Source organism: Nocardia sp. NPDC056611 (assembly GCF_042792755.1).
GTDB lineage: Bacteria > Actinomycetota > Actinomycetes > Mycobacteriales > Mycobacteriaceae > Nocardia.
Map to the genome: position 1 here is coordinate 227,135 of NZ_JBHTVV010000003.1, position 458,493 is coordinate 685,627.

Sequence of the window (458,493 nt, forward strand, 5' to 3'; positions counted from 1 at the left end):
CGATTTCTCCCGCGGCGACGCACACCACCCTGCTGGACTTTCTCCGGGAGCACGGACTCACCGGATGCAAGGAAGGCTGTGCGGAGGGTGAATGCGGCGCGTGCTCGGTCCTGGTGGCCCGGCCGGGCCGGATCGAGCCGACCGAATGGGTGGCGGTCAACGCCTGCCTGACCCCGGCCGTCGCGCTGGAGGGGCAGGAGGTCGTCACCGCGGAGGGGCTGGGCACCGCGGCCGCGCCGCATCCGGTGCAGCGGGAGCTGGCGGTGCGCGGCGGCTCGCAATGCGGTTACTGCACACCGGGATTCGTGTGCAGCATGGCCGCCGAGTACTACCGGCCGGATCGGACGGCCACCGGCGAGGTGTGCGCGCACGGCGAGTCCGGGCCCAATGGCTTCGATCTGCACGCGCTGAGCGGGAACCTGTGCCGCTGCACCGGCTACCGGCCGATCCGCGACGCCGCCTACGCGGTCGGCGCACCGGCCGGCGATGACGCCCTGGCCCGGCGGCGGGAAGCCGGCGCGCCGGAACCGGCGGCGACCGACTTCAGTTCCGATGGGCGGCGATTCGTGCGGCCCGCGTCCCTGGCCCAGGCGCTGCGGCTGCTGCGCGACCACCCGGACGCCACCGTGCTCGCGGGCAATACCGACCTGGGGGTGGAGGCGAATATCCGTGGGCGGCGGGCGGATTACACGCTGGCCGTCGACCGGCTCCCCGAACTGCGGGAGCTGGTGATCGGCGCGGACCGGATCGAGCTCGGCGCGGCGCTGACCCTCACCGAACTCGAACGCGGGCTCGCCGGGCGGGTGCCGCTGCTGTCGGAGTTGTTCCCGCAGTTCGCGTCTCGTCTCATCCGCAACGCCGCCACCCTGGGCGGCAACCTCGGCACCGGATCGCCGATCGGCGACGCGCCGCCGGTCCTGCTGGCCCTGGAAGCCTCGGTGGTGCTCGCGGATGCCGAGGGGGAGCGGGAGGTCGCGCTGGCCGACTACTTCACCGGCTACCGGAGTTCCGTGCGGCGGCCCGGGGAGCTCATCCGTTCCGTGCGTGTTCCGCTGCCGCTCGCGCCGGTGGCCGCCTTCCACAAGATCGCCAAGCGCCGGTTCGACGATATCTCCAGTGTGGCAGTGGCTTTCGCGCTCGATATCGACGACGGTGTGGTGCGCCGGGCCCGCATCGGGCTGGGCGGCGTGGCCGAGACACCCGTGCGCGCCTACGCGACCGAGGCGGCCCTCGAAGGGCTCCCCTGGACGGAGGCCGCTATCGCCGCGGCCGCGGACATCCTGCGCGGTGAAGGCACACCGCTCGACGATCACCGCGCCAGCGCGCGATATCGCAGCGCCATGCTGGGCGAGAGCCTGCGAAAACTGTTCGCCGACACCACCGAGGGGGTGCTGTCATGAGTCACCTGTCGCAACGACCGGACAACCCAGTGGTGGGGCTCGCGCTGCCGCACGAGAGCGCCGCGCTGCACGTCACCGGGACCGCGCTCTACACCGACGACCTGGTGTACCGCACCAAGGACGTGCTGCACGCGTACCCGGTGCAGGTCCCGCACGCGCACGCGCGGATCACCGCCCTGCGCACCGAGCCCGCGCTGCGGGTGCCCGGTGTGGTGCGGGTGCTCACCGCCGCCGACGTGCCCGGCGTCAACGACGCGGGCGTCAAGCACGACGAACCCCTGTTCCCCGACGAGGTCTGCTTCCACGGGCACGCCGTGTGCTGGGTGCTGGGGGAGTCCTTGGAGGCCGCGCGGCTGGGGGCTGCCGCGGTGGAGGTCGACGTCGAACCGCTGCCGTCGATCATCACCATCGCGGAGGCCGAGGCTGCCGGGAGCTTCCAGGGCGTGCAGCCCGAAGTCCGGTGTGGCGACTTGGAATCCGGTTTCGCCGCCTCGGCGCACATCTTCTCCGGGGAGCTCACGTTCTCCGATCAGGAACACTTCTACCTCGAAACCCACGCCGCCCTGGCGCAGGTCGACGAGGCCGGGCAGGTGTTCGTGCAGTCGAGCACCCAGCATCCCTCCGAGACCCAGGAGATCGTGGCCCACGTGCTCGGGCTGCACAATCACGAGGTGACCGTCCAATGCCTGCGCATGGGCGGCGGGTTCGGCGGCAAGGAGATGCAGCCGCACGGCTTCGCGGCCATCGCCGCGCTCGGCGCGACCCTCACCGGACGCCCGGTCCGGGTGCGGCTCAACCGGACCCAGGATCTGACCATGTCCGGCAAGCGGCACGGCTTCCACGCGCGCTGGCGGGCCGGGTTCGACGCCGACGGGCGCGTGCTGGCCCTCGACGCCACGCTGACCTCGGACGGCGGCTGGAGCCTGGACCTGTCGCAGCCGGTCCTGGCCCGCGCGCTGTGCCACGTCGACAACCTGTACTCGATTCCCAACGCGCGCTTCCGCGGTCGTATCGCCAAGACCAACAAGCCGTCCAATACCGCCTTCCGCGGGTTCGGCGGCCCGCAGGGCATGCTGGTCATGGAGGACCTGCTCGGGCGGTGCGCGCCGCTGCTCGGCCTGGATCCGCGAGAACTGCGCCGCCGCAACTTCTATCGTCCCGGGCAGTCCACGCCCTACGGACAGGAGGTGCGGCACGCCGAGCGCATCACCGAGACCTGGGATCAGGTGCTGGCCAATGGTGAGATCGACTCCCGCACACGGGAGATCGCGGCCTTCAACGCGTCGCATCGGCACGTGAAGCGCGGCCTGGCGGTCACCGGCGTCAAGTTCGGCATCTCGTTCAACATGACGGCCTTCAACCAGGCCGGGGCGCTGGTGCTGATCTACAAGGACGGGTCGGTGCTGATCAACCACGGCGGCACCGAGATGGGGCAGGGCCTGCACACCAAGATGCTGCAGGTGGCCGCCACCACGCTGGGCCTCCCGCTGGACAAGGTGCGGCTGGCGCCGACGCGAACGGACAAGGTGCCCAACACCTCCGCGACGGCCGCCAGTTCCGGCGCCGACCTCAACGGCGCGGCGGTGAAGAACGCCTGCGAGCAGCTGCTGGAGCGGCTGACCCGGGTGGCGGCGACGCGGCTGGGCGTCGACGCCTCCGATGTCCGCATCGCCGACGGCGTCGCCCGCGCCCTCGGAGCCGGTATCGAGGCGGTCCCGTGGGACGACCTGGTGCGCACCGCCTACCTGCAGCGGGTCCAGTTGTCGGCGGCCGGTTTCTACCGCACCGAGGGCCTGCACTGGGACGCCGAGACCATGCACGGGTCGCCGTTCAAGTACTTCGCCTACGGGGCCGCGGCCACTGAGGTGGAGGTGGACGGGTTCACCGGCGCGTACCGGGTCCGCCGGGTCGACATCGTCCACGACGTCGGCGACAGCCTGTCCCCGCTCGTCGACATCGGCCAGATCGAGGGCGGTTTCGTGCAGGGCGCGGGCTGGCTGACCCTCGAGGACATCCGCTGGGACACCGGCGACGGACCCGACCGCGGCCGGCTGCTGACCCAGGCCGCCAGCACCTACAAGCTGCCGAGCTTCTCGGAGATGCCCGAGGAGTTCAATGTCAGCCTGCTGGCGCACGCCCACGAGGAGGGCGTGGTGTACGGGTCCAAGGCGGTGGGGGAGCCGCCGCTCATGCTGGCGTTCTCGGTGCGCGAGGCGCTGCGGCAGGCGGCCGCCGCCTTCGGGCCGGAGGGCGTGAGCGTGGAACTCGCCGCCCCCGCCACCCCGGAGGCCGTGTACTGGGCACTCGACGCCGCCCGTCGCCTCGGCGAATCCGGCGTGGAGACAGGCGAATTCGCCGCCGAGGAAAGTGTGCCCGCCGGTGCCTGACCTGACCTGGGTGACGGCCGTCGCGCGTCTGCGCGAACGCCGGGAACCCGGTGTGCTGGTCACCGTGGCGACGGTGCGCGGCCACGCGCCCCGCCGCGCGGGCGCGAAAATGGTGGTGGGGCAGAGCGATACCTGGGGTTCGATCGGCGGCGGCAATGTCGAGGCCGTCGCCGTCGAACGCGCCCGTGAGCTGATCGCCCACCTGCCCACGGAACCCGAGCTGATGGACTTCGCCCTCAACGACAAGGTCGTCAACCAGCACGGCGTGCAGTGTTGCGGCGGCACGGTCACCGTCCTGCTCGAACCGCTGCCGGTACCCCCGGCCGTCGCGATCTTCGGGGTCGGCCATGTGGGGCTGGAACTGGCCCGCATCCTGGCCCGCCACGAACTGGATCTGCATCTGATCGATACCCGGCCGGACATGCTCGCCGCCGGGCGGCTCGCGGCCCTGGACGACGCCATCGCCGTGATCCACACCCACCACGTCGCATTGCTGCCCGAGGAGGTGCTGGGCCAGCTGCCGCCCGGTACGCACATCCTGATCATGACCCACGACCACGCGGAGGACGTCGCGCTCTGTGACGCCGCCCTGCGCACCGACGGGCTGGGCACCATCGGGCTGATCGGATCCCCGGCCAAATGGGCGCGCTTCACCAAGCGGCTCACCACTGAGGGCGGTCACCCGCCGGAAGCGTTGGCGCGCATCAAGACTCCGATCGGGCTGGCCGACATCACCGGCAAGGAGCCCGCGGTCATCGCCGTCAGTGTCGCGGCGGATCTGCTGCGCGCCTTCGAATCCGGCGCGGCCGACTGACCCCGGAGGCGGTCGCCGGCGGGCGCGCGGATCTCCCCGGCCGGGGTCCATCGACCAGCAGCGTGCGGCCGAACCCAGCAAGCGCGATCCCCAGGGTGAGGGGCCCAGGGCGGTGGTGTCGTCATCGGGCGTTCTCGCAGCGTAAGCGGTTTCCCGGGATATCCGGGACCCGCCCGTGCCCGTCAGTGGGTGGCGGCGAGCTCCACGCTGTGGGTGCCCGCGCGACGGCCGGAGAAGACACAGTCGGCCAGCGACAGACCGCTCACGTACGAGTTCGAGCACACGCCCACCGCCGCCCGGCCCGCCGCGAACAGACCCGGGATCGCCGCGCCGGATTCGGTGCGGACCGCACCGGTCTCCTCGTCCACCACCAGGCCGCCGAGGGTCAGCATCGGCATCGGATAGGTGAGCCGCGCTGTGAACGAGATGTCCAGCAGCGTGAAGGGTCCCGAGTGCAGCGGGCGGCGCAGATCGTCGGGCTTGCCCATCGGATCGGGCAGCGACTGCTCGATGGCGCGATTGTGCGCGTCCACGGTCTGGCGCAGCGCCGCCGGTTCGATCCCGGCGCGGGCGGCGACCTCCTCCACGGTCCGGCCGTTCACGCTGCCGACCCGCAGCAGCCGCTCGGCCTGCATGCGCTGGAACCACACCGACTGCTCGGGCAGCTGACGGCGTGCCTCGGTGAGCAGCCGGGCATCGGCCAGCAGCCAGGCCCTGTTCCCGGGACTGGTCGCGATGGCCGCGCCCAATGCCGCGCCGTAACGGGATTCGTCGATCATGCGCTGCCCGTTGGCATCCACGGCGATCGCACCGAAGAAGGCGCTCGGCGGGGCGATGAACCGCCAGGTCGACAGCACGTTCATGCGATCGGTGGCCGCGCCCGCGGCCTGGGCCATGGCGATGCCGCTGCCGTCGTCACCGGCGGTGCCCAGCGGCAGGCCCTCGGCCCAGGGGTAGTCGGGGGCGTGCCGCTTGACCATGTCTCCATTGGCGATGAAGCCGCCGGTGGTCAGAATGACGCCCGAGCGCGCCTGAATGCGCACGGGCGCACCGTAGCGGCGCTCGATCCGGGCCAGCAGCGCTTGCACGGCCTTGCGCAGACCCTGGTGGTAGACACCGGGTTTCGCGGAGATCTTGGCCAGCGCCGCGAACCGCCGTCGCACGGCTTCGGGAGCCCCGGCGATCGTGGTGGCCTCGATACCGACCACCCGGCCGTCCTCGATCACGAGACTTGTTGCCCTGGTACCGGTCTGGACCCGTACGCCGTGCTTCGCGGCCGACTCGGCCAGCGGCCCGAACAGCTTCTTGCCCGACACCCCGCGTCCATGCGCGCGATGCCCGCGCTGCCGCGGCTTCGCCAAATCCCGGAAGCCGCCGGAGTTCTCGCTGCCCGAGTAGTACAGGTAGTAGTCGTCGGTGGGGTAGGAGGTCTTGAACGGGCACAGCGACGCCTCGAACGGAACCCCGTGTCCGGTCAGCCAATCGATGAGCGCGGGCGATTCCTCGCAGAAGCGGCGCAGCGTCTGCTCGCTCACCGTGTCGCCGACCTCGGCCCGCAGATAGGAGAGCATGTTCTCGACGTCGTCCTCGACTCCGGCGGCCTTCTGTACCCAAGTTCCGCCGCCCGCGTACACGATGCCGCCCGACAACGCGGTCGCCCCGCCGCCCAGGTAGCGGTCCAGCGCGAGGACGTCCGCCCCGGACTCCCGCGCGGCCAGTGCCGCCGCGACACCCGCGCCGCCGTATCCGACGACCACCACATCGGCCGAAGAGTCCCAGGTCCGCATCGTTGCGACCACCTTCTCGAGTGAGGAAATACCCAGCGCCGAGAACTATAACTTGTTCTAGTTCGGTGGGTGGTTCGCGGCGAGCCGGTCGCGGCTGACCGGAATGCCGGTTACCGTCGGACGGGTGGCCAGCAAGTCAGCCGCCCCGGCGATCGAGCTGCCGGTCGGCGAACACACGGTGCGCGTGTCCAATCCGGATCGGGTCTACTTCCCCGAGACCGGAGCCACCAAACTGGATCTGGTCCGGTACTACCTCAGCGTCGGCGACGGCATCGTCAACGCGCTGCGCGACCGGCCCTGCATGCTGCACCGCTTCCCCAAGGGCCTGCCCGGCGGCAAGGTCCACCAGAAGCGGCTGCCCGGCGGCGCGCCCGACTGGATCCCCACCGTTCAGCTCTATTTCCCCCGCTACGGACGCACGGCCGACGAACTCTGCGTGGAGAAACTCGCCGACGTGATCTGGGCGGTGCAGATGTCGACCGTCGAGTTCCACCCCTGGAACTCCCGGCGCTTCGACACCGAACTCCCCGACGAATGGCGCATCGACCTGGACCCCATGCCCGACTGCCCGTGGTCGCGCGTGCGGCGGGTGGCCGGGGTGGTGCACGAGGCGCTCGACGAGCTCGGCGCGGTCGGCTGGCCGAAGACCTCCGGCGGCAAGGGATTACACGTCTACGTCCGGATCGCGCCCGAGTACGGCTTCCAGGACGTGCGCCGCGCCGCGCTGGCCTTCGCCCGCGAGGTGGAGCGCCGCGCGCCCGCCGACGTCACCACGGCGTGGTGGCGCAAGGACCGCGATCCGGCACACCTGTTCGTCGACTACAACCAGAACGCGCGCGACCACACCATCGCCGCCGCCTACTCGGTGCGCGGCGTCCCCGAGGCGACGGTCTCGACCCCGGTGCGCTGGAACGAGATTCCCGACATCCACCCCGGCGACTTCACCATGAAGACCGTTCCCGCCCGTTACGCCGATCTCGGCGATCTGCACGCCGGCATCGACGAGGCGGTCTTCGACCTCGCGCCGCTGCTGGAGTGGGCCGACCGCGACAAGATCGACGTCGACCTCGACGAGGACGCCGGCGACTAGAGCTCGTCGGTGCTGATCAGCCCGTCGCGGATGGCGCGGGCGACCAGCGCGGCCTTGGTCGGGGCGGAGCGGCCCACCGCGGCGTACTTGGCGCGGATGCGTTCCAGGTGGGTGTTGACCGTGCCCGGCGTGATGTAGAGCTGGTGGGCCACCAGGGCTTTGGATTCGGTCTGGAACCAGGCGAGCAGGACCTCGCGTTCGCGCTGGGACAGTTTCGGGCGGTCGTCGCCGTCGGTGCTCATGGCCCGGGCCATGGTCGGGCTGAGGTAGGGGCGCACCTCGGCGGCGGCGTGCAGGGCGGCGATCAGGTGTTCGCGGCCTTCGGTTTTCGACAGGTAGGTGACCGCGCCCAGATCCAGGCAGTCGCGGACCAGGTGGGGTTCGGTGTGCTGCGAGTAGACGACCACGCGGTGGCCGCGCGCGCAGATGGTGGCCAGCGCGTTCAGATCCGGTGCGCGCTGGTCGAATTGGAGATCCAGGACGATGGCGTCCAGGTCGCCGCGATCGGGGCCGGTGGCGGCCAGGAAGGCCGCCGGGTCGGCGTGGTCCGCGGTCACCTCGAGGCGTGGTTCGGCGGCGGCGCACCAGCCGCGCACGCCGTCGCGGATCAGCGGGTGGTCGTCGACGATGGCGATGCGGATCATCGGGCGGTCTCCAGCTCGAAGCGGTGATGCAGTCGCGCCCACAGCAATTCGCCCGCGGCGACGACCTCGGTGTGCACGGCGCCGGTGGGATCGGCGGCCGCGGTGGACAGAGCGGACAGGCGGTCGACGGTATCGGCCGGGCAGTCGCCGAGCGCGCTGACCGTGCAGCCGGTCGCGTCGGTGGTCACCACCACGCGAGCCCGGGAACGACTGGCGTCCAGCATGATCCGGGCCGCGGCCACCAGGTGCCCGCGCACCGGGTCCGGCAGCTCGCGGCCCGGTTCGGGACGGGCTTCGGCTTCGACGGTGACCGCGACCCCGCGCCGCTCCGCCGCGTCGATGCCGCCGCGCAGGTCGGCCAGCAGCGGATGGCCCAGGCCGTCCTGCTGGGTGAACAGGCGGCGCAGGCGCGCGTACTCGGTGCGCGCGGCCGCCCGCACCGCGGGCTCGGCGGGGTCGAGGGTGCCGTCGGCCAAACCCCGCAGCAGCGGCGTGAATTCGCTCAGCAGTTCACGGTAGCGGCGCAGGCATTCCTGTTCGGTCATGTGGCCGACCGCGTCGGCGGTGCGGTGCCGCAGGCGTTCCCGGTGCAGGGCGGCGGCGTCGCGGGCCACGCGGTCGAGGGTCGCGGCGAAGCGGGCGGTGAGGAACTGGAGGAAGAAGATGGCCGCGGTGTGATAGCCCAGCACCCGCAGGCTGTCCAGGCCCGGCGCCCGGACCAGGACCAGCGCGCACACCAGCACCCACCAGACGGTCAGCGCGGTCGGTGACAGTCGCGGCGACAGCCGGAAGCCGAGCGCCACCACGGCCCAGCCGGACGCGCCGATCGACCAGTTCGCGCCCGCCAGGACGGCATCCGCGGGCAGCAGGGCGATCAGGGTCAGCGAGGCCGCGATCGCGAGGGCCATGAGCGCGAGCGTCGCCGATTCCCGGCGACGTGGGATCAGCGCGGCCAGCGCGCATCCCACATTCACCGCCACCAGCGCCGCATCGACCGCCGCCGGGGGCGTCGCCGCCGCCTCGGTGAGGGTGGACTGCAACAGGGTGTCGGCGACCGCGATGCCGACGATGCCGTACCCGAAACTGCGGCCCAGCCGATCGATGCCCGCGGCCGGGGCGTCGAACGAGTGCTCCTCGGCGGCACCGGGTTCGGTGGTCGGCCAGTGCAGCCGCACCCGCGTCCCGTGGCCGGGGCGGCTGGTGACCTCGGCGTCGCCGCCGACGGCCCGCATGCGCTCGAGGATCGAATGGCGGATGCCGTATCGGTCCTCGCCGGGCAGACCGTCGAAGCCGGCGCCGTCATCGGTGATCACCAGCGCGCCCGGCCCGGCGCTGATGTCGACGGTCGAGGCGCGGGCGTGGCGATCGACATTGGTGAGCGCCTCCCGGACTGCGGCCGTCACCGTCCACGCGAGGGTGCCGCGCACAGGCAGCGGGCCCGGGGTGCGCAGGGTGAGGGGCGTCGAACAGCCGTTGCTCACCTCCCGCAGCAGGACCGACAGGTCGGCCCGGGTGTCGTCGCCGGGCAACGGAATCCCCGAGTCCAGCACGGCCAGATCGCGGGCGGCCTGCCGGGCGACGCGGTCCCGATCCCCGGCCGCGCCCTGCCCGACCATCAGCAGCGTGGCCGCGGCGGTGTCGTGCATGACGGCCCACTGCTCGTGTTCGTAGCGGCGGCGCGCGGCCGCCACCTCACTCGCGATCCGGGCGTCGGCGGCGGCGGTCACGGTCTGGTCGTGCACGGTGGCCGCGCCCAGCACCACCCGGCGCACGCCCACCGCCAGCAGCCACTCCACCAGCAGGTAGGCGACGGTCAGATCGGACAGGAAGTTCCAGGGGGTGAGGCCCGGCGTGGCGCGATTGGCGTAGTAGAGCAGCAGCAGTACGAGACCGGTCACCGCCGCCGACACCCGCACCCGCTCCGCGATTCCGACCGAGATCACCGTTGCCGCCACGACCTTCACGTCGATGAGGTCTCCGGTCCCGATCCCGGACGCGGCCACACTGGTCGTCCCCAGAAGGTAGATGGCCACCACCGCGATATCGGCCACGGTCCACCCGGGCCCGAGCCGGCGCCCCCACAGCCGGCTCGCGGACCACACCGCCAGCCCCAGCGTGACCGCCTGCCCCAGCCCCGGCTCGACCGTCCCACTCGCCAGGTGAACCACCGTCAGCAGCAGGCAGGCGGCGTGCCGGAACCGGATGGCCAGCCACGTCGCCTCCTGCGCGACCGCGGCGTGGGTCGGGTCGGCTTCGCGCAGCACCCGGTCACGGTACCGAACCGGATTCGGCCCAGCATCCCATCCCTTCCGGGGGCACGGGTGTCCGTCGAACACCCGACAGACAGACCCGTCCGACTACGGAATCGTGGAGGGCGCGGCAAGGGGTGCGAGGGTCCGTACCGCTGCCGCGGCCGCGGCCGTTGACGGGCGGGGAGTCAACGGCCGCCGGGTCACCCGGGCCGGAGCGCGCGCGGGATGACTACGCTTCTCAGTAGGAGCGGAGTAGCCGAGCTGAGGCGACACACCGGCGCAGGAGGCGCGGGATGGAGTGGTTCAGCGCACCGGAATACTGGCTCGCGCGACAGGTGCTGACGCGCGGGGTGGCCTTCGTCTATGTGATCGCCTTCGTGTCGGCCGCTCGGCAGTTCCGGGCGCTGCTCGGCGAACACGGCATGCTGCCCATACCGCGCTGGGTCGCGCGGCGGTCGTTCCGGGCGACGCCGAGCATCTTCCACCTCTATTACTCCGACCGGTTCTTCGCGGCCGTGGCCTGGGGCGGCGCGGCGGTCGCGGCGGCGCTGGTGTGCGGGGCCGCGGATCTGCTGCCGCTGTGGGCGGCCATGGTGGTGTGGCTGCTGCTGTGGGTCCTCTACCTGTCGATCGTGAACGTGGGGCAGGTCTGGTACTCGTTCGGCTGGGAGTCGCTGCTGCTGGAGGCCGGGTTCCTGGCCGTGTTCCTCGGCAACGACCGGGTCGCGCCGCCGGTGCTGGTGCTGTGGCTGGCGCGCTGGCTGGTGTTCCGGGTGGAATTCGGGGCCGGGTTGATCAAGATGCGCGGCGATCGGTGCTGGCGGGATCTGACCTGCCTGTACTACCACCACGAGACCCAGCCGATGCCCGGTCCGCTGAGCTGGTTCTTCCACAATCTGCCCCGGCCGCTGCATCGGGTCGAGGTGGCGGCCAATCACGTGGCCCAATTGGTGGTGCCGTTCGGGCTTTTCGCGCCGCAGCCGGTGGCGAGCATCGCGGCGACGATCATCATCGTCACCCAGACCTGGCTGGTGCTGTCCGGGAACTTCGCGTGGCTCAACTGGCTGACCATCGTCCTGGCGTGGTCGGCGATCTCGAATTCCGCAGCGGCGCTGGTGTTCCCGGTGTCGACGCCGGCCGATCTCGCGGAGTCTCCGCTCTGGTTCACGGTGCTGGTGTTCGCGTTCACCGCTGTCACGCTGACGCTCAGCTACCTGCCGGTCCGCAATATGCTGTCGCATCGCCAGCGAATGAACGAGTCCTACAACCCATTCCACCTGATCAACACCTTCGGCGCTTTCGGTGTCATCGACCGCATCCGCTACGAGGTGGTCATCGAGGGCACCGACGAGGCGGTCCTCACCCGCCATACCCGGTGGCGCGAATACGAATTCAAGGGCCAGCCCGGCGATCCGCACCGCATGCCGCGCCAGTTCGCCCCGTACCACCTGCGCCTGGACTGGCTGCTGTGGTTCGCCGCTCACTCCTCCGCTTACGCGCGACCGTGGTTCGAGAGCTTCCTGCGCCGCCTGCTGCGCAACGACCGCGACACCCTGCGCCTGGTGCGCCGCAACCCGTTCCCGGACGACCCGCCCCGGCACGTCAGGGCGCTGCTCTACGAGTACCGCTTCACCGGACCGCGGGAACTGCTCGAAACCCGGGCCTGGTGGGTCCGCGACGTGGTCGGCTCGTACGTGCCGCCGCTGTGACCACGGGCTCCTCACCCAGCTCGGCGCGCAGTTCACGGCGACGGTCCGTGCCGACGCCGCGGCGATCGCGATAGGTGAGCGCGCCCTCCATCGCCCAGAGCATCTCCAGGTCGAGCCCCTTCACATCGGCCGCGCGCATCCGGCGGTAGGCCTCGACGGGACCGATGGCGGCGAGGTCGTCGAGCGTGGTCACGTCCGCGTGGGCCAGCATGGCGGCCGCCGCGGCCCCGAGCTCGTAGCCGCGGTCGCGCCACACGCGAATCCTCAGATGGGTTTCGCCGCGGACGGTTTCGGCTTCCTGCCAGATGGCTGGGCGCAGCAGGTCGGGGTCGACGGGGCGTTCCTGCCGCGAAAGCACGTGCGCGCGAGCCCGACCGGCCACGCTCACCATCGGCCGGAAGCGGCGGAAGATCTGGATCTCACCGTCGTAGCCCCGGTCGTACGGGCCGAGGTAGGTGTAGTCGGTCCGGACGCGTCCAGACTCATGGCGCTCAGCGCCCAGGCGCGGGCTTCGTCGGGACTCGACGGGGTGAGCGCGACCAGCCCCTGACCGCGGGTGACGCGGCCGCGATGCCGCCGGTGGTGGTACCGGCTCCACCAGCCCTCCAGGGCAGCCGGTTCCAAGGTCCGGTCCAGCCCGAAGGTCTGCCATCGCACGGTGCCCTCCGGTTTCGACAACGGCAACCGCCGCTTCAGTTGTCCCGCGATCCGATCATCGAACGGCGTGCACCAGCCCGGCACCAGGAGGATCGGATCGGGCGGCTCGGCATCGAAGGGATTCGGGGTGAGGAAGGCCCGATCGATGAGCACGACCGTCCCCGGGCGAGCCTGATACGACAGCCCCCACAGCAGTCGGCCCAGCAGCCGCGAACCGTGATCGTCCGACAGCACGTGCCAGGTCTCGTGAAACCGGTTGGTACTGAACCGCGCATGCGTCCCGGGCCGCAATGTGATCACCGTGTGGGTACGACCGGGCGACCGCACCACATGCCGGTGCAGTTTGAGGCCGTCGGTGACGGATCGGGCGGTACCCGTGCGCTGCTGCTTCATCGGTCTTATGACGCCACAGCGGTGCGGCCCGGATCAACCGGATTTCGACGGGGTCGGTTTGTTGCGCTTCGGCCACCGTGTGGAGGCGCAGGGGCAACTATTCAGCGAATACTGTGGAGAGTTGCCTAGCGTGCTTGATATGACGCCGTCGAAGAACGAGCAGGCTCCGTCCGACGATCCCCAGCCCACCCGTGGCAAACTCTCCAGGCGCTCGATCCTGGGTGGCTTCGCGGCCGCGGGCGTCGGCGCCGCCGCGGTCCCGTTCCTCGCCGGGTGCGACAAGTCCTCCGGTGACAGCCCTCCCGGCTACGGGACCGGCATCAACGAGGGGTTCGACGGCAAGATCGAACTCGACGTCCGTGATTCCACGCCGGATTGGAAGCCGTTCGAGCTGAGGAAGGCCCCCGACGGCGCGCCCAATGTGCTGGTGGTGTTGTACGACGACACCGGCCTGGCCTCGTGGTCGCCCTACGGCGGTCGCATCAATATGCCGACCCTGCAGAAGTTGGCCGACAACGGGCTCACCTATACCCAGTGGCACACCACCGCCCTGTGCTCGCCCACCCGCTCCACCATGCTGACCGGCCGCAATCACCACGTGAACCGTTTCGCGTCGATCACCGAGGCCGCCAATGGATTCCCCGGCGCGGCGGGTCGTCTGCCCGCGCAGTGCGCGACGGTCGGTCAAGTGCTGCAGGACAACGGCTACAGCACCTTCTGGGTCGGCAAGGACCACAACGTGCCCGAGGAGGACATCTCCCCGGGCGGCAACAAGTCCGAGTGGCCGACGCAGATGGGCTTCGACCGCTTCTACGGATTCCTCGGCGGCGAGACCAACAACTGGTATCCGGACCTGGTGGAGGACAACCGGTTCATCGAACAGCCCTACGGCCCCGAGCAGGGCTACCACCTGTCCAAGGATCTGGCCGACAACGCCATCAAGATGCTGCGTGACCAGCGCTCGAGCAACCCGTCCAAGCCCTGGTACCTGTGGTTCTGCCCGGGCGCCAATCACGCGCCGCACCACAGCCCCACCGAATACGCCGAGAAGTACCGGGGCACGTTCGACGACGGCTACGAGGCCTATCGCGAATGGGTGCTCGCCCGCATGATCGACAAGGGCATCATGCCCGCGGGCACCGCGCTGACCCCGCTCAATCCGCTGCCGAAAGACGTTGCGGTGGACGCGGACGCGGTGCGCCCGTGGGAGTCGCTCAATGCCGACGAGAAGCGGCTGTTCTCCCGCATGGCCGAGGTGTTCGCCGGGTTCTCCGAGTACACCGACGCGCAGGTCGGGAGGATCGTCGAATACCTCGAACAGACCGGCCAGATGGACAACACCGTCATCTTCTACTGCGCCGACAACGGCGCCTCCGGGGAAGGCTCCCCGAACGGCTCGGTCAACGAGAACAAATTCTTCAACGGCTACCCCGACGACTTCGCCGAGAACATGCGGTACATCGACCGGCTCGGCACCCCCGACACCTACAACCACTATCCGACCGGCTGGGCCGTGGCCTTCTCCACCCCGTTCCAGATGTTCAAACGCTACGCACAGTACTCCGGCGGCACCTGCGATCCGCTGATCATCCACTGGCCCAAGGGAATCAAGGCCAAGGGGCAGATCCGCCACCAGTACCACCACTGCGTCGACATCGTGCCCACCATCCTCGACGTCACCGGTGTGTCGATGCCCGAGCGGTACCGCGGCGTCGAGCAGTACCCGATCAACGGCGTATCCATGCGATACACCTTCGACGACGCCGACGCCGCGACGAAGAAGCAGCGCCAGTACTACGCGATGCTCGGCACCCGCGGCATCTGGGAGCACGGCTGGAAGGCCTCGGCGGTGCACGCCGCGATCAGCGGGAAGGGCCATTTCGATCAGGACACGTGGGAGCTCTACCACGTCGACGAAGACCGCTCCGAATCCAAGAACCTGGCCGACCAGCACCCGGACAAGCTGAAAGAGCTGATCAACGTGTGGAACGAGGAGGCGAAGGACAACTATGTCCTGCCGCTCGACGATCGCACCGCCGTCCAGCAACTCGGTGTCGAACGTCCCCAGGCCGAACCGCCGCGCGACCGATACGTCTACTACCCCGGCACCTCACCGGTTCCCGAGGGTGTCGCGGTCAATATTCGCGGCAAGTCCTACAAGATCCTCGCCGGCGTCGACCTCGCACCGGACGCGCAAGGGGTCATCTTCGCGCACGGTTCGCGTTTCGGCGGGCACGCCCTGTTCATCAAGGACGGCACCCTGCATTACGTCTACAACTTCCTCGGCATCGCGCCCGAACAGGACTTCGTCGCCGCGTCGCCACTGACCCCGGGAAAACACACCCTCGGCATGGAATTCGCCCGCGAGGGCGCCGGCCCGAACGGCGAATCCCTCGGCGCCACAACGCTCTACATCGACGGTCAGCCCGTCAACAAGGGTCCGATGCGTGCCCAGACCGGCAAGTTCACTCTCGCCGGTGACGGACTGTGTGTGGGTTACGACAGCGGGGACAGTGTGTCCCTCCAGTATCGGACCCCCGGCACCTTCACCGGGGGAACCATCCGGAACGTCACCATCGACGTGGGCAAGGAGTCCTACACCGACCTGCAGAAGGAGGCGGCAGCGGCGCTCGAGCGCAACTAGCCGCCCCCCTCGGTCACGCGGTGACGCCGGCGCTGCCGTTCTCCAGGTGACCCGCGAAGTGCCTGCGCCAGTTGCCGTTTCCGGACGCGGTCAGGGTCAGGTCGTACCAGCCCTGGTCGAGCGGGGCGGTGAAGTCGCGGGTGGCTCCCGCGTCGACGGTGCTGCGGGAGCCACCGACATCGATCGTCGCCGCCGCGGAACCGGAATTGCGCACGGTGACAACGAAAGTCGGACTGGACGCGGTGCCGCCGATGGCCGCCGTGGCGGTCAGTCCGGCGTCGCCGTCGCCCGCGGCCTCGGCGAGGAAGCCGTTGGGCGCGTGGACGGCGAAGTCGTAGGCGCCGTTCACCGGGAAGCGCTCCTCGGCGGTCGCGCCGGGCGCGACGACCGTCTGCCGGATCGAATTGCTCTGGTAGGCAAAGGATTGGAATGGCATGGGGACCGAGCCCTGATTGCCGAGGCGGATGGACGCGTTCGCGCCGGAGACCTCGATCCAGGCCAGCGGCTGGTAGGGGAGTGGACGGGCCTTGGCGCGTCCGGGCTCCTGGGCGGGCATCTGCTGACCCGCCGGCGACGGCGGGACCGGCTTGGGCAGGTTCTTCTGCCCGGCGGCGCGGGCGCGTTCGGCATTGGCGTCGGGCAGCGTCGGGATGCTGGTATCGCGGCGGCTGAAATCGAAGCAGCTGGTGAGGTCACCGCAGACGTCGCGCCGCCAGGCGGAGATATTGGGTTCGGCGACGCCGGTCCAGGCTTCGAGGAAGCGCAGCACCGACGTGTGGTCGAACACCTGGGAATTCACGTATCCGCCGCGGCTCCACGGGGAGATGACCAGCATGGGGACGCGCGGGCCGAGGCCGATGGGCGCGTTGCCGCTCAGCCCCGAGGCCGCCTTGGTGATCAGGTTGCCGATGCTCGCCGACCCCGAGCTCGACCCCAGCGTCGCCGAGCCGGAGCTCAGGTCGCCGCCGATATCGCCCGCCGCTGGCAGGATCTCGTCGAGGGTGCCGGGCGGCGCGGTCGGGGGCACCATGTGGTCGAAGAAGCCGTCGTTCTCGTCGTAGTTGACCAGCAGGACGGTGGACTCCCACAGTTTCGGGTTGTCCCACAACGCTGTCAGGACGCGCTGGATGTAGGCGGCGCCGTCGGCCGGGCGGTAGGCCGGGTGCTCGGAGTAGCCGGCGGGCGCGACGACCCAGGACACCTGGGGCAGGTTTCCGCTGGCGCAGTCCGAGATGAACTGCTGCAGAACGTAATCGATATTGCTGCCGTCGACGCCGGCCGGCGGGGGCGTCATGCCGCCCGCGGTCACCATGGCGCGGTCGGCCAGCTGCCGGACGGCGGGATCAGAGGATTTCGCGGCATTGTGGTAGTTCTGGAACAGCCACAGCGGGTTGTCGCCGTAGTCCGCGAGGAACGGGCCGCCGCTGTGCGAGTCGGCGTACACCTGCCACGAAATCCCGGCCTGCTGCAGGCGTTCCGGGTAGGTGGTCCAGTGGAAGGCGGGCCGATAGTCCGGCGGATTGGCCACCGCGGGTCCGCCCGCGCGCCCGCCCGGGTCGATGGTGCCGGTCCAGTGGTAGAGCCGGTTCGGGGTGGTCGGGCCCTGGATCGAGCAGAAGTAGTGGTCGCAGATGGTGAACGCGGACGCCAGCGCGCGATGGAACGGGATGTCGGCCTCGGTGAAATAGCCCATCGTCATCTTGGACTTGGCCGCGATCCACGAGTGGTACGCGCCGTCGGCCCACGCCACGTGGGTGGTGTTCCAGTCGTGCGCGAGATCGCCCATGTCCTGGCCGTCCACGCGGGTGGTGTCCACATGCCAGGGCAGCAGGAATCCGGTGCTGCTGAACGCGTCCGGCTGCTGGAAGGCGTTCCGTTCCCCGCCACCGCCCGACCCGCTGCTGCTTCCGGTGCCGGACCCGCTGCCGCTGCCGCTGGCCGAACCGCTGGCGCTGCCGGTGCCCGCCGACCCACTGCCCAGGTCGGTGCCGGGCCCGCCGGCCAGCACCGCGTCCATGGCGGCCTGCAGCACGGGGTTGTAGCCGCCCGCCGGTAGGCGCACGGCGCGCTTGTCACCGAAACCGCGGACGCCGCTCATGGTTCCGAAGTAGTGGTCGAAGGACCGGTTCTCCTGCATCAGGATCACCACGTGCTGCACCTGATCGAGGCTGCCCGAGCGGCCCGGTTCCGCCAGCGCCTCCGCCATGCCCTCCGGCAGCCCGGCCACTCCCGCCGCGCCCGCCGCGCCGGCGGCGAGCATGCCGCCCAGCACCTTCCGCCGATTCGCCGTTCCGAACCCACGCCCCATCAGGAATCTCCATTCAGCATGTCGGTCAACACTTCCGACTCACGTCCCGTCGAGGTCTCGGGGACGCGCCGAAGGATGCTATGGCACCGCCGTGATCGCGCGGAAACACTGATTTCGGGCTGATTGACAAGTGCTGGTTGTCGATGGCGAATCGGCCCGCAGAAGTTGGCCAGCTGATCATCTTCGGGTCATGCGGGGGTGTCAGGGTGGCCGGGTGGGTATGCAGACACAGCCGCGGCCGGTGCGCGTGGTGCGCTGGTTCCACGCGCTGTGCGACGGGTTGGTCGCGCTGGTGCCGGGTCGGCCGCGCCGCTTCGTGGCCCCCACCTTCGTCGGCTATCTCCTGGTGAGCGCCTTCACCTTCGGCGTGGACCTGCTGCTGCTCACCGCGCTGCACGCGGTGGCGCCGCTACCGGTCGCGGTGACCGTCGCCTACTGCGCCGCTTTCGGATTGAGCTACCTGCTGAACCGGGTCCTGAACTTCGAATCGCATGCCGCGGTCGGCCCCCAGCTGGCCCGCTACCTGGCGGTGGTGGTCGTGAACTACCTCGCGTTCATCCTCGGCGTGACGAGCGGCGTCGCGGCGCTGGGCGTCGACTACCGGATCGCCCGCGTCGTGGGCAGTCTCGGCGAGGGGTTGTTCATGTACGCGTCCATGCGCTGGATCGTCTTCCGGACCAAGACCGCTCCGTAGCGGTTCAGAGGAAGGTGCCGCAGGTGGGCCAGGCGCCCGGACCCTGCCGGGCGAGGACGCGTTCGGCGACGCGGATCTGTTCCTCCCGGGTGGCATCGGCCGGATTCCCCCTGCCGCCGTATGCCCGCCATGTGCTGGGACTGAATTGCAGGCCGCCGTAGTACCCGTTTCCGGTGTCGGCGGTCCAGTCCCCGCCCGCCTCGCACTCGACCACGGCGTCCCAGTCGTGCCGGGGCCGGGCCTCCGCGGTGGCGGATATTGCGCAGGTCAATGCCGTGAAACCTAGTGCGAAAGCGAGGGTGCGAGCGGGTCTTCGAAACTCGTGCTGTCCGATCATGGCGTATCTCCGCCCTGGTAGACGAACGCGCGGGCAACAATCAGACGATGGTAACTGAAGATTCGCTCATTATTGGAATGTGAAGTCCGAGGGATCCGGTTCGGCCAGCATCGACTCCATGGTGGCGCGGTCGAACGGCAGCAGGTCGATGCTGCCGCCCTCGGTGAAGTACCAGGAGTTGCAGCCGGTGTTCCACACCGTCGGGCCCATGGCCTGGGCCACCTCGGACTCGAAGCGGTCGGTCGCCTCCGCGGTGACCTCGACGGTGTCGAATTCGCCCGCGCTCCACCGCTGGATCCAGCGGGTGATGTAGCGCGCGGTCACCTCGGCGGCGTGGTGCAGCGGGATCGAGCCGGTGGGGGAGTGCGGGCCCAGCACGGTGAACAGGTTGGGGAAGCCCGGGATCGCGGTCATGCGGTAGGCGCGCGGTCCCTTTGCCCAGGCGTCGTCGATCGAGACGCCGTCGCGGCCGGTCAGATTCATCGGCCGCATGTAGTCGTGGGCGCGGAAGCCGGTGGCCAGCACGATCACGTCGACATCGTGGTGGCGGCCGTCGGCGGTGCGGATGCCGGTCGGGGTCACGGCGTCGATGCCGGTGGTGACCAGCTCGGCATTGCGGGCGCTCAGGGCCCGGTAGTAGGTCCCCGACAGCACCTGGCGCTTGCACAGCGGCTCGTAATCGGGGGTGAGCCGCTCGCGCAGACCCGGTTCCAGGACCTGGGTGCGCAGGCTCAGCCGGGCGTACTCCTGCACCGCGCGCCGCCGCCAGCTCGGGCGGGTGACCACGTCGGTGAACAGCCGCGCGCCGGTCATCCCCGCTTGGTAGAGCGCGCGATTCACCTGTGGCAGCCGCTTGAGCGCCGCGCCGACCAGTGCGGGCTGCGGGATCTGCATGGGCGCCCAGATCACCCACTGCGGGCTGCGCACGAAGTGGGTGATGCTCGCGGCCTTCGGCTGCAGCGCCGAAACCACCTGGACGCCGGTCGATCCCGTGCCGAGCACCGCGATCCGCTTGCCGTCGGTCTCTACCGTGTCGTCCCACCGTGCGGTGTGCACGATCGGGCCGGTGAACTCGGACAGACCCGGGATGTCGGGCACGGCGGGATGATGCAGCACGCCGGTGGCGGCGATGACGAAATCGGCGGTGTGGCTGCTGCCGTCGGCCGTCTCGACCCGCCACGCGGAGCCGGAGAAGGTCGCGGCGACCACCTCCGCGTTCACCCGCAGGTGCGGCCGCAGGCCGTACCGCTCCACCACGTCGGCGAGGTACCCCTGGATCTCCGGGCCCGGCGCGAAGATGTGCGACCAGTCCGGCTTCGGCGCGAACCCGAACTGGTACAGCTGCGAGGGCACGTCGCAGGTCAGGCCCGGATAGCGGTTCCAATGCCACACCCCGCCGACGTCGGATCCCTTCTCGAGGATCGTGAAGTCGTGGAAACCCTTGCGCTGCAGGGTGATAGCGGTGGCGATTCCGGACACGCCGGCGCCGATGATCACGATCCGAGGCTGCCGTGGCGCGCCCATCCCCAACCTCCTTGTTGGATACCCGAAGAACTCAAATACTGACGGTATTTGGAATCGCCGGGTAAGTCAATCGGCGGGACGGGCGCCCTCGGTCAGGCCAGCAGTCTGGCGCGCAGCGCGTCGATCGTGGCCTGATCGAGGCCCAGACCCTCGCGGACGTAGCGGTCGACGCTGCCGTAGAGACGGTCCACCTCGGCGAAGGCCGCCTCCAGCCACGATAGTTCCACCGCGGTCGGATCGCCGGTCACCGTGTTGGTGGCCAGATAGTCGGCGTTCACCACGTCCCGGGGCACGCCGAGAAGGGTGAGCAGCACCGCGGTCGCCCAGCCGGTGCGGTCCTTGCCCGCGGTGCAGTGGTACACCGTCGCACCACCGGTGTTCGCGGCGATCGACCGGAACAGGGTCGCGAAGGCGACGTCGGAGCCGTGGAAGTTGACCATGAACGGGTACCCGATCGATTGGCCCATATCGGAGGAGCCGTGCAGCAGGCCGTCGATCACGGCGCGGGTCAGGGTGATCGGCGCGAACTCGTGGAACGCGATGCCGCTGTCGAAGCTGACCACGTCGGCCACCTTGTACTGCGCGCCCGTCGGCACCCGGTCGGGCGCGCTGCCGCGCTCGGAACCGTTGCGCAGATCCACATCCAGGGTCACCCCGGCGGTGGCCAGCGTGGCCAGGTCGGCGTCGGTGAGCCCGGACAGCCGGTTGGAGCGGAAGGCCACGCCCGTGCGGACCGTGTGCCCGTCGGCGGTGCGATAGCCGCCGATATCGCGGAAGTTGCGCGCGCCCGCGAGCCGGATGGCGGTGGAGGCGGGCGCGGGCAGGGCCGAGACCGGGTCGTCGACCGCGGCCGAGCCCGACCCGGCCGAACCCGAGGAGCCGAGACCGCCCGAGCCGGAACCGGATCCGGAGGCGATATCGCTGGGCTGCGCCGTCGCGGGAGACACGCCCAGGGTCGCGCCGAGGGTGATCAGGCCGGCGAGCGCGACCGCCGCGACGTCGAGACGGGGCTGGGTGGGAGAAGACATGGGGGACCTGCTTGCTGTGCGGGGAGAACGGGGATCCAGGTCCGTCAGGACTGTTTGATCGAGTACGAGCCGGTCGCGGTCCCGGTCAGCTGCCAGCCACCCGCCACCTGGGTGAGGGTGAGGTCGGAAACATTGGCGGACTGCAGGTTCGGGCGCGCGGCACCGGGGTACCAGGCTTCCACACGACCGGTTCCCGTGCCACTGAAACCGGCGGCGGTGACGCTCGACAGGGCGCCGGGCACGGCGCGCGGGTACGCGCGCGACAACGGCCGGGCGTACCCGGCCGCCTGGCCCTGCGGCGCGCCCGAGGGGCAGGCGATCCGGTTGAGATTGCCTTGCGGCTTGCCGGTATTGCCGTCGCGCACCGCGTGCGGATCCCCGCACGCCTGCTTCCACGACCACCAGGTGCCGCCCACCCGGTTGGCGTCGAGCTGATCGATGAACCGATCCACCTTGGGCGCATCGGAACCCGGGTCTCCGAACCAGCCCCATTCGCCGGTCCACAGCGGCGCACGGTATTTGGCGGCGGCGTCGAGCCCGATCGTGAAGCCCAGCTCGATGCTCGGGAAGGCGTTCACGACATTGATCGATTCGCTGTACAGGTGCGGCGAGAACACCGCCAGCGGATCGGTGATGTAGTGCGCGGGCGGCGTGGCGTCGATGCCGAGCGCCGACCAGATCGCGCTGGGCTCGAAAATGGCCAGGTGCGGCGCGCTGCCCCGCTCGGCCTGCCGGATGGCGGCGATGACCCGCTGGTAGTACTTGCCGAGCTGATCCGCGGCCGAGAACGGGTCGCGCAGACCGGGATTGGGCTCGTTCAGCAGGTCGTACCCGGCGATGGCGGGTTCGTCCTTGAACTCCGCGGCCAGCTTGGCCCAGGTGTTCACCAGATGTCCCTGGATGCCCTGGGTGTCGTCGTAGAAGTTCTGGAAGGCGCGGGCCACCGCGGGCGCGGTCTCGCGGACCCCGCCGAAATTGCAGGTGGTCCAGCCGTCGGTGAGGGTCGCCCAGGCGGGCGCGCCGTCCCAGCCGATGCCGGGCTTCATGAAGATCGGGCACCCTTGCCCCTGAGGTGAGCCCACCGCCTTGCCCCACGCGTCCTGGTGCATGTCCAGCACGGTGTAGATGCCGTTGGCCTTGGCGTCGTCGACGGCGGTGTGGATGCGGGCCAGGTAGGCCTGGTCGAACGCGCCGGGCGTGGGCTCGAGCGCGGACCAGGCCAGGTTCAGCCGGACCACATTGAAACCGAGCGCCGCCATCTGCTCGAAGTCGGTGCGATCCAGCGGCGCGACGGTCGGCAGCGGCTGGTCGTTCTGCGCATAGTCGTTGAGCTGGTTGACATTCGCGCCGCGCAGCAGCACCGTGCGGCCGGTGACATCGGTGATGGTCCCGTTCGACACGGTGAGCTGGGGCAGGGTCCAGCCGCCCGGTTCGGCCGCCGCGGGCTGGGCCCCGAGAGCGGTGCACACGAGCGCCGTCGCGACGGCCAGGATCCGACCTCGATTCAACATGCCGAAAACCTAACGGCTCCCGCGGCGGGCATGGAAACACCTGTTCGCGGCCGATTCACTTGATCGGCTTGTGAATGTTCGTCCAGTCCCTGTCCCACTGAACGAGACCCATTGGACTGTTTCCGGTGCGGTTCCCGCCGGTTCATTCGCCCCGCGTAGATCTGTCGGCGATCAACACGCGATTAGGAGTGAGTCAGTTGTCAGTTTCATGGCGTCGTACCGCCGTCGTCGTCGCGCTCAGCGCCGGGCTGTTCGCGAGCCCGCTGCTCGGAAACATCGCCGGCGGTGAGCTGTCGGCGCTGCCCGTCGCCGCCGCCAAGCCCAGCACCGCCGTCGCCGACGCGCCGCGCCTGGGCAGCGTCGACAATTTCCGCGATGTCGCCGGAACCGGCGCGGGCTACGACGCGCAGGGCAGCCACCACGTCAACAAGGGCGTCTTCTACCGTTCGAACGCGCTCGCCGCCAACGACGCCGACCTCGCCACCCTGAACGGCCTGCACCTGACGGCCGTGTACGACCTGCGCACCAGCGGCGAGATCGCCACCAAGCCGGATCGCGTTCCGGCCGGCGCCTCCTACACCAATATCTCCATCCTGAGCGGCGACGTCTCCGGCGGCATGGGGAACCTCACCAGCCCCGAGGCCGCCCGCGAAGCCATGCGCGCCCTCAACCGCCAGTTCGTCACCGGGGCCTTCGAACGCGCTCGCTTCGCGGAGCTGCTGACCCAGCTCGCCGACCAGCAGGGCCCGGCGGTATTCCATTGCACCGCGGGCAAGGATCGCACCGGCTGGACGTCCTACCTGCTGCTCAGCCTCGCGGGCGTCGACCAGCAGACCATCATGAACGATTACCTGCTCACCAACGAGTACTCGGCCAAGTCCATCGCCGCCACGCTCGCCCAGATCACCGCCGCCAAGGGCGCCGCCGCGGCCGCTATCTACCAGCCGTTGCTGGGCGTGGAGGCGAGCTTCCTGCAGGCCGGCGTCGACCAGCTCGTGGCCGACTACGGCTCGGTCGACAAGTACCTGAAGGACGGCCTGGGCCTGAAGGGCCAGACCATCGAGCAGCTGAAGCACAAGCTGATCCAGAAGTAGCCCATTCCTTCCGGTTGGTTCTGAAAGGTCCTCCGAGGCAGCGGCTTTCGACCGTGAGCTTCCTCACGGCGAACGGGTCGCCCTCGGAGGACACAGCTTTACAGCCGGTCATCGGAATGCCATCGGCCCGACACCGCCCCGGCACCACCGGCGCGAAAACTGTTCTTCGCACCCGGCGCCGGTCGTCGAGCCTCCACTTCGCCCGGTGTCCGCTCTCGACGCGACCCTCCGTTCATGCCTTCGCGTCGGCCACGGACCGCGGACACCTCGGCGCCGGGTGCGCCCCCACCGCGCGTCCGGAGGTCCCGATGTTCGAATCGTGCTGTTCCCCTCACGAATCGGCGCACCTGCTGCGCTCCCGCTACGGCCTACCGGTGCAGCTCTACGCCGACCGTCCGCTGATCACCGTGGGCGCGGCGGTCGAGGCCCTGACGGTGCCCGAACCCCTCGGCCGCCGGGTGCTCCCGCGCCTGGACTGGCTGCCGTCGGCTCCCGTCATCGCCGACCCGCGCGATCGGCGCTGGACCTTCCTGGTGACCCCGCCCCTCCCCAATCACCCTGTGCCCCAGCGACTCCGACTCTTCCTCCAGTCCCACGCGGTGACTGTTCCCGAGCGCGGCAGCCGGATCCTGTTGCCCGCCGACGATCGGCCTTCCGGCTGGCACTGGGCGAACGAACCCGAACCGGGCCGGTTGCGTCTGCCCCACCGCGCCATGGTGATGGCCGCCGTCCGGCTGTCCATCCTGGAGCGCCCCGACCGCCTGCCGGCCTGACCGCCCGCGCCGAGCGTCCTGCGATCATGTACCGATGAGTAACTGGCTGGAGACGTCCGGCGGCGACACCGACCGCCCCCTCGCCCACCCGGTACCCGGCGTGCGCGAGGTGCGCTTCGGTCTCGCCGAGCTGCGCGCCGACGACGAGCGGCCGGGCGGGTGGCTGCTGAGCGTCAACGGCATCGCCCAGTCCTACGTCGATCTCGACGATCCGACGTACCTCGAGCTCGAGTACATGCGCTACCTGGGCTATGTGGTCGATTCTCTGGAGCCCGCCGGCGCCCCGCTGGACACGGTGCACATCGGTGGTGGAGGCGGCACCTTCGCGCGCTACCTCTCGGCGGTCCGCCCCGGTTCCCGGCACCTGGTCATCGAAGCCGACGAGGCGCTGGCCCGCTTCGTCGACGAACGCCTGGGCCTGCGCTCGGTCCCCGGCGTGGAACTGCGCATCGGTGACGGATCGACCGAGATCGCCACCCTCCCCACGGATTTCGCGCACCTCGTGGTGGCCGATGCCTTCGAGGGCCTGCGTATGGCCGCGGGGATCACCGGCCCCGCGTTCACCGCCGAAGTGGCCCGAGTCCTCCGGCCCGACGGGGTCTACCTGCTGAATCTGGTGGGTGCTCGAATCCACCTGGACGACATCCACTCGACCTTCCCCTACCGCGCGCTGCTCGACGGGGACGTCTTCGCGGGCTACCAGGGCAACCGGGTCCTGGCCGCGAGTCGAGCGCCACTGCCCCTCGATGCGCTGTACCGCCAAGCGGAACGGGCCTTCCCGCCGGTTCGCGTCGCGGCCGAAGGACCCGAAACCCGTCCCTAGCGGCGCTGGTCGGCGAGACGGGCAGTAATCAGTGTCGGCACCGTCGATCGCCGGGGGCTCAGTCCGGTATCGACGGTGCCAACTGGAAAGCGGGCTCCGTCCCGGGTCACAGTCCGGTGCGGAGCCCGCCGCTGTCGAGCATTACGCCCGCGCCGAAAACGCTAGGAGGCAAGACATCTGAAGTGAAATCAATCTTTCGGGTGTACTCACAACCTCGGGTTGTGATTGCCCGGGACCAGCCGGTCAGAGGTGGGGCGGCACCGTGCAGTCCGCGAAATCGGGTTCCTGCAGGAGCTTGACCAGCTCCGGGTGGGTGTCGCGGATGCCGCGAGCCACCTCGACGAACGACCGCACCAGCGCCGACTCGTGCGCGCCGCGCCAGCCGACCGCCACCTCATTGGGCGGGACGTCCGCGATCGGAAGCAGATGTACGCCGGGAAATGGGATCCAGCGCGCGCAGGCGACGGTGAGGACGACACCGACCCCGGTGGCGACCTTGTGCAGCTCCTCGAGCAGCGAGTTCGAGCGCGATACCACCGGGGCCGGGGATCCGCCGCGAAAGGCGTCCAACTCCCAGAACGCATTCCACACCGGATCGGTGGTGGCGGCCCCGAGCAGCGGCTCGTCGAGCAACTCGTGCGCGAAGACCTCGGCGCGCCCGGCCAGCCGATGACCCGTGGGCACCATGACCATCAGCGGTTCGGCGAACAGCGGCTCGAAGTCGACCCCCGCGTCGACGAACGGGCGGCGCGCGAAGGCCACATCCACCGATCCCGTGGCGAGCCCCGCCGAGGGGTCCTCGTAGGTGAAATGCCGCAACTCCACGGTGATCCCCGGGTGGCGGTGACGGAAGGCCGACAGGATCGGCTCGGTCAGGGTCAGGGCCGCGCCCTCCAACGCGCCCAGGACCAGTCTGTCCTGCTCGCCGCGGTGCACCGACCGCGCCCGCTCGATCGCGACGTCCAGTCCGGTGAGCGCGCTGCGGACATCTTGCAGGAAGACCGCGCCGGCGGCGGTCAGCTCGACATTGCGGGTGGTCCGGGAAAACAACACCACGTCCATCGCATGCTCGAGTTGCTTGATCTGAGTGCTCAAGCCCTGCTGAGAGACATGCAGTCGCTGCGCGGCGCGAGTGAAGCTCAGCTCCTCCGCTACCGCGATGAAGTATTGCAACTGGCGGGTGTGGACTTCCATGAGGCGCAGTCTAGGTCGATCGGCGATGCGAACCGAACTCTATCGAGGAACCGGCCGCGCATTGACAAATCGGCCTTGTGAATTGCTCATGAACAATGATTTCTCTTCGCTTCCGGGGTGTTCTAGCGTTTTCGAGGGGCTTTTAGCTCGGGCGAGCGCGGCGACAGGAAACGATGATGAATTGGACTGCCCTGGTGGGTTCTCTCTATTCGGCGCAGTACACCGCTGCGGAGCGCCTCGCGGAACCCGGATTGTCGATGCCCCCCAATCCGCCCGCGTCCGTGGAGGCCGTCGCGGCCGCCGAGCAGCGCCTCGGGGTGTGGTTCGACGCCGAGTTCCGCCAGTTCCTGCTGACCTGCGACGGATGGTCGCGCTACGGGACGGTTCAGCTCTTCGGTGTCGGTGATTTCGCCGCCGGGGAGAAGTGGCGCCGCGATTCGGCCTGCGCGCAACGGTACTTCGATACCGGGGCGTCGGGCACGCTCATCGTGCCCGAAGGGTATCGCCTGGTCCTCGTCGGCAAGACCCTCGCGGCCCAGCGGTTCATCGTGATGCTGTTCCCGACCGGACCGGGCATCGGACCGGCCGCCTGCTGGGACTGCATGGCCGGCATCGACCTCCGCTACCCGAGCTTCGGGGTGTGGGCCGAGTTCGAGGCGTCCGCGATCTCCTACGCCCTGGGCGAGGAGATCGCGGACCGCCGCTGCCCGCAGTGAGCGGCGCGGGCAGCGGACGGATCGCGGATCAGGCCAGCAGTTTGGCGCGCAGCGCGTCGATGGTGGCCTGATCCAGGCCCAGCCCGTCGCGCACGTACTTGTCGACGCTGCCGTAGAGCCGGTCGACCTCGTCGAAGGCGGCCTCCAGCCACGACAATTCGACGGCCTTCGCGTCGCCGAGCTGTTTGTTGCTGGCCAGGAAGTCGGCGTTCACCACATCCCGGGGCACGCCCAGCACGGTGAGCAGGACGGCGGTCGCCCAGCCGGTGCGGTCCTTGCCGGAGGTGCAGTGGTACACCGTCGCGCCGCCGCTGTTTCCGGCGATCGAGCGCAGCAGGGTGCCGAATGCGACGTCCGAGCCGTGGAAATCGACCATGAAGGGGTACTGGATCGACATCTTGAGATCGGACGAGCCGTTGATCAAGCCGTCGATCACGGCGCGCCCCAGCGTGATCACCGGGAACTCGTGGAACGAGATGCCGCTGTCGAAGCTGACCACGTCGGCGACCTTGTACTGGGCCCCCGTCGGCACCCGGTCCGGCGCGCCGCCGCGCTCGGAGCCGTTACGCAGGTCCACGTCCAGCGTCACGCCCGCGGTGTTCAGCTTGGCCAGATCGGCGTCGGTGAGCTTGTCCAGGCCGTTCGACCGGTAGACCAGGCCCGTGCGGACGGTCCGTCCATCCGCGGTGCGGTAGCCGCCGATATCGCGGAAGTTGGTGGCGCCGTCGAGCCGGATCGCCGTCGTGGCGGGCGCCGGCAGGGTGGACACCGGGTCGTTCGCCGCCGCGGAGCCCGACCCCGCCGACCCCGACGACCCGAAACTGCCCGAGCCGGAACCGGATCCGGAGGCGACATCCGCGGGCTGCGCCGTCGCGGCGGCCGCGCCGAGGGCGGGGCCGAGCGCGATCAGGCCGGCGAGGGCGATGGTCGTGATGTCGGCCCGGCGGGCCCGACGTGGGGACATGTCTACCTACTTACTGTGGGATTTCGAGGGCGTCTGTTTCTGCACGAGAAACCTAGCGGCACAAACGATCCGGGCGGAAACAGAAGTTCCGGAGTCATTGACAAGGCGGGGTTGTCAATGACTCCGAAATTAGGATTTAAGTTCTCCGCGATAGTGCTCTAGCGTTTCCCGGCGTGAGCGGAAGCTCGAATTCTTCACGGGCTCACCGGTAATCGGTTCCGTGTTTCTCCGGAACTGTTGGAAGGAATCATGCGTAAAACATCGAATATTGCCGCCGGAATCGCGGCGACCGCACTGGTGATATCCGGAGCGGGAATCGCCCTCGGTTCCGCGACCGCCACCGCCGACGCCACCCAGTCGGGCTGCGTCCAGCACCAGCACGTGGACCACAACCCGGGTATCAGCAGCGTCTGGATCACCCACACCTATGACAAGTCCATCAGCGTCACCTCCGCGGCGGTCGGCACCCTGGTGACCTACAAGGTCGTGGTCGGGACCACCAGCATCGGCAATCCCTACATCAACTCGATCACCGACTATCCGCCGCCGGGCTTCGACAAGCCGGTCAAGGCCGTCGTCACCGCCTACCACTTCGGTCAGGGCGAGCAGCCCGCCGACGTGACGCCCGAGCCGAACAACGGCGGCTGGAGCGTCAACAGCACCGGCTGGTTCGTCAACTCCGGCAACCCGGTCACCGCCGAATTCACCTACAAGGTGCCCGCGTCCATCACCGACGGCCAGCAGGTGATGAGCGGCGGCATCAGCGTCGGCGGCACCGTCGGCTCCGGTTCCGACCAGCCGAACATGAGCGTCTGCTTCACCGGCCGCGGCGCGAATCCCGGTGAGGCGCTGCTCGGCAGCCTCGACCAGGGCGGCCTCGGTTCCTCGCAGAACCAGCTCAGCTCGACCGGTTCGGTCACCGACACCATCACCAATGTGATCCGGCGCCTGATCGGCAGCTGATCGGCATTGGTCCGATTCTCCTGGGCCGTGGTGCGCGCGCGGCCGCCACGGCCCAGGACCTTCACCATCGTTCCAAGGAGCAAGTCGTGTCGCCCAGGCGGAGTTTGGCGTCGCTGATCGTGTCGTGCGGCGTGGCCGCGGCCCTGTTCCAGGTCGCGCCGGGCGTGCTCCAGGTCTCTCGGGCCGAGACCGGAGCCCATCTGGATCACATCGATCGCGCGGGGCAACGCCAGCAGATGGTCTACGTGTATTCGGCTGCCATGCAACGGGTGATCCCGCTGCAGGTCCTGGCCGCCGCCGACGCGACCACCCCCAGCCCGACGCTGTACCTGCTCAACGGCGCCAGCGGTGGCACCGACGTCACCAACTGGTACAGCAGGACCGACATCGTCTCGTTCTTCTGGAACAAGCGCGTGAACGTGGTGACACCGGTCGGCGGCGAGTTCTCCTATTACACCGACTGGCAGCGGGACGATCCGGCCCTGGGCCGCAACCGCTGGGAGACCTTCCTGACCCGGGAGCTGCCGCCGATCATCGACGCCACCCTGCACACCTCGGGCGTCAATGCGATTGCGGGCGTGTCCATGTCGGCCACCTCGGCGCTGGATCTCGTATCCGCCGCGCCGACGGTGTACTCCGCGGTCGCGGCCTACAGCGGCTGCGCCTCCACCTCCGACCCGGCCGGTCGCGCCTACATCCGGCTGGTGCTGGGCCGCGGTGACGGCAACCCCGCGAACATGTGGGGGACCGACGACGATCCGGCCTGGCGCGCCCACGACATGGTCCTCAACGCGGACACCCTGCGCGGCAAGGCGATCTACCTCTCCAGCGGCACCGGGCTGTCCGGTCCGGCCGAGGAGCTCGCCGGGCATTCCGCCCCGGACGAGATCGCCACCAAAGCGGGACAGATGGTGGTGGGCGGCATGATCGAGGCCGCCACCAACTCCTGCACCCACCGCCTCGCCGATCGGCTGCGCGAACTGGACATTCCCGCCCAGGTCGACCTCCGGCCCGTCGGCACCCACACCTGGCACTACTGGCAGGACGACCTGCACAAATCCTGGCCCCTCCTCGCTTCCGCGCTCGGCACGGAATAGCCCGGGGCCGCGCCCAGAAGCACGTCGAGCAAGAGAGCATGGAAACGACAGTGAGACACAGGAACGGCCGGATCGGATGGATGGCCCGATCAGTGGCCGCGGCGGCCGCCGTGGTGGCCGGATGCACGCTGGGCACCACGGCCCCTCCGGCGATCGCCGCGCCCGCCGCCCTTTCGCCGGTGCACGTGGACGGTTCGCAATTCGTGGACTCCTCCGGGCGGGTGATGCTGCTGCACGGCGTCAACAGCGTCGACAAGGAACCGCCCTACTTCGCACCGGGAACCACCCTCTCCGCGCACGACGCCGAACTGTTGTCCCGGCACGGGTTCAACACCGTGCGGCTCGGCGTGAACTTCGACGGGCTCATGCCCACCAAGGGCGTGGTCGACACCGCCTACCTGGATCGGGTCGCCGGGGTCGTGGACACCTTGGCGCAGTACGGGATTCACACCGTGCTCGATAATCACCAGGACGGCCTGTCGAGGATCTGGGACGGCAACGGCTTCCCGGAATGGGCGATCCACGCCCGGCCCGCCGCCGGCGAGAACAATCCCGGATTCCCCATGTTCTATCTCATGCCCAGCATGAACGCGGGCTGGGACGAGGTCTGGAACAACACCTACGGTGTCGTCGACTATCTGGGCCAGGCGCTCGGCGCGCTCGCGGAGAAGATGAACGGCCATCCGGGCGCGATGGGGATCGAACTGCTCAACGAGCCCTGGCCGGGATCGGCGTTCCTGTCGTGTTTCCCCAACGGCTGCTCGGGATTCGACGCCAAGTACCAGGGCGTCATGCAGAAGCTGACCGACGCGGTGCGCGGCGGCAACGGTGACATCACGGTGTTCTGGGAGCCCAACGTCACCTGGAACGAGACCATGCCCACCAACCTGGGCAAGAATCCGCCGATCAGCGCGCCCGGCATCGCCTTCGCCCCGCACGACTACTGCGTACCCAGCCAGCTGGCCACCTACAGCGGCCTGCCGACCTTCCTGCGCGGGCTGTGCCCGTTGCAGCAGGGCAAGACCTGGGGCAATATCGACGCCTTCACACATCGCACCGGAATCCCCACGCTGGTCACCGAATTCGGCGACGGCGACGCGACGGTGCTGAGCAACACCCTGATCAATGCCGACGACCGATTCATCGGCTGGCAGTACTGGCGCTACAGCGGCGGCGACCCCTTCACCGGCGACATCGGCAGCCAGCTGGTCCGCACCTATCCGCAGGCCACCTCCGGCACCCCCGGCCGGATGATCTTCGACACCGGTTCCGGCGACTTCGCCTACCGCTACACCCCGCGCTCCACCGGCAAGCCGACCGAGATCTACGTCTCGGATCTGCACTACCCCAACGGCTATCAGGTGCGAGTCGACGGCGGCACGGTGACCTCGGCTCCCGGGGCGCGTGTGGTGACCGTCGAAGCGAACGCCTCGACACCGGTGTCGGTGTACATCAATCGGCCCGGCTCCAAGGGCGCGACAGTGCCCGACGGTCCGGTCGGGACCGGCTCAGCTTCCGGCTCGGCCTCGGGCTCGGCCAGCGGTTCGGGCGGGTCGGGCTCGGCCTCCGGCTCGGGCTCTTAAAGGAAAGGAATCCACCATGACACTTCGATTCACCGCAGGGGCCACCGCGGCCACGGCTCTCGGGCTCGGCGCCCTGACCCTGTTCGGCGCCGGGTCCGCCATGGCCGCCCCCGGCACGGCCACCTGGACCGACAACGGCACCGTCTACAACCGCACGGTCAGCAACACCACGCCGTCGGTGGGTGAGAAGATCACGGTCACCACGAAATTCGAGCGCACCAACGCCACCGACGAGCAGCTCAACTGGCTCAAGGACTGGCACCCCGCCTGCCTGACCTACGTCACCGATTCCGCCAAGGTCATCGACTCCACCGGCACGCACGGCGTCGAGCCCTACCTGGAGATCAAGCCCGATTTCATCGCCGGCGACTTCACCGCCACCAGCTACAAGGTGATCATCAAGAAGCACCTGGGTGACGTGCAGCCCGCTACCTTCAGCGCTCAGTACACCGTGGGAGCCGACTGCGCCAAGGGCGTCGCGATGACCACCGGCGTCGAATACCTGTCCAGCCTCGGCCACCACGCCAACTTCAAGACCCAGGGTCCGTCGATCACCGTCGGCGGCACCCCCGGCGGCGGCCCCGGTGGCACCGGCAGCGCCGACGCGCTCCCCGGCGGCCTCGGCTCGCTGCTGAGCGGGTTCGGCTCCAGCCGCTAGCTCCGCGAATTCCCTTGGCACAGGCCCGGAACCATCAGGTTCCGGGCCTGTGTGCGTTGCCGTCGTGACCGCACGCGAAAAAGCGGCGCCGAGTCGTTGTCGACTCGGCGCCGCTTCTGGTCATCGCGCCCGGGGAACGGGGTGGATTACGACAGGCTCCCGGCGGAACCGCTGAGCAGCTTCTTGATCAGCTCCGAAACGAGCGCGTCCACAAGGTAATTGGCCAGGGAACCCATGTTGTCCTTCTCCTTCAGATTTCTTCCGAATGAGCTTCCGCTCACCCGGAAAACGCTATGGCACAAAGGAAAAGAACAGAAATCAATTGTTGGGGATGATCGACAACGCGAAATTGTGGATTCAGGAGGACAACGCGCCGACGGGGGCGCCACGGCGGTGCGGCGTCTCCAGGCGCGCGATGAGATCCGGATTGGCGGCGCGCACCCGCCGGGCCACGTCGATGAAGGACCGGACCAGCGGGGTCTGGTGCGTGATGCGCCAGCAGACGGCGACCTCGTTGCGGGGTGCGTCGCTCACCGGAATGACGCGGACGCCGGGGAATCGGATCCAGCCCGCGCAGGGCACCGTCATCGCGATGCCCGCGCCGGTCGCGACCTGATGCAGCTCCTCGAGCAGGGTCTTCACCGGGAGAACGGTCGGGGCCGCATGTCCGTCGCGGTGAGATTCCAGCCGCCAGAACGCATTCCACACCGGGTCGGCGGGTCCCGACGCGAGGATCGGATCGTCCAGCAGCTCCGCGGCCGACACCTCGGCGCGGTCGGCGAGGCGATGATGCGCCGGCAGCAACGCCACCAGCGGCTGGGAGAACAGCGGTTCGAACTGCAGCCCGGCGTCCACGAACGGCCGGCGCACGATGGCCACGTCCACCAGCCCGTTCGCCAGCCCGGCGGAGGGCGTGTCGTAGGTGAAGTGACTCAATTCCACGGTCACGTCGGGATGGCGTTCGCGGAACGCGGCCAGGATCGGCTCGGTGAGCGTCAGCGCGGCGCCCTCGAGGCAGCCCAGCACCAGGCGATCGTGCTCGCCGCGGTGGACCGCCCGGGCCTCCTCGGCTCCGAAACTCAAGCTGGCCAAAGAATCTCGCACATGCCGCAGGAACGCCGCGCCGGCCGCGGTGAGCTGCACCTGCCGGGTGGTCCGGGTGAACAGCGCGACATCCATCTCGTGTTCGAGTTGCTTGATCTGGGTGCTCAGCCCCTGCTGTGAAACGTGCAGTCGCTGGGCGGCCCGAGTGAAACTCAATTCCTCCGCCACGGCAATGAAGTACTGCAACTGCCGAGTATGGACTTCCATGCGCCGCAGTCTATGCTGGTCAGGTATCTGAAGAGTGGCTTTTTCGGAAACTGTACCAACCGGTAGCAATTCTGCGGCAGCCTTGCGGATCCCCGCTCGCGGGCGCGAGTCCCGTGCCGAACGATGCCGCGATCGGTGCCGCGGCCAGGTCGGCCGCCGCGCGCCGCGTGTGGCCGTGTCGTGGGGTGCGGGATGGGACTCGCAGGAACGGTCATTCGGTGGCGAATCCGGGTGTGGGTGAGGCCATTTGGTACGCCGGTGTTCCAGCCGTGGGGCCTTCGTGACGGGAGGCATTTCCGGTCGGGGAGGGGCGGGACCGGACGGGGGAGCGCGACAGTTATCGCGAGGTTGCTAGATGATTGCGGTGCGGTTCGACGAGATCGTCGGCTAACCCTGCGAATTGGGCAAAGCGGACGTCCCGGCCGAGGTCGGCAGGGACTGCGGAATGTGTGCGCGAGGCGGGACTTGAACCCGCACGTCCTAGGACACCAGAACCTAAATCTGGCGCGTATGCCAATTTCGCCACTCGCGCTAACGGTACGACCGTCCAAACTTTACCGGGTCCAACTGAGATCGCGAAGCATCGGGGACGTGTGGCGTACTGGTCGGTAACCTCACCTGCGATTATAACGATTTGATAAACACCAATGTGAGGGAGACTCACGTTTCCTACATCGGCGTAACCGAGCTCACCAGCGGCTTCAAACATGAGGGAGGGTCATGTTTCTGATTATTCTGGTACGAACGTACATAAATACTCGGCGGTAAACGCCTGGTCGGCGGGTCAAACATGAGGAGATCCTCATGATTTTGTGCGATCCTCGGCATCTACCAGGGCCTGCGGGCCGGAGGGATACCTGCGCACCGTGAGCGCGGTCCAGTCCTGTGGAGACGGGCCGCCAGGAGAAGGAAGTCGAACGTCTTGACGATCAACGAGAGCACCGGGACCGGATCGAAGTCCAGGGCGGCGGGGAAGTCACGGGAGAGCGGGATCAGGTCGTCGCTGCTGGACCGGTTGCTGGGGGGCGCGCCGTACGCGCTCGCCTTCGGCGGCCAGGGCGCGCAGTGGCTCACCGAGCTGGAGGAGATCGGGCGCGACTCCGCGCTCGAGCCCGAACTGACCGCGCTGGTCAACGAGGCCGCCGCCGCGCTGGAACCGATTGCGGCGCAGCTGCTCGTGGTCCGGCCGGTCGGGTTCGACCCCATCGCATGGATGCTGGAAGAAGAGATCGCCGACCCGGAGCAGGGGGAGGTCTCGGGAGCGCCGTCAGCGCAGGTGTTGCGCTCCGCCGCCGTCTCCATGCCGGGTGTGTTCCTGACCCAGATCGCCGCGCTGCGCGCGCTGCGCCTGCAGGGCCTCGACATCGCCACGCACGCGCCCGCCGCCGTCGTCGGCCACTCCCAGGGCCGCATCGCCGCCACCGCCGCCGAGGCTCACGGGCAGCGGGACGCCGAACTGCTGGCCATCGCCCAGTTGATCGGCGCCGCCGCCGGTCTGGTCGCGCGCCGCCGCGGTCTGCTGCCGATCGGTGAGAAGTCCCCGATGGTCGCCGTCTCCAATGTCGACCCCGAGGCCCTGAAAGCCGTTGTCGTCGAGGTCATGGCCGGTGTCGCGCTGGAGAAGGCCGCCGTGCTGTCCATCCGCAACGGCCGCCGCCGTGCCGTGCTCAGCGGCCCGGTCGCCCAGCTCGACCGCGTCCGTCAGCGGGCCGCCGAGATCAATGCCGAGCAGGCCGCCGAGCGCGACGCCAAGAAGCGCGGCGGCGCGGTGTTCGCCCCCGTCTTCGAGGACATCCCGGTCGAGGTGGCCTTCCACCACCCGGCGCTGGCGGAGACCGTCGACCTGGTCAAGGGCTGGGCCCAGCAGTGCGGCCTGGACGCCGACCTGGCCGCCACCCTCACCCAGGAAGTGCTGGTCGACCCGATCGACTGGGTCGCCATCGTGGACGACACCGTCGCCAAGGGCACGCAGTGGATCCTGGACCTCGGCCCCGGCGACCTGCTGACCCGCCTCACCGCGGGCTCGCTCAAGGGCACCGGCGTCGGCGTGCTCGCCGCCTCCACCCGCCCGGGCCAGCGCAGCCTGTTCACCCCCGGCGCGGCCCCCGAAGTCGCCTCGGCCTGGAGCGAATTCGCGCCCAAGCCGATCCGCCTGCCCAACGGCCGCGTCGTGGTGGAGACCTCCTTCACCCGCCTCACCGGTCGTTCCCCGATCCTGCTGGCGGGCATGACCCCCACCACGGTCGACGCGAAAATCGTTGCGGCCGCGGCCAATGCGGGCCACTGGGCCGAGCTGGCCGGTGGCGGTCAGGTCACCGAGCAGATCTTCGCCGACCGCGTCGAGGAGCTGAAGAGCCTGCTGCAGCCGGGTCGCGCGGTGCAGTTCAACTCGCTGTTCCTGGACCCCTACCTGTGGAAGCTGCAGCTGGGCGGCAAGCGCATCGTGCAGAAGGCCCGCACCGCGGGTGCGCCTCTGGACGGCGTCATCGTCACCGCCGGCATCCCGGAACTCGAAGAGGCCGTGGCCCTCATCGAGGAACTGTCCGAGGTCGGCATCACGCACGTGGCGTTCAAGCCCGGCACCGTGGCGCAGATCCGCGCCGTGCTGCGCATCGCCGACGCGGTCCCCGGCTACCCGGTGATCATGCACATCGAGGGCGGCAAGGCAGGCGGTCACCACTCCTGGGAAGACCTCGACGACCTGCTCCTCGACACCTACGCCGAGCTGCGCGGCCGCGACAATGTCGTGGTCTGTGTCGGCGGCGGCATCGGCACGCCCGAGCGCGCCACCGAATACCTCACCGGCGTCTGGGCCGAGCAGCACGGCTACCCGGCCATGCCGCTGGACGGCGTCCTGGTCGGCACCGCCGCCATGGCGACCCTCGAGGCCACCACCGCCCCCGAGGTCAAGCAGCTGCTGGTCGACACCCCCGGCACCCCCGACTGGGTCGGCGCGGGCACCGCGGTCGGCGGGATGGCTTCCGGCCGTAGCCAATTGGGCGCGGACATCCACGAGATCGACAACGCCGCCTCCCGCACCGGCCGCCTGCTGGACGAGGTCGCCGGTGACGCCGACGCCGTGGCCGCGCGCCGCGCCGAGATCATCGAGGCGCTCGACGGCACCGCCAAGCCGTACTTCGGCGACGTCGCCACCATGACCTACCTGGAGTGGCTGGAGCGCTACGTCGAGCTGGCCGTGGGCCTGGACCGCCGCAAGGACTTCGACTGCGGCGCCGACTTCGCCGACGCCATCGCCGACGCCACCCGCTCGGTCTGGCTCGACATCACCTGGCGCGACCGGTTCGCGGAGATGGTGCGCCGCACCGAATCCCGCCTCAACCCGGCCGACCGCGGCGAGATCGCCACCCTGTTCGCCGACGACGCCTTCGAGACCCCGGTGCAGGCCATCTGCACCCTGAAGGCCGAATACCCGGCCGCCGCCGACACCGTGCTGCACCCGGCCGACGTGCCGTTCTTCGTGTCGCTGTGCAAGATTCCGGGCAAGCCGGTCAACTTCGTCCCGGTCGTGGACCAGGACGTGCGCCGCTGGTGGCGTTCGGATTCGCTGTGGCAGGCCCACGATGCCCGCTACACCGCCGACCAGGTCTGCATCATCCCCGGCACCGTCGCCGTCGCGGGCATCACCCGCGTGGACGAGCCGGTCGGTGAACTCCTCGACCGCTTCGAGCAGGACGCCGCCTTCGCCCTGGTGCGCGCGGGCGTGGTCCCGGCCGCCGTGGACGGCCGCCGCCGCACCGAGGTCGCGGGCGGACTGCTCGACATCGTGCTGGCCGCACCGGATGTGCAGTGGGCCGGCCGCACCACCGTCAACCCCATCCACCGCCTCGGCGATCTGGACGAGTGGGTCATGAACGGCAAGGGCGCCAAGCACCCGCCGACCGGCGCCACCCTCTCGGCCGCCGATGGCCCCGAGAGCGATTGCGCCTACCTGGAATTGGCGGTCCCGCTGCTGGGCAAGGACGCCGTCCGCATCCGCATGACCGTCCCGGTCTCCGTGTACAACGGTGGCGCGCCGGTCATCACCGAGGACGACGCCGAGGCCGCCATGTCAGCGCTGCTCGCGGTCGCCGCGGGTCAGTCGCTGCCCGAGGTGAAGACGGTCGACGGCGCGCAGGTCGCGCACGTCAACCTGGCCTGGAGCCCGGACCTGATCGCCGACCACGCCGGTGTCACCGGCGCGGGCCTGCCGGACAGCCTGTCCACCCTCGGCCGCACCGCCCCCGACGTGCTCGTGGGCGCTTGCTGGCCCGCCGTTTTCGCGGTCCTGGGCGCGACCCGCACCGCGGACTCGCACTCCGTCATCGAGGGCATGCTGGACCTGGTCCACCTCGACCACCAGATCGAGCTGCTGGGCGCGCTGCCCGCCGAGCACGCCGTGCTCGCGGTCCGCGCCGAGTCCGCCGAGGTGCTCGACACCGACCTGGGCCGCGTCGTCGAGGTCAAGGTCACCGTCGGCGTCATGCGCGACCACGGCCTGGAGACCCCGGCCGTCGCGACACTGGTGGAGCGCTTCGCCATTCGCGGCCGCACCGGCCAGGCCGAGCTGTCCGACCCGCCGCGCGCCGCCGGCTCGCTGTCCGACGACGCCACCGACACCCCGCGTCGCCGCCGCCGCGACGTGGCCCTGGTCGCCCCGCGCGCCATGGGCGCCTTCGCGCACGTGTCGGGTGACTTCAACCCGATCCACACCTCCGAGAACGCCGCTCGCCTGGCCGGTCTGGGCACCCCGATCGTGCACGGCATGTGGCTCTCGGCCGCCGCCCAGCACGCCGTCTCGGCGATCGACCTGGGCGACAAGGTGCCGCCGCGCACCATCACCGCCTGGACCACCCGCTTCCTGGGCATGGTCCGCCTCGGCGCGCAGATCGACGTGCGCGTGGAACGCGTTGCGGTGGACCGCGGTTCGGAGATCATCGAGGTCTCCTGCCGGATCGACGGCAACCTGGTGATGACCGCCACCGGCCGCATCGCGCCGCCGAAGACGGTCTACGCCTTCCCGGGACAGGGCATTCAGGCCAAGGGGATGGGCCTGGACGCACGCACCCGGTCCAAGGCCGCCAAGGAGATCTGGGACCGCGCCGACAAGCACACCCGCGAGGCCCTCGGCTTCTCGATCCTGGCGGTCGTGCGCGACAACCCGACCTACCTCAAGGCGCGGGGCGTGGAATACCGCCACCCGCAGGGCGTGCTGCACCTGACCCAGTTCACCCAGGTGGCCATGGCCACCCTCGGTGTGGCCCAGGTCGCCGAGCTGCGCGAGGCGGGCGCCTTCATCGAGGGCGCGATGCTGGCGGGCCACTCCGTCGGTGAGTACAACGCCCTGGCCGCCGCGGCGGGCGTGCTGCCGCTGAACGCGGTGCTGGAGGTCGTGTTCCAGCGCGGTTCGGCCATGCACGAGCTGGTGCCCCGGGATGCCCAGGGCCGCAGCGACTACCGCATGGCCGCCATCCGCCCGTCGCAGATCGGCATCGCCGACGACGAGGTCATCGGCTGGGTCAAGGGCCTGGGCGAGCAGGCCGGCGAGTTCCTCGAGGTCGTGAACCTGAACCTGCGGGGCGCGCAGTACGCCATCGCGGGCACGGTGAAGGGCATGGAGGCGCTCGAGGACGAGATCGAGCGTCTGCGCGCCGAGACCGGAGGCAAGCGCGCGTTCGTGCTCATCCCGGGCATCGACGTGCCGTTCCACTCGACCGTGCTGCGTGCCGGCGTGCCGGAGTTCCGCACCAAGCTGCTGGACCTGCTGCCCGCGGACCTGCAGCCGGAGCTGCTCATCGGCCGCTACATCCCGAACCTGGTGCCCAAGCCGTTCAACCTGGAGCGCGAATTCGTCCAGGAGATCGCGGATCTGGTGCCGTCGGAGCCGCTGGCCGAGGTGCTGGCGAACTGGGCCGACTGGTCTTCCGAGGCCAAGCGCGTCGAGCTGTGCCGCGTGGTCCTGGTCGAGCTGCTGGCCTGGCAGTTCGCCAGCCCGGTTCGCTGGATCGAGACCCAGGACCTGCTGTTCACCGATGTGGAGCACGGCGGCGTGGGCGTCGAGCGGTTCGTCGAGATCGGTCTGGCCGCGACGCCGACCGTGGCGAACCTGGCCTCGAACACGCTGAAGCTGCCGCAGTTCGGCAATGCCGTCGTCGAGGTGCTCAATATCGAGCGCGAGCGCGGCATCGTCTACTCGACCGACAACGACCCGGCCCCCGTGGAGGAGCCGGAGGAGACTTCGGCCGAGACCGCTTCCGCCGCACCGGCTCCCGCCGCTGCCGCCGCCCCGGCCCCCGTGGCGGTGCCGACCGGTGGCCCGACCCCGGACGACATCGCGTTCTCCGCCGCCGACGCCACCCGCGTGCTCATCGCGCTGTGGACCAAGCTGCGGATGGACCAGATCGGCCCGGTGGACACCATCGAGGGCCTGTGCGACGGCGTGTCCTCGCGCCGCAACCAGCTGCTGGTCGACCTCGGCGCGGAGCTGTCGCTCGGCGCCATCGACGGCGCGGCCGACGCCGACATGGGCGCGCTGTCCAACACCGTCGACCGCCTGGCCCGCACCTACAAGCCGTTCGGTTCTGTGCTGTCCGACTCCATCGGCGACCACCTGCGCAAGGTGTTCGGCCCGTCCGGCAAGCGCCCGGCGGCCATCGCCGACCGGGTCAAGAAGACCTGGGGTCTGGGCGACGGCTGGGCCAGCCACGTGACCGCCGAGGTCTCCCTCGGCACCCGTGAGGGCCAGTCGGTCCGCGGTGGCGACCTGGGTGGCCTGGTGGCGGGCGGACTGTCGGACGCCGCGTCCGTGGACGCCGCGATCGACGCCGCCGTGCAGTCCGTGGCCGCGCGCCGCGGAGTCGCGGTCTCCATGCCGTCCGCCGGCGGCGGTGCGGGTGGCGCGACCGTCGACGCCGCCGCGCTGGGCGAGTTCACCGAGCAGATCACCGGCCGCGACGGCGTGCTGGCGCAGGCCGCCCGGGTGATCCTGGAGTCCCTCGGCCACGCCGAGCAGGCGTCCGCGCCGGAGGCCACCGCGGACACCCTGGTGGATCTGGTGTCGGCCGAACTGGGTTCGGACTGGCCGCGTCTGGTCGCGCCCGCGTTCGACGCCAAGAAGGCCGTCCTGATCGACGACCGGTGGGCCTCGGCCCGTGAGGATCTGGCCCGCCTGTGGTTCGGCAACGACGGCTCGCTGCCCGCCGAACCCGCGGTCGAGGGCTACCTCGGCGCCGGCGAAGCCGTTGCGGCGCAGGCCGCCTGGTGGCGCAACCGCGCCATGAAGGAGGCCCGCTCGGTGCTGGCGGGCGTCTACGGCGCCATCGCCGAGGCCGCGCTCAGCTCGGACGAGCCGGGCATCTGGTCCTCCGACATCGCCGTGATCACCGGCGCCAGCAAGGGTTCCATCGCGGCGGCGGCCACCGGCCGGCTGCTCGCGGGTGGCGCGACCGTCGTGGTCACCACCTCCAAGCTGGACGATGACCGCCTGAGCTTCTACAAGCGGCTCTACCGCGACAACGCCCGCAAGGGCGCGGCGCTGTGGGTGGTCCCGGCGAACATGGCCTCCTACACCGACATCGACGCGCTCATCGACTGGGTCGGCACCGAGCAGGTCGACAATGCCGGTGGCGCCAAGATCCTGGTCAAGGAGGCGATGACCCCCACCCTGCTGCTGCCGTTCGCCGCGCCCCGCGTGGCCGGCGACCTCTCCGACGCCGGCGCCCGCGCCGAGCTGGAGATGCGGGTGCTGCTGTGGTCGGTGGAACGCCTGATCGGCGGCCTGTCCGCCATCGGCGCCGACCACGACGTGGACGCGAAACTGCATGTGGTGCTGCCGGGTTCGCCCAACCGCGGCATGTTCGGCGGGGACGGCGCCTACGGCGAGTCTAAGGCCGCCCTGGACGCCATCGTCGCCAAGTGGCGCGCCGAGACCTCCTGGTCGGAGCGGGTCACCCTGGTGCACGCGCTGATCGGCTGGGTGCGCGGCACCGGCCTGATGGGCGGCAACGACCCGCTGGTCGAGGCCGTCGAGAAGGCCGGCGTGCAGACCTGGTCCACCATCCAGATGGCCGACGAGCTGCTCAAGTGGTGCACCTCGCGGGCCCGCGTGGTGACCGCGTCCGGACCGCAGCAGATCGACCTCACCGGTGGTCTGGCCGGGGCCAAGCTGGATCTGCCCGCCCTCGCCAAGGAGGCGCGCGAGCAGGCCGAGGCCGCGGCCGCCGACTCCGAAGGCGTTGACGGCGCGACCATTTCGGCCCTGCCCGCCCCGCCGACCCTGAGCTCCAAGCTGGTCACCCCCGAATGGGGTTCGGTCACCGCCGATCTCGACGACATGGTCGTCATCGTCGGCGCGGGCGAGCTCGGCCCCTACGGTTCGGCGCGCACCCGCTTCGAGATGGAGGTCTCCGATCAGCTCTCCGCCGCGGGCGTGCTGGAGCTGGCCTGGACCACCGGCCTGGTCACCTGGGAGAACGACCCCAAGCCGGGCTGGTACGACACCGAATCCGGTGAGTACGTCGAGGAATCCGAGCTGGCCGACCGCTACCACGACACCGTGGTGGAGCGCTGCGGTGTGCGCCGCTACGGCGACGACGGGGCCATGATCGAGAACGCGGCTCCGCTGCTCACCTCGGTGTTCCTGGACAAGGACCTGTCCTTCGTGGTCAACACCGAGGCCGAGGCCCGCGCCTTCTTCGCCGCCAACCCGGAGCAGACGGTCGTCACCCCGGTCGCCGGTACCGGCGACTGGCAGGTGACGCGCAAGGCGGGCACCGAGATTCGCGTGCCCCGCAAGGCCAAGCTGACCCGTACCGTCGGCGGCCAGATCCCCACCGGCTGGGACCCCACCAAGTGGGGCATCTCCGCCGACATGGTGAGCTCGGTCGACCGGGTGGCGCTGTGGAACATCGTCTGCACCGTGGACGCGTTCCTGAGCTCCGGCTTCAGCCCCGCCGAACTGATGAGCTGGGTGCACCCGGCCATGGTGGCCAACACCCAGGGCACCGGCATGGGCGGCATGTCGTCGATGCGCTCGCTCTACATCGACAACCTGCTCGGTGAGCCGCACGCCAACGACATCCTGCAGGAGGCCCTGCCCAACGTCGCCCTGGCGCACGTGGTGCAGAGCTACGTCGGCTCCTACGGCGGCATGATCCACCCGGTCGCGGCCTGCGCGACCGCGGCGGTCTCCGTCGAGGAGGGTGTGGACAAGATCAAGCTCGGTAAGGCCGACCTGGTCGTGGCCGGCGGCTACGACGATCTCGGCATCGAGGGCATCGTGGGCTTCGGTGACATGTCCGCCACCGCCGACTCGGCCGCCATGTCCGCCAAGGGCATCAGCGACCGCTACTTCTCCCGCGCCAACGACCGTCGCCGCGGCGGCTTCGTGGAATCGCAGGGTGGCGGCACGGTGCTGCTGGCCCGCGGTTCGGTGGCGCTGGAGATGGGTCTGCCGGTGCTGGGTGTGGTCGCGTTCGCGCAGTCCTTCGCCGACGGCGTGCACACCTCGATCCCGGCTCCGGGCCTGGGCGCCCTGGGCGCGGGCCGCGGTGGCCCGGAGTCCAAGCTGGCCAAGGAACTCGGCAAGCTGGGCGTCGCCGCCGACGAGATCGCCGTGATCTCCAAGCACGACACCTCCACCGCCGCAAACGATCCCAACGAGTCCGAGCTGCACGAGCGGCTGGCCTCGGCGATCGGGCGCTCGGAAGGCGCTCCGCTGTTCGTCATCTCGCAGAAGACCCTCACCGGTCACGCGAAGGGCGGCGCGGCGGCGTTCCAGATGATCGGCCTGTGCCAGGTGCTCGAGCAGGGCGTCATCCCGCCCAACCGCAGCCTCGACTGCGTGGACGAGAAGATGGCCCAGTACCCGCACCTGGTGTGGCTGCGCGAGGCGCTGACCGTGGGAGATCGCTTCCCGCTCAAGGCCGGTCTGGTCACCTCGCTCGGCTTCGGCCACGTCTCCGGCCTGGTCGCCATCGTGCACCCGCAGGCCTTCGTGGAGGCCATCGCCGACGCCGAGGCGCGAGAGGCGTACCAGCGCAAGGCCGAAGAGCGGCAGCTCGCGGGCCGTCAGCGCTTCGCCGAGGCGATGTGCGGTGGCGCTCCGATGTACGAGCGGCCCGCCGACCGCCGCCTGGGCGGCGACGGCACCCCGGCCAAGCAGTCGCGGCAGCTCGAGGCCGACATGCTGCTCTCGCAGCAGGCGCGGCTGGGCTCCGACGCCGTCTACGTGACGGCGCCGAAGGGACCGGCCTGCCGGTAACCCCAGAAAAGACCGGCCTGTCGGCCAAGTAGCTCCCGGCAGGTCTGACACGGCGGGTTCGTGTCCTGTGCTCCGCGCGACGCAGGACGCGAGCCCGCCGTTCCATGTCAATGGAACGCGCGAGCCTACGGTGCCGTAGGTCCGCTGGTATGTTCGCAGCCAATTCGACTGCACTAACGAGGAATCTAGGAGTCCCGCACTGTGACGATCCTGGGTATCGGCCTGGACTTGGTCACCATCTCCGAGTTCGCCGAGCAAATGGAACGCACCGGAACCACCATGCTCCGGGAGAGTTTCACCGCTGGGGAGCGGCGCTATTGCCAAAGCAAGGGCACCGACCCGGCACGCAGCTATGCCATCCGCTGGGCCGCGAAGGAGGCGGTCATCAAGGCGTGGGCGTCATCCCGCTTCGCCCGCAGCCCGCAGATCGGCGACAACCCGTACCCGCTGATCGAGGTCGTCAACGACGCCTGGGGACGGCCCAGCATCAAATTGCACGGGCTGGCAGCGGAATTCCTGCCGCGGGTGCGAGTTCACCTGTCGCTCACCCACGATGGCGACACCGCGGCCGCCATGGTGGTGCTCGAGGATCCGGGCGAGATCGCCGACCTGATCCGCGACTGACGCGGTTCGCGGGTGCGCGCTACTCCGGATCGAAGGTGGTGCGCTGCCCGCCGGATCGCGATTCCTTCTCCGCGATCAGCAGATACGCCACCATGAGGCGCTTGAGCTCGGCGACGGCGTCCTCGTGGGCCAGGCCGTCCTGCACCGAGAAGTTCAGCATCGAGTACACGACGTGCACCAGCACCTGCGCCATCATGGAGCGGCGGCCGCGCGGGGTGCGCGGCATCAGCGGGCGCAGCATCTGCGAAACCGCTTCGGCGAACTCCTTTTCGTGGATCGCGCCGGTGGCCCGGGTGGACGGGGTGGACTGCATGGCCAGCCACACCTCGCGCCGGGAGGGGTCGGTCATCCACAGGTCGGCCAGGTGGTCGACGAGCTGGGTCATGTGCCGCAGCCAGTCCATGGACGGGATCTCGCCGTGGAAGTCGGCCAGCTCCTGCGAAACCGCCACCAGGTCTTGACGATTCAGCTCGCAGACGATGACGTACTTGTTGGCGAAGAACTGGTAGAGCGTGCCGATCGGCACCTCCGCGCGGGCCGCGACCTCTTCGCAGGTGAACGATTCGAAGCCGACCTCGACCAGTAGTTCGCGGGAGGCCTGCAACAGGGCGTCGAACTTGCGCTTCGATCGTTCCTGCGTCGGGCGGCGACGGGGCATCAGCTCCTGTGGGTCGTCCTGCAGCTCCAACGCAGGGTCCGGTCGTCGCGCCGACCTGGTTCCCGTGCGTGCTTCCACGCTCAACAGCCTACGGGTTACGACACGCGCATGACACGCTGCGGTAGTTCGTGTGTCACCGAATCCGACCCATCCGAGCCGTCGTCGGCTCCGAAGAATCATCGCAGCTGCCTCTCAGCTGCGGTTCTCCGTTGAAAGGGGCCCGGCCTCTTTCGAACCCGGTTCGTCCTCGGTTCTCCTCTCTCGACCGCGTGATCTTCGCCTGTACGTCGACGTTGGAAGGCTGATTGTGGTTGCTCCTACCCCTGTTCGTACCGCGGTGACGCTCGGCGTCGCCACCGAACGCGGCACGGTGCGCGCCGTGGCCCTCGCCGACACGGGCGACAAGCTGACCGAGCGGGTGCTGCTCGAGCGCGTCCTGCCGATCGGCGGAGAGGCGAAGGCCGACTTGGCGGTCGCGGTGGAGACGGCGCTCGAGGACATCGCCGACAAGATCGGCGCGGATCGGGAGATCATCGGCGCGGCCGTCACCTACCGCGACGCCGCCGAGCGCCGCGCCATCGTCACCAAGCTGGCCGCCGGCCCCTGGCACGACGCCTCGCTGGTGTCCGCCAAGGCCGCGCACCTGGCGGTGGCGCGCGCCATGACCTGGGTGGACGAATTCGAGGACCTCGCCATCTGCGAGGTGGTGCCCGGCTTCCAGGCGTTCTCCCTCATCTCGCCGGACCGCGCCCGGGTGCTCGCCGCGGTGACGCTGACCGGCGGTGCGGCCACCGACGACGCCATGCGTTCCGCCGTGACCGCCGCCTGGGACCAGTTCGACGCGGCCGGGGTGAAGCCGGACGCGGTGGTGCTGATCGGTTCCGCCGCAACCGAATCCGCGGTGGTCGCGGCGCTGGAGTCCGGCTTCGGCGCGCCCGTGATCCCGTGCCAGGTGGCGGCGGCCGCCCCGGCCCTCGGCGCGGCCCTGACCGCGCTGCCCGAGGCCGAGTTCGCGGGTGAGGCGGCCGAGCGCATCCGCCGGGCCCGTGGTTCCGCGGCACTGTTCGCGGCGGCCAGCGTGCTGGCGGGCGGTCTGGTGGTGGGCGGCGTCCTCGCTTCGGGCAGCGATTCGAAGAAGGTGCCCGAGCCCGTCCTCACCGATTCCCGGGTCACCGCCGACGGGCACGACGGCGAGCCTCGGATGAGTGAGGCGGCCGTCCCCGGCCCCGACTCGGGTTCCGTGCTCGGAGTCGACGGCCTGCCCATCGGCCCGGTGGCGGGGGAGGACGGTGTGGTCCCGAACGCGGACCCACTGCCCGCGTCCGAATTGCTGCCCGGTGATTGGGTGACCGTCGACCCGGCCACCCTGAACTGGGGTCCCGCCCGTTCCGGCGGGAAGCCGCGGCCGCTGATCAAGGCCGAGCCGGAACCCACGATGGCCTCCAGCCCGGAGTCGATCATCCCCGCGCCGACCCGCACGGCGGGATCCCCGAGCGAATCCGGCTTGTTCCCGGGCGAACTCGCGCCGCCGGCGTACGGCACCGAGGAGTTCTCCTCCTGGTGGGACAACCACTGGCGCATGATGCTGAAGTGGGCCGCCCAGATGATGCCCAAGGTCTGACACCCGCCCAAGATCGTTTCGGCACCTGGCCGCCGGCCCGGGTGCCGAAACGGTCGGCGGCTCTCAGTCGCCCGCTGAAGTCTCGGGGAGGCGGAGATTCAAGTCGCGGCGCAGCTTGGCCACGTGGCCGGTGGCCCTCACGTTGTACTGGGCGACCTCGACCTTGCCGTGCTCGTCGATCAGGAAGGTGGAGCGGATGACGCCGGTCACCTTCTTGCCGTACATCATCTTCTCGCCGAAGGCGCCGTACGCGGACAGCGTCTCCTTCTCCGGATCCGACAGCAGTGGGAAGGTGAGCTGTTCGGTGTCGCGGAACTTGGCCAGCTTGGCCGGCTTGTCGGGGGAGACGCCGATGACGTCGATGCCCGCGCCGTCGAGATCGGCCAGGTTGTCGCGGAAATCGCAGGCCTGCTTGGTGCAGCCGGGAGTGCTGGCGGCCGGGTAGAAGTACACGATCACCTTGCGGCCGCGGTAGTCCGACAGCGAGACGTCCTTGCCGTCGGCATCGGGCAGCGTGAAGGCGGGCGCGGTGTCCCCGGGACTGAGTCGGTGATTCTCGGTCATGCCGCCACGCTAGTCGACGGGCTCGAGCCGGTGTTGGCGATACACTCTCGGCAGGTCGGCTCGCCTGCGCGTGCGTCGCGCGAGAGCGGCCCCGATTCGACGGCGCCGCGGATTCCGCGCGGCTTTCAGACAGGAGTGTGACGTGGCGAGAGATACCGAAGCGATCGAGCGGGAGATCGAGGCCGCACGCAACCGGCTCGCGAGCACCCTCGACGAGCTGGCGGTACGCGCCGACCCCCAGCGGCTGGCGGACAATGCCAAACAGTCCCTGGTGGCCAAGATCAACGAGCCGAAGATCAAGTACAGCCTGATCGGCGCGGGCGCCCTGATCGCGACCCTGGTCGTGGTGAAGATCTTCCGCCGCTGAGCGGCAGCCGGATTCGGGGGACAGCCGCCCGAATCCGAACACGAATGTGGCCCGGTCCCATCGGACCGGGCCACATTTTTGTTGGGTCTCTGTCAGACCGTCGGGCAAGCCATGCCGGTGCCGTCGGGGTCCAGATGCGGGCTGTAGCCGGGCTGGCCGCGGAACAGCGGAGCGGCGCCGGCGGCGCGGGCCTGGTCGCAGTTCTGGTACACGGGGCCGCCGGCGGAGCCGGTCTGGCTGAGACCTGCGGAGCCGGTGGCGGCCGAGCCGGTGTCGATGGCGGAGGATCCGGTACCGGCGGATCCGGTGATGACATCGGCGGTGGCGACGGCGGTCTGGGCTGCGATGGTCGTCAGGCCCGCGACGCTGGCGGTGACGAGTAGCCGGCGAACGTTCATGTATTCCTCAATGTCGGCGCGGTTAGGGTTAGCTGGCCCGAGTGTTCTGGCGCAACGTTGCATTGTCAACCGGATGAGCTATTCATCGAGGTGAATTAGGGGATTTCCCCCGAATGCCGGAACCTCTTCTGCCACTATGTGTCTCATTCGTCCTGACTGAAATGCGCTCGGGCATTGACGATTTCCGCCAGAACTACGCAAATCGAACGGTCAGTACTGTACCGAAGGTTGCATGCCGGGGGTGGCACGGATTCTCCGTGAACTTCCTGAGGATTGTTATGGTGTCCATGTCAACTATTTCCCGATACCATGGATGTCATGACGCGCTGGCTGACCGATGAGGAACAGGCGACCTGGCAGTCCTTCATCCGCATGCGGCAACGCCTGGACTCGGCGATCGCCGCCGGACTGACCCGGGACGGGCTGTCGTTCTCCGACTACGAAGTGCTGGTCGCGCTGTCCGCGGCCGGTGGCCAGCTGCGTGCCAAGGAACTGGGCGCGGAGATCTGCTGGGACAAGAGCCGCCTGTCCAAGCATCTGTCCCGGATGGCGACCCGCGGCCTGGTCGACCGCTGCCAGGCCGCCGACGACGCCCGCGGCCGCGAGATCCGGCTCACCGACGCGGGCCGCGCCGCCCTCGAGGCCGCCGCGCCCAACCATGTCGAGCTGGTGCGGCTGCTGTTCATCGACGAGATGACCGCCGAGGAGGCGAAGGCCGTACGCTCACTGGCCGACCGGGTGGTCGCCGAGGTCGAGCGCACGGATCTGGACGGGATCGACTGAGCCGCGACCGACGGGGTTCGCCGACCAGGCCCCGACTACGCCTCGGGCTCGGCCGGTTTCGACTCGCCCGCGGGCTTCCCGAATTGCGCGCGCTTCCAATCGCCGAACGGCTCGTCGCGTTCCCGCACAGCCTCGCGGAAACCGGCGGTGGCCGAGCGCAATTGGAAGGCATAGCCCTCGCGGGTGTGCCGTGAGATCCCGTCGAACACGGTGCTGACCATGCCGGAGTTGGCCACGCCCTGGTTGAGCAGCGCGCTGTTGAGGGCCAGTTTCGCCATGACCAGCTGGTTGATCGGCACCATCGAAATGCGTTCCAGCAGTTCCTCGGTGCGCGCGTCCAGTTCGTCGGCGGGCGGGGCCTCGATGGCGAGGCCCCATTCGAGGGCCTGTTCGCCGCTGAGGCTGTCGCCGGTGAACAGCAGGCGCTTGGCCCGCTGGTCGCCGACACGGTGCGCCCACATGCCCGCGGCGGGGATGCCCCAGGTGCGGGTGGGCGGGTAGCCGAAGCGGGCGTCGTCGGCGCAGATGATCTGGTCGGCGAACAGCGCGATATCGGTGCCGCCCGCGATGGCGAAGCCGTGCACCTTGGCCACGGTCGGCTTGTTGGCGTGCAGCAGGCTGGAGAAGCCGCGGTTGAAGCGCGACATCATGGCGTAGTCGACCATGGGATCCCAGGTGGCCCACGGATTGTGATTGCGCGCCTGCACGACCGGATCGAGCACGCTGCCCTCGGCGGGGTGGGCGCCCTCGGCCGGTTCGAGGCCGTTCTCGGCGAAGATCGACAGGTCGTAGCCGCCGCAGAAGCCCTTGCCGCGCCCGCTCACCACCATGACGTGCACCCGTGGATCCAGGTCGGCGCGCTCGACGGCCGCGGCCAGTTCGATCGGAGTGTCGACGGTGATGGCATTGCCGCGCTCGGGCCGGTTGAAAGTGATGCGCGCGATCCGGCCGGTCACCTCGTAGGTCAGGGTGCGCCCGGTGTACTCGTTCACCGGTTCCGAGCGGCCCGCGAACAGCGAGTCGTCGCCACCGGTCAGGTCGTCGCGCCAGGCGGCCGGGCGGGTGCCGGCGTGGTTTTCGTAGTCGGGGGACACCCAAGCAGTGAACCCTTGTTCATTTCTTGCTGTCAAGAGTTCGCGGGCGGCGGGTTTCCCGCTACTCCCACGGCTTGACCGGCGGTTTCACCCACAGGATCTTCTCGTCCGCGTGATCGCGCGCGGCCGCCGGATGTCCCGGATTCCGGGCCGCCCACGCGTCCTTCTCCCCGAGTAACCGGGCCACCACCTGCCAGGTCTCCTCGGTGCTGGGCGGATTCGTCTCCGCCGCCCGGGCCAGTTTCCGCCGCTGCGCCACCGGCAGTTCCAGCAACTCGTCCCCGCTGATCCCGCGTGCCCAGACATACGCGGCCAGCCGCCGAGCCTTCTCCTCGCGGCTTCGGCTGGCGTGATCGGAATGTGCGTAGTCGGCCATATCTTCCTCGAACTCCGCGCAACCTCGCAGGTCGCGGGCCATGACACACCGACCCTACCGGAGTCCCGGCCCCCGATCGCCGCGTGCTCGAGTCCCGCTGCCGCACCCGGTCCTCGCCGTCGGCGCCGAGTGGCGGCGGTGCGGACGGCGCTGCTCGCGCTCTGCCCCGGCTCCGCGAATTCTGCCGAGTAGCAGCGGTTTTGCGGCTACCGTTGGTCGCATGCCGGAGACCGTGCGCATCGATGATCTGGTCGTTTCCCGGGCGACGCCGGGGGAGTGGGCCACCGTGGTGGAGTGGGCGGCCGCCGAGGGCTGGAATCCCGGGCGGCGGGATACCACCTCGTATTTCGCGCAGGATCCCGACGGGTTCTTCCTGGGTCGGGTGAACGGGGAGCCCGCGTCCGCGGTGTCGGTCGTCAATTACGGCGCGGACTACGCCTTCCTGGGTTTCTATCTGGTGCGGCCGGAGCTGCGCGGGCGTGGCTTCGGGCTGGCCACCTGGGAAGCCGGGTTGAAGCACGCGGGAAACCGGGTGGTCGGCCTGGACGGGGTGCCCGCGCAGCAGGACAACTACCGGCGCAGTGGATTCGAACTCGCCTACAGCAGTGCGCGATTCATCGGGGTGCCACGACTGCCGTTGCCCGACAACGCGGTCACGGCGCTCGCCCCGGCCGATACGGCGGAGCTGCTGCCGTACGACTCCGCGTGCTATCCGGCGGATCGCCCGGCATTTCTCACCGCCTGGCTCGACGAACCGGGGCATCGGACGTTCGCGCGCATTGTCGACGGCACGCTCACCGGGTACGCCGTCCTGCGCCCCGCCCGGGACACCCTGCGGGTCGGGCCCCTGTTCGCGGATACTCCCGCCGACGCGCGTCAACTCCTGGCCGCGCTCGCCGCGCACGCGGCGGGAATGCCGCTGGCGGTGGATGTTCCGCTGGTTAACGAGCCGGCGGTGCGCCTCATGGAGGAGGCCGGTCTGACGCCGAGCTTCGAGACCGCGCGCATGTACACCGGGCCGGTGCGGGATTACCGGCTGGATCGGGTGTTCGGCGCGACCACCCTCGAGCTGGGCTGAGTTCCCGGCGGATCGGTCACCAGGCCGAGGGGCGCACGCGGCCCGGTGTGACCACGCGCGCGAGGGCGTTGCGCAGCTCGGCCGTCGCCGCGACTCCGAGTGTCGCCGCCCATCGCTCGGTGAATCGGGCCGCGGCGGCGTCGGCGGCGCGGGTGCACGCCCAGCCGCGTTCGGTGAGCGTGACGATCTTGGCGCGGGCGTCGGTGGGATGCGGATTGCGCTGCGCGTAGCCCTTTTTGACGAGTTCGTCGACCAGCTGGCTGGCCGCCTGCTTGGTGACGCCCAGGTGTTCGGCGATCTCGCCGACCGTCGCCCCGGACGGCGCCATGCGCACGAAGGCGAAGCCGTGGGTGGGCCGGATGTCGGTGAACCCGGCCGCCACGCAGCCGTCGTTGATGGCGTCGGTCACCTCGGCGGCGGCCGCGAGCAGCAGCAGCGGCAGGTCCTGTGCGAATCCGGGCATGTCTGAGATCTTGGCACTTGACAAAGAAGTCAACAAGCTTGACTATATAGTCAACTTGCTTGACCAAAGGAGAGTGTCCATGCCCGTCGTCCACGCCGCCGATGTCCAGTCCCACGAGATGCACGGCTCCCGCTTCACCCCCTTGATCCGCCCCGCTGTCGGCAGCAGCGAGCTGTGCGTGTGGCGTCTCGAGATCGCGCCCGGCACCGAGGGTGTCGCGCACCGCATCCACCGCGAGGAGGGCTTCGTGGTGCTGGCTGGCTCGATCACGCTGACCATCCAGGGGGAGTCGGCGCGACTCGCCGCCGGTGACGCGGGCGTGGCGCCCGCTGATTCGGTCATCCGCCTGGACAACCCGTCCGGCCAGCCCGCCGAGGTGCTGGTCACGGCCCCCGTCGGCTTCACCGGCGAGCTGCTCGACGGCACCGTGGTGAACCCGCCCTGGGTGAACTGACCCCGCCCGCTGCTCGCTGATCGGGACGCGCGCCTTCCCCCGCATTTCTGACACGTGTTCTAATTTGGAAGATCATCACCAGGTAGGGGAGGCACCATGACCGCGTTCTTCACTCGGGAGGACGGTCGCTACACGGCGACCCGTATGGCGGTCAGCGCCTGGTCTTCCAGCCAGCTCGCGGGCACCGCCGTCTGCGGCCTGCTGGCCCACGAGCTCGAAACCCACAGCCCCGGTCCCGGGTTCGTGCCCGCCCGTTTCACCGTCGACATGTTCAGCCCCGTCCTGAACGAGCCGATCGAACTGCACAGCTCGATCGTCCGCGACGGCAACCGCATCCGCGTCGTCGACGCCTCGATCGTCCAGCAGGACCAGGTCCGGGCCCGCGCCACCGTCCAATTCCTGATCGCCGCGGCCGAGCCGCCCGGCGAGATCTGGCAGCCCACCCAGGAACTGCCGGTCCCCGACCAGCGGCTCGACCGGCCCGAGGGCGCGCCGCCGCTGTTCAAGTCCGGATCCGCCGACTGGACCCACGATTTCGCCTCCGGCGCCAACCCGCACCGCAAGGCCGCCTGGAACAACGTTCCGCCCCTGATCGCGGGCGAGCCCATCACCCCGTTCGAGCGCGCGGCCTTCGCCGCCGACACCACCAACCTGGTGTGCAACTGGGGCACCGCGGGCGTCGGCTATATCAACACCGATGTCACCATGACCCTCTCGCGCCTGCCGGAGGGCCCGGAGATCGGCGTGCACGCCCGGGATCACGTGTCCGCGAACGGCATCGCCGTCTCCACCGCCACCCTCTACGATCGCACCGGCGCGCTGGGCGTGTGCACCATCACCGCCCTGTCCAATGCCCGCCGCATGGTCGACATGGCGGCGTTCGCCGAAGCCCAGTCCCTGCCCGCCGTCACTCGCTGAGCGGCGGCGTCAGGCTCGGGTCGGTTCGCCCAGCAGTTGGCGGCTCAGCAGTGTGGCCCCGGCGACCGCCCCGGGCATGAGGAACACGGCCACCACCGGGATGAGGAACGCCGCCGCGAGCGGTGCGCCGAAGCCCCAGGCCACGGGCTTGCGGGAGCGCAGCATGGCCATCTGCTGGTTCAGCTGCACTCCGCGTCGTTGCAGCGCAACCGATGTCAGTTCCTGGGTCAGGAAGAACCCGGTGACGAACACCGCCAGCACGGGAATCACCGTCTGCCCGATGACGGGTACGAACCCGAGCACGAACAGCAGTACCGCCCACAGCATGGCCCGCACCAGGATTCGGGCGCTGTCCCGGACGGACACCCACAGCTCGACCCACCAGGCCAGCCCCGATTCGGGCGCGGTTCCGTCCGGAGAGACCGACCGATCGACCCGCTCGGAGATCACGTCGTAGAACGGCGATCCGATCAACAGGGTCACCGCGGTGAAGGTCAACGCGGCCACCAGCACCGCCAGCGCGATCAACGCCACCATCAGCGCCCCGCGGAACAATCCCAGCCAGGGGCTCGGCCACCCGTCCGCGAACGGTGTCAGCGTCTCCGTCACTTCCCCGCCCCAGGTGATCACCCCGACCAGCGCGGCCCCGTAGATCACCAGCGTGATCAGTGCGGGCACCAGCCCCAGCCCGTACTCCCGGCGATGCCGAGCCACCCACCGCTGCCCCGCCAAGAACTGGGCAAATCCCATCCCGAAATCGCGCATGCCGGAACGATACTGGCTGCTTGACGGTGGGTGTCGCGGCGATCTAGGTTCGGCGAATGCCCGTCGACCAGGACAGCAGCGGATACCGCTGGACCGACGTGCCCGCGACCCGGTTGCGGGACGCGATGGCCGAGGCGCTCGACGCGTTCCCGCGCCGGACCGTCGACCCGGAAGGCCGCAAGCCCGCCGCGGTGCTGATCGCGATCGTCGACCGCGGTGCGGACCAAGGCATCTGGCTGACCGAACGCGCCCCGAGCCTGCGCGCCCACGCCGGCCAGCTGGCTCTCCCCGGCGGCCGCCTCGACCCGGGTGAGGACCCGCAAGCCGCGGCCTTGCGCGAACTGCACGAGGAACTGGGCATCGCGCTGTCCCGATCGGCTGTCCTGGGCCTGCTCGACGACTACCCGACCCGCTCCGGCTACATCATGACCCCCGTCGTGGCCTGGGTCGGCGACCCGCCCCCGCTCACCCCGAATCCTGCCGAAGTGGCCGTCGTGCACTGGATCCCGCTCTCCGAACTCGACGTCGACCCGCGGTTCGCCGCCGTCCCCGGTTCCGATCGCCCCACCATTCAGCTCCCGATGATGGGCGGCCACTTGCACGCCCCGACCGCCGCGATCCTCCACCAATTCCGTGAGGTCGTCCTCCACGGCCGCCCCACCCGCGTCGACCACCTCGACCAGCCTCGCTGGGCTTGGGAGTAGCGGGCGATCCTCAGGCTCCGCGCAGGTCGGTGAGGACCTGGGCGAGCGCGCGGATGGGTTCGGTGTCGGCGTCGGCGCGCCAGCAGAGGTGGTAGGTGAGGGGTGGGACGTCGGGGATGGGGATGAAGCGGACGTGCGACATCTTCCAGAATTCGGTGACGTGGGCGGGGAAGGAATGGATGATGTCGCCGTTGATGACCCATTCGATGAGGTCGTCGACATTGGTGACCGGGCGCAGGCGGCTGATCGGGCGTCCGGACGGCGTGGTGAAGGGGAGATAGGTCTCCTCCCATTCGCGGGCGTTGCCCGGCGGCATCGAATGCGTGTAGTCGGAGTAGTCCTCGATCGACACCGTGTCGCGGTCGGCGAGTTCGTGGTCGGAGCTGACCGCCATCACCCGGCTGTCGCTGAACAGGGCGGGACCGATGGTGACGTCGTCGGGGACCGGGCCCCAGACCGCGATGACGTCGTAGTCGCCATTGCGCAGGGACCCGAAGACGTCGGTGTAGGGGAGTCGGTGGACCTGGAGCTCCCACTGCGGGTGGCGGGCGCGGAATTCGTTCCAATAGCGGTGGAACTCGGGGATATTGAACGGCAGCAGGGCCAGTTTCAGGACCGCGGTGTGCCCGCGGGCGGCCTGCTTCGCGCGCCGCACGCTGCGTTCCAATCCCTCGAACAGCGGCCGCAGATCGTCGCGTAGCTGTTCGCCGACGGAGGTGAGCCGCACCGTGCGATTGGTGCGTTCGAACAGCAGCGCGCCGATCTGCCGTTCCTGCTTCTTGATCGCCTGCGTGATGCGCGCCGGGGTGACATTGAGTCGTTCGGCAGTCCGGCCGAAGTGCAGTTCTTCGGCCAGCGCCAAGAAGATCTCGATCTCGCGCAGCTCCACGGAATCCCTGTCTCGTTAACTCCGCGGTTAATGCGGCATTGCTGGTTCTGTCGTTGTTCGGCGGTGGCCGGGCGACCACTCTAGTACGTGAGCCCCTGACTCCCGGTGTGAGCAGGGGTTCCGTCGTGGTGACCGGTCCGGTCGCGATCCCTTTGGAGGAGTTGTGGAATGACTTCCGAGCAGTTGCCGGCGGGTGTGCGGGATCGGCCGCCGGACCGCCGTCCCCGCTCGGTGCTGCCGGAGTTGAGCATCCGTCAGCTCGAGTCGTTCGGGGCGGTCGCGGAGGAGGGCAGCATCACGCGGGCGGCGGCCCGGCTGCACACCACCCAGCAGACGCTGTCCGCGCAGATCAAACAGCTGGAGCGGGCGCTGGGAGTGATTCTCCTGGTGCGAGACTCTCGAGGGGTGAGTCTCACCGCTGCCGGCGAGATCTTCGCGGACGGCGCCAAAACCATGGTGGCCGGTCTGATGGAGTTGTCCGCGCGGATGAATACCGTTGCGGGGCAGTCGATCAAACAGCTGCGGGTGGTGTGCTGCCCTCGGTCGGCGGCGCCGTCGCTGATCCGGGTCGCCGACCGGCTGGAGGCGGCCGATCCCGGGCTGCGGGTGGTGCTGGTGGGTGTCCGGTCGATGCCGGAGAGCCTGCGCGAACTCGAGTCGGGCCGAGTGGACGCGGGTCTGGTGTGGCTGCCGCTGGCCGGAAACCGCCTGCGCTACAGCGTGATCGGGCAGGACCGGTGGGTGGCGGTGCTCGCGCGTGGGCACCGGCTGGCCGGGCGGGAGCGGCTGCCGCTGGCCGATCTGGCCGCGGAGACCCTGGTGCTCCCGGCCATCTTCTCGTCCGATCCGGTCGAACGGCAGTGGGCCGCCGCGTTGCGTCCCGCCGCCGGGCGTCCGGCGCCGACGGTGCTCGACACGGCGGACGGGCCGGGCATCGCCGTCCGGCGGCAGGGGATCTGGCTCGCACCGGAGTCCCTGGGCCGCCGTTTCGCCGACCCCGCGACCAGCGTGGTCCCGATCACCGACGCGCCGCCCATCGAGGCGGCGGTGGTCTGGACCGCGCGGGCGTCGGAACCGCTGATAACCGAATTGATCCGCGCGGCCGCGGTGGAGAGCTCGGCCGCGCTCGCCACCGAACCATACGAAAGGCACTGAGCGACAATGGGTGTGGAAACCGACGTCATCATCGTGGGAGCGGGCCCGACCGGCCTGATGCTGGCCGGTGAACTCCGCCTCGCGGGCGTCCGGGCCCTGGTCCTGGAACGCCACCCGCAACCCCGGCCGACCCCGAAGGCCAGCGGTCTCGGCGGCCGGATCCTGGATGTCCTGCACTATCGAGGACTGCTCGGACGGTTGGAGGCGGCCGCGGAGGGCAGCTACCCGCCGCCCAGATTCCCGTTCGGCGGTGTCCATCTGGATCTCACCGGCCTCGCCGACCCGCCCATGCGGGCACTGTCCATCGCCCAGCACGCCATCGAACGCGTGCTGGGCGAGCACGCCGACGCACTCGGCGCGGAGATCCGCCGCGGCCACGAAGTCACCGGGCTGAGTCAGGACGACTCGACCGTCACCGCGGAGGTGCGCGGTCCCGACGGCGACTACCGGGTGACGGCTCGCTACCTGGTCGGGTGCGACGGCGGCCGCAGCCCGATCCGCGCCATGGCCGGAATCGACTTCCCGGGCACCACCTTCTCGGAGGTCAACCGCCTGGCCCAGGTCACCATCCCCGAATCGGTGACGGTCCTCCCCAACGGCGACCTCGAAATCCCCGGAACAGGCACGGTCCGTTCCGGTTTCACCCGCACCGAGCGCGGCATGTTCGCCGCGGCGGCTCACGGCGGCATCCTCTATCTCCAGTCCACCGAGGACGACCCCGCCGACTACGACAGTGACGACCCGCTGACGATGGCCGAACTCGGCGCCAGCATCCGCCGCGTCCTGGGCTTCGACCTGCCTTTGGGCGAGCCGACCCGTCTGTCCCGCTATGTCTTCCAGGACCGCCAGGCCGAAAACTATCGCGCCGGACGGGTTTTCCTCGCCGGCGACGCGGCCCACCTCTTCCCGGCCACCGGCACGGCCCTCAACTGCGGCCTCTCCGACACCGTGAATCTGGCCTGGAAACTGGCTGCGGCAGTACAGGGTTGGGCCCCCGCTTCACTCCTCGACACCTACCACACCGAACGCCACTACGCCGGTGCCCGAGCCCGCCTCCAAACCCGCGCCCAGGTGGCCCTACGCCGAGGCGGCGACCCCGCCGCCGAGGCCCTCCGAAACGTCCTCACCGAACTCCTCGCCGACGCCCCCGCAGCCCACCGTCTGGGCGCCCTGGTCGGCGGCACCGACCTCCGCTACCCCACCCCCGAAACCCACCCATTGACCGGAACTTTCGCCCCGAACCTCACCCTCCACACCGACCCCGACATCATCACCGTCGCCGAACTCATGCACACCCCCCGCCCCGTCCTCCTCGACTTCACCGACCGCCCCGAACTCCGGCAAATCGCCGAACGCTGGCCCCTCCGAGTCGACAGCATCACCGCCAAAACCGACAACCCTCCAGCCGACGCCCTCCTGATCCGCCCCGACGCCTACATCGCCTGGGCAGCGGATTCCACCGAGCCCGCCGAAACCGCCACATCCGGTCTCCACCGGGCCTTGTCGACCTGGTTCGGCACCGCTATGGCCCATTGACAGATACCCATGCCCCGGCACTCGATTGCCGGGGCATGCTGTCAGCGTTTCGTCACCTTGTTTCGGCAGTCCCCCGGGGTGCGGCGGTCCTAGGCTCGACTGATCCGGATGCGGTGCTCACGTCCGATCCTGTCGACGAGAGGCGAATGTTGTCATGTCCGATTATTCCGACCTGCGGGCCCTGTTCATCAATTGCACGTTGAAGCGGTCGCCGGATCGCAGCAACACACAAGGGCTCATCGATGTGAGCGCGCGCATCATGGAGAAGAACGGCGTGCGGGTGTCCCATATCCGGGCCGTCGACCACGATATCGCCACCGGGGTATGGCCCGACATGACCGAACACGGCTGGGCGACGGACGCGTGGCCCGCGCTGCAGGAGCAGGTCATGGCCGCCCACATTCTGGTGCTGGCCGGACCTATCTGGCTGGGCGACAACAGTTCGGTGATGAAGCGCGTCATCGAGCGCCTCTACGGCAACTCCTCGATCCTGAACGAATACGGCCAGTACGCGTACTACGGGCGCGTCGGCGGATGCCTGATCACCGGCAACGAGGATGGCGTCAAGCACTGCGCCATGAACGTCCTCTACAGCCTCCAGCACCTGGGCTACACGATTCCGCCCCAAGCGGACGCCGGCTGGATCGGCGAAGCCGGCCCCGGCCCGTCCTATCTGGACCCGGGTTCAGGCGGCCCCGACAACGATTTCACCAACCGCAACACAACATTCATGACCTGGAACCTCATTCACCTGGCCCGCATGCTGAAAGACCACGGCGGCATCCCCGCCCACGGCAATCAGCGCTCGGAGTGGGATGCGGGCTGCCGCTTCGATTTCGAGAATCCGGAGTACCGCTGACCACGTGATCCAGCTCATCGTCCGACGGGCGTCCGCCGGACAACGAGCTCGATCACCTGTTGGACCGCACCTGATTACTCGGCGCGGCGGCTGGTGAAGTCGAAGGAGCCGCCGTCGATGCCCCAGGAGATGATTCGTTCCGGGTGGATTCGGATGATGGCGCGTTCCTGGTGGGGGAACGGCGGGTCGATGTCCTCGATCGCCTCTGCCGTGCCGCGCACCTCGACGCCGCGAATCTCGTACGGTTCCAGCGAAACCTGTTGGTCGACAACGAATGACACCCGGCTGCCGGACTGCACATTGCGGTACTTTCGAGTGGCGACCATCCGCATGCCGCCGATATCGATGGTGCCGTCGGCGTTCACCCGGTAGCTGGTCGGATTGTTCTGCACCACACCGTCGGCCGACACCGTCGCCAGCCGACCGAGTCCGGCCTCAGCGAGGAACTTCTGTTCATTGATGGTGAAGCTCATGTCGATTACTCCTCGTCGATCACCTGCAATCTAGCAGCGCTAGATTCTAGAGCAACGGTAACACGCGCTGGAGGACTTGTCTAGCATTGCTAGATCTCAAGTGATCGCGAGGGGAACGAGGTCGAATAGGCCAGCTGCACAAGCCTGTTCGACGGAGTATGGGTCGTTCAGCGGCGCGGGGTGCCGGGGCGCGGACTCGGGCGCGGACTGGGGCCGACCAGCGTGATCGGCCGGCGGAGGTCGACCGCTCTCGCGGTCGGGAACGTGGTGTCGCGGGTGATGATCGGGCCGAGGTCCGGGGTGCCGATGGAGACCGTGGCGGTGCAGTCGCCCGGGCCGAGCCCGACCAGTCTGCCCCCTTGGACAGTGGCTTCGAGCGGCAGGAATTTCAGCGCTATGTCGACCGTGACGTCGAATCGGCCGACCTGCTGATCGTCCACGAACACCTCGAGGGTGGGCTGATAGGAGTGGGTGATCTCGTGCTCGTAGAGCGGGACGCGTTCGGATCCGCCGTGGCGGCTCCGTTCGGCGGCGCGTAGCAGCCGGTCGTAGCGGCACCAGCCGTCCACGGCGACCTGGGCCAGGTTGATGTTCAGCAGGCCGTCGATCGCCTGGGCGATCTCGTTGAGAGCGGCCGTGCGCAAGGGTTCGGTGATCGCTGCCGCCCCGTGCAACGCGATGCGGTCGATTCCGCTGGAACGCAGGTAGTTCGCGAGGTCACCGGCATCGGGTGCGGAATAGCCGAGCACCACCGCGCGGGCGGAGATCATCGGGGTGGTCATCGCAGTAGCTCTCTCACGAGCACCTCGGGTGCGCCGATGTGCATGCGGACATGGACGGTGGGCGGAGCGGCCGCGCGGGGGATCTCGCGAATGCTGGTGCGCGGGGCGAGGTCCGGTGAGACGGAGACCCGCACCGTCGGCTGATGCGGCGGCTGCCGGTGCGGCGATCGCGGCGAGGGCGGCGGCTGCGGAAGGAGTGTTTCGGGTGCGGCAGGTCGGCCGCGGCGGGCGATCAGGGCAACCACGGCGATGGCGATCACGGCGATGACGCCGAGCGCCGCCGGAATCGAGACGAGCGGGATCGGGTCTCGACCCTCGGCGCTGGTGGATGTCGGTGGCTGTGGCTGCGCCGGGGGCGGAATCTCGACCTCCGATGTCGTGCCGCCGTTGTTGCCGTTATTGCCACCCTGATTGCCATTGTTGCCGCCCGGCGACGCAAGGACTTTCACCGATGCGCTCTGGGTCGCCGAGGGCGACCCCACGCAGGCCGCCTGCACCTTCCGATTGCCGGCCACGGCCTGGGACGGTACGGACACGGAGGTCGAGAATGCCCCTTTGGACACTGAAACGGTCTGTGTGGCGGGCGAATCGGACCAGTAGGCGGACAGCTGCACCGATGTGCAGGGCCAGCCGGTGCCCATCACGGTGATCGAGCCGCCCGGTGTCGCGGTGGGCGGAACCTGCAGGTCCGGCGGATCGACCGGCGCCGCTTCTATGGTGATGGGCTTGGTGCGGGTGAGTGTGTCCGCGCCGCAGCAACCCCCGTTGATGTTGGGCACACTCGTTTTCACCACTGCGGTGGAGCAGGTGGCGGTGACCGATTGCGCCCCGAGTGCCGCCTGCTCGGTTACCGGCAGGCTGGTGCTGAAGGAGTTGTTCGACACCTGTGTGGTGGTCGTGCTCGACCAGCTCGTGGTCAGGGTCAGCGCGCCGCCGCAGACCCAATTGTCGCCGGAAACGGTGATCGTGGTTCCCCGCCGGGCGGTCGCCGGGACCGTGAGTGACGGCCCGAGCCCGTCGTGCGTGCCGCCACCGGTCGGCGGTGGCGTCGACGGCGTGGTGGGCGTGGTCGTCGGAGCCGCAATCGCGACAGGGCCGGTGCTCATGCCCAGCACTGCCGCTACGACGGCGGACGCCGCCAGCAGCCAGGCCGCGGCGAAGCGCCGGTCGCGGCGCGTTTTCGTCTCTTCCATCGTTGAGCGTCCTCCCCCGGGCCTGCACTACGACCCGATCTCAGGGTGCGCCTGTTTCCGAAAGAAGACTGAAGTAGTGCGCTACCTCAATTCCGGTCGCTACCGGTCGGCACGTCCGCGTTCGGACCTGGAGTAGTGGCCGTCCCGAAATCGAGTAGTCCGCTACCTCCGTCGCCGGGCCCGATCGGGGGCATGGTCGAGCCAGCGGTGCGCCGGGGCGGCGCGGGAAGGCGACTCGGTGATGAGGCCGTGGCGGCGGTGGTGTGATGCGTAGCGAATCTCGTTTCGGGGTGACCCAGGCCGGTGTGAGCGCCCGCCGGGTGTTCCCGTTCTACATCGTGTGCGACGTGTCCCGATCGATGTGGGATCCGGAATTCAATCCGGGACAGCCGGTTACGCCGCTGGACACCATCGAGCAGTCGCTGCCCGACATGCTGGGTGTGCTGGCGGACGACCCCACCACCTACGACACCGCCCACCTGAGCGTGATCGCCTTCGGCGACGCTCCGGTGGCGGTGCTCCCGTTGACCCCGCTGCGATCCGATCCGGCATTGCCGCGCCTGCCCAGACAGGGTTCGACCGATTACGCGCAGGTGTTCTCGTTCCTGAACCGGATGCTCCGCGACGATCAGCAGCGCTTCTCCCGCGCCGGACTCCAGTCCTACACGCCGGTCGTCTTCTTTCTCACCGATGGCAATCCGCAGGTCAACGGCCAGCTGCAGCGCGACGAGGTGTGGCTGCCGGTCCGGCACGCGCTGGAGTCGCCGGGCCATCCGTTCCGTCCGGTGGTGGTGGCGCTGGGCATCGGCGAGGTGACCGAGGGGACCGTACGGCAACTGCGGTCGATCGACCCGGTCGGCGCGGCCTGCGTGGCGACGGGAGGCGTCGCGCCGGGAGATCTGTTGCGCGCCATCATCAACAGCATCAAGTTCTCGATCAGCAGCAGCGTGGGTCAGGGCGCGTTCCTGTTCCGCACGCCGGCGGGAATGCGGCGGCTGGAGTGAGAAATTCGATGAATCGCCCGGCCTGGTCCGGACGCGGGAGCGGATTCGCGCGGCTGCGACTGGTGTCGCTGGTCGTGCTGGGCGCCACGCTCGGCTTTTTCCTGGTGGCCCTGCTGGTCCAGTGGTTCGGTAGCTCGTCGCCGCACCCGGTGGATCCGAAAGTCGTGTCCACGGCGGCAAACCAACTGCAGGCGAGTGGATGCGCGCCGAGCACCGCGCAGCCTCCCGCCGGGGGCCAGTCGGGCAATCCCGCATCGTCCACCACCGTGACGCCGGTCTACGGCGGCACCGCGGGACTCCCGAATGGCGTGGTGGGACTGGTCTTCCCGAATCCGGGCAACCGATCGCCGGACGAGATCGGAACACCGTGTACCGTGCTCGGAATCGCTGCGGCGCAACAGTATCCGGTCGCCAACCTGCGGCGGACGACCAACGACAGCGGTGTGGTCGTGGTGCTGGCCGAGCCGCCGCGCACCGCGGACCGGGGGCTCCTTCCGGCGGCAGTGGTCGCCGCGATGGCGGCACTGGTGACCGGTGGCGCGGTGATGTTGTTGTCCGCCATCGGTGATCGCAGGGTGGCTTCGGCTTCGGCTTCGGCTTCCGGATCGGCGGCAGGCCCGCGGCCGACCACCCCGTCCACCGTCGCGGCGGCCCGGCCGGTCGAGTTGGCGGCTGTCACGACCTCCGGTGTCAGCGGATTGACCGTGGACCGCGGGCGCAGTGGGCGTTTCGAGGTCTACGCCGCCACCCAGGTCGGGTTGCAGCATGCCCGGACCGGGCATACCCGGGAAGATGCCTACGCGATCGGCGGTGCGCCGGACCATCATTGGGCCTTCCTCGCCGTCGCCGACGGGCTCGGCTCGGCGGAGAACTCGCATGTGGCGGCGCAGCGGGCGTGCCGTACCGCGGTCGAGGCGCTGCATCGCCGGTTGCCGGGGTACCGTCCGGGCGATGTGGCCGCGCAGTGGAACCTGCTGGCGCGGGACATCACCGCTGAGGTCGTACACAGTCTGGGCGCGGAGGAACTCACCCGGTTGGCGGCCGAGATCGGCTATCGCGGCCCGCACGGTGCGGCGGAGGGCAAGCGGACCTCGGTTCCAGCGTGCACATTGACCTTCGCGGCGTTGGGTCCGGTGGGTCCGGGCGGATATCCGGTGCTCTGGGCGGCGGTCGGCGACTGCGACGCGCTCACCGTCGATCTGGCCACCGGCGCGGCGAGCTGGCTCACCCGCAACGACACCAAGTCGGGCGGCCGGATCAGCAATGTCACCGCGTCGTTGCCGCGCAATGCCGATCGCATGGTCTGCGGCGCCGAGCTGCTGCCGGTCCGCCGCATGGTGGTGCTGGCCAGCGACGGCATGGCGGACGCGATTCGCATGGTGCCGCAACAGTTCTCGACGATCCTGCCGGAGCTCGCGGGCCCCGCGCCCGCCGAGCACGTGTTCGCCGAGATCGTCGGCTTCCAGCTGCCGGGCCTGCACGACGACCGGACGATCGTCGCGGCCTGGCCGGTCGAGCGGTAGCAGGGGCGCTGATGACCACGGCCGAATCCACCGGCGGCCAGGCCTGGTATCGATTGACCAGTCTGCGCCTGGACCCGGGCGGTCCGCTGGGGGAGGGCGGCGCGGCCGAGATCTGGCGCTGCACCGTGCCGGATCGGGATCGGATGGTGTTCAAACGGTTCCGGGACGAGGCCCGAGCCGACCTGGACGGCGACCGGTTGCGGCAGCTGGTGGCCTGGCCGCGGCGGCTCGCCGCCGAGGATCGGGAACGACTGCTGGCGCGGTGCGCGTGGCCGAGCGCCGTGGTCACCGACGGGGCCGAGGTCGTCGGCGTGGTGCTGCCCGAGGCGCCGGCCCTGTACTTCCACCATGCCGGGAGTGGCTGGAAGCCGAGGCATTTCACCCGCTTGGCGGTGCCGGAGCAGGTGGCGCACCGGCGCGGTTTCGAGTACTACGACTTCCCGCACAAGCTCGCCCGGCTCGGGCGGCTGCTCGGTGACCTGGACTTCCTGCACGACAACGGAATCGTGATCGGCGACCTGCAGCCGAACAACATTCTCGTCACCAGTGCCGCCCCGGCCGGGCAGACGGTGGTGACGCAGAACTACTTCCTGGACTGCGATTCGTTCCTCATCGACGGGCAGTCCGCCATGCCGAATCTGGATCCACTGCCGTGGCGGCCGCCGTATACGAACGACGACGGTTTCACGGCGACCACCGATCTGTTCAAGTTCGCGCTGCTCGCGATCCGGTGCCTGGCCGAGGATCTCGCGGCCGACCGGATCGACTATCAGCGCTTCGGGCAGCTGGTGCCGGTGTCGGACTTCGGCACTCTCGACGCCTTGCTGACCTCGCCGACCCCGGCATTGACCTCCGCCGACCTGCGCTCGCTGGCGCGGGCCTGGCAGTCGGTGGTGCGCCCGGACGGGGGAATGTTCCGGCGCACCGACGCGGTGCTGCTGGAACGATGGTCACCCGCGATGCGCGCCGCGCACCTCGCGGAGGTGGCGGTACCGGAACCCGTTGCGGTGCAGCGGGATCTGCCCGTGAAGGCATCCCGCCGGGCGGCGGTGCTGGTGCCCGCCCTCCTGGCGGCGGCACTGGCCGCCCTGGTGATCCTGGTCGTACTCGGGGTGGCGCTGCACGGCTGAGATCGGTGCCGACCGGCTCAGCGGCCGCCGAGCAGCTGCAGCGCCACCAGCACGCTCAGCATCCCGACGAGCAGGCCGACCACGCCCACCGCGGTCGCGAGCCGGGTCCGTCGCGGCGGTTCGGCATACGCGCGGCGCGCGTACACCCGTGCTCGGGTCGCCTGGATCAGCGCCGCCGGTCCGAACAGCAGGCCGAGCGGCGGTATCAGCGACATCCACGCCAGGGGCAGGTATGTCGGTACCCGGCTCCGTCGCGCTCGCCGCCGTGACGCAGCGCCCACCCGGTCCGGCGCATGCGTCGGTCGCAGGCGCTGCGACGAGACCGGCTGCGACGGATCGTCAGCGTCGAGTGCGGCGCGGTCGGGGCGTGCCACGATGGTCGGCCCTGGAACCACCACAGTGGGTCCGGGCGCGGCCACGGTTGGTCCGGGGGCGATCACGGTCGGTCCGGGTGGCACTTCTGTTGGTCCGGGAGCGATCACGGTGGGATCGGGGGCGATCACGGTCGGTCCGGGAGCGATCACGGTGGGGTCGGGGGCTATCACGGTAGGGTCGGGAGTCGGCTGGGTCGCGTCGGGATCGGATGCCTGCGGCTGCGAATCCGGCTGCACCACAGTGGGATCGGTGTCTCGACGCGAATTCGCGACGGTGGGATGCGATACGGCGACAGTGTCCGGCAGATCGGTGCGAGTGAGGTAGGTGAGCCACGAGTCGGCCCGTTCCGTCGGCTCGGAATCCGATGGGACGGCGTCGATCCGGGCGTGGCCCGACGGCGTCACGGGCCTCGGTCGGCGGGGCGGATCCGGTCGCGCGAAGGCCGTCACCAGATCCTCCGCGGTCGGCCGCAGTTCGGGATCCTTGCTGAGGCTGACCGCCAGCATGCGCCGGTACTTGCCGGGCAGCCCGTCCAGATCCGGTGTGCCGCGCACGATTCGGACCATCACCTTCGGCACGCTGTCGCCATTGAACGGAATCCGGCCGGTGGCGGCGAAGGCGACGCAGGTTCCCCACGCGAAGACGTCGATCGGCGCTCCCGCGTCGCCGACGCCGAACTGTTCCGGCGCCATCCACGCGATGGTGCCGATCACGACTCCCGGCGCGGTGATCCGCGTGCTGTCGGCGGTGTAGGCCAGCCCGAAGTCGATGATCTTCGGCCCGTCGAGGGTGAGCAGGATGTTCGCGGGCTTCAGATCCCGGTGCACCACCCCGGCGCGGTGCACGGCGGCGATCGCCTGCGCCAGCCCGGAGGTGAACTCGTCGAGCGCGTTCCCGGTGAGCGGCCCCCGCCGCGCCACGACATCCTGCAGCGGCTCCCCGCTGACGAAGGCGCTCGCCATCCACGGCCGGGGCGCGTCGACGTCGGCGTCCACCACTTCGGCCACGAACTCGCCGTGCACGCGGCGGGCGGCGGCCACCTCGTGCCGGAAGCGGGCACGGAATTCGCGGTCGTGCGCCAGTTCGGGTTTGGGCACCTTGATCGCGACCACGGCGCCGTCGGGCCCGAATCCCTGGTACACCACGCCCATCCCACCGGCGCCCAAACGCCCGTGCAGGACGAAAGGTCCGATCCGGCCCGGATCGCCGGGTAGCAGTGGTCCCAGCACATCGCCTCGCTCTCGCCTCACCGCGGGTCCTCGAACGGGACCGACACCATGGTGCGGGCCCGCGCCGCCGCGGGCTGGCGTAGTGCGCTACTCCAATTCCCAGGCGGTCTCCGCGGATCCGTCCGGCCGCAGCGCGCAGGCGAGCTTCGCCTCCGCGATGTCCAGCAACGGGGCCAGGGCCTCGGGTTCGATCCCGAGGTATTCGCACATCAGCTCCGGTTCCACCCCGGCCTCGCGGAGCCGGAGCGCCAGCGAGTAGGAGGTGGGCAACCGCCGTAGCGCGGCCTCGCGCGGGTCCACCGAATCGTTCACCGTTCGATGGTGCGCCCGTGACGGTGGCGTGCCTGGGGTAGTCGACTACGCCAATCCGCTCGTGCCGCTCACCCTTCCGGCTCACCCCCGTGGCGGCGGGCCGCGCGGTAGCGGTGCCCCTCCACGGTGCGGACCGAGACGTTCAGCCGGGCCGCGATCTCGCGATTGGTGAGACCGTCGCCGACCATCGCGATGATCTCCCGCTGCCGGTCGGTGCGCGCGGACCGGTCGTCCGCCGCGGTGAGCGCCGGTGTGGCCAGGGCGGATTCGGCGGCGAGCCGGTGTGCGCGTTCCAGTGCCGACAGCGCCGATCCGCGCAGTCCCCGGCGGCGGAAGACGGCCGCAGCCTGGGCGGCCACGTCGATCGCGGTGGCCCGGTCCCCGCCCGCCTCCGCCTCGGCGGCGGTGGCGAGCAGGCCCTCGCCGTCTCCGGCGGCCAGTGCCCGGGCGTGCGCGGCGGCGGTGCGGGCGCGCGGCCCGCCGACCATGGTGGCCAGTTCGGTCAGGCGCGCGGCGGCGCCGTGGTCGCCGAATCGGGTCGCCACCTGGAGGCACACCACTTCCTGTGCGGGCGTGTGCAATTCGACCGCTCGTCGGGCCGCTGCCCGGGCGGTGTCGACGGCTTCGGTGCTGGAGCCCTGGGCGGCCGCGGTCCAGGCCCGCGCCAGCAGCAGTGGCGGCTCGAGGATCGGGAACGGATTCGGCTCGGCCGCCAGTGCCGTGAGCATGGCCTCGGCTTCCTCGGCCCGCCCGGACATCGCCAGCCCGGTGGCCAGATCGATGCGAGAGTCGATGAGCCCGAACGCGTTCGAACCGTCGCGGGCGAAGACGTCGACCGCTTGGCGCAGTGCGGGCAGGGCGGAGCTGAGGCGGCCGGCGGCGAGGTCGGCGTGGCCGCGGAGCTGAACGGCGAAGCGGCCGAACATCGCGGGCAGTCCGACGGTTCGGGTCTCGATGCGGACGGCGATCCGGTCGGCCGCCGCGAGCCGCCCGGCCAGCACCTGCGCGCGCATATGGTGCCAGGTCAGGAAGAAGACCAGTGGGGCCGCCGCCGCGGACCGGGTCAGCAGTTGCGCACCGCGTTCGGCGACGGCGTCGGCCGCCGCGATATCGCCGGTCGAGGCGTGTGTCGTGAGCAGGGCGCACAGCGCGGTCATGCGCGCGAAGTCGGGGAGTTCGGGGCGGTCGGGCAGGTCGGCCATCGCGCCGGCGGGGAGCCGGCCGGCCATGGCGTCGACTCCGGCGGTGAACGCGTCGAGCACGGCCGCGCACGAGTCGGGCAGGTCGGCCCGGGCGGCGGCGAGCACGTCGGCGGCCCGTCCGGGCTCGCCGGCGCCGTAGGTCAGGTTGGCGGCCCGTCGCACGGCCAGGTCGGCGGTATCGTGCGGTCCGATGCCGATGGCCTCCGGATCGATGTCGGTGACAAGGCTTTCCACGTTCTCGGGTGAGCCGATCAGCTGGGTCGCCGACAGCTCGAGCAGGATCGCGTCGTAGCCGCGGCCCGCCACCCGCGCCGCGCCGGCGAGCCGGGCGGCGCCGATTCCGTCGAGCAGTTGCATCGCGGCGTTCGCGCCCGCGGTGAACAGCGCGGCGTCGGGCGGAAGGTCGGATTCCAGCGCCATCAGCGCGTGCCGCACCAGGGCGGTGGGACCGTCGGCCGCGGCCGTGCCGAGGGCGGCGGCGATCCGGCCGCGCAGGCGGCGCAGCCGGGCCGGGCTGGTGCGGTCCCGGCGAATCTCGCCGTACAGCGGATGACCGAGCAACACCAGTTCGCGGCGGCCGCTGCGATCGATGCGGACCAGTCCGCGGGCGAGCGCGAGGTCCAGCGCCTGTTCGTCGACCACCTCGATGAGCACGCCGGCATCGACCGGTTCGCTGACCGCGACGCTGTCGATCACCAGCGCCAGGTCCGGGGACAGCGAACCCATTTGCGCGTCGATCAGTTCGCCGAGCGTGCCGGAGATCACCGGATCGCCCGTCCACACCGCTGATCCGGGCCCGGCCGGCAGGCGTCCGGCATCGCGCTCCTGCTCGATCAGGTGGCGAAGGAACAGCACGTTTCCGCGAGTCAGCTGCCAGAGCCGGTGTGCGGTAGGCGGATCCGGCGGCTGCTCGAGGACCCGGGCGACCAGGCGGTCGCACTCCTGGCGCGCCAAGGGCAGCACCTCGAGGCGGTCGAGCCGTTCGTTCTTCCACAGGCCGACGATCGCGTCGGGCGCGGGCTGCCCGGATCGCACGGTGAGCACCAGCCGGACGGTGCCGCGATCGGCCAGTTGCTGCAACACCAGCGCCGACAGATCGTCGACGAGATGAGCGTCGTCGACCCCGACGACCACCGGCCGCTGCCGCGCGCTGGCCGACAGCGCGGTCACGACGGCGTGCACCTGCCGTATCGGATCGGCCCCGGCGGTCGCGGGCACCCATTCGGCGAACACGCCCAGCGGCAGCGCCCGGGCCGACACGGTCGCGGCGGCCCAGCGCACTTCGTAACGGCCGGAGAGGGTTTCCAGCAGTTCCCGCGCGAGCCGGCTCTTACCGACCCCGGACGCGCCCGCGAGCACGACTCCGGCGCGCGGACCGATCACCGCGGCCTGCGCGCGGCGTAGTTCCTCGGTGCGCCCGATCAGCGGCCACACGGACTGCGTCAGAGCGTTGTCGATCGTCATGGGACACCCGACCTCCCCCGGATCCTCAGGTGCGCGCCGGCTCCCGTCCCGACCGGTGTTTCGGCTGCGCATCGCGCTGCGCAGCACGAGTATCGGCCGCGCCGGTCGGGAGCGCAGCACCCCGTGTCATTCAGTGACTCGGTCGGGGTCGGGCAGGGCAGGGGCGGGATGTCGGGCTCCCGCCACCAGTAAGCCGGTCGCCACCGCCATGATCGGCCATGGCGTGAGCGGCATGATCACCGCACCCAGGACGGTCCAGGCCCCGAGTATCCAGGCGATGAACGGCGGTGGCGTGAGGCCGCGCCGATCCAGCCACAGCACGGTCAGTCCGACCATGACCAGCGGAATTCCGAAGCTGTCCAACGAAAGCCAGAGTGCGCTGTTCGCGGGGCTCATCGCGGACAGGTCGTCGTGCCACAGCGCACCGCTGAACCAGTCACCGGCATGGCGCGCGGCGCCCTCGAGGGTCAGGGCCAGCATGGTGTGCGCGGCTCCGAAGAAGACGATGAGCCGACCCGCCCACGCGATCACCGGACCTCCTCGGTGGCGCACCCGGCGTCGCCGCCCCCGATCGAATTGTGCTGGCGCCACAGGCGATCCCATCGGTGCAGCATCGCGGGATAGACGATCAGCAGACGGAACGGTTCGATGCCGGCCAGGTACAACCGGCCGCGGAGTCCATTCGGTTTGACCAGGACCGCCATCCGCAGCTCGTACCCGTCGCCGGTCGGAACCCAGCCGAGGTGCGCCACACCGTGCACGGTCTTGTTCGCCAGCTCGAGCGCCGATTCATCATGGGTTTCGTACAGCGTCGTGAACGGGGTGCCCGGCACGGTCGGACCGGTCGGCTCCTGGCGCAGGTCGTCGGGCAGCCGGTCGCGTAGTGACCGAACCCGGGTCCCGAGGCCGGCGCCGGGATCGTCCCAGCCCAGGAGGGCGCCGAGCCGCCAGCGCACCGCGAAGAGGAACCGAACCGGCGGGGACGCGGTGGATGGGCCGCCGTCGGTGTCGAGCAGGGCGAGCGCGACCGGAAAGTCGTCCGCTCCGGCGCCGGGCGCTCGAAAGGCCCAGACGTCCTGTATTTGGAAGTCGGGCGCGATTTCGTGGATCCGCCATGGCATTTCGGTGTGCGCGGCACGGGGGAGTCGATTGGACATGACACCGTCCTCATTGGGTTATACGGTTGCGTATAATGCGAGGCTAGATCGGTTATACGGTTCCGTACAACGCTGGAGTGAGGTGGATCACGGCATGGGTGCGCTGCGCACACCGCGCGAGACTTGGATCGACGCCGGGTTGAGCGCCTTGGCCACCGGGGGCGTCGATGCGGTGCGCGTCGAGGCCCTCGCCAAGGCGCTCGGGGTGACCAAGGGCGGGTTCTACGGCTACTTCGCCGATCGGGAGGCGCTGCTGACGGCGATGCTCGACACCTGGGAGCACGAAGCGGTCGACAATGTGCTCGAGGAGGTCGAGCGGGCCGACGGCAGCGTTCTCGACAAGGCCCGGTTGGCCGGTCGCCTCACCTTCTCGGATGGCAGGTTGCTTCCCATCGACCTGGCCGTGCGTGACTGGGCCCGCCGCGACGCCGCTGTCGCCGAACGCCTACGCCGAGTGGACAATCGGCGCATGGACCTACTGCGTGACGCGATCGGCACCGTCTGCTCCGATCCCGCCGAGATCGAGGCTCGCAGCCTCCTCGCCTTCTGCGCGGCCATCGGCAGCCATTTCCTCGCCGCCGACCACCCCGGCCGGACTCGTGAAGAGGTCATCGCGCGAGCGGGAGATCTGATCCTGGCACGGTCGACGGGTGAGCGCCCCGACGGCGCGGGTGCGTGAGATGGCCATCGATGAGGTGCCCCAGGGCAAAAGTGTTGCGGTGCACGGGATCTTCCAGGGAATCGCCGAGTACTACGATCGGATGAACCGGGTCATGACCCTCGGCCGTCATCGCCGGTGGTGTCGTGAGGTCGCCGAGCTCGCCGCACCGGCCGCGGGCGGGAGCCTGCTCGATCTCGCCACCGGCACAGGCGTGATCGCACTGGAGGCCGCCCGCGCCTATCCCACCGTCACCGTCACCGGCGCCGACTTCTCCGAGCGGATGCTGGAGCGCGCCAAGACCAAGCCGGGGGCCGACGCCGTCCACTGGCAGCTCGCCGACGCCGCCGACCTGCCCTTCGGCGACGAATCGTTCGATGCGATCACCGAGGGCTATCTGCTCCGCAACGTCGAAGACCTCGAAGTCGTACTGCGCGAACAACATCGGGTGCTCCGGCCCGGCGGTCGCATCGTCATCCTCGAGACCTGCCCGCCCAGCGGTCCGGCGAAGCCGATCGTGGAGTGGGGATTGCGCACAATCGTGCCGCTGCTCGGGCAGGTGGTCTCCGGCGACCGCTCGTCGTACACCTATCTCGAATCCAGTACCCGCGCTTTCGAATCCCCCGGTCAGGTCGCGGATCTGCTGATTCGACTGGGTTTTCGAGACATAAGCTGGCGCAAGAAGTTCTTCGGAACCAACGTCATCATGTGGGCCACCAAGGCGCGCTAACCCGTCGGCGGCACACCGGTGTGTCTGCTGTGTACTGCGCTGCGAAGCACAAGGATCGGCCGCGCCGGTCCGCGGCACTCCGTGTCATTCGGTGACTCGGGTGGGGCCGGGCAGGAGGGGCCAGGTGTATCCGATACCTGACCGGAGCCGCAGATAGGTCGGCAGGATGGTCGCCGGGTTCGGGGTGCGCCCGACGACGTCGCGCAGGTCGCGGCCGAGGCCGTCGGCCGATTTCGACAGTGCGGCACGCATGTCGGCGGTCGTCACCGAGGTGGTGCAGCCGGTGATGCCCACCACGCCGGTGAGCCGGCCGGTGTCGTCGCGCAACGCGACCGCGGCGCAGCGGTATCCGAGCGCGACCTGTTCCTGTTCCTCGGTGTATCCCGTGTCGTAGGCCTGCTTCAGCAGGTCGCCCATGGTGTGGGGGTCGGTCACCGATTGCGGTGTCATCGGACTCCAACCCGTGGACAGCACCTGGTCGGCGCGTTCGGGGGCGTGTGCGAACTGCAGCCGTCCGGAGGCGAACAGCACCGCGCTGTTGCCGAACAGTTCCAGGTTGGGCCACCAGCCGCGCTGCATGGCGGCCGCGTAGCGCGGCCCGAAGGCGGCGCCGACCGTCACCAGATTGTCGTCGTGCACGGTCGCGTACCAGGCGATCTCGCCGCGGGAGAGATAGTGCAACTCTTGCAGATACGGTTGCACGGTCATCGGCATCCGCTGCTGGTAGGCCGACTGCAGCCCCTGGTTCATCAGCCGTGATCCGGCCCAGTACCCGTCCTCGGTGCGGATCAGCATGCCCCGGGCGACCAGGTCGTTGGCGATCCGCCGGACGGTGGGTTTCGGTATCCCGGTCCGCCGGGTGAGCTCGTGCAGCGGCAAAGGCGCCGGCGCGTCGGCGACGGTATCGAGGATCGCCACCACTCGCCCGACCACCGTGTGGTCATCGGTCATCCGCCGACTCCTCCCGGGTACGCGCCGACCACCGATCCGACTGTCGCACAGCCTGTCCCCGTTCTCCAGCGAAACAGCGCATCCGTATGGCCGCACGGCCGCACGGGACGGCGCGGCGCGAGCCGCGCCGGTTCCGGCCGCGGCGATGATCCTGGTGTAGGAAATGGGAGCGGCTATCGGAGCCGGGCGGGCCGGATTCGTGGTGAGCCCGCAGAACCACAGGAGAAGGAACATGAAGTTTCGGGCCATCGTCGAGCCACCGGAGCCCATGCGAGGCTTGGAAGTTCCGCCCGAGGTGGTGGAGGCGCTCGGCGGGGGCGCCCGGCCGCCGGTGACGATCACGCTCAACGGACACTCCTGGAAGAGCCGAGTAGCCATCCTGCGCGGCCGCAACCTCCTCGGCCTCAGCAACGCCAACCGGCAGGCCGCGGGCGTCGAGATCGGCGAAGAGGTCGAGGTCGGCCTGGAACTCGACACCGAGCCGCGCGTCATCGTCGAGCCCGAGGACTTCACCCAAGCCCTCGACGCCGACCCCACAGCCCGCGCCGCCTACGACAACCTCTCCCACAGCCGCAAACGAGAGCATGTCCACGCCATCGAGAGCGCCAAGAAGCCCGAAACCCGCCAACGCCGCATCGAGAAGGCCATCGCCGCCTTGCGGGGCTGAACCCGAGGGGCGAATCAGCGTGCCGCGAGCCCGTTCGGTGCCGAATTGACCTGCGCGCCAAGGTGCGGAGTGTCAGCGGTTCTCGGCGTGCCGACCTAGTTGGGCCTCGCCACCGCCGACGTCCGTCTCGCGTGACCTGCCGCGCGTCAGTCCGGCAGCCAGTGCAGCTCGTGTGCCAGGGTTTTGGCGACGGTACGGATGCGGCTGTGCAGTGGTGACTGCTCGCGCGGGAGGACCAGGTGGATCGTCAAGGTGGGTGCGCCCTGCAGCGGTCGCCACGTGAGACCGGCCGGTATTGTCGTGACCGCGGCCTCGCCGGCCGGGGCGAGGGTGAGCCCGTCGCGCAGGTCGCGCTGCGACATGTCGAAAGAGACTGCGGGCGTGTGGAATCGGAGGTTCGGCCGGGTGTCGCGGAACAGTGCGGACAGCTGATCGTGGATCACGGGGTTGGCCGTACGGTCGGGGAGGCGTAGCGGATACGCGGCCGCATCGGCGATCTCGATCTCCGGGTGTTCGGCCAGCGGATGATGCTGTGCCAATTGGACCCCGACGCGCATACGCCGCAGCAGGAACCGGCGCACGCCATGTCCCGGCTGTTCACCGCGGGTGATCCCCGCGTCGATGCGGCCGTCGGCGACCGCGGGGGAGATCTCCGGTGTCGCCATCGGGACCGCGCTGACCTCGAGTCCCGGGCTGCTGCGAATGAGCCTGTCCACCAGGGCCGGTACCGTCTCGGCCCCCGCGCTGAGGCTGTATCCGATGCGCAGCGTGCCCAGTTCACCGGCCCCCGCCTTCCGGGCGGTGTCCCAGGCCCGGTCCAGCGCCGCCAGCGCGGGCGGCGCGGACTCCGCCAAAGCCGCACCGGCCGGGGTCAGTACGACGCTACGCGTGTTACGAACCAGCAGGCTCGTACCGAGTTCCGCCTCCAATCGGCGCATCCGGGCACTGAGTGCGGGCTGCGCGATGCCGATCCGTTCGGCCGCGCGCGTGAAGTTCAACTCCTGCGCCAGCACCAGAAAGTACCGCAGGCTCACCGTATCGGGCGCCACATGCCCTCCCTGCCGATTGATAACGATCCGTTCTGAGTCTATCCCGTATCGGTCTTTCCCTCGACCACACATCAAGCCCTAACCTGCGCATATGACGATTCAACCGACCGCGGTAGATGCAGGAGGCAGTCATGCATAGGTTGTTGGTCCTGTATCCCGAGCCCGCCGACCCCGACCACTTCCGCGACTACTACGTGACCAAACACATCCCACTGGTCGGGAATTGGCCCGGCCCGCTTGCGTGGCGCTACAGCTTCGACGTGGCGGCGACCGAGGGAGAATCGCCGTATTTCGCGGTCTTCGAAGCCGACTTCGCTGACGCCGCCGCCATGGCCGCGGCGCGGGCCTCGCAGCACGGCCAGCGGCTGGCCGCCGATGTCGTCAACTACGCCACCGGCGGTGTGGTCGTCATCCACTATCCGGTGCAGGACGCCACCGGCTGAGGCGGGACGGTACGCTCCGGGCCGCAGCAGAAAGCTGATCAGTCCACGTTCACACAGGTGGCTAGCCTGCGCTGAACGTCCGCTCATGCCGCAGGCCGCGCCCCAGCCGTCGTTGGGTCCGTGACCTGCGGGTTCATGGTGAAGTTGGGATCGGTAGGGGGCATGCGCGGCATTTACTTACGCCATGACATTTTCTCAGCCCCCCGCCAACCAGCCGCAGTCCGCCGGACTGGACAAGAAGACCAGCGCGATCCTGTCGTATGCGCTGGGCTGGCTCACCGGAATCATCTTCCTGTTCCTGGGGAAAAACGACCCCGATGTGAAATTCCATGCCTCGCAATCGATCGTCTTCTTCGGAGCGGTCTCCGTCCTCAACTTCGTGCTCAGCATCGTCGGGTCGCTGCTCGGGGCGCTGGGGATCATCTTCAGCCTCGCCGGGCTCGTGGTCGGTCTCCTGGCGCTCATCGTCTGGATCATGGCCATGGTGCAGGCGAACAGCACCGGCGGTGTCCGCGCGCCGCTTCCCATCGTCGGAAAGTTCATCGCCCCCTATGCCGATCGGCTGGCCGGCTCGGTCCAGTAGCGGCGAAGATCAACGGCCCGAGGGGATCTCGGGCCGTTTGGCGTTTCCGGGGAAGGTGCGGGCGGCCGGTGTACGCCCGCCACAACGGCCACGCCGACCTATTCCGGGAACGACTCGACGGTCAGACGGGTGAATAGGACCGTCGCGGGCGCGCTCTAAGGTTTGATCATGTCGTTTTCCCCGGTGTCGTCGTTGGGTCCAGCTGCCTATCTGGCAGGCGATTCGATCGTCGAGGTCGATCACCCGACGGTGCGCGAACTGGGGAATGAGCTTCGATCCGGGGCTGATGGTGAGGCCGAGTTTGCTCGCAGGGCATTCGAATGGGTGCGGGACAACGTCGCGCACTCCTACGACGCCCGCGATTCTCGGGTGACGCTGAGGGCGTCGGAGGTTCTCGAACAGCGGGTCGGGCTGTGTTATGCGAAGTCGCATCTGCTCGCGGCGGTTCTCCGCGGTCAGGGGATTCCCACCGCGCTGTGTTACCAGCGCCTGACCCACGGTGATGGGCACGTCCTCCACGGTCTGGTCGCGGTGTACCTCGACGGCGCCTGGCATCGGCAGGACCCTCGTGGCAATCGGGTCGATATCTCGGCCGAGTTCTCACTGGCCGAGGAACGGCTCGCGTTCCCCGTCGACCCCCGGCTCGGCGAGGTCGACTATCCGGAGTTGTACCGCACCCCGGTCCAATCCATCGTCGGCACATTGTCGAAGGCGACCGACATACTCGCCGTCTATGCCGGGGGGCTGCCCTCGGACCTCGTGCAGGCAAGGGCGATCTGACCGTCCCGGTTGCGGGCGCCCCGGGCGCCCGTGTTCGAGTACGGTTGACTGGTTCCGAATGTTGCTGGGGCACTGAACCGCTGGGGGCCTGCATGTCTGCGCTGGGACGACCGGGCTGGGTTCTCGGCGGCCGCTACCGGTTGATCGAGAAGCTGGGCAGTGGCGGGTTCGGGACCGTGTGGAAAGCGCGCGACGAGCGGTTGCGGGTGGATGTCGCGGTGAAGGAAGTGCTGCTCCCGCAGGCCGAATCGAGTGCGCAGCACGCCGAGCGGGTCGTGCGGGCCGAACGCGAGGCCCGCAATGCCGCCCGGCTGCGCGACCATCCGAATATCGTCGGCGTACTCGACGTCGTCACCGACGGCGGGACGCCCTGGATCGTCATGCGCCTGGTGTCCGGTCGATCCTTGAAGCAGCGCCTCGACAGCGACGGGCCGGTGGACGTCGCGGAAGCCGCCACCGTCGCCACCGCCCTGTTGCAGGCCCTGCGGGCCGCCCATGACGCCGGTGTGGTCCACCGCGATGTCAAACCGGGCAATATCCTGCTCGCCACCGGCGGCGAGGTGCTGCTCACGGATTTCGGAACCGCCCGCCACCACTCCGATCACACGCTGACCGCGAAGGAGACGCTGATCGGTTCGTTCGAGTACATGGCGCCCGAACGCATCGACGGCGACGACACACCCGCCGGTGACCTGTACGCCCTCGGCGTCACGCTCTACCAAGCGGTGGAGGGGGTTTCGCCGTTCCGTCGCGACACCATTCACGGAACCATGAAAGCGGTCATGTTCGGTGCGGTTCCCTCGCCGGTGCGCGCCGGGCAACTCGGCCGGCTCATCACTCGACTGATGGACCGACGGCCGGAGTCACGTCCGTCGATCCCCCACGCACTGGCCATGCTCACGGACCGGAAATCGCAGGATATCGCGCCGAAATCGGAAGTACCCAAGGAGAATTCGCGACCGCCGGGCAACGGCCGCAGGCGTGGGGAGATCGGCCAGTTGCTGGCCCGGGCCCGAGATCATCAGAAGCGCGGCGATATCGGCGAAGCCGAACGGCTACTCCGCCAAGCCGCTTCGATGAACGACACCCTCTCGATGTCCTTCCTGGCCCGACTCCTCGAAAACCGGGGCGCCCGCGCGGAAGCCGAACGCTGGTACCGGCAGGCCGCCGAGCACGGCGATACGCTCTCGATGCTGACCTTGGGCCATATGTGCATGAAGACCGGTGACCTCGGCCAGGCCGCCTACTGGTACCGCCGCTACATCGACAATGGCCACATTCTCGGAAAGGTCCACTTGGCAGCGGTTCACGAGGCCCGAGGCGAGGGCGACCGAGCCGAGGTCCTCTACCGCGAGGTGGAACAAGACGGCGACATGGTCGCGCTGAAAGCCCTGGGCGACCAATGGAAATCCCTCGGGCGCACGGACGCCGCGAAACGCGTCTACCGCAAATCCGCCGAAGCCGGGTACGGCCCGGCGAAGGACGCCCTCGGGAATCCGACCCCGGGTTAGGACTTTTCTGGTGCGCCATCAGGGACTCGAACCCCGAACCCGCTGATTAAGAGTCAGCTGCTCTGCCAATTGAGCTAATGGCGCTTGCTACTTCGTTGCGGGAAGGAACTTTAGCAGGGTGGGGGCTGGAAGTGGAATCGGGTTTCCGGGAGGGGTGACGGCCCCGGCTGGAGTGCCGGGGCCGGGCCGGGGTCAGTTGATTTCGGCTAGGACGGTGCCCTGGGTGATGGCGCTGCCGGGCTCGACGGTGAGGCCGGTGATGGTGCCGGACTTGTGGGCGGTGACCGGGTTCTCCATCTTCATGGCCTCGAGCACCACGACCAGGTCGCCCGCCTCGACGGACTGGCCCTCTTCGACGGCCACCTTGACCACGGTGCCCTGCATCGGGGCGGTCACGGCGTCGCCGGAGGCGGTGCCCGCGCCCGCGCCACCGCGCTTGCGGGGCTTCGGCTTCTTACGCACCGGGGTGGAAGCGGCGGAGGCGGAGAACTGGGCGGGGATCGAGACTTCTACTCGGCGGCCGCTGACCTCGACGACGACCTTGTGACGCGGGCCCTCGTCGTCCTCTTCGATGGCGACGGCACCGGTGTAGGGCTCGATCGGGTTGTCCCATTCGTTCTCGATCCACTTGGTGTAGACGTCGAACTTCTCGCCGTCGCCGATGAACGCGGGGTTCTCGACGATGTGGCGGTGGAACGGGATGACCGTGGCCAAGCCCTCGATGTGGAATTCGGCGAGGGCTCGGGCGGCTCGTTGGAGGGCCTGGTCGCGGGTTTCGCCGGTGACGATGAGTTTGGCGAGCATGGAGTCGAATTGGCCGCCGATGACAGAGCCCTCGACCACGCCGGAGTCGACGCGGACGCCGGGACCGGTCGGTTCGTGGTAGGTGACGACCGGGCCGGGTGCGGGGAGGAAGCCGCGGCCGGCGTCCTCACCGTTGATGCGGAACTCGAAGGAATGGCCGCGCGGGGTCGGGCCCTCGGTCAAGGTCAGGGCGTGGCCTTCGGCGATGCGGAATTGCTGGCGTACCAGGTCGATTCCGGCGGTCTCCTCGGTGACCGGGTGTTCCACCTGGAGGCGGGTGTTGACCTCCAGGAAGGAGACCGTGTCGCCCTGGACGAGGTATTCGACGGTGCCCGCGCCGTAATAGCCCGCCTCGCGGCAGATCTGCTTCGCCGACTCGTGGATCTGGGACCGCACGGAATCGGACAGGAAGGGCGCGGGGGCTTCCTCGACGAGCTTCTGGAAGCGGCGTTGCAGCGAGCAGTCACGGGTACCCGCGACGACGACATTGCCGTGCTGGTCGGCGATGACCTGGGCCTCGACGTGGCGGGCCTTGTCCAGGTACTGCTCCACGAAGCACTCACCACGACCGAACGCCGCGATGGCCTCACGGGTCGCGGACTCGAACAGCTCCGGAATCTCCTCGATGGTGTGCGCGACCTTCATGCCACGACCACCACCACCGAACGCGGCCTTGATGGCCACCGGAACACCGAACTCCTTGGCGAACGCCACGACCTCATCGGCGTCCTTGACCGGGTCCTTGGTACCCGCGGCCATCGGCGCCTTGGCGCGCTCGGCGATGTGGCGCGCGGTGACCTTGTCACCCAGATCCCGGATGGACTGCGGCGACGGACCGATCCAGATCAGTCCGGCGTCGATCACGGCCTGCGCGAAATCGGCGTTCTCGGAAAGGAACCCATAACCGGGGTGGATCGCGTCGGCGCCGGCCTTCGCGGCGGCGTCGAGGATCTTGTCGAACACCAGGTACGACTCGGCCGAGGTCTGTCCACCGAGCGCGAACGCCTCGTCGGCGAGCTTCACGAACGGCGCGTCGGCGTCCGGTTCGGCATACACGGCCACACTGGCGATACCGGCGTCCTTGGCGGCCCGGATCACCCGGACAGCGATCTCGCCGCGGTTGGCTACCAGGACTTTGGTGATTCGCGTGATGGGCACAGCGGATCCTGTCTTCTTGCCGGGTTCGGAGGCGGCCAGCATCTCGTCGCGTTCCACGACCTTGACGCGTTCGCGGCCCTGCGGTTCGCCGAGGGCGCGCTCGTGGGCGTCGAGGCGGTACCAGCCCGCCCAGGTGGTGAACGGGATGCCCTTGCGCTCCAGGAATTCGATGACGGCGTCGGGGTCGGGGTGGGCGGCGGGGGTGAAGGAAGGGGCGTCGTCGAGCAGGCAGGCGATGGTTTCGTTGGCGTCGCCCTTGGTGTGACCGATGAGGCCGACGGGGCCGCGCTTGATCCAGCCGGTGACATAGGTGGCGGCCAGGCCGGGGATGCGGCCCGCGGTGTTGGGGACCGTGCCGCTGTCCTCGTCGAAGGGCAGGCCCGGAACCGGCTGGGAGAGATAGCCGACCGCGCGATAGACGGCCTGGATGTCCCAATCGCGATACACGCCAGTGGGTTTCACGTTGCCAGTGCCGTCGAGTTCGGTGCGTTCGGTGCGCAGGCCGACGACCTTGCCGTCCTGGCCGAGGATCTCCGCAGGGTTCTCGAAGAAGTGCAGGAACAGCTTGTGCGGGCGGTCGCCGACATCGCGAATGGCCCACTGCTCCAGGGTGTTGCAGATCATGTCGACCTGCTTGGAGTTGCGGCGCGCGGCTTCCGAACCCTCGTCGTAGTCGATGTCCTCCGGGTCGACGATGACCTCGATGGTGGGGGAGTGGTCGAGTTCGCGCAGTTCGAGGGGCGTGAACTTGGCCTGGGCGGGACCCCGGCGGCCGAACACGTGCACCTCGAGCGCCTTGTTGGCGGTCAATCCGGCGTAGACGTTCGGCGGAATCTCCGTGGGCAGCAGCTCGTCCCCGGTCTTGGCCAGCACCCGCGCCACATCCAGCGCGACATTGCCGACCCCGAGCACCGCGACCTTCTCCGCCTCCAGCGGCCAGGTCCGCGGCACCTCCGGATGCCCGTCGTACCAGGACACGAAGTCCGCCGCACCGTAGGATCCGTCCAGGTCGATGCCCGGAACATCCAGCGCGCGATCAGCATTCGCCCCGGTGGAGAAGATGACCGCGTCGTAGAACTGACGCAGATCCTCCAGGGTGATGTCGACCCCGTAGTCGATATTGCCCAGCAGCCGCACCTGCTCCTTGTCGAGGACCTTGTGCAAGGCGGTGACGATCCCCTTGATCCGTGGGTGATCCGGCGCGACGCCGTAGCGGATCAACCCGAACGGCGCGGGCATCCGCTCGTAGAGGTCGATGCTCACCCCGGCGAACCCGGCGTGCTCATCGGATTTCATCAACGCGTCGGCGGCGTAGATCCCGGCCGGTCCCGCCCCCACGATCGCAATGCGTAGTGGGCGGGTCGCTGCACTCTGTTCGGTAATCATGGTTCCCTTCACGACTTTTCGGTCACCGACAGGCGCCGCGACCCGCCGGTTGTTCACACGTTGATCTCGGCCGCCGCGATCCGCGAGCGGTAGAGCGTGCGGCTGAGCACCGCGTAGACGGTGGCCGCGACGGCCGGCCCGGCCAGCGCAGACAGATCCGCGCCGCCGAGGGCCGAGGCCACCGGCCCCTCCCACGAGGTGGTGTGGATGCACAGCCCCGCCGAGATGCCGCCGGCGATGATGGCCGTGACACCGGCGAGGTTGAAGCCCGCCGTGTACCACTGCGCGCTGCCGGGGTGTTCGTCGTTGAGCGACACGCCGTCATACCGGTTGCGGCGCAACACGATATCGGTCACGTAGATGGCGACCAGCGGCCCCAGCACCACGACGGTCAGTTCCAGCCACCGGCTCAGGGTCGCGAGGAAGTCCTCGGCGACGAACAGCGCGTAGAAGGTGATCGCGCCGCCGAGCACGCCGTCGATGAACACGGTCTGCGAGCGCCGCATCTTCACGCCGAGTCCCTGCAGGCACAGGCCGGACGAGTAGGTGGTGAGCACGTTGGTGGTGATCGCGCCGACGACGATCACGGCCAGGAACACCGGGTAGAACCACCCGGGCAGGATGCCCTTCAGCGAGGTCTGGGGATCGGTCATGTCGACGCTGGTCCCGGCGATGACGCCGATGACGCCCAGCGCGACGGCCGGCACGAACCCGCCCAGCGCGGTCCACCCCATCACCGCGCGCTTGGACACCGATTCCGGCAGGTAGCGCGCGTAGTCCGCGCCGACGGTCCACGACAGCGGAGCCGACGCGACCAGCGCCACCCCGACCAGCAGCGCCGACCACAGCGAGGAACCCGTGAGCGGCTGCGCGGGAACGTAATCGAACGTGGCGTGGCCGAACACGAAGACGCCCAGCAGCACACAGCACAGCACGAGGGCGGCGGTGAAGAACGGGCTGAGCCGCACGATCGTCGCGTGACCGTAGATGCTGATCGTGAAGGTCGCGACCGCCATGACCGCGACGATCACCAGCTTCACCGGCGTCGACACCGTGACGCCCAGATGCCCGGCCAGCGCGAACGCCGCGAGCGAACCGAACGACAGGTTGATCGCCTCGTAGGAGATGGCGATCAGCCAGTTGAGCCCCGCGCCGAAGAGCCGGTTACCGCGAATGCCGAACATGGAGCGCATGATCACCACGCTGGGCGTCCCCGCCGCCGGGCCGCTGACCGCGAGCGCGCCGACGCCGAGCCAGAACAGGTTGCCCAGCACCACGACCGCCAGCGCCTGCCACAGCGACAGGCCGAGCAGCAGCGCCGTGCCGCCCAGCACGATGTAGATGTAGGCGACATTGGACGCCGCCCAGATGGTGAACAGTTCACGCGGCGTGCCGCGGCGCTCCTGCGGGGGAACGAAGTCGATGCCGCGAACCTCGATGTGCCCGAACGCATCCCCCGATGGTTCCGGTGCTGGTTCCCGGGTTGTGATGTCCTCTTGCTGACTGGTCACCGCGCGCCTCCGAATACCTTGTGCAGCTTCCGTGTTCGACGTGTCCACGACACGTCCGCGGCGAAACTATCGCCGCGAGCGTCATCGCCCGGTCATCGTCGGGACATCAGGAAGCATTCGCGCAGGTCAGAGCGGCGCGCGTGAGATCGTCACGCATTGATCAGGGTGTTTGCCCGCGGGTAGCGTTGGGCCGCAGTGAGTTCGGTGGGTCCGTCGCCGGTGTGGTTACCAGGGCGGGGTGAGTGCTTTGCGAAGAAGGTCGGCCAGTTGCTGTTGTTCGTCGGGGGTCAGATTGGCGACCGCGCGGCGGGGGAAGTCGAAGGAGTCCTCGAACGCGTCGTTGACGGCTTCGCCCTCGGGCGTGCGCTGGATGCGCCGGAAGCGCCGGTCGTCGGGGTCGGGTTGGCGCAGGACCAGGGAGCGGGCCTCGAGCCGGGTGACGATCTGGGTGATGTTGGAGGCGTCACAGCCGAGTTCCTCGGCCAGTTCCCCCATTCCGCGGGGTGTGCCGACCCGGCCGAGCACACAGGCGTGGGCCATGCTCATGCCCTGGTCGCGGGCGGCGTCCTCGAAGGCGTGGTTGTAGGCGTCCACGAATTCGAACATCACGCGCTCGACGTCGGTGGATGTGCTCACGGGACCTGCCGGTACTGCCATGCAGAAAATTCTAAGCCAAGACTTGACGAAGGTACTTGATTGGATAAATCACATGTGCCAGCATGGTGCTTGATCCAATCAAGTAATTGCGCGCACCAGTCCGGCGCGCGACTCGATCCAGCAAGGAGTACAAGGTGAGCACTCTGTTCGAGCAGGTCTCGATCGGTCAGTTGCAGCTGCCGAGCCGTCTGGTGATGGCGCCGATGACCCGCAACCGGGCCACCCTGGATGGGCTCGTCACCGAGCTCACCGCCGAGTACTACACGCAGCGCGCGAGTGCCGGCCTGATCATCAGCGAGAGCATCCAGCCCAGCGTCATCGGCCAGGGCTACTTCCTGACCCCGGGTCTGCACAACGAGGCCCAGACCGAGGCCTGGCGCCAGGTCACCGACGCCGTGCACCAGGCGGGCGGCCGCATCATCGCGCAGCTGACCCACTGCGGCCGCATCGGCCACCCCATGCTGTACCCGGACAACGCGCTGCCGCTGGCCCCGTCCGCGGTGGTCTCCGGTGAGCAGCTGTTCACCCCCAACGGCATGATCGACCACCCGGAGCCCCGGGAGATGACCGCCGAGGACATCACCACCACCATCGCCGACTTCGTGGCCGCCGCGCGCAACGCCATCGCCGCCGGCTTCGACGGTGTCGAGGTCCACGGTGCGAACGGCTATCTGCTGCACCAGTTCCTGGCCGACAACACCAACCTGCGCACCGACAACTACGGCGGCTCGATCGCCAACCGCATCCGCTTCGTCACCGAGGTGGTGGCCGCGGTCGCCGAGGCCATCGGCGCCGACCGCACCGGTATCCGGCTCTCGCCCGGCAACCCGTTCAACCACATCGTCGAGGCCGACCCGGCCCCGCTGTACGTCGAGCTGCTCACCAAGCTGTCCGACCTGGACATCGCCTACGTGCACATCATGGAGGGCGGCGACCGCGAGCTGACCACCAAGCTGCGCGCGGCCTTCTCCAACAGCATCATCCTGAACCCGCACGCCACCCCCGAGGCGTTCCCGGCGTCGGTCGACGCCGCCAAGCAGGCGCTGGAATCCGGTGTGGCGGACGCGGTCGCGCTGGCCACCCTGTGGCTGGCCAACCCCGACCTGGACGCCCGCATCAAGGCCGGCGGCCCGTTCAACACCCCCGACGAGGCCACCTTCTACGGCGGCGACCACGTCGGCTACACCGACTACCCGACCCTGGGCTGAGTGACTCCTGGCCCCGGGACGAGTCGCTCACCGGCCCCGGGCAGCGTCACCCATAACTGAATTCGCAACGGCCGCCCCGATTTCCGATCCCGGCCGGGACGGAATCGGGGCGGCCGTGCGCCCGGACCATGTCCGCCGATCCCCTGAGAAGAGGAGCACTGAAGATGAAGGCACTCGTCCACGACCAGGCCGCCCCGCACATGCTGCGCCTGAGCGACGCGCCCGCCCCGACGCCGGGACCGTCGCAGGCGCTGATCGACGTCGCCGCGTTCTCGTTCAATTTCGGGGAGGTCGCCTTCCGGGTCCCGGACCTGCCGACCGGCACGATTCCGGGCTGGGACGCCGCGGGGACCGTCGTGGTTCCCGCGGCCGACGGCTCGGGTCCGCCCGCGGGCAGCCGCGTGGTGACCTTCGGCTGGGGCGGCGCCTGGGCCGAGCAGCGCGCGGTCGACACCGCGGAACTGGCCCTGGTGCCCGACACGCTGGATCTCGGTGCGACAGCGGCGCTTCCGGTCGCCGCGGTCACCGCCTTGCAGGCGATCCGGCGGCTCGGCGACATCACCGGACGCCGGGTGCTGGTGACCGGCGCGTCCGGTGGCGTCGGCCGGTTCGCGGTGCAGCTCGCGCACCTCGCCGGTGCCGAAGTCGTTGCCTCGGTGGGCAGTCCGGCCCGTGGCGCGGGTCTGGTCGAGCTGGGTGCGACCGAGGTGATCCTCGGTCCCGCGGCCTTGCGCGGCCGGGTCTTCGGCGCGGTCGACAATGTCGGCGGCCAGCAGCTGGCCGACGCCTATCTGCGGCTCGAGACCGGCGGCACGGTGGTGGCGGTCGGCAAGGCCTCGAAGCAGCCGACCCTCATCGATTTCGAGGAGGCCCGCATGCGGGTCGATCGCGCGCGGATCGAGACCTTCGTCATCGGCACCCCGCTCGGCGGCGAGCTCGCCGAACTGGTCGGCCTGGCCGAGCGCGGGCAGCTGGATCTGGCCATCGGCTGGCGCGGCGACTGGACCGACCACCTGCGCGCCGCCGACGCCCTGGTGAGCCGCCGGGTCCCCGGCAAGGCGGTGCTCGACGTGCGCCGCGCGGACTGAGCCAGACCCTCGAAAAGCGGCTCGTACCAGCACTATTCGTGCCCAGTGTCTCGACGATGACCGGTCGGTGAGCCGCCCGTGGATACGTTCACCCCGTGGCCGCGCGCGAACGGGCGGTGAGCCACTGGCACGAGCGGTACGAGCAGAGGAGACAGGCCATGACCACCCGTGGAGAGAACCGCGCCGTCGTATTGGGGGGTGGGCTCGCCGGTTTGTTCGCCACCCGCGTGCTCGCCGAGAAGTACGAGCGGGTAACCCTTGTCGACCGGGACCACCTGACCGGTCCGAACCTGCTGCGGCGCGGCCTGCCGCAGGGCCACCACCTGCACGGTCTGCTCTCGCGCGGCCAGCAGATCGCCGAGGAGCTGTTCCCCGGCCTGACCGACAAGATGGTCGCCGACGGCGCGGCCATCGGCGACGCGTCCAAGGACGTGCGCTGGATCATCAACGGCAAGAAGCTGGTTCAGGTGGACTCGGGCCTGGTCTGCCTGACCGCCAGCCGCCCGTTCTTCGAGGGCCACATCCGTGAGCGGGTGCTGGCGCTGCCGAACGTGGAGCTGGCCGAGCAGTCCGACATCAGCCGCCTCGAGGTGGTCGAGGACGGCAAGCGGATCGCCGGTGTGTGGGTGTTCCCGGAGAACTCGCACGAGACCCTGATCCCCGCCGACCTGGTGGTCGACGCCTCGGGTCGCGGTTCGCGCGCCTCGGTGTGGCTCGACGACCTCGAGTTCGGCCGCGTCGAGGAGGAGAAGCACAAGATCGGCATGGGGTACGCCACCCGGTACTACCGCATCCCGGACGAGGCGTTCGGCGACGACATCTCGATCAACACCGTCGCCTCGGCCGGTGTGCCGCGCGGCTGCATCTGCCAGAAGATCGACGGCGGCCGGGCCATCGTGACCGCCTACGGCATCCTCGGCGACCACCCGCCGACCGATCCCGAGGGCTTCCTGGCCTTCATCAAGACCCTTGCCGCGCCGGACATCTACGAGACGCTGCAGCAGGCGGTGCCGCTCAACGACCCGGTCGCCTACAAGTTCCCCACCAACCTGCGCCGCCACTACCAGCGCATGACCGCCTTCCCGGCCGGCTTCCTGGTGATCGGTGACGCGGTGGCCAGCTTCAACCCCAGCTACGCGCAGGGCATGACGGTCGCCGCCATGGGTTCGGCCGTGCTGCGCAAGCACGTCCAGGCCGACGGTGAGATCGATCCGCTGGCCTACTTCCGCGATCTGGCCGCCGAGGCCATCGACGGCTGCTGGGACATGGCGATCGGCGCCGACCTGAGCTACCCCGAGGTCCAGGGTGAGCGCACCCCGGAGATCCTCGAGGCGCACGCCTTCATCGCCAAGGTCCAGGACGCGGCCGCCCGCGACGGCGACGTGTCGCGTGCCTACCAGCGTGTCATCGGCCTGGCCGATCCCGCCACGGTGCTGCACGAGCCGGCCCTCGAAGCCAAGATCTTCGCGGAGTAGTCATGACCGTGGAACGAATCAGCCTGGGCGAGTTCACCTTCGACGTCGACGTCGCCGGTCCCGCCGACGGCCCGGCCGTGCTCCTGCTGCACGGCTTCCCGCACAGCCGCGAGTCCTGGAACGAGGTGGCGCCCATCCTGCACGAGGCCGGGCTGCGCACCATCGCGCCGGATCAGCGCGGGTACTCCGACGGCGCGCGGCCGGCCGAGGTGGCCGACTACGCGCTGCCGAAACTGGTGGCCGACGCGCTCGGCATCCTGGACGCGCTGGGCGTCGAGTCCGCGCACGTGGTCGGTCACGACTGGGGCGCCGCGGTCGCGTGGTATCTCGGTGCGCGCCACCCGGATCGGGTGCGCAGCCTGGTCGCGCTGGCCATCCCGCACCTCGACGCCTACCAGCACGCCTACCGGGTCGACGAGGAGCAGCAGCACAGCTCGCAATACGTCGAGTTCCTCATGTCGGCCGACTCGGGCGCGCAGTTCCTCGCCGACGACGCCGCCCAGCTGTGGGCGTGGTTCGCCCAGGCGGGGGAGGGTGTGCTGACCCCGGAACAGGTGAGCCGCTACGTCACCAAGCACAGCGACCCGGCCGTGCTCGAAGCGGCGCTGAACTGGTACCGCGCCAACAACCTGCTCGGCGAGCCGTTCGGCTTCGGCCCGGTGACCGTCCCGACGACCTTCGTCTGGAGCGTCACCGACACCGCCGTCAGCAAGCTCGCGGTCACCGAGACCGCCCAGCACGTCACTGGCCCGTACCGGCTGGTCACGCTGGAGAAGACCTCGCACTGGCAGCCGCAGCAGGCGCCGGAAACCGTTGCGGGAGAGATCTTGAACCTGGTGCGCGCCGGAGAGGTCCAGAGCCGATGACCACGATCGAGAACGCACAGGACTACGCCGAACCGTATCTGCTCGGGGTGCTGGCCACGGCCGGGCTCGATGTCGAGTACACCCGCGGTGAGGCCGACACCCTGTACTACCGCAAGGACGGTCAGGAGATCGCTGTCCTCGACTTCGTCGGCGGCTACGGTTCGACGCTGCTCGGGCACAGCAATCCCGAGCTGATCGAGCACGCCCGCGAACTGCTGGCCGGTCAGACGCCGATCCACGCCCAGTTCTCACGCCACTCGTACGCCAATCGCGTGGTGTCCCAGCTGAATTCGATCATCCGGCGCGAGCTGGACGACGACGAGAACTACTTCGCGATCTTCGCCAACAGTGGTGCGGAGGCCATCGAGGCCGCCATGAAGCACGCCGAGTTCGAACGCTTCGCGCGGATCGCCGGGCTGCGGGCCGAACTCGAGGCCAATGTCGAGGCCGCGCGCGCCGCCGTCGCGGACGGGCGGGCGTCGGGCGACATCGAGGCCCTGGTGGCCGCGGCGACCGCGCACAACGACGCGTTGTTCGCGAGCACGCCGCTGTTCCTGAGCCCCGTCGGATCCTTCCACGGCAAGCTCGCGGGCAGCGTCCAGCTCACCTACAACCCGATCTACCGGTCGGTGTTCTCGGCGCTGGCTGCCCAGGCCCGGTTCGTCCCGATGGACCAGCCCGGCGCGCTGGACGAGATCGTCGCCGCCGAGCGGCGCGACCTGCACGACCTGGAGATCGCCGACGGCCGGGTGCGCGTGACGCCGCGGTCGTTCCCGGTGTTCTGCGCCCTGGTGCTGGAACCGATCCTGGGCGAGGGCGGCATCCACGAGGTGCCGGTGGAATTCGCCAAGGACGTCAACCGGGTCGCCGCCGACCTCGGCATCCCGGTGGTCGTCGACGAGATCCAGGCCGGAATGGGCCGGACCGGCGCGTTCCTGTCCAGCAGCCACCTGGGTCTGCGCGGCGACTACTACGCCATGGCCAAGAGCCTGGGCGGCGGTATCGCCAAGGCCGCGGTGCTGCTGGTGCGCGAGTCGCGGTACCTGCGCGACTTCGAGATGATGCACAGCTCGACCTTCGCCAAGGACAGCTTCTCCTGCCTGATGGCGGAGAAGGTGCTCGGCGTGCTCGAGGCGAACGACGGCGAGGTGTATCGCACGGCGGCGCAACGGGGTTCGGAGCTCCTGACCGCACTGCGCGGGCTGCGGGCCGAGTTCCCGACCGTGATCGCGGACGTACGCGGCCGCGGCCTGATGGCCGGCCTCGAGTTCGCGAACCTGGCCGAGGCGGACTCGCAGGTGCTGCGGGAACTCGACGGCAGTGGCTTCTTCGGCTACTACGTCTCGGGTTTCCTGTTGCGCGAGCACAACATTCGCACCTTCCCCACCTCGAGCGCGGTCTACACCCTGCGGTTCGAGCCGTCGGTCCACCTCACCACGTCCGATATCGACCGGCTGATCGTCGCCCTGCGCGACGTGTGCCTCGAGATTCGCGACGCGGAGGGCGCCCGCCTGGCGCCGATCGCCTGAACGGACAGAAGGAGAGACACACCATGATCGACACCTTCGACGTCGAACGGGTGACCCCGGACGACGAGCGCTACGGCGTGCTCGCGGCCAGCTTCAACGGCCGATGGAGTGGCGCGCCCGAGTACGTGCTCCTGCCCAAGACGGCCGACGAGGCCGTGGCGGCGGTGCAGCACGTGCTCGATCGCGGCGTGCGGTTCGCGCTGCAGAGCAGTGGCGCGTGCTACGAGGACCTGATCGTCAACCCGGACATCCAGGTCATCATCAGTGCGTCGCAACTGAATTCGGTCGACTACGACGCCGAGCTGTCCGCGTTCGCGGTGGGCCCCGGCGTCAGCACCGCCGACCTGTACCAGAAGCTGTACGACGGCTGGCAGGTCACCGTCCCGGCCGGGATCGGTCCGCCGGTCGCGCTGGGCGGGCAGATGACCAACGCGGGCTACGGTCCGCTGTCGCGTCAGTTCGGGCATCTCGTCGACTACCTCGAGGCCGTCGAGGTCGTCGTCGCGGACGCCGACGGCAAGGCCCGCAAGGTCGTGGCGACCCGGCGGGCCGACGACCCGAACCGGGGCCTGTGGTGGGCGCACACCGGCGGCGGTGGCGGCACCTACGGGCTGGTTACCAAGTTCTGGCTGCGCGCGCCCGGCGCGACGGGCGCCGAGCCGGCCGACCAGTTGCCCTCGGCTCCACGGGAACTGATCGTCTCCGAGGTCGTCTGGTCCTGGGATCAGCTGACCGAGGACGCGTTCGGCAAGCTGCTCACCACCTTCACCGCCTGGCACGAGAAGCACGCGGGCGTCGACTCGCCGTACGTGAATCTGTTCAGCGCGCTGAAGCCGCGGCACATCTCGGCCGGTGAGTTCCTGATGTCCTCGCAGATCGACGCGGCCACCCCGGACGCCGACCGGCTGCTCGACGAGTTCCTGGCCGCCATGGCCGAGGGCGCCGGCATCACCTACCGGGTCGACGCGCGCAAGCGGGTCGAGTGGATCTCCCACGTCACCGCGTGGGCGGATCTGGGCGGCGACGGCTGGGAAGGCAAGGGGCGCTTCAAGGCCAAGTCGGCCTACCTGCGCACCGCGCTGCCCGCCGACCAGGTGGCGGCGCTGTACCGCAACCTCACCGATCCGGCGTTCGACAACCCCGCCACCCTGGTGGAGATCGCCGGGTACGGCGGTCACGTCAACACCGTCGAGGCCGCGGAAACCGCGTCCCCGCAGCGGGATTCGATCATCAAGATGCTCTACATCGTGATGTGGGCGACGCCGGAGGAGGACGCGGCCCAGCTGGCCTGGCTGCGCCGCTTCTACGCCGACGTCTACGCCGCGACCGGTGGAGTGCCGGGACGGGGCGGCGCCAACGACGGCGCGGTCCTGAACTACACCGACACCGATCCGCTGGACCCAGCGCTGCACACCGCGCCGATTCCGTGGCAGGAGCTGTACTTCGGCGCTGCCCTGCCGCGCCTGCGCGAGATCAAGGCGACGTGGGATCCGCGCGGCCACTTCACCCACGCCCTGGCCGTTCGCGGCGACAACTGACCGCACTACCGGATCACCCTGGAGGCATCCGATGACATCGCTCGAGAAGATCGAGTACTTCGACGACCGCTACCGCAAGGCCCGCGCCGGGCTGGGCGGCGCGCTGCCCGACGCCGACACCATCGGCGACTTCATGGGCGCTTGGTACAAGGCGGTCAACTCCGCCGACATCGACGCGCAGCTGGCCATGTGCACCGACGACATCCTGGTCGAGGACCCGGCCATGTTCGGCCGGTTCAGCAAGGGGCACGACGACTTCCGCCTCTTCGCCCAGATCACCTACAAGGCGTTCCCGGACATGCGGTTCGAGGCCACCGGCGCGCCGCTGGTGTCCCTGGACGGCAACCGCATCGTGGTGCCGTGGCACGGCACGGGCACCCTGTCCGGCGGTATCTCCGGCTGGCCGCCGGAGCACCCGGAGGAGCCGGTCGCGGCCACCGGGCGCACGTTCGATCTGGAGGGCATGGACACCTACGAGTTCCGTGACGGCCTCATCAGCTACTGGCGCATCAGCTACGACAACTTCGAGATGTCGCAGCAGCTGGGCCTGATGGGCTGACACTTCTCCTGATCGGTTCGCGCCGGGCACCGGGTACCCCTTCCCGGCGCCCGGCGCGAAACCGTTCGGTATACGACAAGGGAATTCGTGTGATGGAAAAACGTCTGTCCGGCAACCCTTCTCCGAACGCGTGGATTCGCCGATTCGGTCCGGCGCCCGACGCCCCGCACCGATTGGTTTGCTTTCCGTACGCGGGCGGAGCCGCGAGCTATTTCTTCCAATGGATGCAGGCCCTCGCACCCGAAATCGACGTGCTCGCCGTGCAATATCCCGGCCGCCAGGAACGCCGCACCGAAACGGTCGTCGACGATATCGACCGGCTCGCCGATCACATTGCCGCGGAGTTGCTTCCGTGGCTGGACCGGCCCACCGCGTTCTTCGGGCACAGCATGGGCGCGATCCTCGCCTTCGAGGTCGCGCTGCGACTGGAACGGTCCGGGACCCGGCTCACCGAACTGTTCGTCTCCGGTCGGCGCGCCCCCGCCACCAGCCGCGACGAGCGCACCTACCTGGCCGATGACGCCGAGCTGCTCGACGATGTCGTCCGCCTGGGCGCGACCGACGCCGTCGCGCTCGCCGATCCGGAGATCGCCGCCATGGTGCTACCCGTCATCCGTGGCGACTACCGGGCCATCGAACGCTACCGGTGGACCGACGGGCCCCGGGTGCGCTGCGGGATAACGGCGTTCACCGGGAACATCGACCCCAAGACCACCGTCGCCGAGATGGCCGAATGGCGGACGCACACGCACGGTGGGTTCGAGTTGCGCGAGTTTCGCGGGGGCCATTTCTTCATCAACGAGCATGTCGCCGCGCTGCACGCGGAGATCCGTGAACGGGCCACCGGCACCGCGGTGTGGTCGAAATAACTGAATTACCAACGGATTACCAACCTGTTCCGATCGCACGGCTACGTTGAAATCACGCCTTCTGATGGCGTCACTTCCACACCACGTGCCGAATAGGCAAGGGGGAGAGCCATTTTGAGTTCCATCAACGCCACCGATAATGCCGGGATCGCCGTCATCGGATTCGCGTGCCGCCTACCCGGCGCGGGCAACCCCGCCGAGTTCTGGGAACTGCTGAGCTCGGGCACCAGCGCCATCTCCTCCTGGCCCGACGACCGCGCCGCGTACGCCGGGGCGGGCGACCGTCCCGAGCGGCGCGGCGCGTTCCTGGCCGATGTCGAGGGCTTCGACGCGCCGTTCTTCGGGATCTCCCCGCGCGAGGCGGCCGCGATGGACCCGCGGCAGCGGCTGGTGCTCGAACTCGCCTGGGAAGCCCTGGAAGACGCCGGCACCCGGCCCGAGCAGCTGCGCGGCGGCGACACCGCGGTGCTGGTCGGCACCCACCGCGACGACTACGCCGCGCTGCTCGGCACCCTGCCCGAGGACGCCATCACCCATCACAGTCTGACCGGCGCCAGCCGCGGCGTGATCGCCAACCGGGTCTCCTACTTCCTCGGCGTGCACGGGCCCAGCCTGACCGTCGACTCGGTGCAGTCCTCGGCCCTGGTGGCGGTGCATCTGGCCTGCCAGAGCCTGCGTGCCGGCGAGGCGTCCACGGCCCTGGTGGCCGGCGTCAACCTGAACCTGTCCGCGGCGACCGCGGTCGCGACCGAGCGTTTCGGCGGGCTCTCGCCCACCGGCACCTCCGCGGCCTTCGACGCGAGCGCCGATGGTTTCGTGCGCGGTGAGGGCGCGGTCGCGCTGCTGCTGAAGCCGCTGGCCGACGCCATCGCGGCGGGTGACCGCGTCCACGGCGTGATCCACGGCAGCGCGGTCAACAACGACGGCGCGACCGAGGGACTCACGGTGCCCGGGCAGGCCGCCCAGGAACAGGTCCTGCGGGAGGCGTACCGGCGGGCCGGGGTGTCCGCGGCGCAGGTCCAGTACGTCGAGACCCACGGCACCGGGACGCCGGTCGGCGATCCGATCGAGGCGGCCGCGCTCGGCGCGGTACTGGGGCCGGGGCGGACCCGGCCGCTGCCGATCGGCTCGGTGAAGACCAATATCGGGCACCTGGAGGGCGCGGCCGGGCTGGCCGGACTGCTCAAAGTGCTGCTGTGCCTGCGGAACCGGCAGCTACCGCCGAGCCTGAACTTCTCGGACCCGAATCCCGCGATCCCGTTCGGTGCGCTGAATCTCGCTGTGCAGACCGGGCTTTCGGGGTGGCCCGAGCCCACTGTGCCGCTGGTCGCGGGGGTGAGCTCGTTCGGCATGGGCGGCACCAACTGCCACCTGGTGGTGGGTGAAGCGCCGGAGAACGAGCCGGTGGCCGAGGCGGGCCGTCCGCTCGCGGTCGTGCCGTGGGTGCTCTCGGCGCGCACGCCCGAAGCGCTCGCCGACCAGGCGAAGCGGCTCGCGGAACTCACCTCGCCGGATCTCGACGATGTGGGCTGGTCGCTGGCCACCACCCGGGCGACGTTCGACCACCGCGCCGTGGTCGCCGCGGGCGACGGCCCGGCCCGGCAGCGCGCGCTCGAGGCGCTCGCCGCGGGGCTGCCCGCGCCGCAGCTGGTGACCGGTTCGGTCGAGCCGGGCGAGTCGGCGGTGGTGTTCTCCGGGCAGGGCGGGCAGCGGATCGGGATGGGCCTGGACCTCTACCGCGAATTCCCGGTCTTCGCCGCGGAATTCGACGCCATCGCCGCGCATCTGGATCCGGTCCTGGACCGCCCGCTGCGCGACCTCATCGCCACCGGCGAGGACCTGGACCAGACCGGCTACGCGCAGCCCGCGCTGTTCGCGCTGCAGGTGGCGCTGTACCGGCTGGTCGAATCCTGGGGTGTCGCACCGGATTTCGTCGCCGGGCATTCCATCGGTGAGATCGCCGCGGCGCACGTGGCGGGGGTATTGTCGCGCGCCGACGCGGCCACCCTGATCGCGGCGCGCGGACGGCTCATGCAGGCGCTGCCGAGCGGCGGGGCCATGATCGCGCTGGAGGCCACCGAGGACGAGGTCGCGCCACTGCTGGCCGGACTGCCCGAACTGGGGATCGCCGCCGTCAACGGGCCACGCGCGGTCGTCATCGCCGGACCGGAGCGCGGCGCGGTCGAGGTCGCCGCCCTGGTGTCCGCCATGGGACGGAAGACCAAGCGGCTCACTGTCTCCCACGCCTTCCACTCGCCGCTCATGGAGCCGATGCTCGACGAGTTCGCGGCGGTGGTGCGGACCCTGACCTTCGCGCAGCCGGCTCTGCGGGCGGTGTCCTCGGTGACCGGGGGACCCGCGCGGGAGTGGGCGTCGGCGGACTACTGGGTGGAGCACATCCGGCAGCCGGTCCGGTTCGCGGACGCCGTCCGCACGCTCGAAACCTACGGTGTGACAAAGGTATTCGAGCTCGGTCCAGACGGGGTGTGCTCGGCCATGATCGCCGACGCGGCCGTCGACGCCGAGCGGATCACCGCCGTCCCGGCCCTGCGCCCGGACCGCGACGAACCCGCCACCATCGTGACCGCTGCGGGGCAGCTGTTCGCCCGAGGTATGCGGATCGACTGGCCCGCACTGTTCTCCGGGTCCGGTGCGCGGGTCGTGGACCTGCCGACGTATCCGTTCCAGCGCCGCCGGTATCCGCTCCTGGGGGGTGCGGCGGTGCCCGCTGTCGCCCCGGTGACGGCCACGCCCGCCCCGGCGGAGGTGGCGGTCGCCGCTCCCGCGGTGGCGGACATCGACGTGGATGCGCTGGTCACCGGCCACATCCGGGCCGTGCTCGGCTTCGACGCCACCGAACGCGTCGACGTCCACGCCCGCTTCCGTGACCTCGGGTTCGATTCCCTGCTCGGGGTGGAGCTGCGCAAGGCGCTCGCGCGCGCCACCGACCTGAGCCTGCCCGGCGGGCTGCTGTTCGACTACCCGACGCCCGGGGCCCTGATCGACTACCTGAACGCCGCGCTCACCGGCACCGCGAACGATGGTGCGGCCGAGACGTTCACGGCCGCCGGTGACGAGCCCATCGCCATCGTCGGCATGGCCTGCCGCTATCCGGGCGGCATCGCCGGACCCGACGACCTGTGGCGGGTGGTGGCCGACGGCATCGACGCCATCACCGAATTCCCGGCCGACCGCGGGTGGGACGAGGCTCTCTTCGACGGGGACCGGCCCGGCGGCAGCTACGTGCGGCTCGGCGGCTTCCTCGAGCACGCCGACGAGTTCGACGCGGCCCTGTTCGGCATCTCGCCGCGCGAGGCCCTGGCCATGGACCCGCAGCAGCGACTGCTGCTCGAAACCTCCTGGGAGGCCATCGAACACGCGAGCATCGATCCGCAGTCGCTCGCCGGTTCGCGCACGGGCGTGTTCGTCGGCGCAACCGCCTCCGACTACGGCCCGCGCATGCACACGCCCGCCGCGGGCACCGAGGGCTACGTGCTGACCGGTACCGCGAACAGCGTGATGTCGGGTCGCATCGCCTACCAGCTGGGCCTGCTCGGCCCGGCGCTGACCGTGGACACCGCGTGCTCCTCGTCGCTGGTCGCCATTCACCTCGCGGTGCGCTCGCTGCGCGCGGGGGAGTCCGCCCTGGCGCTGGCCGGTGGCGCGGCCGTGATGGCCAATCCCGGGATGTTCGTGGAGTTCTCGCGCCAGCGCGGCCTCGCGCCCGACGGCCGCTGCAAGCCGTTCGCGGCCGGCGCGGACGGTACGGCGTGGGCCGAGGGCGCGGGCGTGCTGCTGCTGGAGCGGCTCTCCGACGCGCGCCGCAATGGCCACCGGGTGCTCGGTGTCATTCGCGGCACCGCCATCAACCAGGACGGCGCGTCCAATGGCCTGACCGCGCCCAACGGTCCCGCGCAGCGGCGCGTGATCGGCGCGGCCCTCGCCGACGCCGGGCTGACCGCCGGGGCGGTCGACGCGGTGGAGGCCCACGGCACGGGCACCGCGCTGGGCGACCCCATCGAGGCCGACGCCCTGCTCGCGACCTATGGCGCACAGCGTGACTCGGGCATACCCCTGTACCTGGGATCGCTGAAATCCAATATCGGCCACGCGCAGGCCGCCGCCGGTGTGGCCGGTGTGATCAAGATGGTGCAGGCCATGCGGCACGGCGTGCTGCCCGGCACCCTGCACCTCGACGCGCCCACCCCGCACGTCGACTGGTCGGCGGGCAGCATCGAACTGCTGGCCCAGCGGCGCGACTGGCCGCGCGGGGCCCACCCGCGCCGGGCCGGCGTGTCCTCCTTCGGCATCAGCGGCACCAACGCCCACCTCGTCCTCGAAGAGGCCGAGTCCAACTCCCCGGCAGCCGCATTCCCCGCGGACACCTCCGATCCGACCGGAACCGTGGTCGCCGCAGCCGCGCCGCCCGGAACCGGGGTGGCCGCCGTCGCGCCCACCCCATCCACCTCCGTTGGATCTGAGAACGCTCTCGCGGTAGCCCCGTCCGGGGCAACCACATTCGCGGCGAGCGCGGCCGCGCGGCCGGTGGCGTGGCTGGTGTCCGGCCGGGACCGGCAGGCCCTGCGCGCGCAGGCGGGCAAGCTGGACGAGTTCCTCGGCGCGCGGCCGGACGCATCGGTCGGCGCGTTCGCGCACTCGCTGGTGCGGACCCGGGCGCTGCTGCCCGAACGCGCGGTCGTGGTCGGCCGCACGCCCGCGGATCTCCGGTCCGGTCTGGTTGCCCTGCGCGATGGAATCGACGCGCCGCAGCTGGTGTCGGGACGGGCCACACGTGCTGTGCGCACCGCGTTCCTGTTCACCGGTCAGGGTGCGCAGCGTCTCGGTATGGGTCAGGAGCTCTATGCCGCTTACCCGGCGTTCGCCGCGGCTTTCGACGCGGTGTGCGCGGCCTTCGACCCGTGGCTGGCACTGCCGCTGCGCGAGGTCGTTCGCGACGACATCGACGCCCTGGACCGGACCGAGTACACCCAGCCCGCCCTGTTCGCGGTGGAGGTGGCGCTCGCCGCGCTGTGCCGCGAGCTGGGCCTGATTCCCGATGCGGTGGCCGGTCATTCGATCGGTGAGCTGGCGGCGCTGCACGTCGCCGGTGGTATCGGACTGGCCGATGCCGCGAAGCTGGTGGCCGCGCGCGGTCGGCTGATGCAGGCGGCGCGAGCGGGTGGGGCGATGATCGCCATCGGCGCGCCCGCCGACGAGGTGGCCGCATCGCTCGACGGGCACGCGGTGGATATCGCGGCGGTGAACGGACCTGCCTCCGTGGTGATCTCCGGTGACACCGACGCCGCCGAGGCCGTCGCCGAGCGGTGGCGGGCCGCCGGTCATCGCACGCACACGCTGCGGGTCAGTCACGCCTTCCACTCCGCGCACATGGATTCCGCGCTGGCGGAGTTCCGGGCCGTCGCCGAGTCGGTGTCCTTCACCGACCCCGTGATTCCCATGGTGTCCGCGCTCTCACCCGAGCAGGCCGATCTCACCTCGCCCGACTACTGGGTGCGTCAGCTGCGCGGCACCGTGCGCTTCCTCGACGCCGTGCGCACCCTCGAGAACGACGACATTCGACTGTTCGTGGAGATCGGCCCCGATGCCGTGCTCACCGCCATGGCCCGTGAATCCTTCGCGACCCCGGCGTCGATCGCGGTGCCCCTGCTGCGCCGCGGCCGCCCCGAGGACGACACCTTCGTGACCGGTCTGGCCACCGCGCACGTCCACGGCGCGCCCGCCGACCTGACCGCCCTGGTCGAATCACCGTCGGCCCCGGTCGAATTGCCGACCTACGCGTTCCAGCGCGGCAGCTACTGGCTGCGCGGCGGCACCGAGCGGCCCGCCGCCGGGCATCCGATCCTCACCACCCGGGTCGATCGCGCGGACCGCGACGAGGTGCTCTTCAGCGGCACCCTGACCACCGCCGAACACGGCTGGTTGCGCGACCACGTCATCGCCGGTGCGCCGATCCTGCCCGCCGCCGCCTTCGTGGACTTCGCCGTCACCGCGGCGAATCTGCTGGGCGCCGAACAGGTTTCCGAAGTCGTGGTGGAAGCCGCACTGCCGCTGGCCGGTTCGGTGGAGGTGCAGCTGATCGCCGGCGCCGCCGGAGCGAACGAGCGGCGGCCCTTCACGATCCACGCCCGGACCGCCGAGGACGCGCCCTGGTCGCGGCACGCCTCCGGCTTCTTCGACCTCGCCGCCGCGCCCGCCCCCGGCCTCGGCGACGAGTGGCCCGCACCGGATGCCGTCGAGGAGCCGATCGAGCACGCCTACGACCGGCTCGCCGGCCTCGGCTACCAGTACGGCGCCGCCTTCCGCGGCCTGACCCGCTGGTGGCGCACCGACGACGCGCTGTTCGCGGAAGTCCGGCTGCCCGACGCCCGTATCGACGAGGCCGGTCGCTACGGCCTCCATCCCGCGCTGCTCGACGCCGTCCTGCACCCGCTGGTGCTGGACCTGGCCGATGCCGCCGGGCCCCGGGAGATGCTGCTGCCTTACGCGTTCTCCGCTGTACGCGTGAGCCTTCCGGGCACGAGCGCACTGCGCGCCCGCCTGATCCGCACCGGCCCGACGTCGGCCGAGATCACCGTCACCACCGACGACGGCACCCCGGTCGCCGTCATCGGGGCGCTGGACTTCCGGCCCACCGCCGTCGAGGGCTTGGTCGCCAGGCCGCCGCTGTACGCCCTCGCCTGGCAGCCGCTGCCCGAATCCGACTCCACCGGAACCGAAGTCGAGACCCTCGTCCTCGACCCCGGAGACACTCCCGAACAGGTGCACGCGGCCACGATCCTGGCCACCGAATCGATCCAGCGCCACCTGGCCCAGGCACGCTCGCCGCTCGTCCTCGTCACCCGTGGCGCGGTGGCCACCACCGCGGGCGAGCGGGTCGACGACCTCGCCGGCGCCGCGGTATGGGGTCTCGCCCGCGTCGCCGCGAGCGAACACCCCGGACGGGTGCTGGTGCTCGACATCCCGGCGCAGGACGAGATCGGGGAGTGGCCGCACCGAGCAGCCGCCTCCGGGGAAGCCCAGCTCGCCGTCCGCGACGGTGCGCTGCACATCCCCCGGGTCGCCACGCGCACAGCCGAATTCACCGGCACGCCGATCCGCGCCGACGGCACCGCGCTGATCACCGGCGGTACCGGCGGCCTCGGCGCGCTGTTCGCCCGCCACCTGGTCGCCGAACACGGTGTGCGCCACCTGCTGCTGGTCAGCCGCCGCGGCCCGGCCACCCCCGGCGCGGAGGACCTGACCGCCGACCTGCGCGCCGCCGGTGCGACCGTCGAGGTGCTCGCGGCCGATATGGCCGACCCGAACGCCGTCGCCGGGGTGCTCGCCGCGGTCCCCGCCGACCGCCCGCTGCGGGCGGTGGTGCACGCCGCGGGCACGCTCGCCGACGCCATGATCGACACGCTGACCGCCGAGCAGATCCATACCGTGCTGCGCCCGAAGGTCGACGCCGCCTGGCAGTTGCACCGGGCCACGGCCGACCTGGATCTCGACGCGTTCATCCTGTTCTCGTCGCTGTCGGGCACCATCGGCACGGCGGGACAGGGCAATTACGCCGCGGCCAACGCCTACCTCGACGGCCTCGCCGCCCATCGCGCCGCCGCGGGCCTGCCCGCCCGCTCGCTGGCGTGGGGTCTGTGGGACACCTCGGTCGGCATGGGGACGGGTCTGTCCGCGGCCGATATCGAGCGCTGGAAGCGCCTGGGCGCACCGCCGTTGACCGTCGAGACGGGCCTGGCGTTGTTCGACACCGCGCTCGGCAGCCCCGAACCGGTCGTGGTCGCGGCGACCATCGACTACGGCGTGCCCGCCGCGGCCGCCCCGGCCATCCTGCGCGCACCCGTGCGCCGGGGGAATCGGACCGCGGGCGGCGCCTGGGCCGACCGCATGACCGCCCTCGCCGACGACCGGCGCGCCGACGCGCTGCTGGAGTACGTGCTGGGCGTGAGCGCCGCGGTGCTGGGCCATGATTCGGCCTCCGGCCTCGACGCCGACAGCGCCTTCCGGGAACTGGGCTTCGACTCGCTGGCCGGGCTCGAACTGCGCAACCGGATCGGCGCCGAGACCGGCCTCACCCTGGGCGCGACCGTCGTCTTCGACCACCCGTCGCCGACCGCGCTGGCCACCCACCTCGGGGAACTGCTCCGGCCGAAGCAGCCCGCCGCCACGGTGGCGGTGAAAGCCCGCACCGCCCAGGACGATCCGATCGTGATCGTCGGCATGGCCTGCCGCTATCCCGGCGACGTCCGCACGCCCGGCCACCTGTGGCAGCTGGTCGCCGACGGTGTCGACGCCATCGGCGAGTTCCCGGTCAACCGCGGCTGGAACGTGGAGGAGCTCTACGATCCGCGCTCCGAACGTCCGGGCACCTCCTCGACCAAGAACGGCGGCTTCCTCTACGACGCCGACCTGTTCGACGCGGACTTCTTCGGCATCTCCCCGCGCGAGGCCACGGCCACCGACCCGCAGCAGCGGCTGCTGCTCGAAACTGCCTGGGAGGCAATGGAATACGCGGCCATCGACCCGGCGACCCTGCGCGGCAGCCGCACCGGCGTCTTCACCGGGGCCATGTACGACGACTACGCCATCCGGGTGCAGGGCGCGGCGGGCGAATTCGAGGGCCTGCTGCTGGCGGGCAACCTGTCCAGCGTGATCTCCGGCCGCCTGGCCTACACCTTCGGCTTCGAGGGTCCCGCGATCACGGTCGACACCGCCTGCTCGTCCTCGCTGGTCGCCATGCACCTGGCCGCGCAATCGCTGCGCAGCGGGGAATGCGATCTCGCGGTCGCCGGCGGCGTCACCGTGATGTCCACCCCGAACACCTTCGTCGAGTTCTCCCGGCAGCGCGGCCTGTCCGCCGACGGCCGCTGCAAGGCGTTCAGCGCCGACGCCGACGGCACCGGCTGGTCCGAGGGCGTGGGACTGGTCGTGCTGCAACGACTCTCCGACGCACGCGCCGCCGGGCACGAGGTACTGGCGGTGCTGCGCGGCACCGCGGTCAACCAGGACGGCGCGTCCAACGGCCTGACCGCGCCCTCCGGCCCGGCGCAGGAGCGGGTGATCCGCGCGGCGCTGGCCGACGCCGGACTGTCCGCCGCCGAGGTGGACGCGGTGGAGGCGCACGGCACCGGCACCCGGCTGGGCGACCCGATCGAAGCGCAGGCGCTGCTCGCCACCTACGGCAGCGACCGCGCGGACGACCGGCCGCTGTGGCTCGGATCGTTGAAGTCGAATATCGGTCACTCGCAGGCGGCTTCGGGCGTGGGCGGCGTGATCAAGATGATCGAGGCGATGCGCCGGGGCGTGCTGCCGCGCACCCTGCACGCCGAAACGCCCAGCCCGCACGTGGACTGGTCGTCGGGTGCGGTGCGGCTGCTGACCGAGGCGCGGCCGTGGCCGGAGACCGGGCAGCCGCGCCGGGCCGGTGTGTCGTCGTTCGGTGTCAGCGGCACCAACGCGCACGTCATCCTGGAGCAGCCCGCCCCGCGGACCGCCGTCGCGGTCGCGCCGGAGCAGCCGGTGCCGTGGATCCTGTCCGCCAAGGACGACGCCGGACTACGGGAGGTGGCCGCCCGGCTGCGCGACCACCTGGCCGAAACCGAAGCCCGCCCGGCCGATATCGGCCTCACCCTGGCGACCGGACGCGCGCGGCACGATGTGCGCGCCGCCATCACCGGTGAGCCCGCCGAGCTGGCCCGGGCCCTCGACGACCTCGCCGCGGACCGGCCGAACACCGCCGTCGCCCGGGCGCGGCGGGGATCGCGCGGCACACTGGGCATGCTGTTCACCGGTCAGGGCAGTCAGCGGCTCGGGATGGGCCGCGAACTGTACGAGACCACACCGGTTTTCGCGGAGGTCTTCGACGAGATCTGCGCGCTGCTGGACCCCGGTCTGGCGCGCCCGCTGCGCGAGGTGTTGTTCGCTCCGGAGGGCTCCGCCGACTCGGCGCTGCTCGACCAGACGCATTTCGCGCAGGCCGCGCTGTTCGCCGTCGAGACGGCCCTGTACCGGACCGTCGAAAGTCACGGTCTGCGACCGGATTACCTGACCGGGCACTCGATCGGCGAGGTCGCCGCCGCGCACGCCGCCGGGGTGCTCGACCTGGCCGGCGCCGCGACGCTGGTCTCGGCGCGCGGACGGCTCATGCAGGCGGCCCGCTCGCACGGCGCGATGATCGCCGTCGAGGCCACCGAGGCGGAGCTGGCCCCGGACTTGGCGGGGCACGGCGACGCCGTGGTGATCGCCGCGATCAACGGCCCGCGTTCGACCGTCATCTCCGGTGACGCCGACGCGGCCGCCGCGGTCGCCGAGCTGTGGCGCGAACGCGGCCGCAAGGTGCGGCAGCTGCCGGTCAGTCACGCCTTCCACTCCCCGCACATGGACGACGTGCTCGACGAATTCCACCGCGCCATCGCGCATCTGGACTTCCGGCCGCCGACCATTCCCCTGGTCTCCAACGTCACCGGAACGCTGGCCACCGTGGAGGAGGTGACCGACCCCGGGTACTGGGTTCGCCACATCCGCCTCGCGGTGCGCTTCCTCGACGGCATCCGCTACCTCGAGAGCGCCGGCGTCACCGACTTCGTGGAGATCGGGCCCGACGGGGTGCTCTCCGCGCTGGCGCAGCAGACCCTCACCGCCACCGACGGTTTCGCCGCGCCCGTGCTGCGTCGCGGCCGTTCGGAGCGCCAGACGCTGACGGCGGCGGTGGCGATCGCGGGTATGCGCGGCCACCGCGTGGACTGGGACAGCCTGTACACCGGTGCCCGCCGGGTCGCCGCGCCCACCTATCCGTTCCAGCACAAGCGGTACTGGCTCGAACCCACCGGCCGGACACCGAATCTCGCGGAGCTGGGCCTGGGGGCCGCCGACCACCAGCTGCTGGGCGCGGCCGTCCCGATCGCGAATCGCGACGAGGTGCGTTTCACCACGCGCCTGGGCGTCGAGTCCGTGCCGTGGCTGGCCGACCACGCCCTCGACGGGCTGCCGGTCGTGGCGGGCACCGCGCTGGTCGACATGGTCCTGCACGCCGCGGGCCGGGTCGGCTGCGACGAGCTGGCCGAACTCACCATCGGCGCGCCGCTGGTGCTGCCGCCGGGCGGCACCACCGTCCAGGTCGGCATCGGGCTGCCCGACGAACTGGGCCGCCGCAGCGCCGAGGTCCACTCGCGTCGCACCGACGACGGCGAATGGGTCACGCACGCCGGCGGATTCGTGGTCGCCCGCACCGAGGACCGCGCCGCGGGCACGGTCGGCGCGATCGACGACTCCGAGCTCGACCTCACCGGCGTCTACGAGCGGCTGCACGACCTCGGCTACCAGTACGGTCCCGCGTTCCAGGGGTTGAAGCGGGTGCGCCGCACCGACGAATCCCTGTTCGTCGCGGTCCAACTCCCGGAGGCCCGGCACGGCGACCACGTCGACCTGCACCCGGCCCTGCTCGACGCCGCGCTGCACGCGCTGCTGCCGGGCGTCACCGACGAGCCGGCCCGCTCGTGGCTGCCCTTCGCCTGGAGCGGCGTGCGGATCCACGCGACCGGAGCGACCGCGCTGCGGGTGCGCATCGACCTGGAGGACGCCGGAACCGACGCGCTGCGGGTATCGCTGTACGCCGACGATCCGGCCGGAGCGCCGGTGGCCACCGTCGATTCGCTGGTCCTGCGGGCTCGCACGGCCGTCACCGCCGCCACCGAGGTGGACGGGCTGCTCGTGCCCCGGCTGCGGCCCGTGCGGACCGGGGGCGACGGCGTCGGTGTGCAGATCATCGAAGCGCCCACCGGCTCGCCCAAGGCCGTGCTGCACGCCACCCTGGAGACCGTCCGAGACTGGCTCGCGCAGTCCGAGGGCGAGCGGCTCGCGATCGTCACCGCCGCGGGCGAACTCGGCCACGCGGGCATCCGCGGCCTGGTCCGGTCGGCGGAGGCGGAGAACCCGGGCCGGGTCACCGTCGTCGAGATCGACGAGTCCGAACGCTCGCGCGATGTCCTGGACCGGGCCGCCGCGACGGGCGAACCGCACGTCGTGGTGCGCGACGGTGAACTGTTCGCGCCCCGCCTCGAGCGGATGCGGCAGGTGGCGGGGGAGACCCCGGACTGGTCGCGCGGCACGGTCCTGATCACCGGCGGCACCGGCACCCTGGGCACACTGCTGGCCCGCCACCTGGTGGCCGAGCACGGCGCCCGGGACCTGCTGCTCCTCAGCCGCCGCGGCCCCGCCGCCCCGGGCGCGGCCGAATTGAGCTCGGAGCTGGCCGAATTCGGTGCGCGGGTCGCCATCGTGGCCGCCGACGTGACCGACCGCGACGCGCTCGCGGCCGCCATCGGCGACCGCACCATCGGCGCGGTCGTGCACACCGCGGGCCTCACCGAGGACGGTGTCGTCACCGCCCTCACCCGCGAACAGCTCGACCGGGTGCTGCGGCCCAAGCTCGACGCGGCCTGGCACCTGCACGAACTCACCCTGGCCCACCGGCCCGCGGCCTTCGTGCTGTACTCCTCGGTGGCGGGCCTGCTCGGCACCGCCGGGCAGGCGAACTACGCGGCCGCCAACACCTACCTGGACGGTCTCGCCGAACACCGGCAGTCCCAGGGCCTGCCCGCGACCTCGCTGGCGTGGGGCCTGTGGGCCGGGAGCAGCGAACTCAGCGGCCACCTCGAGGACGTGGACCTGCGGCGGCTCGCCCGCTCGGGCCTGCTGCCCCTCGACCCGGCCGCGGCCCTGGACCTGTTCGACGCCGCCGTCCGCACCGGGGAACCGGTGCTCGCGGTGACCCGGATCGATCAGGAAGCCTTGCGCGCCAACGAGTCCGGGGTGCCCGCGCCGCTGCGGGAACTGGTGCGCACCAAGGCGCGCCGCGCCGCCGCGGCGGCCTCGGCCGCACCGGATCCGACGGCCCGGCTGGCCGGACTCGACCCGGACGCGCGCATCCAGGCGCTCGCCGATCTGGTCCGGGCCCGCGCCGCCGCGGCCCTGGGCCACGACGACGACTCCGCCGTCACCCGGGACCGGTCCTTCCAGGAGCTCGGCTTCGACTCGCTCATGGCGGTCGAGTTGCGCAACGATCTCGGCAAGGCGCTCGGCCTGGCGCTGCCCGCCACGCTGATCTTCGATCACGCCAACCCGGCGGCCCTGGCCGAACACCTGGCCGGGCAGCTCGGATTCGACACCGGCGCCACCGAAGTGCCCGTGCTCGAACTGATCGACGGCCTGCGCCCGTCCATCACGGCCGCGCTGACCGACACCGACACCGGCCAGGCCGCGGCCATCGCGGCCCGGCTGCGGGAACTGCTGAGCCTGGTCACCGCCGACACCGGCTTCGAGGGCGATCTCGACGCGGCGACCGACGACGAGCTCTACGCGCTCATCGACGAGCTCGACTGAATTCCCCCACCTCCCTTCCTCTTCCGACCTCAACCGAAAGGCGACGGCCGATGTCCGACCAGGCGAAGCTGCGCGAATACCTCAAGCGTGCGATCGCGGATTCCCACCAGGCCCGCAAGCAGCTGGCCGCCGTCGAGGAATCGATGCGCGAGCCGATCGCCGTCGTGGGACTGGGATGTCGCTACCCGGGCGGGGTCGTGAACCCGGCGGGACTGTGGGACCTGGTCACCCGGGGCGCGGACGCGGTCTCGGAATTCCCGACCAACCGCGGCTGGGACCTGGGCTCGCTGTTCGACAGCGACGCCGCGCAGGCCGGCCGGTCCTACAGCCGCGGCGGCGGATTCCTGCTCGACGCGGACCAGTTCGACGCGGGCTTCTTCGGACTGTCCCCGCGTGAGGCGCTGGCCATGGACCCGCAGCAGCGCCTGCTGCTCGAAACCGGCTGGGAGGCACTGGAATCGGCGGGACTGGTGCCGCGTGCGCTGCGCGGCACCCAGACCGGTGTGTTCGCCGGGCTCATGTACTCCGACTACGGCGCGCGGCCGGGTGTGGGCGGGGAGTTCGAGGGGTATCTGTTCGCCGGTAGCGCGGGCAGTATCGCGGTGGGCCGGCTGGCGTACCTGCTGGGCCTGGAGGGTCCGGCGATCTCGGTCGACACCGCGTGCTCGTCCTCACTGGTGGCGCTGCACCTGGCGGCGCAGTCCCTGCGGCGCGGGGAATGCGACCTGGCGCTGGCCGGTGGCGTGACGGTGATGTCGACACCGCAGGCGTTCGTGGAGTTCTCGCGTCTGCGCGGTCTGTCGGAGGACGGCCGTTGCCGCTCCTACGGCGCCGGCGCCGATGGGACCGGCTGGGCCGAGGGCGCTGGTTTGCTTGTGCTGCAACGCTTGTCGGACGCGGTGGCGGCGGGCCGGGAGGTGCTGGCCGTTATCCGCGGCAGCGCGATCAATCAGGACGGCGCTTCCAACGGCCTGACCGCGCCGTCCGGCCCCGCGCAGGAGCGGGTCATCCGGGCGGCCCTGGCCGACAGCCGGCTGTCCGCGAGTGAGGTCGACGCGGTCGAGGGCCACGGCACCGGCACCCGGCTCGGCGACCCGATCGAGGCGCGGGCCCTGCTGGCCACCTACGGCAGCGATCGGGCCGCCCGGCAGCCGCTGCTGCTCGGCTCGCTGAAATCCAACTTCGGGCACTCCCAGGCCGCCGCGGGCGTGGGCGGCGTGATCAAGATGATCGAGGCCATGCGGCACGGCGTGCTGCCCCGCACCCTGCACGCGGAAACCCCGACCCCCGAGGTGGATTGGTCCTCGGGGGCGGTGGAGCTGCTCGTGGAGCCCCGGGACTGGCCCGAGACCGGGCAGCCGCGCCGGGCCGGTGTGTCGTCGTTCGGGTTCGGCGGCACCAACGCCCACGTGATCGTCGAACAGGCTCCGGCGCCGGAAACCGCTGAGCCGCAGCCGATCACGGTGGAACTGCCCGTGGTGCCATGGCTCGTCTCGGGCCGGACGCCGGAGGCCGTCGCCGCGCAGACCGCCAGACTGCGTGAGTACGTGGCGGGTTCGCCCGCCGGTGCGCTGGATATCGCCTACTCGCTGGCCACCGCGCGCACCGCCTTCGAGCACCGCACCGTGTTGTGGCCCGGCGCGGACGCCGCCGACACCGCGCCCATCGTCGCCGGTGAGGGCGGGCTGGGCGTGGTGTTCACCGGTCAGGGCGCGCAGCGAATCGGCATGGGCGCGGAGCTGGCGGCCCGTTTCCCGGTCTACGCCGAGGCCCTGGACGAGATCGCGGCCCTGCTGGATCCGCTGCTCGGCCGCTCGCTGCGGGAGCTGATCACCAGCGGTGACGGTCTCGACGGCACCGGGATGGCCCAGCCCGCGCTGTTCGCCGTCGAGGTCGCCCAGTGGCGGCTGTTGCGCTCCTGGGGCGTGAATGTTCGTGCGGTGGCGGGCCATTCGGTGGGTGAGTTCGCGGCCGCGCACGTGGCCGGTGTGCTGTCGCTGGCTGACGCGGCGCGTCTGGTGGCGGCTCGTGGCGCGTTGATGCAGGCGCTGCCGGCGGGTGGTGCGATGGTCGCTGTTTCGGTGTCCGAGGCGACGGTGCTGCCGCTGTTGGGCGATCTGGTGTCGATCGCGGCGGTGAACGGTCCGGAGTCGGTGGTGCTGTCGGGCCCGGAGGAGGCGGTGCTGGCGGTCGTGGCCCTGTTGGACTGCCGCCATAAGCGGTTGACCGTGAGCCACGCCTTCCATTCGGCCCTGATGGACCCCATGCTCGAGCAGTTCCGCGCGGCCGCCGAGACCATCACCTACTCGCCGTCCACCATCCCGTTCGTCTCCACCCTCACCGGCCAGGTCGCCGAGCCGGCGGGCGCGGACTACTGGGTGGACCAGGTGCGCGGCGCCGTCCGCTTCGCCGACGCCGCGACGACGCTCGCCGGACTCGGCGTCGACGCCATCGCGGAGATCGGGCCCGACGCCGTCCTCACCCCGCTGCTGGAAGCCGTCACCGACACCCCCGCGATCGCGCTGCAGCGCCGCGACAGCGCCGAAGCCGACACCCTCGTCCGCGGCCTCGCGAGCCTGCACACACACGGCATCGGCATCGACTGGGAGGCGTTCTTCGCCGGCACCGGCGCCCGCCGGGTCGCGCTGCCCACCTACGCGTTCCAGCGCGAGCGGTACTGGCTGCACCCCAATACGGTGTCGGCCGCCTCGGGTTTCGACCCGATCGACCATCCGATCCTCACCGGCGTGCTGCACCTGTCCGATATCGACGGCACGCTGCTCACCGGTGTGCTCGACCCCAATACCCAGCCCTGGCTGACCCAGCACACCATCGACGGCGCCACCATCGTCCCCGGCACCCTGCTGCTCGAGCTGGCCTTCCGGGCCGCCGCCGAAGCCGCCGAAGAACTCTCCCGGGTCGAGGAATTCACCATCGCCGCGCCCCTGGAACTCACCGATCAGCCGGTGACGATCCGGGTCAGCATCGCCGCCGCCGACGACAACGGCAAGCGACAGATGGAGATCCGCTCCCGCGTGGCAGGCGGCCAGGACTGGCGACTGCACGCCACCGGCCTGCTGGGCGGGGCCGACGCGAGCACCGACCCCGGCGTCATCGGCGAGTGGCCCCCGCGCGGCGCACAGGAAGTCGACCTCACCGGGGCCTACGACCGCGCGGCCGACCACGGCTACGAGTACGGCCCGGTGTTCAACGGTTTGCGCAAGCTGTGGCGACGCGGCGAGGACCTGTTCGCCGAACTCGCCCTCGACGACGAGTACGCCGCCGGGGCCGACCGGTTCACCGTGCACCCCGCCCTGCTCGACGCCGCGGCGCACGCCCTGGTCCCGGGCATCTCCGACACCGATCGGCCCGCGCTGCTGCCGTTCTCGTGGTCCGGGGTCGCGATCCCCGAATTCCCGGCGACGGCGCTGCGGGTCCGGATCACCCCGGCCGGGCGTGACGCGGTCGCCATGCTCATCGCCGACGGATCCGGGGCGACCCTCATCGCCGTGGACGCGCTGGCCCTGCGCCCGCAGGCCGCGGCCGGTGCGGACCAGACGCTGTTCGAGCTGGAGTGGAGCGAAATACCCACTCCTGCAGCGGCATCCGATCGCAGCGGGTGGGTGGCGGCCGGCGAGGTGCCGGGCGTGGAGACCCGGTACACGGAGCTGGACGAGGTCACCGGCACGCCCGCCGTGGTCGTGGTCAGGCTGCCCGCCGCCGAGCAGGGCGCGGAGATCCCTTCCGCCGCACACGATGTCGTCCACCGCGCCCTCGCGGTCGTGCGCACCGCCATCGTCGACGAGCGGTTCGCGAATTCCCGGCTGGTGTTCCTCACCGAGTCCGCGGCCGGTCCTTCCGCGGCGAACCTGCCGCAGACCGGAGCCTGGGGCCTGGTCCGCGCGGCCCAGACCGAACACCCGGAGCGCTTCACGCTCATCGACGTCGGCACCGACCCCGGTGCGTGGGACGCCCTTGACGCCGCCATCGCGAGCGGTGAGCCGCAAGTGGCGATTCGCGGTGGGGCCCTGCATGTCCCGCGCCTGATCCGCGCCTGCGCCGCCACCGTCGACACCGATCCGTGGACGCGGGGCACGGTGCTGATCACCGGCGGCACCGGCACTCTCGGCGCGGCCCTCGCCCGGCACCTGGTCGACACCCACGGCACCCGCTCGCTGCTGCTGCTGAGCCGCCGCGGTCTCGACGCGCCCGGCGCGACCGACCTGCGGACCGAATTGACCGAGCGCGGAGCGGAAGTCACGGTCCTCGCCTGCGACGTCACCGATCCGGCCGAGCTGGCCGCCGTCATCGCCGCGCACCCGGTGCACGCGGTCGTGCACACCGCGGGCGTACTCGCCGACGGCATCGTGGAATCGCTGACCCCCGACCAGGTCACCAGCGTGCTGCGGCCCAAGGTCGACGCGGCCTGGGCGCTGCACCAGGCCACCCGCGATCTGGAACTCGGTGCGTTCGTGCTGTTCTCGTCGCTGGCGGGCCTGGTCGGCACGGCCGGTCAGGCGAATTACGCCGCCGCCAACACCTTCCTCGACGCGCTCGCCGAGCACCGCCGCTCGCTCGGACTGCCCGCGGTGTCCATCGCGTACGGCCTGTGGGAGCAGGCCAGCGGCATCACCGACGAGATGAGCGCCGTCGACCGCGAGCGCATCCGCCGCCTCGGCGTCCTGCCGCTGCCGACCGCGGCCGGGCTGCACGCCTTCGATGTGGCCACGGCCCTCGACGTCCCGCTGCTCGCGGTCACCGGCCTCGACACCGCCGCCCTGCGGTCCTCCGGCGACATCCCGGCGATGTTCCGCCGCCTGGCCCCCGCGACCCGCGCCCGCAAGGCTCCGCGCGACGGATTCGCCGCCCGCCTGGCCCCGCTGTCCGAGACCGAGCGCGCCGCGGCCCTGCTGGACCTGGTCCGCACCAATGCCGCCGCGGTCCTGGGGCATTCGGGCTCCAGCGCGGTCGGCGCGGACCGGTCCTTCCAGGATCTCGGGTTCGATTCGCTGACCGCGGTCGAACTGCGCAACCGGCTGGCCGAGGCCACCGGCGTGCGCCTGCCCGCCACCCTGGTCTTCGACTACCCGACGCCCGTGAGCCTGTCGGAGCGGCTGTCCGATGCGCTGGTCGGCGCGCGGCCGCAGGCCGTGGCGGCGGCCACGGTGACCGCCCGGGACGACGAACCGATCGCCATCGTCGGCGTCGGTTGCCGCTACCCCGGCGGCGTCACCGATCCGGACCAGTTGTGGGACCTCGTGTTCCACGGCGTCGACGCGGTCTCGGAATTCCCGACCAACCGCGGCTGGGATCTGGGCTCGCTGTTCGACAGCGACGCCGAACAGGCCGGACGGTCCTACAGCCGGGGCGGCGGATTCCTGATGGACGCGGACCTGTTCGACGCGGGCTTCTTCGGACTGTCCCCGCGGGAGGCCCTGGCCGTCGACCCGCAGCAGCGCCTGCTGCTCGAAACCGGCTGGGAAGCCCTGGAATCCGCGGGCATCGTGCCCCGCAGCCTGCGCGGCTCACGGACCGGCGTGTTCGCGGGGGTGATGTACTCCGACTACGGCGCGCGCCCCGGCGTCGGCGGCGAACACGAGGGCTACCTGTTCGCCGGCAGCGCGGGCAGCATCGCGGTGGGCCGCCTGGCCTACTCGCTGGGCCTCGAAGGACCCGCGATCTCGGTCGACACGGCCTGCTCGTCGTCCCTGGTGGCACTGCACCTGGCGGCGCAATCCCTGCGTCGCGGCGAATGCGACCTGGCTTTGGCCGGCGGGGTGACCGTCATGTCCACGCCGCAGGCGTTCGTGGAGTTCTCCCGCCTGCGCGGCCTGTCGGTGGACGGCCGGTGCCGATCCTTCGGCGCGGGCGCCGACGGCACCGGCTGGTCCGAAGGCGCGGGACTGCTGGCGCTGCAACGACTCTCCGACGCGCGCCGCGAGGGCCGCGAGGTGCTGGCCGTGCTGCGCGGCTCGGCCGTCAACCAGGACGGCGCGTCCAATGGGCTGACCGCGCCCAACGGCCCGTCCCAGGAACGCGTCATCCGCGACGCGCTCGCCGACGCCGCCCTGCTCGCCTCCGAGGTCGACGCGGTCGAGGGCCACGGCACCGGCACCCGCCTCGGCGACCCCATCGAGGCCCAGGCCCTGCTCGCCACCTACGGCAGCGACCGGGCGGGGGACCGTCCCCTGCTGCTGGGCTCGCTCAAGTCCAACGTCGGGCACTCGCAGGCGGCCGCGGGCGTGGGCGGCGTGATCAAGATGATCCAGGCCATGCGCCGGGGCGTGCTGCCGCGCACCCTGCACGCGGAAACCCCGTCGCCCGAGGTGGATTGGTCGGCCGGGTCCGTGGAACTGCTGAACGAGGTGCGGGACTGGCCCGAGACCGGGCAGCCGCGCCGGGCCGGTGTGTCGTCGTTCGGCTTCGGCGGTACCAACGCGCACGTCATCGTCGAACAGGCTCCGGAGCCGGAAGCGGCCGAGCCGCAGACGATCTCGCTGGAACTGCCGGCGGTGCCGTGGCTGATCTCCGGTCGCACCCCGGCCGCGGTCGACGCCCAGGCGGCCCGGCTGCGGGAATTCCTCGCGAATTCGACCGTGCGGGAACTGGATATCGCGTACTCGCTCGCCACCGCGCGCACCCCCTTCGAACACCGGGCGGCCGTGGTCGGCGGCGACACCGGGGAACTGGTCGCCGCGCTCGCCGACGCGCCGCCGGTCACCGCGCGATCGGGCGGCACCGCCTTCGTCTTCACCGGTCAGGGCGCCCAGCGCCTCGGTATGGGAATGGGCCTGTACGAACACTTCCCGGTCTTCGCCGCCGCGTTCGACGAGGCCGCCGCGCACCTCGACCCGCTGCTGGGCCGGTCGCTGCGCGAGCTGATCACCACCGGTGACGGTCTCGACGGCACGGGGATGGCCCAGCCCGCACTGTTCGCCGTCGAGGTCGCCTTGGCGCGACTGCTGGCGCACTGGGGGATTCGCTGCGACTACGTCGCCGGGCATTCGGTGGGTGAGTTCGCGGCCGCGCACGTGGCCGGTGTGCTGTCGCTGGCTGACGCGGCGCGTCTGGTGGCGGCTCGTGGCGCGTTGATGCAGGCGCTGCCGGCGGGTGGTGCGATGGTCGCTGTTTCGGTGTCCGAGGCGACGGTGCTGCCGCTGTTGGGCGATCTGGTGTCGATCGCGGCGGTGAACGGTCCGGAGTCGGTGGTGCTGTCGGGCCCGGAGGAGGCGGTGCTGGCGGTCGTGACCCTGTTGGACTGCCGTCACAAGCGGTTGACCGTGAGCCACGCCTTCCATTCGGCCCTGATGGACCCCATGCTCGACGAATTCCGCGCCGTCGCGGAATCGGTCACCTACTCCGCACCGGCCATCCCGTTCGTCTCGACCGTCACCGGTCGGATCGCCGAGCCCACCACCGCGGGGTACTGGGTCGACCAGATTCGCCGGCCGGTCCGGTTCGCGGATGCCGCAACCACTCTGGCCGCCCTCGACGTCACCGTGCTGGCCGAGGTCGGACCCGACGCGGTGCTCACGCCGCTGGCCGACCAGGTCACCGACACCGCCGCCATCGCCCTGCAACGCCGCGGCACCGAGGAGGCCCGCACCCTCATCGCCGGTGTGGCGCAACTGCACTCCCTCGGCGCAACCGTCGACTGGGAGGCGTTCTTCACCGGGACCGGCGCGCGCCGGGTCGCCCTGCCCACCTACGCGTTCCAGCGCGACCGGTACTGGCTGCACCCGACCGCCTCCACCGCCACCTCGGGTTTCGACCCGATCGAGCACCCCGTGCTGACCGGCGTGCTGCACCTGCCCGACGCCGACAGCGTGCTGCTCACCGGCGTCCTGAACCCGAACGCGCTGCCCTGGCTGGCCGCCCACACCACACCCGCGACCACCCTGGTCCCGCCCGCCGTCCTCGTCGACCTCCTGCTGCGGGCCGGCGACGAAGTCGGCGCGGACCACATCGAGCAGCTGGAACTGACCCGGCCGCTCACCGTCCCCGCGGGCCAGGAGGCCCAGCTGCACGTGGTCATCGGCGCCGCCGACGACACCGGCCGCCGCACCGCCGGAATCCGGGCCAGGTCCGCGGGCGGCGCCTGGACCGCCATCGCCACCGGCGCCCTCGCCCGCGGCGGCGATCCGGGCGCCCCGGTGTCGGCCGACCAGCCCGCCGAGCACCACCTGCCCGCCGAATCGGCCATCCAGGCCACCGGATTCGCCCTGCACCCGCAACTGCTGGACGCGGCTCTGCCGAGCACCCTCGGCACGGATTCGCTGCTGGCACCGGTCATCTGGCGGAACGTGCGCCTGTACGCCACGGGCGCGGACGCCGTCCGGGCCCACGTGCGACCGGTGGACGGAGACGTGGTCACCGCGTATCTGACCGATCCGGCCGGGAACCCGGTGTTCAGCGCCGAGGCCGTCGAGTTCCGGACCCTCGAACTCGGCGTCGACAGCGAAACCGCGGGCGACACCGGGCGATCCGCGCCGGTTCGCCCGGCCGCCGTCACGGCCGACACCGCCGAGGTGCTGCGGGCCCGGCTCGCCGATCTCGACGAGACCCAGCAGCTCGACGCCGTGGTGGACACGGTTCGTGCTCAGCTGGCCGCGGTGCTCGGCATCGCGGACTCCCTGAGCATCGAGGCCGACCGCCCGTTCCAGGAACTCGGCATGGACTCCATGACCGCGGTGCAGCTGCGTAACCGGCTCTCCGTGGCGACCGGAACCACGGTGCCCGCCACCGCCGTCTTCGACCGGCCCACCCCGGCCGACCTGGCCGCGTTCGTCCTCGACGCCCTGCGTCCGCCCGCGCCCGCCGACGTGCTGTGGGCGGAACTGGACCGCTGGGAACGCGTCGCCGACGACCTGGGCGAGGCCGACCGCGACCGGATCGCCGAGCGGCTGCGCGAACTGGCCGGCCGCTGGGCGGCGAGCCCGGTCACCGAGAACCCCGCGACCGAGGCCGTCGACGCACACCTCGCCACCGCCTCGGCCGAGGAACTCCTGAGCTTCATCGACGGCGAACTCGGCCGCATTTCCGACCACGAGCTGGGCTGAAAGAGGACACCGGCAATGCCTGAAGACAAGAAACTGGTCGAGTACCTGCGCTGGGCCACAGCCGAACTCACCAAGGCCAAGGGCCGCATCACCGAACTCGAATCGGCGGCGGCCGAACCCATCGCGGTCGTGGCGCAGGCCTGCCGCTACCCGGGCGGCGTGAACTCCGCCGCCCAGCTGTGGGACCTGGTCGACACCGGCGCCGACGCCATCACCGGATGGCCCGCCGACCGCGGCTGGGACGTCGCGGCCCTCTACGATCCCGACCCCGAGCACATCGGCACCTCGACCACCCGCCACGGCGGATTCATCGATCACGCCACCGATTTCGACGCCGGACTGTTCGGCATCTCCCCGCGCGAGGCCCTCGGCATGGACCCCCAGCAGCGGGTCGTGCTCGAAACCGCCTGGGAACTGTTCGAATCCGCGGGCATCGATCCGATGTCGCTGCGCGGCAGCGGCACCGGCGTCTTCGTCGGCGCCGGCGAGCAGAGCTACCTCGACCTGGCCGCGCCGCCCGACCTCGAGGGCTACGCCATGACCGGGCGACTGGGCAGCGTGGTCTCGGGACGGCTCGCCTACACCTTCGGGTTCGAGGGCCCCGCCCTCACCGTCGACACCGCGTGCTCGTCCTCGCTGGTCGCCGTGCACCTCGCGGCGCAGGCGCTGCGCCGCGGCGAATGCGACCTCGCGGTGGCCGGTGGCGTCACCGTCTACGGACACCCCGGCGGCTACATCGAATTCTCGCGGCAGCGCGGCCTGTCCGCCGACGGCCGCTGCAAGTCCTACGGCGCGGGCGCGGACGGCACCGGCTGGTCGGAGGGCGTGGGTCTGCTCGCACTGCAACGCCTCTCGGACGCCGTCGCCTCCGGTCGCGAGGTGCTCGCCGTCCTGCGCGGCTCCGCGGTCAACCAGGACGGCGCGTCCAACGGGCTCACCGCGCCCAACGGCCCCTCCCAGGAACGCGTGATCCGCGCGGCCCTGGCCGACGCCGGACTCTCCGCCGCCGAGGTGGACGCCGTGGAAGGCCACGGCACCGGCACCCGGCTGGGCGACCCGATCGAGGCCCAGGCGTTGCTGGCCACCTATGGCCGGGAACGCACCGCGGCGCGGCCGCTGTGGCTGGGATCGATGAAATCCAATATCGGGCACACGGTCGCGGCGGCGGGCGTCGGCGGCGTCATCAAGATGATCGAGGCCATCCGCCACGGTGTGCTGCCCAAGACCCTGCACTCGGAGACGCCCAACCCGGATGTGGATTGGTCGTCGGGCACGGTGCGCCTGCTGAACGAAGCCCAGCCCTGGCCCGAGACCGGGGCTCCGCGCCGGGCCGCGGTGTCCTCGTTCGGCGTCAGCGGCACCAACGCCCACGTGGTCATCGAACAGGCACCTGCGCCGGAAGCGCCGGAATCGCGGCCGGATGCGGTGGAACCATCGGAATCCGCCGCGCCGCAGCCGGTTCGGCTGCCCGCACTGCCCTGGCCGGTGTCCGGCAAGTCCGCGGCCGCGGCCCGGGCGCAGGCGGCCGCGCTGGCGGAATTCGCCGCCGACGCCGATGTTCGGGACCTGGACATCGCGTACTCGCTCGCGACCACCCGCACCCAGTTGGAGTACCGGACCGTCGCCGTCGGCCGTGACCGCGCGGCACTGCTCGCCGGACTGACCGCCGACCCGACCTCCACCCGGACCGGCAAGACCGCCTTCGTCTTCACCGGTCAGGGCGCCCAGCGCCCCGGCATGGGCCTGCGCCTCCACGACGCCTTCCCGGCCTTCGCCGCCGCGTTCGACGAGGTCTGCGGCCACCTGGACCCGCTGCTGGATCGACCGCTGCGCGACGAGATCACCTCGGGCGAGCGGCTCGACGAAACCGCCGTCACCCAGCCCGCCCTCTTCGCCGTCGAATACGCGCTGGCGAAGCTGGTGGCGTCCTGGGGCATTCGCGCCGACTACCTCACCGGCCACTCGGTCGGCGAACTCGTCGCCGCCCAGCAGGCGGGCGTGTTGTCGCTGGCCGACGCCGCCACCCTGGTCGCCGCGCGGGCCCGCCTCATGAACTCGCTGCCGCGCGGGGCGATGCTCGCGGTGCGCGCGGGCGAGGACGCCGTGCGCGACCAGCTCTCCGACCGGGTGAGCCTCGCCGGCGTCAACGGACCCGCCTCGGTGGTGCTCGCCGGCTCGGCCGAGGACCTGGAGGCCATCGCGGAAACCCTGGGACAGCGCGGGATCCGCTCCCGCCGCCTGGCCGTCAGCCACGCCTTCCACTCCCACCACATGGACCCGATCCTCGACGAGTTCGAGGCGGTGGCCCGCGGACTCACCTTCCGGCCCGCCCGCATGCCCATCGTGTCCAATGTGACCGGCGCGCTGGCCGCTCCCGGCGACCACGCCGATCCCGCATACTGGCCGCGCCACATTCGCGGCACCGTCCGGTTCTCCGAGGGCGTCGCCGCCTTGGCCGCGGCCGGGGTGACCAAGTTCGTGGAGATCGGGCCCGACGCCATCCTCAGCGCACTGGTCGACGAAACCCTCCAGGACCGCCCGCACATCTCGATCCCGGTGCTGCGCCGCACCGCCGAGGACGACGAGTCCGCCCTCGCCGCCGTCGCGGCCCTGCACGCCAATGGCGTGCGGGTCGACTGGGAACAGGTGTTCGCGGGCACCGGCGCGCGTCGAATCAGCCTGCCCACCTACGCCTTCCAGCGCTCCCGGCACTGGGCGGGCGACACCGCCCTCGGAACCGTCGGCACCGGGTCCGCCCTCGGCCACCCCGTCCTCGAGGTGGCGGTCGACCTGGCCGAGAGCGCCGCCGACGGTGTGGTCGCCACCGGCCGCCTGTCCCGCCGGCAGCGCTGGATCGATCCGGGCGCGCCCGTCCCCGCCGCCGTCCTGATGGAACTCGCCACCCGCGCCGCGGACGAACTCGGCTGCACCGAACTGTCCGCCTTGGCCGTTCGCACCCCGCTGACCATGCCCGCTGGGGCCGACCTGCACATCCAGGCCCGGGTCGGCGGCCTGCTGGACAGCGGCGACCGCACGGTGTCGATCCACTCCCGGGCCTCGGGATCCTCGGGACCGTGGACCCTGCACGCCCGCGGCACCGCCCGATTGCGCATCGGCGCACCGGATTTCGAACTCGCGGAGTGGCCGCCGGCGGCGGCCGACGACGAGACCCACGCCGAGGTCGCGCTGCCGGACGAATTCGCGGCCGAGGCAGCCGCTTTCGGCGTGCACCCGGTGCTGCTGCACGCCGCGCTGGCCGCTGTCGCCCCCGGAACCGTGCGGGAACTGCGGGACGTCCGGCTGTTCTCCACCGGTGCGACGGCCCTGCGGGTGCTGGCCCGCACCGGTGGCGACGGCTCGACCACGCTGCTGCTCGCCGACCGGGCGGGCGTGGCCGTCGCCACCCTGCGCGTGGTGACCACGCCGGTGGAATCGATTGCGGCGCGGCCGGATATCGACGAGATGGCGTTCACCGTCGACTGGATGCCCGCCGCCGTCAGCGGTGGCGCCATCCGCTGGGGTGCGGTCTCCGGCACCGAGCAACTCCCCGAGGTGGGGGAGACCACCCTGTTCACGGACTTGGCCGAGGCCGCCACCGCGGACAAGCCGGTGGACGCCATCCTGGCCCCGATCGGCGCCGCGCCGACCGGCGACCCGATCCTCGGCGCGCACGAACTCTCCCGGCGTGCGTTGACTCTCGTGCAGCGCTGGATCGCCGTCGAGGACCGCACCACCGCACCGCTGGTCGTGGTGACCGAGCGGGCCATGGGATCCGGGGCCACCGACGTCGCCGCCGCGAGTGTGTGGGGTCTGCTGCGCTCGGCCCAGTCGGAGCTGCCCGGCCGCATCGTGCTGGCCGACATCGACGACGACCCGGCCTCGACCGCCGCCCTGTCCGCGGTCGTCACGGCCGGGGAACCCCAGGTCGTGATTCGCGAAGGCCGCGTCTTCGTGCCGCGACTGCACCGGGTCGCCCTGCCCGCCCCGGCCCGCTGGGCGGGGGAGTGCGTGCTGATCACCGGTGGTACCGGCTCGCTGGGCGCCATGCTGGCCCGCCACCTGGTCACCGACCGCGGGGTCGGGCGCCTGGTGCTGCTCAGCCGTCGCGGCCTGGAAAGCCCGGGGGCGGAAGCGCTCCGGGCCGCACTGACGGCGGCCGGCGCACAGGTCGACATCGTCGCGTGCGACGCCGCCGACCGCGACGCCCTGGCCGCCGTGCTCGCCGCACACCCGGTGACCGCGATCGTCCACACCGCGGGCGCCACCGACGACGGCCTGCTGCGCGACCTCGACCCGGACCGCCTGGCCGCGGTCCTGCGCCCGAAGGCCGACGCCGCCTGGCTGCTGCACGAACTCACCCTCGACCGTGAACTCGCCGCGTTCGTGCTGTTCTCCTCGGTGGCCGGGATCATCGGCGGCCCGGGCCAGGGCAACTACGCCGCGGCCAATGTCTTCCTCGACGCGCTCGCCGCCCACCGCGCCGGACGCGGCCTGCCCGCCACCTCCATCGCCTGGGGCCTGTGGGAACAGGAGGGCGGCATCAGCGGCCACCTCGACGACGCCGACAAACAGCGCATCGCGCGCGGCGGCTTCCCGGCCCTGCCCGCCGAATCCGGGCTGGCCCTGCTCGACGCGGCCGCCGGATCGGAACGGACCCTGGTCGTGGCCACCCCGCTGGAACTGTCCGCTATCCGGGCCCGGCCGACCCGGCTGCTCTCGGGCCTGCTGCCCACCCAGCGCGCGGTGGCGGGCAATGCCGAGGCCGCCGTCTCGATCACCGAACTGCTGCGCGGCCGCACCCCGGCCGAACAGCACGCCCTGGTGCTCGACTTCGTGCTGCGCGAAGCCGCCGCCGTCCTCGGCCACCAGGGCGCCGAAGCCCTCGACAGCACGCGGGAATTCAGCGAAGCGGGCTTCGACTCGCTGGCCACCGTCGAATTCCGCAACCGGCTGCAGGCCGCGTTCGGGACCCGGCTGCCCGCCACCGTCGCCTACGATCACCCGACCCCCGAGGCGCTCGCGGCGTTCATCCTCGCCGAATCCGGCGACGGTGCGACCGGGGCCATCGACTTCGCCGCCGAAGTGCGCCTGGCCGACGACATCCGCCCCGCGGACACCGTCGTCCGGGTCGCCACCGATCCCGATCACGTATTGCTCACCGGCGCTTCGGGATTCCTCGGCGCGTTCATGCTGCGCGACCTCATGAGAACCACCGCGGCCGTGGTGCACTGCGTGATCCGCGGCGCGGACGAGGCCGCCGCGACCGCGCGGCTGATCGCCAACCTGGAGTTCTACCGGGTGTCGGGCGAGGTGGACCTGAACCGGGTTCGCGTCATCGTCGGCGATCTCGCGGCCCCGCGACTCGGGTTGTCCGAGCACGACTTCGACGATCTCGCGAAGCTGGTCGACGTGGTGTTCCACGCGGGGGCGACCGTGCACTGGCTCCAGCCCTACCCGCTGCTGCGTGACGCCAATGTCGGTGGCACCGAGGAGATCCTGCGCCTGGCCGCCCGCCACCGGACGGTCCCGGTGCACTACGTCTCCACCGTCGGCGTCTTCCCGGGCGCACCCGCGGACGGCGCGCCGCTGGCCGTGGACGACCCGACCGGTCCGCCCGAGGTGCTGCCCAGCGGCTACCTGCGTACCAAATGGGTGGCCGAGCAGAACATCGGACTGGCCCGCGACCGCGGCCTGCCGGTCTCGGTGTACCGCGTGGACGTGATCTCCGGCGACCAGCGCCACGGCGCCTGCCAGACCCGCGACTTCGTCTGGCTCACCCTCAAGGGCATCATCCAGGCGCGGGCCGTGCCGCCGGTCGGCGACGGCTACTTCCACCTGGCCCCGGTCGACTACGTCAGCGCCGCCATCGTCGCTTTGGCGGCGAACCCGGACGCCGCCGAGCGAACCTTCCACCTGCACAACCCGCTTCGGGTCGCGCTGCCCGACCTGGTCGAGCGGCTGCGGGCCATGGGCTATCCGATCGAGGACCGCGACCGGGCCGACTGGCTCGCCGAGATCGGCGCGAACACCGACAACGCCCTGGTCCCGCTGCTGGACGCCTTCGAGGCCATGATCGGCGACACCGCGGCCTTCTACCCGGCCATCGACGTGTCCGCGACCGAGGCCATGCTGACCGGCACCGGCATCGTGTGCCCGCCGGTGTCGGGCGACCTCTTCCGCACCTACGTCCAATTCTTCATCGAGTCGGGCCATTTCCCGGCGCCGGAACGGAGTGAGCACTGATGACCGAACTCGTCGAACGGCCCGTCACCACCGCGCCCGCGCGGCTGCGATCCCGGGTCGAGGAATTGCGCGGCGTCAAACACGGAGCCGTGCACGGCATCCCGCCGAGCGCCACCGAACGGCAGCACTCGATCGGGAAGCTCACCGTGCGCGAGCGGCTGGAGCTGCTGTTCGATCCGGGCACCTTCCGCGAGGTCGACCAGCTGCGCCGGCACCGGGCCACCGCCTTCGGCATGGCCGACCGCAAACCGCACACCGACGGCGTGGTCACCGGCTGGGGAAAGGTGCACGGCCGCAACGTCTTCGCCTACGGCCACGACTTCCGGATCTTCGGCGGCTCGCTCGGCGAGGCGCACGCGGAGAAGATCCACAAGCTCATGGACCTGGCCGAGGCCGCGGGCGCGCCGCTGGTCGGCCTCAATGACGGCGCGGGCGCGCGCATCCACGAGGGCGTCACCGCGCTGGCCGGATACGGCGGCATCTTCCGCCGCCACGTCCGCGCCTCCGGCGTCATCCCGCAGATCAGCGTGATGCTCGGCCCGTGCGCGGGCGGCGCGGCCTACTCGCCCGCGCTCACCGACTTCGTGTTCATGGTGCGCGGCATCTCCCAGATGTACGTGACCGGACCGGATGTGGTGCGCACCGTCACCGGCGAGCAGGTGTCCCACGACGAACTCGGCGGCGCGGACGTGCACGGCTCCGGTTCCGGTGTCGCGGGATTCGTGTACGACACCGAGGAGGAGTGCCTCGAGGAAGTGCGCTACCTGATCTCGCTGCTGCCCGCCAACAATCGCGAACGCCCGCCCGCCGTCGAGACCGGCGACGCGCCCGACCGGCGCAACGACGCGCTCGCCGACCTGGTGCCCGCCGACTCCACCCAGGCCTACGACATGCGGGCCGTCATCGAGGAGATCGTCGACGACGGCGAGTATTTCGAGGTGCACGCGCACTGGGCCCGCAATATCCTCTGCGTCTTCGCCCGCCTCGGCGGCGAGGTGGTCGGCATCGTGGCCAACCAGCCCTGCGTGCTGGCCGGCGTGCTCGACATCGAAGCCTCCGAGAAGGCCGCGCGTTTCGTGCAGACCTGCGACGCGTTCAACATCCCCATCGTCACCCTGGTCGACGTGCCCGGCTTCCTGCCCGGCACCGGCCAGGAACACGCCGGCATCATCCGGCACGGCGCGAAACTGCTCTACGCCTACTGCAACGCCACCGTCCCGCGGGTGCAGGTGATCCTGCGCAAGGCTTTCGGCGGCGCGTACATCGTCATGGACTCCCGATCCATCGGCGCGGACCTGTCCTTCGCCTGGCCCTCCAACGAGGTCGCCGTCATGGGCGCGGAGGGAGCTGCCCAGGTGATCTTCCGGCGCGAGATCGGTTCCGCACCCGACCCGGATCTGGTTCGGGCGCAACGGATCAAGGAATACCAGCAGGAGCTGATGCATCCCTACTACGCCGCCGAACGCGGCCTGGTCGACGATGTCATCGACCCCGCCGACACCCGGGCCGTGCTCATCGACAGCCTGGCCATGCTCGCCGCCAAACACGCGCCCATCCCGGCCCGCAAGCACGGGAACCCGCCCGCATGAGCGGCGGGACGGGGGTACTCGCGGGCGAGACCGGGGTGCTGGCGGTGGAATCGGGCCGGCCGGGCGACGACGAACTCGTCGCCCTGGTCCTGGCCCTGACCGCCGTCACCCGACCGGCGCGGCGGAAAGCGGAGGTCCGGGCGGCGGCCTGGACCCTACCCGCGCACGCACAGCAGCCGCCCATCTCGTGGCGGCATCGGGGTCAGTCCCGCTGACCCGGGGTCCCGATGGGCGGCAGCGTGGCCGCCCATCGGGACCTTTTTTCATGCCCGGATGGACAGACCGTGCGAGAACACCTCGCGCGGATCCCATTTCGCCTTCGCGGCCTGCAAGGCCGGGTAGTTGTCCTTGAAGTACAGGCGGTGCCACGGCACGCCCGAGTCGTTCAGCGCCGGGTCGGCCAGATCGGCGTCGGCGTAGTTGATGAAGCAGCCGTCGGTCACCTCACCCGGCACCGGCACGCCACCGGTCGCCGCGTACACGTCGGCATAGCATTCCCGGATCCAGCGATCGTGCCGCTCGTCCTCGGACGGATCCGTCCACAGGGTCACGTACAGCATCTTGATGATCGAATCCCGTTGCGCCGCCGCGGTCACGTCCGACTCCACCGCATTGATCCGGCCGCCGTAGCTGACCAGGGCCACCATGGCGTACGGGTGCGGGTAGTCCTCGCGGGTCAGCTGCCGGTACAGCGCGTCCAGCTGCGGCTCGGGAAGCGACCGGCGCATATAGGTGGACTTCACCTTCCAGCGCGCCACCGCGGCCTCCACGAAGCCGAACCACTCCTTCACCGCGTAGAACCACGGCACCCGGCTGCGGTCGTTGACCGTGTAGGTCGCGCCCGTGCCCTCGGCCATCGCGGCCAGGAACGCGTCCATGGTCTGCTCGGCGTCGGACTCGTCGGCGTCGATCTGGGTGCTCATCCGGAACGAACCCGCGGACCGGTGCTGGAGCTTGAGCTGGCTGTACAGGCTCAGATGCGCGGACTCCGGACCCGAGTGGCGTTCGTGCCACGCCCCGAAATTGCTGACCAGGCGCGCGAATCCGGCCTCGTCCAGGTCGTCCCACGACCACGAGACGTCGGAGACGATGAGCTCGGCGGGCGGGGCGGGCAGCAGGCGCGCCGGATCGTCGCCCGTGGCCTCGGGGGAGCGGAACCAATACCGGGTCACGATGCCGAAATTGCCGCCGCCCGCGCCGGTGTGCGCCCACCACAGGTCGCGGTTCGGGTCGTCGGTCTCACGGGTCGCGACGACCGGACGCACCCGGCCGTCGGAGCCGACCACCACCACCTCCACGGCGTACAGGTGATCGACGATCAGCCCGTGCAGCCGCGACAGCGCGCCGTAACCGCCGCCGGCCACATGCCCGCCCGCGCCGACCGTCGGGCAGGTGCCGCCGGGCAGCGTGACGCCCCAGCGCTTGTAGAGCGTCGAATAGACCCGGCCCAGGGTCGCGCCCGCGCCGACCGAGAACGCGCCCATCTGCGCGTCGAAATACACAGCGTCCAAAGCGGATACGTCGATGACGGCCCGCACCTTGCCATTGGCGGTGAAGTCCTCGTCGCAGTGGCCACCGCTGCGCACCACCACGCGCAGCTCGTCGTCGACCGCCTGCTGCAGGGCCTCGACGACCTGCTCGGTGTTCAGGGCCAGGCGGATGTAGTCGGGTGTGCCCACCCATCGGGTATTGGAACCGGAGATCAGTCCGCGATAGCGCGCGTCGTCCGGGCGGATCAACAGCGATTCGGTCATCAGGTCACTTCCTCGTCGAGTGTGGTTGCCGCGGAGGGCAGGTCGGATCAGCTGGCGGCGAAGGCCGCCGGATGCCGGTCGGCGGTGGCGGTGAGCAGCGCGGCCGGACGCCGCCGCTGGGCGGGCCGGCGGCCGGGCCGCAGATCGGAGGTGATGAGCGTGGACTCGCGGGTGCCCGCGATGCGCGCGAAGCGGCCGTGCGCCAGCGAACCCTCACCGGTGAGCACCACCAGCAGCGGCGCGCACTCGGCACTGTCGAGCAGGGTCTCGAGAAAGTCCAGATTGGCGTGGTCGGCCAGATGGGCGTCCTCGAAGATCAGGGTCATCGGGCCCAGACCCGCTTTGGCGCACAGCAATTCGGTCCAGGCGGTGAGCATCTGCCGGACCCGCGCCGGATCGTCGGATGGGGTTCCGGTGGCCAGCGGGTACAGGGCCTCGGCCAGCTTGCGCGCCGCCACCGGCGGACGCAGCGGATGATCCGCCGCCTCGGCCAGCCGCGCCGCGATGCTCGCGGGCGCGTCACCCACCTGGAAACCGCAGGCGGCGGCCAGCATGGCGCGATGGGTGTCGAGCCGATCCCCGTCACCGAACCGGGCGCACAGGATCAGCTCGGCATCGCTCTGCGCGCGCACGGTGGAGCGGAACGCGCGCGCCACCCGCCGGGCGCTGGTCGCGGCCGGAGCCACCACCGCCACCAGGTGCGAGGCCGCCCGCTGCTGGACCCGCTCGCGCAGACCCAGCAGCATCCGCACATCCGGATCGGTCTCGGCGGCGGAACCGTTCGTGGCCTCCAGGCCCGCCGCGTACCAGTGCCCGGTCGGGCGCTGCCGGTAGCGGATCACGGTCTCCGACTCGCGACGGGTGCGATCGCAGACGGTCACCGAGCCGGTGGGCGCGTCGAGCAGCAGCCGGTCGCATTCGTCGAACAGGTCGGCGTAGCGGTTCGAGGTGCGCAGGTCGGAATACGCCCGGGGGACACGGCCTTCGGCGTCACCGGTCACGACCGCCGCCCGGAATCGCGGCTCCAGGCGCGCCCCGAATTCGGTGCGTGCCCCGGTGATCCACTCGTGCGGCCGGATCGCGGCGGCCACCACCTCGGCCACCTCGCACGGCTCCGGGAACGCCGTCATCACCGTGGAGCCGATGACGCCGACCACCGTGCCGCCCAACGACTCCGCGGTCGCCCGGATCGCCGGAAGATAGCGTTCGCCCATGGTCGGGTTGTCCTCGGACGCGTCCGCCCCACCCGCCTCGATCCGGACCGACAGCACCGTGGAACGGGTCACCCGGTCGGCCGGGGCGACCACCACCACCGGCTCGGGCCGCACGGGTTCGGCGTCCGGCAGCACCAGCGACGGGCTCTGATTCAGGATGGCCTGCTGCAACGTCTGCAGCTCCGAACCCGGTTCCAGCCCGTAGTTCTCGATCAGGGCATTGCGCCAGGCGGTGTAGACGGCCAGCGCGTCCGAGGGGCGGCGGCCGCGGTAGAGCGCCAGCATGAGCTGTCCGCAGGACCGTTCCCGCAGTTGCCCGGAATCGGCCAGCGCGCTGAGCGCGTCCACCACCCGGGCGTGGTTGCCGCGTGCCAGCTCGATCTCGAACAGGTCCTCCGACACCGACATCCGGGCGTCAGCGGCGGCGGCGAGCTCGGGCCAGTCGACCCCGTGCTCGGTGAGATCGGACAGCGGTGAACCGCGCCACAGCGACAGCGATTCGGTCAGGCGAGCGGCGGCGGTGTCCAGGTCCGCGGCCACGGCCGCGGCGCGGCCGCTGTCGGCCAGGCGATAGAAGCGATGCAGGTCGATGAGGTCGGTGTCGACTTCGAGCACATACCCCGGCGGGCGCCGGATCAGCGCGACCGGTCCACTGTTGTCCTCCGGGAACAGATTTCGCAACGACCACACCGCGTTGTGCAGGATCTTGCGGGCCGAGGTGGGCATGGTTTCGGTGGGCCACAGGGCGTCCAGCAGTCGGCTGGCCGGGACGACGGTATTGGGATGCAGAAGTAGGTACGCGAGGGTTGCCCGCTGTTTCACGCCACCGAGTCGCAATGGCTGGTTCTGGTGCCGGACCTCGAGCGGTCCGAGAAGGCTGAACAACACGATATCCCCTGGTACTTTGGTCCCTGACGGTGCTGAATCACGGACGTCCGGTTTCCGGACGCACACGGCGCCAACGAATTTCGTCGGTCGGCGGGGTGCGCGGCGGAACGGCAGGGGTCCTGGGACACTGGCGGAACCCTGTTGTCCGAGCGCCTACGGCAATGGAGGCGCTGGTGCGGTGTCGATCTCGGCCTCGGAGTCCTCCCCAGGCCCGATCGGCCGGACCTGACCGGCGCGCATTAACGCCGATCGTGACACGCGCGACATGAACAATCGGGGCCCTGGCGGCGATCCCTTCCCTCGTCGTCGTGGCCTTGGTCGATCGTTCGGGACCATTCTGTCGGAAGGTCCTTCGGGTTCGCTTCGGGCCCACTTCCGCAGGGGCCGTGAGGGTTTCCGATCACATGATTGAAAAGTGAATTAGATAGGATCGGATCGTGCAGTTCGCGGTATTGGGGTCGTTGGAGGTCGCTACGGATCTGGGCGACCCGGTGTCGATACCGGAGTCGCTGGTGCGGGCGCTGCTCGCCGATCTCATCGCCCATGTGGGGGTCCCGGTCTCCACCGACCGGCTGATCGAGGATCTGTGGCCCGAATCCCCGCCCACCAATCCGACCCGATCGTTGCACACCAAGGTTTCTCAGCTCCGCCGGGCCCTCGAACAGGCCGAGCCGGGCGGCCGAGAACACATCGTCACCACCCCCGCCGGCTACCTGTTCCGGGTCGAACCACACCGGCTGGACTCCACCCGATTCCTGGACCTCATTGCGCGCGCCCAGCATTCGACCGACCTGCGGGCGCGGGCCGACCTGCTGCGCGAGGCCCTCGCGCTGTGGCGCGGACCCGCCTTCGCCGACTTCATCGACCTGCCCTTCGGCGAGGAGAGCTCCGCCTCGCTGAACGAGACCCGCATCGCCGCGCGCAGCGAACTCGTCGAAGCCCGCCTCGAACTCGGCGAACACCGCACGCTCATCGCCGAGATCAACGAACTGGTCCGCGAACACCCGCTGCGGGAACGCCTGCGGTCCATCCAGATGCGCGCGCTCTACCGCTCCGGCCGCGCCGCCGACGCCCTCGACAGCTTCAACGAACTGCGCGCCCTGCTCGCCGAGACCCGCGGCGCCGACCCCAGCCGCGAACTCGTCGACCTGCACCGCGCCATCCTCGAACAGCGCGCCGACCTGCAACCCGAACCGGTCCTGGTGGCGGGCCGCACCTTCGGGCACAACCTGCCCTCCCCGCCCAACGCGCTGATCGGTCGGGACGCGGCCGTGCACGAGGTGCGGGCCGACACCGCCTCGGATCGGCTCGTCACCCTGGTGGGACCCGGCGGCGTCGGGAAGTCCCGGCTCGCCCTGGCGGTCGCGCACAGCCTGATCGACAGCTTCGTGGACGGCATCTGGCTGGTCGAATTCGACGCCCTGGACCGCTCACACGGGCCGGAAGTGCTGGCGGACGCGGTGCTCTCGGTGCTGACCATAGACGTCAACGCGCCACCCGGATCCGGCGGCAAGTCCCTGTCGCCGGGCCTCAACTCGGTGGACCGGGTGGTGGCGTTCCTGCGGGCGCGCCGCGCCCTGCTGGTGCTCGACAACTGCGAGCACGTCGTCGAGGCGGCGGCCCACCTGGTCGAAGCGATCCTCGCCGAATCGGCGAACTGCCGGATCCTGGCGACCAGCCGCGCGCCCCTGGCCGTCCGCGGGGAGCGGATCACCGCCGTCGAACCCCTGGACCTGCCGCCCGCCGACACCACCGGACCCGAATCGCTCGCCACCGCCAGTGCGGTCCAGCTCTTCGCCGCGCGGGCGCCCGGCCTGCGGGTCGACGCATCCAATATCCACGACATCATCGCCATCTGCCGTCGCCTCGACGGCATCCCGCTCGCCATCGAACTCGCCGCGACCAAGGTACGTGTACTCGGGGTGCACGAACTGCTCGTCCAGCTCGACCGCCGCTTCCAGGTCCTCGAAGGCGGCTTCCGCGACTCCCCGGACCGGCACCGCACCCTGCGCGCCGCCATCGACTGGAGCTGGGCGCCGCTCTCGCGCGTCGAACGGAATGTGCTGTGCTGGCTGGCCGTTCACGCCGAGGACTGCTCGCTGGCGGCCACCCGCGCCCTCATCCGCGATCCGGGCGAGGACGGTGAGATCCTCGCCGTGCTCACCCGGCTGGTCGACCAGTCCCTGGTGGTCATGCAGGAATCGCGGCACGGCCCGCGCTACCGGCTGCTGGAATCGATCGCGGCCTACTGCGTCGAATACCTCGAGGCCACCGGCACCCTGCTGGAACTGCGGCTGCGGCACGCCATGCACTACGCCGACCGCGGCGAGCACGCCAGCGCCGAACTGCACGGGCCCGACCAGCGCCGCTGGCTCGAACAGCTCGACGTGGAATCGCCCAACATCCGCAAGGCCGCCGACTTCGCCATCGTGTGCCGCAACGCCCGCCTCGCCATGCGACTGGTCAACTCGCTGATCTGGTTCGGCTTCCTGCGCGGACGGCTCATCGAGGCGCACCGCTACCTGTCCGCGGTCAGCGCCATGGCCGGGAAGCTGCGGCCGGTCGAACGCGCGACCATCCTGCGCTGGCGGGCTGGCATGGCCCTGCTCATCGGGGAGGCCGGGCAACTGGTCAGCCCCTCACCCGCCCTCGACGGCGACGAGACCGACACCGAACTGCGGGCGCTCGCGCGCAGCGAATGGTTTCTCGGCTACGCCCAGTGGTATTCGGGCGCGCTGCCCGAGAGCCAGGACCGCGTCGGCCGGGCCCTGGCCGCCTTCCGGACCCTCGACGACAACTGGGGCATCGCGGCCTCGCTGAGCCTGCGCGCCGCCCAGAACACCGCCCGCAGCGACCTCGCCACCGTCCGCGACCACGCGCAGCTGAGCGCGGCCATCTTCGACGAGGTCGGCGACCGCTGGGGCCGGCTCAAGGCCATCGAGGCGCTGGCGGTGCTCGCCGAATTCGAGGGCCGCTACGACGAGGCCAACGACCTGCACTACGAGGGACTGCAGATTGTGGAGGAACTCGGGCTCTGGACCGAGACCTCCCACAAACTCGCGCTGCTCGGCCGAATCGCCTTGCTGCGCGGCGAATTCCGGACCGCCGACGAGCTCCATCACCGGGCCATGCGGCTCGCGGTGAGCCACGCCAACCGGCTGGGGGAGGGGTTCGCCGAGATCGGGCTGGGCCTGAGCGCGCGGCGGCAGGGCCGGTTGGAGGACGCCGAGAAGCACCTCAACCGGTGGCTGGGCTGGCTCGCCGCCATCGAGGCGCACAACGGGGTCGCGCTGGTGCTGGCCGAACTCGGCTTCATCGCCGAACTGCGCGGCGACGCCGACGCCGCCCGCACCCTGCACACCGAGAGCCTGTCGGCCGCCTCCGTCGCCGGTGACATCCGCGCCGTCGCGCTGGCCGTCGAGGGGCTGGCCGGGGCCGCGGTGATGATCGAGGACTACGAGCGGGCCGCCCGCCTGCTCGGCGCGGCGACCAAGGCGCGGGCCTCCACCGGCGCGCCCCTGGCCAGCGGCGAACGCATGGACGTCGACCGCATCACCGCCCGGGCCCGCACCGCGCTCGGCCCCGAACGGTTCGCCGCCGAATTCGACCGCGAGGGCGCCATCACCGACACCGGCCATGGCGTCTCGGTGGCCGAGTTCGCCCGCATCACCACCGACCAGCAGACCCGGCAGGTCATCGACGAGGCGGTGGCCGAGGCCATACTGCTCAGCGACGGCACCGGACTGTGGCCCGAAAAGATCGTCTGAAACGCGGAATGCCCACGGACAGTGGGGCGTTGACCGTCATGGATCGAACCGACCCACACCTCGCAAGGAGACCGCATGTCCGCTTCCTCGCCGCTCATCGACACCGACACCGAATTCGGTGCCCTGGTCACCAAACGTCTGGCGGAGGATGGCATTGTCTGGCTGACCACCGTGAGCCCCAGCGGTACGCCGCAACCCAACCCGGTCTGGTTCCAGTGGGCCAACGGTGAGTTCCTGATCTTCACCCAGCCCGGCACGCCCAAGCTCCGCAATATCGCCGCCGACCCGCGGGTGTCGCTGAACCTCAACAGCACCGCCAGCGGCGGCCAGGTCGTGGTCTTCAACGGCCCCGCCCGCGTCGACACCACCGAGCCGACCCCCGCCGAGCTCGACGCCTACGTCGAGAAGTACGCCAAGGGCCTGGTCGAGATCGGCATGACCCGCGAAGAGTTCTTCGCCGACTACTCCGTCCCGGTCCGCATCACCCCGGACCGCCTGCGTGGCTTCTGAGCTTCCCGATCGAACGAGAAACGCCCCGGCCGTCGGACTGCCGGGGCGTTTCGCGTCTCATCGATCAGTGGCGGGCGAGCCCGGCCTCGATGGCGGCGATGATGCGCGGGCGCATCTCGACGGTGCTGATGATGGCGTCCACCGAACCCACCTCGACGGCGCGCTGGATGTTGTGCACGCGGTCGAACTCCGCGGCCACCTCACCCAGCTTCTCCGCCCGCACCGAGAAGCGCAGTTCGTCGCGCTCCGCGGTCAGGGTGGCGCGGTCGGTGCCGGAGGCGTTCGCCGCGCGCAGCTCGAAGTCGCGCACCCGCGGGTCGGCCTCGGTGCGCGCGCTGACCTCGCCCGAGAACACGACCGCCGCGGCGGGGGCGCCGCCCAGCACGGAGGCGAACGAGCCCTCCAGCGCCAGCACGGTCATGCTCGGGTTCAGGGTCTTCGAGAACACCACGAAGGCGCCACCGTGGTAGCGGGAGATCACGCAGAACACGATCGGGCCGTCGAAATTGACGATGGCACGGCCGATCTCGGCGCCGTACTCCAGCTGCACCTTGCGCATCGACTCCGGCGAACCGTCGAAGCCGGACAGGTTGGCCAGCACCACCAGCGGACGGTTGCCGCTGGCCGCGTTGATCGCCCGCGCCGCCTTCTTCGACGACTGCGGGAAAAGCGTTCCCGCCGTGTAGGTGTCGGGTCCGTCGGTCGCGGGGAAGCCGCGCCGCCCCACGCTCTTGGACTCGATACCCAACAGGCACACCGGGATTCCGCCCAGACGCGCGTCGAAGACGACCGAGGTCTCGGCGTCGGCCATGCCCGCCCACCGCTCCAGCACCTCGTGGTCCTGGTCGGCCAGCGCCCGCATCACGGTGCGAATGTCGAACGGCTTCTTGCGATCCGGATTCGCGGCGGCGGAGAAGATCTCCCCGACGGTCGCGAAATCGCTGCCCTCCAGCAGGTGCGGGAAGTCGGAGACATCGCGGTCGACCGGGTCGGCGGTCTTGCCGCGCCGCGGGCCGTCCTCGCCGGGCACCACGTACGAGAAGTCGTAGTGCGCCATCAGGATGTCCCGCGCGGCAAGCAGATTCGGCGCCCAGTACTGGGCCTGGCCGTTGGGGCCCATCACGCGGTCGTAGCCGCCGATGCCGAAGTTGTCCTCGGCCGAGACCGCGCCGGAGAAGTCCAGCGCCTGCTTGCCGGTCAGCACCATCGCCGACTCCGGCGTCATCACCAGGATGCCCTTGGTGTGCATGAGCATGGTCGCCTCGGCGTTCCAGTACGGCTGCGCACCGACATTGATGCCGTTGACCACGATATTGATCTCGCCGCCGGCCTGAGTGAACTCGACGATCCGCTTGAGCGCGGCCGCCACCCAGTCCATGTTCTCGGTGCCCGACTTCATCGAGATGCGGGCGCCCGAGGACAGCGCGTACCACTCCAGCGGCACCCGCAGCGACTCGGCCAGATCGATGGCCGCGATCACCCGGCGGCACTCCGGCTCCGACAACGCGCCCAGCGACTTCGTCGGATCGCCCAGCAGGGCGACACGCATGACACCGGCCGGATGCTGCGGGGTCGGGGTGGTGACCACACCGGCCACCAGCGCCGCGCTGTTGCGGCCCTTGGGCCGGTCCACCGGCACCAGGGTGTTCGAGGCGTCGAGGTCGTACTCGCTGAAATCGCCCAGCAGACCGGTCAATTCGTACGGGTAGACGGTGTTGCGGCTACCCGCGCGCAGCACCTTCTGCCGGTACTCGTCGAGCGGCTCGACCGCGTCGTCGGTGCGCTCACCGACACTCACCTGGACACCGCCGGTCGCGTCGAAGGAGACGCGCACCGCGATCTTCTCCAGCTGACCGGTCTGCGGATCACGCTGCCGGGCGATGAGCAGGATCTCCTCGAGGCCCGCGCCCGCCGTCATCGGCAGCACGTGCCCGGCGATCACCGTCTCCAGCTCGCTGCGGGTCACATCGACCACCGGCCAGATGTACATGACGATCCGGTTGGTGTTGAACCGCTTGTTCGACGGCCGCTGCGCCTGGGCGCGGCGGATGGAGTCGAGGCAGGTGGCGATGGTGCTCTCCGCGGTCGGCAGCACCAGCAGGCGGCCGTCGTGCTCGCGCAGCGCGGCCAGGTCGCGCACCTGCGCGAACGCGATCAGACGGTCGTCGGCCGGATTCTCCTTGGCCACCGCGCGGAACAGGTACACCTCTTCGTCGTCCGAGGACGGCAGGCGGGTGAGGTCGAACTTGCGCAGCCGGCGCATCTGCATGCGCTGGGCGATGTACGGGTGCAGACCGCGGATCAGCCGCTCCTCCGACATCCCCGTGGTCGCGGGCCGGAAGGTGAAGTGGTGGTGCATGACCGCGCCGCCGCTGCCCGCCACCGTGCAGGTGATCCGGTGCACCTGACTCGGAAGCGGCTGTCCGGCAAGCGCTTCCTGCAGCGCCACCGCCATCGCCTCGAAGTCCTCCGGCTGCTTCTCCCAGCTGAGGTAGATGTCGGCCTCGACGGACGAGGAATCACGCGCCACCTCGGCCAGCCCGCGCAGCACGGTGGCGAGCGCGTCGAAGCTCACCGCCGCCGACACCAGGTTCACGCCCCGGCGCTCGGCGATGACGAAACGCTGCCCGTTCGACTCCTCGGTCCGCACATCGGTGAGGTCCTTGTTGCCGTAGTAGCGGCGCGTCAGCACCTCCAGCATGGCGGTGTTGTCGGTGCTGCCGCGGACCAGACGCTGACCCAGCAGGCGCACCAGCGGCTCGGTCGCCCGCACCATGTCCGCGATGCGGTCGGTGCGCTCGGCCGTATCCGGCTGGGCGTCCAGGAAACTCAGGTGCTTGCGCACGGTGGTGTACACCCGGGCGCGGTTGCGGCGCAGCAGCGGGTGGGCGTACCAGGCGTACGCCACACCACGCGCGAGGTCGGCCAGACCCGGGAACCGGAACTGCGTCGCGGTCACCAGGCGTTCCAGCGCCAGACCGGCGGGCTCGCGCAGCGCGCGGTCCGGCACCGGCTCGCTCAGCCACTCGCGCAGCAGCGCGGTGATGACGGTGACCGTTCCGGCCGGCCGCTGCTGGGCCAGGAAGATGCGGAAGACCGCCGCCTCCAGGTCGGACGAGCGATCCAGCTCGGCGACACCGTAGTGCGCGAACGCCGCGCTCAGATCCGCCCGATACGACTCGGGCAGCCCGGCCCGCTCCACATCGAGGCTCTGCATATAGGTGTGGAAGAACTCGCGGGCGCTGTGCACGTGGCCCTGCGAGCCGTTGTCCTCCCAGGACCGGTTGTGGCTCAGCTCGGCCAGATCCGCGAAGACCTGCACCAGCTCGACTTCCTCGGCCAGCGGACGGCGGAGGTCGGCGACGGCCGCCCGGCGCACGGCCAGGTAGTCGTCGAGCACCCGCTGCTCGTCGTGCGGGTCCACGTCGAAGCCGAGCAGCAGGCTGCGCAGATCCTGCAGGCTGCGGGCCAGGCCCTCGTGCGGCAGGACCGGCGCGGGCGCGCCCGGCAGATCCAGCTCGACCGTGGCGGCCGGAGCGGCGTTCTCGGTCTCGGCGTCATCGGCGATCGGCTCCAGCCGCAGCAGCGGGGCGCCGGTCTCCACCTGGGAGCCGACCGCGACCGCGCTCTCCTTGAGCCGGGCCCGGAACGGCGCGCGCAGCACGGTTTCCATCTTCATGGACTCCAGCACCAGCACGGGCGCGCCCGCCTCGACCTCGTCGCCGACGGCCAGCGGGGTGGCGACCACCAGCGCGGGGGCGGGGGAGCGGACCACGCCGCCCTCGTCGCGGCTGATCCGGTGCGTCACGCCCTCGATGTCGACCAGGGTGACCGGTCCGTGGGTGCCGGTGACGACCCGGAAACGGCTGCCGTTCACCACGATCTGGCCGGTGTGCCGGTCGAAACGCTCCAGATCCACATCGGCCGAACGCATATCGCCGCCGGCTTCGATCCCGATCCGGAAGCGGTGCGCGCCGATCCGCGCGACCCGCACCCGGTAGGCGGCGCCGCGCAGCTTCAGGTCGTGCGGGCGGCCGCTCTCGTGCTGCACCTGCGGTCGGCCACCGGCCGCGGTGGACAGCAGGCGCTCCCGCTCGGCCCGCTCTTCCTCCTCGTAGGCGTCGATGGCGGCCACGGCCACCGCGATCGCCGAGTGCCGGTGCGAGACCAGGCGGCCCTGCGCGCGGACGCGGTCGATCCAGCCGGTGTCGGCGCTGCCGTCGATCACCTCGGGCTGCTCGAGCAGGTCGAGCACGAAACTCTTGTTGGTGGAACCGCCCTCGATGACCACGCGGGTCTGCGACATGGCGCGGCGCAGGCGGCCCAGCGCCTCGTCGCGGTCGCGGCCGTAGGCGATGATCTTGGCGATCATGGAGTCGAAGTCGGCGGGGATCGTATCGCCCTCGCTGACACCGGTATCCACGCGAATGCCGGGTCCGGCGGGCAGATCCAGGCGGGCGATCCGGCCCGGGGCGGGCGCGAAGTCGCGGTCGGGATCCTCGGCATTGAGCCGGGCCTCGATGGCGTGGCCGCGCTCGGCGGGCGGCTGACCCTCGAGCTTGCCGCCGGAGGCCACGTGCAGCTGCGCGCGCACCAGGTCGAATCCGGTGGTGTACTCGGTGATCGGGTGCTCGACCTGCAGACGGGTATTGACCTCGAGGAACGCGAACAGTTCGTCGCCCGGGTGGTACAGGAACTCGACCGTCGCCGCGCCGCGGTAACCCACCGCGATCGCCAGCCGCTCGGCCGAGGCCTTCAGCTCGGCGGCCTGCTCGGGACGCAGCACCGGCGAGGCCGACTCCTCGATGACCTTCTGGTTGCGCCGCTGCACCGAGCAGTCGCGCACGCCCAGCGCCCACGCGGTGCCCTGACCGTCGGCGATCACCTGCACCTCGACGTGGCGGGCGCCGGTGACCAGACGCTCCAGGAACACCACGCCGCTGCCGAAGGCGCGCGCGGCCTCCTGCCGGGTCCGCTCGTAGGCGTCGACCAGCTCGTCGGGGGTGGTGATCATGCGGATACCGCGACCACCACCGCCGGCGGTGGCCTTCAACATCAGCGGATAGCCGATGTCCTCGGCCGCGGCCAGCGCGGCCTCGACGGTCTCGACGCCGCCGCGGCTCCACGGCGCGACGGGCACGCCGACCTCCTCGGCGATCAGCTTCGCGCCGATCTTGTCACCGAGCTTGCGCATGGCGTCGGGGCTGGGACCGATGAAGGTCACCCCGATCTGCTCACACAGCTCGGCGAAGGCCGGATCCTCGGCCACGAAACCCCAACCGACCCACGCCGAATCGGCGTTGGTCGCCTTGAGCGCCTGCTCGAGCGCCTTCAGATCCAGGTACGGGCGCGCCGCGGCGGGCCCGAGGTCGTAGGCGATATCGGCCTCACGGACGAAGGTCGCGTTGCGATCCACATCGGTGTGCAGCGCGATCGTCTGGATCTGCAGGCCGGTCTCGGCCGCCAGATCCCGCACAGCGTGAATGAGGCGTACCGCGGCTTCACCGCGGTTCACAATGGCAATACGGCTGAACACCCGTCAGCTCCTTTATGTTGCGAAGGCCCGGTCGGGCAGCGTTTGGACTGCCGGTCACCGGTAGTGTGCACGTCTGTTGCTCTCGATACCACCGCGGTAGGGGGTTACTCGTACGTATCGTGGGCAAAGCGTCATCTGAGGCCGTGACTGTGGGAGGCGATCCGAGTGTCCGACATCCTCGACGTACTGCACTCGCGCTGGGCGGAATCCGCGGCGGAGGCCATCCTGACCGGCGAGGAACACCCGACGCTGACCCTCACCACCCACGAGGTGGTGGACCTGATCGCCCAACTCGCCGCCCTACGCCACGCGGTCGACAGCGCCGCCGCATCCTTCGAACGGATCCGCGTGGCGCTGAACCAGCACACCGCGCACCCTGAAGCCCAGGCCCGCCAGGCCGCCAGCATCGCGCGGCATGCCGCCGACACCCTGGCCCGCCGTGACCGGGACGTCGCCTGAACCGGAGTCGTGCTCCCGAACCGGCGTCGTGAGGCCATACGGCCCCGCGGTCATCGCGGGTTCGAACTCCACGACAGCGCGCGCACCAGGGCGTCGAGCGCGGCCGGGTAGGCGCTCTCGGACGGCGCCGCGAATCCCACGACGAGGCCCTGCGGCCGATCGGGCCGCGCCTCGTGGGAGAGCCACATTCCGGACAGGCCCTCGAGCGCCAGGCCGTACTCGCGTGCGCGGGACAGGACCTCGGCCTCGGTCAGGCCGGCGGGCTCGAGCCGGATCAGCGCGTGCAGTCCCGCGGCGATCCCGGACAGGGCGAAACCCGTCAGCGGTCGCCCCGCCCGGGGTTTCAGACGATCGGCGAGCAGATCGCGGCGGCGGCGATAGCGCAGCCGCGAGGCGCGGATGTGCCGGTCGTAGGCGTGTGAGGTGATCAGCTCGGCCAGCGTCAGCTGCCCGAGCGTCTCGGAGTGGTGGTCGGCCAGGCGCTTGGCCTCGGCGACCGGGCCGACCAGGTGCGGCGGGAGCACCATCCAGGCCAGGCGCAGTCCCGGGCCGAGCGTCTTGGACGCCGTGCCGAGGTAGACCACGTGGTCCGGCGCGATGCCTTGGATCGCGCCGACCGGTTGCCGGTCGTAGCGGAATTCGCCGTCGTAGTCGTCCTCGATGACCAGCCGTCCGGCCCGGGCCCAGTCGGCGAGGTAGTGCCGTCGCGCCGGGCTCAGCGTCGAACCGATCGGGAACTGGTGACTCGGCGTGACGACCGCGGCTGTGACGCCGTCGAATTCGCCCGTGCCGAGCAGGTTCACCCGCGCGCCGTCGCCGTCGACCGGCAGCGGCCGCACGACGGGCCCGGCGGCTCGCACCGTGTCGCGGAACGACGGTATGTAGGGGTCCTCCATGGCGATGGCGGTGGTGCCGGATGCGGTCAGCACCGTGCCGATCAGCGCCAACGCCTGCTGGACGCCGGTGGTGACGATGATCCGGTCCGGTGTGGCCCGCACGCCGCGGGTGCGGCCCAGATAGTCGGCCAGCGCGGATCGCAGTTCGATCCGCCCGCACGGATCGCCGTATCCGAACGCGTCCGCCGGTGCCGCGCCGAGGGCCTTGCGGGCCGCGCCCAGCCAGGCGGTGGTGGGAAAGCGGCTGATGTCGGGACTGCCCGCGCGCAGATTATGGCGTGGCGCAGCGGGTTTCGGGCTGCCGACGATGGGCGGAGTGACCGGGCCCGGGGTGGCGACAGCCTCGGCGACGCGCGTGCCCGAGCCTTGCCGCGCGATCAACAGCCCCTCCGCGATCAGCTGGTCGTACGCCGCGCTGACCGTCCCGCGCGAGAGCCCGAGTTCGACGGCCAGGGTTCGGCTCGGCGGCAGGCGCTCCCCGGCGGCGAGACGGCCGTCCCGGATCGCTTCGCGCAATGCCTGCTCCACGCCGACCCGCCGCCCCGACCCCGGCTCGACGAGCAGATGCAGATCCAGACCAGAATTGGACCAGGAATTCGCTGTTGGATTGGCTCCTAACATTGATCCATTATCGGCTTACCGTGGAAGCATGACAACGAAAACCAGCGCATACGTCCAGCCGACCACCCGCCTCGCCATCGACGACCTGACCCCCGAGATCGCCAAGGCCATGAACGGCCTCGAGCGTGCCGCGCAACGGTCGTCGCTGGAGAAGCCGCTGCGCGAACTGGTGAAGCTGCGCGTCGCCCAGATCAACGGCTGCGTCTACTGCGTCGACATGCACTCCCGCGACGCGGTGGCCGCCGGGGACACCGCGCGCCGGGTGAATCTGGTCGCGGTGTGGCGCGAGGCCCCCTTCTTCACCCCGCGCGAGCGTGCCGCCTTCGACCTCGCCGAGGCCATGACCCGAATCGCCGACAGCGAGGTCGGCGACGCCGTCTGGCAGGAGGCCGCGGCCCGATTCTCCGAATCGGAACTCGCCGAACTGGTCTGGCACATCGCGATCATCAACACCTGGACCCGGCTGGGCGCGACCACCCGCGCCTGGACCCTCCCCGGCGACGAGAACGACTGAACCCCAACCCGATCCGACACTCGCACCGTGAGGAGCCCGACCATGCCCGCCGTCGTCATCACCTACTGCAAGCCCTGCGGCTACCTGAAGCGCGCCCGCGCCGCCGCCGACGCCCTCGACACCGAGCTCGGTATCGCACCGGAACTGGTCCCGGGCTCGGGTGGTGTGTACCGCGTCACGGTGGACGGCCAGACCGTGGCCACCAAGACCCGCCAGGGTTTCCCCACCCCGGAGGACATCGTCAAAGCCGTTGCCGAGCACGGGAAGTAGCCGAAAACGAACGAAGCCCCTGACCGGATTGCCTGGTCAGGGGCTTCGTATGGTGCGCCATCAGGGACTCGAACCCCGAACCCGCTGATTAAGAGTCAGCTGCTCTGCCAATTGAGCTAATGGCGCGTGTTACTCCGCCGGGGGCCTCGGTCTTGCGCTCCGGGCTCTCTGCGGTGCGGATAGAACATTAACAGGGATGGTTGCGGAAAGTGAAATCGCCCCTCTGAGCTGGTGGTTTTTCGAGTTGTTGAGGGTTGTTAACACGACGGGCGCGATCTCGGATGTTGTGGAGGAAGCCTTTGGAGGGTGGCCGGCCGCGCGCCGAGACGTGAAGTGGGGTTGCGATGGGTGAGTGGCGAGGCGGACGGCGGACCGGGAAGCTGTTGGGGGCCGGGGTTCTGCTGTCCGTGGTGGCGTTGGCTCTGGTCGGGTGTTCCTCCGGCGCCGGCGGCCAGAAGTCCTCGGTGGCAATCGATTCCAACCCGATCAGCGAACTGATGAAGCCGAAGCTGATCTCCCCGGTGAAGGACGGCGACAAGGGCGTGGCGCCCGGCGAGCTGAACCTGAAGGTGGAGGACGGCAAGTTCACCGCTGTCGTGCTGAGCAATCCGGACGGCAGGCCGGTGCCGGGTGAGCTCGCCGCCGACGGCCGCTCGTGGAAGTTGGCCGAGCAGCTGGGATTCGGGCGCACCTACAAGCTGGCGGTCGAGGCCATCGGCCTGGGCGGGGCGACCACCTCGGTGATGAGTTTCACCACGATCTCCCCGAACAACCGCACCCACCCGTATCTGCTGCCCGCCGAGAACGACGTGGTCGGCATCGGTCAGCCGGTGGCGGTGCAGTTCGACGAGAACATTCCGGACCGCAAGGCCGCCCAGAACGCGATCAAGATCACCACGACCCCGGCGGTCGAGGGCGCGTTCTACTGGGTCAACAATCGCGAGGTGCGCTGGCGGCCGCAGAACTTCTGGACCCCGGGCACCAAGGTCGACATCGCGGTCAACGCCTACGGCCACGATCTGGGCGGCGGCCTGGTCGGTGACAGCGATATCCACTCCAGCTTCACCATCGGCGACGCCACCGTCTTCACCTCGGATGACAACACCAAGATCGTCACCGTGGAACGCAACGGCCAGGTGATCAAGACCATGCCCACCTCCATGGGCAAGGACTCCACCCCCACCGACAACGGCGTCTACATCGTGGGTGACAAGTTCGACCGCATCATCATGGACTCCTCCACCTACGGCGTCGCGGTGAATTCGCCCAACGGCTACAAGACGCCCGTGGACTGGGCGACCCGGATCTCGTACTCGGGCATCTTCTTCCACTCGGCCCCGTGGTCGGTGGGTGCGCAGGGCTATTCGAACACCAGCCACGGCTGCCTCAACCTCAGCCCGGCCGACGCCAAATGGGTCTACGACAACGTCAAACGCGGTGACATCACGATCGTGAGGAACACCGTCGGCGGCACCCTGTCCGGTGTGGACGGGCTGGGCGACTGGAACATCCCGTGGGAGCAGTGGAAGGCGGGCAACGCCGACCGCGGCTGACCTACGGCGTCGAAGACACGGCAGAAGGGGCATCAGCAGTGCGCTGATGCCCCTTCGACCATGCTCGACGGGTGGCTGAGAATCAGCCGATGGTGCCCGGACCGTTGGGGCCGCAGCCGAGGGCGGCGAGGCCGGACAGCGCCGACGCGGTGCCCATGACGGTGCAGGTGCCCGGTTCGGCGGAGTTGGTGTTCGACGAGCCGACCGCCCCGCCCAGCTTGAAGCCGGAGGATCCGGTCACCAAGGCCTCGATCGGGCTCTTCGGCGCGGGGTCCTTGCTGGTGGGGCAGGGGGTGGTGGTCGTGGCCGTCGCGGGGCCCGCGGTGACGGTGCAGCCCGGCGTGGTGTCCGGAGTGGTGGTGCCCGGCGTCGTCGTGGTCGGCGACGTGGTCGACGGAGTCGTCGTCGTGGTGTCGATGAGGGCGATCTCCGCCATGGCGGCGGGCGCGGCGGGCAGCAGTGCCGCAACGGCTAGCAAAGTGGTTACGGCGTAACGGTTCACGTGCGAAAATCCTTCGGATCGAGCGTGGTCGGGGCCCCGACTCCCCAGATGGTCCTGAGCAGTCTACGAAGATCGCGTGACCTGCGCCGCAAAATGCGACACACTGACGTTTCTCTCACATTCCGACGCGCGCCACCGCCCGCACCGGAGCCCCGTCCGCCCCGGGCAGCTGCAAGGGGAACAACGACACTTCCACCCGCTGACCGGCCTCCTGTGCCGCCAGCACCGCCGCCAGGCCGGTCAGATTCTCCGCGATCACCGCGTGCGCCCCGCACAGGATCCGATGCACCGGAATCTCCTCGGCCGGGGTCGGGTCCACGCTGAGCGCGTCGACGCCGACCGTCCGCACCCCGGCCGCGACCAGATACTCGGCGGCCGCCACCGTCAGATGCGGATGGTTCAGGTACTCGTGCGTGCCCCAGTGCTCCGACCATCCGGTCGCCACCAGCACGATCACGCCGGCCGCCACCCGCCCCTCGAAGTACTCACGCCCGATCGACCCGCCCGCGCCCGCGGCCCGCGCGTCCACCACCACGGCCGGTCCGGTGAACCGCTCCAGCGGCAGCTCGTCGAGGGCGGGCAGGGCGTCGTCGATGTGCCGGGGCGCGTCCACGTGCGTGCCCGTCTGCGAACCCATGTCCAGGTGCAGCACATTGACGCCGTCGGCGGCCACGGTCAGCGCGGGCCGCACGCTCACCTCGGGATCGCCCGGGTAGACGGGCATTCCGGATCGGATCGGCACCGAGAGATCGAGGATGCGCATGTCAGCCGTGCTCCGGGGCGGTGGCGCGCAGCAGCCAGCAGGCGGCGGTGAAGTGGGCCGCGCCGTCGTGAACGAAGGGTTCGAAGGCGGCGCGGACGACCTCGACGACCTTCGCGCGGGTCGCCTCGTCGGCCTCGAGCAGCGCCAAGCCGACCGGTCCCAATCGGGAGACGTAGCCGGTGAGCTCGGATTCGGGCAGCGCACAGTCGGCGTCGACTGGAGCGATGTCGATATCGGTCCAGCCGGCGTCGGCCAGGATCCCGGCCACCCGGTCGCGGTCGGCGAACCCGAATTGCCCTGGGGCGTCCGGGATTCGGGGCCCGAGATCGGGGAGCAGCGGGGCGGCCGCGTCTTCCGCGGTGGTGAAGAACGGGTTGTCGGCGGCGGCTCGCCACACGACACAGGCCAGCCGTCCGCCGGACCGGGTGGCGTGGCGCAGATTGGCGAACGCGGCCACCGGGTCGGCGAAGAACATCACCCCGAAGCGGGACATGACGAGGTCGTAGACCGCGGGGTCGAAGGTGTGGGTCTGGGCGTCGGCGCACACGAAATCCACCGGGAGGCCCGCCCGTTCGGCATTGGCGCGGGCCGCCTCGAGCATCGGCTCGGCGATGTCGACGCCCGTGCAGCGCGCGCCCGTCGCGCGGGCCACGGCCAGGGTGGTGCCGCCGGTGCCGCAGCCGACATCCAGCACCCGCCGGGCGCCGTCGGTGCGGGCGGTCTCGACCAGCAGGTCCTCGAGCGGCCGCAGCACCCGGCCGATCAGGTCCTGGAAGTCGACCCAGGCAGTGCCGGAGGTGGCCCAGCGGTCGGATTGATCCTTGTCGAGCGGTGTCGTCATGATCGCTGTCCTTCATCGGGGAACGGACGGAGAACTACACTGTCTCAATTCAAGCCGACTTGAGGTCAAGTTCGAGGTAACCCCGATGACCAGCCTGGATATCGCCGAGGTGGTGCGCCGCACCGGCGTACCCGCCTCGACCCTGCGCTACTACGAGGAACGCGGCCTGATCGCGTCCACCGGCCGGCGCGGCCTGCGCCGCCAGTTCGACAGTTCGGTGCTCGAACAGCTGGCCCTCATCTCGCTTGGCCGCACCGCCGGATTCTCCCTCGACGACATCGTGCTGGTCTTCGGCCCGCAGGGCGAACTCCGGGTGGATCGGGCCCTGCTCACCGGCAAGGCCGACGAATTGGACCGCACCATCACGCAAATGACCGCGGTGCGGGACGGCCTCCGGCATGCCGCCGCCTGTCCGGCCCCGAGTCACGCCGAATGCCCGAGCTTCCGGCGCATCCTGCTGGGCGTGATGGCGGGCGAGATCGACGTCACCGAGGCGATGAGCGGACCGAAATGACTGCGTGACAGGTTATTTCAGCGCACTGCGCGCACGGCCTCCTTGGTGAGCGCGGCCACCAGCGGATTGTCGTAGGCCGCGTCCTTGTCCGGTTTGGCGGTGAGCACCACGATCACCAGCGGCGCGGACCCGTCGGCGGGCCAGGTGACGGCGGCGTCGTTGGCGGTGCCGTAGTCGCCGGACCCGGTCTTGTCGCCGGTCTTCCAGTCCGCGGGCAGCCCGGCGCGGATGCGGGCGTCGCCGGTGGTGTTGGCGAGCAGCCACGCGGTCAGCTGCTTGCGTTCCGGATCGGCGAGGGTATTGCCGACGACCAGCTTTCGATAGTCGCCGGCCAGGGCGGCCGGGGTCGTGGTGTCGCGCTCGTCGCCCGGGATATCGGTGTTGAGGTCGGGTTCCCAGCGGTCGCTGCGCGTCGTGTCGTCGCCGAGCACGCGCAGGTACCGGGTCAATCCCTGTGGGCCGCCGAGCAATTCGAGCAGTTGATTGCCCGCGGTGTTGTCGCTGCGGGTGATGGCGGCGTCGCAGAGTTCGCTCACCGTCATCCCCGAGTTCACCCGGGTGCTGGTGACCGGGGAGCCCGACACCACCTTGTCCGCGCCGAAATGGATGACCTGGTCGAAGAATCCGCTGTCGAGGGGATGCAGTTTGAGCAGCACGCCGCAGGCCAGGCCCTTGAACGTGGAGTTGAAGGTGAAGCGTTCGTCCTGCCGGTAGCCGACGGTCTTGCCGGTGCCGGTGTCGATCGCGAAGACGCCTGCCCGCGCGCCGTGCTGCTCTTCGAGGGTCCGCAGGGCGGCAGGGCTCGGCGTGGCCGGTTCGTCCTGGGTGGCCTCGCCTTTCGAGTCGGTGCCGCACGCCGCGAACAGCGGCGTGAGCACGAGTAGTGATGCCAGGGCGCGGTATTTCAGGGTCGGCAAAACAAGCCTTTCCATCGGTTTCGAGCGGTGTGGGGTGTTGCTGCTGGTCAGCGCGGGGCGCGCAGCATGCGGCCCGCGGCCTGCACGGCCGGGTCGGAACTGCCCGCGTCGCTGATGAAGACGGCGAAGGCCAGATCGCCGTCGATGCCGACGAACCAGCCGTGCGCGTGCTTGTCGTCGATGTATTCGGCGGTGCCGGTCTTGCCGAGCAGGCCGGGGATGTCGCGCAGGGCGGTGGCGGTGCCGCCGGTGATGGTCTCGCGCATCATGGATTTCACCTGATCGGCGATGCCGGGCGGCAGGGCCGGCGGCTGCCGGTCGGGCTTGCCGGGCTGCCCCTGCACGATTGTCGGCGGCTTGGCCGACCCCTGGGCGAGGGACGCGGCCAGCAGTGCCATGCCGAACGGTGACGCGGTCACCTTGCCCTGCCCGATGCCCTCCTCCACCCGCAGGGCGGGCGTGTCGGCGGTGGGCACCTTGCCGGTCACGGTGGTCAATCCCGGTGTCACGTAGTCGATGCCGAGTCCGAGCTGGGCGGCGGCATTGGTCAGCCCGTCCGGCGGCAGCTGCACGGCCAGCCGTCCCATGGTGGTGTTGCAGGACCGCGCGAACGCGGTGTGCAGCGGCACCTGGCCGAGGTCGAAGTTGTTGTCGTTGGGGATCTCCCGGCCCTCGATATTCTCCTTGCCGGGGCAGGCGACGGTGGTGTCCGGGGTGACCTGACCGGCCTGGAGGGCGGCCGACACGGTGACGGTCTTGAAGGTGGAGCCCGGCGGATACAGCCCGGTCAACCCGATCGGGCCCTGCGCGTCGGCGGGCGCGTTCTGCGCCATGGCCAGCACGTCACCGGTGGAGGGCCGCAGCGCCACGATGGCCGCCGGGGTGGTGATCGGGGCCAGCGCCGCCTCGGCGGCTCGTTGCAGGCCGACGTCGAGGGTGGTGCGAATATCGGTGACCGGCTGGGGATCCGGGCCGCCGACCCGCTGCGTGCCGTCGCTGCCCTGGGCGCGGACCGCCCATCCGGCGGCGGCGTCGGCCCGCTGCTGCCACAGATCCGACAGACCCGAGAAGGTCGGTGAGGCCAGCGCCTTGTCGACGGCCAATAGTCGCGTCTGCTGCGCGGTCGTCACGTTCGCCAGCGTGGTGAGCGCGGATTGGACGGTGGCGTAATCGGATTCGCGGAGGGTGACCGCGGTGACCGGCTTCCCCTGCGCCGCGGCCAGGTCCGCCTGCAGGCTCGCGGCCGTGATATCGGGCGCGACGGGTTGCAGCGCCGCCGCGACGGCCGCGGGGTCCGCGCCGGGCGCGACGTTCACCAGTGTCACCACCTGCTGGGTGAGCAGCGGTCCGCCGGCGCTGTCCAGGATCTTGGCCGGGTCGGGGTAGGCGACGGCGTAGGACAGCGGGCCGATGTTCAGGCCGGGCGCGATGGTGGCCGGGTCCCAGCGGATCTTCCAGTCACCGCCGGAGCGTTCGGCGCGGCCCGCGGTGGTGTAGGTCCACTCGTTCGTGCCGTCCTTGCCCAGCTTCCAGGTGGCGGAGAGGGTGAAGGTGCCGCCGTCGTCGGTCTTCTCGACCTTGCTCGCCTCGAAACGCACCTGTTTGCCGAGGTTGTCGTACAGCGTTCCCAGGGCGGTCGAGGCGGTGGCCGGATCGCTGGTGGCGGTCGCGGCGGCCGGGACGTCGTCGCGGGTCAGCGCGTCGGCGAAGGCGTCGACCGTCTTGGACAATCCGGACGTGGGATCGGATCCCGAGCACGCGGTCGCCGCCACCAGTACGGCCGCGACACAGATACCGGTGCTTGCCCTCCTGCTGAAAGCTGCCATGACAGCCACCCCAACACGAATCACCACCCGGTGTCCAAGACCAACACGGGGGAGAACCGATAAGCGTTTCCTTATCGTCGCAGCGCAAAGCCCACGGGATCGCGAAGTCGCGGGCGGTTGACGGCCCGATCCGATCGCCGGGAATGCTGGGGGAGTGGAAGCGATCTTCGGGACGGCCGGTGTCGAAGGCCGCGTGCACGCCCGCTGTCTCGACTGCGACGGCGAATTCGGCTGGGCCGCCGACGAACCGGTGGTGCTGTCCTCGGTCGTGAAGGTGCCGCTGGTGCTGGAGTTCGCGCGGCAGGTCGCGGCCGGGCAGCTCGATCCCGCCGATCGGGTGCGCGCCACGGCCGCCGACCGGCTGGGCGGGGTGGGGTCGGCGGGCTGCCACGACGACGTCGAGTACAGCCTGCGCGATGCCGCCTACTTCGCGCTCACGGTCTCCGACAACACCGCCGCGGACCTGCTGTTCGACCGCGTCGGGGTCGACAACGTCCGCTCCCTGGTCCGCGAACTCGGACTCGCCGACACCCGGGTGATGGGGTCGATCCGCGACATCCTGTACCTGATGGCCGAGGACATCGGCGCGCGTGACCTGCTCGAATTCGCCCGGCGCTATCCCGAATCCTCTCCCGAGGAGGTGTTCGGCAGCCGGGCGGTGGATCCGCTGCGCACCACGGCCGGGACCGCCCGGGACATGACGCGCATGCTCGCGCTCATCGGCCGTGACCTGGCGGGCCCGGCCGAGGCGTGCCGGTTCGTGCGAGATCTCATGCGGCAGCAGGTGTACGGGCACCGGTTGCCGTCGGCGTTCCCGCCCGAGACCGGCATCTGGTCCAAGACCGGGACGCTGCCGGGCATCCGCAACGAGATCGGGGTCGTCGAGTATCCGAATGGAAGCCGTTACGCCGTAGCGGTTTTCACGGTGTCACACAATCTGGCGGGACGGCAGCCGGTGGTGGACCGGGCGATCGGGACGGCCGCGCTGACGGCCATCGAGCGCATCGATCACTGCCTGCCCGCGACCACATCCCACGGGCGGCGCTGCGGCGCGTCCTGAAGCGGGGCCGGGGGCGCCACGCCGTCGCCCCGCACCACCGACACGATGAGCTCGGCGAATTCCCGCACCAGCGGATGCGGGGCGGCGGCGGGCCAGGTCAGGGCGAGCCGCCAGCTCAGCGTGCCCTCCGGCAGCGGCCGCCACACCACCCGCGGCTCCTTCTGCGCCACCAGGCCGGTGTCGAAGGCGACGCCGCGGCCCGACAGCACCATGCCGAGCACGAACTCCGGATTGACCGCGTGCTGCACCGAGGTGGGGTGGAAGCCGTGTTCCCAGCAGGTGCGCAGGGTGGCGTCGTAGAGGCCGGGGGCGGCGGCGCGCGGGAAGATCACCAGGCCGTGTCCGCTCAGGTCGGCCAGGGTGAGTGAAGTCCGTTGGGCCAGTGGGGAATCCCGGGGCAGCACCACGCCGAGCGGGGTCTCCACGCCCGGACCGGATTCGAGGCCGGGCGTCTCCGCCGGATATTGCAGCAGGCCCGCGTCCAGTTCCCGCTCGCCCAGCAGGCGGACCTGTTCGGCGGTGGTCAGCTCCTGCAGGTCCACCAGCACCTGGCGGTTCTCGAACGCGGTCAGCATGGCGGCGAGCACCCGGCCCGCCAGCTCGGGCGGCACGCCGACCCGCAGCGCGTCGACCTCGCCGCGGTGGGCCTTGTCGACCAGCGTTTTCGCGCGTTCCCAGCGGGCGATCAGGTCCCGCGCCTCGACCAGCAGGATCTGCCCGGCCTCGGTGAGCTCCACGCGGCGGCTGTCGCGGTCGAGCAGCCGCGCGCCGAGCTCGCTCTCCAGCTTGCGGATGCGCTGGCTCAGCGCGGGCTGGGCGATCCGCAGCCGCTCGGCCGCGCGGCCGAAGTGCAACTCCTCGGCGACGGCGATGAAGTAGCGCAGCTGACGCAGCGGGTCCATCCCGTCGACGATATAGGTTTCCTTATCGCCGGGTGGTCAGGCCCGGGCGCGCACCTCGAGGATCTGCAGGCAGCGCCCGATAGGGCCCTGCTGGTCGTGCAGCACGGTCGAGCACAGGCCGACCCCGTCGGGTCCGATCGAGGTCTCCACGGCCAGGCCGATCCATTCGCCGACCGGCAGCCGGAACAGGTCGATGGTCAGGTCGGTGTTGAGGAAGGTGTACTGCAACGGATCCAGCCGCGCGCCAACGCCATTGGCGACGTCCGCGACCGAGAACACGCGCACCAGGGGTGAGATCTCCTCGCCCTCGACCACCTCGACGCGGGGCTTGACCCACACCCGCCGGGTAATGTCGTCGCTCTCCACGCCGCGCAGGTCCACCGACTTCACGTAGCCGACGTCCCAGCCGGCGGGCAGGCCCCAGCTGACCTTGCCCTCTTCCGGCACGGGCGGCAGCGGGGCATCGGCGGTGTGGACGACCGGCGAGGTGTCGGTGGTGGCGATCCGCCACGCCGCGGCCTTGGCCACCACGCGGGCGCTGCCGTCGGGCTGCGGCGCGACCAGTTCGGCCGCGACCAGCTCGACCCGCTTGCCCGGCCGCTCGATCCAGGCGCGAACCTCGATCTCTCCCACCGGAATCGGGCCGAGGATCTCCATGGTCAGCCGCGCGATGCGCGTGCCCTCCCGGGGCGCGCACCGTTCCACCGCGCGGGCCAGCAGTGCCGAGGGCGGTGCGCCGTGCTGCATGGTTGCCGCCCACACGCTCACCGTGGACGCGGTGGCCCGGTATCGCTCGAAACCATCGCGCTGGGACTCCAGCGCGAGGAAGTACGCCCTGGTCCCGGCCTCGTCCTCCGAGGCCGCCTGATCTACCGCTGTCGCATCCTGCATTCGGGTCACCCCGTCAACGTATCAGCCCACGTCCGACCCATTAGACGGTGTACGACAAACCCTCCGCATGTCCATTCCGGCCGTTCGGCATTCCTGCCCATACCCTGATGCATGTCCGATGCACTTTCCAGGCGTGGAACGAGGTAGTCATGTCAGGCAAGTTCGAGCTGTTCGCTGATGCGACCGACAAGTTCCGGTGGCGGCTCAAGGCCGGCAACGGCGAGGTTATCGCGCAGAGCCAGGCGTACGCGAGCAAGGACGCGGCGAAGAAAGGCATCGCCTCGGTCCAGAGCCACGCCGCGAGCGCCGCGATCGCGGATCTCACCGACTCCAGGTAGCCCGACCCGACCGAGGCCCCGCCACAGGTGATTCCGCGGCGGGGCCTCAACGTGTTCAATGCCGCTGCGTCCGTGCCGCTTCGATGCGAGCGGCCAGATCGACCAGGTCGGCGGCCGGCCCGGTGGGCGGCGTGCGCCGATGCCAGATGGCCCGGAACTTCCTCGTCAATGGCGTCGATTCGGCGAGGGGGACGGCGCGCAGCGTGCCCGCGCGCAGTTCGTGCGCCACGATCAGCCGGCTGACCACCGCCGGGGCCGCCCCGCTGCGGGCGGTGGCGAGAATCGCTGCGGCGGAACCGAGTTCGGCCGCGGGCGGGGCCGGGGTGCCGTGCATCTCGAGGGTCTCCCACACCGTGTCCCGGGTGCCCGAGCCCCGTTCGCGCCACAGCAGCGGGGTGTCGGCGAGTTCGCGCGCCGTCAGCGGTCGGCGGCGGGTGGCCCACCGGTGACTCGGCGCGACGACCACCACCAGCTCGTCCGCGGCGAGTACCCGGCTGCCCAATCCCGGTGGCGGATGCGGTCCTTCGACGAACCCGAGCTCGGCCGCGCGGTCGCCGACCGCCGCCGTCACCTGGCGCGAGTTGGCCACATCCAGGACCACCGCCAGCTCCGGGCGGATCTTGCGCAGCGCGGTCAGCCAGTGCGGAATCCGGTGGTCGGCGATGGTTGTCGAAGCCATGAGGCGCAGGCTCGTCCGCTCGGCGCGGTGCAGGGCGGTGATGCCATCGGTCAGCGCCAGCGCGGCCGCGAGCACCGGGCGGCCCAGCTCGACCACCGCCTGCCCGGCATCGGTGAGCACCGATCCCGTGCGCCCGCGATCCAGCAGCCGCAACCCGAGTCGCCGCTCCAGCGCGCTGATCCGCATACTGGCGGCGGGCTGGCTGATGCCGTGCCGTCGCGCGGCCGCACCGAGACTGCCCAGTTCCGCGACCGAGACCAGCAGCGCGAGCGCGTCCAGGTCGGGCGTACCGGGCGGCAGGATCATAAGGACAGCTTATGACGTGATCGGCATTCGGGCGCTACCTGACCACGGGAAACGGCCGCAGGATCAGCACCATGACTTTCGTGATCGGCGCGGACTGCGTGGACGTTCTGGACAAGGCCTGCATCGAGGAATGCCCGGTCGACTGCATCGTGGTGGGCGACCGGATGGCCTATATCAATCCCGACGAATGCACGGATTGTGCTGCCTGCGAACCGGTCTGCCCGGTCGAGGCCATTCACTACGAGGACGACCTGCCCCTGGGACAGGAGCAGTTCGTCCTCGTGAACAGCAGGTTCTTCAGCGAAGGGACGCAGATCTAGGGGACCGGGTCGGGTTCTCGGTCCGGGATGGCTTCCACGGCGGGGGCTTTCCGCCGGCCGAGGACGGAATGGGAACGGCTGTAGGCGAAGTAGATGACGATGCCCAGGGCCATCCAGATGACGAACCGGATCCAGGTCTCGATGGACAGGTTGAGCATCAGCCACAGGCAGGCCAGGGCGGCCAGGATGGGGATGAGCGGGACCAGGGGGACGCGGAAGCCACGCGTCAGGTCGGGGCGGGTGCGGCGCAGGATCGGGACGCCCAGGGAGACCAGGACGAACGCGACCAGGGTGCCGATATTGACCATTTCCTCGAGGGTGCCGAAGTCGACGAAACCAGCCAGGAGAGCGCAGACCACGCCGACCAGGACGGTCAACCGGACGGGGGTGCCGTGCTTGCCGGTGTGGGCCAGGCCGCGGGGAAGCAGGCCGTCGCGGGCCATGGCGAACAGGACCCGGGTCTGGCCCAGGAACATGACCATGACGACGGTGGACAGGCCCGCCAGCGCGCCGATGGAGATGATGTTCTTCACCCAGGTCGCACCGTGGATGGCGAAAGCGGTTGCCAGCGTGGCGTTCCCGCTCGCGAGCTCGGTGTAGGGGACCATGCCGGTGAGGATCAGCGAGACCGCCACGTAGAGCACGGTCACGATGGCCAGCGAGGCGAAGATGCCGCGCGGGACGTCGCGCTGCGGGTTGCGGGTCTCCTCGGCGGTGGTGGCCACCACATCGAAGCCGACGAACGCGAAGAACACCAGCGAGGCCGCGGCCAGCAGGCCGTACCAGCCGAAACTGGTTCCGCCGGAACCGGTCAGGAAGGAGAACAGCGACTGGTGCACGCCGCCCGCCTGCTCCGAGGGCTGGGCCGGGGGAATGTAGGGGGTCAGGTTGGATGCCTTGAAGTAGGTCGCGCCGACCACCAGTACCAGCGCGATCACCGCCAGCTTGATGGCCACCGCCACCGCCGAGACCCGCGAGGACAGCTTGGTGCCGGTCGCCAGCAGTGTGCCGACCACGGCGATGATCACCACCGCGCCCCAGTCGAAGGTGATGGACCCGACGTGCGCGACCGGGCTCACCACCCCGTGCAGCACCTCGCCGAGATACTGCGACCACCCCTTGGCGACCACCGACACCGCCAGCGCGAACTCCAGGATCAGATCCCAGCCGATGATCCAGGCGATGACCTCGCCGAAAGTGGCGTACGCGAACGTGTACGCGCTGCCCGCCACCGGCACCGTCGAGGCGAATTCGGCGTAGCACAACGCCGTCAGCCCGCACGCGATGGCCGCGAACACGAAGGCCAGCGAGACCGACGGCCCCGCCACCTGGCCCGCGGTCCGGGCGGTGAGCGTGAAGATGCCCGCCCCGATGACCACGGCGACTCCGAAGATGGTCAGATCCCGCGCGGTCAGATCCTTGCGCAGTTTGGAATCCGGCTCATCGGTATCCCGGATCGATTGCTCGACCGATTTGGTGCGGAACACTCCGCTCGCGAACGCCACTGTTCGTCTCCTTTCCGAAGAGTTTCGGTGCCGCGATCAGCGAACTCGCGGAATGGCGTCGAGCCGCCGCTCCGCGAACCTGTTCGCCGCCGCACCGGTGCCGATGCCCTCGGCCTGGGATTCCGCGATGATGTCGCGGCACCGGTCGAAGATGCCCCTCACTGCGTCTTCGACCTCGGCCGGCGCCGCGTGCCGCAGCTCACCGGCCACCTGAACCAGCCCACCGGCATTGGCCACGAAATCCGGGACCCAGGTGATGCCGCGCTCGTTCAGGGCGTATTCCACCGCGGGCGTGGCCAACTGGTTGTTGGCCGCGCCGCAGACGAGTTTCGCCTCGATGGCCTCGGCGCTCGACACGGTGAGCGTGCCGCCGAGGGCGCAGGGGGCGTAGACGTCGACCGGAGCCGTGGACACGGTGCTCAACAGCCGAACCGAGGGATGGTCGCTCGAAAGTCGTTCCAGCGCACCTGTGTTCACGTCGGTCGCGCAGACCTCCGCGCCGTCGGCCAGCAGCAGCTCGATCAGTTCGCGGCCGACCTTGCCGACGCCCTCGACGCCCACCGTGCGGCCCGCCAGCGTCGGTGCGCCCCACACGGATTCGGCTCCGGCGCGCATGGCGTTGAACACGCCCAGGGCGGTGAGCCGGGCGCTGTCCCCGGACCCGCCCGCCGCGACGCTGCGGCCGGTCACATGGCTGGTGTAGCGGCCGATCGCGTCCAGGTCGTCGGTGTTGGTGCCGACGTCACCGGCCGTGATGTACCGCCCGCCAAGGGATTCCACGACGCGCGCGTAGGCGGCGAACAGCTCCTCGCTCTTGTCCAGCGCCGGATCGCCGATGATGACGGCCTTGCCGCCGCCCAGATCCACCCCGGCGGCCGCGGCCTTGTAGGTCATGCCCCACGACAGCCGCAGCACATCGTCCAGCGCGGCCGCCTCGGAGGCGTACGGGTACATCCGGGTGCCGCCGAGCGCCGGGCCCAGCGCGGTCGAGTGGATCGCGATGATCGCCTTGAGTCCGCTGCGGTCGTCCTCGCAGAACACCACCTGCTCGTGTCGTCGGGCGCTCAGTTCGTGCGAGCGGCCGAAAACCCCTGCGTCGGTGTGCATTGCGGTCACGGTCGATTCCTTTCGTGGACGCCGCTCGTGGCGGCTGGGTGGGGCCGCGTGGTGGGCGGCCGGGGAACTGCCACGCGGGTGGCAGCGGGTCGGGCAGGGGCGGCGGCGGGTGTGCCGCTCGACCGTGACCGATGGTCGGCGGTCGCGTCCGGTGGGCGCGGGCCGCGGCGATCCCACGCCGTGGGGTGGTCGGGGATCGCCGAGGGAGGGCGACGGTCGCTGATCGTCGCCGTATTGCTGTGGGCTGGTGTGGAATTGGTCGCGGTCGACGCGTCAGCCGTCGAGGCCGAGTTCGCGCAGGCGGGCGCGGTAGAGCTCGACATTGCCGAGCTTGACGTCCTCGTAGCCGCGGACGAGATCGGGCAGCGCCGCCGCCTCGACGGCGGTGGCGTACCCGTCGACGGTGAGACCGGCCGCGAGCCGGTGCACCATGCCGGTGTAGTGGGCCAGCAGTTCCCGCTCCACCTTGCGGACGTGGGCGTAACCGAAGGGGTCGAGCTTGGTGCCGCGCAGCGCCTTGCCCTTGGCGAGCAGCTTCAGGGCCACATGGGATTTCGGGGCGAGGCCGATCTTCTTCTTGCGGCCCAGCGCGCGCAACGCCGGCGGGTGCAGCTTGTAGGTGAGGTTCTCGCCGCCGGGGACCTGCGCCTCGACCTCGTCCAGGAACGCGGGATCGACCAGCAGTCGCGCGACCTCGTACTCGTCCTTGTAGGCGGTGAACTTGAACAGCCCACGCGCCACGGCCTCGGTGAACTCGGTGCGCTCGGTGACCGCGCGCTCCGCGGTCCACGCGGCCTGGACGGTGTCGATGTAGCGGCGGGCGACCTTGGCGTTCTGGTAGTCGATCAGCTCGGCGGCGCGCCGTTCCACCAGTCGCCGGACCTCGCCGTCGAAGCCGGTGCCCGCCAGCAGCTCGGCGGGCGCGACCCGCGGAGCACGCTGTGCCGCACCGGAATCGGTGGCCGCCGCGAACGCGGCCGGATCGGCGATGGCCACCCGGCCCCAGCGGAAGGCCGCGATATTGGCCGACACCGCGACACCGTTGATGCCGATCGCCTCCTCGATCGCCGCGGCGGGCAGCCGCAGGCCACCGGTCTGGAAGGCCGCGCCGACCATCAGGAAGTTGGCGGCGGCGGTCGTCCCGAACAGGTGTTGCGCGGCGGCCAGAGCGTCGAAGTCGACCTGCGAATCCGACACCGCCGCCAGCCGATCCAGCAGCGGCCCGGTCTCGGGGTAGGCGACCGACTTGTCGTAGACCATGTCGCCGGTCGGGGTCTTGCTGGTCGAGGCGACGACGACGGTCCCGTTCGGGTCGCCGTACTGGAGGTTCTTGGGGTCGGCGGCGGTCAGCAGGTCGATGGCCATGATGCAGTCCGCGCTGCCGGGGGTGAGCCGGTTCGACGGCTCCAATTCCGTGGTGGAGAACCGCAGATGCGACAGCACCGGCCCGGCCTTCTGGCTCAGCCCGATCTGGTCGAGGCTCTCGACCGCGTACCCGGCGCGCAGCGCGGCCGTGGCCAGCACCTGGTTGACCGTCACGATGCCGGTGCCCCCGATGCCCGCGATGAGCACGTTCTGCGTGCCCGGCGGAGCGCCGAGACCGGGATCGGCCACGGCCGGCGGTTCGGCGGGCTTGCGGCGCAGGCCGCGGACGCGCCGGGAACCCTTGCCGCCCTTGGCATCCGGCCGCAGCTCCACCGTCACGAAGGACGGGCAGTCCCCGTCCAGGCAGCTGTAGTCGGTATTGCACGAGGTCTGGTCGATGCGCGTCTTGCGCCCGAACTCGGTCTCCACCGGCTGCACCGACAGGCAGTTGGACTTGGTGCCGCAGTCGCCGCAGCCCTCACACACCGCCTCGTTGATCACCACGCGCGTAGTGCGCGCCGGTAGCGTGCCGCGCTTGCGCTGCCGGCGCGCGTCGGCGGCACAATGCTGGTCGTAGATCAGCACGGTCACGCCCTTGACCTCGCGCAGCAGTTTCTGTGCTTCGTCGAGCCGGTCGCGATGCCACAGCAGCGTGCCCTTGGCGAGCGTCTTCTTGTTGTGCCGCTTGGGATCGTCGGCGCAGATGATGATCTGCGCGACCCCTTCCATGGTCAGCTTGTGGGTGAGCTTGGCGACCGTCAGCCCGCCCTCCACGTCCTGCGCGCCGGTCATGGCGACGACCTCGTTGTAGAGCAGCTTGTAGGTGATGTTCACCCCCGCCGCCACGCACGCCTGCACGGCCAGCTGCCCGGAGTGGAAGAAGGTGCCGTCGCCGATGTTCTGGAACAGGTGCGGCACATCGGTGAACGGGGCCTGCCCGATCCACTGGCTGCCCTCGCCACCCATCTGGGTGAGGCCGGTGACCGCGCTGTCGCCGCGCCCGGACAGGGTGACCAGGGTGTGGCAGCCGATGCCGCCGCCGCCGATGGACCCCTCGGGCAGCGCGGTGGAGCGGTTGTGCGGGCAGCCGCTGCAGAAGTACGGGGTGCGCTTGGCGGACAGCACCTCCAGCGAAAGCGCCGGCGGCGGAGCCTTCTTCAGCTCGACGTGCTCGCGCAGCACGCGGCGCAGCGGGCCGAGCAGGCGGCCGGCGGTCAGCTCGCCGTCGAACGGCATGAGCGGCAGCCCGTTCCCGTCCAGCTTGCCGAGGATGCGCGGGGCGTCGGCGGCGCCGTACAGGATCTCGCGGATCTGGGTCTCGACGAAGGCGGTCTTGTCCTCCACCACGATGATCTGTTCCAGGCCGCGCGCGAACTCCGTGACCCGCTGCGCGCCAACGGGATACGGCATGCCGATGCGCAGCAGGCGGATCCCCGCCCGGTGCATGGCCGCCTCGTCGACGCCGAGATCGTGCAGACCCTGCCGGACCGCGTCGAAGGTGGTGCCGGTGGCCGCGATCCCGATCCGCGCGTGGATCGGATCGACCTCGATGACATCGAGGTCATTGGCGGACCCGAAGGCGCGCACGGTGGCCCAGCGCGGCCCGTACAGATCGGCCTCGGCGAGCACGCTGTCGGCGGGGGCCGCCATGGGCCGCTGCCGGTAGGCGAAAGTCTTGCCCTCCCACTGCACTTCGGGCACCGCGATGGGCAGGTTCGCGACCGAGCCGTCCACCGTCCAGGCCCCGTCGGCGACATCGGCCACGATCTTCAGCGCCACGATGCACCCCGAGGCCCGCGACAGCGCGATGCCCTGCATCCCCATGGTGATGATCTCGCGGGCATTGCGCGGGAACAGCACCGGCACACCCATGGCGGCCAGGGATCGTTCGCTCACCGCGGGCACGGTCGAGGACTTCGAGGCCGGGTCGTCGCCGACCAGCAGCAGCACGCCGCCGCGCGGATTCACCCCGTACATGTTCGCGTGCCGGATGGCGTCGGTGGCCCGGTCCACGCCGGGGCCCTTGCCGTACCAGACGCCGACCACGCCGTCGTGGGTCGGCGTCCCGGCGGGCAGGTCGGCCTGGCTACCCCACACCGCGGTGGCCGCGAGCTCCTCGTTGAAGCCGGGCACGAAGGCGATGTCGTGTTCGGTCAGCACGGTCGGCATGCCCAGCAGCATCTTGTCGACGCCGCCCAGCGGGCTGCCCTGATACCCGGACACGAAGGTCGCGACCCGGTGACCGGCGCGCATATCCCGCACATGCTGTTCCACCAGCAGGCGGGCGATGGCCTGCACGCCGGTGAGAAGGACCGGACCCGCACCCGACCGGTAGCGGTCGGCGAGGTCGTAGGGCGTAGCCGGTTCGGCCTGTGGTGCAGGCGCGCAGGCAACGTCGGTCATGAACAGTCACCACACTCTCCACAGCTCAGATTGTGAGCTGCAACGAAGGGACCAAGCGATCGGTGCTGCGAAATCTGCCGTGAAGGGTGATCTGTGTCAACAGTCGCGCGAAAAGTTGATCAGACTGATCAAAAGTGATCTGGAACACTGTGACCTGCGCAGCATTCTGGTCAGTCGGGGGCCGGGTGACTGGTCAGATGCTCGACGAGCGGCAGCGACCGGTATTCGATGGGCGTCGCCAGCGCCAGCATGGTCTCGGTGTGCTTGACGCCGGTGATGGCGTGCACCCGCTGGATGACGCCGAGCAGATCCGGCTGTGACCGGGCCGCCACCCGGACCAGCAGGTCGCCGCGCCCGGTGGTGGCGTGCACCTCGAGCACGTTCGGGAACGCGCGCAACGACTCCACGATGTCGTTCATCTTGTTCTGGTCCAGTTCGATGCCGAGGAATGCGTGCACCGCGAAACCGATGGCCTCGAGATCCACGTCCGGCGGATACCCCCGGACCACCCCGGCCGCCTCCAGCCGTTTCATCCGCGCCTGCACCGTGTTCCGCGCGATCCCGAGCCGTTGCGCCAACTCCAGGATCGGCACCCGCGGATCGGCCGCCAGTTCCCGGAGCAGCGCGGAATCGAGCGCGTCGATCTTGATGCTCATGCCGCATTCTCGCACAGCGGTTCTCGATAACGCCGCTGCTCACGCGGCCGATGATGAGGGCGTGACACGTGCTCGGGGAGGACTCATGAAGAACAGGTCAGCGGCTCTGCTCGCGATGGCGGCCGCCGTCGTGGCGGTGACCACCGCGTGCGATCCGGGGTCGTCGACCGGCCCGGTGACGACCAGCCCCGCCGGTCCGGTGGCGACCGTCCCCGGCGGCCCGGCCACCACCGCGGCGGGGAGTCCCGCGCCGCAGCAGCCGGGCACCGCACCCGCCGGGAGCGGGCACGGGCTGTGCTTCGACATCAACTCCGATCTGGCCCGGGCCGCCATCGCGCGGCTGTCCCCGCCGCCGGTGGGCGGCTGGCAGATCGGTCAGGCGGGGGAGGCGGAGCTGGCCTCGGGCTGTGACGGTGTGCTCTCGTGGATGATGGTGAACTCCAACACCAATCACCCGTATACGCACGTGCTGTTCTTCACCGGCGGCACCTATCTCGGCACCGCCACCTCGGACCCGTACATGTACACGCAGGTCACCGGCAAGACGCGGAACTCGCTGTCGCTGACCTACCGGTGGCTCAACGGAAGTGATCCGATGTGCTGCCCGCAGGGCGGTCCCAGCGTCGTCACCTTCACCCTCAACGGCACCAAGGTGACAGCGGACGGCCAGTTCCCGCCGCACGCCTGACGGTTCAGGACGCCGGCTCGGGCTGATTCAGGACGCCAACTCGAGCGCGGTCGCGCGCAGCGTCCACGCCGGGGCGCGGTGGTTCAGGGTGGTGGCGCTCAGCGGCGGAATGTCGAGGCGCCAGAACGACTCCGGGGGAGCGTTCAGGGTGCGCAGGACCGCGGCCCGGACGATCGCGGGGTGCGTCACCGCGACGATCCGGTCGCCGCGCCCGGCCAGGCCGTGCAGCCAGTCGCCGACGCGGTCGATCAACCCGGTGATCGATTCGCCGCCGTGCTCGCGGAAGCCCGGATCGGTGAGCCAGCCCATGAGCTGCTCGGGCGCGAGGTCGTCCATCGCCTTCCCGGCCCAGTCGCCGTGGTCCAGATCGCGCAGCGCGGGCTCCAGGGTCCCGGTGAATCCCAGGGCCCAGCAGGTCTGTTCGGCCCGCAGCTCCGGTGCGTGGAGCACCGTGGCGGGCGCCGGGCCGGGCAGCCCGCCCGCCTCGTCGGCCGACCGCGACCCGAGCGGGTTGAGCGGTTCGTCGGCCGGGAAGCGAGCGGACTGCACGGCATCGGTGATCGCATGCGTCACCAGGGTGAGACGGGTGACCGCGCTCATGCCGCCACGGCGGGCGCCGCCGGGGAGCGGTCGCCGAGCAGGCGCGGCGCCAGCCAGGCGAAGCCGACCCCGATGACCGCCCACACCATGAGCTGGGCGGCGAACGCGTACAGCCGGAAGTGGTACAGGTCGTCGGCGGGGAAGCCCGGGAAGACGATCGTGCCCGACGCGTCCTGCAGCGGCTCCGGCGCTTCGGAGAACGACGGCAGCAGCGCCAGCAGCGCGCCCATCACCACCACGAAACCCGCCGCGGCGGCGACCGAAGCGGTCCAGTTGTCCAGGCGCGCGGTCAGCCTGCGGCCCAGCCAGATCGCGGCCACCAGCGCGACCGCGGTGATCGCGATCAGGCCCACGTACAGGGCCGTGCGCTCCTCGATCGTGTCCGGATTCCCGACGGACGGCGGGTTGGCCGGGTACTTCAGGAACGGCACCGCGTACAGCGCCAGGAACATGCCGCCCGACACCAGCAGCGCCAGATTCCGCGGCGAGATCTTCCCGGCCTTGCGCAGCGCCAGGAAGTAGACGACCGCGAACAGCGCGCCCAGCGCCGCGCCGAACACGATCACGCCGAAGCCGAGACCGACATTCTGCTGCTGCGCGCGGGTGAACAGCTCCGCCCCGTGGTCCATGTCCATGGGCTTGCCGGCGGCCTTGTCGAGCGCCATCTGCGCGTCGTCGCGGCCGCCCTCGTAGGCGATGGCGCGGTCGATGATCGGCTCGGACAGGATCCGGGCGAAGACGAACGCCAGCGATCCGCCGAGCGCCCCCAGCAGGACTCCTCGGCCGATGATTCGCTTTTCCATTGTGGTTACTCGATTCCCGGTGCTAGTGGCAGGGGAAACCGAGGAAATGGCGGCCGTCGTGCACGAACTCGTGCACGTGCATGTCGCTGCCGAACACCGACACCGCACCCTGATCGATGCCGATGAAGTAGATGGCCAGCAGGGCCAGCAGGGTGGTGCCGACCAGCCACAGGGCGGTGGACGGGATCGCGAGCGCACCGCTGCCGAGACCGGAGCGAGGAGCGAAAGAGGTAGCCACGAAGGACTCCTTTGAGTCAGGGGGATTCCGCGTCCCCGTTGCCGATCGAACCGACGATGTGAGGGTCTGACTCGCATCCGTCTCGCGGGGAGACCGGGCTGCTCACAGTGGCGCGACCGTTCCGGCATTGCACCGGATTCCTCATGACATCGTCGATCAACCATACGAAAGCGCATCGCCGCTGGTCAATCCGCCTGCCCGGGTCGACCACCTGATGGGACGACGCCGCGCGTGCGGGGATCGCGCTGTCGCTGGGCTATATTCGCCAACGCAACTGGTTCGCCGGAGGTGGAGTCGAGGAGCCCCTGACCCATTCGACGGCGTCGAAGCCCGCCGCCGCGCTCGCGCGCCGCCGGGTGAGAGGGAACCCGGTGGGAATCCGGGACTGTCCCGCAGCGGTGAATGGGAACGAACGCCGTCATCAGCACTGGGCGCATGCCTGGGAAGCGACGGCCGGTAGGTCCGCCTCGGTCTCGTGCCGGGGCCGGCCCGAGTATCGGGTCGATGCCCATGAGTCCGAAGACCTGCCCGTCGTGCCGGATACGCCGTATCCGGCGGTCGTCGCCTCGTGGACTGGGCGCTACGCCGATCGGATCCGGGCACGGTCGATGCATGGGCTCCATCAGCGTGCGCTCATATTGGGCGGCGGTCATCACTGCTGACCGTGGAGTTCATCAATGTTGAACCCTGACAACACTTTCACCGCCACGGTGCTGGGGCTGCCCCGCATCGGACCGAACCGGGAACTGAAACGCGCGATCGAGGCGTACTGGGCGGGGCGGATCGACGCCGCCGCGCTCCACGGCCTCGCCGGTGGCCTGCGCGCCACGCAACTCCTGGCGGTGCACGCCGCCGGACTGGACTCGGTTCCGGTGGGCACCTTCTCCTACTACGACCAGATGCTCGACACCGCGGTGCTGCTGGGCGCGCTGCCGGCACGGGTGCACGGCATCGCCGACGACCTGGACCGCTACTTCGCGGCCGCCCGCGGCACCGCCGATATCGCGCCGCTCGAGATGACCAAGTGGTTCGACACCAACTACCACTATCTGGTGCCCGAGCTCTCGGCCTCGACCCGGTTCGACCTGCACCCGGACAAGCCGCTCGCCGAACTGGAAGAGGCCCTGGCACTGGGCATTCCGGCCCGGCCGGTCATCATCGGACCGGTCACCTTCCTGAAGCTGGCCAAGTCGGTGGACGGCAGCGAGCTGCTGGATCGGCTGCCCGACCTGCTGCCGCTGTACGAGCGGCTGCTGGGCCTGCTGGCGGCCGCGGGTGCGCGCTGGGTGCAGCTCGACGAGCCGGTGCTGGTCACCGACCTGACGGACACCGAACTGGCGCTGGTGCGTTCGGCGTATCAGCGGCTGGCCTCGGTCGCCGCGCGGCCCGATCTGCTGGTGGCCTCGTACTTCGGCCGGCTGGGCGCGGCGCTGCCGGCGCTGGCGGACTCCGGGATCGAGGGCCTCGCCGTCGATCTGGTGTCGGGTGGAGACGCGGATATCGCTGCGGCGCAGCGGCTTTCCGGGACGTTGCTCGTCGCGGGCGTCGTCGACGGGTACAACGTGTGGCGCACCGATCCCGATCGGGCGCTGACCGGGCTGGCCGCGCTCGCCGCAGGTGGCGCGCCGGTGGCGGTGTCGAGTTCCTGCTCGCTGCTGCATGTTCCGTACAGCCTCGCCGCCGAGCCGGAGCTGGAGCCGCGCCTGCGGTCCTGGCTGGCGTTCGGGACCGAGAAGATCGCCGAGATCCGGCTGCTGGCCACCGTCCTGCATGAGGGGCAGGACGCGGCCGTGGAGCGGCTGGAGATCGCGCGAACGGCGGTGCTGGACCGGCGATCCGACGCGCGACTGCGCGACCCGGCGGTGCGTGACCGGCTGGCCGCGCTGGACGCGGCGGCCGTGCGCCGGGCGCCCGCGGCGGAGCGACGGCGGTCGCAGCGGGAGCGGCTGGACCTGCCGCCGCTGCCGACCACGACCATCGGTTCCTACCCGCAGACCGGCCGCATCCGGGTGGCGCGCGCCGCCCTGCGCCGCGGCGAGATCGACCGGGCCGAGTACGACGCTCGCATGCGCGCCGAGATCGCCGAAGTCATTGCGCTGCAGGAGGAGATCGGTCTCGATGTGCTGGTGCACGGCGAGCCCGAACGCAATGACATGGTGCAGTACTTCGCCGAGCAGCTGGACGGTTTCGCGGCCACCGCGAACGGGTGGGTGCAGTCCTACGGCACCCGGTGCGTGCGACCGCCGATCCTGTTCGGCGACGTGGCCCGACCGGCGGCCATGACCGTCGACTGGATCACCTACGCGCAGTCGCTGACCGGCAAACCGGTCAAGGGCATGCTCACCGGGCCGGTCACCATCCTGGCGTGGTCCTACGTCCGTGACGACCAGCCGCTCGCCGCCACCGCGCGCCAGCTCGCGCTGGCGATCCGGGACGAGACGGTGGACCTGGAGGCGGCCGGGACCGCCATCATCCAGGTGGACGAACCGGCCCTGCGGGAGCTGCTGCCGCTGCGCCGCGCCGATCAGCCCGCATACCTGGAATGGGCGGTGGCGGCGTTCCGGCTGGCGACCTCCGGGGTCGCCGACGGCACCCAGATCCACACCCACCTCTGCTATTCGGAATTCGGTGAGATCATCGGCGCGATAGCGGGATTGGACGCCGACGTCACCTCGATCGAGGCGGCGCGCTCGCACATGGAGGTGCTCGACGACCTCACCGCGGCGGGCTTCGACCTGGGTGTGGGGCCGGGCGTGTACGACATCCACTCGCCGCGCGTGCCCGGCGTCCGGGAGATCGAGGAGGCGCTGGCCCGGGCACTGAAAGCGGTTCCGGCCGACCGGCTCTGGGTCAACCCCGACTGCGGTCTCAAGACGCGGGGCACCGCCGAGGTGACCGAGTCGCTGCGCAATCTCGTGGCCGCCGCGCACGCGTTGCGGTAGCCGAGAACCGGGGCGTGTCGCGCCGTGGTCCATGCGAACAAACGCGGTGCGCCCCGGCCGTCCGGTCAGATGATCGGCGCGTAAGGGATGGTCCGGGAACTGTTGTCGTCCACCCGGATCGGGCGTCCCAGCTGCGGGAACGCGCGCTGTGCGCAGTCGGTGCGCTCGCAGACCTTGCAGCCCGCGCCGATCGGCACCGCCGTGCGCGGGTCGTCGACGGGCAGGGCGTGCGAGTACACCAGCTTGTCCGCGTAGGTCAGGTCGCAGCCCAGCCCGATGGCGAAATCCCGGGTGGGGGACAGGTATCCGGGCGTCTTCTCGTCGGTGGTGCGCGCCAGCCACAGGTAGTTGCGGCCGTCGGGCATGCGGGCGATCTGGGTGCGGATGCTGCCCGGTGTGGAGAACGCGTCGTGCACCACCCACAGCGGGCAGCTGCCGCCCACCCGGGAGAAGTGGAACGCGGTGGCGGACTGGCGTTTCGAGATGTTCCCGGCGCGATCGGTGCGCACGAAGAAGAATGGCACCCCGCGCTTGCCGGGCCGCTGCAGGGTCGACAGGCGGTGGCAGACGGTCTCGAAGCCGACCTCGAAGGTGGCGGCCAGCAGTTCGATGTCGTAGCGCAGGGATTCGGCCGCGTCCCAGAAGCGGGTGTAGGGCAGGATCAGGGCTCCGGCGAAATAGTTGGCGAGCCCGGTGCGCAGCAGGCCGCGCGAATTCTCGGGCATGGTGTCGGTCGCGTCGATCAGATCGGCGATCACCTCGGCCTGGGTGAGAAACGCGAGCTGCGTGGCCAATTGGAAGGCGCGCTGACCGGCGGTGAGCCGCCGCGCCAGGGTCAGCACGCGGCTGTCGGGGTCGAAAACCCGTTTGGGGCCCGGATCGCTGGGATCGTCGGTGCGGATGAGGACCGCGATGCCGTGCTGATCGCGCAGCAACCGGGTCAGCTGCAGGTCGAGCCCGCCCAGACTCAGGCCATTGCGGTCGAACAGCTGCTCGGCCGCGGTGTCGAGCTCGGGGATGTGGTTGCGCCGGTCGTAGAAGTAGTCGCGGACGTCCTCGTACGGCATGGCGGCGGCGGATTCGCCCGCGTCGCCGTCGATTCCGGCGGAGACGCGTTCCATCTGCTCGGTGGCGCCGCGCAGGCGACGGTGCAGGCCGACCAGCACCCGCGCGGCCGCCGGCACCCGGGCCACCAGGTCGTCGATCTCGGCGGTGGTGATGTCGGCGCCCTCGGGATCCTCGGCGAACACGTCCTGCAGGTCGGCGATCAGCCGGGCGTCGGTGTCGGCGGCGAAGAAGCCCATGTCCAGGTCGAAGCGGGCGTTCAGGCGCAGCAGCACCGGCACGGTCAGCGGGCGCTGGTCGTGCTCGAGCTGATTGATGTAGCTGACCGAGAGTTCGAGCGTCTTGGCCAGCGCGGACTGCGACAGGCCACGCCGCTCTCGCAAGGCGCGCAGGCGCGCGCCCGCGTACATCTTCTGCATGCGCTCAATCTAGCAATTCCAGCTTTCACAACTTTCACCGAATTCGTGCTTCGATTCCGCAAAAATAGGCTTTTGCAAGGGATTTCCGGGCTCGAAACCGCTGTGTACGGTGCGAAATATGAAGAATCATCTGGTCCGCACCCACCGCTCCGCGGAGCGCTTCCCCCGCGCGGAACACCTCGCCTGGCGCATCGCCGAGGTCGCCGCCGATCCGGTGGAGGTCGCCCCCGAGGTCGAGCGGATGATCGTCAATCGGCTCATCGACAACGCGGCGGTCGCGGCGGCCTCCCTCACCCGGCGTCCGGTCGCCAATGCCCGCGCCCAGGCCCTGGCGCATCCGTACGCACCGGGCGCGACCGTCTTCGGCGCGCCAGGCTCCTACTCGCCGGAATGGGCGGCCTGGGCCAATGGAGTCGCGGTGCGCGAGCTGGACTTCCACGACACCTTCCTGGCCGCGGAGTACTCGCACCCGGGCGACAACATCCCGCCGATCCTCGCCGTCGCCCAGCACACCGGGCGCAGCGGCCGGGACCTGATCCGCGGTCTGGCAACGGGTTACGAGATCCAGGTCGATCTGGTCCGCGCGATCTGCCTGCACGAGCACAAGATCGACCATGTCGCGCACCTGGGCCCGTCGGCTGCCGCCGGGATCGGCACGCTGCTCGGCCTGGACACCGAGACCGTCTACCAGGCCATCGGCCAGGCCCTGCACACCACGACCGCCACCCGGCAGTCCCGCAAGGGCGAGATCTCCAGCTGGAAGGCCTACGCCCCCGCCTTCGCCGGGAAGATGGCCGTGGAAGCGGTGGATCGGGCCATGCGCGGCGAGGGCGCGCCGGCGCCGATCTGGGAGGGCGAGGATGGCGTGATCGCCTGGCTGCTGGGCGGTCCGGACACGGAGTACTCGGTGCCGCTGCCCGGCCCCGGCGAACCCAAGCGCGGCATCCTCGACACCTACACCAAGGAGCACTCGGCCGAGTACCAGAGCCAAGCCCCCATCGACCTCGCGTGCCGGATGCGCGAGCGGATCGGCGACCTGGATCAGATCGCCACGATCGTGCTGCACACCAGCCACCACACCCACTACGTGATCGGCACCGGGTCGGGCGATCCACAGAAGTTCGACCCCGGCGCTTCCCGGGAGACCCTCGACCACTCGATCATGTACATCTTCGCGGTCGCCCTCCAGGACGGCGCCTGGCATCACGAGCGCTCCTACGCGCCCGAGCGCGCGCGACGCCCGGACACCATCGCGCTGTGGAACAAGATCTCCACCGCCGAGGATCCGGAATGGACGCGGCGCTACCACTCCACCGACCCGAGCGAGAAGGCGTTCGGGGCGCGCGCCGAGATCACCTTGCGGAGCGGCGAAGTCATCGTGGACGAACTGGCGGTCGCCGACGCGCACCCGCTGGGCGCGCGGCCGTTCGACCGCGACCAGTACATCGCGAAGTTCCGCACCCTCGCCGAAGGCGTCGTGGAACCCGCCGAGCAGGACCGCTTCCTGGCGGTGGTCCAGCGCGCGGGCGAACTGTCCGCCGGTGAGCTGTCGGAGCTCACCGTCACCGTGTCTGCCGACGTGCTCGCCCGCGCGCCCCGCTCGCCGCAGGGGCTGTTCCGGTGACCGGCCTGATCGCGGCGGCCACCTCGGCCGCCGACAAGCGCGCCGCGTTCCGGGCGGGTCTGACCTCGGGCACGATCCAGCGGTTCCCGGGGGCGTTCAATCCCTTGGTGGCCAAGCTGATCCAGGAGATCGGCTTCGAAGGGGTCTACGTCTCGGGCGCGGTGCTGTCCGCCGATCTGGGGCTGCCCGATATCGGGCTGACCACCCTGACCGAGGTGTCCGGGCGCGGGCAGCAGATCGCACGGGTCACCGACCTGCCCGTCCTCGTCGACGCCGACACCGGATTCGGTGAGCCGATGAGCGCCGCGCGCACCGTCACCGTCCTGGAGGACGCCGGGATCGCCGGGCTGCACCTCGAGGATCAGGTCAATCCGAAGCGCTGCGGCCACCTCGACGGCAAGGCGGTGGTTCCGGTCGAGGAGATGGTGCGCCGCCTGCGCGCGGCCGTATCCGCCCGGCGCGACCCGAATCTCGTGATCTGCGCGCGCACCGACGCGGCCGGGATCGAGGGCCTCGACGCCGCCGTCGACCGGGCCCGCGCCTACGCCGACGCCGGCGCGGACCTGATCTTCACCGAGGCGCTGCGCACCCCGGCCGACTTCGAGCAGTTCCGGTCCGCCGTCTCGATTCCCCTGCTGGCCAATATGACCGAGTTCGGCAAGTCCGACCTGATTCCGGCGTCCACGCTGGAATCGATCGGCTACAACGCCGTCATCTACCCGGTCACCACGCTGCGGCTGGCCATGTTCGCCGCCGAGACCGGGCTGCGGGAGATCGCGGCCACCGGCACCCAGTCCGGACTGCTGGACCGTATGCAGCACCGCAGCCGCCTCTACGAGCTCCTCGACTACGAGCGCTACAACGAATTCGATTCCGACATCTTCAATTTCACCCTGGGAAGGAACCAGTGATGACGGAGATCCAGACCATCCACCGGGGTCTCGCCGGCGTCGTCGTCGACACCACCGCGATCTCCAAGGTGATACCGGAAACCAACTCGCTGACCTATCGCGGCTACGCGGTCCAGGATCTGGCGGCCCACTGCACGTTCGAACAGGTCGCCTACCTGCTGTGGTACGGCGAACTTCCCACCCACATCCAGCTGGCGGAGTTCCAGCAGCGGGAACGGGCGTCCCGGCGGGCCGACCGGTCGCTGCTGGCACTGGTGGCCAAGCTGCCCGAGAACTGCCATCCGATGGACGTGGTGCGCACCGCGATCAGCTATCTCGGCGCCGAGGATCCGGCCGAGGACGACAGCTCGCCGAAGGCCAACCGCGCCAAGGCCTTACGCATGATGGCGGTGCTACCGACCATCGTCGCCGCCGACCATCGCCGACGTCACGGTCTGGATCCGGTCACACCGCACTCGCATCTGGGTTTCGCGGAGAACTTCCTGAACATGTGCTTCGGCACAGTGCCCGCTCCGGAGCTGGTCAAGGCGTTCGAGATCTCGCTGATCCTGTACGCGGAGCACAGTTTCAACGCCTCCACCTTCGCCGCCCGCGTGGTCACCTCCACCCGCTCCGACATCTACAGCGCGGTCACCGCCGCCATCGGTGCGCTCAAAGGTCCCCTGCACGGCGGGGCGAACGAGGCGGTCATGCACGACATGCTCGAGATCGGCGACCCCGCCCTGGCCGAGGCCTGGCTCCGGAACAAGCTGTCGAGCAAGGAAAAGGTGATGGGCTTCGGCCACCGGGTCTACAAGAACGGCGACTCCCGGGTGCCGACCATGCGGAAAGCCCTGCTCGACATCGCCGCCGCGACCGACGGCGGCACGTGGATACGGATGTACGACGTCCTCGAACGAGCCATGCGCGAGGCCACCGGAATCGCACCCAACCTCGATTTCCCCACCGGTCCCGCCTACTACCTGCTGGGCTTCGACATCGAGGCGTTCACCCCGATCTTCGTGATGAGCCGCGTCACCGGCTGGGCCGCCCACATCATCGAGCAGAGCGAATCCAACGCCCTGATCCGGCCGCTGAGCGAATACGTCGGCGTCCCGCCACGACCGGTCGTGGCGGGCTGAACCGTCCGCTACCGGGTCAGCGGCCGAGGTGGCTGTAGACCTCGGCGGCCACGGCGGTGTCGCCGCGCGGTGTCGGGTGGAAGGGGAGGCCGACCAGGTTCACCTTCGGGTCGAGGGCGGCCAGGACCCACGGGTCGGGGGCGCACAGGCCGTGTCCGGCGGTGGGGACGCGGGCGTCGACGAAGTCGATCGAGAGGATCTGGGCCGCATCGCGTTCGGCGTCGTCGAGGCGGTTCCAGAAGGCGTTGACGGCGCCGCCCCGAGGCTGGATGTAGCGGAAGGTGCCGAGGACGTCGAGGCACCAGGTGTTCGAATTGACCGGGGCCAGTTCGGGATAGCCGACGAGCTGGATCTTCGCGTTGGGGGCGTAGTACTTCACGTACTCGACGACCTTGCGGATGCGGTCGGCGTAGGCGGCGCCGGTGATGGTGTCGAGCTCGGGCCAGTGCTCCTTGTCGACGGCGTCGGCGTCGCAGCCCTGGCTCATGTTCAGCGCGCAGCGCAGCTGGCTGGGGGCATCGGCGACATTGGTGGAGTCGCGCGGCCAGGAGTCGTTGGCGCCCAGCTGGATCGCGACCACCTGGGTGCGCGGGCCGAACGCGCCGTTCTTGCTCGCCTTGATCGCCAGCTGCGACAGGGTGTAGCCGTCACGGCCGGGGATCTCCTTGCCGGTCGAGGTGACCGGGCCGCTGTCGATGGAGGCGTTGGTGCAGGTCGCGTTCTCGAAATCGGCTGCGGGGACACCCATCAGCGCGCTCAGCTGGACCGGCCACGAGGTGTCGCGGTGCAGGCACTCGTGCGACGCGGCGTCGTTGTTGCCGTCGCATTTGACCAGGACCCCGTCGCAGGCCGGGTTCGCGGCGAACGAATCGCCGAGTACGACAAGGGTGCGACCCTGCGCCGGGGCCGGTTCGTCGGCCGCGGCGACGCCCACCGAACCCGCGGCGGCGAGCACCGCGGCGGCGGCGGCCAGCCGCAGCGACGCGCCCTTGGTCGTGAAACTCAACATGCAAATCCTCCCCAGCGGAAACGTTGCGCTAGACCGACAGTGTTGCTCATGAGACCGACAGTGTTCTCACCAGGCCGACAGAGTTCTCACGAGGCCGGAGGAACGATCATGTAGGTCAGCTTCGGCCAGGCCACCGACAGCGGGACCAGCGGCTCGCGCAGGATCCAGATGTTCACGTGATGGTTCTGGCCGGCGATGCCGAGCTCGTCGATCATCTGCAGCGCTTGGGTTTTCTGCCCGAAGTTCGCGAGGAACGCCCGCTGTTCCGGACTGTCGTTGTACCCGACCCACAGGATGGTCGTGGCGGAGTCCGGCGGCGGACCCCACACGGCGAAACCGCGATTCGGGCTGTACGCCGGTGGAATCGACTGGAACTTGCCGTAGTGGTCGAGCGCACCGGCCTCGTTGTAGGCCTCCGCGACCACCGCGGTCGCGGCCCGCTCCTCGGGCGGCAGACCGGCCGCCACCCTCTCCACGGCGTCGGCCAGGTCCGCCCAGTCGTCGTTGCCGTAGTGCTGCAGGAAGCCCAGCTTGCTGGTGTTGGGGACGTCGATCCAGCTCTTCGGGTAGGGGAGCGTGGCCAGGGCTGCCATCAAAACGGCGGTGAGAACGGTCAATCCGGTGAACACGCGCCGCAGCACGGCCGCCGGACGCGGACCCGCGGTGTCGAACAATCCCGACAGCACCACCGCGCCCGCACCGAAGATCGCGGGAATGATCCCGGCGACGTAATAGGACCGGCCGTGGCTCGCGACCACCAGCACCACCATCAGCAGCGCCGCGACGAGCACGAAGCGGTACGGGCGCAGCTTCGGATCCCGGGCCAGGCCGTACAGGCCCAGCACGCCCAGGCCGCCGCCGAGGAATCCGGTGACCACCAGGATCGCGATCACCGTGCCCCACTGGCCGCCATCGCTCTGCGCGGTCTCGTGCGCGATGGCGGCATTGGTGGCCAGCTGCGGCCAATCGTGGGAGGCCTGCCACAGCAGGGCCGGGGTCATGGCCGCCGCCATGATCAGCAGGCCCAGCCACAGGGCCGGGCGGCGCAGGATCTCACGCGGACCCGCCACCAGCATGGCGACACCGACACAGGCGCCGAGCATCAGCACCAGCCACTTGTCCTGCACGTCGATCGCCGCCGCCACGCCCGCGGCGACGAGCAGGCGGTCGCGGCGGGTGCGCACCCACCGGATCAGCAGCCAGATGATCAACGCCTGGAACGCCACATCGATGGCGACGCTGTCGAGCACGGTGTAGGCGAAGATGAACGGCGAGGCGGCGTAACCCGCGGCGGCGAGGAGCTGGAACCGTTCCCGCGCACCGCATTCGTAGGCGACCGCGGCGGTCAGCGCCGAAACCGCGATCAGCAGCAGCAATCCGGGGATCCGCAGCGCGATCACCGATCCGGGCGCGAGCACGTCGGCGAGCCGCGCGATCAGCGGGATCAGCGGGCCGTTGTCGACGTAACTGACCGCGAGGCGGCGACCGCACGCCAGGTAGTACAGCTCGTCGCCCGCCAGCTGGAACCGGAACGCCGAGACCGACCAGACCAGCGTGATCAGGCCGGAGACCAATAGGACACCGCGCCACGCGAACTGCGGTGGCGCGGCCGTCGCCTCGGATTCAGGGGTGATGGTGAGCGTCATTGCTTCTCCGGGTCAGTGCGACGCGATGTGGCCGTGGATGGTGGCGGCCACGGCCGTGTCGCCGCGCGGCGACGGGTGGAAAGGCAAGGCGGACGGGCTCTGCCGGGGATCGAGGAAGTTGCTGAACCACGGGTCGGCGGCGCACAGGCCGTGTCCGGCGGTCGCGGGCTTCAGGTCGATGAAGTCGATGCCCAGGATTCCGGCGGCCTCGCGCTGGGCGGTCTGCAGCCGGTTCCAGTACGCGACCATGGCTCCGGCCCGCGGCTGGACCCAGTGCACGACGCCGAGGATGTCCGCGCACCACTCGGTCGCGCCCTCGGGGGCGATCTCGGGATAGCCGATCAGTTCGATCTTCGCGTTCGGGGCGTAGTACTTCACATAGTCGACGACCTTGCGGACGCGGTCGGCGTACGCCGTCCCGGTGATGGCCGTGTAGTCCGGCCACCGGCCCTCGGCCACCGCGGCGTCGTCACAGCCGTGTACGAGGTCGATCACACAGGTGAACACCTTGTTCACATCCGCGGAGAGGGTCGCGTCCTTGGGCCAGGAGTCGTTGAACCCGAGCTGGATGGTCACCACCCGGGTCCGCGGCCCGAACGCGCCGTTCTGCGCGGCGTCGAGGGCCAGCTGCGCCAGGGTGTAGCCGCCGCGGCCGGGCACCTGCTCACCGGTGGAGGTGACCGGGCCGGTGTCGATCGACGCGCTCGAGCACGAGTTGTTCACGACGTCGGCGGCCTCGACGCCCATCAGGGCGCTCAGCTGGACGGGCCACGAGGAGGGTCCGTGCAGGCAGGCCCGCAGCCCGGTGCTGTCCGGGTTCTCGCATCTGGTGAGCACCACGTCACAGGAGGGGTTCGCGCTGTAGGAGTCGCCGAGCACCACGAGCGGGCGGCCAGGTGCGGGGGCCGGTTCGGCCTCGGCGGTGCCCGCCGATGCCGCGGCGGCCAGGACGCCCATGGCGACGGCCAGCCGGGGCAGGAGTACGGCCCGGCCGGTTGTCCAGGAACTGGTCAAGTGCAAAATCCTCATCGAGCCACAGCCATGCCGAACGGGGCACGATTATGATGCAGCCCACAGCAACGGACAGATAAAGCAAAGTAACTGCATTTCACTTGGTTGGCAAGCAAGCGATTCGCACCCGGCGAAGGGGCGTCACCTGCCCCGCAACGCAGTTCGGCCCAGGCGAGAGAATATTCTCTGGCCTGGGCCGATAAGGGTGGCTGACGGGACTCGAACCCGCGACACCCAGGATCACAACCTGGTGCTCTACCAGCTGAACTACAGCCACCATTGCCGGTAACTTCCGGCGCGCTAGAGCTTAACGTGTCGCCGCTGTGAGTACCTAATCGGCTGTTCAGGAGGGGTTTACGGGCGGCTGCGCGGGGGTCGTCAATTCGGCGGCGACAGCGGCGATCTCGGCCGTGGAGGGGCCGGGGGCCGCAACGAACGCGGTGCGGCGGTAGTACTGGAGCTCACGGATGGACTCCTGGATGTCGGCCAGCGCGCGGTGCGCGAGCCCCTTCTCGGGCTGGCCGAAATAGATCCGCGGGTACCAGCGCCGGGCCAGTTCCTTGATCGAGCTGACATCGATCATGCGGTAGTGCAGGTGCGCGTCCAGCGCGGGCATGTCGCGCGCGATGAACCCGCGATCGGTGGCGATCGAATTGCCCGCCAGCGGAACCGTCCGCGGCGTCGGCACGTACTGCTTGATGTAGTCGAGCACCTGCTGCTCGGCCTCCTCGAGGGTGACGACCGACCGCCGCACCTCCTCGGTGAGCCCCGACTTGGCGTGCATCTCGGTCACCACCGGCGGCATGGCCGCCAGCGCGGCGTCGTCGGCGTGGATCACGATGTCCACGCCCTCGCCGAGAATATTGAGGTCACTGTCGGTGACGAGCGCGGCCACCTCGATCAGCTTGTCGCTGTCGAGCCGCAGCCCGGTCATCTCGCAGTCCATCCACACCACGTACTTGTCGGTCACCGCCAAACACTAACTCTTCGCGCGAACCCCACCCGGTTTGCGTCGGACCGTCCGCGCGGCCCGAACCCGATTGGTTAACCGTAGGCAACCCGCGTCGAGGCCGCTCGGACGTGCGATCGAGCAGTATCGTTGCGGGCGAATCTCACGCGCGGCGAGCGGATGGCGTGTGGGTCGGGCAGTTTCTGAGCAGTCGGCACGGCAGACGGAGGAAGCGCGATGACCACCCCGCAGGAGAAGGCAGCGGCGGCTCGGAAGGCCGCCGAGGAAGCGGCGCGGATCGCGGCCGAAGCGGCCGCCGCGGCCGAAGCCGCCGAACAGGAGGCCGCCGCGCAGGAGGCCGCGGAGAACGCCGCCACCGCGGCTACGCCTGCGCCTGCGGCGGATTCGGCCGGCAAGGCCGCGGCCACGGCGAAAGTGGCTGCCGCCGACGCCGATCCGGCGAGCAAGGACGAGGTCGCCGCCCAGGAGATCGCGGCCGGGTACGCCATGGACGGGGTGGCGCTGGAGTTGGGCACCGTGATCGTCGGCGGCACCGTGCATCCCGACGCGCGGGTGCGGATCCCGATGAAGACCATGAACCGGCACGGACTCATCGCGGGGGCCACCGGCACCGGTAAGACCAAGACCGTGCAGGGCATCGCCGAGCAGCTCTCGGCGGCGGGCGTGCCGGTCGTGGTGGCCGACATCAAGGGCGACCTGTCCGGGCTGGCGCAACCGGGACAATCCAACGAGAAGCTGCTGACGCGAGCCCAGGAGACCGGCGACGCGGACTGGAAGCCGCAGGGGTTCCCGTGTGAATTCGTCTCCCTCGGCACCGGCGGGATCGGGGTGCCCATCCGGGCGACGATCACCTCGTTCGGGCCGATCCTGCTCAGTAAGGCGCTGGGGCTCAACGAGACTCAGGAGTCGACCCTCGGCCTGATCTTCCATTGGTCGGACCAGCAGGGCCTGGCGCTGCTGGACCTCAAGGACCTGCGCTCGGTCATCCAGTACCTCACCAGCCCGGAGGGCAAGGAGGATCTCAAGGGCATCGGCGGCGTCTCCGCGCAGACAGCGGGCGTGATCCTGCGCGCGCTGGTGAACCTGGAGGCCGACGGCGGCGACACCTTCTTCGGTGAGCCGGAACTGAATCCGGCCGACCTGATGCGCAGCGCGGGCGGTCAGGGCGTGATCACCCTGTTCGAGCTGGGCGCGCAGGCCGCGCGGCCGCAGATGTTCTCGACGTTCCTGATGTGGGTGCTGGCCGACCTGTTCCAGACCCTGCCCGAGGTCGGCGATATGGACAAACCCAAGCTGGTGTTCATCTTCGACGAGGCGCACCTGCTGTTCAACGGCGCGTCCAAGGCGTTCCTGAACCAGGTCGAGCAGACGGTGAAGCTGATCCGCTCCAAGGGCGTCGGCGTCTTCTTCTGCACCCAGCTGCCCACCGACATCCCCAATGCGGTGCTCTCCCAGCTGGGTGCGCGCGTCCAGCACGCGCTGCGCGCCTTCACCCCCGAGGATCAGGCGGCGCTGTCGAAGACGGTGCGCACCTACCCGAAGACCGCCACCTACGACCTGGAGAAGGCGCTCACCTCGCTGGGCATCGGTGAGGCGGTGGTGACGGTGCTGTCGGAGAAGGGCGCGCCGACCCCGGTGGCGTGGGCGCGCATGCAGCCGCCGCGCTCGCTCATGGACACCATCGGCGACGACGCGATCCGTTCCCGCGCACAGCAGTCCACGCTGTACGGCAAGTACGGCCAGACCATCGACGCGGAATCGGCGTACGAGATCCTGACCGCGAAGATCCAGGCCGCGGCCGAGCAGGCCGATCAGGACGCGGCGGCCAAGAGCTCGCGCTCGGCCAAGCCGGCGCCGGAGGAGGATTCGATGGCGGAGAAGATCGTCAACAATCCGGCGTTCAAGAACTTCCTGCGGTCGGCGGCCACCGTGGCCGGGCGCGAGATCAGCCGCAGCATCTTCGGCACCCGGCGGCGGTAGGCCGGTCCCGGGCTCAGTGCCCGATATCGCGGCTGAGCAGATCGTCGATGGTCTCGCGGCGGACCAGCTCCCGGGACTCGCCGTCGCGGACCGCGACGATCGGGGGCCGCCCGATGCCGTTGTAGGACGAGGCCAGGCTGTGGTGGTACGCGCCGGTGCACGGCACCGCCAGCACCTCGCCGGGCCGCAGATCGACGGGTAGCCGGACGTCGCGGGCCAGGGTGTCGCCCGCCTCGCAGTGGCGGCCCGCGATGGTGGCGGTCATCTGGGGGCCGGTGGGATGCCGGTTGGCGACCACGGCGTCGTAGCGCGCGCCGTAGAGGGCGACGCGCGGGTTGTCACTCATGCCGCCGTCCACGGTCACATAGGTGTGGCCGTTCTCGACGTGCTTGATCGACAGCACCCGGTACAGCGTGACGCCCGCCCGCGCGACGATGGCGCGACCGGGTTCCAGGGCGATGCGCGGGCGCGGGAACCCGTGCCGGGCGCACGCCGCGTCGAGGGCGTCCTCGATGATGTCGGCCAGTTCGGCCAGGTTCAGTTCGGCGTCCCCGCCGCGGTAGGCGACCGCGTGCCCGCCCCCGAGATCCAATTCGGTGAGGGTGACGCCGAATTCGTCGCGGATGCGGGCCATCTCGGCGACCATCCGCCGCACCGCCTCGCCGTAGGGGAAGGTGTTGTGGATCTGTGAACCGATGTGGCAGTGCAGGCCGGTGAGTTCCAGATTGGGTTGCCGCACAATGCGATCCACCACTTCCTTGACCGCCGTGCCGCCGATCGGGAAGCCGAACTTCTGATCGGTGACTCCGGTGCGGACCGCCGGATGCCCGTCGATGTCGATATCGGGGGTGACGCGCACCAGCACCCGTTGCGGTGTCACGGCCAGCGCCGACAGCAGCGTGATCTCGGTGAGCGAGTCGACCACGATGCGCCCGACCCCGCAGCCCACCGCGGTCTCCAGTTCGGCGAACGGTTTCCCGTTGCCGTGCAGCACGATTCGCTCCGGATCGGCCCAGCCGGACAACGCGACCGCCAGTTCCCCGGCCGAGCACACGTCCAGGGACAGGCCCTCCTCGGTGATCCATTCGGCGACCGCGCGGGTGAGCAGTGCCTTGCCCGCGTAGATGATCTCCGCGTCCGGGAATCGGGTCCGGTAGGCGCGGCAGCGGTCCCGCACCTCGGTCTCGTCGAGGACGTAGGTGGGGGTGCCGTATTGGTCGGCGATGTCGGCCAGCGCGACCCCGCCGACGGTGATGCGCCCGTCGGCGTCGTAGTGCGTGTCGCACGGCCAGACGGCCGGGTCGAGACGGGGGATCATGCCCCCGTCCCGCAGCGACGGGAAGATCTCGAGCAGCGTCACGGCGTCTCCTGGTGAGAGCTCCCCGCTTTCTCTTCTGCGGGGCCGTCACCAGGACTACGCCTGATCGAGGGGTCCGAACCGGTCCGGCACGGGCTCTTGACGAGCGCCGGCCCGATCTTGACGTTTTGCTGATCAGCCGCCGAGCTTCTTGTAGGCGGCGCCCGCCACCACCGAGGTGATGGACCGCGGGCCGAACTGCCCGGCGATGCTCATGCCCTTGCTGATCAGGCCCGGGACCACCCGCATCTTGTTGCGGGCGAGCGCGTCGATGGTGATCTTGGCGGTGTGGGCGGCGGTGACCCAGATGAACTCGGGGATCTTGCTGCCCATCTCCTCCTGGTCCGGGTTGTCGGTGCGGACCGGGCCGGGGGCCAGCAGGGTGACATTGACGCCGGTGCCCTTGAGCTCGCCGCGCAGCGACTCGGAGAAGGTGTTGGTGAACGCCTTGCTCGCCGAGTAGGTGGTGTTGTGCGGAATCGGCATATTGCCGGCGGCGGAACCGGTGATCAGGATGCCGCCCGCACGCCGCTCCAGCATGCCCGGAAGCACGGCCAGCGTCAGGTCGTGCACGGCCACCGCGTTCAGTTCCATGATGTCGCGCTCGTAGTCCAGGTCCAGCTTGGCGAGCGCGCCGAAGGTGGCGACACCGGCGTTGTTGCACAGGATCGCGATGTCGCGGGCGGCCAGCTCCTTGGCCAGCGGGGCCCGCTGGTCCCGGTCGGACAGGTCCACCGCGCGCACCTCGGCGGTGATGCCGTACCGCTCGGTCAGCCGCTGCGCCAGGTCGGCCAGCAGATCGCCGCGCCGGGCGACGAGGATCAGCGAGTAGCCCCGCGAGGCAAGCTCTTCGGCGAGGGCGACCCCGATCCCGGAGGAGGATCCGGTCACGACGGCACGATTGTCGGCGGTGGGTGCAGGCAGGCTCACGGCGGAGAGCCTACCGATGTTCGCCCGAACCGGGTGGCCGGGCCACGACGCGAGAGGCGTGCGGGGCCCGGCGACGGGTCCTCCGACTAGCCGGCGTTGGCGGTGCAGGCCGAGTGGCGGAGGGTCGCGGTGCTCGGCTCGGCGCTGCCCAGGCTCACCAGCAGCGGGTTGGGGTCCGGGCCGGCGGCGGCAAGGGCATTGCGTTCGGCCTCGGCGCGGGTGGCGCCGACCGCCCAGAACAGGTCGTTGTCGCGGCGCGAGTAGGCGGCGCAGCCGTTGACCCAGCGCAGCTTGATGAAGCAGTTGCTGTAGCCGCACTCGGACAGGGCGTCGGCGTCCGCCGAGGCCTGGTCCGGGTAGTTCCAGCGGCCCACGATGTGGGTGGAGTCGTCGAGGTTGGCGATGGCGAAGGCGCCGTAGAGGTCGCCCTCGGCGTGGGCGGTGCCCATGGTGCCGGTGAGCAGGGCGCCGGCAGTGCAGGCCACGACGCCCAGTGCGGCCTTACGAGTAAGGGACATAGAGAGTTTTCTCCCCCGGATCGAACGAATCACGTGCTACGCGATCATGTCAGAGGGGTGCGACAGCGCTCACCATCCGAATCGGTTGCCGAATAGGTCATTTCGCCTTCGGATGGCAGCGCTGCCGGTATGCGGAGGTCAGGACCGCGGCTTCGGCTCCATGAACGCGACGCCCCAATTCACGTGGCCGCGCCACACTCCCGCGATGCGGCCGCCTTGGACGGCCGGTTTGGGATCGCCGATCGGCCCGCCCGCCGCGCGGATGGCGGCGACGGCGGCGTCCAGGTCGGCGGTCATGAAGGCGACGCCGACCAGGGCGGGTGGCAGGCCGGAGGTGACGGCTTCGATGAAGGGTTCGCCGACGCGGTAGAAGGCCATCTCGGGTCCCTCCGGGCCGCGGGGGAAGAAGCGGCGGCGCGGGGGGACCCCGAGGACGGCGGTCAGATCGGTGACGGCGGAGTCCAATTCGGGAACCCAGTAGACGACGTGGTCGACGATCGTGACGCCGTTGGGATGCGCCGCACCGGACTCGGACGCCGCCGAATCCAGGTAGGGCACGCCCAGGGTGGCGGGATCGGCGTGGGTTCCGTCGAAGCCCCAGGCGGCCTCGCCCAGCACGCATTCGACCTGCCCGACGCGGAAGCGGCCGTCGGTGACGGTGAAACCCAGCGCCGCCCAGGACTGCTCGTCGCCGGGCAGTCCCAGGCGGGTGAGGTTCGGCATTACAGGCTCGCCGCCAGGCGGGTGCCCTGGTTGATGGCGCGCTTGGCATCGAGCTCGGCGGCCAGGTCGGCGCCACCGATGAGGTGCACCTTCACGCCCGCGGTCCGCAGCGGCTCGTGCAGGTCGCGCACGGATTCCTGGCCGGCGCACAGGATCACGTTGTCGCATTCGATGACCTGCGGGCGCTGCCGCTTCTCACCGAAGCTGACGTGCAGGCCGCGATCGTCGATGCGCTCGTAGTTGACGCCGCCGATCTGCTCGACGCCCTTGGCCTTGACCGCGGCCCGGTGCACCCAGCCGGAGGTCTTGCCCAGATCCTTGCCGAACGCGGACGACTTGCGCTGCAGCAGTACCACTTCGCGGGCGGCGGGGGAGGGCTTGGGGGTGGTGACGAAGCCCGGAACGGTCGGGTCGTCGGAGACGCCCCACTCTTCCTTCCACTCGTCGAGCTTGAGGCTGGGATGCCCTTCGACGGTGAGGAATTCGCTGACGTCGAAGCCGATGCCGCCCGCGCCGATCACGGCCACCTTCTTGCCGACCGGTTTGCCGTCGCGCACCAGTTCGGCGTAGGTGAGCACCTTCGGGTGGTCGATGCCGGGGATATTGGGAATGCGCGGCTTCACACCGGTGGCCAGGATGACCTCGTCGTAGCCGCCCGCGATGAGCTGCTCGGCGGTGGCGCGGGTCTCCAGATGCACGCGCACGCCGGTGATTTCGAGCTGCCGGGTGAAGTAGCGGATGGTCTCGTTGAACTCTTCCTTGCCGGGGATGCGGCGGGCGATGTCGAACTGCCCGCCGACCTTGTCGTCGGCCTCGAACAGGTCCACGTGGTGCCCGCGCTCGGCCAGGCTGACCGCGGCCGACAACCCGGCCGGGCCCGCGCCGACGACGGCGAACCTCCGGGTGCGGCGGGTGGGCAGCAGCTTCAGCTCGGTCTCGTGTCCGGCGCGCGGATTCAGCAGGCAGGATACGGTTTTGGCCTGGAAGGCGTGGTCCAGGCAGGCCTGGTTGCAGGCGATGCAGGTGTTGATCTCGTCGGTGCGCGCGTCCTGCGCCTTGCGGGCCCAGTCGGGGTCGGCGAGCAGCGGACGGGCCAGCGAGATCAGGTCGGAGTCGCCGCGGGTGAGGATCTCCTCGGCGGTCTCGGGCATATTGATGCGGTTGGACGCGCACACCGGAATGTCCACGAGGTCTTTGACCTTCGCGGTCCACTCCACGAACGCGGCGCGCGGCACCGAGGTGACGATGGTGGGCACCCGGGCCTCGTGCCAGCCGATGTCGGTGTTGATGATGGTGGCCCCGGCGGCCTCCACATCCTTGGCGACGGCGGCGATCTCGTCCCAGGTCTGGCCCTTCTCCACGAAATCGGCCATGGAGAGCCGGAACACGATGATGAAGTCCGGGCCTACCGCCTTGCGGACCCGGCGCACGATCTCCCCGGCGATGCGGCGGCGGTTCTCCGGCGAGCCGCCCCACTTGTCCTTGCGCTTGTTGGTGCGCTCGGCGAGGAACTGGTTGATGAAATAGCCTTCACCGCCCATGATCTCGACGCCGTCGTACCCCGCGAACTTGGCCAGGGCGGCGGTGCGCGCGTAATCGTCGATGGTGCTCTCGATGCCCTTGCCGGACAGCGCGCGCGGCTTGAACGGATTGATCGGTGCCTTGATGGCCGAGGCGGAGACGCTGGTCGGCATGTAGGAGTAGCGGCCCGCGTGCAGGATCTGCAGCGCGATCTTGCCGCCCTCGGCGTGCACCGCCTTGGTGATGGCGCGGTGCCGGTAGGCCTCGGTCTTGTTGGTCAGCTTCGCGCCGAAGGGCAGCAGCCAGCCGGTGCGGTTGGGGGCGTAGCCGCCGGTGATGATCAGGCCCACACCGCCTTTCGCGCGTTCGGCGAAGTAGGCGGCGAGCCGGTTGGTGTGCCAGGCGCGATCCTCGAGGCCGGTGTGCATGGAGCCCATGACCACCCGGTTGCGCAGGGTGGTGAAGCCGAGGTCCAGGGGTTCGAACAGGTGCGGGTACGCGCTCATCGGCGAGTGCCTTTCGGGTCGGACGCCTGCGACCGGGCTGTGTCGCGTTTCAGGGCGTCGAGTACTTCGTCGCACCAGTCGATGAACCCCTCCTCGACGCGGATGCCGCCGCGCAGGACGAGGTACTGGTGCAGTTTCGGGCCGGTGAGGTCGGCCGGCGCGGGGTAGTCCTTCTTCTCGAAGGCGCGGTACAGGTCGAGGCGGTGGGCGTGCTGGTCGCGGTGGCGCTGCACTTCGGCGACGATCACGTCCGGATCGCCGAGGGAGGCGGCGCGCAGCTTGACGCCGAGGTCGCTGCGCAGCGGTTCCAGGTCGGCGGGCTCGGCGATCCAGCGGATCAATTCGTCGCGGCCGGCGTCGGAGACGGTGTAGACCTTCTTGTCCGGGCGGCCGTCCTGCGGCACGGTCTCGGCGATCACCCAGCCCTGCTCGTCCATGCGCTTGAGGACGCGATAGATCTGCTGGTGGGTGGCGTGCCAGAAGAAGCCGATGGATTTGTCGAACCGCTGGGCCAGGTCGTAGCCCGAACTGGCGCGTTCGGTCAGCGATACCAGGAGCGCGTGTTCGAGGGCCATGCCGTCAGGGTAACTGCTACGAGACGTACTATGCAATTCAGTGCATAGAGCTCGCGCGTTGCGCGCCGGCGTCGGCGTGTCGGTTAACGCGGCCGGTAGCGGGGCTGATTTCTGAGCGAACCACTCGCCCCTGGGGAGATACTCGGGCGGGGATGAACCTCAGGGGAGCCGATATGCGTTCGACATTCGCCACGGCGGGGGCGGCAGTCCTCATCGCGACATCCGCGGTTCTGATGACCGCGTGCAATGACGAGACGGGCACTCCGGTGCCGGTGACCTCGGTCAGCGCCGCGCCGCAGGGCGCCGGGCAGCCGGGCGCCACCAAGCCCGGTGGCGTCGACACCCGGGCGTTCCTGCGCAGTATCGGTAAGACCGGCTGGTACGAGGGCTTCGAGATCACCATCGACCAGGCCACCGTCACCGCCGACGGCTTCGGCGGCGCGAAGATCCGCGTCGACATCACCTACAAGAACACCACCACCGCCAACAAGACACTCGCCGTCGTGCCCGCCGTCCAGATCGGCGGCGCGATCGACGGCGGCGCCGGGTGGAACAGCCCCGAGGTCCCCGGAAAGGGTTCCGCCACCGGCGATATCACCGCGTCGGTGAAGTCCTACGACACCCCCGAGCATCTGCTCGACACCATCACCATCCTCTACGGCAGCGCCGCGGAGAACCAGACCAAGTTCCCGCTGAAGACCGACGCCAAGGTCGAGAGCGTCGCCCCCCGCACGCTGAACATCACCGGCAAGCTCACCCAGGATCAGACGACGGTCGAGATCACCGGCGCCACACTGACTCCCAGCTACAGCAAGAACGAGGCCGGGAAGATGGAGTTGGCGCTGCACGTCAAGTTCATCGGCGGCGGGGGCATCGCCGCGGGCGGCACCAACATCTCCTACACCGACTTCAGTGCCAAGACCCCGGCCGGGTCCACCGAGGTGGCCGACTTCCGCGGCGCCGTCATCGAACTGCTCGGCCGCAATCAGACGATCGACAAGGCCGGCAATGTCATCGTCTTCCTCGTTCCGTCGCCGGCGACCGGCCCGTATACCCTCTCCTTCGACGCCGCCAAGGGCGAGAAACCGGCGGGCACCCTGAGCTTCACCGTCAGCTGAGCCCGCCCCGCCTCTTTTGCTCCGCGGTAGCCGCGTGCGGGTAGTCGACTACCCGCACGCCACGGTGCGGAGTTCACCTCTCAGGTGGCCCTGCGTGCACCGCATCGGCCGTTTTGCCTGGTTCGGGTAGTTCTGTACCCGTGAGACCTCGGATCCGAGCGATGAGAATCGATCGTGTCGATTCGGGAAAGAGGCTTCGATGGCTACCACACAGAACGACCACAGCGGCGTGACGGTTCGAGTATCGATGTCCGCCGCGGGGATCGACCACGAGCACATGGACCGGCAGACCCGCATGCTGCGGGCCGAGCTGGCCGCGATGGACGGCGTCGAATCGGCGGTCCTGGCGCGCGACACCGCCGGGGCCGCACCGGGTTCGAAGGTGGCCGACCCGGTCACCCTCGGCGCGATCGTGCTGGCCTTGAGCGCCTCCGGCGGGGTGGTCACCACCCTGATCGAGACGGTGCACGACTGGCTGAAGCGCGATCCGGGCTCCCGCCGGGTGGCGGTCACCATCGACGGCGAGAGCATCGAAATCGATGCCGCCAGTGACGCCGAGCAGCACGAGCTGGTCGAGGCCTTCCTGCGACGACACGGCGCGGTGGCGGGGTGAGTTGTCATGGCTGGCCGATTCGCCCTGGTAGTGGCGACCTACACCTTCTCCGATCCCGGACTGCGGCAGCTGACCGCACCCGCCCACGACGCCGAAGCGCTCGCCGAGGTGCTGGCCGATCCGGCCATCGGCGGGTTCGAGGTCACCACGTTGATCAACGAGCCGCACCACGTGGTCGGTTCGGCGGTCGGTGACTTCTTCAGCGACCGCCGGCGCGACGATCTGACCCTGCTGTACTTCAGCGGCCACGGGCTCAAGGACGACGCGGGCAAGCTCTATCTCGCGATGACCGACACCCGTACGCTCAACCCGCTTTTCACCTCGGTCGCCGCGGATCAGATCGACTACGCCATGACCGGCTGCCACTCCAACCACCAGATCCTCATCCTGGACTGCTGCTACAGCGGAGCGTTCCCGGTCGGCGCGATCGCCAAGGCCGACGACCAGGTCCACGCCCTGGAGAGCTTCAGCGGCCGCGGCCGCACCGTGCTCACCGCCTCCGACGCCACCCAGTACGCCTTCGAGGGCGACACCCCGCACGGCCAGGCCTCCCAGTCGGTGTTCACCCGCCACCTGGTCGCCGGCCTCCGCGACGGCGGCGCCGATCTCGACCAGGACGGCGACATCACCGTCGACGAGCTCTACAGCTACGTCCACGACCACGTCGTCGCCGAACGCCCCCGCCAGCGCCCCAAGAAGCAGGACAACGTCGAAGGGCGCACCGTCCTGGCCCGCAACCGCAATTGGCAGGTCCCGCAACACATTCGATCCGGCCTCGAAAGCCCGGCCGTCCGCGACCGCCGCAACGCCCTCGAAGACCTGGATCAGCTGCACCGCACCGGCGGCGCCATCGTCCGGACCCGCGTCCGCGACGCCATCACCCAACTCGTGAACGACGACAGCCGCGCCATCGCCGCCGCGGCCGCTGCCTGGCTCGACACCCACCCCACCGGCACGGCAATGGCGCCTGTCGTCGGCGGCGACGGACCAGCCCCGAAATCAGACTCCCACCCGGACGGTGAGACCCTCCCGGCAACGGCGCCGGAGCGCACCAATGACGCTGCGCAGCAACAGGAATCTCCGACCGAGGACCAGACGCCACCGCCTCCCGCCCCTGAGCAAGAAGGTGCGACCGAACCGGCCACACTGTTCGGCGAACCCGAATCACCTCTCCGGCCGGAACGCGGGGGCGTCGAACGCTTCGGTGGCCGGCTCAAAGGCAAGCTCCGCGAACGGAAGTGGGCGATATCTGTGGCGGCCTCCGCCGCGGCGATCGCCTGCGTCATCGCGGCGGGCGGCTGGTATCTCGCGCCGCACAGCGTAGCCGGGCACGCCACCGCCAACAATTCCGCGCTCCGTGGGCCAGACATAGACCTGGTGAATCTGGTTGCGGCGAAAGGCTATAGCCGCAGCAACTGCGTGCACTGGGACCCTGCTCCGGGCGAGATCGCGCATATCGGATGCGATTTCAACAAGGCCGCGGGTGCGGCATTCGCGCATTTCTATCGCTTCGCGAACCTCGACAAACTCACCGGCTTCTATCAGTCCACGGCCCGAAATCTGCACTCCGGCAGCTGCCCCGGCGACCCACCCGGTCTGGACGGCCCCGTCTTCGACAATCTCCGCAAGGCGGTGGGCCGCAAGACTTGCTCCTTGGATCCCACGGGCTACCCGGCTGTACCGGTTCTGATCGTGACCGATGAACCCGACCTCGCACTCGTCCAGTACTTCTTCGACCCGAAGGACTTCTCGTCACCTGTCGCCGAGCAGCTGCGTAATTACGCGGCGGCGCAGGGGTACCGGCAGTTTCTGCCGGCTGACGAGGCCAAGGACCCGGATCAGTTCACCTCAGCCGATGACGACCTGCTGAAGCGTCTCGGTAGCGACTTCACCTATGCGAACTGTCGGCACGAACACGCGGGACCACTTCAGACCGCGGTGGTCAGCTGCGGTTCACCGGCGAACTATCCCGCCAGCTCATCGTTCGCGGGTCATCCCACCACTGCCGCCGCGAATGCGGACTACCAATCAGATATCGGCATGTTCGGGGGCCACGCCTGTGATGGTCGGCCGGGACCGGACAGTGTCTGGATCCGGGACAATCAACCGATCGGCCGGTTCAGCTGCGTCCCCACTCCTGGAGACGCGCTGCACCCCGACGACCACAGCCCCTGCCTGATCTCGGTCCATGACGGCTTGCATATTTTGAGCGTCTTCTGCGCCTGGTCCCCAGGAGCTCCCCAGGGCGCGCCCACCACCGAGTCGGACTTGCTCGCCTGGTTCCAGAAGGGATACGGATAACCGGCCCGACTCACCTCGTGCAACCGCGGTGGCCCGTCAGCCCAACCCCGCCGCGAAGGCCCGCGCCGCAGCCAGATCCGCGGCGTCGGGCCGTCCCTTGTGGATTCCCCCGACCAGCTTCAACGGCGCGAAGGTATCCAAGGCCCGCACCGAGAACGTATCCACCACCTCGAACCCCTTCCGTCCGAGCAGCCGCGTCATCGGCCCCATCACCACCGGAAACCCACTGGTGGCGAACACGAACCCCCGCCCACCCCGCCCCTCCGGCAGCCCGCGCACGAACTCCCGCAGCCGCGGATGAAACGCCATCGAGAAGATTCCCGACCCGAACCCCACCAGGTCGTACTCCCCGATCTCGGCGGCGGTCACCTCCTCGGGTTCCACGACCCGGGCCCCGAGCGTCGCCCCCATCGCCTCGGCCACCCTCCGTGTATTTCCGTGCGACACCGACACGCACACGATCAAAGCCTTCATCACAATGCTCCTCGCTCCCGCTGGATCCGGACATCTCACAGACACCGCCCGAGAACCGGATCGTGACATGTGGCGGGGGTGTCGGCGGTCACACGGATGCCGTCCCGATCAATCCACCGACGTGCTCGCGTACCGCGAGTACCGGCCGTCATCGACGCGTCCGCCTAAGTGGTGGCCGTCACGGTGCGAGCCGAACGTGCGGCGGGTCTTTCGGAGCTGACCAGGATCTCCGAGGACATGGGTCTCTACGACGACGTTCGACCGAATCCATTGAGACGGAACTGAATCGATGCGGCGGATACTTCTCGATACTTGCGTCCTGTTGGATCGGTCGGCGGCGGTAGCATCAGCGGCTATGTCGGACGGTGCGAGGCCGGTGCGGTGACCACGGCGGGGCGCGGGGACGCGGGATTCACCGGGGCGATTCCCGAGGTGTACGACTCGCTGCTGGTTCCGATGATCTTCGCGGAGCCGGCTCGGCTGCTTGCGCGGACGGTGGGGGCGTCCGGCGGGATCGATGTGCTCGAAACCGCCGCGGGGACCGGCGTGCTGACCAGGGCGCTGGATCGGCCGGGTAGCCACCGCATCGTGGCGACCGATCTGAACGAACCGATGCTGGCGGCCGCCGAGGCTCGATTGCCGTCCGAGCGGGTGCGATGGCAGGTGGCGGATGCCGCGGATCTGCCGTTTCCCGATTGCTCGTTCGATGTCGTGGTCTGCCAGTTCGGCGTCATGTTCCTGCCCGACAAGGTGCGCGGTTACGCCGAGGCCCTGCGGGTGCTGCGTCCGGGCGGGATGTTCGCGTTCACCGTCTGGGATCGGATCGAGACGAGTCCGGTCACCCAGGTCGTCACCGACGCCCTGTGTGCCGCCGCACCGGACGAACCGCTCGAGTTCCTCCGCCGAACCCCACACGGCTACTTCGACTTCGACCGCATTCACGGCGAACTCGAGGCTGCCGGATTCGACCACATCAGCGGTGAGTACCTGGACGGTTCGAGCCGTCAGACAGCGGAGACGGGCGCGGTCGCGTTCTGCCAGGGCACCCCGCTGCGCGGCGAGATCGACCGTCACTCGACCCTGAATGTCGAGTCCGCGACCGCGATCGCCGCCGCCGCATTGCGGGACAGGTTCGGATCCGGCCAGTTCACCGCCCCGACCCGCTGGTTGCAGTGGACGGCCGCCCGCCCCCCGGTAATTCGGCGCCGCGGGCCCCTCACCGGGCCGCTTTGACGGCGAGGGTGGCGGCGAGGGCGAGGGTGGCTCCTTCCGCGATGGCGGTGGTGCCTACGGCGTGGGCGGCGGCGATGGGGTTGGTGGCGAGGGTGAGGAAGAGGGTGCCGAAGGTGGCGACGCCGATGACGACGCCGAGTTGGACGCAGGTGACGAGGATGCCGCTGGCGTCGGCCGCCAGGGTGACGGGGATTTTGCTGGTGGCGCGGGCCATGAGGGGGCTGAAGGCGAGGCCGTAGCCGATGCCCATGAGGGCGAGGACGGTCAGGTCGAGGGGGTTGACGGAGTGGCCGTCGCGGAGGGACAGGGCCATGGCGATGGTGGTCGCGGCGGCGAGGAGCAGGCCGCCGGGGATCATCGCGCGGTGGAAGCGGGCGGGGAGGCGGGTCCAGTTCAGGCTCACCAGGCCGAAGGTGATGCCGTTGGGGACGAACAGGAGTCCGGCGTGGACGGGGGAGTAGCCGAGGGTCGATTGCAGGTGGATGGTGAGGATGAAGACCCAGCCGCCGAAGGTGCACATGATCAGGAAGAGGGTGGCCGCGGCGACGAGCAGGCCGGGGGCGCGGACCACGCGGTCAGCGAAGAGGGGTTCGCCGCCGCGGCGGTGCACCCAGCGTTCCACCAGGGCGAACGCGGCGAAGCCGAAGGCGGACGCGCCCAACGTGATCCGGGTCCAGGCGGGCCACTGCTGTTCGTGGCCGAGCACGAGCGGCACGGACAGCGCGAGGACCGAGGCGGTGAGGACCGCCAGCCCGGGCAGGTCGAGCCGGCGTCCGGCGCGTGGGGTGGCCGCGGGCAGGACGCGCGGCGCGACCGCGAGCAGGGCGATCCCGATCGGGACGTTCACGAGAAACACTCCGCGCCAGCCGGTTCCGGCGATATCGCTGCTCACGATGATGCCGCCGAGGATCTGGCCCGCGACCATTCCCCCGGAGATGACGGCGGCGTACACCGAGAGCGCCCGAGCCCGGGTGTTCCCGGTGGCGGTGATCTGGATCAGGCTCATGACCTGCGGCACCATGGCCGCGGCCCCGACGCCCTGCAGGAAGCGGAAGGCGATGAGCGAGGCCGGATTCCAGGCCAGCCCGCAGGTGAGGGAGGCGAGGGTGAACAGTGCGAGTCCCGCGACGAACATCCCGCGCTGCCCGAACCGGTCGCCGAGTCGTGCGCCGGTGACGAGCAGCACCGCGTAGGCGATGACGTAGCCGGAGACGATCAGTTGCAGCCCGGAACCCGTGGCGTGCAGCGAGGTTCGGATCGAGGGAATGGCGACGTTCACGATGGAGGCGTCCAGGACCGCCATGAACTGGCCGAGCAGGATGACGGTGAGGACCGCGATCGGACGGCGAACGCCGCTCGCAGCCGGTGCGGAAGGCGGAACGGGTACCGCGGGTGGGGTGTGGGTGAGGCTCTGAGACATGGGATTCAGCGTGCGCGGCGCCCGATCCCGCTGACAGGAGTCCGCTTATACGGGTACTGGCACCACCTGGATACCCCTAGCGAAAACCGCCACCATGGAGGAATGGTGTCAGCAGCGGGATACAACGTCCTCGTCGAGCGGACCGCCGGAGCGGCCACCCGCGCAGGTGATCCGCGGTCGGTGCGCAAGGTCCGGCGCGGCGAGTTGTCGACGTTCCTGAAGTCGCGGCGGGCGCGGATCCGGCCGGAGGACGTGGGGCTGCCGGTGGGTGCGCGGCGGCGCACGCCCGGTTTGCGTCGTGAGGAGGTGGCGCAGCTGGCCGGGGTGGGGATCACCTGGTACACCTGGCTCGAGCAGGGCCGCGACATCAATTGCAGTGTGCAGGTGCTGGATGCGATCGCCCGGGCGTTGTGCCTGGACGGGGCGGAGCACGCGCATTTGTACCGGTTGGCGAATGTGCCGACGGCGCCGGCCATGGTGGTCGAGGAGCCGGTGCCCGAGGAGGTGCAGACGATTCTCGATCACCTGTATCCGCTGCCGGCCACCCTGTTCAGCTCCAAATACGATGTGCTGGCCCACAATGCGGCGTACGCGGCGATGTTTCCACTGTTCGTGATCGGCAACCGCAATGCGCTGCGCAAGGTCTTCCTGGCCGACGAGTGCTGCACCCCGTACCCGGCGGACTCGGAGCCGGATCACCTGGCCCGCATGGTCGGCTACCTGCGGGCCGCGTACGCCCGCAATCTGGGTGACCCGGAATGGACGGAGTTCATCGACGGCATGGTGGCCGACAGCCCGCAATTCGCGGAACTGTGGGCCCGCAATGATGTCGCGCTCCCGATCGGCCGCACCCGGGTGGTCCGCAATCTGGCCGTCGGCATGCTGGAGATGTATATGACCAGCATGTCCTTGCCGTCGATCGCGGGCGCGTGGATGCAGGTCTGGACGCCGTCGACGCCGGCGGCCTGGGATCAGCTGCACGCCCTGCTCGCCATGACCGCCGAGGAGCGTCGCCGCCCGTGGGCCGTGCACGTCGAGCAGGTGCACGGCCGCACCCTGGCCTGACCCGCCACCCGGCGTGGATGTCGCACGCGAGTCGCGTTCGGTCGCTTAGTCTGCGCTGATGACCGAGGCGTCGGGAGAAGTCACCGTCGGGCAGGCGACCGGGCGGGGAACCGTACTGGCGTGGGGATTCTGGGACTGGGCGGGCGCGTCGTTCAACGCGGTCATCCTGACCTTCGTGTTCTCGGTGTACCTGACCGACAAGGTGGGTGCGGATCTGCCGGGCGGGATCTCGGCGAGCGCCTGGCTGGGGTGGGCGCTGGGGGCGGCGGGCCTGGTGGTGGCGCTGACCGCGCCGGTGGCGGGCCAGTGGTTCGATGCCACCGCGAGACGCAAACTGGCCCTGGGCATTCTGACCTCGGTGACCGTGCTGCTGATGGCGGCCATGTTCTTCGTGAAGGACGATTACCACTACCTGTGGGTGGGTCTGGTGCTGCTGGCGGTCGGCTCGGCGTCGTTCGAGCTGTCGCACGTCCCGTATTTCGCCATGCTGCGGCAGGTGTCCACGCCCGCGAATGTCGGCCGGGTGTCCGGATTCGGCTGGTCCATGGGCTATTTCGGCGGCATCATCCTGCTGCTGATCAGCTATGTCGGATTCATCGCGGGCAAGGGCGACAATCGTGGCCTGCTCGGCGTCCCGATCGAGGACGGTCTGAACATCCGCTTGGTCACGGTGCTGGCGGCGGTGTGGTTCGCCGGTTTCGCGGTGCCGCTGTTCCTGTTCGTCCCGGAGGTGCCGCGCACCGGCGCGGATCCCGGTGCGGCGGTGCGCGGCCGGGCGTTCCTGTCCTCGTACCGGGTGCTGTTCCGGGATGTGCGGGAGTTGTGGCGCACCGATCGCCGCACGGTGGGGTTCCTGCTGGCGAGTGCCGTCTTCCGGGATGGCCTGGCGGGCGTGTTCACCTTCGGCGCGATCCTGGCGGTGAAGGTGTACGGCATCGCCGATGCCGACGTGCTGCTGTTCGGCATCGCCGCGAATGTGGTTGCGGCGCTGGGCGCGCTGGTCGGCGGCCGGTTCGACGACCGTACCGGCCCGAAGGCGGTGATCGTCGCCTCGCTGCTGGGCATGATCGTGTGCGGCGCGTTCCTGCTGGTGTTGTCGGGTCCGCTGATGTTCTGGATCTTCGGCCTGCTGCTGACCGTATTCGTCGGTCCCGCACAGGCTTCGGCCCGTTCGTTCCTGGCCCGGGTGTCCCCGCCGGGGCGTGAGGGTCAGATGTTCGGTCTCTACGCGACCACGGGTCGCGCTGTATCTTTCCTGGCCCCAACCCTTTTCGGATTCTTCGTGTGGGCGTTCGACGCCGAGCGCGCGGGAATCGTCGGCCTGCTACTGGTGTTGATCGTCGGCCTGATGTTGTTGCTGCCGGTACGCGGGGATGACCTGCACGACAGGTGAATTCGCGGTAACGGTCCGGTCTCAGGGTCGCCAGGCGCCCATGCCGAGCGCGATGAGCCGCACCTGGAGCACGGCGCGGTCGACGGTGCGTGCGCTCTCGCGGGGTTCGGCCATCAGGTAGTCGGCGATCCGGTCGGCGACGGTGGACACGATGAGGTCGGCCGCCAGCTCCAGATCGTCGGGTGACCAGTCGTCGAGGGCCCGCACCCGGGACAGGTCGACGACCAGTTCCCGTTCGATGAGCTGCATTTCGACCGAGATGGCCCCGCGCAAGGGCGCCGAGCCGCCGTGTCGTTCGCGAATCAGGAAGCCCCACAGATCGCGCTTGCCGTCGACCTGTTCGAAAACGAATCGCACGGTCTGGGAGAGCGTCGGATTGGGTGTGCGCCGCATTTCCCGCAGCGCCAGCCGCAATTGCCGCACGCCTTCCTCGACCAGCGTGGTGCCGAGTTCGTCGAGGGAGGCGAAATGCCGGTAGAAGGCGGTGGGCACGATGCCGGCGGAGCGGGCGATCTCACGCAGGGAGAGCGCGGCGAAACCGCGATCGGCGGCCAAGGCGAGGGTGCCGTCGAGCAGGGCCGCACGGGTGCGTTCCTTGCGCTCGACTCGGGTAGCTGCCTGCTCGCTCATCTCGATGAGCATACATGCGTTCACATTCGTTCCATTCGAGAGATGTCGTGTGGGTCACACGAACTGCCGGTTGAACTGGAGTGGCTTCACCGGGCACACTATCTCAGTGTACAGATGTGCACTGAAACGGCGTCGAAGTCAGCGTGGACGGCGACGCCGGCTCGGACAGCGCGTCGAACGTGGAGAGGCGTCGCTGAGCCCGGCGACGCGACAGGAGGCTCACATGGTCGGACTACTCGACCTGGTGCAGAAGACAATGACCACCCCGCACCCGCTGGATCGCTACCTCGAGCTGGTGCGCCCGACCCTGACCCGGCGCTCGATGCGCGCGGAGATCACCCATGTGCGGCGCAGCGCGGTCGGATCGGTCACCCTCACCCTCAAGCCCGCCCGGCAGTGGACCGGGCACGTGGCGGGGCAATACGTGCAGATCGGCGTCGTGATCGACGGCGTGCGCCACACCCGCTGCTATTCCCCGGTCAATGCCGACGGACGTCGGGACCGGCACATCGAACTCACCGTCAAGGCCCACCCGCAGGGGTTGGTCTCGAACTACCTGCACGACAACGCGATCCCCGGCATGGTGGTGGATCTGGAGCCCGCCGCGGGCGTGTTCCACCTGCCCGCCACCCGCCCGGAGGCGGTCGTGCTGATCAGCGGCGGCAGCGGCATCACCCCGGTGCTGTCCATGCTGCGCACCCTCGCCAACGAGAGCTACCGCGGCCGGATCCTGTTCCTGCATTACAACCGTTCTCCGGAATTCGTCCCGCACCGCGAGGAGCTGGAGGCGATCGCCATGCAGCACGGCAATGTGCGGGTCGAGTTCCGCTACCCGGAGACCCAGCGTCACGCCAATTTCGGCTATGACGAGCTGGAGGCGGTCGCGCCCTGGTTCCCGACCGCGCAGACCTACCTGTGCGGCCCGCCCGGCCTGATGAACGCCGTGCGCACCGTCTACGAGGCCGAACAGCTCGGCCCGCGCCTGCACCGCGAGGAGTTCACCCTCACCACCGCGGTCGTCGACCCGTCCGACGCCGAGGGCAAGGTGACCTTCTCCGGCAGCGGCGTGGTCGCCGAGAACACCGGGGAAACCCTGCTCGAACAGGCCGAAGCCGCGGGCTTGAATCCGGAGTTCGGGTGCCGCATGGGCATCTGCTTCTCCTGCACCGCCGTCAAGCGCAGCGGCTGCACCCGCAATGTGCGCACCGGGGAGCTCGACAGCGACCCGGATCAGCCCATCCAGATCTGCATCAACGCCCCTGTCGGGGACGTCGACCTCGCTCTGTGAACGGAGACATCATGGCGATTCTGACCGAAACCCCCGAGGGCCCGCTGGTCCTCAGCGTCGAACAGGTCGAGGAGATCGGCCGCGAACTCGACGCGCTGCGCGCCCGCGTCACCGCCGACCTGGGCGAGCGCGACCGCGACTACATCTACAAGGTGATCAAGGCCCAGCGCGGCCTGGAGATCGCCGGCCGTGGCCTGCTCTACCTGGGCTTCCTGCCCCCGTTCTGGCTGGCGGGCGTGGCCGCGCTGAGCGTGTCGAAGATCCTCGACAATATGGAGATCGGCCACAACGTCATGCACGGCCAGTGGGACTGGATGCGTGAGCCGACCCTGAATTCCCGTGTCTTCGAATGGGATACGGTGTGCCCGGCCGACCAGTGGCGGCACTCGCACAACTACATGCACCACACCTACACCAATATTCACGACATGGACCGCGACATCGGTTACGGCATCCTGCGGATCGACGAGGGTCAGAAGTGGAACCCCTACTACCTGGGGAACCCGGCCTACGCGTTCGCGCTCATGGTGTTGTTCGAGTGGGGCGTGATGCTGCACGACCTCGAGGTCGAGAACATCCTGACCGGCAAGCGCAGCTGGTCGGACGTGAAGGCCCTGCTCAAGGGTCAGAGCCGCAAGGCCGGGCGGCAGGTCCTCAAGGACTACCTGGTGTTCCCGGCGCTGACCGGCCCGCTGTTCCTGTCCACGCTGGCGGCCAATTTCACCGCCAATATCGTGCGCAACCTGTGGACCTTCTCGATCATCTTCTGCGGGCACTTCCCGACCGGCGTACAGACGTTCACCAAGGAGGAGTGCGCCGAGGAGACCCAGGGTGAGTGGTACGTGCGCCAGATGCTGGGATCGGCCAATATCAAGGGCTCCAAGCTGTTCCATGTGATGTCGGGCAACCTGTCGCACCAGATCGAGCACCACCTGTTCCCGGACATCCCGGCCAACCGCTACCCGGAAATGGCGCCCGAGGTGCGGGCGCTGTGCGAAAAGCACGGCCTGCCGTACAACACCGGCCGCTTCTCCAGGCAGATCGGTTCGGTGTGGGCGAAACTGTTCAAGCTGGCGTTGCCGCCGTTCCTGGTCAAGAATTCAGGGCAGGCCGGTGTTATCGTGATGCGCCGGGGGCAGGCGAGTGAGGTGGGCGTATAGATGATCTCCAAATTCGAGAGCAACAAGGATCTGATCCAGGAATTGACGTCGTCGGGAGCACGGCACGTCGGCAATATCGCATCGATCATCACCGGCACGGTCGCCGAGGTGACCCGGGAGATCGGTGACTGGATCACCGACGCCATCGAGATGCGCGAAGCCGCGGCTGCCGCCGAGAAGGACGCCGCCGCGCAGCGCACCGCGGATCTGTCCGACGACCTCGACGACGATCTCGACGAGACCCCGGAACCGCCACGGGCGCAGGAGGATTCGGCGACGAAGCCGGTCCACAGCGAGCGCGTGGCACCGTCGGACGTCATCGACGCAGAGGTCATCGACCCGCGCTGACCTGGAGAGTCGGACCTACCACGTGGGGAGTCGCCGCCGGTGCTGGGCGACCTCCGTGATCAGATCCCGATACCCGTCGGCGAGCTCGGCCAGCCGGTACCACTGCAGGTGGGCCTCGGTGTCCACCCCGCGGTGGGGCCGGTCCTCGCTCACCCGGTGCGCCTTGGCGCGGCGCCGGGCTCGTCCGTCGGCGGCTTTCGGAACGCCGTTGGCCGGGGCCGGAGGCCTACCGTTGCCCAGGGCCTGTTGTGCCGCAACCCATTTCGCGGCCATGCGGTCGATGACGGCGCCGAGGGTCTCGGTGTGCAGGGAGGCCCCGGCGCGGTGCGGGATGTTCACCGCGACCCAGTCGTCGATGCGGGACACCAGCTCGGCGCGGCGGGTGTCGATCCGGTCGATGCGGTAGGCGTTGGCGGCGACATCGTCGGGGGTGGCGTCGTCGGCGTGGGCGGAGTCGAGGGCCCGTTGCCGCCGTTCGTGGCATCGCACCAGCTCGTGGGCCGATTCCAGGACGTCGCGGTCGCGGCGGGCGGTGTCCACCGGTTCTCGGAAGGCGCGCAGGAGCGTGTCCGGCGAGGGGAGTTCGACGCCGAAACCCGCTCCGGTGTAGTCGATTGCCATATTTCCCACCCTCGGCCGGCGCATGCGTGTGGATACGCCAGGGCCGAGGGGGATTCGGGGAGGGGCTCCCCTCGGCTCCGGCGCAGCCCCGCACCCGGAACGCAACAGCCCACCACCAGCGACACGGTGAAGTAACCGGGAAATCCGCGACGATGCGATGAGAAGACTGTCCGATAATGCGGGACATATTCAGGAAAGCGCGATAGTCGGAGGGGCGCAACCATCCGGCGCGTGATCGGCGAAGCTGCCTGAAAATCGTTATACAGCATTACAAGACGGTCACATGGCCGCTGCGGTTGAAGGCTGATCGACACCTGCGCGGGCGGTGGGTGAGACGGCTTCGAGGGTGCTTCGCGGCCGGGGTGAGGTCCTCCGGGGCCGGTTCGGTTACCGAAGCTTATGAATAGCTATCTCTGCGGCGCGCCGGGGGTGCGACGCGCCGAAGTCGGTTAGCCTCGATATTCATGTCCGCCTATGCCTCTTCGCCGGAGCTGCGGTTCGGTTTCATGTTCGCGCTGGAAGACCCGGAGCGAATTGCCGAAGTCGTCCGGAACCTGATCGTTCGCCGAACGGTGTCGGTGTTCCGGCTCGCGCATCTGTCCGACGACAACGGACCGCCCGATCGGTTTGTCGTGAACTGGTCCGCGCTGCCGCAGGTCGCCATCACGACCGCCGCGCCGGAGCCCGACGAATTGCGTTCCAGCGGAACGATGCTGGTCAACGCGTTTCTCGGCGAAGACGGCGAGATCAGCCTGTACTCGGCGGGAGCTACACCGCCACAGTAGGAACTGGACGGTCCTCTCTCTGTGATGGGTGACACAGGCCGTCTCAGCTACCTCTCAGCGACAGGCAAGGTTCGCCTAAGTCTCCCTCGGCAGTGTGGGTCCCGTCGCCGGCCGGAAATCCCGGACGGCGGCGACAACAGTAGAGAGGCTGAAAAATGATCCCGGTTATCATCAACACTGGTTCCGCTGCTCTGAACGGCGTTCTGGACACCGGCAGCGCCGCCCTGGGTGGTCTGCTGAACACGCTGTGGACGGGTTCGTTCGGCCGTTAATTCGCATTTCCGCGAAGGGTTTTCGGGCAATCGCCCCGGGTGCGTTCGCACCCGGGGCGATCTTTGTTCCGGTCCCGGGTCCGGATCAACCGGCCAGCGCCGGGGCGCGGCGCGACTGCAGGATCTGCTCCAGCAGCGCCACCAGCACCAGCTTCACCGACTCCCGATCGCGGGCGTCGCAGTCCATGAGGTGAATGGCGGGGGACAGGTCCAGCGCCTCGCGGACCTCGCTCAGCTCGAAGCGCGATCCGGACTCGAATCGGTTGACCGCCACCACGAACGGCGTCCCGCGCTGCTCGAAGAAGTCCAGCACCGGGTAGCAGTCCTCGACCCGGCCGGTGTCGACCAGCACGATGCCGCCGAGCGCGCCGTCGAGCAGATCGTCCCAGAGGAATTCGAAGCGCTCCTGGCCGGGCGTGCCGAACAGGTAGAGCACCAGGCTGGCGTCGAGGGTGATGCGCCCGAAGTCGAGCGCGACCGTGGTGGTGGTCTTGCCGGTGGCCAGGCCCGGATCATCCAGTCCCACCGACACTTCGGTCATGGCGGCCTCGGTGGACAGCGGTTCGATCTCGGAGATCGCCCCGATGAAGGTGGTCTTCCCGACCCCGAATCCGCCGCTGGTCACGACCTTCACCGAGGAGGCCAGCGGCAGCGGATCACCGGATATTTCAGAGGTTCCGAACAAGGTCCCGGATCCTTTCCAGAGCAGCGGTGGAGAGTTCGTCGGTGCGGCCCACCGACACGTGTCCGGCCGACACCAGATCACTGACCAGCACCCGCGCCACCCCGATCGGCACCCGCAGGGCCGCACCGATTTCGGCGATGGAGTGCGGGCGCTGGCACAGCCGGGCCACCCGTTCGAGTTCGAAGCGCAGCGGTGCGGACAACGCCGCCGGGGTGGCGCGCACCAGGGCCTCGATGCGCAGTCCGTCGACGACGGGGGTGGTGCGCCCGGAGGTGATCATGAAAGGTCGCACCACCGGTTCGTCGGGGTCCATGTCGCCGGACGGGCGGGCGCCGGGCGCGGCCGCGGGCGCACCGGACCAGCCGCTGGGGCGGGTCGGTGCGATCATGCGCGCGTCCGGCAACCTATGCGAATCATTCATCGGCTCAACGATTCTCGCAGTTCACTGATCAGCGCCGGGGTGAGCAGCGCGCCGGCCCGGTCGGCCAGCACCGCCATCTGGTAGCCGACCAGCCCGACGTCGGCGTGGTGGTCGGCGATGACGCCGATGCAGCTGCCGTTGGCCATGGCCGACACCAGCAGGAACCCGCGCCCCATCTCGATCATGACCAGGCGCAGGCCGTCGAAATCGTAACTGCGCGAGGCGCTTCGGCCCAGGCTGGTGAGGCCGGAGACGATGGCGGCCAGCCGGTCGGCGCCATTGCGGTCCAAGCCCTGGGACATGGCCATGAGTAGCCCGTCGGAGGACACCGCCACGGCGTCGCGGACGCCGTCGGTGGTGCGCACGAAATCCGCCAGCAGCCAGTTGAAGGTGTGCGGATCGGTATCGGTGTAATGGGTGGTCACCCGGTGTCCTCCTATGCTCGCGATCCGGGTCGGGGCGGTTCGCCGCCCTGCCCGCGCTGATGTCCGGATCGGAATCCGGCCAATATGCTGCGTATCTCGTCGGGTGAACGGTCCGCGACCGGCGTCGGGGTTGGCCGCCCGGCTGCCGGTTGAGCGCCACCCGGAGTGGCGCCCGTGTGCTCGCGAGTCTTCCGGTTGCGCTTGACGAGACCGTTTCGCGTACGTTGCACCTCCGGGACGGCTCCCGAAACGTCCGCCCCCGCCGCCGGTGAGCCCGGCGAAACCTGCTCCACGGCAGCGGTCTTGGGCGCGCCGGCCGCGGCGCCGACGCCCGCCGCCGCGGCGGGCCTCCCGGCGGCTGCCGCCGGCGTGCCAGGATTCTCGGTCGCGGCCGTCGTGCCCGCGGAGCCGGTTGCCTGCGGAACGCCGGGGGTGACAGCCGATCCGGATGCTGTGATCGACGGTGCCGGAACGGGCGGCGGCGCGGTGGAATCGATGGCCGGGCCGGTCGGCGTGGGCCGCGAGACCGCGGGTGTCGGCGCCGCGGCCTGCTGACCCTTGTCCGGCAGTGGAACGAGCTTGATCGTGCTGGGGCGCACCGGCGAACCGTTGCCGCCGGTGGGTTCGCTCGGGGCCGCGGAGCCCATATCGCCGATGATCTCGGTGAGGGCCGCGAAAGCCGCGGCCGTGTCGTAGACGGGGTCGGTGGCGGCGGGGGCCTGGGGCTCGGCCGCGTCCGCCGGTGTCTCGGCGGGGGCGGCCGGTGTCACCGCGGGCGTGGAGCTGTGGCGGCCGGGCTTGGACTCCGGCATGGTGTCCACCACGGTCGGAAGCTGCGCTCCCGCCGCGTGTTTCGAGTCCCGCGGCGCTGCGGGCCGGTCGGCGTCGGGGTCACCGAGCAGGTCGGTCGGCAGCAGCATGCGGGCCACCACACCGCTGGTCGGCGACACCGTGAGCTCGACCTCGACGCCGAGCCGCCGCGCCAGCCGGCCCACCACGTAGTGCCCGAGGAACCGGGTGGGCGCGACCAGGAAGTCGGCCTCGCCGCGCAGCCGGGCATTGGCGGTGGCGAGCTGGTCGGGCGGCATGCCGACGCCGTGGTCGACGACCGCGATCATGTACCGCGCGCCCAGGCGGCGGCCGTAGATCTCCACCTCGAGGTCGGGCGGGGAGAACGACAGCCCGTTCTCGATGAGTTCGGCGAGCATGTGCGCGACCTCGCTGACGTGCGCGCCCACGATCGCGGTGTCGTCCACCCGGCGCAGCACCACGCGCCGGTAGTCGTCGACCTCGGACAGTCCGGCCCGGATGACGTCGGTCAGCGGGATGGGCTTGGACCAGCGGCGCGGGCTGGATTCGCCGACCAGCACCAGCAGGCTCTCGGCATTGCGGCGCATCCGGGTGGCCAGGTGGTCGAGTTCGAAGAGGTTGGACAGGGCGTTGGGGTCGAGTTCCTCGCGCTCGAACTCGCTGATCAGGCCGAGCTGGCGGCGCACCAGGTTCTGATTGCGCCGGGCCAGGTTGGCCATGGATTCGGTGGAGTTGCGGCGCAGCCGGGCCTGGGCGGAGGCGAGTTCGTAGGCGGTGGTCTGCACCCGGTCCAGGGCGGTGGCCACGGACGCGATCTCGGCGCCGGCGCTCTCGTCGGCGCGGACCGGTTCGGGCGGTTCCGGGTCGGCGTCGTCGGAGTTCTGCCACGCCTCGATGAGCTGCGGCAGTCGCCGCCCGGCCACCACGTCGGCTTCTTCGGCGAGGTCGGCGAGCGGTCGCACGATGGCGCGCACGGCGGCCACCACCAGCCACACCTGGGCGGCGATGGCGAGCGCGGCGGCCAGCAGGTACAGCGCGAGCACCAGGGCGGCGTCGCGGCGCAGGTCGCTCGCCCGGCCGGTGATCTCGCCGCCGATGCTGCGCTGCACGGTGCGTTCGCCGTCGATGACCGAGCTCATCTCGCGCCACCAGTCGGCGGGGTTCACCGGTTCGGTGAGGGGTCCGCGGGTGGAGGCGATGGCGATGGCCTCGGCGGTATTGACCCGGATGGACTCGTCGGTCTGCATGGCGGCGTACAGCTTCGACCGCTGCGCGGGGGTGGAGTCGCGCTCGAATCCGGTGATGGCGGCCTGCTTGGCGGCGCGGATGTCGAGGAACTTCACGTACTCGCCGGGCGCGAACTCGCCCGCGGCGAAGACGCCCGCGAGGAAGCCGCGTTCCTGGGCGGTGAACTCCTTGACGTCGCCGAGGTCGTGCAGCGATTGCAGGCCCCGCCACAGTTGCGGGTCGGGCGCGTGGTCGAGGCCGGGCCGCGCCTGGTTCAACGCGGCGATGGCATTGGTGTAGAAGGTGAACGACGCGGCGCGGTCGACGCGCCCGGCGTCGACGTCGGAGCGGTTGGCGGTGACCCCGGAGAACTGGGACAGCCCCGAGCGGACCTGATCGGCGCCCGGCGGCTGATCGCTGAGGGTCTGATTCAGTTGCTGCAGTGCGGTATCGGTGGCCAGGCGCTGGTTGCCGATGGCGGGCCGGGCCCCGGCGTCGCCACCCAGCATGCCGTTGGTGAGGCCGCGTTCGCGCTGGATCTCGTGCACCAGGTCCTGGACGTCCAGGGCGAGGCGCACCGCCCGCGCGGTTTCCCCGGTGTCGCGGAAACTGTTGACCTGGTGGGTGATGATGACGGCCAGCAGGGCCAGTACCAGTGCGACGGAGAAGATCAGGATGCGGCGCAAGCGCGCCGCGATGGTGCGCGGCCGGATCAATTCCCGTGGCGGCGTGAGCTTCACGTTACCCGGCGGCAACATTTTCGCCGAACCCACCTTCACTCCGTCTCCCGATTATCAGCTGGCGTGCCGACCCGGGCCGAGCACATAGAGAATAGTCAGCAACGTCGCACACCCAACCGTTGTCCGCAATTCGAACGATGCCGATGTGGTGTGCGGAACTCGGCGTCGCGCGTGCTATTACGAATCTGGTCACAATGTGTGAGAAGCAGATGTGATCTTCGCGTCGCCGGGGAAACAATGGGGTGAACAACGGCTCACCGCTGTTCGCGCGGTGGTCGCCAGGTGTGCGCCGCCGCTCGAGAGGAGTGATGGCCATGCAGCCAAGTCCTGTTTATCCGGTTCGTGTACGCGGGGATCTCGATCCCGCGGTCTCCCGCTGGCTGTGGATAGTCAAGTGGATACTTGCTATTCCACACCTGATCGTCCTGCTCTTTCTGAGCATCGCCTATCTCGCGGTCGGTATCGTCGCCTTCTTCGCCATTCTCATTACCGAGCGGTATCCGAGAGCGCTGTTCGATTTCAATGTCGGCGTGCTGCGCTGGAGCTGGCGGGTGCGTTTCTATGCCCTCTCTCAGCTGGGCACCGATAAATACCCACCGTTCAGTTTGGAATCTGACCCGGCATATCCGGCGGACCTGGAGGTCGACTATCCCGAACGGCTCAGCCGCGGGCTGGTCCTGATCAAATGGTGGCTGCTCGCAATTCCGCAATATCTGATCGTGGCGGCGCTGGTGTACGGCGGCCGGAACTCGTTCGGGCCCCTGGCGATTCTCGCGCTGGTCGCCGTGATCGCGCTGCTGTTCACCGGCGTCTACCCGCAGGGCCTGTACGACTTCCTGATGGGTATCAACCGCTGGTCCCTGCGGGTGCGCGCCTACGCCTCGCTCATGACCGACGTCTATCCGCCCTTCCGGCTTGATCAGGGTGCGAGGGAGCCCGACGCCGCGGCCTCGTAGAGCCGCCGCACCACGTCCTCGATATCGGGTTCCTCGATGGACAGGTCGCGGACCTCGGCGCGCGCCGACACGGCCGCGAGCAATTGCGCGGCGGTGGTGGTCTCGGTATCGAAGGCCAGTCGCTGCCGGATGCCCGCGCCCGCGCTGTCGAGCAGTTTCGCCCCGGGCAGGTCGTCGAGGTCCGCGGTCGGCTCGGCGAGATCGACGGTGAGCACGCGCTGCGCGCCGACGGTCGCGCCGAGCCCGGTCAGGGTGCCGTCGTAGATCAGCCGCCCGTGATCGACCACCAGCACCCGCTCGCACAGTCGCTCGATATCGCCCATGTCGTGGGTGGTGAGCAGCAGGGTGGTGCCGCGCTGGGTGCGCTCGTGCCGCAGGAATTCGCGTAATCGCTGCTTGGACAACACATCCAGGCCGATGGTCGGCTCGTCGAGAATGACCAGTTCCGGCGAATGCAGTAGCGCCGCCGCGACTTCCGCGCGCATGCGCTGACCCAGCGACAACTGCCGCACCGGGGTGTCGAGGGTGCCGCCCATCTCCAGCTGTGCGATGAGTTCGGCGGTGCGGGCCCGCGCGGCGGCCGGCTCCAGCCGGTGGATGGCCGCCAGGATCGAGAACGATTCGCGCAGCGGCAGATCCCACCACAACTGTGAGCGCTGCCCGAACACCACTCCGACCCGCGAAGCCAGTTCGCGGCGCTGCCGCACCGGGTCCAGGCCGCAGGTCCGCAGCCGTCCGGCCGAGGGCACCAGGATCCCGGTGATCATCTTGATGGTGGTGGACTTGCCCGCGCCGTTCGCGCCGATATAGCCGACCGCCGCGCCGGGCTCCACGCGAAAGCTCATGTCGTCCACCGCGGTCAGCACCTCGCGCCGCCGTCGCCAGCGGCCCTCCTTCTTGCTGACCGTGAACGTCCGTGTCAGGCCCTCGATCTCGATGATGGCTCGCTCGCCGGTCAGGGTCGCGCTCATCCGCCGCCTCCTTGGTAGTGCCGGGTCCCGAGCCGCCACAGGAACAGCGCCACCACCCACACCCACGCCGCCGCCACCGGAGCCGCCCACGCCAGCCAGCCCGGCAGCGGCGCGGGCCCGGGCAGTCCGAGCAGTGCGATGGCGGGCAGATAGGAGGTGAAGGCGACCGGAATCAGAAATCCGAACACGAGTTTCATCGGTGTGGGAAACACCGAGGTCGGTTGCATCGAGGCGTAGGAGCCGCCGTAGGTGAAGGAATTCGTCAGCTCCGAACCGTCGATCAGAAAGAACTGCACCCCGGCCGCGCACACGAAAAGCCCTGCGAAGATGGCGATTCCGGAGGCCACGGTAACCGCGAACAGCGCCAGGTGCGCCGCGGACCAGTCGATGTCGTTGCGGGTCAGGCCGAACGCGAGCACGGTGGCGGCCACCGCGATGCGCGCCAGCCGCCGCAATTGCACATCACTGGTCATGAGCTGGAGCAGCAGCGGTTGCGGTCGCAGGTAGTACGCGTCGAGGGTGCCCATCCGGATATAGGTGGGCAGCGTGTCGGCGTGCCCGACCACCATGTCGGCGATGGCGAAACAGGTATTGCTCATGCCGAACAGCAGCAGCATGCCGTTCAGATCGAGCCCGCCCAGTTGCCGCACATTGTGGAAGATCACCCACATCTCGGCGAATTCCATCAGCCCGATCAGGAAGGCGCTCAGCACATCCGTGGCGAAGGACAGCGGGTACGCGCGTTGCGCGCGCAGCCGGGATCCGAGGACCGCGCGATAGGGCGCCAGACGTGAGGGGATCGCCTCACCCACCCTGCACCTCCAGCTTGCGGCGTCCGGCCCGCAACAGCAGTTGTCCGAGCGCCGCCAGGACCACCAACCAGAAGCATTGCACGGCAAGGATTTCCACCGCAGCCCACCCGGTGGTGCGGCCGGACAGCAGATCGACCGGCCATTGCAGCATGGACGGGAACGGGGTGGAGTAGGCCACGGTGCGCAGCCAGCCGGGGAACAGGTGGACCGGCGCGAACAGTCCGGCCAGGAAGGTCCCGCAGATCATGTGCAGGGACCGCAGTCCGCGCGTCTCGATGAGCCAGAACCCGGCCAGGCTGACCGCGAACATGGACAGGAACGACAGGACCATGGCCAGCAGCAGGCTGATCGCGCCCAGCGCGTACGGGCCGGGTGTGGCCGGGAAGGCGAGTCCGAAGGTGAGCGCCCCGGCCAGGACGCTGGGCAGCCCGCGCGGCAGCAGTGAGAACCCCGCGCGGCCCAGGTATTCCGCGAGGTGCGCGAACTGGATGTCGACGGGTCGCAGGAAGTCGATGGCGACGTCGCCGGTGCGGATGCGTTCCACGATGTCGGGCAGCATCCAGAAGGCGATGGCCCCCAGCAGTCCCTGGGAGAGCCAGATGTAGGCCCCGATGGTGCCGCGGTCGTAGCCGCCGAAGCCGTGGTTCTCGTGGACGGCCGTCATCAGTACGGCCGCGCGGACGAAGCCGAAGACGAGATTGGTGAGCAGGCCCGCCGCCATCGCCAGCCGATAGTGCGATTGTCTGCGAAACCCTGCTTTGACCAGCTGCCAGTAGACCCCCACGTCGCTGCGCACAAGGGTGTGACCCTACGGGTGCGGCCGGTGTCCCGCAACGAGTTATGCTGTGTGCCGGTCTGTTGCGGTGTGGGTCACGTGGTCATAGGCAGCGGGTATGGCTGCCCGATTCGAAAGAAAATGATTTCGCTTCGGTGCCCATGTGATAGAAACAACAGCGTTTCACTTAGTTGCGACGCTAGGAACCACACGATGACCATTGCAGAGACGACCGTTTTCGAGGCGCTCGAATCCAATGTGCGTGGCTACTGCCGTTCCTGGCCGACCGTATTCGACACCGCCCGCGGCGCGTGGCTGACCGACGAGAACGGCAAGGAGTTCCTGGACTTCTTCGCCGGCGCCGGCACCCTCAACTACGGTCACAACAATCCGGTCTTCAAGAAGGCCCTGGTCGACTACATCATGGCCGACGGCATCACCCATGCCCTGGACATGTCCACCGTCGCCAAGCGCCGTCTGCTCGAGACCATGCGCGATCTGGTGCTCACCCCGCGCGGCCTCGACTACAAGGTCCAGTTCCCCGGCCCGACCGGCGCCAATGCCGTGGAGGCCGCGCTCAAGCTGGCCCGCAAGGTCACCGGTCGCACCACCGTCCTGAACTTCACCAACGCCTTCCACGGCATGACGCTGGGCGCGCTGTCGGTCACCGGCAACGCCGCCAAGCGCGCCGCCGCGGGCGTCCCCCTGGCGCACGCCACGCCGATGCCCTTCGACGGCTATCTGGATGAGCCCGAGGACTTCTCGTGGATGCGCCGCGCGCTCGACGACACCTCGTCGGGACTCGACAAGCCCGCCGCCGTCATCGTCGAGACCGTGCAGGGCGAGGGCGGGGTCAATGTGGCCCGCGCCGAATGGCTGCGCACCCTGTCCGAATTGTGCTCGGCCCGCGGCATTCTGCTCATCGTCGACGACGTGCAGATGGGCTGCGGCCGCACCGGCCCGTTCTTCTCCTTCGAGATCGCCGGCATCACCCCCGACATCGTCTGCCTGTCCAAGTCCATCAGCGGCTACGGCCTGCCGATGGCGCTGGTGCTCATGCGCCGCGAACTGGACCAGTGGGCGCCCGGCGAACACAACGGCACCTTCCGCGGCAACAACGCCGCCTTCGTGACCGCCGAGGTGGCGCTGCGCGAGTACTGGTCCGACGACCTCCTGCATCGGTCCACCCTGGCCAAGGGCGCTCGCATCCACGACCAGCTGGTCACGCTCACCGAATCCTTCGGCGGCATCACCACCCGCGGCCGCGGTCTGGTCCACGGCCTGGTCTTCGAGGACGCCTCGCAGGCCGAGAAGGTCTGCCAGGTCGCCTTCGAACTCGGCCTGCTGGTCGAGACCTCCGGAGCCACCGAGCAGGTCGTGAAGCTGCTCCCGCCCCTGACCGTCAGCGATGACGAGATCACCCACGGCCTCGGCATTCTCGCCCGCGCCGTGGAGATCGTCCGCGACGGCCACTAGACGTCGGCCACCGCCCACACCGGTGCCGACCTGGTGCCGGGTTCCCAGCTGCGGAGGGAACCCGGCACCACCCCTCTCCTGATCCGCAGCATCTGACACCCAGCTCTCCCAGGCCCTCGGGATCCCAGAATCACGGGGATTCCAACCGGTGACCGGCCGGGCTCGGAACGGCACAGTCGGACAGGTGGCGCTCGAAGGCCCTCGGCCGCCACGGTCCCCGTCCCGTTCGCCCGAGGGGTGCTTCGTGTCCTCCATTGCCGTGCAGGCCAAGCCCGTCGTGGGCCGGCCCCGCCTGCCGAACGTTTCCGTCCTGGCCCGCTTCGTCGCGCCGCTGCTGGTGGTCGTGGCGTGGCAGTTGGCCGGCGTGACCGGGGTGCTGCCGGAGCGACTGCTCGCCTCCCCGCTGACGGTCGTCGAGACGGCCGTGGACCTGATCCGGGACGGCACGCTGACCAAGGCCGTGTCGGTGTCGCTGAGCCGTGCCGCGCTGGGCTTCGCCATCGGCGCGGTCGCCGGCATCGCGCTGGCGCTGGCGGCCGGGCTGAGCCGCGCGGGGGAGTACCTGGTCGACCCGCTGATGCAGATGCTGCGGACGCTGCCGTTCTACGGCTTGATCCCGCTGTTCATCCTGTGGTTCGGCATCGGGGAGCTGCCCAAGATCGTGCTGGTCGCCTTCGGCGTCGCGATTCCCCTGTACCTCAACACCTTCGCGGGCATCCGCAGCGTGGACGGCAAACTGGCCGAGCTCGCGCAGGTGCAGCGGCTCAGCCGCACGGGACTGATCCGGCACATCGTGCTGCCGGGCGCGCTGCCCCAGACCCTGGTCGGGTTGCGGCAGTCACTGGGCGTGGCGTGGCTGGCGCTGATCGTGGCCGAACAGGTGAATGCCGATGCGGGCCTGGGCTTCATGATCAACGACGCCCGCGAATTCCTGCGCACCGACGTGATCGTGGTCGGACTGCTCGTCTACAGCGTGCTCGGGCTGCTCACCGACGCACTCGTCCGTTCGATCGAGAGGAGAGCGCTGTCATGGCGACGCGGCTTCCTGGCACACTGACCGATTCGGTCATCGCGGAGACCCTGGCCGGACTGGAGGCGACCGTTCGCGCGGAGACTCCCCCGGCCGCCGAGACCCCGGCGACCGAGACTTCGGTCGTGCGAATTCGCGGTCTGGTCAAGGACTTCGGCGCACGCCGCGTCCTGCACGGCCTGGATCTCGACATCCGCCCCGGCGAGTTCGTGGCCCTGCTGGGCCGCAGCGGATCCGGCAAATCCACGCTGCTCCGGGCGCTGGCGGGCCTCGATCGGGAGACCGAGGGCGAGCTCACCGTCTCCGGCGAGGTCGCGGTCGCCTTCCAGGAACCGCGGCTGGTCCCATGGAAGCGGGTGCGCGACAACGTGATCCTGGGCCTGCGCCGTGCCGACGCCAAGGCCGCGGCCGCGGCCGCGCTGGCCGAGGTCGGACTGGCCGAGCGTGGCGAGGCCTGGCCGCTGACGCTCTCCGGCGGCGAGGCTCAGCGCGCCTCGCTGGCCCGCGCCCTGGTCCGGGAACCGGACCTGCTGCTGCTCGACGAACCCTTCAGCGCCCTCGACGCCTTGACTCGCATCACGATTCACGGCCTGGTGCTGGATCTGTGGGCGCGGCATCGGCCCGGCGTCCTGCTGGTCACCCACGACGTGGACGAGGCGCTGCTGCTGGCCGACCGCGCCCTGGTGCTCGACGGCGGGCGCATCGGGCGCGAGCTGCCCATCGACCTGCCGCGCCCCCGGCGCCGCGACCATCCCGAATTCCAGGCTCTGCGGGCGGCTCTGCTCGCCGAGCTGGGCGTCACCCCGGAAGGAACCACCGAATGAAGACCAAGCGCCTGTTCGCCGCCCTGGCGGTCGCCGCGACCCTCGCGGGCGCGGCGTGCTCCTCGGGCAATGACGACACCAAGGGCGTGAACGCGGACGGCTCGGTGGATCTGTCCCAGGTGACCCTGCACGTCGGTGATCAGAAGGGCCTGGCGCTGCAAGCCCAGCTGGAGGTGTCGGGGGAGATCGACAAGCTGCCCTACAAGATCGAATGGTCCACCTTCACCGCCGGTCCGCCGCTGCTGGAGGGCATCAACTCCGGGGCGGTCGACTTCGGTGGCGTGGGTGACGCGCCGCCGGTGTTCGCGGCGGCCGCCAAATCCCGGATCAAGATCGTCGGCTCCTACGACTCCGGCGTCGCCGGCAACGCCGTGATCGTGCCCAAGGATTCGGCCATCAAGGACCCGAAGGACCTGCGCGGCAAGAAGATCGCGGTCACCAAGGGCAGTTCCGCGCACTACCACCTGCTGTCGGTGCTGACCAAGAACGGTCTGAGCTTCGGCGATATCGAGCCGCAGTACCTGCAGCCCGCCGACGCGCTCGCCGCCCTGTCCACCGGCCGCGTCGACGCCTGGACGGTCTGGGATCCCTACGCCGCGCAGGCCGAGGTCGGCGGGGCCCGCGTACTGGTCGACGGCACCGGCTACGTGAAGCCGGACAGCTTCTACGTCACCGGCTCGAAGACGTTGGACAACAAGGCGAATGCCGCCGCCGTGCGGGATCTGCTGGAACGGCTGCGGCGCGCGCACGTGTGGATCACCGGGCACCGTGAGGAGTGGGCCAAGCGGTCCTCGGGGATCACCGGCGTGCCCTACGACGTCACCCTGCTGGCCGTGAATCGCGCCAACTACCAGGACCATCCGCTCGATGAGGCGACGATCGCCGCGGAACAGCAAGTGGCCGACGGCTTCGCCGACGCCAAGCTGATCCCCGGCAAGGTCCGGATCGCCGACTTCATCGACACCCGTTTCAACGACCGATTCACCTCCTAGGAGTCCCCGCATGAGCTTGTCGTTCCATTGGTTCCTGCCCACCTCCGGCGACTCCCGGGGCCTGGTGGTCGGCGGGCACGGCACCCCCATGTCCGGGGACCGGCCCGCCTCGCTGCACTACTTGAACCAGATCGCCGCCGCCGCCGAGAGCAACGGCTTCGAGGCCGTGCTCACCCCCACCGGATCCTGGTGCGAGGACGCGTGGCTGACCACCGCCATGCTGGTCGAGACCACCGAGACGCTGAAGTTCCTGGTCGCGCTGCGGCCCGGCCTGATGAGCCCGACCTTGGCCGCGCAGATGGCGGGCACCTTCCAACGGCATTCGGCCGGACGGCTGTTCATCAATGTGGTGACCGGCGGCGAGCCGCGTGAACAGGCCGCCTACGGCGACTTCGCCGACAAGGAGTCCCGCTACGCGCGGACCGGCGAGTTCCTGGATGTGGTGCGGTCGCTGTGGAATTCGCACGAACCGGTCACCTTCCACGGCGAGCACATTCGCGTCGAGAACGCGCTGCTGAGCAATCGGCCCGACCCGGTGCCGCCGATCTTCTTCGGCGGGTCCTCGGGCCCGGCCGGACCGGTGGCGGCCCGCTACGCCGACACCTACCTGACCTGGGGTGAACCGGTCCTCGCGGTGAGCCGCAAACTGGATTGGATCCGCGGACTGGCCGTCGACGCGGGCCGCAAGCTCGACTACGGGCTGCGCATCCACGTCATCACCCGCGACACCTCCGAGGAGGCGTGGGCGGTCGCCGACAAGCTGCTCGCGGGTATCGACCCCGCCGATATCGAACGCGTCCAGGCCGCCCTGGCGCAGAGCGAGTCCGAGGGGCAGCGCCGCATGTCGGAACTGCACAACGGCAGCACCGACCGGCTCGAGATCGCCCCCAATCTGTGGGCGGGCGTCGGCTTGGTCCGCGGCGGTGCGGGCACCGCCCTGGTCGGCTCACACGAAGAGGTGGCCGAACGGCTCGTCGAGTACTCGAAGGCGGGCATCTCCCACTTCGTGCTCTCGGGCTACCCGCACCTCGAGGAGGCGTACTGGTTCGGTGAGGGCGTGCTGCCCATCCTGGAGCGAAAGGGCCTGTGGCGGCACCCGATCCGGCGTCCGGCCGCCCCCGCCGCCACGCCGTTCGCGAGCGCGTCCAGCAGCTAGCGGTTCCCGCCGACGGCCGCCCACCCGTGCGGGTGGGCGGCCGTCGGCGGTGACGGCGGAATTCACCCCGCCGTCGTGCGTGCGTCGACGGCGTCTGACACAGTCGACAACCATGAGCGGTCGGCGTGTTCTCGGTGTGTGCGCGACGGTGCTGAGCCTGGCCCTGGTGGCGGGGTGCGGGGGAGCCGAGCACACCGCGCCCGCGACTCCGAGCGCCGTGCCTCTGGTGTCGACCTCCGATCTGCCGCCGGCGAAGCCCGGTGAGGTGCACCTGTTCGGCCTCAACGACCTGCACGGCAACCTCCAGCCGCCGGACGGGTCCAATGGCAAGGTGGGCGCGTATCAGGCCGGGGGAGCGGTATACCTGGCCGCGCACCTGGCCCGGTTGAAGGCGGCCTATCCGGACAGCGCGGTCCTCGCGTCCGGGGACGACGTGGGCGCGAGCCCGCTCGTCTCGGCGCTGTTCCACGACGAGCCCACCATCGAGTTCCTCAATTCGGTCGGCGTCGCGGCCTCCTCGGTCGGGAACCACGAATTCGACCACGGCGTAGTCGAATTGCGCCGGCTGCAGCAGGGCGGCTGCGCGCCGGACGGGTGCAGCCCGGGCGAGCCGTTCACCGGCGCGACGTTCGCGTACCTGGCCGCCAATGTCACCGACGCCGACGGGCAACAGCCGCAGGGCCTGAAGCCGTGGACCATGCTGGAACTGGGCGGGCACAAGATCGGCGTGGTCGGCGTGGTCACCCCCGACACCGCGAACATCGTCATGCCGGAAGGCATCCGCGGCTACCGCTTCGGCGACGAGGCCGACGCCATCAACAAATACGTGCCCGCCATGCGGGCCGCGGGCGCGGAAACCGTGGTGGCGCTGCTGCACGACGGCGGGACCCAGCAGACCCAGGGCCGGCCCCTGGACTACAACGGCTGCGACGGCATCTCGGCGGGCGTGAAAACCCTGGCGCACAAGACCGATGCCGCAGTCTCGGTGATGCTCACCGCGCACAGCCACCAGGCCTACAACTGCGTCCTCGACGGCAAGGTGGTCACCCAGGCCGCCTCCTTCGGCCGCCTCGTCACCGATGTGACGCTGCGCTTCCACGACGGCACGGTGCAGGCCTCGGCCGTCAACCGGGTCGTCACCCGCGACATCGCCCCCGACCCCGCCACCGCGAAACTGGTGGATTTCTTCGCCGCGCAATCGAAACCGCGCGCCGAACGCGTCATCGGCTCGGCCGCCGCGCCCCTGCCCGCCGAACCCGCGCCCGCCGGGGACTCACCGCTCGGTGATGTCATCGCCGACTCCATGCTCGACGCCATGGCCTCGGTGCGGGCGGTGGCCGCGTTCATGAATCCGGGCGGCGTCCGCGCGGGCCTGTCCGGCGGGAACATCACCTACGCGCAGGCATATACGGTGCAGCCGTTCGGCAATCAGGTGGTGGCCGTGACGCTGACCGGGCAGCAGATCCTGAATCTGCTGGAACAGCAATGGGACAATGTGAGCAAGCCCGGCGTGCTGTCGGTCGCGGGCATCACCTACTCGTATTCCGACGCCGCGCCCAAGGGGCACAAGGTGATCGAGGGCAGCGTCCGGGTGGCGGGGGAGCCGTTGAATCCGGTGGCGGTCTACCGGGTGTCGACCAACAGCTTCCTCGCCGCCGGCGGCGACGGCTTCTCGGTGTTCACGCAGAACACCGAAACCCTGGTCGGGCCCATCGATCTCGACGCCCTGGAGGCGTACCTGCGGACCCGCGGCGCCGTCGCCCCGCCGGGCGGCCGGATCGAGAAGCGCTGACGCCCCGGAGTTATTGGCCCATCACGTATTTCACGGTCGGCCCGGCTGTCCAGCCGCCGTCCACGGCCAGTTCCGCGCCGGTGACGTAGGAGGCCGCGTCCGAGAGCAGGAAGACGATGGCCGCCGCGATCTCGTCGGCCTCACCGACCCGGCCCATCGGGGTATTCGGGTAGCCGCCCTCACCCTGCTGGATGCCGACCTGCGCGGTCATCGGTGTGTAGGTCATACCGGGGTGCACCGAGTTCACCCGAATCCGGTCGATGCCGTTCTCGATGGCGGCCACCTTGGACATGCCGCGCACCGCCCACTTGGACGCGCCGTAGCTGCCGGTGAGCGCCAGGCCCATGAGCCCGGCCGCGGAGGAGATATTGACGATCGATCCGCCGCCGGCCTCCTTCAGCGCCGGAATGCAGGTCCGCATGCCGAGGAAGACCCCGACCAGGTTGATGTCGATGACCTTGCGGAAATGCTCGACCGACTCGTTCGCCAGCAGCTCGCCGGTGGAAATCCCGGCATTGTTGACCAGGCCGTTCACGGTCCCGTCGAAGGCGTCGCGGGCGGCGGCCAGCGCGGCCACCCAATCGGGCTCGGAGGTGACGTCGAGATGCTGGTGGACGGCCTGCGCGCCGAGCTCGGCCGCGAGAGCCTTGCCGTCGTCGTCGAGCACGTCCGCGATCACCACGTTCGCCCCGGCCGCGACCGCCTGCCGCGCGGTCTCGGCGCCGATGCCGCGGGCCGCGCCGGTGATCAGGATCGTCTTGCCGGACAGGTCGTGCATGGGAGGCTCCTTCCAGAGGATCCGGCGCACAGGCACGGTGACCCGCTCGCCGGTCACACACAGGTCGTTTGCTGAATATTGTCCAATGCGTTCCGGATTCGCCCGAAGCCGCACCCCGATCCCCGGACAGTCGCGCCGCCTCCCCGTCGAAGTGGGGTGAACGCCCGTGTCGCAGTGTTGGGTGAGCGGCCGGGCCGCCGCGGTGGCGAGCGCGGCCCGCACGTCATAGGGTGCGGGCGTGAACCGCGCGCCCGCCGCCCCGGCTGCCGAGGTCGTCCCCGCCGCCCCGGCTGCCGAGGTCGCCCGGTCTGCCACGGTCGCCCCGATCATGTCCGTCGCCGACCTCATGGTCCTGCTCGCCGACTGCCACGACGCCTGGGACATGCCCGATCGCAGCGGCGATCCGGTCGACATCCTCGACCACGACCGGCAGTGCGCCGAGCTGCTGCGCCGCGACTTTCCCACCGATGAGGAACTCCAGGTCGCCGGGCTGGTCCACGACATCGGGCACAAGCTGGTGGTCGGCGACGACGCGGGTCACGGGGCGCATGGCGCCGCGGCCGTCCGCGGCCTGCTGGGTGATCGCGTCGCCCGGCTGGTCGAGCTGCATGTGGTGGCGAAACGGTATCTGGCAGCAACGGATTCGGTGCACGTCGCGGCCTTGTCGGAGTCCAGTCAGCGCACCTTGGTCGCGCAGGGCGGCCCGATGACCGCGGCCGAGATCGCCGCCTTCGAAGGCGACCCCGAGTTCGCGGCGGCCGTGGCGCTGCGCCGCGCGGACGACGCGGGCAAGGTCGTCGGGCTGGCCGTCCAGCCGCTCGGCTCCTGGCGGCCCGTCATCGAGCGTGTGGCCGCCGCCCGCTGACGAGTTCAGCCGACTCGCCCCGAGGGCGTTCGCCGGGCGGTCGGCCCGCGCGGTGCGGTTCGATGGCAGCGAGCGCCTCCCAGCGGCGGGCCGGTGGTCGGTCGCGCGCTCTCGCGGCGACCTCTCTCGGGCCGTCGGGCAACGGTGAGATCTGTGCATAGACTCGATCTATGCCGTTGTCCCCCCGCGTCCCGGATCTGTCCGCGCTCGACCTGCTGCTCTCGGTGATCGAGCTGGGGAGTCTCGGGCGGGCGGCCAAAGCGCACGGGATCAGTCAGCCGTCGACCAGTTCGCGGATCCGCTACCTCGAGCAGCTGGTCGGCGTTCCGGTGTTGGAGCGGACCACGCTGGGTTCGCGGCCCACCGCGGCGGGGGCGCTGATCGCGGAATGGGCCCGGGACGTGGTGGACGCGGCCGCGCGCCTGGACGCCGGAATCGACAGCCTGCGTGCGCAGCGGGATTCGCGGTTGCGGGTCGCGGCCAGTCAGACCGTGGCGGAGTACCTGTTCCCGAAATGGCTGATGGCGCTGCGCACGCGGATGCCGGACACCTCCATCGCCCTGGAATCGGGCAATTCGACCGAGGTTGCCAAGGCGGTGCTCGACGGCCGGGCCGGGATCGGATTCGTCGAGAGCCCGCACCTGCCCCGCGAGCTGGAAAGCCATGTGGTGGCGCGAGATCGGCTGCTAGTGGTGGTCGCGCCCGGACACCCGTGGGCGCGGCGACCGGAGGTCGACGCCGCCGAGCTGGCCCGCACCCCGCTCATCTACCGCGAGCCCGGCTCGGGCACCCGCACTTCGTTCGAGCGCGCCATGACCGCCGGTGTTCCCCGGTGGCAGCCGGAGATCGCGCTGGAGTTGTCCTCCACCACCGCCATCAAGACCGCGGTCGCCGACGGCCTCGCGCCCGCGGTGCTCAGTTCGCTGGCGGTCGCGACCGAATTGGCCGAGGGCATTCTGGTTTCGCCCCGGGTGACCGGCCTGGATTTGGAGCGGCAGTTGCGAGCGGTGTGGCCCATCGGCCGGAAGCCGACCGGCCCGGCGAGTGACTTGTATGTCATTGCGAGCCGACCGATCTGAAGCATTCAGGGGAGTTTCCCTGTCACTTCGGGGAGTTTTGTCCGAAGTGTTGACAGAGTGACGCCGATCACCCTACTGTTCCGGCGCAGGCAAACCGAATTTCCGGATGGCCATGTCTGCCTGCACATTCAAACCTTCTTTACAATGGCTTCGCTGAATTCGCAGCGTGAAGACACAAGTGCGCCAACGGCTCCCGCGTGTGTTACCCAAGGGTTATGGTCACGGAATGGTGCGAACCGCCGCCGCTGCCGCAGACCCGGATGAGCCTGTCATCCCGGCTACTGCTTCGCGGCCAAAGCTAGAGGTTGTTCCCGAAACGCCCGACTCCGAAGCGCCACAGCCCCACTCCTTCGGCGCCCACGTCCTGAGCGCGGCCGATATCGAGCGACTCCCGTCCTCGGCCCGCCACCGCATCGCGGCTTTCATCCACCTGCAGGTGGCGACCCTGGAGGAGTGGCCCGAGCCGGTGCTGCCCCCGATCCCGGAGCTCGACGAGCTCTGACGGAAACCGGCCGGTCGCGGAGGGTCCGCGCCGGTCGCTGTACGGGCCGTTCGACGGCCTGTCCGGTTCGGCTATCCATGGCCCGACCGTGCCGTGTTCACCTATCGGACACCTTTCATACATTCAGGTGAACAACGGAAAACCTTGGCGCACAACGAGACATCTCGTTTGTGTAACGAGTCACTTATGGCAAATATGCATTGCCGCCATGCTGAGATCCGACTTAGAGTCTGCTTGTCAGTAACTGAACCTGCGATGAGTTCTATTTCCGCGGGCATACTCAATCGAGGGAAATCACATGCGCAAGAGCGGAATCGCGGCGATGACCGCATTGGTGGCCACGATCACGGCAATCACCGCAGGTACGGCAAATGCCCAGACCCAAACGGGTGATGTGGGCGCCATTCACTACACGGCGTCGGCCACCGACCGATCGGGGACCATTTCCACCGATGTCGGGTCGATGGATGTCGAAAACGGTGTCTTCAAGATCAAAGCAGCAAATGGCACGGTGGTAGCCGGAACCGAACTGACCTTCCGCGTGGACGATTTCGTGTTCCCGATCGCGGCCGAAATCCGGGACCGCACAGTCACTCTGACGCCGCAATTCGATCTGGGCCACGCGGCGTATCACCCGGTCGCGCTGCCGTTCGAGGACACCGCGCCGTGGAAGACCCCCTACGACCGCGAGCAGGCGGCGTGGAACCGCATGAAGGACACCATCTCCATGGGCGCCACCATCGGCACCCTGGTCGGCGGCATCGGTGGTGCGGCCGTGGGCTGCGCCCTGGGCGGCATCGCCGTCGGCGGCGGCGCCACGCTGGCCACCGGCATCATCGGCGGCCTGTTCAGCTTCCTCCCGGGCGCGGTCGTGGGCTGCCTCGCGGGCGCCGCGGCCATGGGCGCGCTCGGCGCGGTCGGCGGCCTGATCCTGGTGACCGCCCCGGTGGCCATCGCCGCCGCGATCCAGTACTTCACCACCATCAACCAGCCGTTCACCCCGGCTCCGGCCCCGGCGAAGTAGCCGGGGACCCGAGGTTTCGCAGGGTCGTGGCCGGTCAGCCGGTCACGACCCGGCGCCCTCGCCGATGCCCTCGCCCTTGCGAACCTGCCATGAGCTGAGTTCGCGTCCTCGCCACTCTCCGCGGACCAGGGGATTGTGCCCGTGCCGTCCTTTCTGCTGTTCCCGCCGGAATTCGCGGAAGTATTCGAACCGAATCCAGAGCAGACCCGAAACGATAAGCACCGCAGCGACAATCGCCCCGATTATGGTCCAGCCGTAGAACTTGGACGCGGCCGCCACGATCGTCATCCCGAGCGCCGCGATGCCGAGCAGGCACATAATCAGCGCCGGCCCTTCCCGCGGATCCTCGATAGCGTCGCCGGGATGCGGATGCCAGTGTTCGCCGTTGGCTTCGACCGCCGTCACCCTGACCATGTCCCTACCTCCCTCGAGCAGCGGAAATTCCTGTCTTCTCTCCAGAATGCACCTGCCGCCGGGGCTACGCGAGAGCAATTTCCGGAAAACCCGAACTCCGCGCGGGAGACAATAGTCAGCCCCCTTTTCCCGGAAAATGAAAGTGACGTCCGCACAGGGCATCCTGTGGCGGCTGGTCCGCATCCCGCTGATCCCGGTGGTTCTGTACCTCGTATTGCGTCCGGTCCATGGCGCTGATGGCTACCTCGCCCTCGCCGCGATCCCGATGGTGATGCGCGTGATCGCGCTGGTCATCGTCCCGGCCTACCTCGTCTACCGCCTGGTGGTCGCCGCGGTCATCCGCCTCCCGGGCGGTGGTCGGTAGGGGTCCGTGGGTGCTCTCCGTGGTCGGTTCCGTGGTCACCACGGATGTCCCCGGCCGGTCCGGAATTTAGCGTTGTAGCCATGACGAACACCGCTTCCGCCGCCGCTTCCACCACCCTCGACGTGACCCTCGAGGCCGCCGACCCCACCGCTGTCGCCGCCGCTTACGAGGCCGCTTTCGGTCTCGGCGACCAGCTCTCCTTCGCTCCTGTGTCGGCCTCCTCGGAGGGCTTCCGGGGCTTCATCATGTCGCTGGTCGTGGCCCAGCCCGGCAATGCCGACAGCCTCATCGCCAGCGCCCTCCAGCACGGTTTCACCGTGATCAAGCCCGCCAAGAAGAGCTTCTGGGGCTACGGCGGCGTGATCCAGGGCCCCGACGGCACCATCTGGAAGGTCACCACCTCCGAGAAGAAGGACACCGCCCCCGTCACCCGCGCGGTCGACAGCGTCGTCCTGCTCCTCGGCGTCGAGGACGTGAAGGCCAGCAAGCAGTTCTACGTCGACCGCGGCCTCACCGTCGCCAAGAGCTTCGGTGGCAAGTACGCCGAATTCGACCTCCCCGACTCCCCGATCAAGCTCGCCCTCTACCCCCGCAAAGCCGCCGCCAAGGAAGCCGGCGTCCCCGTCACCGGCTCCGGCTCCCACGGCCTCGTCGTCACCGGCCCTCTCGGCGCCTTCGCCGACCCGGACGGCTTCGCCTGGGCCGCCGCCTGACGCCCCGCGAATCGCTGTGCGGTGCTGGGGCTTTGCGGGTGTTGATTGAACTCGGGGGCGGCGGCGTCGACACTTGACTCTCGACTGTCGCTGGAGGTGAGGCTGGTGGGTTGGCGGAGAGCGCTCGGGCTGGTGAGCATCCTGACCGTGGGACTCGGAACCGCGGTCGCGGGGGTGGGAACCGCCGAGCAGCGCGGGTCCGGACCGCATAGCGAGGAATTTGCCAACCCAGTGGTCGCCGCGGGAGCCGACCCGAGCATGGCCTACTACCAGGGCCGGTTCTATCTGGTGCAGGGAGACTTCTACAACGACGACAATGTCGTCATCCGGGCGTCGGACACGCTCGGCGGGCTCGGGAAGAGTGAGCCGACGGTGGTGTGGGAGCACGGGGAGTGCCCGGGGGAGGCGTGCACGAAGATCTGGGCGCCGGAGTTGCAGCACATCGGGGATCGGTGGTGGATCTACTTCGCGGGGCAGGAGGACGACCGCAACGAGACGCATCGGATGTATGCGTTGCGGTCGGCCGCGGATGATCCGGCCGGGCCCTACGAATACCTCGGGAAGATGAATCTGCCTGGCGGATGGGCGATCGACGGAACCTACCTGCAGTATCAGAACGCCGGATACTACCTGTGGTCGTGTCTGCGTGACCCGGAAGACACACGGGTGCAGGACATTTGCGCGGTGCGTATGTCGGATCCGATGACGCCGGTCGGTGAGCGGGTGAGCATCGCGACGCCGACCGCGGAGTGGGAGACCGTGCCGAACGACGCCGATCTGAAGATCAACGAGGCGCCGGAGGCGCTGATCGCCCCCGACGGCCGGCTGTTCGTATCCTTCTCCGCCAACGCCAGTTTCGACGACACCTACCGGATCGGCCTGCTCGAACTGGCGAAGGGCGGCGATCCCATGAACCCGGCGGCCTGGACCAAATCCGGTGGCCCCCTCCTGCCGGGCAGCCCGGGAGCGATCGCGCCGGGCCACAACGGATTCCTCACCATCGATGGCCACCCGTGGATCACCTACCACGCCCGTCTGGAACCCGGCACCGGCTGGGAGGGCCGCAGCGTCCGCGTCCAGCCCATGAATTTCGGCCCCGACGGCCGCCCCCGCTTCGGCATGGCCTTCGGTCCCGACGCCCCGATCGTGATCGAGGGCCGGGACCCCGCCCAGCGCTAGCTGCCCGGAACGAGCGACGTGATCGGCCGGTAAGCCCAGTTCAGCATGCGTGAGGCGTCATCCTTGGCGGCCGCCCCGCTCCACGCCGAGCTGTGCAGCACCACGCCGATCATCGGAATCCCCGCTCGCACCGTCTCGAACAACAGACAAGCCCCGGCCGCATCGGTCGACCCGGTCTTGATCCCGATCGCGCCCGGGTAATCCTTCAGCAGCTGATTCGTGGTCTCCCACACGTGATCCCGATTCCCCGCCGCCGCGGGCACGTGATAGCTCCGCGTCCCCGCGACCTCCCGGAACACCGGGTGCCCCATGGCCCGCAGCCCGAGCGCGATCAGATCGGCCGGCGTCGAGAACGTCGAGCCGTCCTCGGGCACCGGCAACCCGCTCGGGTCGGCGAAATACGTTGCCCCCAACCCCATCTGCCGAGCCGTATCGTTCATCCTGCCGAGAAACACGTCCTGGCCCGGCCCATAAGCCTCGGCGAGCGTATACGCCGCATCGCAGCCCGACGGCAGCATCAGCGCATACAGCAACTGCCGCGTACTGAGCACCTCTCCCGCGCCCAGCCCCGCCGTACTCCCGTCGTTCCGCGAGCAATACGAAATCGCTTCGGCGGGAACGGTGACGGCCCGATCCAGACTGTTCGCATTGATCACCACCATCGCCGTCATCACCTTCGCGATACTGGCGATCGGCACCGGCGTATCGGCTTCCCGAGACCACAACAACGTCCCGGTGAACCCATCCGCCAGCGCGGCCCCCTGGGCCTGCACCCCATCCGGCTCACCACTCAGGAAAGGCAACTGAATCTGCGGTGCGGCAGCGGCGGGCATGGCCTGCACGCCCTGACCGGCGCCGACCACCACCGCTCCGACAACCACTGCTTGCAACACTCGGGCAAATGTCTGCATGGGCACACATTGTGCACGGCACCCCTATCGACCAGCGGTATTTCAGGGCCGGAGAGCGTGCCGCCGCAACCGTCAGAACAGCAGCGATTCCAGTTGCGCGGCATAGCTGCGAGCGGACTCGTCGAAACCGGTCATGGCGTCCAGGCGGCTGGTGGATCCCGCCAGGCAGAGCGCGGCCTCGGGGGTGCCGGATTCGCTGTGGATGGGGTAGGCGAAGCAGGTCAGACCCGGTAGCAGTTCGTCGACGGCGCGGGCGTGGCCGGTGGATCGGATGGCGGCGATGTCCGCGGCGAGGGCCGCCTGGGTGACTCGGGTGTTCGGGGTCAGGCGGATCGGGGCGGGAACCAGTGCGGGCCAATCGGTTCGGGCGGACAGCAGCAGTTTCCCCGCCGCGGAGGCGTGCAGGCATCTGGTCAGCTCGCGTTCGGCCGGGACCGGATGGTCCGGGTCCTGGTTGATCACCTGAACGGTGCTCACGCCGAAGCCGATCACGTTCACCGCGAAGCGGGTGGACGCGCGGAATTCGGCGAGGCACTGGCGTGCGGCCCGGGTGACGGTCGGCGTGTTCAATGCGGTCGCCAGGCCGCGCAGCCGTGCACCGAGACCGAAGCCGCGCAGATCGGCCGTCCGGATCAGGTATTCGTCGGCGACCAGAGAATTGAGCAGACGATACGCCGTCGCGGGCGGGAGACCGAGGCGTTGCGCGATTTCCTTGGCGGTGATTCCCACCCCGCATTCCGCCACGATCTCGATAATCGCGATGGTATTGGTGACCGACGTGCCGCGTGTGCTCATGGGCTACCGGAACAATGAGGTCAGCAACAGGTCGTCGCGTTGCGGTTCATCGAATATCCCGACACCCCGCAGCCGGTCCGGCGCGAATCGGCGCAGCGCGCCGGCGAAGGCGATGCCCGCCGCCATGACCGCGACGTACACCGCCACCACCGCGACATTGCCCGGCTGCCCCGAGAACGCGGCGGTGACCATCAACAGCCCGATCATCGTCGCGGCGGTGCCGCCGAGTATCGCCAGCGCCCGGCTCGGTTCCCCGATGCGGCGCAGCAGTATTGGACCGGCCAGGCAGGCCGGGAGATAGGACCCCAGGTAACCGAAGGCGCTGAGCGTGAGGAACGAACGGATGGCGTCCTGCGGCGCCACGCCTGCCCACAGCACCGCGATCGCGCACCCGGTCACCACGGTCATGGCCGCGGCGATGGCCGCGGCCGGAGTGTGGAAACGCCGATGCGCGCGCCCGGCCACCCGCGGCGCGATGCCCTCCCGGCCCATCGTGAACAGCACCCGCACCAGGGCGTTGATCGAGGCCACGGTGCAGGCGAAGAACGAGGCGGCGACGCCGAGATCCAGGGCGACCGCGAGCAGCCGCGAATCATGGTGCAGGAGTAGATCGGACAAGGGGGTGCCGCTGCTCGCCGTGGGATCCGCCGACAGCGCCACCGCCTCGGCGCTCACGGCGAGCAGGTAGATGACGCCCGCCGCCAGCGGGGTCCACAGCACGGTTCTCGGCACCGAGCGGAACGGGCGGAAGGACTCGGCGGACAGGGTGGTCGCGCTCTCGAAGCCGACGAACGCGCTGATCGCCACCACCGCGCTCATGGCGAGGTCACCGGTGTCGCCGTGCCAGGACATGGCCCGGACCGGATCGACGCCGTGGCGCTCGGCGACGAGCAGGTAGCCCAGGGCCGTCAGAATCGCCACCACGGAAACACATTCGATGAGCAGGGTGGCGACCGCCGACGGCCGGATGCCGCGGGTCATCAGCACCGTCGCGGCTCCCGCCGCCCCGATCGACAGCAGCATCGTCACCGTGACCGGGACATCGATCCCGGCGAGCATCGCGACGCGACCGAGATAGGTGCCGACCGCGACCAATCCCGCGACACTCACCGCGGCGTACCCGACGATCGCGGACCAGCCGACCGGGATCGCCCTGGCCGGTCCCAAACTCTTGGCCGCGTAGGTGTACAGCCCGCCGGTGACCGCGATCCGCTGCGCCATCGGCCGCACCACGAGAGCCACGCACCAGGTCAGCAGTGCCGCGCCGAGGAAGGCGAGCACGCTCGGCCCGCCGCCGACCGCGGCGATCACGAACGGCGGTGTGACCGCGGCCGTCCCAGCGGGCGCGATGGCCGCCACCGACTGCGCGAACACCGGGACGAAGGCGAGCCGCCGACGCCGGAGTCCGCTGATCGACGACCGTTCGACCACCAGCGGTGGCGTCGGCGTGGGTACGGTCACACGGAAACAGCCTTTCTTCTGCCGCCGCGGACCGGGCCTCGTCCGCGAAAGAGCCTCAGCGTAGCCAGGTGCTTGTAGCACGGCTGTTACGTTCAGTTACTTCCGCATTTCCGCGCGTGAGAAAATTCTCCGCCGGAATTCTCATCGCCGGTTATCCGGGAACGGCGCTGCCGTAACAGAACCCGATTAGCGTCTGCCGCCATTGGAATTCAACGGCTTCCGAGCCGGGCGTGAGAGGACGTTTCCCGCGATGACTTACCGTCAGCAGATCGGCGGACGGACCTACGTGTTCGGGAGCCTGATCGACGTTCTGGCGAAGGCCGGTCCGGCCCGATCCGGAGACGAATTGGCCGGGTGCGCGGCCGAATCGGATGCCGAGCGCGCCGCCGCGAAATGGGTGCTCGCCGATATTCCGCTGCCGGTGTTCCTGAACGAGCCGGTGGTGCCCTATGAAACCGACGAGGTCACCCGGCTCATCATCGATACGCACGATCGAGCCGCCTTCGCTCCCATCGCGCACATGACAGTCGGTGCGTTCCGGGATTGGCTGCTCACCGAAGTGGCTTCGGGGACAGCCGAGTTCACGATCCCCGCCCTCGCGCGCGGCATCACTCCGGAGATGGCGGCGGCGGTGTCGAAGCTGATGCGCAACCAGGACCTGATCACGGTCGCCCGGGTGTTGTCGCCGCAGGCGGCGTTCCGCACCACCATCGGCGCGCCGGGCCGGTTGGCGACCCGGCTACAGCCGAACCATCCCACCGACGATCCGCGCGGCATCGCGGCGGGCATCCTCGACGGATTGCTGCTCGGCTGCGGCGACGCGGTGGTCGGCATCAACCCCGCCTCCGACGATCCGGTCGCGATCGCCCGGCTGCTGCATCTGCTCGACGACGTCCGGCTGCGCTTCGACATCCCGATGCAGTCCTGTGTGCTCACCCACGCGACGACGACGCTGGAGCTGATCCAGCAGGGGGTACCGGTCGATCTGGTGTTCCAGTCCATCGCCGGCACGCAGGCGGCCAACACCGGTTTCGGGATCACCCTGGACCTGCTGGCGGAAACCGCCGCGGCGGCAGGCGAATCGGGTCGCGGCACGGTCGGGCACAACGTCATGTATTTCGAGACCGGCCAGGGCGCGGCATTGTCGGCGGACGCGCATCGGGGCGTGGGCGGGCAACCGGTCGATCAGCAGACCCTGGAGGCCCGGGCCTACGGCGTGGCGCGGGCCTTCGATCCACTCCTGGTCAACACCGTCGTCGGATTCATCGGTCCGGAATACCTCTACAACGGCAAGCAGATCACCCGCGCGGGCCTGGAGGACAACTTCTGCGGCAAGCTGCTCGGCCTGCCGATGGGGGTCGACGTCTGCTACACCAACCACGCCGAGGCCGACGGCGACGACATGGACCTGCTCGCGACCGCCCTGGCGGTGGCCGGGACCGCGTTCATGATCACCGTCCCAGGCTCCGACGACACCATGCTCGGCTATCAGAGCCTGTCCTTCCATGACGCGCTGTACCTGCGCCGCGTCTGCGGGCTGCGACCCGCACCCGAATTCGAGGCGTGGCTGCGGCGGATGGACATGGCCGACGACCACGGCCGCGTGCTGCCCGCGGGTCCGGCCGGATCTCCCTTGCGCGCGCTGGCGGCGAACCGATGACCCACCGGCCCATCGACGCGACGCGATCCGCGCAGCCCGGCGACGGTATCGATCCCTGGGATCGGATGCGGGCACACACCTTGGCCCGTATCGGGCTGCGCCGGGCCGGTGACACCCTTGCCACCCCGGAAGTGCTGGCGCTCAACGCATCCCACGCACTCGCCCGGGACGCGGTGCGGACGCCGCTGGATGTGGCTGCCGTGCGCACCGCCCTGACCGAGCTGGAGCTGGGCGCCCCTGTTCACGTGACCAGCGCGGCGGCGGATCGCGACCAATACCTGCGTCGCCCCGATCTGGGGCGGATGCCGTCCGGCCCGCTCGAATTCGGTTCCTCCGGAGCGGATCTGGCGCTGGTGGTGTGTGACGGACTGTCGGCTACCGCGGTCACCGACCATGCCGCGGGGTTGTGTGCCGCGCTGTCCGAGGCGTTCGCACCGGACTATTCCCTGGCGCCGCCGGTGATCGCCACGCAGGCCCGGGTGGCGCTGGGCGACCATATCGGCCGAACCCTCGGTGTGCGAGCGGTATTGGTGGTGATCGGGGAGCGGCCCGGCCTGTCGGTCACCGACAGCCTGGGCATCTATCTGACCTACGCGCCGCAGCCCGGCCGCGCCGACTCCGAGCGCAACTGCGTCTCCAATATCCGCCCGCCGCACGGCCTGGGCTACACCGACGCCGCCACCGTGGCCCGCGACCTGATCGACCAGATGTTCCACGCCGGTCGCTCCGGCGTCTCGATCAAGCCCCGAGCCTCCTCCACTCCGCTGCCGAGTCGGCCACCCGGCATTCCATCCGAAAGTGAAAGTGCTTAGCAGAGAGAGTATTTCGATGACGCAGCAGATAACCCGCGCAGCCGTGGACGGCGCGCCGACCGGGTCGGAGACCACCGTCCACCGGCTCAAGCCCAACGCCATCGGACTGCTCGGCGTGGTGTTCATGGCCATCGCCACCGCCGCGCCGATCACCGCCATGACCGGCAACGTGCCGTTCATGATCTCCGCCGGCACCGGCAAGGGGACGCCCGCGGCCTTCCTGATCGCCATGGTCGTGCTGGCCGTGTTCTCGGTGGGCTTCACCACCATGAGCAAGCACATCACCGCCACCGGCGCGTTCTACGGCTTCATCTCCTATGGCCTGGGCCGCACGATCGGACTGGCCTCGGGCTTGCTGGCGGCGTTCGCCTACATGGTGTTCGAGCCGTCGCTGATCGGAATCTTCGCCAGCTTCGGCACCAATACCGTGCTCGCGCAGTTCGATACGCACATCCCGTGGTGGGTGTTCGCGATCGCGATGCTGGCGATCAACGCGGTCGGCACCTGGTTCGGCGTCGCGGTGGCCGAAAAACTGCTGGTGGTCCTGCTTTTCACCGAGATCACCGTGCTCGCGGTGATGGCGATCTCGGTAGCGATCCACGGCGGCGGGCCGCACGGATTCTCGCCGGCGCCGCTCAACCCGGTCAACGCGTTCACCGGACCCTCGGCCGGGCTGGGGCTGTTCTTCGCGTTCTGGTCGTGGGTCGGGTTCGAGTCGACCGCCATGTACGGCGAGGAGTCCAAGAACCCCAAGAAGATCATCCCCAAGGCCACCATGATCGCCGTGCTCGGCGTCGGCGTGTTCTACGTGCTGGTGTCGTGGATGGCGATGTCCGGCAACGGCATCGGCGAATCGATGGATCTGGCCGGCTCGGCCAACCCGATGGATGTGTTCTTCAATCCGACCAGCACCTATGTCGGCCACTGGGCGGTCACCGCGATGCAATGGCTGATGATGACCGGTTCCCTGGCCTGCGGCATGGCCTTCCACAACTGCGCCGCCCGCTACCTCTACGCCCTGGGCCGCGAAGGCGTCCTGCCGGTGCTGCAGCGCACCCTCGGCCGCACCCACCCCAAGCACGGTTCGCCGCACATCGCCGGTCTGGTCCAGACGATCATCGCCGGACTGCTGATCGCGGGCTTCGGCATCGCCGGCAAGGACCCCTACACCGGCACCTACACCCTGCTCGCGATTCTGGGCACCATGGCGATCCTGGTCGTGCAGTCGCTGTGCTCGTTCGCCGTGCTGGTCTACTTCCGCAACCATCACCCCGAGACCAGGCACTGGTTCAAAACCCTGGTCGCGCCGCTGACCGGTGGCCTGGCGATGCTGGGAGTGGTGATGCTGCTCGTGGTCAATATGGGCACCGCGGCCGGCGCGGAATCCGGATCGCTGGTGCTGAAGGCGACGCCGTGGCTGGTCGGGCTGGTCGGTGCGGCCGGTATCGGCTACGCCCTGTACCTGAAGCTGCGTGATCCCGCCCGCTACGCGCTGCTCGGCAGGACCGTGCTGGAAGAAGCCCACGAACGCTGAAGACGCCCAGCCGATTACGGAGAGCACAAGCATGAAGACACGATCACTCGTGGGGCTGATCGCGGCCGCCGGCGCCCTGCTGTCGCTGACGGCCTGCGGCTCCGGCTCCGATGGGGCTGCCGCGACCACGTGCAAGCAGTTGGATGCCGGGCAGGCGTGGTACGGCGCCAACAGAGACACCCTGGCGACCTTCATCGCCACCACCGGAAGCTGCGGCAAACAGGTTGACTCGAAGCCGCTCGCCTTGTTCGACTGGGACAACACGCTGGTCAAGAATGATGCCGGTGAGGCCACGTTCTATTGGCTGCTGTCCCACGACAAGGTGCTACAGCCAACCGACTGGTCGTCCACCAGCCCGTACCTGACTCCGGCCGCCAGTGCCGCACTGCGCGCCGCCTGCGGCGCCGCGGCGTCGGGAAGCCCGCTGCCCACCTCCACCAACGCCTCGTGCGCCGACGAGATCCTGGCCATCGGCGACGGCGGCAAGACGAAAGGCGGGGCCCCAGCGTTCGACGGCTACGACCACCGCCGACTGGAACCGGCCTACGCCTGGCAGGTCCAGCTGCTGGCCGGGCACACTCCCGCGGAACTGACCGACTACGCCACCCAGGCTCGAGCCCAGAACCTCGCCGCCCCTGAAGGCGCCGAACAGACCATCGGCACCACCAAGGTCGACGGCTGGGTCCGCTACTACAGCCAGCAGCGGGATCTGGTTACAACCTTGCAGGCCAATGGATTCGACGTCCGTATCATCACGGCCTCGCCCGAGCCGGTGATCAAGGTCTGGTCACCTGAACTGGGTGTGCCGCCCGACAAGGTGATCGGCATGGTCCCCCTCACTGACAACGGCACCTACACCGGCCACATCGCGGGCTGCGGCGGCCTCGGTCCGGACCAGGTCATCACTTATATGGAAGGCAAACGCTGCGCGATCAACGAACGCATCTTCGGCATCACCGGACCGACCGCCTTCGACCAACAGCTACCCGACAAACGCCCAGCTCTGGCCGCCGGCGACTCCGACACCGACGTGGTCTTCGTCAGCGACGCCACGGCCCTCCACCTGGTCGTCAACCGCAACAAAACCGAACTCATGTGCCAGGCGTACGCCAACACCGACGGCACATGGCTGATCAACCCGATGTTCATCAACCCCAAGAAACGCAAGGACCAGCCCTACCCTTGCGCCACAACGGGTTTCACCACCGCCACCGGCGACCACAAACCGCTCACCCAGCCCAACGGCGCCGTCATCGCGGACCAACAGGACACCGTCTACTGACCAAGGAGCCCGCCGCCCCCGGAGGATCCTCCAAACCGACATGGCGGTACTCGACGTTCTGTTGGACCCCGCCCCGATTGATCGCATAGGCACAGGGGAGGACAGTCGAAGACGCCGTTGCACACCACCCCGGATTGCGATCATGTCACCAGCACCCGAACGTCGCTCCTATCGCACCCGCTACACCTCCGTAGGTAGAGGGCAGGCCGCATGGCGAATCGTCGGCAACAGCATCGAGATCCTGGCGCTGACCGTGACGAGTGCCGTGCGGCCCCCGGACACCGTCGCCTTCGACAACGACGGCTGTCACGATTTGTGCTGGGCGCGTGAACGATTCGGCAAGTTCGCCGACCTGTGGGACGCGATACGGAGCGAATACTGGCAGCTTCTGTTTCGCTCCGACCCGCATTTCACGTAGTGGTCGAGCGTCCACAGTGGCGGTCTCGACGCCGTGCGGTGGACCCGCTACCGTTGAGCTACATCTGAATGGAAGTCAAGGAGTTCCGTACCCGCGCAGTTCGACCGCGCTGTGAAAGGAGCAACGATGACGACCTATTCCCACACTGTCGCCTTGACGGCGGACTTCGCGTTCAACGAGCGAATCCCGGAGGTCCGCCGACAGGAGATCCGGAACTCGATCAGCGGTCTGATCACCCAGCAGATCGATGCGAACACCCGCCGTCGCGAGCTCGCCGCCGAGGACCGCGCCCTGGCCACCGCCTTACAGGAGCCGTACCTCGACCAGTTGCGAAACAGTCCGCGCGGAGCTGACGCCCTGAGGCTCGCCACCGAACGCAGCCGGACCAGAACCGTCGACGTCCGTGACCTGCCGCGGGAAGCCGCGGAGAATCCGTCGCGGCACGTGCCGGCGGGAGCGCTCGACTACCCGTTCCCCCCGACTCGCGACTTCGAAGGACCGCCGACGCGGATCTTCGGGGTCCCCTACGACTTCCACTGGTTCTGGCATGACCTGAACGGGAGCCCGGCGTTCAACCGGATCGTCGATGACGCGAACGGCCGTGCCGCACTCGACGCTCGGGTGGGCAACGCCTCGGGCGCGACCGGCACGCTCGTCAACGCCCACGCCGGCTACGGCGTGAGCCTGCGCTCGGATCGCCGCGTCAACTGCATGGCGCGCTCGTATCGGTCGACACAGGACTTCGGGGCGGCCGCCGCGGGCTTCGACGCCGACGCCACCGTCGAGGCCGGCTGCGAGATGACGGTCATGCAGGCCGGCAACCTGGTCGCCATCGCGACCGACAAACGTTTCCGTGGCCGAGTCAGCGGATCGATCGGCCATCCCACCGAGAACTACGGGTACGACAGCGGCGGCTTCGGCCCCGGCGCGGTCATCGAGGTGCTCTGGACCATGGAAGCCAACACCGATTACGAACTCAACGTCGGCGGATGGGTTTACGCCGAGTCCCACAACGGCATCGGCGGAGCCGGCGCCCAATCCCAGATCGACGCGAAGATCATCTTCATGAGCCTGTGGCAACAATGACCCACAATCGGCCGCCGCCCCGATCGACACGCTGCAAACGGCCGATGCCCACACGGGCACCGGCCGTTGGTGCCGCGACCGCAGGTTGCTGGGGTGTTTGACCCCCGCCCAGCTCGGGTATTGGTGGTACTGCCAGCGTTGTCGCTGGTCAGTCACCCTTGTGCGCCCCCGGCAGGAATCGAACCTGCGACCTAGGGAGTAGAAGTTCTTACCCTGGAAACTCTGTTCTGACCAGCATGAACGCAGCACGCAGGAGAGTGAAACCGCAAAATCCCTAGGTGAACCGGCTTTAGCCCACGGATCTTGAAGAATCATGATCACCCCTGGGGATCATTCCGGTCCGGGGCTCAGTGAGTTCTCAATGTTCAAACCATCCAGTTCCACTTCTTCCTGGTCGCCTCGGTTCGTGTTCAGGATCTCGAGGTTGGCCATCGCATCCGGGTGACCGGCGTTGGCAGCTCGGCGGAGCCAGGTTTCCGCTTCCTCCCAATCAGCTCGATTTGCGAGCAGAACCCCGAGGTTGGCCATCGCGGTCGGATGCTCGGCGTTGGCGGCTTGGCGGTACCAGGTTTCTGCTTCCTCCAGATCACCTCGGTCGGCGAGCATGTTCCCGAGGTTGTTCATCGCCCATTGATTTCCGGCGTTGGCGGCTCGGCGGTACCAGGTTTCCGCTTCCTCCCAATCATCTCGCTCGGCGAGTAATGACCCGAGGTTGTACATCGCGAGTGGGGTTCCGGCGTTGGCGGCTTGGCGGTACCAGGTTTCTGCTTCCTCCAGATCACCTCGGTCGGCGAGCATGTTCCCCAGGTTGTACATCGCAGTCGGATTCTCGGCGTTGGCGGCTCGCCGGTACCAAGTTTCCGCTTCCTCCGGATCACCTCGGTCGGCGAGCAGTCTCCCGAGGCTGGACATCGCTGAGGGCTCGGCGGCGTTGGCGGCTTGCCGATACCAGGGTTCCGCGTCCTCTGCATCGCCCCGCTTTTCTAGCATGTCCCCGAGGTTGTCCATCGCATACACATGTCCGGCGTTGGCGGCTCGGCGGTACCAGGACTCTGCCTCCACCACGTCATCCCGACGGGCGAGCAAGACAGCGAGATTGAACATCGCATCGAGATTCCCGGTACCGGCGGCTTGGCGGTACCAGGTTTCTGCTTCCTCCAGATCACCTCGGTCGGCGAGCAGAAGCGCGAGGTTGTAGATCGCAAGCACCTGTCCGGCGTTGGCGGCTCGGCGGTACCAGGTTTCCGCTTCCTCCCAATCGTCTCGATCGGCAAGCAGAGCCGCAAGGTTGAACATCGCTGTTGGGTGGGCGAGGTTGGCGGCTTGGCGGTACCAGGACTCGGCCTCCTCCGCATCGCCCCGATCGTCGAGGATGAAACCGAGGTTGGACATCGCGGCGGGTTGGCCGGCGTTGGCGGCTTGGCGGTACCAGGACTCGGCCTCCTCCGCATCGCCCCGGTCGGCGAGGAGACGCGCAAGGTTGAACATCGCTCCGGGGTGGCCGAGGTTGGTGGCTTGGCGGTACCAGGGCTCAGCCTCCTCCGCATCGCCCCGGTCGGCGAGGAGGAGCCCGAGGTCGGACATCGCTTCGGGTTGGCCGGCGTTGGCGGCTTGGCGGTACCAGGTTTCTGCTTCCTCCAGGTCACCTCGGTCGGCGAGCAGACGGGCAAGGTTAAACATCGAGTCGGGATGCTCGGTTCTGGTGGCTTGGCGGTACCAAGACTCCGCCCCTTCCTTGTCACCCCGCTGGGCGAGAAGGATCCCGAGGTTGGACATCGCGTCGGGGTGCCCGGCGTTGGCGGCTTGGCGGTACCAGGACTCGGCCTCCTCCACATCACCCTGATGAACGAGGACGCTCCCGACGTTAGACATCGCAAGCAGGCTCCCTGCGTCAGCGGCCCGCCGGAAAAGTGCCAATGCGACGGTCGCACTGCCACGGACGAAGGCGGTAAGTCCGATATCGTTCAGAACTTCCACCTCGATATCACGGGTTGCCGTGTGCCAGAACGTCTCTGGGATCGGGCGCGGTGTGCGGTGATCTTGGCCGTCGTCGGCCGCGACAAGGTAGTCGAATGGGCGGTAACCACGGGTCTGGTCATCGAGGTAGCGGGTTTGTAGTGCAGCTGACCGTCCGGCACCTATCGGAGGAGTGCGAGCAGCCATAATGGCGGTCCGGGCGTTCTCGTCGCCGATATCGAGTTCAGGTCGTTGTGCCCGTAACTGACGTAGTGCGAGGTCGAGCAGGGTGTGCTCGGGAACTGGGTCTGTACGCCCGATCCGCGCCCAATCGATAGTGACTTGGATCACCATGTGCTGCAAAGCGTCCGCCTCAGCGGCGTCGTCGTAGCGTTGCAGCAACTCCGGTGCACCAGCCAGAACCTCACCCAGGCCGTAGTCATCGAGGTTCTGATCGGGATACACGCGAGCAGCTGCGGCACGCTCGTCGGGATCGTCGCTAGTGGAGGTCAAGTCGATAATCTGGGCTTGTTCCAACACGAGCCGAATATCGCGCTGAAGCTCTCCATGTGCACGCAATTGAGCCCGCATTTCCGAACGCAATGTTGCCGCCACAATGGTACGGCCGGGACGGGCAGTCAAGTGTGCCAGCACATTGAGGGTGAGCCCACCCGTAGCAGTCAGATAGTCGTGCAAATCATCGAGCCACAACACGATCGTGTCGTCGGTGCCCGCGATGCGGGGGTGGGCGGCGAGCTCACCGATCCCATCCAATGCTGGCCACAGCAGTTTCGCTGTCGAATGCTGATTGCGGATCGCCTCGAACAGGGTGCGGGTCTTGCCCGCTTTAGAAGGACCGACCACGATCACCATAAGCGTGTCGGCCAAAGCATCCGCCAACCGCGCATCGACCTGGTTGCGGGTGCGCGGCACATACCGATCGCTCTGGCCGTAGTCATGAGCGTTACCGAACGCCGAACTCGTCACCCCCAACCGGTACGGGTTGAGCTGATCAACCGTCGGCAGATCCAGGTCACCGAAACACCGGACCAACTCGCGCAACGACCGCCGCGAACGTTCATCAGCGGTGGTAACAGTGAGATTTCCGTAAATTAGGTTCCCGGTGAAAGTGTTGTTGCCGCCGCTGCGCGGCACGGGCGACGCGGTGCTACCGGGACTCAGGACCGCGTATGGGAGGGGCCCGGCGGCTCCGAAAACCCCGACCGCACCCCGGCAATATGTGCGTCACCCTGAATGGTGCTGTTCGTCACTCGCACACCGTCACCAGCAGACGCAACATCGGAGATCGACAACGTGGCGGCGGTCAAGCCCTTCACATCGACACCAATCACTGCCTGCGGGTCATGCCGTTGTATCGCTTCCAACACCGCCACAGCCGCGGCCGCCAGCTCAGAATCGCCACCGACACCGGCGTCTTCGAGGTCCTCGGCCAACGACTGCTTCTTCGCATCTGAGTTCGGTCGTCGCTCCACGCCCGATACATCTACACCGCTGTACTTCCGAGATAGCAGGCTCTTCAGCCCCGAGTACGCATCTTTGATCGCTTGGCTCGCGGTATCGGTCAGCCCGGTCAGTGCCCCCGCAGCAATCGCCGAAAGCACCACTGCCGTCACGGGATCCATTATGCAACCCTCCCTGCTCACCCTCAGTAAATGTTAACGCCGTCCGGGCGGCCATCGCCGTGGTTTGGCCTGCAAGAGCCGTGTCCGCCATAGGTAGATGGCCTATCTGTCGGTAGCACCCGATGGCTGTCGCCTGTTCAAGACACGATGTGGGCCCAGCTCCCGAACTGTCCGGCCGGAAAGTCCTTCAAGTTGACGAAGTCACCGGACTCGTCCAGCACGCCTGATGCAGCGGCTCGTGTGCCGTGGTTGTAGAAGAACATGGCGATGCCACTCCTTACGCTTGGCTGCCGACCCTGGCCAGGGTCGGGTACTCCTCTACGGTGTGCCCGTTTGCCCCAACAAACACGAGTACCTCCCTACTCGACTGTTGGGCGAAGAAGTAGCGGAGTTGGTAGGGGCGGAGATGGCCGATACCTTGGCGCGGTCACGTTGCCGTCGTCATGCGCTGAGACACCCTCGACTGGTGAGCCCGGCATTGCCACGGTTGCAGTAATTGAGAGCTTGCCTATGTCCTCGTCGACGTCGAGAAGGTCAGTCGGTCTGACCAGTTCGGACCGAACAGTCGTGCGAAGCGCACGTCAGCTTGTCCTCGGGGCAAGGCTTGTGGTTGGGGGCTGCGGGTGCGGGATCGGGTGGCCGAGCGTCACCCGTTTCGGGACACTCCGCTTGGCAGGATTCCAAGCTGTTTGAGTGTCATCCGGTATGGGTATGAGTGAACCTGGCACTGTTTGTGCAGGTCACTCACTGGATGCGCCCCCGGCAGGAATCGAACCTGCGACCTAGGGATTAGAAGGCCCTTGCTCTATCCAACTGAGCTACGGAGGCAGTGCGGGCATCGGCGGTGATGCGGGCTCCAAACACCTTGACCCAAATCGATCTCGGTGTCCAGCGGGTTGAGTATAGCGAGCGTCCAGGTTAGTAATGGTTCCTCGCTTAGCAACTGTTCGGCGCGTCGGGGCGGTAGTGCGGACCGGAGGACCGGAAACCCCAGGGGAGTCTGGATGGGCGCTCCGAACTACGCTGGGCGTATGTCGTCAGTGCAGGACCCGCCCGCAGGATCGGATGTTTCGGCGAATCGGTCGGGTTCGGGGGTGACGTTCGCTGCGGTCACGGCACTGGGTGGGGCGGCGGCCGCGTTGGTGGCGGCGCTGGTCGTGGCATTGTCGGCGGCGCATGCCCTGACCTTGCTGGGGATTCCTGATCCTGGTCCGCTGACCACGTACGGGCTGCCCGCGGTGCGGGCGGTGGCGGATCTGTCGGCGGCGCTGACCATCGGGTCGTTGCTGTTCGCGGCGTTCTTCGTGCCGCCGCAGGAGAGCGGAGTGCTCGACGTCGGGGGGTATCGGGCGCTGCGGCGGGCCGGGAACGCGGCGCTGGCGTGGGCCGGATCGGCGGCGCTGCTGGTGCCGCTGACGCTGTCGGACACCACCGGGCAACCGCTGCTGAAGTCGATGCGGCCCGAGCAGGTGTGGCGGGCCGCCGATCAGGTCGAGGTCGCGGGGTCGTGGCGGTTCACCGTGTTCATGGTGCTGGTGCTGGCCGTCGCGTGCCGGGTGGCACTGCGCTGGGGCTGGACGCCGGTGCTGCTGTTGCTGTCGGTGCTCTCGCTGCTGCCGGTGGCGCTGACCGGGCATTCGTCCTCGGGCGGCGCGCACGACCTGGCCACCAACAGCCTCATCCTGCACCTGCTCTCGGCCTGCTTCTGGGTGGGCGGATTGTTCGCGGTGCTGGCCTACGCGCTGCGCGACGGCAAATACACGGCACTGGCCGTGCGCCGGTTCTCGATCGTGGCGACCGTCTCGTTCGTGGTGATCGCGATCAGCGGTGTGATCAACGCCCTGGTCCGGCTGCCCGTGTCGGAACTGCTCGGGACCACCTACGGCAAGCTCGTGCTCGCCAAGACCGCGGCGCTGATCCTGCTCGGCGTCATGGGCTACCTGCAGCGCCGCAACGCGATCCCGGATCTGGAGAAGGACCCGCAGGATCGCGGCGCGCTCATCCGCCTCGCCGGTGTCGAGGCGCTGATCTTCGCGGCCACCGTCGGCCTCGCCGTCGGCCTGGGCCGCACCCCGCCGCCGGACCAGCGGACCGTGCCGACCCCGACCGAGGTCGAGATCGGCTACAACCTGGCCGGGCCGCCGACCGTGGCGCGGCTGCTGTTCGACTGGCGCTTCGACCTGATCTTCGGCACCCTCGCCCTGGTCATGGCCGGGCTGTACCTGCGCGGCGTGCTGCGGCTGCGCAAGCGCGGTGACGACTGGCCGATCGGCCGGACCATCGCCTGGCTCGCGGGCTGCCTGACGCTGCTGCTGGCCACCAGTTCGGGAGTGGGCCGGTACGCGCCGGCCATGTTCAGCGTGCACATGGCCCAGCACATGATGCTGTCGATGCTGGCCCCGATCCTGTTCGCGCTGGGCGGCCCGGTGCTGCTGGCGCTCCGCGCGATCCAACCAGCCGGTCGGAATCAGCCGCCCGGGGTGCGCGAATGGATCCTGGCGGCCGTGCACAACCCGGTGTCGCGCTTCCTGACCCAGCCGGTCGTCGCCTCGGTGCTGTTCGTCGGCGGCTTCTACGCCCTCTACCTGGGCGGCATCTTCGACAAGTACGTCGGCACGCACGGCGCCCACATTCTGATGAATGTGCACTTCCTGCTCAGCGGATACCTCTTCTACTGGGTGGTCATCGGCATCGATCCCAAGCCGCGCCCGGTGGAGCCGCTCACCAAGCTGGGCATGGTCTTCGGCTCGCTGCCGTTCCACGCCTTCTTCGGCATCGCGCTGATGAGCATGAACACCGTGATGGGCGGCTGGTTCTACCGCGGCCTGGGCCTGTCCTGGAACAAGGACCTGCTCGGCGATCAGCACACCGGCGGCAGCCTCGCCTGGGCCAGCGGTGAGGTGCCGCTGGTCGTGGTGATGCTGGCGCTGCTCATCCAGTGGTCGCGCAGCGACCAACGGCTGGCGAACCGGCTCGACCGCAAGGCCGAGCGTGACGACGACGCGGACCTGACCGCGCACAACGCCATGTTCGCCGAGCTCGCTCGGCGCGACAGAGAGGTGCGCAAGTGAAGGATGTCGCCATGGCGACCCGGAAAGTGAAGCGGCTCTACCGATCCGACGTGCGCCAGGCCCGCCGCCTGCTGCGCGGGCACACCCGCAAGACGCCCGTCTTCCACACCGAGATCCTGGGCCCGCACGGCCCGGTCCCGGTCACGCTCAAACTGGAGCATCTCCAGCACGGCGGCACCTTCAAGGTGCGCGGCTGCCTGAACGCGCTGTTGCAGGCGCGCGGCGACCAGACCCAGGTGGTGCTGGCCTCGGCCGGCAATGCCGGGATCGCGGCGGCCCTGGCCAGCGCGGTGCGCGGAATGTCGTGCACGGTGGTGGTTCCGGAGTCGGCCTCGCACACCAAGGTGGCGGCCATGTGGTCGCACGGGGCCGAAGTGCTGTGGCACGGAACCACTTACGCCGAGGCGCACAAGTACGCCCGCCAGCTCGCCGCCGAACGCGGCGCCATGCCGTTGCACGCCTACGACCTGCCCGAGATCGTGGCCGGGGCGGGCGTGGTCGGGCTGGAGATCGAGGAGCAGGTGCGCGGCAGGCCAACGGTGCTGGCCGCGGTCGGCGGTGGTGGCCTGGTGGCCGGGGTGGCGGTGTCGCTCGGGCTGCGCGGCCGGGTGGTGGGGGTCGAGCCGGTGGGTGCGCCGACCCTGCACGCGGCGCTGGCGGCCGGGCACCCGGTGGACGTCGACGTGTCCAGCGTGACCTCGGATTCCTTGGGCGCGAACCGGATCGGTGAGATCGCCATGGAGGTGGCGCAGCGCTACGCGGTGCGATCGGCGCTGGTCAGCGATGACGCGATCGTGATGGCCCGGGAGTACCTGTGGCGCGAGTTCCGGATCGTGGTGGAGCCCGCGGGCGCGACCGCGGTGGCCGCGATCCAGGCCGGGGCGTACGTACCGGGTCCGGGGGAGCGGCCGGTAATCGTCTTGTGCGGGGCCAACACCGACCTGGCGACCCTGTAGCCCATCGCGACAGTTGTCCCCACCCCGCGAGTTGTCCACACTCGCCGAGGCGGGGTCTGCCCCCGTGCACGCCCCCCGGCGAAGCTGGAAGCCGGACCGAACGCAGGGCTCGCGGCGACGGGCTCGAATCGACAAGGGGGAGCGCGATGTACGAGGCGAATACCGCGGTGATCGGCCGGGTCGTCACCCAACCGGTGCTGCGCGCGCTGCAGAACGGCGATCAGCTGCTGAGCTTCCGCATGGCCAGTACCGCCCGCCGCTACGATCAGGCCGCCGGGGACTGGGTGGACGGTGGCACGTTGTACCTCACCGTAAGCTGTTGGCGACGGGGGATCATCGAGGGAGTCGAAGCGTCGCTGCAGCGAGGTGACCCGGTCATCGCGTACGGGCAGCTGCGCTCGAACGAGTACACCACCCGAGACGGCGCCGAGCGCACCGACCTCGAGATGCGGGCCCTGGCAGTGGGTCCCGACCTGGGTCGTTGCACCGCCCCGGTGGTGCGCAAAACCTTCGGTCGACCCGACCGGACCGACCCCGTGGAACGGCCGTCCGCCGATCCGGACACTGCCGGAGAACCCGCTACTACACACAGTTAGGCTTGCCGATATGGCTGAGTTCATTTACCAGATGGTGAAGGTGCGAAAGGCGCATGGCGACAAGGTCGTGCTCGACAATGTGACCTTGAACTTCCTTCCCGGCGCGAAGATCGGTGTCGTCGGCCCGAACGGCGCGGGTAAGTCCAGTGTGCTGAAGATCATGGCGGGACTGGACCAGCCGAACAACGGTGATGCCTGGCTCGCGCCGGGCGCGACGGTCGGCATCCTCATGCAGGAGCCGCCGCTCAACGAAGAGAAGACCGTGCGCGGGAACGTCGAGGAGGGCCTCGGCGAGATCAAGGTGAAGCTGGACCGCTTCAACGAGATCGCCGAGCTCATGGCGACCGACTACTCCGACGAGCTGATGGAAGAGATGGGCAAGCTCCAGGAGGAGCTGGACCACGCCGACGCATGGGATGTCGACTCGCAGCTCGAGCAGGCCATGGACGCGCTGCGCTGCCCGCCGCCGGACGAGCCGGTCACCAACCTCTCCGGTGGTGAGCGCCGTCGCGTCGCGCTGTGCAAGCTGCTGCTGAGCAAGCCCGACCTGCTGCTGCTCGACGAGCCCACCAACCACCTCGACGCCGAGTCGGTGCTGTGGCTCGAGCAGTTCCTCGCCTCCTACCCGGGCGCCGTGCTGGCCGTCACCCACGACCGGTACTTCCTCGACAATGTGGCGGAGTGGATCCTCGAGCTGGACCGCGGCCGCACCTTCCCCTACGAGGGCAACTACTCCACCTACCTGGAGAAGAAGGCCGAGCGCCTCGAGGTGCAGGGCAAGAAGGACCAGAAGCTGCAGAAGCGCCTCAAGGAGGAGCTGGCGTGGGTCCGCTCCGGCGCCAAGGCGCGTCAGGCCAAGAACAAGGCGCGTCTGGGCCGCTACGAGGAAATGGCCGCCGAGGCCGAGAAGATGCGCAAGTTGGACTTCGAGGAGATCCAGATCCCGGCCGGTCCGCGCCTGGGCAATGTGGTCGTCGAGGTCGAGAACCTGGACAAGGGCTTCGGCGACCGCCAGCTCATCAAGGATCTGTCGTTCACCCTGCCGCGCAACGGCATCGTCGGTGTCATCGGCCCGAACGGTGTCGGTAAGTCGACGCTGTTCAAGACCATCGTCGGCCTGGAGAACGCGGACAGCGGCAATGTGCGCGTCGGTGACACGGTCAAGCTGAGCTACGTCGACCAGAACCGCGGCGGCATCGACCCGAAGAAGACGGTCTGGCAGGTCGTGTCCGACGGTCTGGACCACATCCAGGTCGGCCAGGTGGAAATGCCTTCCCGCGCTTACGTTTCGGCCTTCGGGTTCAAGGGCCCGGACCAGCAGAAGCCGGCCGGCGTGCTCTCCGGTGGTGAGCGCAACCGCCTGAACCTGGCGCTGACCCTCAAGCAGGGCGGCAACCTGATCCTGCTCGACGAGCCCACCAACGACCTCGACGTCGAGACCCTGAGCTCGCTCGAGAACGCGCTGGAGAACTTCGCGGGCTGCTCGGTGGTCATCTCCCACGACCGCTGGTTCCTGGACCGCACCTGCACGCACATCCTGGCGTGGGAGGGCACCGAGGACAACCCGGCCGCGTGGTTCTGGTTCGAGGGCAACTTCGAGGCCTATGAGGCCAACAAGATCGAGCGCCTCGGCCCGGAAGCCGCCCGTCCGCACCGGGTGACCCACCGCAAGCTCACCCGCGGATAGCGCACCACCCCAACCGAATTCACCGCTCGCCCCCACCCGGAGATCCGGGTGGGGCAGCCGGACCGTGCCGTCATCGGCCGGCTACCGCGGGCTCGGGTTCCGATCCGGCCCGCGGGCGAGCGGTCGGTTGGTCACTTTTGCCTGGCTCGACGGTGTTTGCTGGACGGTTTGCAGTTCGCTGGATGGCGGGCGGTGGCCGAAAAAGTGAACGGTTATCGAACAGCGAACTCAGCGGTTTCGCATTCGCACTAGTGCGTGAAAACTGTTTTGGTGCAAGGTTTGTCGGAGACGACCTGGCGATATCGGGCGAACATCTCACTCATCGAACCGTCCGGTTTGTCGGTATTGCGAGACGCGGCGTGGCATTGACAGGAATTCGACCCGGTACCTCGTGGGTCCAGCTACTCTCGCATCGGCGTCACTTTGTTACGGAACCGAATCCGAGGAGTTGGCGAAATGACGGTCTCGTCCGAATTGTCCAGCAAGGCCTGGGCTGCGAGTTTGCCCAAGTCACTGGGCGGCAACCTCGTGTCCCTCGAGGAGGCGTATTTCCGTCACGTCGACGCCGGCGACGCGGACTGCGCCATTCCCGCGACCTCCACCCACATCTTCCGCTGCCACGTCGATCTGGCCGTGCGGCGCACCCCCGGCACCGCGAATGTCCATGTGTACCAGGCGGATGACGAGGCCGGGCTCGGCGTCGCCATCCAGTTGGTCACCGACGACATGCCGCTGCTCGTCGAGTCCGTCACCGCTTTCCTGAGCCGCATCGGAGTCAGTGTCAGCGAGATCGTGCACCCCATCTTCGAGGTCACCCGAGACGCCACGGGTAGCCTGGAGACCGCGGTGCCGCACGAGGTCGACGGCAACGGCGCGACCGGTCTGCGCGAATCCTGGATGCACGTGCAGCTGCATCCGGCCACCAGCCGCGCCCAACTCGAGCGCATCGAGTCCGCGCTGCCCGACGTGCTCACCGACGTGCGCCGCGTCATCGAGGACACCGAGGCCATGCGCCAGGCCCACGAACGTGTCGCCGATGAACTCGACAGTGCCGCGGCCGCCGGTAGATCCGGCTTCCCGGCGAGCGATCTCACCGAGTGCGCCGACCTGCTGCGCTGGCTGGCGAACGGCCATTTCACCGTGCTCGGCTACTCCCGGTACGAACGCAGCACCGTGGACGGCCAGGCCAAGTCGATCATCGTCCCGGAGACCAGCCTGGGCGTGCTGCGCCCCAATGTCGGCACCGACTTCCGCGTCCCGGACAACAGCGGTGACCAGCCGCTGCTCATGCTGACCCAGGGCCTGGTCCCGGCCACCGTGCACCGCGCCGTCTACCCGTACTTCGTCGGCGTCGCCGAGATGGACGAATCGGGTGTGGTCACCGGTGAACACCTGTTCATCGGTGTTTTCACCGTCACCGCCCTGCACGAGAACGTGCTCGACATCCCGATCATCCGCCGCCGGGTGAAATCCATCATCGAATCCAGCGGCTTCGACCTGGACTCGTTCTCGGGTCAGGAGATGCTCGAGGTCATCCAGTCCTTCCCGCGCGCCGAGCTGTTCTCCTCGCACGGCGACGCGCTGCGCCGCACCGCGAGCGCCGTGCTGAATGTCGGCATGCGCCGCCAGGTCCGTTTGTTCATGCGCCTGGACGGCTACGGCCGCTTCGTGGCCTGCATGGTGTACCTGCCGCGTGACCGCTACACCACCCGCGTGCGCCTCGAGATTCAGGACATCCTGGTGCGCGAACTGGGCGGCGTTTCCATCGACTACTCGGCGCGGGTCTCCGAAAGCGACCTCGCCAGTGTGTATTTCACCGTCCGCCTGCCCGATGAGGGCACCGTGGTCGACACCACCGAGACCAACCGGCTGCGCATCCAGCACCTGCTGTCCGAGGCCAGCCGCACCTGGGACGACCACCTGCGCGACGAGGTGGCCACCTCCTCGGTACTGGATCCGGCCGTGGCACAGCGCTACGCGGAGTCCCTGCCGGAGAGCTACAAGGAGGACTTCGATCCCACCCGCGCCATGGCCGACATCCTGCGTCTGCAGGGCCTGGCCGAGGGCGGCATCGATCAGCACCTCTACCGCTGGCCCGATTCCGCGGCGGGTTCTTGGCGTTTCACCCTCTATGTCGGCGGTGGCGGCATCTCGCTGAGTCAGGTGCTGCCGCTGCTGCAGAGCCTCGGCGTCGAGGTGATCGACGAGCGCCCGCACCAGGTCGACGGTGACCACGGCCCGGAACAGTGGATCTACGACTTCGGTCTGCTGGCTCGCCCCGAACTGCTGCGCAGCGCCCTGGACCGGAACATGGACGCCGAACTGGTCGAGTCCGTGGGTCGCCTCGATGTGCTCGACGCCCAGGTGCGCGGGCTGCGCGAACGCTTCACCGAGGCGTTCGAGGCGCTCTGGTACGGCCGCGCCGAGGCCGACGGTCTCAATGAGCTGGTGCTGCGCGGCGGCCTGAACTGGCGCGCCGTCTCCATCCTGCGCGCCTACTCGAAGTACCTGCAGCAGGCCGGATTCCCGTACAGCCAGGCCGCCATCACCCGCGTGCTGCTGGCGTACCCGGAGGCGGCGAGCATGTTCGTCGACCTGTTCTCCGCGTTCTTCGATCCCGATTCCGCCAATGCCGAGCATGCCGTGGAGCTGGAGGCCGCGGTCCGCCGCCGGATCGACGACGTGGTGAGCCTGGACGCCGACCGCATCCTGCGCGCCATCCTCGGCCTGATCAAGGCCACCCTGCGCACCAACTACTACGTCGTCGACGCCGAGGGCCGGTCGCGGGACTACCTGTCGTTCAAGGTGGAACCGCGCGAGATCACCGAATTGCCCAAGCCCCGTCCGCAATTCGAGATCTTCGTCTACTCGCCGCGGGTCGAGGGCGTGCACCTGCGTTTCGGCCCGGTCGCGCGCGGCGGTCTGCGCTGGTCGGACCGGCTGGAGGATTTCCGCACCGAGATCCTGGGCCTGGTCAAGGCGCAGGCGGTGAAGAACGCCGTGATCGTGCCGGTCGGCGCGAAGGGCGGATTCGTGGTGAAGCAGCCCCCGGCCGCCACCGCCGATCCGGTCGCCGACCGCCAGGCGCTGCAGGCCGAGGGCATCGCCTGCTACCGCACCTTCATCTCGGGCCTGCTCGACGTCACCGACAATGTCGATCGCGCCACCGGCGCGGTGCTGCCCCCCGCCCGGGTGCTGCGCCGCGACGCCGACGACACCTACCTGGTGGTCGCCGCCGACAAGGGCACGGCCACCTTCTCCGATATCGCCAATGACGTTGCCCAGCAGTACGGTTTCTGGCTCGGCGACGCCTTCGCCTCGGGCGGTTCGGTGGGCTACGACCACAAGGCCATGGGCATCACCGCCAAGGGCGCGTGGGAGAGCGTGAAGCGGCATTTCGCCGAGATGGACATCGACACCCAGTCCGAGGATTTCACGGTGGTCGGCGTCGGCGACATGTCCGGGGACGTGTTCGGCAACGGGATGCTGCTCTCGCGGCACATCCGCCTGCTCGCGGCCTTCGACCACCGGCACATCTTCCTGGACCCGAATCCCGACGCCGCCACCTCGTTCGCCGAGCGTGAGCGCATGTTCGCCCTGCCGCGTTCGTCGTGGGCCGACTACGACAGGTTGCTGATCAGCACCGGCGGCGGCGTCTACGACCGCACGGTCAAGTCGATTCCGGTCAGCGAGCAGGTGCGTGCGGCCTTGGGCCTGGCCGCCGATGTCACCTCGCTGTCCCCGCCGGAGATGATCCGCGCCATCCTGTTGGCCCCGGCCCAACTGCTGTGGAACGGCGGTATCGGCACCTACATCAAGGCCTCCACGGAGACCAATGCCGAGGTGGGCGACAAGTCCAACGACGCGGTCCGGGTGAACGCGAACGCGCTGCGCGCCACTGTGATCGGCGAGGGCGGCAACCTGGGTGTCACCGCGCACGGCCGCATCGAGTTCTGCAAGCACGGCGGCAAGATGAACACCGACGCGCTCGACAACTCCGCCGGTGTGGACTGCTCCGACCACGAGGTCAATATCAAGGTCCTGCTCGACGGCGTGGTGTCGGCGGGCGAGCTGTCCCAGGCCGAACGCAATCCGCTGCTGGCGTCGATGACCGACGAGGTGTCGGCGCTCGTACTGCAGGACAACGTGTCGCAGAACTATCTGATGGGCATGTCCCGTGCCGAGGCCCCGCGCATGCTGAATGTGCACCAGCGCCTCATCGAGGATCTCGAGGACCGCCGCGGCCTGGACCGCGAGCTCGAGGCGCTGCCCGCGGACACGGAGCTGAAGCAGCGCATCGAGGAGGGCGCGGGCCTGACCTCACCCGAGTTGTCGAATCTGATGGCGCACGTGAAGCTTTCGCTCAAGGCCGACCTGCTCGCCAGCGATCTGCCCGACACCGCGTACTTCGCGGCACGGGTGTCGCAGTACTTCCCGACCCCACTGCGCACCCGGTTCGGCACCGCCATCAAGCGGCACCGCCTGCGCCGCGAGATCACCAGCACCATGCTGGTGAACGAGGTGGTCGATCTGGGCGGCATCACCTACGCCTTCCGGCTGGGCGAGGAGATCGGGGCGTCGGCCTCCGACGCGGTGCGCGCGTTCACCGCCGCCACCCAGATCTTCGATCTGCACACGGTGTGGAAGACCATTCGCGCCGCGGAGGTCTCCACGGGCATGAAGGACGCGCTGGAGCTGGAGACCAAGCGCACGCTGGACCGCGCCTCGCGCTGGCTGCTCAACAACCGCCCGCAGCCGGTCGCGGTGGGCGCGGAGATCCACCGCTACTCGCAGGGCGTGCGCACACTCGCGCCGAAGGTGCCGAGCTGGCTGCGCGGCCATCACATCGACACGCTCAACGAGCAGTCGCAGGCCATCGCCGAGCAGGGCGTGCCCGCCGAGCTGGCGACGACGGTGTTCGGGCTGCTGAACCAGTTCCCCCTGTTGGACGTGCTCGATATCGCCGATATCACCGATCGCAGCGGTGAGGAGGTGGGCGCGCTGTACTACGCGCTCAACGATCATCTGAAGATCGATTGGCTGTTGCAGGCGGTCAGTCACCTGGAACGCGGCGACCGCTGGCACGCGCTGGCCCGGCTCGCGCTGCGCGACGACATGTACGGCTCGCTGCGCTCACTCACCCTCGACGTGCTCTCCGCCGGCGACCCGGAAGAGACCGCCGAGGAGAAGATTGCATACTGGGAGTCGAAGAATCAGTCCCGATTGGGCCGCGCACGCTCGGCCCTGTCGGAACTTTTCGAGTCCGGAACCCACGACCTGGCCACGCTGTCGGTTGCGGCGCGGCAGGTGCGCAGCATGGTGAGTGGGGTGGGTGCGCAATCGGAGGTACCGCGTTGACGATCGGTTCGCTGAACGGCCTAGCAGCAGGCCCGGGTGTGACGGACATGGCCACACCCGGCCGCTTCCACACCCCCGTGGAGGTCCGCTGGTCGGATATGGACGCCTTCCAGCACATCAACCATGCCCGCATGGTGACGCTGCTGGAGGAAGCCCGGATCCCGTGGCTGTTCCTGGACGAGCGGCCGACCGTGAAGCTGCGGGCCGGTTGTGTGCTGGCCGACCTGCGGGTGCAGTACAAGGGCCAGCTGCGCCACGAGGATTCGCCGCTGGACGTCTCCATGTGGATCGCGCGGCTGCGCGCCGTGGACTTCACCGTCGGCTACGAGGTGCGCGCGGCGGGCGCGGCCCCGGACTCCCCGCCGGCGGTGGTCGCCTCCACCCAGTTGGCCGCCTTCGACATCGACACCCAGCGCCTGCGCCGCCTCACCACCGAGGAACGCGACTACCTGTCGCTGTGGCTGGCCGACTGACCCGAGAACCGTCTTGTCGGGACAGCTGACCCTGCACGTTCCGGATCCCGCGGAACGCGAGAATCTGGCCACCTTCCTCATCCACGCCGTCCGGCTCGACCCGGCGGCGGTCATCCGCCTGCGCCGGCGCGGGGACCGCTTCGTCTCCGCCTGGGCCGCCACCGGATTCGAGGCGCTGGCCGTCCGCACCGTGGTCGCCGAACTCGGGATGGACGATGTGACCGTCGGCGCGGAAACCGTCCTCGCCGGGCTGCACGGGCCTGGCGCGAGCGCCGCGTTCGGGCTGGGCTTCGCCATGGATTCCGCCTGGCACGGGGCCCTGCCGCCGGAGAACGGCTTCGTCCACGTGGAGGATGTGCCCGCGCGCATGCTCGTGGAATTGGCCGAGCGCGGCGCGGAGGTGGCGCAGGAGCACGGCGGGAAACACGGCCCGCCCGCGGCGCTCTTGGACCAGACCGTGCTCACCGTCTCCAATGCCGGTGAGCGGGTCGAGGTGCCGATGCGGGTGGTGTTCGCGCTGGCCGCCATGGATTTCATTCCGCACGGCGGCGAGAAGACCGACTCCCGGCGCATCTCCGTCGACGAGATCGTGCGGGTTCGCGCGGCCCGCACCTGGCTGCGCCTGGACGCTCGCTACGGGTCGGTGGCCCGCCGCCGCGGACCCGCCCTGCCGCTGCTGACGCACTGAGCCCCACGGCCCTTTTCGAAAGATGATGTGTCCCATCGGCTGTTCGGTGGGACACATCGCCGGATCGATCGCCCGTGTCCCCGCTCGCCGCACTACGTTTGGCATATGACAGCTGTCGCGATCGAGACCGGGTGGGTCGACCTGAAGGTCGGAGACACCGTGATGAGCGCCTATGTGGCTCATCCCGCCGAGCCCGGCGCCTACCCGGGAGTCGTTGTCGGACACGAGATCTACGGCTTGCACGCCACCGCGAAGCAGGCCACCGAGCGCATCGCGGCCCTCGGCGCGATCGCCATCCTGCCGGACCTGTTCCATCGGCAGGCGCCGCGCGCCGACCTGGAGTTCGGGGGAGAGGGCCGTGAGCGCGGCCTGGAACTGCTGCGCACGCTGAGCCGACCCGAGGTGCTCTGGGACATCTCCGCGTGCCTGGACGAACTGCGCGGCCGGGAAGCCACCTCCCTGAACATGGTCGGCTTCAGCGCGGGCGGCCACGTCGCCTACTACGCCGCGACGCAACTCCCGCTGGCCGCGACCGCCGCCTTCTATCCCGGCTGGCTCACCAATACCGATATCCCGCTGTCCACCCCCGAGCCGACCATCGAGGCCACCCCCGGCATCACCGGCAGCATCCTGTTGTTCTTCGGCGGCCTGGACCCGCTGATCGACGCCGAGGCGCGGGACGAGCTCGAAGAAGCCTTGACGGCCAATGACATTCCGCACGAGATCGTGGTCTACGAGGATGCCCCGCACGGCTACGTCTACCCGGGCCGCGACTGGTACCGCGCCGAACTCGCCGAGGATTCCTGGACTCGCATCGCGGACCTGCTCGGCCGCTGAGGTTCCCGAGTGGAGAGCTGAGGTTCCCGAGCTGAGAGCTGAGGTTCGCGAGTGGAGATCAGTGCACGCCGAGCATCCGTAGCCCGGCGGTGACGGCCGCGGCCGACAGGATCACCACGATCAGCGGCGCCCGCCGCCAGGTCAGCACGGCCGCGACCAGCACTCCGGCGGGCAGCGCCCACCCGAATGGGCTTCCGCCCGAAGGCATCAGCGTGGTGACGGCCAGCGCGGTGAGCAGCACGACCGAGGCGATTTCGAGCAGCCGGACCGTGCGCGGCGAGATCCGGATGCGGCTCCGCAACAGCGGCCCGGCGAACCGGAACGCGAAGGTGCCCAGGGCCAATGCCATGGTGGCCAGCAACAGGGTCTTGGTCATCGGGCCGCGCTCACGGTCGGATCCGCGGTGGCGTCGTCGGTTCCCGCGCGGCGGGCGACCAGCAGGACCGCGCCCAGCGCGAGCAGGACGGGCAGACCCGCACCGAGGAACGGCGTGGTCGCGGCGGCCACGGCCGCACCGGCCAGAGCGGCAGTGCGGGTGAGGGAGTCACGCAGGGCCGGAAGGACGAGGGAGAACAGCACCGCCGGGAAGACGGCGTCCAGTCCGAAGATGTTCGGGTCGGGAACGACCGAGCCGAGAATCGCGCCGACGGCCGCGCCCAGCGGCCAAGCGGCCAGAACCGCCAGTCCGCACAGCCAGTAGGCGGCGCGACGGCGGTCGCGGTCGGGCTGGGACAATGCCATGGCGACGGATTCGTCGTTCATGACGTGGGTTCCGAGCAGTCGCCGCCAGCCGGTGCCGACCACATCGGGCACGGACAGGCCGTAGGGCACGTGCCGCGCATTGACGAGCAGGCCGGCCAGCACGGCCGCGACCAGCCCGCCACCGGCGGTGAGGATGCCGATGAAGACGAATTCCGAGCCCCCGGCCACCACGGCCACGCTCAGGAGGACCGGCAGCCAGCCGGGCAGTCCCGAGGTCACCGCGGTAGCGCCGTAGGACACGCCGATCAGGGCGACTGCCAGGCAGATCGCCGCGATTCCTGTGAGCACACCCCGATCGAGTGTTCGCCATGCCGAACGCATGTTTTCTATAATGAACACACCCGGCAGGGTTCGTCAAAGGGGGAGTGCCGGAGGGAAGGAGGGAGGCCGTCCGGGACGGTACTGTGAACGCCACCATGACCCAGCAGCCCGACCGCTCCGCACCGGTGTCTCCCGCGGGGGCCTCGGCGTCCTCGCCGGACGCGATGCCCCCGTCTCCGCAGGAGGCGATCGCCGCCGCGCTGCGCCGGGAGCGCGCCCGCTCCGGGCTCTCGCTGACCGAGGTCGCCAAGCGGGCCGGGATCGCGAAATCCACGCTGTCCCAGCTGGAATCGGGCTCCGGCAATCCCAGCATCGAAACCCTGTGGGCGCTGTGCATCGCGCTCGACATCCAGTTCTCGCGGCTGCTCGACCCGCCGACGCCGCAGGTGCAGGTGATTCGCGCGGGCGAGGGCCCGGTGCTCGCCTCGGCCCAATCGGAGTACCGGACCACGCTGCTCGCGGCCTCCCCGCCCGCCGCGCGCCGCGACGTCTATCGCGTCACCGCCGAGCCCGGCCACCCCCGCGACTCGGCGCCGCACTCGCGCGGCGTCGTCGAACACATCGTGCTGTGTGCCGGTCGCGCCAAGGTTGGGCCCGCCGAGGATCCGGTCGAACTCGAACCCGGCGACTACATCTGCTACCCCGGCGATATGCCCCACGTCTTCGAAGCCCTCGAGTCGGGCACCTGGGCGCTGCTGGTCAGCGAATACAGCTGATCCTCGAATAGCCCTGTCGCCGCAGGGTTTTCACTGCACCGCCACCACCAGGCGGACAGTAGATGCACTGCCGCCAGCCCGACGCAGGTGGCGGCCATCGGCCAATTGCGCCGTCCCGCACCGATGATCGCGTCCCCGATCTGGGCCAGCCCGGCCACCACCAGGACCGGCGCGAGCCCGTTGCGCGCCCCGGCTGCGAGCAGGATCAGCACCACGATGCTCAGCGGCACCGCCCGAGCCCCGTATCCGTAGGCGAAAAACCTTGTGCCCGCGTTGATCTGGCCGCCCTCCGGCGCCGCGAGCGCGGGCCGCGCCATGCCCACCACGCTGGAGATTCCGGAGATCAAGGCGACCGCTCCATTGGCGATGGCGATTCCCGTGTACGCGTCCATATCGTTCACTCCAATAATCATTCACACTCTGAATGGTTTGAGCAGAAGTATCATCGGACCCGTGAACGATGTCAAGAAGTCGACCGAGCTGCCGAAGACCGTCGCGTTCCGCCTCGGCACCGTCGGCGCGGTGGTCGCGGACCGCTTCGCCGCGCGCATCGAGCCGCTCGACCTCAAGCCCAAGCACGCGGGCCTGATGACCGCGCTGAGCCACGGCGAGGCCGCCTCGCAGCAGGAGTTGGCGGGCCGGCTCGGCGTCGCGCCGAGTCTGGTGGTGGCGCTGGCCGATCACCTGGAACGGCTGGGCGCGATCGAACGCGTGCGGGACCCCGCCGATCGCCGGCGGCAGGTGCTCACGCTCACCGAACCGGGGTATGCCCTGCTCGCGGCATGTGAGCAGGCCGCGCGGGAACTCGACACGGAGCTCACCGCCGGATTGCGGCCCGGCGAGCGCACGGCTCTACAGCGTGCGCTCGGCGTACTGGCCGCCGAAGCCGGGCTGCCGACAGGCGAATGACGGCTAGGCCGCACCCTCGCCCAGGTACTGCAACCACGTCGGGTCCAGTTCGGAGCTGGCCGACAGCAGCCGCCAGTGCGGGCCCTTGGGCGCGACCATCGGATGGTGCAGGGCCCAGCCCAGTTCACTCAGCAGCTTGTCCGCTTTGCGGTGATTGCAGGGCGCGCAGGACGCCACACAGTTCTCCCACGAGTGGGCTCCGCCGCGGCTGCGCGGAATGACGTGATCGATGGTCTCGGCCTTGCCGCCGCAATAGGCGCAGCGGTAGCGGTCGCGATGCATGAGGGCGGCGCGGGTCATGGGTACCCGTGCCCGGTACGGAACGCGCACGTAGTTGCGTAGTCGGATGACCGAGGGGAGCGACACCGAGGTCCCGGCGGAATGCACGACCGGACCCTCCGGATTGTCGTGCACGGTATCGGCCTTGTCGCAGATCAGCAGCACGATGGCGCGGCGCGCGGACAGGGCCGTGAGTGGCTCGTACGTGGCGTTGAGCAGCAGCACGCGGCGTTTGGCCCAGGCGGGAACGGGTGCTGCGGTGGGTGGGTGGTGCGAGTGTTCGCGGTGGTCGCCCGGATGGGCGGGCTCGGGATGAGCGCCCGGATGATGCTCGGCATGAGAATGTTCGGACAGTAAGTGCAGCGGAGTAGCCCCCGACCCACGATTGTGGACATCGGCGGGCTGGAGTTGTCGATGCGTCCGCGCCTCACGGGCGCCGTGCCGCTGCTTCATGGGCCATACCCCGGTTTCGTATTCGTCCGATTGTGTGGTATCTCGGCAGACTGCCACCCAGTTGACCATGGAACGGCGCACAATGCCATCTCTTTCGACACATTGTCAGACACATTCGGATGAACACCGCGTGACGGTGTTTTATCTGCCCCTCCGCTGCGCTCCAGGGCAGGTTCGCGGCCCCCGAAGTCTCGATTCTTCCCTCCTCCGCTCCTCCGCTTCGCTCCCCCGCTCCGTCAGTCCAGAATCGAGACGGGCCGCGAACTTCGGGCGGGTGCGGGGGCTAATTAGACTCGAGGCGTGACTTCCGGCGAGCAGACTCAGATCTCCTTCTTCGAGGCCGTGGGCGGGCAGGCGACGTTCCATCGGATCGTAGCCGCGTTCTACCGCGAAGTGGCCGCGGACGAGGTGCTGCGGCCGCTGTACCCGGAAGAGGATCTGGGTCCCGCCGAGCGCCGGCTGCGGATGTTCCTGGAGCAGTACTGGGGTGGCCCGCGGACCTACTCCGACGAGCGTGGCCACCCGCGGCTGCGGATGCGGCACCACCCGTTCAAGGTGGGTCCGATCGAGCGGGACGCGTGGCTGCGGGCCATGCACATCGCGGTGGCGGAGATCGAGCCGGAGGTGCTCGACGACGCGCATCGCAAGCAGCTGCTCGACTACTTCGAGATGGCCGCCAATTCGCTCATGAACTCGCCTTTCTGATTCGTACTTCAGAAATCGCAGCGCCCCATGAGGATTCCGGCCGGTCGTGGCTGTCCGCTGATCATTTGCTGAAACTGGACAAGTCCTTCGGACGCGGCCGCGAAGGCCGCTGTGCTTTGGCACCATTACCGCTGTGACGGACAATCTCGCCGAAATCCCCTGGTGGCGGTCGGCCGTGTTCTACCAGGTGTATCCCCGTTCGTTCGCGGACTCCGACGGCGACGGCGTGGGCGATTTAGGTGGATTGCGTGACAAGCTGGGCTATTTGGAGCTGCTCGGCGTGGACGCTCTGTGGATCTGCCCGGTGATGCGCTCGCCCATGGCCGACGGCGGCTACGACGTGTCCGACCCGCGCGACATCGACCCGCTGTTCGGCGGTCAGGCCGCCCTGGACGAGGTCATCGCCGAGGCGCACGACCGGCGCATGCGGGTGACCATGGACCTGGTCCCGAACCACACCAGCGATCAGCACCGGTGGTTCCGGGAGGCGCTGGCGGCCGGGCCGGGCAGCCCGGAGCGGGCGCGCTACTGGTTCCGGGACGGCCGCGGCCCGGATGGCGCACTGCCGCCGAACAATTGGCCGAGCATCTTCGGCGGCCCGGCCTGGACCCGGGTGTACGAACCCGACGGCAGGCCCGGGCAGTGGTATCTGCACATCTTCGCGCCCGAGCAGCCGGACCTGAACTGGGAAAACCAGGAGGTCGCAACCGATTTCGAACAGACCTTGCGGTTTTGGCTGGATCGCGGCGTGGACGGTTTCCGCCTGGATGTCGCGCACGGCATGGCCAAACCCCCGGGCCTGCCGGACATGGAGCGCATCGACACCCGCATGCTGCACCTCGAGGACGACGATCCGCGGTTCAACAACGCGGGGGTGCACGAGATCCACCGGCGCGTGCGCAAGGTGATGGACGAGTATCCGCACGCGGTCGCCATCGGTGAGGTGTGGGTCAACGACAACGCCCGCTTCGGTGAGTACGTGCGCGCCGACGAACTGCACCTGGCCTTCAACTTCCGTCTCGCCCAGACGCCCTTCGATCCGGAACGCATTCGCACGGCCGTGGACAATTCGCTGCACGCGGTGGCGGGCGTCGGCGCGACGCCCACCTGGACGCTGTCCAACCACGACATCGAACGCGAGGTCACCCGCTACGGTGACGGCCCGGTCGGGCAGGCCCGGGCGCGGGCCATGATCATGCTGGAGCTGGCGCTGCCGGGCGCGGTATTCGTCTACAACGGAGCCGAATTGGGCCTGGCCAATGTGGACGATCTGCCGGAGTGGGCGCTGCGCGACCCCACCTGGGAGCGATCCGGTCACACCGTGCGCGGCCGCGACGGCTGCCGGGTGCCGCTGCCCTGGGAGGGTGCGCGGCCGCCGTTCGGGTTCACGACGGGTGAACCGTGGTTGCCGATGCCGCCGGAGTGGGCGGGGGCGAGCGTGGAGCGGCAGCTGGAACGGGTGGATTCCATGCTGTCGCTGTACCGGATGGCGATCGAATTGCGGGCCGTCCGTCCGGAATTCGCCGGGTCGGGTGTCGAGTGGTACGGGAGCCCGCCGGGCTGTCTGGCGTTTCGGCGCGCGGGCGGGCTGTTGTGCGTGCTCAATGCGACCGGCACGCCGATTCTGCTGCCCGCGGGGGAGGTGTTGCTGACCAGCGCTCCGCTGGCCGGTCGCAAACTTCCGGCGAACTCGACTGCCTGGTTGGTCTGATCGGCGAGGTTCCGCCGGTCCGAAAGGTGAATGTCACGACACGGCCGCACTAACCCTTACCGGTCGTAGTAGTCGCGGGGCGATCGACTACCGTTGGGCCGTGAGCATTCTCCAGACAGTGCTGATCTACGTCGGCATCCCGGTCGCGATCTATCTCGCGATCGCCGGATTGTCGTTCCTCGGCAAGCCGCTGCCCGGCGAGAAGCCGGAACACTACGAACTCGGTGCGAAGTGGACCCAGCCTCCGGTGCTGTGGAGCGCGACCGACGAGGTGACCGGGTCCGGCCACCACGACACTGCTGATTCGCATGGACACCATGCGGCTATCGAAACCGCCAACGCGGAGCTGATCGGAGGCCGGGCAAGTGGCAAGTTCTAATTGGCCCGTGGTGAACGAGGCCGACCTGCCCCACGGTTGGGCCCTCACCGCCAGCGGACGCGTCTCCGGCGTGCACGAGGCCGGCGACGTCTTCAAGGAAGCGCCGTTCAGCGACCGTGAGCGGCTGCTCATGGACAATGCCCTCACCGACGCCACCCGCGCCACCAAGGTGCGCTTCAACGTCTACATCGGCGACCTGGGCGCCGACTCCGCCGCCGGCGTGGACGCGCTGTTCCCGGCCACCCCGGAGGCCGCCCGCTCGGTCCTGATCGCGGTGGACCCGAACACCAGCTCCGTCGAGGTCCGCTCCGGCCACGAGATCGCCGAGCGCGCCAACGACCGCGTCTGCCAGCTCGGCGCGACAGCCGCCACCAGCTCCTTCCGCCAGGGTGAGCTGATCGACGGCCTGGTCTCCGCGGTGCGCGTGATGGCCGCCGCCATCGGCCGCGTCTAGCCGGTTCCGATTCGACGAGGGACGCCCGGGGCTCGAGCCCCGGGCGTCCCTCGCGTTCGCTGGGCCTTCGAGTATTCGCGGGGCCTTCGAGTGTTTGCCGGGCCTTCGAGTGTTCGCCGCGGAGTTCGCTCTGAGCAGATCGAGGCGCGACGGCCGGGCCAGGCACTTTACGCTCGGTGTATGTCCGAGCATCCGCGCCTGAAGGCGCTTCCTGGTGGTCTGGATCGAGCAGGCCGGTCGGTTCGGCCCGCGGCATCACCCGCGCCCGTCCGCGAGCGCACGGACCGGGAACCGCTGTGGCGCGAGGCGCTCGGCGAGCGACTGCGCTCGATGCGGCTGGACCTGGGGGAGAAGCTCACCGAAACCGCTGGGCGGGCCGGGATCTCGCCGCAGTACCTCTCCGAGGTCGAGCGCGGCCGCAAGGAACCGTCGAGCGAGATGATCGCCGCGCTGGCCGGAGCCCTCGGCATCAGCGTGGGCGGACTCACCCGCCAGGTCGCCGAGGAGCTGCTGCGGACCCGCCTGGCCCCCGCCGCACCGCCCGCGGTGCCCCACCGCTACGCCGGTCAGGTCATGCTGTCACTGGCCGCCTGACCCGCGCACCGGCCGCCCGCGCCGCGCCGCCGCGCGAGTCAGCCGTTGCCGCGCAGCCTCCGGAGACCGTGCACCACAGTCCGGTGGACCGCAATTGGTTGTGGATCAAGACAATTCGTGACGGCCGGTTCGGGTCACGGTCTCCTCGCCGAATGGTGCGGAGGCGGGGCTCGCCATCACCACGAGTGCGAACCGACGGCTCTCAGCGCGGGCCGAGCAGTTGGTCGGCGAGGCCGTAGGCGATGGCGGTTTCGGCGGTGAAGACACGGTCGCGGTCGGTATCGCGGCGGAGGGTTTCGGCGGGTTGGCCGGTGTGGGTGGTGAGGATGGCTTCGATCTGGGCGCGCATGCGGACGATTTCGTCGGCCTGGAGGATGAGGTCGGGGATGGTGCCCTGTCCTCGGATCGCGGGCTGGTGCAGGACGATTCGGGAATGCGGGAGCACGTTGCGGCGGCCTTTCGCGCCACCGGCGAGCAGGACCGCGCCGACGGCGATGGCCTGGCCGACGCAGGTGGTCACGACGGGTGACGAGATGTGCTGCATGGTGTCGTAGATGGCGAGCATGGCGGGCAGTTCGCCGCCCTCGCAATTGATGTAGAGGTTGATGTCCTGCCCCGGGCTCTCCGCGTCCAGGTGCAGGAGTTGCGCGATGAGGGCGTTGGCGACGCCGGAGTCGATGGGGGTGCCGAGGTAGACGATGCGCTCGTTGAGCAGGTGCGAGTAGACGTCCATGATCCGTTCACCGCGCGGGTCGCGGGTGATGACGTTCGGAATCGTGTAGGTGCTCATGCCGAGATCCCCAGTTTCTGTCGCGCGGGGACCACCTGGTGGAAGGAGTCCACGATGTGGTCGATGAAGCCGTAGTCGCGGGCCTGTTCCGCGGTGAACCAGCGGTCGTGGAGCGAGTCCTCGAAGATCTGGTCGTAGGGCTGGCCGGTGTCCTCGGCGATCAGGCCGAGCACGGTCTGCACCGTGTAGCGCAGGTCGTCGGCCTGGACCTCCACCTCGACGGCGCTGCCGCCGATGCCCGCCGAGCCCTGATGCATGAGGATGCGGGCGTGCGGCAGGGCGTAGCGGTGGCCGGGGGTGCCCGCCGAGAGCAGGAATTGTCCCGCGCTGCACGACAATCCGAGCGCCAGCGTCGACACCGGGCACGGCACCAGGCGCATCACGTCGCGGATGGCGAGCATGGCCGGCACCGAGCCGCCGGGCGAGTGGATCCACAGCGAGATCCCCGCCTCCGGGTCCTCCGCCGCCAGCGTCAGTAGCTGGGTCATCAGCAGCGTGCCGTTGTCGTCGTCGAGCCCGCCGTCCAGCACCAGGACCCGCCGGGCGAAGAGTTGTTCTCTGGTGCTCCAGTTGAACATCGGAGTCTTGTTGTCTGCCATGCCTTCACGGTGCCGCAGCTGGCCCCTGGAAGTCGTGCCCTGCTGCTGTGGGCAGATCCGCTCTGAGCAGCGGGAATTCGCGCCCCCGGGATCGGGGGCACCGGTTCGGAGGTCTTCAGATCGAGGGTTGCAAGGCCCTAATCTGCTGAAGGGTTGGGAAATTCGAGAGAGGACACCGCATGACCTTCGTCGCCACCTCCACCGGCAGTGATGTCGGCAGCCTGGCCGCCGCCCTGTTGAAGCTGCTGGGCATCACGTCGATGTGCACGATCTCGGCGAACTGGGCCGGGTGCAACCCCGGCCAGGTCTGGTAGAGGGCTGATCCTCCACACGAACGACAGCGCCTCCCGAAGGTTCGGGAGGCGCTGTCGTGTGTGGAAGGTGTTGCGGGGCAGTGCTTTCTAGCCGCGATCGAAGGCGCGGGCGCGCAGCGAGCGTTCGATGCCCGCCTTGCCCTCGACCACCAGGCGGCGCAGCGCCGGCGGGTGGTCGCCGCCGAGGAACTTGTCGGCCACGGCGACGGCTTCCTCGGTGACGGCCCAGTGCGGGTAGAGGCCGACCACGACGGTCTGGGCGACCTCGCTGGAGCGGCGCTCCCACACCGAGGCGATATCGGCGAAGTAGCGCTCCACGTACGGGCTGAGCAGCTCGGACTGGCCCGCGGGCGCGAAGCCCGCGACGATGGCGCGCGCGGTGATGTTGGGCACCGTGTCGTCACCCATGACGGTGTCCCACGCCGATTCCTTGACCGCCGCCTGCGGGCGGGCGGTGGAGGCGGCGGCGGCCTGCCGGCGGCCCGCGGCGGTGTCGTCGCGGGCGAGTTCGGAGTCGATGACCGGGGTTTCGACGCCGTCGGAGTCGATGGCTCCGGCGGCGGCCAGCGCCTGGGTGATCCGCCAGCGCAGGTCGGTGTCGACGGTCAGGCCGGGCAGGTCCACGCCTTCCGGGTCGCCCGCGCGCAGCTGGCGCAGCACCTGGATGTGCTGCTCGGACAGCAGCGCACCGGTGAGCGCGTTGACGAACGCCAGCTGGTGGTCCGAGCCCGCACCGGCGCCGCGGGCCAGTTCCAGCAGCCGGTCGGCGTAGGCGGGCCAGCCCTCGGCGCGCGCCCACTCCGGGTCGGCGTAGGCGCTGAGTGCGGTGCTCGCCTGCATGAGAAGCCGCTGCACGACACCGATCTCGGTTTCCGCGCCGACGCCGCGCTGCACCAGCGCCACGAAGTCGCGGGCCTTCATCTCGGCCTGGCGGGTCATCTCCCAGGCCGCGGACCAGGCCAGGGTGCGGGGCAGCGGTTCGGCGATGTCGGCGATGCGCGCCACCACGGTGTCGAGCGAGTCGGCGTCGAGGCGGACCGAGCAGTAGGTGAGGTCGTCGTCGTTGACCAGCACCAGCGTGCCGCGGCCGACGCCGATCAGCTCGGGCACGTCGGTGCGCTCGGCGGCGTCCACGTCGAGCTCGACGCGCTTGGTGCGCACCAGCTTTCCGTCCTGGTCGTCGTAGATGCCGATGGCGAGCCGGTGCACACGCCGCTCACCGGCACCGGGCTCCGCGCCGTCCTGCACGACCGCGAAGGAGGTGAAGTTGCCGGCGGCGTCCACGGTGAAGTCGGGCCGCAGGATATTGAGGCCCGTGGTCTTGAGCCACTGCGCGCCCCAGTCGGACAGGTCGCGGCCCGACGCCTTCTCCAGCGCGCCCACCAGATCGTCGAAAGTGGCGTTGCCGTAGGCGTGTTCGGTGAAGTAGTCGCGCAGACCGGCCAGGAACGGCTCCTCGCCGACGTAGGCCACCAGCTGCTTGAGCACGGAAGCGCCCTTGGCGTAGGTGATTCCGTCGAAGTTGACCTCGACGGCGGCCAGGTCGGGGATGTCGGCGGCGATCGGGTGGGTGGAGGGCAGCTGGTCCTGCCGGTACGCCCACGACTTCTCGACATTGGCGAACGTGGTCCAGGCGTTGGTGTATTCGGTCGCGCCGACCTGGCACAGCACCGACGCGAAGGTGGCGAACGATTCGTTCAGCCACAGGTCGTCCCACCACTTCATGGTGACCAGATCGCCGAACCACATGTGCGCCATCTCGTGCAGCACGGTCTCGCAGCGGCGCTCGTAGGACGCGCGGGTCACCTTGGAACGGAAGACGTAGTCCTCGAGGAAGGTGACGGCACCGGCGTTCTCCATGGCGCCCGCGTTGAATTCGGGCACGAACAGCTGGTCGTACTTGCCGAAGGCGTAGGGCACACCGAAATTGGCGTGGTAGAAGCCGAAGCCCTGCTTGGTCTCGGTGAAGAGCCGGTCGTGGTCCATGAACGCGGCCAGCGAGGCGCGGCAGTAGATGCCGAGCGGGATCTCGCCGTGCGAATCCTGGTAGGAGTCGGTCCATTTCGCGTACGGCCCGGCGATGAGGGCGACCAGGTAGGTGCTCATGCGCGGGGTGGTGGCGAAGGTGTGGCGGACGACGGCGCCGAGCCGGTGGGTGTCGGTGACGGCCCCGTTGGAGATGACCTCCCAGTCCTCGGGCGCGGTCACGACGATGTCGTAGGTGGCCTTGAGGTCGGGCTGGTCGAAGCAGGCGAACATGCGCTTGCAGTCGGCGGTCTCGAACTGCGAGTACAGGTAGACCTTGTTGTCGGTGGGGTCGACGAAACGGTGCAGGCCCTCACCGGTGTTGGAGTACTCGCCGTCGGCCTCGATCACCAGCTCGTTGTTCGCGGCCAGGTCGGGCAGGGTGAGGCCCTGCTCCTCGTCGTAGCCGCTCACGTCCAGGTCGACGCCGTTGAGCACGGCCGAGCGCAGGCCCGCGCCCACGAAGTCGATGAAGGTCTGCGCACCCGGCGTCGCGGTGAAGGTCACCGTCGCCTTCGAGTGGAACGTCTCACTGCGAGGCGCGTCGGCGCTGGTGGGCTGGCCGGTGAGGTCCAGCTCGACCTTGTAGTTCTCCACCTGGACCGTGGCGGCGCGTTCGATGGCCTGCTCGCGGGTGAGATTCGGTGCGGACAAGGAGGCTCCTTAGCTCTCGGAGAACTGTGCGGCAGTAGCCAGCTTGCCATGCCCGGGGTCGCGCGGTTGGGCGTGTCCGATGCGAGGGCGGCCACCCACTAGGCTGGGCGGCGGCAGCTACCGCCCAGCACGAGGAGGACCGTTGAAGCACATCCACGCCGGTAAGGTGCGCGACCTGTACGAGGACGGCGATTCGCTGATCCTGGTCGCATCCGACCGGGTGTCGGTGTACGACGTGGTGCTGCCGACCCCGATCCCGGACAAGGGCGCGCTGCTCACCCAGCTGTCGAACTGGTGGTTCGGCTTCTTCTCCGATGTGCCCAACCACATTCTGTCCACCACCGACGTGCCCGCCGAGTTCGCGGGCCGCGGCGTGCGGGTCAAGCCGCTGAAGATGGTGAAGGTGGAGTGCATCGCGCGCGGCTACCTGACCGGCGGCGGCCTGGCCGAGTACAACCGCGCCGGCACCGTGTCCGGCATCGCGCTGCCGCCGGGCCTGCGCGACGGCGACAAGCTGCCCGAACCCATCTTCACCCCCACCACCAAGGCCGACGAGGGCCACGACGAGCCGATCAGCTTCGCCGACGTGGTGAACCAGGAGGGCAAGGAGGTCGCCGAGAAGCTGCGCGACCTGACCCTCGAGATGTATTCGCGCGGCGCCGACCACGCCGCCGCCAACGGTGTCATCATCGCCGACACGAAAATCGAACTCGGCTGGGACGGTGACGTTCTCACCGTCGGCGACGAGGTGCTGACCTCGGACTCCTCCCGCTTCTGGCCCGCCGACGACTACGAGCCGGGCCGGCCGCAGAAGTCGTTCGACAAGCAGTTCGTGCGCGACTGGTCCACCTCCACCGGGTGGAACAAGGAGTACCCGGGCCCGGAGATTCCGGCCGACATCATCGACGTGACCCGCCAGAAGTACAAGCAGGCCTACGAACTCATCACCGGCAACGCCTGGACCGGCGTCTAGGCCGGAACCGCCTCGGCGGCAAGGAAGTTCGTGACGAACTCGTCGGCCCGGCGCTCCAGATCGGCGTACTGGGCCACGCGCTCGGCGCCGACGGTGGCCGGGTCGATGAGCAGTTGCCCGTCGGCGTCGAGCCGCTGACGGCGTTCCTCGGCGTCGGGCAGCAGGCCGACGCTCGAGTGGGAGAAGCCGCAGTAGTAGGCGATTCCCATATTGAGCTGGCCCTCCAGTGACTGCTGGAGGAAGTCCACGAGTGGGTCGCCCGCGGCCATTCCGGCCAGGCCGAGCCACAGCATGCGCTTGCCCGCCAGGCGAGGCTTGCTGCGGCCGTAGGCGAATCCGTAGTTCCACACGCGGTCGATCCAGCCCTTGAGCAGCGCGGGGACGCTCGCCCAGTAGACGGGGAAGACCGCGATCACCACGTCGGCGGCGAGGATGCGGTCCATGTGCTGGTGGACCTCGGGGGAGTAGAGCTTCTCGCGATTGCCCCAGTCCGGCTGGTCGGCCTCGATCATGCGGGGATCGAAGCCCTCGGCCCGCAGGTCCAGCAGATCGACGCGGTAGCCGTCGGACTCCAGCCGGGCGACCGTGCGGGCGGCGAGGTGCGCGGTCAGGGAATCGGATCGGTGATGAGCGACCACGACCAGCGCGGTGCGGGCGGGCTGATCGATACCGTCGTGCGACAAGGGATTCCTCCTGGATCCGGGTGGTTGTTTGCTGTGCTCCCAGTACACCCGCCCGGATGTAGACGATCCATGGGTGAAACGCTCGGCCCGATAGGAATTCGTCTACCCTCGATGGGGTGGATCCTCTGAGTAAGTTGCTGAGCGGAATTCGAGCCGAAGGCGCCGTGGTCACCCACGCGGTGATGCCCGCGCCGTGGACGATCCGCTTCGCCGACCGCGCGCCACTGACGATGATCACCGTCATGCGCGGAGGCGGGACGCTGCTGCTGCCGGACGGTGACAGCCGGACACTCGAGGCAGGCGATACCGCACTGGTGCGCGGCCCGGGTGACTTCCGGCTTGTCTCAGGTGATTTCGACAGCGGCGCGCCCCGGGCGGGCGCTCCCGCTCCGGCCGAGTACGAGATCTCCTGCTTCGCCGCCGATTCCGAGTGCGCGGGTGAGGAACTCGGCGGAATCCACTGGGGCAGTGACGCCGACGCCACCGCCCTGATGGTGGGCGCCTACCGCACCTCCTTCCGCCGCCACGAACGTCTCCTGCGTGCGCTCCCAGCGGTATTGGTGGTCAGGGAGGACTACGAATCCTGCGGCTGGTACGAGTCGGCCGCCGCCTCCGCCGTCCTGCAGAGCGCGGGCTCGCAGGCCATGATGGACCGCCTGCTCGACTGGAGCCTGGTCTGCACCCTGCGCACCTGGTTCGACCAAGCCGGACCCGAAGCGCCGACCTGGTTCCGCGGCCTGGCCGATCCGGTCATCGCCCCCGCGCTGCAATCGATCCACACGACCCCCGGCACACCCTGGACCGTGGCCTCGCTGGCCGCCGAAGCCGGTGTCTCCCGGGCGCTTTTCGCCAAACGCTTCACCGCCGTGATGGGGCAACCGCCGCTGGCCTACCTCACCGAATCGCGGATGGACGAAGCCGAGGAACTCCTCACCGACACCGACCTGACCATCGCCCATATCGCCAAATCGGTCGGCTACGCGGATCCGTTCGGCTTCTCCGCCGCCTTCAAACGCCATCGCGGCGTGAGCCCCACCGCCTTCCGCACGTCCGCCGCCTGAGGCGCGCCGCGACAGAGACGGCGGCTCCGCGGCCACGTGCGCGGCGCCACCGCGCCGGGATGCGGACCCGCGGCATCGGGTTCGCCGGGCGGAAGCTCAACCACGGCGCAGGCGGGCGGCGCGGATGGTGAGGTAGTCGCGTTCGGGGAGGCTGGTGGTGCTGCGCGCGGCCGCCGTGTAGCAGGCGACGGCTTCCTCGTGGTCGCCGGCCATTTCGTGCAGGTGGCCGCGGACGGCGTCGAGGCGGTGGTTGCCCGGCAGCGACTCCGCGAGGGTGTCGGCGAGGTCCAGACCGGCCTGCGGCCCGTGCACCATGGCGGTGGCGACCGCTCGGTTGAGGGTGACCATCGGATTGGGTGACTGGCGTTCGAGGGCGTTGTACAGCAACAGGATTCGGGGCCAGTCGGTGTCCTCGGGCCGCAGCGCCTGCGCGTGCAGGGCGGCGATGGCGGCCTGGATCTGATAGGGGCCGATGAGTCCGCGGCTGACCGACGCGGTCGCCAGGCGCACGCCCTCGATGATCATCTCCCGATCCCACAGCCCGCGATCCTGTTCGGCCAGCGGGATCAGTTCGCCGTGCTCGCCGGTGCGGGCGGCGCGCCGGGCATCGGTCAGCAGGAGCAGTGCGAGCAGGCCGGTGACCTCGGGATTGTCCGGCAGTACGCGATACAGCGCCCGGGCCAGCCGAATCGCCTCGCTCGACAGGTCGCCGCGGCGTAATCGCTCACCGCCGCTGGTGTGGCCTTCGGTGAAGATCAGGTACAGCACCCGCAGCACGCTGTCGAGGCGCGTATTCCATTCCCCGCGTTGCCCGTTCGACTCCGCCGGCATGGCGAAGGGGCGGTCCTGCTCCGCGATGCGCTTCTTGGCGCGGGTGATTCGTTGCGCCATGGTGCGTTCCGGGAGCAGGAAGGCCCGGGCGATCTCCTCGGTGGTGAGCCCGCCGACCGCGCGCAGGGTCAGGGCGATCGCGCTCGCGGGCGACAGTGCGGGGTGGCAGCACAGGAAGAACAACGTGAGCGTGTCGTCCCGGTCCTCGGTCCCGGTGTCGCGGGCAGCGCGGCCGGTGACCGCGCCGCCCGGATCGGCCGTGCCGCGAATACCGGATGCCCCGGAGGTGTCGGCCGCCCGGCTCGCACTGTCCGCACCGGGTGCGGCGGCCAGCTGGTCGAGTCCCGTCTCCGACAGTGCGGCGATGACGGCGTCGGCGGGGTCGGGCGTCGCTGTGCCCAGGCGTTCCGGGTCGCGGATCGCGTCGGCGGTCTCGCGGTTGCGGCGGGCGGAGTCGGCGCGGATGGCGTCGACCATGCGGCGCGCGCCGACCTGGATGAGCCAGCCGCGCGGGTTGCCGGGCAGGCCGTCGGCGGGCCACTGGGTGGCGGCGGCGAGCAGCGCTTCCTGGAGGGCGTCCTCGGCGGCGTCGAAATCGCCGTAGCGGCGGACGAGCGCGCCGAGGACCTGCGGGGCGAGTTCGCGCAGCAGGTCCTCGATCGCGGTGTGCGGCATCAGAGTTCGGCGGCGGGGGCGCTCATGATCTGCCGGACCTCGATGTACTCGCCGATCGGCTTGCCGCCGGGGCCCGGAGCGGCCGAGGCCTGGGCCGCGATCTCGACGGCCCGGTCGGGAGTGTCGACGTCGACGATCCAGTACCCGGCCAGCAGCTCCTTGGTCTCGGGGAACGGGCCGTCGGTGACGACCGGCGCGGACCGGCCGTCGGAACTGACGGTGATCGCCTGCCCCGGGTCGGCGAGGCCCTGGGCCTCGACCAGCTCGCCGGACTTGGCCAGCTGCTCGCCCAGGGTGCGCTGGAAGTCGATGTGCGCCTGGATCTCCTCGGGCGCCCACTGGTGGATCGGGGTGTCGCAGAAAGCGGCCGGGGTGTAGGACTTGATCAGCATGTACTTCATGGTCGGCTCCTTCGTCGGCGCGCCGCGGTGGCGCTCTCGCATACAGGTCGGAGCCCCGCACGCCGGATCGACGTATCGCGCAGCCCAAGGTATGTGACGGTGGTCACAGAGCGTCCGGGTCCACGGCCCGGCCGCTCAGGATCAGCTCCTTGATCTTGTCGGTGACATCCCACACGTTCACGTTCATCCCGGCCAGCACCCGATTGCTCGGATCGAGCCAGTACGCCACGAACTCGCGTCCGGCCAGGTCACCGCGCACCACCACGCGCGCCTGCTGCTCAGGGGAGACGTAGCCGGTGTACTCCATCCCCAGGTCGTACTGATCGGTGAAGAAGTAGGGCAGCCGGTCGTACACCGCGGGCCTGCCGAGCATGGTCAGGGCTGCCACGGCGGGCTGGTTGAGCGCGTTCGCCCAGTGCTCCACCCGGATTCGCCGACCCAGCACCGGATGCTGCTGATCGGCGATATCGCCGACCGCGACGATATCGGGGTCCGAGGTGGCCAGGCTCTCGTCGACCAGGACCCCGCCGTCCACCGCCAGTCCGGCATCCGCGGCCAGCTCGATATTGGGTCGCGCACCCACTGCGACCAGCACCGCGTCCGCCTCGATCCGGGTGCCGTCGCCCAGGAGCACACCGGTCGCGCGGCCGTCGGCGGTGGTGATCTCGCTGACCTTCACGTCCGTGCGCAGGTCCACGCCGTGCGCGCGGTGCAGGCCCGCGAACACCTCACCCATCTCGGTGCCGAGCGCGGCCCGCAACGGAACCGAGTCCGCTTCCAGCACAGTCACTTCCACGCCCGCCGCGCGCGCGGCCGCCGTCACCTCGAGCCCGATCCAGCCCGCGCCGATCACCGCTAGCCGCTGGACCTCGCCGAACATGGCCAGCAGCGCGTCGGAGTCCTCGATGGTGCGCAGCACGTGCACGCCCCGCGCGTCCACCCCGGGCATGCGCAGCATGCGCGGTCGCGAGCCGGTGGCCAGCGCCAGTTTGTCGTAGGGCAGCGTCGTACCATCCGGCAGCGCAACAGTTTTGGTGCCACGGTCCAGTCCGGTCACCGTGGTGCCGGGCATCACCTCGACGTGATGGTCGCGGTACCACTGCGACGGGTCCACGGTGAAGTCGGGCAGCGACTTCTTGCCCAGCAGATGCTCCTTGGACAGCGGCGGGCGCTCGTAGGGCAGATGCTCCTCGGCGCTGACGAGGGTCACCGTGCCGTCGAAGTCATTGGCCCGCAAGGCTTCCGCGAGCTTCGCCGCGGCGAGTCCGCCTCCCGCGATGACGAACCTGGAACTGGTCATACCGAAACCTCCCTGCTCACGCGGCCGGGATCGATCCACCGGATGTGGCCATCCTCCCGGCGAGGCCGATATTTCGACCCTAGACCCGGCGAGTCGGGCGGAGCGGAAATATCGGCAACAATCCGGGTTGTTGCCTTAGGGGAACGGCCGTGTGTCGGCCGTCGACTGTGAAAGGACTTCCCTGTGAGCGACACCAAAAAGGACCGGGTCGACTTCTGGTTCGATCCGATGTGCCCCTGGTGCTGGATCACCTCCCGCTGGATCCTCGAGGTCGAGCAGGTCCGCGATATCGACGTCAACTTCCATGTCATGAGCCTGGGGGTGCTCAATGACGGCCGTGAGGGCCTGCCGCCGGAATACGTGGAGCTGCTGCGCAGCGCGTGGGGCCCGGTCCGGGTCGCCATCGCCGCCGCCCGCGACCACGGCGACAAGGTGCTGGCGCCGCTGTACACCGCCATGGGCACCCGCTTCCACAACCGTCGCGCCGAGTACGAGCAGGACGGGCCGCGCGCCGACCTGATCGAGGTCATCATCGCCGAGTCGCTGGCCGAGGTCGGGCTGCCCGCCGAGCTGGCCGCCGCGGCCACCTCCGTCGAATACGACGAGGAACTGAAGGCCTCGCACCACGCGGGCATGGACAAGGTCGGCCAGGATGTCGGCACGCCGACCATCCACATCAACGGCGTGGCCTTCTTCGGTCCGGTGCTCTCGCGCATCCCGCGCGGTGAGGTGGCGGGCAAGGTGTGGGACGGCGCCGTCGCGCTGGCCTCCTACCCGCACTTCTTCGAGCTGAAGCGGACCCGCACCGAGGACCCCGCCTTCGACTGAGGGCAGGGCTTTCGGTGATATAGCCGCAGATCGGGCGGGATCCGTGGACCCGGACCCCGCCCGATTCGTGCGATCAGCGCGGCCGGTACTCGTGGTACGTGGTGGTCTCGCCGTACTGAGGCGGAGGACCGCCGTACGGCTGCGGAGCGCCGTAGGGGCCGGCCACGGGCGGCCGCTGCGGGACGTCGGGCCGCCAGAACAGCTTGCCGTGGCGGCTGCGGTCGCGCAGCGCCCACATGCGCCAGGTCAGCACCGGATGGCTGGCCATGGCATTCGTCATCCAGACGAAGAAGCCCTTCTCCCGCGGCGCGCGGTCGGCCATCTCGTCGAAACTGACCAGATTGTTGAGGTACTTGCCCGCCGCCAGGGTCTGCATGGCCGTCGGCGCGCCCTGCGGTCGGTTGCAGAAGCCGTGATTGTCGGCCGTGTACTCCTGCGAGCGGATCAGCGAACTGCCCAGGATCGGCAGGAACGGGGCGAGGAACATGCCCAGCTGCCGCCAGTACGAGACGTGGCCCGCCGCGATGTGCCCGACCTCGTGGCCGATGATGAAGGCCAGCGCCTCGGGATTGCGTGCGGCGCCGCTGATCTCGAACAAGTCGCTGTAGACGACCACATAACGGCGGAAGCCGTGCCCGGAGGCGAAGGCGTTGATCTGGCCGTTGCCGGTGACCACGTAGGCGTCCGGGACCTGGGTCATGCCGAAGCGGGCCGCCGCCTCCTGCACCATGCGGAAGCCGTCGGGGAACTGGGTCGGCGACATCTTCACGCCGTTGACGCGCTGCGCCGCGTAGTTCATACCGCGGCCGAGGTAGACCAGCAGCGGCGCGAACACCAGCACCAGCACGATCTGGCCGGAATAGCCCGACACCAGCATGAGCAGCGCCAGCAGGTACGCCAGCGCGGTGGCGACGATCACGATCACCAGCAGCGGGATCTCCCAGCTGTGCCGCGCGGGCATCCCGAACGGGGACAGGCCGCGGCTGCCGGTCTGCACCACCGGCGGCGGTGGCGGCGAATACGGTTGCTGCGGAGCCCATCCCGGCGGACCCACCCGCGGATCCCAGCCGGACATGCCGGTGACGGGGTTCCACGCGGGCTGGGCGCCCGGGGGCTGCGCGGCGGGGTAGGACGTCGTCGGCTGGGCGTACCCGCCGGTCGGCTGCCCGGGGTGGGCGGCGGGCCGGCCCACGACGTCGCCGGTCGGATACGGCGGATACGCGCTCGCGGGTTGCGCGGGGTAGCCGCCCGCGGACAGGCCCGGGTGAACGGTCGTGTGATCGGCGGACGGATCTGCGCTCGGCTGCGGCTGCTCGCCGCTCGGCGGCTGTCCTTGATCTCCGCCGGCGGATTGCCCCCCGTAGGCGTTCGGCGTGGATGAACTGTCGTCGGACGTCATGCCTGGATAGTACGTTCGCGCGCGTCGGCGGGTCGTGCTCGCCGCGAGTGGCCCACACCTCGTATTCCACCGGTGACAGCCCCCTGCGTGGGCGGTCGTGCGCGGGCTGACAGAATCGCAGCCATGCGCGTATACCTGGGTGCCGACCATGCCGGCTTCGAACTGAAGAACCACGTCAAGGCTCATCTGGAGGGCCAGGGCCACGACGTCGTCGACTGCGGCGCGCTGGAATACGATGCCCTCGACGACTATCCGGCCTTCTGCATCGAGGCGGCCCGCCGCGTCGTCGCCGAGCCCGGCTCGCTGGGCTTCGTCTTCGGCGGCTCCGGCAACGGCGAGCAGATCGCCGCCAACAAGGTGCCCGGCGCGCGTTGCGCCCTCGGCTGGAGCGTGGAGACCGCGCAGCTCGCCCGCCAGCACAACAACGCCCAGCTGCTCGGCATCGGCGGCCGCATGCACTCCACCGAGGAAGCCCTCGCCATCGTCGACGCGTTCATGACCACCGAATGGTCCGACGAGCCGCGCCACCAGCGCCGCATCGACATCCTCGCCGAGTACGAGAAGACCGGCGTCGCCCCCGCGCTGCCGAACTGACCTGTGCCGGAAGGCCATACGCTGCACCGCCTGGCGAAGCTGCACGACAAGCGCTTCGCCGGCGGTCAGGTCCGAGTCTCGAGCCCCCAGGGCCGCTTCGCCGACGGCGCGGCCCTCATCGACGGCCGCGTCCTCACCCGCGCCGAAGCCTGGGGCAAACACCTGCTCCACCACTACGATTCGGGCGTCACCCTGCACGTCCACCTGGGTCTGTACGGCAAATTCACCGAATCCGCCGTCCCCATGGACGCTCCCGTCGGCGAGGTCCGCATGCGCCTGATCGGCGCGGGCCGGTCCGGCGAAGCCCACGGCACCGACCTGCGCGGACCGGCCGCCTGCGACATCCTCCACGACCCGGAGGTCGCCGCCCTCACCGCCCGCCTCGGCCCCGACCCGCTGCGCCGCGACGCCGACCCCGACCGGGCCTTCGCGCGAATCCAGCGCTCCCAGCGCCCCATCGGCGCGCTTCTCATGGATCAGAAAGTCCTGGCCGGAGTGGGCAACGTGTATCGCGCGGAAGTGCTGTTCCGCCACAACATCGCACCGCACCGCCCCGGAAAGTCCCTGAGCCGCACCGAATGGGACGCGCTCTGGTCCGACCTGGTCGACCTCATGAAGGTCGGCGTCCGTCGCGGCTTCATGCACGTCGTCCGTCCCGAACACGACCACGGTGCCCCCTCCTACGCCGCCGACCGCCCCCGCACCTACGTCTACCGCCGCCTCGGCGAACCCTGCCGCCTGTGCGGCTCCACCGTCGTCCACACGGTGATGGAAGGCCGAAACCTCTTCTGGTGCCCCACCTGCCAGTCGAGTTGAACCGTGTGGCACGAACGCACCACCGCAGTCCTTCAGATATGGGCTCACGCCGATCAATTCACGCCCGCTTCCGCCCTCGCGCCGTTGGAGGTCTCGACTCACCGCGCGCGAAACTCGACGTATCAAGCGTCTTCCAGCTCGGCCCAGTGAATTATGTTGGGCGGCATGCTCAGAACGAGGCGGCATCTGCTGGGTCTGGTCGCCGTGACGACCGTTGTGGCCGCGGCGTCGGCCTGCGGGAATCCGCCGGAGGCGGCTGCGCCGCCCGCCAAAGCCCTCCGTCACGACCTCGAGCCCTTGACATCCCGATGGCCGGCCCTCGTGCAACCCGTGTCCGCGACGTGGGCCGCGGGCGTTCAGGGGATGGAGACCACGCCCTCCCGCATCGAGGCTCCCGGGCCGTCCGACTACTGGCTTCAGGCCATCGTGACCCTCGACCCCGCGGTGGCCGAATCTCTTCGCACGCGGATCATCACGGACCCGGCCGCCTCGGCGGCGCCGAATCCGGTTCCCTGGCTCCGCGCGGAACTCGCGCCATCGCTGCCCGCCGGCGAGTATCGGACGAGTCGTGAGCTCGATGCGGAGTTCGTCACTTCCGAGTTCAAAACCCTTGTCTATCTGCAGGTTTCGGGGAGTGTGCTGGTGCTTGCCGCCTACACCTCGTGACCGGCGCTCACGCACCGGGGAGGGATTGCGGGAGGCCGAATGTGGGGAGGACGGTGTTCTCGAATCGGGTCAGGGCGCTGATGCGGTCGCCGGTGAGGGTGAGGACGAAGAGGCCGGATCCGTGGGTGCCGAGGGAGGGGCGTCGGTAGACGCCGAAGGCGGGTTGACCGTTGGCTCGTGTCGGCACCAGTTCGAATCGGTGCGCCGAGTCGAAAACGAGGGCGAAGAAGCGGGCCACGAGGTCTCGTCCTCGGTATTCCAGGGGGATCGGTGGCATCGACATGAAGACGTCGTCGGTCAAGAGCGCGACCAAGGCGTCGATGTCGGCGGATTCGTAGGCGGTGACGAACTTCGCCACGATCGCGTCCTCGGCAGGTGAGTCGCCGGCGGGCGGGCACGGGGCTGTGGTCGGCGGCAGACGGTTCTGCATTCCGGCACGCGCGCGTTTGAGGGCGCTCTTGACCGATTCGACGGTGGTGTCGAGCATGTCGGCTACTTCGTTCGCGTGGAATCCGAGGACGTCGCGCAGGATGAGGACGGCGAGCTGGCGGGGCGGCAGGATCTGCAGGGCGGTCACGAAGGCCAGGGAGATGGATTCGGATTGCTCGTAGCGCGCCTCCGGGCCGAGCGGCACGCTGATCGCACCGTCCAGCAGTGCGTCGGGATAGGGCTCGAGCCAGTGGATCTCGCCGAGTCCCGTGGGTTCCGGCAGGTCGAATCCCGGGACGTCCCACTGTTTCGCGGGGCGTCGGCGAGCGGAGCGCAGCGCGTCGAGGCACCGATTGGTGGCGATGCGATACAGCCAGGTGCGCAGCGAGGCGCGCCCGTCGAACCGTTCGAGACCCCGCCACGCGGCGAGCAGCGTGTCCTGCACAGCGTCCTCGGCATCCTGAAACGATCCGAGCATCCGATAGCAGTGCACCTGCAGCTCGCGACGGTGCGGCTCGGTCAGCGCCCGGAACGCCTCGCCGTCCCCGCCCCGCGCCCTCGACAACAGATCCGTTCGCACCGACTCCACTCCCGCCACCTCATTCCCTGTGCGTAGTCCCATCCCGTATGGACGTCGGCGGCGGCGCGAAAGGGTCGGTCGCGGAGCGCCCCCTTCGACAATGCCCCACCGTCCACACCTGTGACAGCCGACAACATCGTCCAAGGAGCAGGAAATGGGAAAGATCGTCATCAGCTCGAACGTCACTCTCGATGGAGTGGTCCAGGACCCGGACGGCGCGGAAGGCTTCGCGCTGGGTGGCTGGTTCCACCGGTTCGCGGGGAGCAAGGATCTCGAGGACTGGGCCGCCCGGGAGACGGCGGAGCTGCTGGGCGTCGACGCGCTCCTCCTGGGCCGGCGGACCAGTGAGTGGTTCGAGTCCCGGCTGCGACCGGGCGGCGGCGCGGAAGCCCGCGTGAGCCCCGAATGGGCGGACAGGATGAACAGCATCCCCAAGTACGTCGTGTCGTCGACCCCCGAACCTCCCCGGTGGAACAACACCACGGTCCTCAACGGTGATGCGGTCAAGGAGATTTCGGAGCTCGAGCGTACGGTCGCCGGGGAGATCCTGGTCTACGGCAGCTACCAGCTGGTGCGCACCCTGCTGGAACAGAACCTGGCCGATGAACTGCGGCTGGTTGTTTTCCCGGTCGTGCTGGGAACCGGGCTGCGCATCTTCGACGAGACCGGCGGCAAGCCGCTGCGCCTGGTCGACACCCGACAGATGGGTGACGGCCTGGCGTTCCACACCTACGAGTTCGTGCGAGGCTGACCGCCGCGGACGACGCCCCGGTCCGGGTTATGCCCGGGCCGGGATGCGGCGTTTCAGGAGTCGGGCGAGGGCCAGGGTGAGCAGGACGGCGGTGGCGAGGATGTAGATGTCGCCCGGGAGATGCTGCCACCAGTGCCAGTGGAGTTCTTGGTGTTTGCCGTTCGGGACTATGCCGGGACCGATGAGGAAGAACAGGGCGAAGGTGGCGATCAGGGCATAGGTGGCGGGGGCCGGGCGGGTGGTGGTCCAGGCGATGGCCGCTACCAGGGCGGGGGCTGCCCAGACCCAGTGGTGGGTCCAGGAGACGGGGGAGACGAGGAGGAGGACGGCGGCGTTCACCAGGAGGGCGGCGACGGTGAGGACCGTTATGGGGGCGGGAGCGGGGACGCCCGCTTCGGCCGCGTCCTTGCGCTCGAGACCGGTCAAGTGGTGCATGAGGTACGCGCCCGCTGCCGCTGCCAGCAGGCCGAGGCCGAGCCAGACGATGGTGGCGGTGGAGGAGGAGAAGCCGAACAGGCGGAAGGCCATGCCCTTGAGGGACTGGTTGCCGACGTAGTCGGGGGAGCCGATGCGGTTGGTGTCGATGACGGCGTGGAACCAGTAGTCGCGGGATTCGTCGGGGAGCACGACGAAGCCGGCGGCGACGACGCCGAGGGCGGTGGCCGTCGCGGTGGCGGCGGCTTTCCAGTCGCGGCGGATGAGGAAGTAGAGGATGAACGCGGCGGGGGTGAGTTTGGTGACGGCGGCGATGCCGACCAGGACGCCGCGGGGCCAGCGGGGCTTCTCGGTGAGGCAGTCCAGGGCCACGGCGGCCATCAGGACCAGGTTGATCTGGCCGAACCACAAGGTGGTCCGGACCGGTTCGACGGCCAGCATGAGGACCACGGCGGACACCGTGAGGGTGAGTTTGAGGCGGGAGTCCAGGTCGGGGCGGACGCGGGACATGACCAGCCAGAGGGTGACGCCGAGACAGGCCAGGGAGCTGGCGGTCACCAGGAGTTCGGCCAGCCAGAGCGGGACGATCGCGAGGGGGATCATCAGGACCGCGGCCGACGGCGGGTAGGTGAACGGCAGGTCGGTGTGGCCGGCGACGGGGAGGGTCGGGCCGTAGAGGGTGCCGTGCTCGAGCCAGCCGCGGGTGTCGATGCGATACACCTGCAGGTCGAGGAAGCCGTGCATGGCGGAGAAGATCGCCGTGATCGCCAGCGTCAGCAGAATACCGATCACGATCGGAATGCGAGGCAGGCCCGCGCGGCCGTCAGACTTGAGAGTGCGCAGCAAGCTCTGTTGCCCCGCCCGCGTAGTGATCATCAGGGAGAGGGTAACCCTTTCAAGGTTCGGGCAAAGATGTCCGGATTGCGTTGGGAGAGCGGTTAATCGACGGCAAATCCATCGATGGGTGTTCGGCCTCCCCAGTGCGCCAACCGGCTGCCCGGACGCGCGAACCAGGTCGCGTAGAAGAGGAACGATACGGCCGCCAGCGAGCCCAGCACGAGCGCCCCCGCGAGGACCGGATACGCGGCCATGGTGTTGGCCAGGAACCGATAGGCCAGCAACAATCCGGCGAGTACCGCCGCGCCGAGCGACACCATGCGGACACGCGGATGTTCCCACCCGCGTTCGGGATCGCGCAGCGCCGACTCCACCGTCATGCACAGCACCGCGCCCGCCACCAGGTCACTGCCGTAGTGGTAGCCGAACCCGAGCGTCGCCAGCAGCGTGCACACCAGCCAGAACGTGCCCGCCCAGCGCAGCCACCGCGGTCCGCGGCGGGAATGGATGAACAGCGCGGTCGCCCACGCGGTGTGCATGGACGGCATGCAGTTGCGGGCCGTCTCGGAGTCGAAGAGCATCGGCTGCGGATCGGTGGTGAACGCGGGCCACACCTGCGGCCAGTCCCCGATCTCCAGCCCGTGCCCGAGCGGCCCGTACGCGAACACCGGCCCGACGACCGGGAACAGCACGTACCCGAGCGGCCCGATCACGCCCAGCAGCAAGAACGTTCGCACCAGGTGGTGCCGCGGCCACGAGCGCGTCGACACGTGACGCAACTGCCACACGGCCACGACCACCGCCGCCACCGGCAATTGGATATAGACGACATGCAGTACATGTGAGGGGATCGGACCGAGCGTGTCCAGCAGCCGCCCGACCACCCACGCCGGTTCCCCCAGCGCCCGGTCCGCGAGCTGCACGTACTGATCGAGGACCCGCGGCCCGGCGACGATGCTCACCATCAGCCAGGTGTCGGCGAGTTTGGACGCCATGACGAGCAACACGCCGAACGCTATGGCCTGCAAGGCGGTCCGGCGACGCTCACCTTCCCATCGGAGCACGACGACCGTCAGCGCGGTGAGCGCGAGAGTCGGCCCGGTCCCGATCGACACATGCCAGCCGCAGGCCACCTGTAGCCCCAGAGTCAGCAGATCCAGCACTCCCGCGGCAACCAGTGCGATCACCCGGGTGCGGGCGGGCACCCCGATGCAGGCGAGCCCGAGTCCTGCCCACGACACCGCCGCCGACTGCGGATTGGCGAAGTAGTCGTCGACCAGGCTGCGCAGCGGTCCCATCACGCCGTGGGCGGAGGCCCACGCCTGCGCGATGGCCAGCAAAAGCACAGCGACACCCAGCCCGGCGGCCGGGACGAGTCGAGAACGCGTCTCGCGGCCGGACAGTACCGAGCCGGAAACGTTCATCTTGTCGTCGACCAGCACCGTAAATCGATAACACAGTGCAAACGGAGGCACAACATCCGGTTACCGGAATCCGGATTCCGGGTGACTCGACACACCCGGGCGACGAGAGAGATGGGACACAGCCGGGACGACGGACGGCGCGCCGCACCGCGATCGCCGTGCGAGTGCAGTGAATTGTCCGCTTCTACCAGTGAAATCGGGATGGAGCGGCTCGAAAAATGGTCGGGGTGACAGGATTTGAACCTGCGACCCTCCGCTCCCAAAGCGGATGCGCTACCAAGCTGCGCTACACCCCGTTGCGCGTCGGATCGACGCTCCCGCAGAACGGGAAAGAGCGGGTGACGGGAATCGAACCCGCACCATCAGCTTGGAAGGCTGAGGTTCTACCATTGAACTACACCCGCAGTCACCGCATCCGTGGATGCCGTGTGCGTCAGCACTGTACCGAACCTCACTCCCGGAATGCCAATCAGGTCGTGTCTGCGCACGTCGCGGCCGGTCGGGACCGGCCTCCGGCGCGTCGCGGAAAACATGCCGAATTCGGGTGTAACACCGGAGCTCGGCCAGCGATGAGACATCCGATCGCCATTCGCGAGACAGTGGGAACCTGTTCTGAATCAGGGGTTTTCGATGTCGGGTGGCTTGCTAGGATCCTTTTTGTCCGGACGGGGGTATCTGGAAAGGGGGCGGTGAGCATGCACCACTGGTGTGGCCGACCGCGTAGTAGTGAGTTCGATCCGAAGGGCGTGACCGGCGCGCACGCCGGCCCCGACATCACGTACGCAGGGTGAGCGCGCATGCCCATCCGTCTCGATACCCGAACCTCCGCCATCGTGGCGGCGACCATCCGGGAATGGGTGCGGTCGGTGCACCCCGGCGCGAGCAGCGCCGCACTGGGCCAGGCGCCCAGCGTTCCCTCCGCTGACCTCGAGCGCATCTTCGGCGGCGTCATCGACGAACTGCTGGAATTGGCGGGCTCCGAACCGTTTCCGGTGCGCTCGGCCCGTCGGATCGGGCGCAGCCTCGCCGACGCCCCGTTCGAGCGCACCCGCATGCTCGCCCCCGCCAGCCGCGCGCTGCTCGGGCTCGCGCCGGGCGTGCGCGGGTCGCTGATCGCGACCCGCTGGTCGTTCATCGCCAGCCAGGCCATCGACGCCTACGCCGAGGCGCTGCAGCAGCGCGCCCTGGTTCAGCAGGAGCGCAGCCTGTCCGAGGCGGTGTCGGTGCGCGTGCAGGAGATCGCGGCCCTGCAGACCCGGCTGCGGCACGAGGCCACCCACGACGCGCTCACCGATCTGGCCAACCGCTCGCTGCTGCAGGAGCGGGTGCGGGTGATGGCCGCCGATCCGGCGCGCGGCGTCGGGCTGCTGCTCATCGACCTGGACGATTTCAAGGCGATCAACGACAACTACGGCCATACCGTCGGCGACGAGGTGCTGGTCAGCATCGCGCAGCGGCTTAGGGCGGCCTGTCCGCCGGAGACGGTGATCTCCCGCTACGGCGGCGACGAGTTCGTGGTGGCCCTGCCCGCGCGCCGCAATTCGCTCAGTGAGCTGGCCATGCGGGTGCTGGCGGCGCTGTGCGAGCCGGTGCCCACGGCCGCCGGATTCGTGCCCGCGTCGGCGAGTGTCGGCACCGCGTTCTGCCCGCCCGGTCGCGAGTGTGATTTCTCGGACCTGCTGCGCAGTGCGGATCGGGCCATGTACTCGGCGAAAACCGCTGGCAAACGACAGTTCGCGGTGTCGGAGCCGGACGAAGAGGAGGTTGATCCAGCCGGTCATACGACCCGCTTCGCCGCGGTAGCCGGCTAGGGCCGAGGATTCAGCGAACCCACAGCGAGTAGCAACTAGCTGGCGAATTTCGCCGCGTAGGCTGGTCGCGTGTCTACCGTCGTCGTTCTCCTCCTGGTCATCGTCGTCGTACTGCTGGCCGTGGTCGCGGTCAATCGCGGGCAACGCTCGCGCGCCGGGACCGAGCTGGCCGACGCCAAGGCCGACGCGCGCCGGGTGATCGAACGCCTCGGCGGCCAGGTCTACAACCTCACCGGCAGCGACGACGCCTCCAAGCAGGCGCTCGCCGACGCGGGGGAGCGGTTCAACGCCGCCGGCGCGCAGATCGAGCAGGCCGGGACCGCCGCGCAGGCGCGGCTCGCGAAAGAGACGGCGCTCGAAGGGCTTTACTACGTGCGCGCGGCCCGCACCGCCATGGGGATGGATCCCGGCCCGGCCGTGGCCGAACTGGACGGCCAGCGCGGCGCGGGTCGGGTGACCGAGGACCGGGCCATCGAATTCGAGGGTCGCCGGGTCGAGGCCTCGCCCACGCCGTCGCCGTCCACACCGAACTACTACCCGGGTGGCCGGGTCGCGGGTCGGCCGGTACCTGCCGGTTGGTACTCCGAACCGTGGTGGAAGACCGCGCTCGTCGCCGGAGCCTGGGGTGTCGGGTCCGCCCTGCTGTTCAATGCCCTGTTCAGCGGCATGTCCGGTGTCGGCTATGACGCGGCCGCCTTCGAAAGCGGTTATGGCGACGGCTATCAGGACGGCCTCGACGCCGCCGACGGCGGATATGCCGACGGCGGCTCCGACCAGGGCTCCTCCGACCAGGGCGGCTATGACCAGGGCGGCTACGACCCCGGCACCCAGGACTTCGGTGGTCAGGACTTCGGCGGCGGCACCGATTTCGGTGACTTCGGCGGATTCGACGGCGGCGACTTCTGATCGTTCAGGAAGACCCGGATCGCCCGGATCAGCTGTTCGGGCTGATCCTCGGGCGAGAAGGTGCACGAATCGTGGATCCACTCGATGCGCGCGTCCGGGAAGTCGACCGCCATCCGCTCGGCGTACCGCTCCGGGAAGAAGCGGTCACCCGCCGACCAGGCAAGCAACACCGGGTTCTTGAAGTCCGCGAAAGTCCGTGCGGCGGACAGGGTGTACCGGCGATCGAGACCGGTGATCGCGCGCCGGACGTCCGCCCGGATGCCCTTCGCGCCGACCGGTAGCGCGTAGGAGTCGCTGGCCGCGCGGTCGATCGGGCGGCGGGCCAGCCAGCCGTAGGCGATGGGCAGGCGGCGGATGGGCCGCAGCCGCATGGTCGCCGCCAGCGAGGTGAGCGCGCCAGGGGTGCGGGCCGCCAGGCCCAGGTAGTCGAAGAAGGACGGCGGGAAGTTCTCGTACGCGTCGCAGGACGTGAGTACCAGCCGGGCGACGAGGTCGGGGCGGGCGGCGAGCACGAGCTGGCTGACCGCGCCGCCGGAATCGTTGCCCACCAGGGTGACCGGGCCCAGGTCGAGCGCCTCGATGGCCGCGATGACCAGCGCGGCCAGGCCGGGCGGGGTCAGGTCGGCGTCGGGCATGGCCGCGGTGTGCGAGCCGAACGGGAGATCGATTGCCACGCAGCGGTATTCGCCGGAGAAGGCGGGGATGATCTTGCGCCACAGGTTGGCGTTGACCAGCAGTCCGTGCACGAAGACGATGGGATCGCCACTGCCGCTGTCGAAGACGGGCAGCGTGCCCTGCGGGAGTGCGAGTTCGCGGCGGGCGCCCAGTGCTGGATCGCGCCAGGCCGCGGGGGATTGGGGGGAGATGGTGTTCGTCATCTGTAGGACTCCCTCTGGAGTGGAGATGGTGAAGACCTTCTCAAACTAACAAACAGGCTGCCTGTATTCAATGGTTCGGCGTTACGATCCACCTACCCCGCTCAGAAAGGCGTCGATGATCAGGCAAGCCGAACGATCCGAGTCGACCCGCGCGAACCTGATGGCCGCAGCGCGCGAACTGTTCGCCGAACGCGGGTACGCCGCGGTCAGCACACCCGAGATCGTGGAGCGGGCGGGCAGCTCCCGCGGCGCGCTGTATCACCAGTTCAAGGACAAGAAGGACCTGTTCCGCGCGGTCTACGAGCAGGAGCAGCAGGCGATCCTGCAGCAGGTCGCCGAGACCATGGCCGAGGCGCCGCCCACCGACGCCATGGCCGTGCTCGAGGCGGGCCTGCACAACTTCCTGCTCTCCTGCGTCGACCCCGAACGGGTCCGCATCACCCTCATCGACGCCCCCGCGGTGCTGGGCTGGCAGGAGTGGCGCGAGGTCGACGAGAAGTACGGTCTCGGCCTGATCGTCGCGGGCCTGCAATCCGGCATCCAGTCCGGGCAGCTGCGCGCCGACCTCGACATCCGGCCGCTGTCACTGATGATCCTGTCCGCCCTCGGCGAGGCCGCCATGTTCATCGCCAACTCCGACGACCCCGAATCCGCCCGCGCCCGAACCGAACCCGCGGTGCTGGCGCTGGTCGACGGCCTGCGGGTCTAGTCAGCGCATCCCGGCGAGGTGGCTTGCGCAATATCGCCGAACGCGGCGGCACCCTCGAACTCGGGTCGGGACTCGACGGGCTGGGAACCGCGCTGGTGTGGCGGGTTCCGAGTCCGCGGGCCCGGCGATCAGTTGGCGGGCCCGACGGGCTGCGCCGAGGCGGCCGGAGTCGGTGCGGTCGTCATCTTGTCGGCCCACTTGGTGGTGCCGTCGGCGGCCTGCATGGTGGCGAGCAGGTCGATGCCGTTGGCGATCAGGACGGGGCTGCCTACGGCGATACTGCCGATGATGCCACCCACGGTGGCGCCGGTGATCAGGCCCGGGAAGCAACCGGCCACCAGGGTGACGATGCAGCCGATGGTCGCGCCGATGGCGGTGCCGACGAAGGTGCCGACCATGGTGGCCAGGCCGAACTGGCCGGCGAAGCTGCTCATGGCGCGCTGGTTCTCCAGGTCCGAGGCAACGGGTTTCACGACCAACGGCTGCGACAGTGACAGCCCGTCCGGCTTTCTGGGGGTGAGGGCCAGCACGGTGCCGTCCTGCCGGACCTCCGGCTCGACCGGGATGTCGATCAGGCCCAGGCTGAATTTCATCGGCAGGGTCAACAGCACCTTGTTGTCGGCGTCCTTCACCTTCAGGACCGGGGTCGCCCTGGCCTCCGGGTCGGTCTCCGGGGTGACGGCCGGCGCCAGCTCGAAGGTTCCGCCCTTCAGGGTGGTGATGACCGTCTTGTCCACCAGCTTGACCGAGTACTCGAAACTCGGCGCGGCGGCGGGCTGGGCATTCGCCGGGATGGTTGCCACGGTGAACGTGGCGGCCTGGGTGACGAGTGCTCCGGTCACCAGGGTGGCGGCCGCAGCAGCAATGCGGAATTCCATGCCTATCCAATCTGCATCGGGTGTGGGCATATCCGAAGCCAGGAGCTTAATGGAAATAAATGTTGCCGAAAAGGTTTCGGGCCCAAGGGAAAGGGTGGGAATTATTCGTCCTATATGGGGAAATAGTCCCCGAAGTCCTAATTGCCGCAATGTTGCTCGCGGTTGTGCCCGATGTGGGCCTGCGTCAGGGTGTTCGGCACACTCGTTTCCATGAGCTTCAAATACAGTGCCGGAGTCCTGCTGTTCCGTCGCACGAACGGCCTCGAAGTGCTGGTCGGGCACATGGGCGGCCCGCTGTGGGCCAAGAAGGACGCCGCCGCCTGGTCCATTCCCAAGGGAGAATACGATCCCGCCGAAGAACAGCCGCTCGATGCCGCCCGCCGCGAATTCGGCGAGGAACTCGGACTGCCGGTTCCCGACGGCGACTGGATTCCCCTCGGTGAGGTCGAATACGGCAGCGGCCGGGGCAAGAAACAACTCACCGTCTGGGCCGTGGAAGCCGACCTCGACCCCGCCGAGGTCGTTCCCGGAACTTTCGAAATGGAATGGCCGCCGCGATCCGGGCGAATTGCCGAATTCCCCGAAATCGACCGGGCCGCATGGTTCGATCTGGCCCTTGCCGAGGAGAAGCTCGGCAAGGGCCAGCGCCCCTACCTCCAGCGTCTGAAGGATCTCGTCGGTTAGAGACGCGGGTCGACCGGCTCGGTTTCGAGGGCGAGGATCGCGAAGACCGCCTCGTGGACCCGCCACAGCGGCTCACGGGCCACGAAACGGTCCAGGGCCTCCAAGCCCAGGGCGTATTCGCGCAGCGCCATCGACCGTTTGCCGCCCAGGCCGCGCTGACGCAGGCGATCCAGCTGACCAGGCCGCAGGTACTCCGGGCCGTAGATGATCCGGAGGTATTCCGGCCCACGGCATTTCACGCCCGGCTGCACCGGCCGCCCGCTGCGGCTGCCGGTGCCCGCCACCAGCGACTCCAGCGGCTTGACCACCATGCCCTCGCCGCCGGCCAGGGTGAGTTCGGTCCACCAGGCCGTCGCGGCGGCCTCGCTCTCGGGAGCGGCGAGGTCGACGACGCGGCGGCCGGTCGCGGTGAAGAACTCCGGGTCGGCGGCGACCAGGCGGTCGATCCGCTCCAGATGCCAGCTGTGGTCGCGCACAGCGTAATTCGCGCCGGACGCCGCCAGCAACTGGAACGGGGCCAGGCGGACGCCGTCCAAACCGTCGGTGGGCCAGCAGTAGCGGCCGTAGGCGGTGGTGAAGGCGTCGGCGTCGGCCCGCCGATCCGCGGTGCGCTCGGCGAGATCGCCCAGCTCCACCCCGCGTGCCGCCGCGGCCTCCACTACGTCCGAAGCCTGCGCCAGCGAGGCCCGCGCGGCCGCGCCGACCGCGGCGTACTGGGAACGTAACAGGCCCATCGCCTTCGCCGACCAGGGCAGCAGCTCGGTGTCCAGCAGCAGCCAGTCGGTGCCCAATTCCTCGAACAGCCCGGCGGTTTCGGCCGCCGCCCGCACCCGGGTGAGCACCGCCTCGGTCCGCGCCGGATCGTCGAAGAACGGGCGCCCGGTGCGGGTGTACACCGCGCCCGTGCTGCCGTCCTCGACCCCGAACCGGTCCCGCGCGGCCTGCGCCGACCGCGAAACCGCCACCACCGCACGCGAACCCATGTGCTTCTCCTCGCACACCACGGTGTCCACGCCCTCGGAGCGGTAGTACTCGAAGGCCTGGGCCGGGTGCTCGAGATAGCCGTCCAGGGTGGAGGTGGCGCACGGGGACATGGTCGGCGGCAGGTACACCAGCCAGCGCGGATCCACGGCGAAACGGCTCATCACCTCGAGCGCGGCGCTCGAGGCGTCCTCCCGCACGGTGACCCGGCCCAGGTGGCGGGTCTCCACCACCCGGCGGCCCAGCACGTCGTCCAGGTCCAGCACGCCCGGATCCCGCCGCACCACGGCCTCGCCGGTGGCGAAGGTGGCGGCCTGCAGCGGGCGCACCGGTTCGAACCAGACCTGTTCGGCCGCAACCGATACCGGCTCCCGCTCCGGGTAGCGCAGGGCGGTCAGGCGGCCGCCGAACACCGCGCCGGTGTCCAGGCACAGGGTGTTGTTCACCCACACCAGTTCGGTCATCGGCGTGTGGCCGTAGAGCACCAGCGCTGTGCCGCGGTAGTCGTCGGCCCACGGGTAGCGCACCGGCAGGCCGTATTCGTCGGTCTCGCCGGTGGATTCGCCGTACATGGCGAACTCGCGCACCCGGCCCGAGGTGCGGCCCTGGTACTCCTCCTTCAGACCGGCGTGCGCGACCACCAGGTCGCCGCCGTCGAGCACGTAGTGGCTGACCAGACCGCGCATGAATTCCTGTGCGGCCTTGCGGAATTCGTCGTCCTCGGCCTCCAGCTGCGCCAGCGACTCGGCCAAGCCGTGCCGCACTGTGACACGGCGGCCGTCGAGGGCGCGCACCAGCTTGAACTCGTGGTTGCCGGTGACGCACAGGGCGTTCCCGGACGCCACCATGCCCATCACCAGGCGCAGCACGCCCGGGGTGTCCGGGCCGCGGTCGACCAGGTCGCCGACGAACACCGCCGTGCGGCCGTCGGGGTGGCGGGCGTCCACCGGGCGATCCGCGTCGTCGCGGGTCAGGACGTAACCGAGCTCGCCCAGCAGCGTCTCCAGTTCGCTCCGGCAGCCGTGCACGTCGCCGATGACGTCGAAGGGCCCGGTGAGATCGGTCCTGTCGTTCCACAGCCGTTCGTCGCGGATGGTCGCCGCCTCGACCTCCTCGACGCCGCGCAGCACGTGCACCGTGCGGAAACCCTCACGCTCCAGGAACTTCAGCGAGCGCTTCAGGTCACGCTGGTGGCGGCCGACCACGTGCGGGCCCAGATCGGCGCGATCCACCCGCAACGCGTTGCGCTCCACGCACACGCTCTCCGGGACGTCCAGCACGATCGCCACCGGCAGCACGTCGTGGGCGCGCGCCAGCTCCACCAGCGACTGCCGCGCCTTCGGCTGCACATTGGTGGCGTCGATGACGGTGCGCAGGCCACGGCGCAGGCGCACGCCCGCCACATGGTGCAGCAGCTCGAATGCCGCGGCGGTCGCCGACTGATCGGATTCGTCGTCGCTGACCAGCCCGCGATAGGCGTCGGAGGACAGCACCGCCGTCGACCGGAAATGCTTGTGCGCGAACGTCGACTTACCCGAACCGCTGCTGCCGATCAGCACGACCAGCGACAGCGCCGGGACGGACAGTTCTGCCATTACGCGGCCCCCTTCGCGGCGTCGTCATCGTTCTTCCTGGTGAACACAGCCATCTGTGTCGAGGCCCCCACTTCCGCGTCCTCGGGCCCGACCGGCTCGAAACGCACGGCATACCCGTGCGTCGCGCCGACCCGGTGGGCCCAGTCCGCGAATTCTGCCCTGGTCCACTCGAACCGGTGATCCGAATGCCGGAAAGCGCCCGCGGCGAGCCCGTCGTAGCGCACATTGAACTCGCTGTTCGGCGTGGTCACGACCACGGCGCCCGGAGCCGCCGCCCCGAACACCGCCTGCTCCAGCGCCTTCAACCGGGTCGCGTCCACATGCTCGATCACCTCCATGAGCACGGCCGCGTCGAAGCCCCGCAACGAGGCGTCGGTGTAGGTCAGCGCGCCCTGCCGGACGGTGATCCGCCGCGCCTGCCACTCCGGCAGGCGCCGCACCCGTCTGGCCGCGATCGTCAACTCACGCATCGACACATCGATGCCGACGATCTCGGTGAGCGCCCGGTCCGCCGCCAGTTCGAGCAGCAACGCACCCTGCCCGCACCCGAGGTCGAGCACCCGGCTCGCCCCCTCCGCCAGCAGCGCCCGACGCACCGCCGCCCGCCGCAGTATCGCCAGCGACGGCCCGCGTTCGCCGGACTCCACCGGCTGCGGGGCCGTGTCGCCGCCGGGCTCGCGCCCCGGGCCACTCGCGGTCGAGCCGCTGCCCTCGACAAGAGCATCGCGGGAACCGGTCTCGGCGGCAGGCTGCCCGCCTGTCCCGGTCAGGGTGGGACGGACCGCGGCGTCGCACGCCGCTGTGTGCTCACCGGCCACCGGAGCGCCGGCGAGTTCGGTGGCCGGCGCGGCAATGTCGGCGCCGCGACGCGGGAGGGCCGTCTCGGCGCCGGGTCCCTCGTCGTCGTAGTCGGGCTCCATCGCGCCAAGTTCCTCCGGGTCCTGATCGTCCAGCTCCGCCAGGCGGGCCAGGGCGGTGCGGACCAGGGTGTGGCGGCGGGTCAGGTAGCGGCGGGTGATCCACTCGCGCTCCGGGTGGGCGGTGAGCCAGCCCTCGCCGAAACGGAGCAGCTTGTCGATCTCGGCGGTGTCGAGCCAGTAGTGCTTGCTGCCGTCGAGGACGGGCAGCAGGACGTAGAGGTGGGTCAGGGCCTCGGCCAGGCGCAGCGTGCCGGTGAGTTCGAGACGTACGTAATGGGAATCGCCCCACTCCGGGAACGCCGGGTCCAGCGGCAGGGGAGTGGCCGCGACGGTCCAGCCCAGCGGCGCGAAGACCCGCTCGGCGTATTCCGGGCCGCCCTTGCACGGCACGGCCGGCAGTTCGATCCGCAGGTCGAGGGCGGTGCCGGTCAGCTCCGGCCGCTGTGCGCACCGGCCGTGCAGCGCGGTCCCGAAGACCGTCGAAATGGCCACCGACAGCAGGGACGACGCCGCGTAGGGGCGGTCGTTCACGTACTGGCCGAGACCGAAGTCCGGTGTGCCCTTGGGCTTTCCGCGCACCAGGCGCACCGGGTCGATCTCCAGCAGCAGCGCCGCGGTACAGCGGTCGTCGCCCGCCTCCGGGTAGAGGACGTGCGCGACGCCGTAGGACTGCTCGAAAGTCTGTCTGCGCGAAGGATTCTTGTGCAGCAGATACCCCAGATCGGTGGCGGGCCACTCGGCTCCCACGGGGCGCGTACAAGAGATCGTCAACAGCATCCTGAGATGCTCCCGTAGGCCGCGACCGGTCGCAAACAATTTTCCGTCTACGGAAGCCGTTGCGGCAGGCCCGAATTGTCACGGACCGGTCGCGATGTCCCGATAATCGGTTGTCGCGGGTAACCGGTGCACCCACACTCGGAATCGAGCGGCTACGGGGGTGGCGGGATGCGCCGAGACGATCCGATGAACCGGCGGGGCCACGCCGGACGAATCCCACTGGTGTCCATCGCGGTGCTGGTGAGCGCCTGCGCCATCGCGGGCGTACCGCGAGCGGCGACACCGGAACTGCGCGCACTGGATCTGGGCGGCTACAGCGGTCGACCGCTCGACGTGCCCCGGGACACCGGCGAAACCTATGCGCGGCTGCTGGAATCGGTGCGCATGGCCGACGCCGTTGTCTCGCCCCGCGCCGTCGATCCCGCGCTGTCGCAGGTCTCGGCCATCCCGGTGCCGACGCCGACGGACGCGGTCGGCATCCTCGCCGAGGCGACCCGGCCCACTCTCACCGCGCACGGCATGCTGGCCGGATTCAGCATCGGCGGCACCGACGATCCGAGCGGCAGCCCGACGGAGGGCGCGGCCACCGGACTGCGCATCACGGTCCTGCGCATGCACGACCCGATGGCCGCCATCGACACCGCCCGCGAGATCGACGCCGCCGACGCCGCGGTCAATCGCGACAATGTCACGGTCCCGTTCCCCGAATACTTTGCGACACATGGACATTGGCGGCCACGTGTCCCGACCATGGCGGTGACGCTCGCCCACGGCCCCTATGTGGTGAGCCTGTACATCGTCGATCCGGCCACCGACCGCGCCGCCATGAAGGCGCTGGCGACTCGCGCCCTCGACGCGGAACTCCCACGGCTGGACGCCTTCACGGCCACCGCGCCCGAGGCGCTTCCGGCGCTTTCCCTCGATCCGGACGGCATGCTGTCGCGCCTGCTGCCCGCCGAACCCGGACGGTGGCCGTATCCCACGCTGTTCCAGGACGAATACGGCCTCATCGCGGGCTGGGGCGGCCCACGGCGCGCCACCGGAGTCGTCTACGGCCCGGTCGTCGCCGGCCAGCTGATCAACCGTCCCGGCGAGGCCGGCCTCCCGGTGCAGGCCGCAGCCGTCACGGATTCCACACGGCTGCTGCGTTTTTCCGACGCCGTCGGCGCCCGGCACGCGCTGCAGCGGCTCTCGGAGCCGACCGCCACCCGAACCGTCGTCTCCGCGCCCGGCGGCGTTCCGGAAGCCGTCTGCCTGCGCGATGCCGACGCCGCGCCGCACCCCGAATACACCTGCCTGGTACTGGACGGTCGCTATCTGGCCTCGGTGTCCGGCCCCACCGAACCGGCGGTTCACCAGATGGCCGCGGCCCAATACGCCGTCCTCGTCACCGCCCGCTGACCATGCCCGGCGCGCCGCCGAAACCCTTGCGGGCGCGCCCCGACCGGCTCGACCGCCCGAAGCCGTGTAGGTTCGGCGCGGCGTCGCAATCTGTGCGGCAACCGGACTGGACGGACAGGAGCGGGAATGCGCTTGGTGGGCAAGGTCGGTGTGATCGGTGCGGTCGCGGCCGCCATGATGCTGGCGGCCGGTTGCGGCGGCAGCAGCGACAACAAGGCGTCGTCGACCACGACGACGACCGCCGCCGCCACGACCAGCGCGGCCGCCACCACGGCCGCGAGCAAGGGCCGCGAGTGCACCGCCGAGGACATCAAGGTGGACGGCGGCTTCGGAACCGCGCCGACCATCACGCTGCCCGCCGACTGCGATCCGCCCAAGGAGCTCATCACCAAGGACCTGGTCGTGGGCAGTGGTCCCGAGGCCAAGGCCGGGGACAAGCTGAGCACCAACTACACGCTGATCACCTGGTCCAACCAGAAGAAGCTGGACAGCTCCTTCGACCGCGGCAAGCCGCTGCCCCTCACGCTGGGCGCGGGCCAGGTCATCAAGGGCTGGGACCAGGGCCTGGTCGGCATCCAGGAGGGCAGCCGCCGCCTGCTCATCATCCCGCCCGCCCTCGGCTACGGCGACCGCCCGCCGAGCGGCATGAAGCCGGGCGAGACGCTGGTCTTCGTGACCGACGCCGTCAAGGTCGGTAGCTGAGATAGCTCCCCCGCCACCCCGCGACTTTTGCCGGTCGTTAGGTGCCGATCCGCCCCGCACCGGGCCGCCGGTCGGGTGCCGGGCCGGGTTTCGGGCGTACCCGGGGAGTTACCCCGGTCGGCACCAGATCAGTCGTCAGGTCCGCTACGCATCCGATTGCGTGGTCGGAATCGCGTTCGACTAACCTGGTCGGGATGCGTTCGGGGGGAACCTAGACGTCAACCATGAACAACGAACAAGGAGCATGTCCGTGAAGAGCACCGTCGAGCAGCTGAGCCCGACTCGGGTCCGCATCAATGTCGAGGTGCCCTTCGAGGAGCTCAAGCCGGACTTCGACCGCGCCTACAAGGCTCTCGCGCAGCAGATCCGTATCCCCGGCTTCCGTCCGGGCAAGGCGCCGGCCAAGCTTCTCGAGGCCCGCGTCGGCCGTGGCGCCGTGCTGGAGCAGGTCGTCAACGACGTGCTGCCCAAGCGCTACAGCGAAGCCGTGATCGAGACCGAGGTGAAGGTCATCGGTCAGCCGGAGATCGAGATCACCAAGATCGAGGACGGCCAGGAACTGGCCTTCACCGCCGAGGTCGACATCCGCCCGGAGATCTCGCTGCCGGACTTCTCGAACATCACGGTCGAGGTCGACCCGATCGAGATCACCGACGCCGACATCGACGAGCAGCTGCAGTCGCTGCGTCAGCGCTTCGGCACCCTGACCGCGGTCGAGCGGGCCATCGAGAACGGCGACTTCGTCTCCATCGACCTGTCCGCCACCGTCGACGGCGAAGCCGTCGAGGAGGCCTCCACCACCGGCCTGTCCCACGAGGTCGGCTCCGGCCAGCTCATCGAGGGCCTGGACGAGAGCCTGATCGGCCTCAAGGAGGGCGAGTCCAAGGACTTCACCTCCAAGCTGGTCGCCGGTGAGCACGCGGGCAAGGAAGCCGTCATCACCGTGACCGTGCAGTCGGTCAAGGAGCGCGAGCTGCCCGAGGCCGACGACGAGTTCGCCCAGCTGGCCAGCGAGTTCGACACCATCGACGAGCTGAAGGAAGACCTCAAGACCCGCGTCGAGCGCGTCAAGAAGGTCACCCAGGCCGGCGAGATCCGCGACAAGGTGCTCGAGCAGCTGCTCGAGACCGTCGAGATCCCGCTGCCCGAGGGCGTCGTCAAGGCCGAGATCGACGCCGTCGAGCACGACGCCGTCCACGGCTTCGACCACGACGAGTCCAAGCTGGCCGAGGCGCTCGAGGCGCAGGGCTCCTCGCTCGAGGAGTTCAAGGCCGACACCAAGCAGGCCGCCGAGAAGTCGGTCAAGACCCAGCTGCTGCTGGACGCCGTCGCCGAGGCCGAGAACACCCAGGTCGGCCAGGACGAGCTGTACGAGCGGATCACCTTCCAGGCGCAGCGCTACGGCATGAGCCCGGACCAGTTCATCCAGCAGATCCAGCAGGCCGGTCAGCTCGGCGCCGTCTTCGCCGACGTGCGCCGCGGCAAGGCCCTCGCCGGTGTCGTGGTCCAGGCGGCCGTCACCGACACCGCCGGCAACACCGTGGACACCGCCGAGATGTTCGGCAACCCGGCCGACGAGGCCGAGGAGGTCTCCGCCGAGGAGCTGGCGAGCGTCGCCGACGCCACCGAGGCCGCCGAGGCCGAGGCCAAGTAAGAATTTCATCTCACCCCTGTGTACGGGGGTTCTCGGGATGACACCCCCGAGAACCCCCGTACACCGGAACGCGAAGCGTTGACGTAAGTTTGCGCTGTGAGCGAAGCAGGGCGGTACCGGGAGTTCGGTGCCGCCCTGCTTCGTTAGGGTTTGTGTCAGCGAATCAGTAGGGGCTTGTTAACCGAGCCGTTGAGAGAGGGCAGGTATCCGTGACAATTCATCAGGCAGGGGTGCGCATGACATCCGCGACTGCTGGTCTGAACCTCAGTGATTCGGTGTACGAGCGCCTGCTGCGCGAGCGCATCATCTTCCTGGGCACTCAGGTCGACGACGACATCGCCAACAAGCTGTGCGCGCAGATCCTGCTGCTGACGGCCGAGGACCCGACCAAGGACATCTCGCTCTACATCAACTCCCCGGGTGGTTCGGTGACCGCCGGCATGGCCATCTACGACACCATGCAGTTCGCCGAATGCGACATCCGCACCGTCGGTATGGGTCTGGCCGCCTCCATGGGCCAGTTCCTGCTCGCCGCGGGCACCAAGGGCAAGCGCTACGCGCTGCCGCACGCGCGGATCATGATGCACCAGCCGTCGGCCGGTCTCGGTGGTTCGGCCGCCGACATCGCGATCCAGGCCGAGCAGTTCGCCTACACCAAGCGTGAGCTGAACGAGCTGCAGTCCCAGCACACCGGCAAGTCCATCGAGCAGGTCACCGCCGATGCCGACCGCGACCGCTGGTTCACCGCCGCCGAGGCGCTCGACTACGGCTTCATCGACCATGTGGTCACCCACGCCAGCCAGGCGAACGGCAGCAGCAGCAAGTAGTTCCGCAGCCCACCACACAGACTTTGGAGAGACGTTTATGTCCAACATGATCGATCCGCGGGCCGCGGGCATCACCTTCGCCGCCGCCGGTAACCTGCCGCAGTCGCGCTACATCCTGCCGCAGTTCACCGAGCAGACCAGCTTCGGCGTCAAGACCTCCGACCCGTACAACAAGCTGTTCGAGGAGCGAATCATCTTCCTGGGCAACCAGGTCGACGATGTCTCCGCCAACGACATCATGGCGCAGCTGCTGGTGCTCGAGTCCCAGGACCCGGACCGCGACATCACCATGTACATCAACTCGCCCGGCGGCTCGTTCACCGCGCTGATGGCCATCTACGACACCATGCAGTACGTGCGCGCCGACGTCGCCACCGTCTGCCTGGGCCAGGCCGCCTCGGCCGCCGCGGTCATCCTCGCGGCCGGCGCTCCCGGCAAGCGCGCCGCGCTGCCGAACGCCCGCATCCTGATCCACCAGCCGTCCACGTCCGGTGGTATTCAGGGCCAGGTCTCCGACCTCGAGATCCAGGCCGCCGAGATCGAGCGCATGCGTCGCCTCATGGAGACCACGCTGGCGCGCCACACCGGCAAGGACTCGGACGTCATCCGCAAGGACACCGACCGCGACAAGATCCTCACCGCCGAAGAGGCGAAGGGCTACGGGATCGTCGACACGGTGTTCGAGTACCGCAAGCTCAGCGCCCAGAAGTGAGCTGGGTGGGTGGCGGGGTAGCGGCGCGCCGCGAACGTCCCCGCCACCCGGGCAGAGGTGAGTCCACGCACATGTCCGGCGAGAAACGTGCCCAAGTTGTCGACCTCGGTCACGCGAAACGGGTACGGTCACTCTAGGGACCTTTGCTCGTGGTTGTCGGCTCTGCTCTTCGTTCGAAATCAGGTTTGGATAGACAGCCGAATCGCCGGATCCGCAAAATCAGGGGTCGCGGCATACGCTCGAAGAAGGCAGCTCGCCGGCAACCGGGGACAGACGGTTGCACGCGGACAAGGAAGTAGGGACCCAGGAGATGGCGCGCATCGGTGATGGCGGCGATCTGTTGAAGTGCTCGTTCTGCGGAAAGAGCCAGAAGCAGGTCAAGAAGCTCATTGCGGGACCGGGGGTGTACATCTGCGACGAGTGCATCGACCTGTGCAACGAGATCATCGAGGAAGAGCTCGCCGAATCCAGCGAGGTCAAGCTCGACGAACTCCCCAAGCCCGCGGAAATCCGGGACTTCCTGGAGCAGTACGTGATCGGGCAGGATTCCGCGAAGCGGACGCTCGCGGTGGCGGTCTACAACCACTACAAGCGCATTCAGGCGGGCGACAAGGGCCGCGACTCCCGGGGTGAACCGGTCGAGTTGGCCAAGTCCAACATCCTGATGCTCGGCCCCACCGGTTGTGGCAAGACCTACCTGGCGCAGACGCTGGCGAAGATGCTGAACGTGCCGTTCGCCATCGCCGACGCCACGGCGCTGACCGAGGCCGGCTACGTCGGTGAGGATGTCGAGAACATCCTGCTCAAGCTGATCCAGGCCGCCGACTACGACGTCAAGCGCGCCGAGACGGGCATCATCTACATCGACGAGGTCGACAAGATCGCCCGCAAGTCGGAGAACCCGTCCATCACCCGTGACGTCTCCGGTGAGGGCGTGCAGCAGGCGCTGCTGAAGATCCTGGAAGGCACCCAGGCCTCGGTGCCGCCGCAGGGCGGCCGCAAGCACCCGCACCAGGAATTCATCCAGATCGATACCACGAACGTGCTGTTCATCGTGGCGGGCGCCTTCGCCGGCCTGGAGCGCATCGTGCAGGACCGGGTCGGCAAGCGCGGCATCGGTTTCGGCGCGGAGGTCCGGTCCAAGGCCGAGATCGACACCGCCGACCACTTCGCCGAGGTCATGCCCGAGGACCTGATCAAGTTCGGTCTGATCCCCGAGTTCATCGGCCGTCTGCCCGTCGTCGCCTCGGTCACCAACCTGGACAAGGAATCCCTGGTCCGGATTCTGGCCGAGCCGAAGAACGCGCTGGTGAAGCAGTACGTGCGCCTGTTCGAGATGGACGGCGTGGATCTGGAGTTCACCCAGGACGCCCTGGAAGCCGTTGCGGATCAGGCGATCCTGCGCGGCACCGGCGCCCGCGGTCTGCGCGCCATCATGGAGGAAGTGCTCCTCCCGGTCATGTACGACATCCCCAGCCGGGATGACGTGGCCAAGGTGGTCGTCAATGCCGACACGGTGAACGACAATGTGCTGCCGACCATCGTGCCGCGCAAGCGCTCCGCGCCCGAGCGCCGCGAGAAGTCGGCGTAACAGAACAACTCTCGGGCTCTCAGGGGCTTCCCCTGAAACCCCTGCTACGAGCGAAACCGGCTCCGCGAGAATTCCTCTCGCGGAGCCGGTTTTCTTGTTGTCCAAGCCCTCGGCATGGGAGGGTCGAGGTGATGTTGGTGGTCCGGCGGCTGCTCGCGGCGGGCAAGATCGCTCGCGAGCGTGCCGACCGGGCGGTCGAAGCGTTGGAGCGTCTCGCGAATGCCCGGGGAATTCGCTGTCAGGTCCAGGTCGTCGATTCGGTGTAGTTGTCCACGCGCCCTCCCCTGCGCCGATGGAGTCGGTGACGGTCGGTGGGAGCCGATCGCGCCCGCTGCGAGAATCGCCGTTGATCCTCCGTGGTTCGCCGTTGAACCTTTACTCCGCTACTCAGAAAATCGGTGTGTTCGGGTCACCTGTTACGACGGCGCGACCGCGGAGAACTCATCGCTGGGACGTGCTGCCGCGGCCGGGAAATTTGAACGTGAAGGGGGCCGGTTCCGGCACCGGGAAACGCTCGCGCGGGGCGACCAGCAGAACGGCCAGGGCGAGCGCCGGGAGCAGCAGGGCGGCGAAGAGCGACAGGCCGTAGCTGAGGCCGCTGAGCGCGTCCGGCCGGTGGAAGGCGTGGTAGAGGAAATGGGGGAGGCCGAAGACCAGCCAGCCCAGTCCCGAGACCCGGGCGATGACGCTGTCGCGGTAGTAGAGCGCGGCCGCGGAGATGGCGCCCAGCGCGAGGAAGAAGGCCCCGACGTCGGCGGCCAGGTGATGGTTGTAGGGCCCGTCGGCGCGCACCCAGTGCAGCCCGAATCCGGGATAGCTGTCGTAGAACGATTCCGGGGCGATCACCGCCCACAGTCCGGTGACCAGGCCGGTCGCGGTGAGCACCCCCAGCATGATGAGCAGGGCGATCCAGCGCCGCCGGTTGATCTCCAGCCGCATGCTGATCCGCACCCCGTCACCGGTGCCACGCAACGAGATCCGCACAGGCCCTCCCACCCTCGCCGAATCACTGTGCTGTCACCGTAATTCGGGCGGGGGTGAGGGGCAAGCCTGTGGCTAGATCTGCTCCATCTTCAGGTCGTCCTGACCCCAGTAGGCGCGCATCTTGATGATCTTGCCTTCGTCGTTCAGCTCCATCACGTCGATGGGCGCGAGGGTCATGCGGTGCCCGTTGGTCACGGTGACCAGGGTGAAGTGGGCGGCGACGTGGTTGCCGGCCACCTTGACGGTGTGCAGCTCGGTCTCGCGCTCGAGGTTCTCCAGCGCCTTGTACAGCTCGCCGATGGCCTCGTGGCCACGACGCTCGGGGCTGCCGATCGGGTCCTCGATCACGGCGTCCTCGGCGTACAGGTCGAGGATCGCCGAGGTCGGGCCGGTCGCGACCAGCTTCACGTACTGCTCCACGACATCCCGGGGCTGCGCTGCCATAGGGGTTCTCCCATCAGAATTGAAACGTGTTCTATTGCGGAGACTAGCAGCCGGAGCGGCGGAAAGGACCCCGCTGCCTCACCCTGTGGAACACCATGGGCATCACAGTGCGATGCGGTCCTCGCCGGTGTAGACGTTCATGGTTTCACCGCGCAGGAAACCGACCAGGGTCAGGCCGGAATCGGCGGCCAGATCCACCGCCAGCGAGCTGGGGGCCGACACCGCGCCCAGCGCCGGAATGCCCGCCATGACGGCCTTCTGGACCAGCTCGAAGGAGGCCCGTCCGCTCACCATGAGGATGAGATCGTTTGCGGGGAGCCGATTCTCGCGCAGGGCCCAGCCGACCAGCTTGTCCACGGCATTGTGCCGGCCGATGTCCTCGCGCACCGCCACGGCCTCGCCGTCCGCGGTGAAAAGACCCGCGCCGTGCAGGCCGCCGGTGGCGTCGAAAACCTGCTGGCGGGAACGGAGTTCGTCCGGGAGCTTGGCGAGGGTGTGCACATCGATGCGCGGTGCGCCCGCCGGGATCTCGTAGCGGATGCGGGTCCGGACCTCGTCCAGGGCCGTCTTCCCGCACAGGCCGCACGAGCTGTTGGTCAGGAACGGCCTGGGCTGGATCGGAACCGGATTCCGCAACTGGATGTCGAGGACGTTGTAGGTGTTCTGCCCGTTCTCGTCGGTGCCCGCGCAGTAGCGGGCGCTGACGATGTCCTCGGCCGTGTCGATGACGCCCTCGGCGTAGAGGAAGCCGTGCACCAGATCGATGTCCGCGCCCGGGGTCCGCATGGTGACCGTCAGCGACTGCCCGCCGGTGCGGATCTCCAGCGGCTCCTCGACGGCCAGGGTGTCCGGCCGGGTGATGGTGCCGTTCGGGGAGATGCGCAGCGTGCGGCGACGTGCGGTGACTCGGCTCATGCGGGGCCCCGGTTCATGCGGTGACGTGGGTGTGCGGTTCGAAACGGATGGTGACCGCCTTGGAGACGGGCGTGTTGGAGCGTTTCGCGACGTGGTCCAGGGGGATCAAGGGGTTGGTCTCCGGATAGTAGGCGGCGGCATTGCCGCGCGGGGTCGGGTAGCCGACCAGGCGGAACCCGGCGACGCTGCGCTCGGTGCCGTCCTGGAACTCGGAGACGACGTCCACCAGGTCGCCCTCGGTGAATCCGAGCGCGGTGATGTCGGCGGGGTTGACCAGCACCACCCGGCGGCCGTTCTGGATGCCGCGGTAGCGGTCGTCGAGGCCGTAGATGGTGGTGTTGTACTGGTCGTGGCTGCGCAGGGTCTGCAGGATGAGGCGGTCCGCGGGGACGGGCAGCCAGTGCAGATCGTTGACCGCGAAATTGGCCTTGCCGGTGGCGGTGCGGAACTCGCGGGCGTCGCGCGGCGGGTGCGGGAGCTGGAATCCGTTGCGGCCGCGCACCTTCGCGTTGTAGTCGGCGCAGCCGGGCACGACCTGCGCGATGGCGTCGCGGATCCGGTCGTAGTCGCGGCGGAACACGCCCCACGGGACCTCGTGCTCGGGTCCGAACAACTCTTGGGCGAGCTCGCACACGATGGCGACCTCACTGCGCAGCTGATCGCCGACCGGGGTCAGGCGACCGGTCGACAGGTGCACCATGGACATGGAGTCCTCGACCGAAACCTGTTGGCGCACACCGTCCTGGACGTCCGCGTCGGTGCGGCCCAGCGTCGGCAGGATCAGCGCGGTGCGTCCGTGCACGACGTGGCTGCGGTTGAGCTTCGTCGAAACCTGCACGGTGAGAGCGCACGTGCGCAGCGCGGCCTCGGTGACCTCGGTGTCGGGGGTGGCGGAGACGAAGTTGCCGCCCATGCCGAAGAACACCTTGCCGCGGCCGTCGCGCATGGCGCGGATGGCGTTCACGGTGTCGAAGCCGTGGGTGCGGGGGCTGGTGATGCCGAATTCGCGGTCCAGGGCGGCCAGGAACGGCTCGGGCATCTTCTCCCAGATACCCATCGTGCGGTCGCCCTGCACGTTGGAGTGGCCGCGCACCGGGCAGACGCCCGCGCCGGGCTTGCCGATCATGCCGCGCAGCAGCAGCAGATTGGTGGCCTCCTCGATGGTGGCGACGCCGTGCACCTGCTGGGTCAGGCCCATGGCCCAGCAGATGATGGTCGACTTCGACTCGGCGAGCAGTCGCGCGGTGCGGTCGAGGTCTTCGCGCGTGAGCCCGGTGGCTTCGACGACCGTGTCGAGATCGACGGCGCGCATGTGCTTCTCGTAGTCGGCGAAGCCCGCGGTGTGCGCGTCCACGAAGGCACGGTCCACCACGGTGCCGGGTGCGCGGTCCTCGGCGTCGAACAGCAGCTTGGCCAGGCCCTGGAACAGGGCCATATCGCCGCCCAGGCGGATCTGCAGGAAGTCGTCGGCGATGCTGATGCCGCCGGTGAAGCCCTTGACGGTCTGCGGGTCCTTGAAGCCGATGAGTCCGGTCTCGGGCAGCGGGTTGACCGCGATCACGGTCGCGCCGTGCGCCTTCGCCTCACCCAGCGCCGACAGCATGCGGGGGTGGTTGGTGCCGGGGTTCTGCCCGGCCACGATGATCAGGTCGGCCTGGGTGAAGTCGTCGATGGTGACCGATCCCTTGCCGATGCCGATCGAGCTGACCAGGGCGGTGCCCGAGGACTCGTGGCACATGTTCGAGCAGTCGGGCAGATTGTTGGTGCCGTAGGCGCGGACCAGCAGCTGGTAGAGGAAGGCGGTCTCGTTGGCGGTGCGGCCGGAGGTGTAGAAGACGGCCTCGTCGGGGGAGTCCAGGCCGCGCAGGGCGTCGGCGATCAGGCGGTAGGCGTCGTCCCAGGCGATGGGGGAGTAGTGGGTGTCGCCCTCGCGCAGCACCATCGGATGGGTGAGGCGGCCCTGCTGGCCGAGCCAGTAGCCGGACTTGGCGGCCAGGTCGTCGAGGGAGTGCGCGGCGAAGAACTCGGGGGTGACGGTGCGCAGGGTCGCCTCCTCGGCGACGGCCTTCGCGCCGTTCTCGCAGAACTCGGCGGGGCGACGCCGACCGGTCGGTTCCGGCCAGGCGCATCCCGGACAGTCGAAGCCATGGCGCTGATTCACCCGGGCCAGCGTGCGCGCGGTGCGCACCACGCCCATCTCCTCGACCGCGCGCTCCAGGGCGACGGTGACCGCCTTGACGCCCGCGGCCTCGGTCTTCGGAGCGGTGACCTGGAGCGCGGACTCGTCGATATCGCTCACAGGCGCGGCTCGATGCATGGTGACGATTGTCCTCTCGGCGCGATGGAGCGTCCCAGTCGGTCATCGCCATCGTAGGGCGCGGCACCCGAGACCCAGCGGACCGGTCGGTCCCGAGTGTGAACGGGCGTGATCACCACAGCGATAGACAGGGCGGCGGGGGCGCGGTTGGCCTTACCATCGAACAAGCGAGGTCACGCCGAATGAATACTTCACTGAATTCCACTCGGCGTGCTGGTGGGGACCGGCACGCGAAACTGGCCCGCGCGGTGAGATTTTCACCCCGGACCTTACACCTTGTTCTCCTGCTCGCAGCGCTGCTAGCGCTCGGGCTCCCGGCCGGAATCGGTTGGGCCAAACCGGGAATCAGCGCCCCGGCGCCGATCACCACCACCGTCCCGCAGCCCGCACCCCAGGGCGGCCCGCCGGTGAAAGTCGCACCTACCACGACGAATCCACCGAGATGCGCCGTCGCCGAGAACTGCGGCGGCGACAGCAAGAAGCAGCAGTGCGGCCACAGCTGTGACGACACAGGCACCCGCGACGGCTGCGGCACCGACTGCAACAAGCCCGTGTACTGCGATGACGGCACCCTGAAACCCGCGTCCGGCGTGTGCCCGTCGAAGCAAGCCACGTACTGCTGGGACGGTTCGGTGCAGCCGCCGAGTGGCGAGTGCCCTAAACACCCGACCTGCCCGGATGGTTCACAGAAACCCGCGACCGGAGAATGCCCGACCCGGTGCCCGGACGGATCCTGGAAGCCGGCCGGTGGGTCGTGTCCGACACCCGAGAAATGTTCGGACGGCACCACCAAACCCGCCGGAAGCACCTGTCCGCCACCGGTGACCTGCAAGGACGGTTCGACCAAACCCCCGAATCGTGACTGCCCCACCACGAATCCGCCGATCACGTGCGCGGACGGATCGGTCAAACCGGCGAACGGCGACTGCCCAGCCACCCAGCCGCCGAGATGTCCCGACGGTTCGGTCAAGCCCCCGAACGGTCAATGCGCCACCGGTGGCGTCAATCCGCCACCCATCACCTCGGTGACGACCGCGGCGCCGCCACCGCCGCCCACGACAACCACCACACCGCCCCCGACGACCGACACCACACCGCCGACCACCGAGACCAAGCCGCCAGTCGCTCCGCAGGTTTCCGGATTGCGGATCGATCCGCCCGCGGTCCCGCCCGGCGCGCCCGTGCTGGCCAGTGGCAGCGGGTGTGATCCCGGTGCGGCGGTGCGGCTTTCGATCGGCGGGGCCGCCGCGGCCGACACCACCGCCGGCGCCGACGGCGGGTTCCAGGCCACCCTCACCACCGGCGGGACCGAGATCGGTCAGCACGAGGTGACCGCGGAGTGCGGCCGGAAACTGGCCGCGCCCCTGGACATCGTGCTGGTCAGTCAGGTCGGCGGCGGCGCGGCGACCATGACGGTGCTGGTGTTCTTCCTGCTCATCGGCGGCTGGTTCTACGGCCACCGGATGATCTCCCATCTCCCGGCACGGAGGCCCCGATGAACGAACGCACCGCACCGCCGCTCACCGCGCGCGGTGCCCGAAGCACGCGGGGACCGGGCCGGGCGGTGTACGCCTGTCTGGCCGCGGTCGTATTCGCGGTCGCCGCACTACCGTTCGCGGCCCCGCCCGCGAGCGCCGCGGGCGGGGTCAGCGCGACCGCCACGCTGGACGGGCGGGCCATCGGCGGCGTGGACGCCGGGAATCCGGTGCGCCTGGATCCCAAGAAGGTGTCGCTGGTCGTCGTCGAGGTGACCAACAAGTCGTCCGGTTCGGTATCGATCCGGCGGGTCGACCTCGCCGGGCACGTGCTGGGGCTGAACTTCTACTCCTATTCCACGACAGTCGAATTGACGGTGGGGGCGGGCAAGACCGAGAAGCTCACCTACCGGCTGGATCCGGCCGGACTGGACGGGCAGGCGACCGGGCTGATCGGCTCCGACCTGACTCTCATCGGCCAGGACGGAAAGCCGTTGGCCGCCGTCCACACCGTCGTCGACGTGCGCGGGTCGCTGGCCTCGGTGTACGGACTGTTCGGGATCATCATCGCCGTCCTGACCGGACTCGCCATCGCCGACGCGGCCTTGACCGTTGCGCGCCACCGGCTCTCGGCTAACCGCTGGCAGCGCGGGCTGCGGCTGCTCGCACCCGGCCTCGGCATCGGACTGATGATCGGGTTCACCGGGTCGGTGGCCCGGTGGTGGGTGCCGGGCGCCGTGCTGTGGCTGTCACTGGCCGGGGCGCTGGCGGCCGTGTTCTTCCTCGCCGGGTACTTCTCGCCCACACCGCGGCAATCCGACGACCTCGGGCTCGATCCCGAAGATCTCGCCGCCGCACAGGAACTCGATGCCCGCGGCTTCCCCGCCGGGTCCGGGTCGTCTCTCGGTATCGGTGCGCCCGTCGGGATCGGCGCGCCGCGCGGGATGGGTGTGCCGTTCGGCGGCGGGCAGCACGGCGTGGGCGCACCCCAGGCGAGTGGCGCGCCGATGCCGTTCCCGGGCCCGCCCGAACCGGAGCACCAGGCCGCGCCGGTGGGCCCGAATCCGCCGTACGGCGGCACCTTCCGCGACCTGCGTCCGGTCGGGCCGGGCGGCACCTATCCCGACCTGGACATCCGGAACCAGCCGTCCGGTGCGGCAACGGAATTCGTGCCCTACGGGCCCGCCGGGTCCGGCCCGGCGGCGCAGCCCGGACCGGGTGCGCCGCACGGGCCGATGCGGGTCTTCCCGGGCGGTCCCGCCCCGGCGCCCACGCCCGATCCCGCCGCGTTCCAGAGCGGTGAGACGACCCGCATCTCGAAGTCCGGATTCGGCGGCGCGTACCCGGGCGGCGGGCCGCTGGCCTCCGCCATGCTGCCCGACACCGGCGAAAACGCCACTACCACGGTGCATTCCCCGCAGTCGGGTGGGCGGCCGGAGGTCGGCGCGGAGACGCTGCTGCCCTCGGGCGGGCCGCCCCCCGTCAGCAAGCCCGGTGGCGGGACCACCCCGGCCGGAACCGGTGAGCAGACCGCCGGGTATCCGGCCGGTGTGCAACGACCCGGCACGTCCGATCCGGACGACGAGCCGACGCTACGCGGTGACCCCGGCGGGACCGGATTCCGGTCGGAGGGTGCGGGGAGATGAGCGCGGGGAATCTCAGCGACGCCGATGTGGCGCGCGTGCGGGCCGCGCTGCCCGGGTACGAGATCGGCGGGCAGATCGGGCGCGGCGGGTGCGGGGTGGTGCTGGCCGGGGTGCATCGGGGACTGCACCGGCGGGTCGCCATCAAACAGATCCCGCCGCATTTCGCCGACGACATGCAGGTGCGAAGGCGCTTCGTCGACGAGGCGCGGATGATGGCGGCGCTCGACCACCCGCACGTGGTGCCGGTCTACGACTACATCGAACACGACGACCTGTGCCTGCTGGTCCTCGAATACCTGCCCGGCGGGACCGTCGAGAACCGTTTCATCACCGCGGGATTCGAGGCCACCGCCGCGGTCGCGGTCGCGCTGTCCTGCGCGGCCGGACTCGACGCCGCGCACCGCAGCGGCATCCTGCACCGCGACGTCAAACCCTCCAACCTGATGTTCGCCGCCAATGGGGCGCTCAAGCTCACCGACTTCGGCATCGCCAAGATCGTCGGCGGCGAGGACACCCTGGTCACCAAGGCGGGCGAGATCATCGGCACCCCCTCCTACATCGCCCCCGAACAGGTCCGCGGCCAAGGGCTCTCGCCGGCCACCGACGTCTACGCCCTGGCCACCATGCTCTACCAGCTCCTCTCCGGCGTCCTGCCCTTCCCGACCGGATCCGACGCGCTGGCCCTGCTCTTCGCCCACGCCTACTCCGACCCCGTCCCCCTCACCGAGGTCGCCCCCTTCGTCCCCCACCCCATCGCCGAAGCCGTCATGCGCGGCCTCGCCTCCGACCCGGCCGAGCGCTACGACACCGCCGAGACCTTCGGCATCGCCATCGCCGAGACCGCCGCCCACCTGTGGGGCACGAATTGGCTGACCCCCGTGGGCATCCCGGTCATCGGCGCGGACACCATCATCGCGGCGGCGACTGGCGGACCCCGCGGACCGGCCGGCCCGCACACCCCGCCTCCGGGGCACGGGCAGCCGGATCCCTTCACCCCGCAACCCGGTTTCGGACGGCAGCCGGGCCCGGGTACACGATCCAGCCCGGGGATGCGTTCCGGTCCGGGGATGCCGCCTGAGCCCGGTCGTCCTGCGGGCCCTGTGACACCACCACCAGGCCCAGGGATGTCCGCGTCCGGTCGGACGACACCGCCGCGAGGTTCGCAGCCCGGGTCTCAGGCGCCGGGCGTGTGGACTCGCGATGCCGGATCCGGTCCGACAACACCTGGGCCGCAAACGATCCGGTCGCAGCAGACGCCCGATATCGCCACCGGCGGCTCGGCGGCATCGGGAGAAACGCGCCGATCGCCGAGCGGCGCGGACGGGGCGTCGACACGATTCGGGCCGACGAGCGCCGCCGAGAACGCTTCCCGTGCGGCGCTTCCCGCCGATCGCGGGTCCGCGCCGACGATGCGGGCCGGGCAGGAACCGGGGATCCCGCCCGGTCGCGGTGGAACGATGCCGCCGATCGACCGGGGAGGCATGCCTTCGGCGAGCCGCGGTGGTTCCGGCGCCGGGGGACCGCGTCCGGGGCAGGGAGGTGGCGGAACGCCCCGCGACCGAGCGGGGATGCCTCCCGGACGTACCGCGGGGACTACTGCTGCCGGCGGGGCCGATGGCTCGGCGGGTGGCTGGACTTCGGCCAGATACGGGAACGTGCGCGACCCGTCGGGTCGCGGGTTCAGGCCGGGGTCGACGGCGCCGCTGGAGCGGATTCGGCCTCGGGAGCCGATCCAGCACGGCGGGGTGCGGCTGGTGGAGGTGGCGCGGGCGGATCTGGTGCCGGTGCAGCAGGTCGTGAACTTGCCGTCGCCTCGGGTTCCGTTCCTGGTGGCGGGGCTGCTGGCGGTGGTGACCGGCGGGGCGGCGGTGCTCGGGATCGGGACGGTGGAGCGGGAGGCACCACCGGTGGGAATGGTGCGGATCGGTGGGGTCGATCCGGCCGTGGAGACCGTGGTGCTGGATTTGTCCGAGCCGGTGCCGATCACGGTGTCGAGCGGGGCGGCCGACGGCGCGAAGCTGTCGGTGAATGTGCTCGGGCTGCGGGCCGGGGGCGCGGAGACGGCGCTGGCCGGTGGGGCCGGGGACGTGGCCGCGCCGGTGAACCGGTACGTGCTGGCGGGACGGTTGACCGGGGAATTGTCCTTGTCCCGCAATGGTTCCGAGACGGCCGCCTATCGATTCGGGGTGCGGACACGGCAGCCCGCGACCACCACGGCGACCGGGGTCGGGCTGGCATTGCTGCTGCTGTTCGCCGCTGCCTATGCCGAATCGAACGCGCGGACGCTGCGACGCGGGAGCGCCCGGTTCGCGTCGACCGTCGGGTTGGCCATCAGTGTGGGACTGCTGGGGGTGGCGGCCGTCGGCGCGGCGTGGGTGCTGCTCGGGTGGGAACCCACCCTGCTCGGTGTGATCGCCTGTGCCGCAGGCGGTGCGGCGACGGGACTGGCGCTCGCGGCCGGGTGCCGGCGGGTCGGGAAACGGTACCGCTACGTGCGGGTGCAGCGACTACGGGAGCGCGCCTGAGGGTCGCGGGCCGACGCGAACGCGGCCGGATGCGGGACGAAGCGCCTCGAGGGTAATGGTGAGCCCGGAGATCGGCGATATAAGCAGGAGCGCGGCGCGATCGGCGGCCGCGCCGGGGAAGGGGTGGGAGCATGGCTGGTCGGCCGGTCATCGAGATCCGCGAATGGGGACGGCCCGCGCGGCGGCGCATGCTGGACGGGCCCATCGTGTTCGGACGCGACGGCAGCCACGAGGTGCTCGCCGACGGCGGGGTGTCCCGGCAGCACCTGCGGCTGGTGCCCACACCGACCGCGCTGTCCGTGGTCGACCTGGGCAGCCGCAACGGCACCACCGTCAACGGGGTGGCATTGACCGGGCGGCGCGAACTGATGACCGGCGACGTGGTGCGGCTGGGACGCTGCGAGATCCTGGTGCTGCACATGCCCACCGCCGAACCCGAAGGCTTCGACGGATCCGAGACCGTGCTCGGGCCCTCCGGTGTGATTCCCCGGCCACCCGGCGCCGAACCCACACCGCCGCCCGGCTGGGTGGCGGTCGCCAACCGGGTCCTCGGCCTCGACCCCACCGGGCAGCGGAACCTGTTCCCCGCCTTCACCGAACTGCCCAGCCGGATCCCGCTGCGGGTCTGGCAGGGCGTGCGCGTACTGAGCATCACCGCGTACCTGGCGTTGATCGTCACGCTGTTCGTGCGGCCCGCGGGCGGGTTGTTCGTGTTCTTCAAGATCGTGGTGCCATTGCTGCCCGGGCTGTTCCTGATCGCACCGGGCCTGTGGCGCAACACCTGTCCGCTCGCGGCCACCAATCAGCTGCCCCGGCTGCTGCGCTTCACCCGCGGGGCGACGGCACCGGCCTGGTTGCAGCAGCGCGGGTATCTGATCGCGGTCGGCCTGTTCTTCGGCATCGCCGGATCCCGGCTGGCAGGACTGGATCGCAGCGGAATCGCCACGGGCATAGTGCTTTCCACCGTGCTGCTGGCCGCATTCACCGGCGGCATCGCGTTCAAGGGCAAGAGCGGGTGGTGCAGCAGCATCTGCCCGCTGTTCCCCTTGCAGCGCGCCTACGGGCAGACGCCGTTCGTGACGATCGCCAACAACCACTGTCAGCCGTGCCTGGGGTGCGCCAAGAACTGCTTCGACTTCAAACCGCGCGCCGCCTACCAGGCCGATATGGCCGACCCGGATCCTGGCTGGAGCGCGCCGCGCAAACTGTTCGCCGCCGCGCTGCCCGGATTCGTCCTCGGATTCATGGTGCTGGCCGGGTATCCGGGTGTCGCTGTGCCGCAACGGTATCTGGCGCTCGGGGCGGCCGTGCTGGTCGCGGTGGGCGTCTACTTCGCGGTCGAGGCGCTGACCGGGGTGAGCGCGGCCGTGCTGTCGGCGGTGTACGCGGCCATCGCGTTGAACGGCTTCTACTGGTTCGCGGGTCCGGTGCTGCTCGGGGCGTTCACCACCGTCACCGGGGTCGGGGGAGTGGCCTGGCTGCGGTGGCCGATCAGCCTGTTCGTGCTGGTGGCGACGCTGCTGTTCCTGGCCCGCACCCGGGTCGGCGAACTCCAGTACGCGCTCACCACCGGCGCGCGCACCGAACCGGTGCTGCTGCCGTTCCCGCGCCCGCGCGAGGCCGAGAAGACCACGGCCCCGGGCGCTTCGGTGGAGTTCGACGGCCGCACCGTGGCCGCCGAAATCGGTGTCAGCCTGCTCGACCTGGCCGAGAAAGCGAACCTGCCGCTGGAGTCGGGCTGTCGCATGGGCGTCTGCGGCGCGGACCCGGTCGCCATTCTCGACGGCGGTGAGAAACTGTGCGCACCGACCGGCGACGAGCAAAACACCCTGCGCCGACTGGGATTCGCCGACAACACCCGCATGGCCTGCTGCGCGCGCGTCAACGAAGGCGGCGTGCGTGTCTCGCTCACCCCGCAACCCGGCCGCGCCCCCGGCGACCGGCCCGCCCACTTCGACCGCTCCCTGGTCAGCCTGGTCGTCATCGGCACCGGCATCGCGGGCGTCACCGCCGCCGACTTCCTGCGCCGCGGCCACCCCGACTGCGAGATCCACCTGGTCGGGCGGGAATCCCACGACTTCTACAACCGCATGGGCATCTCCCGGCTCATCCCCGGCCGCTCCGCCATGCAGGGGCTGTACCTGCAACCCGAGCAGTGGTACGAGGATCACCGGATCACGCCGTGGCTCAATACCCTTGTCACACACCTCGATCCACGTGCCCGGCGAGTTCATCTCGGTACCGGCGATGTGCTGCCCTACGACCGGCTGATCCTCGCCACCGGCGCGTCCGCCGCGCTGCCCGACATCGAGGGCCTGCACCGGCCGGGCAGTTTCGTGCTCCGGGAAGCGGGGGACGCGCTCGATATTCGGGCCTACGCCCAGCAGCGGTCGTGTACCCGTGCCGTGGTCGCGGGCGGCGGCCTGCTCGGACTCGAGGCCGCGTACGCGCTGCATCAGCTGGGTTTACGGGTCACCGTGCTGGAGCGCGGTTCCCGGCTGCTGAGCAAGCAACTCGACGCGCGCGCCTCCGCCATGGTCGCCGACCACCTCACCCGGGCCCGGATCGAAGTCCGATACCGGGCCGAAACAGCCGCTTTGACAGGCAATTCCGGACCTGGAGGACCCGGCGGGCCGGGCGGACCCGGCGGGCCGGGCGGACCCGGCGGGCCGGGCGGGCCGGGTGGTTCCGACCGGCACCGGGCCGACCCGGTGCGCGGCGTCGTGTTGAAGGACGGCACCGTCCTGCCGTGCGAGGTCTTCCTCACCGCCACCGGCATCAAGCCCAACACCGACCTGGCCGTGCGCGCTGGAATCCCATGTCGCCGAGGAATTCTCGTCGACGACCGCATGCGCACGGCGGCGCCCGACGTGTACGCCGCCGGCGACGTCGCCGAACACCGTGACCGCGTCCTCGGCTTGTGGCCCATCGCGGCCGAACAGGCGCAGGCCGCCGCCGTCAACGCGCTCGGCGGACAACGGGTGCTCACCGCGGAGACACCCGCCACCATCCTCAAGGGCGTCGGCCTGGAACTGTTCAGCATCGGCCGGGTCGAACCCGAACGGCACGACGAGGTGATCGTCGTCGACGGGTCGCCGCGGCCCTCCTACCGTCGCCTGATCCTGTCCCAGGGCCGGGTGGTCGGCGCGATCGTCCTCGGCCACCATCCGGGCGATGTGGCCGCCGCCCAACAGGCCGTCCGCGCCCGCCTCGCGATCCCGCCGAACGCCCGCAACGCCCTCCAGCACGGGGACTGGTCAGCGCTGCACTGAGATTCACGCCGTGCGGTAGGTGAGGATGCGCTCGCCGATCCGCAGGCTCCAGCCCGCCTTCAACTCCATCGGCTGCTGACCGACCCGAACCCAGTCCGGCGCACCGGGCGCCGCCACATAGGTGCCGCCCGGCGTGCCCGCGTCCCGCACGAACACCTGCCCCTTCTCGATGAACACGCGCGCGTGCACCCGGGACACGTGACGGTCGCGCGCGATCACGATGGGCGAGGCCACCGCCCGCCGCACCGCCTCGTCGATCATCGGATCGCGCCCGATCACGTACGGGCGATCCAGCGGATAGGTCTCACCCTCCGCGCTCGTGAGCGAGGCGCCCGGGCCCGCCAGCGTGGACGTGGACGGCGGACCGCCCGCCGCCCGCGTCTCGGCGACCTCGGGCTCCGGCACGTAGGCGGCCGTCGGCGGCTGATCCTCCGGATCCGGGCGATCATCGCGCCGCTCATCGGTGCTCGAGGCGGCCGCGGACTGCTTCGACAGGTCGGGACCACCGGCACGCGGAGTCGTCGCCGCATTCCGGGGATACACCGGCGCGGCCTTGGGCATGGAATCCGACGCTGACGGGGAAACCGGCTGCACACGACCGGCTTCCGCACCCGCCGAGGGAGCGGAGGTGAAACCGGTGTGCGACTGCGCGGATGTGGGAGCCCGCCGGGTCACATCGGCATTCGGGCCGGAGGCGGGCCCGTGTGCGTGCGGTGCAGCGGGCCCGGAGGCGTGCTGTGCGGGTGGCGTGGACGGGTGTTCCGGGCGCGGCGCGGGCGCGCGCTGAGTGGCCGGCGTGGATGGGCGCTGACCAGGTGGTGTGGCCGCGTGCTGCGTCGGCGGTGGGGCCCCGTGCTGGGCCGGTGTGTGCCCGGTGGCAGGTGCGGGCGCGCCGACGGGCCCTGACACCGGTGCGGGACCGGACGCCGGGATGGGACCGGACGCAGGTGTGGGACCGGACGCCGGGATGGGACCGGACGTGAGGACTGGTCCGGACGGATGTTGTGTCGCCGGGCCGGATTCGGTCGGGGGCCGATGCTCGGGCGAGCGCGGGTGTGGGGGAGCGAAGTCGGGTGCGGGAGCGTGCGCGGCTTTCGCGGGCGAATCGCCGCCGCGCTGGGACGGGAGTCCGGAGAGGGGCGCGTGCACGACTACGCCGCCGCCGGGCACGACGCCCGCGCGCAGATCGCTGTGCGGGGCTTCGCGGGTCGCGTCGTCGGCGGACAGGGTGAGGCGGCGGACCGGGTCCTGAATGATCTCGTCGGCCCAGGTCATGGCGCGCCGGCCGGAGAGGACGCGGTGGCCTTCGGGTCCGTCGACGGTGGCGGTGACCGAGCCGCGCAGCAGGATCAGGATGCCGCCCGCGGTGGGGGCGACGACACCGAAGGCGGGAGGCTGGGCGGTGCTGCTGGTGAAGACGGTGGCGGCCAGGCGCTGGGCGATGGCCATGCCGGGGTCGGCCGCGTTCGCGGCGGTCTCGGCCGCGCCGAGGATGCGGTCCGTGGACGGGCTCTCGCCGTGCAGGACGATCACCACGCTTCCGAACCGGGCGACCAGTCCGGCCCCGGGTATCACCCCGACCGTCGTCGGAATCCGACCCATGCGCGCCTCCCTCTCCCCGCACCTCTCCCCGCGCTGGGAATATCGCAGCCAAGCATATGGCCGTTCCACACCCGTGGCATATGGCCGTTCCACGCCCGTGCCTATGGCCTGTTCCACAGCCGTGCATGGCCCGTTTCACAGCCGTGCCCATGGCCCGTTCCACCGCCGTTCGCGGCGACACGTGATCGGGCGGATCGCGGCAATGCGGCCCGAAGTCGCAATCCGGGGGCCAGGATCGAGGCATCGTGCCGGGGCAGTCGGCCCCGGCGGCACCCGATGAGGACCGAACCATGACGGGCTCGATCATCAGGACCACCACCGCCTCGGCGGCCACCCTCGCCGCCGTCGCCGCGCTCGCCGCACTGGCCGCTCCCGCCGGGGCCACCGGCACCCGGGTCGGCATCGACCCGGGCATCAGCTTCGGCCCGGCCACCAACTACGGCACCGGTTGCAGCTACGACGTCGACGGGATCGTCGACGACCCGGTCACCCCGGTCGTCTTCTACGACAACAGCATCCCCTTCGCCGTTGCCAACCCCTCCGGCTCCCTGGCCCAGGCCCGCTGGACCCCCACCACGCCCGGACCGCACCGCCTGCAGATCTGGCAGCGCCACCCCGGCTCGCCGGACGTCTTCCCCTACGTCGACATCCAGGTCGGCACCGGACTGCCCACCGGATCGGGCTGCGCCGTCACCGGCTGACCGCCGCCCCGCCCCGCCCCGGCTGGCCGCCGTGTTGTGCCTGGCTGGTCGCCGCGCCATCCCTAGATGGCAGCCGTGCGGTGTCTGACCGACCGCCGTGTGCCGGGCTGGCTGGCGCGGCGTCTCCAGTCGGCGGCCGAATGTATCTGGCTGACCGCCGCGCTGCCTGGTGACCGTCGCGGCCACGACCACGAGCATTTCCCGGAGAACGCCCATACGCGGGGCCGGCACAGACGCGCGGGCGGCGGGTGGGAGCTACAGGAAGGCGGCCAGCGCGGCCGGTTCGGCGGCCTTGCGGTCGGTATCGACCAGGCCGATCCGGGTCCGGCGGTCGAGCAGATCGGATTCGTCCAGCGCGCCCTCATGGCTGACGGCGTAAGCGAATTCGGCCCCGGTGACATCCATGCCGGGGGCGACCTCCGTCGCCAGCGTCGGATGTTGGCGAGCCAGTTCCAGCACCGCGGCCGCCTCGCTGCCGTAGCGCTCGACCAGGCGCGGCGGGGCCTCAATGGCGTCGCGCTCCGCACCGGAGACCGCGCCCACCAGCGGCAGCGCGCGAGTGCGGCACGGCCCGGCGGACAGCCGCGCGTGCCCGACGGCCGCGTCCACGGCGTCCTCGGCCATCTTCCGATAGGTGGTGAGCTTGCCGCCGACCACGGTGATCACGCCGGTGGGGGAGGTCAGCACCGCGTGCTCGCGGGAGATGTCGGCGGTGCTGTCGTCCCCGGTGCGCAGCAGCGGGCGCAGGCCCGCGAAGCTGCCGCGGATATCGCTGCGGCGCAACGGCTCCCGCAGCACGGTGTTGACGGTGTCGAGCAGGAAGTCGATCTCGCCGTCGGTGGCGTGCGGGACGTCCGGCACCGGGCCGGGCGCCTCCTCGTCGGTGAGGCCCAGGTACACCCGGTTGTGCGCGGCCGGGAACGCGAAGATGAAACGGCTGGTGCTGCCCGGGATCGGCACCGTCAGCGAGGCGGTCAGGCCGCCGAACGCGGCCGCGTCGAACACCAGGTGGGTGCCGCGCGAGGGCCGCAGCTCGATGCTCGGATCCACCTGATCGGCCCACACGCCGGTGGCGTTCACCACCGAACGCGCTGTCACGGACAGGGTTTCACCGGTCAGCGTGTCCCGCAGCGTGGCCGAGGTGCCGGTGACGTCGACGGCCTCGACCCGGGTCAGCACCGTCGCGCCCTCCCGCGCCGCGGTGCGGGCGATGGCCACCACCAGTCGCGCGTCGTCCACCAATTGCCCGTCCCAGGCGAGCAATCCGCCGCGCAGCCCGGACCGCCGCACGGTCGGGGCCAGCCGCAGCGCCTCCGCGGCCGCGACCCGCCGCGAGCGCGGCAGCACCGACGCCGGGGTCCCGGCCGTCCGGCGCAGCACGTCCCCGGCCAGAAATCCGGTGCGCACCAGCAGCTTCTGCGCCGCGCCGATACTCGGCAGCAGCGGCACCACCTGCGGCAGCGCCCGGGTCAGGTGCGGGGCGGTGCGGGTCAGCAGGATGTCGCGCTCGACCGCGCTCTCGTGCGCGATCCCGACCCCGCCGCTGGCCAGGTACCGCAGCCCGCCGTGCACCAGTTTGGAGCTCCACCGGCTGGTGCCGAACGCGAAGTCGTGCTTCTCCACCAGGACCGTGCGCAGCCCGCGCGCCGCCGCGTCCAGCGCCACGCCGACGCCGGTGATGCCGCCGCCGATCACCAGCAGGTCGATCGCGGACCCGTCGCCCAGCGCGGTCAGTTCCCGCTGCCGTCGCTCGCGATTGAGCGCGGAATTGGATCGATCCGAATTGCTGGTCATGTCAGGGCCTTTCGATGCGATGCGGTGTCGATGGATAGGGGGTGAGTCCGTGGCGTCGCGCCGCCGGAGGGCCGATCCGTCCGCGGATCCGGCGCCCGTTCCGGACCCCGCCGAGACCGTCCACGTGGACGGAATCGGCGCGCGGGATTCGGTCGCCGGATGCGTTCATCGCGGGCCGGAGTCGCCGGGGGCGGGAGTCAGGTAGCCGTGCAGGGCGTGGGTCAGTTCGGCGTCGAGGTGGTCGCTGTCGAGCACCACGGCGAACGCGGAGGCGGACTGGACCGCGGATTGGGCGATCAGCAGGAGCATGGCGGCGAGGTGCGCGGGGTCGCCGGCGCGAATGGAGTTGTCGGCCTGGCCGTCCCGGATGCCCTCGGCGAACAGGTCGATGAGGGCGCGCTGGTTGCGGCCCAGGCGTTCGAAGACGTAGGTCTGCATGACGTCGGCGTCGGCGCGGAAGATCTTGGCGAACAGCGGGTTCCGCCGGATCATGGAGCCGCCGCCGACGATCGCGCCGACCAGGCGTTCCCGGGCGGTGCCGGTGCTGGGGGCGGTGTCCGCGACGATCTCGCGCAGTTCCCGCACCAGCAGGTCGGCCACCAGGGAACCGGTGTCGGGCCAGCGCCGGTACACGGTGGGCCGGCTGACGCCCGCGCGGCGGGCCACCTCGGTCAGGGTGGTGCGCCGGACGCCGAATTCGGCCACGCAGGCGCGCGCCGCGTCCAGGATCGCCCGGTCGACGGCGGAAGATGGTTCGGTAGAGCTCATGGTTGCCACCATGGGAGAGTAGTTGCCGTTACTGCTTGACATTCTATGTCACACTGTAACGCATGGTCGACACACAAGCAGCGTCCGCATCCACCGCAAACTCGGGCGAGCCGCAGATCCGCCCGAGTATGGTGTGGGACGCCTGGGGCTCCCCGGCCGGACACAAACCACTGTCCGAGCAGATCCGGGGACTGCTCACGCAGGTTTTCGGGGTGTCCGGCGAGCCGGCGACCCGTCGCGATGAGGGCGACGTGGCGCTGCGCGCGTCCGCACTCACACCGGAACAGCACACCGGGCTCGTCGCGGTGGTCGGAACCGAGCATGTGTCCGTCGACCACCGCGACCGGTTGCTCCGCGCGGGCGGCAAATCCACCCCCGACCTGCTGCGCCGCCGTGCCGACGGGGAACAGAACGCGCCCGACGCCGTCGTCTTCCCCGCCGATCACGACCAGGTTCTCGCGGTCCTGAAGTACTGCGCCGCCAACGCCATCGCGGTTGTCCCCTTCGGCGGCGGCACCAGCGTCGTCGGCGGCCTCGATCCCGCACGCGGCGGCTTCGGCGCCGTCCTCGCCCTCGACCTGCGCCGCCTCGACACCCTCACCGACGTCGACCCGATCAGCGGCACCGCCACCCTCGGCGCGGGCCTGTCCGGTCCGCAGGCCGAGGAACTGCTTGCCCGCCACGGCCTTTCGCTCGGCCACTTCCCGCAGAGCTTCGAATACGCCACCATCGGCGGCTTCGCGGCCACCCGGTCCTCGGGCCAGGCCTCGGCCGGGTACGGGCGTTTCGACGACATGATCCAGCGCTTCAAGGTCGCCACCCCCGCGGGCGATCTCGACCTGGGCCGCGCCCCCGCCTCCGCCGCCGGACCCGACCTGCGTGAACTGTTCTCCGGCTCCGAGGGCGCGCTCGGCATCATCACCGAGGTCACCCTGCGCGTGCACCCGATTCCCGAGACCATCGGCTATCAGGCCTGGTCCTTCCCCGACTTCACCACCGGCGCCAACGCCCTGCGCACGGTCATCCAGGCCGGGGCCGCCCCGACCGTCATGCGGTTGTCCGACGAGGCCGAGACCGGCCTGAACCTGGCCCGCGCCGGGGATATCGGCGGCGCCGCCGTCGGCGGCTGCCTCGCCGTCACCACCTTCGAGGGCACCGCCGCGCACGTCACCGCCCGCAGCGCCGAGGCCGCCGCCCTGCTGGCCGCCGCCGGCGGCACCGCGCTGGGTGAGGGCCCGGCCAAGGAATGGGAGCACGGCCGCTTCGCCGCCCCCTACCTGCGGGACGCGCTGCTGGACGTCGGTGTGCTGTGCGAGACCCTGGAAACCGCCACCACCTGGAGCAATCTCGCCAACCTGAAGGAGCGGGTGACCGCGGCGCTGGTCGACGCGCTCGGCCAACCGGCCCTGGTCATGTGCCACATCTCGCATACCTACCCGACCGGCGCCTCGCTGTACTTCACCATCGTCGCCAAGCAGGCCGAGGACCCGATCGCGGGCTGGGCCGTGGCCAAGAAGGCCGCGGGCGACGCCATCGTGGCCGCCGGCGGCACCATCACCCACCACCACGCCATCGGCGCGGATCACCGCCCGTGGATGACCGACGAGGTCGGTGACCTGGGCGTCCAGGTGCTGCGCGCGGTGAAGAACGCCGTCGACCCCACCGGAATCCTCAACCCTGGGAAGCTGATTCCGTGAGAACCATCCGCTCCATCGCCCTGGTGACCAACCCGCTGTCCGGGCACGGCAAGGGCGCCACGGTCGCCGTCGAGGCGGCCAACCGGTTCGCCGAGTTCGGTGTCCAGGTCACCGAGATCCTCGGCGACTCCGCCGCCGAGAGCGAACGCCTGGTCCGCAAGGCCCTCGCCGACCCGGACGCCCGCCCCGACGCCGTCGTGGCCGCGGGCGGCGACGGCCTGGTCGGCGTCGTCCTGCAAGCCCTGGTCGGCACCGGCGTCCCGCTGGGCCTGATCCCCGGCGGCACCGGCAACGACCTGGCCCGCGAACTCGGCGTCCCCGACGACACCGCCGCCGCGGTGGCCACCATCCTGGACGGCCGCACCCGCGCCATCGACCTCGGCACCGTCGAGACCGAGGAGTCGGGCCGCGCCATCTGGTTCGCCACCGTCACCGGCACCGGACTCGACGCCCGGGTCACCCTGCGCGCCAACGCCTTGCGCTGGCCCAACGGACCCATGCGCTACACCGTCGCGGCCCTGCTCGAACTCGCGGGCAAGCTCGCGGTGCCGTACCGCATCGAACTGACCGGTTCCCCCGACCACCCGGACGGCACGGTCCTCGAACTCGACGCGGTCATGGTGGCGGTCGGCAACACCCGCACCTACGGCGGCGGCATGCTCATCACCCCCGACGCCCTGATCGACGACGGCCTGCTCGACCTCACCGTCGTCGGCGCCATGTCCCGCCTGGAAATGCTGCGCCTGCTCCCGACCCTGTCCTCGGGCAAGCGCATCGACCACCCGGCCGCGGTCCAGTACCAGGCCCGCGAGATCCGCCTCACCGCCCCGGGCGCACCCGCCACGGCGGACGGCGACCCGGCCGGTCTGCTCCCGGCGCTGTTCCGCGCCCACCCCGCAGCGCTGGACGTCCTCGTCCCCTGACGTCGACGCAGAGCTGTGCCCCATACCGGAAAGGTATGGGGCACAGCTGTACCCGGTTACCTGCTTGTACAACATGTTGTACGGTGGAGTTGTACGCTATGTCGTACAGCAACCTGAGGGAGGATGAACCGATGCCGTCGTTGCCGATCTCCAAGGTCCGCGAAAATCTGTTCGGCTTCGTGAAGCAGGTCAACGACGACCACGACACCCTCACCGTGGTCACAAAGACCGGCGAGAACGCGGTCCTCGTCGCCGAGGCCGACTGGAACTCGCTCATGGAGACCCTCTACGTTCTGCAAACCCACGGCGGGATCCAACTGTTGAAGTCTGCGTCCGACGCGCGCGCCGGCCGCACGGTCGTACGCGCTCTGATCGACCCCGACGCGGCCGAGCCCGGGTCCCCGGAGGATGGGGAGGGCGAGAGCGCGGAGGCCGAAGTCATCCGCCTGCTGTTGTCGGAGTTGATCAGACGAGGTGCTACGCCAGAAGTCATCCACGACCTATTGGGTGAACGGCTATCGGAGGCAGTCGAGAACTCGGGAGCGTGACCACGTGCCCGACCGCAAGCTGACCTTCACCGCCCAAGGGTGGCGCAGCTACGAAAGCTGGCTGACCCGCGATCGCCAGGTACTGCGAGCCGCGAACAAGATGATCGACGCTGTCCTGTCCGACCCGTTCAGCGGGATCGGCAAACCCGAGCCCTTGCGTCACCAGCTGGCAGGCCACTGGTCCCGCCGCATAACTCACGAACACCGCCTCATCTACTACGTCACAGACACCGAAGTGGCGATCGTCCAGGTAGGCGGCCACTACGACGACTGAGAGCCCCGAACCTGCTCTCCTCCATATCGGCACAATCCGTCATGACGGTGGCATCGGTTGCCGCATAGCATCATTCGAGCAATTTCTGTCAGCGCCGGGAAGTTGATGGGGGACCGGCCTCGGGTGAGGAGCGAGTCGTGAGCTTCGGGTTCCGTGTCGGCGTTCCAGGGATGAGCGTGCGGGTATCGACCCGTGGTGTACGGACTTCCGTGGGTCCACGCATCGCAAGGGTCAGTATGGGCGCGGGCAGAACCCGGGTGTCCTCAGGATTCGGTCCTTTCTTCGCTTCCACGTCGCTCAGCGGTGGCAGGCGCGGCAGTACCGGCCAGCGGCGGTCGTCACGTCCGCGCGCGGCGCTGCCATCTCCGGCGCAGCTCGAACGGGCGCGCAGGCAGGCCGAACGCGCTCAGCAGGAAGCTGAACGCGCCGCGTTGATCGAGCAGCTGCAGCTATTGCGTTTGCAGATGACGAGCGTGCACCTGCAGCATTTCGAACCCGCGCGGCCTCCGGTGATTCCGAATCCGCCGCTGCCGGAACCGGCTCGTGTGTTGGCCGCCGCTCGCGCCTTCCACCTCTCCGGAATCGGAATGCTGGCGCGCAGCGATCGAGCCGCCGCGAAACAACGAGCGGACGAAGACGCTCGCCGGTACTCGATGGAGGAACAACAGCGACTCGAAGCGGTGCACCGGCAGTTGATCACCGACGCCGCAGTGTGGTGGCAGCACATCGTCTCGAACGACGAGGGAACTGTTTGCGAGGCAGTAAATCTGGCGTTCTCCGACAACCCGGCTGCGGGTTGCGCTGTCGGGGTGGACGGCTCGGTGCTGTCCGTGGTGATGCGGCAACCCGACATCGATTCTCTGCCCGACCAGGCGCCTGGGTTCACCCCGTCCGGTCGGCCGATGCTGAAGGCCCTCACCAAGCGGGACCGTGCGCTGTGGTGGCTCACTGCGATGGGGTCCAACGTCATCGGCACACTGCTCGAAGGTTTCGCGGTCGCGCCTGGCATAACCGCGATCGACCTCGCCGTGCTCTCGCGGCTTCCCGATACGCAGCGGCTGGGATTCGTGGCCTACGGGCGATGGTCACGCGATGCGGTCGCGCGCGTTCAATGGAGATACCCGAACGACGCGCTGCGGTTTCTGGATATCGGCGAGGATGTCGCGTGTTCGATTACGACCTCGGCATCCGGTCGCACCGCAAGGACGATCAAAGCACTCGATATAGACAATCTGCCGGGTTTGCGAAGTTTGCTCGATCACGCCCAGGACGACTCCGGACCGGACGATGTCATGCTCGGTGGCATCGACGGTGATCTGCTGGACAACCAGAGCCGCTCGGTCGGGTCATCTACGGATCCCTACGCATTTCGTTCGTTCGCGGAGTGGCGGAACCAACCAATCCAACCACCTCGTGGCGCCTCGGACAGCCTAAACGATTGCGCACCAATACTTCTCGCTCCAGGTCAGATGGTTTCGCTGCCAGAGCCCGCCTCGGGTCGCTTGCAGATCACTTGTGCCTTCGGGGGAGCTGATGCCGACCTGACGCTCTTGCTGGGTGACCCTTCGGCGCACGTCGCCTCCGATATGGACTTCATCTTCTATGGTCAGCCGAGCTCTGTGGACGGCTCCGTGCAGCTGCTGGGTAAACAGTCGGAAGGGCCGCATGTCGTCGAGCGGGCCGAGCTGCGATTGGCTGCGCTCCCGCCGCGGGTTCAGCGGATCGCGATCGCCGTCAACATGGATGTGGACGCCGGGCTGAGCTGGGCCGCGCTGAGTTATGCCCATATGCAGGTCGATTGTGCGGCGGGGGCGTGGTCATTCACGCCGCGCGCCGCTCCGGACATCCGTGCGATCGTAGTCGCGGAGTTGTTCCGGCACGTTGTCAACGGAATGTCGTTGTGGGGCCTCCGAGCGATCGGCCATGGCTGGGCGGAGGGATTACCCGCGCTCGCTAGAGCTCACGGGGTGACCGTGAGCTGACCGCGTCAGGAATGCGGCCGGCTCGCATCAGGCCGGGCGGGCGATGAGCAGGTGGCCTGTCATCGGCCGGTTGGTGACCTCACGCTGATCGACCGTGAGGCCGGCCCGCTCCAGCGCCGCACGAACCTCGGCGACCGGGCGCAGCGTGAATCCGTATGGGGTGAAGGGCATTTTCGCCATCGCATCCGGATCGCCGATGCCGATCACCAAGCGGCCCTTGGGTTTCAGGACACGGGCCAGCTCGGCACAGGCCGTGTCCAGTTCGGGCACGAAATAGATGGTGTTGCAGGTGATTACGGCGTCCAGCGAGTCGTCCGCCAGAGGCAGCCCGGTGAGCGACCCCTCGACCAGGCGCAGCCGGTGGGAGGACACGTCGGCCGAGTACTCGGTGCGCGCCTTCGCGAGCATGTCCGCGGAGAGTTCGACGCCCGTCACGGTGCCGGTGGTGCCCACCCGGCCCAGCAGCAGGGTGAGGCCGATGCCGCCGCCGAAGCCGATGTCGGCGGCCGCGTCGGTGGGTGTCACCTCCGCGGCGGTGACCGCGGCCTCGATCAGGGGGCGGTTGCTGCGGTTGAGCACGCGGGCGACCGCCTTGCCGAGGCGGCCGCGGGGGTGGCCCAGCTGGCCGGCGACCGTCGACATCAACCGTGTGACAATCGGATTCATGGATTTCAGGCTACCGGCCGGTCGCCTCGAAAGGGTTGTGTGACGACACGGAAACGACTCCGGTCACGACGCGGAAACAATGTGTCCGACGCAACGTGAATGCAACGAAACCTGGTCTACCCTGGCCAATTTGGCGCAGAACCTGAGAATTGGCCAAGGATCCGGGGGAATGCGCCGAAACGGCGGTAGGCTGGCCATCGAGGGCGGGGCTTTCGGTGTCCCTCATCCACCGAGAGCCCCGCCCTTCGGCTATCCAATTCGCCCCTGGGATTCGCCCCTGGGAAAAACCCGGTTCTTGGGCGATAATCCCAGCCCTTAGAATCACACGGTGACCAGCGCAGCCTCTGAGAACCCGCGTAATCGTGCCGATGCCCTCCCCAAGAGCTGGAACCCCAGCGACGTCGAGGCCGACCTGTACGAGCGCTGGGTAGGCGCCGGTTACTTCACCGCCGACCCGAGTAGCGCCAAGCCCGCGTACTCCATCGTGCTGCCCCCGCCCAACGTCACCGGCACCCTGCACATGGGCCACGCCCTCGACCACACCCTCATGGACCTGCTGACCCGCCGCAAGCGCATGCAGGGCTTCGAGGTGCTGTGGCTGCCCGGCATGGACCACGCCGGCATCGCCACCCAGACGGTGGTGGAGAAGCAGCTCGCCGTGGACGGCAAGACCAAGGAAGACTTCGGCCGCGAACTGTTCGTCGACAAGGTCTGGGACTGGAAGCGCGAATCCGGCGGCCAGATCCAGGGCCAGATGCGCCGCCTCGGCGACGGCGTCGACTGGAGCCGAGACCGCTTCACCATGGACGAGGGCCTGTCCCGCGCCGTGCAGACCATCTTCAAGCGCCTCTACGACGCGGGCCTCATCTACCGCGCCGAACGCCTGGTGAACTGGTCGCCGGTGCTGAAGACCGGCATCTCCGACCTCGAGGTGGACCACAAGGAGGTCGAAGGCGAGCTCGTCTCGCTGCGCTACGGCTCCCTGAACGACGACGAGCCGCACGTGATCGTGGCCACCACCCGCGTCGAGACCATGCTCGGCGACACCGCCGTCGCGGTGCACCCCGACGACGAGCGCTACCAGGCCCTCATCGGCACCACCGTGTACCACCCGATCACCGGCCGCCAGATCCCGATCGTGGCCGACGACTACGTGGACCCCGAATTCGGCTCCGGTGCGGTCAAGATCACCCCGGCGCACGACCCCAACGACTTCGAGCTCGGCCTGCGCCACAACCTGCCCATGCCGACCATCATGGACATCACCGGCAAGATCGCCGACAGCGGAACCGAATTCGACGGCATGGACCGCTTCGAGGCCCGGGTCAAGATCCGCGAGCGGCTCGAGTCCGAGGGCCGCGTGGTCGGCCGCAAGTACCCCTACATCCACCAGGTCGGCCACTCCGAGCGCTCCGGCGAACCCATCGAACCCCGCCTGTCCATGCAGTGGTGGGTCAAGGTCGAGGGCATCGCCAAGGCCGCCGGCGACGCGGTCCGCAACGGCGACGTGAAGATCCACCCGGCCGGCCAGGAACCGCGCTGGTTCGAGTGGGTCGACAACATGCACGACTGGAACATCTCCCGCCAGCTGTGGTGGGGCCACCGCATCCCGATCTGGTACGGCCCCGAGGGTGAGATCGTCTGCGTCGGACCCGACGAGCAGGCCCCCGAGGGCTACGTCCAGGACCCGGACGTGCTCGACACCTGGTTCTCCTCGGGCCTGTGGCCCTTCTCCACCATGGGCTGGCCCGACTCGACCGAGGAACTCCAGAAGTTCTATCCCACCAGCGTGCTGGTCACCGGCTACGACATCCTCTTCTTCTGGGTCGCCCGGATGATGATGTTCGGCATGTTCGTCTCCGACGACCCGGTGCTCACCGCGGGCAAGGACGCCAAGCAGGTCCCGTTCCAGGATGTGTTCCTGCACGGCCTGATTCGCGACGAACACGGCAAGAAGATGTCGAAGTCGCGCGGCAACGGCATCGACCCGCTGGACTGGATCAACGAGTACGGCGCCGACGCCACCCGCTTCACCCTGGCCCGCGGCGCCCAGCCCGGCGGCGACCTCTCGGTCGGCACCGCGCACGTCACCGCCTCGCGCAGCTTCATCACCAAGCTGTTCAACGCCACCAAGTTCGCGCTCATGAACGGCGCGCAGCCGGGCGAACTGCCCGCCCGCGACACCCTCACCGACAGCGACCTGTGGATCCTGGACCGCCTCGACGAGGTCATCGCCGAGGTCGACGGCGCCCTGGACCGCTACGAGTTCAGCAAGGCCCTCGAAGGGCTCTACCACTTCGCGTGGGACGAATTCTGCAGCTGGTACCTGGAATTGGCGAAGGTCCAGTTCGCCGACTCCGAGGAGCGCGCCGCCAGTACCCGCGTCGTGCTCGGCACCGTCCTCGACGCCGTGCTGCGCCTGCTGCACCCGGCCGTCCCCTTCGTCACCGAGACCCTCTGGCAGGCCCTCACCGACGGCGCGGAGGGCGAGTCCATCGTCATCTCCTCCTGGCCGGCCGTCTCCGGCGCGACCGCCGACGCCGCGGCCGCCCGCCGCGTCGCCGACACCCAGAAGCTGATCACCGAGATCCGCCGCTTCCGCGCCGACCAGGGCCTGGCCGACAGCCAGAAGGTGGCGGCGAAGCTGATCGGCATCGATACCGCCGACCTGTTCGCGCAGGAAGCCGGAATCGCCAACCTGGCCAAGCTCACCGCCGCCGGTGACGACTTCGCCGCCACCGCGTCGCTGGAGGTGCGCCTGTCCGCCGCCACCGTGACCGTCGAGATCGACACGTCCGGCACCGTCGACCTCGACGCCGAACGCCGCCGCCTGGAGAAGGACCTCGCCGCCGCGCAGAAGGAGCTCGCCGGCACCAACGGCAAGCTCGGCAACGAGGCCTTCCTGGCCAAGGCCCCCGACGAGGTGGTCGCGAAGATCAAGGCGCGCAAGGAGATCGCCGAGGGCGACGTCGAGCGCGTCACCGCACGTCTGGCCGAGATCGCCAAGCTGGCCGCCCAGTGAACGACGAACCGGAGCGTCAGTACGCGGAGGGCTCGCTGTCCCACGGCACCTCCCCGGTGGATCTCGCCGAAATGGCGCTGGTCGAGGCCGAACTCGACCAGCGCTGGCCGGAGACCAAGATCGAGCCGTCGCTGTCCCGGATCGCGACGCTGATGGACCTGCTGGGCTCGCCCCAGCAGTCCTATCCGGCCATCCACATCGCGGGCACCAACGGCAAGACCTCGGTCACCCGCATGATCGACTCGCTGCTCACCGCACTGCACCGGCGCACCGGCCGGATCACCAGCCCGCACCTGCAGCTGGCGACCGAGCGCATCGCCATCGACAACGCGCCCATCACGCCGGGGCGCTACGTCGAGGTGTACCGCGAGCTGCTGCCGTACATCGAGATGATCGACGCGCAGTCCACAGCCGCGGGTGGCCCGGCCATGTCGAAGTTCGAGGTGCTCACCGGAATGGCCTACGCGGCCTTCGCCGAAGCGCCGGTCGACGTGGCCGTGGTGGAGACCGGACTGGGCGGCCGCTGGGACGCCACCAATGTGATCGACGGCCAGGTCGCCGTCATCACCCCCATCGGTCTCGACCACACCGAATACCTCGGCCCCGACCTCACCTCCATCGCGGGGGAGAAGGCCGGGATCATCAAGAAGGCCCCCGAGGACGAACTGTCCCCGCGCGACACCGTCGCCGTCATCGCCCAGCAGGAACCCGAGGTCATGGACGTCCTGCTGCGCCGGGCGGTGGAGGTCGACGCCGCGGTCGCGCGCGAAGGCTCGGAGTTCCAAGTACTTTCGCGTCGCGTCGCCATCGGCGGCCAGATGCTCGAACTCCAGGGCCTGGGCGGCGTCTACGACGAGATCTTCCTGCCCATGCACGGCGAACACCAGGCTCGCAACGCCGTGCTGGCGCTGGCCGCGGTCGAGGCGTTCTTCGGTGCGGGCGCGTCCCGCCAGCTCGACATCGACGCGGTGCGAGCCGGATTCGCGGCCGTGCTCAGCCCGGGCCGCATGGAGCGCATGCGCAGCGCGCCCACCATCTTCATCGACGCCGCCCACAACCCGCACGGCGCCAAGGCGCTGGCCGCGACCCTCACCAGCGAGTTCGACTTCCGCAAACTGGTCGGAGTGATCGCGGTGCTGGGCGACAAGGACGCGGGCGGCATCCTCGACGCCCTGGAACCGGTCTTCGACGAGATCGTCGTCACCGAGAACGGCTCCCCGCGCGCCCTGCCCGTCGACGACCTGGCCAACCTCGCGGTCCAGCGCTTCGGCGACGAACGCGTGGCCGTCGCCCACGACCTGGCCGACGCCATCGAAACCGCCATCGCCCTCGCCGAAGGCGGGGAGGACGGCGAACTGGTCTCGGGCGCGGGCATAGTCATCACCGGCTCGGTCGTCACCGCCGGGTCCGCCCGCAGCCTCTTCGGAAAGGATCCCGCATGAGCGACGCCACCCCCGAGGTCCCGCCCCCCGCCACCGACCCGTGGAAGGGCCTGCGCGGCGTCATGGCCGGGACCCTGGTCCTGGAGGCCATCACCGTGCTGCTCGCGCTGCCGGTGATCAGCGCGGTCGGCGGCGGCCTGCGCTGGTGGTCGGTGCTCTACGTGGTGGGCCTGGCCGTGGTCATGTTCCTGGGCGCCGGCGTGCAGCGCCGCTCCTGGGCCATCCCGTTCAACCTGGCCCTGCAGGTGGCTCTGCTGCTGGGCGGCTTCATCCACATCTCGATCCTGGTGATCGGTGTGGTGTTCGTCGCCGTATGGGTCTTCGTGCTGTTCCTGCGCTCGGACGTGAAGAAGCGCATGGAGGCGGGAACCCTGCCCAGCCAGCGCATGTCGGGGGCCTGAGTAGCGCCGCCGAATCGGGCAGGCCGGGGCATCCGCCCCGGCCTGCGTTTTTCCTGCCGAGCAAGCGACGGTTAGGCTTCACGGGTGACTGAGCAGACCTTGGTACTCATCAAGCCCGACGGCGTGGCCCGTGGCCTCGTCGGGGAGATCATCACCCGCATCGAGCGCAAGGGCCTGAAGCTCGCGGCCATGAAGCTCGTGAACGTCTCCGAGGAAGTGGCTGTCGTCCACTACGCCGAGCACGCCGAGCGTCCGTTCTTCGGTTCCCTGATCGAGTTCATCACCTCCGGCCCGGTCGTCGCGGCCGTGCTCGAGGGTGAGCGCGCCATCGCCGCCTTCCGCCAGATCGCCGGCGGCACCGACCCGGTCGAGAAGGCCGTCCCGGGCAGCATCCGCGGCGACTACGCCCTCGAGACCCAGTTCAACCTCGTGCACGGCTCGGACTCGCCCGAGTCCGCCAAGCGTGAGATCGACATCTGGTTCCCCGGGTTCGCGCACTGATCTTCCGGGAGCGTTTGCTCCCGCTTCCTCCTCGGCCGGGTCCGGGGCCACGCCCCCGGACCCGCCACCCAGCGGCCGCTCGCGAGACTCGCGAGGCCGCTCCGGGCCGCGTGGGCACGACGCCCCGGCACGGTGTGGGATACTGGCTCTGGAAGTGACCGACGCCGGCCGTTTGCGGCAGGCATCGTTCACCTCCGATTGACACCGCGGAGCGACGGACGATCATCGCTGCCGCCGACGGCTCCAAGACTCGGCCGCCGGGCAGGCACGCTGGATGAACGCTCGTGACACGGCGTTGAGCCAACCAACCAGGCGCCACGTGAACTGTTAGCCCGAACGACGAGATACCGGTGATAACGGGCCACGCGGCGCGAAGACTTACGATCTCGCGCCCCCGGGCGTGAGGCCAACAAGACAGCGCCCCCGCGTCGGCCGCGTCACTCCTCGGAGGAACGCGCCCGGGGGCCCCGAGGAGATTTCGTGGCCGATCAAGAGCCGCAGGACGCATCGCAGGTGAACGGTGAAGGGGGCGCTCAGATCACCCCGGCTGCCGGACAATTGCCGGAACGGATCCGAGTGCACGCACTGGCGAAGCTGCTGGGCACCACCAGCAAACGTATTCTGGCCCACCTGACCGAGATGGGCGCGCAGGCGAGAAGCCCGCAATCCAGCCTGGACCGGACCGTCGCCGAGACCGTGCGCGACGCCTTCGGACCGCGTGATGTCGAGGCCGCCCCCGCCGGACCCGAACCGATCGCGGAGACCACCGTCGACGCCGCCATCGCCGCGGCCGACGACCGGGCCGCCGACGAACTGGCCGCCGAGGAAGTGGAGGCCGCCGAGGCCGCCGCCCCGTCCGCCACCGCGCAGACCACCCTGTTCGCCAGCCCCTTCCTGAGCGAGGCGCAGGCCGAGGAACAGGTCCAGTACCAGCCGTCCGCCGTCGTCGCGGCGCCGCTGTTCCTGTCGCCGGACGCCACCGCGGTCGAGGAGACCCGCCGCAAGCGGCGCGAGCGCAAGCCGCGCGCCGAGGAGCCGGTGGCCGAGGAGAAGGTCACCGAGGACACCGCGGTCACCGAGGAGACCGCCGCCGAGGACGCCGAGGACGAGGGCGACTGGGACGGCGATCAGGATCGCGAGCAGCGTGAGGGCACCTCGCGCCGCCGTCGCCGGGGCCGTCGCGGCCGCGGCCGGGGCCGGGGCGAGCAGCACGGGGACGCCGAGGGCGAGGACGGCGACGAGTCCGAGGCCGAGGACGAGTCGGCCGAATCCGCCGAGACCGACACCGCCGACGAGGACGACGACGCGGGCGTGCCCGAGGGTTCGAGCAGCCGTCGCCGCCGTCGCCGTCGTCGCCGCAAGGGCGGGGACGACAACGAGCCCGAGGTCTCCGAGGACGATCCGCCGAACACCGTCGTGCACGAGCGTGAGCCGCGCAGCAAGCGCCGCGCCCAGGTCGACGAGGTGCAGGGCATCAGCGGTTCGACCCGCCTGGAGGCCAAGCGCCAGCGCCGCCGCGACGGTCGCGAGGCCGGCCGCCGCCGTCCGCCGATCCTGACCGAGTCGGAGTTCCTGGCCCGCCGTGAGGCGGTGGACCGGGTGATGGTGGTGCGCGAGAAGCACTTCGCCGACCACCCGGCCTCCACCACCCAGGTGGCGGTGCTCGAGGACAACATCCTGGTCGAGCACTTCGTGACCTCCACGGGCTCGGCGTCCATGGTCGGCAATGTGTACCTGGGCAAGGTGCAGAACGTGCTGCCGTCGATGGAGGCCGCCTTCGTCGACATCGGCCGCGGCCGCAACGGCGTGCTGTACGCGGGCGAGGTGAACTGGGAGGCCGCCGGTCTGGGCGGCAAGGAGCGCAAGATCGAGCAGGCGCTCAAGCCCGGTGACACCGTGCTGGTGCAGGTGTCGAAGGATCCGGTGGGCCACAAGGGCGCTCGCCTGACCACGCAGATCAGCCTGGCCGGCCGCTTCCTGGTGTACGTGCCGGGTGGTTCGTCGACCGGTATCTCGCGCAAGCTGCCCGACACCGAGCGCAAGCGGCTCAAGGAGATCCTGCGCGACATCGTGCCGCAGGACGCGGGCGTGATCATCCGCACCGCGTCCGAGGGCGTCTCCGAGCCGGAGCTGGCCCGCGACGTGGAACGGCTGCAGGCGACCTGGCGCACCATCGAGGAGCAGTCCAAGCAGGGCTCCGGCGCGCCGAAGACCCTGTACGAGGAGCCGGACCTGCTGGTCAAGGTGGTCCGCGACCTGTTCAACGAGGACTTCTCGAAGCTGGTCATCGAGGGTGAGCGCGCCTGGACCACGGTCGAGAACTACGTCCGCACGGTCGCTCCCGACATGCTGGCCCGCGTCGAGCGCTACGACAACAGCGGCGTCGACGTGTTCGGCAGCCTGCGCATCGACGAGCAGCTGGCCAAGGCGCTGGACCGCAAGGTGTGGCTGCCCTCGGGCGGCACCCTGGTGATCGACCGCACCGAGGCCATGACCGTCATCGACGTCAACACCGGCAAGTTCACCGGGTCGGGCGGGTCCAACCTCGAGGAGACGGTGACCCGCAACAACCTGGAGGCGGCCGAGGAGATCGTGCGCCAGATGCGGTTGCGCGACATCGGCGGCATGATCGTGGTCGACTTCATCGACATGGTCCTGGAGTCCAACCGGGATCTGGTGCTGCGCCGCCTCACCGAGGCGCTGGGCCGCGACCGCACCCGTCACCAGGTCTCCGAGGTCACCTCGCTGGGCCTGGTCCAGATGACCCGGAAGAAGCTGGGCACCGGCCTGGTCGAGGCGTTCTCCACCACCTGTGAGAGCTGCCACGGCCGCGGCATCCTGGTGCACAACTACCCGGTCGAGTCCTCGGCTCCGGCCGGGGACAGCGGTGAGGGCGTGAGCCGCCGCGAGGGTTCGCGTCGTCGTCGCAAGGACCGCAACGCGGCCGCCGCCGAGGCTGCCCCGGCCGTCGAGCCGGTGGCCGAGGAACCGGCCGAGAAGCACGAGGACGAGGTGGAGAAGGCCGAGAAGGCCGCCACCAAGCGGGCCCACCCGGTCGCACTGGCCATGGCCGCCCACGCCGATCACCCCGACGAGGACGGTGTCGCCGAGGGTGCGCCGCTCACCAATGGCGCTGCCGCGGCGGCCGTGACCGAGGCCGCCGCCCTGGACGCGGCGGCCGAGGCGGCCGAGCTGGTCGAGGAGGCGCAGGCCGCGTCCGGTGTGCAGGCCGCCGCGACCGCGTCCGCGAGGGCCGCCGCGGTGGTCGACTCCGAGCCGGAGGGAATCGAATCGCCGATCGCCGAGGCGCACGCGGCCGTGGCGGCGGTCGCCGCCGTGGAAGCCGCCGCGGCCGAGCCGGTCGCCGCGGCTCGTCGTCCCGCCCGTCGCCGGGTGGCGCGAACGGCGGCGGCTCCGGCCACCGAGAGCAAGGGCGCGGTGTTCGTGCTCTCCAGCGGTGATCAGGCCGACAAGCCGGGCTTCAACCTCGACGACCTGGCTCCGGCCGTGGTGCCGCCGCGGGCTCGCCCGCGTCGCCGGGCCGCGGGCCGTCCGGCCGGTGCGCCGGAGGGCGAGAACTAGCCGGTCAGCGTGAGATGAGCTGTGGCCCCGCCGGATTCCGGCGGGGCCACAGCTTTTCCCCGGGGTGATGAACGCCATTCACGGATCGCTCACGGTCCGGCCATGTCGAGCGCACAGGCTCCGGGCGTCCGATCACGACTGAAGAAGGAAATACCATGGGCTCCGCAGCCGACTTCCTGAGCGATGTGCTCGTGCAGACCATCACCAAGCTGCTCTCCGCGGGCAGCAGCAGCGTCAGCGCGAAGTAGCGCCCGCCGCCGGACGACCGTGGCCCCGCCGGAATCCGGTGGGGCCACGGGCTTTTCCCGGCAGATCAGGCGAGTTCGTAGTCGAACCAGATGCGGTGGGTGCCGTCGGCGTCGATGGAGATATCGCCCGTGCCGGTGATGCCCGCGAGCGCGCCGGTGCCGCTGCCCACGACGATGACGAAGAACCCGTCGCGGCGATCGGCGCCCGTGGTCGAGGCCGAGTGCGCGAAGTTGAACGCGCCCGCGCGCCCGTTCAGCGTGCCTTCGAACGATTCCATCGCCAGGTAGGTCCCGATGCCCTTCTCCTGGTCGAAGGCGGCGGTGAACAGGGTGGCCGCCCGCCCGGAGATCTCGCCCTCGAACTGCTTCTCCATCATCGACAGTCCGACCGGCAGGCCGGTGGCGATGGCGGGGTCGGGGGTGACATCGGTGGGGGTGAAGGACTTGACGCTGAAGGTGCCGGTCGCTCGCATGACTCGATTCTGCCGGGGCGGCCGGGTGCGATCTTGTAAGAACGCGACAGCGCGGGCCGAGAGATGGGCTGCCCCGGTTTGGTCGGGGTTGGCGAGTCCTGTAGTCTTGGTCAGTCGCTGCCCCCTGCGATGGCACTCTGTTGTGACTAGTGCTGTGAGTGGGCCCATCGGTTCGCAGAACCTCTGGCCCGAGGCGGCGGTGAATACCCCCAGACCAGTCTGCGGCGGATGCCGGTGTGAACACCGGTGACCGGCCGTGTGAGCATAGTGCCGAGCACTTGTAAAGAAAGAAGGGCAGCCGACCGATGGCAACGTACGCAATCGTCAAGACCGGCGGAAAGCAGTACAAGGTCGCGGTCGGTGACCTGGTGAAGGTCGAGAAGATCGAGGGTGAGCCGGGCACTTCGGTGTCGCTGGCGCCGGTGCTCGTCGTTGACGGCTCCGAGCTGACCTCCGATGCTGACAAGCTGGCGAAGGTTTCCGTGTCCGCCGAGGTCGTCGAACAGACCAAGGGCCCGAAGATCCGCATCCACAAGTTCAAGAACAAGACCGGCTACCACAAGCGTCAGGGCCACCGTCAGAAGCTGACGGTCCTGAAGGTCACCGGCATCAAGTAATCCGACTTGGGGTTCGTCACCCCTGCACGAGGAGTTAGTCATGGCACATAAAAAGGGTGCATCCAGCTCGCGCAATGGTCGCGATTCGAATGCCCAGCGGCTCGGTGTGAAGCGCTTCGGCGGTCAGACCGTCAAGGCCGGCGAGATCCTGGTCCGCCAGCGCGGCACGCACTTCCACCCCGGCGTCAACGTCGGCCGTGGCGGCGACGACACGCTGTTCGCTCTCGAGGCGGGCGCGGTGCAGTTCGGCACCAAGCGTGGTCGCAAGACCGTCAACATCGTGGTGCCGGAGCCGGTGAACGCCTGACCGGCGCACCGGAGTTCGCTCCACTAGCTTTCCGAAGCGGGTCAGGGTTTGTAGTAGCCCTGGCCCGCTTCTTTTTGTTCAGACACAGTGCTGTTCACAGCCCCGCTTCTGTCATTCCTGGCCGAGGCCCGGGGCGTCACATCCAGTCGACAAGTCCTGAAGGAGGATGATCACCGATATGTCCAAATTCATCGACCGTGTCGAGCTGCACGTGCGCGCGGGCAAGGGTGGGCACGGCTGCGCCTCGGTGCGCAGGGAGAAGTTCATGCCGTTGGGTGGTCCCGATGGCGGCAACGGCGGCAATGGCGGGGACGTGACCCTCGAGGTCGACCCGAACGTGCACACGCTGCTGGACTTCCATTTCCATCCGCATGCCAAGGGCGGCAACGGCAAGCCCGGTGAGGGCAGCAACCGCAATGGCAAGCAGGGCGAGGGGCTGCTGCTGAAGGTGCCGGACGGCACCGTGGTGATGAGCCTCGACGGTGAGGTGCTCGCGGACCTGACCGGTGCGGGCACCCAGTATGTGGCGGCGCGCGGCGGTCGCGGCGGGCTGGGCAACGCGGCGCTGGTGTCCAAGGCGCGCAAGGCGCCCGGCTTCGCGCTGCTCGGCGAGGACGGCCAGGAGCGCGATGTCGTTCTGGAGCTGAAGTCGGTCGCCGATGTCGGCCTGGTCGGCTTCCCGTCGGCCGGCAAGTCGTCGCTGGTGTCGGTGCTCTCGGCGGCCAAGCCGAAGATCGCGGACTACCCGTTCACCACGCTCGTGCCGAACCTCGGTGTGGTGCTCGCGGGTGACACCACCTTCACCGTGGCCGATGTGCCCGGTCTGATTCCGGGTGCGAGCGAGGGCCGCGGACTGGGCCTGGACTTCCTGCGGCATCTGGAGCGTTGCGCGGTGCTGGCCCACGTGGTCGACTGCGCCACTCTGGAACCCGGCCGCGATCCGGTGTCGGATGTGGACGCGCTCGAGGCCGAGCTGGCCGCTTATCAGCCCGCGCTGGCCGGTGACACCGGTCTGGGTGATCTGGCCGATCGCCCGCGCGTGGTGATTCTCAACAAGGCCGACATCCCCGATGCCGACGAGCTGGCCGAGTTCGTGCTGCCGGAATTCGAGAAGCGCGGCTGGCCGGTGTTCAAGATCTCGGCGGTGAGCCGGGAAGGCTTGCGGCCGTTGACCTTCGCACTCGCCGAGCTGGTCGCCGAATACCGCACCGCGCATCCGAAGGCGGAGCCGAAGCGTGCGATCATCCGCCCGGTCATCAAGGGCGACAGTGGTTTCCGCGTGATTCGCGATCCTGAGGTCGAAGGCGGCTTCATCGTGGTGGGCGAGCGCCCCGAGCGGTGGGTGCGCCAGACCCAGTTCGACAACGACGAGGCCGTGGGTTACCTGGCCGACCGCCTGGCTCGCCTCGGCGTCGAGGACGAGCTGGTCAAGCTGGGTGCGGAGCCCGGCGCTTCGGTGACCATCGCGGACTACTGCTTCGATTGGGAGCCTTCGATTTCCGCGGGCGTGGAAACCTTGATGACCCGCCGCGGCGTGGACCCGCGTCTGGATCAGACCGAGCGCATCGGCGCGGCGGAGCGCAAGCACGCCTCGCGCGTGCGCCGTGGTCTGGTCACCGACGACGAGTAATACAGTGCCGCGTGGCCGTTCGCGAGGAGGCGAACGGCCGGTGCGGACGGACAATGAATTCGGGTGCGACGGTGCGTGGGTATCGCGGGCGAATTGAGGTGTGGTGCAAGTGAGTTCGAGTGGCGCGCAGGCCAATGGAGCGGCGGAGCTCGGCGCTGACGGGCTCAGTGCCGCGCGGCGGGCCATCGCGTCCGCGCGCAGCGTCGTGGTGAAGATCGGGTCGTCGGCGCTGACCAGCCTGGAAGGCGGTCTGGACACCGGCCGCCTGGACCAGCTGGCCGACGCGGTCGAGGGCCGCATGCGGGCGGGTTCGGATCTGGTGGTGGTGTCCTCGGGCGCCATCGGCGCGGGCATGGCCCCGCTCGGATTGTCCAAGCGGCCCAAGGATCTCGCCACCAAGCAGGCCGCCGCGAGTGTCGGTCAGCTGGCGCTGGCGCACGCGTGGGGGACCTCGTTCGCCCGCTACGACCGGGTGGTCGGGCAGGTGTTGTTAAGCGCGGGCGACTTCGGCCGCCGCGAGCCGCATCGCAATGCGCAGCGGACCCTGGACCGGCTGCGGTCGCTGCATGCCATCGCCGTGGTGAACGAGAACGACACTGTCGCAACGGAAGAGATCCGGTTCGGCGACAACGACCGGCTCGCGGCGCTGGTCGCGCATCTGGTGGGCGCGGACGCGCTGATCCTGCTGTCGGACGTGGACGGCCTCTACGACGGTGACCCGCGCAAGGGTTCGGCGAACTTCATTCCCGAGGTGCGCAGCAGTGCGGATCTGGACGGCGTGATCGCCGGTTCGGGTGGTGCGCTGGGTACCGGGGGTATGGCGTCGAAGCTGTCCGCCGCCCGGCTGGCCGCCGACGCCGGCGTGCCCGTGCTGCTGGCCGCCGCGTCGGACGCGGCGGCGGCGTTGTCGGGTGCGACGGTGGGCACGGCCTTCGCTGCGCGCCCGGTTCGGTTGTCGGCCCGCAAGTTCTGGGTCCGGCACGCCGCCGACGCGCGGGGTGCGGTGCATCTGGACGCGGGTGCGGTGGCGGCCGTGGCCGAGCGTCGCCATTCCCTGCTGGCCGCGGGGATCACCGAGGTGACGGGGCATTTCTTCGGTGGTGACGTGATCGATCTGATCGCTCCGGACGGCGGGCTGGTGGCCCGCGGTGTGGCGGCCTATGACAGCGATGAGTTGCAGACGATGAAGGGCCGTTCCACGGCCGTGCTGCCCGACAGCATGCAGCGCCCGGTCGTGCACGCCGACGACCTGGTGAAGGTTTAGTCGAGCGCCGGTTACGGGCGAATCGCGCTGGGGGAGAGGGCAAGTAACCGTACAGACTGGGCGGTCGTTCTCCTACTCGAGGGGCAGTGGGAGGGCGGGGGAAGGGCGGTGGGCGGGACCGGCGATCGGTTCATCCTGGAAGTGCACCCGGTGCCGCATCGAGATGTGCCCTTCGCCGATAGCGGTTGCCCGGATCCGGCGCGGTCCGCCCTTGCCGCGCCGGGCTCGCGGTCCGGCGGCCGCCCGCGGCTCCGGGTGCGCCCGCAGCGCCCGTGGAGGTAGGTATGTACGTACCCCAACCTGATAGCACCCAGTTGTGGCGGGCGAGCGGCCGTGACACCAGAGGCGACGACCCGCTGCTGCCCGACTGGCACGAACTGCTGGCCGCGTTCTGCGGTCACATCGGGGATCAGCCCGAGGACCACCCGGTCACCCGCTGGTCCCGCGCGCTGGCCGAACTGCATCTGCAGCGACGCCGGGTCCGCTCCGGCGACGTGGGCGGAATCGACGAGCTACGCGCTCAGCTGGTGACGTTCATCGACGAGTGGGTGTCGAGCCGAGCGCTGCGGAGGGGTGCAGCGCGGGCGGAATCCCTGGGGGCCGTGGTGGATGCGATGGCGGCCGCGCACGTGCGCGCCGTGCATCTGCTCAGGACGGCCGAGAATGTGTCGGACGAACAAGTGCACGCCGCCTGGTTCCTGCTGGCGCAGATGGCGGACGGCTGGACCGATCGGGCCGCAGGGGTTGTCGGCCCGCGGATCCGCCGTACCGCCTGAAACGCCGGTGACGCTACCGGAACCGGGCGGTAGGAGGTAGCCCGCGGTGGGCGTGTGGATTGCGCCGCACACGCCCCGCGGGCGCCTCGTTCACAGCGTCGGACGGGCCTCGATGACACAGTCCGGGGCGGCGGTCGTGGTGACCCCGGTGAGCACGAAACCGCTGCGGGACAGCAGGTTTCCGAATTCGTTCTGGGTCCGTTCCCGGCCGCCGCGGGTCTGGATCAGCATCTCCAGGTCGATGACCTTGCCCGGGTGCGGGCGGTCGTGCTCGGGCATCACCATCTCGATGATCAGCAGCCGCGCTTCGGTTTCCATGGCTGTGCGCACGGTGCGCAGGATGCGCTCGGCGTCGGCGTCGTTCCAGTCGTGGATGATGTGCTTGAGCAGATACGCGTCCGCGCCCTTGGGCACGACGTCGAAGAAGCTGCCGGGTTCGACGGTGAGGCGGCCGGTGAGCCCGGGGCCGAGCAGTTGCTCCTCGAGGCCCTCGGCTACCCGCGGCAGGTCGAACACGGTGCCGCGCATGGACGGATGGCGTTGCAGGATGTCGACGAGCAGGCTGCCGCGGCCGCCGCCGACGTCCACGATCGAGCCGAAGCGGCCGAAGTCGAAGGCCGCTTGGAGCGGTTCGGTGGCCAGGCTGCCGACGCTGGTCATGGCCCGGTCGAAGACCTGCCCGACCTCGGGGTGCTGCTCGGCGAACTCGAAGAACTCCATGCCCTCCAGCTCCGGCCACAGCGACCCGCCGGCGCGGACCGAGGTGGCCAGATGCGTCCAGTGCTTGCGATGCAGTTCGGAGCCGAAGAAGACGAACAGATCGCGCAGCGACACGTCGGCATCGGTGCGCAGCCCCTGCGAGACGCCGGTCAGTTGGTAGGTCCCGTCGCGGCGCTGCTCGAAGACACCCCAGCTGATCAGCAGGCGCAGCAGCCGGCGCAGTGCGTCCTCGTCCACGTTCAGGGTGCGCGCCAGCTCGGCGGCCGGTTTGGGGCCGTCGGCCAGCGCGTCGGCGATGCCGAGCTCGGCCGCCGCGCAGATGGCCTGGGAGACGTATCCGGCCGTCCCCAGCTCCAAGAGGGCGATATGGCCGGGGACCAGCCGCCGGTGCAGGACGGCCAGACTGTCGCGCAACCAGGTGGCGGCGCGCAGGAGTGGCAACGGTGGAATCTTGGGTGATGCGGACGCCATGCTGAACTCCCCGGGATCGTTCGGCGACTGCGGGATTCGTCCGATCCTACGCGCCGAGTCCCTGGTGGTCCGCGGTTTCCGCGACTACCCGGCAACCCGCGCGGGATCGCCGGAGGCCGCTCGGCGTGGCGCGGGCGGCTCCCCGCGGTCAGGAAGCCGCGAAGGCGGGCGCGTTCTCGCGGGCCCACTGTTCGAAGGTGCGGGCGGGGATGCCGAGCAGGGTTTCGGTGGTGTCGGCTGGGGCTTCGGGCGTGTCGGTGGTGATGGCCCAGATGTTCAGCAGGGCGCTCACGATGTAGGGCGGCATGGTGCGCGACATCTGCGCCTCGGCCTCGGCCGGGGTGATGGTGGTGATCGGGATGTCGCGGCCGAGGGCCGCGGCGAGGTGACCGATCTGCGCGCGGAAGCTGATCGCCTCCGGTCCGGTGAGAGTGACCGTGCGGCCCCGCAATTCGCTGCCGGTCAGGGCGGCGACCGCGATATCGGCGATATCGAGGGGATGGATCATGGCCAGTGCGGCATCCGGGTACGCGTGCTCGATCGGCGCGCCGGACGAGATCGCCGCGATCCAGCCGAAGGCGTTGCTGTCGAAGCCGCCCGGGCGCAGCACGGTGGTGGCGAGATCCGCCGCGTCGAGGGCGTTTTCGACGGCGAGGTGGTTCGCGCCGATGGGGTTGTCGGCGGCGTTCGGATCGCTGACCGCGGAGGAGGACAGCAGCACGACGTGTTCCACCCCGGCGGCCGCGGCGGCCCGCGCGAAGGTGTCCGCCGCGGCGGGGTCGGCGTAGAGGAAGACCTGGCGCACGTCTTTCAGTGCGGCGGTGAGGCTTTCGAGGTCGTCGGGCAGGGCGGCGCTGTCGACCCCCGCGGGGAGGTCGAGGGCCGAGGGGTCCTTGCTGGCCGCGCGGACCGGGAGGCCGCGGGCGTGCAGGGAGGTGAGAACGGCGCGGCCGATCTGGCCGCGAGCGCCGGTGACGAGAATGGTCATGAAATGCATGCTGTCATGCACACAGTTGCGAGTCAACACATATGTTCCAATATGCACGCAGATGTCGATATGCATGCAGATACGATGTGGGGATGACGACGGACGACCGCACTCCCGACGAGCTGCTGGATGCCATCGGCCCGGCCTTCGGCAAGCTCCGCCGCGGTGTCCTGCAGCAGGTCGAGAACCCGATCAGCGCCAAGGACTCCACCCGCGCGCTGGTGCTGGGCCTGGTCCTGGGCTGCGGGCAGGACGGGCCGGGGGAGATGACGGTCGGCGGCATCGCCGCGGCCATGTGCGTGGACCCGTCGGTCGCGAGTCGCATGGTCACCGACAACATCAAGGCGGGCTACCTGCTGCGCGTCCCCTCACAGCTGGACGGCCGCCGCGCCGTCCTCGAACTCAGCCCCGAGGGCCTGGAGTTCATGACCCGCTTCCGTGGGCAGCAGCGCGCCGCCTTCGAATACATCACGGCCGAGTGGCCGGAACAGGACCGCCTCGACTTCGCGCGCCTCATGCTGCGCTACGTCGACGCCATCGAGAACCTCGAGAACCGGCGGCCCACCCCCGACGCCTGAGCGTGTCAGGGCCCGGAGGTTCCCCCATAGGTGGCGGCCTTGCCGTCCGGGTCATGGCCCGGGCCGAAGTCGACGGCCGAATGCTCCCGGTCGACCTCCTCGATCCACTGTGCCGGCTCGGGCGGCAGCTTGCGCCAGCGCGCCCGCGGATCGCTGGCCTCGTCCCCGCTGTTCCCGGTACTCATGCTCTCTCCCTTCCCCGTTCGACGGTACGCCCGAAGGTCAGGAAGGGGTGGCCAATGCGAAGGGGAGGATGGCGTCGGCTCCGGCGGCGCGGAGTTGGCAGGCGGCCATGGTGAAGGTCCAGCCGGTATCGGTGAGGGCGTCGACCAGCAGGATGGGGCCGTCGACCGCGGTGAGATCCGGTGTCTCCCAGGCATTGTGGAGGGCGGCGACCCGGTGGGCGGAGTTGGCGGCGGAGACCGGGGGCAGATCGGGGCGCAACGCGAGGACGCCGAGATCTTGGAGGCGGCCGATCTCGGCGAGGCGGGCGGCCAGCGATCGGGTCAGCAGGGGGCGGGCGCCGGAGTCGAGGGCCAGGACGGCGGTCGGGCGCTGGGCCCAATCCCATTCGCGCAGCACGGTGGTGCAGGCGCGGAAGACCTCGTCGGGAACGGGGGCGTCGGGGCCGTCGAGGAGCGGGCGCAGGTGCTGGCCCCAGCCGAGATTGCTGAGGCGGCCCAGGACACGGCCGGTCTCGGGGCCGTCGGTGATCTTGCCGGACAAGGGGATTCCGAGTTTGGCCAGGCCGGTGGGCCACTGTTTGCGGGGCGCCAGGTCGATGCCGGGTCGGTCCAGACGGGTGCGGATGTCGGCCAGGTCGGAGTCGTCGACCGCCGTGTCCTGGGTGGCGCCGGTGCAGTTGTCGCAGCGCCCGCAGTGGGTGCCGAGCACCAGGCCCGGATCGTCGAGTTGGCCGCGCAGGAACGTCATCCGGCACTGGCCGGTGGACTGGTAGTCGATCATGGCCTGCTGCTCGGCCTCGCGGGCGACGCTGAGACGCTCGTAGCGTTCGGTGTCGTAGACCCACGGTTCGCCGGTGCCGAGCCAGCCGCCGCGCACCCGGCGCACCGCGCCGTCCACGTCCAGCACCTTGAGCACCATCTCCAGGCGTGAGCGATTGAGCTCCACCAGTGGTTCCAGGGCGGCGGTGGACAGCGGCCGCTCGGTGTCGAGGGCGGCCAGCACCGAGCGCACGATGTGCTCGCGCGGGAAGGCCACCGACGCGAAGTAGCTCCAGATCTGACGGTCCTCGTGGCCCGGCAACAGGATCACCTCGGCCCGTTCCGTGCCACGACCCGCGCGGCCCACCTGCTGGTAGTAGGAGATGGGGGAGGAGGGCGCGCCCAGATGGACCACGAAGCCGAGATCGGGCTTGTCGAAACCCATTCCGAGCGCGGAGGTCGCGATGAGCGCCTTCACCTCGTTGTTCAGCAGGGCGGCCTCGAGCGCCTCGCGTTCGGTGGGGTCGGTCTGCCCGGTGTAGGCGGCGACGTGGTGGCCGTGCGAGTTGAGCACGTCGGCGAGGTCGTGGGCCGCTGCGACGGTGAGCGCGTAGACGATGCCCGAGCCGGGCAGTTCGTGCAGTCGTTTGCTGAGCCAGGCCGTGCGCCGCACCGCGTCCGGAATCGTCACCACCGACAGGTGCAGCGATTCCCGGTCCAGGCTGCCGCGCAGTACCAGGGTGTCGGTGCCGATCTGGGTGGCCACATCGGTGACCACCCGGTCGTTGGCGGTGGCCGTGGTGGCCAGCACCGGCACCTCCGAGCCGAGATCGGCGATGAGCGTGCGGATCCGGCGGTAGTCCGGCCGGAAATCGTGCCCCCAGTCCGATACGCAGTGCGCCTCGTCGATCACCACCAGTCCGGCGTCGGCGGCCAGTTTGGGCAGTACCGAATCCCGGAAGTCCGGGTTGTTCAACCGCTCCGGGCTGACCAGCAGCACGTCGACGTCACCGGCGGCCACCCGCGCGTGGATCTCGTCCCATTCGGTGACATTGCCCGAATTGATGGTCGCCGCAACGACTCCCGCGCGTTCGGCCGACGACACCTGGTTGCGCATCAGCGCCAGCAGCGGCGACACGATCACCGTCGGTCCCCGCCCTTGGGCGCGCAGCAGCTTCGCGGAGATGAAGTAGACGGCGGATTTACCCCACCCGGTGCGTTGCACCACCAGCGCTCGCCGCCGGTGCACCACCAGCGCCTCGATCGCGACCCACTGGTCTTCTCGCAACCGCGCCGCCGGTCCGGCCAGCTCGCGCAGCAGCCGCTCCGCATCCTCGCGCAAGCCACGCGCGCCGGGCTGCGCGGCGGCGTCGGCGAGTTCGAGGTCGGAGACGTTCGGGTCGGCTGAGGTCACGCCGACCATCGTGCCTCACCGCACCGACACCCCACGCCCGCCGTCCGATTCTTCGGCCGACTTCGCACCCCTTGGAGCCTGTCCGGCCGCGTCGACCGACCCTGCCACCTGGCCGCGACGTGGCTGTCCGCCATCGGCGGCCGTGCCACTTCCCGCCCGCCGCGCATATCCACCGGCGGCGTGTGCGGGCGTGGCGGGGATCAGCGCGCGGTGGCCAGGTGCGCCGCGACGAGGGCGTCGACCAACCGGTCGAGGGGCAGCCAGGGGAAGCTGGGCCGGTCCTGGCGCAGTGTGATGAGGCCGTGCATGCCCGCCCACAGGCATTGGGCGGTGGCGGCGGGGTAGGGTGCGCCGGCGGCGGCCACGGCGCCGACCAGCAGGTCCATGGTGGGCAGGCCGGGGAGTCGTCCCTCGGTGGGTTCCCAGCCGGGGGTGCCGGCGGTGCCGAACAGCACGCGGTAGTGGCCCGGGTGGGTGACGCCGTAGTCGACGAAGGCGTGGCACAGCGCCGAAAGGCGTTCGGCCGCGGCCGTTTCGGGCAGCGGTTCGAGGGCGGTCGCCCCGGCCAGTCACGGCGTCCCCGAGGTGACCTTCGTGCTGCGCGCCGACGGCCACGCCGTCTTCTTCGGCGCGGACACCCTGCGCATCGCAGAACTCGACGACATCGCCCGGCGTTCCCGGATCTGGACCTGGCCCTGCTGCCGGTGAACGGCCTGCGCATCCGCCCGGCACTCAACAGGCAGGTGGTGATGGACGCGATCGAGGCCGCCGATCTGGCCCGGGTGCTGCGCCCGCGCCTGGCGGTACCGATGCACTACGCCTTCTCCAGCGGGCCGCTCGGCGACCGCCTCATGACCAAGGGTGATCGCGCGGGCGCGGAGCGCTTCCGGGCCGCCGCAGCCGATCTGGCGCCGGAGACAAAGGTGCAAATACTCCCGACCGGACAGGCTTTGCTCGTGTGAGACACCGCCGGAACCCGCCTTGATTGCGGTGCCGTCAAGATCGCGCGGAATCCGCTGCGCGGACGGACAATAGGGTTCCGGGCACGAAGGGCGTCCGGGGGCGCGCAGGGAGACGCACATGCCGGAGAAGTTTCCGTCGCCCGCGGGGTGGACTCCGCCCGGGGCACAGTTCCGTAGCAGCAGCACTGTGTCGCGGACGGTGGCCGGCACGCTGGCGGGGTTGCTGATCACCCCTGTCGGGATCGCGCTGGCCGCCCGCGGCGCGGCCGGGACCAGACAGTGGGCGATCCTGGGGGATTTCGCCGACCGCGTCGGCTCGACCTTCCAGATCCTGCTGGCCGCAGCGTTTTTCCTGGTGGTGGCGGCGCTGGCCGCCTACTCCCCGGCGGGCACCATCGTGGCCGGGCTGGTGTGGGGAGTGTTGCCCGGGATCATCCATTTCATCTTCCCGGACGACACCTTTCGACTGATCGGCGATCTACCCCTGTCGGATGAAATGCATGTCGCGCTGTATCAGTGGTTGCAGACCGGATTCCCGCTCATCGTGGGCATCCTGCTGGTGGGCGCGGGTGTAGCGGCGACGTTCCGCCGCCGCTGACCCGCCTCACCCCTTCACGCACAGCACCTGCCGCAGCGTGGCGACCACGTCCACCAGATCCGCCTGGGCCGCGATGACCTGGTCGATGTCCTTGTACGCCGCGGGGATCTCGTCGATCACCCCGGCGTCCTTGCGGGACTCGACGCCCTCGGTCTGCTTCACCAGGTCGGCCACGGTGAACTGCTTCTTGGCAGCGTTGCGGCTCATCCGCCGTCCCGCCCCGTGCGAGGCGGACTGGAACGAGGCCGGATTCCCCTTGCCCCGAACCACATACGACCGCGTCCCCATGGAGCCGGGAATCAGCGCGAGGTCACCCGCGCCGGCCCGGACCGCGCCCTTGCGGGTGACCAGCATGGGCATCCCGTCGATGATCTCCTCCGCCACGTAGTTGTGGTGGCAGGAGATGGGCTCGTCGAAACGCACTGCCAGCCCGTCGAATTCATCGCGCACGGCCTTGCATACCAGCGCCAGGATGACGGCCCGGTTGCGGGCCGCGTACTCCTGGGCCCAGGTCAGGTCGCGCCGATAGGCATCCATTTCCGGCGTGCCGGAGAGGAATACGGACAGATCGCGGTGCGGCAGGTCCTGGTTGTGCGGCAGTTCGCGGGCGACGGCCATGTGCCGCTGCGCGATCTCGTTGCCGATATTGCGGCTTCCGGAGTGCAGCAGGATCCACACGCGGTCCTCGGTGTCGACGCACAGTTCCTGGAAGTGGTTGCCGCCGCCGAGGGTTCCCATCTGGTTGTGGGCCTTGGCTTCCCGGGGCCGCACGATCGGATCCAGCGTGTCGAAGCCCTTCCAGAACCGCTCCCACCCCGCGCGCATGGTGGTGCCCGCGGCGCGCTGGCCGAAGACCTCGGCGTTCAGGCGGTTCACGTCGACCGGTTCGCGGTGCGCCGCGAAGCCGACCGGCAGCGCCGCCTCGATGCGGGAGCGCAGCGAGTGCAGGTTGTCGGGCAGGTCGGACGCGGTGAGCGAGGTGAGCACCGCTTCCATGCCGCACCCGATGTCCACGCCGACGGCCGCGGGGGCGACCGCGTCCCGCATGGCGATGACCGATCCGACCGTCGCGCCCTTGCCCAGGTGCACGTCCGGCATCACGCGGACGCCGTACACCCATTTCAGTTGCGAGATATCGCGCAACTGCTGGAGCGCGGCGGCGCCGACCTCGTGCTCGTGGGCCCACATGAGCGTCTGCGCTCGGGTACCGCGCAGCTCGACGGGAAACATCGGACAGTCCTTTCCTTCGACTGCCTTTCACGGTAGGCGCGCCGCCCGTCCCGGCGCACCGCATTATTTCGCGGTCAGGGTTCGACGAAGTCGGCGGTGAGCCCGCACAGCTTCCAGGAGCCGTCGCGCCGGACCATGGCGCCGATGTAGTCGACGTCCTTGAAGTAGTGCCGGTATTTCTCGGGCACATTGGTGAAGGATTCGTGGAATGCGAAGGTGGCGGAGTTCGGGTCGGATTGGGTGATGCCGGTGACGGTATTGGTGTACCCCGCGTTGCGTATTTCCGGGCCCAGGTTCTTGTCGTATTGGGGGGTGTATTGGAAAACGATTTCGTCGATGGCGTCGGCGTTCTCGGGGCAGACCAGGGAGCGGAATCCCTCCCAGTCGCGGGCATTGGAGGTGGCGGCGACGGCTTTGGCGGCCCGCACCAATTCCGGGTCGAGGGTGGTGGGGTCGCCGGGCTCGACAGTGCGGTCTGGGGCGTTGAATACGGCGGGCGCGGGCAGCGGTTTGTAACTGGCGGCGGTGAGGTGCTTCTCCAATGCGCGCCGCCAGCTGCCGTCGTCGATCATCATGCGAATGATCGAGGTGATGCGGCCCTGTAATTCGATGTCGCCCTTGCGTACCCCGACACCGTAGCGTTCGCGGGTGAACCGGTGTCCGGACAGCCGCAGCGTGCCGGGGTGTTCGTCGGCGTAGCCGGCGAGGATGACGTCATCGGTGGTGACGGCGTCGACGGTCCCGCTGATCAGGTCGGCCACGCACTGCGGGTAGGTGTCCCGGGTGGTCAGCCGGACGAATCGGGCGAAGCTGCGGCGGATCTTGTCGGCCGAGGTGGAGCCCTCGGCGGTGCAGACGGTGCGGCCGTCGAGGTCCTCGGGCTGGTCGATGGCCCGTTCGCTCTGCCGCACCAGCAGGTCCTGCCCGGCCAGCAGGTAGGGCCCGGCGAAGGAGACCAGCTGCTGGCGGGCGGCAGTGATGGAGTACGAGGCGACGACGAAATCGACGGCGCCGGAGCTCACCAGGGTTTCGCGCTGGTCGGTGCGGGCCTCGCGCCAGGTGATGTGCTCGGGCGTGACGCCCAGCTTCCCGGCGATATAGGTCGCGACGTCGACGTCGAACCCGCGCGGTCTGCCGTCGGTGCCCTTGACCGACAGTCCGGGTTGATCGAATGTGATGCCGATGGTGAGCGTCCGCGGGGGCGGCGGTGGCGGCGCGCCGTCGGGTTTCGGTGTATTGCCGCAGGCTGCCAGGGCTAGACAGCCGGTGACGGCGACGGCGCGGATCGCACGCTTCATCGAATCTGATCTCCTGGTGTCAGCTCCGGCGGCAATTGGTCAGCACATGGAGCATCCAAGCATCAGAGGCGGGGAAACACGCGGAGTTTGCGGAACCATGGGCGCGATTCGCCCATGGTTCAGTTTATTCCGCAATATTTCAGCGACCATTGCTCAGTGATTGCGAGCAGGGTATGTACCCGCAGGTCAGTGGTTCGCGCGCAATCCATCCGCGATCACGGCGAAGGTGCGCTCGCGCAATCCGGGTGCGGCTCCGGCCTCGTGGACGGCGAGGAACACGCCCTTGATGATGGTCAGCAGGTCGTCGACGCTGATCTCGGGCCGCACGGCCCCGGCGTCCTGGGCACGGGAAAGCAGTATCCCCAGAGCCTCTTTCAGATCATGGGACACCGTGCGCGGATACTCGCCGCCGCCGGAGCGCAGCGCGTCGGCCAGATCCCGTTTGACGCCGCCCTCGAGCACCATCATCGCGAGGAACTCGAAGAACACCGCGCCGGGATCCTCGGCCGCGGTGAGTGCGCGCGCGTGCGCGGTGATCTTCTCGACCTGATCGAGGATGGCGGCCTCGAAAAGCGCTTCCTTGGTGGGGAAGTGGCGGTACACCGTGCCCGCCCCGACGCCCGCCCGCCGCGCGATCTCGTCGAGCGGCACCGAGATGCCCTCGGCGGCAAAGGCTTCCTGGGCCGCGGCCAGCACCCGCTCGCGATTGCGGCGGGCGTCGGCGCGCAGGGGTCTGTCCGTCACGTCCGACAGCCTACCCAGCGTTGACAAGCGGGGCGCACGCCCCGATTATTGAGCGGGTCCAACGTTCCGTTTAGGAGGCACTCATGACCACTTCCGTGGAAACCCCTCGTGACCTTGTGATTCGACTCTTCGACACGCTGCCCGCGCGCGATGCCGACCGGTTCGCGGCACTGCTCGCCCCGGATGTCGTGTTCGAGATGCCGTTCCTGATTCCGGGTGAGCCGGCCCGGATCGAGGGCCGCGAGCAGATCCGCGCGTACCTCGCGCAGCGCTGGTCGGGCATGTCCGGCATCGAGATTCATGCCATCCGCCCGGTCATCCACGAGACCGTGGATCCGAACACGCTCATCACCGAGATCGACGTCGATGTCACCCGCCCCGGGACCGGCCGGGCGTGGGCGCGGACCTCGGTCAATGTGATCCGGGTCGAGAACGGCCGGGTCACGCTGTTCCGCGACTACATGGACACCGGCCGGATCGTGGCCATGCGGGCGGCGCGGGAGTGATGTGACGCCGATTACCCACCGGGTCGTCGACGAACGGTTAGTGCATTAACTATTATTGCACTAACGAAGACGAGCGAGGAGGGCGGAACGGTGGAGGTCGACGACCCGTTGCGGCTGGACCGGCAGGTGTGTTTCGCGCTGGCCGTGGCGAACCGGTCGGTCCTGGCGGTGTATCGCCCGCTACTGGAACCGATGGGCCTGACGCATCCGCAGTATCTGGTGATGCTGGCGCTGTGGGGTGAGGCGCCGATGTCGGTCAAGGACATCGGCGAGGCCATTCAGCTCGACTCGCCCACGCTGTCGCCGCTGCTCAAGCGGCTGGAGGCGGCGGGGCTCATCACCCGGCGGCGCGACAGCCACGACGAACGCAACCTGGTCGTGGATCTGACCGGCGCGGGACGCGAACTGCGCACCGAGGCGGAGAAAATCCCCCCGGCCGTGGTGGCGCGGCTGGGGGTGAGCCTGGCGGATCTCGAGGAACTGCGCGATGTGCTGAACCGGGTGAATGCCGCGGCGCGGCACTCGGTTTCGGCGGACACCGAGCGCGCCGGATCGACGAAGGGACACCGGAAATGAAGCGCCCCAACCCTGTTCAGTGGCTGGCCTACTCCTTCGGCAGTGTGCTGCCGGACGACCTGCGCGAGTGGGTGCGCAACGACCTCACCGGTTCGTGGGCGGTGCCCCGGCACATCGTGCGTCAGCTGGTGCCGCTGCTGCCGGTGTTCGCGCTGGCGTTCCTGCTGCCGGGCGAGCTGTGGCTACAGCTTTCGGTGATCCTGCTCGGTCTGCTGCTGGCGCTGTTCTACATCGTGGCCTACATGCCGATGAACCGGGCCCACCGATTGGTGAAGCACGGTTTCCCGGAGGATCTGGAGAGCCCGGCCCGTGCCGCGCGGCGTGCCGCCGAGCGCGCGGCTTACGAGGCCCAGTACCCGCACTGAGCCTCGCCGGGCACGGTGTGCCGCCGCGAAAGCCGTTGTTACTGAACGTTGGCGGTACAGGCGCTGGTGGCGACGCGGGCGGCGCGCGGCTGGGCGCTGCCCAGGTCGGGGAACGGGGGAGCGCTCTGGCCCAGCCCGGCCACCGCGTTCTGCTCGGCCTCGGCGAGGCTGGGGCCGACGGCCCAGCCCCAGGCGCCGTCCGCGCCCTGGGCGACCGCGGCGCAGCCGTCGGTGAAGCGCAGCACGATCTCGCAGTCGTAGCTGGCGCAGTCGCGGATGGCGGCGGCGTCGGCGGTGACCCGGTTGGCGTCGGTGCCCGAGACCGCGGCGTTCTTCAGCCGGGACAGCGCCAGGGTGCCGTAGTACTGGGGCGCGGCGTCGGCGGATCCCGCCAGCGCGGTGGTGAGAGCCATGCCCGAGGTGGCGAGGGTGATGGCCGCGGTGATCGCGGCCGTTCCGGTGACCGACGGGAGGAGGCGTGCAACCGACAACTGAATTCCTGACGTTTCAAACGGGCGAACGCAGCTGATGCTAATCGGTCGCGCCGTGAACGAACGCCGAAATTCAGACGACGGGCGTGCGCGCCAGCGCCCGGCGCAGCGCGGTGAACGCGGTCGCGTTGGCGTGCTGGGTTTCTCGCAGATGGAAGGCCATCGACATGAACCCGTGCACGGTGCCGTCCCAGCGGTGGATCTCGGTCTCCACCCCGGCCTCGCGCAGCCGCTGCCCGTAGGCCTCGCCCTCGTCGCGCAGCGGATCGAATTCCGCGGTGGCGATGTGCGCGGGCGGCAGCCCGGTGAGGTCGGCGATGGTGGGATTGGCGTAGGGGTCGGACTTCTCGGCATCGGAGAACAGGTATTGCTCCCAGTACCACCGGATGTGCGCCGCGGTGGTGAAGTAGCCCTCCGCGTTCTCGGTGTGCGACGGCCGATCACAGGCCGGATCCAGCATCGGGTACATGAGCAGCTGGAACGCGAGGTCGGGTCCGCCGTTGTCGCGCGCGGCGATGGCGGCGACGGTGGCCAGATTGCCGCCCGCGCTGTCCCCGGCCACCGCGATCCGGCCGGGGTCCCCGCCCAGGGCTTCGGCGTGCTCGGCGACCCAGCGCAGCACCGCGTAGGCGTCGTCGGCCGCGGCCGGGAAGCGGGCGTCGGGGGCACGGCGGTAGTCCACCGACACCACGATCACCCCGGCCTCGTTGGCCATGGTGCGGCAGAAGCGGTCGTGAGAGTCCAAGCCGCACAGCACGAATCCGCCGCCGTGGTAGAAGACCACGATGGCCGGAACGGGTTCGGCGTCCAGCGGCCGGTACACCCGCACCGGCACCTCGGGCGCGCCGGCCGGGCCCGGCACCGCGCGATCCTTTACTCCCGCAACCGGAATGGGTTCGACGGGGGCGGGGCGGCGGGCGGCCAGGAAGGCCCGTGCTTCGGTGGCGTCGAACACCTCGGTGCCCAACGCCGGGAACGCCGCGGTGGCGGCGTCGACGAAGGTCTGCCATTCGGGGGACAGGGTCATTACGGGCCTTCCTGGATCGCGCTGTGTCACTGCGGGGTTCGCGGAACTACATGCCGCGCGGGATGAACTTGCCCGCGGCCAGACCGCCGTCGACGGACACCTCCGCACCCGTGATGTAGGCCGAGGCGTCGGAGGCGAGGAAGGCGACCAGTTCGGCGACCTCCTCGGGCAGGCCGGTGCGCTCGAGCGGCAGGGTCGGGAAGCTGCCGGGGCCGGTGGTCAGGTAGGGCACCATCGGAGTGGCGATGGGTCCGGGGTACACCGAGTTGACCCGGATCTGGGACAAGCCCAGCTCCAGGGCGGCGACCTTGGACAGTCCGCGCAGACCCCACTTGGAGGAGCCGTAGGCGGAGTGGTTCATCAGGCCCTCGAGCCCGGACTGCGAGGAGATGTTCACGATGGAGCCGCCGCCATTGGCGGTCATGGCCGGCAGCACCGCCTTGATGCCGCGGAAGGCGCCGACCAGGTTGACCGTCAGGATCCGTTCCAGTTCTTCGGGAGTGGTCTCGGCGATCGGCTTCATGGTGTAGATGGCGGCATTGTTCACCAGCACGTCCAGCTTGCCGAAGGTGTCGACGGCCACCGCGACGGCGGCGTCCCAGCTCTCGGAGTCGGTGACGTCGTGGCGCACGAAACGGGCGTTCTCGCCGAGGGATTCGGCGAGCTCCTTGCCCTCGGTCTCGAGCACATCGGTGATGACCACCTTCGCGCCGCGCTCGACGAACAGCTTGGCCTCGGCCGCGCCCTGGCCGCGGGCGGCCCCGGTGATCAGGGCGACTTTGCCTGTCAGATCAGCCATTTCGGTTTCCTTCTCTGTCTGAGTTGAGACGGTGCTACTTGTTGCGGAAGTGGGGGATGACCTTCTCCCCCCACTGACGGATGGTTTCCAGGCACGCCTCCTGGGGCACGGTGCCCATCTGGATGAGGCACAGGATCTCGTCGGCTCCGGCGTCACGCAGCCGTTCGACGTAGGCGATGGCGTCCTCGGCGGTGCCGTAGGCGTGCTCGGTGTTGAAGATGGCCGTGGCCCCGGTCTTCACCGGGATCTTGGCTTCGTGCAGGTAGGCGACGTGCTCGTCGGCGACCTCGCGCATCTTGGCGAGTTCGTCCACGCCCGGGTCCACGGCCTCGTCGGGCACCGGGCCCGCGCCGTAGTAGTACTTGATGGACTGGGCGAAGAACCGCTGCCCGCGCGCGCCGATCTGGCGGGCCCGCTCGCGGTCGTCGAGCACGATGGTCGGGCACAGCGCCGCGAAGTGGTCGTTGACGACGGTGGACACGAGGCGTTCGCCGGTGCGGGCCGCGATGGCGGCGTCGTAGATGCGGCGCAGTTCGGCGATCTCCTCGATGCCCGCGAAACCCAGGACCAGCGCGCCGATCCCGTACTCGGCCGCCAGTTTCAGCGTGTCCTTCTTGGTGCAGGCCATGAACAGCGGGGGATGGGGACGCTGCACCGGCCGCGGCAGCAGGTGGTGCGGGCCGATGTCGAGCAGTTCACCGTGGTATTCGAATTCGCCCTCGGGGTCCTGCCAGGCGGCGGCGATCATCCGCAGCGATTCCTCGACCTCCTGGTAGGTGCGGTCGGGATCGACTCCGCACATGGAGGTTTCGACGGCGGTCGCGCCGCGGCCCGCGCCCAGGTTCAGGCGGCCGCCCGACAGCACGTCGAGCATGGCGGCGCGTTCGGCCGCGCGGACGGGGTGATTGAAGTTGAACGGCATGCAGACCACGCCGTGCCCGATCCGGATCCGCCGCGTCTGCGCGGCCACCCAGGTCAGGAAGATCTCCGGCGCGCTCATGTGCGCGTACCACTTGAGCCCGTGGTGTTCGACGGCCCAGACGGTGTCGAAGCCGACCTCGTCGGCCAGCACGGCCTGCTCGACGCAGTCGCGCAGCACCTGGGCTTCGTGGGCGGCGGTGGGATCGGTCATCTGCGCTTCGAAGATCATCGAGAACTTCATCCGGGGCTCCTTGCGCGCGCTGACTCACCCGTCCGGGCGTTTATGCCTAAACGAAATACAACTGCACCCATAGCCTCAGGTCATGAGGTTGTCTCAGTGGCCGGGACCACACCGTGCCGGTGTTCCGCATCCGGACTTAGCGTCGGTTGAACAGCAGCGGAAGGACGGGATCAGGTGGGACAGCTGGACGGCAAGGTAGCGCTGGTGACCGGCGGCGCCCGGGGCATGGGAGCGGAGCATGTGCGCCGTTTCGTGGCCGAGGGCGCGAAGGTCGTGTTCGGCGACGTACTCGACGACGAGGGCAAGGCCCTGGCCGCCGAGCTGGGTGCCGCCGTCCATTACGTGCATCACGATGTCACCAGTGAAAGCGACTGGCAGGCAGCGGTTTCCGCGGCCGTCGCCACGTTCGGCAAGCTGGATGTGCTGGTCAACAATGCCGGGATCCTGCGGTTCAAGCGCATCCTGGAGATGAGCCTGGACGAGTTCAACGTCATCATGAACATCAACGTCACGGGCGCTTTCCTCGGCATCAAGACCGCCGCGCCCGCCCTGATCGAGGCCGGTGGCGGGTCCATCGTGAACGTGTCCTCGGTCGAGGGCTTCGTCGGTGCGGCCGGTCTGTCGGCCTACAGTGCGAGCAAGTTCGCGCTGCGCGGTCTCACCAAGTCCGCCGCCCGGGAACTGGGGCACTCGGGTATCCGGGTGAACTCGATCCATCCCGGCGGTATCGCCACCCCCATGACCGCGTCCGTGGCGGGCGCGTCCGGGGTGGACGGCAACTCCTTCTTCTCCGAATTGCCCATTCCGCGCTGGGGTCAGCCGGTCGAGGTCTCCGAGGTGGCGTTGTTCCTGGCCTCGGACGCCTCGAGCTATTGCACCGGAGGCGAATTCGTCGTCGACGGCGGCATGCTGACCAGCTGCGGCTACTAAGGAACGAGATTCATGGAATTCGAATTCGACGTCGTTGTGGTGGGTTCCGGCGCGGCCGGCATGACCGCCGCGCTGACCGCTGCCTACCGGGGCCTGTCGGTCACCCTGATCGAGAAGAGCAGCCTGTTCGGCGGCTCCACCGCGCGCTCGGGCGGCGGCATCTGGGTGCCGAACAACCCGGTGCTGCAGGCCGCGGGTGTGCCGGACAGCCCGGAGATGGCCCGTACCTACCTGAAAGCCGTTGTCGGCGATCGGGTTCCGGAGGCCAAGCAGCGCGCGTTCCTGGAGCAGGGCCCGGAGATGTTCCGCTACATCGGCGCCCGCTCCAAGCACTGGGCGTTCGCCTACGACCGCGGCTACTCCGACTACCACCCGGAGTTCCCGGGCGGTCTGGCGCAGGGGCGCAGCATCGAGCCCAAGATCATCGACGGCCGTCTGCTCGGCGCGGATCTGGACAAGATCAACCGCCCGACCATGTCCGCCCCCAAGGGCATCGCGATCACGGTCAAGGACTTCCACGACCTGAACATGATCGCCCGCACCTGGGCCGGCAAGAAGACCGCCATGAAGGTCGGCGCGCAGACCGCGCTCAACATGATCAAGGGCGCCAAGCCGCTCAGCCTGGGCAAGGCGCTCGCCGCCCGGTTGTGGCTGTCGCTGCGCGACGCGGGCGTGCCGGTGTGGCTGAACACCCCGCTCACCGACCTGGTCATCGAGGGCGGCACGGTGGTCGGCGTGCGCGCCGAGCACGAGGGCCGCACCGTCACCATCAAGGCCCGCCGCGGCGTCGTGCTGGCCGCGGGTGGCTTCGAGCACAACCTCGAGATGCGTGAGCAGTACATCGACGGTCCGCAGAACACCGGCTGGACCGTGGGCGCGACCGAGAACGTCGGTGAGGGCATCGTCGCGGGCCAGAAGGCCGGCGCGGCGGTCGATCTGATGGACGACGCCTGGTGGGGTCCCTCGGTGCGGAACCCCGACGGCCCGCCGTTCTTCATGCTGGCCGAGCGTTCGCAGCCGGGCGCGATCGTGGTCAACGCCAAGGGCGACCGCTTCGTCAACGAGTCCGCGCCGTACGTGAACGTCGTGCACACCATGTACGAGGAGGAGAAGAAGGTGCCGGGCAGCATCCCCGCGCACTTCATCTTCGACCAGAACTTCCGCGACCGGTACCTGTTCCTGGGCAACTTCCCCAAGCGGCCGCTGCCCCAGAAGTACTTCGACGCGGGCATCATCAAGCAGGCCGACACCCTGGCCGAGCTGGCCGACAAGCTGGGCATACCGGCGAACAAGCTGGCCGCCACCGTGGAGCGCTTCAACGTCTTCGCCCGCAACGGCCGGGACGAGGACTACCAGCGCGGCGACTCGGCCTACGACCGCTACTACGGCGACCCGACCGTTAAGCCCAACCCGACCCTGGCCCCGCTCGAGCGCGGCCCGTTCTACGCGGTCGAGATGGTGCCGGGCGACCTGGGCACCAAGGGTGGCCTGGTCACCGACGAGCACGCCCGCGTCCTGAACGACCAGGGCGACGTCATCCCGGGCCTGTACGCGGCGGGCAACAACTCCGCCGCCGTCATGGGCAACGACTACGCCGGCGCGGGCGCCACCATCGGCCCCGCCATGGTGTTCGGCTACATTGCGGCCAACCACCTGGCCGACGCGGAAACCGCAGCAGCGCAGGAGAACTGACATGGGACGGGTTGATTCGAAGGTCGTCATCGTCACCGGCGGCGCGCGCGGCATGGGGGCGGCCTTCGCCCGCAAGCTCGCGGCCGAGGGCGCACGGGTGGTGATCACCGACGTGCTCGTCGAGGCCGGGGAGGCCGTCGCCGCCGAGATCGGTGACGCCGCCCGGTTCTTCCCGCTCGACGTCACCGACGAGGCGGCCTGGAACGACGTGGTCGCGCGGACCGAGGCGGCCTTCGGGCCGGTCTCGGGCCTGGTCAACAATGCCGGCATCGTGCACGTCGACCCCATCGAGAAGCTCTCGGAGGCCGACTACCGCAAGGTGATCGACGTCAACCAGGTCGGCGTATTCCTGGGCATGAAGGCCGTCATCGGCTCCATGCGCCGCGCCGGGGTGGGTTCCATCGTGAACATCTCCTCGACCGGCGGCCTGATCGGCTACTCGAACATTCTCGGCTACGTGGCCTCCAAGTGGGCCGTGCGCGGCATGAGCAAAACGGCCGCACAGGAATTCGCGGCCGACAATGTCCGCGTCAACTCCGTGCACCCGGGCATCGTGGCCACCGAGATGGTGGCCGCCTCCGAGCGGTCGGCGAGCATCGCGGCCAATCAGCCCATCGCCCGTCCGGCCACCCCGGAGGAACTCGCCAATATGGTGCTGTTCCTCATCTCCGACGACTCCTCCTACAGCACCGGCGCCGAGTTCATCGCCGACGGCGGCTTCACCACCCAGTAGGAACCCGACTCCGGGGGCTCTCAGGGGTTCCCCTGAAACCCCCACCTCACCAAACCCGGTGCGAGACAAGGAAAGACCATGAAGGATTTTCGCGGCAAAGTCGCTGTGATCACTGGCGCGGGCGCCGGCATCGGCCGTGCGCTGGCGCTGGAACTGGCTCGTAACGGGGCGCAGCTGGCGCTGTCCGGCCGTAATTTCGACAATGTCGCCGAGACCGTGGCGCTGTGCGAGAAGGCCGGCGCCAAGGCGCGGGCCTACAAGCTGGACGTGGCCGACCGCGCCGCCGTCTACGCGCACGCCGACGAAGTGGTCGCCGATTTCGGCAAGGTCAACATCGTCATCAACAACGCCGGCGTCTCGCTGACCGCCAATATCGAGGAAGTCTCCTGGGAAGACCTGGAGTGGATCTTCGGCATCAACTACTGGGGCACCCTGCACGGCGTGAAGGCGTTCCTGCCGCACGTGATCGCCTCCGGGGACGGCCATTTCGCCAATGTCTCCAGCATGTTCGGCCTGGTGGCCTGCCCCAGCCAGGGCGGCTACAGCTCGTCGAAGTACGCCATGCACGCGATCAGCGACGCGCTGCGCCAGGAGATGATCATCGCCGGGCACAATGTGGGCGTCTCGAGCGTCCACCCGGGCATGATCAAGACCGAGATCGCTTGGAAGGCACGGGCTGCCGCCAACCGCTCCCGTGACGACCTGGCCGCCAACTTCGACCGGCTGGCCCAGACCAGCCCGGAGGACTGCGCCAAGGTCATCGTCAACGGCATCCGGAAGAACAAGCCGCTCGTCCTGATCGGCAAGGACGCCAAGGCGATGAACGTCATGCGCCGCCTGCTGGGTTCGGGCTACATGAAGCCCCTGACCGCTCAGATGCGCAAGGAAATCTAACCCAGCTCTCCGGGAGCCCCCGTGCCCCGGTGCGTTCCGCACCGGGGCACGGCCCAGGGGAGAGTGTGTGCAGCAGCCCCGCGCCATCCGGTGCGGGGCTACTGGCCGTTGCTGTGTAAACATGCGCTGACCTGCGGATATATTCGATCCCAGTGAACGGGACCTCTCCGGATTGTGACCCCCGCAACAGCCACGATCGACGGGTGGCCCAGGGTGGGCCGGACCCGGAAAGACGGAGGCGTCCGATGCGCATCGGCATGCTCATGCCATATCTCGACGGACTGGTGACCTCGGGCGGATTCCTACGGGAGTTCGCCGCGGCCGCCGAGGAATGCGGGCTGGAGTCGATCTGGACCGTGGAACACGTTGTGGTGGCCCAGGATTACGAGCCGCTGTACCCGTACTCGCCCGACGGCCGGATGCCCGGCGGCGGCGGCATCGGGGTGCCGATGACCGATCCGCTCGAGACCCTGGCCTTCGTCGCGGCGGCGTCGAGCACCGTGAAGCTGGGCACCGCCATGGTGGTGGCCCCGCTGCACAGCCCGGTGGTGTTGGCCAAGCGGGCGGCCACGCTGGACCGGATCTCGGACGGGCGGCTGCTGCTGGGACTCGGAATCGGCTGGCAGAAGGAGGAATACGCGGCGATCGGCGTGCCGTTCGAGGAACGCGGCACCCGGCTCGACGACTGCATCGGCGCCATGCGGGAACTGTGGACGCGGGCTCCGGCCACCTATCACGGCAAGCATGTGTCGTTCGACGATCAGTTCTGCCAGCCGCAGCCCGAGCGGTCGATCCCGATCGTGCTGGGCGGCAACAGCGCTCCCGCGGTGCGTCGCGCGGCCAAGGTCGGCGACGGCTGGTTCCCGTACACGATCTCCTCGGAGGATTTCGGGCGCGGCGCGGACAAGATCCGCGAACTGTCCGTCGCGGCGGGACGTGCCGAGGATGCCGTCGAGATGACGATCTGGCCGGGCTCGTTCGACTTCGTGCGCGAGTTCGACGCCGAGTACGTGCGCCCCTACGTCGCCGCCGGTGCGAGCCGGATCGTGCTGACCCCGCCCATGTTCGGCCCGGAATCCCTGCTCAACGGCGTGGAAAACCTTGCGGCGTACGTGGATCGGTACCGCAACGACGTGGAGTCGAAGCTGTGAACCCCGCGACCCCCGTCCGCGTGTTCGACCGCGTCGTCCTGCCCGCCGATCGGGCCGAGGACTGGCTCACCCGGTGGCGTGACGACTACCTGCCCGGCGCCACCGCCCGCGGCCTGCGCGCCCCGCAGGTGCTGCGTGAGCACACCGGCGCGGATTCGGTGGCCGTGCAGATCATCTGGGAACTGCCGGGCATCTACGACTTCTACGGCATGCGCGCGGCGGCAGCGGCCGATCCGGGCGTGGCGGCCTTCTGGTCCGACACCGACGCGGTCGCCCTGACCAGGGAGCGGCATGTCATGGCGGTGCAGGAGGTGCAGGCATGACCCGCTGGGTGATTCTCACCGCCCCGCCCGCCGAGGACGCCGACGGCCGGCTGGCCGCCTTCGCCTCGGCGGCGTCCGCGAATCCCGGTGTGGCGCACTGCTCGGCCGGGGTCGATCTACCGGGCAGCGCGGGCGGCCTCGGCGCGCTGTGGGACCTGACCACCGAGTCGACGCCCAGCGCGGTCCTGCCGGGCCTGCCCGGTGACGCCGATCTGGTGCCGCTGGCCCCGGTGCACGCCCGCGTGGTCCGCCTCGACGCGCCCCGCCGGGTCAAGCGCACCCTGCTGCTCACCGTTCGGGAGGGCACGTCCCCGGACACGGTGTCGCGCTTCGAATCCGACCTGATGGCCATGCCCGCCCACATCCCGGCCATCCGGTCCTGGTCGCTGAGCCGGGTCCCCGGCCACGCCCGCTGGACGCACGTCTGGGAACAGGAGTTCGCCGACCCCGACGGCCTCAATGGCGACTACCTGCTGCACCCGTACCACTGGACGCACGTCGACCGCTGGTTCGATGCCGAGATCCCGGGCTCCATCGTGGACCCGGCGATCGCGCACCTGTACCGCTGGGCCGACGGCCCGGTGCTGGGGAACTGATCAGTCTGGGTCGCGCAGGCGCTGTTTGAGCACCTTGCCGCCGGCATTGCGCGGGAGGTCGTCGGCGAAGACGATCTCCCGCGGCACCTTGTAGCCCGCCAGCCGCGCGCGGGACCATTCGATGAGTGAGGCGGGATCGGTGGCGGCCCCGGCGACGGGGACCACGTAGGCGCGGCCCACCTCGCCGAGCCGCTCGTCGGGGATGCCGATCACGGCGACATCGCGGATATCGGGGTGTCGTAGCAGGACTCGCTCGATCTCGGCCGGGTAGGCGTTGAAGCCGCCGACGATGAACATGTCCTTGAGCCGGTCGGTGATGCGCAGGTAGCCGTCGGCGTCGAGGGCGCCGATGTCACCGGTGTGCAGGAAGCCGTCCGGGTCGATGGCGGCGGCGGTGGCCTCCGGATCGTCCAGGTAGCCGTGCATGACATTGGGGCCGCGGACGGTGACCTCGCCCGGCACACCGGTTTCGAGGGGTTCGCCTTCCCGGTCCACGATGCGGATCTCACTGCCGGGCAGGGGTTTTCCGACGGTGTCGGCGCCCAGTTCGGCGGGGGAGCCGGGTGGGCAGATGGACACCACGCCGATCGATTCGGTGAGGCCGTAGGCGGTGAAGACGGCCGGAACGCGCAGGTCCTCGCGAATGCGGCGGACCAGTTCGGCGGGGATGGTGGAGCCGCCGGTGCCCGCCAGGCGCAGCGATCCGAGCAGGTAGTCGTCGGGGCCGGCGGCGAGCAGATCGGTGAAAAGCGTTGGCGGCCCGGCCAGGACGGTGATGCGTTCGCTCTCGATCAGATGGAGCGCGGTGGCCGCGTCGAAGCGCTCCATCGGCACCATGGTGGCGGTGCGCAGCAGGCACGCCAGGATGCCCGCCTTGTAGCCGAAGGTGTGCGAGAACGGGTTCGCCAGCAAATATCGGTCACGCGGACGCAGGGTGACGACCTCGGACCACCGGGCGAAGACCTCGAGGGTCTGGCGGTGGGTGGCCAGCACGCCGCGGGGGGCGCCGGTGGTGCCGGAGGTGAACAGGATGTCGGAGATGGACTCCGGGTCGACGGCCGCGGTGCGTTCGATCGCTGATCGCGGCTCGACCACCGCGCCCGGGGCGAGGAACCCGGCCCACGAGCTGATGTCCCAGTCCGCCGCGCTCTCACCGCGGGCGTCGTCGAGCAGGATGAGGTGCTCGAGATCCGGTAGCGCGAGGCCGGATTCGGCGAGCATGGCCGGATAGTCCGCGCCCAGGAACTCCTGCACGGTGCACACGGCTCTGGCGTGGCTGCGGGCCAGCACCTCAGCGGTTTCCGGGCCGCGCAGCCGGGTGCTGATCGGCACCAGGGTGGCGCCGGCGCCGAGCATGCCGAGGGCGGTCACGATCCAGCGGACGCTGTTGGGAGCCCAGAGCCCGACCCGATCTCCCGCCTCCAACCCGGAGGCGATGGCGGCCCGGGTGACCGCCGCGGCCTCCTCGGCCAGCTCGGCGAACGTGAGCCGTCCGGCCGGTCCGGCGATGGCCACCGCCTCGGGATACCGCCGCGCCCGATCGGCCACCAGCGCCGGAATGGTCGCCACACTTCCGACCGCGGAGATGCCGCCCGAGTGCCGCCGATCCATCCGCCCATCCTGCCCCAGCCCCCTCACCCGATTGCCTCATTTCGCCGTGCCATCCCGCTGACCGGGCGTGCCGTGTTGGATGGCCCTCCGCTTCGCTCCGCGCGGGTTCTCGTGATCCTCCGAGCGAGTGGCGGGTGAGGCGCCGGGGCGTACCCATTCCGGTCATCGGGATGGGACTTGGGGGTGCGGGGCGTCACACGGCACCCTCGTTGTAGTGGAACCGTCGGGGGGACGGATATTGCCCGGCAGGCCGCTCGAGCAGCGGCGGAGCGCTGGAGTGCGAATGAATCCAGAATCTCGAAGGAGTGACATGACGGCCGGAACGGAGCTTGCGCAGCGCCAGGACCTCGCGGCGGGCGCGACCACCGTTGTCGAACTCGACGGCGCGTGCGGCTTGTCGCGGGACAAGATCGGCGGCAAGGCGTGGAGCATCGATCACATGCGGGCGCTCGGGCTGCCGGTGCCGCCCGCGTTCGTGATCACCACCGACGGCTGGGCCGACTACACCACCCGCGGCGCCATCGCCGAGGAGATCTGGGCGCAGGTGCTCGAGGGCATCGCCATGATCGAGCGCGGCACCGGCCGCCGCTTCGGATCGGCGGACCGCCCGCTGCTGGTGTCGGTGCGTTCGGGCGCGGCGATCTCCATGCCCGGCATGATGGACACCGTCCTCAACCTGGGTATGACCGACGCGGTGCAGCAGGCGCTGGCCGCCGAGACCCGCAACCCCGGCTACGCGGAGGACACCCGCTCCCGCTTCGTGCACCAGTACCGCGAGACCGTGCTCGGTGACGCGAACGGCGTCGTCCCCGCCGACCCGTGGGATCAGCTGCGCGGCGCCATCGAGGCCGTGTTCCGGTCCTGGGATTCCCCGCGCGCCAAGACCTATCGCGCTCACCGCGGCCTGGCCGACACCATGGGCACCGCGGTCACCGTGCAGGCCATGGTGTTCGGCAACCTCGACGAATCGTCCGGCACCGGTGTGCTTTTCAGCCGCAACCCCAACACCGGCGACACCCCCGTCTACGGCGAGTGGCTGGTCGGCGGGCAGGGCGAGGACGTGGTGTCCGGCCGCCTGACCCCGCGCCCGCTCGACGACCTGGCCGTCACCCAGCCCGCCGTGCACGAGCGGCTCATCGCCGCCGCCCAGCTGCTGGAGCACGACGGCCGCGACCTGCAGGACATCGAGTTCACCGTCGAGTCCGGCGCCCTGTGGCTGCTGCAGTCGCGTCCGGCCAAGCGGTCGGCCCGCGCCGCGGTGCGCACCGCCGTCGCCATGGTCGAGGAGGGCCTGATCAGCGCCGACGAGGCCCTGGACCGGGTGACCCCCGATCAGGTGCGCGAAGTGCTGCGCCCCGCCTCCGGTGACACCGGCGGCCAGGAGCCCCTGGCCCGCGGCGAATCCGCCTGCCCCGGACTGGCTTCCGGCGTGGTCGTGACCGATCCCGACGAGGCCGAGGCCCGCGCCGAGGCGGGCGAGGACGTCATCCTGGTCCGTCCCACCACCAGCCCCGACGACCTGCACGGCATGATCGCCGCGCGCGCCATCGTCACCGAACTGGGCGGCACCACCTCGCATGCCGCGCTGGTGAGCCGCGAACTGGGCCGCCCGTGCGTGGTCGGCTGCGGCCCGGGTGTCGTGGCCGCGCTGACCGGCAAGAAGGTCACCGTCGACGGCGGCGCCGGTCTGGTGCTGCCCGGCGAGGTCGTCGCCAAGCCGGTCGAGCAGTCCGTGCTCGACGACGTGCGCCAGCTCGCCCAGTGGGCGGGCGTGGACGGCGAACAGCTGGCCGAGCGCCTGGAAAACCGTTCCGCCGCAGGCGAGAACGCCGAGCAGGAGGAAATGACCGCCGTGAACGCTCCCGTCACCGAACTGGCCGTGCTGCGGCTGGTCGGCATCAAGGGCCGGGTGAACGCCGACAACCTGGCGCTGAGCCTGTTCGCCGACACCGCCGAGATCGCCTCCTGCTGTGAGGATCTGGTGACCGCGGGCTACTGCGCCACCACCCCGGCCGGTTTCCGCATCACCCCAGAGGGCCGCCCGCGCCTGGAGCAGCTGCTCGCCGAGGAGCGCGGCACCGTCGACGCGGCCGCCATGACCGCCGCCTACGACGAGTTCTGCGTCTTCAACGCCGATCTGAAGGTCATCATCACCGACTGGCAGATGAAGGACCCGGCCACGGTCAACGACCACGCCGACGCCGACTACGACGCCTCGGTGCTGGCCCGCCTCAACGGGACCCACCAGACCCTGCGTCCGCTGATCGCCCGCCTGGGCGGCCTGGCCCCGCGCCTGTCCCGCTACCTGGATCGCCTGGACCGCGCCGTCGAGCGCATCGGCGAGGGCGATCACACCTACGTGGCGCGTCCGATCATGGACAGCTACCACACCGTGTGGTTCGAGCTGCACGAAGACCTGATCGGTCTGTGCGGCCTGACCCGTGCCGAAGAGGCGGCGGCCGGCCGTGCCCACTGAGCCCGTAGCGACCGACGCGCCCGTGACCACCGACGCCGTGACCGGCCGCTGGATCGACTTCGCCCAGATCGACAATGTCCGTGACCTGGGCGGCCTGCCGGTCGCCGGCGGCGGCACCACCCGTTTCGGCATCGTGCTGCGCTCGTCCACCCTGCAGCAGGCCACCTCCGGCGATCTGTCGCAGCTGGTCGACACGCTGGGCCTGCGCACGGTCATCGACCTGCGCCTGCCCGACGAGGTGGAGCGCGAGGGCTACGGCCTGATCGGCGATTCCGCGGTGCACATCGCGAACCTGCCGATCCGCAAGTCGCCCCAGTCCTCCTTGGCCGCACGGGATCTCGTCCCCGACAAGACCCGCGTCGACCTGACCGAGCTCTACGGTCAGCTGCTCGGCGGCAGCGGCGAGCACATCGTCGAGTCGGTGCGCCTCATCATCGACCCGGCCCGCCACTCGGTGCTGTTCCATTGCGCCGCGGGCAAGGACCGCACCGGCGTGCTGGCCGCGGTCCTGCTGGACGCGGTCGGCGTTCCCGCCGAGGCGATCGCCCACGACTACGCCCTCACCAACGAGCGCATCCAGAAGGTCCGCGACCGTCTCGACGCCCTCCCGTCGTATGAGGGCCTGCCGCAGACGAATACCGGCATCCTCGCGGTCTCCCCGGAGGTCATGCTCGGCTTCCTGACGAACCTGCACGCCGAGCACGGCGGTGCCGGCGCGTGGCTGCTCGCCAACGGCCTCACCGAGTCCGAGCTTGAGCGCCTGCGCGAGGTGCTGGTCGCCTAGGCGGCCCGTTTCTCGAACACCACGTCGCCGCCCTCGCCCGGGGTGATGAACGGCAGCAGCCGTTCCGCCTCGGCGCGCAGGGCGGCTTCGTCGTCCGCGGCCAGGGCGTGCCACGGCGTGATCCGGATGGTCGACCCGGCCACATCCCAACGGCCGTGCACGAATCCGTCGATCAAGTACATCGGCACACCGCCCGACGCGATCTTCGCGATCCGGGTGCGATCCTCATCGCGGATGATCCGCCGCCGATCCCGATGCCCGAGGCAGGAATTGTCGAAGGCGGGCAGAAACCGCACCGGCGCAGGCGAATCCGCCGCCGCGATCGGAGCGTCCGGCACGTCGAAGAGCTCGCGCCCCGCATCATCCCGGAACACCCGGAGCTCGCCGCGCATCCCCTCGACCACCTCCGCGAGCTTGGTCACCCCCGCGAACTCCTGGATATCGCCCACGGTCGCCGGACCATAGGCCGCCAGATAGCGCCGGACCAGGGTCCGCGGTTCCGGTCCCTCCGCCAGCGGCCCGCCCACGACCTGCTCGGCCAGCGACACCGACACCGACCGTCCCCGCCACGCGCCCCACGCTCCCGCGCCGGGGTGATGCACCAGGGGCTGGACGACGCCGAGACCGTGGACCAGGTCGCGGGCCCCGCGTCCGGGGAACCGCTCCGAGAGCAGCTTCCCCAGATCCCGCCGGGACACGGCCCTGCCGTCCAGCAATTCCTTTCCGGCCGCACCGAATTCGGCGATGTCGAGACCGTCCATCGCATCGCGCAGGTAGACCGAGCGCAGTGTCGGCTCGACCGCCGGGCGCACGGTCGGATACAGCCACCGATAGTCCTGGGCGTCGGTCAGATGCACGGTGCGCCTGATCGAGGTGGCGCGCACCACGGTTCGCTCCTCCAGCAGCGCCGACAGCTCCTCGTGCCGGAATTCGCTCAGCCGCGACCACAATCCCACATACGGCCAGTTCGGCTCCTGCCCCTGCACCGCGACGAGGTGCCGGATCAGGTCGGCGACGGGCATCGCGGTTCGTTCGTGCAACCGCTGACGCAGCAGCAGGGTGCGGTTTAGGGTTCGCAGCGAGAGTTCCGGCATGAATCCAGTGTCGAAGGCGACTAGGACAGTTCTTGTCCTACATGGAGGGCGGGTCATGGGCGCGGTGCGGGCGGGGGAGTTCCGGCACATCTATGACCCCAGCGAGGCCGGTCAGCGGTGGTACATCAACGATCATTCGCTGATCAGGGATGGGCGGGGGCGGTGGCATCTGTTCGGGATCACGCATCCGGAACCGGCCGATCCCTTCGACGAGACCGAGTTCGCGCACGCCACCGCGGACGATCCGCTCGGGCCGTGGACCAAGCATCCGTCGGTGCTGGAGGTGGACCGGGAGCGGGGAGAGCGGCATCTGTGGGCGCCGTTCGTCGTCCACGCCGGGGACCGGTACTGGATGTTCTACGACGGCGGCGGAATCGACCGCACCGCAACGGGTATGGGGCTGGCCACCTCCACCGACCTGTTCCACTGGCGGCGGCATCCGGGGAGCCCGGTGTTCCGGGACGGCTACGACGCCCGGGACCCCATGGTGCTGCGGGTCGGCGACGAGTGGGTCATGTACTACTGCGCCACCGGCACCCCCGCCGGCGGGAATCATGTCGTCGCCTATCGGACCAGTCCGGACCTGGTGCGGTGGGGCGAGCGCCGCATCGCCTACATCGATCCGGCGACCGGGACCGGGGCGGGCAATACCGAGTCACCGTTCGTGGTGCGGCACGGGGACGCCTGGTACCTGTTGATCGGTCCGCGCCCGGACTATGTCGGCACCGAGATCTTCCGCAGCGACAATCCCTTTCACTTCGACACGTCCAACCGCGTGGGGCATATCCGGGCCCACGCCGCCGAGGTGATCACCCATGACGGCGGCCTGTGGGTGACGCATGCCGGGTGGGGGCAGGGTGGAGTCGCGCTGGCTCCCTTGATCTTCCCGGACTGACCCGAAAATCCGATTTCGGGCGTGGCGGGCGGTCTGAACTGGGATTCTGGACGGTGAGTCGAGAGTCCCACCCAGTGCTGACGATCAGAACGTTGCGGGGAGGCAGGCACCATGGCCCGAATCGGCGTGATCAGTCTTTCCGACGGCCGCGATTATGTGCACGGCGGCATCGTCGGATTCATCAAGACGGCGGAAGATCGGCTGGTGGCCGAGCTGACGGCCGCCGGACACACCGTGATTCGAGGCCGGGAGCCGGTCGCGAGCAATGACCGGGCGGTCGAGGTCGCCCGGCGGGTGGCGGCCGCGGGGGTGGATCTGACCGTGCTGCACTACGCGGTGTGGGCGTTCCCGCACTTCACCATGCTGGCGGCGGGCGCGCTGCGGGGGCCGCTGCTGCTGTTGTCGAACATCGACCCGGTGCAGCCGGGCATGGTGGGGATGCTGGCCGCGGGCGGGGCCCTCGATCAGATCGGGCGCGAGCACGCCCGGCTGTGGGGCGACCCGGCCGATCCGGAGCTGGTCGCGGCGATCGGGGTGCGGGCGCGGGCCGCGGCGGCGGTCGCGGGATTGCGCGGCAGCACCTTCGGGCGGTTCGGCGGGCGGCCCATGGGGATGAACACGGCGGTGGCCAATACCGATCAATGGCAGCGGGTGTTCGGGATCGACGTGGAGGAGATCGACCAGTGGGAGATCGTGCGCCGCGCCGACCAGGCCGACGCCGGCGAGGCGCGGGCGGCGCGAGAATGGCTGGAGCGCAATGCCGCCGGGGTGCACTACGACGGGGTCAAACTGACGCCGGACCTGCTGGAGCGGCAGCTGCGCTCGTACCTGGCGGTGCGGGACCTGATCGCGGAATGGCGGCTGGACTTCTCCGGCATCAAGGGCCAGCCGGAACTGACCCAGTACTTCGCCACCATGGACATCACCGAGGCCTTCCTCAATGACCCGTACGACTGGAACGGGCCCAAACAGCCGCACGTCTGCGCCACCGAGGCCGATATGGACGGCGCGCTCACCATGCAGCTGCTCAAGCAGATCTCCGGCACCCCGGTGCTTTTCGCCGACGTCCGCCACTATCACGCCGACCGCGACATCTGGGATCTGTGCAATTCCGGCCAGCACGCCACCTGGTACGCGGCCCGCAGCGACGACCCGGCCGAGAACCTGGCCCGGGTGCACCTGTACCCGGAGGTGTTCTTCTTCCCGGCGGGCGGCGCGTCGGTGCACCACCTGGCCGCGCCCGGCGAGATGACCTTCGCCCGCCTCACCCGCCGCGACGGCGACTACCGCATGCAGCTCATGCTCGGCGCGTTCGAGACCTACGACGACGCCACCAACGAATCGTTGATGAAGCAGTCCACCTGGGAGTGGCCGCACGCCTTCGCGCGCCTGGACGCCGACGCCGGGGACTTCCTGTCCCGCTTCGGCGCCAACCACATTCACGCCGTCCCCGGTGACCAGCGCGCCACCGTGCGCGCGGCCTGCGATCTGCTGGGCGTCACCCTCGACGAGTTCACCCGGGCGGGCTGACATGCTCCTCGGCATCGATATCGGCACCTCCGGATCCAAGGGCGTCCTCACCGACCGGGACGGCGTGGTCGCCATGCGCGCCGAACGACCGCACCGGGTGTCGACGCCCCGGCCCGGCTGGGTGGAGCACGACGCGGAGACGGTGTGGTGGGCCGACTTCGTGGGCATCGCCCGCGACCTGGTGGCGGCCGCGGACGGCGCACCCATCGAGGCGCTCGCGGTGAGCGGCATCGGCCCGTGCCTGCTGCCCGCCGACGCGGACGGCCGCCCGCTGCGGCCCGCCATCCTGTACGGGGTCGACACCCGCGCGGGCGTCGAAATCGAGGAACTGGACGCGGAATTGGGGCCGCTGACCGTGCTGGAGCGGTGTGGGTCGCCGCTCACCAGTCAGGCCGTCGGCCCGAAGCTGCGCTGGCTCATCCGGCACGAGCCGCGGGTGTGGTCCGCCACCCGAATGCTGTTGATGGCCGGCTCGTTTCTCGTGTACCGCCTGACCGGCCGTTACGTCCTCGACCACCAGTCCGCCAGCCAGTGCGTCCCCATGTACGACCTGATGGCCCGCGACTGGGCCACCGACTGGGCCGAATCGGTCGCCCCCGGCCTGCGTCTGCCCGAATTGGCCTGGCCCACCGAGATAGTCGGCCGCGTCACCCCCGAGGCGGCGGCCGCGACCGGGCTGCCCGTGGGGCTTCCGGTCACCACCGGCACCATCGACGCCTGGGCCGAGGCGGCCGGGATCGGCGTCCGCGCCCCCGGCGACTGCATGATCATGTACGGCACCACCATGTTCCTCACCCAGGTGCTCGCCGACCCGCGCCCGCAGCCGGGGCTGTGGACCACCTGCGGAATTTGGCCCGGCACCTACACCTCCGCCGCCGGGATGGCGACCTCCGGCGCGGTCACCGACTGGCTGCGGTCCCTCACCGGCAGCGACTTCGCCGAACTGCTCGACGAGGCGGCCCACGTCCCGCCCGGCTCCCGCGGCCTGCTGGTGCTGCCCTACTTCGCGGGCGAACGCACCCCGCTGTTCGACCCGAACGCCCGCGGTCTGATCGCGGGCCTCACGCTCGCCCACCAGCGCGCCGACCTCTACCGCGCCGTCCTGGAGGGCATCGGTTACGGGGTCCGCCACAATCTGGAGGCGATGGCCGCGGCCGGCGCCCCCGCGACCCGTCTGGTGGCGGTCGGAGGCGGCACCAAGGGGGGCCTGTGGACCCGCATCGTCTCCGATATCACCGGTCTGCCGCAACAGCTTCCGGCCGACACCGTCGGCGCGGCCCTCGGCGACGCGCTGCTCGCCGCGGAGGCCCTGGGCCTGGACACCTCGGCCTGGAACCCGATCATCGCCACGATCGAACCGGATCCCGACACCACCGCGCACTACGGCCCGTACTACCGCCACTATCGATCCCTGTACGAGACAACGAAATCCACCGCCCACTTCCTCGCCCGGGAGCAACACCGCGCCGCGCCGTGATCTCGGCTAGGGTCCGACACGGAGGTGGGGCGGATGGCCAGATATCACCGCATCGCGGGACAGGACCTGGGTCGGCTGGGCGCGCTCAGCGACGGAATCTTCGCTGTGGCAATGACTTTGCTCGTGCTGGAGCTGCACGTCCCCGAGAGCGAGACCTGGCGTCAGCGCGCCCTGTGGACCTCCGGCGCGGCCGCCGACGAGGAGCCGGTCTGGCATGCCCTCACCCATGTCGGCCCCCAATTCCTCATCTGTTTCCTGGGTTTCCTCACCCTGGGCATGTTCTGGATCGGCCAGCAGACCCAACTCGGCCTGATGGATCGCGCGGACCGCACGCTGACCTGGATCCATCTGATGTTCCTGTTCGGCGTCTGCATGGTGCCCTTCGCGACCGCCCTGCTGGCCGCGTTCCCGCAATCGCGCCTGGCGCTGCTGGTCTACTGGGCCGACCTGCTGTACCTGGGACTCGCGCAACTCGCCGCCCTGCGCTACGCCCGCCGCGCCGGCCTGCTCACCGCCGACGCCGCCCCCGAGGACCTGACGGCCATCCGCCGCCGCATCGGAATCGTGCAATTCCTGTACGCGGCGGCGGTGGCATTGTGCCCGATCAGCACCTACCTCAGCATCGGCCTGATCATCGCCCTGCAGGTGAATTCCGCTGTGTCCCCGCGGATCCGGCCCCTCGACCGCTTCTGACCGGCTAGGCGGTCGCGGCGAATCCGGCGCGCAGATCGGCGAGGATGTCGTCGATCCCCTCGATTCCCACGGCCAGGCGGATCAGGCCCGGCGTGACACCCGCCGCGAGCTGCTGTTCCGGGGTCAGCTGCGAATGCGTGGTCGAGGCCGGGTGGATGACCAGCGAGCGCACGTCACCGATATTGGCGACATGGCTGTGCAGGGTCAGGGCGTCCACGAAACGCTTGCCGGCGTCCACTCCGCCCGCCAGCTCGAACCCGATGATCGCGCCGACGCCCCGGGGAGCCAGCTGCTTCCCGCGCTCGTACCACGGCGAGGAAGGCAGGCCCGCGTAGGAGACGGCCGTGACTTCGGGCCGCCCGGTGAGGAACTCGGCCACCGCGGTCGCATTGGCCACGTGCCGCTCGAGGCGCAGGCTCAGCGTCTCCAGCCCCTGGCTGATGAGGAAGGCGTTGAACGGCGAGATCGCCGATCCCAGATCGCGCAGCAGCTGCACCCGCGCCTTGAGCGCGTAGGCGGGCGCGCCGAGGTCGGCGTAGACGACGCCGTGGTAGCTGGGATCGGGTTCGGTGAAGCCCGCGAATCGTCCACCGCGCCAGTCGAACGTGCCGCCGTCCACGATCACGCCCGCGACGGCCGCCCCGTGCCCGCCCAGGTACTTGGTCGCCGAGTGCACGACGATGTCCGCGCCGTGCGCGAACGGCTGGATGAGGTACGGGGTGGCGACGGTGTTGTCGACGATGAGCGGAATCCCCGACCCGTGCGCGACCTCCGCGATCCCGGGGATATCGAGAAGGTGGTTCTGCGGATTGGACACCGTCTCCCCGAAGAACGCCTTGGTGTTCGGCCGGATCGCCGCCCGCCACTGCTCGAGATCGTCCGGATCCTCGACGAAACTGACCTCGATGCCCAGCTTCGGCAGCGTGTACCGGAACAGGTTGTAGGTGCCGCCGTACAGCCGCGGGCTCGACACGATGTGATCCTCGGCCCCCGCCAGGTTCAGGATCGCGAAGGTCTCCGCCGCCTGCCCCGACGCCAGCAGCAAGGCGGCCACGCCGCCTTCGAGCGCCGCGATCCGCTGTTCCACCGCGTCCTGGGTGGGGTTCATGATGCGGGTGTAGATATTGCCCGGCTCGGCGAGCCCGAACAGCGCGGCGGCGTGGTCGGTGTCCCGGAACGCGTACGACGTGGTCTGGTAGATCGGCAGCGCGCGGGCGCCGGTCACGGGATCGGGCTGCTGCCCGGCGTGGATCTGTTTGGTCTCGAAACTCCAGGTGGCGCTGGGGTCTTCGGGCAGGACGGACTCGGTCATGGGGGCCTCCGGTGGGTGGTGGTGCTGCTACTGGGTGACGAGGGTGGTCTCGACCGGGGTGCGGCCGGTGGTGAGGTCCAGGACGGGGCAGTGCTCGTCGACGGCCCGCTGCAGTTCGGCGTAGCGCGCGGCGGATTCGGGACCGTTGACCCGGACGGTGACGCGGACCGCCTGGAAGCCGGGCCGGACCGTGTCGTCCAAGCCGAAGAAGCCGCGCACGTCGAGGTCGCCCTCGGCTTCGATGGCCAGGTCGTCGATGGTGATGCCGAGGCGCTGCGCCCAGAACCGGTAGGTCACCACCTGGCAGGCGATCAGCGAGGCCAGATACACCTCCACCGGGTTGGGAGCGGAGCCGTCGCCGCCCAGGGCGGGCGGCTCGTCCACGCGAATCGTATAGCGGCCCAGCGCGATTGCGCTGCCGACTGTGCCCTCCGGAGTGCCCGCGGCCCGGAAGATCACGGTGGCCTGGGCGGGGTCCGCGGCCACCGCACGGCCGGTCGCCTCGACGATATCGTTCAAAGGGGTGCTCAGCTCGGTCGTCATACCGCGTGAAGCTACGACTCAGCGACCGGTGCTGACGATGGTTGAACTCGCCGTGAGCGCAATAGCCGGTAGGTATCCCGGGCCTCGGCTACCTGTTCGTCATGTGATGGTTGCCAACTGGACGGTCGTTCGGCAGACACGGTGACACCGGGGTGGTATGAATTCGCGGTGGCATGGACTTTGCGGCTCAGCGAGGACGAAGAAGCTGCGCTGGGTGCGCAGGCGGCGATGGAAGGGCGATCCAAACAGGAGATCGCCCGCGACGCCATCCGGAACTACATCACGCGACACAAGACCTGGGATGACTACCTGTCGGACGGGCCGGTCGTCTACGGGAACGTAAGTTATTGAGGTTGCTCTCGGAGCTTTCGCTGCTCGTCATGTGGCGTCGATGCCTCACCAGTCGTGGCTCGGATATCTTCTCCTGACGGGTGGGTTTGCTGTGTGATGAACTGCTGTACCTCCGATCGGGGTGCTCCGCTGACCGATTCGGCGAAGTAGGAGCCTGACCACAGGCGCGTTTCGTTCCAGTACGCGAATCTCAAGCCCTCGAACTCTTTTCGCAGGAGTCGTGAGGATACGCCCTTGAGGGAGTTGACAAGCCTCGACACCTGTACCTTCGGCGGGAACCGAACCAGAAGGTGTGCGTGGTTGGTGCCACCGTCGAACTCCACCAGTTCGCACTCGAAGTCCTCGCAAACGTGCCGCATCACCGTCTCCATCCACCGCAGATGGGCGTCGGTGAACAGCGGGCGCTGATACTTCGTTATGAAAACCAAATGCGTATACAGGCGCGAAACTACCTGTCTGCCAGGGCGAAAACGGTCGTCGCCATCCATGGAACCAAATAGTATTGGAGCTGTGCAGCGGCGGTACAACTTCCGCATCTATCCGACACTCGGCCAGACGCTGGCTCTGGCTAGGGCGTTTGGTTGTGCGCGAGTTGTTTTCAATGATGCACTTCGGGCACGCCGAGACGCTCACGCGGCCGGGCGCCCGTACATCAGTGATGCGGCGCTGTCGAAGGCTCTCACCGAAATGAAGAAGACTCCCGAACGCGCCTGGCTGTCGAGGGTGTCGTCGGTCGTGCTGCAGCAGGCTCTCGCTGACCTGAACACTGCCTACCGCAACTTCTTCCAATCGATCATCGGACAACGCGGCGGTGCGCGAGTGGGGCCGCCCCGCTATCGGTCAAAGAAGGACAATCGGCAGGCGATCCGATTCACCCGCAACGCCGGCTTCAAGCTCACACCCAGCGGGAAGCTGCGCCTTCCCAAGGTTGGCGATGTGCGGGTGCGTTGGTCCAGATACCTCCCATCCGACCCGTCCTCGGTGACCGTGATCAAGGACGCTGCCGGGCGGTATTTCGTGTCGTTCGTCGTGGAGGTCGCCGATGAACCGTTGCCCGAGCTTCCTACCGACGTGGGTATCGACCTGGGGCTCGCCACGTTCGCCGTCATGTCGGACGGGAAGACAATCGAATCGCCGAAGTTCTTGCGGCGCGCTGAGCGTCGCCTTCGAGGGGCGCAGCAGGCGTTGTGCCGGAAGCAGAAGGGATCGGTGAATCGGTCGAAAGCCCGTGTACGGGTGGCGAAGATTCACGCTCGTGTGCGGGATGCCCGCCGCGATTGGTTGCATAAGCACACCACCACGCTGATTCGCGACAACCAAGCGATCTATGTGGAGGACTTGTGTGTGAGGGGATTGGCTAGGACTCGGCTCGCCAAGAGTGTGCACGACGCGGGATGGGGCCAGTTCACCCGGCTTTTGGAAGAGAAGGCAGCCAGGTATGGGCGCGTCGTCATCAGAGTAGATCGGTTCTACCCATCGTCACAGATGTGCTCGGCATGCGGACGGGTGAGTGGGCCGAAACCGCTGCACGTGCGGGAATGGACGTGTGTGTGCGGTTCAGATCACAACCGTGACCTGAACGCCGCGCTGAACATCCTCGCCGCCGGACGGGCGGAGAGGCTAAACGCCTCCCAGGCAACTGGGCGACACCCACGCGGTGTCGGTGGAGGCCGGGTAAGACCGGGACGACCTGTTCCGGCACCTGCCGATGAAGCAGGAACCCACCGAGGTGCCACACGAGGCACGGTAGGAATCTTCACCTCTGAAGGTGCGGAGGACGTCAAGGGTAGTAGGTGTCTCTGATCTCGGTGTAGCGCTGGCGGATGGCGGCGCCGACTCCCGCTGCCAGGGTGTGGAATTCGGTGCCCGGCGGGGTGGGCCAGCGGGGTGGGCGGGGGCCGCCGCGCAGCGCCCAGGCGGCTTGACGGGCCGCGCCCAGGGCGACGTACTCGCTCGGGTTGGGGACCGTGACGGTGCGGCCGAAGATGGTCGCGGCCGCGTGGGCGATGAGGCGGGAGCGGGATGCGCCGCCGATCAACAGGATTCGATGCGGGACCGTCGGCAGGCGGTCCAGGGCCTCGGCGATATTGCAGAGCATGCCCTCGATGGCGGCGCGGGCCAGATGGTGCGGCCGCATGGTGTGCGGGCGCAGGCCGTGCAGGCTGCCGGTGGCGTGCGGCAGATTCGGGGTGCGCTCGCCCGCGATATAGGGCAGCAGCGTGAGACCGTCCGCGCCCGCGGGGGATTGCGCGGCCAGCACTTCCAGCCCGGACACGTCGGTGCCGAGCAGGACCGCCGTCGCGTCCAGGACCCGGGCGGCATTGAGCGTGCAGACCAGCGGCAGGAACGCGCCGGTCGCGTCGGCGAACCCGTTGACCGCCCCGGAGGGATCGGCGCTGGGCGACGCGGCCCGGGTGAACACGGTCCCGCTGGTGCCCAGCGACACCACCACGTCCCCGTCCGCGATGCCCAGTCCCAGGGCCGCGGCCGCGTTGTCGCCGGTGCCCGCGGCCACCAGCCGCCCGCCCGGCGTGTGCCCGGCGATCTCGGCGGGCGCGAGCACCCGGGGCAGCGCGGGACTGCGGCCGCGGAAGGCCATGGTCAGCAGGTCGGTCCGGTAGGCGCCGGCGGCCGGGGACCAGTACCCGGTGCCGGAGGCGTCGCCGCGATCGGTGGTGGGCTCGGTCGCCGGATCGCCGCCGCGCAGCTGCCAGGTCAGGTAGTCGTGGGGGAGCAGCACCCGGACCGTCCGGTCGGCCAGTTCGGGTTCGTGGTCGGCGAACCAGCGCAGCTTGGCCACGGTGTGCGCGGCCAGCGGCACACTGCCCACCGCGTCCGCCCACGCCTGCGGCCCGCCCAGCTCGCCCACCAGCTGACTGGCCGCCTCCGCCGAGCGAGTGTCGTTCCACAGCAGCGCGTCCCGCACCGGATGCCCGGCGGCGTCGAGCACCACCAGCCCGTGCTGCTGCCCGGCCACCGCGATGGCCTCGACATCGCGCATCATGCGGTCACAGGCCGCGCGCAGCGCCTCCCACCACATGGCCGGTGGCACCTCGGTGCCGTCGTGGTGCGGAATCTGGCGCTGCCGCAACACCGTTCCGGTATCGGCGTCGCACACCACGATCTTGCAGGACTGAGTGGAGGAGTCCACTCCGGCAACGACCGCCATTGGCCACCACCCTCTATCGTGCCGCCCGTCCGGGATGCAGCTGGATCTTGCGTCCGGTGCCCGCGCGGAAGGTCCGCAGGGCATCGCCGAATTCCTCGAGGGCGAAGTCGTGGGTGATCACGGTGTCCGCGTCGATCACGCCCTCGCCGAGCAGGTCCACCGCCCGGCCGAAACTGTGCAGTACCGCCATGGATCCGACGATGGTGATCTCGTCGTTGTAGATCCGGAACGGCGAGACGCTGGCCCGCGCCGCCGCCGGGGCCACCCCGAACTGCAGATAGGTGCCGCCGCGCCGCACCCGCGAGAGCCCGTCCTCGATCGCGGCCACCGTTCCGCTGCAATCGATCACGATCTCCCAGCCCTCGGGCCGGTCCATGTCGTCGGCCGACACGGTGGCCGCGTCCGCGCCCAGGGTGCGGGCGACGGCCAGCCGGTCGGCATTGGTGTCCACCATCGACACCGAGGCCGCGCCCGCCGCTGCGGCCAGTTGCTGCATGAGCAGCCCCATGGTGCCCGCTCCGTAGATCAGATAGTGCGAGCCGAGTCGGCGTGGCAGCCCATCGAATCCGTGCACCGCGCACGAGAGCGGTTCCACCAGCGCGCCGTGCGCGGGCGACACGTGCCCGGGCAGCCGATAACAGTTGGCGGCGGGCACTTTCACGTACTCGGCCATGGCGCCGTCCACGGTGTCGCCGATGGCGCCCCAGTTCTCGCACAGATTCCCGCGCCCGATCGCGCAATAGTGGCAGCGGCCGCAGAACAACGACGGATCCACCGCCACCCGATCGCCGATCCGCACCCCGGCCGCGTCCGCGCCGAGCGCCACCACTTCCCCGGCGAATTCGTGTCCGGGCACGATCGGATAGGGGGTGGGCGGGAATTCGCCCTCGACGATATGGATATCCGTCCCGCATATCCCGACAGCGTCCACCCGGATCACGACCTCACCGGTGCCGGGTAGCGGATCCGGCACCGATTCGACCGAGAACTGTCCGGGCTTCTCGACGACCAAGGCACGCATAGCAATACCATGCACCCGCGTGCCACGCGCTCGACGCGTTTTACGCAATAGCAATCGCATTCTTTCTGCTGTCCCACAATCGTTACGGGAGATGCGGGGGATCAGGGGAGCGATTGATACCAGAAGGCGGTGGATGCCACGTGGGCTCGGTCCAGCGGTAGGTAGTGGCCGTCCTCGCGCCAGCCCAGCGCCTGCACGGTGGCGCGCAACCCGGACTCGAAACAGATGGGGTCGGGAATGTGCCAGCGGTACATGCCGAATCGCTGGTGCGGCTCGTAGATTCGATGCGGCGGCAGCACCTGCGGCATGCCCAGATAGGCGGTGGAGTAGGGGCGATATGCGCCGTCGAGGTCGAAATTCCAGGCCCCGCCGAAATAGTCCTCGGTCCCGGTGCCGCAGAGGGTGGGGAATTCGGTGTCGTCGTCGAGATAGAACTTGAGCTCGCCCTCGCCCCACCAGCCGGTGGCGCGCGGCTGCACGGCCAGATATGTGCCGGCATACCGGCCGGGGCCGCCGTCGATCTCGACGATCGGATGTTCCGCGGGCGTGCCCAGCGGATCGGAGCAGCGCCACCGGGTGTGCAGATACCCGGCGGCGCCCGGTAAGTCCTCTTCCAGATAGGTGATCTGGTAGTACACCGGCGCGGCCCGGTCGGACCCGTTGTGCAGGGTGATCAGCGCGCGGGAGTGGAACGGCATGGGCCAGTAGCTGTTCAGACCGCCCGCGGGCGCGACCACGATCAGGGCGGAGTCGACGAGCGCGAGCTGATCCCAGCCGTTGCAGAAGAAGTCGCCGAGCGGCACCGCGACGGCCGGTTCCGGCGCGTCGTCCCAGTACATCTGGAGCGTGAAATCGCGCAGCAGCGTGCGATCGGTGGTGAGCCACAGGTGCCGGATCACCCCGGGCCCGGAAAGGTCGGCGAGCGTGGCGGTTTCGCCGGGTCGCAGGTCGATGGACGGCGAGACCTTCCAGCCCCGCCCCAGCCCCGCCGCCGCGAACGCGCCGGTCCCGGAGATGGCCCGGCCGCCCCGACCGGGCTCACCGGTCGGGTTCTCCGCGCTCACCGAGCGGGTGCGCCGCCCGTCCAGCTGCCAGATCTCATGCACCATGCGTATTTTCGCATGTAGATCGGCAGTGGGAAGCGGACATGGGGCGGACACGCGAATGCCGACGCCGTCCCACACCCGGCGTCGGCATTCAGGGGTACTGCTAGGCCAGCTTCGACTTCAGGGTCGCGAGGGTCGCGGCGTCGATGCCCAGGCCCTGCGACAGGAAGTTGTCGAAGGAACCGAAGGTGGCCTGGACGGCGTCGAAGGCGGAGTCGAGGAAGGCGCGGTCGACACCGAGGACCGGCTCGAACAGCGACGGGTCCGTGACCAGGCCGGCGTGGACCAGGCCGTCGAGGGTGGCCTTGTTGGCGGCGGCCAGGTTGTCGTTGGAGTCCAGGTAGTCGTTGTAGACCTGGCCCTTGTTGGCGCCCAGGGCGGTCAGCAGGATGGCCGACATCCAGCCGGTGCGGTCCTTACCGGCGGTGCAGTGGAACAGCACCGGGCCGTTGGCGTTCGCGATCTCCTTCAGCGCAGCCGAGAACTGACCACGCGAGGTGGCGTCGGTGACCAGCCACTTGTAGTAATCGATCATGTACTGGCTGCCCTTGCCGTCGCCGAGCAGCTGCTGCTGGACCTCGGGGCCGCCCTGCACGGCCTTGGCGAAGAACAGGTAGAAGTCGTTGTTCGGGTCGTAGACCGGCAGCGACTTGGCCGGGATGGAGGCCGGCAGCTTGTCCGGGTTCTGCGAGCGCTCGATCGGGCTGCGGAAGTCGATGATCTCGGCGATGCCCGCCGACACCAGCTGCTGCTGCTCACCGGCGCTGAGCTTGTTCAGGGCATCGGAGCGGTAGACCGAGCCCACCTTCGTCTTCGCGCCGCCGCCGAGCGGGATGCCGCTCAGGTCACGGGCGTTCGGCGCGGTGGCCAGGTTCAGCGAGACGCCCTTGGGGGTCTGCAGCACCGGCACCGGCGCGGCCACCGCGGGGGTGACGGCGATCGGGGTGATGGCGATGAGCGCTGCGGCTACGCCGGTCAGGGTGCCGCGTACGGCGCGCGAGATCGTCACTGGGGGTATTCCTTTCGATCACGGACCGGGTCGTGGGGTCAATGCCCCGGTCCGGGCTTTGCTGCGCAAGAAGGAGACTGGTTGGTTTGTGTTGTGGACCGACCGGCCTCGGACGCGAGCGCGGCGCGCCCGAGGCGGTTCGGTTGCGGGCCCGCCTATTCGGCGTCGGCCAGCAACGTGATGGTCCCGGCCGCGCCGTCCACCCGGACTCGCTGGCCGTCCTGCAGGCCGGTGCTGGCGGTCTTGGCATCCACCACACAGGGGACGCCGAACTCGCGGGCCACGATGGCGGCGTGCGAGGCCGCGCCGCCGATATCGGTGACCACCGCGCCCGCGTAGGCGAACATGGCGGTGTGGCCGGTGTCGGTCACCGAGGCGACCAGGATGTCGCCCGGCTCGATGTCGTCGTCGAGGGTCAGCACACGCTTGACGGTGCCCTCCACCACGCCCGGGCTCACGCCGAGACCGGTGATGGTCTCGCCCACCGCGATCGCGCCGGAGATCTCCTCCGGCTCCCACGGGCCGTTGACCACGTCGGGCATGCGGAGAGCCTGGAAGCGGGTGCGCTCGTCCCGGCGGCGCGCCACGCGCTCCTTCAGATCGGCCGGGGCCCACAGGATCTCGTCGAGGTTCAGGAACACCGAGTCCTCGATCTCGGTGAGCTTGCCCGCCTTCACCAGGCGCGCGGCGCGCTCCTGGGTGGCCAGGCGCAGGCAGTTGGTGACCCGGACGACGGCGTCGCGGGCGCGCTCGCGGTAGACGGTCGCGCCGACGGCCATCTTGGCGGTGCGGCTGGTCGGCTCCGGCACCGGCTCGCGGTGCGGCGCGGGCATTTCCGCGGCCCGCCCGGCCGCGGTGACCAGCAGTTCGGGACGGTCGCCGAAGGTGCTGTTGATGAGCTCGCACTCGCCCGGACCGCGGTGGCCGATCGTGGCCAGCTCCTGGTCCAGGGCCTTGGAGAACTCCGGCGACTTCTCGCGGGCCGCGCCCACGTCACCGGTCTTGGCCAGCGCCTGCAGTCCGGCGTCCTTGCGGCACACGGCCGCCAGCCGCTCCACGGCCAGCATGGTCTTGGCCGACTCCAGGCGGTTCAGGTCGATCTTGACCTCGCCCTTGTGGGCGGCGGTGGCCGCGCCGGTCATCATGACGCCGATGGAGGCCGCCTGCCACGCCTGGTTGAGACGGTCGCGCCAGAGCAGGGCGCGGGCGTGCAACTGCTCGTCGGTGAGCTCGGAGATCTGGTCGCGGTTCAGCGCTTCCGCGTGCGAGGCGGCATTGATCAGCTCGGCGGTCTTGCTGTACTGCAGGGCGGTCGAGGCGACCCGGCCCATGGCCTTGAAGGTGCCCGCGCGGGCGGCCATACCGGTCGGCATGGAGGGACGGCCCTTGGGGTGCAGCTCGAGGTCGCCGATGGTGCCGTAGACGTCGCGGCGCACGCTCTCCTCGTCCCAGCCGGGCATGTTCTCGGCCGAGAAGACGCCGATGGAGGCGTTGATGTACATGTGGTGGCCGAGCACGCTGGTCACGCGGGACACCCAGTGCTCGAGCGCGATCCCCTCGATGGCGATCATGTGGCCCATCGCCTCGTTGCCCAGGCGGATGGCCCCGGCCTGCAGGTCGATGGTGAGCGGGGTGAGCGGGCCGGGCAGCGCCTCGGAGGTGTTGGTGGCGGTGTAGACCGGGATGCGGTCGTCGACCAGGTCGTCGAACTCGCCCTGAAGCCCCTCGGGGGCGGCGGAAGTCAGCTGGTAGCCGTCGGAGGTCGGGGCGTTCTGCGGCACCACGTGGGTCGGCAGCGGGATCGCGCCGCGGCGGCTGCGGAAGCCGGAGCCGCCGCTCTTGCGGCCGTGCAGGCCGCGCGCGGTGTCGGCGATGACCTCGGTGGCGTTCCAGCCGTAGCGGAAGCCCCACTCCTCGCGGGCCGCGCTCGCGTCGACCTTGGTCTGGGTCGCCGACGACTTCGGCAGCCACGCACCGTATTTCACGCCCGCCTCGGACAGGATGCGCTTGACCTCGGCGCTGGACACCTCGCCGGGCGCGGCCAGCTCGACCACGCCGCCGCGCTGCGACAGCGCCGCCAGCACCAGGAAGCGCTCCAGGTCGTCGTAGTGCAGCACCTGCACGCTGCCCTTGCCGCCGGCGGTCAGGCTCTCCAGGGTGCGCCAGCCGCCGTGATCGACGCGGCGGCCCGCCACCAGCGCGGTGCGCACGATGAGCGCGTCGGCGCCGGAGCCGGCCACGATCTTCTCGACGCTCGAATCAGCGCCCGCCGCAACGGGAACCACGAGGCGCGCGCCGGATTCCTGGGCCGCCTTCGCGATCGCCGCGACCGCGGGGCCCGCCAGGTGCACGATCGCGTCGGCCCCGGCCGCGGCCCGCGCGCACACCTGCGCGTCGGACAGGTCGCCGACGGTCACCTCGACCCGCGAGTCCACGTAGCGGTGCCGCTGCCGGTCCAGACCGGATACCTCGTGGCCGGCGGCCAGCAGCATGCGCGCGACGGCGCGGCCGCTCGGCTCGGTGACTCCGGTGACCAGAATCCGCATTGACTCTCCTCCTCGTGCAGGCGTCCCCAACCACAGTGACGCCGTTCACACACCATCCCCATTGCACGAGGGTGTGACGGGTCGCAGTCCCGTTGAACGGGATCGGCGAATCGGTCAGCAAGATGGACCGCTAAGGAATGGCGGTCGGAGCGGGCACCGTCGAGGCATGACAGTGCGGAATTCGGTCACGCCGCGGGCGGCCGGCGAGGTGGGCCCCTACGACATCGAGACCGATGTGCTGATCGTCGGCTACGGCGCGGCCGGGGCCGCGGCGGCCTTCGAGGCCGCGCACGCGGGCGCGCGGGTGCTGATCGTGGACCGGGCGGGCGGCCCGGGCGGCGCGTCGGCCAACTCCGGCGGCGAGATCTACCTCGGTGGCGGCACCCCGATCCAGGTGGCCTGCGGCTTCGACGACACCCCCGAGGCCATGGCCGCGTTCCTGAAGGCCGCGCTCGGCGCGGGCGCGGACGCCGCCAAGATCGACGAGTACTGCGCGGGCAGCGTCGAGCACTTCCACTGGCTGGTCGACCGCGGCGTGCCGTTCAAGCCGACCATGTGGGACGCCCCCACCTGGGTGCCGCCGACCGATGACGGCCTGATGTGGCTGGGTGAGAACAGCTGGCCCTTCACCGAACTGGCCCACCCCGCCCCGCGGGGGCACCGGCCCACCGCCAACGACTTCGGCGGCAAGCTGCTCATGGAGTGCCTGGCCGCCGCAGCCGAGGCCGCCGGGGCCACCACTCGATTCGACACCTCTGTCAGCACGCTCATCGTCGATGAGGACGGCGTCGTGGTGGGCGCGGTCGCGCGCCGCTACGGCGAGGAGATCACCATTCGCGCCCGGCGCGGAATCGTGCTCACCACCGGTGGTTTCGTCGACAACGACGCCATGCTCGCCGCCCACGCGCCGCAGCTGCTCGGCCACACCAAGGTCAGCGCGGGCACCGACGACGGCTCCGGCATCCGGATGGCCCAGGCGCTGGGCGCGGCCGTGCGCCACATGTCCGCCGGGCAGGTCGGCATGTCGCTGATCCCGGGGCTGGCCGTGCGCGGCATGGTGGTCAACGCGCTGGGCCGCCGTTTCGTCAACGAGGACACCTATCCGGGCCGGATCGGCCAGCATGCGCTCTACCGCCAGAACATGGGCGGCAGCTGGGCGGGCGACGACACCGCGGTGTGGGTCATCGTCGACGAGGAGGGCTTCGAGGACGTCCCCGAACCCCAGCGCTGGGGCGTGCGGCCCACCCACGTCGCCGAGACGGCCGAGGAGCTCGAGGAACTCACGGGCCTGCCCGCGGGGTCGCTGACCACCGCCATCGGCCGCTACAACGAATTCGCCCGGCAGGGCGCGGATCTCGATCACCACAAGGCCGCGCGCTGGCTGCGGGAACTCACCCCGCCGCTGGCCGCCATCGACGTGAAGGCCGGGGTCCGCCCGCCGTCGGAGGCCGGTGACCGGCGCGGCACCGGCGCCTCGGTGTTCACCCTGGGCGGTCTGCACACCGATCTCGACGGACACGTGCTCGACCACGACGGCAAGCCGATCGCGGGTCTGTACGCCGCGGGCCGGGCGGCCAATGGCCTGCACGGTTTCGGCTACATCTCCGGAACCTCCCTCGGCGACGGCACCTTCTTCGGTCGTCGCGCCGGCACCGCCGCGGCCCGGCGCGCCTGAGCCATCCGCCGCCCGGCGCCTCGGCCCGACGGAAATGGTCGGTGGTCCAGTTGATTGCCGAGAGCCGGGATCGGGCACGCCGATTGGTTCTAGACTCGCTCGCTATGGATGTGCACTCGCGGCAGTTGCGGTATTTCGTCGCGGTGGCGGAGGACCTGAGTTTCACGCGGGCCGCGCAGCGGCTGCACGTGGCGCAGCAGGGGTTGAGTGCGCAGATCAAGCAGTTGGAGCAGGCCCTGGATCTGGTGCTGTTCATCCGGACCACGCGCAGTGTGGAGCTCACCGCGGCGGGCGAGGCGCTGCTCGAGGGCGTCCGCAGTGCGCTGACCACCTTGGGCCTGGCGGTCGAGCAGGCGCGGGTGGCGCAGCGGCGCGAGTCGGACCGGCTGGTGCTCGGGTTCCTCGAGGGCGCGGCGCTGACGCTCACCGAGCCGATCCTGGCGGCCTTCCGGGAACGGCATCCGGACGTGACCGTCGATATGCGGCAGTTCACCTACGAGGAGCCCGCCGCCGGACTGGCCGACGGCAGCGTGGACGTGGCCTTCGCACGACTTCCGTTCCGCGCGGACGGAATTCGCGTCGAACCGCTGTTCTCCGAGCCGCTGGTGGCGCTGGTGCCCGCCGGGCATCCGCTGACCGAACTGCCCGAGGTGCGGGTGCGGGACCTGCTGGACCAGCCGCTGCTCGGCGCGGACAACGACGATCCGGTGTGGAATGCGTTCTGGGAGTTGCACGATCACCGCGGCGGCAATCCCGCGCCGGTGGTGTCGCGGTCGAAATCGCTGCTGGAGGAACTGCACAAGGTGTCGGCGGGCGTCGGCGTGGTGCTGACCGTCGCCTCGGCGCGTTGGATGCCGTTTCCGCGGGTCCGGTTGCTGCCGATTGTCGATGCCCCGCGCAACGAGGTAACCGTCGCCTGGCCCGCGGAACACGAATCCCCGCTGGTGCGTTCGTTCGTCGAGATCGCGCGGGAGGTCCGGGCCGCGCGTCCGGAACTGGTCGAGCTGCTCGAACGGCCCGATTTCGAGGATCGCACGCTGCCCGCCCACCTCTGATTGACAAGTGCCGCTTGTCAATCACCGAAGAATAGCTGTTTCACTTTGCTGGGGGAACGCCTTACTGTTGCCAGACGTGGGCGGACAACGCGGGGGGCTGCGTCGTCCACCGCGAACCTCCCTGCGGTTCGTGGCCGCCTCATTGTTCCCGATGAGGCGCACCCTCATTACCCGATGAGGGAATCTCGGATACCCGGCGCCGCCGGACACCGGCTTGAGCCCCCGGCGTCCGTCGGCGCCGGTTTCGTCCGCGCGTGTCGCTGCGGCCCGGGCGAGTCCAGGCGACCAGACTCGGAGACATGACGGCCGACAGTCAGGACCTCGACAAGCCCGCTGACGAGAAGCCCGCTGACGAGAAGCCCGCCGACGACGCGCAGCCGGACACCCGATCGTTCCCGTCTCGCGTGTGGGCGGTCATCGCCCGCGTGGAACGCGCGATCAACCCGAACTATCCCGGCCTGATCGTGGCGTGGATCTTCTTCCTGTGGGCGGTGTCGCCCTCCCTGCTGCCCCGGACCTGGCTGTTCGAGGGTCTGGTCTGCGGGATCAGCGCGGCCATCGGCTACGGCGTGGGCTGTGTGCTGGCGTGGGCGTTCGCGAAGTGGGTGCAGCCGCGGCTGCCCGACTCCGCCGAGGGCCTGGCCACACTGTGGAATCCGAGCGAAACCACCCGGGCCGTCGGCAAAGTCGTGATCCTGGTCGGCACCATCGTCGGCGCCGCGCTGGTGCTGGCCCGGTCGGCTCGCTGGCAGCGCGACCTCGAAACGCTGATGGGGATGGAACCGACCACCACGTCGAGCTACCTGCGCGCCGAACTGGTGGCCGCGGCCACCCTCGCCCTGGTGATCGCCGCGTACCGCGTGGTGCGGTGGCTGATCCGGCTGATCGTGCGGTTGCTCAATATCGACTGGCACATTCCGCGCGGCCTCGCCTACCCCGGCGCGGTCGTCGTGGTGGGTGTGCTGGCGGTGCTGCTGTTCCAGGGCGTCCTGGCGAAAGCCTTCTTCGCCACGGCCAATTCGGCGTTCAGCCTGCGCAACGGCAAGACCTCGGAGAGCGCCGTGCAGCCGCAGCTGCCCGAAAGGTCCGGCAGCCCACAGTCTCTGGCCGGATGGGACACCCTCGGTTCGGAGGGCCGCTGGTTCGTGGCGACCGCGCCGACCGCCGAGCGGATCGCGCAGGTCACGGGAAAGCCCGCGCGCGAACCGATTCGGGTGTACGCGGGCCTGGACTCGGCGCAGCAGCCCGAGGACATCGCCGCCCTGGTGGTGCGTGAACTCGACCGCACCCACGCCTTCGACCGCAAGGTGCTGGTCGTGGTGACCACCACCGGCACCGGCTGGGTGGACTCCACCACCGCCTCCTCGATCGAGTACATGTACGGCGGTGACAGCGCCATCGCCGCCACCCAGTACTCGTATCTGCCCAGCGTGCTGTCGTTCCTGTCCGACCGCGAGAAGGCCACCGAGTCCGGGCGACTGGTCATCCACGCCGTCCATGAGCGGTGGGCCCAGCTGCCCCCGGAGCACCGGCCGAAACTGCTGGTCTACGGCGAGAGCCTGGGCTCGCAGGGCTCCGAGGGCGCGTTCTCCGGACTCGACGACATCCGCAGCCTGGTGGACGGCGTGCTGTGGGTGGGCCCGCCCAACTCGAATCGCATCTGGAGCCAGATCGAGCAGCGCCGCGACGTGGGGACGCCGGAGATTCTGCCGATCTACGCCGACGGCCTCATCGTCCGCTTCGCCGCCACCGCACCGGATCTCGGCCGCCCCGACCGCCAGTGGATCGACCCGCGCGTGGTCTACCTGCAACACGCCTCCGACCCCATCGTGTGGTGGTCGCCGGATCTGCTGTTCACCCAACCGGATTGGCTGAAGGAACCGCGCGGCAAGGACGTCTCCAAATCCATCCGCTGGTGGCCCATCGTCACCTTCTGGCAGATCAGCGCCGACCTCGCCAACGCCCAGGGCGTGCCCTCGGGCCACGGCCACCGCTACGGCGACCTGGTCCTCGACGGCTGGGTCGCCGTCGCCCAGCCGACCGACTGGAACCCCGGCCTCGACGCCGCCATCCGAAAGGCCCTCGACGAGGACATCACCTGGGAGTACGCCCACAAGTAGATCCGGTGGGGCTCCCACCCCGGGTGTCCGCCGGGCCCCTGCTCACAGCGGGCCCGGCACTACTCTTGTCTCCGGAACCGATGTTCCGATGATCGGGACTATTTCGGTTCGAAACAGTGTGTTGGTCATAACTTCGATGGCAGGAAACTCTGCACGAGGAGGAACGCCCGCATGACTAACAAGGTGCTCGATCGGGTCCGCGATCTGCTGCCCGCGATCCGGGAACGCGCGGTTCAGGCCGAAGAGCAGCGGCGGGTGCCCGACGCCAGCATCGCCGAGCTCACCGAGGCCGGTGTGTTCCGCATGCTGCAGCCGGCCCGCTTCGGTGGCATGGAGGAGTCCCCGGTCGCCTTCTACGAGGTGATCCGCGCGATCGGCACCGTGTGCCCGTCCACCGCATGGGTGTCCTCGGTGCTGGGCGCGCACCCGTGGCAGCTGGCCCTGTTCGAGGACCAGGCGCAGCAGGACGTGTGGGCCGAGAACCCCGACACCCTGGTGTCCTCCTCCTACGCGCCGACCGGCAAGCTGACCGTCGTCGACGGCGGCTACGAGCTGTCGGGCCGCTGGCAGTTCTCCTCCGGCTGCGACCACGGCCAGTGGGTGTTCCTGGGTGCGCTGGTGCCGACCGCGACCGGCATGGACTACTACACGGTCCTGGTGCCGCGCACCGACTACCGCATCGAGGACACCTGGAACGTGTCGGGCCTGGCGGGCACCGGCTCCAACGACATCGTCATCGAGAAGGCGTTCGTCCCGGCCTATCGCGCCTACTCGGCCGCGGATCAGGCCAACCTGATCGGCCCCGGCCAGGCGGTGAACACCAACCCGCTGTACAAGATCTCGTTCGGCGCGCTGTTCTCCAACACCATCACCGCCCCGATCATCGGTGCGGCGCAGGGCGCCTACGACGCGCACATCGAGCGTCAGCGCGAGCGCGTGCGGCTGTCCTACGGCGGCCAGAAGGTCTCCGAGGATCCCTTCGCCCACGTCCGGATCGCCCGCGCCGCTTCGGAAATCGACGCCGCGGTGCTCCAGATGGAACGCAACATGTCCGAGCAGCTGCGCTACGCGCAGGCCGGTGAGGAGATCCCGTTCGAGCTGCGGCTGGCCACCCGCCGTGACCAGGTCCGCGGCACCGAGCGCGCGCTCGAGGCGATCGACCTGCTGTTCAAGAACTCCGGCGGCCACGCCATCCGCCAGCCGAACATCATCGAGCGCAACTGGCGCGACGCCCACGCGGGCAGCGTGCACGTGATCAACGACGTGGAGCGCGCGCTGGCCATGTACGGCAAGGGCGCGATGGGCCTCGAGGTCGCGGATCGGATGCTCTGATGACCCTCACCGCGGAGAGCACCACCAGGTGGGTGACCGTCGACGGTCACAAGCTCCGCTATCACGAGGCCGGCGAGGGCCCGGCGCTGGTGCTGTTGCACGGCTCCGGCGCGGGTGTCTCCGGCTGGGCAAACTTCGGTGAGAACCTGCCGGTGCTGGCCCAGCACTTCCGCTGCCTGATCCTGGATCAGCCGGGCTTCGGCGAGAGCGGTCGTCCGGAGGTGTACGAGCGCAACTACCTGCGCATCGCCGCCGACGCGGTGATCGGCCTGCTCGACGAGCTGGGTCTGGAGCAGGCGCACGTGCTCGGCAATTCCATGGGCGGCACGGTCGCGACCCTGCTCGCGCTCGAGCACCCGGGCCGCGTGGACCGCGTGGTGCTGATGGCCCCGGGCGGGGTCGGGGTGAACATCCTGGGACCCGAACCGTCCGAGGGCATCAACCGGCTCATGGAGTTCAACATGAACCCCAGCGACGAAAAGGCCATGGGCTTCCTGCGGGCCATGGTCTCCAACCCGGCCACCCTCACCGAGGAACTCGTCGCCAAACGCCTGAAGGCCGCCGCCGACCCGAAGGGCCAAGCCGCCCTGCGCGACGCCTACGCCACCTTCTACAACCCGAAGCTGGCCGAGCCGGTTCCGCTGTGGGCGCGGCTCAAGGGAATCAAGCAGGAAGTGCTGATCCTGTGGGGCCGTGACGACCGGGTCACCCCGGTGGAGGGCTCGCTCTTCGCGGCCCGGCAGATCCCCAACGCGGACCTGCGCACCTTCGCCCGCTGCGGCCACTGGGTCATGGTGGAGCGCAAGGACGCGTTCGAGCGTTCGGTGATCGACTTCCTGAACAACGGCTTGTAGCAAGCGGTTTCCCGTGATTCGGGGGGTGGGCGGTACCTCATGGGTGCCGCCCGCCCCCCGAATTCGTTTTCCCGGATTCGGGCCCGGCGCTAGAGTCCGACCATGACGTGGACTGCCCCCGAGGTCACCCGTTCGCAGCAGCTGCTGGCCGGCGACGAGCGCGCCATGCTGCATTCCCTGCTCACCCGCGGGCGAGAGATCCTGCTGTGGAAATGCCAGGGCCTCACCGGCGCTCAGCTCGCCACCCGCAGCGTGGAGCCGTCCACCATGTCCCTGCTGGGCCTGATCCGGCACATGACCGAGGTGGAACGCGGCTGGTTCCGCATGCGCGCGGCGGGCGAGGACCTGGCCTATATCTACTCCGACGAGATCAATCGTGACGGCGACTTCGACGACACCGACCCCGAGCGGGCCGAAGCCGACTACGCCCGGTTCGTCGAGGAACTGACCTTGTGCGACAAGGCCGTCACCGACCTGGCCCTCGACCACACCGCCCCGCACCCCCGCACCGGCAAGGACCTGTCCCTGCGCTGGATCTACCTGCACATGATCGAGGAGTACGGTCGGCACGCCGGGCACGCCGACCTGTTGCGCGAACGCATCGACGGGGCCACCGGCTACCAGTGATCACTCCGCGGCTCGGCGGCGGCCTTCCCGGAAGAACTCGGTGAGCGCGTCCAGGTCGCCGAGTTCGGCGATGGTGCGGGACGCGCCGAAGGACTGGTTCCAGAAGTCGCCGGTGCGCGGCCGCCACGGGCCCACATAGGCGTAGGGCTCGCCGATCAGGCCGTCGCCGGGCGAGACGCCGTAATTGACTTCGTCGATGTCGATCCCGAGATCGAAATGCTCGGGCCACAGCACCGGCGTGCGGTCGGGGGCCAGGGCGCGCAGGGCGTCATCGCCGAGTCCGTAAGCGCTGGTGAGGATCCGGGACTGCCGGGCGTCGACGAACAGGGGCGCGTCCGGATCGAACGTCGTGCGGCTCGCGTACACGCCCTCCGGCATCCCGGGTTCGACACCCGCCGCGGCGGCCAGCTCCGCGATCGTCGCGCCGTCGATCTTCCCGATCGGCAGGTCGTCGAGCAGGAGGACATCGGCGCGCACCGCGAGTCGTGGCTCCCGCACCGTGGCGAATCCGCCGGGCACCGGGATCAGCCGAATCGTCTTGCTGCGCGAGTATTCCGGTCCGGCCAGCAGTTGTTCTGCCACCGCGTGCAGGCTTTCGCGGGTCCGGCGGTAGTCGTCGATGGTCGTCATGCGAGCAAGTCCTCCGGAATGGTGGTCGGGACCTACAGGTCGTGTTCGTGGGCCCAGGCCGCCAGCTGGGTGCGGGAGGTCAGGCCGAGCTTGGTGAGGATGTGTTCGACATGGGTCTCGGCGGTGCGCACCGAGATGACCAGGTCGGCGGCGATCTTCTTGTTGCTGTGCCCGGCCGCCACCAGGCGGGCCACGTCCTTCTGACGGCGGGTCAGCACATTGGTCTCCGACAGCGTCGCCGTCACGGAGCGGGCGGGGCGCTTGAGCGCGGGCGGTGCGGTGACCGGTTCGGGCTCCGGCGCGGCGGTGTGGCCGAGCGCGTAGTCGATGGCCTCGCTCAGCGGCAGGCTCGCGCCGGCGCCGAACGCGGTGCGGAAGGCTTCCTCGCCCAGGGCCTCGCGGACCTTGAGCCGCTCCTTCTCGCCGACCGCGACCGTGATGGTGTGCGCCAGCCGGATGGTGCTGCGCTGCAAGGACTCCGCAGCGCCCAGCAGCCGCGCGGCCCGCTCGTGGTCGCCGCCCGCCGAGACCGTCCAGGCCAGGCCCTCGAAGGCCGACGACAGCCAGATGCAGCGCTCGAACAGGGCCAGCTGCTCGATGGCGCGGCCGTGGAATTCGGCGGCCGCCTCGAGTTCGCCGCGCCGCCAGTGGTCGATGCCGACCGTCCACAGCGCCAGCCCGCCCAGCAGATGCGAACCGGAGTCGGTGGTGAGTTCCAGGAACCGCTCCGCCAGTTCGGTGCGGCCGGGCGCCTCCAGGACCATCGCCGCCATGAAAGAGAAGGCGTGCGAGTCCATCTCGATCGCGTTCTGCCCGGTCTCGGCCGCCAGTTCGATGGCGCTGCGGCCCAGTTCCAGCGAACGTTCGCGGTCGCTGGCGAAGGCCAGCAGCGACCGGTCCAGCGCCACCTCGGCGAGGATGTCGTCATCGTCGAGGGTGGCGGCCAGTTCCATGCACTCGGTCACCAGCCGCGCCGCCGACTCCTGATCGCCCAGCAGGGCGGCCAGTGAGGCGGCCGAGGACAGCGCCTTGGCGCGTTCGGCGGTGCGCTCGGGGTTGCGGGTGAGCGAGTCGGTGAGCCAGCGGTAGCCCTCGGACAGGAACCGGTTGTGCTCCCAGAACGGCCGCAGCACCGTCACCGTGGCCATGGTGCGCAAGGGGTCGTCCTCGAGGCCCGACCGCAGTGCCGCACGCAGATTCGCGTGCTCGCGGCTCAGTTCGCGGAACCACGCCACATCGGCGGAGGTCCAGTACGCGGTCTGCCCCTGCATGGCCAGCCGCCGGTAGTGCTCGCGGTGCCGGGCCCGAACCTCCTGCGCCGTACCGCGTTCGGCGAGCCGGTCGGCGGCGAACTGGCGGATCGGCTCCAGCATCGAGTACCGGGCCACGTCGCCGTCGAAGCGCAGCATCACCACCGACTTGTCGACCAGCCCGGTGAGCGCCTCGATGAGCGCGCCCGGCGCCAGCTCGCACACCGCTTCCGCGGCGTCGATGTCGAAGCCGCCCGCGAACACCGAAAGCTGTTCCCACAGCGTCTGTTCGGCGGTGGTGCACAGGTCGTAGCTCCAGCGGATCGCACCCTCGATGGTCTGCTGCCGTTGCGGCGCGGTGCGCGGCCCGGCGCTGAGCAGCCCGATGGTGTCGTCGAGGCGGTCGCGGATCTGCTCGGGGGTGAACATGCGCAGTCGCAGCGCGGCGAGTTCCAGCGCTAGCGGCATGCCCTCGAGGCGGCGGCAGATCTCGGCGAGCACCGCCCGATTGGCGGGGGTGGCCTCGAAGCCCGGGTTGGCTGCGGTGGCCCGCTCGATGAACAGTTGCAGCGCGTCGCCGTCCTCGCCCAGGGTGTCGGGCACGGTCAGCGGCGGCACCGGCATCACCTGTTCGCCGGGGATGCCGAGCACCTCGCGGCTGGTGGCCAGCACCCGCACATCGGGGGTGGTGGCGATGATCCGGCCGACCAGCGCGGCGCACGCCTCGATCAGATGCTCACAGTTGTCCAGAATCAGCAGCAGCCGCTTGTCGGCCAGGAATTCGGTGAGCCGGGGCAGCGGCGCCGTGGACTCGTCGCGTAGGTTCAGGGCCTCGGTGACACTCAGCGTGACCAGGGCAGGATCCTGCACGTCGGCCAGCTCCACCAGCCACACCCCGTCGGGGAACGCCCGCGCCACCAGGTGCCCGATCTGCCGCGACAGACGGGTCTTGCCCATGCCGCCGGGGCCCAGCAGGGTCAGCACCCGGGTGGTCGGCAGCAGACGTTTCGCGGTAGCCAGTTCTTCGCGACGGCCGACGAATGAAGTGACCTCTTCAGGGAGGTTTCCATTGACACGCCGCGCCATGGGGTCCAACCTATGTGATTTGCCGCATTCAAGGCCAGCAGGCACGCATAAACCCAGCTCACGGGCGCCCTCGGTGTGCGCGGCGATACACTCGACCGGGTGCCGAGCAGAAGCCGCCGCGCCCGCCTCGCCGACGTCCACGACCTGGCCGGGGCCATGCCGCACGTCTCCGTCGAGCACGGGCCCGCGGGCAACCCGGTCTATCAGGTGGGCCGCAAGTCCTTCGTCTATTTCCGCACCCCACGCCCCGACGCCGCCGACCCGGACACGGGGGAGCGCTACGACGACGTCATCATCATCTGGGTGCCGTCCGAGGACGACAAACTGGCCCTGACGCAGGATCCCGGCTCACCGTTCTTCACCACGCCGCACTTCCGGGGACACCTGTCGGTTCTGGTGCGTGGCAGCCGAATTCCCGAACTGACCCTGGGCGAACTCGCCGAAGTCGTGCAGGACGCCTGGCTTTCACGCGCCTCGGCCACCCGTGCCCGCAGGTGGCTGGCCGAGAACGGGCCCGCCGCTCAGGGCTGAGCCGACGGCTCCGCGCCGTTCGGCCGGGTCAGCGCCGCACGCAGACTCGCGATCAGGACGGCCTGTGCCGCACGGCCTTCCGGGGTCGGCGTCAGCGGATAGACGTGCACCAGATCCGCGGCCTCGTGATAGTCGACCGCCACGCCCGCGGCCCGGGCCTTGCCGACCAGCAGCCGCGCATCCGGCATGAGAATGTCGCGGGTGCCGCAGAACACGGTCAGCGGCCCGAGCCCGGTGAAGTCCGCGAACAGCGGGCTGACCTGCGGGTCGGTGATGGACAGCGGCCCGCTCCAGCGCTCGCCGAGCACCAGGCCGCCGGGGCGGCCCAGCCACGGGTCGCTCGGCTGCACCTCGGCGATCTCCGGATTGCTCATCGACAGGTCCAGGGCGGGGGAGATCAGCACCGTGCGCGGCAGGATCACCTCGTGCTCGTCGCGCAACAGCAGGGCGGTCGACAGCGAGATCTGCCCGCCCGCCGAATCACCGGCCAGGCACACCTCGCCGTAGCGGGCCCGGTTGGCCAGCACCAGCTCCGCGAAGGCCGGGATCACCCGATCGGCGGTTCCGAAGGGGATCAGCGGGTAGATGGGAAGCGTGACAGTGGTTTCCGCGCGGGCCGCGATCTCCGCGGCCAGCCGCCAGTGCTGCGGCGCGATCTCGTTCACCCAGCCCCCGCCGTGGGCGTAGACGACATTGCCGCGGGCGCGACCGGACCGCGACGTCAGCGTGTAGACGGGCCGGACCGAGTCGTGGAGCACCGAGACCTCGACATCCGAGCGCAGTCGGCGCGGCGGGCCGTAGGGCAGCGGCCGCAGGGTGCGCTCCCGGATGCGTTCCCGCGCGCCCTCCGCGGTGATGAACGGGCGATTGGCGCGCGTGGCCCGCAGATACCAGGGCACGATCCGGCTGAGCAGGCTGGGCATTCGCGCCTCCGGGGGTTCTCTGGTGCCCACACCGCGTCGTGTGGCCGCTCCCGCCGACGATACCGAAACCCCGGCCCGGCCTATCCGTTCTCGATGACGGCGCCGGTCAGGAAGGCGGACATGGCCTCGGCCACGGCGTCGGGGCGATCCAGCATCGACAGGACGTAGGCGTCGTCGAGTTCGACCAGGCGGGCCTTGGGGATCAGCTCGGCCAGGCGGCGGCCGTGCTCGCGCGGCATCACCTTGCCCGCCGACGACCACAGGATCAGGGCGTCGCCGGGGAAGTCGCGCAGCGCTTCGGTGTTCGCGATGTACTCGGCCTTCGACCGCGGGGAGCGCGCGTAGCCGAGCAGGTCCCGTCGAATCCGCTTGTCCCGCAGGCCCGGTTCGGTCCAGCCGCGGACCAGGTCGTCGTCGATCGGGCGACGCGCCATCCAGCCGAACATCACCGGGGTGGCGCGCAGCCACGACACCCGTAACTGCCTGAGCGCCAGCGTGACTCCGCCGGGCAGTGCGCACGCCACGATGGCGGTCTTGCCGGGCAGTCCGGGCGGGAAGTTGTCGAACGCCTCGCAGGGCAGCACGATCAATCGCCCGACCCGCTCGTCGAGGCCGTACGCGGTGAGGAACAGGCCGCCGCCCCAATCGCTGTGCACCAGGGTGACATCGCGCAGATCCAGCGCGGTGAGGAATTCCGCGAGCAGGTGATTCAGCCCCCGCATGCTCAGGTCGGCGTCCGCGCGCAGCGGCTCGGGATGCGCGCCCAGCGGCAGATCCGGCAGGACGTATCGGAAGCCCGGGGGCAACTTGCCGATCACCTCGTCCCACACCGTGTGATTCATCAGCAGTCCGTGCAGCAGCACGACCGCCGGTCCCTCGCCGCGTTCGGCGTAGTGCACCTGGCCCACGCTCAGTTCGACTGTCGGCATCGCCTTCTCCCCTCTAGAGCACACGCTCTAGTGCGTTTGCTCTAGTCTGGACGGGTGCACGAGAAGCTGTCAACCACCACCCGGGATCGCCTGGTCACCGCCGTCGCGGAGCTCATGCGCGTCCAGGGCTACAGCGCGATCACCGTCAAACAGATCACCGCGGCCTCGGGCGCCCCGATGGGCTCGCTCTACCACCACTTCCCAGCGGGGAAGGCGGGCATCGCGGCGGAGGCGCTGCGCACCTCGGGTGCGGCCTACATCCAGTTGCTGCCGCTGCTCATGGACGCGCACGAGGATCTGCGCGAGGCCGTGCCCGCCGCGTTCACCGCCGCCGCCGAGACCATCGAGCAGAGCGGATGGATGAACATGTGCCCGGTCGGGACCGTGGCCGGGGAGGTGGCCGACAGCGAACCCGGGATCCGTGAGGTGGCCGCGGACGTCATGCGGTCCTGGATCGATGAGGGGACAAGCTATTTCGTGCGGCGCGGCCTCACCGAAGCCGCTGCCCGGGAGCTGATGGTGGCCGTGTTGTGCGCCCTGGAAGGCGCTTTCGTGCTCAGCCGGACCCTGCGCTCGACCGAGCCGTTGCTGGCGGCGGGACGGGCGATGGGAGCCCGCGTGAGCCAGTTACTTGACATCAATATTGGTTGAGGTTGGAGGGTGGGGTCATGTCGACCGAAACCACTCTCGCCGTCACGCCCTTCGATGACACGACCGCCGAGACCCTCGCGCGGTCGCTGTCGCCCGCGGTCGTCGTCGGCATCGGCGAGTCCACCCGTTTCGCCCACCAGACCTTCGCCGTGCGCGACGCGATCTTCCGGAACCTGGTCGAGCGCCACGGCTTCCGCACCCTGGCCGTGCAGGACAGCGCCGACGTCGGCGCGACCCTGGACGCGTACGTCCGCACCGGCGCCGGCACCGCCGTCTCCGCCCTCGACCTGTCCTGGCGGCCTTGGCGCACAGCGGAAATGGCGGAGGCCCTGACCTGGATCCGGGAGTTCAATCAGGCCCACCCCGACGATCCGGTCGGCATCATCGGCGTCAAGCCGGTGCAGGCCAAGCCCGAGGACTACGACACCGTCCTGGACGAGGTCCGGGCCCACGCGCCGGACCGCGCCGCCGAACTGGCCGCGCACCTGGACCCCATCCGCACCGCGCACACCCTCGACGAACACGTCCAGCGCGCCCGCGGCGTCCACCCGGGCCGCCTCTTCCTCGACCATGCCCGCGACGCGTCGGCGCTGGTGGCGTCGATCCCGGAACTCGGCGAGACCGCCCGCGCCCGAATGGCTTTGATCGAGGATTTCCATCGGCACAGCGTCGCGGGCCGGGGGAGTTTCGCCGGCGACGCCGAGCGGTGGGCGGCCACGATCATCGGCCATCATCAGCGCACCGGATCGCGCACCGTGTACTGGGACGGCATCGCGCACATCTCCGCCGGGGCCGCCGCGATCGGGCTGGCGGCGGGGCAGGAGGCGACGGCCAGTGTGGGCGGTGTGCTGCGCGAGCATTTCGGCCGCGACTACGCGGCGGTCGCGATCGGATTCCATCACGGCGATGTCGGCGTGGCCGAGATCCCCGCTCCAGCAGCGGATTTCCTGGACGCGCGGCTCGGGACCGCGGGCCCGGACCGGCTGTGGCTGGATCTGCGCACCGATCCGATCCCGGGTCCGGCCAAGCTGCGGGTGATCAGCGGCGTCTACGACCCGGTCCGGGATGCCGACGAGCACTTGGCGATTCGCGATCTGCCGCGGGCGTTCGACCTTCTCGTACACATCCGTGCGGTAACAGCTGTGCGGTGGCTGCCCTGAGACCACCCCGTCGTCGAATACGCTGCGCCGGTGAGTGCAGACCTTGGGGATGACTTCCGGCAGCCGACGGAAGAGCAACGGCGGCAACGCGATGCGGAGGCGAACGAGTGGTGGGCGCGCAATTACGGTCGCCGAGTGGAGCTGGGCGGCTTCGGTGAAGCGCTCTCGGCGCTGCTGGCCACCGAGCTCACGGACTGGTCATGGGCCGAGATCGATGAGGTCTATACGAAATTGGCCTGGGAGTCGACCCGCGACGACGCGGCCGGGCTGGTCTTCGCGGCCGTGGACGGCGCGGAACTCGTCGCCGTCGAGACCCGGCGGGTGGCCACCGCGCCGGGGTTCGGGTACGGGGAGTTCACACAGCTCGTGCTGTCGTATCCCTGCGGGTCGGCCGTCGTCGATCACGTGTTCACCACCGCGCTGGCCGACTGCGTCGGCGTCCTGGGCGAACCGGACCTGGTCGGCGGCCCGGGCGCGCAGGCGATGTGGTGGCGCGGCGGGGAGATCGTGACGTTGGGCCGGTCGATCCGGCCGATCGAGGTGAGCCTGCGGATCGAACCGCGCGGCCCGCGCGAGACCGAGCGGGAGTTCGACTGGGAATACCATGAGGACCACTGGCCGGGGGAGTGCTGGCTGGCGTGGCCGGACGAGTCGCGCGCCTGGGACATCGGGGCGCTGGGCGACAAGGAGCCCGACGCGGCCACCCTCGAGGAGCTCGAGGACCACATCGACCGCCTGTTCCTGTCGCTGACCGTGGACCTGCCGGTCCTGCATCCCCTTGTCCCGCACGTGATCTGGGTGATCACCCTGGCCGATCGCCCGCACTGGATCGCGCAGGGCTTCTTCGCCGCCAACGCCCAGTCCCGGCTCGAGGTGCGCGAGGACGACCACGCGCGCGGGCAGATGTACAACCACGGTGTCGGCGCGGCCCGGCAAATGGCGGCCGAGACCAAGGCCGCGATCCGCCGTTCGGGCGTGAAGTACCCGTCGGACTTGCGTTTTCAGGCCTGGGTGTCCCCGGCGAAACCGGCTTTGCAGGCGTTCCGGCTCGGGCTCCGCTGGGACGAGCACCGCCGGGACGACGACTGAACCCGGTCGCTAGCCGACCGCGGGAATGTCGGTCAGCAGGTGGCTCATCCGATCCCGCTTGGTGGTCAGATAGTGCACATTGTGCTCGGTCGGCTGGGTCTGCAGCGGGATCCGGGCGTGCACCGCGATGCCGTGGGCCTGCAGCCCGGACTGCTTGGCCGGGTTGTTGCTCAGCAGCCGAACCGAATTCACCCCCAGATCGCGCAGGATGTGGGCGGCCGCCCGGTAGTCGCGGGCGTCGATGGGCAGGCCGAGCCGGACATTGGCGTCCACGGTGTCGGCCCCGCCGTCCTGTAGTTCGTAGGCGCGCAGCTTGTTGAGCAGCCCGATGCCCCGGCCTTCCTGACCACGCAGGTAGACCACGACCCCGCGGCCCGCGGCGGCCACCGCTTCCAGGGCGGCGTCGAGCTGTTCGCCGCAGTCGCAGCGCAACGACCCGAAGGCGTCACCGGTCAGGCATTCGGAATGCACTCGGGCCAAGGCGTTCTCGCCCGACGGGTCGCCCAGGACCAGGGCCAGGTGTTCGGCGCCGGTGTGGGCGTCGGCGTAGCCGTAGACCCGGAAATCGCCGAAGCGGGTGGGCAGCCGGGTCTCGACCTCGCGGGAGATGCCGTGCTCCAACCGTTTCCGGTACTCGATCAGGTCGGCGATGGAGACCAGCGGGATGTCCCATTCCTTCGCCAGGATCAGCAGATCGGGGAGCCGGGCCATACCACCGTCGTCATCGACCACCTCGGCGATGACACCGGCGGGCCGCAGCCCCGCCAGGCGCATGAGGTCCACGGCGGCCTCGGTGTGGCCCGGACGGCCCAGCACGCCACGGTCGTTGGCGCGCAAGGGGAACACGTGGCCCGGGCGGGAGAGCTGTTCGGCGGTGGTGCGCGGATCGGCCAGCAGGCGCATGGTGTGCGCGCGGTCCGCCGCGGAGATGCCCGTGCTGACACCGGTGACGGCGTCCACGGAGACGGTGTACGCGGTGCCCTTGGGATCCTCGTTGACCGCGGTCATGGGCGGCAGCCCGAGCCGGTCGCAGTCCTCGCCGGTCATGGGCACGCAGAGGACGCCGCTGGTGTGCCGCACCAGGAACGCGATGTTCGCCGCGGTCGCGTGTTCGGCGGCCAGGATCAGATCGCCCTCGTTCTCGCGGTTCTCGTCGTCCACGACCAGCACCATGCCGCCGCGGGCCACCGCCGCCACCGCGCTCTCGATGGAGTCCAGTGCACCGGTCATCGTCGACCAACCTCTCCGGCCGCACGAACGATGGCTTGCAGAACTTGGGCTTGCGGCCTATTACCAATAGAAATATGACTGACGGAGAACATCGAGGTCAGGTCTCGGTGAGCGGTCACGGAAAGGGCCCGGAAGCATATCGCTCCCGGGCCCTTCCCCTTCAATCAGTGCCTCGCGGTCGGTGCCACAGAATGCCCTGCGGTCAGTGCCACAGAATGTCCTGCGGTCAGTGCGCGGCACCACCCGTCGCCGGGGTCCGGCCGTGCTTCATGATGAGCGCTCCGACGAGCGCCACCGCCGCGGAGGCAGCCACGAAGTAGAAGCCCAGCTCGTAACCCTTGTCGGCGTACAGCATCGGGATCTCCTTGGTGACCGGCGGCGCGCCCGTCACCGACACCACGGCCTTGACCGGGTTGGCGGTCAGCAGCGCGGTGGCCACCGCGAGACCGATCGCCGCGCCCATGGCCTGCATGACGCCGAGCATGCCCGCGCTGATGCCCTGCTGTTGCGCCGGAACGCCTTCCACGATCAAGTTCGGCGTGGACGCGTAGTAGAAGGCGAACGCGACACCGTAGACCGCGCTGATCAGCGCCTGGGTCTGCCAGCCGTGCGAGAGCGCCGCGTAGGCCAGACCGCTGCCCACGAAGATGGTCAGCGCCGTCACCAGCGGCCAGCGGGCGCCCGAGCGCCGGATCCACAGACCGCCGAGGAATCCGAAGATCATGGCGATCAAGGACTGTGCGAGCGTCACGTGGGTGGCGAACTTCATCAGCGTGAAGTTGTCGCCGTAGCTGTAGCCCGGTTCCAGATCCACCTTCACCATATCCGGCGGCAGGTGCTGGTACACCGCCTCCGGCGGCACCTGGGCGTTCACCATCTCCGGGGTCACCTGGGCGTTGACCTTGTCGGTCAACTGCTGCTTCAGTTCGGCCGGCAGCTCCATGCCCGGGGGCATGGCGGCCTTGGCCTGCGCCTCGGCCGCAGCCAGGCCCTGGGCCCGCGCCTGGGTCAGCGCCTGCGCCTGCGCCTGGGCCAGCGCACCCTGCTTCACCTGTTCCCAGGTGGCGTCCTTGACCTGCGAGACCACCTCCGACGACGGCGGCGACTGGGTCATGTAACCGGTTGCGTAGGACTGGTATCCGATCATGAACGAGGCCAGCAGACCGATGAACAGCACCACGCTGACGCGCGGGTTGAACAGCAGCTTCATGTCCATGATGGGGTTCTTGGCCCGCATCTCCACGATCGGGAACAGCGCCAGCAGCGCCAGGCCGCCGATCAGCCAGACCAGCGTGGACGGCTTGCTCCAGCCCCAGTCCTGGCCCTTGTCCAGGTACAGCAGGGTGAGGGTGGCGCCCGCGCCGAGCAGCACCGCGCCGATGATGTCCAGGCGCTGCGGGGTGCGCAGCTTCGACTCCGGGACGAACAGGATCAGCAGCGGCGTCATCACCAGGGTGAAGATGAACAGGAACCAGAACAGTCCACGCCAGCTGGTGTGATCGGTGATGTAGCCGCCGATCAGCGGACCCGCGAGCGCCGAGACGCCCAGGCCCGTGGAGGCGATGCCGAGGCCGATGGGCACCATGCGGCGCGGCATCAGGTCGCGGATCAGGCCGTAGGACACCACGGTCGTCGCGATGGCGGTGGCCTGCAGCGCGCGGCCCACGAGGAAGATCGCCCAGGTGCTGGTGAGCGCGCACAGGACCGTGCCGATGAGGAACAGCCCGCCGCAGATCAGGAACATCCGCTTCTTGCCGTAGATGTCGCTGAGCTTGCCGATGAGCGGGGACACCGCGGCACCGAAGATGCCGAACACGATGATGGCCCAGTTGATGTTCGCGCCCTGGTCGGGGAAGGTCGGGGCGATCTGGCGCAGGGCGGAGGCGACCATGACGTACTGCATCGGGGAGATCTCGGTGAACAGCACGATGATCGCGAGGACCGACCAGATCCTCAGGTTTGACGCGCCATCGAGACGACCCGAGTCGTCAGGCGCAGTTCCGGGCGGCACCGCGGTGTCGACGGAGGTGGACATAGTGCGTCCTCCAGGGTGGGTAGTAACACGATCCTGTGAACCGTGTCACGCCCGAGGAGTGCTGCCCATCACAAAGTCCGGTCAGTGGGAATCACCGGAATTCTATTTCTTCGCGGTCTTCCTGCGGCTACGCTGTCTCGCCAGTTTGTCCAAATCTGACAGCAAGTCCTCTGCGAATTCCTTCTCCGCCTCGTAATGCTTGACGCACCACCGCAAGACCGCGCTGGGGTAGGCCCAATCCGGATTCACGTCCGCGCCCTCGGCGTCGGCCTGCGCCCGGCGGCGCATGGTCTCGGTGTATTCGATGTGCTGCTGCAGGATCTCGCGCATCCGGTCCGGCTCGGCCAGATGACCGAGCCAAGCCCGCAGCATCACACTGTGTTTGAGCACCGGGGCCTCGACGGGGGAGTGGTTGACCCACTCCGAGGCGGCCTCGCGCCCGGCCTCGGTGATGGCGTACATGCGCTTGCCGCGCATGCCGTCCTCGGAGACCACGGTCCGCGACACCGCGTACCCGTGTTTCTCCAAACGCTTGAGCTCGGCGTAGATCTGGGAGAACGAGGGGCTCCAGTAGAAGAACTGCAGACTCCAGTCGGCCCACTTCTTGAGGTCGTATCCGGAGAGTTCCTCGGCATGCGAGAGCATTCCGAGCACCGCCCACGCGGTCGTGGGCAGGTCCGGAATCGCCCGCGCCTCCGCGGACGGCACGCCATCGATCATCATCGAACTGTATCGCCCCGGCATGTGCCCGCTCCGATCAACGCCAGTGCGCGCGACGCGGGAACAGGGTGCGGCCGGCCTCGTGGGCGACCTCGAGCACGACGCGGGCCAGCCGGTCGTAGCTCATGCCCTCGGCGCGACCCGACAGCGACAGCGCGGCGGGCGCGGTGCCCCGCCCCCGCAGCGGCGCGGCGACGCAGGCGATGCCGGCGATGGCCTCCTCGCGGTCGATGGCCACGCCCTGGCGCAGGCGGATCTGCTGCAGCTCGCGGGTCAGCGCCTCGGGCTCGCAGACGGTGCGCGGGGTCAGGCGCGGCAGGCGGGTGCGCAGCGCGGCCTCGGCGATGTTGGGCTCCAGACAGGCCAGCATGGCCTTGCCGAGAGCGGTTGCGTGCGCGGGCATCCGGCCGCCCAGGCGGGTGGGCAGGCTCGCGGCGAAGCGGCCGCCGGCCTTGTCCAGGTAGACCACGTCGCGGCCGTCGAGCACGGCCAGGTGGCCGACCATGCCGGTGCGCTGGCTCAGCTCGTGCAGCAGCGGGGAGACGGCGTCGCGGATCTCGTTGTGGTCGGCGGTCAGACCGCCCAGCTCGAGGGCGCGCATGCCCAGCCGGTAGCCGCCCGAGGTGTGGGCCAGCCAGCGCAGCTTGATCATCTGGTCGAGGATCCGGTGCACGGTGGACCGCGGCAGCCCGGTGCGCTCGACCAGACCGAGCAGCGTGAGGGTCGGGGTGGAGGCGTCGAAGGCGTCCAGGATCAGCGTCATGCGCTCGATCATCGAGACGGGGACCTCGGCACTCGCGCGAGATTCCTTGGCGCGCATGGGGTTGTGGGGGTGTCGAGTATCCGCGGGCGGCAGCATGGCGATGGTCATATGTACCTCCGTTGGTTCATATCCGGGCTGGGTGTATCGGATGGGGCTATTCCGATTAGGCATGTACCTAGCTCGGACCTTGTGCTACCCATCACAGTGCCGCACGCCACAACCTGCGGAATCGGGAGAACTACGTAAAACCTACGGATCCGTGTCCCGATCACCGAACCACCGTGTTGACGCCTCCTGCTCACGACCTGCTGTCATGACTGCTAGCTATATTTCGGATCGAAATAAGGAGGAGCCGGTGCTCGATCAGACCCCGGCCATCGACGCGACGGCCTTCAAGACCGTCCTCGGGCGTTTCTGCTCGGGGGTCACCGTGATCACCGCCCTCGACGAGGACGAGCCGCTCGGCTTCGCCTGCCAGTCGTTCGCATCGCTGTCCATCGACCCGCCGCTGGTGAGCTTCTTCCCGGCGCGCAGCTCGAGCACGTGGCCGCGCATCCGCGAGATCGGGCGGTTCTGTGTCAACATTCTGGCCGACGACCAGGCCGAGCTCTGCCGGCAGCTGGGCCGCCCCGGCCCGGACAAGTTCGCGGGCGTCGAGTGGGCCCCCTCGGAGAACGGTTCGCCGTTGCTCGCGGGCGCCATGGCGTCGATCGACTGCGAGCTCTACGACGAGGCCGACGGCGGCGACCACACCATCGTCATCGGACGCGTGACCTGCTTGAATGAACATTCCGAAGCCAAGCCGCTGCTGTTCTACCGCGCCGCGTTCGGTCGTCTCGAGCATCCGTAATCGGGCCCGTCTCGACTATCAGTAGTCACCGCCCGGCCAGTGAGACTGCGCTGTCGTCACCGTCACACCGGCCGCAACCATCGAAGCAAGGCAAGGGAGAGGAATTCACATGACCACCACGGACAGTGAGGTGCGAGTCATCGATGCCGGGAAGCCCCCGACTCGATTCGCGCGCGGCTGGCACTGCCTGGGCCTGGCCGACTCCTTCCGCGACGGAAAGCCGCACACCGTCAAGGCTTTCGGCACCGAGATCGTGGTGTTCGCGACCGAGAGCGGCGAGCTCAACGTGCTCAACGCGTACTGCCCCCACATGGGCGGCAACCTGGCCGACGGCACCGTCAAGGGCGACTCCATCGCGTGCCCGTTCCACGACTGGCGCTGGAACGGCAAGGGCAAGTGCACCGGCATCCCCTACGCGCGCCGCGTGCCCCCGCTGGCCCGCACCAAGGCGTGGCCGACCATGGTCGAGAACAAGCAGCTGTTCGTCTGGCACGACCCGGAGAACAAGCAGCCGCCCGCCGAGCTGGCCATCCCGCGCATCGACGCCGCCTTCGACGACCAGTGGACCGACTGGACCTGGAATTCCATGATCGTCGACGCCAACTGCCGCGAGGTGGTGGACAACGTCGTCGACATGGCGCACTTCTTCTACGTGCACTACGGCTTCCCGACCTTCTTCAAGAACGTCTTCGAGGGCCACACCGCCAGCCAGTACATGACCTCCGTATCGCGCGAGGACATGATGGGCGAGACCGCCAAGGCGCTGGGCGGCAAGAACGTGCTGCAGTCGGAGGCCTCGTACTACGGGCCGTCCTACATGATCGACTACCTCAAGAGCGAGAGCCCGAACGGGCTCGTGGTCGAGGGCTACCTGATCAACTGCCACTACCCGATCAACGAGAACCAGTTCGTGCTCATGTACGGCGCCATCGCCCGCAAGCCCGACGGCGTCCCGGCCGAGCAGGCCGCGGAGATCGCCGCCAAGTTCGTCGGCGGCCTGGGCAAGGGCTTCGAGCAGGACGCGGCCATCTGGAAGCGCAAGTCGCGGATCAACAACCCGCTGCTGTGCGAGGAGGACGGGCCGGTCTACCAGCTGCGTCGCTGGTACGAGCAGTTCTACGTGGACGCCGGCGAGGTCGCGGACGAGATGACCGACCGCTTCGAGTTCGAGGTGGACACCACCCGCGCGGTCACCGCCTGGGAGGCCGAGGTCGCCGACAACCTGGCCAAGCGCGACGCCGCCGTGGCGGGCCACGCATCCAGCACCGGCGCCTGAGAGGCATTGCCATGGACAAGGTTTCGTGCCGGTCCTGCGGGACCTGCGTGCAGGTCGAGAAGTTCAGTGACCAGCACACCAGCGTGCAGTGGAACAAGGACGCGCAGGCCGCGTGCACGGAACTCGAGAAGACCGGGTTGCGTTCGCACACCTGCCGTGAGCTGCGGGCCAGCATCGACGAGGCGGTCGCCTCGGGTGCGCTGACGGTCAGCACGCGGGATACGGACGTCCGTACCCGCGGGCGAACTCTGGCCTGAGTGAGTGCCGGCCCGCCGCGGGCCGGCCTCCTCCGGGTGGGCCTTCCGACGTCGTCGGCGGTCGGCCCCGGTTTACTGATACCCGCCTGGGCGGGTTCGAAACGAACAGCACAGGAATGGAACTGGTGGAACGGATGACGGTCACAGACTTCGAGGTAGACGAGGCCGTGGCGACCGCTCAGGTGAGCGGGATCACATCGGTGACGATCGTGCGCGTGGTGCGCGAGACCGCCGACGCGGTGTCGCTCGAGCTCGTTCCCGACGCCGCGCACACCGAACGGTTCTCCTACCGTCCGGGCCAGTTCCTCACCCTGCGCATCCCCAGCGACCGCACCGGCTCGGTCAGCCGCTGCTACTCGCTGTCGAGCGCCCCGCACGAGGGCGGCCCGCTGAAGGTCACCGTCAAGCGGACCGTCGACGGCTACGGCTCGAACTGGCTGTGCGACAACGCCGCCGAGGGCCTGGCCCTGGACGTGCTGCCGCCCGCCGGCATCTTCACCCCCGAGTCGCTCGACACCGACCTGCTGCTGTTCGCCGGGGGCAGCGGCATCACCCCGGTGCTGTCCATCCTGAAATCCGTGCTGGCGCAGGGCAGTGGCCACTGCACGCTGATCTACGCCAACCAGCACGAGAACTCGGTGATCTTCGCCGAGGAACTCGCGGAACTGGCTGCCGCGCACCCGGATCGGCTGCTGGTGCTGCACTGGCTGCAGTCCGTGCAGGGCCTGCCCAGTGTGGCCGGCCTGGCCGCGCTGGCCCGGCCGTGGGCGGGCCGGGAGGTCTTCGTCTGTGGTCCCGGCCCGTTCATGGACGCGGTCGCCGCCGCCATGACCGAGCTGGGCGCGGACCGCAAGCGCGTGCACGCCGAGAAGTTCGTGTCGCTGTCCGGCAACCCGTTCGAGGCGGACACCGGCGCGAGCGAGGCCGTGATCGACGACGGCGACGCCGCGACCGTGCGGGTCGAACTCGACGGCGAGAACCACGAAATGCCCTGGCCGCGTCAGCGGACCCTGCTCGACACCATGCTCGCCAAGGGACTGGACGCCCCGTACTCGTGCAAGGAAGGCGCGTGCAGCGCCTGCGTGTGCCGCGTCCTGACCGGCGAGGTCACCATGCGCCGCAACGAGATTCTGGAGGAGGAGGACATCGCCGACGGCTATGTGCTCGCCTGCCAGGCCGTTCCGGTCACCGACGACGTCACCGTCACCTATTCCTGATATCCCGAATCTCCCGAGGAGTATCACCATGGCTGCCTTCGCCTCGCTCGGCTACGTGCGCGCCCACATCGCCGATGTGGACGCCTGGCGCGCGTTCGCCTTCGACACCATCGGTTTCGCCGAGGGCACCGGCCCCAATCCGGACTCCATCTACCTGCGCGTCGACGAGCACACCTACCGCCTGGAACTGGTGCCCGGCGACCGCGACGCGGTCATCGCCGTCGGCTGGCAGGTCGCCGACCGCCGCTCGCTGAACCTGGTGCGAGAGATCCTGGAGCAGGCCGAGATCGAGGTCACCGAGCTCTCGGTCGCCGAGGCCGTGAACCGCCACGTCGAGGAGGCCATCTCCTTCGTCGACCCGTCCGGCTTCACCATCGAGGTCTTCCACGGCCCGCTGCTGGACCACAGCCCGGTGGTCGGCAAGTTCGGCAACCGCTTCGTCACCGGCGACCTGGGCCTGGGCCACGTGGTGCTGCCGGTGCGCGACATCGAGGAAGCCCGCCAGTTCTACACCGAGGTGCTGGGATTCGCCTCGCGCGGCTCGTTCCGCGTCGGCCCGCCCGAGCACCCGATCTGGATCCGCTTCATGGGCGTCAATCCGCGCCACCACAGCCTGGCGCTGATCCCCGGCTCGCGCCCGGACGGCCCCGGCATCGTGCACGTCATGGTCGAGGTCGACTCGCTCGATGACGTGGGCCGCGCCCTGGACCGCGTCAACAAGGCCGGCTACCACCTGTCCTCCACGCTGGGCCGCCACACCAACGACAAGATGATCTCCTTCTACGTGCGCACCCCCGGCAACTGGGATCTCGAATTCGGTTGCGAGGGCATGCTCGTCGGCGACGACTACGTGGCCGAGGAGATGACCGCCGACAGCTACTGGGGTCACGAATGGGCCCGCGGCTAGGACAGTGAATTCTCGACGGTGACCCGAGGCTGGGAAGAGACATGCGCGCGGTAGTCATGCGGAACCGGAAGCTCGTCGTGGACGAGATTCCGGAACCGGTGCCCGGACCGGGTCAGGTGCTGGTCGAGACCATCGCCTGCGGGATCTGCGGGTCCGACAAGCAGGCCCTCGACTACACCGACGAGTTTCTCCAGGCCTCTCGCGACAGCGGGGTGCCGACCTTCCTGTTCGATCCGTGCCGGGACCTGGTGCTGGGCCACGAGCTGTCCGCCCGGGTCATCGGCGCCGGACCGGACACGCCGTTCGTCGAGGGACAGGCCGTGGTGGCGCTGCCCTGGGCGCTGGACCGCGCGGGCGGAATCCACGGCATCGGCTACTCCAACGAGTTCCCCGGCGGGTTCGGCGAGCGAATGGTGTTGCAGGCCATGGCGCTCGAACCGATTCCCGACCATGTGCCCCCGCACGTCGCCGCGCTCACCGAACCCCTCGCCGTCGGCTTCGGCAATGTCGCCCGTACCGGCATCGGGCCGGACGGCACCGGCATCGTGATCGGTTGCGGCCCCGTCGGTCTGGGTGCGGTGGCCGCGCTGGCCGAACGCGGCGTCGCCCCCATCGTCGCCTCGGACCCCTCGGCACTGCGCCGCGAGGCCGCGCTGCGGATGGGCGCGCACCGGGTGGTGGACCCGGCCGTCGAGGATCCGGTGGAGGTCTGGCAGGAGCTGGCCGCACCCGGCCAGAAGCTGCACGTATGGGTCTGCGCCTCGGTGCCCGGCCTGCTCAACGACCTCATGTACAAGGTGCCGCGCGAGACCGCCATCCTGCAGATCGGCGCGGTCATGACCGACGACGTCATCCGTCCGATCGTCGGCCTCTACAAGGACATCTCGCTGCAGATGTGCATGGTCTACCCGCAGGAGGAGTACGCGAAGACCTTGCGCCGCATCGCCGACGGCACCGTGGACGCCGCCTCGCTCATCACCGATCAGGTGGGACTGGACGGGGTCGCCGACGCGATCGAGTCACTGCGCAATCCCGACGACCACATCCAGATCCTGGTCCGCCCTCAGTTGTGAGCGCGCACCAATCGGCAGAAGTCCACGGGCGCCAGGCCATCCGTGCGTTGCCACAACGCGGCGTCGACCGCCTCGCGCTGGGAGATGTGCTCGGCGACCGTGAACCCGTGCTCGTTCAGCAGCGCCGTCACCGACTCGGGGGAGAAGTAGCTGAGCATGGGCTCGCCCTGCTGCGCGGTGGCCAGGCGGGCGAATTGGGCGAATACCCGGCCGGATTCGTCCTGTAATTCGTCCGGGAGTGCGTATTCCATGATCAGTTCGGTGCCGGGCGTGAAACCGGACAGGGTGTCCAGGGTGGCCGCGATGGCAGGTTCGGTCAGGTACATGGCGACGCCCAGCCAGCTCACCAACGAGCGACGATCCGGGTCGAAGCCGTGGGCCTTCAGCTGCGCGGTCAGATCGTCGCGCTCGAAGTCGACGCCGACGAATTCCACCGCCGCCGTATCGAATCCGGCGTCGGTCAGCAGCTCCCGCTTCCACGCCTGCGTGGCCGGATGGTCCACTTCGTAGACGGAGACCCGCCCGGCGGGCGCGGTGCGCCAGGCGAAGGTGTCCAGGCCCGCGCCCAGGATCACGTACTGCTCGAAACCGCCTGCCGCCAGCCGCGTCTCGGTGTAGTGCGCGCGGGCGCTGACCTGGGATCGGCTGCCGCTGAGGACCGGGTGATCACCGGATTCGCGATGGTAGGCCACGAGTTCGGCGGCTCGCTCACCCAGCAGCGTCGCGGCCACGGTGTCGTGGAACAGATGCGGCGGGTGATCCACGACCAGATGCGCGGCGCGCGCCGCGGCGGCGATCATCGCGGTCCGGCTCGGGCCCTTGTCGTTCGGTGAGCCGTCGTCCATCGAATTTCTCCCATCGTTCGAAAGTTGGCGAATAGCCGTGAGATCCGATGGTAGACAGGAGAATTCGATTTCGCTTTCACCATATCACAAGCAAATAACTTTCCGGTGACGGTGAATTGTCATCGGATCATCGATCCGTGAAGGTGATCCGGACGGTCACCGGATCGCTCTCCAGGGCGGCGAACATGCCGCGCGCCAGCGGAGCCAGCAGCGGGTGCGGGGCGAAAGCGCGGGTGCGTGCCACCACATCGTCGTCGGGGAGCAGGGCGGCGGTGCCGGTCCGCCAGCGATCACCCTGGCGGACCCGGACATTCGGGTTCGCGGAGATGTTCAGCCCCCAGCCCGAGCGCATGCCGTGCTGGCAGATGGCCCAGGCGCCCTCGTCATCGAACAGCAGCGACACCGGGACCCGGCGCGGCTGCCCGGACTTGCGGCCCACGGTCTCGATCTCGCTGGCGAAGGCGGTGCGGATGCCGATCTTGTCGAGGGCGCGCACGGTCGGGTTCATGACCGCGCGGCCGACGGCCCGCTCGATCCGGAACTTGCGAGCGGCCCGCTCGGCGGCGCTCCGGGGCGCGGCGGGGCGCTTGCTGCGGAAGGCATCGAAACCATTGCGGCGCAGCATGATCACCGCCGTCCGCCAGGGCGATCGGTCCGGATCGGGGGCGTTGCCCGCGCCGAGCAGGTGCAGCTGGTCGGTGTGCCACTGCAGGTCGATCGCGCCGTCCATGGCCTTGAGTCCGCGGTTGGCGGCCAGGCGCGGCGGCAGGCTCAAGGTGATGTGCGGGGACCGCAGGGCGTCGGTGCGCTCGGTGATCAGGTCGCCCGCTGCGGTGGGGATCACCGCGGTCGGGCGGCCCAGGCCGATCACGTCGCAGGCCCCCTCGGACAGCGCCTCGGACATGGCCGAGCGGGACCGGAAGCCGCCGGTCACCGCGATCGGCACCGAGCCCGCGGCCTGCCGGGCGGTGCCCGCGTAGTCCAGGAAATACGCCTCGCGGGCGCGGGTGCTTGCCGACACGGTGCTCGGACGGTTCAGCATGGCGGGGGATTCGTAACTGCCGCCGCTGATCTCGATCAGATCCAGCTGCTCGGTGGACAACTGTTCGATGACCGCGCGCGACTCCTCCTCGGTGAAGCCGCCGCGCTGGAAGTCCGCGGAGTTGAGCTTGATGCCCACGCCGAACCCGGGGCTCACCGCCGCGCGGATGCTGCGCGCCACCTCGAGCACGAAGCGCCGCCGCCGTTCGGCGTCACCGCCCCAGGCGTCGGTGCGCTGATTGGACAGCGGGGACAGGAACTGGGAGACGAGATAGCCGTGCGCGCCGTGGATCTGCACCCCGTCGAATCCGGCGGCCTCGGCGACCCGGGCGGCGGCGCCGAAGCGGGCGACGATGTCGAGGATCTCGTCCTCGGCCAGCGCGCGCGGGGCCGGGATGCCGGGAATGCCCACCGCGATGGCGGAGGGGGCGACCGCGCGGGTGCGGGTGACGATCGGATTGGCCTGCCGTCCGGGATGATTCAGCTGCACCCAGACCTTCGCGCCGCCCTCCTTGGCGATCGTGGCCCAGCGGGTGAGCGCGGCCAGGTGGCGCTCGTCCTCCATGGCCACATTGCCGGGCTCGCCGCAGTGTCGCCGGTCGACCATGACATTGCCGGTGACGATCAGGCCGTAGCCGCCGCGACTCCACTGCCTGTAGAGGCGTTCCAGGCGCGCGTCGGGGGCATTGTCGCCATTCGCCAGTCCCTCGCTCAGGGCCGACTTCATAATGCGATTGCGTAGCACCTGCCCGCTGGCCAGGGGCAGGGGATCGGACAGGGTCGGCTGTGGGGCTGCCGGGGGCATGGGTGCTCCGATTCCTCGTCGAAGTGCTGATCGGCGGACTACACTCGGTAGACCAATCGGTATATCACTGACGGTAGTACACCGATCGGTATACAACAAGGAGGAATCGACCATGGGCGCCCGCGACCGCCTCATCGACAGCGCCATCGCCCTGATGCGCTGCAATGGCATCGCCGGAACCGGCATCGCCCAGCTGCTCGAACACAGCGGCATCTCCCGGCGATCCATCTACCTGAACTTCCCCGGCGGCAAATCCGAACTGGTCGCGGAGGCCACCCGCACCGCCGGCAAGGCCACCAGCGCGCTCATGCGTACCGTCACCGGTGGCACCGACCTCGCCAGCGCCATCGCGGCTTTCCCGGCCATGTGGCGCGAAGTCCTGGTCGCCAGCGATTTCGCCGCCGGCTGCCCGATCACCGCCGCGGCGCTGGGCCGCACGGAATCGCCGGAGGCCGCCGACGTGGCGGGGGAGACCTTCGAGGAGTGGGAGACCATCCTCGCCACCCGCCTCGAGGCCGAGGGCGTCGAGCCCGACACCGCCCACTCGCTGGCGACCACCATCATCGCCGCCGTCGAGGGCGCGGTCGTCATGTCGCTGGCGAGCCGGACGACCGCGCCCCTGGAACGCGCGGGCCGGCAGATGGCCGACCTCGTCGCCCTGCACACGGCGACGAAGACGACCGTCTGAGCCTCGGATCCGGCCCGGGTCCGATCAGATCAGGCTGAGACCGCCGTCAATGGTGACCACGGTCCCGGTCGTGTAACCCGACCGGTCGGAGGCGAGAAACGCTGCCATATCGGCGATCTCGCGCGGATGGGCCGGTCGGCCGAACGGGAAGTCCGCGGCCATCTCCGCGAAGCGGGCATTGTGCTCGATCAGCGCGGTGATGCGCGCGGTCGCCACCGGACCCGGATTGATCCCGACCACCCGGATGCCGTCGCGCCAGCTGCGACTGCCCAGGGCGCGGGTGAAGGCCATGAGCGCGGCATTGCCGGTGCTGCCCGCGATGTACTCGGCATCGGGGCGTTCGCCCGCCGCGCCGATGACATTCACGACCACGCCCCTGCCCTGCTCCTTCATGCGGGCGTAGACGAGGCGGCTCAGGTTGATGTAGCCGAACACCTTCAGCTCCCACCCGTGCCGCCAGGCCTGCTCGTCGACCGCGGTGAGGGAACCGCCGGGCATGTCCCCGGCATTGTTGACCAGAATGTCCGGCGCGCCGACGACCGCCGCGAGCCGTTCGATATCGGCGGCCTCGCGCAGGTCGGCCGGGTGGGTGTGGACCTCGACGCCGTGCACGGCGCGCAGCCGCTCGGCGAGGTCGTCGAGCCGTTCCTTGCCGCGGGCGGCCAGGTGCAGGTGGCAGCCCTCGGCGGCCAGCACACGCGCGATCTCCGCGCCGATGCCGGCGGACGCGCCGGTGATGAGGGCGGTCCGCCCGGTGAGTCCCAGATCCATGTGCTCGATTCCTGATTCAGTGGGCGGGGGTTCAGTGGACGGGGGCGGGTTCGATGCCGGACAGGCCGAGGGCGCGCTGGAAGACGCTGTCCCGCAGCCGGGCCGGGATACGGGACAGCCACACGGCGAGCCGCGCATCGGTTCCCGCGACGTAGACGGCTTTCGGTCGCCGGGCCGCGACGGCGCGGACGATGGCGGCGGCCGCGACCTCCGGCGGGGCGTACCGCTGTCCGGCGGCCGCGGTGTCGAAGGCGACGAGCTGGCGTTCGTAGAGTTCCACCCTCCGCGGATCGGCCTGTGCCCGTGCGGATTCGGCGGCGGCGGTGGACTTGGCGAAGATCTCGGTGCGCATGGCCCCGGGCTGCACGATCGACACCGGAATACGCCACGGGGCCAGCTCGACCCGCAGTGATTCCGAATACGACTCCAGTGCGGACTTGCTCGCGCCGATCGGGCCGAGGAACGGGAAGGCGGCCCGGGCGCTGGCCGCGCTGACGTTGACGATGCGGCCTCCGCCGGCGCGGAGCAGTGGCAGGAACGCCTGGATGATGCGTACGGGGCCGTGCACATTGACCTCGAATTGGCGGCGCCATTCCTCGATGGGCACCAGTTCGACGGGGCCCTGCACGAGTACGCCCGCATTGTTGATGACGGCGTGCAGGCCGTGCCCGTCCTCGGCTTTGCCGATGTACTCGGCGGCCGCGGCGACGCTGCCGGGGTCGGTGACGTCGAGGGTGATCTGGGTGATGCCGGTGGCATCGAGCTCGGGCGCCGGTGTGCGGACACCGGCGTAGACGTGAAATCCCTTGGCGGCCAGGGCCTGTGCGCAGGCACGGCCGATGCCGCCGTTCGCGCCGGTCAGCAGGATGGCGCGCACGTTGGTGGGTGCTGTCATGGGAAGCCTCGGATCGAGTCGCGGTTGATTCGCATATACCCGGGTACATGAACAAGGGTACATGTCCCAAGGGACATGTCAATGGATACGAGTGCCCCTGCCGATGCGAATCCCGGTGTGGTGCGGTGTTTTACCGATCCTCGGCGATCTCGTCGCGCGCCCACTCCGCCCATTCGGCGAGCGCCTCGTAGAGCCGGATACCCGCCTCGACCGTGATCCGCTTGGACTTGGCGTGCGGGTCGTCGCCGAAATCGCCGCGGTCCTTGGCCAGCGCGAGCTCCCGGTACATGGCCGCGGTATCGCCGAAGAACGTGGCCTCGCGCTCCAGATGCTCGTCCAGATCGGCGGGGTCCATCAGCCAGGAGAAGAACGACCGCAACAGCGGCTCCACCCGCAGGGTGTGGTCGACCTCCTCCTCGACCAGCCAGCGGCGCACCTCGGTCAGGCCCGACTCGGTGATCCGGTACGCCTTGCGGCCCCGCGCGCCCTCGCTGTCGATCTCGATCATCCCCGCCTGGGCCAGCTTGCCCAGTTCGGCGTAGATCTTCGGATGCCGGGCCGGCCACACCGGGCCCAGCGCCTCCTGGAACCGCTGGGCCAGGTCGTACCCGCTGGCCGGGCCCTCCGCCAGCAACCCCAGCAACCCATGCCGCAGCGACATGCCACACCCTTTCGTCGAGCCTCAGCCCATCATCACATTCGGCTATCGAGCGCCGGCCGCCGCGAGTACCGCCTCGACCTCGGCCGCCGCCGGAACCGATGCGCTGGCGCCCAATGTCGTGGTGGCCAGGGCCCCGGCCGCGCAGGCCCAGGCGAGCGCGGCCGCCGGGCCCTCGTGCCAGTGCGCGGCGAGCGCTCCGGTGAAGGTGTCGCCCGCACCGGTGGTGTCCACCACGCGCACCGGAAAACCGGGGTGGGAGAGCGCGAGTCCACCGGGACCGCGATAGGACGCGCCCGCGCCGCCGAGCGTGGTGACGACGTGCGGGACGTCGCGCAGCGCGGACTCCAGGCGCGCGGCCTCGCCGGCATTGACCACGGCGATATCCACCTCGGCCCAGACGTCGCCCGGAAGGTCCCGCACCGGAGAGGGATTCAACAGCACGACGGTGCCGTTGGCCCGCGCGTGCCGGGCCGCCGCGAGCACCGTCGGCACCGGAATCTCCAACTGGCACAGCAGTACATCCGCGCCCGCCACCGTCTCCAGATCCGCCGCGCTCAGCTCCGTCATCCGCCCGTTGGCTCCCGCCACCACGATGATGGTGTTCTCGCCGCCCGCGTCCACCACGATGGTGGCGATCCCGCACGGCCCGTCCACCTCCCGCAGCCGCGCGACCCCGACCCCGTCCTCCCGCAACACCTTTCGCAACGCGTCCGCGAACACATCCGACCCGACCGCGCCGACGAACTCGACCTCCGCGCCGGCCCGGCGCGCCGCGATCGCTTGATTCGATCCCTTCCCGCCCGGCACCAGGGCGAACCCGTCGCCCGACACGGTCTCCCCGGCCTCCGGCCGTCGGCCCACGGTCGTCACCAGATCCATATTGATGCTGCCCACCACCGCGATTCGCGCCATGGCCGGGACCCTAGTGCAGCCGGATCAGCCGAGGGCCGATTCGACGACGGCCTTCGCCTCCGGGGTCACCGGATCGACGATGTCGTCGAAGTCGTGATGCTTGTCCACATACGCCTTCACGAACGGGCAGATGGGGACGATGCGGCGGCCCGCCGCGCGGGTGGCGGTGAGGGCCGCCGAGATCAGTTTCGAGGCCAGGCCCTGACCGCTGTAGGCGTCGTCGATCTCGGTGTGGAAGAAAATGCGCTGACGGCCGTGATCGACGTAGGCCGTCAGGCCCGCGCGGGTCTCGCCGACCTTGATGCCGAAGAACTGGGGGACGGTGTCGGTGGACTGGGTGACGGTCGGTTCGGTGGTGGTCATGCGCGCTCGCTTCCGATGGTCGGGGTGTGGTGATCGGGTTCCAGGGGTGGGCTCGCCACGGCGGAGAAGGTACGGCATTCGGGCTCGCACTCGGGCGGGGCGGTGCGCAGGGCGTCGTCGCGGACGGTGAAGAAGGCCAGGGCGGCGGCCGCGAGCATGAGCACGGCGCAGATCACGATGGCCAGGTGGAAGCCGTGCGCGAAATCGGGCGGGTTGGTGTAGGCCGCGCCGGTGAGGCCCGCGAGCGGCGGGATGGCGGCGACGCCGAGCAGACCCGCCGCACGGGCGACCGCGTTGTTGACGCCGCTGGCCACGCCCGCGTGCCGTTCGTCGGCCGTGGCCAGCACGGTCGCCGTCAGGGGCGCGACCGCCAGGGTCAGGCCGAGGCCGAATACCATCGCGGCGGGCAGGACATCGCGCAGGTACGAGGTGTGCAGGCCGACGCGGGTCATGAGCAGCATGCCCGCCGCCGCCAGCAGGACGCCGATGGTGATGGGCCGGCGCGGGCCGATGCGCTGGGCGAGCGCGCCGGAACGGGCCGAGAACAACAGCATCAGCACGGTCACCGGCAGCATCGCGGTGCCCGCGGCGATCGGATCGAACCCGGACACCACCTGCAAGGTCAGCACCAACAGGAAGAACACCACGCTCATGGCCCCGTACATGACGAAGGTGACCACATTGATCGCGGTGAACTGCTTGGAGGAGAAGATGGTCACCGGCAGCATGGCGGCGGGGTCCTCGCCCGGGCGCGAGCGCCGTCGCTCCACCATCACGAACGCCGCACCGGCCACGATCCCCGCGATCGCGCTGCCCCACACCAATATTCGGCTCGCGTCGCGTTCGGGAGCCATGGTCAGCGCGTAGGTCAGCCCGGCCAGGCACAGCGCGGCCAGGACCGCCCCCAGGACGTCGAACCGCCCGCGGGCGCCGGCATCCCGCGTCTCGGGCACGTGCTTGACGGTCACCGCGATCACCAAGGCGGCCAACGGAATATTGAGCAGGAACACCCAGCGCCATCCGGCCGCCTCGACCAGCCAGCCGCCCAGGAACGGCCCGATGGCCCCGGCCACGCCGCCCAGCCCGGACCAGGCCCCGACCGCCCGCGCCCGTTCCCCGGGTGCGAACGAGGCCTGGATGATGGCCAGCGATCCGGGTGTCAGCAGCGCGCCACCGACGCCCTGCAACGCGCGCGCCGCGATCAGCATCGAAATATCCTGCGCCGCACCGCACAACGCCGAGGCGACGGCGAACCACACCACCCCGATCAGGAACACCCGCCGCCGCCCGTACCGGTCGCCCAGCGACCCGCCGAGCAGGATCAGTCCGGCCAGGGTCAGCGTGTACGCGTTGACGGTCCACTGCAGGCCCGCCATCGACGCGCCGAACTCGTCCCCGATCCGCGGCAGGGCCACATTGACGACGGTGGCGTCCAGCATGGCCATCCCCGAACCGAGGACGGTGGCCAGCAGAACCCATCGACCGGTGCCCGAGGACAACCGGATGCTCGCGGTCATGGGTCCAAGGTAACAACCTGCCCGCGACCGGCGTCGGAACGCAGTCAGTAATCTGTCGGTATGACTGCTCCCACGACCACCGACCGGGACGCCGTCCGCGAGGCGGTGCACGACTCGGCGCGCCGGGCTCGGGTGGCGTCGCGGACGCTCGCCCAGCTCACCACCGCGCAGAAGGACGCCGCGCTGCACGCCGCGGCCGACGCGCTGCTCGCGGCCGCGGCCGCCGTCCTCGCGGCCAATGCCGAGGACATCGAGATCGCCAAGGCCGGCGGCACCGCCGAATCTCAGCTGGACCGGCTGCGGCTCACCGAGGCCCGGGTCGACGGGATCGCGGCCGGGCTGCGGCAGGTGGCCGCGCTGCCGGACCCGATCGGCGACGTGGTGCGCGGCAAGACGCTGCCCAACGGCCTCGAGATCCGCCAGGTGCGGGTGCCGCTCGGCGTGGTCGGCATGGTGTACGAGGCGCGGCCGAACGTCACGGTCGACGCCTTCGGGCTGGCGCTCAAGTCGGGCAATGCCGCGCTGCTGCGCGGGTCCTCCTCGGCCGCGAACTCCAATGCCGCCCTGGTGAAGGTGCTGCGGGAAGCCCTTGCGGCGCAGGGTCTTCCGGCCGACGCCGTGCAGCTGCTGCCGTCCGAGGACCGCTCCAGCGTGACCCACCTGATCCAGGCCCGCGGCCTGGTCGACGTGGTGATCCCGCGCGGCGGCGCGGGCCTGATCAACGCCGTGGTGCGCGACGCGCTCGTGCCGACCATCGAGACCGGCACCGGCAACTGCCACGTCTTCGTCCACAAGGACGCAGATCTGGATATGGCCGAGTCCATCCTGATCAATGCCAAGACCCGCCGGCCCTCGGTGTGCAACACCGCCGAGACGGTCCTCATCGACCGGGCCATCGCCGAGGTCGCGGTGCCGCGCATGATCCGGGCGCTCGAGGACAAGGGCGTCACCATCCACGGTGACCTGCCGGGCCTGGTGCCCGCCACCGACACCGACTGGGCCGACGAATACCTGTCCCTGGACATCGCTTTGAAGGTCGTCGACGATCTCGACGCCGCCGTCGACCACATCAACGAGTGGGGCACCGGCCACACCGAGGCCATCGTGACCGCCGACCTGAAGGCCGCGCGCGAGTTCAGCGCCCGCGTGGACGCCGCCGCCGTCATGGTCAACGCCTCCACCGCGTTCACCGACGGTGAGCAGTTCGGCTTCGGCGCGGAGATCGGCATCTCGACCCAGAAGCTGCACGCCCGCGGACCCATGGGCCTGCCCGAACTGACCTCCACCAAGTGGATCGTGTGGGGCGACGGGCAGATTCGCCCCGTCTAGCGAAACCCGGCTTCGCCGGTTGGAATTGGGGTCCGGGCTTCTCCCGGACCCCCGAAAGTAGGAGGACCGCCCGTGGCTCCGACCACCGCGCCCACCCAGGAGCCGATCTTCTCGTCGGTCGACGATGTGATCGAGCGGCTTGCCGGCACCGGCTATCTGGCCGACAAGGCCACCGCCACCTCGGTTTTCCTCGCCGACCGACTCGGCAAGCCGCTGCTCATCGAGGGGCCCGCGGGTGTCGGCAAGACCGAGCTGTCCAAGGCCGTCGCCCAGGTCGCGGGCGCGGAACTGGTGCGGTTGCAGTGCTATGAGGGCGTGGACGAGGCGCGGGCGCTCTACGAGTGGAACCACGCCAAGCAGATCCTGCGCATCCAGGCGTCCTCGGAGAACGACTGGGCCGAGACCAAGGCCGACGTCTTCACCGAGGAATTCCTGCTGGAACGCCCGCTGCTCACCGCCATCCGCCGTGACGAGCCGACGGTGCTGCTCATCGACGAGACCGACAAGGCCGACGTCGAGATCGAGGGCCTGCTGCTCGAGGTGCTCAGCGACTTCACTGTCACCGTGCCGGAACTGGGCACCATCGCCGCGAGCCGCAAGCCGTTCGTGGTGCTCACCTCCAACGCCACCCGCGAGCTGTCCGAGGCGCTCAAGCGGCGCTGCCTGTACCTGCACATCGACTTCCCCGACGAGGAGCTCGAGCGCCGCATCCTGGCCAGCCGGGTGCCGGAACTGAAGCCCGCCGTGGCGGCGCAGCTGGTGCGGATCGTGCACGTGCTGCGCGGCATGCAGCTCAAGAAGCTGCCCTCGGTCGCGGAATCCATCGACTGGGCGCGCACCCTGCTCGCCCTGGGCGCCAAGGACCTCGACGACAAGACCGTGCGCGCGACCCTCGGCGTGGTGCTCAAGCACCAGGCCGACCACGTGCGCGCCCAGGCCGAACTGAAGCTGGCCTGACGTCATGGCGGGCACGGGCCGGGAGAACACGCCGCGCGGGCTGGTGTCGGCGGCCATGCGGGCCTTCACCAGCAATGCCACTCCCGCCAAACCGGTGACCACGGTCCCGGGGCCGACGGCCGAGCACGGCCTGCCGGGGCATCTGGTCGGCTTCGTGGAAGCGTTGCGCGGCCGGGGAATTCCGGTCGGGCCGTCCGAAACCGTGGACGCCGGACAGGTTCTCACCGTCCTGGACCTGATGGACCGCGAGGCCCTGCGCGAGGGTCTGGCGTGCGCGCTGCTGCGCCGCACCACCCAGCGCGCCACCTTCGACGGCATGTTCGACCTGTGGTTCCCGGCCGCGCTCGGTGAGCGGATCGGAGCCGAGGAGATCGAGCTGCCGGTCAAGCCCGACGGCTCGGTCGACATCCTCGAACTGCGGAAGATGCTGGCGGAGTTGCTGGTTCAGGACCCCTCCGGCGAGCAGGCGCAGCAGTTGCAGGCGCTGGCCGCGCAGATGGTCGACCAGATGGGCCAGTACCAGGCCGCGGGCGGGCCGTCCTTCTCCGCCTACCAGACCCTCAAGGACCTCCAGCCCGAACTGCTGGTGAGCAAGATCCTCGCCGGCCTGGCCCAGGGCATGGACAACTCCGACTTCGACACCGAGGTGGCCCGCCGGGCGGCGCGGCAGCGCATCAAGGACTTCCGCGGCACCGTGGAGGCCGAGACCCGCCGCCGCGTCGCCGAACGCATCGGCCGCGAACGCGTCGCCACCTACGGGGTGGCCCGCCAGGCCGAGGACGCCGACTTCCTGCGCATCTCCCAGAACGAACTCGACGAACTGCGCCGCGGCAGCCAGCGCCTGGCCCGAGTCCTGGCCTCCCGCTTGGCGGCTCGCCGCCGCCGCTCCCGGCGCGGCGAGATCGACCTGCGCAAGACCATGCGCAAATCCATGTCCACCGGCGGCGTCCCGGTCAACCTGGTCACCCGCAAGCCGCGCCCCGGCCGCCCGGATCTGGTGCTGCTGTGCGACATCTCGGGCTCGGTGGCCGGATTCTCCAGCTTCACGATGCTGCTGGTGAACGCGCTGCGCGAACAGTTCTCCCGAGTCCGCATCTTCGCCTTCGTGGACCGCGTGGACGAGGTGACCGGCCTGTTCGACGCCGCCACCCCGCTCGATCAGCTGACCCGCCGCATCTTCACCGAGGCCGAGGTCGTCGGCATCGAGGGCCACTCCGACTACGGCTCGGCCCTGGAGGGTTTCGCCGAGCGCTTCCCCGACGCCGTCACCAGCCGCACCTCCCTGCTCATCCTCGGCGACGCCCGCACCAACTACCGCGACCCAGCCCTGGATACCCTGCGCCGGCTCGTCGAGACCGCCAAACACGCCCACTGGCTCAACCCCGAGGCCGAGAAGATGTGGGGCACCGGCGATTCCGCCGCCAACCGCTACGCCGACATCGTCGACATGCACGAATGCCGCTCCGCCCGCCAGCTCACCGCCCTGGTCGGCCGCCTGCTGCCTGTCTAGGAGCTCAGCCGGCCAGGAAGGACAAGCGCACCTGGCGGATCGGATTGTCGATATTGAGGTCGACCATCGCGATGGATTGCCAGGTGCCCAGGGCCAGTTCGCCGCGGAGCACCGGGATGGTCGCGTAGGGGGCGATGAGGGCGGGCATCACGTGGGAGCGGCCGTGGCCGGGGGAGCCGTGCGCGTGGCGCCAGCGGTCGTCGGCGGGGAGCAGGTCGCGCAGGGCGGCGAGTAGATCGTCGTCGCTGCCCGCCCCGAGTTCGATCAGCGCGATGCCCGCGGTCGCGTGGGGGACGAAGACGTGTAGCAGACCGTCGCCGCCCGCGGTCACCTCGCGGAGGAAGGCCGTGCACTGCGATGTGAGGTCGTGGACGACGTCGCTGCGGCCGGTTTTCACTTCGATGAGGGTGCTCTGCATGACCACCATCGTCCTCCGGGGGCCGGGGTGAATCCGGGTGCCACGTCCGGGAGATTCGGGGCGGCCGGTCCGGATCCGGGCCGCCGCTGCGCGGGCGGCGGCTCAGCCCCCGGTAAGCTCGCGTTTCGTGCAGACGAACGGCCGCCGCAAGCTGGGCGTGATGGGTGGCACCTTCGACCCCATCCACCACGGGCACCTGGTCGCGGCCAGTGAGGTCGCCAACCGGTTCGACCTGGACGAAGTGATCTTCGTCCCCACCGGACAGCCCTGGCAGAAGGGGGACCGGCCGGTCAGCCCGGCGGAGGACCGCTATCTGATGACGGTCATCGCCACCGCCTCCAACCCGCGCTTCTCGGTCAGCCGCGTGGACGTGGACCGCGGCAAGGAGACCTACACCGTCGACACCCTCCGCGACCTGGCCGAACAGCACCCCGACGCGGATCTCTACTTCATCACCGGAGCGGACGCGCTGGCCAGCATCCTCACATGGCAGGATTGGTCCGAACTGTTCGAGCTGGCGAAATTCGTCGGCGTGACCCGTCCGGGGTACGAATTGAATATCGACCATCTCGCCGAACACCTCCGCGACTTCCCGGAGGGCACGGTCACGATGATCGAGATCCCGGCCCTGGCCATCTCGTCGAGCGAATGCCGGCGACGGGCGGGGGAGGGCCGGCCGGTGTGGTACCTCGTCCCGGACGGGGTCGTCCAATACATATCGAAACGGCACCTGTACGTGTCGCAAGAGCGTGCATTGTGAAAGTGCGCAGGGAAGAGGTAGCAGGGTGACAGCATCGGCAGAAGCGGTCAAGATGGCGACGGTGGCCGCACTGGCCGCCGACGAGAAGCTGGCCGTCGACGTGGTCGTGCTGGATGTCTCCGAGCAGCTGGTCATCACCGACTGCTTCGTCATCGCGTCCGCGCCCAACGAGCGCCAGGTCAACGCGATCGTCGACAATATCGAGGACAAGCTGCGCGACGCCGGGCACAAGCCGGTGCGGCGCGAGGGCACCCGCGAGGGCCGCTGGGCGCTGCTCGACTACGTCGAGATCGTGGTGCACGTGCAGCACGAGGACGAGCGCGACTTCTACGGCCTGGAACGACTGTGGAAGGACTGCCCGCAGGTGGCGGTCGAGGGGATCGGCGACCCGCGGACCGCGGCAGCGGACCGGGACGCCACGACAGATGAAGACAAGGCTGGGGACGACGAGTGAGCAAGATGGCCGGCGTCCGCCGGTTGATTCTGCTGCGGCACGGACAGACCGAATGGAATGCCACCGACCGCATGCAGGGCCAGACCGATACCGAACTCAGTGACATCGGCCGGCGCCAGGCCAAGGACTGTGCCCCCGACATGGCGACCAGCGACCTGATCGCCATCGTCTCCTCCGATCTCAAGCGCGCCCACGACACCGCGCTGGCCGTCGCCGAATGCGCCGCCATGCCGGTCGTCACCGACCCGCGCCTGCGCGAGACCAACCTCGGCGACTGGGAGGGCATGGACCACCGCCAGGTCGACGCCCAGTTCCCGGGCGCGCGCAAGGCGTGGCGGCTCGACGCCCGCTTCACCCCGCCCGGCGGCGAATCCAAGCTCGAGGTCGGCGCGCGTTCGCTGCCCGTGGTGCAGGAACTCTTCGCCACCCGCGAGGACTGGCCCGGCCGCAGCGTCATGCTGGTCGCGCACGGCGGGCTCATCGCGGCCCTCACCGCGGCTCTGCTGGAACTGCCCGAGTCCAGCTGGCCCGCCCTGGGCGGCCTCGCCAACACCAGCTGGGTGCAGCTGACCAGCCACGGCCCCGGCATCGACCGGCCCGGCTGGCGACTGGACGTGTGGAACGCGGTCGCCAAGGCGGCTCCCGATGGCCTCTGACAACGGCGCCGACCGGCCGAAGAGCGAAGCGGCAGCCGACGATTCGGTGATCGAGACCGCGTCGCAGCGCAAGGTGCTGGTCGTGGTCGCGGACTCGCTGTCCTACTTCGGCCCCAAAGGCGGTCTGCCCGCGGACCATCCGCGCATCTGGCCCAATCTCGTCGCTGCCGAACTCGATTGGGACGTCGAGCTGGTCGCGCGCATCGGGTGGACCTGCCGGGACGCCTATTGGGCGTTGATCGGGGACCCGCGCGTGTGGGCCGCCGTGCCGAACGCCGGAGCGGTCGTATTCGCCACCGGCGGTATGGATTCGCTGCCCTCGCCGCTGCCCACCGCGCTGCGCGAGCTCATCCGCTACACGCGTCCGGCGGCCCTGCGCCGCCGGGTGCGCGAGGCCTACAACTGGCTGCAGCCGCGGCTGTCCCCGCTGGGCCGGCCGGTGGCGCTGCCGCCCAAGGTCAGCGTGGACTACCTGGAGCAGTCGCGGAACTCGCTGGCGCAGTTGCGGCCCGAGCTGCCGTTCGTGGCGGTGCTGCCGTCGGTGCACAAGTGCGAGGCCTACGCGCAGGTGCACACCGGCCGCGAACCCATGGTGCGGGCCGTGACCGCCTGGGCCGCCGAACACCACGTGCCACTGGTGGACCTCGGAGAAGCCGTGCGCGACAACGTGTTCAACGGCCCGGCCAACCCCGACGGCATCCACTGGGGCTGGGAAGGCCACACCGCGGTCGCGCGGGCCATGGTCAAGGTGCTGACCGAGGTGACGACCGACGAGGTACACACTGCATGACCGTGGTGGTGGTGACCGACTCGTCGGCCAGTCTCCCGGCCGAACTCGCCGCCGACCTGGGGGTGCTGGCGGTGCCGTTGCACGTGCTGGTCGACGACCGGGAGATGCGCGAGGGTGTCGACGAGTGCGATATCGACTACGGGTCCTCGCAGGTCACCACCTCCGCCGCCTCGCCGGGTGAGCTGCGCGCGGTCTACGAGCGCGCGCTGGAGCTCAGCGACGGCGACGGCGTGGTGGCCGTGCACATCTCGCGGCAGCTGTCGGGCACCTGGGAGGCCGGACGGCAGGCGGTGCGCGATATGGACGCCGCCCACCGCATCCGGCTGGTGGATTCGCTCAGCGCCGGGCTCGGCACCGGCCTGCCCGTGCTCGCGGCCGCCCGCCGCGCCCGCTCGGGCGAACCGCTCGACGTGGTCTACGACTCGGCGGTCGCCGCCGCCAGCCGTGGACGGGCGTTCATCGTGGTCAACCGGACCGAGCAGTTGCGCCGCGGCGGCCGATTGACCTCCGCCGCGGCCTTCTTCGGCTCCGAACTGGTGACCAAGCCGATCCTGCAGATCGTCGACGGCCGCCTGGAACTGCGCGAGAAGGCCCGGACCCGGTCGAAGGCGTTCACCAAACTCGTCGCCGCCGCGGTCGACGCGGCCGGTGAGGACGGCGCGGCGGTCGCCGTCCAGCACCTCGGCGCGGAGGAAGCCGCCGCCACCATCGCGGGTCAGCTTCGATCCCTCATCCCCGGCATCCGCGAGGTGATCATCACCGAGTTCGGACCGACCCTCGGCGTCCACCTGGGCGTGGGAGCAGTGGGCGCGCTGGTCGTCCCGGGCGGCTGCGGCTGACGGGGTCCCCGCGCACCGCGGGGACTGCCGGTCGGCCAGTGTCACCAGCTGGGGCGGGGTGACGCGGCCGGTGCTGGAAATCTGCTTGTCCACAACGAGTTTCTGTATCCACAGCCCGGCGAAAACCCCAGTTCGCGGTCCCAGCCGGCCCGGCCCCGGCTCCTACCGTGAGCCCCATGCCGCAACTCGACGAACGCACTCCACTCCAGCGCCTCACCGACCGCCCGGACAGCGAACCCCGTCCGAGCCCAACGGAATTCACCCCGGGACGCCCCCATCCCTCCCGGTGGGACGAGGACTCGCTCGACGACCTCGGAGACCCCGGCTCCGCCCCTCCCGCCTGGCTCTCCGAGCCGTGCGGCCCCGTCTCCCTCTGGCACGAACGCCTCGTCCCCGAACGCTTCCGCGGCACCCGCTGGGACCCGGGCCCGCGGGGTGTCCTCGTCCTCGCCGCCCTGGCCCTGTGCGCGGTCCTCTTCGCCGCCTACATCAGCCTGCGTGAAACCCCTGTCTCCCAGCCGGTCCCACCCATCGCCTCCCTCAGTGGAACAGCCCCCGCCGACCAGGACTCGCCGCCCACCGACCCGGCAGCGCGCGGCGCCGACGCCTCGGCATCCCCGCTTGGAGCCGCCGTGCCCGGAGCTGCCGGGCCGGCGCGTCCCCTGCCCGGTGCAGGCGCGCCGGTACCCGCCGAGGCGCGGCCGTCCACCGGCCCGCAGGCGGATCGAAACCCGGTCGTTCCCACCGCGAATCCGGGTGGCACCGCGGGACCAGCCGAACTGGTGGTCAGCGTCATCGGCCTGGTCGAGCACGGCGGTCTCCGCCGCTTCCCCACGGGAGCCCGCGTCGCCGACGCTCTGCGTGCCGCCACCCCGCGCCCGGAGGCCGACCTGTCCACCCTCAACCTCGCCCAGCCCCTCATCGACGGAGACCAGATCGTCATCGCCCGCGCCGCGCCCCGCCCGACCCCCGACCGAGCCGTCAGCACCATCGTGAATTCCGCGGGGCACCGGTCTGGTTCGCCTTCCGCCCCCGCCCCGCCCCGCTCCACCGCCCCCGCCGCCAAGGTCAACCTCAACACCGCCACCGAACCCGAACTCGACACCCTCCCAGGCGTCGGCCCGGTCACCGCCAAAGCCATCCTCACCTGGCGCGCCCGCCACGGCCGCTTCACCTCCGTCGACCAACTCGCCGAAATAGACGGCATCGGCCACTCCCGCCTCAACCGCCTCCGCGACCGGGTGACGGTATGACAACCGCCGAACCCGCCGCGGCGCCCCGGTGGACGAGCGCGATCATCGCGCCCGGGCTGCCGGCCATCGTGGCCTCGAGCGGTATCCGCCGGCGGGAATCGGAGTGGCGGCGATGACGGGGGAGCCTCGCGCCGGATCGGTGGATCGGGAGCCGGACGCGGCGCCGGAGGTGCTGGATGCCCGGCTGGTGCCCGCGGCGGTGTGCGGTTGGGGCGCGACGGTTGTCGCCGTGGTGGCGGGGTGGCAGGCGGGCATCGGGATCGCCGCCGGATGCGTGGTGGCCGGGCTGGGGGTGTCCGCCCTGGCTGTTCGACGCGCTCGGGCGGGCCGGGTCGGTGGGGTGGCCTGGGTCGTGTTGGGGGCCTTGCTGATCGGGGTGGGATTCGGGCTGGCGGGGGCATGGCGCGCGCATCGGGTGCAGGAGCATCCGCTGGGCGCGGTGCGGGCCGGGCAGCGGGTCGTGGCGGTGGTGGAGCTGGGGGAGGACCCGAAGCGATTGTCGGGCAAGACGTTCGGTGGTCCGACAGTGATGGTTCGGGGCGAATTGGTCGAGTATCGGGTGGGCGGACGGATCGTGCGGGCGGGTGGTGCCGTCACCGTGCTGGCTCCGGCGGGCGGGTGGCGGACGCTGATGCCGGGGCAGCGGGTGGAATTCGGTGCGCGCGTGGGGCGTCCGTGGCGGGCCGATCTGACGGTGGCGGTGCTGCGGGCCGACGGTGCTCCGGTCGCGGCGAGTACGGCGCCGTGGTGGCAGCGGGCCGCCGGACGGATGCGCGATGCCTTCGGCGGTTCCGCTCGTCGAGCCCTCTCGGATGACGCGGCGGGGCTGCTGCCGGGTCTGGTGATCGGTGACACCTCGAGTCTGACCGAGCACGTGCAGGAGAACTTCCGCGAGGTGGATCTGGCCCACCTGTTAGCCGTCAGTGGCGCCAATGTGACGATTCTGCTTGCGGCGGTGCTGGTTTCGATGCGTGCGCTCACGGTGGATCCGCGGGTGGGGGCGGTGGCGGCGGGCGCGGCGCTGGTCATGTTCGTGATCCTGGCCCGGCCGTCACCGAGCGTGCTGCGGGCCGCGGTCATGGGGGCGATCGCGCTGCTCGCGGTGTGCACCGGGCGCAGGAAGCAGGCGCTACCCGCGCTGTGCGCCGCGGTCATCGGGCTGCTGGCGTGGTCGCCGGGGTTGGCGGTGGATGCCGGGTTCGCGCTGTCGGTGCTGGCCACGGCCGGGCTGATCGTGATCGCGCCGGGCTGGTCGGAATGGCTTCGGGCGCACGGCTGGTGGCGGATTCCGGCGGATTCGTTCGCGGTGGCCGCCGCGGCTTTCGTGGTGACCACCCCGCTGGTGATCGCCCTGACCGGCCACCTCAGTCTGGTGGCCATCGTGGTGAACATGCTGGTGGAGCCGGTGATCGCGCCCATCACCATCCTGGGGGCGCTGGGTGCGGTGCTCGCGGTGGTCTGGTCGCCGCCCGCCGCCGTGGTCATCCACTGCACCGCGCCGCCGCTCTGGTGGCTGCTGACCGTGTCCGACCGCGCCGCGGCGCTGGGCGCGTCGGTCACCGTGCCCACCGGATTGCGGTCGGGTCTGGTCGCGGCGGTGGTGTGCGGGCTGGTGCTCGCGGGGTTGTCGGGGCGGACTCGTAGGATCGTTGCGTGAACCAGCGACCCGCGCCCCTGCATCTCGTGCTCGGTGAAGAGGAACTGCTGATCGAACGGGCGGTGGCGGCGATCACCGCACAGGCTCGGGCCACCACCGCGGATCCCTCGGCGCTGCCGGTGGATCGGCGGCGGGCGGGCGACGCCAGCACCCCGGAATTGGCGGAGCTGCTGAGCCCCTCGCTGTTCGCCGAGGACCGGGTGATCGTGCTGGAGTCGGCGGCCGAGGCGGGCAAGGACGCGGTCGCGGTCATCCAGGACGCCGCGTCATCACCGCCGGAGGGCGTGGTGCTGGTCGTGCTGCACAGCGGCGGCGGGCGGGCCAAGGCGCTCGCACCGGCCCTGCAGAAGATGGGCGCGGTCGTGCACAACTGCGCGAAACTGACCAAGGCGGGGGAGCGGGTCGAGTTCGTGCGCAACGAGTTCCGGGCCGCGAATGTGAAGGTGTCCGCGGACGTGGTGCAGGCCCTGCTCGAGGCGGTCGGCTCGGATCTGCGGGAACTGGCCGCCGCCAGTTCACAGTTGGCGGCGGACACCGGCGGCAAGGTGGACATCGCGGCGGTGCGGCAGTACTACTCCGGCAAGGCCGAGGTGACCGGATTCGAGGTCGCGGACCTGGCTGTGTCGGGGGACCGCCCCGCGGCCATGGAGGCGCTGCGCTGGGCCATCGACCGGGGCGTGCCCGCGGTGCTGCTCGCCGACGCCCTCGCGGATTCGGTGCACACCATCGCGCGCGTCGGATCGGCCGGGCGCGGGGACCCGTTCAAGATGGCGGGCGACCTGGGCATGCCGCCGTGGAAGGTGAAGAAGGCCCAGGGGCAGGCGCGCGGCTGGACCGGCGCGACGATCGGCGCGGCCCTGCAGGTGGTGGCCGGACTCAACGCCGATGTGAAGGGGCAGGCCGCCGACGCGGATTACGCGCTGGAGCACGCGCTCTCGCGGATTCTGGATCTGCGCGAGAGCGCCTCGTAGGCACCGGATAGAGCGGCTGGGCACCGGAAGAGCGCCCTCGTAGGCGCGGCGGGAGCGCCGCGCCTCAGGGGATCAGGCCTCGGGCTTCCAGATGATCTTGCCGCCCTGGAAGTCCTGGGCCTTGCCGCCCTCGTAGTCGTACTCGTCGCCGCTCGGGAAGCCGTAGCGGCCGTTCTCGGCGCCATTGCGCACCCAGGTGTCGCGGATCGCGCCCCACACGATGTGGGTGCCCGTCTTCTGGGTGGAGTAGATCGCGCCGCCCTCGAACAGCTGGATGTGGGTCGAGGAGCTGTTGGTCTTGTTCTCGTCGGCGATGGGGAAGCCGAGCGGGCTGTTCTCCCAGCCGACGGAGGCGAACTTGTCGCGGATCACGCCGCTGAGCACGTGGGTGCCCGAACCGACCGACCAGTAAATGGACCCGCCCTGGAAGTGCTGGAACCGACCGGGCTTACCGGTCTGACCCTCGTCGGTGACGGGGTACTTCAGCGAGCCCGACTCCGCGCCGGTGCCACGCCACTTGTCGCGAATGGCGCCGCCGATGGCGTGCGCGTCGGTGGCCGGGGTCCAGTAGATGGAGGCGTTGTTGACGAACTCCTGCTTCTTGCCGCCGCCGGCCGCGTCGGTCTCCGGAGTGGTCGGGTCGCCGAAGAACTCCGGCCCGCCCGCCCGGTCGTATTCGGCCTCGATGGCCCCGCCCACCTCGAACGGGCCGATGGGCCGCGCGGTCGCGACACCCATTCCGGTGGTCAGCGCGACCGCGGCCACGCCGGCGGCCAGCGAGCCGCGGGTCCAGAAGGAACGGTTGTCACGCAGCGATGCCAAGAGAACTCTCCAGTACAGGTGTCGATGTCACCCCGACGGTGTCGCAGCCATCCTGCTGCGTGCCGCCGAAGTCAGCAAGTCTCTCCGACACAGTCGACAACACAACGGTTCCCGTTACAGGCGTCACAACTGATCTCGCGCCCATGGGGTAACTGGCCGGGTACGCCCACAATTGTTTCGGCTGTCAACCGCCGGCCCGCATGCATGGCGGTCAACGGCACTGAGCCGTGCGCTGAAGTCCCGGGGAGGCGGTACAGCAAAAACCGCCGTGGTCTTCGTGGCCACGGCGGCTATTCGAGAGCATGATCCGGTAGCTACTACCGGAGTCGGATCAGCCGAGCTTGTTGAAGGCCAGCGAGATCGCCGACTTCTTGTTGGCGGCCTGGTTGGCGTGGATGACGCCCTTCGAGGCGGCCTTGTCCAGGCTCTTGCTCGCCGACTGCATCAGCTCGAGCGCCTTGTCCTTCTCGCCCGCAGCAGCGGCCTCGCGGAACTTGCGGATCGAGGTGCGCAGCGCGGACTTCACCGACTGGTTACGCTGGCGCGCAAGCTCGTTGGTGCGGATCCGCTTCATCTGGGACTTGATGTTGGCCACGCCGGTTCCCTCGTGTTCCTTCGTTTGGTGTGTATGCGGGATGCAAAGTCTTCGTGCGCACTACGAGATGGGTAGTCGCAGCACCGACCGTCGAGGCTACCAGGCAAGGTGTCGAGGCACGAAATCGGCCCGGTCCGCGACATGGCCGAAACCAGAAATTTATCCCCGTCCAACTGCGCGTTGCCCCTGCGTGATGGACCATTTTTGCATGGCCGCGCTCACTCCCGCCGCACTCGCTCCCGCCGGGGTGTTCGCTGGCTATCAGCCCGGACGCTATCACCGCGCCTACGACGAGATGTTCGATTCCGCGGGCCGGCCGCGCGCCCCCTACCGGGGCATATTCAATGCTCTGGCCGCCATCGACGCCGAGGACCTGGCCGCCCGCGCCGAGGCGCTGGACCGCGCCTTCGTCGATCAGGGCATCACGTTCTCGCTCTCGGGTCAGGAGCGGCCCTTTCCGCTCGACCTGGTGCCCCGGGTGATCGCGGCCACCGAGTGGACCAAACTCGAGCGCGGCATCAAGCAGCGGGTGCGCGCCCTGGAGGCCTTCCTCGCCGACGTCTACGGCGAGCAGACCATCCTCCGCGACGGCGTCATCCCCCAGCGCCTGGTCACCTCCTGCGCCCACTTCCATCGCGAGGCCGCGGGCCTGGTGCCGCCCAACGGCGTCCGCATCCACGTGGCCGGAATCGACCTGGTGCGCGACGAGCACGGCGATTTCCGTGTGCTGGAAGACAATCTGCGCTCCCCGTCGGGCGTCTCCTATGTGATGGAGAACCGCCGCACCATGGCCCGGGTGTTCCCGGACCTGTTCGCCTCGCACCGGGTGCGCGCGGTCGGCGACTACCCGGCCCACCTGCTGCGGGCGCTGCGGGCGGCGGCCGCCCCCAACGAGGCCGACCCGACCGTAGTGGTGCTGACCCCGGGCGTCCACAACTCCGCCTACTTCGAGCATTCGCTGCTGGCCCGGCAGATGGGCGTGGAACTGGTCGAGGGCCGGGACCTGTTCTGCCGCGACAATGTCGTCTACATGCGGACCACCGCGGGGGAGCGGCAGGTGGACGTCATCTACCGCCGCATCGACGACACCTTCCTCGATCCCATGCAGTTCCGGCCCGATTCCATGCTCGGCGTGGCGGGCATCCTCAACGCGGCCCGCGCGGGCACCGTGGTGCTGGCCAACGCGGTCGGCAACGGCGTCGGGGACGACAAGCTGGTCTACACCTACGTGCCCGCCTTCATCGAGTACTACCTGGGCGAGAAGCCGATCCTGCCGAACGTCGACTCCTACCGCTGCTGGGAACCGGCCGAACGCGACGAGGTGCTCGACCGGGTGGCGGAACTGGTGATCAAACCGGTGGAGGGCTCCGGCGGGTACGGCATCGTGATCGGCCCGGCGGCGGGCCCGCGTGAGCTGGAGGCGACCCGGCGCAAGGTGCGGGCGAATCCGCGCGGCTGGATCGCCCAGCCGGTGGTGCAGTTGTCCACCGTGCCCAGCAAGATCGACGGCCGCCTCGCGCCCCGGCACGTGGACCTGCGCCCGTTCGCGGTCAACGACGGCGACGACATCTGGGTGCTGCCGGGCGGGCTGACCCGGGTGGCGCTGCCCGCGAACTCGCTGGTGGTGAATTCCAGTCAAGGGGGCGGTAGCAAGGACACCTGGGTGCTGTCCCCGAGAACGTCTGTGGCGCAACGGGAATTGGCGGGCTCGGAGCTGGTCGGCGAATTACATCTGGCCCCGGAAAGAGACCAATCCAGAGAGCCCTCGGTGATGCGGGCCAAACAACAACAGCAGTGAACAACAACAGAATTCGTTGAGGCTGAGCTCACAGTTCGCGGCCCGTCTCGTTCTGGACTGAGTGGAGCGGGGGAGCGAAGCGGAGGAGCGGAGGGAGGGAAGAACGAGACCTCCAGGGCCGCGAACCCGCCGGAGCGAAGCGGAGGCAGATAGGCAGAGAATCATGTTGGCGCGCAATGCCGAATCCTTGTTTTGGATCGGGCGTTATGTCGAGCGTGCCGAATATACGGCGCGCATTCTGGATGTCGCGGTCCATCAGCTTTTGGAGGAAGCCACCGTCGATCCGGATCGGACTTCGCGAGTTCTGCTGCGGGTATTGGGCATCGGACCGCCCGACGCGGAACAGGAATTGGATGTCTGGTCGGTGACGGAGTTGGTGGCTTTCGGCCGCGACGGCGGCTCGATCGTCGATTCCATCAGCCGGGCGCGCGAGAATGCCCGCGGCGCACGGGAAGTCACCTCCACCGAAATGTGGGAATGCCTCAATGCCACCTTCAACGGCCTGGCCGCGGCCGAACGGGCGGCGCGGGCGCTGGGGCCGCACGAGTTCTGCCACTACATCACCGACCGCGCGGCCATGTTCGTCGGACTCTCCGATTCCACCCTGAGCCGCGACGACGGCTACCGTTTCCTGCTGCTGGGCCGATCCATCGAACGCGTGGACATGACCGTGCGCCTGCTGCATTCGCGCGCCGGGGACCGCACCTCGTCCCCGGCGTGGGTGACGGTGCTCCGTTCGGCCGGGGCCCACGACCCGTACCTGCGCACCCACCGCGGCGTGCTCGACGCCAATCAGATCGCGGAATTCATCCTGCTGGACCGCCTGTTCCCGCGGTCGGTGTTCCATTCGCTGCGGGTGGCCGAGGCCTGCCTGCAGGAACTGGATCAACGGCCCAACAGCCGGTTCGCGGCCCGCCACGAGGCGCACCGCCTGCTCGGGCGGGCGCGCAGCGAGCTGGAGTTCCTGCCCTCGACGGTACTGCTGGAGGACCTGCCCAGCCGGCTGCTGTGGTTGCAGCAGACCTGCCGCGAGGTGGGGGAGGCCGTGGCGCTGCAGTACTTCCACGCCGAGTCCTGGGTGGCGTGGACCGGCCTGCACGGACGTGCGGCCGAGCGGATGGAGGAGCCGGCGTGAACGAGGAAACAGCATGAGCTGGCGCATGCGGGTGGTGCACACCACCGGATACGTGTACGACGCGCCGGTCACCCGGTCGTTCAACGAGGCCCGGCTCACGCCGCGCGCCGACAGCCGGCAGAACGTGATCCTCAATCGCGTCGACACCGTGCCGTCCACCCGGTCCTACCGGTACACCGACTACTGGGGGACCGCCGTCACCGCCTTCGACCTGCACGCCCCGCACACCGAACTGGAGGTGACCAGCGCGTCGGTGGTCGAGACCGAGCCGTTCGCGGGCCCGCCCGAGGAGCTGTCCTGGGAGGAGCTGCGCGACGACGCCATCGGCGACCGCTTCGACGAACTGCTGGAACCCACCGAGTTCGTGCCCCGGGCGCGGCGGCTGGCCTCGGTGTCGCGGCAGCTGGCCCGCGGCGTGCCGCCCGCCAAAGCGGTTGTCCGCGCTGCCGAATGGGTGCACCGGGAGATGAACTACCTGGCCGGGACCACCTCGGTGCACACCTCCGCGGTGCAGGCGTACGCCGAACGGCAAGGCGTGTGCCAGGATTACGCGCACCTCACGCTGCTGCTGTTGCGCGGCATGGGGATTCCCAGCCGGTACGTCTCCGGCTATCTGCACCCCGACCCGGCGGCCGAGGTGGGCCACACCGTGGCGGGCCAGATGCACGCCTGGGTGGAGGCCTGGACCGGGCAGTGGTGGGGCTACGACCCGACCAACAACATCGCGGTCACCGAGCAACACGTCTCGGTCGGTGTCGGTCGTGATTACGCGGATGTGCCCCCCTTGAAAGGTATCTTCAGCGGAAGCGGCTCGACCGATCTCGACGTGGTGGTGGAAATAACCCGCCTGGCCTGAGGGTTCCGGCTCGCGCCGCTCGCTCTACACCGGTGCGTTGTCCATGCAAGCGGAAGGTAGCCGATGTCTCCCACAGCTCAGGAAGTCGCCGAGGATCTCACCGACCTACAACCACCCACCCTGGGGCGCAAGCTGTTCGCTGAGGCGCTCGGCACGTTCGTGCTGGTCCTGGGCGGTGTCGGCACCGCGGTGCTGGCCGGGAGCCGGGTCGGCGCGCTCGGTGTGGCACTGGCCTTCGGTCTGACCCTGTTGTTCCTGGTGTACGCGATCGGCCCGATCTCGGGCTGCCACGTGAACCCGGCGGTGACCGTGGGCCAGCTCCTGCTGGGCCGGGTGAACATCGTGGTCGCGGCGGGCTATTGGGTCGCGCAGATCGTCGGCGGTCTGATCGGTGGCGCGGTCATCTACGCCATCGCCAAGAACCTGCCGTCCTACGACCGCGCGAAAGACGGTCTGGGAGCGAACGGCTGGGGCGCGCACAGCCCGTCCAAGCTGACGCTCGGCGAGATCACCGTCAACGGCTACGGCCTGGCGGCCGCCATCACCGTCGAGGTGATCCTGACCGCGCTGCTGGTGTTCGTGGTGCTGGCCTCCACCGACCAGCTGTCGGACGTGCCGCTGGCGGGTCTGTCGATCGGCTTCACCCTGGCCGTCATCCACCTGATCTCGATTCCGGTGGACAACACCTCGGTGAACCCGGCCCGCAGCCTGGCGGTGGCCTTCTACCAGGACGGCGCGCCCGCGCAGCTGTGGGTGTTCATCGTGTTCCCGCTGATCGGCGGCGTGCTGGGCGCGCTGGTGTACAGCCTGATGTTCGGCCGCTCGCGCAACATGATCAGCTGAGCATCGGACTCGATCCGGCCCCCGTTCCGTCCCGGAGCGGGGGCCGGTCGCTTGTTCGGGAAAGCCCTAGTGCCAGTGGTATTCGGCGCACAGCCGGTGCGCGACCTTGTCGAAGGTCTTGCGCGGCACGATCGCGCCCTCGCGGCGAATACCCATCTCGGGCACGTCCAGCACGCGGTCCAACCGCACCCAGCTGTCACGGCCCTCGTGATCCCACGGCCCGTTGCCGATGCCGACCCAGTTGTCGTGGCGCGCGTGATCGGCGTTGGAGGACAGCATCAGCCCGAGCAGCGTCCCGCCGTCGCGGCCCACCACCAGCACCGGCCGGTCCTTGCCATTGTCCGGGTCCTCCTCGTAGGGCACCCAGGTCCACACGATCTCACCCGGGTCGGCGCGCCCGTCCAGCTGCGGGCTGTAGACGATCATCCGCGCGCGCTCGTGTGACGGCACCCCCGCCGAGGAGGTCGGCCGCACGTTCACCCCCGGACCCTTGCGCGGCGTCCCCACCGCCTTCAGCGCGCGATCCCACACCGTCGACTGCCGCACCTTGCCGATCAACTTCGGCGCCTGCTGCGTGACGAGCTGGGTCCCCTGCTCCTTAGCCACGATCCCCAACTGCTTCCCCAGAGCGTTCCACCTGCCGGCCATGACACCGCAGCCTAACGGCGGAGACCCCGATTCTCATCCGCAGTGGATTCGCCTGCGGCGACGGGTCGTTCACGCCCGGGGAAGACCGGGGCGAGGACATCGGGCCCAACCCCGTAGACTTGCCGGTTGACATGCCGCTGTTTCGCCATGCCGAGGAGTGACTCCGATTAGCAGCTTCGCCGACAAGACGTTCACCGATCCCAGCCGGATCAGGAACTTCTGCATCATCGCGCACATCGACCACGGGAAATCGACCCTGGCCGACCGGATGCTGCAACTCACCGGTGTGGTCGAGGAACGCGCCATGCGCGCCCAGTACCTGGACCGCATGGATATCGAGCGGGAACGCGGCATCACCATCAAGGCCCAGAACGTGCGGCTGCCGTGGAACGTCGACGGGGAGGACTACGTCCTGCACCTGATCGACACCCCCGGACACGTCGACTTCACCTACGAGGTGTCGCGGGCGCTCGAGGCCTGTGAGGGCGCGGTGCTGCTGGTCGACGCCGCGCAGGGCATCGAGGCGCAGACCCTGGCCAACCTGTACCTGGCCATGGAACGTGATCTCACGATCATCCCGGTGCTCAACAAGATCGACCTCCCGGCCGCGGACCCCGACCGCTACGCCGCCGAGATCGCGCACATCGTGGGCTGTGAGCCCGAGGACGTGCTGCGGGTCTCCGGCAAGACCGGCGTCGGCGTGCCCGAGCTGCTGAACAAGGTGATCGCGGAGATCCCCGCCCCGGTGGGCGACTCGGAGGCGCCGCCGCGCGCGCTCATCTTCGACTCCGTCTACGACACCTATCGCGGCGTCGTCACCTACGTGCGTGTGATCGACGGCAAGCTGACCCCGCGCCAGAAGATCAAGATGATGTCCACCGGCGCGCAGCACGAACTGCTCGAGATCGGCATCGTGTCCCCGGAACCCAAGCCCACCCAGGGACTGGGCGTCGGCGAGGTGGGCTACCTCATCACCGGTGTGAAGGACGTCCGCCAGTCGAAGGTCGGTGACACCGTCACCACCGCCCGCGACGGCGCGACCCAGGCGCTGGCCGGCTACCAGGAACCGCGGCCGATGGTCTACTCCGGCCTCTACCCGGTCGACGGCTCCGACTACCCGGATCTGCGCGACGCCCTGGACAAGCTGCAGCTCAACGACGCCGCGCTGACCTATGTGCCGGAGACCTCGGTGGCCCTGGGCTTCGGCTTCCGCTGCGGCTTCCTGGGCCTGCTGCACATGGAGATCACCCGCGAGCGCCTGGAACGCGAGTTCGGCCTCGACCTGATCTCCACCGCGCCCAACGTGATCTACCGCGTGGTCATGGAGGACGGCACCGAGCACATCGTCACCAACCCGTCGTTCTGGCCCGAGGGCAAGGTGCGCGAGACCCACGAGCCGATCACCAAGTGCACGGTGATCGCCCCGAGCGAGTTCGTCGGCACCATCATGGAGCTGTGCCAGGCCCGCCGCGGCGAGCTGCTGGGCATGGACTACCTGTCCGAGACCCGCGTGGAGATGCGCTACACGCTGCCCATGGCGGAGATCATCTTCGACTTCTTCGACTCGCTGAAGTCCCGCACCCGCGGCTACGCCTCGCTCGACTACGAGGAGGCCGGTGAACAGCAGGCCGACCTGGTCAAGGTGGACATCCTGCTGCAGGGCGAGGCGGTCGACGCCTTCTCCGCCATCGTGCACCGCGACGCCGCGCAGGCCTACGGGCACAAGATGACCACCAAGCTGCGCGAGCTCATCCCGCGGCAGCAGTTCGAGGTGCCGATCCAGGCGGCCATCGGCTCCAAGATCATTGCGCGCGAGAACATCCGGGCGATCCGCAAGGACGTGCTCGCCAAGTGCTACGGCGGTGACATCAGCCGTAAGCGCAAGCTGCTCGAGAAGCAGAAGGAAGGCAAGAAGCGCATGAAGACCATCGGTCGCGTGGACGTGCCGCAGGAGGCCTTCGTGGCGGCGCTGTCGACCGACTCGGCCTCGGACAAGAAGAAATAGCCGACTCTCCGGGCTCCCGTGCCCCGCTCCCTGTTGGGAGCGGGGCACAGTACTAGAGGGGGCGGGTTGGAGTTGGATCCCGTGCCTCGCTGCTACCAAGGGTGCGGTGCCGGAGCGGGTTGGAGTTGGATCCCGTGTCCGGCGCCCCCTCAGGGAGTGGGGCAGAGTAATTGGGGGCGGCGCGCTGTTCTCGGGTGCCGTGGCCGGGGGGGATAGGGTGGGGTAACTTCCGGTCGGCCGGTCAGAGCGCAAGGTTCGGTATGCAGGTCCAAAATGGGGCTTCCGTCCGGATTCGCAGGGTGACAAGCTGTGTGGCACACCGTTGAGCGCACCATCTCCTACCTGGTGGATGTGACAGACCGGTTCTCCGGAAATAGGGTGTGAAACGAGTTTGGTCCGGTGGCCCGCGTACGGTGCCGCCGGAGCCCTGAGAGCGGAGCCAGCATGACACGTGATCTGCCCTTCGACGATGCTTCCGGCGCCGATGAGAACGACGGTGACGCCGCCTACCGCATTGCCAACGGTGTCGCGCGCGTGGCTCGGGGCGGTGCGTATGTGACCGGTGGCGCGCTCATCGCGGCCGGCGGTAGCCGCGGCGGATCGCCCGCGATCAACCACGACAGCAAGAACGTCGGCTGGTCGCAGGCCGAGGACCCGCAGCCGAACGTGCCCAGCCCGACCGTCACCTTCCCGGACCTGACCCCCGACTCGCTGCCGCAGCACCACGGTCCCGTGGTCGCGCCCGTCAACGGCGCCTTCGGTCCGCTCGGCGAATACCACGGCACCGACGCCGGACTGTTCCCCTCGCTCGACGCCATCCCCGCCAACGAGCCCTCGCACGCCGGCTTCCACGGCATGGGTCTGCCCGACACCGACACCGGCGCGTCCCTGTCCGGCTTCCCGACCTACGGGCCGCGCCCAGGCTGGGGTCTGCCCATGGACAGCGACCAGCCGACGGAATCGGAACCGGCGCAGGAGAATTCGCAGCTGCCCTCGCTCGAGCAGCCGCACCTGCCGGGCCTGCCCGGCTTCGCGTCCGGCCTGCCCGGTTTCGGGCTGCCCGGCTCCGACGGCATGCACCTGCCCGGCATGGGCGCGACCGGCCTGGTGCCCGATCACCAGCCCGGCCTGGCCGATCACTCCGGCGCGTTCGACGGCATCGGCGCGGGTGCCGGTCAGGGCGGCACCGGCGTCTTCCTGGGCACCGACTGGGCCTTCGACGCCCACATCGGCCTCGACGGCGTGTGGTTCCACTCCAACCTCAAGGCCGACCTGGGTGTCGGCGCGGTCGGCAACCAGCTCGACGCCTACAACCAGCAACTGGGACAGGGGATTTCGCACATTCCGGCGAACACCACCCTGCCCGACAACGGCGCGCCCGCCACCCCGGGCACGTCCACGCCGCAGTCCGCGCAGCCCGCCGACAAGTCCGGCGCCACCACTGCCGCCGGCGTGAACGGCGTTCCGGGACACGGTGTTTCCGAGCCGTCGTCCGCCGCCCCCGGTGCCGGTGCGCCGGGCTCGGCGTCGCCGGTCGCGCCCTCCGGTGCGCCGCTGGCGTCCCCGGCCGCTCCCGCCGCGCCGGCTCCCGCGCCGGGCCTGTCGCCCGCCGCGCCGGTGGCCCCCGCGCCGTCGAACCCGATCGCGCTCACCACGATCGCGCCCACCCCGGCCGCGCAGCCGATGCCGCCCGCGCCCGCCCCGGTGCCGCCGGTCGCCACCGCGCCCGCCGCGCCCGTGTCGGTCGTGCCGCTCGCGCCGGTGTCGGTTCAGCCGGTCGCGGTGACGCCGTTGCAGACCACCATCCAGCCCGACGCCGCCAACCAGCCGATCGCGAATCTGCTGACCACGCACGGCGGTCCGTCGCCGCTGACCGCGCCCGCGTCCGTCGCGCCCGCCCTGTTCGATCACGGCCGCACGCCGGTGCTGGCCAATGGCGACGCGTCCGCGCCCGGACACCAGCCGACCACGCTGGCGACCAAGCCGGTCCCCGCGGCCACCCCGGCCCCGACCGTGCCGCACGCCACCCCGCCGACCAAGGTCGATCACGGCCCCACGCTCACCGTGCCGCCGATCCCGACCAAGATCCCGGGCTTGGACGACCTGACCAAGGGCCTGGACACGCCGTCGACCATCAAGCCGGTGACCCCGCCGGTGAACACCGGCGACACCGACCTGCCCACCAAGCCGCACTCGCCGTCCGACGACAACACCGGGACCCGTCCCACCGTGCCCACGGTCACCGTGCCCGACGATCCGACCCCGCATCAGCCGACCGTGACCGTCGCGCCGCGCCCGACCGCGCCGACCGTGCCGACCCAGCCGTCGGTCCCGGATCACGGTGGGCAGCCCAGTGTTTCGGTCGCGCCGGTGCCGACCGTCGCGCCCGCGCCGACGATGCCGTCGCCGATCACCACCGCGCCGCACATCGACCCGCCGACCCAGGTGAAGCCGATCGCGGACCAGTACGCCCCGGTCGTGCACGCGCAGCCGGTCTCCGCCGTTCTCCCGGTGCATGATTCGGTCCTGCCGGTTCAGGACGCGTCGTACGGCGTGCATGATTCGGTGCTGGCCGTGCACGATGCGGGCCTGCTGGTGCACGACGCCGGTCTGTTCTCCGGCCTCGGCGACGCCGGGTACGCGGACCTTTCCGCGCAGGGTCCGGGCGATCACATGCTGCTGCTGTGAGCGCACCGGGTCATCAGGTAGCGGTGAAGAATCCCGATGCGCTGGGTCCGCTGGTCGAGCTGCTCGACCGGCTGCTCGAACTGACCCATGCCTCCGGCCGGCTCGATCTGACCGGCCGGCTGGGCATTGCCCGTGCTCGCCTGACCGATCCGCGGGTGCGGCTGGTCGTGGTGGGTGAATCCCGTTCCGGGATGAGCACATTGGTGAACAGCCTGGTCGGGGCCGCGGTGAGTGCCACCGACGGGCAAGCCAGTGTCCCGGTGATCGCCGAGTACGGCCCGCAGGCCGCGGCCACGCTGGTGAAGGCGGGCGCGGGCGGCACTGCCCAGCGCACCGCCGTCGACCCGCAGTCGGCGCTGGCGGAGCTGGGGTCGGGCGAGGTCATCCGGGCCGAGTTCACCCAGCCCAGTCCGCTGCTCGCGGAGGGCTTCGTGGTGCTGGACGCGCCCGGCTCGCCCGAGGACTCCCCGGCCACCTGGTCGCTGATCGCGGCTGCCGACGCGGTGCTGTACGTCGCGGACGCGCGCGCCCCGTTCACCCCGGCACAGATCGAGCAGTTGCAGCGCGTCCAGCAGGTGTGCCCGACGGTCGTCTGCGTGCTCAACAAGATCGACCAGTATCCGCAGTGGCCGCAGGTGCAGCAGCACGACCGGCAGCTGCTCGACGACGCCGGGCTGGCCTTCGCGGTCGCGCCCGCCTCGGCGCGGCTGCACGCGCACGCCACCGCCAACGGCGACCAGCGCCTGGATCTGGAATCCGGTGTGCCGCAACTGCTCGATCATCTGCGCGCCCACGTGCTGGGCCGCGCGGACGCCGTCGCGGTGGAGGCCGCGGTCCGCGATATCGGGCTCATCACCGACCACCTGTCGCTGGCGCTGCGCAGCGAGGCCGAGACGCTGCGCGATCCGCGCCGCCTGACCGTGATCACCGAGCAGCTGCGGCGCACCCGCGAGGAGGCCGAGCAGCTCCGCCAGCGCACCGCCAACTGGCAGGTCACCCTGGCCGACGGCGCGGGCGAGCTGATGGCCGACACCGAACACGATCTGCGGCACCGGCTGCGCAGCCTGATCCGCGACGCCGACGCCGACATCATGAAGGGCGATCCGGTCAAGGGCTGGAACGACTTCGGCGCGGATCTCGACGCCAAGATCTGCGAGGCGGTGGAGGAGAACTTCGTCATCGCCCACTACCGCTCGGTGGAGCTGGCCGAGCAGGTGGCCGCCAAGTTCCCCGAGAGCGGCATCCCCACCCCGGATCTCAAGCTGGACAATCCCGGCGATGTCGGCGCGGTGCTGGAACCCGTCGCGGCGCTGGACAAGCTGGACAGCGCCAAGCTCGGCATCACCGCCCAGGTGCTGACCGCGCTGCGCGGCTCCTACGGCGGCCTGCTCATGGTCGGTCTGATCACCAGCCTGCTGCACATGTCGCTGGTGAACTGGTACTCCGGCGGCGCGGCCATCCTGCTGGGCCTCAATGCCCTGTGGGACGACCGCAAGGCCCGCCGCGCCCGCCGCCAGGCCGAGGCCAAGGTGGCGGTCGCCCGGCTCATGGACGACGTGATCTTCCAGGTGAGCAAGGAGTCCCGCTACCGGCTGCGCGCGGTGCAGCGCAGCCTGCGCGACCATTTCACCGAGATCGCCACCTCGACGCTGCGGTCGGTGGACGCCTCGCTGCGCGCCGCCGAGGAAGCCGCCACGGTGGGGTCCGGCGCGGGCCGGGAGGCGCGGCTCACCGAGATCGAGCGATCGCTGGTGCGGCTGCGCGATATTCGCGAGACCGCCGACGGGATCGGCGAAAGGTCTTCGTACTGAGAGAAATCGGCCGCGAGAGCGGCCGATTTCCTTGTCACGGTGGTCTTCTCAGCGTCCCGGGTGCGCCGGATGGAACTGACCGGTGTGCTTGGACTCCTCGGCCCGGATCACGTGCATGACCGCGTTGATCAAGGCCAGGTGGGTGAACGCCTGCGGGAAGTTCCCCAGGTGCCGCCCGGTGCGCGAGTCGATCTCCTCGGCATACAGCTTGAGCGGGCTGGCGTAGCCGAGCAGCCGCTCGCACAGCTGCCGGGCCCGTTGCAGCTCACCGATTTCCACCAGCGCCGACACCAGCCAGAACGAGCAGATGGTGAACGAGCCCTCCTCGCCGGACAGCCCGTCGTCGGTGGTCTCGGTGCGGTAGCGCAGCACCAGGCCGTTCTCGGTGAGGTCGTCGGCGATGGCGAGCACGGTGGCCCGCACCCGGTGGTCGTCGGGCGGCAGGAAGCGGGTCAGCACCACCAGCAGCAGGGAGGCGTCGAGGGTGTCGCTGCCGTAGCTCTGGGTGAACACGCCCTGGGCGTTGACGCCGTTGTCGAGGATGTCGGCGCGGATCTCCTCGGCGATGTCGTGCCACTTCTTGGCGTAGTCCATCTCCCCGTGCAGCTCGGCCAGTTTCGCGCCGCGGTCCAGCGCCACCCAGCACATCACCTTGGAGGAGGTGAAGTGCTGCGGTTCGCCGCGCACCTCCCAGATGCCGCGGTCCGGATCGCGCCAGCTCTCGATCGCGGCCTGCACCTGCCGTTCGAGCATGGGCCACAACGTTTCCGGCACCTGCTGGCGTGACTTCACGTGCAGGTACACGGAATCCAGGATGGTGCCCCAGATGTCGTGCTGTTCCTGGTTGTAGGCGCCGTTGCCGATGCGGACCGGGCGCGCACCGTCGTAGCCGGACAGGTGCGGGAGTTCGGATTCGGTGATCCGGCGTTCCCCGCCGATGCCGTAGAGCACCTGCAGCGACACCGGTTTCCCGTTGTCGTCGGTGGCGGCGTCGTGCAGGAAGGCGAAGAAGTCGTCGGCCTCGCGGTCCAGGCCCAGGGTGTAGAGGCCCCACAGCGCGAAGGTGGAGTCGCGCACCCAGGTGTAGCGGTAGTCCCAATTGCGTTCGCCGCCTGGGGTTTCCGGCAGCGAGGTGGTGGCCGCCGCGAGCAGCGCGCCGGTGGGCGCGTAGGTGAGGCCCTTCAAGGTCAGCGCGCTGCGCTGCAGGTAGCCGCGCCACGGGTGATCGGGGAAGCGGCCCAATGTGATCCACTGCCGCCAGCATTCGGTGGTCTGCCACATCTTGTCCGCCGCCTCGGCGAAGTTCTGCGGCGGCGGCAGATCCGACCAGGACAGCGCCACGTAGACCTGGTCGCCCTCCTTCATCCGGGTGCGGGCGCGCGCCTCCCGGCCCTCCAGGCCCAGGCGCAGATCGGTGGTGAGGGTGAGGGCGGGCGCGCCCTCGATCTCGCAGGTGGCCTGCGCCTGCTCGTAGACCGTGCCGCTGTAGGCCCAATTGGCCGGGCCGCGGTGGTACTCGAAGGCGGGTTCGCAGCTCATCTCCAGCTCCACCACGCCGTTCACGCATTTCACGGTGCGCAGCAGCATGTGCTCGGCGTCCCAGTCCATGGGGGTGCGGCGGTGGCTGCGGCTGCGGGACCGATTGTTGTGCCAGGGTCCCAGCACCAGGGCGTCGCGGACGATGAGCCAGCCGGTCTCGGTCTGCCAGGTGGTCTCGACGATCAGGCCGCCGGGCAGATAGCGGCGCGCGGCCGGCACATTGCGGCCGTAGGGGCCGATCCGGAAATGCCCGGCGCTGCGGTCCAGCATGGCCCCGAAGACGCTGGGGGAGTCCGGGCGCGGCACGCACATCCACTCCACCGCGCCGTTGCGGGCGATGAGGCAGTTGGTCTCGCAGTCGGACAGGAAGGCGTAGTCGTCGATGGGCGGGAACACCGAGTGGTGCATCCCGCCCACCGCCGACGGCAGGTAAGCGTCGGACGGAGAGGGGTCCGTCGTGGCCAGCGGGTCTCGTGGGGCTTCGAGCGACTCGGGTTCGTCGTACGACTCCATGACATCAATGATCGTTCCGAACAGCCCGAATCGTCCACCACGACGTTCGCGGCCTAGGCTGGGGTCGTGCATGCGATCGCAGGATGGTGGGACGGTGTGGAACTGTGGGTGGCCGGGCTGCCCTTCGTTCCCCAGTTCGCGGTGGTGCTGGCGGCCATGGTGCCGGTCTGCCTGGGCATCGCCTACCTCCTCGACCGGATCCTGCGCCTGGTGCTGCACGTGCTCGGCCGCGATCGGATCGCCGCCCGCGAGGCCACCGTGACCACCGCGCAGCCGCGCCGCATCCGGAAGGAAGCCGCCTGACATGCCGCGCTCTCGTGTCCAGCTCGCCCTGATCGCACTACTTGTTCTCGTAGTCGTCGCCTGGTTGTTCACTCGCTGAGCGAGTTTCGGTACCGCTTCGGCGAACTCTGGGCGTACTGTGCTGACCCATGTCGACTACCGATGAAGGTCTGGAACTCGTGCTGTCCGACGAGGACTTCGAAGACGAGCCCCGTCTGATCGCCACCCACTACGCCGGTCCCGAAGAGGCCCTCGAGATGGTCAGGGCCGCCCAGCTGCTGGGTCTGGGCGTGCGCCTGAGCAACCGCATCCGCCCCGACGAGGAGGATGCCGAATCCGCGACCGAGGAGTGGATCCTCGACATCCTCGAGACCCCGCCGGTGGTCGAGGGCGACGAGTAACCCGAGGGCTTATCGCCGAGCGAGAAGCAGGGGTCCGGGGCCGATGCCCCGGACCCCTTTTCTCATTCCTTGTCCTCGCTCATTCCTTGTCCTCGTTGCCCTCGCCGCGCAGCCGCTTGCCCAGCTTCGACAGCGTCTCGCCGACTTCCTGGCCCACCGTGGTGACCGTGGCCCCGACATCGCGGCCCAGGTTGCGCACGGTGCGGATCAGCGGGTCCTCCGACTGGTCGAAGCTCTCCTTGTACGACCGCGCCGCGTGCTTGATCTCCTCGCTGATGCGCGCGTCCTTGTCCTGTTCCCGGCGCGGGTACTGCCCGTCCAGGACGCGGTTGTACTCGCCACTCGCGATCCAGCGCCGCAGCTCGGCGGCCCGCAGCACCGAGAACGGGTGGCTGGCCAGTTCCAGGTTCAGCAGTTTGAGCACGCCGTCGCGCAGGTCGCCCGCGCGGTCGTAGTCGTCGGCCTGGGTGAGGAAGGCCGCGTGGCTCATCTCGTCCACCCGGGAGCCGCCCGCGAGCTTCATGTGCACTCGCACCGACGCCTCCACGTCCTGCCCGACCAGCAGTCCGGCCCGGTCGCCGGACAGCTCGGACTTGCGGCTCCACTCCATCAGCGCGGCCACGATGGCGCGAACCGCCCAGCCGCCCACCGGCATCCAGCCGATGCCGTCGGCGATTCGCATGAGGTGCATGAGCATGGTCCGGTAGACCGCGTGCCCGGACAGCGCGTGCCCGAGCTCATGGCCGACCACGAACCGCAGCTCCTCGTGGTCGAGCAGATCGAGCAGGCCGGTGGTCAGCACGATGAACGGCCGGTCCATGCCGATGGTGAAGGCATTGACCTCGGGCTGCTGCAGCACGAACATCTCCGGGGTGCGCTGCGCGTCGAGGATCTTGACCGCGTCCGATCGCAGCTGGTGGAGGTTCGTGAACTGCCGCTCGTCGACGCGCACCGCGGTCGCCAGATACATGAGCCGATGCTGCCGCTCCTGCAGCAGACCCGAGAGGGTGCGCAGCAGGGTGTCGAAGCCACTCAGCTGCCGCAGGCCGACCAGTGCGGTGCGGTCGGCGGGATGCTCCCAGGCGCGAGTGGAGATGCCCGGGAAGTCCCGGCGGATACGTGCGGGCGCTGTCGTCATGGAATGTCCCCCGTTGGAAAGTCGCAGTCTCGATACAGTCTGCCGTGTGCGACCAGGGTTGTGCTCGAGACGATTTCAAACCGCCGGAGATTAGCGGCCTGACGTGCACCTCTGCTAAAGTCGCCCCGTGCTGTCGAGCGTTGTTCCCCAGGTCCGCCATGAATTGGCGTTGATCGCTGTGGGTTGCCTCGCGGTCGCTGACATTCACTGTCGCTGATCGCCTATCGGGCACTGCTGCACGTCTGAGTAGACTTGGCGCGCGCATTTTTCGCAGTTCGTGTTCGTTCCCCCGGCGGCCTTCGGGCCGGAGCGCCACCGTCGCGTATTTCTTCCCGTGACGGGTCTACGGCAAACGTTCATTCCCGCCGGTCGAGGTCCCTTCCGGCGGGTAGCCCGAAAGGTCCACGCCGATGTCCCGCAATATTCGTCTCTCTCGCCGATCTACCTTCGCCGTCGCGCTCACCGCGGTCGCGGCCACCGTGCTCACCGCCTGCAGCGGCGGCGCGGCCGACACCAAGGACGAGGGTGCGGCGGCCGGTGGCGGCGGCAACATCAACCTGTTCGCGTACTCGGTCGCGAAGGCCGCCTACGACAAGGTGATCCCGGTCTACAACAAGACCGACGCCGGCAAGGGCACCCAGTTCCAGGCCTCCTACGGTCCCTCGGGCGATCAGTCCCGCAAGGTGAAGGACGGCGCCGAGGCCGACGTGGTGAGCTTCTCGGTCGAGCCCGACATCACCCGCCTGGTGGATTCCGGTCAGGTGGACGCGGGCTGGAACGCCGACGCGAACAAGGGCGTCCCGTTCGGTTCGGTCGTGGTGATCGCGGTCCGCAAGGGCAACCCCAAGGGCATCAAGAACTGGGACGACCTGCTCAAGCCGGGCATCGAGGTCGTGACCCCCAACCCGTTCAGCTCGGGTGCGGCCAAGTGGAACCTGCTGGCCCCCTACGCCGCCAAGAGCGAGGGCGGCAAGAACGCGCAGGCCGGTCTGGACTACCTGACCCAGCTGCTGGGCCACGTGCACGTGCAGCCCAAGTCGGGCCGCGAGGCCACCGACACCTTCCTGCAGGGCACCGGTGACGTGCTGCTCAGCTACGAGAACGAGGCCATCTTCTCCGAGACCAAGGGTGACCCGATCGAGCACGTCGTGCCCGACACCACCTTCCGGATCGACAACCCGGTCGCGGTGCTCAAGAACGCCAAGAACCTGAAGAACGCCATCGCCTTCCGCGACTTCCTCTACACCAAGGACGCCCAGAAGGCCTTCGCCGAGGCGGGCTTCCGTCCGGTCGACCCGCAGGTGCGCGCCGACAACGCCAAGAGCTTCCCGACCCCGCAGAAGCTGTACACCATCGACGACCTCGGCGGCTGGAAGACCGTGGACAAGGAGCTGTTCACGCCGAACACCGGTTCGGTGGCGCAGATCTACGACAAGGCCACCAAGTAGCCGGGTGACCTGCGACACAAGCGATACTCGACACTGTGAGTGACAGCAGCTCGAACGCCGGGACCGAGAGCGGTCCCGGCGTTTCGGTAGACGACAAACCCCGCCCGACGGCGGGTAGGGGCCGGATCCGGTCCTGGTTCCGGGTGACCGGGTCGGTGGGCCCGCTCGGCATCGGCACCTCGGTGCTGTGGCTCAGCATCATCGTGCTGCTGCCGCTGGCGGCGCTGACCGCCAAGTCCCTGGAGAACGGCTGGTCCGGTTTCTGGGACGCGGTGACCGCGCCCGCGGCCCTGGACGCGCTGAAGGTGACGGTCCTGGTGTCGGTCATCGTCACCTTGATCAACGTGGTGATGGGCACCCTGATCGCGTGGGTGCTGGTGCGCGACGAATTCCCGGGCAAGGGGATCGTGAACGCGCTCATCGACCTGCCGTTCGCGCTGCCCACCATCGTGGCCAGCATCGTGCTGCTGGCCCTGTACGGCCCGCAGTCGCCGTTCGACATCCACCTCAATGCCACCCAGCCCGGTCTGGTGGTGGCGCTGGCCTTCGTGACGCTGCCGTTCGTGGTGCGCGCGGTGCAGCCGGTGCTGATCGAGGCGGACAAGGATGTGGAGCAGGCGGCCGCGTCGCTGGGCGCGGACAACTGGACCACGTTCCGCACCATCATCCTGCCGACGCTGGCCCCGGCCATCGTGAGCGGTTCGGGCCTGGCCTTCGCCCGCGCGATCGGCGAGTACGGCTCGGTGGTGCTGATCGGCGGCGGCATTCCGAAGAAGACCCAGATGGCCTCGCAGTACATCCAGCAGCAGATCGAGGTGGACCGGCCGGTGAACGCCGCCGCGGTCTCGGTGGTGCTGCTGGCGATCTCGCTGGCGACGCTGTTCGTGCTGCGGGTCACCTCCGAGCGCTTGGCGCGCCGGGAACAGGAGTCCTAGATGAAACTCGGTTTCTGGACGCGGATCTCGCTGCGCACGGTGGCGCTGGCGTACATCTTCGTGCTGCTGCTGGTGCCGCTGGGCATCATCCTGATGCGCACCTTCGAGCGCGGCATCGGCGCGTTCTTCGATTCGATCTCCACGCCCGCCGCGGTCTCGGCCTTCAACCTCACCATGCAGATCGTGGCGATCACGGTGCCGGTGAATGTGATCTTCGGTGTGATCGTGGCGCTCGCCCTGGTGCGTGGCCGATTCCCCGGCCGCAATCTGCTGCAGGGTGTGGTGGATCTGCCGATGGCGACGTCGCCGGTGGTGGTGGGTGTCTCGCTGATCCTGCTGTGGGGCGCCCACGGCTGGTTCGGCGGGCTGGACAGCCACGGCCTGAAGATCATCTTCAACCTGCCGGGCATGGTCATCGCCACCATCTTCGTGACGCTCCCGTTCGTGGTGCGCGAGGTGGAGCCGGTGCTGCACGAGATCGGCGACGATCAGGAACAGGCGGCCGCCACCCTGGGCGCGTCCGGCTGGCAGACGTTCTGGCGCATCACGCTTCCGGCGATCCGCTGGGGCCTGACCTACGGCATCGTGCTCACCGTGGCCCGCGCGCTCGGTGAGTTCGGCGCGGTGATCATGGTGTCCACCGGCCTGCCCGGAAAGTCACAGACCCTCACCCTGCTGGTGAACGGGCGCTACGTGAACGATCACAACACCTTCGGCGCGTACTGCGCGGCGACCCTGCTCATGGGCATCGCCCTCGTTGTCCTTCTGCTCATGACCCTTCTAGAACGCAAGCGGGGCACTGCCAAATGATCACCGTGACCAATGCGAACAAGCGATACGGCACGTTCGCCGCTCTCGACGACGTCAGCCTCGACATCCCCTCGGGCGAGCTGACCGCGCTGCTGGGTCCGTCCGGTTCGGGCAAGTCCACGCTGCTGCGCTCCATCGCGGGCCTCGAGACCCTCGACGGCGGCATCGTCACCATCGCGGGCAAGGACGTCACCAATGTGTCGCCGCAGAAGCGCGATATCGGTTTCGTGTTCCAGCATTACGCCGCGTTCAAGCACATGACCGTGCGCGACAATGTGGCCTTCGGCCTGAAGATCCGCAAGCGGCCCAAGGGCGAGATCAAGAAGAAGGTCGACGACCTGCTCGAGATCGTCGGCCTGGACGGCTTCCAGCACCGGTATCCGGCGCAGCTGTCCGGTGGTCAGCGTCAGCGCATGGCCCTGGCTCGCGCGCTCGCGGTGGACCCGCAGGTGCTGCTGCTGGACGAGCCGTTCGGCGCGCTCGACGCGAAAGTCCGTGCGGACCTGCGCACCTGGCTGCGCCGGCTGCACGAGGAGGTGCACGTCACCACCGTCCTGGTCACCCACGACCAGGAGGAGGCCCTCGACGTGGCCGACCGGATCGCGGTCATGAACAAGGGCCGCATCGAGCAGGTCGGCAGCCCGGAGGACGTGTACGACCGGCCCGCCAACGAGTTCGTCATGTCGTTCCTGGGTGCGGTGGCCAAACTGAACGGGCATATGGTGCGGCCGCACGACATTCGCGTCGGCCGGGACCCGAGCATGGCGCTCGCCGCGCACGAGGGCACCGCGGATTCCTCCGGCGTCACCCGCGCGACGGTCGAGCGCGTGGTCCGGCTGGGCTTCGAGGTGCGCGTGGAGCTGCGCAACGCGGCCACCGGTGACCTGTTCACCGCGCAGGTCACCCGTGGTGACGCGGAGGCTCTGCACCTGGCCGAGGGCGAGACCGTGTACGCCCGCGCCACCCGGATCCCGGAGCTCCCGGTCTCGTAAGTTCGTCCCGTATAAGCGATTTCGGCGAGAAGTCGCGACACGCCCAACTCGTCAAAAACCTGGCGAGTCGCTCTGACGAGGTCCGCCGCGCCGCACGCTGCCGTAGCGTGTGGCGCGGCTGTGCCTGTTCGTTCCAGAGGGGAATACGCGGACGTGACGAGTGCGGGTGGCGTACGGGTCGGGATCATCGGGGCCGGTATCGCGGGCTTGGTGACGGCGAAGGTATTGCGCGACGACGGCTTCGAGGTCGTCGTCTTCGACAAGGAGACCGCCGCGGGCGGGGTGTGGATCGAGTCGCGCACCTATCCGGGGTTACGCACCAACAACTCCCGGGCCACCTACGCGTACTCCGATCATCCCTACCCGGAATCGGCCGATGTATTCCCCACGGCCGGGCAGGTGCGCGACTACCTGGCCTCGTACGTGGAACGCTTCGGCCTGTACCGCTACCTACGCCTGGGCACGGAAGTCATCCGGGTTTCCGAGGCGGGCAAGGGGTTCGAGGTCGAGGTGGTCGGGCCCGACGGGGTCGAGACGCTCGCGTTCGATTTCGTGGTGGTGTGCGCCGGAACCTTCTCCGAACCGAATATTCCAGATATTCAGGACAGCAACCTCTTCCGCGGTGTGATCGCCCACTCCAGTCAAGCCCTGGAACCCGCCGCTTTCGCGGGCCGGCGCGTGGTGGTCGTGGGCGCGGGCAAATCCGCGCTCGACTGCGCCGCCTGGGCCGCCGAACGCGCCCGCGACTGCACCCTGGTGTTCCGCAAGCCCTATCCGATGCTGCCGCGGTTCATCGGCGGACAGCCCTCGGACCAGCTGTACCTCAATCGATTCTCCGAGTCGTTCTTCCGCTACCACCGGCTCAACCGGGTCGAGGGGCTGCTGCACGGCCCGGGCAGACCATTGACCGAGCTGGTCTGGCGGTACCTGAAACTCCTGATGCGACTCTCGTTGCGGATGCCGCGGATCATGGTGCCCGAGCCGCCGCTGCCCGCCGGCGTCGAACACGGCGGCGTCAGCGAGGAGTTCTACCGGGAGGCCCGGCGGGGGCGGATCCGATTGCGGCGCGGCCACATCGCGCGCTGCACCGGCGACGCCGAGCTCACCCTCGACACCGGTGAACGGCTCGCCGCGGATCTGGTGGTGTTCGCCACCGGCTGGCGGCAGTCGCTGCCGTTCCTGGACCGCGAACTACGCACCGACGTCCTCTCCGACGGCCGATTCCTGTTGTACCGGCACATCCTGCCGCCGGAGCATCCGCGCCTCGGGTTCATCGGGTACGGGTCCTCCACCGCCTGCCAGCTCTCCGCGGAGGTCTCCGCGCACTGGCTGTCCCAGCACTTCCTCGGCGAGCTGGAGCTGCCGCCCGCCGCCGAGATGCACCGCGAGATCGACCGGGTCGGCGCCTGGCTGGCCGAGGTCATGCCCGCGCGGCCCGAAGGCTATTACGTCGGGCCCTACGTCTCCCACCACATCGACGATCTGATGGGCGACATGCGATTGCCGGTGCGGCGCACCGACAATTTCGTGTCCGAGTATTTCGACACCTTCCTGCCGGGCCGCTACGCCGACCTCACCGAGGAACGCCTGCGGGCGCGGGAGGCGCGGCGCACCAAGTTCCGGCACCGCCGTCCGCGCTATGTGAGTGCGGGACAGTCGCTCGGTGGCATCGCGGCGCTCACGGTCGGGTACGCCTGCCTGCGGCGCTTGCGCGGGGGCGCCGCGTAAGCGCCGCTGCTCAGCGCAGCGTCCGCAACCACCGGCGGGTGTCGGCGGGGTCGATGACATCGTCGAGTTCGAGAACCGTTGCGGCGGTGAGGGCCTTGCCCGCGTCATAGGCGGCGTTGACCAGAGCGTCGAAGGCGGCCTGCCGCTGGTCCGGGTCCTCGATGGCGGCCAGTTCCTTGGCGAAGCCCAGCCGGACCGCGCCCTCCAGGCCCATGCCGCCGATCTCGCCGGTGGGCCAGGCGATCACGAAGCGCGGCGCGCGGAACGAACCCGCCGCCATGGCCTGCGCGCCCAGCCCGTAACCCTTGCGCAGGATCACGGTGCCGAACGGGACGTCCAAGGCGGCGGCGTCGATGAACAGGCGGCTGAACTTGGTGACGGTGGCATGCTCCTCCGCCTCGGGGCCGACCATGAAACCCGGTGTGTCGCACAGCGAGACGATGGGCAGGCCGTGCGCTCCGCACAGCCGCAGGAACGCCGAGAGCTTGTCGGCGGCCGGGGCGTCGATGGCCCCGCCCAGGTGGTGGCAGTCATTGGCGATGAGCCCGAACGGACGGCCCTCCACCCGGACCAGGGCGGTCACGATGCCCACGCCCCAGTCCCGGCGCAGTTCCAGCACCGAGCCGACATCCACCACCGAGGCGATGGCGGCGCGGATATCGAAGGCGCGCAACCGGTTCTCCGGCACCACGTGCCGGGCCGACCGCGGATCCGGAGCCTCCCACTCCGCCTCCGCGCCTTGGAAATACGAGAGGTAGCGGCGGGCGACATTCACCGCCTCGGCCTCGTCGGCGGCGACGACGTGCACCACGCCATTGCGCCGCTGCACCTCCACCGGTCCGATGTCCTCGGGCGCGTACACGCCCAGCCCGCCGCCCTCGATCATGGCCGGGCCGCCCATACCGATATTCGCGTCGGGCGTGGCGATCACGACATCGCACATGCCCAGCAGCGCGGCATTGCCCGCGAAGCAGCGCCCCGACACGATGCCGATCAGCGGCACCCGCCCCGACAGCGCGCCCATGGCGCGGAACGTGGTGACGTCCAGCCCCGAGATGCCGCCGTGATCGGTGTCGCCGGGCCGCCCGCCGCCGCCCTCGGTGAAGAACACCACCGGAAGCCGTTGCTCCCGAGCCAGTTCCAGCATGCGGTCGGTCTTGGCGTGATTGCGCATGCCCTGGGTGCCCGCGAGCACGGTGTAGTCGTAGGACATGACCAGTGCTCTGGACCGGTCGGGACCGAACCGGTCCGCGTTGACCGTGGCGATACCCGCGATCAATCCGTCCGCCGGGGTGTTGGCGATCAGGTCTTCCAGGCCGCGGCGGCTGCGCTGGGCGGCCACCGCCAGCGCGCCGTATTCGACGAAGCTGTCCGCATCGACCAGATCGGAGATGTTCTCGCGAGCCGTCCGCCGTCCGATCCGATGCCGCTTCGCCACCGCTGCCTCGCGCCGGGCGTCGAGGGTGGTCTCGTGGCGCTCCAGCACTTCGGCGAGGTCGGCACGCACCGAATCCAGGTCCACCACGGTCGATTCCGCGGCCGGACGGTCGTGATCGGCCGCCTCCCAGCGCACCAGCACGGCATGCGGATCCACCACCTCGCCGGCCGCGACAGCATGCCGCAGCACCCGCAGCGGCTCGGTCGCCCGCACCACGTGCTGCATCTTCATCGCCTCCAGCACCGCGACCTCGGCCCCGGCGGCGAGGACGGTACCCGGCTCGGCCAGCGACACCACGGTCGCGCCCATCGGCGACCGCAACGCCTGCTCCCCATCGGCCGGCTCGAACCCGGCGGCAGCGCGATCAGCGGAGCCGTGCGACGTGCCGGGCGCCGCGCTGTTCGCGGCAATATCCACCGATCCAGCTGTGGTCGCATCCTCGAAAGTCTCAGCGCGCGAGCGCAAGTCGTCGAGCCTCCGCTCGAACCAATCCGTGGTGACGCCCCCGCCGCCCCTTCCCCCGCTGCCCGTGCTGCCGTTGCCGTTGCCGCCGCTGCCCCCGCTGCTGTCGCCGTTTCCGTCGTCGCCGTCGCTGTCGTCGTTTCCGCCGTCGCTGTCGCTGCCGCCGATGTCGGTCCCGCTGCTACTGATGTCGGTGCCGCTGCTGCTGATGGTGCGCGCGGTTGCTGTGCTCGGCGGTGCGGGTCTGGTCGCTTCGGTCCTGCTGTCGGCGCCGATCGGTGCGCTCAGCTCGTGCAGCTCGTGCAGCTCGGCGAGCACGGCGCGCAGCAGGTGCAGGTTGGTGTCGACGCCGCCGATCATGGTCTCCGCGAGCGCGTCCGCGCAGCGGCGCAGGGCGGCCGGGTGGGTCGGGGCGTGGGTGATGACCTTCGCCAGAAGCGAGTCGAAGAGCACGCCTTGGCGCATTCCCACCTGGGCGGCGGTGTCCACGCGGACGCCGACACCGGTCGGGGCGTCGAAGCGGCTGATCACGCCGGTGCTGGGCAGCACGGATCCGTCCGCCGCGAGCAGTTCGGCGTTGACGCGCGCCTGTACGGCGTAGCCGCGCGGCTCGTTCTCGAGCAGATCGAGTTCGGCCAGGGTCCGGCCCTGCGCCAGATCGAGTTGCAGGGCGACCAGATCCACGCCGGTGACGGCCTCGGTCACGGTGTGCTCGACCTGGAGGCGTGGATTCACCTCGAGGAACCACACTTTCGCGCCTTTCTCGCTCGAGCCGGGCTCGACCAGGAACTCGACGGTGATGACGCCGCGGCACCCCACCGCTTCGGCGATGCGGATCGCGTCCCGGTGCAGCCGATCACGCAGCGCCGCGGGCAGATCCGGGGCGGGCGCGATCTCGATCAGCTTCTGGCGTTGCCGCTGGACGCTGCAATCGCGGTCGCCGAGTGTGGCGGCCGCGATCCCGTCCGCGATCACCTGCACCTCGATGTGCCGGGCGCGGGTGACGAGCGCCTCGGCGTACACCCGGTCGTCGCCGAATCCGGCGAGCGCCTCGGCCCGGCAGCGGTCGATGGTCGCGGCCAGGCGGGACGGGTCGGTGACGGGGCGCATGCCGCGTCCGCCGCCGCCCGCCGCGGCCTTCACCATGATGCCGTCGGGGTGGTCGGCCAGCAGGGCGGCGATCTCGGCGGACTCGGCTCCCGCGCGGGTGGCGGGGAGCACGGTCAGTCCGGCGCGTTCGGCGGCCGCGCGGGCAGCGACCTTGTCCCCGAAGATGCGCAGCACCTGGGGGGAGGGGCCGATGAAGGTGAGGCCGGCGCCGGCGCAGGCGGCCGCGAATTCGGCGCTCTCGCTGAGGAAGCCGTATCCGGGGTGGACCAACGCGCCGGGCCCGCAGGCCCCGGCGGCCCGCACCACCGAGTCGATGTCCAGGTATCCCGCCGCACCGCTGCCCGGCAGCACGAGCGCCCGATCGGCGAGCCGCACCGCCAGGCTCGCGCTGTCCTCGGCGGTGTGCAGCACCTCCGTCGGGTACCCCAGTTCCCGTGCCGTCCGTACCACCCGGACCGCGACCTCACCACGATTCGCAACCACAACTCGCACGCCGCCAGGCTAGGGCACCGTCGCGCGTCCGCGGCGAAAACGAGCCGCCTCGCTTGTTTCCGTTCCCGGTTACCGAGCTCGGTTACTGAACCCGTGCCGCGATGCCCGGATAGTCCGAGATCAGCCCGTCCGCGTCGTAGGTCAGCCGGCACGCGAAGTCCAGGTCCGGCGCGGTGTAGGCGACGTGCCGCGCGCCGATGCGGCAGTAGGTCTGCTCCAGGCGCGCGACCGACAGGTCCGCGGCCCGGACGTACGCCGCCGGCGCGGAGACGGGGTGGTCGCCGAGCGGTCGCAGCCGGTGCACCGGAAAGGTATTGGTCATGGCAGAGGACTCCAGGTCCAGATCCAGGCAGCCGTTGAGGTGCGGCGCGGGCGTGCCGTCGACGGTCCACCGGCCCCGGCCGTCGGCCTCCAATTCCACCACCCGGACCCCGTGCGCGCCACGCCCGGTGATCCGGGCCGATCGGGTCACCCACGAGGCGTCCAGCAGCACAACGTAATCGATGATCCAGGACGCGCCGTCCTCGGTGGCGGTGGTGGTGCCGCGGATGAGCAGCCCGCGTTCGTCCTCGGCGAAGAACGCGACCTCGAATCCGGTCCGCGCGCCGCGATGCCGCCACGAGGCCACTGCCGGGAACTCGTTCACTCGGCCAGTCAATCACGGCGGCGTCCCGCGGTGGGGATATGTTCGGGGCATGCATTGGGATCAGATGACGGCCACGCCGGGCGCGTTGCGGACCGCCGCCGCGCGGTTGCGCCGCGGTGTCGGGCAGTTGGAGATTCTGGCGGCCATCATCGAGGCGGCGGACGGGCCGTGGCTGGGGGCCATGGACTCCGACGGCCGCGGCACCGCCGAACTGCGCATGCACCTCGCGGGCAAGTACCGGTTCACCGCGGTGGTGACCAGCGCCGGCAAGCTGTCCCTGGCGGAGATGAACTCGCCGGGACGGGGTAAGAAGGCGGAGCTGGTGCTGTCCACCAAGGCGGTTCAGCGCAAGGGGTGGGACGATCCCAAGGACGTGCCCAAGCCGCAGGAGTGGGTGGCGTTCGCGGTCGACTGGGTGCGCGCCGCGAGCGCCGCGGTCGGGCGACGGGATGTGGTGGAGTGGCTGCTCAAGGGCGCCGATCAGCGGCTCGCGGCCATGAACGACAGTGTCGAGACCATGCGGGCGGCGCTGGCCGAACGCGAGTCGATGCGCGACGAGCTGGCCGCCGAAGTGGCCGAGCTGCGCGCCGAACTCGAGGCCGAATCAGCCCTCGCCGACAAGCGACTGGTCACCGGCGACGTAGCGCCAGACCGGGAGCAGGGCGTGGTCGTCGAGGGGATCGGCGGCGGCGTGGACGGCGCCGCGCAGCCGGTCGGTGACGGCGTCGGCGTCGAGACCGGAGCCGATGAGGACCAGATTGCTGACCCGGGGCTCGTGGCGGGCCCAGGCGGTGGGTTCCAGGGTGATGTGGCGGCCGACCATGTGCAGCACGAACTTTCGCGGATCGTCGGCGACGGCGAACGCGAGCACGCCCTTGGCGCGGAACAGGCCTGACGGCGGATCCTCCAGCAGCGCGATGAGTTCGCGCGGATTGAGGTCGGTGTCGGAGGTGAAGGAAACGCTGTCGTAGCCGTCGTGCAGATGCCGGTGGTCGTGCGAGCAGCCGTCGTGGCAGTGGTCGCCGTGACCCGGGTCGTCCTCGCCGGGCGCGCCGTCGCCGTGCAGTAGTTCGTCGAAGCTGAGCTGTTCGCCGACGCGCGGGGCGCGGGGCGCGTGGGTGGGCAGATCGAACAGCAGGCCGGGGTCGATGCGCCCGTGGCTGGTCGGGTACACCGGCACCTGTCCGACCACCTCGCTGATCTCCGCGCGCAGCCGCTCCAGCGCGTCCGCCTCGACCCGGTCGGACTTGTTCAGCACCACCAGATCCGCCATCCGCAGATGCGTGGTGAGTTCGGGATGCTGGTCGCGGCTGGCGGGGAAGTGCTCGGCGTCGACCACCTCGATCAGCCCGCCGTAGCGGATCCGCGGATTGTCGCTGTTCACGACCATGCGGATCAGATTGCGTGGTTCGGCCAGTCCGCTGGCCTCCACCACGATGACGTCGATCTTCTGCTTGGGATGCGCCAGCCGGTCGAACAGCTCGTCCAGTTCGCTGACGTCGACCGCGCAGCACACGCACCCGTTGCCCAGCGACACCATGGCGTCGACCTGCCCGGCCACCAGCATGGCGTCGATATTCACCGTGCCGAAGTCGTTGACCACCACCCCGATCCGCGCGTTGCGGGTTCGCAATAGCCGGTTGAGCAGCGTCGTCTTGCCGGCACCGAGGAACCCGGCCACGATCAGGACTGGTATGCGCCGACTCACGGCGACCACCCTACCGAGGTGTGATTCCTCGGAAACGGGGTGGCAACAACCGGCTTCTACCGTGACGGACAATTCGGACCGACCACGGGAGGTGCGCCGTGCGAGTGCGCGACATCCTCGATGCGCCGCAACTGCGCATGCGGCTGCTACACGGGGACGCGGGGGACTTGGACCGCACGGTCGCGCGAGTCTGCGCCACCGATATGCCCGACCCCCGGCCCTTCGTCACCCCGGGCGCGTTGGTCTGCACCGGCCTGGTGTGGCGGCAGCACGCCGCCGACTCCGACCGCTACGTGCACCTGCTGGCCGGGTCCGGGGTGGCCGGAGTGGTGGCCGGGCAGGCGCTGCACGGGCACATCCCCGACGACGTGGTGGCGGCGTGCCGCCGACACGGGCTGCCACTGCTGTCCGCGCCGCAGAGCGTGCCGTTCAGCCGGATCATCGAATATCTGGCCGAGCAGGCCGCCGACGTGCGCTGGCAGCGCGTGCGATCCCGAGCCGACCGGCAACGCCGCCTGCTGTCCGCCGTCGCCGCCGGGGCCGGGATCGAGACCCTGCTCGCGGATTTCGCGGCCGAGCAGCAGGTCTCGGTGTGGCTGCTGACCTCGACCGGGACCGTCGTCGCGGGTACCGCGGACCTGTCCGAACCCGAGATCGACAGGATCCTGGCCACCGCGCTGACCGCGCCGCGCCTGCCCGCCGTCACCGCCGGGGCCCTGCGCGTCCTCCAGGTGGGCGCGGGCGATCGAATCACCGCCTGGTACCTGGTGATCCGCCCCTCCGATCCGGACCTCGACCCGTTCGGCGCGGACTTGGCCGCCGTCGCGGAACTCTATCGGCAGCGCCGCGCCGACCGGCAGCACCTGGATTGGGAACTGGCCGACCGCTTCCCGACGCCGTTCGCCGAGCGATCCGGATCGTCGGAGGCGGCGATCGTCTGCGAGGTCCATGCCGCCACCGGCGCCGCGGCCACACTCGAGGCCGTGCGCGCCACCCTGCACGATGCCCTGCCGGATCTCGTCACCGCGATCGACGGGGAGGGCAGGCTGGTCGGAGTGACAGCCGGGACGCAGGACGGGACGGCCGGTGTGCTGAACCGCCGATTCGGTCGGATCGCACCGGCGCTCAGCGGCATTCGGCTCGCGGTCGGGGTGAGCGTTCGGCAGCCGGAGGAGCCGCTCGCGGGGACGATCGGCGCGGCGGCGGCCGCGTCCACCGCGGCGCGGGAGGACGTCGGGCCGGTCAGTGTTCGGGTCGCCGACATCGATTCGGCCGTCGGACTGCTCACCGCGGTCCCGGGCGGCCTGCAACGGCGATTCGCGGAACGGGTTCTCGGCGCGGTGCTGGAATACGATCGGAGGCACGGGGCCGGGCTCCTGGCGACGCTCGAGGCGTTCCTCGGCTGTGACGGCTCGTGGCGGTACGCGGCGGAGCGAATGCATGTGCACCCCAACACCGTTCGCTACCGGATCGGGCGGATCGAGGTATTGACCGGGCGCGATCTCGGGCGGCTCGACGATCGGCTGGACCTGTACCTGGCGGTGCGGACGCTGTCGGGTCAGACCGCGCCGGTGTAGGGGTCCCAGGCGATGCCCGGGTCCGGTGCGCCCTCGCGCAGGACACTGGCCTGGATCAGGCCGTACGGCCGGTCGTCGGCGTGGAACACCTCACCGTTGTTGGGTACGCCGAAACGGCCCGTGTCATAGGCGAAGTGATGCTTGTTCGGGGCTGAGAAACGGATCTCGGCCAGGCAGGGATAAGCCTCCAGGGCGGCGCGGCCCATCTCGTACAGGGTCTGCTGCAAGGCTTTCGAGTGCAGGGTGGCGAAGGTTTCGATCAGGGCGGCCCGGATGCCGTGGTAGGCGGCGTCCCAGTCGGCGGGTGGGGTGGCGAAGCGCCAGTGGGCGTCGAGGCTGGTGGCGAGGATGCGGTCGTAGGCGGGTTCGAGGACGGTGAACGAGTCGGTCAGGAAGCCCGCGAACTCCGAGCCCGTGGACTTGAGGATCACCAGGTCCTTGACGCCGCCGATCACCCATTCACGGAGGTCCGTGCCCCGTCCGCTCACCGTGATCGCGGCGGTCCGCACCTCGGGACCCACCCGCGTCCAGGTGTGGTCGTGGCCGCTTCCGCCGACCGGAACCCGTTGCCACGCATACTCTTCGATCTCGATGCTGGCCGAGGTCACCGGCTCGATCTCGGCGGTGAAATGCCGCGCCAACGCCAGCCCGTAGTCCTCGATGCTGCCGTCGCCGTGGCTCTTGGCATAGGTGTAGATCGTCTGTTTCTGCGAGTCCGTCGGCAGCACCGCGCCCTGATCGCCCACGGTGTGCGCCTCGTCGAACGCGCCGCGCAGGCACGAAGACACATTCAGGTCCCGGATCTCGTGCCGGGCGGTGTCGCGGTAGATCCGCACCACCCGGTTCTCGGCCTTCCCGTACTGGTGCGGGCCGAGCACGATCCGGCCGTCGGCTTCACTCATGGTCGCCTCCCGTGGTCGCTGATCACTGTGCCCCACTGTGACCGACGACGGCGGTCGCACACGCTGGTTCCGCGGACAAATCGCCGCACAGCGTGACCGTGACGTTTGGCCTGTCGGACAAAGGCCCACACCGGGCGATCTGCCTAGCCTGACGAGCAACCCACCCCGACGGAAGGCAGGGCCACCCATGACATCACCGCATCCCGTGGACACGCGGCTGCCCTGGCATCGCCTGCTGGTGTTCGGCTTGCAGCACGTACTGATCATGTACACCGGATGCGTCACGGTGCCTTTGGTCTTCGGCGCGGCCGCGAAGCTCGACCCATCCACCATCGCCCTGCTGATCAGCGCCGACCTGCTGGTCGCGGGCATCGTCACCGTGGTGCAGAGCCTCGGACTCGGCAAGCTGGCGGGCGCGCGGCTGCCCATCGTCACCGGCGCCACCTTCGTGGCCATGAGCCCGATGATCCTGATCGCCAAGGACTACGGGCTGCAGGCGCTGTACGGGTCCATGCTGCTGGGCGGACTCCTCGGCATCGCCCTGGCCTGGCCGTTCGCGTCCATCGTGCGGTACTTCCCGCCGCTGGTGAGCGGCACGGTGCTGACCGTGGTCGGCATCTCGCTGATCGGCGTGGCGGGCGGCCTGATCGTCGGCAGCGACCCGAAGGCCGCGACCTTCGCCGCGCCGTCCCGGATCGCCTTGGCGGCAGCGGTTCTGGTGGTCGCGCTGGTGTGCACCGTGCTGGGGCGGGGCGTGTGGTCGCAGCTGGGCGTGCTGATCGCCCTGATCGCCGGCATCGTGATCGCGATTCCGATGGGGCTGGTCAAGCTCGAGGGTGTGTCCCGTGCGGCCTGGCTGGGCGCGCCGCAGCCCTTCCACTTCGGGGCGCCGCAGTTCCCGGTCGCCGCGGTGGTGGCCATGACCATCGTGCTGGCGGTCGTGTTCGCCGAGTCCACCGCGAGCATGCTGGCGCTCGGCGAGATCACCGGAAAGCACTTGACCCGAGCCGATGTGGCGCGCGGCCTGGTCGGCGACGGCCTGTCGGCGGTGCTGGCCGGGGTCCTGAACTCGTTCGTGGACACCGTCTTCAACCAGAATGTCGGCGCGGTCGCCACCACCCGCGTGCACAGCCGCTACGTGACGGCGGTGAGCGGCGCGATCCTGATCGTCCTGGGTCTGGTGCCGCGCTTCGGCGCCCTGGTCGCGACCGTCCCGCAGCCGGTGGTCGGCGGTGTCGGCCTGGTGCTGTTCGCCACCATCGCGGTGATCGGCGTGGACACGCTGCGCCGCGCCGACCTCACCGACCGCGTGAATCTGACCATCGTCGCCGTCTCGATCGGCGTCGGCCTGGTGCCGGTGCTGACCAAGGGCATGTTCGAGAAGTTCCCGTCCTCGGCCCAGATCCTGCTCAACAGCGGCATCAGCCTCGCCGCGATCACGGCCTTCACGCTGAACCTGCTGCTCAACCACACGCGCCTGGGTGAAATCGCACGGCGTTCAGGGCAGTTCGTGGCGGTGGGCCGGCAGGTGCTCTCGTGAAAGGGGTTTCAGGGGAAGCCCCTGAGGGTTACGACAGGTGTCCTACCCGCAGGCGTTGACCCATTCGGAGAGTCCGTCGGCGAACATCTGACGCTTCCAGATCGGGACCTCGTGCTTGATGCGGTCCACGAGTTCGGCGCAGGTGGTGAAGGCTTCGGCGCGGTGCGGGGCCGCGACGGCGACGGCGATGGCCAGATCCCCGATGGTCAGATCCCCGACCCGGTGCACCGCGGCGACCGGCAGTCCGGAGGACGCGGCCACCTCCTCGCACACCTTGCGCAGGAACTGCTCGGCCTGCGGGTGCGCCGAATACTCCAGCGCGGAAACCGATTGCCCGCCATCGTGATCGCGCACCTTGCCGGTGAACACGACGACCGCCCCGTGGTGCGGCCCGTCCACGGCCTTCTCGACCTCGGCCGGATCCAGGTCCTGGTCGCTGATCCGGGCCAGCAGCTCACTCATGGTTGCCTCCTCCGGCCACCTGGGCCAGCAGATGTTCGAGCAGCGGTGTCAGCACGGCGATGCCGTCCTTCACCCCGCCCGGCGAACCGGGCAGATTGACGATCACGGTGCGCCCGGCCAGTCCGGCCACGCCCCGGCTCAGCGCCGCGAGCGGGAACTTGGCGGTCCCGGCCTGGCGGATGGCGTCGGCGACGCCCGGCAGTTCCCGATCCAGCAGGGCGAGTGTGGCTTCCGGGGTGGCGTCGGTGGGGGAGGCCCCGGTGCCGCCGGTCGTGACGATCAGGTCCGGCTCTCGGGACAGGGCGTCCTCGAGGCCGTACGTGATGTCGGAGTCCGCGAAGACCAGCGGTCCGCGCACCGAGAAACCCTGCGCGGCAAGCCATTCGGCGAGGACCGGGCCGGTGGTGTCGGTGCGGGTGCCGGCGGCGACGCCGGTCGAGGCGACCACGACGGCGGCGGTGCGGCCCTGACCCGCGAGCGGAGTCGTCGCGGCGGCGGCCTGCTCGCGCGCCGCGTGCTTCTCGTGCTGGTGCCCGCCGTGCTGCTCGGTCTCGGGCCGCACCCAATGTCCGTGCTTGCCACCTTCTTTGGTGACCAGCCGCACCCCGTTGAGCGTGGCCGCCGGGTCCACCGCCTTCACCATGTCGTGCAGCGTGAGCCCCGCGACCGCGACCGCGGTCAGTGCTTCCATCTCGACCCCGGTGGGCCCCTTGGTCTTCGCGGTGGCCTCGATGGTGATGGTGGTGTCGGTGAACCCGAAGCTCACGTTCACCGACGACAGCGCCAGCTGATGGCACAGCGGAATCAGTTCCGAGGTCTTCTTGGCCCCGTTGATCCCGGCGATGCGAGCGGTGCTGAGCACGTCGGCCTTGGGCATGTCGTCCGACCGGACCAGCCCGATCACTTCGGCGGTGGTGTGCAGTTCGCCCGCGGCGACCGCGATGCGCGCGGTGTCGGCCTTCGCGCTCACGTCGACCATGCGGGCGCGACCTTCACGGTCGACATGCGACAACTCACTCATGGGCACCACCTTGGCACAGCGAATTCAGTGTGTTCACAGCGGCCGGACCTCGACGATCGTGCCCGCGGGCAGCTCGGTGACCTCGGCCGGGACGTCGATCAGCACATCGGCGTGCGCCATCGCCGCGATCAGGTGCGAACCCTGCCCCGACACCAGCGTCACCCCCTCGCCGGTCAGTTTGCCGCGCAGGAACTGCCGTTTCCCGGCGGGGGAACGGACCGCGTCCAGTAGCGGCAGCGCGGTGACCGGCAGCGCGGGCAGGCCCGCGAGTTCACGCAGGATCGGGCGGGCGAACACCTCGAACGACACCATGGTGCTCACCGGATTGCCCGGGAAGCTCAGCACCGGGACGCCGTCGACCGTGCTCAGCCCCTGGGGGCCGCCGGGTTGCAGTGCGACCGGGCCGAATTCGCCGCCCTGGGCCGCCAGCACCTCCTTGACGACCTCGAAGTCGCCCATGGAGACGCCGCCGGAGGTGAACACCACATCGGCCTGGGCCACCGCCTCGGCCAGCCGCCGCCGGAACTCGGCGTGCTCGTCGGTGGAGTGCGCGACCGACACCACCTCGACGCCGTTGTCGGACAGGGCCGCGGCCAGCGCGATGCCGTTGGAGTTGAAGATCTGGCCCGGCAGCAGGGTCGCCCCCGCGGGCCGCAGTTCGTCGCCGGTGGTGAGGACGGCCGCCCGTACCCGCCGCGTCACCTCCAGCTCGCCCAGCCCGACCGCGGCCAGCGCCGCGATGTGCCGGGGCCGCAGCAGCGTGCGCGCCGCGGCCAGCAGCTGTCCGGCGCGCACATCGGTGCCGGGCTCGCGCACGAAATCGCCGGGGGCACGGCTGGTTCGGATCGTCACGGTGACGCCATCGGATTCGGTGTGCTCGACCGGCACCACGCAGTCCGCGCCGGGCGGCACGGGCGCGCCGGTCATCACCTTCACCGCCGAGCCCGCGGGCAGGGTGAGCTGTTCGGTGTTGCCGGCCGCCACCACGCCCGCCAGCGGCAGGGTCGCGGGGACGATCGCCACCGATTCGGCGGCGACCGCGTAGCCGTCCATGGCGGAATTGCGGAACACCGGCAGGTCCAGGGGCGCGTACACGTCGACGGCCAGACGGCGGTCCAGCGCCGCGGCCATCGGGACGGTTTCCGTGCTCCGACCGGCCAGGGGCCGCAGGGCGTCCTCGATGCGCCGGCGATGGTCGTCGACGGGTCGGGCCGGGGCGGTCGCGTGCCGGGAACTCATGCCGCTGAGCCTATACGCGGGTGAATCCTCCATACCGTGACCGGCTGATCACGGGGTCGGGCTCGTAGGAATCTACGAAGACTTGCGGGTCCGGCAATAATGGTCCAATGACCGTGGTCGCGATGGGCATGCCCGCTGTGCGAACCGGGCGGCCCGATATCGACGGCCGTCCGGACACCCCGCTCCTGCTCGACCGTTTCGGGCGGGTGGCGCGGGACCTGCGCGTGTCCATCACCGAGAAGTGCTCGCTGCGCTGCACCTACTGCATGCCGGAAGAGGGCCTACCCGCGATCCCCGCCGACGAACTGCTCGCCACCGAGGAGATCGTGCGCCTGGTGACCCTCGCGGTCCGCGAACTCGGCGTGCACGAGGTGCGCTTCACCGGCGGCGAACCGCTCATGCGCCGCGACCTCGAGCAGATCATCGCGGGATGCCATGCGGCACTGCCGGATACGCCGCTGGCCATGACCAGCAATGGCGTCGGACTCGAGCATCGCGCGCAGGCGCTGGCCGCCGCGGGCCTGAAGCGCATCAATATCTCCCTCGACACCGTGGACCGTGACGGTTTCCACCGCCTGACCCGCCGGGACCGCCTCGCCTCGGTGCAGGCCGGGATCCGCGCCGCCATCGCCGCCGGGCTCACCCCGCTCAAGGTGAACGCGGTCCTCATGCGCGAAACCCTCGACGGCGCGGCCGATCTGCTGCAGTGGTGTCTGGAGGTGGGTGCGGAGCTGCGCTTCATCGAGGAGATGCCGCTCGACGCCGACCACGAGTGGGCGCGCGCCAATATGATCACCGCCGCCGAACTCCTGGACGTGCTCGGCAAGCGCTTCACCCTGGCCGAGACCGACCGCGAGGACCCTTCCGCCCCCGCCGAACGCTGGCTCGTGGACGGCGGCCCCGCCACCGTCGGCATCATCGCCTCGGTCACCCGCAAGTTCTGCGGCGACTGCGACCGCACCCGCCTCACCGCCGACGGCCGCATCCGCTCCTGCCTGTTCAGCGACCAGGAGTACGACATCCGCGCCGCCCTCCGCTCGGGCGCCACCGACGCCGACATCGCCGCCCTCTGGCGCGGCGCCATGTGGAACAAATCGGCCGGCCACGGCATCGACGCCGCCGGCTTCGTCCCGCCCACCCGAACGATGGGAGCCATCGGTGGTTGAGGTCCGCTATTTCGCCGCGATCGCCGACGCCGTCGGCAAGGACAAGGAAACGCTGGACCTCCCGTCCGGCGCGACCATCGCCGACCTGCGCTCCACCCTCTCGGCCACCTACGGCCCGAAACTCGACCCCATGTTGAAGGTCTGCGCCTACCTCATCGGCGACGAACTCACCCGCGACGCCACCACCCCGCTCTCTCCCCGCGTGGACGTGCTGCCCCCGTTCGCGGGCGGCTAGACCCCGCGCCGAGCCCGGCCGCGCATCGCGGCGAGTCGCCGTGCCGGGCGCTAACATTCGCCGGTCCCCGCACGTCGTCGCCAGGAGACCGACCCGAATGACGCAACCGCCGCAACCGGCACCGCCTCCGATCCAGCCGCATCCGGCGTTCGCGCAGGTCCAGGAGGCGCGCGCCGCCAGCCTGCAACTGCGGGCCGCGGACTGGATCACCAAGTTCGCGGGCTCGATGACCTTCGTCTACATCCACGCCATCGGCTTCGCGGTCTGGATGCTGCTGGTCGAGAAGAGCCCCTGGCCGACCCTCACCCTGGTCGTCTCCCTGGAAGCCATCTTCCTGTCCACCTTCGTGATGATCGGCCAGAACCGTCAGGCCGACTTCCAGCAGGCCAAGGCCGACCACGACTTCCAGGAACAGGAACTCGAACTCAAGACCAACACCGAACTCACCCGCGCCATCCACGCCATGACCTCGGAACTGCACCGCCGCCTGGTCGAGGACCCGGATCAGAAGAAGGGCTGACGCAGGCGGTCGACCACCGTCATACCGAGCCGGCGGGGAGGATCCACCGTGTCGGCTGGCCGGTGACCTTGGCGATCGTGTCGAAATCAGCGTCGTAGTGCAGGACGGTCAGCTCGGCCAGTTCGGCGGTGGCCGCCACCAGGAGGTCCGCGATACCGGCGCTTCGCAGGCAGCCTCGCTTGGCGAGCTCGTACTGCACCTCGCGGACCCGGGTCCACACTCGATCGGGCATCGGTTGCCAGGGATAGATGGCGGAGAGGTCGTCGCGGTCCTGTTCGAAGTCGCTCAATGACCTTGCGGAGTAAAGGAATTCGGTCTCGGTGGCCGCGCAGATGTGGACCAGTCCGGCTTGCAGGGTGCTGGCCCATACGGCCGAGACGTCCGGATGCCCCATCCGGGCCAGGGCGCTCGTGTCGATCAGATACCGAGCTATCGCCACGCCTCGTCCCTTCGGCCCGGGTCGATCACATCGTCGTAGGCACCGGCCCTCGATCGGGCCTGCATCCGTTCCAGCGCGGCGGAACGCCGGTGGCAGGCAATGACCTGACGCAGGGCGGCATTCACCGTGTCCTTCTTGGTGGTGGTGCCTAGGAGGCCGCTGACTTCGGCCAGGGCCTCATCGTCGATGTCGATCATCGTGCGTGACATGGCCGCCTCCTGTATGCCTGAACGGGATGTCCTCAAGCATACGGATGCGGCGGTTCATATGCCTCGGTTCAACGCCACCAGGTGTCAAGCGGGGTGACGGGGACCGCGCGCTTGTGGCGGGTGTTGAGGAAGATCCGTTCGAGCTTCTCCGAGACCTCGGGGCCGACGTCCTTGCCCTCGAGGTAGTCGTCGATCTGGGAGTACTTCAGGCCCAGGGCTTCCTCGTCCGGCAGGGCCGGGCGGTCGTCCTCGAGGTCGGCGGTGGGGACCTTCTGCCAGACGCTGGGCGGGGCGCCGAGTTCCTGGAGCAGGGCCGCGCCCTGGCGCTTGGTGAGACCGGTCAGCGGGGTGAGGTCGACGCCGCCGTCGCCGAACTTGGTGAAGAAGCCGGTGACCGCCTCGGCGGCGTGGTCGGTGCCGACGACCAACAGCTCGAGCTGGCCGGCGATGGCGTACTGGAGCAGCATGCGCTCGCGGGCTTTGATGTTGCCGCGCACGAAGTCTCGCAGGCGGGGCTCCTCGTGCAGTTCCACGATGCCGGTGGCGGCCTCGCCGGCGGCGGCGTCCGCGCTGGGCTTGACGTTCACCACGACCGAGCGGTCGGGCTGGATGAAGGACAACGCAATCTGCGCGTCGTGTTCGTCGGCCTGGATGCCGTACGGCAGGCGCGCGGCCACGAAGGTGGCGTCGTGGCCCTCGGCGCGCAGTTCCTCGACGGCCAGCTGGCACAGGCGTCCGGCGAGGGTGGAGTCCTGCCCGCCGCTGATGCCCAGCACGAACCCCTTGGCGGGCGTGGACCGCAGATAGTCCTTGAGGAAGTCGATGCGTCGCCGCACTTCGGTTTTCGGTTCGATCGACGGCAGGACGCCCAATTCGGCGATGATCTGTGCGCGCAGGTTCCCCATGGGCACACTCTACTGAACGGGTCCGCCGCCGCTACCGCTCGGCGGGCGCGGTCACCTGCCGGACCAGCGTCTCCCAGTGGTCGCCCACCTGATCGGGCGTGTAGCGCAGCTGCCGGATCTGGTGCAGCACCAGCCCCGCGTCCAGACTGGCCAGCAGCGTGTCGGCGGTCAGCCCGATGTCGCCGGGCGCTCCGGCCTCCCGGAGCAGCAGGGAGACATGGGTTTTCGCGATGTTGTAGGGCGGTCCGGAGTATTGCCCGCCGATGGCGGCGTTCTTGCGTACATCGCCCTCCACCTCGACGGTGGCCAGCCGGGCCCGCCCATAGGCGATGAGCCGTTCGGCGGCGGGCGCGCCCGGCCCCAGCGGCGGCGGCCCGAACATGTAGGCCCACTGCAGTTTCTGATCGGACTGGTCGAGCAGCGCCAGCATCAGCCCGGCCCGATTGCCGAACCGGCGGAACACGGTGCCCTTGCCGACGCCGGCCAGTTTGGCGACCGCGTCCATGGTGACCGCGTCCGCGCCCTGTTCGCGCACCAGCGTCTCGGCGGCGTCGAGCAGCAGTTGCCGGTTGCGGGCGGCGTCGCTGCGTTCGTGGCTGCTGCCGGGCATGAGGAGTGGGACCGAATGCGGCGGGGGCTGCTGGGTGCCGACGGGTTCGATCGGGAGGGCGATGTTCGGCAGTGCCGGAACGACGTCATCCGGTGATGTGTCGCGTGTCACAGGCTGTCTGCTCCTACCCGGGAATGTAAGCGGACTGGGGTCCGGTTACAGTCTATCGAAAGATCCACCGCTGCATCAGTAACCCTTGGAGTGATCATCATGTCGCAGACCCGCATCCTCGTCCTGGTCGGAAGCCTTCGCGCCGCGTCGATCAACCGCCGTCTGGCCGAGGCCGCCGTGCAGACCGCTCCCGAGGGCGTCGAGATCGCCATCTACGAAGGTCTCGGCGATATTCCTTTCTACAACGAGGACCTCGACGTCGAGGGTCAGGTCCCGGCCGCCGCGCAGGCGCTGCGTGACGCCGTCGGCGCCTCGGATGCGCTGCTGCTGGTCACCCCCGAATACAACGGCACCCTGCCGGCCGTGCTGAAGAACGCCATCGACTGGGCGTCGCGGCCCTACGGCGCGGGCGCGCTCAAGAGCCGTCCGGTCGCCGTGGTCTCCGCCTCGATCAGCGCGAACGCCGCCAAGTGGTCGCACGACGACGCGGTGAAGGCGCTGGGCGTCGCGGGTGCGGAGGTCGTGAAGGAGGCGTCGCTGAACTTCGGCGCCATCGGTTCGCGCTTCGTCGAGACCCACCCGGCCGACGATGCCGAGGCGCTCACTCAGCTGGCCGCCACCGTGCGTTTGCTGGCGGAAGATGTCAAGGCTCGGGCAAACGCCTGATACGCCTCGCGATCACTCGCTGAATTCAGCGCAAGGCCACGGCTTTCGAGTCGTGGCCTGCCGCTCTTCTCGGACAATTCGGGCTAACGTCTGTCCATGAAGTTATCAACGGGCAACTCTGTGTGGGGCCGTTGTTTCATGGCGGTCACCCTGGCCGCGTCCGCCGCCTCGATGGCGGTCGGCAATGCGGCCGACGCGACGGCCGAGTCGTACGCCTCGGATGTCTCCGATCTCTCGAATGCCCGCCTCTTCCTCGGCAATTGGGCCGGGTACGTGGTGAAGGGCGACTTCCGGGAGATCAGCGCCACCTGGGTGCAGCCCGAGATCGAATGCCGCAATCCCGGCGTCCTGCAGCGCGTCGTGCCCTGGGTGGGGCTCAACGGCGCCACCGGCCTGGACGGCCAGGTCGCGCTGCCGCTCATGCAGACCGGCGTCGAATCCCTGTGCGCCAGTGACGCCGCCGTGTACGCGGCGCTGCCCGGGCTGCAGATCGAATCGGTCGCCGCGGGCCTGGCCTACGCCGATCCGCATCTGGCGGGGACGGTGATGAACGCCGGCGGCAAGGTCTCCAACGCCTTGGGCGCGGCCGCGGACGGCCTCTGCTCGCTGGGCGTCTTCGGCGGATTCTGCCGCCCGGAGAAGCAGGTCGACGGGTGGTGGGAGAGCT

The 458,493-nt window shown here is 69.7% G+C and carries 388 protein-coding genes, 7 tRNA genes, 3 pseudogenes and 2 riboswitches (2 of these 400 only partly in view); of the genes and pseudogenes, 222 read left to right on the top strand and 176 right to left on the bottom strand.

What is annotated here, in order from left to right; translation table 11 throughout:
- The 3 genes in view from ACFRAQ_RS17635 to xdhC are tightly spaced (each overlapping or abutting the next) and all read left to right on the top strand, a layout consistent with a single transcriptional unit that may run on beyond the window.
- Positions 1-1,400, top strand: the 3' portion of a protein-coding gene (locus tag ACFRAQ_RS17635; protein ID WP_379100682.1) for a xanthine dehydrogenase small subunit. The gene continues 25 nt to the left of window position 1, outside the view; only the last 1,400 of its 1,425 coding nucleotides appear in the window; the start codon falls outside the window, past its left edge; it ends in the stop codon at positions 1,398-1,400.
- Positions 1,397-3,787, top strand: coding sequence for a xanthine dehydrogenase molybdopterin binding subunit (gene xdhB / locus ACFRAQ_RS17640; RefSeq protein WP_379100685.1), 2,391 nt, complete (start codon positions 1,397-1,399; stop codon positions 3,785-3,787). The genes ACFRAQ_RS17635 and xdhB overlap by 4 nt, the downstream gene beginning before the upstream one ends.
- A complete protein-coding gene (xdhC, locus tag ACFRAQ_RS17645) occupies positions 3,780-4,601 on the top strand; it encodes a xanthine dehydrogenase accessory protein XdhC (protein ID WP_379100688.1) in 822 nt (273 codons plus the stop codon). The genes xdhB and xdhC overlap by 8 nt, the downstream gene beginning before the upstream one ends.
- Positions 4,602-4,783: 182 nt before the next feature.
- On the opposite strand, the gene ACFRAQ_RS17650 is transcribed toward xdhC, so the two are convergent.
- Positions 4,784-6,388, bottom strand: coding sequence for an FAD-binding protein (locus ACFRAQ_RS17650; protein WP_379100691.1), 1,605 nt, complete (start codon positions 6,386-6,388; stop codon positions 4,784-4,786).
- Positions 6,389-6,512: 124 nt separating this feature from the next.
- On the opposite strand from ACFRAQ_RS17650, the gene ligD reads away from it, so the two are divergent.
- A complete protein-coding gene (gene ligD / locus ACFRAQ_RS17655; protein ID WP_379100694.1) occupies positions 6,513-7,478 on the top strand; it encodes a non-homologous end-joining DNA ligase in 966 nt (321 codons plus the stop codon).
- Here the strand turns inward: ligD and ACFRAQ_RS17660 are convergent.
- Both ACFRAQ_RS17660 and ACFRAQ_RS17665 read right to left on the bottom strand, forming a co-directional pair.
- Positions 7,475-8,122, bottom strand: a complete 648-nt coding sequence (locus ACFRAQ_RS17660; RefSeq protein ID WP_379100697.1) for a response regulator — start codon at positions 8,120-8,122, stop codon at positions 7,475-7,477. The two genes, ligD and ACFRAQ_RS17660, sit on opposite strands and share 4 nt — an antisense overlap.
- Positions 8,119-10,386 carry a sensor histidine kinase gene (locus ACFRAQ_RS17665; protein WP_379100700.1) on the bottom strand — a complete coding sequence of 756 codons (2,268 nt, stop codon included), beginning with the start codon at positions 10,384-10,386 and terminating at the stop codon, positions 8,119-8,121. The genes ACFRAQ_RS17660 and ACFRAQ_RS17665 overlap by 4 nt, the downstream gene beginning before the upstream one ends.
- A 281-nt stretch (positions 10,387-10,667) precedes the next feature.
- Here ACFRAQ_RS17665 and ACFRAQ_RS17670 point away from each other — a divergent pair, with 281 nt between their 5' ends.
- Entirely contained in the window at positions 10,668-12,083 is a 1,416-nt protein-coding gene (locus ACFRAQ_RS17670; RefSeq protein WP_379100702.1) for a lipase maturation factor family protein, read from the top strand.
- On the opposite strand, the gene ACFRAQ_RS17675 is transcribed toward ACFRAQ_RS17670, so the two are convergent.
- Both ACFRAQ_RS17675 and ACFRAQ_RS17680 read right to left on the bottom strand, forming a co-directional pair.
- Positions 12,004-12,465 (bottom strand): TfoX/Sxy family DNA transformation protein, encoded by a 462-nt coding sequence (locus tag ACFRAQ_RS17675; RefSeq protein WP_379100705.1) that lies wholly within the window; start codon positions 12,463-12,465, stop codon positions 12,004-12,006. The two genes, ACFRAQ_RS17670 and ACFRAQ_RS17675, sit on opposite strands and share 80 nt — an antisense overlap.
- A 2-nt stretch (positions 12,466-12,467) precedes the next feature.
- A complete protein-coding gene (locus tag ACFRAQ_RS17680; protein ID WP_379100708.1) occupies positions 12,468-13,133 on the bottom strand; it encodes a hypothetical protein in 666 nt (221 codons plus the stop codon).
- 139 nt (positions 13,134-13,272) lie between these two features.
- Here ACFRAQ_RS17680 and ACFRAQ_RS17685 point away from each other — a divergent pair, with 139 nt between their 5' ends.
- Positions 13,273-15,777: a sulfatase-like hydrolase/transferase gene (locus ACFRAQ_RS17685; RefSeq protein ID WP_379100711.1), complete on the top strand. Its 2,505-nt coding sequence runs from the start codon at positions 13,273-13,275 to the stop codon at positions 15,775-15,777.
- A 13-nt stretch (positions 15,778-15,790) separates the two neighbouring features.
- On the opposite strand, the gene ACFRAQ_RS17690 is transcribed toward ACFRAQ_RS17685, so the two are convergent.
- Positions 15,791-17,983 (bottom strand): phosphocholine-specific phospholipase C, encoded by a 2,193-nt coding sequence (locus ACFRAQ_RS17690; protein ID WP_379102134.1) that lies wholly within the window; start codon positions 17,981-17,983, stop codon positions 15,791-15,793.
- Between the two features lie 322 nt (positions 17,984-18,305).
- Here ACFRAQ_RS17690 and ACFRAQ_RS17695 point away from each other — a divergent pair, with 322 nt between their 5' ends.
- Positions 18,306-18,779, top strand: a complete 474-nt coding sequence (locus ACFRAQ_RS17695; RefSeq protein WP_379102136.1) for a GtrA family protein — start codon at positions 18,306-18,308, stop codon at positions 18,777-18,779.
- Positions 18,780-18,783: 4 nt separating this feature from the next.
- On the opposite strand, the gene ACFRAQ_RS17700 is transcribed toward ACFRAQ_RS17695, so the two are convergent.
- The 4 genes from ACFRAQ_RS17700 to ACFRAQ_RS17715 form a co-directional block, all read right to left on the bottom strand.
- Positions 18,784-19,116 carry a transglycosylase family protein gene (locus tag ACFRAQ_RS17700; RefSeq protein WP_379100714.1) on the bottom strand — a complete coding sequence of 111 codons (333 nt, stop codon included), beginning with the start codon at positions 19,114-19,116 and terminating at the stop codon, positions 18,784-18,786.
- 69 nt (positions 19,117-19,185) lie between these two features.
- Complete coding sequence (locus ACFRAQ_RS17705; RefSeq protein WP_379100717.1) at positions 19,186-20,640, bottom strand: flavin-containing monooxygenase; 1,455 nt, start codon at positions 20,638-20,640, stop codon at positions 19,186-19,188.
- Positions 20,641-20,732: 92 nt separating this feature from the next.
- Positions 20,733-21,668, bottom strand: coding sequence for a tyrosine-protein phosphatase (locus ACFRAQ_RS17710; protein WP_379100719.1), 936 nt, complete (start codon positions 21,666-21,668; stop codon positions 20,733-20,735).
- Between the two features lie 44 nt (positions 21,669-21,712).
- On the bottom strand, positions 21,713-23,179 hold the full coding sequence (locus tag ACFRAQ_RS17715; RefSeq protein ID WP_379100722.1) for a glycoside hydrolase family 5 protein: 1,467 nt from the start codon (positions 23,177-23,179) through the stop codon (positions 21,713-21,715).
- Positions 23,180-23,367: 188 nt separating this feature from the next.
- On the opposite strand from ACFRAQ_RS17715, the gene ACFRAQ_RS17720 reads away from it, so the two are divergent.
- The 3 genes from ACFRAQ_RS17720 to ACFRAQ_RS17730 all read left to right on the top strand — a co-directional run bounded on the left by ACFRAQ_RS17720 (position 23,368) and on the right by ACFRAQ_RS17730 (position 25,869).
- Entirely contained in the window at positions 23,368-24,273 is a 906-nt protein-coding gene (locus ACFRAQ_RS17720) for a tyrosine-protein phosphatase (protein ID WP_379100724.1), read from the top strand.
- A 308-nt stretch (positions 24,274-24,581) separates the two neighbouring features.
- A complete protein-coding gene (locus tag ACFRAQ_RS17725; RefSeq protein WP_379100727.1) occupies positions 24,582-25,046 on the top strand; it encodes a hypothetical protein in 465 nt (154 codons plus the stop codon).
- A 34-nt stretch (positions 25,047-25,080) separates the two neighbouring features.
- The gene (locus tag ACFRAQ_RS17730; protein WP_379100729.1) at positions 25,081-25,869 is read left to right on the top strand and encodes a spermidine synthase; all 789 of its coding nucleotides are present in this window, start codon (positions 25,081-25,083) and stop codon (positions 25,867-25,869) included.
- 243 nt (positions 25,870-26,112) lie between these two features.
- Here ACFRAQ_RS17730 and ACFRAQ_RS17735 read toward each other — a convergent pair whose 3' ends face one another.
- A complete protein-coding gene (locus ACFRAQ_RS17735) occupies positions 26,113-27,063 on the bottom strand; it encodes a LysR family transcriptional regulator (RefSeq protein ID WP_379100731.1) in 951 nt (316 codons plus the stop codon).
- A gap of 176 nt (positions 27,064-27,239) precedes the next feature.
- Between ACFRAQ_RS17735 and ACFRAQ_RS17740 the strand changes: the two genes are divergently transcribed.
- Entirely contained in the window at positions 27,240-27,779 is a 540-nt protein-coding gene (locus ACFRAQ_RS17740; protein WP_379100733.1) for an SMI1/KNR4 family protein, read from the top strand.
- 28 nt (positions 27,780-27,807) lie between these two features.
- On the opposite strand, the gene ACFRAQ_RS17745 is transcribed toward ACFRAQ_RS17740, so the two are convergent.
- Entirely contained in the window at positions 27,808-28,743 is a 936-nt protein-coding gene (locus ACFRAQ_RS17745) for a tyrosine-protein phosphatase (RefSeq protein ID WP_379100736.1), read from the bottom strand.
- 249 nt (positions 28,744-28,992) lie between these two features.
- On the opposite strand from ACFRAQ_RS17745, the gene ACFRAQ_RS17750 reads away from it, so the two are divergent.
- The 4 genes from ACFRAQ_RS17750 to ACFRAQ_RS17765 all read left to right on the top strand — a co-directional run bounded on the left by ACFRAQ_RS17750 (position 28,993) and on the right by ACFRAQ_RS17765 (position 33,044).
- Positions 28,993-29,706: a hypothetical protein gene (locus ACFRAQ_RS17750; RefSeq protein ID WP_379100739.1), complete on the top strand. Its 714-nt coding sequence runs from the start codon at positions 28,993-28,995 to the stop codon at positions 29,704-29,706.
- An 86-nt stretch (positions 29,707-29,792) separates the two neighbouring features.
- Positions 29,793-30,803 carry an alpha/beta hydrolase gene (locus tag ACFRAQ_RS17755; protein ID WP_379100742.1) on the top strand — a complete coding sequence of 337 codons (1,011 nt, stop codon included), beginning with the start codon at positions 29,793-29,795 and terminating at the stop codon, positions 30,801-30,803.
- 80 nt (positions 30,804-30,883) lie between these two features.
- Positions 30,884-32,386 (top strand): cellulase family glycosylhydrolase, encoded by a 1,503-nt coding sequence (locus ACFRAQ_RS17760; RefSeq protein ID WP_379100745.1) that lies wholly within the window; start codon positions 30,884-30,886, stop codon positions 32,384-32,386.
- 16 nt (positions 32,387-32,402) lie between these two features.
- The gene (locus ACFRAQ_RS17765; protein ID WP_379100748.1) at positions 32,403-33,044 is read left to right on the top strand and encodes a hypothetical protein; all 642 of its coding nucleotides are present in this window, start codon (positions 32,403-32,405) and stop codon (positions 33,042-33,044) included.
- Between the two features lie 146 nt (positions 33,045-33,190).
- On the opposite strand, the gene ACFRAQ_RS17770 is transcribed toward ACFRAQ_RS17765, so the two are convergent.
- From ACFRAQ_RS17770 to ACFRAQ_RS17780, 3 genes are all read right to left on the bottom strand, one after another.
- Complete coding sequence (locus ACFRAQ_RS17770; RefSeq protein WP_379100751.1) at positions 33,191-33,325, bottom strand: hypothetical protein; 135 nt, start codon at positions 33,323-33,325, stop codon at positions 33,191-33,193.
- 76 nt (positions 33,326-33,401) lie between these two features.
- Positions 33,402-34,355, bottom strand: coding sequence for a LysR family transcriptional regulator (locus ACFRAQ_RS17775; protein ID WP_379100754.1), 954 nt, complete (start codon positions 34,353-34,355; stop codon positions 33,402-33,404).
- 450 nt (positions 34,356-34,805) lie between these two features.
- Positions 34,806-34,887 (bottom strand) — tRNA-Leu (locus tag ACFRAQ_RS17780).
- 390 nt (positions 34,888-35,277) lie between these two features.
- Between ACFRAQ_RS17780 and ACFRAQ_RS17785 the strand changes: the two genes are divergently transcribed.
- Positions 35,278-44,613 carry a fatty acid synthase subunit beta domain-containing protein gene (locus ACFRAQ_RS17785; protein ID WP_379100756.1) on the top strand — a complete coding sequence of 3,112 codons (9,336 nt, stop codon included), beginning with the start codon at positions 35,278-35,280 and terminating at the stop codon, positions 44,611-44,613.
- Between the two features lie 201 nt (positions 44,614-44,814).
- Complete coding sequence (locus ACFRAQ_RS17790; protein ID WP_357284227.1) at positions 44,815-45,237, top strand: holo-ACP synthase; 423 nt, start codon at positions 44,815-44,817, stop codon at positions 45,235-45,237.
- Between the two features lie 19 nt (positions 45,238-45,256).
- Here ACFRAQ_RS17790 and ACFRAQ_RS17795 read toward each other — a convergent pair whose 3' ends face one another.
- On the bottom strand, positions 45,257-45,895 hold the full coding sequence (locus ACFRAQ_RS17795; protein ID WP_357284577.1) for a TetR/AcrR family transcriptional regulator: 639 nt from the start codon (positions 45,893-45,895) through the stop codon (positions 45,257-45,259).
- 337 nt (positions 45,896-46,232) lie between these two features.
- Here ACFRAQ_RS17795 and ACFRAQ_RS17800 point away from each other — a divergent pair, with 337 nt between their 5' ends.
- Positions 46,233-47,516, top strand: coding sequence for a hypothetical protein (locus tag ACFRAQ_RS17800; protein WP_379100759.1), 1,284 nt, complete (start codon positions 46,233-46,235; stop codon positions 47,514-47,516).
- 63 nt (positions 47,517-47,579) lie between these two features.
- On the opposite strand, the gene bcp is transcribed toward ACFRAQ_RS17800, so the two are convergent.
- Positions 47,580-48,080 (bottom strand): thioredoxin-dependent thiol peroxidase, encoded by a 501-nt coding sequence (gene bcp, locus ACFRAQ_RS17805; RefSeq protein ID WP_379100762.1) that lies wholly within the window; start codon positions 48,078-48,080, stop codon positions 47,580-47,582.
- A 142-nt stretch (positions 48,081-48,222) separates the two neighbouring features.
- Here bcp and ACFRAQ_RS17810 point away from each other — a divergent pair, with 142 nt between their 5' ends.
- A complete protein-coding gene (locus ACFRAQ_RS17810) occupies positions 48,223-48,447 on the top strand; it encodes a DUF3618 domain-containing protein (RefSeq protein ID WP_357284235.1) in 225 nt (74 codons plus the stop codon).
- 92 nt (positions 48,448-48,539) lie between these two features.
- Here the strand turns inward: ACFRAQ_RS17810 and ACFRAQ_RS17815 are convergent, their stop codons facing one another.
- Positions 48,540-48,845, bottom strand: coding sequence for an excalibur calcium-binding domain-containing protein (locus tag ACFRAQ_RS17815; protein ID WP_357284238.1), 306 nt, complete (start codon positions 48,843-48,845; stop codon positions 48,540-48,542).
- Between the two features lie 318 nt (positions 48,846-49,163).
- Between ACFRAQ_RS17815 and ACFRAQ_RS17820 the strand changes: the two genes are divergently transcribed.
- The gene (locus tag ACFRAQ_RS17820) at positions 49,164-49,628 is read left to right on the top strand and encodes a MarR family winged helix-turn-helix transcriptional regulator (protein WP_379100767.1); all 465 of its coding nucleotides are present in this window, start codon (positions 49,164-49,166) and stop codon (positions 49,626-49,628) included.
- A 35-nt stretch (positions 49,629-49,663) separates the two neighbouring features.
- Here ACFRAQ_RS17820 and ACFRAQ_RS17825 read toward each other — a convergent pair whose 3' ends face one another.
- The gene (locus ACFRAQ_RS17825) at positions 49,664-50,722 is read right to left on the bottom strand and encodes a crotonase/enoyl-CoA hydratase family protein (protein ID WP_379100770.1); all 1,059 of its coding nucleotides are present in this window, start codon (positions 50,720-50,722) and stop codon (positions 49,664-49,666) included.
- Between the two features lie 61 nt (positions 50,723-50,783).
- Positions 50,784-51,098: a hypothetical protein gene (locus tag ACFRAQ_RS17830; RefSeq protein WP_379100773.1), complete on the bottom strand. Its 315-nt coding sequence runs from the start codon at positions 51,096-51,098 to the stop codon at positions 50,784-50,786.
- A gap of 220 nt (positions 51,099-51,318) precedes the next feature.
- Between ACFRAQ_RS17830 and ACFRAQ_RS17835 the strand changes: the two genes are divergently transcribed.
- Positions 51,319-52,176, top strand: a complete 858-nt coding sequence (locus ACFRAQ_RS17835; RefSeq protein ID WP_357284247.1) for a GNAT family N-acetyltransferase — start codon at positions 51,319-51,321, stop codon at positions 52,174-52,176.
- Between the two features lie 16 nt (positions 52,177-52,192).
- Here ACFRAQ_RS17835 and ACFRAQ_RS17840 read toward each other — a convergent pair whose 3' ends face one another.
- On the bottom strand, positions 52,193-52,639 hold the full coding sequence (locus tag ACFRAQ_RS17840; protein WP_379100776.1) for a MarR family winged helix-turn-helix transcriptional regulator: 447 nt from the start codon (positions 52,637-52,639) through the stop codon (positions 52,193-52,195).
- Positions 52,640-52,718: 79 nt separating this feature from the next.
- Here ACFRAQ_RS17840 and ACFRAQ_RS17845 point away from each other — a divergent pair, with 79 nt between their 5' ends.
- Positions 52,719-53,093, top strand: a complete 375-nt coding sequence (locus ACFRAQ_RS17845) for a cupin domain-containing protein (RefSeq protein WP_379100779.1) — start codon at positions 52,719-52,721, stop codon at positions 53,091-53,093.
- Between the two features lie 96 nt (positions 53,094-53,189).
- A complete protein-coding gene (locus tag ACFRAQ_RS17850) occupies positions 53,190-54,011 on the top strand; it encodes a thioesterase family protein (protein WP_379100781.1) in 822 nt (273 codons plus the stop codon).
- A gap of 9 nt (positions 54,012-54,020) precedes the next feature.
- On the opposite strand, the gene ACFRAQ_RS17855 is transcribed toward ACFRAQ_RS17850, so the two are convergent.
- Positions 54,021-54,776 carry an EI24 domain-containing protein gene (locus tag ACFRAQ_RS17855; RefSeq protein ID WP_379100784.1) on the bottom strand — a complete coding sequence of 252 codons (756 nt, stop codon included), beginning with the start codon at positions 54,774-54,776 and terminating at the stop codon, positions 54,021-54,023.
- Between the two features lie 56 nt (positions 54,777-54,832).
- Between ACFRAQ_RS17855 and ACFRAQ_RS17860 the strand changes: the two genes are divergently transcribed.
- A complete protein-coding gene (locus tag ACFRAQ_RS17860) occupies positions 54,833-55,480 on the top strand; it encodes an NUDIX hydrolase (RefSeq protein WP_379100787.1) in 648 nt (215 codons plus the stop codon).
- A 10-nt stretch (positions 55,481-55,490) separates the two neighbouring features.
- Here ACFRAQ_RS17860 and ACFRAQ_RS17865 read toward each other — a convergent pair whose 3' ends face one another.
- Positions 55,491-56,369, bottom strand: coding sequence for a LysR family transcriptional regulator (locus ACFRAQ_RS17865; protein WP_379100789.1), 879 nt, complete (start codon positions 56,367-56,369; stop codon positions 55,491-55,493).
- 168 nt (positions 56,370-56,537) lie between these two features.
- Here ACFRAQ_RS17865 and ACFRAQ_RS17870 point away from each other — a divergent pair, with 168 nt between their 5' ends.
- The 3 genes from ACFRAQ_RS17870 (at position 56,538) to ACFRAQ_RS17880 (ending at position 59,919) form a co-directional block, all read left to right on the top strand.
- Positions 56,538-57,524: a LysR family transcriptional regulator gene (locus tag ACFRAQ_RS17870; protein ID WP_379100792.1), complete on the top strand. Its 987-nt coding sequence runs from the start codon at positions 56,538-56,540 to the stop codon at positions 57,522-57,524.
- 6 nt (positions 57,525-57,530) lie between these two features.
- The gene (locus ACFRAQ_RS17875) at positions 57,531-59,060 is read left to right on the top strand and encodes an FAD-dependent monooxygenase (RefSeq protein ID WP_379100795.1); all 1,530 of its coding nucleotides are present in this window, start codon (positions 57,531-57,533) and stop codon (positions 59,058-59,060) included.
- A gap of 154 nt (positions 59,061-59,214) precedes the next feature.
- Positions 59,215-59,919: a flavodoxin family protein gene (locus tag ACFRAQ_RS17880; protein ID WP_379100798.1), complete on the top strand. Its 705-nt coding sequence runs from the start codon at positions 59,215-59,217 to the stop codon at positions 59,917-59,919.
- A 74-nt stretch (positions 59,920-59,993) separates the two neighbouring features.
- Here the strand turns inward: ACFRAQ_RS17880 and ACFRAQ_RS17885 are convergent, their stop codons facing one another.
- From ACFRAQ_RS17885 to ACFRAQ_RS17895, 3 genes are all read right to left on the bottom strand, one after another.
- Complete coding sequence (locus tag ACFRAQ_RS17885; protein ID WP_357284275.1) at positions 59,994-60,392, bottom strand: PPOX class F420-dependent oxidoreductase; 399 nt, start codon at positions 60,390-60,392, stop codon at positions 59,994-59,996.
- A 167-nt stretch (positions 60,393-60,559) separates the two neighbouring features.
- Positions 60,560-61,174, bottom strand: a complete 615-nt coding sequence (locus ACFRAQ_RS17890) for a hypothetical protein (protein WP_379100801.1) — start codon at positions 61,172-61,174, stop codon at positions 60,560-60,562.
- A complete protein-coding gene (locus ACFRAQ_RS17895) occupies positions 61,171-62,367 on the bottom strand; it encodes a hypothetical protein (protein ID WP_379100803.1) in 1,197 nt (398 codons plus the stop codon). Before ACFRAQ_RS17895 ends, ACFRAQ_RS17890 begins: the two co-directional genes overlap by 4 nt.
- Before the next feature lie 266 nt (positions 62,368-62,633).
- Here ACFRAQ_RS17895 and ACFRAQ_RS17900 point away from each other — a divergent pair, with 266 nt between their 5' ends.
- The 3 genes from ACFRAQ_RS17900 to ACFRAQ_RS17910 are packed head-to-tail and all read left to right on the top strand — an operon-like array spanning position 62,634 to position 66,024.
- Entirely contained in the window at positions 62,634-63,371 is a 738-nt protein-coding gene (locus ACFRAQ_RS17900; RefSeq protein WP_379100805.1) for a VWA domain-containing protein, read from the top strand.
- A gap of 8 nt (positions 63,372-63,379) precedes the next feature.
- Complete coding sequence (locus ACFRAQ_RS17905; RefSeq protein WP_379100807.1) at positions 63,380-64,894, top strand: protein phosphatase 2C domain-containing protein; 1,515 nt, start codon at positions 63,380-63,382, stop codon at positions 64,892-64,894.
- An 11-nt stretch (positions 64,895-64,905) separates the two neighbouring features.
- Entirely contained in the window at positions 64,906-66,024 is a 1,119-nt protein-coding gene (locus ACFRAQ_RS17910; RefSeq protein WP_379100809.1) for a hypothetical protein, read from the top strand.
- A 17-nt stretch (positions 66,025-66,041) separates the two neighbouring features.
- On the opposite strand, the gene ACFRAQ_RS17915 is transcribed toward ACFRAQ_RS17910, so the two are convergent.
- The 5 genes from ACFRAQ_RS17915 to ACFRAQ_RS17935 all read right to left on the bottom strand — a co-directional run bounded on the left by ACFRAQ_RS17915 (position 66,042) and on the right by ACFRAQ_RS17935 (position 71,763).
- A complete protein-coding gene (locus ACFRAQ_RS17915) occupies positions 66,042-67,649 on the bottom strand; it encodes a protein kinase (RefSeq protein ID WP_379100811.1) in 1,608 nt (535 codons plus the stop codon).
- A 66-nt stretch (positions 67,650-67,715) separates the two neighbouring features.
- Positions 67,716-67,940 carry a hypothetical protein gene (locus ACFRAQ_RS17920; protein ID WP_379100814.1) on the bottom strand — a complete coding sequence of 75 codons (225 nt, stop codon included), beginning with the start codon at positions 67,938-67,940 and terminating at the stop codon, positions 67,716-67,718.
- Between the two features lie 68 nt (positions 67,941-68,008).
- Entirely contained in the window at positions 68,009-70,606 is a 2,598-nt protein-coding gene (locus ACFRAQ_RS17925) for an AAA family ATPase (RefSeq protein ID WP_379100817.1), read from the bottom strand.
- Between the two features lie 126 nt (positions 70,607-70,732).
- The gene (locus ACFRAQ_RS17930; protein ID WP_379100820.1) at positions 70,733-71,137 is read right to left on the bottom strand and encodes a DUF6463 family protein; all 405 of its coding nucleotides are present in this window, start codon (positions 71,135-71,137) and stop codon (positions 70,733-70,735) included.
- A complete protein-coding gene (locus ACFRAQ_RS17935; protein ID WP_379100823.1) occupies positions 71,134-71,763 on the bottom strand; it encodes a DUF2867 domain-containing protein in 630 nt (209 codons plus the stop codon). The genes ACFRAQ_RS17930 and ACFRAQ_RS17935 overlap by 4 nt, the downstream gene beginning before the upstream one ends.
- Before the next feature lie 94 nt (positions 71,764-71,857).
- Here ACFRAQ_RS17935 and ACFRAQ_RS17940 point away from each other — a divergent pair, with 94 nt between their 5' ends.
- Both ACFRAQ_RS17940 and ACFRAQ_RS17945 read left to right on the top strand, forming a co-directional pair.
- Positions 71,858-72,442, top strand: coding sequence for a TetR/AcrR family transcriptional regulator (locus ACFRAQ_RS17940; RefSeq protein WP_379100826.1), 585 nt, complete (start codon positions 71,858-71,860; stop codon positions 72,440-72,442).
- Positions 72,414-73,151, top strand: coding sequence for a ubiquinone/menaquinone biosynthesis methyltransferase (locus tag ACFRAQ_RS17945; protein WP_379100828.1), 738 nt, complete (start codon positions 72,414-72,416; stop codon positions 73,149-73,151). The genes ACFRAQ_RS17940 and ACFRAQ_RS17945 overlap by 29 nt, the downstream gene beginning before the upstream one ends.
- 84 nt (positions 73,152-73,235) lie before the next feature.
- Here the strand turns inward: ACFRAQ_RS17945 and ACFRAQ_RS17950 are convergent, their stop codons facing one another.
- Positions 73,236-74,102, bottom strand: coding sequence for an IclR family transcriptional regulator (locus ACFRAQ_RS17950; RefSeq protein WP_379100831.1), 867 nt, complete (start codon positions 74,100-74,102; stop codon positions 73,236-73,238).
- A 232-nt stretch (positions 74,103-74,334) separates the two neighbouring features.
- Between ACFRAQ_RS17950 and ACFRAQ_RS17955 the strand changes: the two genes are divergently transcribed.
- Complete coding sequence (locus tag ACFRAQ_RS17955; protein ID WP_379100834.1) at positions 74,335-74,769, top strand: YdeI/OmpD-associated family protein; 435 nt, start codon at positions 74,335-74,337, stop codon at positions 74,767-74,769.
- 146 nt (positions 74,770-74,915) lie between these two features.
- Here the strand turns inward: ACFRAQ_RS17955 and ACFRAQ_RS17960 are convergent, their stop codons facing one another.
- Positions 74,916-75,818: a LysR family transcriptional regulator gene (locus tag ACFRAQ_RS17960; protein ID WP_379100836.1), complete on the bottom strand. Its 903-nt coding sequence runs from the start codon at positions 75,816-75,818 to the stop codon at positions 74,916-74,918.
- A 131-nt stretch (positions 75,819-75,949) separates the two neighbouring features.
- Between ACFRAQ_RS17960 and ACFRAQ_RS17965 the strand changes: the two genes are divergently transcribed.
- From ACFRAQ_RS17965 to ACFRAQ_RS17980, 4 genes are all read left to right on the top strand, one after another.
- Complete coding sequence (locus tag ACFRAQ_RS17965; protein WP_379100839.1) at positions 75,950-76,261, top strand: EthD family reductase; 312 nt, start codon at positions 75,950-75,952, stop codon at positions 76,259-76,261.
- 184 nt (positions 76,262-76,445) lie between these two features.
- The gene (locus ACFRAQ_RS17970) at positions 76,446-76,844 is read left to right on the top strand and encodes a DUF4870 domain-containing protein (protein WP_379100842.1); all 399 of its coding nucleotides are present in this window, start codon (positions 76,446-76,448) and stop codon (positions 76,842-76,844) included.
- A gap of 168 nt (positions 76,845-77,012) precedes the next feature.
- A complete protein-coding gene (locus ACFRAQ_RS17975) occupies positions 77,013-77,624 on the top strand; it encodes a transglutaminase family protein (RefSeq protein ID WP_379100844.1) in 612 nt (203 codons plus the stop codon).
- A gap of 92 nt (positions 77,625-77,716) precedes the next feature.
- Positions 77,717-79,135 (top strand): serine/threonine-protein kinase, encoded by a 1,419-nt coding sequence (locus tag ACFRAQ_RS17980; protein WP_379100847.1) that lies wholly within the window; start codon positions 77,717-77,719, stop codon positions 79,133-79,135.
- 8 nt (positions 79,136-79,143) lie between these two features.
- Here ACFRAQ_RS17980 and ACFRAQ_RS17985 read toward each other — a convergent pair.
- From ACFRAQ_RS17985 to ACFRAQ_RS18005, 5 genes and pseudogenes are all read right to left on the bottom strand, one after another.
- A tRNA-Lys gene (locus tag ACFRAQ_RS17985) sits at positions 79,144-79,219 on the bottom strand.
- A 108-nt stretch (positions 79,220-79,327) separates the two neighbouring features.
- Positions 79,328-81,139 carry an acetyl/propionyl/methylcrotonyl-CoA carboxylase subunit alpha gene (locus tag ACFRAQ_RS17990; protein ID WP_379102139.1) on the bottom strand — a complete coding sequence of 604 codons (1,812 nt, stop codon included), beginning with the start codon at positions 81,137-81,139 and terminating at the stop codon, positions 79,328-79,330.
- A gap of 816 nt (positions 81,140-81,955) precedes the next feature.
- Positions 81,956-82,483, bottom strand: a pseudogene (locus tag ACFRAQ_RS17995) (FAD-dependent oxidoreductase); the annotation flags it as partial.
- Between the two features lie 53 nt (positions 82,484-82,536).
- Complete coding sequence (locus ACFRAQ_RS18000) at positions 82,537-83,994, bottom strand: purine-cytosine permease family protein (RefSeq protein ID WP_379100850.1); 1,458 nt, start codon at positions 83,992-83,994, stop codon at positions 82,537-82,539.
- Between the two features lie 225 nt (positions 83,995-84,219).
- Complete coding sequence (locus ACFRAQ_RS18005) at positions 84,220-84,651, bottom strand: MarR family winged helix-turn-helix transcriptional regulator (protein ID WP_379100852.1); 432 nt, start codon at positions 84,649-84,651, stop codon at positions 84,220-84,222.
- 134 nt (positions 84,652-84,785) lie between these two features.
- On the opposite strand from ACFRAQ_RS18005, the gene ACFRAQ_RS18010 reads away from it, so the two are divergent.
- The 13 genes and pseudogenes from ACFRAQ_RS18010 (at position 84,786) to ACFRAQ_RS18070 (ending at position 124,287) form a co-directional block, all read left to right on the top strand.
- A complete protein-coding gene (locus ACFRAQ_RS18010) occupies positions 84,786-85,859 on the top strand; it encodes an alkene reductase (protein WP_379100855.1) in 1,074 nt (357 codons plus the stop codon).
- Positions 85,860-86,023: 164 nt separating this feature from the next.
- The gene (locus tag ACFRAQ_RS18015; protein ID WP_379100858.1) at positions 86,024-86,947 is read left to right on the top strand and encodes a zinc-binding dehydrogenase; all 924 of its coding nucleotides are present in this window, start codon (positions 86,024-86,026) and stop codon (positions 86,945-86,947) included.
- A 158-nt stretch (positions 86,948-87,105) separates the two neighbouring features.
- Positions 87,106-88,422 carry an FAD-dependent oxidoreductase gene (locus tag ACFRAQ_RS18020; protein WP_357284315.1) on the top strand — a complete coding sequence of 439 codons (1,317 nt, stop codon included), beginning with the start codon at positions 87,106-87,108 and terminating at the stop codon, positions 88,420-88,422.
- A 2-nt stretch (positions 88,423-88,424) separates the two neighbouring features.
- Positions 88,425-89,288 carry an alpha/beta fold hydrolase gene (locus tag ACFRAQ_RS18025; protein ID WP_379100862.1) on the top strand — a complete coding sequence of 288 codons (864 nt, stop codon included), beginning with the start codon at positions 88,425-88,427 and terminating at the stop codon, positions 89,286-89,288.
- Positions 89,285-90,817, top strand: a complete 1,533-nt coding sequence (locus ACFRAQ_RS18030; protein ID WP_379100865.1) for an aspartate aminotransferase family protein — start codon at positions 89,285-89,287, stop codon at positions 90,815-90,817. Before ACFRAQ_RS18025 ends, ACFRAQ_RS18030 begins: the two co-directional genes overlap by 4 nt.
- A gap of 23 nt (positions 90,818-90,840) precedes the next feature.
- Positions 90,841-92,355 (top strand): FAD-binding oxidoreductase, encoded by a 1,515-nt coding sequence (locus ACFRAQ_RS18035; RefSeq protein WP_379100868.1) that lies wholly within the window; start codon positions 90,841-90,843, stop codon positions 92,353-92,355.
- 31 nt (positions 92,356-92,386) lie between these two features.
- A complete protein-coding gene (locus tag ACFRAQ_RS18040) occupies positions 92,387-92,914 on the top strand; it encodes an ester cyclase (RefSeq protein WP_379100870.1) in 528 nt (175 codons plus the stop codon).
- A gap of 92 nt (positions 92,915-93,006) precedes the next feature.
- A complete protein-coding gene (locus ACFRAQ_RS18045; RefSeq protein ID WP_379100873.1) occupies positions 93,007-93,783 on the top strand; it encodes a thioesterase II family protein in 777 nt (258 codons plus the stop codon).
- Between the two features lie 114 nt (positions 93,784-93,897).
- Complete coding sequence (locus ACFRAQ_RS18050) at positions 93,898-107,181, top strand: SDR family NAD(P)-dependent oxidoreductase (RefSeq protein WP_379100875.1); 13,284 nt, start codon at positions 93,898-93,900, stop codon at positions 107,179-107,181.
- 50 nt (positions 107,182-107,231) lie between these two features.
- Positions 107,232-116,240: a type I polyketide synthase gene (locus tag ACFRAQ_RS18055; protein ID WP_379100878.1), complete on the top strand. Its 9,009-nt coding sequence runs from the start codon at positions 107,232-107,234 to the stop codon at positions 116,238-116,240.
- An 18-nt stretch (positions 116,241-116,258) separates the two neighbouring features.
- Positions 116,259-122,483: pseudogene (locus ACFRAQ_RS18060) on the top strand (type I polyketide synthase); the annotation flags it as partial.
- Positions 122,483-124,072: an acyl-CoA carboxylase subunit beta gene (locus tag ACFRAQ_RS18065; RefSeq protein ID WP_379100881.1), complete on the top strand. Its 1,590-nt coding sequence runs from the start codon at positions 122,483-122,485 to the stop codon at positions 124,070-124,072. The pseudogene ACFRAQ_RS18060 and the gene ACFRAQ_RS18065, both read left to right, overlap by 1 nt.
- Entirely contained in the window at positions 124,069-124,287 is a 219-nt protein-coding gene (locus ACFRAQ_RS18070; RefSeq protein WP_379100884.1) for an acyl-CoA carboxylase epsilon subunit, read from the top strand. The genes ACFRAQ_RS18065 and ACFRAQ_RS18070 overlap by 4 nt, the downstream gene beginning before the upstream one ends.
- A gap of 48 nt (positions 124,288-124,335) precedes the next feature.
- Here ACFRAQ_RS18070 and ACFRAQ_RS18075 read toward each other — a convergent pair whose 3' ends face one another.
- Both ACFRAQ_RS18075 and ACFRAQ_RS18080 read right to left on the bottom strand, forming a co-directional pair.
- A complete protein-coding gene (locus tag ACFRAQ_RS18075) occupies positions 124,336-125,826 on the bottom strand; it encodes an FAD-binding oxidoreductase (RefSeq protein ID WP_379100887.1) in 1,491 nt (496 codons plus the stop codon).
- Between the two features lie 47 nt (positions 125,827-125,873).
- On the bottom strand, positions 125,874-127,928 hold the full coding sequence (locus tag ACFRAQ_RS18080) for a BTAD domain-containing putative transcriptional regulator (RefSeq protein WP_379100889.1): 2,055 nt from the start codon (positions 127,926-127,928) through the stop codon (positions 125,874-125,876).
- A gap of 437 nt (positions 127,929-128,365) precedes the next feature.
- On the opposite strand from ACFRAQ_RS18080, the gene ACFRAQ_RS18085 reads away from it, so the two are divergent.
- Together ACFRAQ_RS18085 and ACFRAQ_RS18090 are read left to right on the top strand one after the other, a co-directional pair.
- A complete protein-coding gene (locus ACFRAQ_RS18085; protein WP_379100892.1) occupies positions 128,366-131,695 on the top strand; it encodes a BTAD domain-containing putative transcriptional regulator in 3,330 nt (1,109 codons plus the stop codon).
- A 75-nt stretch (positions 131,696-131,770) separates the two neighbouring features.
- Entirely contained in the window at positions 131,771-132,205 is a 435-nt protein-coding gene (locus ACFRAQ_RS18090) for a TIGR03667 family PPOX class F420-dependent oxidoreductase (RefSeq protein WP_357284353.1), read from the top strand.
- A gap of 64 nt (positions 132,206-132,269) precedes the next feature.
- Here the strand turns inward: ACFRAQ_RS18090 and ACFRAQ_RS18095 are convergent, their stop codons facing one another.
- Positions 132,270-137,741: a carboxyl transferase domain-containing protein gene (locus tag ACFRAQ_RS18095; protein ID WP_379100896.1), complete on the bottom strand. Its 5,472-nt coding sequence runs from the start codon at positions 137,739-137,741 to the stop codon at positions 132,270-132,272.
- Positions 137,742-137,906: 165 nt separating this feature from the next.
- Between ACFRAQ_RS18095 and ACFRAQ_RS18100 the strand changes: the two genes are divergently transcribed.
- Positions 137,907-138,200 carry a hypothetical protein gene (locus tag ACFRAQ_RS18100; protein WP_379100899.1) on the top strand — a complete coding sequence of 98 codons (294 nt, stop codon included), beginning with the start codon at positions 137,907-137,909 and terminating at the stop codon, positions 138,198-138,200.
- 50 nt (positions 138,201-138,250) lie between these two features.
- On the opposite strand, the gene ACFRAQ_RS18105 is transcribed toward ACFRAQ_RS18100, so the two are convergent.
- A complete protein-coding gene (locus ACFRAQ_RS18105; RefSeq protein WP_379100902.1) occupies positions 138,251-139,717 on the bottom strand; it encodes a PLP-dependent aminotransferase family protein in 1,467 nt (488 codons plus the stop codon).
- Between the two features lie 28 nt (positions 139,718-139,745).
- Between ACFRAQ_RS18105 and ACFRAQ_RS18110 the strand changes: the two genes are divergently transcribed.
- Together ACFRAQ_RS18110 and ACFRAQ_RS18115 are read left to right on the top strand one after the other, a co-directional pair.
- On the top strand, positions 139,746-140,231 hold the full coding sequence (locus ACFRAQ_RS18110; RefSeq protein ID WP_379100905.1) for a carboxymuconolactone decarboxylase family protein: 486 nt from the start codon (positions 139,746-139,748) through the stop codon (positions 140,229-140,231).
- A 27-nt stretch (positions 140,232-140,258) separates the two neighbouring features.
- Complete coding sequence (locus tag ACFRAQ_RS18115) at positions 140,259-140,501, top strand: SelT/SelW/SelH family protein (RefSeq protein ID WP_379100908.1); 243 nt, start codon at positions 140,259-140,261, stop codon at positions 140,499-140,501.
- A 50-nt stretch (positions 140,502-140,551) separates the two neighbouring features.
- Here ACFRAQ_RS18115 and ACFRAQ_RS18120 read toward each other — a convergent pair.
- Positions 140,552-140,627: transfer RNA gene (locus ACFRAQ_RS18120), tRNA-Lys, on the bottom strand.
- 218 nt (positions 140,628-140,845) lie between these two features.
- Here ACFRAQ_RS18120 and ACFRAQ_RS18125 point away from each other — a divergent pair.
- Positions 140,846-142,054 (top strand): Ig-like domain-containing protein, encoded by a 1,209-nt coding sequence (locus ACFRAQ_RS18125; RefSeq protein WP_379100911.1) that lies wholly within the window; start codon positions 140,846-140,848, stop codon positions 142,052-142,054.
- A gap of 82 nt (positions 142,055-142,136) precedes the next feature.
- Here the strand turns inward: ACFRAQ_RS18125 and ACFRAQ_RS18130 are convergent, their stop codons facing one another.
- From ACFRAQ_RS18130 to ACFRAQ_RS18140, 3 genes are all read right to left on the bottom strand, one after another.
- Positions 142,137-142,556 carry a hypothetical protein gene (locus ACFRAQ_RS18130; protein WP_379100914.1) on the bottom strand — a complete coding sequence of 140 codons (420 nt, stop codon included), beginning with the start codon at positions 142,554-142,556 and terminating at the stop codon, positions 142,137-142,139.
- 115 nt (positions 142,557-142,671) lie between these two features.
- A complete protein-coding gene (locus tag ACFRAQ_RS18135) occupies positions 142,672-143,319 on the bottom strand; it encodes a cyclase family protein (protein ID WP_379100917.1) in 648 nt (215 codons plus the stop codon).
- Between the two features lies 1 nt (position 143,320).
- Entirely contained in the window at positions 143,321-144,160 is an 840-nt protein-coding gene (locus ACFRAQ_RS18140) for a class I SAM-dependent methyltransferase (protein WP_379100920.1), read from the bottom strand.
- A gap of 85 nt (positions 144,161-144,245) precedes the next feature.
- On the opposite strand from ACFRAQ_RS18140, the gene ACFRAQ_RS18145 reads away from it, so the two are divergent.
- Positions 144,246-144,674, top strand: a complete 429-nt coding sequence (locus tag ACFRAQ_RS18145; protein WP_379100923.1) for a helix-turn-helix domain-containing protein — start codon at positions 144,246-144,248, stop codon at positions 144,672-144,674.
- Positions 144,675-144,691: 17 nt separating this feature from the next.
- On the opposite strand, the gene bla is transcribed toward ACFRAQ_RS18145, so the two are convergent.
- Positions 144,692-145,591: a class A beta-lactamase gene (gene bla / locus ACFRAQ_RS18150; RefSeq protein WP_379100926.1), complete on the bottom strand. Its 900-nt coding sequence runs from the start codon at positions 145,589-145,591 to the stop codon at positions 144,692-144,694.
- Between the two features lie 47 nt (positions 145,592-145,638).
- A complete protein-coding gene (locus tag ACFRAQ_RS18155) occupies positions 145,639-147,417 on the bottom strand; it encodes a penicillin-binding transpeptidase domain-containing protein (RefSeq protein WP_379100929.1) in 1,779 nt (592 codons plus the stop codon).
- Between the two features lie 154 nt (positions 147,418-147,571).
- Between ACFRAQ_RS18155 and ACFRAQ_RS18160 the strand changes: the two genes are divergently transcribed.
- A complete protein-coding gene (locus ACFRAQ_RS18160) occupies positions 147,572-148,477 on the top strand; it encodes a serine hydrolase (RefSeq protein ID WP_379100932.1) in 906 nt (301 codons plus the stop codon).
- On the opposite strand, the gene ACFRAQ_RS18165 is transcribed toward ACFRAQ_RS18160, so the two are convergent.
- Together ACFRAQ_RS18165 and ACFRAQ_RS18170 are read right to left on the bottom strand one after the other, a co-directional pair.
- Positions 148,426-149,379 carry a LysR substrate-binding domain-containing protein gene (locus tag ACFRAQ_RS18165; RefSeq protein WP_379100934.1) on the bottom strand — a complete coding sequence of 318 codons (954 nt, stop codon included), beginning with the start codon at positions 149,377-149,379 and terminating at the stop codon, positions 148,426-148,428. The two genes, ACFRAQ_RS18160 and ACFRAQ_RS18165, sit on opposite strands and share 52 nt — an antisense overlap.
- 36 nt (positions 149,380-149,415) lie before the next feature.
- Positions 149,416-150,270 (bottom strand): thioesterase family protein, encoded by an 855-nt coding sequence (locus ACFRAQ_RS18170; protein ID WP_379100936.1) that lies wholly within the window; start codon positions 150,268-150,270, stop codon positions 149,416-149,418.
- Positions 150,271-150,419: 149 nt separating this feature from the next.
- Here ACFRAQ_RS18170 and ACFRAQ_RS18175 point away from each other — a divergent pair, with 149 nt between their 5' ends.
- Entirely contained in the window at positions 150,420-150,608 is a 189-nt protein-coding gene (locus ACFRAQ_RS18175) for a YegP family protein (protein ID WP_379100938.1), read from the top strand.
- A gap of 55 nt (positions 150,609-150,663) precedes the next feature.
- On the opposite strand, the gene ACFRAQ_RS18180 is transcribed toward ACFRAQ_RS18175, so the two are convergent.
- Positions 150,664-151,593 (bottom strand): LysR family transcriptional regulator, encoded by a 930-nt coding sequence (locus ACFRAQ_RS18180; RefSeq protein WP_379100941.1) that lies wholly within the window; start codon positions 151,591-151,593, stop codon positions 150,664-150,666.
- A 71-nt stretch (positions 151,594-151,664) separates the two neighbouring features.
- On the opposite strand from ACFRAQ_RS18180, the pseudogene ACFRAQ_RS18185 reads away from it, so the two are divergent.
- A pseudogene (locus tag ACFRAQ_RS18185) lies at positions 151,665-151,898 on the top strand (indolepyruvate ferredoxin oxidoreductase subunit alpha); the annotation flags it as partial.
- 11 nt (positions 151,899-151,909) lie between these two features.
- Here ACFRAQ_RS18185 and ACFRAQ_RS18190 read toward each other — a convergent pair.
- The 4 genes from ACFRAQ_RS18190 to ACFRAQ_RS18205 all read right to left on the bottom strand — a co-directional run bounded on the left by ACFRAQ_RS18190 (position 151,910) and on the right by ACFRAQ_RS18205 (position 158,958).
- Positions 151,910-153,418, bottom strand: a complete 1,509-nt coding sequence (locus tag ACFRAQ_RS18190) for an amino acid permease (protein WP_379100944.1) — start codon at positions 153,416-153,418, stop codon at positions 151,910-151,912.
- Between the two features lie 36 nt (positions 153,419-153,454).
- Positions 153,455-154,525, bottom strand: coding sequence for a Glu/Leu/Phe/Val dehydrogenase dimerization domain-containing protein (locus tag ACFRAQ_RS18195; RefSeq protein ID WP_379102141.1), 1,071 nt, complete (start codon positions 154,523-154,525; stop codon positions 153,455-153,457).
- Between the two features lie 282 nt (positions 154,526-154,807).
- The gene (locus ACFRAQ_RS18200; protein WP_379100946.1) at positions 154,808-158,302 is read right to left on the bottom strand and encodes an indolepyruvate ferredoxin oxidoreductase family protein; all 3,495 of its coding nucleotides are present in this window, start codon (positions 158,300-158,302) and stop codon (positions 154,808-154,810) included.
- A gap of 170 nt (positions 158,303-158,472) precedes the next feature.
- Positions 158,473-158,958, bottom strand: coding sequence for an Lrp/AsnC family transcriptional regulator (locus ACFRAQ_RS18205; RefSeq protein WP_379100949.1), 486 nt, complete (start codon positions 158,956-158,958; stop codon positions 158,473-158,475).
- Between the two features lie 85 nt (positions 158,959-159,043).
- Here ACFRAQ_RS18205 and ACFRAQ_RS18210 point away from each other — a divergent pair, with 85 nt between their 5' ends.
- Positions 159,044-159,646 (top strand): LppP/LprE family lipoprotein, encoded by a 603-nt coding sequence (locus tag ACFRAQ_RS18210; RefSeq protein WP_379100952.1) that lies wholly within the window; start codon positions 159,044-159,046, stop codon positions 159,644-159,646.
- Between the two features lie 27 nt (positions 159,647-159,673).
- Here the strand turns inward: ACFRAQ_RS18210 and ACFRAQ_RS18215 are convergent, their stop codons facing one another.
- Genes ACFRAQ_RS18215 through ACFRAQ_RS18225 form a run of 3 tightly spaced genes read right to left on the bottom strand, consistent with a single transcriptional unit; the run spans position 159,674 to position 161,287 of the window.
- Entirely contained in the window at positions 159,674-160,246 is a 573-nt protein-coding gene (locus ACFRAQ_RS18215; protein ID WP_379100955.1) for a histidine phosphatase family protein, read from the bottom strand.
- Entirely contained in the window at positions 160,243-161,049 is an 807-nt protein-coding gene (locus tag ACFRAQ_RS18220; RefSeq protein WP_379100958.1) for a CbtA family protein, read from the bottom strand. Before ACFRAQ_RS18220 ends, ACFRAQ_RS18215 begins: the two co-directional genes overlap by 4 nt.
- A 22-nt stretch (positions 161,050-161,071) precedes the next feature.
- On the bottom strand, positions 161,072-161,287 hold the full coding sequence (locus ACFRAQ_RS18225; protein ID WP_379100961.1) for a CbtB-domain containing protein: 216 nt from the start codon (positions 161,285-161,287) through the stop codon (positions 161,072-161,074).
- 39 nt (positions 161,288-161,326) lie between these two features.
- Positions 161,327-161,480: riboswitch (cobalamin riboswitch) on the bottom strand.
- A 166-nt stretch (positions 161,481-161,646) separates the two neighbouring features.
- Positions 161,647-161,813, top strand: a riboswitch (cobalamin riboswitch).
- Positions 161,814-161,964: 151 nt separating this feature from the next.
- Here ACFRAQ_RS18225 and metE point away from each other — a divergent pair.
- Positions 161,965-164,229, top strand: coding sequence for a 5-methyltetrahydropteroyltriglutamate--homocysteine S-methyltransferase (gene metE, locus ACFRAQ_RS18230; RefSeq protein WP_379100963.1), 2,265 nt, complete (start codon positions 161,965-161,967; stop codon positions 164,227-164,229).
- A 65-nt stretch (positions 164,230-164,294) separates the two neighbouring features.
- On the opposite strand, the gene ACFRAQ_RS18235 is transcribed toward metE, so the two are convergent.
- Entirely contained in the window at positions 164,295-165,713 is a 1,419-nt protein-coding gene (locus tag ACFRAQ_RS18235; protein ID WP_379100966.1) for a short-chain fatty acyl-CoA regulator family protein, read from the bottom strand.
- A 118-nt stretch (positions 165,714-165,831) separates the two neighbouring features.
- Between ACFRAQ_RS18235 and prpD the strand changes: the two genes are divergently transcribed.
- Genes prpD through ACFRAQ_RS18250 form a run of 3 tightly spaced genes read left to right on the top strand, consistent with a single transcriptional unit; the run spans position 165,832 to position 169,369 of the window.
- Positions 165,832-167,337 carry a 2-methylcitrate dehydratase PrpD gene (gene prpD / locus ACFRAQ_RS18240; RefSeq protein WP_379100969.1) on the top strand — a complete coding sequence of 502 codons (1,506 nt, stop codon included), beginning with the start codon at positions 165,832-165,834 and terminating at the stop codon, positions 167,335-167,337.
- Complete coding sequence (gene prpB / locus ACFRAQ_RS18245; protein ID WP_379100972.1) at positions 167,334-168,248, top strand: methylisocitrate lyase; 915 nt, start codon at positions 167,334-167,336, stop codon at positions 168,246-168,248. The genes prpD and prpB overlap by 4 nt, the downstream gene beginning before the upstream one ends.
- The gene (locus ACFRAQ_RS18250) at positions 168,248-169,369 is read left to right on the top strand and encodes a bifunctional 2-methylcitrate synthase/citrate synthase (protein ID WP_379100974.1); all 1,122 of its coding nucleotides are present in this window, start codon (positions 168,248-168,250) and stop codon (positions 169,367-169,369) included. Before prpB ends, ACFRAQ_RS18250 begins: the two co-directional genes overlap by 1 nt.
- A gap of 16 nt (positions 169,370-169,385) precedes the next feature.
- On the opposite strand, the gene ACFRAQ_RS18255 is transcribed toward ACFRAQ_RS18250, so the two are convergent.
- The 5 genes from ACFRAQ_RS18255 to orn form a co-directional block, all read right to left on the bottom strand.
- Positions 169,386-170,378 (bottom strand): SGNH/GDSL hydrolase family protein, encoded by a 993-nt coding sequence (locus tag ACFRAQ_RS18255; RefSeq protein ID WP_379100977.1) that lies wholly within the window; start codon positions 170,376-170,378, stop codon positions 169,386-169,388.
- An 86-nt stretch (positions 170,379-170,464) separates the two neighbouring features.
- Complete coding sequence (locus ACFRAQ_RS18260) at positions 170,465-172,024, bottom strand: ArnT family glycosyltransferase (RefSeq protein ID WP_379100980.1); 1,560 nt, start codon at positions 172,022-172,024, stop codon at positions 170,465-170,467.
- A gap of 12 nt (positions 172,025-172,036) precedes the next feature.
- A complete protein-coding gene (locus ACFRAQ_RS18265; protein WP_379100983.1) occupies positions 172,037-173,038 on the bottom strand; it encodes an SGNH/GDSL hydrolase family protein in 1,002 nt (333 codons plus the stop codon).
- Between the two features lie 201 nt (positions 173,039-173,239).
- A tRNA-His gene (locus ACFRAQ_RS18270) sits at positions 173,240-173,312 on the bottom strand.
- Between the two features lie 66 nt (positions 173,313-173,378).
- Complete coding sequence (orn, locus tag ACFRAQ_RS18275; RefSeq protein WP_357090438.1) at positions 173,379-174,005, bottom strand: oligoribonuclease; 627 nt, start codon at positions 174,003-174,005, stop codon at positions 173,379-173,381.
- Positions 174,006-174,221: 216 nt separating this feature from the next.
- Here orn and ACFRAQ_RS18280 point away from each other — a divergent pair, with 216 nt between their 5' ends.
- The gene (locus ACFRAQ_RS18280; protein WP_379100987.1) at positions 174,222-175,985 is read left to right on the top strand and encodes a helicase HerA-like domain-containing protein; all 1,764 of its coding nucleotides are present in this window, start codon (positions 174,222-174,224) and stop codon (positions 175,983-175,985) included.
- Positions 175,986-175,998: 13 nt separating this feature from the next.
- Here the strand turns inward: ACFRAQ_RS18280 and lysA are convergent, their stop codons facing one another.
- The 6 genes from lysA to ACFRAQ_RS18310 form a co-directional block, all read right to left on the bottom strand.
- Entirely contained in the window at positions 175,999-177,345 is a 1,347-nt protein-coding gene (lysA, locus tag ACFRAQ_RS18285; RefSeq protein WP_379100990.1) for a diaminopimelate decarboxylase, read from the bottom strand.
- A gap of 132 nt (positions 177,346-177,477) precedes the next feature.
- The gene (cmrA, locus tag ACFRAQ_RS18290; RefSeq protein ID WP_379100993.1) at positions 177,478-178,272 is read right to left on the bottom strand and encodes a mycolate reductase; all 795 of its coding nucleotides are present in this window, start codon (positions 178,270-178,272) and stop codon (positions 177,478-177,480) included.
- An 86-nt stretch (positions 178,273-178,358) separates the two neighbouring features.
- Positions 178,359-178,790, bottom strand: coding sequence for a DUF4189 domain-containing protein (locus ACFRAQ_RS18295; RefSeq protein ID WP_379100996.1), 432 nt, complete (start codon positions 178,788-178,790; stop codon positions 178,359-178,361).
- 138 nt (positions 178,791-178,928) lie between these two features.
- Positions 178,929-179,513, bottom strand: a complete 585-nt coding sequence (locus ACFRAQ_RS18300; protein ID WP_379100998.1) for a VOC family protein — start codon at positions 179,511-179,513, stop codon at positions 178,929-178,931.
- The gene (locus ACFRAQ_RS18305; protein ID WP_379101000.1) at positions 179,513-181,540 is read right to left on the bottom strand and encodes an FAD-dependent oxidoreductase; all 2,028 of its coding nucleotides are present in this window, start codon (positions 181,538-181,540) and stop codon (positions 179,513-179,515) included. Before ACFRAQ_RS18305 ends, ACFRAQ_RS18300 begins: the two co-directional genes overlap by 1 nt.
- Positions 181,537-182,115 carry a PadR family transcriptional regulator gene (locus ACFRAQ_RS18310; RefSeq protein WP_379101003.1) on the bottom strand — a complete coding sequence of 193 codons (579 nt, stop codon included), beginning with the start codon at positions 182,113-182,115 and terminating at the stop codon, positions 181,537-181,539. The genes ACFRAQ_RS18305 and ACFRAQ_RS18310 overlap by 4 nt, the downstream gene beginning before the upstream one ends.
- A gap of 173 nt (positions 182,116-182,288) precedes the next feature.
- On the opposite strand from ACFRAQ_RS18310, the gene ACFRAQ_RS18315 reads away from it, so the two are divergent.
- The 3 genes from ACFRAQ_RS18315 to ACFRAQ_RS18325 all read left to right on the top strand — a co-directional run bounded on the left by ACFRAQ_RS18315 (position 182,289) and on the right by ACFRAQ_RS18325 (position 186,147).
- Positions 182,289-183,233, top strand: coding sequence for a hypothetical protein (locus ACFRAQ_RS18315; protein WP_379101006.1), 945 nt, complete (start codon positions 182,289-182,291; stop codon positions 183,231-183,233).
- A gap of 199 nt (positions 183,234-183,432) precedes the next feature.
- Positions 183,433-183,846, top strand: a complete 414-nt coding sequence (locus ACFRAQ_RS18320) for a hypothetical protein (protein WP_379101009.1) — start codon at positions 183,433-183,435, stop codon at positions 183,844-183,846.
- Positions 183,847-183,852: 6 nt separating this feature from the next.
- Positions 183,853-186,147 (top strand): caspase domain-containing protein, encoded by a 2,295-nt coding sequence (locus tag ACFRAQ_RS18325; protein WP_379101012.1) that lies wholly within the window; start codon positions 183,853-183,855, stop codon positions 186,145-186,147.
- 36 nt (positions 186,148-186,183) lie between these two features.
- On the opposite strand, the gene ACFRAQ_RS18330 is transcribed toward ACFRAQ_RS18325, so the two are convergent.
- The gene (locus ACFRAQ_RS18330; RefSeq protein WP_379101014.1) at positions 186,184-186,621 is read right to left on the bottom strand and encodes a flavodoxin family protein; all 438 of its coding nucleotides are present in this window, start codon (positions 186,619-186,621) and stop codon (positions 186,184-186,186) included.
- A 381-nt stretch (positions 186,622-187,002) separates the two neighbouring features.
- On the opposite strand from ACFRAQ_RS18330, the gene ACFRAQ_RS18335 reads away from it, so the two are divergent.
- Entirely contained in the window at positions 187,003-187,854 is an 852-nt protein-coding gene (locus tag ACFRAQ_RS18335; RefSeq protein ID WP_379101017.1) for a class I SAM-dependent methyltransferase, read from the top strand.
- Here the strand turns inward: ACFRAQ_RS18335 and ACFRAQ_RS18340 are convergent.
- On the bottom strand, positions 187,838-189,274 hold the full coding sequence (locus ACFRAQ_RS18340) for an MFS transporter (RefSeq protein ID WP_379101020.1): 1,437 nt from the start codon (positions 189,272-189,274) through the stop codon (positions 187,838-187,840). The genes ACFRAQ_RS18335 and ACFRAQ_RS18340 overlap by 17 nt on opposite strands.
- Before the next feature lie 102 nt (positions 189,275-189,376).
- Here ACFRAQ_RS18340 and ACFRAQ_RS18345 point away from each other — a divergent pair, with 102 nt between their 5' ends.
- Both ACFRAQ_RS18345 and ACFRAQ_RS18350 read left to right on the top strand, forming a co-directional pair.
- Entirely contained in the window at positions 189,377-190,339 is a 963-nt protein-coding gene (locus ACFRAQ_RS18345; protein ID WP_379101023.1) for a helix-turn-helix transcriptional regulator, read from the top strand.
- Positions 190,340-190,397: 58 nt separating this feature from the next.
- Positions 190,398-191,732 carry an MFS transporter gene (locus ACFRAQ_RS18350; protein WP_379101025.1) on the top strand — a complete coding sequence of 445 codons (1,335 nt, stop codon included), beginning with the start codon at positions 190,398-190,400 and terminating at the stop codon, positions 191,730-191,732.
- A gap of 21 nt (positions 191,733-191,753) precedes the next feature.
- Here ACFRAQ_RS18350 and ACFRAQ_RS18355 read toward each other — a convergent pair whose 3' ends face one another.
- Entirely contained in the window at positions 191,754-192,362 is a 609-nt protein-coding gene (locus ACFRAQ_RS18355) for a TetR family transcriptional regulator (RefSeq protein WP_379101027.1), read from the bottom strand.
- Between the two features lie 223 nt (positions 192,363-192,585).
- On the opposite strand from ACFRAQ_RS18355, the gene ACFRAQ_RS18360 reads away from it, so the two are divergent.
- Genes ACFRAQ_RS18360 through ACFRAQ_RS18370 form a run of 3 tightly spaced genes read left to right on the top strand, consistent with a single transcriptional unit; the run spans position 192,586 to position 195,158 of the window.
- On the top strand, positions 192,586-193,650 hold the full coding sequence (locus ACFRAQ_RS18360) for a ferredoxin reductase (protein ID WP_379101030.1): 1,065 nt from the start codon (positions 192,586-192,588) through the stop codon (positions 193,648-193,650).
- Positions 193,651-193,661: 11 nt separating this feature from the next.
- Entirely contained in the window at positions 193,662-194,810 is a 1,149-nt protein-coding gene (locus ACFRAQ_RS18365) for a fatty acid desaturase family protein (RefSeq protein WP_379101032.1), read from the top strand.
- Positions 194,811-195,158, top strand: a complete 348-nt coding sequence (locus ACFRAQ_RS18370) for a hypothetical protein (protein ID WP_379101035.1) — start codon at positions 194,811-194,813, stop codon at positions 195,156-195,158.
- 15 nt (positions 195,159-195,173) lie between these two features.
- Here the strand turns inward: ACFRAQ_RS18370 and ACFRAQ_RS18375 are convergent, their stop codons facing one another.
- Entirely contained in the window at positions 195,174-195,779 is a 606-nt protein-coding gene (locus ACFRAQ_RS18375; protein WP_379101038.1) for a DUF4254 domain-containing protein, read from the bottom strand.
- 464 nt (positions 195,780-196,243) lie between these two features.
- On the opposite strand from ACFRAQ_RS18375, the gene ACFRAQ_RS18380 reads away from it, so the two are divergent.
- The gene (locus ACFRAQ_RS18380; protein WP_357284509.1) at positions 196,244-196,564 is read left to right on the top strand and encodes a hypothetical protein; all 321 of its coding nucleotides are present in this window, start codon (positions 196,244-196,246) and stop codon (positions 196,562-196,564) included.
- 357 nt (positions 196,565-196,921) lie between these two features.
- Here the strand turns inward: ACFRAQ_RS18380 and ACFRAQ_RS18385 are convergent, their stop codons facing one another.
- The 4 genes from ACFRAQ_RS18385 to ACFRAQ_RS18400 are packed head-to-tail and all read right to left on the bottom strand — an operon-like array spanning position 196,922 to position 201,177.
- Positions 196,922-197,482 (bottom strand): ATP/GTP-binding protein, encoded by a 561-nt coding sequence (locus tag ACFRAQ_RS18385; RefSeq protein WP_379102144.1) that lies wholly within the window; start codon positions 197,480-197,482, stop codon positions 196,922-196,924.
- Positions 197,483-197,504: 22 nt separating this feature from the next.
- Positions 197,505-197,942: a DUF742 domain-containing protein gene (locus tag ACFRAQ_RS18390; protein ID WP_379101041.1), complete on the bottom strand. Its 438-nt coding sequence runs from the start codon at positions 197,940-197,942 to the stop codon at positions 197,505-197,507.
- Positions 197,939-198,367 (bottom strand): roadblock/LC7 domain-containing protein, encoded by a 429-nt coding sequence (locus tag ACFRAQ_RS18395; RefSeq protein WP_379101044.1) that lies wholly within the window; start codon positions 198,365-198,367, stop codon positions 197,939-197,941. Before ACFRAQ_RS18395 ends, ACFRAQ_RS18390 begins: the two co-directional genes overlap by 4 nt.
- A gap of 11 nt (positions 198,368-198,378) precedes the next feature.
- On the bottom strand, positions 198,379-201,177 hold the full coding sequence (locus tag ACFRAQ_RS18400; protein WP_379101047.1) for a nitrate- and nitrite sensing domain-containing protein: 2,799 nt from the start codon (positions 201,175-201,177) through the stop codon (positions 198,379-198,381).
- 281 nt (positions 201,178-201,458) lie between these two features.
- On the opposite strand from ACFRAQ_RS18400, the gene ACFRAQ_RS18405 reads away from it, so the two are divergent.
- The gene (locus ACFRAQ_RS18405; protein WP_379102147.1) at positions 201,459-202,100 is read left to right on the top strand and encodes a DUF4389 domain-containing protein; all 642 of its coding nucleotides are present in this window, start codon (positions 201,459-201,461) and stop codon (positions 202,098-202,100) included.
- Here the strand turns inward: ACFRAQ_RS18405 and ACFRAQ_RS18410 are convergent.
- The 3 genes from ACFRAQ_RS18410 to ACFRAQ_RS18420 are packed head-to-tail and all read right to left on the bottom strand — an operon-like array spanning position 202,064 to position 204,679.
- Positions 202,064-203,071: an ATP-binding cassette domain-containing protein gene (locus ACFRAQ_RS18410; RefSeq protein ID WP_379101050.1), complete on the bottom strand. Its 1,008-nt coding sequence runs from the start codon at positions 203,069-203,071 to the stop codon at positions 202,064-202,066. The genes ACFRAQ_RS18405 and ACFRAQ_RS18410 overlap by 37 nt on opposite strands.
- Positions 203,068-203,883, bottom strand: coding sequence for an ABC transporter permease (locus ACFRAQ_RS18415; protein ID WP_379101053.1), 816 nt, complete (start codon positions 203,881-203,883; stop codon positions 203,068-203,070). Before ACFRAQ_RS18415 ends, ACFRAQ_RS18410 begins: the two co-directional genes overlap by 4 nt.
- Entirely contained in the window at positions 203,876-204,679 is an 804-nt protein-coding gene (locus ACFRAQ_RS18420) for an ABC transporter permease (protein WP_379101055.1), read from the bottom strand. Before ACFRAQ_RS18420 ends, ACFRAQ_RS18415 begins: the two co-directional genes overlap by 8 nt.
- A 192-nt stretch (positions 204,680-204,871) precedes the next feature.
- Between ACFRAQ_RS18420 and ectB the strand changes: the two genes are divergently transcribed.
- The 6 genes from ectB to ACFRAQ_RS18450 all read left to right on the top strand — a co-directional run bounded on the left by ectB (position 204,872) and on the right by ACFRAQ_RS18450 (position 211,928).
- Positions 204,872-206,134 (top strand): diaminobutyrate--2-oxoglutarate transaminase, encoded by a 1,263-nt coding sequence (gene ectB / locus ACFRAQ_RS18425; protein WP_379101058.1) that lies wholly within the window; start codon positions 204,872-204,874, stop codon positions 206,132-206,134.
- Positions 206,135-206,378: 244 nt separating this feature from the next.
- Positions 206,379-207,191 (top strand): ABC transporter permease, encoded by an 813-nt coding sequence (locus ACFRAQ_RS18430; RefSeq protein ID WP_379101060.1) that lies wholly within the window; start codon positions 206,379-206,381, stop codon positions 207,189-207,191.
- Entirely contained in the window at positions 207,164-207,988 is an 825-nt protein-coding gene (locus ACFRAQ_RS18435) for an ABC transporter ATP-binding protein (RefSeq protein WP_379101063.1), read from the top strand. The genes ACFRAQ_RS18430 and ACFRAQ_RS18435 overlap by 28 nt, the downstream gene beginning before the upstream one ends.
- Positions 207,985-208,980, top strand: a complete 996-nt coding sequence (locus ACFRAQ_RS18440; protein ID WP_379101066.1) for an ABC transporter substrate-binding protein — start codon at positions 207,985-207,987, stop codon at positions 208,978-208,980. The genes ACFRAQ_RS18435 and ACFRAQ_RS18440 overlap by 4 nt, the downstream gene beginning before the upstream one ends.
- 10 nt (positions 208,981-208,990) lie before the next feature.
- On the top strand, positions 208,991-210,136 hold the full coding sequence (locus ACFRAQ_RS18445) for an LLM class flavin-dependent oxidoreductase (protein WP_379101069.1): 1,146 nt from the start codon (positions 208,991-208,993) through the stop codon (positions 210,134-210,136).
- A 112-nt stretch (positions 210,137-210,248) separates the two neighbouring features.
- Positions 210,249-211,928, top strand: a complete 1,680-nt coding sequence (locus ACFRAQ_RS18450; protein WP_379101072.1) for a bifunctional metallophosphatase/5'-nucleotidase — start codon at positions 210,249-210,251, stop codon at positions 211,926-211,928.
- 10 nt (positions 211,929-211,938) lie between these two features.
- Here the strand turns inward: ACFRAQ_RS18450 and ACFRAQ_RS18455 are convergent, their stop codons facing one another.
- The gene (locus ACFRAQ_RS18455; RefSeq protein WP_379101075.1) at positions 211,939-212,706 is read right to left on the bottom strand and encodes a glucose 1-dehydrogenase; all 768 of its coding nucleotides are present in this window, start codon (positions 212,704-212,706) and stop codon (positions 211,939-211,941) included.
- Between the two features lie 238 nt (positions 212,707-212,944).
- On the opposite strand from ACFRAQ_RS18455, the gene ACFRAQ_RS18460 reads away from it, so the two are divergent.
- The 4 genes from ACFRAQ_RS18460 (at position 212,945) to ACFRAQ_RS18475 (ending at position 216,176) form a co-directional block, all read left to right on the top strand.
- Entirely contained in the window at positions 212,945-213,571 is a 627-nt protein-coding gene (locus ACFRAQ_RS18460; protein WP_379101077.1) for an HD domain-containing protein, read from the top strand.
- A 170-nt stretch (positions 213,572-213,741) separates the two neighbouring features.
- Positions 213,742-214,650 carry a LysR family transcriptional regulator gene (locus tag ACFRAQ_RS18465; RefSeq protein ID WP_379101079.1) on the top strand — a complete coding sequence of 303 codons (909 nt, stop codon included), beginning with the start codon at positions 213,742-213,744 and terminating at the stop codon, positions 214,648-214,650.
- Between the two features lie 226 nt (positions 214,651-214,876).
- The gene (locus tag ACFRAQ_RS18470) at positions 214,877-215,152 is read left to right on the top strand and encodes a hypothetical protein (RefSeq protein ID WP_379101081.1); all 276 of its coding nucleotides are present in this window, start codon (positions 214,877-214,879) and stop codon (positions 215,150-215,152) included.
- A gap of 298 nt (positions 215,153-215,450) precedes the next feature.
- Entirely contained in the window at positions 215,451-216,176 is a 726-nt protein-coding gene (locus ACFRAQ_RS18475; protein ID WP_379101083.1) for a hypothetical protein, read from the top strand.
- Positions 216,177-216,218: 42 nt separating this feature from the next.
- Here ACFRAQ_RS18475 and ACFRAQ_RS18480 read toward each other — a convergent pair whose 3' ends face one another.
- Positions 216,219-216,590: a hypothetical protein gene (locus ACFRAQ_RS18480; RefSeq protein WP_379101085.1), complete on the bottom strand. Its 372-nt coding sequence runs from the start codon at positions 216,588-216,590 to the stop codon at positions 216,219-216,221.
- Between the two features lie 142 nt (positions 216,591-216,732).
- Here ACFRAQ_RS18480 and ACFRAQ_RS18485 point away from each other — a divergent pair, with 142 nt between their 5' ends.
- The 3 genes from ACFRAQ_RS18485 to ACFRAQ_RS18495 all read left to right on the top strand — a co-directional run bounded on the left by ACFRAQ_RS18485 (position 216,733) and on the right by ACFRAQ_RS18495 (position 218,846).
- Positions 216,733-216,954: a hypothetical protein gene (locus ACFRAQ_RS18485; RefSeq protein WP_379101087.1), complete on the top strand. Its 222-nt coding sequence runs from the start codon at positions 216,733-216,735 to the stop codon at positions 216,952-216,954.
- Between the two features lie 80 nt (positions 216,955-217,034).
- On the top strand, positions 217,035-217,667 hold the full coding sequence (locus ACFRAQ_RS18490) for a glyoxalase (RefSeq protein WP_379101089.1): 633 nt from the start codon (positions 217,035-217,037) through the stop codon (positions 217,665-217,667).
- 105 nt (positions 217,668-217,772) lie between these two features.
- Complete coding sequence (locus tag ACFRAQ_RS18495) at positions 217,773-218,846, top strand: family 43 glycosylhydrolase (RefSeq protein WP_379101091.1); 1,074 nt, start codon at positions 217,773-217,775, stop codon at positions 218,844-218,846.
- Here ACFRAQ_RS18495 and ACFRAQ_RS18500 read toward each other — a convergent pair.
- The 3 genes from ACFRAQ_RS18500 to ACFRAQ_RS18510 form a co-directional block, all read right to left on the bottom strand.
- Positions 218,843-219,757, bottom strand: coding sequence for a D-alanyl-D-alanine carboxypeptidase family protein (locus ACFRAQ_RS18500; protein ID WP_379101093.1), 915 nt, complete (start codon positions 219,755-219,757; stop codon positions 218,843-218,845). The two genes, ACFRAQ_RS18495 and ACFRAQ_RS18500, sit on opposite strands and share 4 nt — an antisense overlap.
- Positions 219,758-219,829: 72 nt before the next feature.
- The gene (locus ACFRAQ_RS18505) at positions 219,830-220,552 is read right to left on the bottom strand and encodes an IclR family transcriptional regulator (protein ID WP_379101095.1); all 723 of its coding nucleotides are present in this window, start codon (positions 220,550-220,552) and stop codon (positions 219,830-219,832) included.
- A gap of 3 nt (positions 220,553-220,555) precedes the next feature.
- Entirely contained in the window at positions 220,556-222,013 is a 1,458-nt protein-coding gene (locus tag ACFRAQ_RS18510) for an APC family permease (RefSeq protein WP_379101097.1), read from the bottom strand.
- Between the two features lie 250 nt (positions 222,014-222,263).
- Here ACFRAQ_RS18510 and ACFRAQ_RS18515 point away from each other — a divergent pair, with 250 nt between their 5' ends.
- From ACFRAQ_RS18515 to ACFRAQ_RS18540, 6 genes are all read left to right on the top strand, one after another.
- On the top strand, positions 222,264-223,673 hold the full coding sequence (locus ACFRAQ_RS18515; protein WP_379101099.1) for an ethanolamine ammonia-lyase subunit EutB: 1,410 nt from the start codon (positions 222,264-222,266) through the stop codon (positions 223,671-223,673).
- Complete coding sequence (gene eutC, locus ACFRAQ_RS18520) at positions 223,670-224,485, top strand: ethanolamine ammonia-lyase subunit EutC (RefSeq protein ID WP_379101101.1); 816 nt, start codon at positions 223,670-223,672, stop codon at positions 224,483-224,485. Before ACFRAQ_RS18515 ends, eutC begins: the two co-directional genes overlap by 4 nt.
- 16 nt (positions 224,486-224,501) lie before the next feature.
- Positions 224,502-226,019, top strand: coding sequence for an APC family permease (locus ACFRAQ_RS18525; protein ID WP_379101103.1), 1,518 nt, complete (start codon positions 224,502-224,504; stop codon positions 226,017-226,019).
- 31 nt (positions 226,020-226,050) lie between these two features.
- Positions 226,051-227,301, top strand: a complete 1,251-nt coding sequence (locus ACFRAQ_RS18530; RefSeq protein ID WP_379101105.1) for an HAD family hydrolase — start codon at positions 226,051-226,053, stop codon at positions 227,299-227,301.
- A 142-nt stretch (positions 227,302-227,443) separates the two neighbouring features.
- Positions 227,444-227,719, top strand: coding sequence for a hypothetical protein (locus ACFRAQ_RS18535; RefSeq protein WP_379101107.1), 276 nt, complete (start codon positions 227,444-227,446; stop codon positions 227,717-227,719).
- Between the two features lie 126 nt (positions 227,720-227,845).
- A complete protein-coding gene (locus ACFRAQ_RS18540; protein ID WP_379101109.1) occupies positions 227,846-228,805 on the top strand; it encodes a hypothetical protein in 960 nt (319 codons plus the stop codon).
- Positions 228,806-229,135: 330 nt separating this feature from the next.
- Here the strand turns inward: ACFRAQ_RS18540 and ACFRAQ_RS18545 are convergent, their stop codons facing one another.
- The 4 genes from ACFRAQ_RS18545 to ACFRAQ_RS18560 form a co-directional block, all read right to left on the bottom strand.
- Positions 229,136-231,916: a tetratricopeptide repeat protein gene (locus ACFRAQ_RS18545; protein WP_379101111.1), complete on the bottom strand. Its 2,781-nt coding sequence runs from the start codon at positions 231,914-231,916 to the stop codon at positions 229,136-229,138.
- A gap of 23 nt (positions 231,917-231,939) precedes the next feature.
- Positions 231,940-232,395: a hypothetical protein gene (locus tag ACFRAQ_RS18550; RefSeq protein ID WP_379101113.1), complete on the bottom strand. Its 456-nt coding sequence runs from the start codon at positions 232,393-232,395 to the stop codon at positions 231,940-231,942.
- 146 nt (positions 232,396-232,541) lie between these two features.
- The gene (locus ACFRAQ_RS18555; protein WP_379101115.1) at positions 232,542-232,667 is read right to left on the bottom strand and encodes a hypothetical protein; all 126 of its coding nucleotides are present in this window, start codon (positions 232,665-232,667) and stop codon (positions 232,542-232,544) included.
- A 491-nt stretch (positions 232,668-233,158) separates the two neighbouring features.
- Positions 233,159-233,232 (bottom strand) — tRNA-Arg (locus tag ACFRAQ_RS18560).
- 203 nt (positions 233,233-233,435) lie between these two features.
- Between ACFRAQ_RS18560 and ACFRAQ_RS18565 the strand changes: the two genes are divergently transcribed.
- From ACFRAQ_RS18565 to ACFRAQ_RS18600, 8 genes are all read left to right on the top strand, one after another.
- Entirely contained in the window at positions 233,436-235,475 is a 2,040-nt protein-coding gene (locus ACFRAQ_RS18565; RefSeq protein ID WP_379101117.1) for a cytochrome c oxidase assembly protein, read from the top strand.
- A gap of 11 nt (positions 235,476-235,486) precedes the next feature.
- On the top strand, positions 235,487-236,431 hold the full coding sequence (locus tag ACFRAQ_RS18570) for a threonine/serine dehydratase (protein WP_379101118.1): 945 nt from the start codon (positions 235,487-235,489) through the stop codon (positions 236,429-236,431).
- A gap of 146 nt (positions 236,432-236,577) precedes the next feature.
- Positions 236,578-237,027: a single-stranded DNA-binding protein gene (locus ACFRAQ_RS18575; protein ID WP_357279940.1), complete on the top strand. Its 450-nt coding sequence runs from the start codon at positions 236,578-236,580 to the stop codon at positions 237,025-237,027.
- 10 nt (positions 237,028-237,037) lie between these two features.
- The gene (gene ettA / locus ACFRAQ_RS18580) at positions 237,038-238,714 is read left to right on the top strand and encodes an energy-dependent translational throttle protein EttA (RefSeq protein ID WP_357090328.1); all 1,677 of its coding nucleotides are present in this window, start codon (positions 237,038-237,040) and stop codon (positions 238,712-238,714) included.
- A 456-nt stretch (positions 238,715-239,170) separates the two neighbouring features.
- Positions 239,171-244,072, top strand: coding sequence for an NAD-glutamate dehydrogenase (locus ACFRAQ_RS18585; RefSeq protein ID WP_379101121.1), 4,902 nt, complete (start codon positions 239,171-239,173; stop codon positions 244,070-244,072).
- A 47-nt stretch (positions 244,073-244,119) separates the two neighbouring features.
- Complete coding sequence (locus ACFRAQ_RS18590; RefSeq protein ID WP_379101123.1) at positions 244,120-244,545, top strand: acyl-CoA thioesterase; 426 nt, start codon at positions 244,120-244,122, stop codon at positions 244,543-244,545.
- 13 nt (positions 244,546-244,558) lie between these two features.
- Positions 244,559-245,233, top strand: coding sequence for a hypothetical protein (locus ACFRAQ_RS18595; protein ID WP_379101126.1), 675 nt, complete (start codon positions 244,559-244,561; stop codon positions 245,231-245,233).
- 105 nt (positions 245,234-245,338) lie between these two features.
- The gene (locus ACFRAQ_RS18600; protein ID WP_379101128.1) at positions 245,339-246,070 is read left to right on the top strand and encodes a dienelactone hydrolase family protein; all 732 of its coding nucleotides are present in this window, start codon (positions 245,339-245,341) and stop codon (positions 246,068-246,070) included.
- 58 nt (positions 246,071-246,128) lie between these two features.
- On the opposite strand, the gene ACFRAQ_RS18605 is transcribed toward ACFRAQ_RS18600, so the two are convergent.
- Together ACFRAQ_RS18605 and ACFRAQ_RS18610 are read right to left on the bottom strand one after the other, a co-directional pair.
- Positions 246,129-246,446, bottom strand: a complete 318-nt coding sequence (locus ACFRAQ_RS18605) for an AzlD domain-containing protein (protein WP_379101130.1) — start codon at positions 246,444-246,446, stop codon at positions 246,129-246,131.
- Complete coding sequence (locus ACFRAQ_RS18610) at positions 246,443-247,153, bottom strand: AzlC family ABC transporter permease (RefSeq protein WP_379101132.1); 711 nt, start codon at positions 247,151-247,153, stop codon at positions 246,443-246,445. Before ACFRAQ_RS18610 ends, ACFRAQ_RS18605 begins: the two co-directional genes overlap by 4 nt.
- A 164-nt stretch (positions 247,154-247,317) precedes the next feature.
- On the opposite strand from ACFRAQ_RS18610, the gene ACFRAQ_RS18615 reads away from it, so the two are divergent.
- Complete coding sequence (locus tag ACFRAQ_RS18615) at positions 247,318-247,869, top strand: helix-turn-helix domain-containing protein (protein ID WP_379102149.1); 552 nt, start codon at positions 247,318-247,320, stop codon at positions 247,867-247,869.
- Here ACFRAQ_RS18615 and ACFRAQ_RS18620 read toward each other — a convergent pair.
- Positions 247,791-248,261 carry a hypothetical protein gene (locus ACFRAQ_RS18620; RefSeq protein ID WP_379101134.1) on the bottom strand — a complete coding sequence of 157 codons (471 nt, stop codon included), beginning with the start codon at positions 248,259-248,261 and terminating at the stop codon, positions 247,791-247,793. The genes ACFRAQ_RS18615 and ACFRAQ_RS18620 overlap by 79 nt on opposite strands.
- Positions 248,262-248,322: 61 nt before the next feature.
- Here ACFRAQ_RS18620 and ACFRAQ_RS18625 point away from each other — a divergent pair, with 61 nt between their 5' ends.
- Complete coding sequence (locus tag ACFRAQ_RS18625) at positions 248,323-248,778, top strand: MarR family winged helix-turn-helix transcriptional regulator (RefSeq protein WP_379101136.1); 456 nt, start codon at positions 248,323-248,325, stop codon at positions 248,776-248,778.
- 3 nt (positions 248,779-248,781) lie between these two features.
- Here ACFRAQ_RS18625 and ACFRAQ_RS18630 read toward each other — a convergent pair whose 3' ends face one another.
- Positions 248,782-249,510, bottom strand: coding sequence for an HNH endonuclease (locus ACFRAQ_RS18630; RefSeq protein WP_357279914.1), 729 nt, complete (start codon positions 249,508-249,510; stop codon positions 248,782-248,784).
- A gap of 300 nt (positions 249,511-249,810) precedes the next feature.
- Between ACFRAQ_RS18630 and ACFRAQ_RS18635 the strand changes: the two genes are divergently transcribed.
- The 5 genes from ACFRAQ_RS18635 to ACFRAQ_RS18655 all read left to right on the top strand — a co-directional run bounded on the left by ACFRAQ_RS18635 (position 249,811) and on the right by ACFRAQ_RS18655 (position 253,353).
- On the top strand, positions 249,811-250,215 hold the full coding sequence (locus ACFRAQ_RS18635; protein WP_357279911.1) for a globin: 405 nt from the start codon (positions 249,811-249,813) through the stop codon (positions 250,213-250,215).
- A gap of 133 nt (positions 250,216-250,348) precedes the next feature.
- Positions 250,349-251,926, top strand: a complete 1,578-nt coding sequence (locus ACFRAQ_RS18640; protein ID WP_379101139.1) for a glycoside hydrolase family 13 protein — start codon at positions 250,349-250,351, stop codon at positions 251,924-251,926.
- A 100-nt stretch (positions 251,927-252,026) separates the two neighbouring features.
- Complete coding sequence (locus ACFRAQ_RS18645) at positions 252,027-252,305, top strand: hypothetical protein (RefSeq protein WP_357090307.1); 279 nt, start codon at positions 252,027-252,029, stop codon at positions 252,303-252,305.
- 10 nt (positions 252,306-252,315) lie between these two features.
- Positions 252,316-252,759 (top strand): DUF5130 domain-containing protein, encoded by a 444-nt coding sequence (locus tag ACFRAQ_RS18650; protein ID WP_379102151.1) that lies wholly within the window; start codon positions 252,316-252,318, stop codon positions 252,757-252,759.
- A gap of 180 nt (positions 252,760-252,939) precedes the next feature.
- The gene (locus ACFRAQ_RS18655) at positions 252,940-253,353 is read left to right on the top strand and encodes a helix-turn-helix domain-containing protein (RefSeq protein WP_379101141.1); all 414 of its coding nucleotides are present in this window, start codon (positions 252,940-252,942) and stop codon (positions 253,351-253,353) included.
- Positions 253,354-253,555: 202 nt separating this feature from the next.
- Here ACFRAQ_RS18655 and ACFRAQ_RS18660 read toward each other — a convergent pair whose 3' ends face one another.
- Together ACFRAQ_RS18660 and ACFRAQ_RS18665 are read right to left on the bottom strand one after the other, a co-directional pair.
- Positions 253,556-254,143 (bottom strand): ClpP family protease, encoded by a 588-nt coding sequence (locus ACFRAQ_RS18660; protein ID WP_379101143.1) that lies wholly within the window; start codon positions 254,141-254,143, stop codon positions 253,556-253,558.
- The gene (locus ACFRAQ_RS18665; RefSeq protein ID WP_379101145.1) at positions 254,140-254,742 is read right to left on the bottom strand and encodes a ClpP family protease; all 603 of its coding nucleotides are present in this window, start codon (positions 254,740-254,742) and stop codon (positions 254,140-254,142) included. The genes ACFRAQ_RS18660 and ACFRAQ_RS18665 overlap by 4 nt, the downstream gene beginning before the upstream one ends.
- A 179-nt stretch (positions 254,743-254,921) precedes the next feature.
- On the opposite strand from ACFRAQ_RS18665, the gene ACFRAQ_RS18670 reads away from it, so the two are divergent.
- The gene (locus ACFRAQ_RS18670) at positions 254,922-255,056 is read left to right on the top strand and encodes a hypothetical protein (RefSeq protein WP_357279899.1); all 135 of its coding nucleotides are present in this window, start codon (positions 254,922-254,924) and stop codon (positions 255,054-255,056) included.
- An 87-nt stretch (positions 255,057-255,143) separates the two neighbouring features.
- Here ACFRAQ_RS18670 and pepN read toward each other — a convergent pair whose 3' ends face one another.
- Complete coding sequence (gene pepN / locus ACFRAQ_RS18675) at positions 255,144-257,735, bottom strand: aminopeptidase N (protein ID WP_379101147.1); 2,592 nt, start codon at positions 257,733-257,735, stop codon at positions 255,144-255,146.
- Between the two features lie 142 nt (positions 257,736-257,877).
- Here pepN and ACFRAQ_RS18680 point away from each other — a divergent pair, with 142 nt between their 5' ends.
- On the top strand, positions 257,878-258,708 hold the full coding sequence (locus ACFRAQ_RS18680; protein ID WP_379101149.1) for a phosphoribosylaminoimidazolesuccinocarboxamide synthase: 831 nt from the start codon (positions 257,878-257,880) through the stop codon (positions 258,706-258,708).
- Here ACFRAQ_RS18680 and ACFRAQ_RS18685 read toward each other — a convergent pair.
- Positions 258,705-259,391, bottom strand: coding sequence for an NAD(P)H oxidoreductase (locus tag ACFRAQ_RS18685; RefSeq protein WP_379101151.1), 687 nt, complete (start codon positions 259,389-259,391; stop codon positions 258,705-258,707). The genes ACFRAQ_RS18680 and ACFRAQ_RS18685 overlap by 4 nt on opposite strands.
- A gap of 116 nt (positions 259,392-259,507) precedes the next feature.
- On the opposite strand from ACFRAQ_RS18685, the gene ACFRAQ_RS18690 reads away from it, so the two are divergent.
- Entirely contained in the window at positions 259,508-260,452 is a 945-nt protein-coding gene (locus ACFRAQ_RS18690; protein WP_379101153.1) for an AraC family transcriptional regulator, read from the top strand.
- Between the two features lie 96 nt (positions 260,453-260,548).
- Here the strand turns inward: ACFRAQ_RS18690 and ACFRAQ_RS18695 are convergent, their stop codons facing one another.
- The 3 genes from ACFRAQ_RS18695 to ACFRAQ_RS18705 all read right to left on the bottom strand — a co-directional run bounded on the left by ACFRAQ_RS18695 (position 260,549) and on the right by ACFRAQ_RS18705 (position 263,659).
- A complete protein-coding gene (locus ACFRAQ_RS18695; protein WP_379101155.1) occupies positions 260,549-261,958 on the bottom strand; it encodes an RNA polymerase sigma factor in 1,410 nt (469 codons plus the stop codon).
- The gene (locus ACFRAQ_RS18700; RefSeq protein WP_379101157.1) at positions 261,958-262,359 is read right to left on the bottom strand and encodes a YciI family protein; all 402 of its coding nucleotides are present in this window, start codon (positions 262,357-262,359) and stop codon (positions 261,958-261,960) included. The genes ACFRAQ_RS18695 and ACFRAQ_RS18700 overlap by 1 nt, the downstream gene beginning before the upstream one ends.
- 103 nt (positions 262,360-262,462) lie before the next feature.
- Positions 262,463-263,659, bottom strand: coding sequence for an NAD(P)/FAD-dependent oxidoreductase (locus tag ACFRAQ_RS18705; protein WP_379101159.1), 1,197 nt, complete (start codon positions 263,657-263,659; stop codon positions 262,463-262,465).
- A gap of 183 nt (positions 263,660-263,842) precedes the next feature.
- On the opposite strand from ACFRAQ_RS18705, the gene ACFRAQ_RS18710 reads away from it, so the two are divergent.
- The gene (locus tag ACFRAQ_RS18710; protein WP_379101161.1) at positions 263,843-264,487 is read left to right on the top strand and encodes a DsbA family protein; all 645 of its coding nucleotides are present in this window, start codon (positions 263,843-263,845) and stop codon (positions 264,485-264,487) included.
- Between the two features lie 73 nt (positions 264,488-264,560).
- Here ACFRAQ_RS18710 and ACFRAQ_RS18715 read toward each other — a convergent pair whose 3' ends face one another.
- Complete coding sequence (locus tag ACFRAQ_RS18715; RefSeq protein WP_379102153.1) at positions 264,561-265,562, bottom strand: M48 family metallopeptidase; 1,002 nt, start codon at positions 265,560-265,562, stop codon at positions 264,561-264,563.
- 447 nt (positions 265,563-266,009) lie between these two features.
- Between ACFRAQ_RS18715 and ACFRAQ_RS18720 the strand changes: the two genes are divergently transcribed.
- The 3 genes from ACFRAQ_RS18720 (at position 266,010) to ACFRAQ_RS18730 (ending at position 267,962) form a co-directional block, all read left to right on the top strand.
- Positions 266,010-266,480 (top strand): ribose-5-phosphate isomerase, encoded by a 471-nt coding sequence (locus ACFRAQ_RS18720; protein ID WP_357090280.1) that lies wholly within the window; start codon positions 266,010-266,012, stop codon positions 266,478-266,480.
- A gap of 3 nt (positions 266,481-266,483) precedes the next feature.
- On the top strand, positions 266,484-267,296 hold the full coding sequence (locus ACFRAQ_RS18725) for an Fpg/Nei family DNA glycosylase (RefSeq protein WP_379101164.1): 813 nt from the start codon (positions 266,484-266,486) through the stop codon (positions 267,294-267,296).
- A 165-nt stretch (positions 267,297-267,461) separates the two neighbouring features.
- Positions 267,462-267,962: a hypothetical protein gene (locus ACFRAQ_RS18730; RefSeq protein WP_379101166.1), complete on the top strand. Its 501-nt coding sequence runs from the start codon at positions 267,462-267,464 to the stop codon at positions 267,960-267,962.
- A 7-nt stretch (positions 267,963-267,969) separates the two neighbouring features.
- On the opposite strand, the gene ACFRAQ_RS18735 is transcribed toward ACFRAQ_RS18730, so the two are convergent.
- Entirely contained in the window at positions 267,970-268,971 is a 1,002-nt protein-coding gene (locus ACFRAQ_RS18735) for a sigma-70 family RNA polymerase sigma factor (RefSeq protein WP_379102156.1), read from the bottom strand.
- Positions 268,972-269,125: 154 nt separating this feature from the next.
- Between ACFRAQ_RS18735 and ACFRAQ_RS18740 the strand changes: the two genes are divergently transcribed.
- Complete coding sequence (locus tag ACFRAQ_RS18740; protein WP_379101168.1) at positions 269,126-269,722, top strand: dihydrofolate reductase family protein; 597 nt, start codon at positions 269,126-269,128, stop codon at positions 269,720-269,722.
- A 27-nt stretch (positions 269,723-269,749) separates the two neighbouring features.
- Here ACFRAQ_RS18740 and ACFRAQ_RS18745 read toward each other — a convergent pair whose 3' ends face one another.
- From ACFRAQ_RS18745 to ACFRAQ_RS18760, 4 genes are all read right to left on the bottom strand, one after another.
- On the bottom strand, positions 269,750-271,033 hold the full coding sequence (locus ACFRAQ_RS18745; RefSeq protein WP_379101170.1) for a glycosyltransferase family 87 protein: 1,284 nt from the start codon (positions 271,031-271,033) through the stop codon (positions 269,750-269,752).
- A 62-nt stretch (positions 271,034-271,095) separates the two neighbouring features.
- Entirely contained in the window at positions 271,096-272,418 is a 1,323-nt protein-coding gene (locus ACFRAQ_RS18750) for a phosphatase PAP2 family protein (RefSeq protein WP_379102158.1), read from the bottom strand.
- Between the two features lie 219 nt (positions 272,419-272,637).
- Positions 272,638-272,714: transfer RNA gene (locus tag ACFRAQ_RS18755), tRNA-Pro, on the bottom strand.
- A gap of 37 nt (positions 272,715-272,751) precedes the next feature.
- A tRNA-Gly gene (locus tag ACFRAQ_RS18760) sits at positions 272,752-272,822 on the bottom strand.
- Positions 272,823-273,215: 393 nt separating this feature from the next.
- On the opposite strand from ACFRAQ_RS18760, the gene ACFRAQ_RS18765 reads away from it, so the two are divergent.
- Positions 273,216-274,229 (top strand): GGDEF domain-containing protein, encoded by a 1,014-nt coding sequence (locus tag ACFRAQ_RS18765; RefSeq protein WP_357090265.1) that lies wholly within the window; start codon positions 273,216-273,218, stop codon positions 274,227-274,229.
- 69 nt (positions 274,230-274,298) lie between these two features.
- Positions 274,299-275,135 (top strand): DUF1542 domain-containing protein, encoded by an 837-nt coding sequence (locus ACFRAQ_RS18770; protein ID WP_379101172.1) that lies wholly within the window; start codon positions 274,299-274,301, stop codon positions 275,133-275,135.
- Here ACFRAQ_RS18770 and ACFRAQ_RS18775 read toward each other — a convergent pair.
- Complete coding sequence (locus ACFRAQ_RS18775; RefSeq protein WP_379101174.1) at positions 275,072-276,013, bottom strand: alpha/beta fold hydrolase; 942 nt, start codon at positions 276,011-276,013, stop codon at positions 275,072-275,074. The two genes, ACFRAQ_RS18770 and ACFRAQ_RS18775, sit on opposite strands and share 64 nt — an antisense overlap.
- Positions 276,014-276,128: 115 nt before the next feature.
- Here ACFRAQ_RS18775 and ACFRAQ_RS18780 point away from each other — a divergent pair, with 115 nt between their 5' ends.
- Positions 276,129-276,722, top strand: a complete 594-nt coding sequence (locus tag ACFRAQ_RS18780; protein WP_379101176.1) for a TetR/AcrR family transcriptional regulator — start codon at positions 276,129-276,131, stop codon at positions 276,720-276,722.
- A gap of 128 nt (positions 276,723-276,850) precedes the next feature.
- Here the strand turns inward: ACFRAQ_RS18780 and ACFRAQ_RS18785 are convergent, their stop codons facing one another.
- On the bottom strand, positions 276,851-277,600 hold the full coding sequence (locus ACFRAQ_RS18785; protein WP_379101178.1) for a hypothetical protein: 750 nt from the start codon (positions 277,598-277,600) through the stop codon (positions 276,851-276,853).
- Between the two features lie 210 nt (positions 277,601-277,810).
- Between ACFRAQ_RS18785 and ACFRAQ_RS18790 the strand changes: the two genes are divergently transcribed.
- Positions 277,811-278,284: an NUDIX domain-containing protein gene (locus ACFRAQ_RS18790; protein ID WP_379101180.1), complete on the top strand. Its 474-nt coding sequence runs from the start codon at positions 277,811-277,813 to the stop codon at positions 278,282-278,284.
- On the opposite strand, the gene ACFRAQ_RS18795 is transcribed toward ACFRAQ_RS18790, so the two are convergent.
- Both ACFRAQ_RS18795 and ACFRAQ_RS18800 read right to left on the bottom strand, forming a co-directional pair.
- Positions 278,281-280,860, bottom strand: a complete 2,580-nt coding sequence (locus tag ACFRAQ_RS18795) for a polynucleotide kinase-phosphatase (protein WP_379101182.1) — start codon at positions 280,858-280,860, stop codon at positions 278,281-278,283. The genes ACFRAQ_RS18790 and ACFRAQ_RS18795 overlap by 4 nt on opposite strands.
- Positions 280,860-282,527, bottom strand: coding sequence for a 3' terminal RNA ribose 2'-O-methyltransferase Hen1 (locus tag ACFRAQ_RS18800; protein ID WP_379101184.1), 1,668 nt, complete (start codon positions 282,525-282,527; stop codon positions 280,860-280,862). Before ACFRAQ_RS18800 ends, ACFRAQ_RS18795 begins: the two co-directional genes overlap by 1 nt.
- A gap of 198 nt (positions 282,528-282,725) precedes the next feature.
- On the opposite strand from ACFRAQ_RS18800, the gene ACFRAQ_RS18805 reads away from it, so the two are divergent.
- The 7 genes from ACFRAQ_RS18805 to ACFRAQ_RS18835 all read left to right on the top strand — a co-directional run bounded on the left by ACFRAQ_RS18805 (position 282,726) and on the right by ACFRAQ_RS18835 (position 289,710).
- On the top strand, positions 282,726-283,958 hold the full coding sequence (locus ACFRAQ_RS18805) for a hypothetical protein (RefSeq protein ID WP_379101186.1): 1,233 nt from the start codon (positions 282,726-282,728) through the stop codon (positions 283,956-283,958).
- A gap of 126 nt (positions 283,959-284,084) precedes the next feature.
- Positions 284,085-284,660 (top strand): FKBP-type peptidyl-prolyl cis-trans isomerase, encoded by a 576-nt coding sequence (locus ACFRAQ_RS18810; protein WP_379101188.1) that lies wholly within the window; start codon positions 284,085-284,087, stop codon positions 284,658-284,660.
- Positions 284,661-284,910: 250 nt separating this feature from the next.
- The gene (tig, locus tag ACFRAQ_RS18815; RefSeq protein ID WP_379101190.1) at positions 284,911-286,314 is read left to right on the top strand and encodes a trigger factor; all 1,404 of its coding nucleotides are present in this window, start codon (positions 284,911-284,913) and stop codon (positions 286,312-286,314) included.
- Positions 286,315-286,550: 236 nt separating this feature from the next.
- Entirely contained in the window at positions 286,551-287,141 is a 591-nt protein-coding gene (locus ACFRAQ_RS18820; protein ID WP_357090243.1) for an ATP-dependent Clp protease proteolytic subunit, read from the top strand.
- A gap of 37 nt (positions 287,142-287,178) precedes the next feature.
- Positions 287,179-287,853: an ATP-dependent Clp protease proteolytic subunit gene (locus ACFRAQ_RS18825; RefSeq protein WP_357090241.1), complete on the top strand. Its 675-nt coding sequence runs from the start codon at positions 287,179-287,181 to the stop codon at positions 287,851-287,853.
- Positions 287,854-288,163: 310 nt separating this feature from the next.
- A complete protein-coding gene (gene clpX, locus ACFRAQ_RS18830) occupies positions 288,164-289,444 on the top strand; it encodes an ATP-dependent Clp protease ATP-binding subunit ClpX (RefSeq protein WP_357090239.1) in 1,281 nt (426 codons plus the stop codon).
- A 128-nt stretch (positions 289,445-289,572) separates the two neighbouring features.
- Positions 289,573-289,710: a hypothetical protein gene (locus ACFRAQ_RS18835; protein WP_379101194.1), complete on the top strand. Its 138-nt coding sequence runs from the start codon at positions 289,573-289,575 to the stop codon at positions 289,708-289,710.
- A 175-nt stretch (positions 289,711-289,885) separates the two neighbouring features.
- On the opposite strand, the gene ACFRAQ_RS18840 is transcribed toward ACFRAQ_RS18835, so the two are convergent.
- From ACFRAQ_RS18840 to ACFRAQ_RS18860, 5 genes are all read right to left on the bottom strand, one after another.
- The gene (locus tag ACFRAQ_RS18840; protein ID WP_379101196.1) at positions 289,886-290,428 is read right to left on the bottom strand and encodes a hypothetical protein; all 543 of its coding nucleotides are present in this window, start codon (positions 290,426-290,428) and stop codon (positions 289,886-289,888) included.
- Between the two features lie 72 nt (positions 290,429-290,500).
- Positions 290,501-290,872, bottom strand: a complete 372-nt coding sequence (locus ACFRAQ_RS18845; RefSeq protein ID WP_379101198.1) for a nuclear transport factor 2 family protein — start codon at positions 290,870-290,872, stop codon at positions 290,501-290,503.
- 102 nt (positions 290,873-290,974) lie between these two features.
- Positions 290,975-291,787 (bottom strand): formate dehydrogenase accessory sulfurtransferase FdhD, encoded by an 813-nt coding sequence (fdhD, locus tag ACFRAQ_RS18850; RefSeq protein ID WP_379101200.1) that lies wholly within the window; start codon positions 291,785-291,787, stop codon positions 290,975-290,977.
- 13 nt (positions 291,788-291,800) lie between these two features.
- Positions 291,801-294,104, bottom strand: a complete 2,304-nt coding sequence (locus ACFRAQ_RS18855) for an FdhF/YdeP family oxidoreductase (RefSeq protein ID WP_379101202.1) — start codon at positions 294,102-294,104, stop codon at positions 291,801-291,803.
- Positions 294,105-295,086: 982 nt separating this feature from the next.
- The gene (locus tag ACFRAQ_RS18860) at positions 295,087-295,218 is read right to left on the bottom strand and encodes a hypothetical protein (protein ID WP_379101204.1); all 132 of its coding nucleotides are present in this window, start codon (positions 295,216-295,218) and stop codon (positions 295,087-295,089) included.
- A 28-nt stretch (positions 295,219-295,246) separates the two neighbouring features.
- Between ACFRAQ_RS18860 and ACFRAQ_RS18865 the strand changes: the two genes are divergently transcribed.
- From ACFRAQ_RS18865 to ACFRAQ_RS18880, 4 genes are all read left to right on the top strand, one after another.
- Entirely contained in the window at positions 295,247-295,603 is a 357-nt protein-coding gene (locus tag ACFRAQ_RS18865; protein ID WP_379101206.1) for a hypothetical protein, read from the top strand.
- Positions 295,600-297,225 (top strand): hypothetical protein, encoded by a 1,626-nt coding sequence (locus ACFRAQ_RS18870; RefSeq protein WP_379101208.1) that lies wholly within the window; start codon positions 295,600-295,602, stop codon positions 297,223-297,225. Before ACFRAQ_RS18865 ends, ACFRAQ_RS18870 begins: the two co-directional genes overlap by 4 nt.
- Positions 297,222-299,750, top strand: a complete 2,529-nt coding sequence (locus tag ACFRAQ_RS18875; protein ID WP_379101210.1) for a protein kinase — start codon at positions 297,222-297,224, stop codon at positions 299,748-299,750. Before ACFRAQ_RS18870 ends, ACFRAQ_RS18875 begins: the two co-directional genes overlap by 4 nt.
- A 131-nt stretch (positions 299,751-299,881) precedes the next feature.
- Positions 299,882-303,022 carry an FAD-dependent oxidoreductase gene (locus ACFRAQ_RS18880; protein WP_379101212.1) on the top strand — a complete coding sequence of 1,047 codons (3,141 nt, stop codon included), beginning with the start codon at positions 299,882-299,884 and terminating at the stop codon, positions 303,020-303,022.
- 3 nt (positions 303,023-303,025) lie between these two features.
- Here the strand turns inward: ACFRAQ_RS18880 and ACFRAQ_RS18885 are convergent, their stop codons facing one another.
- Positions 303,026-304,624: an FHA domain-containing protein gene (locus tag ACFRAQ_RS18885; protein ID WP_379101214.1), complete on the bottom strand. Its 1,599-nt coding sequence runs from the start codon at positions 304,622-304,624 to the stop codon at positions 303,026-303,028.
- Positions 304,625-304,914: 290 nt separating this feature from the next.
- Here ACFRAQ_RS18885 and ACFRAQ_RS18890 point away from each other — a divergent pair, with 290 nt between their 5' ends.
- Positions 304,915-305,325, top strand: a complete 411-nt coding sequence (locus tag ACFRAQ_RS18890; RefSeq protein WP_379101216.1) for a hypothetical protein — start codon at positions 304,915-304,917, stop codon at positions 305,323-305,325.
- Between the two features lie 255 nt (positions 305,326-305,580).
- Here the strand turns inward: ACFRAQ_RS18890 and ACFRAQ_RS18895 are convergent, their stop codons facing one another.
- Positions 305,581-307,119 (bottom strand): glycerol-3-phosphate dehydrogenase/oxidase, encoded by a 1,539-nt coding sequence (locus tag ACFRAQ_RS18895; protein WP_379101218.1) that lies wholly within the window; start codon positions 307,117-307,119, stop codon positions 305,581-305,583.
- A 165-nt stretch (positions 307,120-307,284) separates the two neighbouring features.
- Positions 307,285-307,887: a TetR/AcrR family transcriptional regulator gene (locus ACFRAQ_RS18900; protein ID WP_379101220.1), complete on the bottom strand. Its 603-nt coding sequence runs from the start codon at positions 307,885-307,887 to the stop codon at positions 307,285-307,287.
- 62 nt (positions 307,888-307,949) lie between these two features.
- On the opposite strand from ACFRAQ_RS18900, the gene ACFRAQ_RS18905 reads away from it, so the two are divergent.
- The 5 genes from ACFRAQ_RS18905 (at position 307,950) to ACFRAQ_RS18925 (ending at position 313,311) form a co-directional block, all read left to right on the top strand.
- On the top strand, positions 307,950-309,584 hold the full coding sequence (locus tag ACFRAQ_RS18905) for an FAD-binding oxidoreductase (RefSeq protein WP_379101222.1): 1,635 nt from the start codon (positions 307,950-307,952) through the stop codon (positions 309,582-309,584).
- Entirely contained in the window at positions 309,581-310,507 is a 927-nt protein-coding gene (locus ACFRAQ_RS18910; protein ID WP_379101224.1) for a diacylglycerol/lipid kinase family protein, read from the top strand. The genes ACFRAQ_RS18905 and ACFRAQ_RS18910 overlap by 4 nt, the downstream gene beginning before the upstream one ends.
- A gap of 98 nt (positions 310,508-310,605) precedes the next feature.
- Complete coding sequence (locus tag ACFRAQ_RS18915; protein WP_379101226.1) at positions 310,606-311,055, top strand: type II toxin-antitoxin system Phd/YefM family antitoxin; 450 nt, start codon at positions 310,606-310,608, stop codon at positions 311,053-311,055.
- A gap of 4 nt (positions 311,056-311,059) precedes the next feature.
- Positions 311,060-311,329: a Txe/YoeB family addiction module toxin gene (locus ACFRAQ_RS18920; protein ID WP_379101228.1), complete on the top strand. Its 270-nt coding sequence runs from the start codon at positions 311,060-311,062 to the stop codon at positions 311,327-311,329.
- Between the two features lie 137 nt (positions 311,330-311,466).
- Entirely contained in the window at positions 311,467-313,311 is a 1,845-nt protein-coding gene (locus tag ACFRAQ_RS18925) for a TerD family protein (RefSeq protein ID WP_379101230.1), read from the top strand.
- 27 nt (positions 313,312-313,338) lie between these two features.
- On the opposite strand, the gene ACFRAQ_RS18930 is transcribed toward ACFRAQ_RS18925, so the two are convergent.
- A complete protein-coding gene (locus ACFRAQ_RS18930; protein ID WP_379101232.1) occupies positions 313,339-313,977 on the bottom strand; it encodes a class I SAM-dependent methyltransferase in 639 nt (212 codons plus the stop codon).
- A gap of 328 nt (positions 313,978-314,305) precedes the next feature.
- Here ACFRAQ_RS18930 and ACFRAQ_RS18935 point away from each other — a divergent pair, with 328 nt between their 5' ends.
- From ACFRAQ_RS18935 to ACFRAQ_RS18955, 5 genes are all read left to right on the top strand, one after another.
- The gene (locus ACFRAQ_RS18935) at positions 314,306-316,999 is read left to right on the top strand and encodes a valine--tRNA ligase (RefSeq protein ID WP_379101234.1); all 2,694 of its coding nucleotides are present in this window, start codon (positions 314,306-314,308) and stop codon (positions 316,997-316,999) included.
- A 71-nt stretch (positions 317,000-317,070) separates the two neighbouring features.
- On the top strand, positions 317,071-318,441 hold the full coding sequence (locus ACFRAQ_RS18940; RefSeq protein WP_379102160.1) for a bifunctional folylpolyglutamate synthase/dihydrofolate synthase: 1,371 nt from the start codon (positions 317,071-317,073) through the stop codon (positions 318,439-318,441).
- Positions 318,438-318,842 carry a DUF4233 domain-containing protein gene (locus ACFRAQ_RS18945; protein ID WP_379101236.1) on the top strand — a complete coding sequence of 135 codons (405 nt, stop codon included), beginning with the start codon at positions 318,438-318,440 and terminating at the stop codon, positions 318,840-318,842. Before ACFRAQ_RS18940 ends, ACFRAQ_RS18945 begins: the two co-directional genes overlap by 4 nt.
- Before the next feature lie 84 nt (positions 318,843-318,926).
- The gene (gene ndk, locus ACFRAQ_RS18950; RefSeq protein ID WP_357090206.1) at positions 318,927-319,343 is read left to right on the top strand and encodes a nucleoside-diphosphate kinase; all 417 of its coding nucleotides are present in this window, start codon (positions 318,927-318,929) and stop codon (positions 319,341-319,343) included.
- Between the two features lie 480 nt (positions 319,344-319,823).
- Entirely contained in the window at positions 319,824-322,925 is a 3,102-nt protein-coding gene (locus ACFRAQ_RS18955) for a translation initiation factor IF-2 N-terminal domain-containing protein (RefSeq protein WP_379101239.1), read from the top strand.
- A 313-nt stretch (positions 322,926-323,238) separates the two neighbouring features.
- Here ACFRAQ_RS18955 and ACFRAQ_RS18960 read toward each other — a convergent pair whose 3' ends face one another.
- Positions 323,239-323,646: a DUF3224 domain-containing protein gene (locus ACFRAQ_RS18960; protein WP_379101241.1), complete on the bottom strand. Its 408-nt coding sequence runs from the start codon at positions 323,644-323,646 to the stop codon at positions 323,239-323,241.
- Between the two features lie 305 nt (positions 323,647-323,951).
- On the opposite strand from ACFRAQ_RS18960, the gene rplU reads away from it, so the two are divergent.
- From rplU to ACFRAQ_RS18985, 5 genes are all read left to right on the top strand, one after another.
- A complete protein-coding gene (rplU, locus tag ACFRAQ_RS18965) occupies positions 323,952-324,263 on the top strand; it encodes a 50S ribosomal protein L21 (protein ID WP_379101243.1) in 312 nt (103 codons plus the stop codon).
- 40 nt (positions 324,264-324,303) lie between these two features.
- A complete protein-coding gene (rpmA, locus tag ACFRAQ_RS18970; protein ID WP_040806195.1) occupies positions 324,304-324,570 on the top strand; it encodes a 50S ribosomal protein L27 in 267 nt (88 codons plus the stop codon).
- Positions 324,571-324,748: 178 nt separating this feature from the next.
- Complete coding sequence (obgE, locus tag ACFRAQ_RS18975; RefSeq protein WP_379101246.1) at positions 324,749-326,200, top strand: GTPase ObgE; 1,452 nt, start codon at positions 324,749-324,751, stop codon at positions 326,198-326,200.
- A gap of 184 nt (positions 326,201-326,384) precedes the next feature.
- Entirely contained in the window at positions 326,385-327,464 is a 1,080-nt protein-coding gene (gene proB, locus ACFRAQ_RS18980; protein WP_357090723.1) for a glutamate 5-kinase, read from the top strand.
- A gap of 284 nt (positions 327,465-327,748) precedes the next feature.
- Entirely contained in the window at positions 327,749-328,240 is a 492-nt protein-coding gene (locus ACFRAQ_RS18985; protein WP_379101248.1) for a DUF4254 domain-containing protein, read from the top strand.
- Between the two features lie 90 nt (positions 328,241-328,330).
- On the opposite strand, the gene ACFRAQ_RS18990 is transcribed toward ACFRAQ_RS18985, so the two are convergent.
- Positions 328,331-329,431 carry a methyltransferase gene (locus ACFRAQ_RS18990; protein WP_379101250.1) on the bottom strand — a complete coding sequence of 367 codons (1,101 nt, stop codon included), beginning with the start codon at positions 329,429-329,431 and terminating at the stop codon, positions 328,331-328,333.
- A gap of 148 nt (positions 329,432-329,579) precedes the next feature.
- Positions 329,580-330,419, bottom strand: a complete 840-nt coding sequence (locus tag ACFRAQ_RS18995; protein ID WP_379101252.1) for an SDR family oxidoreductase — start codon at positions 330,417-330,419, stop codon at positions 329,580-329,582.
- Between the two features lie 92 nt (positions 330,420-330,511).
- Here ACFRAQ_RS18995 and ACFRAQ_RS19000 point away from each other — a divergent pair, with 92 nt between their 5' ends.
- Positions 330,512-330,997 carry a MarR family winged helix-turn-helix transcriptional regulator gene (locus ACFRAQ_RS19000; RefSeq protein ID WP_379101254.1) on the top strand — a complete coding sequence of 162 codons (486 nt, stop codon included), beginning with the start codon at positions 330,512-330,514 and terminating at the stop codon, positions 330,995-330,997.
- Between the two features lie 5 nt (positions 330,998-331,002).
- Here the strand turns inward: ACFRAQ_RS19000 and ACFRAQ_RS19005 are convergent, their stop codons facing one another.
- From ACFRAQ_RS19005 to ACFRAQ_RS19015, 3 genes are all read right to left on the bottom strand, one after another.
- Positions 331,003-331,182: a hypothetical protein gene (locus ACFRAQ_RS19005; protein WP_379101256.1), complete on the bottom strand. Its 180-nt coding sequence runs from the start codon at positions 331,180-331,182 to the stop codon at positions 331,003-331,005.
- Between the two features lie 37 nt (positions 331,183-331,219).
- Positions 331,220-333,364: a RecQ family ATP-dependent DNA helicase gene (locus ACFRAQ_RS19010; protein ID WP_379101258.1), complete on the bottom strand. Its 2,145-nt coding sequence runs from the start codon at positions 333,362-333,364 to the stop codon at positions 331,220-331,222.
- Between the two features lie 191 nt (positions 333,365-333,555).
- Positions 333,556-333,924, bottom strand: a complete 369-nt coding sequence (locus ACFRAQ_RS19015; RefSeq protein ID WP_379102163.1) for a TetR-like C-terminal domain-containing protein — start codon at positions 333,922-333,924, stop codon at positions 333,556-333,558.
- 16 nt (positions 333,925-333,940) lie between these two features.
- On the opposite strand from ACFRAQ_RS19015, the gene ACFRAQ_RS19020 reads away from it, so the two are divergent.
- From ACFRAQ_RS19020 to ACFRAQ_RS19030, 3 genes are all read left to right on the top strand, one after another.
- Positions 333,941-334,063 carry a hypothetical protein gene (locus tag ACFRAQ_RS19020; protein ID WP_379102230.1) on the top strand — a complete coding sequence of 41 codons (123 nt, stop codon included), beginning with the start codon at positions 333,941-333,943 and terminating at the stop codon, positions 334,061-334,063.
- Entirely contained in the window at positions 334,045-334,317 is a 273-nt protein-coding gene (locus ACFRAQ_RS19025) for a hypothetical protein (RefSeq protein ID WP_379102165.1), read from the top strand. The genes ACFRAQ_RS19020 and ACFRAQ_RS19025 overlap by 19 nt, the downstream gene beginning before the upstream one ends.
- A gap of 118 nt (positions 334,318-334,435) precedes the next feature.
- Positions 334,436-334,915: a hypothetical protein gene (locus tag ACFRAQ_RS19030; RefSeq protein WP_357279752.1), complete on the top strand. Its 480-nt coding sequence runs from the start codon at positions 334,436-334,438 to the stop codon at positions 334,913-334,915.
- A 6-nt stretch (positions 334,916-334,921) separates the two neighbouring features.
- Here ACFRAQ_RS19030 and ACFRAQ_RS19035 read toward each other — a convergent pair whose 3' ends face one another.
- From ACFRAQ_RS19035 to ACFRAQ_RS19045, 3 genes are all read right to left on the bottom strand, one after another.
- Positions 334,922-336,145, bottom strand: a complete 1,224-nt coding sequence (locus tag ACFRAQ_RS19035; protein ID WP_379101260.1) for an RtcB family protein — start codon at positions 336,143-336,145, stop codon at positions 334,922-334,924.
- 74 nt (positions 336,146-336,219) lie between these two features.
- A complete protein-coding gene (locus ACFRAQ_RS19040) occupies positions 336,220-337,443 on the bottom strand; it encodes a glutamate ABC transporter substrate-binding protein (protein ID WP_379101262.1) in 1,224 nt (407 codons plus the stop codon).
- A gap of 186 nt (positions 337,444-337,629) precedes the next feature.
- The gene (locus ACFRAQ_RS19045) at positions 337,630-338,187 is read right to left on the bottom strand and encodes a TetR/AcrR family transcriptional regulator (RefSeq protein ID WP_357279745.1); all 558 of its coding nucleotides are present in this window, start codon (positions 338,185-338,187) and stop codon (positions 337,630-337,632) included.
- Positions 338,188-338,270: 83 nt separating this feature from the next.
- Here ACFRAQ_RS19045 and ACFRAQ_RS19050 point away from each other — a divergent pair, with 83 nt between their 5' ends.
- The 3 genes from ACFRAQ_RS19050 (at position 338,271) to ACFRAQ_RS19060 (ending at position 339,634) form a co-directional block, all read left to right on the top strand.
- Entirely contained in the window at positions 338,271-338,693 is a 423-nt protein-coding gene (locus ACFRAQ_RS19050; protein ID WP_379101264.1) for a nuclear transport factor 2 family protein, read from the top strand.
- 90 nt (positions 338,694-338,783) lie between these two features.
- Positions 338,784-339,269 (top strand): MarR family winged helix-turn-helix transcriptional regulator, encoded by a 486-nt coding sequence (locus tag ACFRAQ_RS19055; protein WP_379101266.1) that lies wholly within the window; start codon positions 338,784-338,786, stop codon positions 339,267-339,269.
- The gene (locus tag ACFRAQ_RS19060) at positions 339,266-339,634 is read left to right on the top strand and encodes a DUF5313 family protein (RefSeq protein WP_379101268.1); all 369 of its coding nucleotides are present in this window, start codon (positions 339,266-339,268) and stop codon (positions 339,632-339,634) included. Before ACFRAQ_RS19055 ends, ACFRAQ_RS19060 begins: the two co-directional genes overlap by 4 nt.
- A 38-nt stretch (positions 339,635-339,672) precedes the next feature.
- Here ACFRAQ_RS19060 and ACFRAQ_RS19065 read toward each other — a convergent pair whose 3' ends face one another.
- From ACFRAQ_RS19065 to ACFRAQ_RS19080, 4 genes are all read right to left on the bottom strand, one after another.
- Entirely contained in the window at positions 339,673-340,125 is a 453-nt protein-coding gene (locus ACFRAQ_RS19065; RefSeq protein WP_379101270.1) for a DUF4189 domain-containing protein, read from the bottom strand.
- Positions 340,126-340,198: 73 nt separating this feature from the next.
- A complete protein-coding gene (locus ACFRAQ_RS19070; protein WP_379101272.1) occupies positions 340,199-341,152 on the bottom strand; it encodes an alpha/beta hydrolase in 954 nt (317 codons plus the stop codon).
- A gap of 46 nt (positions 341,153-341,198) precedes the next feature.
- Positions 341,199-341,951: a glucose 1-dehydrogenase gene (locus ACFRAQ_RS19075; protein WP_357279730.1), complete on the bottom strand. Its 753-nt coding sequence runs from the start codon at positions 341,949-341,951 to the stop codon at positions 341,199-341,201.
- A 34-nt stretch (positions 341,952-341,985) separates the two neighbouring features.
- The gene (locus tag ACFRAQ_RS19080; protein ID WP_379101274.1) at positions 341,986-343,113 is read right to left on the bottom strand and encodes an LLM class flavin-dependent oxidoreductase; all 1,128 of its coding nucleotides are present in this window, start codon (positions 343,111-343,113) and stop codon (positions 341,986-341,988) included.
- Positions 343,114-343,287: 174 nt separating this feature from the next.
- Between ACFRAQ_RS19080 and ACFRAQ_RS19085 the strand changes: the two genes are divergently transcribed.
- The 7 genes from ACFRAQ_RS19085 to ACFRAQ_RS19115 all read left to right on the top strand — a co-directional run bounded on the left by ACFRAQ_RS19085 (position 343,288) and on the right by ACFRAQ_RS19115 (position 349,432).
- On the top strand, positions 343,288-344,043 hold the full coding sequence (locus ACFRAQ_RS19085; protein WP_357279726.1) for a glucose 1-dehydrogenase: 756 nt from the start codon (positions 343,288-343,290) through the stop codon (positions 344,041-344,043).
- A 12-nt stretch (positions 344,044-344,055) separates the two neighbouring features.
- Positions 344,056-345,735 carry a 3-oxosteroid 1-dehydrogenase gene (gene kstD / locus ACFRAQ_RS19090; protein ID WP_379101276.1) on the top strand — a complete coding sequence of 560 codons (1,680 nt, stop codon included), beginning with the start codon at positions 344,056-344,058 and terminating at the stop codon, positions 345,733-345,735.
- A 1-nt stretch (position 345,736) separates the two neighbouring features.
- Positions 345,737-346,468: a glucose 1-dehydrogenase gene (locus ACFRAQ_RS19095; RefSeq protein WP_379101278.1), complete on the top strand. Its 732-nt coding sequence runs from the start codon at positions 345,737-345,739 to the stop codon at positions 346,466-346,468.
- 78 nt (positions 346,469-346,546) lie between these two features.
- Positions 346,547-347,362: an SDR family NAD(P)-dependent oxidoreductase gene (locus ACFRAQ_RS19100; protein ID WP_379101280.1), complete on the top strand. Its 816-nt coding sequence runs from the start codon at positions 346,547-346,549 to the stop codon at positions 347,360-347,362.
- 245 nt (positions 347,363-347,607) lie between these two features.
- Positions 347,608-348,513, top strand: a complete 906-nt coding sequence (locus tag ACFRAQ_RS19105; protein WP_379101282.1) for an LLM class F420-dependent oxidoreductase — start codon at positions 347,608-347,610, stop codon at positions 348,511-348,513.
- Positions 348,510-348,836 (top strand): hypothetical protein, encoded by a 327-nt coding sequence (locus ACFRAQ_RS19110; RefSeq protein WP_379101285.1) that lies wholly within the window; start codon positions 348,510-348,512, stop codon positions 348,834-348,836. Before ACFRAQ_RS19105 ends, ACFRAQ_RS19110 begins: the two co-directional genes overlap by 4 nt.
- Entirely contained in the window at positions 348,833-349,432 is a 600-nt protein-coding gene (locus ACFRAQ_RS19115; RefSeq protein WP_357279710.1) for a Dabb family protein, read from the top strand. Before ACFRAQ_RS19110 ends, ACFRAQ_RS19115 begins: the two co-directional genes overlap by 4 nt.
- Here the strand turns inward: ACFRAQ_RS19115 and ACFRAQ_RS19120 are convergent, their stop codons facing one another.
- Positions 349,433-351,043 (bottom strand): FadD3 family acyl-CoA ligase, encoded by a 1,611-nt coding sequence (locus ACFRAQ_RS19120; RefSeq protein ID WP_379101288.1) that lies wholly within the window; start codon positions 351,041-351,043, stop codon positions 349,433-349,435.
- 310 nt (positions 351,044-351,353) lie between these two features.
- On the opposite strand from ACFRAQ_RS19120, the gene ACFRAQ_RS19125 reads away from it, so the two are divergent.
- Both ACFRAQ_RS19125 and ACFRAQ_RS19130 read left to right on the top strand, forming a co-directional pair.
- Entirely contained in the window at positions 351,354-353,519 is a 2,166-nt protein-coding gene (locus ACFRAQ_RS19125; protein ID WP_379101290.1) for a pyruvate, phosphate dikinase, read from the top strand.
- 22 nt (positions 353,520-353,541) lie between these two features.
- A complete protein-coding gene (locus ACFRAQ_RS19130) occupies positions 353,542-354,303 on the top strand; it encodes a tyrosine-protein phosphatase (RefSeq protein ID WP_379101292.1) in 762 nt (253 codons plus the stop codon).
- Here ACFRAQ_RS19130 and ACFRAQ_RS19135 read toward each other — a convergent pair.
- Positions 354,300-355,397, bottom strand: coding sequence for a winged helix DNA-binding domain-containing protein (locus ACFRAQ_RS19135; protein ID WP_379101294.1), 1,098 nt, complete (start codon positions 355,395-355,397; stop codon positions 354,300-354,302). The genes ACFRAQ_RS19130 and ACFRAQ_RS19135 overlap by 4 nt on opposite strands.
- Before the next feature lie 55 nt (positions 355,398-355,452).
- Here ACFRAQ_RS19135 and ACFRAQ_RS19140 point away from each other — a divergent pair, with 55 nt between their 5' ends.
- The 4 genes from ACFRAQ_RS19140 (at position 355,453) to ACFRAQ_RS19155 (ending at position 359,992) form a co-directional block, all read left to right on the top strand.
- Complete coding sequence (locus ACFRAQ_RS19140; protein WP_379101296.1) at positions 355,453-356,292, top strand: family 43 glycosylhydrolase; 840 nt, start codon at positions 355,453-355,455, stop codon at positions 356,290-356,292.
- 111 nt (positions 356,293-356,403) lie between these two features.
- Positions 356,404-357,822 carry an L-fucose/L-arabinose isomerase family protein gene (locus tag ACFRAQ_RS19145; protein WP_379101298.1) on the top strand — a complete coding sequence of 473 codons (1,419 nt, stop codon included), beginning with the start codon at positions 356,404-356,406 and terminating at the stop codon, positions 357,820-357,822.
- Between the two features lies 1 nt (position 357,823).
- Positions 357,824-359,299 carry an FGGY-family carbohydrate kinase gene (locus tag ACFRAQ_RS19150; protein WP_379101300.1) on the top strand — a complete coding sequence of 492 codons (1,476 nt, stop codon included), beginning with the start codon at positions 357,824-357,826 and terminating at the stop codon, positions 359,297-359,299.
- A 33-nt stretch (positions 359,300-359,332) separates the two neighbouring features.
- Positions 359,333-359,992, top strand: coding sequence for a TMEM175 family protein (locus ACFRAQ_RS19155; protein ID WP_379101302.1), 660 nt, complete (start codon positions 359,333-359,335; stop codon positions 359,990-359,992).
- 4 nt (positions 359,993-359,996) lie between these two features.
- On the opposite strand, the gene ACFRAQ_RS19160 is transcribed toward ACFRAQ_RS19155, so the two are convergent.
- A complete protein-coding gene (locus ACFRAQ_RS19160) occupies positions 359,997-361,304 on the bottom strand; it encodes a bifunctional o-acetylhomoserine/o-acetylserine sulfhydrylase (RefSeq protein ID WP_379101304.1) in 1,308 nt (435 codons plus the stop codon).
- A gap of 27 nt (positions 361,305-361,331) precedes the next feature.
- Positions 361,332-361,847, bottom strand: a complete 516-nt coding sequence (locus ACFRAQ_RS19165) for an OsmC family protein (protein WP_379101306.1) — start codon at positions 361,845-361,847, stop codon at positions 361,332-361,334.
- 168 nt (positions 361,848-362,015) lie between these two features.
- On the opposite strand from ACFRAQ_RS19165, the gene ACFRAQ_RS19170 reads away from it, so the two are divergent.
- Complete coding sequence (locus ACFRAQ_RS19170) at positions 362,016-362,198, top strand: ribbon-helix-helix protein, CopG family (RefSeq protein ID WP_379101308.1); 183 nt, start codon at positions 362,016-362,018, stop codon at positions 362,196-362,198.
- On the opposite strand, the gene tnpA is transcribed toward ACFRAQ_RS19170, so the two are convergent.
- Positions 362,192-362,686, bottom strand: a complete 495-nt coding sequence (tnpA, locus tag ACFRAQ_RS19175; protein WP_379101310.1) for an IS200/IS605 family transposase — start codon at positions 362,684-362,686, stop codon at positions 362,192-362,194. The genes ACFRAQ_RS19170 and tnpA overlap by 7 nt on opposite strands.
- A gap of 22 nt (positions 362,687-362,708) precedes the next feature.
- Between tnpA and ACFRAQ_RS19180 the strand changes: the two genes are divergently transcribed.
- Positions 362,709-364,001: an RNA-guided endonuclease InsQ/TnpB family protein gene (locus ACFRAQ_RS19180; RefSeq protein ID WP_379101312.1), complete on the top strand. Its 1,293-nt coding sequence runs from the start codon at positions 362,709-362,711 to the stop codon at positions 363,999-364,001.
- Here ACFRAQ_RS19180 and xylB read toward each other — a convergent pair.
- The 5 genes from xylB to ACFRAQ_RS19205 form a co-directional block, all read right to left on the bottom strand.
- Complete coding sequence (xylB, locus tag ACFRAQ_RS19185) at positions 363,979-365,367, bottom strand: xylulokinase (RefSeq protein ID WP_379101314.1); 1,389 nt, start codon at positions 365,365-365,367, stop codon at positions 363,979-363,981. The two genes, ACFRAQ_RS19180 and xylB, sit on opposite strands and share 23 nt — an antisense overlap.
- A gap of 13 nt (positions 365,368-365,380) precedes the next feature.
- Complete coding sequence (locus tag ACFRAQ_RS19190) at positions 365,381-366,388, bottom strand: zinc-dependent alcohol dehydrogenase family protein (protein WP_379101316.1); 1,008 nt, start codon at positions 366,386-366,388, stop codon at positions 365,381-365,383.
- A 101-nt stretch (positions 366,389-366,489) separates the two neighbouring features.
- On the bottom strand, positions 366,490-367,494 hold the full coding sequence (locus ACFRAQ_RS19195; RefSeq protein ID WP_379101318.1) for a glycoside hydrolase family 172 protein: 1,005 nt from the start codon (positions 367,492-367,494) through the stop codon (positions 366,490-366,492).
- A 103-nt stretch (positions 367,495-367,597) separates the two neighbouring features.
- Complete coding sequence (locus ACFRAQ_RS19200) at positions 367,598-368,503, bottom strand: tyrosine-protein phosphatase (RefSeq protein WP_379101320.1); 906 nt, start codon at positions 368,501-368,503, stop codon at positions 367,598-367,600.
- A gap of 155 nt (positions 368,504-368,658) precedes the next feature.
- Complete coding sequence (locus tag ACFRAQ_RS19205; RefSeq protein WP_379101322.1) at positions 368,659-371,049, bottom strand: PEP-utilizing enzyme; 2,391 nt, start codon at positions 371,047-371,049, stop codon at positions 368,659-368,661.
- Between the two features lie 166 nt (positions 371,050-371,215).
- Between ACFRAQ_RS19205 and ACFRAQ_RS19210 the strand changes: the two genes are divergently transcribed.
- From ACFRAQ_RS19210 to ACFRAQ_RS19235, 6 genes are all read left to right on the top strand, one after another.
- Positions 371,216-372,724, top strand: a complete 1,509-nt coding sequence (locus ACFRAQ_RS19210) for an FAD-dependent oxidoreductase (RefSeq protein ID WP_379101324.1) — start codon at positions 371,216-371,218, stop codon at positions 372,722-372,724.
- A 104-nt stretch (positions 372,725-372,828) separates the two neighbouring features.
- Positions 372,829-373,779, top strand: coding sequence for a LysR family transcriptional regulator (locus ACFRAQ_RS19215; protein ID WP_379101326.1), 951 nt, complete (start codon positions 372,829-372,831; stop codon positions 373,777-373,779).
- Between the two features lie 299 nt (positions 373,780-374,078).
- Positions 374,079-375,899 (top strand): alpha/beta hydrolase, encoded by a 1,821-nt coding sequence (locus tag ACFRAQ_RS19220; RefSeq protein WP_379101328.1) that lies wholly within the window; start codon positions 374,079-374,081, stop codon positions 375,897-375,899.
- Positions 375,900-376,070: 171 nt separating this feature from the next.
- Entirely contained in the window at positions 376,071-377,231 is a 1,161-nt protein-coding gene (gene hsaA / locus ACFRAQ_RS19225) for a 3-hydroxy-9,10-secoandrosta-1,3,5(10)-triene-9,17-dione monooxygenase oxygenase subunit (RefSeq protein ID WP_357090110.1), read from the top strand.
- The gene (locus ACFRAQ_RS19230) at positions 377,231-378,085 is read left to right on the top strand and encodes an alpha/beta fold hydrolase (protein WP_379101331.1); all 855 of its coding nucleotides are present in this window, start codon (positions 377,231-377,233) and stop codon (positions 378,083-378,085) included. The genes hsaA and ACFRAQ_RS19230 overlap by 1 nt, the downstream gene beginning before the upstream one ends.
- Before the next feature lie 102 nt (positions 378,086-378,187).
- Positions 378,188-378,712 carry a DinB family protein gene (locus tag ACFRAQ_RS19235; RefSeq protein WP_379101333.1) on the top strand — a complete coding sequence of 175 codons (525 nt, stop codon included), beginning with the start codon at positions 378,188-378,190 and terminating at the stop codon, positions 378,710-378,712.
- On the opposite strand, the gene ACFRAQ_RS19240 is transcribed toward ACFRAQ_RS19235, so the two are convergent.
- Positions 378,713-379,342, bottom strand: a complete 630-nt coding sequence (locus tag ACFRAQ_RS19240; RefSeq protein WP_379101335.1) for a hypothetical protein — start codon at positions 379,340-379,342, stop codon at positions 378,713-378,715. It abuts the gene before it with no gap.
- 32 nt (positions 379,343-379,374) lie between these two features.
- A complete protein-coding gene (locus ACFRAQ_RS19245) occupies positions 379,375-381,678 on the bottom strand; it encodes an ATP-binding protein (RefSeq protein WP_379101337.1) in 2,304 nt (767 codons plus the stop codon).
- A gap of 99 nt (positions 381,679-381,777) precedes the next feature.
- On the opposite strand from ACFRAQ_RS19245, the gene ACFRAQ_RS19250 reads away from it, so the two are divergent.
- A complete protein-coding gene (locus ACFRAQ_RS19250; protein WP_379101339.1) occupies positions 381,778-382,209 on the top strand; it encodes an MmcQ/YjbR family DNA-binding protein in 432 nt (143 codons plus the stop codon).
- On the opposite strand, the gene ACFRAQ_RS19255 is transcribed toward ACFRAQ_RS19250, so the two are convergent.
- Both ACFRAQ_RS19255 and ACFRAQ_RS19260 read right to left on the bottom strand, forming a co-directional pair.
- A complete protein-coding gene (locus ACFRAQ_RS19255; protein WP_379101341.1) occupies positions 382,200-383,132 on the bottom strand; it encodes an alpha/beta hydrolase fold domain-containing protein in 933 nt (310 codons plus the stop codon). The genes ACFRAQ_RS19250 and ACFRAQ_RS19255 overlap by 10 nt on opposite strands.
- A gap of 80 nt (positions 383,133-383,212) precedes the next feature.
- Positions 383,213-384,061 carry an alpha/beta fold hydrolase gene (locus tag ACFRAQ_RS19260; protein WP_379101343.1) on the bottom strand — a complete coding sequence of 283 codons (849 nt, stop codon included), beginning with the start codon at positions 384,059-384,061 and terminating at the stop codon, positions 383,213-383,215.
- Positions 384,062-384,115: 54 nt separating this feature from the next.
- Between ACFRAQ_RS19260 and ACFRAQ_RS19265 the strand changes: the two genes are divergently transcribed.
- From ACFRAQ_RS19265 to ACFRAQ_RS19275, 3 genes are read left to right on the top strand one after another with little or no spacing between them, the layout of a single operon-like run.
- Positions 384,116-384,712 (top strand): TetR/AcrR family transcriptional regulator, encoded by a 597-nt coding sequence (locus ACFRAQ_RS19265; protein WP_379101345.1) that lies wholly within the window; start codon positions 384,116-384,118, stop codon positions 384,710-384,712.
- Positions 384,713-384,729: 17 nt separating this feature from the next.
- Positions 384,730-385,872, top strand: a complete 1,143-nt coding sequence (locus tag ACFRAQ_RS19270; protein WP_379101347.1) for an erythromycin esterase family protein — start codon at positions 384,730-384,732, stop codon at positions 385,870-385,872.
- 30 nt (positions 385,873-385,902) lie between these two features.
- Positions 385,903-386,961, top strand: a complete 1,059-nt coding sequence (locus tag ACFRAQ_RS19275) for a hypothetical protein (protein WP_379101349.1) — start codon at positions 385,903-385,905, stop codon at positions 386,959-386,961.
- A gap of 9 nt (positions 386,962-386,970) precedes the next feature.
- Here the strand turns inward: ACFRAQ_RS19275 and ACFRAQ_RS19280 are convergent, their stop codons facing one another.
- The 4 genes from ACFRAQ_RS19280 to ACFRAQ_RS19295 form a co-directional block, all read right to left on the bottom strand.
- Positions 386,971-388,191: a bifunctional 3,4-dihydroxy-2-butanone-4-phosphate synthase/GTP cyclohydrolase II gene (locus tag ACFRAQ_RS19280; RefSeq protein ID WP_379101351.1), complete on the bottom strand. Its 1,221-nt coding sequence runs from the start codon at positions 388,189-388,191 to the stop codon at positions 386,971-386,973.
- A gap of 226 nt (positions 388,192-388,417) precedes the next feature.
- Complete coding sequence (locus ACFRAQ_RS19285) at positions 388,418-390,226, bottom strand: MFS transporter (protein WP_379101353.1); 1,809 nt, start codon at positions 390,224-390,226, stop codon at positions 388,418-388,420.
- Positions 390,227-390,328: 102 nt separating this feature from the next.
- Positions 390,329-390,946 carry a PadR family transcriptional regulator gene (locus ACFRAQ_RS19290; protein ID WP_357279630.1) on the bottom strand — a complete coding sequence of 206 codons (618 nt, stop codon included), beginning with the start codon at positions 390,944-390,946 and terminating at the stop codon, positions 390,329-390,331.
- Positions 390,947-390,983: 37 nt separating this feature from the next.
- Positions 390,984-391,817, bottom strand: coding sequence for an IclR family transcriptional regulator (locus tag ACFRAQ_RS19295; RefSeq protein ID WP_379101356.1), 834 nt, complete (start codon positions 391,815-391,817; stop codon positions 390,984-390,986).
- Between the two features lie 247 nt (positions 391,818-392,064).
- Between ACFRAQ_RS19295 and ACFRAQ_RS19300 the strand changes: the two genes are divergently transcribed.
- From ACFRAQ_RS19300 to ACFRAQ_RS19325, 6 genes are all read left to right on the top strand, one after another.
- On the top strand, positions 392,065-392,559 hold the full coding sequence (locus ACFRAQ_RS19300; protein WP_357279627.1) for a flavin reductase family protein: 495 nt from the start codon (positions 392,065-392,067) through the stop codon (positions 392,557-392,559).
- A gap of 109 nt (positions 392,560-392,668) precedes the next feature.
- Positions 392,669-393,835 carry a Rieske 2Fe-2S domain-containing protein gene (locus tag ACFRAQ_RS19305; RefSeq protein ID WP_379101358.1) on the top strand — a complete coding sequence of 389 codons (1,167 nt, stop codon included), beginning with the start codon at positions 392,669-392,671 and terminating at the stop codon, positions 393,833-393,835.
- An 11-nt stretch (positions 393,836-393,846) separates the two neighbouring features.
- On the top strand, positions 393,847-394,092 hold the full coding sequence (locus ACFRAQ_RS19310; RefSeq protein WP_379101360.1) for a hypothetical protein: 246 nt from the start codon (positions 393,847-393,849) through the stop codon (positions 394,090-394,092).
- A 134-nt stretch (positions 394,093-394,226) separates the two neighbouring features.
- Positions 394,227-395,309 carry a 2Fe-2S iron-sulfur cluster-binding protein gene (locus tag ACFRAQ_RS19315; RefSeq protein WP_379101362.1) on the top strand — a complete coding sequence of 361 codons (1,083 nt, stop codon included), beginning with the start codon at positions 394,227-394,229 and terminating at the stop codon, positions 395,307-395,309.
- A gap of 28 nt (positions 395,310-395,337) precedes the next feature.
- Positions 395,338-396,216, top strand: coding sequence for a VOC family protein (locus tag ACFRAQ_RS19320; protein WP_379101364.1), 879 nt, complete (start codon positions 395,338-395,340; stop codon positions 396,214-396,216).
- A gap of 41 nt (positions 396,217-396,257) precedes the next feature.
- Entirely contained in the window at positions 396,258-397,289 is a 1,032-nt protein-coding gene (locus ACFRAQ_RS19325) for a zinc-binding dehydrogenase (protein ID WP_379101366.1), read from the top strand.
- Here ACFRAQ_RS19325 and ACFRAQ_RS19330 read toward each other — a convergent pair.
- Positions 397,280-398,134, bottom strand: a complete 855-nt coding sequence (locus ACFRAQ_RS19330; RefSeq protein WP_379101368.1) for a class I SAM-dependent methyltransferase — start codon at positions 398,132-398,134, stop codon at positions 397,280-397,282. The two genes, ACFRAQ_RS19325 and ACFRAQ_RS19330, sit on opposite strands and share 10 nt — an antisense overlap.
- A 127-nt stretch (positions 398,135-398,261) precedes the next feature.
- A complete protein-coding gene (locus tag ACFRAQ_RS19335) occupies positions 398,262-399,980 on the bottom strand; it encodes a nitroreductase family deazaflavin-dependent oxidoreductase (RefSeq protein ID WP_379101370.1) in 1,719 nt (572 codons plus the stop codon).
- A gap of 112 nt (positions 399,981-400,092) precedes the next feature.
- Here ACFRAQ_RS19335 and ACFRAQ_RS19340 point away from each other — a divergent pair, with 112 nt between their 5' ends.
- Positions 400,093-400,668, top strand: a complete 576-nt coding sequence (locus tag ACFRAQ_RS19340; protein ID WP_379101372.1) for a TetR/AcrR family transcriptional regulator — start codon at positions 400,093-400,095, stop codon at positions 400,666-400,668.
- Positions 400,669-400,692: 24 nt separating this feature from the next.
- Here ACFRAQ_RS19340 and ACFRAQ_RS19345 read toward each other — a convergent pair whose 3' ends face one another.
- From ACFRAQ_RS19345 to ACFRAQ_RS19370, 6 genes are all read right to left on the bottom strand, one after another.
- On the bottom strand, positions 400,693-401,439 hold the full coding sequence (locus tag ACFRAQ_RS19345) for a short-chain dehydrogenase/reductase (RefSeq protein WP_379101375.1): 747 nt from the start codon (positions 401,437-401,439) through the stop codon (positions 400,693-400,695).
- 31 nt (positions 401,440-401,470) lie between these two features.
- The gene (locus ACFRAQ_RS19350) at positions 401,471-402,334 is read right to left on the bottom strand and encodes an SDR family NAD(P)-dependent oxidoreductase (protein ID WP_379101377.1); all 864 of its coding nucleotides are present in this window, start codon (positions 402,332-402,334) and stop codon (positions 401,471-401,473) included.
- 130 nt (positions 402,335-402,464) lie between these two features.
- On the bottom strand, positions 402,465-402,995 hold the full coding sequence (locus ACFRAQ_RS19355; protein ID WP_379101379.1) for a PadR family transcriptional regulator: 531 nt from the start codon (positions 402,993-402,995) through the stop codon (positions 402,465-402,467).
- Between the two features lie 42 nt (positions 402,996-403,037).
- Positions 403,038-403,907 carry a ribokinase gene (locus ACFRAQ_RS19360; protein ID WP_379101381.1) on the bottom strand — a complete coding sequence of 290 codons (870 nt, stop codon included), beginning with the start codon at positions 403,905-403,907 and terminating at the stop codon, positions 403,038-403,040.
- Between the two features lie 24 nt (positions 403,908-403,931).
- Complete coding sequence (locus tag ACFRAQ_RS19365) at positions 403,932-404,270, bottom strand: GNAT family N-acetyltransferase (protein WP_357279595.1); 339 nt, start codon at positions 404,268-404,270, stop codon at positions 403,932-403,934.
- Complete coding sequence (locus ACFRAQ_RS19370; protein ID WP_379101383.1) at positions 404,267-405,787, bottom strand: MFS transporter; 1,521 nt, start codon at positions 405,785-405,787, stop codon at positions 404,267-404,269. The genes ACFRAQ_RS19365 and ACFRAQ_RS19370 overlap by 4 nt, the downstream gene beginning before the upstream one ends.
- A 60-nt stretch (positions 405,788-405,847) precedes the next feature.
- On the opposite strand from ACFRAQ_RS19370, the gene ACFRAQ_RS19375 reads away from it, so the two are divergent.
- The 3 genes from ACFRAQ_RS19375 to ACFRAQ_RS19385 all read left to right on the top strand — a co-directional run bounded on the left by ACFRAQ_RS19375 (position 405,848) and on the right by ACFRAQ_RS19385 (position 409,583).
- Positions 405,848-407,116 carry a glutamate-5-semialdehyde dehydrogenase gene (locus ACFRAQ_RS19375; RefSeq protein WP_379101385.1) on the top strand — a complete coding sequence of 423 codons (1,269 nt, stop codon included), beginning with the start codon at positions 405,848-405,850 and terminating at the stop codon, positions 407,114-407,116.
- Positions 407,117-407,188: 72 nt separating this feature from the next.
- Positions 407,189-408,073 carry an AAA family ATPase gene (locus ACFRAQ_RS19380; RefSeq protein ID WP_379101387.1) on the top strand — a complete coding sequence of 295 codons (885 nt, stop codon included), beginning with the start codon at positions 407,189-407,191 and terminating at the stop codon, positions 408,071-408,073.
- Positions 408,074-408,128: 55 nt separating this feature from the next.
- Positions 408,129-409,583, top strand: a complete 1,455-nt coding sequence (locus ACFRAQ_RS19385; RefSeq protein ID WP_379102167.1) for a VWA domain-containing protein — start codon at positions 408,129-408,131, stop codon at positions 409,581-409,583.
- Positions 409,584-409,587: 4 nt separating this feature from the next.
- Here ACFRAQ_RS19385 and ACFRAQ_RS19390 read toward each other — a convergent pair whose 3' ends face one another.
- A complete protein-coding gene (locus ACFRAQ_RS19390; protein ID WP_379101389.1) occupies positions 409,588-410,001 on the bottom strand; it encodes a secondary thiamine-phosphate synthase enzyme YjbQ in 414 nt (137 codons plus the stop codon).
- A 127-nt stretch (positions 410,002-410,128) separates the two neighbouring features.
- Between ACFRAQ_RS19390 and nadD the strand changes: the two genes are divergently transcribed.
- From nadD to holA, 8 genes are all read left to right on the top strand, one after another.
- Positions 410,129-410,761 carry a nicotinate-nucleotide adenylyltransferase gene (gene nadD, locus ACFRAQ_RS19395; RefSeq protein WP_379101391.1) on the top strand — a complete coding sequence of 211 codons (633 nt, stop codon included), beginning with the start codon at positions 410,129-410,131 and terminating at the stop codon, positions 410,759-410,761.
- A 25-nt stretch (positions 410,762-410,786) separates the two neighbouring features.
- The gene (gene rsfS, locus ACFRAQ_RS19400) at positions 410,787-411,215 is read left to right on the top strand and encodes a ribosome silencing factor (RefSeq protein ID WP_357279582.1); all 429 of its coding nucleotides are present in this window, start codon (positions 410,787-410,789) and stop codon (positions 411,213-411,215) included.
- A 5-nt stretch (positions 411,216-411,220) separates the two neighbouring features.
- On the top strand, positions 411,221-411,871 hold the full coding sequence (locus ACFRAQ_RS19405) for a histidine phosphatase family protein (RefSeq protein ID WP_379102169.1): 651 nt from the start codon (positions 411,221-411,223) through the stop codon (positions 411,869-411,871).
- Positions 411,861-412,661 carry a diglucosylglycerate octanoyltransferase gene (gene octT, locus ACFRAQ_RS19410; protein ID WP_379101394.1) on the top strand — a complete coding sequence of 267 codons (801 nt, stop codon included), beginning with the start codon at positions 411,861-411,863 and terminating at the stop codon, positions 412,659-412,661. The genes ACFRAQ_RS19405 and octT overlap by 11 nt, the downstream gene beginning before the upstream one ends.
- The gene (locus ACFRAQ_RS19415) at positions 412,658-413,500 is read left to right on the top strand and encodes a DegV family protein (RefSeq protein WP_379101396.1); all 843 of its coding nucleotides are present in this window, start codon (positions 412,658-412,660) and stop codon (positions 413,498-413,500) included. The genes octT and ACFRAQ_RS19415 overlap by 4 nt, the downstream gene beginning before the upstream one ends.
- 176 nt (positions 413,501-413,676) lie before the next feature.
- Positions 413,677-414,753 (top strand): helix-hairpin-helix domain-containing protein, encoded by a 1,077-nt coding sequence (locus tag ACFRAQ_RS19420; protein WP_379101398.1) that lies wholly within the window; start codon positions 413,677-413,679, stop codon positions 414,751-414,753.
- A 112-nt stretch (positions 414,754-414,865) separates the two neighbouring features.
- Positions 414,866-416,410: a ComEC/Rec2 family competence protein gene (locus ACFRAQ_RS19425; RefSeq protein WP_379101400.1), complete on the top strand. Its 1,545-nt coding sequence runs from the start codon at positions 414,866-414,868 to the stop codon at positions 416,408-416,410.
- Positions 416,407-417,381 (top strand): DNA polymerase III subunit delta, encoded by a 975-nt coding sequence (holA, locus tag ACFRAQ_RS19430; RefSeq protein WP_357279569.1) that lies wholly within the window; start codon positions 416,407-416,409, stop codon positions 417,379-417,381. Before ACFRAQ_RS19425 ends, holA begins: the two co-directional genes overlap by 4 nt.
- Positions 417,382-417,453: 72 nt before the next feature.
- Here the strand turns inward: holA and ACFRAQ_RS19435 are convergent, their stop codons facing one another.
- Both ACFRAQ_RS19435 and rpsT read right to left on the bottom strand, forming a co-directional pair.
- Positions 417,454-418,203, bottom strand: a complete 750-nt coding sequence (locus ACFRAQ_RS19435) for an LGFP repeat-containing protein (RefSeq protein WP_379101403.1) — start codon at positions 418,201-418,203, stop codon at positions 417,454-417,456.
- 331 nt (positions 418,204-418,534) lie between these two features.
- Complete coding sequence (gene rpsT / locus ACFRAQ_RS19440; protein WP_357090009.1) at positions 418,535-418,798, bottom strand: 30S ribosomal protein S20; 264 nt, start codon at positions 418,796-418,798, stop codon at positions 418,535-418,537.
- A 208-nt stretch (positions 418,799-419,006) separates the two neighbouring features.
- Between rpsT and ACFRAQ_RS19445 the strand changes: the two genes are divergently transcribed.
- The 4 genes from ACFRAQ_RS19445 (at position 419,007) to ACFRAQ_RS19460 (ending at position 423,430) form a co-directional block, all read left to right on the top strand.
- Positions 419,007-420,596 (top strand): circularly permuted type 2 ATP-grasp protein, encoded by a 1,590-nt coding sequence (locus ACFRAQ_RS19445; RefSeq protein WP_379101406.1) that lies wholly within the window; start codon positions 419,007-419,009, stop codon positions 420,594-420,596.
- A 163-nt stretch (positions 420,597-420,759) separates the two neighbouring features.
- Positions 420,760-421,731 (top strand): alpha-E domain-containing protein, encoded by a 972-nt coding sequence (locus tag ACFRAQ_RS19450; protein WP_379101408.1) that lies wholly within the window; start codon positions 420,760-420,762, stop codon positions 421,729-421,731.
- Between the two features lie 13 nt (positions 421,732-421,744).
- Complete coding sequence (locus tag ACFRAQ_RS19455) at positions 421,745-422,587, top strand: transglutaminase domain-containing protein (RefSeq protein ID WP_379101410.1); 843 nt, start codon at positions 421,745-421,747, stop codon at positions 422,585-422,587.
- A 63-nt stretch (positions 422,588-422,650) separates the two neighbouring features.
- Positions 422,651-423,430, top strand: a complete 780-nt coding sequence (locus ACFRAQ_RS19460; RefSeq protein ID WP_357279557.1) for an aquaporin — start codon at positions 422,651-422,653, stop codon at positions 423,428-423,430.
- Between the two features lie 66 nt (positions 423,431-423,496).
- Here the strand turns inward: ACFRAQ_RS19460 and ACFRAQ_RS19465 are convergent, their stop codons facing one another.
- Complete coding sequence (locus ACFRAQ_RS19465; RefSeq protein ID WP_379101413.1) at positions 423,497-424,078, bottom strand: type II toxin-antitoxin system PemK/MazF family toxin; 582 nt, start codon at positions 424,076-424,078, stop codon at positions 423,497-423,499.
- A 157-nt stretch (positions 424,079-424,235) separates the two neighbouring features.
- Here ACFRAQ_RS19465 and lepA point away from each other — a divergent pair, with 157 nt between their 5' ends.
- The 3 genes from lepA to ACFRAQ_RS19480 all read left to right on the top strand — a co-directional run bounded on the left by lepA (position 424,236) and on the right by ACFRAQ_RS19480 (position 430,582).
- Positions 424,236-426,083 (top strand): translation elongation factor 4, encoded by a 1,848-nt coding sequence (lepA, locus tag ACFRAQ_RS19470; protein ID WP_379101415.1) that lies wholly within the window; start codon positions 424,236-424,238, stop codon positions 426,081-426,083.
- Between the two features lie 444 nt (positions 426,084-426,527).
- The gene (locus tag ACFRAQ_RS19475; protein ID WP_379101417.1) at positions 426,528-428,771 is read left to right on the top strand and encodes a hypothetical protein; all 2,244 of its coding nucleotides are present in this window, start codon (positions 426,528-426,530) and stop codon (positions 428,769-428,771) included.
- On the top strand, positions 428,768-430,582 hold the full coding sequence (locus ACFRAQ_RS19480; RefSeq protein ID WP_379101419.1) for a hypothetical protein: 1,815 nt from the start codon (positions 428,768-428,770) through the stop codon (positions 430,580-430,582). Before ACFRAQ_RS19475 ends, ACFRAQ_RS19480 begins: the two co-directional genes overlap by 4 nt.
- Positions 430,583-430,630: 48 nt before the next feature.
- Here ACFRAQ_RS19480 and ACFRAQ_RS19485 read toward each other — a convergent pair whose 3' ends face one another.
- Positions 430,631-432,634: a glycoside hydrolase family 15 protein gene (locus ACFRAQ_RS19485; protein ID WP_379101421.1), complete on the bottom strand. Its 2,004-nt coding sequence runs from the start codon at positions 432,632-432,634 to the stop codon at positions 430,631-430,633.
- A gap of 66 nt (positions 432,635-432,700) precedes the next feature.
- Between ACFRAQ_RS19485 and ACFRAQ_RS19490 the strand changes: the two genes are divergently transcribed.
- Complete coding sequence (locus tag ACFRAQ_RS19490) at positions 432,701-432,937, top strand: hypothetical protein (RefSeq protein WP_357089983.1); 237 nt, start codon at positions 432,701-432,703, stop codon at positions 432,935-432,937.
- 128 nt (positions 432,938-433,065) lie between these two features.
- Positions 433,066-433,317 (top strand): hypothetical protein, encoded by a 252-nt coding sequence (locus ACFRAQ_RS19495; RefSeq protein ID WP_379101424.1) that lies wholly within the window; start codon positions 433,066-433,068, stop codon positions 433,315-433,317.
- Between the two features lie 79 nt (positions 433,318-433,396).
- On the opposite strand, the gene ACFRAQ_RS19500 is transcribed toward ACFRAQ_RS19495, so the two are convergent.
- A complete protein-coding gene (locus tag ACFRAQ_RS19500; RefSeq protein ID WP_379101426.1) occupies positions 433,397-434,455 on the bottom strand; it encodes a M48 family metallopeptidase in 1,059 nt (352 codons plus the stop codon).
- Positions 434,456-434,582: 127 nt separating this feature from the next.
- Between ACFRAQ_RS19500 and ACFRAQ_RS19505 the strand changes: the two genes are divergently transcribed.
- From ACFRAQ_RS19505 to ACFRAQ_RS19530, 6 genes are all read left to right on the top strand, one after another.
- The gene (locus ACFRAQ_RS19505) at positions 434,583-434,672 is read left to right on the top strand and encodes an Ms4533A family Cys-rich leader peptide (protein ID WP_357096386.1); all 90 of its coding nucleotides are present in this window, start codon (positions 434,583-434,585) and stop codon (positions 434,670-434,672) included.
- A 193-nt stretch (positions 434,673-434,865) separates the two neighbouring features.
- Positions 434,866-435,903: a sulfate ABC transporter substrate-binding protein gene (locus tag ACFRAQ_RS19510; RefSeq protein WP_357193197.1), complete on the top strand. Its 1,038-nt coding sequence runs from the start codon at positions 434,866-434,868 to the stop codon at positions 435,901-435,903.
- Positions 435,904-435,938: 35 nt separating this feature from the next.
- Positions 435,939-436,838 carry a sulfate ABC transporter permease subunit CysT gene (cysT, locus tag ACFRAQ_RS19515; protein ID WP_379101429.1) on the top strand — a complete coding sequence of 300 codons (900 nt, stop codon included), beginning with the start codon at positions 435,939-435,941 and terminating at the stop codon, positions 436,836-436,838.
- Entirely contained in the window at positions 436,839-437,648 is an 810-nt protein-coding gene (gene cysW / locus ACFRAQ_RS19520) for a sulfate ABC transporter permease subunit CysW (protein ID WP_357096380.1), read from the top strand.
- The gene (locus ACFRAQ_RS19525; protein ID WP_379101432.1) at positions 437,645-438,640 is read left to right on the top strand and encodes a sulfate/molybdate ABC transporter ATP-binding protein; all 996 of its coding nucleotides are present in this window, start codon (positions 437,645-437,647) and stop codon (positions 438,638-438,640) included. The genes cysW and ACFRAQ_RS19525 overlap by 4 nt, the downstream gene beginning before the upstream one ends.
- Before the next feature lie 153 nt (positions 438,641-438,793).
- Entirely contained in the window at positions 438,794-440,368 is a 1,575-nt protein-coding gene (locus ACFRAQ_RS19530; protein ID WP_379101439.1) for a flavin-containing monooxygenase, read from the top strand.
- A 10-nt stretch (positions 440,369-440,378) separates the two neighbouring features.
- On the opposite strand, the gene ACFRAQ_RS19535 is transcribed toward ACFRAQ_RS19530, so the two are convergent.
- From ACFRAQ_RS19535 to ACFRAQ_RS19545, 3 genes are all read right to left on the bottom strand, one after another.
- Positions 440,379-443,870 (bottom strand): carboxyl transferase domain-containing protein, encoded by a 3,492-nt coding sequence (locus ACFRAQ_RS19535; RefSeq protein WP_379101441.1) that lies wholly within the window; start codon positions 443,868-443,870, stop codon positions 440,379-440,381.
- 82 nt (positions 443,871-443,952) lie between these two features.
- Complete coding sequence (locus tag ACFRAQ_RS19540) at positions 443,953-444,516, bottom strand: putative glycolipid-binding domain-containing protein (protein ID WP_379101444.1); 564 nt, start codon at positions 444,514-444,516, stop codon at positions 443,953-443,955.
- A gap of 604 nt (positions 444,517-445,120) precedes the next feature.
- On the bottom strand, positions 445,121-446,224 hold the full coding sequence (locus ACFRAQ_RS19545) for a CobW family GTP-binding protein (protein WP_379101446.1): 1,104 nt from the start codon (positions 446,222-446,224) through the stop codon (positions 445,121-445,123).
- A 98-nt stretch (positions 446,225-446,322) separates the two neighbouring features.
- Between ACFRAQ_RS19545 and ACFRAQ_RS19550 the strand changes: the two genes are divergently transcribed.
- Entirely contained in the window at positions 446,323-447,801 is a 1,479-nt protein-coding gene (locus tag ACFRAQ_RS19550; protein ID WP_379101448.1) for a PucR family transcriptional regulator, read from the top strand.
- Here ACFRAQ_RS19550 and pucL read toward each other — a convergent pair.
- Positions 447,783-448,703, bottom strand: a complete 921-nt coding sequence (gene pucL / locus ACFRAQ_RS19555; RefSeq protein WP_379101450.1) for a factor-independent urate hydroxylase — start codon at positions 448,701-448,703, stop codon at positions 447,783-447,785. The two genes, ACFRAQ_RS19550 and pucL, sit on opposite strands and share 19 nt — an antisense overlap.
- Positions 448,704-448,890: 187 nt before the next feature.
- Between pucL and ACFRAQ_RS19560 the strand changes: the two genes are divergently transcribed.
- Positions 448,891-450,243 carry a uracil-xanthine permease family protein gene (locus tag ACFRAQ_RS19560; RefSeq protein WP_379101452.1) on the top strand — a complete coding sequence of 451 codons (1,353 nt, stop codon included), beginning with the start codon at positions 448,891-448,893 and terminating at the stop codon, positions 450,241-450,243.
- A gap of 42 nt (positions 450,244-450,285) precedes the next feature.
- Here ACFRAQ_RS19560 and ACFRAQ_RS19565 read toward each other — a convergent pair whose 3' ends face one another.
- From ACFRAQ_RS19565 to glp, 3 genes are read right to left on the bottom strand one after another with little or no spacing between them, the layout of a single operon-like run.
- Positions 450,286-450,705 (bottom strand): molybdenum cofactor biosynthesis protein MoaE, encoded by a 420-nt coding sequence (locus ACFRAQ_RS19565; RefSeq protein ID WP_379101454.1) that lies wholly within the window; start codon positions 450,703-450,705, stop codon positions 450,286-450,288.
- Positions 450,698-451,726 (bottom strand): bifunctional molybdenum cofactor biosynthesis protein MoaC/MoaB, encoded by a 1,029-nt coding sequence (gene moaCB, locus ACFRAQ_RS19570; RefSeq protein ID WP_379101456.1) that lies wholly within the window; start codon positions 451,724-451,726, stop codon positions 450,698-450,700. Before moaCB ends, ACFRAQ_RS19565 begins: the two co-directional genes overlap by 8 nt.
- Before the next feature lie 33 nt (positions 451,727-451,759).
- Positions 451,760-452,965, bottom strand: a complete 1,206-nt coding sequence (glp, locus tag ACFRAQ_RS19575; RefSeq protein ID WP_379101459.1) for a gephyrin-like molybdotransferase Glp — start codon at positions 452,963-452,965, stop codon at positions 451,760-451,762.
- 107 nt (positions 452,966-453,072) lie between these two features.
- On the opposite strand from glp, the gene moaA reads away from it, so the two are divergent.
- From moaA to ACFRAQ_RS19590, 3 genes are all read left to right on the top strand, one after another.
- Positions 453,073-454,131 carry a GTP 3',8-cyclase MoaA gene (moaA, locus tag ACFRAQ_RS19580; protein ID WP_379101461.1) on the top strand — a complete coding sequence of 353 codons (1,059 nt, stop codon included), beginning with the start codon at positions 453,073-453,075 and terminating at the stop codon, positions 454,129-454,131.
- The gene (locus ACFRAQ_RS19585; protein ID WP_379101463.1) at positions 454,124-454,366 is read left to right on the top strand and encodes a MoaD/ThiS family protein; all 243 of its coding nucleotides are present in this window, start codon (positions 454,124-454,126) and stop codon (positions 454,364-454,366) included. The genes moaA and ACFRAQ_RS19585 overlap by 8 nt, the downstream gene beginning before the upstream one ends.
- A 97-nt stretch (positions 454,367-454,463) precedes the next feature.
- On the top strand, positions 454,464-454,886 hold the full coding sequence (locus tag ACFRAQ_RS19590; protein WP_379101465.1) for a DUF1003 domain-containing protein: 423 nt from the start codon (positions 454,464-454,466) through the stop codon (positions 454,884-454,886).
- A gap of 19 nt (positions 454,887-454,905) precedes the next feature.
- On the opposite strand, the gene ACFRAQ_RS19595 is transcribed toward ACFRAQ_RS19590, so the two are convergent.
- From ACFRAQ_RS19595 to ACFRAQ_RS19610, 4 genes are all read right to left on the bottom strand, one after another.
- Complete coding sequence (locus tag ACFRAQ_RS19595; protein WP_379101467.1) at positions 454,906-455,325, bottom strand: PIN domain nuclease; 420 nt, start codon at positions 455,323-455,325, stop codon at positions 454,906-454,908.
- Positions 455,316-455,534, bottom strand: a complete 219-nt coding sequence (locus ACFRAQ_RS19600; protein ID WP_357279493.1) for a type II toxin-antitoxin system VapB family antitoxin — start codon at positions 455,532-455,534, stop codon at positions 455,316-455,318. The genes ACFRAQ_RS19595 and ACFRAQ_RS19600 overlap by 10 nt, the downstream gene beginning before the upstream one ends.
- A gap of 68 nt (positions 455,535-455,602) precedes the next feature.
- Complete coding sequence (gene nadE, locus ACFRAQ_RS19605; protein WP_379101469.1) at positions 455,603-456,439, bottom strand: ammonia-dependent NAD(+) synthetase; 837 nt, start codon at positions 456,437-456,439, stop codon at positions 455,603-455,605.
- Positions 456,440-456,470: 31 nt separating this feature from the next.
- Positions 456,471-457,049 carry a TetR/AcrR family transcriptional regulator gene (locus ACFRAQ_RS19610; protein ID WP_379102171.1) on the bottom strand — a complete coding sequence of 193 codons (579 nt, stop codon included), beginning with the start codon at positions 457,047-457,049 and terminating at the stop codon, positions 456,471-456,473.
- A gap of 210 nt (positions 457,050-457,259) precedes the next feature.
- Between ACFRAQ_RS19610 and ACFRAQ_RS19615 the strand changes: the two genes are divergently transcribed.
- Positions 457,260-457,826: an NAD(P)H-dependent oxidoreductase gene (locus ACFRAQ_RS19615; RefSeq protein WP_379101472.1), complete on the top strand. Its 567-nt coding sequence runs from the start codon at positions 457,260-457,262 to the stop codon at positions 457,824-457,826.
- A 96-nt stretch (positions 457,827-457,922) separates the two neighbouring features.
- Positions 457,923-458,493, top strand: the 5' portion of a protein-coding gene (locus tag ACFRAQ_RS19620) for a G1 family glutamic endopeptidase (RefSeq protein WP_379101474.1). Its footprint extends 350 nt past the window's final position; the window shows 571 of its 921 coding nt (coding positions 1-571); the start codon lies at positions 457,923-457,925; the stop codon falls past the right edge of the window.

Bases quoted from the DNA above. Each gene is read 5' to 3' on its own strand.
- xdhB (WP_379100685.1), top strand. From the start codon at position 1,397: ATGAGTCACCTGTCGCAACGACCGGACAACCCAGTGGTGGGGCTCGCG.
- ACFRAQ_RS17650 (WP_379100691.1), bottom strand. From the start codon at position 6,388: ATGCGGACCTGGGACTCTTCGGCCGATGTGGTGGTCGTCGGATACGGC.
- ACFRAQ_RS17660 (WP_379100697.1), bottom strand. From the start codon at position 8,122: ATGATCCGCATCGCCATCGTCGACGACCACCCGCTGATCCGCGACGGC.
- ACFRAQ_RS17670 (WP_379100702.1), top strand. From the start codon at position 10,668: ATGGAGTGGTTCAGCGCACCGGAATACTGGCTCGCGCGACAGGTGCTG.
- ACFRAQ_RS17680 (WP_379100708.1), bottom strand. From the start codon at position 13,133: ATGAAGCAGCAGCGCACGGGTACCGCCCGATCCGTCACCGACGGCCTC.
- ACFRAQ_RS17685 (WP_379100711.1), top strand. From the start codon at position 13,273: ATGACGCCGTCGAAGAACGAGCAGGCTCCGTCCGACGATCCCCAGCCC.
- ACFRAQ_RS17690 (WP_379102134.1), bottom strand. From the start codon at position 17,983: ATGGCGGAGGCGCTGGCGGAACCGGGCCGCTCGGGCAGCCTCGATCAG.
- ACFRAQ_RS17695 (WP_379102136.1), top strand. From the start codon at position 18,306: ATGCAGACACAGCCGCGGCCGGTGCGCGTGGTGCGCTGGTTCCACGCG.
- ACFRAQ_RS17700 (WP_379100714.1), bottom strand. From the start codon at position 19,116: ATGATCGGACAGCACGAGTTTCGAAGACCCGCTCGCACCCTCGCTTTC.
- ACFRAQ_RS17705 (WP_379100717.1), bottom strand. From the start codon at position 20,640: ATGGGCGCGCCACGGCAGCCTCGGATCGTGATCATCGGCGCCGGCGTG.
- ACFRAQ_RS17710 (WP_379100719.1), bottom strand. From the start codon at position 21,668: ATGTCTTCTCCCACCCAGCCCCGTCTCGACGTCGCGGCGGTCGCGCTC.
- ACFRAQ_RS17715 (WP_379100722.1), bottom strand. From the start codon at position 23,179: ATGTTGAATCGAGGTCGGATCCTGGCCGTCGCGACGGCGCTCGTGTGC.
- ACFRAQ_RS17725 (WP_379100727.1), top strand. From the start codon at position 24,582: ATGTTCGAATCGTGCTGTTCCCCTCACGAATCGGCGCACCTGCTGCGC.
- ACFRAQ_RS17730 (WP_379100729.1), top strand. From the start codon at position 25,081: ATGAGTAACTGGCTGGAGACGTCCGGCGGCGACACCGACCGCCCCCTC.
- ACFRAQ_RS17735 (WP_379100731.1), bottom strand. From the start codon at position 27,063: ATGGAAGTCCACACCCGCCAGTTGCAATACTTCATCGCGGTAGCGGAG.
- ACFRAQ_RS17740 (WP_379100733.1), top strand. From the start codon at position 27,240: ATGAATTGGACTGCCCTGGTGGGTTCTCTCTATTCGGCGCAGTACACC.
- ACFRAQ_RS17745 (WP_379100736.1), bottom strand. From the start codon at position 28,743: ATGTCCCCACGTCGGGCCCGCCGGGCCGACATCACGACCATCGCCCTC.
- ACFRAQ_RS17750 (WP_379100739.1), top strand. From the start codon at position 28,993: ATGCGTAAAACATCGAATATTGCCGCCGGAATCGCGGCGACCGCACTG.
- ACFRAQ_RS17760 (WP_379100745.1), top strand. From the start codon at position 30,884: ATGGCCCGATCAGTGGCCGCGGCGGCCGCCGTGGTGGCCGGATGCACG.
- ACFRAQ_RS17765 (WP_379100748.1), top strand. From the start codon at position 32,403: ATGACACTTCGATTCACCGCAGGGGCCACCGCGGCCACGGCTCTCGGG.
- ACFRAQ_RS17775 (WP_379100754.1), bottom strand. From the start codon at position 34,355: ATGGAAGTCCATACTCGGCAGTTGCAGTACTTCATTGCCGTGGCGGAG.
- ACFRAQ_RS17795 (WP_357284577.1), bottom strand. From the start codon at position 45,895: ATGCCCCGTCGCCGCCCGACGCAGGAACGATCGAAGCGCAAGTTCGAC.
- bcp (WP_379100762.1), bottom strand. From the start codon at position 48,080: ATGACCGAGAATCACCGACTCAGTCCCGGGGACACCGCGCCCGCCTTC.
- ACFRAQ_RS17815 (WP_357284238.1), bottom strand. From the start codon at position 48,845: ATGAACGTTCGCCGGCTACTCGTCACCGCCAGCGTCGCGGGCCTGACG.
- ACFRAQ_RS17820 (WP_379100767.1), top strand. From the start codon at position 49,164: ATGACGCGCTGGCTGACCGATGAGGAACAGGCGACCTGGCAGTCCTTC.
- ACFRAQ_RS17830 (WP_379100773.1), bottom strand. From the start codon at position 51,098: ATGGCCGACTACGCACATTCCGATCACGCCAGCCGAAGCCGCGAGGAG.
- ACFRAQ_RS17835 (WP_357284247.1), top strand. From the start codon at position 51,319: ATGCCGGAGACCGTGCGCATCGATGATCTGGTCGTTTCCCGGGCGACG.
- ACFRAQ_RS17840 (WP_379100776.1), bottom strand. From the start codon at position 52,639: ATGCCCGGATTCGCACAGGACCTGCCGCTGCTGCTGCTCGCGGCCGCC.
- ACFRAQ_RS17845 (WP_379100779.1), top strand. From the start codon at position 52,719: ATGCCCGTCGTCCACGCCGCCGATGTCCAGTCCCACGAGATGCACGGC.
- ACFRAQ_RS17850 (WP_379100781.1), top strand. From the start codon at position 53,190: ATGACCGCGTTCTTCACTCGGGAGGACGGTCGCTACACGGCGACCCGT.
- ACFRAQ_RS17855 (WP_379100784.1), bottom strand. From the start codon at position 54,776: ATGCGCGATTTCGGGATGGGATTTGCCCAGTTCTTGGCGGGGCAGCGG.
- ACFRAQ_RS17860 (WP_379100787.1), top strand. From the start codon at position 54,833: ATGCCCGTCGACCAGGACAGCAGCGGATACCGCTGGACCGACGTGCCC.
- ACFRAQ_RS17870 (WP_379100792.1), top strand. From the start codon at position 56,538: ATGACTTCCGAGCAGTTGCCGGCGGGTGTGCGGGATCGGCCGCCGGAC.
- ACFRAQ_RS17875 (WP_379100795.1), top strand. From the start codon at position 57,531: ATGGGTGTGGAAACCGACGTCATCATCGTGGGAGCGGGCCCGACCGGC.
- ACFRAQ_RS17880 (WP_379100798.1), top strand. From the start codon at position 59,215: ATGTCCGATTATTCCGACCTGCGGGCCCTGTTCATCAATTGCACGTTG.
- ACFRAQ_RS17885 (WP_357284275.1), bottom strand. From the start codon at position 60,392: ATGAGCTTCACCATCAATGAACAGAAGTTCCTCGCTGAGGCCGGACTC.
- ACFRAQ_RS17890 (WP_379100801.1), bottom strand. From the start codon at position 61,174: ATGACCACCCCGATGATCTCCGCCCGCGCGGTGGTGCTCGGCTATTCC.
- ACFRAQ_RS17895 (WP_379100803.1), bottom strand. From the start codon at position 62,367: ATGGAAGAGACGAAAACGCGCCGCGACCGGCGCTTCGCCGCGGCCTGG.
- ACFRAQ_RS17900 (WP_379100805.1), top strand. From the start codon at position 62,634: ATGCGTAGCGAATCTCGTTTCGGGGTGACCCAGGCCGGTGTGAGCGCC.
- ACFRAQ_RS17905 (WP_379100807.1), top strand. From the start codon at position 63,380: ATGAATCGCCCGGCCTGGTCCGGACGCGGGAGCGGATTCGCGCGGCTG.
- ACFRAQ_RS17910 (WP_379100809.1), top strand. From the start codon at position 64,906: ATGACCACGGCCGAATCCACCGGCGGCCAGGCCTGGTATCGATTGACC.
- ACFRAQ_RS17925 (WP_379100817.1), bottom strand. From the start codon at position 70,606: ATGACGATCGACAACGCTCTGACGCAGTCCGTGTGGCCGCTGATCGGG.
- ACFRAQ_RS17935 (WP_379100823.1), bottom strand. From the start codon at position 71,763: ATGTCCAATCGACTCCCCCGTGCCGCGCACACCGAAATGCCATGGCGG.
- ACFRAQ_RS17940 (WP_379100826.1), top strand. From the start codon at position 71,858: ATGGGTGCGCTGCGCACACCGCGCGAGACTTGGATCGACGCCGGGTTG.
- ACFRAQ_RS17950 (WP_379100831.1), bottom strand. From the start codon at position 74,102: ATGACCGATGACCACACGGTGGTCGGGCGAGTGGTGGCGATCCTCGAT.
- ACFRAQ_RS17955 (WP_379100834.1), top strand. From the start codon at position 74,335: ATGAAGTTTCGGGCCATCGTCGAGCCACCGGAGCCCATGCGAGGCTTG.
- ACFRAQ_RS17965 (WP_379100839.1), top strand. From the start codon at position 75,950: ATGCATAGGTTGTTGGTCCTGTATCCCGAGCCCGCCGACCCCGACCAC.
- ACFRAQ_RS17970 (WP_379100842.1), top strand. From the start codon at position 76,446: ATGACATTTTCTCAGCCCCCCGCCAACCAGCCGCAGTCCGCCGGACTG.
- ACFRAQ_RS17975 (WP_379100844.1), top strand. From the start codon at position 77,013: ATGTCGTTTTCCCCGGTGTCGTCGTTGGGTCCAGCTGCCTATCTGGCA.
- ACFRAQ_RS17980 (WP_379100847.1), top strand. From the start codon at position 77,717: ATGTCTGCGCTGGGACGACCGGGCTGGGTTCTCGGCGGCCGCTACCGG.
- ACFRAQ_RS17990 (WP_379102139.1), bottom strand. From the start codon at position 81,139: ATGCTGGCCGCCTCCGAACCCGGCAAGAAGACAGGATCCGCTGTGCCC.
- ACFRAQ_RS18005 (WP_379100852.1), bottom strand. From the start codon at position 84,651: ATGGCAGTACCGGCAGGTCCCGTGAGCACATCCACCGACGTCGAGCGC.
- ACFRAQ_RS18015 (WP_379100858.1), top strand. From the start codon at position 86,024: ATGAAGGCACTCGTCCACGACCAGGCCGCCCCGCACATGCTGCGCCTG.
- ACFRAQ_RS18020 (WP_357284315.1), top strand. From the start codon at position 87,106: ATGACCACCCGTGGAGAGAACCGCGCCGTCGTATTGGGGGGTGGGCTC.
- ACFRAQ_RS18025 (WP_379100862.1), top strand. From the start codon at position 88,425: ATGACCGTGGAACGAATCAGCCTGGGCGAGTTCACCTTCGACGTCGAC.
- ACFRAQ_RS18030 (WP_379100865.1), top strand. From the start codon at position 89,285: ATGACCACGATCGAGAACGCACAGGACTACGCCGAACCGTATCTGCTC.
- ACFRAQ_RS18035 (WP_379100868.1), top strand. From the start codon at position 90,841: ATGATCGACACCTTCGACGTCGAACGGGTGACCCCGGACGACGAGCGC.
- ACFRAQ_RS18040 (WP_379100870.1), top strand. From the start codon at position 92,387: ATGACATCGCTCGAGAAGATCGAGTACTTCGACGACCGCTACCGCAAG.
- ACFRAQ_RS18045 (WP_379100873.1), top strand. From the start codon at position 93,007: ATGGAAAAACGTCTGTCCGGCAACCCTTCTCCGAACGCGTGGATTCGC.
- ACFRAQ_RS18055 (WP_379100878.1), top strand. From the start codon at position 107,232: ATGTCCGACCAGGCGAAGCTGCGCGAATACCTCAAGCGTGCGATCGCG.
- ACFRAQ_RS18065 (WP_379100881.1), top strand. From the start codon at position 122,483: ATGACCGAACTCGTCGAACGGCCCGTCACCACCGCGCCCGCGCGGCTG.
- ACFRAQ_RS18070 (WP_379100884.1), top strand. From the start codon at position 124,069: ATGAGCGGCGGGACGGGGGTACTCGCGGGCGAGACCGGGGTGCTGGCG.
- ACFRAQ_RS18075 (WP_379100887.1), bottom strand. From the start codon at position 125,826: ATGACCGAATCGCTGTTGATCCGCCCGGACGACGCGCGCTATCGCGGA.
- ACFRAQ_RS18090 (WP_357284353.1), top strand. From the start codon at position 131,771: ATGTCCGCTTCCTCGCCGCTCATCGACACCGACACCGAATTCGGTGCC.
- ACFRAQ_RS18105 (WP_379100902.1), bottom strand. From the start codon at position 139,717: ATGTTAGGAGCCAATCCAACAGCGAATTCCTGGTCCAATTCTGGTCTG.
- ACFRAQ_RS18110 (WP_379100905.1), top strand. From the start codon at position 139,746: ATGACAACGAAAACCAGCGCATACGTCCAGCCGACCACCCGCCTCGCC.
- ACFRAQ_RS18125 (WP_379100911.1), top strand. From the start codon at position 140,846: ATGGGTGAGTGGCGAGGCGGACGGCGGACCGGGAAGCTGTTGGGGGCC.
- ACFRAQ_RS18135 (WP_379100917.1), bottom strand. From the start codon at position 143,319: ATGCGCATCCTCGATCTCTCGGTGCCGATCCGATCCGGAATGCCCGTC.
- ACFRAQ_RS18140 (WP_379100920.1), bottom strand. From the start codon at position 144,160: ATGACGACACCGCTCGACAAGGATCAATCCGACCGCTGGGCCACCTCC.
- ACFRAQ_RS18145 (WP_379100923.1), top strand. From the start codon at position 144,246: ATGACCAGCCTGGATATCGCCGAGGTGGTGCGCCGCACCGGCGTACCC.
- ACFRAQ_RS18155 (WP_379100929.1), bottom strand. From the start codon at position 147,417: ATGGCAGCTTTCAGCAGGAGGGCAAGCACCGGTATCTGTGTCGCGGCC.
- ACFRAQ_RS18165 (WP_379100934.1), bottom strand. From the start codon at position 149,379: ATGGACCCGCTGCGTCAGCTGCGCTACTTCATCGCCGTCGCCGAGGAG.
- ACFRAQ_RS18170 (WP_379100936.1), bottom strand. From the start codon at position 150,270: ATGCAGGATGCGACAGCGGTAGATCAGGCGGCCTCGGAGGACGAGGCC.
- ACFRAQ_RS18175 (WP_379100938.1), top strand. From the start codon at position 150,420: ATGTCAGGCAAGTTCGAGCTGTTCGCTGATGCGACCGACAAGTTCCGG.
- ACFRAQ_RS18180 (WP_379100941.1), bottom strand. From the start codon at position 151,593: ATGATCCTGCCGCCCGGTACGCCCGACCTGGACGCGCTCGCGCTGCTG.
- ACFRAQ_RS18195 (WP_379102141.1), bottom strand. From the start codon at position 154,525: ATGCACACCGACGCAGGGGTTTTCGGCCGCTCGCACGAACTGAGCGCC.
- ACFRAQ_RS18200 (WP_379100946.1), bottom strand. From the start codon at position 158,302: ATGACCGACGTTGCCTGCGCGCCTGCACCACAGGCCGAACCGGCTACG.
- ACFRAQ_RS18205 (WP_379100949.1), bottom strand. From the start codon at position 158,958: ATGAGCATCAAGATCGACGCGCTCGATTCCGCGCTGCTCCGGGAACTG.
- ACFRAQ_RS18210 (WP_379100952.1), top strand. From the start codon at position 159,044: ATGAAGAACAGGTCAGCGGCTCTGCTCGCGATGGCGGCCGCCGTCGTG.
- ACFRAQ_RS18215 (WP_379100955.1), bottom strand. From the start codon at position 160,246: ATGAGCGCGGTCACCCGTCTCACCCTGGTGACGCATGCGATCACCGAT.
- ACFRAQ_RS18220 (WP_379100958.1), bottom strand. From the start codon at position 161,049: ATGGAAAAGCGAATCATCGGCCGAGGAGTCCTGCTGGGGGCGCTCGGC.
- metE (WP_379100963.1), top strand. From the start codon at position 161,965: ATGTTGAACCCTGACAACACTTTCACCGCCACGGTGCTGGGGCTGCCC.
- ACFRAQ_RS18235 (WP_379100966.1), bottom strand. From the start codon at position 165,713: ATGCAGAAGATGTACGCGGGCGCGCGCCTGCGCGCCTTGCGAGAGCGG.
- prpD (WP_379100969.1), top strand. From the start codon at position 165,832: ATGAAGAATCATCTGGTCCGCACCCACCGCTCCGCGGAGCGCTTCCCC.
- ACFRAQ_RS18250 (WP_379100974.1), top strand. From the start codon at position 168,248: ATGACGGAGATCCAGACCATCCACCGGGGTCTCGCCGGCGTCGTCGTC.
- ACFRAQ_RS18255 (WP_379100977.1), bottom strand. From the start codon at position 170,378: ATGTTGAGTTTCACGACCAAGGGCGCGTCGCTGCGGCTGGCCGCCGCC.
- ACFRAQ_RS18260 (WP_379100980.1), bottom strand. From the start codon at position 172,024: ATGACGCTCACCATCACCCCTGAATCCGAGGCGACGGCCGCGCCACCG.
- ACFRAQ_RS18280 (WP_379100987.1), top strand. From the start codon at position 174,222: ATGACCACCCCGCAGGAGAAGGCAGCGGCGGCTCGGAAGGCCGCCGAG.
- ACFRAQ_RS18295 (WP_379100996.1), bottom strand. From the start codon at position 178,790: ATGTCCCTTACTCGTAAGGCCGCACTGGGCGTCGTGGCCTGCACTGCC.
- ACFRAQ_RS18300 (WP_379100998.1), bottom strand. From the start codon at position 179,513: ATGCCGAACCTCACCCGCCTGGGACTGCCCGGCGACGAGCAGTCCTGG.
- ACFRAQ_RS18305 (WP_379101000.1), bottom strand. From the start codon at position 181,540: ATGAGCGCGTACCCGCACCTGTTCGAACCCCTGGACCTCGGCTTCACC.
- ACFRAQ_RS18310 (WP_379101003.1), bottom strand. From the start codon at position 182,115: ATGGCCCTCGAACACGCGCTCCTGGTATCGCTGACCGAACGCGCCAGT.
- ACFRAQ_RS18315 (WP_379101006.1), top strand. From the start codon at position 182,289: ATGCGTTCGACATTCGCCACGGCGGGGGCGGCAGTCCTCATCGCGACA.
- ACFRAQ_RS18320 (WP_379101009.1), top strand. From the start codon at position 183,433: ATGGCTACCACACAGAACGACCACAGCGGCGTGACGGTTCGAGTATCG.
- ACFRAQ_RS18325 (WP_379101012.1), top strand. From the start codon at position 183,853: ATGGCTGGCCGATTCGCCCTGGTAGTGGCGACCTACACCTTCTCCGAT.
- ACFRAQ_RS18330 (WP_379101014.1), bottom strand. From the start codon at position 186,621: ATGAAGGCTTTGATCGTGTGCGTGTCGGTGTCGCACGGAAATACACGG.
- ACFRAQ_RS18340 (WP_379101020.1), bottom strand. From the start codon at position 189,274: ATGTCTCAGAGCCTCACCCACACCCCACCCGCGGTACCCGTTCCGCCT.
- ACFRAQ_RS18345 (WP_379101023.1), top strand. From the start codon at position 189,377: ATGGTGTCAGCAGCGGGATACAACGTCCTCGTCGAGCGGACCGCCGGA.
- ACFRAQ_RS18350 (WP_379101025.1), top strand. From the start codon at position 190,398: ATGACCGAGGCGTCGGGAGAAGTCACCGTCGGGCAGGCGACCGGGCGG.
- ACFRAQ_RS18355 (WP_379101027.1), bottom strand. From the start codon at position 192,362: ATGAGCGAGCAGGCAGCTACCCGAGTCGAGCGCAAGGAACGCACCCGT.
- ACFRAQ_RS18360 (WP_379101030.1), top strand. From the start codon at position 192,586: ATGGTCGGACTACTCGACCTGGTGCAGAAGACAATGACCACCCCGCAC.
- ACFRAQ_RS18365 (WP_379101032.1), top strand. From the start codon at position 193,662: ATGGCGATTCTGACCGAAACCCCCGAGGGCCCGCTGGTCCTCAGCGTC.
- ACFRAQ_RS18370 (WP_379101035.1), top strand. From the start codon at position 194,811: ATGATCTCCAAATTCGAGAGCAACAAGGATCTGATCCAGGAATTGACG.
- ACFRAQ_RS18375 (WP_379101038.1), bottom strand. From the start codon at position 195,779: ATGGCAATCGACTACACCGGAGCGGGTTTCGGCGTCGAACTCCCCTCG.
- ACFRAQ_RS18380 (WP_357284509.1), top strand. From the start codon at position 196,244: ATGTCCGCCTATGCCTCTTCGCCGGAGCTGCGGTTCGGTTTCATGTTC.
- ACFRAQ_RS18390 (WP_379101041.1), bottom strand. From the start codon at position 197,942: ATGAATGATTCGCATAGGTTGCCGGACGCGCGCATGATCGCACCGACC.
- ACFRAQ_RS18405 (WP_379102147.1), top strand. From the start codon at position 201,459: ATGCAGCCAAGTCCTGTTTATCCGGTTCGTGTACGCGGGGATCTCGAT.
- ACFRAQ_RS18410 (WP_379101050.1), bottom strand. From the start codon at position 203,071: ATGAGCGCGACCCTGACCGGCGAGCGAGCCATCATCGAGATCGAGGGC.
- ectB (WP_379101058.1), top strand. From the start codon at position 204,872: ATGACCATTGCAGAGACGACCGTTTTCGAGGCGCTCGAATCCAATGTG.
- ACFRAQ_RS18435 (WP_379101063.1), top strand. From the start codon at position 207,164: ATGGCGACGCGGCTTCCTGGCACACTGACCGATTCGGTCATCGCGGAG.
- ACFRAQ_RS18440 (WP_379101066.1), top strand. From the start codon at position 207,985: ATGAAGACCAAGCGCCTGTTCGCCGCCCTGGCGGTCGCCGCGACCCTC.
- ACFRAQ_RS18445 (WP_379101069.1), top strand. From the start codon at position 208,991: ATGAGCTTGTCGTTCCATTGGTTCCTGCCCACCTCCGGCGACTCCCGG.
- ACFRAQ_RS18450 (WP_379101072.1), top strand. From the start codon at position 210,249: ATGAGCGGTCGGCGTGTTCTCGGTGTGTGCGCGACGGTGCTGAGCCTG.
- ACFRAQ_RS18455 (WP_379101075.1), bottom strand. From the start codon at position 212,706: ATGCACGACCTGTCCGGCAAGACGATCCTGATCACCGGCGCGGCCCGC.
- ACFRAQ_RS18465 (WP_379101079.1), top strand. From the start codon at position 213,742: ATGCCGTTGTCCCCCCGCGTCCCGGATCTGTCCGCGCTCGACCTGCTG.
- ACFRAQ_RS18470 (WP_379101081.1), top strand. From the start codon at position 214,877: ATGGTGCGAACCGCCGCCGCTGCCGCAGACCCGGATGAGCCTGTCATC.
- ACFRAQ_RS18475 (WP_379101083.1), top strand. From the start codon at position 215,451: ATGCGCAAGAGCGGAATCGCGGCGATGACCGCATTGGTGGCCACGATC.
- ACFRAQ_RS18480 (WP_379101085.1), bottom strand. From the start codon at position 216,590: ATGGTCAGGGTGACGGCGGTCGAAGCCAACGGCGAACACTGGCATCCG.
- ACFRAQ_RS18490 (WP_379101089.1), top strand. From the start codon at position 217,035: ATGACGAACACCGCTTCCGCCGCCGCTTCCACCACCCTCGACGTGACC.
- ACFRAQ_RS18500 (WP_379101093.1), bottom strand. From the start codon at position 219,757: ATGCAGACATTTGCCCGAGTGTTGCAAGCAGTGGTTGTCGGAGCGGTG.
- ACFRAQ_RS18505 (WP_379101095.1), bottom strand. From the start codon at position 220,552: ATGAGCACACGCGGCACGTCGGTCACCAATACCATCGCGATTATCGAG.
- ACFRAQ_RS18515 (WP_379101099.1), top strand. From the start codon at position 222,264: ATGACTTACCGTCAGCAGATCGGCGGACGGACCTACGTGTTCGGGAGC.
- eutC (WP_379101101.1), top strand. From the start codon at position 223,670: ATGACCCACCGGCCCATCGACGCGACGCGATCCGCGCAGCCCGGCGAC.
- ACFRAQ_RS18525 (WP_379101103.1), top strand. From the start codon at position 224,502: ATGACGCAGCAGATAACCCGCGCAGCCGTGGACGGCGCGCCGACCGGG.
- ACFRAQ_RS18530 (WP_379101105.1), top strand. From the start codon at position 226,051: ATGAAGACACGATCACTCGTGGGGCTGATCGCGGCCGCCGGCGCCCTG.
- ACFRAQ_RS18535 (WP_379101107.1), top strand. From the start codon at position 227,444: ATGTCACCAGCACCCGAACGTCGCTCCTATCGCACCCGCTACACCTCC.
- ACFRAQ_RS18540 (WP_379101109.1), top strand. From the start codon at position 227,846: ATGACGACCTATTCCCACACTGTCGCCTTGACGGCGGACTTCGCGTTC.
- ACFRAQ_RS18555 (WP_379101115.1), bottom strand. From the start codon at position 232,667: ATGTTCTTCTACAACCACGGCACACGAGCCGCTGCATCAGGCGTGCTG.
- ACFRAQ_RS18565 (WP_379101117.1), top strand. From the start codon at position 233,436: ATGTCGTCAGTGCAGGACCCGCCCGCAGGATCGGATGTTTCGGCGAAT.
- ACFRAQ_RS18570 (WP_379101118.1), top strand. From the start codon at position 235,487: ATGGCGACCCGGAAAGTGAAGCGGCTCTACCGATCCGACGTGCGCCAG.
- ACFRAQ_RS18575 (WP_357279940.1), top strand. From the start codon at position 236,578: ATGTACGAGGCGAATACCGCGGTGATCGGCCGGGTCGTCACCCAACCG.
- ettA (WP_357090328.1), top strand. From the start codon at position 237,038: ATGGCTGAGTTCATTTACCAGATGGTGAAGGTGCGAAAGGCGCATGGC.
- ACFRAQ_RS18585 (WP_379101121.1), top strand. From the start codon at position 239,171: ATGACGGTCTCGTCCGAATTGTCCAGCAAGGCCTGGGCTGCGAGTTTG.
- ACFRAQ_RS18590 (WP_379101123.1), top strand. From the start codon at position 244,120: ATGGCCACACCCGGCCGCTTCCACACCCCCGTGGAGGTCCGCTGGTCG.
- ACFRAQ_RS18600 (WP_379101128.1), top strand. From the start codon at position 245,339: ATGACAGCTGTCGCGATCGAGACCGGGTGGGTCGACCTGAAGGTCGGA.
- ACFRAQ_RS18605 (WP_379101130.1), bottom strand. From the start codon at position 246,446: ATGACCAAGACCCTGTTGCTGGCCACCATGGCATTGGCCCTGGGCACC.
- ACFRAQ_RS18610 (WP_379101132.1), bottom strand. From the start codon at position 247,153: ATGCGTTCGGCATGGCGAACACTCGATCGGGGTGTGCTCACAGGAATC.
- ACFRAQ_RS18615 (WP_379102149.1), top strand. From the start codon at position 247,318: ATGCCCCCGTCTCCGCAGGAGGCGATCGCCGCCGCGCTGCGCCGGGAG.
- ACFRAQ_RS18620 (WP_379101134.1), bottom strand. From the start codon at position 248,261: ATGGACGCGTACACGGGAATCGCCATCGCCAATGGAGCGGTCGCCTTG.
- ACFRAQ_RS18630 (WP_357279914.1), bottom strand. From the start codon at position 249,510: ATGAAGCAGCGGCACGGCGCCCGTGAGGCGCGGACGCATCGACAACTC.
- ACFRAQ_RS18655 (WP_379101141.1), top strand. From the start codon at position 252,940: ATGTCCGAGCATCCGCGCCTGAAGGCGCTTCCTGGTGGTCTGGATCGA.
- ACFRAQ_RS18660 (WP_379101143.1), bottom strand. From the start codon at position 254,143: ATGAGCACCTACACGATTCCGAACGTCATCACCCGCGACCCGCGCGGT.
- ACFRAQ_RS18665 (WP_379101145.1), bottom strand. From the start codon at position 254,742: ATGGCAGACAACAAGACTCCGATGTTCAACTGGAGCACCAGAGAACAA.
- ACFRAQ_RS18670 (WP_357279899.1), top strand. From the start codon at position 254,922: ATGACCTTCGTCGCCACCTCCACCGGCAGTGATGTCGGCAGCCTGGCC.
- ACFRAQ_RS18695 (WP_379101155.1), bottom strand. From the start codon at position 261,958: ATGCCGCACACCGCGATCGAGGACCTGCTGCGCGAACTCGCCCCGCAG.
- ACFRAQ_RS18700 (WP_379101157.1), bottom strand. From the start codon at position 262,359: ATGAAGTACATGCTGATCAAGTCCTACACCCCGGCCGCTTTCTGCGAC.
- ACFRAQ_RS18705 (WP_379101159.1), bottom strand. From the start codon at position 263,659: ATGACCAGTTCCAGGTTCGTCATCGCGGGAGGCGGACTCGCCGCGGCG.
- ACFRAQ_RS18715 (WP_379102153.1), bottom strand. From the start codon at position 265,562: ATGTCCGGCTGGGATCCGCGGGTGGGTCCGCCGGGATGGGCTCCGCAG.
- ACFRAQ_RS18720 (WP_357090280.1), top strand. From the start codon at position 266,010: ATGCGCGTATACCTGGGTGCCGACCATGCCGGCTTCGAACTGAAGAAC.
- ACFRAQ_RS18730 (WP_379101166.1), top strand. From the start codon at position 267,462: ATGCTCAGAACGAGGCGGCATCTGCTGGGTCTGGTCGCCGTGACGACC.
- ACFRAQ_RS18740 (WP_379101168.1), top strand. From the start codon at position 269,126: ATGGGAAAGATCGTCATCAGCTCGAACGTCACTCTCGATGGAGTGGTC.
- ACFRAQ_RS18745 (WP_379101170.1), bottom strand. From the start codon at position 271,033: ATGATCACTACGCGGGCGGGGCAACAGAGCTTGCTGCGCACTCTCAAG.
- ACFRAQ_RS18750 (WP_379102158.1), bottom strand. From the start codon at position 272,418: ATGAACGTTTCCGGCTCGGTACTGTCCGGCCGCGAGACGCGTTCTCGA.
- ACFRAQ_RS18765 (WP_357090265.1), top strand. From the start codon at position 273,216: ATGCCCATCCGTCTCGATACCCGAACCTCCGCCATCGTGGCGGCGACC.
- ACFRAQ_RS18775 (WP_379101174.1), bottom strand. From the start codon at position 276,013: ATGACGAACACCATCTCCCCCCAATCCCCCGCGGCCTGGCGCGATCCA.
- ACFRAQ_RS18780 (WP_379101176.1), top strand. From the start codon at position 276,129: ATGATCAGGCAAGCCGAACGATCCGAGTCGACCCGCGCGAACCTGATG.
- ACFRAQ_RS18785 (WP_379101178.1), bottom strand. From the start codon at position 277,600: ATGGAATTCCGCATTGCTGCTGCGGCCGCCACCCTGGTGACCGGAGCA.
- ACFRAQ_RS18790 (WP_379101180.1), top strand. From the start codon at position 277,811: ATGAGCTTCAAATACAGTGCCGGAGTCCTGCTGTTCCGTCGCACGAAC.
- ACFRAQ_RS18795 (WP_379101182.1), bottom strand. From the start codon at position 280,860: ATGGCAGAACTGTCCGTCCCGGCGCTGTCGCTGGTCGTGCTGATCGGC.
- ACFRAQ_RS18805 (WP_379101186.1), top strand. From the start codon at position 282,726: ATGCGCCGAGACGATCCGATGAACCGGCGGGGCCACGCCGGACGAATC.
- ACFRAQ_RS18810 (WP_379101188.1), top strand. From the start codon at position 284,085: ATGCGCTTGGTGGGCAAGGTCGGTGTGATCGGTGCGGTCGCGGCCGCC.
- ACFRAQ_RS18820 (WP_357090243.1), top strand. From the start codon at position 286,551: ATGACATCCGCGACTGCTGGTCTGAACCTCAGTGATTCGGTGTACGAG.
- ACFRAQ_RS18825 (WP_357090241.1), top strand. From the start codon at position 287,179: ATGTCCAACATGATCGATCCGCGGGCCGCGGGCATCACCTTCGCCGCC.
- clpX (WP_357090239.1), top strand. From the start codon at position 288,164: ATGGCGCGCATCGGTGATGGCGGCGATCTGTTGAAGTGCTCGTTCTGC.
- ACFRAQ_RS18845 (WP_379101198.1), bottom strand. From the start codon at position 290,872: ATGGCAGCGCAGCCCCGGGATGTCGTGGAGCAGTACGTGAAGCTGGTC.
- fdhD (WP_379101200.1), bottom strand. From the start codon at position 291,787: ATGAGCCGAGTCACCGCACGTCGCCGCACGCTGCGCATCTCCCCGAAC.
- ACFRAQ_RS18855 (WP_379101202.1), bottom strand. From the start codon at position 294,104: ATGCATCGAGCCGCGCCTGTGAGCGATATCGACGAGTCCGCGCTCCAG.
- ACFRAQ_RS18870 (WP_379101208.1), top strand. From the start codon at position 295,600: ATGAACGAACGCACCGCACCGCCGCTCACCGCGCGCGGTGCCCGAAGC.
- ACFRAQ_RS18875 (WP_379101210.1), top strand. From the start codon at position 297,222: ATGAGCGCGGGGAATCTCAGCGACGCCGATGTGGCGCGCGTGCGGGCC.
- ACFRAQ_RS18880 (WP_379101212.1), top strand. From the start codon at position 299,882: ATGGCTGGTCGGCCGGTCATCGAGATCCGCGAATGGGGACGGCCCGCG.
- ACFRAQ_RS18885 (WP_379101214.1), bottom strand. From the start codon at position 304,624: ATGGGTCGGATTCCGACGACGGTCGGGGTGATACCCGGGGCCGGACTG.
- ACFRAQ_RS18890 (WP_379101216.1), top strand. From the start codon at position 304,915: ATGACGGGCTCGATCATCAGGACCACCACCGCCTCGGCGGCCACCCTC.
- ACFRAQ_RS18895 (WP_379101218.1), bottom strand. From the start codon at position 307,119: ATGACCAGCAATTCGGATCGATCCAATTCCGCGCTCAATCGCGAGCGA.
- ACFRAQ_RS18900 (WP_379101220.1), bottom strand. From the start codon at position 307,887: ATGAGCTCTACCGAACCATCTTCCGCCGTCGACCGGGCGATCCTGGAC.
- ACFRAQ_RS18905 (WP_379101222.1), top strand. From the start codon at position 307,950: ATGGTCGACACACAAGCAGCGTCCGCATCCACCGCAAACTCGGGCGAG.
- ACFRAQ_RS18915 (WP_379101226.1), top strand. From the start codon at position 310,606: ATGTCGTACAGCAACCTGAGGGAGGATGAACCGATGCCGTCGTTGCCG.
- ACFRAQ_RS18930 (WP_379101232.1), bottom strand. From the start codon at position 313,977: ATGAATCCGATTGTCACACGGTTGATGTCGACGGTCGCCGGCCAGCTG.
- ACFRAQ_RS18940 (WP_379102160.1), top strand. From the start codon at position 317,071: ATGGCGCTGGTCGAGGCCGAACTCGACCAGCGCTGGCCGGAGACCAAG.
- ACFRAQ_RS18945 (WP_379101236.1), top strand. From the start codon at position 318,438: ATGAGCGACGCCACCCCCGAGGTCCCGCCCCCCGCCACCGACCCGTGG.
- ACFRAQ_RS18960 (WP_379101241.1), bottom strand. From the start codon at position 323,646: ATGCGAGCGACCGGCACCTTCAGCGTCAAGTCCTTCACCCCCACCGAT.
- rplU (WP_379101243.1), top strand. From the start codon at position 323,952: ATGGCAACGTACGCAATCGTCAAGACCGGCGGAAAGCAGTACAAGGTC.
- rpmA (WP_040806195.1), top strand. From the start codon at position 324,304: ATGGCACATAAAAAGGGTGCATCCAGCTCGCGCAATGGTCGCGATTCG.
- obgE (WP_379101246.1), top strand. From the start codon at position 324,749: ATGTCCAAATTCATCGACCGTGTCGAGCTGCACGTGCGCGCGGGCAAG.
- ACFRAQ_RS18985 (WP_379101248.1), top strand. From the start codon at position 327,749: ATGTACGTACCCCAACCTGATAGCACCCAGTTGTGGCGGGCGAGCGGC.
- ACFRAQ_RS18990 (WP_379101250.1), bottom strand. From the start codon at position 329,431: ATGGCGTCCGCATCACCCAAGATTCCACCGTTGCCACTCCTGCGCGCC.
- ACFRAQ_RS18995 (WP_379101252.1), bottom strand. From the start codon at position 330,419: ATGACCATTCTCGTCACCGGCGCTCGCGGCCAGATCGGCCGCGCCGTT.
- ACFRAQ_RS19000 (WP_379101254.1), top strand. From the start codon at position 330,512: ATGACGACGGACGACCGCACTCCCGACGAGCTGCTGGATGCCATCGGC.
- ACFRAQ_RS19005 (WP_379101256.1), bottom strand. From the start codon at position 331,182: ATGAGTACCGGGAACAGCGGGGACGAGGCCAGCGATCCGCGGGCGCGC.
- ACFRAQ_RS19010 (WP_379101258.1), bottom strand. From the start codon at position 333,364: ATGGTCGGCGTGACCTCAGCCGACCCGAACGTCTCCGACCTCGAACTC.
- ACFRAQ_RS19030 (WP_357279752.1), top strand. From the start codon at position 334,436: ATGCCGGAGAAGTTTCCGTCGCCCGCGGGGTGGACTCCGCCCGGGGCA.
- ACFRAQ_RS19035 (WP_379101260.1), bottom strand. From the start codon at position 336,145: ATGTTTCCCGTCGAGCTGCGCGGTACCCGAGCGCAGACGCTCATGTGG.
- ACFRAQ_RS19040 (WP_379101262.1), bottom strand. From the start codon at position 337,443: ATGAAGCGTGCGATCCGCGCCGTCGCCGTCACCGGCTGTCTAGCCCTG.
- ACFRAQ_RS19050 (WP_379101264.1), top strand. From the start codon at position 338,271: ATGACCACTTCCGTGGAAACCCCTCGTGACCTTGTGATTCGACTCTTC.
- ACFRAQ_RS19060 (WP_379101268.1), top strand. From the start codon at position 339,266: ATGAAGCGCCCCAACCCTGTTCAGTGGCTGGCCTACTCCTTCGGCAGT.
- ACFRAQ_RS19070 (WP_379101272.1), bottom strand. From the start codon at position 341,152: ATGACCCTGTCCCCCGAATGGCAGACCTTCGTCGACGCCGCCACCGCG.
- ACFRAQ_RS19075 (WP_357279730.1), bottom strand. From the start codon at position 341,951: ATGGCTGATCTGACAGGCAAAGTCGCCCTGATCACCGGGGCCGCCCGC.
- ACFRAQ_RS19080 (WP_379101274.1), bottom strand. From the start codon at position 343,113: ATGAAGTTCTCGATGATCTTCGAAGCGCAGATGACCGATCCCACCGCC.
- kstD (WP_379101276.1), top strand. From the start codon at position 344,056: ATGGAATTCGAATTCGACGTCGTTGTGGTGGGTTCCGGCGCGGCCGGC.
- ACFRAQ_RS19095 (WP_379101278.1), top strand. From the start codon at position 345,737: ATGGGACGGGTTGATTCGAAGGTCGTCATCGTCACCGGCGGCGCGCGC.
- ACFRAQ_RS19100 (WP_379101280.1), top strand. From the start codon at position 346,547: ATGAAGGATTTTCGCGGCAAAGTCGCTGTGATCACTGGCGCGGGCGCC.
- ACFRAQ_RS19105 (WP_379101282.1), top strand. From the start codon at position 347,608: ATGCGCATCGGCATGCTCATGCCATATCTCGACGGACTGGTGACCTCG.
- ACFRAQ_RS19115 (WP_357279710.1), top strand. From the start codon at position 348,833: ATGACCCGCTGGGTGATTCTCACCGCCCCGCCCGCCGAGGACGCCGAC.
- ACFRAQ_RS19120 (WP_379101288.1), bottom strand. From the start codon at position 351,043: ATGGATCGGCGGCACTCGGGCGGCATCTCCGCGGTCGGAAGTGTGGCG.
- ACFRAQ_RS19125 (WP_379101290.1), top strand. From the start codon at position 351,354: ATGACGGCCGGAACGGAGCTTGCGCAGCGCCAGGACCTCGCGGCGGGC.
- ACFRAQ_RS19135 (WP_379101294.1), bottom strand. From the start codon at position 355,397: ATGCCGGAACTCTCGCTGCGAACCCTAAACCGCACCCTGCTGCTGCGT.
- ACFRAQ_RS19140 (WP_379101296.1), top strand. From the start codon at position 355,453: ATGGGCGCGGTGCGGGCGGGGGAGTTCCGGCACATCTATGACCCCAGC.
- ACFRAQ_RS19145 (WP_379101298.1), top strand. From the start codon at position 356,404: ATGGCCCGAATCGGCGTGATCAGTCTTTCCGACGGCCGCGATTATGTG.
- ACFRAQ_RS19150 (WP_379101300.1), top strand. From the start codon at position 357,824: ATGCTCCTCGGCATCGATATCGGCACCTCCGGATCCAAGGGCGTCCTC.
- ACFRAQ_RS19155 (WP_379101302.1), top strand. From the start codon at position 359,333: ATGGCCAGATATCACCGCATCGCGGGACAGGACCTGGGTCGGCTGGGC.
- ACFRAQ_RS19160 (WP_379101304.1), bottom strand. From the start codon at position 361,304: ATGACCGAGTCCGTCCTGCCCGAAGACCCCAGCGCCACCTGGAGTTTC.
- ACFRAQ_RS19165 (WP_379101306.1), bottom strand. From the start codon at position 361,847: ATGACGACCGAGCTGAGCACCCCTTTGAACGATATCGTCGAGGCGACC.
- tnpA (WP_379101310.1), bottom strand. From the start codon at position 362,686: ATGGATGGCGACGACCGTTTTCGCCCTGGCAGACAGGTAGTTTCGCGC.
- xylB (WP_379101314.1), bottom strand. From the start codon at position 365,367: ATGGCGGTCGTTGCCGGAGTGGACTCCTCCACTCAGTCCTGCAAGATC.
- ACFRAQ_RS19190 (WP_379101316.1), bottom strand. From the start codon at position 366,388: ATGCGTGCCTTGGTCGTCGAGAAGCCCGGACAGTTCTCGGTCGAATCG.
- ACFRAQ_RS19205 (WP_379101322.1), bottom strand. From the start codon at position 371,049: ATGCGGATTCTGGTCACCGGAGTCACCGAGCCGAGCGGCCGCGCCGTC.
- ACFRAQ_RS19210 (WP_379101324.1), top strand. From the start codon at position 371,216: ATGACAGTGCGGAATTCGGTCACGCCGCGGGCGGCCGGCGAGGTGGGC.
- ACFRAQ_RS19215 (WP_379101326.1), top strand. From the start codon at position 372,829: ATGGATGTGCACTCGCGGCAGTTGCGGTATTTCGTCGCGGTGGCGGAG.
- ACFRAQ_RS19220 (WP_379101328.1), top strand. From the start codon at position 374,079: ATGACGGCCGACAGTCAGGACCTCGACAAGCCCGCTGACGAGAAGCCC.
- hsaA (WP_357090110.1), top strand. From the start codon at position 376,071: ATGACTAACAAGGTGCTCGATCGGGTCCGCGATCTGCTGCCCGCGATC.
- ACFRAQ_RS19230 (WP_379101331.1), top strand. From the start codon at position 377,231: ATGACCCTCACCGCGGAGAGCACCACCAGGTGGGTGACCGTCGACGGT.
- ACFRAQ_RS19235 (WP_379101333.1), top strand. From the start codon at position 378,188: ATGACGTGGACTGCCCCCGAGGTCACCCGTTCGCAGCAGCTGCTGGCC.
- ACFRAQ_RS19240 (WP_379101335.1), bottom strand. From the start codon at position 379,342: ATGACGACCATCGACGACTACCGCCGGACCCGCGAAAGCCTGCACGCG.
- ACFRAQ_RS19245 (WP_379101337.1), bottom strand. From the start codon at position 381,678: ATGGCGCGGCGTGTCAATGGAAACCTCCCTGAAGAGGTCACTTCATTC.
- ACFRAQ_RS19255 (WP_379101341.1), bottom strand. From the start codon at position 383,132: ATGCCCAGCCTGCTCAGCCGGATCGTGCCCTGGTATCTGCGGGCCACG.
- ACFRAQ_RS19260 (WP_379101343.1), bottom strand. From the start codon at position 384,061: ATGCCGACAGTCGAACTGAGCGTGGGCCAGGTGCACTACGCCGAACGC.
- ACFRAQ_RS19270 (WP_379101347.1), top strand. From the start codon at position 384,730: ATGTCGACCGAAACCACTCTCGCCGTCACGCCCTTCGATGACACGACC.
- ACFRAQ_RS19280 (WP_379101351.1), bottom strand. From the start codon at position 388,191: ATGACCGGTGCACTGGACTCCATCGAGAGCGCGGTGGCGGCGGTGGCC.
- ACFRAQ_RS19285 (WP_379101353.1), bottom strand. From the start codon at position 390,226: ATGTCCACCTCCGTCGACACCGCGGTGCCGCCCGGAACTGCGCCTGAC.
- ACFRAQ_RS19290 (WP_357279630.1), bottom strand. From the start codon at position 390,946: ATGATCGATGGCGTGCCGTCCGCGGAGGCGCGGGCGATTCCGGACCTG.
- ACFRAQ_RS19295 (WP_379101356.1), bottom strand. From the start codon at position 391,817: ATGACCATCGCCATGCTGCCGCCCGCGGATACTCGACACCCCCACAAC.
- ACFRAQ_RS19305 (WP_379101358.1), top strand. From the start codon at position 392,669: ATGACCACCACGGACAGTGAGGTGCGAGTCATCGATGCCGGGAAGCCC.
- ACFRAQ_RS19310 (WP_379101360.1), top strand. From the start codon at position 393,847: ATGGACAAGGTTTCGTGCCGGTCCTGCGGGACCTGCGTGCAGGTCGAG.
- ACFRAQ_RS19315 (WP_379101362.1), top strand. From the start codon at position 394,227: ATGACGGTCACAGACTTCGAGGTAGACGAGGCCGTGGCGACCGCTCAG.
- ACFRAQ_RS19320 (WP_379101364.1), top strand. From the start codon at position 395,338: ATGGCTGCCTTCGCCTCGCTCGGCTACGTGCGCGCCCACATCGCCGAT.
- ACFRAQ_RS19325 (WP_379101366.1), top strand. From the start codon at position 396,258: ATGCGCGCGGTAGTCATGCGGAACCGGAAGCTCGTCGTGGACGAGATT.
- ACFRAQ_RS19330 (WP_379101368.1), bottom strand. From the start codon at position 398,134: ATGGACGACGGCTCACCGAACGACAAGGGCCCGAGCCGGACCGCGATG.
- ACFRAQ_RS19335 (WP_379101370.1), bottom strand. From the start codon at position 399,980: ATGCCCCCGGCAGCCCCACAGCCGACCCTGTCCGATCCCCTGCCCCTG.
- ACFRAQ_RS19340 (WP_379101372.1), top strand. From the start codon at position 400,093: ATGGGCGCCCGCGACCGCCTCATCGACAGCGCCATCGCCCTGATGCGC.
- ACFRAQ_RS19345 (WP_379101375.1), bottom strand. From the start codon at position 401,439: ATGGATCTGGGACTCACCGGGCGGACCGCCCTCATCACCGGCGCGTCC.
- ACFRAQ_RS19350 (WP_379101377.1), bottom strand. From the start codon at position 402,334: ATGACAGCACCCACCAACGTGCGCGCCATCCTGCTGACCGGCGCGAAC.
- ACFRAQ_RS19355 (WP_379101379.1), bottom strand. From the start codon at position 402,995: ATGTCGCTGCGGCATGGGTTGCTGGGGTTGCTGGCGGAGGGCCCGGCC.
- ACFRAQ_RS19360 (WP_379101381.1), bottom strand. From the start codon at position 403,907: ATGGCGCGAATCGCGGTGGTGGGCAGCATCAATATGGATCTGGTGACG.
- ACFRAQ_RS19365 (WP_357279595.1), bottom strand. From the start codon at position 404,270: ATGACCACCACCGAACCGACCGTCACCCAGTCCACCGACACCGTCCCC.
- ACFRAQ_RS19370 (WP_379101383.1), bottom strand. From the start codon at position 405,787: ATGACCGCGAGCATCCGGTTGTCCTCGGGCACCGGTCGATGGGTTCTG.
- ACFRAQ_RS19375 (WP_379101385.1), top strand. From the start codon at position 405,848: ATGACTGCTCCCACGACCACCGACCGGGACGCCGTCCGCGAGGCGGTG.
- ACFRAQ_RS19385 (WP_379102167.1), top strand. From the start codon at position 408,129: ATGCGGGCCTTCACCAGCAATGCCACTCCCGCCAAACCGGTGACCACG.
- ACFRAQ_RS19390 (WP_379101389.1), bottom strand. From the start codon at position 410,001: ATGCAGAGCACCCTCATCGAAGTGAAAACCGGCCGCAGCGACGTCGTC.
- ACFRAQ_RS19405 (WP_379102169.1), top strand. From the start codon at position 411,221: ATGGCCGGCGTCCGCCGGTTGATTCTGCTGCGGCACGGACAGACCGAA.
- octT (WP_379101394.1), top strand. From the start codon at position 411,861: ATGGCCTCTGACAACGGCGCCGACCGGCCGAAGAGCGAAGCGGCAGCC.
- ACFRAQ_RS19415 (WP_379101396.1), top strand. From the start codon at position 412,658: ATGACCGTGGTGGTGGTGACCGACTCGTCGGCCAGTCTCCCGGCCGAA.
- ACFRAQ_RS19420 (WP_379101398.1), top strand. From the start codon at position 413,677: ATGCCGCAACTCGACGAACGCACTCCACTCCAGCGCCTCACCGACCGC.
- ACFRAQ_RS19425 (WP_379101400.1), top strand. From the start codon at position 414,866: ATGACGGGGGAGCCTCGCGCCGGATCGGTGGATCGGGAGCCGGACGCG.
- ACFRAQ_RS19445 (WP_379101406.1), top strand. From the start codon at position 419,007: ATGGCCGCGCTCACTCCCGCCGCACTCGCTCCCGCCGGGGTGTTCGCT.
- ACFRAQ_RS19450 (WP_379101408.1), top strand. From the start codon at position 420,760: ATGTTGGCGCGCAATGCCGAATCCTTGTTTTGGATCGGGCGTTATGTC.
- ACFRAQ_RS19455 (WP_379101410.1), top strand. From the start codon at position 421,745: ATGAGCTGGCGCATGCGGGTGGTGCACACCACCGGATACGTGTACGAC.
- ACFRAQ_RS19460 (WP_357279557.1), top strand. From the start codon at position 422,651: ATGTCTCCCACAGCTCAGGAAGTCGCCGAGGATCTCACCGACCTACAA.
- ACFRAQ_RS19465 (WP_379101413.1), bottom strand. From the start codon at position 424,078: ATGGCCGGCAGGTGGAACGCTCTGGGGAAGCAGTTGGGGATCGTGGCT.
- ACFRAQ_RS19475 (WP_379101417.1), top strand. From the start codon at position 426,528: ATGACACGTGATCTGCCCTTCGACGATGCTTCCGGCGCCGATGAGAAC.
- ACFRAQ_RS19485 (WP_379101421.1), bottom strand. From the start codon at position 432,634: ATGGAGTCGTACGACGAACCCGAGTCGCTCGAAGCCCCACGAGACCCG.
- ACFRAQ_RS19495 (WP_379101424.1), top strand. From the start codon at position 433,066: ATGTCGACTACCGATGAAGGTCTGGAACTCGTGCTGTCCGACGAGGAC.
- ACFRAQ_RS19500 (WP_379101426.1), bottom strand. From the start codon at position 434,455: ATGACGACAGCGCCCGCACGTATCCGCCGGGACTTCCCGGGCATCTCC.
- ACFRAQ_RS19510 (WP_357193197.1), top strand. From the start codon at position 434,866: ATGTCCCGCAATATTCGTCTCTCTCGCCGATCTACCTTCGCCGTCGCG.
- cysW (WP_357096380.1), top strand. From the start codon at position 436,839: ATGAAACTCGGTTTCTGGACGCGGATCTCGCTGCGCACGGTGGCGCTG.
- ACFRAQ_RS19525 (WP_379101432.1), top strand. From the start codon at position 437,645: ATGATCACCGTGACCAATGCGAACAAGCGATACGGCACGTTCGCCGCT.
- pucL (WP_379101450.1), bottom strand. From the start codon at position 448,703: ATGAGTGAAGCCGACGGCCGGATCGTGCTCGGCCCGCACCAGTACGGG.
- ACFRAQ_RS19560 (WP_379101452.1), top strand. From the start codon at position 448,891: ATGACATCACCGCATCCCGTGGACACGCGGCTGCCCTGGCATCGCCTG.
- ACFRAQ_RS19565 (WP_379101454.1), bottom strand. From the start codon at position 450,705: ATGAGTGAGCTGCTGGCCCGGATCAGCGACCAGGACCTGGATCCGGCC.
- moaCB (WP_379101456.1), bottom strand. From the start codon at position 451,726: ATGAGTGAGTTGTCGCATGTCGACCGTGAAGGTCGCGCCCGCATGGTC.
- glp (WP_379101459.1), bottom strand. From the start codon at position 452,965: ATGAGTTCCCGGCACGCGACCGCCCCGGCCCGACCCGTCGACGACCAT.
- moaA (WP_379101461.1), top strand. From the start codon at position 453,073: ATGACCGTGGTCGCGATGGGCATGCCCGCTGTGCGAACCGGGCGGCCC.
- ACFRAQ_RS19590 (WP_379101465.1), top strand. From the start codon at position 454,464: ATGACGCAACCGCCGCAACCGGCACCGCCTCCGATCCAGCCGCATCCG.
- ACFRAQ_RS19600 (WP_357279493.1), bottom strand. From the start codon at position 455,534: ATGTCACGCACGATGATCGACATCGACGATGAGGCCCTGGCCGAAGTC.
- nadE (WP_379101469.1), bottom strand. From the start codon at position 456,439: ATGGGGAACCTGCGCGCACAGATCATCGCCGAATTGGGCGTCCTGCCG.
- ACFRAQ_RS19610 (WP_379102171.1), bottom strand. From the start codon at position 457,049: ATGCCCGGCAGCAGCCACGAACGCAGCGACGCCGCCCGCAACCGGCAA.
- ACFRAQ_RS19615 (WP_379101472.1), top strand. From the start codon at position 457,260: ATGTCGCAGACCCGCATCCTCGTCCTGGTCGGAAGCCTTCGCGCCGCG.